At 66.7% G+C, this 453067-nt stretch carries 392 protein-coding genes, 4 tRNA genes, 4 pseudogenes and 1 riboswitch (2 of these 401 only partly in view); of the genes and pseudogenes, 179 read left to right on the plus strand and 221 right to left on the minus strand.

Annotated features, from left to right (window positions below; translation table 11 throughout):
• From lpxC to ABT392_RS01965, 3 genes are all read left to right on the plus strand, one after another.
• Positions 1 to 50: the final stretch of a UDP-3-O-acyl-N-acetylglucosamine deacetylase gene (gene lpxC, locus ABT392_RS01955; protein ID WP_334278979.1), read on the plus strand. 886 nt of this gene lie to the left of the window's left edge; 50 of the gene's 936 nt are visible here — the last part of the coding sequence; its start codon lies beyond the left edge, outside the window; its stop codon occupies positions 48 to 50.
• A gap of 17 nt (positions 51 to 67) precedes the next feature.
• Positions 68 to 253: a hypothetical protein gene (locus tag ABT392_RS01960; RefSeq protein ID WP_395384242.1), complete on the plus strand. Its 186-nt coding sequence runs from the start codon at positions 68 to 70 to the stop codon at positions 251 to 253.
• A gap of 203 nt (positions 254 to 456) precedes the next feature.
• On the plus strand, positions 457 to 1218 hold the full coding sequence (locus ABT392_RS01965; protein ID WP_334278977.1) for an N-acyl amino acid synthase FeeM domain-containing protein: 762 nt from the start codon (positions 457 to 459) through the stop codon (positions 1216 to 1218).
• Between the two features lie 15 nt (positions 1219 to 1233).
• Here the strand turns inward: ABT392_RS01965 and ABT392_RS01970 are convergent, their stop codons facing one another.
• The 4 genes from ABT392_RS01970 to ABT392_RS01985 form a co-directional block, all read right to left on the minus strand.
• Positions 1234 to 4194, minus strand: a complete 2961-nt coding sequence (locus ABT392_RS01970; protein WP_395384241.1) for a putative bifunctional diguanylate cyclase/phosphodiesterase — start codon at positions 4192 to 4194, stop codon at positions 1234 to 1236.
• 179 nt (positions 4195 to 4373) lie between these two features.
• Positions 4374 to 6158: an ABC transporter ATP-binding protein gene (locus tag ABT392_RS01975; protein WP_395384240.1), complete on the minus strand. Its 1785-nt coding sequence runs from the start codon at positions 6156 to 6158 to the stop codon at positions 4374 to 4376.
• Entirely contained in the window at positions 6142 to 7887 is a 1746-nt protein-coding gene (locus ABT392_RS01980; RefSeq protein WP_395384239.1) for an ABC transporter ATP-binding protein, read from the minus strand. Before ABT392_RS01980 ends, ABT392_RS01975 begins: the two co-directional genes overlap by 17 nt.
• Positions 7888 to 7941: 54 nt before the next feature.
• Entirely contained in the window at positions 7942 to 8391 is a 450-nt protein-coding gene (locus ABT392_RS01985) for an SRPBCC family protein (protein ID WP_395384238.1), read from the minus strand.
• Between the two features lie 142 nt (positions 8392 to 8533).
• Between ABT392_RS01985 and ABT392_RS01990 the strand changes: the two genes are divergently transcribed.
• Positions 8534 to 8824 (plus strand): hypothetical protein, encoded by a 291-nt coding sequence (locus ABT392_RS01990; RefSeq protein ID WP_395384237.1) that lies wholly within the window; start codon positions 8534 to 8536, stop codon positions 8822 to 8824.
• Positions 8825 to 8827: 3 nt separating this feature from the next.
• Here the strand turns inward: ABT392_RS01990 and ABT392_RS01995 are convergent, their stop codons facing one another.
• Positions 8828 to 9928 (minus strand): serine hydrolase domain-containing protein, encoded by a 1101-nt coding sequence (locus tag ABT392_RS01995; protein WP_395384236.1) that lies wholly within the window; start codon positions 9926 to 9928, stop codon positions 8828 to 8830.
• Between the two features lie 128 nt (positions 9929 to 10056).
• Between ABT392_RS01995 and ABT392_RS02000 the strand changes: the two genes are divergently transcribed.
• The gene (locus ABT392_RS02000; protein ID WP_395384235.1) at positions 10057 to 11232 is read left to right on the plus strand and encodes an MORN repeat-containing protein; all 1176 of its coding nucleotides are present in this window, start codon (positions 10057 to 10059) and stop codon (positions 11230 to 11232) included.
• Here ABT392_RS02000 and ABT392_RS02005 read toward each other — a convergent pair.
• The 8 genes from ABT392_RS02005 to ABT392_RS02040 form a co-directional block, all read right to left on the minus strand.
• A complete protein-coding gene (locus ABT392_RS02005; RefSeq protein WP_395384234.1) occupies positions 11214 to 12680 on the minus strand; it encodes a sodium:solute symporter in 1467 nt (488 codons plus the stop codon). The genes ABT392_RS02000 and ABT392_RS02005 overlap by 19 nt on opposite strands.
• A 134-nt stretch (positions 12681 to 12814) precedes the next feature.
• On the minus strand, positions 12815 to 13669 hold the full coding sequence (locus ABT392_RS02010; RefSeq protein WP_334278969.1) for an anti-sigma factor family protein: 855 nt from the start codon (positions 13667 to 13669) through the stop codon (positions 12815 to 12817).
• A 16-nt stretch (positions 13670 to 13685) separates the two neighbouring features.
• On the minus strand, positions 13686 to 14225 hold the full coding sequence (locus tag ABT392_RS02015) for an RNA polymerase sigma factor (protein ID WP_334278968.1): 540 nt from the start codon (positions 14223 to 14225) through the stop codon (positions 13686 to 13688).
• Between the two features lie 18 nt (positions 14226 to 14243).
• The gene (locus ABT392_RS02020) at positions 14244 to 14615 is read right to left on the minus strand and encodes a COG4315 family predicted lipoprotein (RefSeq protein ID WP_395384233.1); all 372 of its coding nucleotides are present in this window, start codon (positions 14613 to 14615) and stop codon (positions 14244 to 14246) included.
• 67 nt (positions 14616 to 14682) lie between these two features.
• Entirely contained in the window at positions 14683 to 15231 is a 549-nt protein-coding gene (gene ruvC, locus ABT392_RS02025; protein ID WP_334278966.1) for a crossover junction endodeoxyribonuclease RuvC, read from the minus strand.
• Positions 15231 to 16223, minus strand: a complete 993-nt coding sequence (locus tag ABT392_RS02030; RefSeq protein ID WP_334278965.1) for a phosphatidate cytidylyltransferase — start codon at positions 16221 to 16223, stop codon at positions 15231 to 15233. Before ABT392_RS02030 ends, ruvC begins: the two co-directional genes overlap by 1 nt.
• A gap of 10 nt (positions 16224 to 16233) precedes the next feature.
• A complete protein-coding gene (locus tag ABT392_RS02035) occupies positions 16234 to 16866 on the minus strand; it encodes a lysophospholipid acyltransferase family protein (protein ID WP_334278964.1) in 633 nt (210 codons plus the stop codon).
• A gap of 42 nt (positions 16867 to 16908) precedes the next feature.
• A complete protein-coding gene (locus ABT392_RS02040; protein WP_395384232.1) occupies positions 16909 to 18945 on the minus strand; it encodes a methyl-accepting chemotaxis protein in 2037 nt (678 codons plus the stop codon).
• Between the two features lie 171 nt (positions 18946 to 19116).
• On the opposite strand from ABT392_RS02040, the gene ABT392_RS02045 reads away from it, so the two are divergent.
• Both ABT392_RS02045 and ABT392_RS02050 read left to right on the plus strand, forming a co-directional pair.
• Positions 19117 to 19533 (plus strand): PaaI family thioesterase, encoded by a 417-nt coding sequence (locus ABT392_RS02045; RefSeq protein WP_395384231.1) that lies wholly within the window; start codon positions 19117 to 19119, stop codon positions 19531 to 19533.
• A 71-nt stretch (positions 19534 to 19604) separates the two neighbouring features.
• Positions 19605 to 20000, plus strand: coding sequence for a hypothetical protein (locus tag ABT392_RS02050; RefSeq protein WP_334278961.1), 396 nt, complete (start codon positions 19605 to 19607; stop codon positions 19998 to 20000).
• 12 nt (positions 20001 to 20012) lie between these two features.
• On the opposite strand, the gene ABT392_RS02055 is transcribed toward ABT392_RS02050, so the two are convergent.
• From ABT392_RS02055 to ABT392_RS02085, 7 genes are all read right to left on the minus strand, one after another.
• Positions 20013 to 21617, minus strand: a complete 1605-nt coding sequence (locus ABT392_RS02055; protein WP_395384230.1) for a GMC family oxidoreductase N-terminal domain-containing protein — start codon at positions 21615 to 21617, stop codon at positions 20013 to 20015.
• On the minus strand, positions 21614 to 22132 hold the full coding sequence (locus ABT392_RS02060; RefSeq protein WP_395384228.1) for a hypothetical protein: 519 nt from the start codon (positions 22130 to 22132) through the stop codon (positions 21614 to 21616). Before ABT392_RS02060 ends, ABT392_RS02055 begins: the two co-directional genes overlap by 4 nt.
• A complete protein-coding gene (locus ABT392_RS02065) occupies positions 22132 to 23538 on the minus strand; it encodes a coniferyl aldehyde dehydrogenase (RefSeq protein WP_395384227.1) in 1407 nt (468 codons plus the stop codon). The genes ABT392_RS02060 and ABT392_RS02065 overlap by 1 nt, the downstream gene beginning before the upstream one ends.
• Before the next feature lie 551 nt (positions 23539 to 24089).
• Positions 24090 to 25676, minus strand: a complete 1587-nt coding sequence (gene purH / locus ABT392_RS02070) for a bifunctional phosphoribosylaminoimidazolecarboxamide formyltransferase/IMP cyclohydrolase (protein WP_334278957.1) — start codon at positions 25674 to 25676, stop codon at positions 24090 to 24092.
• A 29-nt stretch (positions 25677 to 25705) separates the two neighbouring features.
• Positions 25706 to 25942, minus strand: a complete 237-nt coding sequence (locus tag ABT392_RS02075; protein WP_334278956.1) for a Fis family transcriptional regulator — start codon at positions 25940 to 25942, stop codon at positions 25706 to 25708.
• Entirely contained in the window at positions 25939 to 26997 is a 1059-nt protein-coding gene (gene dusB, locus ABT392_RS02080; RefSeq protein WP_334278955.1) for a tRNA dihydrouridine synthase DusB, read from the minus strand. Before dusB ends, ABT392_RS02075 begins: the two co-directional genes overlap by 4 nt.
• A gap of 88 nt (positions 26998 to 27085) precedes the next feature.
• On the minus strand, positions 27086 to 27937 hold the full coding sequence (locus tag ABT392_RS02085; protein ID WP_395384226.1) for a substrate-binding periplasmic protein: 852 nt from the start codon (positions 27935 to 27937) through the stop codon (positions 27086 to 27088).
• A 140-nt stretch (positions 27938 to 28077) separates the two neighbouring features.
• Between ABT392_RS02085 and ABT392_RS02090 the strand changes: the two genes are divergently transcribed.
• The 3 genes from ABT392_RS02090 to ABT392_RS02100 all read left to right on the plus strand — a co-directional run bounded on the left by ABT392_RS02090 (position 28078) and on the right by ABT392_RS02100 (position 31424).
• Positions 28078 to 28566, plus strand: a complete 489-nt coding sequence (locus ABT392_RS02090; protein ID WP_395384225.1) for a YqaA family protein — start codon at positions 28078 to 28080, stop codon at positions 28564 to 28566.
• Positions 28567 to 28570: 4 nt separating this feature from the next.
• Positions 28571 to 30064, plus strand: coding sequence for a carboxypeptidase M32 (locus ABT392_RS02095; protein ID WP_395384224.1), 1494 nt, complete (start codon positions 28571 to 28573; stop codon positions 30062 to 30064).
• Between the two features lie 379 nt (positions 30065 to 30443).
• Positions 30444 to 31424 carry an IS110 family RNA-guided transposase gene (locus ABT392_RS02100; RefSeq protein ID WP_395384223.1) on the plus strand — a complete coding sequence of 327 codons (981 nt, stop codon included), beginning with the start codon at positions 30444 to 30446 and terminating at the stop codon, positions 31422 to 31424.
• Between the two features lie 640 nt (positions 31425 to 32064).
• Here ABT392_RS02100 and ABT392_RS02105 read toward each other — a convergent pair.
• The 3 genes from ABT392_RS02105 to ABT392_RS02115 form a co-directional block, all read right to left on the minus strand.
• Positions 32065 to 32697, minus strand: coding sequence for a DUF642 domain-containing protein (locus ABT392_RS02105; RefSeq protein ID WP_395386785.1), 633 nt, complete (start codon positions 32695 to 32697; stop codon positions 32065 to 32067).
• 113 nt (positions 32698 to 32810) lie between these two features.
• Entirely contained in the window at positions 32811 to 34004 is a 1194-nt protein-coding gene (locus ABT392_RS02110; protein ID WP_395386784.1) for a patatin-like phospholipase family protein, read from the minus strand.
• Positions 34005 to 34014: 10 nt separating this feature from the next.
• Positions 34015 to 34635 (minus strand): phasin family protein, encoded by a 621-nt coding sequence (locus ABT392_RS02115; RefSeq protein ID WP_395386783.1) that lies wholly within the window; start codon positions 34633 to 34635, stop codon positions 34015 to 34017.
• Between the two features lie 194 nt (positions 34636 to 34829).
• Here ABT392_RS02115 and ABT392_RS02120 point away from each other — a divergent pair, with 194 nt between their 5' ends.
• Entirely contained in the window at positions 34830 to 36824 is a 1995-nt protein-coding gene (locus tag ABT392_RS02120) for an SDR family oxidoreductase (RefSeq protein WP_395386782.1), read from the plus strand.
• Between the two features lie 55 nt (positions 36825 to 36879).
• On the opposite strand, the gene ABT392_RS02125 is transcribed toward ABT392_RS02120, so the two are convergent.
• Complete coding sequence (locus ABT392_RS02125) at positions 36880 to 39684, minus strand: diguanylate cyclase (RefSeq protein WP_395386781.1); 2805 nt, start codon at positions 39682 to 39684, stop codon at positions 36880 to 36882.
• Positions 39685 to 39826: 142 nt separating this feature from the next.
• Here ABT392_RS02125 and ABT392_RS02130 point away from each other — a divergent pair, with 142 nt between their 5' ends.
• On the plus strand, positions 39827 to 41050 hold the full coding sequence (locus tag ABT392_RS02130; RefSeq protein ID WP_334278946.1) for a saccharopine dehydrogenase family protein: 1224 nt from the start codon (positions 39827 to 39829) through the stop codon (positions 41048 to 41050).
• Positions 41051 to 41119: 69 nt separating this feature from the next.
• Here the strand turns inward: ABT392_RS02130 and ABT392_RS02135 are convergent, their stop codons facing one another.
• On the minus strand, positions 41120 to 42094 hold the full coding sequence (locus ABT392_RS02135) for a helix-turn-helix transcriptional regulator (RefSeq protein WP_395386780.1): 975 nt from the start codon (positions 42092 to 42094) through the stop codon (positions 41120 to 41122).
• Positions 42095 to 42324: 230 nt separating this feature from the next.
• Between ABT392_RS02135 and ABT392_RS02140 the strand changes: the two genes are divergently transcribed.
• Entirely contained in the window at positions 42325 to 44523 is a 2199-nt protein-coding gene (locus ABT392_RS02140; RefSeq protein WP_395386779.1) for a sensor histidine kinase, read from the plus strand.
• A 5-nt stretch (positions 44524 to 44528) separates the two neighbouring features.
• On the opposite strand, the gene ABT392_RS02145 is transcribed toward ABT392_RS02140, so the two are convergent.
• A complete protein-coding gene (locus ABT392_RS02145) occupies positions 44529 to 45377 on the minus strand; it encodes a PA4780 family RIO1-like protein kinase (protein ID WP_334278943.1) in 849 nt (282 codons plus the stop codon).
• 68 nt (positions 45378 to 45445) lie between these two features.
• Between ABT392_RS02145 and ABT392_RS02150 the strand changes: the two genes are divergently transcribed.
• On the plus strand, positions 45446 to 46177 hold the full coding sequence (locus ABT392_RS02150; RefSeq protein ID WP_334278942.1) for a substrate-binding periplasmic protein: 732 nt from the start codon (positions 45446 to 45448) through the stop codon (positions 46175 to 46177).
• A 17-nt stretch (positions 46178 to 46194) separates the two neighbouring features.
• Here the strand turns inward: ABT392_RS02150 and ABT392_RS02155 are convergent, their stop codons facing one another.
• The 7 genes from ABT392_RS02155 to ABT392_RS02185 form a co-directional block, all read right to left on the minus strand.
• The gene (locus tag ABT392_RS02155; RefSeq protein ID WP_464970890.1) at positions 46195 to 46923 is read right to left on the minus strand and encodes a S1C family serine protease; all 729 of its coding nucleotides are present in this window, start codon (positions 46921 to 46923) and stop codon (positions 46195 to 46197) included.
• Positions 46924 to 47465: 542 nt separating this feature from the next.
• On the minus strand, positions 47466 to 48893 hold the full coding sequence (locus ABT392_RS02160; RefSeq protein WP_395386777.1) for a M16 family metallopeptidase: 1428 nt from the start codon (positions 48891 to 48893) through the stop codon (positions 47466 to 47468).
• Positions 48894 to 48913: 20 nt separating this feature from the next.
• Positions 48914 to 50308, minus strand: coding sequence for a M16 family metallopeptidase (locus ABT392_RS02165; protein ID WP_395386776.1), 1395 nt, complete (start codon positions 50306 to 50308; stop codon positions 48914 to 48916).
• A 105-nt stretch (positions 50309 to 50413) separates the two neighbouring features.
• Positions 50414 to 50899, minus strand: coding sequence for a hypothetical protein (locus ABT392_RS02170; RefSeq protein ID WP_334278469.1), 486 nt, complete (start codon positions 50897 to 50899; stop codon positions 50414 to 50416).
• Positions 50900 to 50966: 67 nt separating this feature from the next.
• Positions 50967 to 54188 (minus strand): error-prone DNA polymerase, encoded by a 3222-nt coding sequence (locus tag ABT392_RS02175; protein ID WP_395386775.1) that lies wholly within the window; start codon positions 54186 to 54188, stop codon positions 50967 to 50969.
• Positions 54185 to 55498 (minus strand): Y-family DNA polymerase, encoded by a 1314-nt coding sequence (locus ABT392_RS02180; protein ID WP_334278471.1) that lies wholly within the window; start codon positions 55496 to 55498, stop codon positions 54185 to 54187. The genes ABT392_RS02175 and ABT392_RS02180 overlap by 4 nt, the downstream gene beginning before the upstream one ends.
• The gene (locus ABT392_RS02185) at positions 55455 to 56348 is read right to left on the minus strand and encodes a recombinase RecA (RefSeq protein WP_334278472.1); all 894 of its coding nucleotides are present in this window, start codon (positions 56346 to 56348) and stop codon (positions 55455 to 55457) included. Before ABT392_RS02185 ends, ABT392_RS02180 begins: the two co-directional genes overlap by 44 nt.
• Before the next feature lie 161 nt (positions 56349 to 56509).
• Between ABT392_RS02185 and ABT392_RS02190 the strand changes: the two genes are divergently transcribed.
• Entirely contained in the window at positions 56510 to 57103 is a 594-nt protein-coding gene (locus tag ABT392_RS02190; protein ID WP_464970891.1) for a GNAT family N-acetyltransferase, read from the plus strand.
• 14 nt (positions 57104 to 57117) lie between these two features.
• Here ABT392_RS02190 and ABT392_RS02195 read toward each other — a convergent pair whose 3' ends face one another.
• A complete protein-coding gene (locus ABT392_RS02195) occupies positions 57118 to 57876 on the minus strand; it encodes a Crp/Fnr family transcriptional regulator (protein ID WP_334278474.1) in 759 nt (252 codons plus the stop codon).
• Between the two features lie 170 nt (positions 57877 to 58046).
• Between ABT392_RS02195 and ABT392_RS02200 the strand changes: the two genes are divergently transcribed.
• The 8 genes from ABT392_RS02200 to ABT392_RS02235 all read left to right on the plus strand — a co-directional run bounded on the left by ABT392_RS02200 (position 58047) and on the right by ABT392_RS02235 (position 66712).
• Positions 58047 to 59993 (plus strand): AMP-dependent synthetase/ligase, encoded by a 1947-nt coding sequence (locus ABT392_RS02200; RefSeq protein ID WP_395386773.1) that lies wholly within the window; start codon positions 58047 to 58049, stop codon positions 59991 to 59993.
• Positions 59993 to 60778 carry an ABC transporter ATP-binding protein gene (locus ABT392_RS02205; protein ID WP_334278476.1) on the plus strand — a complete coding sequence of 262 codons (786 nt, stop codon included), beginning with the start codon at positions 59993 to 59995 and terminating at the stop codon, positions 60776 to 60778. The genes ABT392_RS02200 and ABT392_RS02205 overlap by 1 nt, the downstream gene beginning before the upstream one ends.
• Before the next feature lie 18 nt (positions 60779 to 60796).
• The gene (locus ABT392_RS02210; RefSeq protein WP_395386772.1) at positions 60797 to 61726 is read left to right on the plus strand and encodes a branched-chain amino acid ABC transporter permease; all 930 of its coding nucleotides are present in this window, start codon (positions 60797 to 60799) and stop codon (positions 61724 to 61726) included.
• 99 nt (positions 61727 to 61825) lie between these two features.
• A complete protein-coding gene (locus tag ABT392_RS02215) occupies positions 61826 to 62890 on the plus strand; it encodes a branched-chain amino acid ABC transporter permease (RefSeq protein ID WP_334278478.1) in 1065 nt (354 codons plus the stop codon).
• 68 nt (positions 62891 to 62958) lie between these two features.
• Positions 62959 to 64290, plus strand: a complete 1332-nt coding sequence (locus tag ABT392_RS02220) for an ABC transporter substrate-binding protein (RefSeq protein ID WP_395386771.1) — start codon at positions 62959 to 62961, stop codon at positions 64288 to 64290.
• A 76-nt stretch (positions 64291 to 64366) separates the two neighbouring features.
• Entirely contained in the window at positions 64367 to 65173 is an 807-nt protein-coding gene (locus tag ABT392_RS02225; protein WP_334278480.1) for an ABC transporter ATP-binding protein, read from the plus strand.
• Positions 65174 to 65184: 11 nt separating this feature from the next.
• Positions 65185 to 65481, plus strand: coding sequence for a hypothetical protein (locus tag ABT392_RS02230; protein WP_395386770.1), 297 nt, complete (start codon positions 65185 to 65187; stop codon positions 65479 to 65481).
• Complete coding sequence (locus ABT392_RS02235; protein WP_395386769.1) at positions 65468 to 66712, plus strand: phenylacetate--CoA ligase family protein; 1245 nt, start codon at positions 65468 to 65470, stop codon at positions 66710 to 66712. Before ABT392_RS02230 ends, ABT392_RS02235 begins: the two co-directional genes overlap by 14 nt.
• A 28-nt stretch (positions 66713 to 66740) precedes the next feature.
• On the opposite strand, the gene ABT392_RS02240 is transcribed toward ABT392_RS02235, so the two are convergent.
• The 3 genes from ABT392_RS02240 to ABT392_RS02250 form a co-directional block, all read right to left on the minus strand.
• Complete coding sequence (locus ABT392_RS02240) at positions 66741 to 67466, minus strand: hypothetical protein (RefSeq protein ID WP_334278483.1); 726 nt, start codon at positions 67464 to 67466, stop codon at positions 66741 to 66743.
• A 107-nt stretch (positions 67467 to 67573) separates the two neighbouring features.
• On the minus strand, positions 67574 to 68014 hold the full coding sequence (dtd, locus tag ABT392_RS02245; RefSeq protein WP_395386768.1) for a D-aminoacyl-tRNA deacylase: 441 nt from the start codon (positions 68012 to 68014) through the stop codon (positions 67574 to 67576).
• 130 nt (positions 68015 to 68144) lie between these two features.
• Positions 68145 to 69035 carry a cation diffusion facilitator family transporter gene (locus ABT392_RS02250; RefSeq protein WP_395386767.1) on the minus strand — a complete coding sequence of 297 codons (891 nt, stop codon included), beginning with the start codon at positions 69033 to 69035 and terminating at the stop codon, positions 68145 to 68147.
• A gap of 65 nt (positions 69036 to 69100) precedes the next feature.
• Here ABT392_RS02250 and argB point away from each other — a divergent pair, with 65 nt between their 5' ends.
• From argB to slmA, 3 genes are all read left to right on the plus strand, one after another.
• The gene (gene argB, locus ABT392_RS02255; protein WP_334278486.1) at positions 69101 to 70027 is read left to right on the plus strand and encodes an acetylglutamate kinase; all 927 of its coding nucleotides are present in this window, start codon (positions 69101 to 69103) and stop codon (positions 70025 to 70027) included.
• 121 nt (positions 70028 to 70148) lie between these two features.
• Entirely contained in the window at positions 70149 to 70820 is a 672-nt protein-coding gene (locus tag ABT392_RS02260) for a response regulator transcription factor (protein ID WP_334278487.1), read from the plus strand.
• A gap of 47 nt (positions 70821 to 70867) precedes the next feature.
• Positions 70868 to 71524 (plus strand): nucleoid occlusion factor SlmA, encoded by a 657-nt coding sequence (gene slmA, locus ABT392_RS02265; protein ID WP_334278488.1) that lies wholly within the window; start codon positions 70868 to 70870, stop codon positions 71522 to 71524.
• Positions 71525 to 71541: 17 nt separating this feature from the next.
• Here slmA and ABT392_RS02270 read toward each other — a convergent pair whose 3' ends face one another.
• From ABT392_RS02270 to ABT392_RS02315, 10 genes are all read right to left on the minus strand, one after another.
• On the minus strand, positions 71542 to 72225 hold the full coding sequence (locus tag ABT392_RS02270; RefSeq protein ID WP_334278928.1) for an urease accessory protein UreF: 684 nt from the start codon (positions 72223 to 72225) through the stop codon (positions 71542 to 71544).
• 78 nt (positions 72226 to 72303) lie between these two features.
• A complete protein-coding gene (gene ureE / locus ABT392_RS02275) occupies positions 72304 to 72867 on the minus strand; it encodes an urease accessory protein UreE (RefSeq protein WP_395386765.1) in 564 nt (187 codons plus the stop codon).
• 10 nt (positions 72868 to 72877) lie between these two features.
• Positions 72878 to 74377 (minus strand): hypothetical protein, encoded by a 1500-nt coding sequence (locus ABT392_RS02280; protein ID WP_395386764.1) that lies wholly within the window; start codon positions 74375 to 74377, stop codon positions 72878 to 72880.
• Positions 74378 to 74489: 112 nt separating this feature from the next.
• The gene (locus ABT392_RS02285) at positions 74490 to 74945 is read right to left on the minus strand and encodes a GNAT family N-acetyltransferase (protein ID WP_334278491.1); all 456 of its coding nucleotides are present in this window, start codon (positions 74943 to 74945) and stop codon (positions 74490 to 74492) included.
• A 21-nt stretch (positions 74946 to 74966) separates the two neighbouring features.
• Entirely contained in the window at positions 74967 to 75524 is a 558-nt protein-coding gene (locus ABT392_RS02290) for a GNAT family N-acetyltransferase (protein WP_395386763.1), read from the minus strand.
• Positions 75521 to 76006 carry a hypothetical protein gene (locus ABT392_RS02295; RefSeq protein WP_395386762.1) on the minus strand — a complete coding sequence of 162 codons (486 nt, stop codon included), beginning with the start codon at positions 76004 to 76006 and terminating at the stop codon, positions 75521 to 75523. Before ABT392_RS02295 ends, ABT392_RS02290 begins: the two co-directional genes overlap by 4 nt.
• Positions 76007 to 76057: 51 nt before the next feature.
• Positions 76058 to 77779, minus strand: a complete 1722-nt coding sequence (gene ureC, locus ABT392_RS02300; RefSeq protein WP_395386761.1) for an urease subunit alpha — start codon at positions 77777 to 77779, stop codon at positions 76058 to 76060.
• Entirely contained in the window at positions 77776 to 78081 is a 306-nt protein-coding gene (locus ABT392_RS02305) for an urease subunit beta (RefSeq protein ID WP_395386760.1), read from the minus strand. Before ABT392_RS02305 ends, ureC begins: the two co-directional genes overlap by 4 nt.
• A 12-nt stretch (positions 78082 to 78093) precedes the next feature.
• A complete protein-coding gene (locus tag ABT392_RS02310; RefSeq protein WP_395386759.1) occupies positions 78094 to 78252 on the minus strand; it encodes a hypothetical protein in 159 nt (52 codons plus the stop codon).
• Positions 78253 to 78269: 17 nt separating this feature from the next.
• Entirely contained in the window at positions 78270 to 78572 is a 303-nt protein-coding gene (locus tag ABT392_RS02315) for an urease subunit gamma (protein WP_334278498.1), read from the minus strand.
• A 90-nt stretch (positions 78573 to 78662) separates the two neighbouring features.
• Between ABT392_RS02315 and ABT392_RS02320 the strand changes: the two genes are divergently transcribed.
• Positions 78663 to 79493, plus strand: a complete 831-nt coding sequence (locus ABT392_RS02320; protein WP_395386758.1) for a response regulator — start codon at positions 78663 to 78665, stop codon at positions 79491 to 79493.
• A gap of 7 nt (positions 79494 to 79500) precedes the next feature.
• Here ABT392_RS02320 and ABT392_RS02325 read toward each other — a convergent pair whose 3' ends face one another.
• Positions 79501 to 80802 carry an endonuclease/exonuclease/phosphatase family protein gene (locus tag ABT392_RS02325; RefSeq protein ID WP_334278500.1) on the minus strand — a complete coding sequence of 434 codons (1302 nt, stop codon included), beginning with the start codon at positions 80800 to 80802 and terminating at the stop codon, positions 79501 to 79503.
• A 225-nt stretch (positions 80803 to 81027) separates the two neighbouring features.
• Between ABT392_RS02325 and ABT392_RS02330 the strand changes: the two genes are divergently transcribed.
• On the plus strand, positions 81028 to 81582 hold the full coding sequence (locus tag ABT392_RS02330) for a hypothetical protein (protein WP_334278501.1): 555 nt from the start codon (positions 81028 to 81030) through the stop codon (positions 81580 to 81582).
• A gap of 6 nt (positions 81583 to 81588) precedes the next feature.
• Here ABT392_RS02330 and ABT392_RS02335 read toward each other — a convergent pair whose 3' ends face one another.
• Together ABT392_RS02335 and ABT392_RS02340 are read right to left on the minus strand one after the other, a co-directional pair.
• Positions 81589 to 83256 carry an NAD(P)/FAD-dependent oxidoreductase gene (locus tag ABT392_RS02335; protein ID WP_334278502.1) on the minus strand — a complete coding sequence of 556 codons (1668 nt, stop codon included), beginning with the start codon at positions 83254 to 83256 and terminating at the stop codon, positions 81589 to 81591.
• Between the two features lie 97 nt (positions 83257 to 83353).
• Positions 83354 to 83509 carry a hypothetical protein gene (locus ABT392_RS02340; RefSeq protein ID WP_289253711.1) on the minus strand — a complete coding sequence of 52 codons (156 nt, stop codon included), beginning with the start codon at positions 83507 to 83509 and terminating at the stop codon, positions 83354 to 83356.
• Between the two features lie 116 nt (positions 83510 to 83625).
• Between ABT392_RS02340 and ABT392_RS02345 the strand changes: the two genes are divergently transcribed.
• The gene (locus tag ABT392_RS02345) at positions 83626 to 84291 is read left to right on the plus strand and encodes a histidine phosphatase family protein (protein ID WP_395386756.1); all 666 of its coding nucleotides are present in this window, start codon (positions 83626 to 83628) and stop codon (positions 84289 to 84291) included.
• Positions 84292 to 84329: 38 nt separating this feature from the next.
• On the opposite strand, the gene ABT392_RS02350 is transcribed toward ABT392_RS02345, so the two are convergent.
• Together ABT392_RS02350 and ABT392_RS02355 are read right to left on the minus strand one after the other, a co-directional pair.
• The gene (locus ABT392_RS02350) at positions 84330 to 85136 is read right to left on the minus strand and encodes a class I SAM-dependent methyltransferase (RefSeq protein WP_334278505.1); all 807 of its coding nucleotides are present in this window, start codon (positions 85134 to 85136) and stop codon (positions 84330 to 84332) included.
• Positions 85137 to 85199: 63 nt separating this feature from the next.
• Complete coding sequence (locus ABT392_RS02355; protein WP_395386755.1) at positions 85200 to 86183, minus strand: formylglycine-generating enzyme family protein; 984 nt, start codon at positions 86181 to 86183, stop codon at positions 85200 to 85202.
• Between the two features lie 78 nt (positions 86184 to 86261).
• Here ABT392_RS02355 and ABT392_RS02360 point away from each other — a divergent pair, with 78 nt between their 5' ends.
• On the plus strand, positions 86262 to 87482 hold the full coding sequence (locus ABT392_RS02360; RefSeq protein ID WP_395386754.1) for a class I SAM-dependent methyltransferase: 1221 nt from the start codon (positions 86262 to 86264) through the stop codon (positions 87480 to 87482).
• A gap of 7 nt (positions 87483 to 87489) precedes the next feature.
• On the opposite strand, the gene ABT392_RS02365 is transcribed toward ABT392_RS02360, so the two are convergent.
• From ABT392_RS02365 to ABT392_RS02415, 11 genes are all read right to left on the minus strand, one after another.
• Entirely contained in the window at positions 87490 to 89187 is a 1698-nt protein-coding gene (locus tag ABT392_RS02365) for an MFS transporter (protein WP_395386753.1), read from the minus strand.
• A gap of 575 nt (positions 89188 to 89762) precedes the next feature.
• A complete protein-coding gene (locus ABT392_RS02370; protein WP_464970892.1) occupies positions 89763 to 91889 on the minus strand; it encodes a prolyl oligopeptidase family serine peptidase in 2127 nt (708 codons plus the stop codon).
• A 28-nt stretch (positions 91890 to 91917) separates the two neighbouring features.
• The gene (locus tag ABT392_RS02375) at positions 91918 to 92739 is read right to left on the minus strand and encodes an urease accessory protein UreD (protein WP_464970893.1); all 822 of its coding nucleotides are present in this window, start codon (positions 92737 to 92739) and stop codon (positions 91918 to 91920) included.
• Positions 92740 to 92769: 30 nt separating this feature from the next.
• Positions 92770 to 93282, minus strand: a complete 513-nt coding sequence (locus ABT392_RS02380; RefSeq protein WP_395386751.1) for a YcnI family copper-binding membrane protein — start codon at positions 93280 to 93282, stop codon at positions 92770 to 92772.
• Between the two features lie 8 nt (positions 93283 to 93290).
• Entirely contained in the window at positions 93291 to 95735 is a 2445-nt protein-coding gene (locus ABT392_RS02385) for a TonB-dependent receptor (RefSeq protein ID WP_395386750.1), read from the minus strand.
• Positions 95736 to 95808: 73 nt separating this feature from the next.
• Positions 95809 to 96216, minus strand: a complete 408-nt coding sequence (locus ABT392_RS02390) for a DUF2946 domain-containing protein (RefSeq protein ID WP_334278514.1) — start codon at positions 96214 to 96216, stop codon at positions 95809 to 95811.
• Between the two features lie 30 nt (positions 96217 to 96246).
• Complete coding sequence (locus ABT392_RS02395; protein WP_334278515.1) at positions 96247 to 97071, minus strand: substrate-binding periplasmic protein; 825 nt, start codon at positions 97069 to 97071, stop codon at positions 96247 to 96249.
• Positions 97072 to 97104: 33 nt separating this feature from the next.
• Positions 97105 to 98334 carry a M20 family metallopeptidase gene (locus ABT392_RS02400; RefSeq protein ID WP_334278516.1) on the minus strand — a complete coding sequence of 410 codons (1230 nt, stop codon included), beginning with the start codon at positions 98332 to 98334 and terminating at the stop codon, positions 97105 to 97107.
• Entirely contained in the window at positions 98331 to 100100 is a 1770-nt protein-coding gene (uraD, locus tag ABT392_RS02405; RefSeq protein ID WP_464970894.1) for a 2-oxo-4-hydroxy-4-carboxy-5-ureidoimidazoline decarboxylase, read from the minus strand. Before uraD ends, ABT392_RS02400 begins: the two co-directional genes overlap by 4 nt.
• A 3-nt stretch (positions 100101 to 100103) precedes the next feature.
• Positions 100104 to 101051 (minus strand): allantoinase PuuE, encoded by a 948-nt coding sequence (puuE, locus tag ABT392_RS02410; RefSeq protein WP_395386748.1) that lies wholly within the window; start codon positions 101049 to 101051, stop codon positions 100104 to 100106.
• A complete protein-coding gene (locus ABT392_RS02415; protein ID WP_395386747.1) occupies positions 101048 to 101719 on the minus strand; it encodes a GntR family transcriptional regulator in 672 nt (223 codons plus the stop codon). Before ABT392_RS02415 ends, puuE begins: the two co-directional genes overlap by 4 nt.
• Before the next feature lie 52 nt (positions 101720 to 101771).
• On the opposite strand from ABT392_RS02415, the gene uraH reads away from it, so the two are divergent.
• From uraH to ABT392_RS02430, 3 genes are read left to right on the plus strand one after another with little or no spacing between them, the layout of a single operon-like run.
• Positions 101772 to 102116: a hydroxyisourate hydrolase gene (uraH, locus tag ABT392_RS02420; RefSeq protein WP_395386746.1), complete on the plus strand. Its 345-nt coding sequence runs from the start codon at positions 101772 to 101774 to the stop codon at positions 102114 to 102116.
• Between the two features lie 15 nt (positions 102117 to 102131).
• A complete protein-coding gene (xdhC, locus tag ABT392_RS02425) occupies positions 102132 to 102935 on the plus strand; it encodes a xanthine dehydrogenase accessory protein XdhC (protein ID WP_334278521.1) in 804 nt (267 codons plus the stop codon).
• Positions 102936 to 102987: 52 nt separating this feature from the next.
• Positions 102988 to 104892: a beta-N-acetylhexosaminidase gene (locus tag ABT392_RS02430; RefSeq protein WP_395386745.1), complete on the plus strand. Its 1905-nt coding sequence runs from the start codon at positions 102988 to 102990 to the stop codon at positions 104890 to 104892.
• A gap of 18 nt (positions 104893 to 104910) precedes the next feature.
• Here ABT392_RS02430 and ABT392_RS02435 read toward each other — a convergent pair whose 3' ends face one another.
• From ABT392_RS02435 to ABT392_RS02480, 10 genes are all read right to left on the minus strand, one after another.
• Positions 104911 to 105546, minus strand: coding sequence for a peptidoglycan recognition protein family protein (locus tag ABT392_RS02435; RefSeq protein WP_395386744.1), 636 nt, complete (start codon positions 105544 to 105546; stop codon positions 104911 to 104913).
• A complete protein-coding gene (locus tag ABT392_RS02440; protein ID WP_395386743.1) occupies positions 105533 to 106576 on the minus strand; it encodes an alpha/beta hydrolase family protein in 1044 nt (347 codons plus the stop codon). The genes ABT392_RS02435 and ABT392_RS02440 overlap by 14 nt, the downstream gene beginning before the upstream one ends.
• Positions 106577 to 106847: 271 nt before the next feature.
• Positions 106848 to 108116 (minus strand): NADH:flavin oxidoreductase/NADH oxidase family protein, encoded by a 1269-nt coding sequence (locus tag ABT392_RS02445; RefSeq protein ID WP_395386742.1) that lies wholly within the window; start codon positions 108114 to 108116, stop codon positions 106848 to 106850.
• Positions 108117 to 108140: 24 nt separating this feature from the next.
• Positions 108141 to 108539: a helicase gene (locus ABT392_RS02450; RefSeq protein ID WP_395386741.1), complete on the minus strand. Its 399-nt coding sequence runs from the start codon at positions 108537 to 108539 to the stop codon at positions 108141 to 108143.
• A gap of 43 nt (positions 108540 to 108582) precedes the next feature.
• Positions 108583 to 109428 carry an alpha/beta fold hydrolase gene (locus ABT392_RS02455; protein WP_395386740.1) on the minus strand — a complete coding sequence of 282 codons (846 nt, stop codon included), beginning with the start codon at positions 109426 to 109428 and terminating at the stop codon, positions 108583 to 108585.
• 40 nt (positions 109429 to 109468) lie between these two features.
• The gene (locus ABT392_RS02460) at positions 109469 to 110437 is read right to left on the minus strand and encodes an alpha/beta fold hydrolase (RefSeq protein WP_334278528.1); all 969 of its coding nucleotides are present in this window, start codon (positions 110435 to 110437) and stop codon (positions 109469 to 109471) included.
• 14 nt (positions 110438 to 110451) lie between these two features.
• Entirely contained in the window at positions 110452 to 111528 is a 1077-nt protein-coding gene (locus tag ABT392_RS02465) for an alkene reductase (protein WP_395386739.1), read from the minus strand.
• Between the two features lie 41 nt (positions 111529 to 111569).
• Positions 111570 to 112274, minus strand: a complete 705-nt coding sequence (locus ABT392_RS02470; RefSeq protein WP_334278530.1) for an SDR family oxidoreductase — start codon at positions 112272 to 112274, stop codon at positions 111570 to 111572.
• Positions 112275 to 112372: 98 nt separating this feature from the next.
• Positions 112373 to 113374, minus strand: coding sequence for an NADP-dependent oxidoreductase (locus tag ABT392_RS02475; RefSeq protein ID WP_334278531.1), 1002 nt, complete (start codon positions 113372 to 113374; stop codon positions 112373 to 112375).
• Between the two features lie 113 nt (positions 113375 to 113487).
• Positions 113488 to 114093, minus strand: a complete 606-nt coding sequence (locus tag ABT392_RS02480; protein ID WP_334278532.1) for a TetR/AcrR family transcriptional regulator — start codon at positions 114091 to 114093, stop codon at positions 113488 to 113490.
• Between the two features lie 213 nt (positions 114094 to 114306).
• Between ABT392_RS02480 and truD the strand changes: the two genes are divergently transcribed.
• Positions 114307 to 115344 carry a tRNA pseudouridine(13) synthase TruD gene (truD, locus tag ABT392_RS02485; RefSeq protein ID WP_395386738.1) on the plus strand — a complete coding sequence of 346 codons (1038 nt, stop codon included), beginning with the start codon at positions 114307 to 114309 and terminating at the stop codon, positions 115342 to 115344.
• Between the two features lie 36 nt (positions 115345 to 115380).
• On the opposite strand, the gene ABT392_RS02490 is transcribed toward truD, so the two are convergent.
• Positions 115381 to 115731 carry a DUF1428 domain-containing protein gene (locus tag ABT392_RS02490; RefSeq protein WP_395386737.1) on the minus strand — a complete coding sequence of 117 codons (351 nt, stop codon included), beginning with the start codon at positions 115729 to 115731 and terminating at the stop codon, positions 115381 to 115383.
• Between ABT392_RS02490 and ABT392_RS02495 the strand changes: the two genes are divergently transcribed.
• The 7 genes from ABT392_RS02495 (at position 115730) to ABT392_RS02525 (ending at position 122525) form a co-directional block, all read left to right on the plus strand.
• The gene (locus ABT392_RS02495; protein ID WP_464970895.1) at positions 115730 to 116668 is read left to right on the plus strand and encodes a hypothetical protein; all 939 of its coding nucleotides are present in this window, start codon (positions 115730 to 115732) and stop codon (positions 116666 to 116668) included. The two genes, ABT392_RS02490 and ABT392_RS02495, sit on opposite strands and share 2 nt — an antisense overlap.
• Positions 116669 to 116870: 202 nt before the next feature.
• A complete protein-coding gene (locus ABT392_RS02500; protein ID WP_334278536.1) occupies positions 116871 to 117266 on the plus strand; it encodes a DUF2946 domain-containing protein in 396 nt (131 codons plus the stop codon).
• A 107-nt stretch (positions 117267 to 117373) separates the two neighbouring features.
• On the plus strand, positions 117374 to 117592 hold the full coding sequence (locus tag ABT392_RS02505) for a hypothetical protein (protein ID WP_334278537.1): 219 nt from the start codon (positions 117374 to 117376) through the stop codon (positions 117590 to 117592).
• Positions 117593 to 117705: 113 nt separating this feature from the next.
• On the plus strand, positions 117706 to 119865 hold the full coding sequence (locus ABT392_RS02510) for a TonB-dependent receptor (RefSeq protein WP_464970896.1): 2160 nt from the start codon (positions 117706 to 117708) through the stop codon (positions 119863 to 119865).
• Between the two features lie 11 nt (positions 119866 to 119876).
• On the plus strand, positions 119877 to 121418 hold the full coding sequence (locus tag ABT392_RS02515; RefSeq protein WP_464970897.1) for a PepSY domain-containing protein: 1542 nt from the start codon (positions 119877 to 119879) through the stop codon (positions 121416 to 121418).
• A complete protein-coding gene (locus ABT392_RS02520) occupies positions 121419 to 121991 on the plus strand; it encodes an SCO family protein (protein ID WP_395386732.1) in 573 nt (190 codons plus the stop codon). It abuts the gene before it with no gap.
• Positions 121992 to 122036: 45 nt separating this feature from the next.
• Positions 122037 to 122525 carry a copper chaperone PCu(A)C gene (locus tag ABT392_RS02525; protein ID WP_395386731.1) on the plus strand — a complete coding sequence of 163 codons (489 nt, stop codon included), beginning with the start codon at positions 122037 to 122039 and terminating at the stop codon, positions 122523 to 122525.
• Here ABT392_RS02525 and ABT392_RS02530 read toward each other — a convergent pair.
• Genes ABT392_RS02530 through xdhA form a run of 3 tightly spaced genes read right to left on the minus strand, consistent with a single transcriptional unit; the run spans position 122430 to position 127469 of the window.
• Positions 122430 to 123584: an extracellular catalytic domain type 1 short-chain-length polyhydroxyalkanoate depolymerase gene (locus ABT392_RS02530; RefSeq protein ID WP_395386730.1), complete on the minus strand. Its 1155-nt coding sequence runs from the start codon at positions 123582 to 123584 to the stop codon at positions 122430 to 122432. The two genes, ABT392_RS02525 and ABT392_RS02530, sit on opposite strands and share 96 nt — an antisense overlap.
• Before the next feature lie 28 nt (positions 123585 to 123612).
• Entirely contained in the window at positions 123613 to 125934 is a 2322-nt protein-coding gene (gene xdhB / locus ABT392_RS02535) for a xanthine dehydrogenase molybdopterin binding subunit (RefSeq protein WP_395386729.1), read from the minus strand.
• On the minus strand, positions 125931 to 127469 hold the full coding sequence (xdhA, locus tag ABT392_RS02540) for a xanthine dehydrogenase small subunit (RefSeq protein ID WP_395386728.1): 1539 nt from the start codon (positions 127467 to 127469) through the stop codon (positions 125931 to 125933). The genes xdhB and xdhA overlap by 4 nt, the downstream gene beginning before the upstream one ends.
• Positions 127470 to 127540: 71 nt before the next feature.
• Here xdhA and ABT392_RS02545 point away from each other — a divergent pair, with 71 nt between their 5' ends.
• The gene (locus ABT392_RS02545; protein WP_395386727.1) at positions 127541 to 128518 is read left to right on the plus strand and encodes a LysR family transcriptional regulator; all 978 of its coding nucleotides are present in this window, start codon (positions 127541 to 127543) and stop codon (positions 128516 to 128518) included.
• Positions 128519 to 128541: 23 nt separating this feature from the next.
• Positions 128542 to 129846 carry a guanine deaminase gene (gene guaD / locus ABT392_RS02550; protein WP_395386726.1) on the plus strand — a complete coding sequence of 435 codons (1305 nt, stop codon included), beginning with the start codon at positions 128542 to 128544 and terminating at the stop codon, positions 129844 to 129846.
• Between the two features lie 67 nt (positions 129847 to 129913).
• On the opposite strand, the gene ABT392_RS02555 is transcribed toward guaD, so the two are convergent.
• The 3 genes from ABT392_RS02555 to ABT392_RS02565 are packed head-to-tail and all read right to left on the minus strand — an operon-like array spanning position 129914 to position 133458.
• Complete coding sequence (locus ABT392_RS02555) at positions 129914 to 130300, minus strand: response regulator transcription factor (RefSeq protein ID WP_395386725.1); 387 nt, start codon at positions 130298 to 130300, stop codon at positions 129914 to 129916.
• Entirely contained in the window at positions 130297 to 132591 is a 2295-nt protein-coding gene (locus tag ABT392_RS02560) for an ATP-binding protein (protein WP_395386724.1), read from the minus strand. The genes ABT392_RS02555 and ABT392_RS02560 overlap by 4 nt, the downstream gene beginning before the upstream one ends.
• A gap of 6 nt (positions 132592 to 132597) precedes the next feature.
• Positions 132598 to 133458, minus strand: a complete 861-nt coding sequence (locus tag ABT392_RS02565; RefSeq protein WP_334278550.1) for a phosphate/phosphite/phosphonate ABC transporter substrate-binding protein — start codon at positions 133456 to 133458, stop codon at positions 132598 to 132600.
• Between the two features lie 263 nt (positions 133459 to 133721).
• On the opposite strand from ABT392_RS02565, the gene ABT392_RS02570 reads away from it, so the two are divergent.
• The 3 genes from ABT392_RS02570 (at position 133722) to ABT392_RS02580 (ending at position 136486) form a co-directional block, all read left to right on the plus strand.
• Positions 133722 to 135659 (plus strand): S9 family peptidase, encoded by a 1938-nt coding sequence (locus ABT392_RS02570; RefSeq protein ID WP_395386723.1) that lies wholly within the window; start codon positions 133722 to 133724, stop codon positions 135657 to 135659.
• 14 nt (positions 135660 to 135673) lie between these two features.
• Positions 135674 to 135868 carry a hypothetical protein gene (locus tag ABT392_RS02575; RefSeq protein WP_334278552.1) on the plus strand — a complete coding sequence of 65 codons (195 nt, stop codon included), beginning with the start codon at positions 135674 to 135676 and terminating at the stop codon, positions 135866 to 135868.
• Between the two features lie 135 nt (positions 135869 to 136003).
• A complete protein-coding gene (locus tag ABT392_RS02580; protein ID WP_334278553.1) occupies positions 136004 to 136486 on the plus strand; it encodes a cold-shock protein in 483 nt (160 codons plus the stop codon).
• A gap of 20 nt (positions 136487 to 136506) precedes the next feature.
• Here the strand turns inward: ABT392_RS02580 and ABT392_RS02585 are convergent, their stop codons facing one another.
• From ABT392_RS02585 to ABT392_RS02605, 5 genes are all read right to left on the minus strand, one after another.
• Entirely contained in the window at positions 136507 to 138834 is a 2328-nt protein-coding gene (locus ABT392_RS02585) for a TonB-dependent receptor plug domain-containing protein (protein ID WP_395386722.1), read from the minus strand.
• A gap of 178 nt (positions 138835 to 139012) precedes the next feature.
• Positions 139013 to 140608 (minus strand): serine hydrolase domain-containing protein, encoded by a 1596-nt coding sequence (locus tag ABT392_RS02590; RefSeq protein ID WP_395386721.1) that lies wholly within the window; start codon positions 140606 to 140608, stop codon positions 139013 to 139015.
• 42 nt (positions 140609 to 140650) lie between these two features.
• Complete coding sequence (gene rsgA / locus ABT392_RS02595) at positions 140651 to 141733, minus strand: ribosome small subunit-dependent GTPase A (protein ID WP_395386720.1); 1083 nt, start codon at positions 141731 to 141733, stop codon at positions 140651 to 140653.
• A 524-nt stretch (positions 141734 to 142257) separates the two neighbouring features.
• Positions 142258 to 143937 (minus strand): M20/M25/M40 family metallo-hydrolase, encoded by a 1680-nt coding sequence (locus ABT392_RS02600; RefSeq protein WP_395386719.1) that lies wholly within the window; start codon positions 143935 to 143937, stop codon positions 142258 to 142260.
• 140 nt (positions 143938 to 144077) lie between these two features.
• On the minus strand, positions 144078 to 146831 hold the full coding sequence (locus ABT392_RS02605; protein ID WP_464970898.1) for an exo-rhamnogalacturonan lyase family protein: 2754 nt from the start codon (positions 146829 to 146831) through the stop codon (positions 144078 to 144080).
• Between the two features lie 221 nt (positions 146832 to 147052).
• Between ABT392_RS02605 and ABT392_RS02610 the strand changes: the two genes are divergently transcribed.
• Complete coding sequence (locus ABT392_RS02610; protein WP_334278559.1) at positions 147053 to 150226, plus strand: TonB-dependent receptor; 3174 nt, start codon at positions 147053 to 147055, stop codon at positions 150224 to 150226.
• Positions 150227 to 150969: 743 nt separating this feature from the next.
• Here ABT392_RS02610 and ABT392_RS02615 read toward each other — a convergent pair.
• Positions 150970 to 152331: an FGGY-family carbohydrate kinase gene (locus ABT392_RS02615; protein WP_395386717.1), complete on the minus strand. Its 1362-nt coding sequence runs from the start codon at positions 152329 to 152331 to the stop codon at positions 150970 to 150972.
• Between the two features lie 150 nt (positions 152332 to 152481).
• On the opposite strand from ABT392_RS02615, the gene ABT392_RS02620 reads away from it, so the two are divergent.
• On the plus strand, positions 152482 to 153735 hold the full coding sequence (locus tag ABT392_RS02620; protein WP_395386716.1) for a serine hydrolase domain-containing protein: 1254 nt from the start codon (positions 152482 to 152484) through the stop codon (positions 153733 to 153735).
• 9 nt (positions 153736 to 153744) lie between these two features.
• On the opposite strand, the gene ABT392_RS02625 is transcribed toward ABT392_RS02620, so the two are convergent.
• Positions 153745 to 154599: a DeoR/GlpR family DNA-binding transcription regulator gene (locus ABT392_RS02625; RefSeq protein WP_395386715.1), complete on the minus strand. Its 855-nt coding sequence runs from the start codon at positions 154597 to 154599 to the stop codon at positions 153745 to 153747.
• A gap of 411 nt (positions 154600 to 155010) precedes the next feature.
• Between ABT392_RS02625 and ABT392_RS02630 the strand changes: the two genes are divergently transcribed.
• Genes ABT392_RS02630 through ABT392_RS02650 form a run of 5 tightly spaced genes read left to right on the plus strand, consistent with a single transcriptional unit; the run spans position 155011 to position 163222 of the window.
• Positions 155011 to 157113 (plus strand): bifunctional rhamnulose-1-phosphate aldolase/short-chain dehydrogenase, encoded by a 2103-nt coding sequence (locus ABT392_RS02630; protein WP_334278563.1) that lies wholly within the window; start codon positions 155011 to 155013, stop codon positions 157111 to 157113.
• A gap of 58 nt (positions 157114 to 157171) precedes the next feature.
• Complete coding sequence (gene rhaI, locus ABT392_RS02635) at positions 157172 to 158467, plus strand: L-rhamnose catabolism isomerase (RefSeq protein WP_334278564.1); 1296 nt, start codon at positions 157172 to 157174, stop codon at positions 158465 to 158467.
• Positions 158468 to 158474: 7 nt separating this feature from the next.
• Positions 158475 to 159860 (plus strand): glycoside hydrolase family 28 protein, encoded by a 1386-nt coding sequence (locus ABT392_RS02640; protein WP_395386714.1) that lies wholly within the window; start codon positions 158475 to 158477, stop codon positions 159858 to 159860.
• 17 nt (positions 159861 to 159877) lie between these two features.
• The gene (locus ABT392_RS02645) at positions 159878 to 160189 is read left to right on the plus strand and encodes an L-rhamnose mutarotase (protein ID WP_334278566.1); all 312 of its coding nucleotides are present in this window, start codon (positions 159878 to 159880) and stop codon (positions 160187 to 160189) included.
• Positions 160190 to 160198: 9 nt separating this feature from the next.
• Entirely contained in the window at positions 160199 to 163222 is a 3024-nt protein-coding gene (locus ABT392_RS02650) for a rhamnogalacturonan lyase family protein (protein WP_395386713.1), read from the plus strand.
• A 198-nt stretch (positions 163223 to 163420) separates the two neighbouring features.
• Here the strand turns inward: ABT392_RS02650 and ABT392_RS02655 are convergent, their stop codons facing one another.
• The 8 genes from ABT392_RS02655 to ABT392_RS02690 form a co-directional block, all read right to left on the minus strand.
• Positions 163421 to 164530 carry a hypothetical protein gene (locus tag ABT392_RS02655; RefSeq protein WP_395386712.1) on the minus strand — a complete coding sequence of 370 codons (1110 nt, stop codon included), beginning with the start codon at positions 164528 to 164530 and terminating at the stop codon, positions 163421 to 163423.
• A 232-nt stretch (positions 164531 to 164762) separates the two neighbouring features.
• The gene (locus ABT392_RS02660) at positions 164763 to 166013 is read right to left on the minus strand and encodes a D-alanyl-D-alanine carboxypeptidase family protein (protein WP_395386711.1); all 1251 of its coding nucleotides are present in this window, start codon (positions 166011 to 166013) and stop codon (positions 164763 to 164765) included.
• Between the two features lie 917 nt (positions 166014 to 166930).
• On the minus strand, positions 166931 to 168967 hold the full coding sequence (locus ABT392_RS02665) for a M13 family metallopeptidase (RefSeq protein ID WP_395386710.1): 2037 nt from the start codon (positions 168965 to 168967) through the stop codon (positions 166931 to 166933).
• Positions 168968 to 169089: 122 nt separating this feature from the next.
• On the minus strand, positions 169090 to 169353 hold the full coding sequence (locus ABT392_RS02670; RefSeq protein ID WP_395386709.1) for a hypothetical protein: 264 nt from the start codon (positions 169351 to 169353) through the stop codon (positions 169090 to 169092).
• A gap of 37 nt (positions 169354 to 169390) precedes the next feature.
• Positions 169391 to 169993, minus strand: a complete 603-nt coding sequence (locus ABT392_RS02675) for a YdeI/OmpD-associated family protein (RefSeq protein WP_395386708.1) — start codon at positions 169991 to 169993, stop codon at positions 169391 to 169393.
• Between the two features lie 95 nt (positions 169994 to 170088).
• The gene (locus tag ABT392_RS02680; RefSeq protein WP_395386707.1) at positions 170089 to 170439 is read right to left on the minus strand and encodes an RNA recognition motif domain-containing protein; all 351 of its coding nucleotides are present in this window, start codon (positions 170437 to 170439) and stop codon (positions 170089 to 170091) included.
• Positions 170440 to 170542: 103 nt separating this feature from the next.
• Positions 170543 to 170752 (minus strand): hypothetical protein, encoded by a 210-nt coding sequence (locus ABT392_RS02685; protein WP_334278576.1) that lies wholly within the window; start codon positions 170750 to 170752, stop codon positions 170543 to 170545.
• Between the two features lie 193 nt (positions 170753 to 170945).
• A complete protein-coding gene (locus ABT392_RS02690) occupies positions 170946 to 172349 on the minus strand; it encodes a TolB-like translocation protein (protein WP_395386706.1) in 1404 nt (467 codons plus the stop codon).
• Positions 172350 to 172574: 225 nt separating this feature from the next.
• On the opposite strand from ABT392_RS02690, the gene ABT392_RS02695 reads away from it, so the two are divergent.
• The 8 genes from ABT392_RS02695 (at position 172575) to ABT392_RS02730 (ending at position 187896) form a co-directional block, all read left to right on the plus strand.
• Positions 172575 to 174272: a rhamnogalacturonan acetylesterase gene (locus ABT392_RS02695; protein WP_395386705.1), complete on the plus strand. Its 1698-nt coding sequence runs from the start codon at positions 172575 to 172577 to the stop codon at positions 174270 to 174272.
• On the plus strand, positions 174259 to 178176 hold the full coding sequence (locus ABT392_RS02700) for a beta-galactosidase (protein WP_395386704.1): 3918 nt from the start codon (positions 174259 to 174261) through the stop codon (positions 178174 to 178176). Before ABT392_RS02695 ends, ABT392_RS02700 begins: the two co-directional genes overlap by 14 nt.
• A gap of 10 nt (positions 178177 to 178186) precedes the next feature.
• Positions 178187 to 180604, plus strand: a complete 2418-nt coding sequence (locus ABT392_RS02705) for a glycoside hydrolase family 2 TIM barrel-domain containing protein (RefSeq protein ID WP_395386703.1) — start codon at positions 178187 to 178189, stop codon at positions 180602 to 180604.
• The gene (locus tag ABT392_RS02710) at positions 180601 to 183564 is read left to right on the plus strand and encodes a glycoside hydrolase family 2 protein (RefSeq protein ID WP_395386702.1); all 2964 of its coding nucleotides are present in this window, start codon (positions 180601 to 180603) and stop codon (positions 183562 to 183564) included. Before ABT392_RS02705 ends, ABT392_RS02710 begins: the two co-directional genes overlap by 4 nt.
• Positions 183561 to 184730, plus strand: a complete 1170-nt coding sequence (bglB, locus tag ABT392_RS02715) for a beta-galactosidase BglB (protein WP_395386701.1) — start codon at positions 183561 to 183563, stop codon at positions 184728 to 184730. The genes ABT392_RS02710 and bglB overlap by 4 nt, the downstream gene beginning before the upstream one ends.
• 34 nt (positions 184731 to 184764) lie before the next feature.
• Positions 184765 to 186381, plus strand: coding sequence for an MFS transporter (locus ABT392_RS02720; protein ID WP_395386700.1), 1617 nt, complete (start codon positions 184765 to 184767; stop codon positions 186379 to 186381).
• An 81-nt stretch (positions 186382 to 186462) separates the two neighbouring features.
• Positions 186463 to 187095, plus strand: a complete 633-nt coding sequence (locus tag ABT392_RS02725; protein ID WP_395386699.1) for a histidine phosphatase family protein — start codon at positions 186463 to 186465, stop codon at positions 187093 to 187095.
• Between the two features lie 159 nt (positions 187096 to 187254).
• Positions 187255 to 187896, plus strand: a complete 642-nt coding sequence (locus tag ABT392_RS02730) for an RpiB/LacA/LacB family sugar-phosphate isomerase (RefSeq protein ID WP_334278585.1) — start codon at positions 187255 to 187257, stop codon at positions 187894 to 187896.
• A 103-nt stretch (positions 187897 to 187999) separates the two neighbouring features.
• Here ABT392_RS02730 and ABT392_RS02735 read toward each other — a convergent pair whose 3' ends face one another.
• Complete coding sequence (locus tag ABT392_RS02735) at positions 188000 to 188386, minus strand: hypothetical protein (RefSeq protein WP_395386698.1); 387 nt, start codon at positions 188384 to 188386, stop codon at positions 188000 to 188002.
• A 297-nt stretch (positions 188387 to 188683) separates the two neighbouring features.
• On the opposite strand from ABT392_RS02735, the gene ABT392_RS02740 reads away from it, so the two are divergent.
• Both ABT392_RS02740 and ABT392_RS02745 read left to right on the plus strand, forming a co-directional pair.
• Positions 188684 to 189466: a polysaccharide deacetylase family protein gene (locus ABT392_RS02740; RefSeq protein ID WP_464970899.1), complete on the plus strand. Its 783-nt coding sequence runs from the start codon at positions 188684 to 188686 to the stop codon at positions 189464 to 189466.
• Positions 189467 to 189542: 76 nt separating this feature from the next.
• On the plus strand, positions 189543 to 190265 hold the full coding sequence (locus ABT392_RS02745) for a class I SAM-dependent methyltransferase (protein ID WP_395386696.1): 723 nt from the start codon (positions 189543 to 189545) through the stop codon (positions 190263 to 190265).
• Here the strand turns inward: ABT392_RS02745 and ABT392_RS02750 are convergent.
• From ABT392_RS02750 to ybiB, 40 genes and pseudogenes are all read right to left on the minus strand, one after another.
• On the minus strand, positions 190252 to 190890 hold the full coding sequence (locus ABT392_RS02750; protein ID WP_395386695.1) for a 4'-phosphopantetheinyl transferase family protein: 639 nt from the start codon (positions 190888 to 190890) through the stop codon (positions 190252 to 190254). The two genes, ABT392_RS02745 and ABT392_RS02750, sit on opposite strands and share 14 nt — an antisense overlap.
• A 45-nt stretch (positions 190891 to 190935) precedes the next feature.
• Positions 190936 to 191376, minus strand: coding sequence for an excinuclease ATPase subunit (locus ABT392_RS02755; RefSeq protein ID WP_395386694.1), 441 nt, complete (start codon positions 191374 to 191376; stop codon positions 190936 to 190938).
• Positions 191377 to 191412: 36 nt separating this feature from the next.
• Entirely contained in the window at positions 191413 to 192648 is a 1236-nt protein-coding gene (locus tag ABT392_RS02760) for a beta-ketoacyl-ACP synthase (protein WP_395386693.1), read from the minus strand.
• A complete protein-coding gene (locus ABT392_RS02765) occupies positions 192645 to 193370 on the minus strand; it encodes a 3-ketoacyl-ACP reductase FabG2 (RefSeq protein ID WP_395386692.1) in 726 nt (241 codons plus the stop codon). The genes ABT392_RS02760 and ABT392_RS02765 overlap by 4 nt, the downstream gene beginning before the upstream one ends.
• Complete coding sequence (locus ABT392_RS02770) at positions 193367 to 193822, minus strand: hotdog family protein (protein ID WP_395386691.1); 456 nt, start codon at positions 193820 to 193822, stop codon at positions 193367 to 193369. Before ABT392_RS02770 ends, ABT392_RS02765 begins: the two co-directional genes overlap by 4 nt.
• On the minus strand, positions 193815 to 194987 hold the full coding sequence (locus ABT392_RS02775; RefSeq protein WP_395386690.1) for a beta-ketoacyl-ACP synthase: 1173 nt from the start codon (positions 194985 to 194987) through the stop codon (positions 193815 to 193817). The genes ABT392_RS02770 and ABT392_RS02775 overlap by 8 nt, the downstream gene beginning before the upstream one ends.
• Positions 194984 to 195544, minus strand: a complete 561-nt coding sequence (locus tag ABT392_RS02780) for a DUF3261 domain-containing protein (protein WP_395386689.1) — start codon at positions 195542 to 195544, stop codon at positions 194984 to 194986. The genes ABT392_RS02775 and ABT392_RS02780 overlap by 4 nt, the downstream gene beginning before the upstream one ends.
• Complete coding sequence (locus tag ABT392_RS02785; protein WP_395386688.1) at positions 195541 to 196617, minus strand: class I SAM-dependent methyltransferase; 1077 nt, start codon at positions 196615 to 196617, stop codon at positions 195541 to 195543. The genes ABT392_RS02780 and ABT392_RS02785 overlap by 4 nt, the downstream gene beginning before the upstream one ends.
• Positions 196610 to 198934 (minus strand): MMPL family transporter, encoded by a 2325-nt coding sequence (locus ABT392_RS02790; RefSeq protein WP_395386687.1) that lies wholly within the window; start codon positions 198932 to 198934, stop codon positions 196610 to 196612. Before ABT392_RS02790 ends, ABT392_RS02785 begins: the two co-directional genes overlap by 8 nt.
• On the minus strand, positions 198931 to 199545 hold the full coding sequence (locus ABT392_RS02795; protein ID WP_395386686.1) for an outer membrane lipoprotein carrier protein LolA: 615 nt from the start codon (positions 199543 to 199545) through the stop codon (positions 198931 to 198933). The genes ABT392_RS02790 and ABT392_RS02795 overlap by 4 nt, the downstream gene beginning before the upstream one ends.
• Positions 199542 to 199958, minus strand: a complete 417-nt coding sequence (locus ABT392_RS02800) for an acyl-CoA thioesterase (protein WP_395386685.1) — start codon at positions 199956 to 199958, stop codon at positions 199542 to 199544. The genes ABT392_RS02795 and ABT392_RS02800 overlap by 4 nt, the downstream gene beginning before the upstream one ends.
• Complete coding sequence (locus ABT392_RS02805) at positions 199951 to 201486, minus strand: HAL/PAL/TAL family ammonia-lyase (RefSeq protein WP_395386684.1); 1536 nt, start codon at positions 201484 to 201486, stop codon at positions 199951 to 199953. The genes ABT392_RS02800 and ABT392_RS02805 overlap by 8 nt, the downstream gene beginning before the upstream one ends.
• Entirely contained in the window at positions 201483 to 202406 is a 924-nt protein-coding gene (locus tag ABT392_RS02810; RefSeq protein WP_395386683.1) for an LpxL/LpxP family acyltransferase, read from the minus strand. Before ABT392_RS02810 ends, ABT392_RS02805 begins: the two co-directional genes overlap by 4 nt.
• The gene (locus ABT392_RS02815) at positions 202403 to 203134 is read right to left on the minus strand and encodes a glycosyltransferase family 2 protein (protein ID WP_395386682.1); all 732 of its coding nucleotides are present in this window, start codon (positions 203132 to 203134) and stop codon (positions 202403 to 202405) included. The genes ABT392_RS02810 and ABT392_RS02815 overlap by 4 nt, the downstream gene beginning before the upstream one ends.
• Positions 203131 to 204798, minus strand: coding sequence for an ApeI family dehydratase (locus ABT392_RS02820; RefSeq protein ID WP_395386681.1), 1668 nt, complete (start codon positions 204796 to 204798; stop codon positions 203131 to 203133). Before ABT392_RS02820 ends, ABT392_RS02815 begins: the two co-directional genes overlap by 4 nt.
• Positions 204795 to 205349, minus strand: a complete 555-nt coding sequence (locus ABT392_RS02825; RefSeq protein WP_395386680.1) for a COG4648 family protein — start codon at positions 205347 to 205349, stop codon at positions 204795 to 204797. The genes ABT392_RS02820 and ABT392_RS02825 overlap by 4 nt, the downstream gene beginning before the upstream one ends.
• A 14-nt stretch (positions 205350 to 205363) precedes the next feature.
• Positions 205364 to 205642, minus strand: coding sequence for an acyl carrier protein (locus tag ABT392_RS02830; protein ID WP_395386679.1), 279 nt, complete (start codon positions 205640 to 205642; stop codon positions 205364 to 205366).
• Between the two features lie 20 nt (positions 205643 to 205662).
• Complete coding sequence (locus ABT392_RS02835) at positions 205663 to 205929, minus strand: phosphopantetheine-binding protein (protein WP_395386678.1); 267 nt, start codon at positions 205927 to 205929, stop codon at positions 205663 to 205665.
• Entirely contained in the window at positions 205874 to 206731 is an 858-nt protein-coding gene (locus tag ABT392_RS02840) for a lysophospholipid acyltransferase family protein (RefSeq protein ID WP_395386677.1), read from the minus strand. The genes ABT392_RS02835 and ABT392_RS02840 overlap by 56 nt, the downstream gene beginning before the upstream one ends.
• Positions 206724 to 207449, minus strand: coding sequence for a beta-ketoacyl synthase chain length factor (locus tag ABT392_RS02845; protein ID WP_395386676.1), 726 nt, complete (start codon positions 207447 to 207449; stop codon positions 206724 to 206726). The genes ABT392_RS02840 and ABT392_RS02845 overlap by 8 nt, the downstream gene beginning before the upstream one ends.
• A 107-nt stretch (positions 207450 to 207556) precedes the next feature.
• Positions 207557 to 208246 carry a glutathione S-transferase family protein gene (locus ABT392_RS02850; protein WP_395386675.1) on the minus strand — a complete coding sequence of 230 codons (690 nt, stop codon included), beginning with the start codon at positions 208244 to 208246 and terminating at the stop codon, positions 207557 to 207559.
• Positions 208247 to 208321: 75 nt separating this feature from the next.
• A pseudogene (locus ABT392_RS02855) lies at positions 208322 to 209050 on the minus strand (YoaK family protein); the annotation flags it as partial.
• A 33-nt stretch (positions 209051 to 209083) separates the two neighbouring features.
• Positions 209084 to 209848, minus strand: a complete 765-nt coding sequence (locus tag ABT392_RS02860; protein WP_334278588.1) for a spermine/spermidine synthase domain-containing protein — start codon at positions 209846 to 209848, stop codon at positions 209084 to 209086.
• A gap of 36 nt (positions 209849 to 209884) precedes the next feature.
• Positions 209885 to 210235 carry a zinc ribbon domain-containing protein YjdM gene (locus tag ABT392_RS02865; protein WP_334278589.1) on the minus strand — a complete coding sequence of 117 codons (351 nt, stop codon included), beginning with the start codon at positions 210233 to 210235 and terminating at the stop codon, positions 209885 to 209887.
• Between the two features lie 212 nt (positions 210236 to 210447).
• Positions 210448 to 210627, minus strand: a complete 180-nt coding sequence (locus tag ABT392_RS02870; protein WP_395386674.1) for a hypothetical protein — start codon at positions 210625 to 210627, stop codon at positions 210448 to 210450.
• A 151-nt stretch (positions 210628 to 210778) separates the two neighbouring features.
• Positions 210779 to 211039: pseudogene (locus ABT392_RS02875) on the minus strand (YnfA family protein); the annotation flags it as partial.
• Positions 211037 to 211165, minus strand: a pseudogene (locus tag ABT392_RS02880) (IS3 family transposase); the annotation flags it as partial. The pseudogenes ABT392_RS02875 and ABT392_RS02880, both read right to left, overlap by 3 nt.
• A 111-nt stretch (positions 211166 to 211276) precedes the next feature.
• Positions 211277 to 211352: transfer RNA gene (locus ABT392_RS02885), tRNA-Asn, on the minus strand.
• A gap of 71 nt (positions 211353 to 211423) precedes the next feature.
• A tRNA-Asn gene (locus tag ABT392_RS02890) sits at positions 211424 to 211499 on the minus strand.
• Between the two features lie 36 nt (positions 211500 to 211535).
• Entirely contained in the window at positions 211536 to 213662 is a 2127-nt protein-coding gene (locus ABT392_RS02895; protein ID WP_395386673.1) for a TonB-dependent siderophore receptor, read from the minus strand.
• Positions 213663 to 213731: 69 nt separating this feature from the next.
• A riboswitch (TPP riboswitch) is annotated at positions 213732 to 213830 on the minus strand.
• A gap of 90 nt (positions 213831 to 213920) precedes the next feature.
• Entirely contained in the window at positions 213921 to 215033 is a 1113-nt protein-coding gene (locus tag ABT392_RS02900; protein WP_395386672.1) for an NAD(P)/FAD-dependent oxidoreductase, read from the minus strand.
• A gap of 52 nt (positions 215034 to 215085) precedes the next feature.
• Positions 215086 to 215409 (minus strand): ferredoxin FdxA, encoded by a 324-nt coding sequence (gene fdxA / locus ABT392_RS02905; protein WP_282826253.1) that lies wholly within the window; start codon positions 215407 to 215409, stop codon positions 215086 to 215088.
• A 65-nt stretch (positions 215410 to 215474) separates the two neighbouring features.
• Positions 215475 to 216248 (minus strand): uroporphyrinogen-III C-methyltransferase, encoded by a 774-nt coding sequence (cobA, locus tag ABT392_RS02910; protein ID WP_395386671.1) that lies wholly within the window; start codon positions 216246 to 216248, stop codon positions 215475 to 215477.
• Positions 216249 to 216253: 5 nt separating this feature from the next.
• Complete coding sequence (locus tag ABT392_RS02915) at positions 216254 to 217552, minus strand: sulfate adenylyltransferase subunit 1 (protein ID WP_395386670.1); 1299 nt, start codon at positions 217550 to 217552, stop codon at positions 216254 to 216256.
• Complete coding sequence (cysD, locus tag ABT392_RS02920) at positions 217552 to 218511, minus strand: sulfate adenylyltransferase subunit CysD (protein WP_395386669.1); 960 nt, start codon at positions 218509 to 218511, stop codon at positions 217552 to 217554. The genes ABT392_RS02915 and cysD overlap by 1 nt, the downstream gene beginning before the upstream one ends.
• Positions 218508 to 219305, minus strand: coding sequence for a phosphoadenylyl-sulfate reductase (locus tag ABT392_RS02925; protein WP_395386668.1), 798 nt, complete (start codon positions 219303 to 219305; stop codon positions 218508 to 218510). Before ABT392_RS02925 ends, cysD begins: the two co-directional genes overlap by 4 nt.
• Positions 219302 to 219790 carry a DUF934 domain-containing protein gene (locus ABT392_RS02930; protein ID WP_395386667.1) on the minus strand — a complete coding sequence of 163 codons (489 nt, stop codon included), beginning with the start codon at positions 219788 to 219790 and terminating at the stop codon, positions 219302 to 219304. Before ABT392_RS02930 ends, ABT392_RS02925 begins: the two co-directional genes overlap by 4 nt.
• Positions 219791 to 219808: 18 nt before the next feature.
• Positions 219809 to 221509, minus strand: coding sequence for a nitrite/sulfite reductase (locus tag ABT392_RS02935; protein WP_395386666.1), 1701 nt, complete (start codon positions 221507 to 221509; stop codon positions 219809 to 219811).
• Between the two features lie 18 nt (positions 221510 to 221527).
• A complete protein-coding gene (locus tag ABT392_RS02940; RefSeq protein WP_395386665.1) occupies positions 221528 to 222295 on the minus strand; it encodes a sulfite exporter TauE/SafE family protein in 768 nt (255 codons plus the stop codon).
• 120 nt (positions 222296 to 222415) lie between these two features.
• Positions 222416 to 223336, minus strand: a complete 921-nt coding sequence (gene ybiB, locus ABT392_RS02945) for a DNA-binding protein YbiB (RefSeq protein WP_395386664.1) — start codon at positions 223334 to 223336, stop codon at positions 222416 to 222418.
• Positions 223337 to 223435: 99 nt separating this feature from the next.
• On the opposite strand from ybiB, the gene ABT392_RS02950 reads away from it, so the two are divergent.
• Positions 223436 to 223579 (plus strand): hypothetical protein, encoded by a 144-nt coding sequence (locus tag ABT392_RS02950; protein WP_334278612.1) that lies wholly within the window; start codon positions 223436 to 223438, stop codon positions 223577 to 223579.
• A 9-nt stretch (positions 223580 to 223588) separates the two neighbouring features.
• Here ABT392_RS02950 and ABT392_RS02955 read toward each other — a convergent pair whose 3' ends face one another.
• Both ABT392_RS02955 and ABT392_RS02960 read right to left on the minus strand, forming a co-directional pair.
• Complete coding sequence (locus ABT392_RS02955; RefSeq protein ID WP_334278613.1) at positions 223589 to 224221, minus strand: thiol:disulfide interchange protein DsbA/DsbL; 633 nt, start codon at positions 224219 to 224221, stop codon at positions 223589 to 223591.
• A gap of 54 nt (positions 224222 to 224275) precedes the next feature.
• Positions 224276 to 225163, minus strand: a complete 888-nt coding sequence (locus tag ABT392_RS02960; RefSeq protein ID WP_395386663.1) for a DUF4399 domain-containing protein — start codon at positions 225161 to 225163, stop codon at positions 224276 to 224278.
• 187 nt (positions 225164 to 225350) lie between these two features.
• On the opposite strand from ABT392_RS02960, the gene ABT392_RS02965 reads away from it, so the two are divergent.
• A complete protein-coding gene (locus tag ABT392_RS02965) occupies positions 225351 to 226286 on the plus strand; it encodes a patatin-like phospholipase family protein (RefSeq protein ID WP_334278615.1) in 936 nt (311 codons plus the stop codon).
• Complete coding sequence (locus tag ABT392_RS02970; protein ID WP_395386662.1) at positions 226286 to 226915, plus strand: LON peptidase substrate-binding domain-containing protein; 630 nt, start codon at positions 226286 to 226288, stop codon at positions 226913 to 226915. Before ABT392_RS02965 ends, ABT392_RS02970 begins: the two co-directional genes overlap by 1 nt.
• Before the next feature lie 124 nt (positions 226916 to 227039).
• On the opposite strand, the gene phaP is transcribed toward ABT392_RS02970, so the two are convergent.
• Positions 227040 to 227597, minus strand: coding sequence for a TIGR01841 family phasin (phaP, locus tag ABT392_RS02975; protein WP_395386661.1), 558 nt, complete (start codon positions 227595 to 227597; stop codon positions 227040 to 227042).
• A 243-nt stretch (positions 227598 to 227840) separates the two neighbouring features.
• Here phaP and ABT392_RS02980 point away from each other — a divergent pair, with 243 nt between their 5' ends.
• Genes ABT392_RS02980 through ABT392_RS03000 form a run of 5 tightly spaced genes read left to right on the plus strand, consistent with a single transcriptional unit; the run spans position 227841 to position 232800 of the window.
• Positions 227841 to 228782 (plus strand): histone deacetylase family protein, encoded by a 942-nt coding sequence (locus tag ABT392_RS02980; protein WP_395386660.1) that lies wholly within the window; start codon positions 227841 to 227843, stop codon positions 228780 to 228782.
• Positions 228783 to 228793: 11 nt separating this feature from the next.
• Positions 228794 to 229252 carry an acyl-CoA thioesterase gene (locus ABT392_RS02985; RefSeq protein ID WP_395386659.1) on the plus strand — a complete coding sequence of 153 codons (459 nt, stop codon included), beginning with the start codon at positions 228794 to 228796 and terminating at the stop codon, positions 229250 to 229252.
• Positions 229249 to 229971 (plus strand): nitroreductase, encoded by a 723-nt coding sequence (locus tag ABT392_RS02990; RefSeq protein WP_395386658.1) that lies wholly within the window; start codon positions 229249 to 229251, stop codon positions 229969 to 229971. Before ABT392_RS02985 ends, ABT392_RS02990 begins: the two co-directional genes overlap by 4 nt.
• A gap of 4 nt (positions 229972 to 229975) precedes the next feature.
• Positions 229976 to 230956, plus strand: coding sequence for a 2-hydroxyacid dehydrogenase (locus ABT392_RS02995; RefSeq protein WP_395386657.1), 981 nt, complete (start codon positions 229976 to 229978; stop codon positions 230954 to 230956).
• Entirely contained in the window at positions 230953 to 232800 is a 1848-nt protein-coding gene (locus ABT392_RS03000; protein WP_395386656.1) for a diguanylate cyclase, read from the plus strand. Before ABT392_RS02995 ends, ABT392_RS03000 begins: the two co-directional genes overlap by 4 nt.
• A 75-nt stretch (positions 232801 to 232875) precedes the next feature.
• Here ABT392_RS03000 and pgaD read toward each other — a convergent pair whose 3' ends face one another.
• From pgaD to ABT392_RS03020, 4 genes are read right to left on the minus strand one after another with little or no spacing between them, the layout of a single operon-like run.
• Complete coding sequence (gene pgaD / locus ABT392_RS03005; RefSeq protein ID WP_395386655.1) at positions 232876 to 233394, minus strand: poly-beta-1,6-N-acetyl-D-glucosamine biosynthesis protein PgaD; 519 nt, start codon at positions 233392 to 233394, stop codon at positions 232876 to 232878.
• A complete protein-coding gene (gene pgaC, locus ABT392_RS03010) occupies positions 233391 to 234653 on the minus strand; it encodes a poly-beta-1,6-N-acetyl-D-glucosamine synthase (RefSeq protein WP_334278625.1) in 1263 nt (420 codons plus the stop codon). The genes pgaD and pgaC overlap by 4 nt, the downstream gene beginning before the upstream one ends.
• Positions 234653 to 237142, minus strand: coding sequence for a poly-beta-1,6 N-acetyl-D-glucosamine export porin PgaA (gene pgaA, locus ABT392_RS03015; protein WP_395386654.1), 2490 nt, complete (start codon positions 237140 to 237142; stop codon positions 234653 to 234655). The genes pgaC and pgaA overlap by 1 nt, the downstream gene beginning before the upstream one ends.
• A 14-nt stretch (positions 237143 to 237156) precedes the next feature.
• Complete coding sequence (locus ABT392_RS03020) at positions 237157 to 238074, minus strand: hypothetical protein (RefSeq protein ID WP_464970900.1); 918 nt, start codon at positions 238072 to 238074, stop codon at positions 237157 to 237159.
• A gap of 211 nt (positions 238075 to 238285) precedes the next feature.
• On the opposite strand from ABT392_RS03020, the gene ABT392_RS03025 reads away from it, so the two are divergent.
• From ABT392_RS03025 to ABT392_RS03040, 4 genes are all read left to right on the plus strand, one after another.
• The gene (locus ABT392_RS03025) at positions 238286 to 239680 is read left to right on the plus strand and encodes a DNA recombination protein RmuC (protein WP_334278628.1); all 1395 of its coding nucleotides are present in this window, start codon (positions 238286 to 238288) and stop codon (positions 239678 to 239680) included.
• A 4-nt stretch (positions 239681 to 239684) separates the two neighbouring features.
• Complete coding sequence (locus tag ABT392_RS03030) at positions 239685 to 240851, plus strand: MFS transporter (protein WP_395386652.1); 1167 nt, start codon at positions 239685 to 239687, stop codon at positions 240849 to 240851.
• 47 nt (positions 240852 to 240898) lie between these two features.
• Complete coding sequence (locus tag ABT392_RS03035) at positions 240899 to 243703, plus strand: M16 family metallopeptidase (RefSeq protein WP_395386651.1); 2805 nt, start codon at positions 240899 to 240901, stop codon at positions 243701 to 243703.
• A 64-nt stretch (positions 243704 to 243767) separates the two neighbouring features.
• The gene (locus ABT392_RS03040; protein WP_395386650.1) at positions 243768 to 245828 is read left to right on the plus strand and encodes a M66 family metalloprotease; all 2061 of its coding nucleotides are present in this window, start codon (positions 243768 to 243770) and stop codon (positions 245826 to 245828) included.
• Here ABT392_RS03040 and ABT392_RS03045 read toward each other — a convergent pair.
• Complete coding sequence (locus tag ABT392_RS03045) at positions 245786 to 246310, minus strand: hypothetical protein (RefSeq protein WP_395386649.1); 525 nt, start codon at positions 246308 to 246310, stop codon at positions 245786 to 245788. The two genes, ABT392_RS03040 and ABT392_RS03045, sit on opposite strands and share 43 nt — an antisense overlap.
• A 251-nt stretch (positions 246311 to 246561) precedes the next feature.
• Between ABT392_RS03045 and ABT392_RS03050 the strand changes: the two genes are divergently transcribed.
• Complete coding sequence (locus ABT392_RS03050) at positions 246562 to 248058, plus strand: sulfatase-like hydrolase/transferase (protein ID WP_395386648.1); 1497 nt, start codon at positions 246562 to 246564, stop codon at positions 248056 to 248058.
• Here the strand turns inward: ABT392_RS03050 and ABT392_RS03055 are convergent.
• The 3 genes from ABT392_RS03055 to ABT392_RS03065 all read right to left on the minus strand — a co-directional run bounded on the left by ABT392_RS03055 (position 248013) and on the right by ABT392_RS03065 (position 250029).
• On the minus strand, positions 248013 to 248465 hold the full coding sequence (locus ABT392_RS03055) for a universal stress protein (protein ID WP_395386647.1): 453 nt from the start codon (positions 248463 to 248465) through the stop codon (positions 248013 to 248015). The two genes, ABT392_RS03050 and ABT392_RS03055, sit on opposite strands and share 46 nt — an antisense overlap.
• Before the next feature lie 147 nt (positions 248466 to 248612).
• Entirely contained in the window at positions 248613 to 249167 is a 555-nt protein-coding gene (locus ABT392_RS03060) for a hypothetical protein (protein WP_334278635.1), read from the minus strand.
• 43 nt (positions 249168 to 249210) lie between these two features.
• Entirely contained in the window at positions 249211 to 250029 is an 819-nt protein-coding gene (locus ABT392_RS03065; protein WP_395386646.1) for a beta/gamma crystallin-related protein, read from the minus strand.
• Between the two features lie 192 nt (positions 250030 to 250221).
• Here ABT392_RS03065 and ABT392_RS03070 point away from each other — a divergent pair, with 192 nt between their 5' ends.
• Positions 250222 to 250623 (plus strand): response regulator, encoded by a 402-nt coding sequence (locus ABT392_RS03070; RefSeq protein ID WP_334278637.1) that lies wholly within the window; start codon positions 250222 to 250224, stop codon positions 250621 to 250623.
• Here the strand turns inward: ABT392_RS03070 and ABT392_RS03075 are convergent.
• Positions 250601 to 251239 (minus strand): response regulator, encoded by a 639-nt coding sequence (locus ABT392_RS03075; RefSeq protein ID WP_395386645.1) that lies wholly within the window; start codon positions 251237 to 251239, stop codon positions 250601 to 250603. The genes ABT392_RS03070 and ABT392_RS03075 overlap by 23 nt on opposite strands.
• Positions 251240 to 251271: 32 nt before the next feature.
• On the opposite strand from ABT392_RS03075, the gene ABT392_RS03080 reads away from it, so the two are divergent.
• The 4 genes from ABT392_RS03080 (at position 251272) to ABT392_RS03095 (ending at position 253132) form a co-directional block, all read left to right on the plus strand.
• Entirely contained in the window at positions 251272 to 251973 is a 702-nt protein-coding gene (locus ABT392_RS03080) for a sensor histidine kinase (RefSeq protein WP_395386644.1), read from the plus strand.
• Positions 251974 to 252123: 150 nt separating this feature from the next.
• Positions 252124 to 252375 (plus strand): hypothetical protein, encoded by a 252-nt coding sequence (locus ABT392_RS03085; protein WP_334278640.1) that lies wholly within the window; start codon positions 252124 to 252126, stop codon positions 252373 to 252375.
• Positions 252375 to 252782, plus strand: coding sequence for a hypothetical protein (locus ABT392_RS03090; RefSeq protein ID WP_334278641.1), 408 nt, complete (start codon positions 252375 to 252377; stop codon positions 252780 to 252782). The genes ABT392_RS03085 and ABT392_RS03090 overlap by 1 nt, the downstream gene beginning before the upstream one ends.
• Positions 252779 to 253132, plus strand: a complete 354-nt coding sequence (locus ABT392_RS03095; RefSeq protein ID WP_334278642.1) for a hypothetical protein — start codon at positions 252779 to 252781, stop codon at positions 253130 to 253132. The genes ABT392_RS03090 and ABT392_RS03095 overlap by 4 nt, the downstream gene beginning before the upstream one ends.
• Here ABT392_RS03095 and ABT392_RS03100 read toward each other — a convergent pair whose 3' ends face one another.
• From ABT392_RS03100 to ABT392_RS03120, 5 genes are all read right to left on the minus strand, one after another.
• Positions 253133 to 253903 carry a diguanylate cyclase domain-containing protein gene (locus ABT392_RS03100; RefSeq protein ID WP_395386643.1) on the minus strand — a complete coding sequence of 257 codons (771 nt, stop codon included), beginning with the start codon at positions 253901 to 253903 and terminating at the stop codon, positions 253133 to 253135.
• A 194-nt stretch (positions 253904 to 254097) separates the two neighbouring features.
• Entirely contained in the window at positions 254098 to 254256 is a 159-nt protein-coding gene (locus ABT392_RS03105; protein WP_334278645.1) for a DUF3309 family protein, read from the minus strand.
• Between the two features lie 121 nt (positions 254257 to 254377).
• Positions 254378 to 254833: an RcnB family protein gene (locus ABT392_RS03110; RefSeq protein WP_395386642.1), complete on the minus strand. Its 456-nt coding sequence runs from the start codon at positions 254831 to 254833 to the stop codon at positions 254378 to 254380.
• Between the two features lie 73 nt (positions 254834 to 254906).
• Entirely contained in the window at positions 254907 to 255599 is a 693-nt protein-coding gene (locus ABT392_RS03115) for a Crp/Fnr family transcriptional regulator (protein WP_395386641.1), read from the minus strand.
• Positions 255600 to 255683: 84 nt separating this feature from the next.
• A complete protein-coding gene (locus ABT392_RS03120; protein ID WP_395386640.1) occupies positions 255684 to 256403 on the minus strand; it encodes a Crp/Fnr family transcriptional regulator in 720 nt (239 codons plus the stop codon).
• A 160-nt stretch (positions 256404 to 256563) separates the two neighbouring features.
• Between ABT392_RS03120 and ABT392_RS03125 the strand changes: the two genes are divergently transcribed.
• The 4 genes from ABT392_RS03125 to ABT392_RS03140 all read left to right on the plus strand — a co-directional run bounded on the left by ABT392_RS03125 (position 256564) and on the right by ABT392_RS03140 (position 266855).
• Positions 256564 to 257127 (plus strand): sterol desaturase family protein, encoded by a 564-nt coding sequence (locus ABT392_RS03125; protein WP_464970901.1) that lies wholly within the window; start codon positions 256564 to 256566, stop codon positions 257125 to 257127.
• Between the two features lie 100 nt (positions 257128 to 257227).
• On the plus strand, positions 257228 to 258445 hold the full coding sequence (locus ABT392_RS03130) for an OmpA family protein (RefSeq protein WP_464970902.1): 1218 nt from the start codon (positions 257228 to 257230) through the stop codon (positions 258443 to 258445).
• Positions 258446 to 258448: 3 nt separating this feature from the next.
• Positions 258449 to 258685: a hypothetical protein gene (locus ABT392_RS03135; protein WP_334278653.1), complete on the plus strand. Its 237-nt coding sequence runs from the start codon at positions 258449 to 258451 to the stop codon at positions 258683 to 258685.
• 10 nt (positions 258686 to 258695) lie between these two features.
• On the plus strand, positions 258696 to 266855 hold the full coding sequence (locus ABT392_RS03140; protein ID WP_395386639.1) for a glycoside hydrolase family 94 protein: 8160 nt from the start codon (positions 258696 to 258698) through the stop codon (positions 266853 to 266855).
• Between the two features lies 1 nt (position 266856).
• Here the strand turns inward: ABT392_RS03140 and ABT392_RS03145 are convergent, their stop codons facing one another.
• Both ABT392_RS03145 and ABT392_RS03150 read right to left on the minus strand, forming a co-directional pair.
• Positions 266857 to 267819: an OmpA family protein gene (locus tag ABT392_RS03145; protein WP_395386638.1), complete on the minus strand. Its 963-nt coding sequence runs from the start codon at positions 267817 to 267819 to the stop codon at positions 266857 to 266859.
• Positions 267816 to 268229 carry a DUF4398 domain-containing protein gene (locus tag ABT392_RS03150; protein ID WP_464970903.1) on the minus strand — a complete coding sequence of 138 codons (414 nt, stop codon included), beginning with the start codon at positions 268227 to 268229 and terminating at the stop codon, positions 267816 to 267818. The genes ABT392_RS03145 and ABT392_RS03150 overlap by 4 nt, the downstream gene beginning before the upstream one ends.
• Before the next feature lie 200 nt (positions 268230 to 268429).
• Between ABT392_RS03150 and ABT392_RS03155 the strand changes: the two genes are divergently transcribed.
• Positions 268430 to 268990 carry a ferritin-like domain-containing protein gene (locus ABT392_RS03155; RefSeq protein WP_395386637.1) on the plus strand — a complete coding sequence of 187 codons (561 nt, stop codon included), beginning with the start codon at positions 268430 to 268432 and terminating at the stop codon, positions 268988 to 268990.
• 50 nt (positions 268991 to 269040) lie between these two features.
• Entirely contained in the window at positions 269041 to 269355 is a 315-nt protein-coding gene (locus ABT392_RS03160; RefSeq protein WP_395386636.1) for a BON domain-containing protein, read from the plus strand.
• Positions 269356 to 269396: 41 nt separating this feature from the next.
• Here the strand turns inward: ABT392_RS03160 and ABT392_RS03165 are convergent, their stop codons facing one another.
• Entirely contained in the window at positions 269397 to 271088 is a 1692-nt protein-coding gene (locus ABT392_RS03165; RefSeq protein WP_334278659.1) for an amidohydrolase, read from the minus strand.
• Positions 271089 to 271190: 102 nt separating this feature from the next.
• Here ABT392_RS03165 and ABT392_RS03170 point away from each other — a divergent pair, with 102 nt between their 5' ends.
• From ABT392_RS03170 to ABT392_RS03185, 4 genes are read left to right on the plus strand one after another with little or no spacing between them, the layout of a single operon-like run.
• Entirely contained in the window at positions 271191 to 274178 is a 2988-nt protein-coding gene (locus tag ABT392_RS03170; protein ID WP_395386635.1) for a CHAT domain-containing protein, read from the plus strand.
• Positions 274179 to 274212: 34 nt separating this feature from the next.
• Positions 274213 to 274824 (plus strand): FecR family protein, encoded by a 612-nt coding sequence (locus ABT392_RS03175; protein WP_395386634.1) that lies wholly within the window; start codon positions 274213 to 274215, stop codon positions 274822 to 274824.
• A 13-nt stretch (positions 274825 to 274837) separates the two neighbouring features.
• On the plus strand, positions 274838 to 277753 hold the full coding sequence (locus ABT392_RS03180; RefSeq protein WP_464970904.1) for an EAL domain-containing protein: 2916 nt from the start codon (positions 274838 to 274840) through the stop codon (positions 277751 to 277753).
• 21 nt (positions 277754 to 277774) lie between these two features.
• Positions 277775 to 278170, plus strand: a complete 396-nt coding sequence (locus ABT392_RS03185) for a GFA family protein (RefSeq protein ID WP_334278664.1) — start codon at positions 277775 to 277777, stop codon at positions 278168 to 278170.
• 19 nt (positions 278171 to 278189) lie between these two features.
• Here the strand turns inward: ABT392_RS03185 and ABT392_RS03190 are convergent, their stop codons facing one another.
• From ABT392_RS03190 to ABT392_RS03205, 4 genes are all read right to left on the minus strand, one after another.
• A complete protein-coding gene (locus ABT392_RS03190; protein ID WP_395386632.1) occupies positions 278190 to 280205 on the minus strand; it encodes a M3 family metallopeptidase in 2016 nt (671 codons plus the stop codon).
• Between the two features lie 7 nt (positions 280206 to 280212).
• Positions 280213 to 281067: a bifunctional methylenetetrahydrofolate dehydrogenase/methenyltetrahydrofolate cyclohydrolase FolD gene (gene folD, locus ABT392_RS03195; RefSeq protein WP_334278666.1), complete on the minus strand. Its 855-nt coding sequence runs from the start codon at positions 281065 to 281067 to the stop codon at positions 280213 to 280215.
• 64 nt (positions 281068 to 281131) lie between these two features.
• A complete protein-coding gene (locus tag ABT392_RS03200) occupies positions 281132 to 281755 on the minus strand; it encodes a response regulator transcription factor (protein WP_334278667.1) in 624 nt (207 codons plus the stop codon).
• The gene (locus ABT392_RS03205; RefSeq protein WP_334278668.1) at positions 281752 to 284289 is read right to left on the minus strand and encodes a PAS domain S-box protein; all 2538 of its coding nucleotides are present in this window, start codon (positions 284287 to 284289) and stop codon (positions 281752 to 281754) included. The genes ABT392_RS03200 and ABT392_RS03205 overlap by 4 nt, the downstream gene beginning before the upstream one ends.
• A gap of 176 nt (positions 284290 to 284465) precedes the next feature.
• Between ABT392_RS03205 and aceE the strand changes: the two genes are divergently transcribed.
• From aceE to ABT392_RS03235, 6 genes are all read left to right on the plus strand, one after another.
• Positions 284466 to 287174: a pyruvate dehydrogenase (acetyl-transferring), homodimeric type gene (gene aceE, locus ABT392_RS03210; protein ID WP_395386631.1), complete on the plus strand. Its 2709-nt coding sequence runs from the start codon at positions 284466 to 284468 to the stop codon at positions 287172 to 287174.
• Positions 287175 to 287195: 21 nt separating this feature from the next.
• Complete coding sequence (aceF, locus tag ABT392_RS03215) at positions 287196 to 288893, plus strand: dihydrolipoyllysine-residue acetyltransferase (protein WP_395386630.1); 1698 nt, start codon at positions 287196 to 287198, stop codon at positions 288891 to 288893.
• Positions 288894 to 288906: 13 nt separating this feature from the next.
• Positions 288907 to 290712: a dihydrolipoyl dehydrogenase gene (gene lpdA / locus ABT392_RS03220; RefSeq protein WP_395386629.1), complete on the plus strand. Its 1806-nt coding sequence runs from the start codon at positions 288907 to 288909 to the stop codon at positions 290710 to 290712.
• A gap of 517 nt (positions 290713 to 291229) precedes the next feature.
• Positions 291230 to 292564, plus strand: a complete 1335-nt coding sequence (locus ABT392_RS03225; protein WP_464970905.1) for an NTP/NDP exchange transporter — start codon at positions 291230 to 291232, stop codon at positions 292562 to 292564.
• Positions 292561 to 293685 (plus strand): Rossmann-fold NAD(P)-binding domain-containing protein, encoded by a 1125-nt coding sequence (locus ABT392_RS03230; protein ID WP_395386627.1) that lies wholly within the window; start codon positions 292561 to 292563, stop codon positions 293683 to 293685. Before ABT392_RS03225 ends, ABT392_RS03230 begins: the two co-directional genes overlap by 4 nt.
• A gap of 53 nt (positions 293686 to 293738) precedes the next feature.
• Positions 293739 to 295613 (plus strand): hypothetical protein, encoded by a 1875-nt coding sequence (locus ABT392_RS03235; protein WP_464970906.1) that lies wholly within the window; start codon positions 293739 to 293741, stop codon positions 295611 to 295613.
• A gap of 9 nt (positions 295614 to 295622) precedes the next feature.
• Here the strand turns inward: ABT392_RS03235 and ABT392_RS03240 are convergent, their stop codons facing one another.
• Positions 295623 to 296207, minus strand: coding sequence for a hypothetical protein (locus ABT392_RS03240; protein WP_395386625.1), 585 nt, complete (start codon positions 296205 to 296207; stop codon positions 295623 to 295625).
• A gap of 77 nt (positions 296208 to 296284) precedes the next feature.
• Here ABT392_RS03240 and ABT392_RS03245 point away from each other — a divergent pair, with 77 nt between their 5' ends.
• Positions 296285 to 297166, plus strand: coding sequence for a BPSS1187 family protein (locus ABT392_RS03245; RefSeq protein WP_334278678.1), 882 nt, complete (start codon positions 296285 to 296287; stop codon positions 297164 to 297166).
• 13 nt (positions 297167 to 297179) lie between these two features.
• On the opposite strand, the gene ABT392_RS03250 is transcribed toward ABT392_RS03245, so the two are convergent.
• Positions 297180 to 297557, minus strand: a complete 378-nt coding sequence (locus ABT392_RS03250; protein WP_334278679.1) for a hypothetical protein — start codon at positions 297555 to 297557, stop codon at positions 297180 to 297182.
• Between the two features lie 145 nt (positions 297558 to 297702).
• Here ABT392_RS03250 and ABT392_RS03255 point away from each other — a divergent pair, with 145 nt between their 5' ends.
• Complete coding sequence (locus tag ABT392_RS03255) at positions 297703 to 298881, plus strand: DUF3667 domain-containing protein (RefSeq protein ID WP_395386624.1); 1179 nt, start codon at positions 297703 to 297705, stop codon at positions 298879 to 298881.
• 13 nt (positions 298882 to 298894) lie between these two features.
• Here the strand turns inward: ABT392_RS03255 and ABT392_RS03260 are convergent, their stop codons facing one another.
• Entirely contained in the window at positions 298895 to 299758 is an 864-nt protein-coding gene (locus ABT392_RS03260) for an HDOD domain-containing protein (RefSeq protein WP_334278681.1), read from the minus strand.
• A 166-nt stretch (positions 299759 to 299924) separates the two neighbouring features.
• Here ABT392_RS03260 and ABT392_RS03265 point away from each other — a divergent pair, with 166 nt between their 5' ends.
• Together ABT392_RS03265 and ABT392_RS03270 are read left to right on the plus strand one after the other, a co-directional pair.
• Positions 299925 to 300548, plus strand: a complete 624-nt coding sequence (locus ABT392_RS03265) for a transglutaminase-like cysteine peptidase (RefSeq protein ID WP_334278682.1) — start codon at positions 299925 to 299927, stop codon at positions 300546 to 300548.
• A 34-nt stretch (positions 300549 to 300582) separates the two neighbouring features.
• On the plus strand, positions 300583 to 302502 hold the full coding sequence (locus ABT392_RS03270; protein WP_395386623.1) for a bifunctional diguanylate cyclase/phosphodiesterase: 1920 nt from the start codon (positions 300583 to 300585) through the stop codon (positions 302500 to 302502).
• A 19-nt stretch (positions 302503 to 302521) separates the two neighbouring features.
• Here ABT392_RS03270 and ABT392_RS03275 read toward each other — a convergent pair whose 3' ends face one another.
• Both ABT392_RS03275 and ABT392_RS03280 read right to left on the minus strand, forming a co-directional pair.
• On the minus strand, positions 302522 to 303583 hold the full coding sequence (locus ABT392_RS03275) for a proline iminopeptidase-family hydrolase (protein WP_395386622.1): 1062 nt from the start codon (positions 303581 to 303583) through the stop codon (positions 302522 to 302524).
• A 43-nt stretch (positions 303584 to 303626) separates the two neighbouring features.
• Positions 303627 to 304187, minus strand: a complete 561-nt coding sequence (locus tag ABT392_RS03280) for an NUDIX hydrolase (protein WP_334278685.1) — start codon at positions 304185 to 304187, stop codon at positions 303627 to 303629.
• Between the two features lie 70 nt (positions 304188 to 304257).
• On the opposite strand from ABT392_RS03280, the gene maiA reads away from it, so the two are divergent.
• Positions 304258 to 304896 carry a maleylacetoacetate isomerase gene (maiA, locus tag ABT392_RS03285; RefSeq protein WP_334278686.1) on the plus strand — a complete coding sequence of 213 codons (639 nt, stop codon included), beginning with the start codon at positions 304258 to 304260 and terminating at the stop codon, positions 304894 to 304896.
• A 79-nt stretch (positions 304897 to 304975) separates the two neighbouring features.
• A complete protein-coding gene (gene pgeF, locus ABT392_RS03290; RefSeq protein WP_395386621.1) occupies positions 304976 to 305746 on the plus strand; it encodes a peptidoglycan editing factor PgeF in 771 nt (256 codons plus the stop codon).
• Here the strand turns inward: pgeF and ABT392_RS03295 are convergent.
• A complete protein-coding gene (locus ABT392_RS03295; protein ID WP_395386620.1) occupies positions 305678 to 305950 on the minus strand; it encodes a hypothetical protein in 273 nt (90 codons plus the stop codon). The two genes, pgeF and ABT392_RS03295, sit on opposite strands and share 69 nt — an antisense overlap.
• Positions 305951 to 306112: 162 nt before the next feature.
• On the opposite strand from ABT392_RS03295, the gene phaC reads away from it, so the two are divergent.
• The 3 genes from phaC to phbB all read left to right on the plus strand — a co-directional run bounded on the left by phaC (position 306113) and on the right by phbB (position 309786).
• Positions 306113 to 307741, plus strand: coding sequence for a class I poly(R)-hydroxyalkanoic acid synthase (gene phaC, locus ABT392_RS03300; protein WP_395386863.1), 1629 nt, complete (start codon positions 306113 to 306115; stop codon positions 307739 to 307741).
• A gap of 25 nt (positions 307742 to 307766) precedes the next feature.
• Positions 307767 to 308948 (plus strand): acetyl-CoA C-acetyltransferase, encoded by a 1182-nt coding sequence (locus ABT392_RS03305; protein ID WP_395386619.1) that lies wholly within the window; start codon positions 307767 to 307769, stop codon positions 308946 to 308948.
• A gap of 100 nt (positions 308949 to 309048) precedes the next feature.
• Positions 309049 to 309786 carry an acetoacetyl-CoA reductase gene (phbB, locus tag ABT392_RS03310; protein WP_334278690.1) on the plus strand — a complete coding sequence of 246 codons (738 nt, stop codon included), beginning with the start codon at positions 309049 to 309051 and terminating at the stop codon, positions 309784 to 309786.
• 83 nt (positions 309787 to 309869) lie between these two features.
• Here phbB and ABT392_RS03315 read toward each other — a convergent pair whose 3' ends face one another.
• On the minus strand, positions 309870 to 310661 hold the full coding sequence (locus ABT392_RS03315) for an IclR family transcriptional regulator domain-containing protein (RefSeq protein ID WP_334278691.1): 792 nt from the start codon (positions 310659 to 310661) through the stop codon (positions 309870 to 309872).
• Between the two features lie 74 nt (positions 310662 to 310735).
• On the opposite strand from ABT392_RS03315, the gene ABT392_RS03320 reads away from it, so the two are divergent.
• From ABT392_RS03320 to ntrC, 9 genes are all read left to right on the plus strand, one after another.
• Complete coding sequence (locus ABT392_RS03320) at positions 310736 to 311548, plus strand: TIGR00266 family protein (RefSeq protein WP_334278692.1); 813 nt, start codon at positions 310736 to 310738, stop codon at positions 311546 to 311548.
• Between the two features lie 76 nt (positions 311549 to 311624).
• Entirely contained in the window at positions 311625 to 312611 is a 987-nt protein-coding gene (locus ABT392_RS03325; RefSeq protein ID WP_334278931.1) for a YncE family protein, read from the plus strand.
• On the plus strand, positions 312608 to 313396 hold the full coding sequence (locus tag ABT392_RS03330) for a polysaccharide deacetylase family protein (protein WP_395386617.1): 789 nt from the start codon (positions 312608 to 312610) through the stop codon (positions 313394 to 313396). The genes ABT392_RS03325 and ABT392_RS03330 overlap by 4 nt, the downstream gene beginning before the upstream one ends.
• Positions 313393 to 314358 carry a sterol desaturase family protein gene (locus ABT392_RS03335; RefSeq protein WP_334278693.1) on the plus strand — a complete coding sequence of 322 codons (966 nt, stop codon included), beginning with the start codon at positions 313393 to 313395 and terminating at the stop codon, positions 314356 to 314358. The genes ABT392_RS03330 and ABT392_RS03335 overlap by 4 nt, the downstream gene beginning before the upstream one ends.
• Before the next feature lie 49 nt (positions 314359 to 314407).
• Entirely contained in the window at positions 314408 to 315262 is an 855-nt protein-coding gene (locus tag ABT392_RS03340) for an EI24 domain-containing protein (RefSeq protein ID WP_334278933.1), read from the plus strand.
• A 259-nt stretch (positions 315263 to 315521) separates the two neighbouring features.
• The gene (glnA, locus tag ABT392_RS03345; RefSeq protein WP_334278695.1) at positions 315522 to 316937 is read left to right on the plus strand and encodes a type I glutamate--ammonia ligase; all 1416 of its coding nucleotides are present in this window, start codon (positions 315522 to 315524) and stop codon (positions 316935 to 316937) included.
• 88 nt (positions 316938 to 317025) lie between these two features.
• The gene (locus ABT392_RS03350; protein ID WP_395386616.1) at positions 317026 to 317535 is read left to right on the plus strand and encodes a hypothetical protein; all 510 of its coding nucleotides are present in this window, start codon (positions 317026 to 317028) and stop codon (positions 317533 to 317535) included.
• Positions 317536 to 317569: 34 nt separating this feature from the next.
• Entirely contained in the window at positions 317570 to 318673 is a 1104-nt protein-coding gene (gene glnL, locus ABT392_RS03355) for a nitrogen regulation protein NR(II) (RefSeq protein WP_395386615.1), read from the plus strand.
• A gap of 18 nt (positions 318674 to 318691) precedes the next feature.
• Positions 318692 to 320173 (plus strand): nitrogen regulation protein NR(I), encoded by a 1482-nt coding sequence (gene ntrC, locus ABT392_RS03360; RefSeq protein ID WP_334278698.1) that lies wholly within the window; start codon positions 318692 to 318694, stop codon positions 320171 to 320173.
• Here the strand turns inward: ntrC and ABT392_RS03365 are convergent, their stop codons facing one another.
• Complete coding sequence (locus ABT392_RS03365; RefSeq protein ID WP_334278699.1) at positions 320174 to 321124, minus strand: MBL fold metallo-hydrolase; 951 nt, start codon at positions 321122 to 321124, stop codon at positions 320174 to 320176.
• A gap of 24 nt (positions 321125 to 321148) precedes the next feature.
• Here ABT392_RS03365 and def point away from each other — a divergent pair, with 24 nt between their 5' ends.
• Both def and ABT392_RS03375 read left to right on the plus strand, forming a co-directional pair.
• A complete protein-coding gene (gene def / locus ABT392_RS03370; protein WP_334278700.1) occupies positions 321149 to 321688 on the plus strand; it encodes a peptide deformylase in 540 nt (179 codons plus the stop codon).
• A gap of 77 nt (positions 321689 to 321765) precedes the next feature.
• Entirely contained in the window at positions 321766 to 323793 is a 2028-nt protein-coding gene (locus tag ABT392_RS03375; protein WP_395386614.1) for a DUF6600 domain-containing protein, read from the plus strand.
• A gap of 10 nt (positions 323794 to 323803) precedes the next feature.
• On the opposite strand, the gene ABT392_RS03380 is transcribed toward ABT392_RS03375, so the two are convergent.
• Positions 323804 to 324439, minus strand: a complete 636-nt coding sequence (locus tag ABT392_RS03380) for an arylesterase (protein ID WP_395386613.1) — start codon at positions 324437 to 324439, stop codon at positions 323804 to 323806.
• An 11-nt stretch (positions 324440 to 324450) separates the two neighbouring features.
• On the opposite strand from ABT392_RS03380, the gene ABT392_RS03385 reads away from it, so the two are divergent.
• Positions 324451 to 325149 (plus strand): ABC transporter ATP-binding protein, encoded by a 699-nt coding sequence (locus tag ABT392_RS03385; RefSeq protein WP_334278702.1) that lies wholly within the window; start codon positions 324451 to 324453, stop codon positions 325147 to 325149.
• A 477-nt stretch (positions 325150 to 325626) separates the two neighbouring features.
• Here ABT392_RS03385 and ABT392_RS03390 read toward each other — a convergent pair whose 3' ends face one another.
• From ABT392_RS03390 to ABT392_RS03410, 5 genes are all read right to left on the minus strand, one after another.
• Entirely contained in the window at positions 325627 to 326433 is an 807-nt protein-coding gene (locus ABT392_RS03390) for a peptidylprolyl isomerase (RefSeq protein WP_334278703.1), read from the minus strand.
• 68 nt (positions 326434 to 326501) lie between these two features.
• The gene (locus ABT392_RS03395) at positions 326502 to 326789 is read right to left on the minus strand and encodes a BolA family protein (protein ID WP_334278704.1); all 288 of its coding nucleotides are present in this window, start codon (positions 326787 to 326789) and stop codon (positions 326502 to 326504) included.
• Entirely contained in the window at positions 326786 to 327430 is a 645-nt protein-coding gene (locus ABT392_RS03400; RefSeq protein ID WP_395386612.1) for a septation protein A, read from the minus strand. Before ABT392_RS03400 ends, ABT392_RS03395 begins: the two co-directional genes overlap by 4 nt.
• A 3-nt stretch (positions 327431 to 327433) precedes the next feature.
• Entirely contained in the window at positions 327434 to 327859 is a 426-nt protein-coding gene (gene msrB / locus ABT392_RS03405) for a peptide-methionine (R)-S-oxide reductase MsrB (protein ID WP_334278706.1), read from the minus strand.
• Positions 327856 to 329343, minus strand: a complete 1488-nt coding sequence (locus ABT392_RS03410) for a protein adenylyltransferase SelO (RefSeq protein ID WP_395386611.1) — start codon at positions 329341 to 329343, stop codon at positions 327856 to 327858. Before ABT392_RS03410 ends, msrB begins: the two co-directional genes overlap by 4 nt.
• A 123-nt stretch (positions 329344 to 329466) precedes the next feature.
• Here ABT392_RS03410 and ABT392_RS03415 point away from each other — a divergent pair, with 123 nt between their 5' ends.
• The 7 genes and pseudogenes from ABT392_RS03415 (at position 329467) to ABT392_RS03445 (ending at position 337027) form a co-directional block, all read left to right on the plus strand.
• Positions 329467 to 331113: a 3-(methylthio)propionyl-CoA ligase gene (locus ABT392_RS03415; RefSeq protein WP_395386609.1), complete on the plus strand. Its 1647-nt coding sequence runs from the start codon at positions 329467 to 329469 to the stop codon at positions 331111 to 331113.
• Between the two features lie 111 nt (positions 331114 to 331224).
• Positions 331225 to 332466 (plus strand): branched-chain amino acid ABC transporter substrate-binding protein, encoded by a 1242-nt coding sequence (locus ABT392_RS03420; protein ID WP_334278709.1) that lies wholly within the window; start codon positions 331225 to 331227, stop codon positions 332464 to 332466.
• 199 nt (positions 332467 to 332665) lie between these two features.
• A pseudogene (locus ABT392_RS03425) lies at positions 332666 to 333626 on the plus strand (branched-chain amino acid ABC transporter permease).
• 84 nt (positions 333627 to 333710) lie between these two features.
• The gene (locus ABT392_RS03430) at positions 333711 to 335018 is read left to right on the plus strand and encodes a branched-chain amino acid ABC transporter permease (protein ID WP_395386608.1); all 1308 of its coding nucleotides are present in this window, start codon (positions 333711 to 333713) and stop codon (positions 335016 to 335018) included.
• Complete coding sequence (locus ABT392_RS03435) at positions 335018 to 335788, plus strand: ABC transporter ATP-binding protein (protein WP_395386607.1); 771 nt, start codon at positions 335018 to 335020, stop codon at positions 335786 to 335788. The genes ABT392_RS03430 and ABT392_RS03435 overlap by 1 nt, the downstream gene beginning before the upstream one ends.
• Positions 335785 to 336495, plus strand: a complete 711-nt coding sequence (locus ABT392_RS03440) for an ABC transporter ATP-binding protein (RefSeq protein WP_395386606.1) — start codon at positions 335785 to 335787, stop codon at positions 336493 to 336495. The genes ABT392_RS03435 and ABT392_RS03440 overlap by 4 nt, the downstream gene beginning before the upstream one ends.
• Positions 336496 to 336643: 148 nt before the next feature.
• Positions 336644 to 337027 (plus strand): hypothetical protein, encoded by a 384-nt coding sequence (locus ABT392_RS03445; protein WP_334278714.1) that lies wholly within the window; start codon positions 336644 to 336646, stop codon positions 337025 to 337027.
• Here the strand turns inward: ABT392_RS03445 and ABT392_RS03450 are convergent.
• The 8 genes from ABT392_RS03450 to ABT392_RS03485 form a co-directional block, all read right to left on the minus strand.
• The gene (locus ABT392_RS03450) at positions 337024 to 338196 is read right to left on the minus strand and encodes an esterase/lipase family protein (protein WP_334278715.1); all 1173 of its coding nucleotides are present in this window, start codon (positions 338194 to 338196) and stop codon (positions 337024 to 337026) included. The genes ABT392_RS03445 and ABT392_RS03450 overlap by 4 nt on opposite strands.
• A gap of 61 nt (positions 338197 to 338257) precedes the next feature.
• Positions 338258 to 339175 (minus strand): haloalkane dehalogenase, encoded by a 918-nt coding sequence (locus ABT392_RS03455; RefSeq protein WP_334278716.1) that lies wholly within the window; start codon positions 339173 to 339175, stop codon positions 338258 to 338260.
• Positions 339176 to 339190: 15 nt separating this feature from the next.
• On the minus strand, positions 339191 to 340267 hold the full coding sequence (locus tag ABT392_RS03460) for an MBL fold metallo-hydrolase (protein WP_334278717.1): 1077 nt from the start codon (positions 340265 to 340267) through the stop codon (positions 339191 to 339193).
• 24 nt (positions 340268 to 340291) lie between these two features.
• The gene (locus tag ABT392_RS03465) at positions 340292 to 341086 is read right to left on the minus strand and encodes an SDR family NAD(P)-dependent oxidoreductase (RefSeq protein WP_395386605.1); all 795 of its coding nucleotides are present in this window, start codon (positions 341084 to 341086) and stop codon (positions 340292 to 340294) included.
• Positions 341083 to 342330 carry a hypothetical protein gene (locus tag ABT392_RS03470; protein ID WP_395386604.1) on the minus strand — a complete coding sequence of 416 codons (1248 nt, stop codon included), beginning with the start codon at positions 342328 to 342330 and terminating at the stop codon, positions 341083 to 341085. Before ABT392_RS03470 ends, ABT392_RS03465 begins: the two co-directional genes overlap by 4 nt.
• Positions 342327 to 344126 carry an arylsulfatase gene (locus ABT392_RS03475; protein WP_395386603.1) on the minus strand — a complete coding sequence of 600 codons (1800 nt, stop codon included), beginning with the start codon at positions 344124 to 344126 and terminating at the stop codon, positions 342327 to 342329. The genes ABT392_RS03470 and ABT392_RS03475 overlap by 4 nt, the downstream gene beginning before the upstream one ends.
• Positions 344126 to 345415: a DsbA family protein gene (locus ABT392_RS03480; protein WP_395386602.1), complete on the minus strand. Its 1290-nt coding sequence runs from the start codon at positions 345413 to 345415 to the stop codon at positions 344126 to 344128. The genes ABT392_RS03475 and ABT392_RS03480 overlap by 1 nt, the downstream gene beginning before the upstream one ends.
• An 11-nt stretch (positions 345416 to 345426) precedes the next feature.
• A complete protein-coding gene (locus ABT392_RS03485; protein ID WP_334278722.1) occupies positions 345427 to 346614 on the minus strand; it encodes a SphA family protein in 1188 nt (395 codons plus the stop codon).
• A gap of 163 nt (positions 346615 to 346777) precedes the next feature.
• Between ABT392_RS03485 and ABT392_RS03490 the strand changes: the two genes are divergently transcribed.
• Positions 346778 to 347419 carry a TetR/AcrR family transcriptional regulator gene (locus tag ABT392_RS03490; protein ID WP_395386601.1) on the plus strand — a complete coding sequence of 214 codons (642 nt, stop codon included), beginning with the start codon at positions 346778 to 346780 and terminating at the stop codon, positions 347417 to 347419.
• A 19-nt stretch (positions 347420 to 347438) separates the two neighbouring features.
• On the opposite strand, the gene ABT392_RS03495 is transcribed toward ABT392_RS03490, so the two are convergent.
• The 6 genes from ABT392_RS03495 to ABT392_RS03520 are packed head-to-tail and all read right to left on the minus strand — an operon-like array spanning position 347439 to position 354698.
• Positions 347439 to 348830, minus strand: coding sequence for a DUF1254 domain-containing protein (locus tag ABT392_RS03495; RefSeq protein WP_395386600.1), 1392 nt, complete (start codon positions 348828 to 348830; stop codon positions 347439 to 347441).
• Positions 348827 to 349858, minus strand: a complete 1032-nt coding sequence (locus ABT392_RS03500; RefSeq protein ID WP_395386599.1) for a formylglycine-generating enzyme family protein — start codon at positions 349856 to 349858, stop codon at positions 348827 to 348829. The genes ABT392_RS03495 and ABT392_RS03500 overlap by 4 nt, the downstream gene beginning before the upstream one ends.
• Positions 349859 to 349877: 19 nt before the next feature.
• Positions 349878 to 351539: a sulfatase-like hydrolase/transferase gene (locus ABT392_RS03505; RefSeq protein WP_464970907.1), complete on the minus strand. Its 1662-nt coding sequence runs from the start codon at positions 351537 to 351539 to the stop codon at positions 349878 to 349880.
• A 13-nt stretch (positions 351540 to 351552) separates the two neighbouring features.
• A complete protein-coding gene (locus tag ABT392_RS03510; protein WP_395386597.1) occupies positions 351553 to 352173 on the minus strand; it encodes a hypothetical protein in 621 nt (206 codons plus the stop codon).
• Complete coding sequence (locus tag ABT392_RS03515; RefSeq protein WP_334278728.1) at positions 352170 to 353003, minus strand: metal-dependent hydrolase; 834 nt, start codon at positions 353001 to 353003, stop codon at positions 352170 to 352172. The genes ABT392_RS03510 and ABT392_RS03515 overlap by 4 nt, the downstream gene beginning before the upstream one ends.
• A gap of 24 nt (positions 353004 to 353027) precedes the next feature.
• Complete coding sequence (locus ABT392_RS03520; protein WP_395386596.1) at positions 353028 to 354698, minus strand: AMP-binding protein; 1671 nt, start codon at positions 354696 to 354698, stop codon at positions 353028 to 353030.
• A 200-nt stretch (positions 354699 to 354898) separates the two neighbouring features.
• Between ABT392_RS03520 and ABT392_RS03525 the strand changes: the two genes are divergently transcribed.
• Genes ABT392_RS03525 through ABT392_RS03550 form a run of 6 tightly spaced genes read left to right on the plus strand, consistent with a single transcriptional unit; the run spans position 354899 to position 361517 of the window.
• A complete protein-coding gene (locus ABT392_RS03525) occupies positions 354899 to 356995 on the plus strand; it encodes a 3-hydroxyacyl-CoA dehydrogenase NAD-binding domain-containing protein (protein WP_395386595.1) in 2097 nt (698 codons plus the stop codon).
• An 18-nt stretch (positions 356996 to 357013) separates the two neighbouring features.
• Positions 357014 to 358189: an acetyl-CoA C-acyltransferase gene (locus tag ABT392_RS03530; protein ID WP_395386594.1), complete on the plus strand. Its 1176-nt coding sequence runs from the start codon at positions 357014 to 357016 to the stop codon at positions 358187 to 358189.
• Positions 358190 to 358202: 13 nt separating this feature from the next.
• Positions 358203 to 360005, plus strand: coding sequence for an acyl-CoA dehydrogenase (locus tag ABT392_RS03535; protein WP_395386593.1), 1803 nt, complete (start codon positions 358203 to 358205; stop codon positions 360003 to 360005).
• On the plus strand, positions 359992 to 360225 hold the full coding sequence (locus ABT392_RS03540; protein ID WP_334278733.1) for a hypothetical protein: 234 nt from the start codon (positions 359992 to 359994) through the stop codon (positions 360223 to 360225). Before ABT392_RS03535 ends, ABT392_RS03540 begins: the two co-directional genes overlap by 14 nt.
• A gap of 31 nt (positions 360226 to 360256) precedes the next feature.
• Complete coding sequence (locus tag ABT392_RS03545; RefSeq protein WP_395386592.1) at positions 360257 to 361048, plus strand: SDR family oxidoreductase; 792 nt, start codon at positions 360257 to 360259, stop codon at positions 361046 to 361048.
• 4 nt (positions 361049 to 361052) lie between these two features.
• Positions 361053 to 361517: a PaaI family thioesterase gene (locus tag ABT392_RS03550; RefSeq protein ID WP_334278735.1), complete on the plus strand. Its 465-nt coding sequence runs from the start codon at positions 361053 to 361055 to the stop codon at positions 361515 to 361517.
• Between the two features lie 2 nt (positions 361518 to 361519).
• Here the strand turns inward: ABT392_RS03550 and ABT392_RS03555 are convergent, their stop codons facing one another.
• Positions 361520 to 362335 (minus strand): substrate-binding periplasmic protein, encoded by an 816-nt coding sequence (locus ABT392_RS03555; RefSeq protein WP_464970908.1) that lies wholly within the window; start codon positions 362333 to 362335, stop codon positions 361520 to 361522.
• 37 nt (positions 362336 to 362372) lie between these two features.
• Here ABT392_RS03555 and ABT392_RS03560 point away from each other — a divergent pair, with 37 nt between their 5' ends.
• From ABT392_RS03560 to ABT392_RS03585, 6 genes are read left to right on the plus strand one after another with little or no spacing between them, the layout of a single operon-like run.
• Entirely contained in the window at positions 362373 to 363398 is a 1026-nt protein-coding gene (locus ABT392_RS03560) for an NADP-dependent oxidoreductase (RefSeq protein WP_334278737.1), read from the plus strand.
• Positions 363399 to 363400: 2 nt separating this feature from the next.
• The gene (locus ABT392_RS03565) at positions 363401 to 363835 is read left to right on the plus strand and encodes a GNAT family N-acetyltransferase (protein WP_334278738.1); all 435 of its coding nucleotides are present in this window, start codon (positions 363401 to 363403) and stop codon (positions 363833 to 363835) included.
• Positions 363832 to 364758: a glutathione S-transferase family protein gene (locus ABT392_RS03570; protein ID WP_395386590.1), complete on the plus strand. Its 927-nt coding sequence runs from the start codon at positions 363832 to 363834 to the stop codon at positions 364756 to 364758. The genes ABT392_RS03565 and ABT392_RS03570 overlap by 4 nt, the downstream gene beginning before the upstream one ends.
• A 3-nt stretch (positions 364759 to 364761) precedes the next feature.
• A complete protein-coding gene (locus tag ABT392_RS03575) occupies positions 364762 to 365664 on the plus strand; it encodes an SDR family oxidoreductase (protein ID WP_334278740.1) in 903 nt (300 codons plus the stop codon).
• A 51-nt stretch (positions 365665 to 365715) separates the two neighbouring features.
• Complete coding sequence (locus ABT392_RS03580; protein ID WP_395386589.1) at positions 365716 to 366966, plus strand: TIGR03862 family flavoprotein; 1251 nt, start codon at positions 365716 to 365718, stop codon at positions 366964 to 366966.
• Entirely contained in the window at positions 366963 to 367394 is a 432-nt protein-coding gene (locus ABT392_RS03585; protein WP_395386588.1) for an HIT family protein, read from the plus strand. Before ABT392_RS03580 ends, ABT392_RS03585 begins: the two co-directional genes overlap by 4 nt.
• An 8-nt stretch (positions 367395 to 367402) precedes the next feature.
• Here ABT392_RS03585 and ABT392_RS03590 read toward each other — a convergent pair whose 3' ends face one another.
• Both ABT392_RS03590 and ABT392_RS03595 read right to left on the minus strand, forming a co-directional pair.
• The gene (locus ABT392_RS03590; protein WP_395386587.1) at positions 367403 to 367837 is read right to left on the minus strand and encodes a hypothetical protein; all 435 of its coding nucleotides are present in this window, start codon (positions 367835 to 367837) and stop codon (positions 367403 to 367405) included.
• A 255-nt stretch (positions 367838 to 368092) separates the two neighbouring features.
• A complete protein-coding gene (locus ABT392_RS03595; RefSeq protein WP_395386586.1) occupies positions 368093 to 368875 on the minus strand; it encodes a substrate-binding periplasmic protein in 783 nt (260 codons plus the stop codon).
• 104 nt (positions 368876 to 368979) lie between these two features.
• On the opposite strand from ABT392_RS03595, the gene ABT392_RS03600 reads away from it, so the two are divergent.
• The 6 genes from ABT392_RS03600 to kdsA all read left to right on the plus strand — a co-directional run bounded on the left by ABT392_RS03600 (position 368980) and on the right by kdsA (position 376349).
• Positions 368980 to 371967, plus strand: coding sequence for a VIT domain-containing protein (locus ABT392_RS03600; protein ID WP_464970909.1), 2988 nt, complete (start codon positions 368980 to 368982; stop codon positions 371965 to 371967).
• A gap of 60 nt (positions 371968 to 372027) precedes the next feature.
• Positions 372028 to 372462, plus strand: a complete 435-nt coding sequence (locus ABT392_RS03605; protein ID WP_334278746.1) for a gamma-butyrobetaine hydroxylase family protein — start codon at positions 372028 to 372030, stop codon at positions 372460 to 372462.
• Positions 372463 to 372485: 23 nt separating this feature from the next.
• Positions 372486 to 373217 carry a bifunctional demethylmenaquinone methyltransferase/2-methoxy-6-polyprenyl-1,4-benzoquinol methylase UbiE gene (gene ubiE / locus ABT392_RS03610; RefSeq protein ID WP_395386583.1) on the plus strand — a complete coding sequence of 244 codons (732 nt, stop codon included), beginning with the start codon at positions 372486 to 372488 and terminating at the stop codon, positions 373215 to 373217.
• A gap of 233 nt (positions 373218 to 373450) precedes the next feature.
• Complete coding sequence (locus tag ABT392_RS03615; protein ID WP_334278748.1) at positions 373451 to 374377, plus strand: EpsD family peptidyl-prolyl cis-trans isomerase; 927 nt, start codon at positions 373451 to 373453, stop codon at positions 374375 to 374377.
• 119 nt (positions 374378 to 374496) lie between these two features.
• Positions 374497 to 375504: an NAD-dependent epimerase gene (locus tag ABT392_RS03620; protein ID WP_395386582.1), complete on the plus strand. Its 1008-nt coding sequence runs from the start codon at positions 374497 to 374499 to the stop codon at positions 375502 to 375504.
• A gap of 5 nt (positions 375505 to 375509) precedes the next feature.
• Entirely contained in the window at positions 375510 to 376349 is an 840-nt protein-coding gene (gene kdsA / locus ABT392_RS03625; protein ID WP_334278749.1) for a 3-deoxy-8-phosphooctulonate synthase, read from the plus strand.
• Positions 376350 to 376368: 19 nt separating this feature from the next.
• On the opposite strand, the gene rfbC is transcribed toward kdsA, so the two are convergent.
• The 6 genes from rfbC to galE all read right to left on the minus strand — a co-directional run bounded on the left by rfbC (position 376369) and on the right by galE (position 382336).
• The gene (rfbC, locus tag ABT392_RS03630) at positions 376369 to 376926 is read right to left on the minus strand and encodes a dTDP-4-dehydrorhamnose 3,5-epimerase (RefSeq protein ID WP_334278750.1); all 558 of its coding nucleotides are present in this window, start codon (positions 376924 to 376926) and stop codon (positions 376369 to 376371) included.
• Positions 376927 to 376943: 17 nt separating this feature from the next.
• Positions 376944 to 377831 carry a glucose-1-phosphate thymidylyltransferase RfbA gene (rfbA, locus tag ABT392_RS03635; RefSeq protein WP_395386581.1) on the minus strand — a complete coding sequence of 296 codons (888 nt, stop codon included), beginning with the start codon at positions 377829 to 377831 and terminating at the stop codon, positions 376944 to 376946.
• Positions 377832 to 377841: 10 nt separating this feature from the next.
• The gene (gene rfbD / locus ABT392_RS03640; protein ID WP_395386580.1) at positions 377842 to 378726 is read right to left on the minus strand and encodes a dTDP-4-dehydrorhamnose reductase; all 885 of its coding nucleotides are present in this window, start codon (positions 378724 to 378726) and stop codon (positions 377842 to 377844) included.
• An 8-nt stretch (positions 378727 to 378734) separates the two neighbouring features.
• On the minus strand, positions 378735 to 379790 hold the full coding sequence (gene rfbB, locus ABT392_RS03645; RefSeq protein ID WP_395386579.1) for a dTDP-glucose 4,6-dehydratase: 1056 nt from the start codon (positions 379788 to 379790) through the stop codon (positions 378735 to 378737).
• A gap of 12 nt (positions 379791 to 379802) precedes the next feature.
• Positions 379803 to 381242, minus strand: coding sequence for a mannose-1-phosphate guanylyltransferase/mannose-6-phosphate isomerase (locus ABT392_RS03650; RefSeq protein WP_395386578.1), 1440 nt, complete (start codon positions 381240 to 381242; stop codon positions 379803 to 379805).
• Positions 381243 to 381325: 83 nt separating this feature from the next.
• A complete protein-coding gene (gene galE, locus ABT392_RS03655) occupies positions 381326 to 382336 on the minus strand; it encodes a UDP-glucose 4-epimerase GalE (protein WP_334278756.1) in 1011 nt (336 codons plus the stop codon).
• Positions 382337 to 382486: 150 nt separating this feature from the next.
• Here galE and ABT392_RS03660 point away from each other — a divergent pair, with 150 nt between their 5' ends.
• From ABT392_RS03660 to clsB, 11 genes are all read left to right on the plus strand, one after another.
• A complete protein-coding gene (locus ABT392_RS03660) occupies positions 382487 to 383017 on the plus strand; it encodes a hypothetical protein (protein ID WP_395386577.1) in 531 nt (176 codons plus the stop codon).
• Positions 383014 to 384561: a ubiquinone biosynthesis regulatory protein kinase UbiB gene (gene ubiB / locus ABT392_RS03665; RefSeq protein WP_395386576.1), complete on the plus strand. Its 1548-nt coding sequence runs from the start codon at positions 383014 to 383016 to the stop codon at positions 384559 to 384561. The genes ABT392_RS03660 and ubiB overlap by 4 nt, the downstream gene beginning before the upstream one ends.
• Before the next feature lie 54 nt (positions 384562 to 384615).
• Positions 384616 to 388458, plus strand: coding sequence for a two-component regulator propeller domain-containing protein (locus ABT392_RS03670; protein WP_395386575.1), 3843 nt, complete (start codon positions 384616 to 384618; stop codon positions 388456 to 388458).
• 111 nt (positions 388459 to 388569) lie between these two features.
• On the plus strand, positions 388570 to 390045 hold the full coding sequence (locus tag ABT392_RS03675; RefSeq protein ID WP_395386574.1) for a high affinity choline transporter 1: 1476 nt from the start codon (positions 388570 to 388572) through the stop codon (positions 390043 to 390045).
• 71 nt (positions 390046 to 390116) lie between these two features.
• The gene (locus ABT392_RS03680; RefSeq protein ID WP_395386573.1) at positions 390117 to 390425 is read left to right on the plus strand and encodes an FmdB family zinc ribbon protein; all 309 of its coding nucleotides are present in this window, start codon (positions 390117 to 390119) and stop codon (positions 390423 to 390425) included.
• Positions 390426 to 390441: 16 nt separating this feature from the next.
• On the plus strand, positions 390442 to 391113 hold the full coding sequence (locus tag ABT392_RS03685; protein ID WP_334278762.1) for a DUF502 domain-containing protein: 672 nt from the start codon (positions 390442 to 390444) through the stop codon (positions 391111 to 391113).
• 128 nt (positions 391114 to 391241) lie between these two features.
• On the plus strand, positions 391242 to 393035 hold the full coding sequence (gene aspS / locus ABT392_RS03690; protein WP_334278763.1) for an aspartate--tRNA ligase: 1794 nt from the start codon (positions 391242 to 391244) through the stop codon (positions 393033 to 393035).
• A 127-nt stretch (positions 393036 to 393162) separates the two neighbouring features.
• Entirely contained in the window at positions 393163 to 394359 is a 1197-nt protein-coding gene (locus tag ABT392_RS03695) for a hypothetical protein (RefSeq protein WP_395386572.1), read from the plus strand.
• Between the two features lie 31 nt (positions 394360 to 394390).
• The gene (gene nudB / locus ABT392_RS03700) at positions 394391 to 394855 is read left to right on the plus strand and encodes a dihydroneopterin triphosphate diphosphatase (protein WP_395386571.1); all 465 of its coding nucleotides are present in this window, start codon (positions 394391 to 394393) and stop codon (positions 394853 to 394855) included.
• A gap of 5 nt (positions 394856 to 394860) precedes the next feature.
• Complete coding sequence (locus tag ABT392_RS03705; RefSeq protein ID WP_334278766.1) at positions 394861 to 395676, plus strand: endonuclease/exonuclease/phosphatase family protein; 816 nt, start codon at positions 394861 to 394863, stop codon at positions 395674 to 395676.
• Positions 395673 to 396965 (plus strand): cardiolipin synthase ClsB, encoded by a 1293-nt coding sequence (clsB, locus tag ABT392_RS03710; RefSeq protein ID WP_395386570.1) that lies wholly within the window; start codon positions 395673 to 395675, stop codon positions 396963 to 396965. The genes ABT392_RS03705 and clsB overlap by 4 nt, the downstream gene beginning before the upstream one ends.
• A gap of 35 nt (positions 396966 to 397000) precedes the next feature.
• Here the strand turns inward: clsB and ABT392_RS03715 are convergent, their stop codons facing one another.
• The 4 genes from ABT392_RS03715 to hutU all read right to left on the minus strand — a co-directional run bounded on the left by ABT392_RS03715 (position 397001) and on the right by hutU (position 402713).
• Entirely contained in the window at positions 397001 to 398209 is a 1209-nt protein-coding gene (locus ABT392_RS03715) for an alpha/beta hydrolase (protein ID WP_395386569.1), read from the minus strand.
• Between the two features lie 63 nt (positions 398210 to 398272).
• Positions 398273 to 399361 (minus strand): ABC transporter substrate-binding protein, encoded by a 1089-nt coding sequence (locus tag ABT392_RS03720; RefSeq protein WP_334278769.1) that lies wholly within the window; start codon positions 399359 to 399361, stop codon positions 398273 to 398275.
• 86 nt (positions 399362 to 399447) lie between these two features.
• Positions 399448 to 401007: a histidine ammonia-lyase gene (gene hutH, locus ABT392_RS03725; protein WP_334278770.1), complete on the minus strand. Its 1560-nt coding sequence runs from the start codon at positions 401005 to 401007 to the stop codon at positions 399448 to 399450.
• 14 nt (positions 401008 to 401021) lie between these two features.
• A complete protein-coding gene (gene hutU, locus ABT392_RS03730; RefSeq protein WP_334278771.1) occupies positions 401022 to 402713 on the minus strand; it encodes a urocanate hydratase in 1692 nt (563 codons plus the stop codon).
• Positions 402714 to 402789: 76 nt separating this feature from the next.
• Between hutU and hutC the strand changes: the two genes are divergently transcribed.
• From hutC to ABT392_RS03765, 7 genes are all read left to right on the plus strand, one after another.
• Entirely contained in the window at positions 402790 to 403512 is a 723-nt protein-coding gene (gene hutC, locus ABT392_RS03735; protein ID WP_395386567.1) for a histidine utilization repressor, read from the plus strand.
• Positions 403513 to 403636: 124 nt separating this feature from the next.
• Positions 403637 to 404182 carry a HutD/Ves family protein gene (locus ABT392_RS03740; protein WP_395386566.1) on the plus strand — a complete coding sequence of 182 codons (546 nt, stop codon included), beginning with the start codon at positions 403637 to 403639 and terminating at the stop codon, positions 404180 to 404182.
• On the plus strand, positions 404179 to 405387 hold the full coding sequence (gene hutI / locus ABT392_RS03745; RefSeq protein WP_334278774.1) for an imidazolonepropionase: 1209 nt from the start codon (positions 404179 to 404181) through the stop codon (positions 405385 to 405387). Before ABT392_RS03740 ends, hutI begins: the two co-directional genes overlap by 4 nt.
• Positions 405384 to 406190 (plus strand): N-formylglutamate deformylase, encoded by an 807-nt coding sequence (gene hutG / locus ABT392_RS03750; protein ID WP_395386565.1) that lies wholly within the window; start codon positions 405384 to 405386, stop codon positions 406188 to 406190. The genes hutI and hutG overlap by 4 nt, the downstream gene beginning before the upstream one ends.
• Entirely contained in the window at positions 406187 to 407575 is a 1389-nt protein-coding gene (locus ABT392_RS03755; protein WP_395386564.1) for a formimidoylglutamate deiminase, read from the plus strand. Before hutG ends, ABT392_RS03755 begins: the two co-directional genes overlap by 4 nt.
• A gap of 81 nt (positions 407576 to 407656) precedes the next feature.
• Positions 407657 to 409213: a methyl-accepting chemotaxis protein gene (locus tag ABT392_RS03760; RefSeq protein WP_395386563.1), complete on the plus strand. Its 1557-nt coding sequence runs from the start codon at positions 407657 to 407659 to the stop codon at positions 409211 to 409213.
• Between the two features lie 37 nt (positions 409214 to 409250).
• Complete coding sequence (locus ABT392_RS03765) at positions 409251 to 410084, plus strand: DUF429 domain-containing protein (protein WP_395386562.1); 834 nt, start codon at positions 409251 to 409253, stop codon at positions 410082 to 410084.
• Here the strand turns inward: ABT392_RS03765 and ABT392_RS03770 are convergent, their stop codons facing one another.
• From ABT392_RS03770 to ABT392_RS03790, 5 genes are all read right to left on the minus strand, one after another.
• A complete protein-coding gene (locus ABT392_RS03770; protein ID WP_334278779.1) occupies positions 410085 to 411191 on the minus strand; it encodes an EAL domain-containing protein in 1107 nt (368 codons plus the stop codon).
• Positions 411192 to 411272: 81 nt separating this feature from the next.
• Positions 411273 to 412193 (minus strand): arginase, encoded by a 921-nt coding sequence (gene rocF / locus ABT392_RS03775; RefSeq protein WP_395386561.1) that lies wholly within the window; start codon positions 412191 to 412193, stop codon positions 411273 to 411275.
• 10 nt (positions 412194 to 412203) lie between these two features.
• Complete coding sequence (locus tag ABT392_RS03780) at positions 412204 to 413094, minus strand: LOG family protein (RefSeq protein ID WP_334278781.1); 891 nt, start codon at positions 413092 to 413094, stop codon at positions 412204 to 412206.
• A gap of 109 nt (positions 413095 to 413203) precedes the next feature.
• Positions 413204 to 413950 carry a HesA/MoeB/ThiF family protein gene (locus ABT392_RS03785; RefSeq protein WP_395386560.1) on the minus strand — a complete coding sequence of 249 codons (747 nt, stop codon included), beginning with the start codon at positions 413948 to 413950 and terminating at the stop codon, positions 413204 to 413206.
• Positions 413947 to 414885 (minus strand): LysR family transcriptional regulator, encoded by a 939-nt coding sequence (locus ABT392_RS03790; RefSeq protein WP_395386559.1) that lies wholly within the window; start codon positions 414883 to 414885, stop codon positions 413947 to 413949. Before ABT392_RS03790 ends, ABT392_RS03785 begins: the two co-directional genes overlap by 4 nt.
• A 95-nt stretch (positions 414886 to 414980) precedes the next feature.
• On the opposite strand from ABT392_RS03790, the gene ABT392_RS03795 reads away from it, so the two are divergent.
• Positions 414981 to 416171 carry an MFS transporter gene (locus ABT392_RS03795; protein ID WP_395386558.1) on the plus strand — a complete coding sequence of 397 codons (1191 nt, stop codon included), beginning with the start codon at positions 414981 to 414983 and terminating at the stop codon, positions 416169 to 416171.
• A gap of 64 nt (positions 416172 to 416235) precedes the next feature.
• Here the strand turns inward: ABT392_RS03795 and ABT392_RS03800 are convergent, their stop codons facing one another.
• Both ABT392_RS03800 and ABT392_RS03805 read right to left on the minus strand, forming a co-directional pair.
• A complete protein-coding gene (locus ABT392_RS03800) occupies positions 416236 to 417669 on the minus strand; it encodes a S41 family peptidase (RefSeq protein WP_334278784.1) in 1434 nt (477 codons plus the stop codon).
• Between the two features lie 211 nt (positions 417670 to 417880).
• Entirely contained in the window at positions 417881 to 418972 is a 1092-nt protein-coding gene (locus ABT392_RS03805) for an ABC transporter ATP-binding protein (RefSeq protein WP_334278785.1), read from the minus strand.
• 93 nt (positions 418973 to 419065) lie between these two features.
• On the opposite strand from ABT392_RS03805, the gene ABT392_RS03810 reads away from it, so the two are divergent.
• From ABT392_RS03810 to ABT392_RS03820, 3 genes are all read left to right on the plus strand, one after another.
• Positions 419066 to 420709: an ABC transporter permease gene (locus ABT392_RS03810; RefSeq protein WP_334278786.1), complete on the plus strand. Its 1644-nt coding sequence runs from the start codon at positions 419066 to 419068 to the stop codon at positions 420707 to 420709.
• 32 nt (positions 420710 to 420741) lie between these two features.
• Positions 420742 to 420816, plus strand: a tRNA-Arg gene (locus tag ABT392_RS03815).
• 179 nt (positions 420817 to 420995) lie between these two features.
• Complete coding sequence (locus tag ABT392_RS03820) at positions 420996 to 421190, plus strand: hypothetical protein (RefSeq protein WP_395386557.1); 195 nt, start codon at positions 420996 to 420998, stop codon at positions 421188 to 421190.
• A 297-nt stretch (positions 421191 to 421487) separates the two neighbouring features.
• Here ABT392_RS03820 and ABT392_RS03825 read toward each other — a convergent pair whose 3' ends face one another.
• The 7 genes from ABT392_RS03825 to ABT392_RS03855 form a co-directional block, all read right to left on the minus strand.
• Positions 421488 to 421631: a lmo0937 family membrane protein gene (locus tag ABT392_RS03825; protein WP_395386556.1), complete on the minus strand. Its 144-nt coding sequence runs from the start codon at positions 421629 to 421631 to the stop codon at positions 421488 to 421490.
• A gap of 55 nt (positions 421632 to 421686) precedes the next feature.
• Complete coding sequence (locus ABT392_RS03830; RefSeq protein WP_334278789.1) at positions 421687 to 421869, minus strand: CsbD family protein; 183 nt, start codon at positions 421867 to 421869, stop codon at positions 421687 to 421689.
• 56 nt (positions 421870 to 421925) lie between these two features.
• Positions 421926 to 422336 carry a PRC-barrel domain-containing protein gene (locus ABT392_RS03835; RefSeq protein WP_334278790.1) on the minus strand — a complete coding sequence of 137 codons (411 nt, stop codon included), beginning with the start codon at positions 422334 to 422336 and terminating at the stop codon, positions 421926 to 421928.
• A gap of 689 nt (positions 422337 to 423025) precedes the next feature.
• Positions 423026 to 423598: a PEP-CTERM sorting domain-containing protein gene (locus tag ABT392_RS03840; protein ID WP_334278791.1), complete on the minus strand. Its 573-nt coding sequence runs from the start codon at positions 423596 to 423598 to the stop codon at positions 423026 to 423028.
• Positions 423599 to 423799: 201 nt separating this feature from the next.
• Positions 423800 to 427813: a translocation/assembly module TamB domain-containing protein gene (locus ABT392_RS03845; protein WP_395386555.1), complete on the minus strand. Its 4014-nt coding sequence runs from the start codon at positions 427811 to 427813 to the stop codon at positions 423800 to 423802.
• A complete protein-coding gene (locus ABT392_RS03850) occupies positions 427810 to 429621 on the minus strand; it encodes an autotransporter assembly complex protein TamA (RefSeq protein ID WP_395386554.1) in 1812 nt (603 codons plus the stop codon). Before ABT392_RS03850 ends, ABT392_RS03845 begins: the two co-directional genes overlap by 4 nt.
• Positions 429618 to 430802: a vWA domain-containing protein gene (locus ABT392_RS03855; protein WP_395386553.1), complete on the minus strand. Its 1185-nt coding sequence runs from the start codon at positions 430800 to 430802 to the stop codon at positions 429618 to 429620. The genes ABT392_RS03850 and ABT392_RS03855 overlap by 4 nt, the downstream gene beginning before the upstream one ends.
• 247 nt (positions 430803 to 431049) lie before the next feature.
• On the opposite strand from ABT392_RS03855, the gene ABT392_RS03860 reads away from it, so the two are divergent.
• The gene (locus ABT392_RS03860; protein WP_395386552.1) at positions 431050 to 433485 is read left to right on the plus strand and encodes a putative bifunctional diguanylate cyclase/phosphodiesterase; all 2436 of its coding nucleotides are present in this window, start codon (positions 431050 to 431052) and stop codon (positions 433483 to 433485) included.
• A 12-nt stretch (positions 433486 to 433497) separates the two neighbouring features.
• Here ABT392_RS03860 and ABT392_RS03865 read toward each other — a convergent pair whose 3' ends face one another.
• Genes ABT392_RS03865 through ABT392_RS03875 form a run of 3 tightly spaced genes read right to left on the minus strand, consistent with a single transcriptional unit; the run spans position 433498 to position 436996 of the window.
• Positions 433498 to 435537, minus strand: a complete 2040-nt coding sequence (locus ABT392_RS03865; protein WP_395386551.1) for a S9 family peptidase — start codon at positions 435535 to 435537, stop codon at positions 433498 to 433500.
• A 2-nt stretch (positions 435538 to 435539) separates the two neighbouring features.
• Positions 435540 to 436139, minus strand: coding sequence for a GNAT family N-acetyltransferase (locus ABT392_RS03870; RefSeq protein WP_395386550.1), 600 nt, complete (start codon positions 436137 to 436139; stop codon positions 435540 to 435542).
• Positions 436139 to 436996, minus strand: a complete 858-nt coding sequence (locus tag ABT392_RS03875; protein ID WP_395386549.1) for an AAA family ATPase — start codon at positions 436994 to 436996, stop codon at positions 436139 to 436141. Before ABT392_RS03875 ends, ABT392_RS03870 begins: the two co-directional genes overlap by 1 nt.
• 89 nt (positions 436997 to 437085) lie before the next feature.
• On the opposite strand from ABT392_RS03875, the gene ABT392_RS03880 reads away from it, so the two are divergent.
• The 3 genes from ABT392_RS03880 to ABT392_RS03890 all read left to right on the plus strand — a co-directional run bounded on the left by ABT392_RS03880 (position 437086) and on the right by ABT392_RS03890 (position 441167).
• Positions 437086 to 437733, plus strand: coding sequence for a c-type cytochrome (locus tag ABT392_RS03880; protein WP_334278799.1), 648 nt, complete (start codon positions 437086 to 437088; stop codon positions 437731 to 437733).
• A 132-nt stretch (positions 437734 to 437865) separates the two neighbouring features.
• Positions 437866 to 439098: an HD-GYP domain-containing protein gene (locus tag ABT392_RS03885; RefSeq protein ID WP_395386548.1), complete on the plus strand. Its 1233-nt coding sequence runs from the start codon at positions 437866 to 437868 to the stop codon at positions 439096 to 439098.
• A gap of 143 nt (positions 439099 to 439241) precedes the next feature.
• Positions 439242 to 441167 (plus strand): Ig-like domain-containing protein, encoded by a 1926-nt coding sequence (locus ABT392_RS03890; protein WP_395386547.1) that lies wholly within the window; start codon positions 439242 to 439244, stop codon positions 441165 to 441167.
• A 9-nt stretch (positions 441168 to 441176) separates the two neighbouring features.
• On the opposite strand, the gene ABT392_RS03895 is transcribed toward ABT392_RS03890, so the two are convergent.
• Positions 441177 to 441266: transfer RNA gene (locus ABT392_RS03895), tRNA-Ser, on the minus strand.
• A gap of 16 nt (positions 441267 to 441282) precedes the next feature.
• A complete protein-coding gene (locus ABT392_RS03900) occupies positions 441283 to 442113 on the minus strand; it encodes a symmetrical bis(5'-nucleosyl)-tetraphosphatase (RefSeq protein WP_395386546.1) in 831 nt (276 codons plus the stop codon).
• Positions 442114 to 442211: 98 nt separating this feature from the next.
• Here ABT392_RS03900 and ABT392_RS03905 point away from each other — a divergent pair, with 98 nt between their 5' ends.
• From ABT392_RS03905 to ABT392_RS03930, 6 genes are all read left to right on the plus strand, one after another.
• Entirely contained in the window at positions 442212 to 443513 is a 1302-nt protein-coding gene (locus ABT392_RS03905; RefSeq protein ID WP_395386545.1) for a hemolysin family protein, read from the plus strand.
• On the plus strand, positions 443510 to 444262 hold the full coding sequence (locus ABT392_RS03910; RefSeq protein WP_334278805.1) for a SapC family protein: 753 nt from the start codon (positions 443510 to 443512) through the stop codon (positions 444260 to 444262). The genes ABT392_RS03905 and ABT392_RS03910 overlap by 4 nt, the downstream gene beginning before the upstream one ends.
• A gap of 142 nt (positions 444263 to 444404) precedes the next feature.
• Positions 444405 to 445778 (plus strand): lyase family protein, encoded by a 1374-nt coding sequence (locus tag ABT392_RS03915; protein WP_395386544.1) that lies wholly within the window; start codon positions 444405 to 444407, stop codon positions 445776 to 445778.
• A gap of 6 nt (positions 445779 to 445784) precedes the next feature.
• On the plus strand, positions 445785 to 447014 hold the full coding sequence (gene pcaCD / locus ABT392_RS03920) for a bifunctional 4-carboxymuconolactone decarboxylase/3-oxoadipate enol-lactonase PcaCD (RefSeq protein ID WP_395386543.1): 1230 nt from the start codon (positions 445785 to 445787) through the stop codon (positions 447012 to 447014).
• Positions 447015 to 447044: 30 nt separating this feature from the next.
• Positions 447045 to 448595 carry an amidase gene (locus ABT392_RS03925; RefSeq protein ID WP_395386542.1) on the plus strand — a complete coding sequence of 517 codons (1551 nt, stop codon included), beginning with the start codon at positions 447045 to 447047 and terminating at the stop codon, positions 448593 to 448595.
• A gap of 250 nt (positions 448596 to 448845) precedes the next feature.
• Positions 448846 to 449526, plus strand: a complete 681-nt coding sequence (locus ABT392_RS03930) for an N-acyl amino acid synthase FeeM domain-containing protein (protein ID WP_395386541.1) — start codon at positions 448846 to 448848, stop codon at positions 449524 to 449526.
• A gap of 92 nt (positions 449527 to 449618) precedes the next feature.
• On the opposite strand, the gene ABT392_RS03935 is transcribed toward ABT392_RS03930, so the two are convergent.
• Positions 449619 to 450407: an IclR family transcriptional regulator gene (locus tag ABT392_RS03935; protein ID WP_334278811.1), complete on the minus strand. Its 789-nt coding sequence runs from the start codon at positions 450405 to 450407 to the stop codon at positions 449619 to 449621.
• 117 nt (positions 450408 to 450524) lie between these two features.
• Here ABT392_RS03935 and ABT392_RS03940 point away from each other — a divergent pair, with 117 nt between their 5' ends.
• The 3 genes in view from ABT392_RS03940 to ABT392_RS03950 are tightly spaced (at most 14 nt apart) and all read left to right on the plus strand, a layout consistent with a single transcriptional unit that may run on beyond the window.
• A complete protein-coding gene (locus tag ABT392_RS03940; protein ID WP_395386540.1) occupies positions 450525 to 451490 on the plus strand; it encodes an MBL fold metallo-hydrolase in 966 nt (321 codons plus the stop codon).
• A 14-nt stretch (positions 451491 to 451504) separates the two neighbouring features.
• Positions 451505 to 452050 (plus strand): VOC family protein, encoded by a 546-nt coding sequence (locus ABT392_RS03945; RefSeq protein WP_395386539.1) that lies wholly within the window; start codon positions 451505 to 451507, stop codon positions 452048 to 452050.
• Between the two features lie 12 nt (positions 452051 to 452062).
• A protein-coding gene (locus tag ABT392_RS03950; protein WP_395386538.1) for an FAD-dependent oxidoreductase crosses the window boundary here: on the plus strand, positions 452063 to 453067 show its 5' portion. It continues 672 nt past the right edge of the window; 1005 of the gene's 1677 nt are visible here — the first part of the coding sequence; its start codon is at positions 452063 to 452065; its stop codon lies off the right edge, out of view.

Consider the following 453067-nt stretch of genomic DNA (forward strand, 5'->3'; position numbering starts at 1 on the left):
ACGAAAAGCAGGCGCCGGCAGGCTTTGCTGAGCTGGCGCCGGCCTGGTGATTACCCGGAACTGACCCATGGCCCTCGCCCGCCTCCTCATCGGCCTGCTGCTCGTTGCGGCGGTCCTCTGTTTCGCCCTGTTCATCGCCACCGGCCAGCGCCGCTGGCGTCAGCGCGGCATCGTGATCGTCAAGTGGACGGTGATTGCGGCCCTGGGCTTCTTTGCGGTGCTCATCCTCGAGCGTCTCGCCATCCTGCTTTGAGCCCGGCAGCTGCCGGCGCCTGCCGGTGGGGTGGGGGTGTCAGGTCTTGCGTGCGAAATTCGCACAATCTCTTGCTCCTGGTGCGAATTGCGCTGCACTCTGTATCAGGGACATGATCTGGCCGGCAAACGGCTGCCAACTCGTGAATTTGTGCGCGGTTTCACCCCCCTAAACTGGCCTTCCTTGATGAGGGATGACCTGACATGAACAAGCCGGGCGATGGGATGGGCCGTGAAACTGCAGTGGAGCGTTTGCCGTTCCAGGTGAGGATTGCCACGCGTGCAGAGCTGGAAGACGTGGTGCGCCTTCGCTCCACTGCCTATGGCCGGCATCTGCCCGAAATGGGCCAGCGCCTGGCGCAACCGGAGGCCGCGGACTTTGAGCTTGGCTGCGAAGTCTTCGTCGCCGTCTCCAAGCTGGACGGCAGCCTGCTCGGCACGCTGCGCACCCATGCCAATGCCCTGGAACCGCTGCCGCTGGAAGCCTCACTGGCCCTGCCGGAGCGCTTCGCCAACCACCGCCTGGTCGAGGCCACGCGCCTGAGCATCCAGGCTGGCACCACGGCCTCGCTGGTGCGCAACGCCTTGTTCAAGGCCTTCTACCAGTACTGCGTGAGCCAGCACATCGACTGGATGGTGCTGACCGGCCGCCGCCCGATCGACCGCATCTATGACGGCCTGCTGTTCACCGATGTGGGCGAGACCGGTGCTTACCATCCGATGGCGCACATCGGTGGCGTGCCGCACCGCGTGATGAGCCTGAGCGTGTCCGAGGCCGACGCGATCTGGAGCAAGGCCCAGCATCCGCTTTACGAATTCACGGTCAAGACCTGGCACCCGGACATCGACCTGAGCGGCGCACGTGATCTCTCCAGCGCCTGGAGTGGCGAACATGCCACCCGGTCCAGCAGCAGCGTTGCTCGCCGCATGCAAGCCTTGCTGCCCCTGCAGTTCAAGGCTGCCTGAAGCCCGCGTGACCGTTCAGTGGAGCAGGCCCGCAAGCAGCGGGTCGCGCTCGCGCTCGGGGAAGAGCGGAATCGTCTGATGGTCCTTGGACTGCAGCTGGCGGACGAAGGCGTAGATCTCAGGGTCCTCGATGAAGTCCGCCGTGGAACGGGCTTCCAGGATGCGTTCCGGCGTCACCGGGCGGCTGATGCCGTAGCCCTGCGCGTAGTCCACGCCCGCAGCCACCAGCGCCTTCAGGATTGGCAGGTTCTCCGCATATTCGCCAATCGACTTCATGCCCAGGTTGCTGACCAGGCCGCCCAACGCGCCAAGAATGGCCATGCCGGAGGGGTTGTTTGCCGCGTCGCGCACCAGGGAGCCGTCGAGCTTGAGCGCATCGACGGAGAGGCCTTTCAAGTAGCCGAATGAGGAGTAGCCGGCGCCGAAGTCGTCCAGCGCCACCTTGACGCCGAGATCGCGGACGCGGTCGATGAAGCGCTGCATGTGCGCCATGTCGGTCAGCGCCACGGTCTCGGTCACTTCGATGCAGATGCGTGCCACGGCGGCCTTGTGGCGCTCGAACAGGCGGAACAGCTCTTCGACGAAGGCTTCGTCGTTCAGCGAGCTGCCAGACAGGTTCACGCCCACGAACTGCGTGTTGGCCAGCTGCGAGGCATGCGCCTCCAGCCAGGCGATGACGGTGGAAACCACCCAGTGGTCGATGATGGAACTCTTGCCGTGGGCCTCGGCCGCTTCGATGATCACCGGCGCCGGCACGATCTCGCCATTGGGCTTGCGCATGCGCAGCAGCACTTCGAAATTCAAGGAATCGAAAGGCCTTGAGAGCGACAGCTCCGGCTGCATCAGCAGGAACAGGCCTTCCGGTGTCTCGCCGCGCTCCAGGCAGCTGATCAGCGCCAGCTCGTCCTTGTGGTGCTTGAAGAAGGTGTCGCCGCCTTCCATGACCACGAGGCGTTCGGTCGGTTTCTTCTTGGCCATGCGGCACAGGGTGTCCGCCGCCGAGACCACTTCCTTGAGCGACGCTCCACCAAAGCTCTCTGCGGCCACCAGGCCGCCGGAAACACTGAGTGCAAAGCGCTGCACATCGATCTGGAAGGGCGCCGAGGAAATCAGCGCCAGGATGTTCTGGCAGCGCTGCGACGCCTCGCTCATCGAGGCTTCGGGGAAGGCCACCACGAACTCGTCGCCGCCAACGCGCGCCAGCAGGTCGTGCGGGCCCAGCTGGGTGCGAATGCGTTCGCAGACCTGCTTGAGCACGGCATCGCCGGCCGCATGACCATAGAGGTCGTTGATCAGCTTGAAGCGGTCGAGGTCGAAGTAGGCCAGGGTGCGCGGCGGCGCCTGCGCACGCTCGAACTTGCGCGACAGGCCGCGCAGATTGAGGCATTCGGTCAGCGGATCGTGGTTGACCAGGAACTCCAGCCGGTTGGTGGCGCGCACCCGTTCCGTGATGTCCTGCAGCGAGCCTTCGATGATGCGGCCGTCCGAGGTCGAGGCCTTGATGGCGCACCAGTACTCGCCGCCGCCGGGCTGGCACAGCCGTGCCTGCAGGTCGAACGAAGAAGCGTGGCCAGCGCTGTGCAGTGCGGCAAAGGCCAGCACCACCTCAGGTTCGAAGAGCTCGTTGAGCGTCAGCGCGCCGTCCAGTCCGACCGTGGCCAGCATGGCCTTGAAAGCCGGGTTGGAACTGGCGATCACCTGGCCTTCGTGCACCGTGAACAGGCCGATGGGCGAGTCGTTGTAAGCGGCTTTCAGCGTCTGTTGAGCCAGCTCGCGCTTGCGCCGGTCCGAGCGCATGTGCTCGGCCACGGCAGCCGAGGCCAGCAAGGCAGAAGCGAGTGCGGCGGTCACGCTGTTCAGGCCGCCCATCAGCATCTTCTGGTCCATCGCGGCCGCCAGGATTTCGCTGAGCGTGGCCAGCAGCGCCACGGCCAGCGAGGAGGCGTACCACATGGCCGCCCGCGAGCGGGTGCGCTTGACGATCAGGACGATGCAGGGCAGGGCGATGGCGAATTGCAGGCCCGAGGCCGCCCACAGGATCGGCAGCATCTGCTCATAGCTGAGCACCAGGCACAGGCCCATGATCACGAGCGTGCTGATCTGCTGGCCGAGCAGGAGGCCCTGGGCGCCAATCTGCTGCAAGGACTTCTTGAACAGCTGGCCGTAGACGGCCACCGTGGTCACGTAATAGAGGCACAGCGTCCACTGGCGGATCGGTGTCAGCCATTCGGGCCGCAGGGGCAGGCCGAAGAAGCTGAAATCGGCGCCGGCCGAGAGCAGGGCCATGCGCAGGCTCACGGCCAGCCAGGCCACGAAAGCCCAGTAGAGCTTGCTGCTGTTGATGGCGGCTGCCAGGGCCATCGACACGGCGAGCAGGCCGAGGCCGGCCTCGATCATCGTGGCGGTCTTCTGATGCTGGCCGTGGGCCGCTTGCAGGTCTTGTGCAAGCCAGGCCGTGGCGGTGATCTTGGCCGGGCCGCGGAACGAAGCGCGGCACAGCAGCTGCGCGCTGGCGCGCTCGGGGCCCAGCGCCAGGGCAAAGCCGCCTCGCACCGATTCCAACTGGCCAGTGTTCATGCTTCGGTTGGCCTCGCCCATCAACTGGCCGCTCTGCTCATCCCAGCAGCGCATCTCCATCGCATGGCGTGAAGGGAATTCGACCGCCCAGGCCTTGCCGCGCGCGGGAGCGTTGCTGCTGACGCTGACCCAGAAGGGCTGGGTCGAGCGATGCACGTCCGTGGAGGTCACGGCCTGCCGCTCGGCCAGGCGCTCGCGCACATAGGGCAGGTCCTGCTCCAGCTGTCGACGCAGTTCGCTCGGCTCTTCCCAAGCCGTCATGGGCAAGGCTTGACCCCCGGCCGGCTCCGGCCGGCTCAGGTGCCAGAGACCGGTGAGCGAGGCAAGGACGAGCACCACCACCGGGAACAACCGGGAGGTGACTGAATTGAGCAAGCCTTCGATGAAGTCGCGGAACATATGAGGCACGTCGGGCGAGTCAAACCGACCCGCCTTTTTGCGTGAGTTCGCACCTTATCGGTCATGTGCTGCGCCTGATGCAGGCCCTGGGGAAAGTTCGGCAGGCAAGCGTGACAAGCTTCACCGAAACGACTGGCGTTGTGCGCAAAGCGCCCGAACATTTGCGCCGAGCAGACGCTCTACTCTTCGAGCGCCTGCAGTGCCACCAGGCGCTGATAGATGCCGCCCTCATGCGCCAGCAGCTGCTGGTGCGTGCCTTGCTCGGCCAGTCGGCCGTGGTTCAAGACGATGATCTGGTCGGCTTCGCGGATCGTGGACAGCCGGTGCGCGATGGCCACGATGGTGACCCGTCCGCGCAGGGCCTGCAGCGCCTCGCCCACCAGGGCTTCGGTGGCGCTGTCGATATTGGAGGTGGCCTCATCCAGGAACAGCAGCGTGGGCGCGCCGGCCAGGGCGCGAGCCATGGCAATCAGCTGCTTCTGGCCGGTCGAGACGCGCGCGCCGCCTTCACCCAGGGGCGTGTCCCAGCCCTGCGGCAAGCTGTTGATGAAACCTTCAACGCGCGCCGCCCGGGCCGCGGCTGTGAGGGCTTCATCACTGATGTCGCGACCCATGGCAATGTTCTCGCGCACGCTGGCCGCCAGCAGGTAGGGCTCTTGCGGCACCAGGCCCACAGCCGCCCGGAAGGCAGCGTCCGGCACCGCGCCGAGGGCCTGACCATCGATCCTGATGCTGCCCTCCTGGGCTTCATAGAAGCGCAGCAGCAGCGAAAGAAGCGTTGATTTGCCGCTGCCGGTGTGGCCGACGATGCCGACAAAACTGCCCGGCTCGATGGCAAGGGTCAGGTCATGCAGCACGGCATGCTCGGGGTCGTAGCCGAAGCGCAGATGGTCGATGGCGATGCCGCCGCGTGTGATCTGGCCGCCTTCGGTGCCGAGCTTCTTGGCTTCGGCCTCGCGCAGGAGCGTGCGCACGCGCGAAGCGGCGATCATCGACTGCTGCAACTGGCCGAACTGCAGAGTGATCTGGATCAGCGGGTCGACCACGCGCGAGATGTAGCTGAGGAATGCATAGAGCAGGCCGACCTCGACACCCGAGAGGTCACGCTGGCCGAAGCCATAGATCACGGTCACCAGCAGCAGCACGTTCAAGAGGTCCAGCGCCGGCCGCAGCAGCCAGGCATTGGCGCGCAGCTCGGCCACGCGCGCGCCCCAGTGGCGCTGGTTCAAGTCGGCAAAGCGGGCGGCAAAGCGCGGTGCGGCGCCGGCCGACTGCAAGACCGCCATGCCGGCCATGCTCTCGGCCATCTGGGCATTGATGTCGCTGCGCAGCGCGCGCTGCTGGGCCACGGCCGGTGCGCTCCAGCGCTGGTAGAACCAGATGATCAGGACGACCGAGGGCACGAGCGCCAGCACGATCAGCATCAGCCGCCAGTCCAGCCAGGCCATCGCCGCGATGGAGCCGATGACCACGATGCCCGAGTCCAGCATCACATAGAGCACCTGGCGGTAGAGCTGGTTGACCGCTTCGCTGTCGTTGGTGACGCGGCTGACCAAGGCGCCGGTGATGGCCTTGTCGAAGAAGGCCATCGGCAGGGCCAGCACATGGGCAAAGACCTTTTCACGCAGCCGCAGAACCGAGCGCCGTGCCACACCGGCCATGCGCGCGAGCTGGCCGTAGCGTATCCAGCAGGCGGCCCAGCCGCTCAGGAGCACAGCGGCCAGCAGGCCGGCCATGGCCTCGATGTCGAAGTTGCCCGGCAGCAGGTAGGCGTCGATGTAGTGCTTGCCCAGCGCCGGGCCGGCAGCTTCCATGGCCGCGGCGGCGATCAACCAGAGCAACCCGCGTACGAGATGGGGCCGCTCGGGTTCGGCCGCTTCCAACAGCAGGCCCAGCGAGGCCCAGGGGCTCTCGGGCCTGGCGCCGGCCGCGACACCCGCCTCGACTTCAGGCTTCTGCGTCAAGGCTGGCCTCCAGTTGTTGATAGCGCCATTGCGCGGCATACCAGCCATGCTGCTCCAGCAGCTCGGCATGCGTGCCGCGCTCAGTGACGCGGCCGTGGCGCAGCACCACGATGCGGTCTGCATCCATCACAGCGCTGAGACGGTGGCTGACGATGATCACGCTTCGGCCTTGGCGCTGCTCACGCAGGTGCTCGAGGATCTGCGTCTCGGTGCCGGTGTCCACGGCCGACAGCGCGTCGTCCAGCATCAGCAGCGGCGCCCGGGCCAGCAGCGCGCGGGCAATCGCCACGCGCTGGCGCTGGCCGCCCGAGAGCGTCACGCCGCGCTCGCCGACCAGGGTTTCATAGCCCTGCGGCAGCCGGGCAATATCGTCATGCACCGCAGCCAGACGGGCGGCTTCCTCGATCTCTTCGCGCGACGCATCAGGCCTTGCAAGGGCGATGTTCTCGGCAATGGTCGCCGAGAAAAGGATGGGCTCCTGCGGCACCCAGGCCAGGGTCTCACGCAGGGCTGCCAGTGTGAACTCAGGCAAGACCTGGCCCCCAAGCGAGATGCTGCCGCGTGCCGGTTCGAACTGGCGCAGCAGCAGGCGGATCAGCGTCGACTTGCCCGCTCCGGTCGGGCCGACCACGCCCAGCGTCTGGCCTGCCGGCAGCGTGATCGAGACGTCCTCGATGGCCGCGCGCTCGCTGCCGGGGTAGGTGAAATTCAGGTCGCGCAGGGTCAGGCGCATCTCGGCCGGACGGCCGGCCGTGCCGTGGTCGGCCAGGCTCAAGGGCTCGTCCAGCATCGGCGAGAGCCGGCCCCAGGCGGCGCGGCCCCGCTCGATCAGCGAGAGCACCCAGCCCGCCGCGAACATCGGCCAGATCAGCTGGCCCAGATACATGGTGAAGGCGGTGAGCTGGCCGATCGACAGCTCCTTGTGTGCCACCAGCCAGCCCCCCAGGCACAGCGCGATGGCCAGCGCCGCGCTCAGCGTCATGCCCACGGCAGGCTCGTATGCCGCCTCCCAGCGCTGGGCGCGGAAGCCCGCCTCGCCGGCGCTGTCGGCCAGCTGCACGAACTGCTTTTCGCTGCGCTCGACCAGGCCCAGGGCGCGCACGGTGCGCACGCCGGCCAGGTTCTCCTGCACATGCTGGTTCAGCGCAGAGAAGCGTTCCAGCGACTGCTTCCAGGCCTGGTGCACATGCTCGGAGATGCGCCAGAACGCCAGCGCCATCAGCGGGAAGGGCAGCAGGGCTGCCAGGCCGAGGCGCCAGTCCACGCCCAGCGTCATCATCGCGATGACCAGCACCAGGGTCAGCGTGCCGTCGAAGGCCGCCAACATCGCTTCGCCTGCCGCCAGCTCGACGGCATCGACATCATTGGTGGCCAGCGCCATCAGGTCGCCGGTGCGCTTGCTCTGGAAGAAGGCCGGGCCTTGCAGGCTCAGGCGCTCGTACAGGCGGATGCGCAGCTCGCGGCCCAGCTTGTAGGCTGTGCTGAACAGCGCCAGCCGCCAGCCCACGCGCAGGCCATAGATGGCCGCACCGGCGGCCACCAGCTTGGCCAGTTCGATCAGCAGGGCCTGACCGGCGACTCTTCCCGCGATCATGCCGTCGACCACCTGGCCCACCTGACGCGGAATCCATACGGTCAGCACCGCAATCGTGGCCAGCATGGCTGCCGCGGCGAGGTACTTGGGCCAGTGCCGGCGTACGAAGCCGGCGAGCATCTTGGAAAGCGTCATGGAGGGTGGCGATTCTAGGAGCGACCCTCGAACGGTGCTCGCGAGGCTTGAGCCTTATTCGGTGACAGCCGTCTCGACCAGCTGGGCGAGCAGCGTCAGCGATTGCTGCCAGCCCATATAGCAGGCCTCGGGCGGGATCATCGAGGGAATGCCTTCCTGCACCACATGCATCTCGACGCCGCAGAAGACCTGACGCAGCGTGACCGTCGTCTGCATCGTGCCGGGCAGGTTGGGGTCATCGAACTGGGCGGTGTAGCGCAGCTTCTCGCCCGGTACCAGTTCCAGGTACTCGCCGCCGAAGGAATGGCTTTGCTGGTTGGCGTGGTTGGTGAAGCTCATCCGGTAATGGCCGCCGACCTTGGCATCCATCGCGTGGACCGTGCCGGTGAAACCATGCGGAGGCAGCCACTTGGCCATCGCAGCGGCGTCGAGGAAGGCGCGGTAGACGCTGTCCGGCGTGGCAGCGAGGACGCGGTGGAGGCGGATGGTATTGGTGCTGGACATGGTGCTGATCCCTTGTCGGCCGAGGAAGTCCCTCTGGATTCACGACGGGCGACGATACGTGATTTCGACATCGGCAGGCAGACACAGCCGGCGCGCCGGTGATAGCCTAGGTCTGTGCGGACACGCGCAGCCAGGAGTCGACATGAGCCAGGGATTCGGCATGGAAACCCCGTCCAAGCACCACCACACGGCGCTGCGCAAGGCGGCGCGCTACCTGGTGCTGATCGATTCCGGCGGCTATGCGGTGGCACGGCTTTTTCTCGAAAGCCGTGAGCAGGTCGCCGAGTTCGACGGTGCCACGGAAGAAACCAACTCGATGATCAGCGGCCTCACGGCCACGCATGGCGCGAGTGGCGCCGAGTGGGACCAGGCCCTGGCCGGGCACAGCGCCGAGGAGCGCGCGGCGGCCGAGGTGTTCGAGCTGAATGTCTAGCGGCTAGCGCTGCGGCGCCAGCAAGCGCTCGGCCAGCAGGTTCTCGATCTGTTCGGTGCGCGCGCCGGCGCCGTTGGTGAGCACGATGATGGCCAGGCCGCTGTCCGGGTAGCGCGCATGCATGGAGCGGAAGCCCGCCAGCGAGCCGCCATGGGCCACGCGGCGCTGGCCCTGGAACTGGCTCAGTTGCCAGCCCAGGCCGTAGCCGCCACCTGACGTGCCAAAGGGCGCTGGCTTGCCGTCGGCCAGCAGGCCGGGCCGGGCCATCGCGGCCAGGGTTTCGGCCTTCAGGATCTTGTTGGCGTACAGGGCGGCTTCCCACTTCGCCATGTCATTCAGCGAAGACACAAAGGCGCCGCTGGGCCGCAATGCCGCCCATTCGGGCACGTTGAGCTGCTTGCCGTCCTTCAGCAGGTAGGAGCCGGCACGCTGCGGTATCAGGTCGGTGTTGGAGGTCGTGCGCGTCACCGTCATGCCGGCCGGCGCAAACACCTCGCGGGCCATGAAGCTGCGCCAGGGTTCGCCGCTTACCCGTGTGATCACCTCGGCCAGCGTGAAGTAGCAGACATTGCAGTACTGGCTCTTGCTGCCTGTCGGGAAGTCCAGCGGCGCAGCGAAGGTGGCGCTGATCAAGTCGATGTCGGGCCGCGCCTTGTCGCCGTCAAAGGCCGGCGACTCGCGCCGTATGCCCGAGGTGTGGTTCAGCAGGTGCCGCAGCGTGATGCCCTGCCAGCTGGCCGGCGTGCCGGGAATGAGCCGGGACACCGGGTCGTCCAGGCCGAGCTTGCCCCGCTCTGCCAGGAGGTTGATGCCCACCGAAAGCATGGGCTTGCTGATCGAGCCGATCATGAAGACGGTGTCCGGCGTCACCGGCAGGTTCCATTCGAGGTTCGCTTTGCCGAAGCCCTTGGCGTAGATCAGCTTGCCCTCGTGCAGCACGCCCACCGCCATGCCGGGGATGGACTGCTCGCGCATGACGGCGCTCACGACTTCCTGGATGCCGGCTTCGTTGATGGCCGGGGCGGGCGTGGCGGCCGGGGCCGAAGCCAGCAGGCATGGCATTGCGGCAGCGCCGAGCAGCAGGCGTTTCAGAGCGAGAGACATCACTTGTTCCTTCAGCAGTGAAGCCGCGAGGCTGCCAGCCCGGCCGCCTGTTGGCAAGGCCGCCGAGACATGCAGGTGTGCGCTTGATCCACAATGCGTGCCAACAAGAATCAGTCTCGGGGAGCTCCATGATCAGACCAATCCACGCGGTGACGGTGACGGTGGCGCTGGCAACGAGCCTGTTTGCCTCGGTCAGTGCAGCGCAGGCTGTGGAAGCGGGCGCGAGTTCGACCAACCTCAATATCCAGAACTACGTAGCTGACCGGCACTATGAGGGCCCGCTTGTCGATGGGCTGCCGCACGGACGCGGAGTCATGCTGTGGGTGGACGGCATGCGCTACGAAGGTGACTTCGTGGCTGGGCGGCGTACCGGTCAAGGACTGCTCAAGATGGCCAATGGCACTGTGTACCAAGGTGCATTTGTCAATGGCGTCCGAACCGGCAAGGGCAGTCTCGACCTGCCCAGCGGCGAACGCTATCAGGGCGACTTTCTAGGTGGCCATGCGACAGGCCAAGGACGAATGCTCTGGAAGAACGGAGACAGCTACGAAGGCGCTTTCGTTGCGGGCCTCCGGCACGGCCATGGTCGACAGCGCTATGTGAGCAACGACGTCTACGAAGGTCCCTGGGTCAACGACAAGCGTGAGGGCGAGGGCACCATGACCTTCTTCGGCGGTGATCGCTTCGAGGGCCATTTCGACGCAGACCGTCCATCGGGCAGGGGCCGCTATCGCTGGCGCGACGGGTCGACCTATGAAGGCGGGTTCGTGCGTGGCGAACCAGCGGGCCATGGTCGGCTCCAGTTGCCCACCGGCACCAGCTACGAGGGGGACTTTACGGAACGACATTGGTACGTTTCAGGAGTTGCCGTCTCGGCCACTGGCTGGCGCTACGAAGGCGAATTCCTGGCTGGCACGCCGACGGATCAGGGGCGCTACAGCGGGGCTGATGGCGCAGAGCTGGTCAAGCCGGTGGCGTTAGAGATCCGACGCGCTCTGAGCATCCATTTGCAGCCCATGTTGTTCTCACCGATTGCCAAGCAGCCTCGGACCATCTGCACTCGCATGGGCAAGCCTGAGGTGCCCCTTTTGAACGAAACCTGGACGGGCGAGGCGCTCTACAAAGTCGTGGTGTTCGTCGACGATGGTCGAGTCAAGGACGTGCGAGCGGTGGCGCTCAAGCATCCAGGCGACGACAAGGTGCATGCCGCAATGGTCAGCTCACTCAGGAAGGGCTTGATCAACAGCTACTACTGTCCGGGGCGGCATGTGTTCGAACAGGAATTTCAGTTCCGCTTCGATTGAACTGTGGGGACTTTGCGGCTGACCGCCATCAGCCCCGCAAACGTCAGCCCCGCATTCAGCACCAGCAATTCCAGCCCCAGCTCATAGCCGCCGAACAGCGCCTTCTGCTGGCTGTCCACGATCCAGCACAGCAAGGGCGCGGCCAGCGCAACCACGGGCACCAACGGGTCCTTGACGCTGCGCCGCGTCAGCATGCCGAAGGCGAACAGGCCCAGCAGCGGTCCGTAGGTGTAGCCGGCGAGCTTGAGGATCAGGCCGATCATGCTCGGGTTGTCGACCCAGCGGAACACCAGCACCAGCACGAGGAAGAGCGCGGCAAAGCCCAGGTGCACGCGCTGACGCACCTGCGTCTTGCGGGCTTCGGTCCAGTCATCGCGGCGCTGCAGTCCCAGGAGGTCGATGCAGAAGCTCGAGGTCAGGGCGGTGATGGCGCCGTCGGCGCTCGGGAACAGTGCCGAGATCAGCGCGACGATGAAGATCAGCTGCACCACGGCCGGCAGATGCTGCAGCACGACGGTGGGGAAGAGCGCGTCACCGCGGGCCGTGATGCCGTGCTGCTGCGCATAGATCTGCAGGAGCCCGCCCAGCACCAGGAACAAGAGGACCACGCCCAGCATGATGATGCTCATCAATACGATGTTCTTCTGTGAATCCGCCAGGCGTTTCACCGAGATGTTCTTCTGCATCATCTCCTGGTCCATGCCGGTCATCGCGATGGCGATGCAGGCGCCGGCCAGCAACTGCTTGCCCCAGAAGAGGCGGCTGTCCGGCTCGGTGACGAAGACCTTGGAGAGCCCGTTGTCGGAGAGCGCCTTGGCCGCGCCGGAGAAATCCAGCCCCATCGATTGCATCAGCCACACCAGGCAGACCACGAGGCCTGTGAGCATGCCGGCGGTCTGCAAGGTGTCGGTCCAGACGATGGTTTTCACGCCGCCTTCGAAGGTGTAGAGCAGGATCATCACCAGCAGCACGGCCGTGGTGAGCCAGAAGGGCAGACCGAAGCTGTCGAGGATGGCATCCTGCAGGATGCGCACCACGAGGTAGAGACGCGCCGTGGCGCCGAGCGTGCGCGAGATGATGAAGAAGCTGGCGCCGGTGCGGTAGCTGCGCGGGCCCAGGCGTTCACCGAGGTAGTGGTAGATCGAGGTCAGTCTCAGCCGGTAGTACAGCGGCAGCAGCACGAAGGCGATCACCGCGTAGCCGATCATCTGACCCAGGGCGATCTGGAAATAGCTGAACTGCGTCGCGCCCACGGCACCTGGAACGCTGATGAAGGTGACGCCCGACAGCGAGGTGCCGATCATGCCGAAGGCCACCAGCAGCCAGTTGCTGCTGCGGTTGCCGACGAAGAAGCTCTCGTTGTCGGCCCCGCGCGAGGCAAACCAGGCCACGCCCAGCAGCAAGGCGAAATAGACAAGCACGACACAAAGCAGCAGCGGAGCAGTCATCGGCGTGGGGGGGCAAGGGAGTGGACGAGCCGGCCGATTATGGTCAGCGCCGACCATGCCTGCCCATTCCCGCGGCGCAGCGGGTCATAACCAGACCAGGCCAGGATCAGGCGCGAATCAGGCGCGAATCAGGCTTAAGGCTTGATCAGCTGCGCGTACACCAGGCCGCCGAGCTGGGCCAGGCGCTCCCTGGAGATCTGGCCGCTCAAGGCATAGCCCAGTCTGCCCTCCAGCCAGTAGAAGCTCTGCGTGCCGTTGCCCGGCAATTGCGAGACCGGGGCAAAGCGGAAGGCGGCCGGCGCTTCATCGCCGGGCTGGCGCACCGAGACATAGAGCGTCACCCGCTCGCCGGCCGTCGACTCGAACATGAAGAGCGCTCGTGCCAGCCCCGGCGTCGCTTGCGCGCCAAGCGCATCGGCCTGGCCCGCGGGCAACAACCTGCCACCCACCAGATTGAAGCCGGCGCTGGTGAGATCGGGCACGGCCAGCGGCGTGCCCAGGCGCTTGCTGAGCCACTGCACCAGATGCGCCTGCTCTGCCGCAGACACTTCGACCGGGTGGCGCTGCTCGGGCTGGTAGAGCACATGGGCGATGGCTGCATCTCGCACAAAGCTGGGCGCTGCGCTGGCCTGCATGGCCGAGGCTGGCGCGTTCAGGCTGCGGGCATTCCAGCCGGCCAGGCCACCGACGGCCAGCAGCACCGCTGCGGCCAGACCCTGGCGCAACCAGCGCGAGGCATTGGCCGCACTGCGCTGCCGCTTCAGCGGGCGCAGCAGCTCCTCCGGCAGGGGCTCGTCCAGCAACTCGGCATGCAGGCCTTGCAGCGCGCCGCGCTGGCTGCGCCAGTCGAGCACCGCCTGCGTTTCCTCGGGATGCTGGCGCAGCCAGTCGGCCACGGCTTCGGCGTCCAGCGGCGCCAGTTGGCCGTCCACATAGGCGTGCAGGCTGGCGCTGGTGATGTCGAATGGCGGGCGATCCTGGCGGCTCATGATGGCGTTCTCATCTTCATTTGACGACGCGCAGCGGCGGGTTGGCTGCGCGCTGACCCTCGGCGGCGCCACTGCTGCCCATCAACTGACGCATCCTTTCGCGTGCTCGTGAAAGGCGCGACATCACCGTGCCCACGGGCAGCTCCAGCACGCGGGCGGTCTCTTCATAGCTGAGCTCCTCGACGCAAACCAGCAGGAGCACCTCGCGCGCCGCGGCGGGCAGCGCCTCGAGGGCCCGCTCCAGGTCCATGCGCTGCTCCAGTGCGCGATGCGGCTCATGCCTGGGCGCGAGTGAATCACTGAATTCCTCGAAGCTGCCGATGTGCTCGTCACGGCGCTGGTTGAGGAAGAGCCGGTGCATCATCGTCAACAGCCAGGCGCGCAAGGAGGCGCTGCGGTCTTCATGCGCCGGGTCGGGCCGCCACAAAGAGGCCTTGCGGCTGGCCCGCTCGAGCACGTCCTGCAGCAGGTCGTCGGCGCGAGCGCTGTCACCAGTCAGGAGGCGGGCATAGCGCCGCAGCCTGGGCAGGTGGGGCAGCGCTTCGTCGAGCAGCATGGCCGTGGCGAGTCAATCTCAGGGCGTGGCGGTGTGCCAGACCTTGTTGAAGCCGTCGCCGGTGCGGTCGCCGGGCTTGGCATCCTTCACCCAGAAGTACAGCGGCTTGCCCTTGTAGGCCCATTGCTTGCTGCCGTCGTCGCGGGTGATGATGCTCCAGTCGCCGCTTGCCGCGGCGTCGGCCGCGGCCATCAAGGGCGGCCAGTTCGTGGCGCAGGGGCCGTTGCACATGCTCTTGCCGCCGCCGTCCTTGTCAAAGGTGTAGAGCGTCATGGCATTGGCGCTGCCGACCAGGGCGCCGTCCATGCTCTTGGCAGGCGGTGGCGCCATCGAGGCGCAGGCAGCGAGAACGGCCAGAGTGCTGGTGGCGAGCAGGGTACGCAGTGACATCGAAGGCTCCTTCATGGGTTGGAGCTTGTCAAACACCTGGCGGCCGCGGTTTATTCCATCCGCCTGATCAATAAGTTCGGCTGCCCTTGAACTGGGCATGCTGGCGCCGCTGCAATGTGGTGCTGCGGCCCATGGCCTCAAAGGACACGCGGGCATGGGCATGCATGATGGCCAGGCCCAGCGCGTCGGCCGCGTCGGTGCCGGGCAGGCCGGGCAGCGTGAGCAGGCGCTGCACCATCAATTGCACCTGCTCCTTCTTCGCATGGCCATGGCCGACGATGGCCTTCTTCATCTGCAGCGCGGTGTACTCCGAAACCGGCAGGTCCGAGGCGACCAGGCCGGTCAGCGCCGCGCCGCGGGCCTGGCCCAAGAGCAGGGTCGACTGCGGGTTCACGTTGACGAAGACGATTTCCACCGCGGCGCATTGCGGCTGGTAGCGCGACACCACTTCGCGCACGCCGTCGAAGATGATCTTCAGCCGCGCCGGCAACTCACCGGCCGCCACCGCATTGGTCTTGATCGTGCCGCTGGCGACATAGGACAGGCGCGGGCCGTCGGCGTCGATCACTCCGAAGCCAGTGGTTTGCAGACCAGGATCAATGCCAAGAATGCGCATCAGAAATTTGCTTTGAAATACCAGCGGACGGAGTGGAAGAAAACGGGCGCAGCGAAGCACAGCACCGCGATCCGGTCCAGCAGGCCGATGGCGCCGGTGATCGAGCTGCTGTTGCCCCAGTAGACCACGCCGAAGTCCTTCTTGAGCGCCCGCATCACCAGGCCGCCCAGCGCCCCGGCGAGCGCCGCAATCACCGCCATCACCAGGGCCTGGCCGGCCTTGAAAGGTGTGATCCAGTAGAGCAGGGTGCCCGTCAATGCCGCAGCCAGTTGGCCCAGCCACAGCGCACGCCAGGAGAAGCTGCGGCTGATGCGCCTTGCCACCGGCCGGCGGCGCAGCGAGCGCGAGGCCACCTCCTGCACGATCTGGCTCACGCCCACGGCCATGACCATGAAGAAGAGCAGGAAGGGCCCGCGCCCCTCGTAGCCCTTGAACTCCAGCAGCAGCAGCGCCGGCCCATGCGAGAGCCCGTAGACACAGACCATGATGCCCCACTGGATCTTGGCATTGCGCTCCAGGAAGCGCGCCGGATCATCGGCAAAGGCGCTCACCACCGGTATCGCCAGGAAGCCATAGACCGGTATCAGCACGCTGAACAGGTCGAAGTGCCGCGTGGCCACCAGGATGTACTGCAGCGGCAGCAGGATGAAGAAGGACAGGATCAGGCTGCGGTGGTCGGCCCGCCGCGTGTGCATCAGGGTGATGAACTCGCGCAGCGCCAGGAACGAGAAGCAGCCGAACAGCAGCGTGGCGCCGATGGGCCCCGAGATCCAGGCCAGCCAGAACAGCACCGAGCCCACCCAGACGGCGTTGAGGTCGCGCTTGAACTGCAGCCAATTGCCCTCCGCCGCCGCGCTTCGCTTCTCAGGATCGCGCAGCGAATAGAGGAAGCCGCCGATGCTGATCAGGACCAGCGCGCCGAACAGCAGCAGGAAGAGCAGGGCGATCTGCTCGCTCGCCGTCATGTTGCGGAGATTGCGCCAGAAGATCATGGGGCCGCCCTCATTGCGCACGCTCCTGCACCGGCCGCTGCTTCATCACCGCGGCGCGCGCGCGCTCCAGGAAGGCGCGCTTGTCTTCGCCCGACTCGATCTGCATGGGCTCGCCAAACGTGACGGTGCACAGGATGGGCACCGGCACCACTTCGCCCTTGGGCATCACGCGCTGCACGTTGTCTATCCAGGTGGGTATCAGGCGCACATCGGGGAACTGCTCGGCCAGGTGATAGAGCCCGGCCTTGAAGGCCTGCGGGTCGCCCTTGTTGGAGCGCGTGCCCTCGGGAAAGATCACCAGCGAGTCGCCATTCGAGAGCGCCTCGACCAGGGGCTCCAGCGGATCTTCATCGGGGCTGCTGCGGGTGCGGCTCACATAGATGGCATTGAACACCTCGCTCGTGAGCCATTTCTTGAGCGGGCTGCTGGTCCAGTAGTCGCGGGCTGCGATGGGGCGGGTTTGTGCCCGCAGCTCCCGGGGCAGCGCCGCCCAGATCAGCACCCAGTCGAAATGACTCTGATGGTTGGCGAAGTAGATGCGCTGCTCGGCAGTAGGCGGGCAGCCCTTCCAGTGGCCTTGCGTGCCGGTGATCAGGCGCGCAAGAAAGGACAGGAAGAGGCCGGCGAAGTCGGCTGGAGACATGGGGCGATTATCTCCGCCCCTGCCTCGCAGTCCGCTCCTGCCCTACATGCCGCGCCTGGCCTGGGTCAGCAGGGTGCTCACCTCGGTGGAGATGCGAGCGAAGGCCGAACCGGCGCCGATCAGGCGCTCCGCCTGCTGGTACTGGCCGCCGTTGATGCTGCGGGCCACGCCCCCGGCGGTCTGGTGGAACTGCGCATGCTTTTCGACCAGGGACACGAAGGTCGGTCGCCCGCCCCAGCGCCTGCCGCCTTCGCCATGCAGCCAGCGACCCAGCGGGCATTGGTCATCCCGGCAGATGGTGTCGGCATCAAGCCTGCTGCGTTCGGAAATGGCCTGGCGCAGCTTGATCTTCCATTGCCGATGCGCATCGATCGCACCGTCGAAGTCGAAGTCGGCCTGTTCGCCCGCCTCTTCCTCCTGCAGCGCCAGCCCATCGGGCAGCATGAAGCGGGCCACCTCGGCCGCGAGGCCCCCAGCCTGCTGCTTCATCGAGGCGGCGGCCGCTGCGGTTTCTTCGACCAGGGCTGCGTTCTGCTGCGTGGCACGATCGAGTTCCTGTACCGCCTGGCCGATCTGCGAGATGCCCAGGCTTTGCTCACGAGAGCCACCGGCAACCTCGCCCAGCAGCGTGTCGACGCGGCGGGAACCCTCGACGATGTTCTCGATGGTTTCACCGGCGCGGCGCACGATGGCCGTGCCTGCTTCCACCTGCTCGACGCTGCCGCTGATCAGCGTCTTGATCTCCTTGGCCGCGTCCGCGCTGCGCTGGGCCAGCATGCGCACCTCGCTGGCCACGACCGCGAACCCGCGTCCCTGCTCGCCTGCGCGAGCGGCTTCGACGGCGGCATTGAGCGCCAGGATGTTGGTCTGGAAGGCAATGCCGTCGATGGTGCCGATGATGTCGGAGATGCGTGCCGACGAGGTCCGGATGCCCTCCATGGTCTGCACGACCTCCTGCATGACGCGGCCGCCGTCGGACGCCGTCTCAGCGTTCTGGCGTGCCAGGGTCGATGCCTCGGCCGTGTGGTCCGCGCTGGTCCTGACCGTGGCCGAAATCTCTTCCATCGAGGACGCCGACTGCTCCAGATTCGCCGCTGCCTGCTCGGTGCGCGCCGACAGGTCCAGCGCGCCGCTGGCGATCTCGTCGCTGGAGTGGACGATCTGGTCGCTGGAGTGGCGAACACGCAGCACCATCTGGCGCAGCGACTCCTGCATCTCTGCCAGGTTCCGCATCAGCTGGGCGGCCTCGTCGCGCCCCCATGGGGAGGGTGAGGTGGTCAGGTCGCCGTCGGTCATGGCGCGCAGGTGGCGGCGGGTTTCATTGATGCCGCCTTCCATCACGCGGTAGAAGCACAGGAACAGGTAGCCGGCCAGCAGCAGGGTGACCGCAACGACGCCGGCCACCTTGGTGATATGGGCCCGCTCCATGGCCTTGAGGTCATCGATGTAGATGCCCGAGCCGATCACCCAGCCCCAGGGCTCGAAGCCCATCACATAGGAGATCTTCTCTACCGGAGTTTCGCTGCCTGGCTTGGGCCACTGGTAGGCAACGAAGCCCTTGCCGTTCTTGCGCACCTCGTCGACGAAGGCCTTGAACAAGTGCAGGCCATTGGGATCCTTGAGGTCGCCGACGTCCTTGCCGTCCAGTGCCGGCTTCATCGGATGCATGACCACGCGGGGCTGCATGTCGTTGATCCAGAAGTACTCCTGGCCCTCGTAGCGCAGCGCCGAGATGGCCTGGCGCGCCTGCGCCTGGGCCTGCTCGCGGGGCAGGCCGGCAGCTTCCAGCCCGTGCGCCCATTGCAGCACGCCGTGCGCTATCTCGACGTGCTGGCGGGTCGAGGTCCGGCGGGCTTGCATCAGTTCGCCATCGTCGGTGACAACGAGCCAGCTCAGCAGGCCCAGCATGGGCAGCATGAAGGTCAGCGAGATGAGCAGGGCCTTGCTGCCAAAGCGCAGCTGGCGGAACAGACGCACGCCCGGCGCCCAGATGCCGTGATAGGCGAAGAAGCCTTGGTTTGCAGAGCCGCTGGCCCTGACAGCCTGCCGCTGCGATTGCGAATGGGTACTGCTCGACATCGATCTTGTCTCCTGGGTGACAACGCCTGGCCTCACCGGTGTCGGAGGTGGGCAGGTCAGTGGCCGGGAATCTAGTCGCGCGCACTGACGCCGGTCTTGCGGGTTGTCAAAGCAGGGACAGCGGCGTGCGGTGGAGGCTGGAAAATGCGGCAATCTTCACGGGAGTTCGCCATGTCGCTCGACGCAACGCATTTCAATCAGTTCGGCGCCGGCAATCTGCCAGGGCATCTGGGCATCAGCATCCTGGCCGTGGCGCCGGGCGAGATCCGCGCGGAGATGGAGGTGCGCAAGGAGCTGATGGCGCCCAACGGATTCCTGCATGCCGGCTCGGTGGTGACGCTGGCCGACACGGCCTCGGGCTATGGCGTGATGGCCAACCTGCCCGAAGGCGCCCACAGCTTCACCACCATCGAGCTGAAGTCCAACTTCTTCAGCACGGCCCGCGAGGGCACGGTGGATTGCACGGCCACGGCCGTGCACCTGGGCAAGACCACGCAGGTGTGGGATGCCGTGGTCACCCATCGTGAAACGGGCCGCAGGATGGCCCTGTTCCGTTGCACGCAGATGCTGCTGTACCCTAAGGCCTAGGCGCTAGCGCCGCGAGCCCGGCAGCGGCGGCGAGCGTGGCGGAGAACGATCCGGTCCTGCGAGGGGAATGGATGAAGAGCAAGCATGGCAGCTACAGCCTGCACGGGCGCATCGATGTGCTGCACCTGACGATGGAAGGCAGTCTGACCCTGGATCTCGTGCAGGCCATGCGGCGTGAGATGGACCTGTACTGGCGGTCGCGCGACGGCCGCCCCTGGGCCTTGTATTCGGACTTGACGCGTTTTGAAGCCATGCCGCCCGAGGCGCTCGATGCCTTCTGGGCATTGATTGCCGAAGCGGTCGGGCAGGGCCTTGTGGCGGCGACCGACATCCGCCGCGCCGACCATTTTCGCGTGACGACCAGCGAGCGCTTGGAGCGCCACACGCGTCATATCAAGTTCCAGGTCAGCACTGACGAGCAGGAGGCCATGCGCTGGATTGCCGCCTGCGGCCTGCGCACCGACTGAATCATGCGAGCATCAGGCCAGCGCTTCGGCGGTGCCGCCTAGCCGCGTGATCAGGCCTTGCGCCAGGCGGTTGGCCAGTCCATAGACCGAGAGCTGCGGATTGGCGCCAATGCTGGTCGGGAACAGCGAACCGTCGTGCACCGAGAGATTGGCGATCTGCCAGTGCTGGCCGTCGGGCCGCACCACGCCGCGGGCCGCATCGGCGGCCATGGTGCAACCGCCCATCACGTGGGCGCTGCCCACCGTGGTGATGAAGGGTTTCAGGTCCAGCTTGGCGATGCCGGCCTTGGCCTCGGCCAGGGTCTTGTACTCGCCCGCCAGTTCATGCACCGGGCGCACGCTGCGCGCGCCGGCGGCGAACTGGATCTCGGCCATCGAGACATAGGCACGGCGCACACCATCGAACAGGTAGTCGTTGAGCTGGTAGTCAAGCTGCGGCGTGCCATCGCTGCGCAGCTTGACCTGGCCGCCTGGCGACTGCGCGTGGAAGCCGTCGCGCAGCAAGGCAATCATCACCTGCGTGTTCGGGAACTGCTTCACTCGCTCGGCCATCGCCGGCCCGAAGCCGCCCAGGTTGGTCGCCGCAAAAGCCGGGTGCACCGGCGCCACTTCCAGCTTGTAGCCCATGGGCCCGTCGACCGGACCCTGATGCAGAAAGTGGTCGCTGAAGATCGACAGCGGCGCGCCCGCCCAGCCTTGCACCGGTTCGGGCATCACCGCACCGTTGGCGACGGTGGGATGCAGGAAGGTGCGCTTGCCCAGCAGGCTGTGCGGGTCGGCCGCCTTCGAGCGCAAGAGCAGGGCCGGCGAATTGATCGCGCCACCGGCGACGACATAGTGCTTGGCGCGGACGCGCATCAGCTCGCCGTTCACGCTGCCATCCAAGGCGATGGGCTGGCACAGCAGGGCTTCGACGCGACCGTCCTTGATCGGCAATTGCTCGGCACGCGTCTGCACGGCGAGCGTGGCACCGAGGTCCAGGGCTGCAGGAATCGTGGTCACCAGCATCGACTGCTTGGCATTCGTCGGGCAGCCCATGCCGCAGGAACCCAGGTTCCAGCAGCCCTTGACGTTGCGCTGGATCACATAGGTCGGAATCCCGAGCTTGTCGGCACCGCGCTTCAGGATGCCATTGTTCTGGTTCGGCTCGGCCGCCCAGGGCGAGATGTTCAGCCGGCGTTCGACCTGTTCGAACCAGGGTGCCATCTGCGATTCGGTGAAGTCGCTGAGGCCGAACTGGGAAGCCCAGGTCTCCAGCGCGTCCTTGGGCGTGCGGAAGGAACCGGTCCAGTTCACCGTAGTAGAGCCGCCGACGCAGCGGCCCTGAAGGATGTTCATCGCCTGGTCCAGCGTCTTGCGGCCGGCGCCTTCCTGGTAGAGGTTGGGGTAGGCATCGGCCTCGCGCTGGGCCTTGAAGTCGGAGCTGGAGCGCAGCGGGCCTTCTTCGATGATCAGCACCTTCATGCCGGCACGCGCCATCAGCTCGGCCGTGATGCCGGCGCCCGCGCCGCTGCCGACAATCGCGACGTCGCAGTCGAACGCTGCAGGCAGCGGCGCGCGGCCGCCGCCGATCACCTTCCAGCCGCGGGCCAGGCCTTCCTTGATGGGATCGTTCATGGGATTTCTCGGGGACCTGGGTAGCCGACCGCCGCCCAGTTGGCCGGGTCGGTGAAGAAGGCGACGCTGCACAGGTCGCGCAGCGCGTGATAGATCTGCTGGCGGGTGTTGCTGCCGGACAGCCGCAGCGCGTCCAGCACGCCGGCCAGCTCGGCCGTGGGCACCGTGGCCCAATCGCTCTTCAGGCCGATCAGCGCGAAGCGGCCTGCGGCGGTGTCGAGCAGGCTCAGGACCTGCGACAACTCGTCGCGTACGGCGGCGGGAAACACGGCGATGTTCTGGTCCAGACGATCCAGCAGCGCCTTCATGGCCGCCTCGTTCCTGGGGTCCAGCAGGCCGCCATCGAATACCGCGCGGGCGACAGCCGCGAAGATCTGGCGACCACCCGGTGAGAGCTTCTTGCCACCGTCCACCAGACCAGGCTTCAACATCGCCACGCCCGCGCCAGCCACGCCCAGCACCACGGCTGCGCCAAGGCCCAGCTTCAGGAGGCTGCGTCTTTTCATCATCGTCATCAGAGTTTCTTCAGGAGGCCCAGGAGGCGCTCGAAGGTGGCGCCATAGGGCGGCTGGAACAGCCTGGTGCCCGCAAAGCGCGACTGGATGAACAGCGGCTTCTCCTTGCTGAAGGTGCGGAAGCCCCATTCGCCGTGGTACGAGCCCATGCCGCTGGCGCCGACGCCACCGAAGGGCTGCTCTTCCTGGCCGAGGTGCCAGAGGCAGTCATTGATCGTCACGCCGCCGGCGTGGGTCTGGCGCATCACATGATCGCGGGCGGCGCTGTCCTGGCCGAACCAGTAAAGCGCCAGCGGACGCTCGCCGCGATTGATGTGGGCGATGGCGTCGTCCACGCGCTCGTAGCCGATCACCGGCAAGAGCGGGCCGAAGATCTCTTCCTGCATCACGGTCATCGACGGGTTCACGTCGAGCAGCAAGGCCGGCACCAGGCGCCGGTCCTGGGGTTGCTCCACATGGCTGCGCAGCACGCGGGCGCCCTTGGCCTCAGCGTCGTCCAGCAGCTGTTGCAGGCGCGCGTGATGGCGTGGCGTGGCGATGCTGGAGTAGTCGGGGTTGTTGGCGATCGCCGGATACATGCGGCGCATCTCCTCGAGGATCTTCTTAGCGAGCGGCTCCACCATCTCGCGCGGCACCAGGAGGTAGTCGGGCGCCACGCAGGTCTGGCCGGCGTTGAAAAGCTTGCCGAAGGCCAGGCGCGAGGCGGTGAGCTCCAGGTTGCAACTGCGGTCGACCAGTGCCGGCGACTTGCCGCCCAGTTCCAGCGTGACCGGCGTGAGGTTCTTGGCCGCCGCCTGCGCCACGTGGCGGCCCACGGCGGTGGAGCCGGTGAAGAACAGATGGTCGAAGGGGAGTTGCGTAAAGGCCTTGCCGACTTCCGCGTCGCCCGTGATGACTTGCATCTCCTCAGGCGCGAAATGCTCGGACACGATCCTGGCCATCAGGGCCGAGGTGGCGGGCGTCAGCTCGGAGGGCTTGATCAGCACGCGGTTGCCGGCCGCCAGTGCGGCGACCGCCGGTTCCATCGCCAGGTAGTAGGGGTAGTTCCAGGGCGCGACGACGCCGACCACGCCCAGCGGCTGGCGCATCAGGACGTTGCGGCCCGGCAGGAAGTGCAGAGGCGTGGCCACGCGGCGGGCCTTCATCCATTTCTTCAGCTGGCGGATCGCATGCCGCGCACCGGATTCGACGGTGAACACATCGGCCAGCAGCGACTCCTGCCGCGCGCGGTGGCCGAAGTCCTGCGACATCGCGGCTGCGAGTGCGTCGCCATGCTTGGCGGTCATGTCCAGCAGGCGCTGCAGCCGGTCGCGGCGCACGGCGTAGCTGGGCATGCGCTCGACTTCGAAGGCGCGCCGCTGCTGCTCCAGCGCCAGGTGCAGCCGCTCGTGTAGGGACTGGTCCATCTTGTCTCCGGGTCCTGTTTGGACCAGAGGCTAACCGCAAGAAGGGGTCCGGCCAACCGGGCAGCCCCTTGGCTAGAGGATCGCGTCTAGTCGCGCTGGTGACAAAAGGGTTCATCGCCGAATTCCGGGGATGTCTCTTGGCGGCACGTAGCAGCCGTTCGCGTTGAAACTCGTTCGCGCTGCCGAGGCCATCGGGTGAGGGCTTGTGCTCCTGTCCCCCGGACCGGGCTTCGCCCGATCCTCCTCCTTTACCTCGCCCAAACCCTCACCCGACACCCTCGGCCGAACCTGCGCATGCCACCAGGCGAAGGCCACAGTGGTGCGTATCAGGACGGCAGTGGGTTTCCCGAAGCGAGGTAAAGGAGGAGGACCTGGCGCAGCCAGGTCCGGGGGACACGAGCGCAGGGGAACCCGCTGGCGGCCTGATCTTCGACCAACCGAGGAACAAGAAAACGAATGGCAGCAATGTGCCGGTTGGCGTCTTCCAGGCAGATCGGCGAAGAAGAAAAAAAGCCCGGCATGGCCGGGCTGTTCTATGCAAGCGCGAGGCTTCAGTGACGGAAGTGGCGAACGCCGGTCAGCACCATGGCGATGCCGCGTTCGTTGGCGGCGGCAATCACCTCGTCGTCGCGCATCGAGCCACCCGGCTGGATGACGCAGGAGGCGCCGGCATCGGCCAGCACATCCAGGCCGTCGCGGAACGGGAAGAAGGCGTCGGACGCGACGACCGAGCCCTTCAGGGACAGGCTGGCGTTCTCGGCCTTGATCGAGGCGATGCGGGCCGAGTCGATGCGGCTCATCTGGCCGGCACCGACACCCAGCGTCATGCCGCCACCGCAGAAGACGATGGCATTGCTCTTGACGTACTGGGCCACGGTCCAGGCGAACATCAGGTCGTTCAGTTGTTCTGCCGAGGGCTGCAGTTGGGTGACGATCTTCAGGTCTTCCTTCTTCAGGAAATGGTTGTCTGCCGATTGCAGCAAGATGCCGGAGCCGACGCGCTTGCTGTCGCCCAGGTTGCGGCCTTGCAGCCAGGCCGTGTCGCCACCGGGCGGCAGCTCGATCTGCATCAGGCGCACATTGACCTTGGACTTGAAGACTTCCAGCGCCTCGGCCGTGAAGCTCGGTGCCATCAGCACTTCAACGAATTGCTTGGAAACGAGCTGCGCCGCCGCGCCATCGACTTCGCGGTTGAAGGCGATGATGCCGCCGAATGCGCTCGTGGGGTCGGTCTTGAATGCCTTGCTGTAGGCCTCGGCCGCATTGGCCGCCACGGCCACGCCGCAGGGGTTGGCATGCTTGACGATGACGCAGGCCGGGGCGTCGAAGCTCTTCACGCATTCCCAGGCCGCATCGGCATCGGCGATGTTGTTGTACGAGAGCTCCTTGCCCTGCAACTGCTTGCCGGTGACCAGCGAGCCGGGCGCCGGGTGCAGGTCGCGGTAGAGCGCGGCGCTCTGGTGCGAGTTCTCGCCGTAGCGCAGGTCCTGCACCTTGATGAAGCTGCTGTTCATCTGGCCCGGGTAGGCGGACTGGGTGCCGTCTTCCTGGTAGGCCGAGAGGTAGTTGCTGATCGCGGCGTCGTACTGGGCGATGCGGTTGAAGGCGGCGACGGAGGCGGCGAAGCGGGTCTTGTCGCTGGTCTTGCCATCGGCCTTCAATTCGGCCAGCACTTGCGCGTACTGCGATGCATCGGTCAGGACGGTCACGTCCTGCCAGTTCTTGGCGGCGCTGCGCACCATGGCCGGGCCGCCGATGTCGATGTTCTCGATGGCGTCGGCCAGCGTGCAGCCAGGCTTTGCGACCGTGGATTCAAACGGGTACAGATTGACGGCCAGGATGTCGATCATGGTGATGCCGTGCTTCTCGGCGGCCGCCATGTGCTCGGGGAAGTCGCGACGTGCCAGCAGGCCGCCATGCACCATCGGGTGCAGCGTCTTGACGCGGCCGTCGAGCATCTCCGGGAAGCCGGTGTGATCGGCCACCTCGGTCACCGGCAGGCCGGCATCCGCCAGCAGCTTGGCGGTGCCGCCGGTGGACAGCAGGCGCACGTTGAGGGCGTGCAGGGCCGAAGCGAAATCGACGATGCCGGTCTTGTCGGAAACCGAGATCAGGGCGGTGAGTTGTCGTGCGGACATGGCGGAGCCTTCAAGTTTCAAAGAATTCTTCAGAGCAGCTGATGGTCAGCCAGCTTGCGGCGCAGGGTGTTGCGGTTGATGCCCAGCCATTCGGCAGCCTTGCTCTGGTTGCCGTGGGCCTGCGCCATCACGACCTCGAGCAGCGGGCGCTCCACGACCTTGATCAGCATCTCGTGCATGGAGTGCGGTTCTTCGCCGTCGAGATCGCGGAAATAGGCTTCCAGGTTCTCACGCACGCAGGCTTCGATGTGTTTTTGTTGGCTCATGCCTGTTGCTCTAGTTGTTCGTCGTTGGCCGCGATGTTGGTAGTGATGACAGCTGCGGTCGTGGGAAGGCGTTCATGTTCCTGGCCCAGCTCGGCAAACCAGCTCGAGAGCGCGCGCACCTGCTCGGCGCTGCTCTCCAGGAGGTTCATGCGCTGGCGGAAATCTTCGCCGCCGGGCAGGCCGCGCACGGCCCAGCCGATGTGCTTGCGCGCGCTGCGCATGCCGGTCAGTTCGCCGTAGAGGCCGTAGTGGTCGTGCAGATGCTCGATCAGCCAGCTGCTGGCTTCGCCAACGGTGGGGGCCGGCAGCGTCTCGCCGGTGGCGAGGTAATGCGCGATCTCGCGAAAGATCCAGGGCCTGCCTTGCGCTGCGCGGCCGATCATGATGGCGTCAGCGCCCGTGTGCTTGAGCACCTCGGCGGCCTTTTGCGGCGTGTCGATATCGCCGTTGGCGACCACCGGGATGCGCAGGGCGGCCTTGACCGCGGCAATGGTGTCGTACTCCGCGTTGCCACCGTAGCCCTGCTCGCGCGTGCGGCCGTGGATGGTCAGCATCGCGATGCCGGCTTCTTGCGCGGCCAACGCAATCGAGAGCGCGTTTTTCTCGGCCTGGCACCAGCCGGTGCGCATCTTCAGGGTGACGGGTACGCCGCTCGGCGCGCAGGCCTGCACCACGGCGGAGATGATTTCCAGCGCCAGCGGCTCGTCCTGCATCAGGGCCGAACCGGCCCATTTGGTGCAGACCTTCTTGGCCGGGCAGCCCATGTTGATGTCGATGATCTGGGCGCCGCGCTCGATGTTGTAGCGGGCGGCCTCGGCCATCATGGCCGCATCGGTGCCGGCGATCTGCACCGAGATCGGCGCGGCTTCGCCTTCGTGATTGGCGCGGCGAGAGGTCTTCAGGCTGTTCCAGAGGTCCCGGCGGGAGGTCACCATCTCGCTGACCGCATAGCCGGCGCCCAGTCGCTTGCACAGCATGCGGAAAGGCCGGTCCGTCACCCCGGCCATCGGCGCGACGAACAGATTGTTCGGCAGCGAATAGGGGCCGATCTGCATGGTGGAAGCGGGGGAGGTTCTTGCCTAAAAAAGAGGCAGGAGTATACCCCGCCACCCACGCCCAGGGCACCTACGCCCTGGTAGAACTTCACTGCTGGTTCTGCTTGCGCCAGAGCTGGATGTTCTTGTCGATCAGGCCCTGCATCACATTGGCACGGGTCATCTTGTAGATGGCCCGGGTGATGCGGCCGCGCAGCTCGGGCGTGTTGCAGGCTGACTTGTGCGAGAGCGTCAGATGCAGGTTTTCGTTGGCAACTGCCGGGCTCAGGGACTTGAGGTCCGTGATGTTCATCTTGGCCAGGAAGGCGGCGCCGGGGCTGTCTTCATAGACCAGGTAGTCGGCGCGCCCTTTTTGCAGCATCTGGATGGCCTGCTCCAGGCTTGCCACGGTGGACATCTTCAGGTTCTCGCGCGCATAGCGGTCGAAGTCTTCGCCGAAGCTGTTGTTGATCACTGTGACGCCCTGCAGCGAGCCGAGGTCGGCCCAGCGGCGGTAGTTCAGGCGCAGGTTGTCGCGGGTCCAGACCACCGAGCGCGTTTCCCGGAAGGCCGGGTGGAAGTAGTCCATGTACTCGGTGCGCGGCAGCGTGAAGAAGGCGCCGGCGATCAGGTCGATGCGGCCGGCCCGCGTTTCTTCCTGCACCCGGCCCCAGGGGCCGATGTAACGCACCTCGATCGGGATGCCGATTTCGCGCGCCAGCAACTGCATCAGGTCGGCATTCGCGCCGATGAGGCGGTTCTCGTCTTCGGGGTCGCGCCAGAGGTAGGGCGGGTATTGCGGGTTGCCCGAAGCCGTCAATTGCTTGCAGCTCTCGGTCGGCTGGGCCTGCGCGCCGTGCAGCGGCCAGCCAAGGGCCAGCGTGAAACCGAGCGCTGCGGCGAGGCTTTGGAAGAGCCCGGGCCCTCTGCGGGGCGCTCGTGCAGACTTCAGATCAGACATGGTGGTCCTTGATTCGATCCCGCGTTCTTGCCGTGTATCCGGCGCGGGTCTTGTCGATGCTCCCAACGCGCATCTAGGCTGTCGAGTGTGCAGCCTGCGCCGGAGGGGGGCAAGCCGGGTTCGTCCTGATAATGGGTGGCATGGAAGCCTGGTTGCAAGAACAGATCAACGCGGTGCTGCTGCTTTTTGCCTTGCCCACGGTGGGGCTGCCGGCGATCTTTGTCATTGCCCTGGTTTCAGCGACGCTCCTGCCCATGGGTTCGGAGCCGGCGGTCTATGGCTTGGTGCGGCTCTCGCCTGAGGTGTTCTGGCCCGCCATCCTGGTTGCCACAGCAGGCAACACCCTGGGCGGCGCCATCACCTGGTGGATGGGCTACGGCGCTGAGCGGGCCGTAGAGCGCGCCACACACAAGCCGATGACCGAGGGCCGCGCCTTGCGCTGGTTGCAGCAGTTCGGCCCGCGGGCCTGTCTCCTGTCCTGGCTGCCCGGCGTGGGCGACCCGCTGTGCGCCGTGGCCGGCTGGCTGCGCATGCCCTTCTGGCCCTGCCTGCTCTATATGGCGGTGGGCAAGTTCGGCCGCTATCTGTGCATGACCTGGGCCTTGCTGTACATCTGGCCCCCAAAATAGCGCGATGAGCACCATCAACACCGCCTACCAGGATCTGTGCAGCCGCCACCAGCGTCTGCATCGTCTCAACCATCTGCAGGCCATTGCCAGCTGGGACCAGAGCGCCAACATGCCACCCAAGGGCAACGAAGCCCGCTCGCTGGCGCTGGCCGAGATGGGCGGCCTGCTGCATGAACTGTCCACCGACCCGGCCCTGGCCCAGTTGCTGGACGAGGCCGAGGCGGAAACGCTCGGCGACGTGGAGAAAGCCAATCTGCGCGAAATGCGTCGGGCCTGGCGCGACGCCAACGCCCTGCCGCAGGCGCTGGTCGAGGCCAAGTCATTGGCCAGCTCGCGCTGCGAACATGCCTGGCGCAGCCAGCGGCCGGCGAATGACTGGCCGGGGCATCTGGAGAACCTGCGCGAAGTGGTGCGTCTTGCGCGCGAAGAGGCCAGGCTGCTGGCCGAGAGCAGCGGCCTCTCGCTCTACGACGCCTTGCTGGACCGCTATGAGCCCGGCATGCGCAGCGCCGAGGTCGACCGCGTGTTTGGCGACCTGCGCCAATGGCTGCCAGGCCTCATTCGCGCGGTGCAGGACAGGCAGGCGAGCGAAACCACCATCGAGCCGGTCGGCCCCTTCCCGCAGGCCGCGCAGCGCGCGCTGGGCCTGGATGCGATGAAGCTCCTTGGCTTTGATTTCGACGGTGGCCGCCTGGACGAAAGCGCCCACCCGTTCTGCGGCGGCGTGCCCGAAGACGTGCGCATGACCACGCGCTATCGCGAAGACACGTTCCTGCCCAGCCTGACGGGCACGATGCACGAGACCGGCCATGGCCGCTACGAGCAGGGCCTGCGTCGCGACTGGCTGGGCCAGCCGATTGCCAACGCGCGCTCCATGGGCCTGCATGAAAGCCAGAGCCTTTCGTTCGAGATGCAACTTGGCAGCCATCCGGCATTCGCGCAGCTGCTGAGCCCGCTGGTGATCAAGCACCTGGGCGACCAGCCGGCATTCACGCCCGGCAATCTGCAGCGCTTGATGACGCGCGTGGCGCCGGGCTTCATTCGCGTTGATGCAGACGAAGTGACCTATCCGGCTCATGTGATCCTGCGCTACGAGATCGAGCGGCCCCTGATCGAAGGCCAGATCGAGTGCGAAGACATCCCGGCCCTGTGGGATGCCAAGATGCAGGAGCTGCTGGGCATCGACACCCGCGGCAACTACCGCAACGGCTGCATGCAGGACGTGCACTGGAGCGCCGGTCTGTTCGGCTACTTCCCCTGCTACACGCTGGGCGCCATGTATGCCGCCCAGTTCTTCGCCGCGATGCGCCGCGAGACGCCGGAGCTGGATGCGCGCATTGCTGCCGGCGAGCTGAACCTGGTGTTCGACTGGCTGCGTGACCGTGTCTGGACCCAGGGCAGCCGCTGGACGACGCCCGAGCTGGTGCAGCGCGCCAGCGGCGAGCCGCTGAACCCGGCGCACTTCAAGGCGCATCTGCAGGCGCGCTATCTGGGTTGATTCAGGGCTGCCAAGAAGAAGCGTACATCGCCGATTTCCGGAGGTTTCTCTTGACGGCACTTTGCAGCCGTTCGCGTTGAAGCTCGTTCGCGCTGCCGAGGCCATCGGGTGAGGGCTTGTGCTCCTGTCCCCCGGACCGGGCTTCGCCCGATCCTCCTCCTGATATCAGAATCACGCTGCTTCGTTCCGCTTTAGCGAAGCCCGTCAGGGTGATGCCGCGCTCCCCCTATGGCCTTTGAGCCAGAGGTAAAGACTGGTGCCCCCGGCGGATTCGACGCGACAGCTCGAACGGTGTCTTGGGGCGCTGCCGGAGCCTCTCCGGTGGCGACCCCGCATATCAGGGTGCGCAAGTCGGATAAGCGCTTTGCGAAGGAACGTCATGAGAACGAAGCTAGGTGTGGATATCAGCAAGAGGAAGTTCGATGTCGCTTTGCTTGATGCGCAGGGGAAGTTCCGCTCGAAGGTCTTTGCCAACGATGCGGCGGGGTTTTCCCAACTGATGGACTGGATCGAGTCTCACGTTCAGGGCGGCAAGAGCGAGGCTCACGCGTGCATGGAAGCAACGGGCAGCTATCACGAGGCGCTGGCCGTGTTCCTGCATGACAGCGGGGTGGCTGTCTCCGTGGTGAACCCGCTGAGGGTCAAGCGCTTCATCGAATCCGAAGGCATACGCAACAAGACCGACAACGCGGATGCCAAGGCGCTTGCCCGCTTTGCACACAAGCATGAGCTGGAACTTTGGGAGGCGCCGACGCTGGGGCTGCGCAGGCTGCAAGCGCTGGTGCTGCGTCTGCAGACACTGCAGGACATGCGCCAGGCCGAGCTCAATCGGCTGGATGTTGCGCATGACTCGGTGCGGCCGTCGATCCAGGCCATGGTGGACAGTCTGGTGGGTGCCATCGAGGAAGTCACAGCACAGATCAAGTCGAGCATCGACGATGACCCAGACCTGCGCGGACGCAAGGAACTGTTGCAGACGATCCCGGGACTGGGTGAGAAGACCATCCCGCAGCTACTGGCCTACATCGGAAGACCCGAGCGCTTCAGCTCAGCCAAAGCGCTGGTGGCCTATGCAAGCCTGTCGCCGATGATCCGGCAATCAGGCAGCTCGCTGAATCGCAGCAGGGGGACGCATCCCACGGGGCACAAAGAGCTACGCCAGGCGCTGTTCTACCCGGCGATGGTGGCTGCCAAGTACAACCCGCCCATCGCCGCTTTCTGGGCTCGCTTGAAGGCGCAGAACAAGCCGGGTTTGGTGGTTGTCGTGGCCTGCATGCACAAGCTCCTGGCCATCGCCTACGGCGTTCTGAAGTCCAAGAAGCCCTTTGACCCCGCCCACGGGACAGCACTGGCTGCTTGACTCAAGACGGTGTCTTTACTTCGCCCAAACCCTCACCCGACACCCTCGGCCGAACCTGCGCATGCCACCAGGCGAAGGCCACAGTGGTGCGGATCAGGACGGCAGTGGGTTTCCCGAAGCGAGGTAAAGGAGGAGGACCTGGCGCAGCCAGGGCCGGGGGACACGAGCGCAGGGGAACCCGCTGGCGGCCTGATCTTCGACCAACCGAGGAACAAGAAAACGAATGGCAGCAATGTGCCGCTTGGCGTCTTCCCCGGAGATTGACTAAGGACCAAAAGAAAGGGCGCCCGGTGAGGGGCGCCCTAATGCGTTTCCAACATCTTCGTCTTCAGTCAATCATCAATGCGCTCACAAGGAAACCACGGGACGTTCCCGAGTTTCCTTGACCCCCTCGGGGGGCCTGCCGTGGAGCGGCAGGTTTGGGGGCCTCTGCCTCGCGCCGCGCTCTTTGTCTCTACCCGCCGAGCGCTGCGCTTCCAACGACGTCCAGCCTGTTCTCGCTGTCGTCATGGCTTTATTGTTGGCGATGGCCGATGGCTTTGCATCCCCGCGCTTGCTGGGTGCCGCCCGCCAGATCGTGATGCAGTTCACAAATGAACAAGGCCTCCCGCAGGAGGCCTTGGGCTTGTATCGGGGTGGCTCAGGCGCGACGGCGGCGGCTGACGAAGAGCATGCCAGCCAGGCCGGCGAGCATCAGGGCCAGGCTCTGCGGCTCCGGCACGGCAGTGCTTGCCGACGAGCCGCCGGGGGTGTTGAGAGAGACGTTGTCCAGCGAGCTGCCCAGGCTGTCGCTGGTGCCCGTGGCCCACAGGCTCAGGGTGCTGCTGGTGCCGGTGGCCTGCACCAGGATGCTGAAGTGGCTCCACTGGTTGCCGCTGCTGCCGTTGTAGGCCAGCACGGGCGCCAGGCCGCTCGCGCCGCCAAAGCTCCAGCCCAGGCCATTGCTGGACACAGCAACACCAGAGCGGTTGGAATAGTCGAAGCTCAGTTCATACCACTGACCCAGGAGGGTGCTGATGGTCTGGCTGATCAGGCTGTTGTTGTCGACATCCAGCTCCAGGTAGTTCACACCCTGGCTGGCCTTGCCGGCCACGTCGTTGCGCAGCTCGGCCTGGTTGGCGGCCACCACCCAGCCCGGCAGCGTGCTCTGGCGGCTCCAGGTGCCTGCGGCCTGTGGCGTGGCTTCGAAACTGCCGTTGCTCAAGAGATTGACCGGGCTGGCCAGGGCCAGCAGCGGGGCGGTCAGGAGGGCGGCGGCGAGGAGCTTCTTCATGGGGTTTGGGGTGAGTTGCAAGCGCCGGAGCGCGATGCGGCAATTGTCCCGAGCCCCCTCGCGGAAGCATCCCCCTCAAGCCAATGGCGCGTGAACTTGGGCCGTGAAGGGCTTCACGCTGTTCGCGATTCGAGCCGGGTCAGGGCAGCGTCCAGCCGCTTCATGGCGTCCGTCGTGCGCTGCGCAGCCGTGCGCTCGGGCGGCTTGTCGGCCAGCAGCTGGCGGCTGGCATCGAACAGCACCGACTCGTCCAGCGTCAGGCCATGGCCGGCCAGGCGAGGCCGCAGGCTGGCGAACTGGCGGCGCAGGATGGCGCGAGTCTGCTGATAGGCATGCTCGGCCAGACGGCGGCGCTGCGAATAGCTGAAGGTGTTGGCCATGTAGAGCTCGGCATCGCGTGGATCGGGCTCGAAGAGCAGGATGTCGGTCTCTGGATGGCTGCGGGCATAGCCCTTCATTCCGAGCTCCAGCCGCGAATGGATCAGCGAGCGGAAGGTCTGCGACAGCACCACCGGCAGGCCGGCATCGACCAGCGGCGGAATCTCCTCGCCGACATCAGCGCGGTAAGGCACCAAGGGGTTCAGGCAGATCAGGAGCTCGGGCTTGTGGGCCAGCAGCACCGAGGCGTGCAGCGTCTTCTTGAGAGCGCCATCGACGTAGAAGCGGCCATCGATGCGCACCGGCGGGAACAAGCCCGGCAGCGCGGCGCTGGCCTGCACGGCGCGCGAGATCGGCACATGGTCGTGGCCGGGCATGCCGAAGGGCATGGCCTGCCCGCTGTCCAGGTCGGTGGCCACCAGCACGAGCCGGGATTTCAGCTGACGGAAATCATCGGTCCGGCCGGGCAAGCTGAACTGGGCGCGCAATTGCTCGGCAATCGGCTCGCCAGACAGCAGGCCGGTGGGCAGGGCGGGCCCCAGGCGCTCCAGGGCACCCAGCGCAGAGCGACCTTCCACGGCGACCTGCCAGAGGGCGCGGCCCAGCAAGCCCGGCAGCTTGGCCAGACGGCGGCGGTATTCGCCCCAGGCCGGGCGCAGGAGCAGGGCCGGGTCGAAGCGATCCGGGGCCGGTGCCGTGTTCTCGATGAAGGCGGCGCAGAGCTGGCGCGGGGACAGGCCGTTGGCCAGGCCGGCCGCAATGAAACCGCCGGCGCTGACGCCGATATAGCCCTGGCATTCAGTGAACTTGAAGCCGGGCAGCGCTTCTTCGAGCGCGCACAGGGCGCCGATCTCGTAGATCGCGCCCAGCGGGCCACCGCCGGCCAGCGCCAGCCCGACGCTGGCCTGGCGCGGGGAACTCTTGGACATCAATCAGCGCTCAGGCGGCCTTCTTGGCTGCCGGCTTCTTGGCAGCAGGTTTGGCGGCAGGTTTTGCAGCGACCTTCTTTGCAGGTGCAGCAGGTGCTGCCGCAGCCTTCTTCGCTGCCACCTTCCTTGCCGCTGGCTTGGCAGCAAGCTTCTTGGCTGCGGGCTTGGTTGCGGCAGCCTTGGTCGGCACGCCAACAGCCTTGCTCAGCGCATCGATGCGCTCGATCAGCGCGTCGATGTCCTTGGCCATGGGCACGCCCAGGCGCTTCAACGCATTGGCCACGCGATCTTCAAAGATCGATTCCAGCTTGTCCCAATGTTGGCCGGCCTTGGCACCGACGTCGCCGGCCATGCCGGTGACCTTGCTGGTCATGCTTGACAGCTTCTGCTCGGCCGCAGATTGGGTTTTCTTTTGCAGCTTCATGCCTTCGCTCACCAGTGCTTCGAACACCTTGCCGCCTTCGCCCTGCGCCTTGGCGAACGCGCCGAGGCCAGCCGCCCAGATCTGCTGGGCCGAGTCCTTCACCGTCTGGCCGATCTGGCCTTCCAGCAGCCCGGCGGGCAGGGCGCCGAAGGCACCCGAGGACGACGCTTTCTGCTTCTCAGCCATTTTCTGCAGCTTCTTGACCATGATCAGGGAGTCCTTTTGGTTCGGGAAGGGGCCGCGCAAGCGCAGCGGACCGCACAACTATAGGGCGCTCGTGCCGCAGAAAGCATAGGCACAAGCTAGTGAGGGGCCTCTATCCGGGAAGCTCCGGGTAAGCGCTCAGCAAAGCGCCCTGAGACTTGGACAAGAATCATCCTCAAACACGCATGGAGACAACGATGCAGTATTTCGTCACCGGAGCCACCGGCTTCATCGGCAAGCGTCTGGTCAAGAAGCTGTTGGCGCGCCGCGGCAGCACCGTCTATTTCCTGCTGCGCGAGGAGAGCCGCGACAAGCTGCCCGAGCTGCTGGAGTACTGGGGCGCCAGCAAGACCCGCGCTATTCCCGTGTTTGGCGACCTCACCGGCAAGAAGCTGGGCGTGGCGGCCGACCAGATCAAGGCGCTCAAGGGCACCATCGACCATGTCTACCACCTGGCCGCCGTCTATGACCTGAAGGCCGACGAGGAGTCGCAGGTCCGCACCAACATCGAAGGCACGCGCAGCATGGTCGAGTTCGCGCAGGCGATCGACGCCGGCCATGTGCACCATGTCTCGTCCATCGCTGCCGCCGGCCTCTACGAAGGCGTGTTCCGCGAGGACATGTTCGACGAGGCTGAAGGGCTGGACCATCCGTACTTCATGACCAAGCACGAGAGCGAGAAGATCGTGCGCAAGGAGTGCAAGAAGCCCTGGAGCGTCTACCGCCCGGCCATGGTGGTTGGCGACTCGCGCACCGGCGAGATGGACAAGGTCGACGGCCCCTACTACTTCTTCAAGCCGATCCAGCGCCTGCGCCAGATCCTGCCGCCCTGGATGCCCTCGATCGGCCTGGAAGGCGGCCGCGTCAACATCGTGCCGGTGGACTTCATCGTCGACGCGCTCGACCACATCAGCCACCAACAGCGCAAGAGCGGCGGCTGCTTCCACCTCGTGGACCCTGTGGGCTACCGCGTCGGCGACGTGCTGGACATCTTCAGCAAGGCCGCGCATGCGCCGAAGATGAGCCTCTTCGTCAACGCGGCGCTCTTGGGCTTCATTCCCAAGAGTGTCAAGAAGGGCCTGATGGCGCTGGCGCCGGTGCGTCGCATCCGCAATGCCGTCATGAAGGACCTGGGCCTGCCCGAAGACCTGTTCCATTTCATCAACTACCCGACGCGCTTCGACTGCCGCGAGACCACGGCCGCGCTGAAGGGCTCCGGCATCGAATGCCCGAACCTGCACGACTACGCCTGGAAGCTCTGGGACTATTGGGAGCGCCACCTCGATCCGGCGCTGCTGATCGACCGCAGCCTGAAGGGCACCTGCGGTGGCAAGGTGGTGCTGGTGACCGGCGGCTCTTCGGGCATTGGCCTCGCGGCGGCCATCAAGTTCGCCGAGGCTGGCGCGATCACGCTGATCTGCGCACGCGATGAAGTGAAGCTGGCCGAAGCGGTGAAAGAGATCAAGGCCGCAGCTGGCGCTGACGCGCAGATCCACAGCTACTCTGCCGACATCGCCAACGAGCAGAGTTGCGCGGAGATGATGGCCTGGATCAGCGAGAACTTCGGCGGGGTCGATTTCCTGATCAACAACGCGGGGCGCTCGATCCGCCGCGCGATCGAAGGCAGCTACGACCGCTTCCATGACTACGAGCGCACCATGCAGCTGAACTACTTCGGCTGCCTGCGCGTCACCATGGGCCTGCTGCCCGGCATGGTGGCCAAGAAGAAGGGCCACATCGTCAACATCAGCTCGATCGGCGTGCTGACCAATGCGCCGCGCTTCTCGGCCTATGTGGCCTCCAAGGCCGCGCTCGACGCCTGGACCCGCTGCGCATCGAGCGAGTACGCCGATCTCGGCATCACCTTCACTACCATCAACATGCCGCTGGTGCGCACGCCGATGATTGCGCCCACCAAGATCTACAACAACGTGCCGACGCTGGCGCCTGAAGAAGCGGCCGACATGATTGCGCAGGCCTGCATCAACAAGCCGGTGCGCATCGCCACGCGCCTGGGCATCACCGGCGAGCTGATGCACGCCCTGGTGCCGCGCGTGGCCCAGATCGTGATGAACACCAGCTTCCGCATGTTCCCGGACAGCGATGCCGCCAAGGGCGAGAAGGGCGGCAAGTCGCAGCTCTCGGCCGAGGCAATTGCCTTGCAGCAGATGATGAAGGGCATCCACTTCTGATGCCGGTGTCCTGATGCCAGGCCGCTCGGCATCGACGCGCGGCCTTGCGAACTGATCAGGGGCCCGTCAATTCGCGCAGCAGGCCGACCTGCAGGGCCGGTTCCGGTTCACGCAGCCAGGCCTTGAGCTCCGCCTCCGGCGGCGGCGTCTGCCCCTCGGCGGCCGCCAGCCCGACCCAGCGGTTGCGGCCAGCGCGCTTGGCGCGGTAGAGGCCCTGGTCAGCCAGCTCCACGACTTCCTCCCAGCTCAGCCGGCCTGGGGCTTTGGCGAAGAAGGGGAAGGCGGAAAAGCCGACCGAACAGGTCTTGTGCAGGCTCAGGCCTTGCTCGAGCACGAAGGGCTGGCTGGCAACAGCCGAGCGGATGCGCTCGGCAATCAGGCCAGCCTCATGGCGGCTGCTCAACCGCGCCACCATCAGGAATTCCTCACCGCCCCAGCGCACCAGATAGTCCGACTCGCGCGAGACCTCGCGCAGCCGCTCGCACACCTGGATCAGTATCTGGTCGCCAGCGGCATGGCCATGCTGATCGTTGACGGCCTTGAAATGATCGATGTCGACCATGAAGAAAACCAGGTCCGCTTCTTCGGGCGTCTCGCAGGGCCGCTGGCGCATGGCATCTTCGTAGCGGCGCAGGCTGATGCTGATGTCGGCGTCCAGATGCTGCATCAGGAAACGGCGGTTGCGCAGGCCGGTGAGCGGGTCGCTGAGGCTGGCTTCCTCGAGCCGCGCCTGCGTGGCTCGCAGGGTCTTCAGCGTGGCTTCGAGTTGGCGGTAGGTGTTGGCGTTGTCCAGCGCGATGGCGCCATAGGCGCACAGCGTGCGGAAGATCAGTTGCTCGCGCTCGCCATAGGCATGCTGGCGCGGCGACTGTATGGTCATCACGCCGAGCACGCGCTCATTGATCATCAGGGGCGCGTACATGCCGCTCAGCGAGAGCAGGGTGCCGGGCACATGGCTGGGGCTTTCTTCTTCCGGCGAACGGTCTATCGTGAACTCGCGCCGCTCGCGCGCGCAGCGCGCGGCCGAAGCAACCGGGTCGTCCACGCGCAGCGTGCGCATTGGCAGCCGCCGGCCGGCTTCGCTGACATAGATCGAGTTCAGCTGCTCGCCCTTCTCGTCCATCGCGAAGATGGCCAGCGCCGTCACATCGAGCAGCTCGTGCACATGCTCGTGCAAGGCCAGGCAGATCGACTCTGCATCGAGCTTGGCTGTGATGGCCTGGCCGATCACGCCCAGCCTTTCCAGCGTCTGGCCCTGCTCATGCAGCAGCACGGAGCGGCGGGCTTCGGCCGAGGCGAGCTGCTTGTGGTACTCGGCCTCGGCGCGCGCGCTTTCGGCGGCATAGCGCAGCTGCATGGCGATCAGCCGCTCTGCGGCCAGGCGGCTGTGCTGCTTCTCGCGGGCGGCGGACGCCTGCACCGCCATGCCATAGGCCTGCGGGAAACGCGCCATGCGGGCGTACTCACCCGCCAGGGCAGCCAGCAGCTCGGGGGGCGGTTGCAAGCCTTCGATGCTGCGGCTGATCTCCAGCGCCCGCTCCAGCAGGGCCAGCGGCAGGTCGTCGCGGCCGTGGCGCTCCGGGTCCATGCCGCCCCGGCTGCGGATCTGTGCCAGCACTTGCAGCGCCTCGATCTGGCGGTCTGGCATGCCAGCCGCGATGGCCGCCTGCAGGGAGGCTTCGGCCATGGTTTCGGCCTCGGGCCATTGACCCATCTGCGCCAGGGCCTTGGCCTTGCCGCGGTTTGCTTCCAGCAGGCCCACGTGGCCCGATTCACGCGCGGTCTCGGGCATCTCGTCGAACAGCCGCAGCGCGAGTTCGTTGTCGCCGCGGTCCAGGGCCAGCTCGGCCCGGCAGCTCAGCAGCATCGCGTAATTGCGCGAGCGGCCCAGGGGCGCCAGGATGGCCTGGGCCTCGTCCAGCGCGGCCTGCGCCTGCTCCAGGCGGCCGAGCCGGCGCAAGGCCTCGCCCATCTGCGTCAGGCAGGCGCCGAGGCCCTGCGGCCAGCCGCAGCCGCGCGCGAGCTCCAGGCCTCGCTGGACCCAGTCCAGCGAGGCCTCGTGGTCGTTCAGCTTGCCGAAGGAATGGCTGACATTGGCCGATGCGGTGATGGCACCGTACAACTGGCCGGTTTGCAGTGCGATCTGATGCACGCACATGAACATGCGGATGGCGCGGGCGAAGTCGCTGGCCAGGAAGGCGCGCGTGGCCTGGTAGAGATAGAGCGCGGCCTGAGCGCTGGCGGGCTGGCTTTCGATCTCGGCCGGGAAGTGCGCGGCCCAGCGCAGCTCGCTGGCCGGCCAGTCGCGGAAGGCATCAAAGCGTGCCTGCGTGGCCTCGAAGCAAAGCAGCCGGCCGGGCTCCTGCGCGGCGCGGGCCAGCGCAATCGCCTGCTCCAGGCAGCGGTCCCTTGTTTCGGCCTGACCCATGGCACCGTGCAAGGCGCAAAGCAGCCACTGCGCATCGGCCTGGCCCAGGAGTTCGCCCTGGCGCTCGAAGGATTGCATGGCCTGTTCGGCCAGAGGCTGTGCGGCGGCCCAGTCAGCGTGCAGATAACGCTGCTCGGCGCGAACCAGATCCATGCGCGCCAGCAGTATGGCAGCCGACCCCGCGGGCCTTGCCTTCAGCTTGGCATTCAGCTCTGCAGTCAGCGCGTCGGCGTTGTCGAGCGAGCGCTTGGGGTCGCGTTCGCGCAGCAGCCAGGCCAGATGGGCCAGGCCCAGCAGTCTTTCAGGTCCCTGCAGCTCGGGCAGGGCGGCTTCCAGGCGGGCCAGCGCGTCGTCGGTGCCGAACAGCTGCAGCGGCGACTCCAGCGCGGCCGGCCCGGACGGCACGGTGCGGTCGGTGTCGGTTGCTTTCATCGGCGGGGCGTCACGCCGTTGCTAGATGTCGGCGCGGCCCTGAGTGTAGGCGCTAGCAGATGCATGAGCCCCCCGGGTTCACCGCAGCAGCGCCAATGGAGCCAGGGCCGGGCCGACAATGCAGGCCCGGCAAGGAGTCCCCATGCAGCAACGCCCTTTCGATCTCGTCCTGTTCGGTGCCAGCGGCTTCACCGGCCGCCTGGTGGCTGAGTACCTCTTGCAGCGCTATGGCCAGGACGGCGAACTGCGCTGGGCACTCGCCGGCCGCAACAGGGCCAAGCTGGCCGACTTGCGGCGCGAGCTGGGCGCGGGCGATTCACTGCCCCTCGTGCAGGCCGATGCCAGTGATCCTGCGGCGCTGGCCGCCCTGGTGGCGCAGGCCCGCGTCGTCATCACGACCGTCGGGCCCTATCAATTGCATGGTGAGGCGCTGGCGCGGGCTTGCGCACAAGCCGGGACGGACTACGTGGATCTGTGCGGTGAGCCGCTCTGGATGGCTCAGATGATCCCGCTCCTGCAGCCGCTGGCGGCCCGCAGTGGTGCGCGCATCGTGTTCTCCTGTGGCTTCGATTCCATCCCCTTCGATCTGGGTGTGGTCTATCTTCAGGAAGAGGCGAAGGCGCGCCTGGGCGCCGTCTGTTCCGAGGTGCATGGCCTGGTGCGTGTCATCAAGGGCACGGCCTCGGGCGGCACGCTGGCCAGCGGCATGGCCACGTTCAAGGCGATCAGCCGCGACCCGCAGTTGGCGCGCATCCAGGCCGACCCGTTTGCGCTGACGCCGGGCTTTCGCGGCCCGACGCAGCCTGAGGGCGAGCACGCCGCCTTTGACGAATTGGCACAGGCCTGGACCGGTCCCTTCGTGATGGCCGTGATCAACACCAAGAACGTGCACCGCAGCAATGCCTTGCGCGGCCATCCCTGGGGCCAGGACTTCATCTACAGCGAGCGGCTCTGGACCGGCCCGGGCGCAGCCGGCGAAAAGCGCGCCCGCCGCATGGCCCGCCAGTCGCGCCTGCAGAACGCCTTGCTCGGCTTTGCGCCGACGCGCGAATTCCTGCGGCGCTTCGTGCTGGCCAAGCCGGGCGAGGGGCCGAACGCCCAGGCGCGTGAGCGCGGTCGCTATGAGCTGCTCTTCATTGGCAGGACCGCGCAGGGCCAGGTCTTGCGCGCCGTGGTCAAGGGCGACCGTGACCCGGGCTATGGCTCGACCAGCAAGATGATCAGCGAGGCGGCCCTGAGCCTGCTGAAGATTGACCGCACGCAGACGCCCGGCGGCGTATGGACCGCAGGTGCGGCCATGGGCCTGGCCTTGCAGCGCCGGCTGCAGGAACGCGCCGGGCTGACGTTTGAAGTCGAGAGCGCATGAGAAGGCCTGAGGCTGATTGATGCGCCTTGATGCGCTTTGGCGAGCCCTGGGCCGGGCGCGCTGCGTTGCTCAGCTTTGCAGCGCCAGTCCGTAGCTCTCCTGCAGCTCGGCCAGCCGCTGGCGCAACGCATCGACCAAGGCGGGCGGACCCAGGGCCTGGACCTGCGGGCCCAGGCGCAGCAGCTCGCCCACGGCCCCCTCGATCGACTCGATGGGAATCTGCAGCCTTTGCCAGCCCTGCCTGTCCGGCGCGCCGGCTGAGGCCACCGCCGCGGCCATTCGCTGGCCCAGGCGCGCCAGCTCGCGCAGGGCCGCCGGCCTGGCACGCACACTGGCGCGGCCGGACTGCATGCGGGCTTCGTAGTCAGTGCAGAAATGCTGCCAGTAGCGCTGCAGATTGAAGCCTTCGGGAGACACGGCTTGCTCGTCTTCGATGCGCAGCATCTCGATGGCAGCCACGCGATAGGTACGGGCCTGTTCGCCGTGGGCGGCCACGAGGTACCAGAACCCGCTCTTGAGCACCAGGCCGAGCGGCGCGACGCGGCGCTCCATCACGCCTTTCCAGCTCTCATAGCGCAGTAGCAGCATTCGCCGCTGCCAGACTGCGGCCGCCAGCTCGGGCAGCAGGCCTTGCTGGTCCGGGCCCTGGAACCAGGCCACGGGGTCGAGATGGAAGCGCGCGGCCACACGCTCGGCCTCCTCGCGCGCCGCATCGGGCAGCGCGGCCAGCAGCTTGTAGCGGGTGTTGTCCAGCGCCGTTTTCATGCCCAGCTGCTCGGCCGCGAATGGCGCTCCGGCCAGAAACAGGCTTTGCGCTTCGGGGCGATCCAGCCCGGTGAGCCGCGTGCGGTAGCCGGCCAGCAGCGCAAAGCCACCTTGGCGCCCCTTCTCGGCATAGACCGGCACGCCGGCCGCGCTCAAGGCATCGATGTCGCGGTAGATGGTGCGTACCGAGACCTCGAGCATCTCGGCCAGCGCATGGGCGGTGACCTGGCCCTGCGCCTGCAGGCGCAACATGATGGAAAGCAGACGACTGGCTTGCATGCGCGCAGCTTGCCTGGGGCCTGCTGACAGCTTGTGTCAGCTGCCTGGATCACTGCGCAGGCAATGGCTGAGCCACCAGCCCATGACGGCCAGCGAGCGGTTGGTTTGCTGTTCATCCATGATTCGATTCGGGTTGAAATGGAAGCATTGTTGGAAATCAACGAATTCCCTTGATCAACCTGCATGCCCCGGTGGCCGCGTTAGGATCTGACGTCATCGCTTCGATCCGAATGAACGCAACCCTCTCGGGCAAGCCGCCGGCCTCTCTGGCAAGACAGCTTTCGCTGCAGATCAGCCTGCTGGTGGTCTTGATGGTGGGCGCCCTGGCGGCGATTGCCTTCTGGTCGGTGCAGCGTGAGATAGCGGCGGTGGTGCCCGGCACCATGCTCAGCACCGTGCAATTGCAGGCCGCGCAGCAAGGCCAGTCGTTCCAATTGGCCGACGCCAGCGTGCGACGCCTTGCCCGGGAGTGGCTGCAGCGTTCCGGGAAGCTGGGCGAAGCCGAGGCAGAGCGCCGCTTTGGCGAGTTGTTCGAGCGCTCGGCGGACGGCGTCTGGCGGCTCCGACCGGCGCTGGTGGACACGGAGCGCGCGCCGACCTTCTATCTGCAAGGCAGCAAGCCCCTGGATGCCGACGTGCGCCGCCGTGCCGTGCTGGGCTACGAACTCCTGCGCGAACAGGGGCCGGCGCTGGTGCCGCCGTTTTTCTCGGCCTATACCGATTTCGTCGAGAAGGGCCTGATGGTCTATTCGCGTGGCATCGACTGGGGCAAGGGCGCGACACCGGCGACCGACAACTTCAATTACCCGACGATGACCGGCGCCGACCCGCGCAACAACCCGAAGCGCGAGGTCTTCTGGACGCCGGTCTATTTCGATGAGGAAGCCAAGGCCTGGATGGTCTCGGTGATCCAGCCCCTGGACTTGCAGGGGCGCTGGGTGGGCACGGTGGGGCACGACATCACCATCGACACGCTGCTGCAGCAGATCGGCCAGGCCGACGCCGAGCTGGGTGCGCTGACCATGATCATCAGCCGTGACGGGCAGCTGATCGCCCATCCGGAGCTGCGCGAACGGATCGCCAAGGCCCAGGGCCAACTGGCGCTGGCCACGCTGGGTGACCCGGTGCTCAGTGCAGTGCATGCCCTGATTGCAAGTGGCGGCGACACGGCTCAGGCCGCGCGCACCCCCGACGGGCGCCATCTGGTGGCCTGGTCGCGCATTGCCGGGCCGGACTGGTGGGCGGTGCGGGTGGCGCCGCAAGCGCGCATCGACGAACTGCTGCATCGCGGCGTGCTATGGATGCTGGCGGTCGGGCTCGTGATGCTGCTGCTGACCTTGCTGCTCCTGCACCGCGTGATACGACAGCGTGTCAAGCAGCCGCTGAGCGACATCACCAGCTCGGTGGAGGCCCTGGCAGCACGGGTGCACCATGGTGAGGAGCCGCAGACGCTGCCGGCCCAGGGCTCGGCCGACCTGCAGCGGCTCTCGCAGGCCTTTGACGCGATGGCTCAGGACCTGGCCAGCCACCGACGCCAGGAACAGGCGGCGCAGGCCGCCTTGCAAAGCGAGGTGCATGAGCGCCGCCAGGCTGAGGAGGCTGTGCACCGGCTCAATCTCTCTCTCGAAGCGCGAGTGCGTGAGCGCGGCGAGGCCTTGCAGCAGGCTCAGCAGGAGCTGGTGCAACGCGAGACGCTGGCCAGCCTGGGCTCGCTCGTGGCGGGCGTTTCTCATGAGCTGAACACGCCCATCGGCAATGCCTTGATGGCGACCGACACCGCAGTGACTGCGCTCGCCGATCTGGAAGGGATGCTGGCCGGTGGTGTAGTCAGGCGAAGCGAGCTGAGCCGCGGCATGCAACTCGCGCGCGAATGCGTTGGCCTGGCGCTGGCCAATCTGAAGCGCTCGGCCAGCCTGGTGCAGGATTTCAAGCAGGTGGCGGTGGACCGTGCCAGTCTGCAGCGCCGGGCATTCAATCTGCGCCGCGTCAGCGAGGAGGTGGTGCATCTGCTGCAGGTCTCTCTGAAGTCACCCGGCTGCAGTGTCGAGATGGACCTGCCCATCGAGCTGGTGCTGGACAGCTTTCCCGGCGCCTTTGGTCAGGTGCTGACCAATCTGGTCGAGAACGCCGTGGTCCATGCGTTCAACGGGCGCAGCGATGGACGCATCCTCATCAGCCTTGTGCGCAGCGATGAGCGGGAAGTGGTGCTGACTGTCAGCGACAACGGCTGCGGCATCGCGCCGGAACATCAGGGCGAGGTGTTCAAGCCTTTCTTCACCACGCGCCTGGGCCAGGGCGGCAGCGGCCTGGGCCTGCACCTGGTCTACAGCATCGTGTGCAATGTGCTGGGCGGCGAGATCGAACTGGACAGCGAGCCCGGCGAAGGCACGCGCTTCACCTTGACATTGCCGCGCCGCGCGCCGGACTGAACGCTTCAGCTGGCTTGCTGCATGCGCAGCCGCCGGGCCGCTTCCTCGGCGCGTGCATCGTCGATCTCGCGCAGCACGCCACCCAGGTCAACGGCAGCTTGCGGTCTCTCGAAGCGGCCACTGAGTGCCGAGTCCTCGCGCAGCAGGCCCCGCTGGTAGAGGTCCCAGATCTCATGGCCGTAGTCGGTCTTCAAGAGCTCGGGTGCAAAACGGCCGAAGAAATTGCGCAGGTTCTCCACGTCGCGCAGAAGCATGCGCTGGGCATGGTTGTTGCCGGCCGCGTCCACTGCCTGGGGCAGGTCAATGATGACCGGCCCATCGGCGGCCAGCAGGATGTTGAACTCCGACAGGTCGCCATGCACGACGCCAGCGCCGAGCATGCGCAAGACCTCGGACAAGAGGCTGGCGTGATGGGCGCGGGCATCCTCGGCGCTGAACTCGCAATCATTGAGGCGCGGCGCGGCGTCGCCTTCAGCATCGGCCACCAGCTCCATCAGGAGCACGCCTTCGAAGAAGTTGTAGGGCCTGGGCACGCGCACGCCGGCGGCGGCGAGGCGGTAAAGCGCATCGACTTCGGCGCTCTGCCAGGCGGCCTCGCTCGCCTCGCGGCCAAAGCGGGTGCCCTTGGCCATGGCGCGGGCCTGGCGGCTGTTCTTGACCCGCCGATTCTCGGTGTAGTCCACCGCCTGGCGAAAGCTCCGCTCGGTGGCGGCCTTGTAGACCTTGGCGCAGCGGGTTTCGTCGCCGCAGCGAACCACATAGACGCTGGCTTCCTTGCCGCTCATCAGCTGGCGCGACACGCTGTCGATCAGGCCTTCATCCATCAATGCCTGCAGGCGTGCGGGTGCTTTCATCGGGCTATTGTCCATGCGCTGCCGTGATAGCCTCGATCCAGCGTCTTGCACTGGAGGAAAATGAGGTCATGAGGGCTCTGCTGCTGGGCTTGTTGCTGCTGCTCGTCGCGCCGGCGCGGGGTGCCGAGGTGCGCATGGCCTTTGGTGAGCGCATTCCGCCGTTCTGCTTCCCGCAGACCAACTCGGGCATCGAGCTCGAGGTGATAGGCGAGGCACTGGCCTGGCGTGGCCACAAGCTGCGGCCTCAGTACTTTCCGTTTGCCCGTGTGCCTGTGGCATTCAAGGACGGCACGGTCGATGCCGCGATGACCGACCTTGGCGAGGACCTCACCAGTGCCGGCGGCCACTACGGTGAGCCGGCGGTGCTGTACGACAACGTGTTCATTTCCCTCAAGGAGCGACGCCTGAGCATCCGCAGGCCCGAGGACCTCAAGGGCCTGTCCGTGATTTCCTTCGTGGGCGCTGCGCGGCGCTATCCGCAATGGCTGGAGGCAGTCAAGGCCGCCGGCCGCTACACGGAGCAGAACGACCAGGCCGTGCAGGTGCGTACGCTGATGCGCGGCCGCTACGACCTGGTGCTCAGTGATCGCAGCATCTTCAAGTATTTCGCCCTGCAGTTCCGCCGGGAGGGTGGCGAGTTGCTGCCGGTCGATGAACATGCATTCACCGCGGTCAACCCACAGGACTACCGGCCGGTCTTTCGCAGCAAGCAGGTGCGCGACGATTTCAATGCCGGGCTCAAGCACCTGAAGGACACGGGGCGATTTCAAGCCATCTACGACCGCTACCTGAAAGAGTAGGTGGCGGGGAGGGGCGCTCAGTCGCTGGTTCGCATCAGCTCGACGACATGGGCGGAGGGAATGGCGTAGCTGATGCCGGTCGGGTTGCTCAAGGCCGATTCCTTGCTGCCCCGAGCCAGCACCATATTGATCACACCAATCACCTGGCCGCTCGTGGTGGAGAACACCGGCCCGCCGCTATTGCCCGGGTAGGCGACGGCGTCGAGCTGGTAGAGATTGAACTTCTCCTCGCGTGCCTGGCGTATCGCGCGCCCGGTGAGGGCGCCTGGCCCGGGCATGGGCTGGAACACCGGCGTCAGCGCCGAAATGATGCCGGCATGGGTGACGGTCGAGAAACCCAGGGCGCCCGCTATCGGAAAACCCATGATGGCGATCGATTCGCCCTCGCGTGCCGCCAGTTCGGCCAGCTGCAGCGGCGGCCCGGGCTCGCCTTCGAAAGTCAGCAGTGCGAGGTCCATGGCTGCATTGACGCGCGTTCTGGACACCTGGCGCATGACCCACTTGCCAGCGGCGTCGCGCACCTGGATGACCAGCTTGCGCTCGGTGGAGAACTGCTCGGGCCCTGGCAGCACATGGGCGTTGGTGACAGCCTGCCGGCCATTTCCGACGATGAAACCGCTGCCGCGGAAGCCGAAGCGCGGGCTGTCGGTGGCGGAATAGGTGCCTACCATCAGCACCGAGGGCTTGGCGCGCTCGATCAGGTCGGGCAGGCTTTCGGCCTGGCAGCCCAGGCCGCCAAGGCTCATGACGAGAAGCAGGAAGAGGTTTCGGCAGGTTCGGCGCAGCATGGCAGGAGGCGGCAATGGACCGGGCCAGTATCGCCGCACGTGTTTGCGGCTGTGAAAAATAGGTTCATCGCCGAATCTTTGGGATGTCTCTTGCCGGCACTTTGCAGCCGTTCGCGCTTCCGAGGCCATCGGGTGAGGGCTTGTGCTCCTGTCCCCCGGACCGGGCTTCGCCCGATCCTCCTCCTTTACCTCGCCCAAACCCTCACCCGACGCCCTCGGCCGAACCTGCGCATGCCACCAGGCGAAGGCCACAGTGGTGCGGATCAGGTCGGCAGTGGGTTTCCCGAAGCGAGGTAAAGGAGGAGGACCTGGCGCAGCCAGGGCCGGGGGACACGAGCGCAGGGGAACCCGCTGGTGGCCTGATCTTCGACCAACCGAGGAACAAGAAAACGAATGGCAGCAATGTGCCGGTTGTCGTCGCCTCGCAGTTTGGCGATGAATCAAGAAAAGGGAAGGGCCGCAGCCTTGCGGCTCGGCCCCTTGCTTGCCTGGTACCTGGCTTACTTCGCCTGGACGGTGAACTCGCCGTAGGCCTTGAGCTGCTCGCTCACCGCGGCCTTGTCGCCGACGACGACGATGCTCTGCGTGGCCGGGTCGAAGTACTTCTTGCCGATCTCGCGCACCTGCTCGGCCGTGACCTTCTGGATCTGCGGCACATAGCTGCCCAGGAACTCGGACGGCAGGCCGATCAGCCAGTTGTTGGCCAGCTGGCGCGCCACCGAGCCTTGCAGCTGGGTGCTGATCAGGTAGCCACCGGCCACATAGCGCTTGTTCATGGCCATCTCTTCGTCGCTGACCAGCTCGCTGCCGAGGCGCGTGTACTCGGAGAAGAACTCCTTCAGCGAGGCGCCGGCTACTTCGTTGCGCACGTCGGCGCCGCCGACGACGATGCCGCCGTCGCGGAAGCTGCGTGCACCGGCCGAGGCGCCATAGGTGTAGCCCTTTTCCTCGCGCAGGTTCAGGTTCACGCGGCTGCTGAAGCCGCCGCCGATGATGGTGGAAGCGAGGCGCAATGGCACTTGATCAGCGGCCGCAGCCTTGTTGCCGGGACGGCCCAGGCGCACGGTGGCCTGCACGCTGCCCGGACGCTCCAGCAGGATGCGCTGGACGGCGGCCGTGCTCGGCGATGCAGCCGCGGCGGCCGAGGCTTCGCCCGTGGCCTTCCAGTCACCGAATGCAGCCTCGACCTGCTTGAAGATCTCAGCGGCATTGACCCGGCCGGTGACGACCAGCAGGCTGCGTTCCGGGCGGAAGCGGCGGCCATGCTCGGCGCGCAGCAGCTCGGGCGTGGTGGCATTGATGCTCTCGGCCGTGGCGCGTGTGTGGGCGTAGGGGTGGTCGCCATAGACGGCGAAGCCCAGCGCCCGTTCGGCGCGGTAGCCGGGGTTGGCCTCGGAGGCCTTCAGGCCTTGCAGGGCATTGGCCTTGGCCAGGGCCACTTCCTTGTCCGGGTAGGCGGGCGTGCGTGCCACTTCGGCCAGCAGCTTCAGCATGGCCGGCGCCTGCGAGCTGACGGCGTTGGCAAAGACGGTGATGCCGTCATTGCTGTTGCCGGCACCAACCGAGCCACCCATGCCCTGCGCGGCCTCGGCGATCTGGCGCGAGCTGCGCTGGGCCGTGCCCTCGTTGAGGCCACCGGCCAGCATGCTGGCCAGGCCCGCCTGGGCGGCCGAATCGGCGCTGGCGCCGGCACCGCGCACGGCCAGCACGTAGTCGACGCGCGGCAGGCCCTGGCGCGGCACGACCCACACCTCGAGGCCGTTGGCCAGGGTTTTCTTGGTGATCTGCGGCACGGGGATGGGCTTGTCCTGGCCGAAGGCGGGCAGCTCGGCCGGCAGCTTGACGGTGGCGGCTTGTGCCTGGCCGCCGATCAGCGCGCAGGCAGCAAGCAGGGCCAGGGTGGTCTTGGACATCTTGATGTTCAACATGGTCTTGGTCCTCGTCTGGCTTATTGCTTCTTGTCGGCTGCGGCGGGCGCTGGTGCGGCCGGCGCGGGCTTGGGAGCCGGCTTGCGGTCGATCACCGAACGGTTCTCGCGGGTCAGGTAGGTCTTGGCCACGCGTTGCACATCAGCGGAAGTGACGCCCGAAATCCAGTCGGGGATCTTGTTGATGACCTTGGCATCGCCCCACAGTGTCTGCAGCTTGGCCAGTGTGTCGGCGCGCGAGAGGAAGCTCTCCAGGCCGTCGTACCAGCTGGCCAGCATGCTGGTCTTCAGGCGCTTCATCGTGGCGTCGTCCACGCCGTCCTTCACCACCTTGGCGATTTCCTCGTCCATCGCGGCGAGCACGGCATCCGCGTTGCTGTTGGGCTTGTAGAGCGTGAAGACGGTGAACAGTGTCGGGCCGTCATATTCCCAGGGGCTGGTCAGGCCGTAGAGCGAGTTCATGTTCAAGGACAGCTCGCGGCCCTTGACCAGGCCCTGATAGAAGCGCGAGGCATCGCCGCCGGCAAGCAGCTCGCCGAGCACGGCCATGGGGGCTTGATCCTTGCTGCCGCGGTCGGGCATCTTCCAGGCGGCGGCAATGGCCGGCACCTGGGCCAGCGCGTCGCTCTGCTCGATGCGCTTCTCGGCCGTGTTCAGGCCTTCGCGGAAATCGGTGCCGGCCGGCACCGGGCGCTTCGGGATGCCGCCGAAATACTTCTCGGCCAACGCGAAGCCTTGCGCGGGCGTCAGGTCGCCAGCGATGGACAGCACGGCATTGTTCGGACCGTAGTAGTCGCGGTGGAAGGCACGCACATCGTCGAGGCTGGCGTTCTCCAGGTCCTGGAAGCTGCCATAGCCGTCGTGGTTGTTCTCCCACTTGTTGAAGGCGAGCTGGCCGATGTCGATCCACATGAAGCCGCCGTAGGGGCTGTTCTTCACATTGACGCGGATCTCTTCCTTCACCACGTCCTGCTGGTTCTTCAGCGTTGCGGGGTTGAAGTCCAGCGTCTTCATGCGGTCGGCTTCCATCCACAGGATGGATTCCAGCGCCGAGACCGGGGCGGTCTCGATGTAGTTGGTGAAGTCGGGGCGGGTCGAGCCGTTGTTGCGGCCACCGCCGCTGGTGATGACCTGGTCGAACACGCCCTTGGGCGCCTTGGGCGTGCCCTGGAACATCAGGTGCTCGAACAGGTGGGCGAAGCCGGTGCGGTTCCTGGGCTCCAGGCGCATGCCCACGTGATAGACCACGCTGACGCCGATGGTGGGCGAGCTGCGGTCTTCGGAGACCAGCACGGTCAGGCCGTTGGCGAGCTTCTTGCTCGCGACGGGCACGGTCCAGCGATCGACATCGGCGGCCAGCGCCGAGACTGACAGCGCCATGCCGGCCAGCAGCAGGGAAAGTTTGGGAATGCGCATGAACTTGATCCTCTTGGATAGAGAAATGCCGGCGCCCGACTGCTGCTGCACGGCTTTTGGAAGAGCCGGATATTAGGCGGATTTTGCGGGTGTGACTTTTGGCATTCAGCCGCCCGCGGGCTTCTCGAAGCCGCCGGCCACCCAGGCTTCGGCGCTGGCCTGGTTGAAACGGAAGTCGGGCCGCACGCGCGCCTGCCCCAGCTTCTCGCCGGCGCGGTCATGCGCGCTCAGAAGCGCATGCGGCGCGTCTTCATCGGGCACGATGTCGAAGCTGATGGTCAGGCGGTCTTCGGCCGTGTCCACGCGCAGCTCCTTGTGCAGTTGCGCATGCAATTGCTGCTCGTGGCGACGGATCACTTCGGCCGCGGTCTTGACCAAGGTGTTGAAGGCATTGACGTCCAGCGGCTTGGGGTTTTTCTTGTCGCGCCCCATGGTCCAGGGGCCGACCAGGGCCGGCTCGGACTCGCCATCCAGGTACATGGCCACGGCCCAGCCGTCGTCGTCTTCGTTCTTGATGACCTCGGCGGTCCAGCCCTTGTCGCGCCAGAGGCGGGGCTCGTTGATGGTCTCTGGGCTGGCGCTGTCAGTCATGGTCTGGGTCGATGGAGTTTTCTGGAAAGGGGGGGATTGTCGCCAGTGGCCGATGCGGGCCCGAGGCTCAGCGGAAGTCACGGCTGCCCAGCACCAGCCGACCCAGCAGCGGCGAGAGGTCTTCGAAGTCGCGGGCCAGCAGGTGCTGGACGCCACCGTCGCCGCGCTGCCATGTGCCGCGCACGGCCAGCAGCCGCGAGCCGAGGATGGTGGAGCGATGCGCGGCATAGACATCGGGCCAGACGATCACCTGTACCGCGCCGGTTTCGTCTTCCAGCGTGATGAACAAGGTGCCCTTGGCGGTTTGCGGCCGCTGGCGGCCGGTGACCATGCCGCAGGCGCGAGCGCTGCGGCCGCTCGGCCAGCGCTTCAATTGCTCGGCATTCTTCAGGCCGCGCCGGGCCAGGCGCTCGCGCAGGAGGGCCAGCGGATGGCTGCGCAAGGTGAGGCCCAGCGAGCGGTAGTCCCACAAGACCTCTTCGCCTTCTGCGGCTTCAGGCAATTGCAATTCGGCTTCATCCACCGTGGCTTCGCGCAGGAGCGGCGGCGCGCGGCGCAGGGCGGAGGCCTGCCAGACCTGCTGGCGGCGGTGGCCGGCGAGCGACATCAAGGCGTCGGCGGCGGCCAGCAGCTGCATCTCGCGCTGATCGAGCTGGGCGCGCAGGGCCAGGTCTTGCGCGTCTGCAAACGCGCCGTCTTGCTCGCGTGCTTTCTCGATACGCTCGGCCGCCGCATCCGACAAGCCCGACACCAGGCGCAAGCCCAGGCGCACGGCAGGCTGCTCCTGGCCTTCGCGCAGTTCCAGCGTGCTGTCCTTGTTGCTGCAGCTCACGTCGGCCGGGCGCACCTCCACATCGTGCCGTTGCGCGTCCTGCACCAGCTGGCTGGGCGTGTAGAAGCCCAGCGGCTGCGAGTTCAAGAGGGCGCACAGAAAGGCCGCCGGTTCATGGCACTTGAGCCAGCTCGACACATAGGTGAGCAATGCGAAGCTGGCCGCATGCGACTCCGGGAAACCGTAGGACGAGAAGCCCTTGATCTGCTTGAAGATGCGCTCGGCGAAATCATCCTCATAGCCGTTCTTGCGCATGTTCGTGATGATCTTCTCGTAGAAGCGCTCCAGGTCGCCGGGCCGCTTCCAGGCCGCCATCGCGCGGCGCAGCTGGTCGGCTTCGCCGGGGCTGAAGTCGGCCGCGATCATCGCGACCTGCATCACCTGCTCCTGGAAGATGGGCACGCCGCAGGTGCGCTCGAGGGCGGCCTTCAGTGCCTCCTTGGGGTAGTAGATGTCTTGCGGCTTCTTGGCGCGGTTCTGCAGATACGGATGGACCATGCCGCCCTCGATCGGGCCGGGCCGCACGATGGCGACCTCGATCACCAGGTCGTAGAACCTGCGTGGGCGCAGGCGCGGCAGCATGGACATCTGGGCCCGGCTCTCGATCTGGAACACGCCCACGGTGTCGGCCTTGCAGATCATGTCGTAGGTGGCCTGGTCGTCCTGCGGAATGCTGGCCAGCTCTATATCGCGCTGGCGCAGCTGGCGGTAGAAATCGAAGCAGCGGCGGATGCAGGTGAGCATGCCCAGCGCCAGCACATCGACCTTCATCAGGCCGGCGGTGTCGAGGTCGTCCTTGTCCCATTCGATGACGGTGCGCTCGGGCATGGCCGCGTTCTCTATCGGCACCAGGCGCGAGAGCGGCCCCTGTGTCAGCACGAAGCCGCCGACATGCTGGCTCAGGTGGCGCGGCATGCCGACCAGTTGGCGGCTCAGCACCACGAGCTGGTTCAGGCGCCGGTCTTGCGGATCGAGCCCCAGCTCCTCCTGCAAGGCCTGCAGCCGCGCCGGCGGCAGGGCCTGGTCGGACCAGCCGCTGTGGTCTTTCGCGAGGGCCTCGACCAGGGCCTCCTCCAGCCCCAGCGCCTTGCCCACATCGCGGATCGCGCTGCGCGGCTGGTAGCGGATGACGGTGGCCGCTATGGCCGCGCGGTCACGGCCGTACTTGCGGTACAGGTACTGGATGACCTCCTCGCGCCGCTCATGCTCGAAGTCCACATCGATGTCTGGCGGCTCGTTGCGCTCCCGGCTGATGAAGCGCTCGAACAGGAGCGTGCTGTCGGCCGGATCGACCGAGGTGATGTAGAGGCAGAAGCAGACCACGCTGTTGGCGGCCGAGCCGCGGCCCTGGCAGAGGATCTTGATGGAGCGGGCGTAGTCCACGATGTCGGCCACGGTCAGGAAGTAATGCTCGTACTTCATCTCCGCGATCAGGGCCAGCTCATGCTCGACGCGCTCGCGCCACTTCTCGCCGCCGTCCTTCGGCCAGCGCTTCTTCATGCCGGCTTCGGTCAGCGCGCGCAGATGGCTGGCCGGCGTGGCACCCTCGGGTATCACCTCGCTGGGATAGTGGTAGCGAAGCTCGTCGATGGAGAAGCTGCAGGCATCAGCCACGGCCAGCGTCTGGGCCAGCAGGTCGGGCGCGTAGAGCTGGGCCAGGCGCAGCTTGCTGCGCAGATGGCGCTCGGCATTGGGCTGCAGGTCGAGGCCGCATTCGGTAATGGGGCGGCCCACGCGCACCGCTGTCAGCACGTCCTGCAAGGCCTTGCGCGAGCGGCGGTGCATGTGCACATCGCCGCTGGCCACCAGGGGCAGGGCCGTGGCCTCGGAGATGCTGCGCAGACGCTGCAGCCAGCGCTCGTCGCCCAGCTCCTGCAGGAGCTCCACGGCGATCCAGGCGCGGCCGGTGAAATGGCGCAGCAGCCAGCCGGCCTGCTCCAGCAGCTCGGCATCGCTGGCGGCGCGGCGCGGCACCAGCAGGGCCAGGCAATCGTCCAGCACATGTGGACGCAGGTCGGACCAGTTCAGCCGGTACTCGCCCTTGGTGGCGCTGGCGCGGCGCAGGCCGGTGATGAACTGGCAGAGGTTGCCGTAGCCGTTCATATTGCGGGCCAGGATCAGCAGCTTGAAGGCGGGCTCGCCGCTGGCATCGCGCAGCAGGAATTCGCTGCCGATCAAGAGCTTGGGCAGGGGCAGGCCCGCCAGGTGTTCGGGCGGATCGTTCTTCAATCGTCGCAGATGGGCATGGGCCCGCACCACGCCGGCCAGCGAGCATTCATCGGTGATCGCCAGCGCCTCGTAGCCGAGTTCGGTGGCGCGCTCGACCAGCTCGTCGGGGTCGGAGGCGCCGCGCAGGAAGCTGAAACTCGAGAGGCAGTGCAGCTCGGCATAGGCTGGCCGGCCGACCAGGTTCTCTTCGTCGGACGATTGCGGCGAAAAGTGAGTGGCGCCAGTCATGCGAACACCCCGTGCAGATACCAATGCGAGCGCTCGCCGCCCAGGCGCTCGTGGAAGATCCACAGCAATGCCTGCTCGGGGTTGCGGGCCAGGTAGTAGTCGCGCTGCTGATGCCCGGCCTCTTGCAGGCCCGGCTGGCCCCACCAGCCACCCTCGATGCGCTGCGGCCCGGCCAGCATCTGCAGCTCGCCGCGGTAGAGCGGCTTGTCGTGATGGGCGAGCAGGCGCTGCGGTGGCTCGACCAGCCAGGTGGGCTGGGGCTGCAGTGGCGGCCGAGCCTTGGCCGCAGGCAAGACCTGGCCCCAGGGCAGCCAGTCCTGCATGCATTCGAGCCGGTGGTCTTCGCGCGGCACGGCGCGGCGCACATGCTGGGCGCCTAGGCGAACGGCCAGCCTTTCGAGCAATTGATTGGCCGGCTCGCGCGCCTGCTCGGGGCCATCGGCCAGCAGGGAGTCGCTGACGAGCTGCAAGGGCTCGATGCTGTCCGCGCTGAGGCGCAATTCGCCGGCCGGTGCGGCCAGTTGGGTTTGCGCCAGGTGCTCGCCGAGCAGGCGGCGCAGATGGGTGAAGTCGCGCGTGCTGTCGGCCGTGCCCAGCTGCAGCTCGCCGCCGGTGCCGGCCTCGCGCGGGCGCATTGCATCGTGCTGCCAGGCCAGGGTCAGGCGCTTGATGCCGGCGTGGCGTGCGGCCAGCCAGGCGCACAGCTGGCGCAGGAGCGGCTCGCTGTAATGCAGGAGGGCCGGCGCATGCTCGATGCGGAAAGGCAGCTCCAGCCGCGCACTGAAGCGCTCGGGCGCCTGCACCCACTCGTGCGCCTCGGGTGCGAGGCCATAGGCCTGGTCCAGCGCCGCGAGCAGCTTCGCGCCAAAGCGCCGCGCGCTGGCGCCGCGTGGCAGGCCGCGCACGTCGGCCAGGCGGCGGCAGCCCAGGCGCTCCAGCATGGGCGCTTCGGCGGCGGCAGCGCTGAGGCAGGCCAGCGGCAGCGCATCCAGCAGCTCGGGCAGCGGCCGGGCAAAGCCATTGAGCACGCCGCCGCGTGCCAGCGCCAGCGCGCCCAGGCTGGTGGGCGCCCAGGCCAGGCCCGCCAAACCGAGGCCCAGCGCCTGGGCTTCGCTCAGCAGGCGGCGATGCAGGGCCCGCCGGCCGCCGAACAGGCGCAGGCTTGCAGCCACCTCCAGCAGCACTGCCTCTTCCAGCAAGGCCACGCGCGGCGTGAACTGCAGCGACCACCAGGCCAGGGTCTGCTGCAGATCGGCCGGGGCGGGCTCATTGCAGGGCCGCAGCGCGAGCCAGTGCGGACGCGGGCTCATGGCCGGTCTCCAGGTTCGGACGAGTTGCGGCTGCACGCGGCGGCAGCAGCAGGCGTGGCGCCAGCATCTCGGCCAAGGCATCGGGCACGGCCGGCAGCCTCAGCGCCTCTTCCAGCGCCGGGCCGCGCCGCTTGAGGATTTGCAGCTCCAGGCACCAGGACGCGCCGCTCGCCAGCAAGAGGCGCAGGGGCGCGGCCGAGGATTGAAGCTGCGCCGCCAGTGGCCGGAACAGGAAGACCGGCGCATTGGACGCCAGCGCTGCCGCCTGCAGCCGCCTGATCTGCTCCGGCCGTGCCGCCGGCAGCCAGGCCAGCAGGGCCGCAGCGGCGTTGGCCTTGATCGCCTGCTCGGTGGCCCACAGCGCCTGCTCGGCTTGCGCCGGGGCTATCCAGACCAGCTGCTTCTCGCTCAGGCCATGGGCCAGGAGGCCGGGCAGATGCGGCGCATACGGAGGATTGATGAGAAGCACGGGGCGAGCGGTCGGTGCAACCGGTTTGCTCTTCTTCCTGGACTGCTGCCGTTGTTGTGGCTGCTGATGCTGCGGCAGCTGGCGCTCTTTCAGCAGCCCTCGCAGCGCCGGCCCGAGCAGCCGCCATTCGGCCATGCCGCCTTGCGCCTGCAGGATTTCGCAGACCGAGCGGGTGGGCCAGCCACCGCCGGGCAGCTCCGCATCGAGGGCGGCAAAACCGCTGGAGATGCAGGGGCTGACCGAGCTGCCCAGGCTGGCCGCGCGCCACAGCCGCGGGTCGGCCAGCAGCGCCTCGGTGGGCGAGGCGGGTTGCTGCAGCGGGGGAAAAAGACCGGGCAATGGCGCTGAGGCCGTGACCGGGCGGGCGAGGAGGGCGGGCATGCTTGAATACTGTATGAACGTACAGTATATGGGTCAGAAAGCAGCCCGCAAGCCCCTGCCGATGCCAATTGCGTCACAGCTCCTCACCGCTGTGGGCGCATTGAAACCAAGGGTTTACTTGGTATCGTCATAATGCGGGAAAACCCTCAATTCCTGGACGCATGAGCTTGCAAGCTTCCGACCCCTGGCCCGCGCTGCCTACCAAGCGGCTGCTGCTGCGCGCGCCGCAGCCGGCCGATCTGGAGGCGCTCTACGAGATCCAGTCCGACCCGGTCAGCCAGCGCTTCAGCGCCAGCCCCATGCCCGGCTCGCGCGAGGAGGTGATGCAGCAACTGGATGACTGGCTGGGGCACTGGCAGGCGCATGAATTCGGCTACTGGGCGATTGCGCTGCGTGAGCAGCCCGAGGAGCTGCTGGGCTTTGGCGGCCTGATGCTGCGCCAGGTGGCAGGCCGCCAGGGCCTGAACCTGTACTTCCGCTTCCGTCCGCAGGCCTGGGGCCAGGGCTATGCGGCCGAGATGACCCAGGCCGCGCTGGCCCTGGCCTTCGAGCAGCAACAGGCCGACGCCGTGCTGGCGGTGGTGCAGCCGGCCAACATGCCTTCCCGCAAGACGCTGGAGCGCGCCGGCCTCAGGCTCAAGGGCTCATTGGCCAATGTGCCGGGCCAGCCGGCCGACCTGCTCTACGAGATCGCGGCGGCCCACTACGCCGAGATGCCACGCCTGCCGCCGCAGGCCACGCCGTTCGGCGCTTGAGCGCTGGCCTTGCTTCAGCTGGCACCGAAGCGCCGCAGCGCCGGCAAGTCCATCACCCGCAGGCCGCCATAGTCGATGCGGATCAGCCCGTCTTCCTGAAGCCGTTTCAAGGCCTGGTTGACACGCTGGCGCGACAGACCCACCAGATAGCCCAGCTCCTGCTGCGTGATGCGCAGGAGCGTGCCCACGCCGGGATAGAGCTGCGGATGGAAGAGGGCGGCCAGGTTGCGGGCCACGCGCAGGTCGGGGTCGCTGCTGCGGTCGATCTCGCGGGCGGCGATGAACTGGCCGAGCCGCTCGTTCAGCTGGTTGATGACGAAGCGGTTGAAGGCAATGCTTGTTTCGAGCAGCTCATGGAAGCTCTCCAGCGGCAGGCCGGCCACCACGCTGCGGCGCAGGGCCTGGATGTTGTAGCGGTAGACCTCGCGCTTGAGCAAGGTGCCCTCGCCGAACCAGCCGCCCGGCGGCACGCCGGTGAAGGTGATGGCCTGGCCGGTCGAGTCGTCGTTGCTCATCTTCAGCAGGCCATCGATCACGCCGAACCAGAAGTTGGCCGGCTTGCCGATGCGGCAGACCCGTTCGCCCACCTCGGCCTCCGCCACCTGCAGTTGCTGCGCCACCCGGTCGCGCTGGGCTCTCTCCAGCACGGCCAGCCAGGGAATGGCGGCCAGCTCGGCGTCGGTGGCTGGCCGGGCCCGCTGCCGCAGCGGTGTGCCGCGGGCATGGCTCAGGGGGGCGGCATCGGCGCTCAGCGGGACGAATTCATAGCTCATGCTTGTTGACGTGAGGCTGACAGCAAACCCTGGTGAAAACCTGGGGCCGGGATAGCCCTTGAATTGTCGTTGCAACGACAGGCAGGCGTCAAAGTGAAGCCTAGGATTGCTGCATTCGAGGACCCAACGCTGACTTTTCGGCGCAACAGGATGTCCCGCAGGAGACACGCTTGACGACGACCTTCCCGCGTCTGATGCTCGAACATGCCAGGCAGCGCCCTGACGCCGCTGCCTTGCGTGAGAAGGAATACGGCATCTGGCAAGCCACCAGCTGGGCCGAGTTGGCCGAGCTGGTCAAGGCGCTGGCGCATGGCCTGCACCAGGCCGGCCTGCGGCATGGCCTGCACCTGGTGGTGGTCGGTGAGAACCGGCCGCGGCTGTCGGCCGTGATGCTGGCGGCCCAGTCGCTGGGCGCGATTCCGGTGCCGCTCTATCAAGACGCGGTGGCTGCCGAGTTCATCTTCCCCCTGTCGAACGCCGAGGTCGCGTATGCGGTGGTCGAGGACCAGGAGCAGGTCGACAAGCTGCTGGAGATCCGCGAGCAATTGCCGCTCCTGCAGCACATCTGGTTCGACGACCCGCGCGGCCTGCGCAACTATGACGAGCCGGGCCTCTCTCCGCTGGATGCGCTGATCGCGGCCGGCCGGGTCGAGGCGGCCGCTCATCCGCAGCTGTTCAACCAATGGATCGAGGCGGTCAAGGACAGCGATACCGCCGCGATGTTCTTCACCTCGGGCACGACGGGCAACCCGAAGGGCGTGATTCACACGCATGCCACCTTGATCGACCGCGCCCAGGCCGGTGCCCGCTTCGACAAGCTCACCAGCAACGAAGAAGTGTTGGCCTATCTGCCGCCCGCCTGGATTGGCCAGAACGTCTTCAGCTATGCGCAGTGGCTGGCCTGCGGCTATGTGGTGAACTGCCCCGAGTCGGCCAGCACGGTGTCCATCGACCTGAAGGAGATCGGGCCGAGCTACTACTTCGCGCCGCCGCGGGTCTTCGAAGGCTTGCTGACGACCGTGATGATCCGCATGGAAGACGCTTCTGCGCCCAAGCGCTGGCTGTTCAAGCGCTGCATGACGCTGGCCAACCGCGTTGGCCCGGCGCTGATGGATGGCTTGCCCGTAGCGGCGCTGGACAAGCTCAAGTACGCCCTGGGCAACCTGCTGATCTACGGCCCGCTGCGCAACACGCTCGGCTTCTCCCGGGTGCGCGTGGCCTACACGGCCGGTGAGGCCATCGGCCCCGATCTGTTCAGCTTCTACCGGTCCATCGGCATCAATCTGAAGCAGCTCTACGGCTCGACGGAAACAGCCGTCTTCGTCTGCCTGCAGCCTGACAACGAAGCCAGGTCGGACACCGTGGGCGTGCCCATCGAGGGCGTTGAAATCAAGCTGCTGGACAGTGGCGAGATCCTGGTGCGTTCGCCTGGCCTTCTCAAGGGCTACTACAAGAATGACGCGGCCACGGCCGAGGTGCTGACTGCCGACGGCTGGTACCACACAGGCGACGCCGGCTTCCTCGATGCCTCGGGGCATCTGAAGATCATCGACCGGGCCAAGGATGTGGGCCGCATCGTCGGCGGCACGAACGACGGCGCCATGTTTGCGCCCAAGTATGTGGAGAACAAGCTCAAGTTCTTCTCGCACATCAAGGAGGCCGTGGCCTTTGGCGACCGGCGCGAGAAGGTCTGCGCGTTCATCAACATCGACTTTGATGCCGTGGGCAACTGGGCCGAGCGCCACAACCTGCCCTATGCCGGCTACAACGACCTGGCGCAGAAGCCCGAGGTCTACGAACTGATCCGCGAATGCGTGGAGAAGGTCAATGCCGACCTGGCGCAGGACGAGTTGCTGGCGGGCAGCCAGATCACCCGCTTCCTGGTCCTGCACAAGGAGCTGGATGCGGACGATGGCGAGCTCACGCGCACCCGCAAGGTCCGCCGTGGTGCGATTGCCGAGAAGTACGCGGTGCTGATCGATGCACTGTACGAAGGCAAGAGTTCGCAGTTCATCGAGACGGCGGTGAAGTTCGAGGATGGGCGCTCGGGCTCGGTGTCTGCAGATTTGAAGATCGTTGATACGAAAACATTCGCACCAGCGCGGAGGGCCGCCTGATGAGCGCGAAGAAAATCGGCGAGGTCATCCTCGAGGTCAAGAACATCTCGCTGGCCTTTGGCGGCGTGAAGGCGCTGACCGACATCAGCTTCGATGTGCGCGAGCATGAGATCCGCTCCATCATCGGCCCCAACGGCGCGGGCAAGAGCTCGATGCTCAACTGCATCAACGGCGTCTATCACCCGACGCAGGGTTCCATCAGCTTCAAGGGTCAGACCTTCAAGCACATGAACTCGCGCCAGGTGGCCGAGATGGGCGTGGCCCGCACCTTCCAGAACCTGGCGCTGTTCAAGGGCATGAGCGTGCTGGACAACATCATGACCGGCCGCAACCTGCACATGAAGAGCAATCTCTTGCTGCAGGCCTTGCGCTGGGGTCCGGCCGAGCGCGAGGAAATCGCCCAGCGCGAAAAGGTCGAGCGCATCATCGATTTCCTCGAGATCCAGGCCTACCGCAAAACGCCGGTCGGCCGCCTGCCCTATGGCCTGCAAAAGCGTGTGGACCTGGGCCGCGCGCTGGCGATGGAGCCGCAAGTGCTTTTGCTGGACGAGCCCATGGCCGGCATGAATGTGGAAGAGAAGCAGGACATGTGCCGCTTCATCCTCGACGTGAACGACGAATTCGGCACCACCATCGTGCTGATCGAGCATGACATGGGCGTGGTGATGGACATCTCGGACCGCGTCGTCGTGCTCGACTACGGCAAGAAGATCGGCGACGGCGCGCCCGACGAAGTGCGCCGCAATGAAGACGTGATCCGGGCCTATCTCGGCACTTCGCACTGAAGGCAGGGACGCACTGATATGGGATTCCTTATTGAAACAGTCTTCGGCGGCCTGATGACGGGCATGCTGTATTCGCTGATCGCGCTGGGCTTCGTCCTGATCTTCAAGGCCTCGGGCGTCTTCAATTTCGCGCAGGGCGCGATGGTGCTGTTCGCTGCGCTGGCCATGGCTCGCTTCGCGGAATGGATTCCGAAGCTGCTCGGCTTTGAAAACGCCATCCTGGCCAACATCCTGGCCTTCGTCGGCGCTTGCCTGGTGATGGTGGCCGTGGCCTGGTGCGTCGAGCGTCTCGTGCTCGGCAAGCTGGTGAATCAGGAAGGCATCACGCTCTTGATGGCCACGCTCGGGATCACCTACTTCCTGGAAGGCCTGGGCCAGAGCCTGTTCGGCAGCGACATCTACAAGATCGACGTGGGCATGCCCAAGGATCCGGTCTTCCTGTTCGAGAAGACCTTTGAAGGCGGCGTGCTGGTCAACAAGGAAGACCTGTATGCAGCGCTGATTGCTGCGGTGCTGGTCGCGCTGCTTGCGCTGTTCTTCCAGAAGACCGCGACAGGCCGCGCCCTGCGCGCCGTGGCAGACGACCACCAGGCCGCGCAGTCCATCGGCATTCCGCTCTCGCGCATCTGGGTCATCGTCTGGAGCGTGGCCGGCTTCGTGGCCCTCGTGGCCGGCATCATCTGGGGCAGCAAGCTGGGCGTGCAGTTCTCGCTCTCGCTGGTGGCCTTGAAGGCGCTGCCGGTGGTGATCCTTGGCGGCCTGACTTCGGTGCCGGGCGCCATCATCGGCGGCCTCGTGATCGGCGTGGGCGAGAAGGTCTCGGAGGTCTACCTTGGCCCGATGTTGGGCGGTGGCATCGAGATCTGGTTTGCATATGTGTTGGCGTTGGGATTCCTCCTGGTGAGGCCGCAAGGTCTCTTCGGGGAAAAAATCATTGATCGCGTATGAACGCGAGCAATGATTTTTCAGAGCAGGCTAACTTGGACTTGTCCAAGTTAAGCGCCGACAGGCGCGGCCGGAACTAAAAGATCATGGATAGGGACGAGCATGCTTTACCGTGAAAACGGCCAGTTCAAGACCTCCTACCGCGCGGACAACGCGGTCTTTCCGATCCGCCAGGACCAGGTTGCGATCGCGCTGATCCTGCTGCTGGCCTTTGTGGTGGTCCCGGCCTTCGCCTCGGAATACCTGTTCCGCGCGATCCTGATTCCCTTCCTGATCCTCTCGCTGGCGGCCCTGGGCCTGAACGTGCTGGTGGGCTATTGCGGGCAGATCTCGCTGGGCACCGGTGCCTTCATGGCCGTGGGCGCCTATGCGGCCTACAACTTCCAGGTCCGCATCGAAGGCATGCCGCTGATCGCCTCGCTCCTGTTGGGCGGGCTGGCATCGACCGTGGTCGGCGTGTTCTTTGGCGTGCCCTCCTTGCGCATCAAGGGCCTTTATCTCGCCGTCGCGACGCTGGCCGCGCAGTTCTTCTGCGACTGGGCCTTTCTGCGCATCTCCTGGTTCACGAACAACTCGGCCTCGGGCAATGTCTCGGTCTCCAATCTGCAGGTCTTTGGCTTTTCCGTCGAGTCGCCAGTGCAGAAGTATCTGTTCTGCCTAGTCTTCGTCGTCGTGTTCGCCACGCTGACCAAGAACCTGGTGCGCTCGGCCATCGGCCGCGAATGGATGGCGATGCGCGACATGGATGTGGCCGCCAGTGTGATCGGCATCCGCCCGGTCTACGCCAAGCTCAGCGCCTTTGCGGTCAGCAGCTTCATCGTCGGCGTGGCCGGCGCGCTCTGGGGCTTTGTGCACCTCGGTTCCTGGGAGCCGGCCGCCTTCTCGATCGACCGTTCGTTCCAGCTGCTCTTCATGGTCATCATCGGGGGGCTGGGCTCCGTGATGGGGGCCTTTTTCGGCGCGGCCTTCATCATCATCCTGCCGATTCTGTTGAGCCAGCTGCCGCACTGGCTGGGCATCCCGATTGCCACTGAAACCTCCTCGCACCTGGAGTTCATGGTCTTCGGCGCGCTGATCGTGTTCTTCCTGATCAAGGAGCCGCATGGGATAGCGCGGCTCTGGTCCACCGCGAAAGAGAAGCTGCGGCTGTGGCCCTTCCCGCACTGAGTGCCTACCTACCTTCCTTCTTGAAACCACAAAGCGCGCCACGAGCACGCACAACCGGAGACAGCAAGATGACGACACGACTCAAGTCCCTGGCCCTGATGGCCGCGGTCGCCGCCGCCGGCCTGGCCACTGTGGCTACCGATGCCCTGGCCCAGGCCAAGGAGCAGTTCTTCCCGGTACTGGTCTACCGCACGGGCGCCTACGCGCCCAACGGAACGCCCTGGGCCAATGGCTATGTGGATTACCTCAAGCTGGTGAATGCCAAGGGTGGCATGAACGGCGTCAAGATCACCTACGAGGAATGCGAGACAGGCTATGCCACCGACCGTTCGGTGGAGTGCTATGAGCGGCTGAAGGGCAAGGGCGCGACCTTGTTCCAGCCGCTTTCCACCGGCGCCACCTTTGCCCTGACCGAGAAGGCGCCCGGCGACAAGATTCCCCTGATCACCGCCGGCTACGGCCGCAGCGAAAGCCAGGACGGCGGCATCTTCAAGTGGAACTTCCCGCTCCTGGGCACCTACTGGGTCGCGGCCGACGTGTTGCTGCAGCATGTGGCCAAGAAGGAGGGTGGCTGGGACAAGATGAAGGGCAAGAAGGTCGCCCTGGTCTATCACGACAGCCCTTACGGCAAGGAGCCTATCCCTCTGCTGCAGGAGCGCAGCAAGCTGCATGGCTTCGAGCTGCAGCTGCTGCCGGTGACGGCGCCCGGCGTCGAACAAAAAGCCACCTGGCTGCAGGTGCGGCAGAGCCGGCCCGACTATGTCTTCCTCTGGGGCTGGGGCGTGATGAACTCCACCGCGCTGAAGGAAGCGCAGGCGACCGGTTATCCGCGCGAGAAGATGTACGGCGTCTGGTGGGCCGGCGCCGAGCCTGATGTGAAGGATGTCGGCGATGGCGCCAAGGGCTACAGCGCCGTGACCATCCAGCATGGCGCCGAGCCGCAGGCCAAGGTGGTGCAGGACATCCTGAAGGAGCTGCATGGCAAGAACAACGGCACGGGCCCGAAGGACGAAGTCGGCCAGGTGCTCTATATGCGCGGCCTCTTGTCGGCGATGCTGGGTGTCGAAGGCGTCAAGCGCGCGCAGGAGCGCTTCGGCAAGGGCAAGGTCATGAACGGCGAGCAGGTGCGCTGGGGCCTTGAGAACCTGGCGCTCGACCAGAAGAAGCTCGATGCCCTGGGCCTGGCCGGCGTGATGCGCCCGGTGTCTACCTCGTGCGCTGACCACATGGGCTCCAGCTGGGCGCGCGTCCACACCTGGGACGGCAAGAAGTGGAACTTCGTTGGCGACTGGTACCAGGCCGATGAACAGATCATCAAGCCGATGGTGAAGGCGACGGCGGAGAAGTATGCGGCAGAGAAAAAACTCACGCGCCGCACCCCGCAAGACTGCCAAAGCTGATTGATCAAGCACGAGGACTCCTCGGAGTCCTCTTTGAAGCGTCGCGTGCGGCGCTTCAAAGAGTTGAAGGACACCCATGAGCAATATTCTTCTGAACGTCAACGGCATCGAGGTCATCTACAACCATGTGATCCTGGTGTTGAAGGGCGTGTCCTTGCAGGTGCCCGAGGGCGGCATCGTCGCGCTGCTGGGCGGCAATGGCGCGGGCAAGACGACGACGCTGCGCGCCGTGTCCAACCTCCTGGCCGGTGAACGTGGCGAGGTCACCAAGGGCTCGATCGAACTGCGCGGCGAGCGCATCGAGAAGCTCTCCACCGCCGAGATGGTCAATCGCGGCGTGATCCAGGTGATGGAAGGGCGCCACTGCTTCGCCCACCTCAGCATCGAAGAAAACCTGATGACCGGCGCCTACACCCGCAAGGACGGCAAGGCTGCAGTGAACGCGACGCTGGAAAAGGTCTACAACTACTTTCCCCGCCTGAAGACCCGCCGCACTTCGCAGGCCGCCTACACCTCCGGCGGCGAGCAGCAAATGTGCGCCATCGGCCGCGCCCTGATGGCCAACCCCAAGATGGTCTTGCTGGATGAGCCTTCGATGGGCCTGGCGCCGCAGATCGTTGAAGAGGTGTTCGAGATCGTCAAGGACCTGAACAGCAAGGAAGGCACGACCTTTCTGCTGGCCGAGCAGAACACCAACATGGCGCTGCGCTATGCCGACTACGGCTACATCCTGGAGAGCGGCCGCGTCGTGATGGACGGCGAGGCCCGGGCCTTGCGCGAGAACGAGGACGTCAAGGAGTTCTACCTCGGCGTCGGCGGTGGCGACCGCAAGAGCTTCAAGGACGTGAAGAGCTACAAGCGCCGCAAGCGCTGGTTGGCCTGAAGGAGTACCGCATGAGCGATGGAGACTTCTTCGCACCACCGCCGTTCAAGCCGGACGAAGCATTGCAGCGGCTGAAGCGCGATCTGCGCGAGCTCGGGCTGGCCGAGCGGGAAGGGCGCTTCGAGCGCAAAGGCATGGTGATGGCACGGGCCGCCGTTGACGGCACGCAGTTGCGAGTCGCCCTGGTCAAGCGTCCTTCGCGCACGCCGGAGTGGAATGAAAAGCTGCTGAAGGACAGCGCCCAGCTGCGCGATTTCGTGGCCTTGGTGAAAAAGAGCCTGGCGGGGTGGAGCAATGGCGACGAGTAAGTTCTACGACGCGCTGGAGACGCGCGAACCGGCGGCGCGCGAAGCAGCCCTGATGCAGGCGCTGGCCGGGCAGGTCCGTCATGCGCGCGCCTGTACCGATGCCTTTGCCGAGCTGTTGGCAGCCGCGCCCGATCGGGTCGACAGCCGTGCCGCGCTCGCTGCCCTGCCGGTGACCCGCAAGCACGAGCTGCTGGCCCGCCAGCAGCACGCCAGGCGCGCTGGGGGCAACCCGTTTGGCGGCTTCTCGGCCATCGGCTGGGGCCCGGCGCGGCGCGTGTTCCAGTCACCTGGAACACTTTATGAACCCGAAGGCTCGCGTGCCGACTACTGGCGCATGGCGCGTGCCATGCATGCCGCAGGCTTTCAGGCCGGCGAGCTCTTGCACAACAGCTTTTCCTACCACCTGACGCCAGCCGGCTCGATGATGGAAACAGGCGCCCATGCGCTGGGTTGCACCGTCTTTCCCGGTGGTGTCGGCAACACCGAATTGCAGCTGCAGGCCATCCATGAACTTCGGCCGCAAGGCTATGTGGGCACGCCCAGCTTCCTGAAGATCATGCTGGACAAGAGCGAGGGCCAGGCCCTGTCCATCCGCAAGGCCATGGTCAGCGGCGAGGCCTTCCCGGCTTCGCTGCGCGACTGGCTGATCGAGCGTGGCGTGCAGGGCTACCAGTGCTATGCCACGGCCGACATCGGCTTGATCGCCTATGAAACCTCGGCCCGCGAAGGCCTGGTGATCGACGAAGGTGTGATCGTCGAGATCGTCCGCCCCGGCACCGGCGACCCCGTGCCCGAAGGTGAGGTGGGCGAACTGGTCGTCACCACCTTGAACCCCGACTATCCGCTGATCCGTTTCGGCACCGGCGACCTCTCGGCCATCCTGCCGGGCGCTTGCCCCACGGGCCGGACCAACCAGCGCATCAAGGGCTGGATGGGCCGGGCCGACCAGAGCGCCAAGGTCAAGGGCATGTTCGTCCATGCCTCGCAGATTGCCGAGCTCTTGCGCCGCTTCCCCGAGGCGAAGCGCGGCCGCCTGGTGGTTGAAGGCGAGATGGCCAGCGACCGCATGACGCTCAAGCTCGAAGTGGCCGAAGCCGCCGAAGGCCTGGCCACTCGGGTCACCGAGGCGCTGCGCGACATCACCAAGCTGCGCGGCGACGTGCAGCTGATGGCGCCGGGCAGCCTGCCCAACGATGGGCGCGTGATCGAGGACCTGCGCAAGTTCGACTGACTGAGCGCCGCAGTGCCGCGCCCGGCGTTCACTTCGACTCGAGGTCGATGGTCTTCGCGGGCTGCCCCTTGTCGTCGAACATCTGGATGCTGGGCTTGCCTTCGGGCGTGACCATCAGCAGCATGCGCGGCTGGCCCTTGGCATCGCTGAGCATCAGGGCCGAGGACTTGCCGGGCGTGGTGCCCAGGCGCACGCGATTGGCGGCCAGCAGGCCCTTGTCGCGCAGGTCCTGGATGGCGGCCTTGCGAGCCTCAGGATCCATCTTGCGGATCTCGGCCATGCGCGCGCTGCGCTGCTTGACGTCCATCTGCAGACCGTCGGCCTCATCGTTGATGACCAGCGTGCTGGTGGCCGTGCCGCCCTGCTCGGCATGCAGCAGCTGGATCACCTGGTCCTGACGGAAGCGGTCGAAGGTCAGGCTCAGGCCGGCGTTGACCTTGCCATCGGGGCCGACGAAGCCCTTCTGGATGAAGCCTCCGTTCTCGGTGCCCTCATCATTGATGAACAGCATGCCGGCCTTGTCGGCACGGTCCGGGCGCGCCCCCTCCTTGCCCTGCTGGAAGTCGCCGGGGTACTGCGCCTTGTTCGAGATCACCATGCGCAGCGTGCCATCGGGCTCGCGCACATTGATCCGGCCCACGTCGATCTCCTCGAACTTGGCCGGCGGTGCCTTGGCGCCGGTCAGCAGGGTGATGGCGATGATGGCCGTGGCGCTGGCGGCGGCGCCGCTCAGGAAGCTTGCTGTCTTGCTCATGGTTCTCCTGCCTCTGTGGATTGATAACGGCGCGATTGTGCCGATGCTCCACAAGGCTTCGCAGCGATATTCGACAGACTGCAGATGGGCCCGACAGGCCGAGCAGCTCAGCTCATGCGCAAGGGAATCGTCACCGGCCCGTCGTTGACCAGGCTCACCTGCATGTCGGCCCCGAACTCGCCGCTCTGCACGTCCGGGTGCAGCCGGCCCGCACAGGCCAGCGCATGCTCATAAAGATGACGGCCCAGCTCGGGCCGTGCGGCGCCTGTGAAGCTTGGCCGGTTGCCGCTGCTGGCGTCGGCGGCCAGCGTGAACTGCGAAACGATGAGCAGGCCACCGCCCACGTCCTGCACGCTGCGGTTCATCTTGCCGGCCTCGTCAGAGAAGATGCGCAGCTTCAGCACCTTGTCGATCATCTTCTCGGCCAGGGCTTCGGTATCGATCGGCTCGGCGCAGAGCAGCAGCAAGAGGCCCGGGCCGATGCTGCCGACGGTGGTGCCGGCCACATCGACGCGGGCTTCGCGTACGCGTTGAATCAGTCCAATCAATGCTGGTTCCCTTTGGGAGAGATGCGGGTGGCAGGGGCCGGGTCGAGCCAAGCGGCACCCATGGATCCGGCTTTGCCGGGCCATTGGGTGCGCCCCCTTGAGGGGGAGCGCGAAGCGCCTCGGGGGTGGGTCATATCAAGTCCTTGGGGTCGTCGAAGTGGGCTTCCACATCCATCGGCAACAGCTGTATGGTGGCGCGCAGACCGGGCACGGCCCTCATCAGGGCCTGCTCCACCGAGGCCCGCACGGCGGCGGCGCGGCCCAGCGTCCAGTCGCTCGGCATATGCATGTGAAGGTCCACGAATCGGCGCTGGCCGGCGCTGCGGCTGACCAGGTGGTCGAAGCGCACCGTGTGATGGCGAAAGTCCTCCAGAACCGCGTCGATGCGGGCCAGGGATTCGGCGTCCAGCGCCTCGTCCATCAGGCCTTGTGAGCTGCGCCAGACCAGCGCAGCGCCTTCGCGCAGGATGTTCAGGGCCACCAGCACGGCCAGCAGCGGGTCCAGCCACAACCAGCCGGTGAGCATCACGCCCAGCAGGCCCGCCACGACACCGGCCGAGGTCCAGACATCGGTGAACAGATGGCGGGCATCGGCCTCCAGCGCCATCGAGCGATGCTCCCGGGCCTTGCGCAGCATGGCCCAGGCCAGTGCGCCATTGATGACCGAGCTGACAACGGCCAGCCCCAGCCCCAGGCCGAGGGACTGGACCGGCTGCGGGTCAAAGAAGCGGTGGCCTGCGGCCCACAGGATGCCCAGCGCGGCGGCGATGATCAGCACGCCCTCGAAGCCGCTGGAGAAGAACTCGGCCTTGTGGTGGCCAAAGGGATGGTCATCATCAGGCGGCCGCGCCGCCACCGTGACCATGGCCAGTGCAAACATTGCCCCGGCCAGGTTGACCAGGGACTCCAGCGCGTCGGCCGCCAGGCTGACCGAGTCGGTCCACCACCAGGCCGCTGTCTTCAGGGCGATGGTGAGCAGGGCGACGGCCACCGACAGCTTCAGATAGGCGCTTACTTGCATGGCGGCGATTGTCGCTGGCGCCCGCCTACAATCTTTGCGAACCCTCAGCTTTCCCCGTTGCCGCCATGAAAAACGAGCCCAATACCTCGCTGGGTGCCCACGCCACCGATGTGTCCCATATCGCGCCGCGCGAGAAGGCCGAGATCCTGTCGCAGGCGCTGCCCTATATCCGCAAGTTCCACGGCAAGACCATCGTCATCAAGTACGGCGGCAATGCCATGACCGACCCGGCCCTGCAGCAGGATTTTGCCGAGGACGTGGTGCTCCTGAAGCTCGTAGGCCTGAACCCGGTGGTGGTGCATGGCGGCGGGCCGCAGATCGAGGACGCGCTGAACAAGCTCGGTAAGAAGGGCCACTTCGTGCAAGGCATGCGCGTGACCGACGCCGAGACCATGAGCGTCGTCGAATGGGTGCTGGGCGGCGAAGTGCAGCAGGACGTGGTGGGCCTGATCAACGCCGCCGGCGGCAAGGCCGTGGGCCTGACCGGCCGCGATGGCGCCATGATCCGCGCCAAGAAGCTCAAGATCGTCGACAAGGACGACCCCAACAAGGAACACGATGTGGGCCAGGTCGGCGACATCGTTTCCATCGACCCCAGCGTGGTGAAGGCACTGCAGGACGACCAGTTCATTCCCGTCATCAGCCCGATCGGCTTCGGCGAGAACAACGAGAGCTACAACATCAATGCTGACGTCGTGGCTGCCAAGCTGGCCACGGTGCTGCGCGCCGAGAAGCTCCTGATGCTGACCAATATCCGCGGCGTGCTGGACAAGGCCGGCGAGCTGATGACCGAGCTGACGCCGCGCCGCATCGATGAGCTGGTGGCTGACGGCACAATCAGCGGCGGCATGATCCCCAAGATTGCCGGCGCGATCGATGCGGCCAAGAGCGGCGTCAATGCGGTCCACATCATCGATGGCCGCGTGCCCCACGCCATGTTGCTTGAGATCCTCAGTGACCAGGCCTACGGGACGATGATCCGATCTCATTGAGATCACCCCCGGTTAACCCCTCACTTCAAACTGGGGGGCTGGGCAATTTCTCCGGGTGGATGCGCATTGTGTCCACTCACTTGCTGCCGAGAATCGCTGTTTCCCTGGAAGCTCCGTCCCCATGTCCCGTTTTTCGCTGCTGATTGTTGAAGACCAGGTCCGTTTCAGAGACGCCTTCACCCATGCGCTGGCTGGCAGCGAAGACATCCAGTTGTTGGGCATTGCGCAAGACCTGCCCAGCGGCCGCCAGCTCTTTGACCTGCACCGGCCCGACGTGCTGCTGGTCGACCTGGACCTGCCCGGCGGCAGCGGTATCGAATTGATACGCCATGCCGCCGCCACCCATCCCGATTGCGACGTGATGGTGATCTCGGTCTTTGGTGACGAGCAGCATGTGCTGTCCAGCATCGAGGCCGGCGCCACCGGCTACCTGCTGAAGGACGCGCTGGCGCTGGAACTGCCCACGCAATTGCGCTCGCTGCGCGCCGGCGGCAGCCCGATCAGCCCGGTGATTGCTCGCCGCCTGCTGATGCGCCTGGCGCCATCGGCACCGCACCTCTCCAGCTCGGCCCTGCCGCAGGGCGACGAAGCGGCGGTGGCGCTCTCCGAGCAGGAGTCGCGCGTGCTGCATCTGGCGGCCAAGGGCTTCACCTTCGACGAGATCGCCCAGTTCATGCAGGTCTCGCCGCACACCGTCATGACCTATGTGAAGCGCACCTACCGCAAGCTGCAGGTGCGCAGCAAGGTCGAGGCGATCTACGAAGCGCGCCGCCTGGGCTGGCTGCGCGATTGATAGAAGCTCGCCAGGACTGACACCGGGCTGTGCAAGAATCGTCCGCAATGTCCGACGCCAGCCCACTCCCCAGCCCCCCCCACGGTGATGGCACTGTGCCCGCGGCCGCTGAAGCCCAGCCGCGCCGCCGGCCCAAGCCGGGCGAGCGCCGGACGCAGATCCTGCAAACCCTGGCCAGCATGCTGGAACAGCCGGGGGCAGACCGTGTCACCACGGCCGCACTCGCAGCCCGGCTGGAAGTGAGCGAGGCCGCGCTGTACCGGCATTTCGCCAGCAAGGCGCAGATGTTCGAAGGGCTGATCGAGTTCATCGAAAGCAGCATCTTCACCCTTGTGAACCAGATCACCGAGCGCGAAGGGTCGGGTCTTGCCCAGGCGCAGAAGATCGTCTCGGTGCTGCTGCAGTTCGGCGAGCGCAACCCCGGCATGTCCCGCGTGATGGTGGGCGACGCACTGGTCTACGAGAACGAGCGCCTGGTCGCGCGCATGAACCAGTTCTTCGACCGCATCGAGTCCTCGATGCGCCAATGCCTGCGCCAGGCCGCCGAAGAAGCCGGCTCGGCCACGCCGACGGTGGCGGCCAATGCCCAGGCTTCGGTGCTGGTCAGCTTCGTGATCGGCCGCCTGCAGCGCTATGCCCGCTCGGGCTTCAAGCGCGAGCCGACCGAGCAGCTGGAAGCCGCGCTGCGCATGCTCGGCGGCTGAAGCCGTTTTCAGAGCGGTCAGGAACGGAACAGGCGCGAATACTGCGCCTCGTGCTGCGCAGACAGGATGGCCAGCATCGGCGCGAAGGCCTGTCGATCCCCATCCATCAAAGCCAGGGCGCCATCGACGGCGGCCGGTATCGCTTCACCCAGCGTATGCAGCATGCGCTGCCCGGCCACCTGGCCCAGCGGCACGGCCTTGATGGCGGCGGCCACCATGTTTTCCGCCCAGGCAAAGGCGTGAGCCAGCAGGGCTTCGCGCAGGGGCGCCCCGGTCTGCTGCGCGGCCAGCGCGAAGGCGACCGGCCAGGTCGGCGCCGGCTTCAATGCAGACAATGCCTGCAGCAGCGCCGCATCGGCATCAGGCTTGTGCCGCAGCCATTCGGCCAGCGAGCGCCCCATCTGCTCGGCCTGCAGGCGCAGTTCGCGGCTTTCGCGGGTCTGCAGCACCCAGTCGTTCAAGGCCGTGATGCGCGTCAGATCGGCATTGGCCCAGGCCTCGAACGCGGCGGCGCAGACGCTGAAATCGGCACGCGCCTGTGTCAATCGCAGTTGATCAAGCAGCCAGGCCTGTGCGCTGGATTCGTCAATGACCTGGCCGGCATCGACCGCCGCTTCCAGCCCTTCCGAGTAGCTGAAGCCGCCCACCGGCAGCGCCGGCGATGCCAGCTGCAGTAGTTGCAGCCAAGCCCGGGCTTCCATGCTCATGCCGGCCGCAGGCAGGCGGCCTGGCCTTCGCTGGGCGTCGTCAAGTGCGCAGGCACTGGACTCGGTCCCAGCTCAGTGCTTGCAGCCCGGACCGTGCACATGTGGCGCGGCGGCAATCTTGATGCCTATGGGCTTGGGCGCGGCATGGGCATGACCGTGGCCGTGTTGGTGGCCCTGGCCTTCGCCACCGTAGGCGCCAGCCTCGGGCTCGAAAGCGGCCTTCACCTCGGCGACCTCCAGGTGCATCTGCCTCAGCATGTCGGCCAGCACATGGTCGGGTTCCAGCAACAGCCGGTCCTTCTGCAGCTCCAGTTGCACATGCCGGTTGCCCAGGTGGTAGGCGGCGCGCATCAGGTCGAAGGGCGAGCCGTGCTCGGCGCAGGCGCGCACTTCCAGCAGTGCCTGCTCGGCAGCGACCACGCGCAGGAGCGAGCCGTCTTCGGCCACCAGCACATCGCCGCCGCGCACCGTGCTGCCGCGCGGCAGGAAGACGGCGAGCACCCGCTCCTGGCTGTCGCGGGCATCGAAGCGGCTCTTCTGGCGCGTGTCCCAATCCAGCACCACTTCGGGCGCCCGCTTGAGCAGGGCGGCGGCCAGGCCCTGGCCACGGGGAATCAGCTTGTTGATGGTCAGCATGGAAGTCGTTTCAGAAATCGACGGCACGGGTCTTCATGCCGCGGGCGATCATGGTCGCATTGATCAGCTGCGCCTGCTCGCGGGTCGCGAAAGGCCAGATGGTGGGCACGAAGCCGGCGGGCGTCTCGATCACCTGGAATTGCAGCGCGTCGGGTTGCCGGGTAACGCCGGTCAGCATGTCCTTCATGCGGGCGAGATAGGCCTCGGCGTCGGTGCGCTTGGCGCTGGGCGGGCCCACCAGGGCCACTGGCTTGCTGCTCAGTGGCGGCACCACCGGGGCCACCTTGGGCTCGGCCTTGGCTTCTGTCCTGGGTTCGTTCCTTGTTTCAGCCTTGACCTCGGCCTTGCCTTGCGCCTTCGGATCCTTCTTGTCAGCCTTGTCCGGCGCCGTGGCGGCGGCGGGTGCCGGGGCGCTGGCCCCGCCGGAAACGCGCAGCGGCGGCGCGCTGGCGGCGCGATTGACCGTGACCAGGCGCGGGCGGATGTCGGGTTGCGGGCCGCTTGCCTGGTCGGGCAATTCAGAGGCTGGCACGGCATTGCCGGGGTTGTTCATCACCGAGCTGGCAGCGGGCGCCGGTGTCGGTGCAGAGGCCACCGATACCGGGGCGGTGACGGCCGCGGTGGGGGCCGAAGCAAGATCTCCCGCAGCTGATGCTGCCGATGGGGGCGGTGCGGCCGATGGGGCCGATGCAACAGGAGCAGGCACTGGCTTGCTGGCAGCGGCGGCGGGTGCCGAGGCAGGCTCAGCGGCCACATGGGCTTCGCCCGCCGGATGCATCCAGCTCCAGCCGGCCCAGGCCATGCCGCCCAGCAGCAGAAGTGCCGCGATGGCGCTGCGCACCGGGCTGATGCAGCGCCGGCCGCAAAGCATCAGGCTGCGACCGCCACCCTGGCCGATCAGCACCCGCGTTCGTGAGGCGCCGGCGTCGATACCGGCGCTGACCAGGAAGAGTTCGAACGGCCAGGCGCCACCGCGGTGCTTGGCCGAGCCCTTGGCCACATAGGATTCGTCCACCGCGGCGGTGCGGCGCGGCCAGTGCGGGTCGCCTGGCGCCTCGTTGTAGCCATAGTCCAGGGCAAAGCGGGCCACGCTGGCGGCGCTCAGGCCGGGAATCATTTCCTCGCTGAAGACCGGCCATTGCCAATGGTTGCCCCAGCGCTGGCGGCGCATCCGGAACCACAGGTTCTGCAAGGGCTGCAGCCAGGCCGGGCCGCGGGGCGCACGGGGCGCGCTGTCGGTCTCGAAGCGGCTGAAGGCGCCGGGCTCGTTGCCGCCGTCCTCGTCCTCTTCGTCGCCCGCCCCTTCGATCAGCGCATCACGGGTCTCGGCGTTGTGCAGCGGATCGACCTCTTCGGTCAGCACCGGCTCCACCGGCAGGGGCGGGCGCCGGTTCTGCCGCATGAAGGGCAGGGCGATCACGCCAACCGTGTGCACATCAAAGGCGCTGATCCGCTTGGCCAGCGGATGCCTGTTGTGCCAGGCCACGATCTGCTCGGTCAATCGCTCCATGCTGTGCGGGACTGCGCTGCCTCGTCGCTGTGTTGTTGGGAGGGGTCGGCCACCATTATCCGGGCTGAAAAAGCCCCGGATCCCGCAAAGACGGCCGTTCAGCGCCCCTGTTTCAGAGCTGACGGGTCATGAAGGCGCTGTACGGGTCCTCTGCATAGTCGGCAAAAGGCCCGCAAAACTTGAAGCCTGCGCTGGCATAGAGCCTGCGGGCCGGCTCGAACTCGGGCTGACTGCCCGTTTCCAGGCTCAGCCGCGTGAGGCCCCGGGCGCGGGCTTGCTCGAGGATGTGGTTCAGGATGGCACGCGCCGCACCCTTGCCGCGCAAGGCCGTCGGCGTGCGCATGGACTTGATCTCCCCCTCGGTGGGCGACAACTGCTTGAGTGCGCCGCAACCCAGCAGCTGCTCGCCCTCCCAGATCGTCCAGAAGGTGATCTCGGGCTGGCGCAGCTTGTCCAGGTCCAGCGCATGCACGCTCTCGGGCGGCGAGAGCTCATGCATATGGCGCAGGTGCTCCTCGAGCAGGGCGTGGATTTCAGGACCGCGCAGGTCGTCGATGCGGATTTTCATGGGTCGCGAGGGCAGGTTCGTTCAGGATGGAGGCTGCAGAGCCAGGGCCATCGCGGTGTAGTCGAGTCGGTGACCGTCGATGCGGAACATGTCCGGCCATTCGCCGACGACGATGAAACCCAAGCTCTCGTACAACTTCAGCGCGGGCCGGTTGCTGCTCAGCACGTGCAGATCGATATGGCTCAGGCCTGCTTCACCGCGAGCCCAGCTCTGCGCTTGACCAAGCAGTTGGCGTGCCAGCCCCTGTTGGCGGTGTTGCCGATCCACGCCGAGGCCCAGCAGGCAGCGATGCTCGGTGTGGGCTTCCAGATGTGCCCGCAGGTCCACATGGCCGGCGATGGCGCCCGTCGCTGCATTGCGGGCGACCCAGGCTCGGCGCCAGCCGGGTTGGTTCATCGGCGTTTGCAGCGCTTGCAGAAAGCGGGCGGCGCGCTCTGGAGAAACCTGCGAGGCGGCACAGGGCATGGGCTGGAAATAGCCCGTATCGGATTGGCCGTTGTCGCGAAGGTGATCGTTCAGGTAGTGGACGAATATCTCGAAGTCCTCAACCTGCAAGGGCTCGATGCGGATCGTGCTCATGGGCTGGTCGCCTGTTCTGCGCTGCAGATCGCCGGGTTCTGACCGAGTAGCTGGGCCTGTGCATTGCCGCGGGAGCGTGGCGGCTCGCCACGGAGGTCGCAGCGAACCACCACCTCGCGGCCGGCTCGGTCGCCCCGCTGTCCGATCAGGGCGGCAAGCTCGGCGGGCTGTCCGGCGCGGCGCAGGCACAGGCCTGTCAGGCTCGTCTGCAGCTCGGGCGGCACCAGGAACGCATAGAACAACTCCATGCGCGAGCGCCGCGGCAAGCTGAATCGCCCTTCGGACGATAGCGCTACCGGCTCGCCCGGTGCTTCGCATGGCTTGCTGTGCGCCGGCTGGGTGGACAGGAACAGCTCGACGCCTTGCCCCGGCAAGGCCAACACCTGGCCCCTGATCTCGGGTCGCAGCTGGACCTGATGGGGCCAGGGCGCGCAGGCCGAGAGAGCCAGGGCGGCTGGCAGCAGAAGCAGGATGGGGCGCATGGCCGCCGTTCTATCACGCGTTCTGCATGCGGCGGATGGCCGCAGCGCAATTCAGAACAGGAAATAGCGCTGCGCCATCGGCAGCACGGTGGCGGGCTCGCAGGTCAGCAATTGCCCATCGGCCCTGACCTCGTAGGTCTGCGCATCGATCTCCATGCGCGGCAGATAGGCGTTGTGGACCATGTCGGTCTTCTTGACCGTGCGGCAGCCCTTGACAACCGACAGCGACTTCTTCAAGCCATAGCCCTGCGCCGCTGCAAGCCCGCTCTGCGAGACAAAGCTCAAGGAGCCGGCCGACAAGGCGCCGCCGAAGCTGCCGAACATCGGACGGTAGTGCACCGGCTGCGGCGTCGGAATGCTGGCGTTCGGGTCGCCCATCGCGGCCGCAGCGATGAAGCCGCCCTTGAGCACGAGGCTCGGCTTGACGCCGAAGAAGGCCGGCCGCCAGAACACGAGGTCGGCCCATTTGCCGGCCTCGATCGAACCCACCTCGTGCGCGATGCCATGCGTCAGCGCCGGGTTGATCGCAAGCTTGGCGATAAAGCGCTTGACGCGAGCGTTGTCGTGGCGCTCGCTATCTCCAGGCAGGGGCCCGCGCTGCACCTTCATCTTGTGCGCGGTCTGCCAGCAGCGGATCGTCACTTCGCCCACGCGGCCCATGGCTTGCGAGTCGGAGCTGAACATCGAGATCGCGCCGAGGTCGTGCAGGATGTCTTCGGCGGCGATGGTCTCGCGGCGGATGCGGCTCTCGGCAAAGGCCAGGTCTTCGGCGATGGAGGCATCAAGGTGATGGCAGACCATCAGCATGTCCAGATGCTCGTCCAGCGTGTTGACCGTGTAGGGCCGCGTCGGATTGGTGGAGGAGGGCAGCACATTGGCTTCGCCCACCACCTTCATGATGTCGGGCGCATGGCCGCCGCCGGCGCCTTCGGTATGGAAGCTGTGGATGGTGCGGCCCTTGAAGGCGGCGATGGTGTCTTCGACGAAGCCGCTTTCGTTGAGCGTGTCGGAATGCAGGGCCACCTGGACGTCGGATTCCTCAGCCACCGAGAGGCAGCAATCGATGGCGGCCGGCGTCGTGCCCCAGTCTTCATGCAGCTTCAAGCCCACCGCGCCGGCCTCGACCTGTTGCCGCAAGCCTTGCGGCTGGCTGGCATTGCCCTTGCCGAAGAAGCCGAGGTTCATCGGGAAGGCCTCGGCAGCCTGCAGCATTCGCTTGATGTTCTCGGGGCCCGGCGTGCAGGTGGTGGCGAAGGTGCCCGTGGCCGGGCCGGTGCCGCCACCCATCATCGTGGTGGTGCCGCTCATCAGGGCTTCTTCGATCTGCTGCGGGCAGATGAAGTGGATGTGGGTGTCGATGGCGCCGGCCGTGACGATCAGGCCTTCGGCGGCGATCACCTCGGTGCCGGGGCCGATGACGATGTCCACGCCCGGCTGCACGTCCGGATTGCCGGCCTTGCCGATGGCCGCGATGCGGCTGCCGCGCAGGCCGATGTCGGCCTTGACGATGCCCCAGTGGTCGATGATCAAGGCATTGGTGATCACGCAGTCGACCGCGTCGCTGGCAAGCGGCCCATTGGGCTGCTGCGACTGGCCCATGCCGTCGCGGATGGTCTTGCCGCCGCCGAACTTCACTTCCTCGCCGTAGCCTCCGGCGCGCAGGGTCAGGTCTTGCTCAACCTCGATGATCAGCTCGGTGTCGGCCAGGCGCACCCGGTCACCAACTGTCGGGCCGAACTGCTCGGCATAGGCTCGCCTGTTGATCGTGCTCATAGCTCACCTTGCACCAGCCCACGGAAGCCGAACACCCGCCGGTAGCCCGAGTACGACACCAGCTCCACCGTGCGTTGCTGGCCCGGCTCGAAGCGCACGGCCGTGCCGGAGGCGATGTTGAGCCGCATGCCATGCGCCGCCGCACGGTCGAAGCGCAGGGCGCCGTTGGTTTCGGCGAAGTGGTAGTGCGAGCCGACCTGGATCGGGCGGTCGCCGCTGTTCTCCACGGTCAGCTGGAGTGTGCGCCGGGCAGGGTTGAGCGCCAGGTCAGGGCCGTCGGTGAACAGTTCGCCTGGAATCATCTCGGCCGCTCCTTACTTGCGCTTCTTCAGGAACCACAGCAGGCCAGCGGCCAGGGCCAGTGGCAGCAGCAGGTCGGTGGCATGCCAGTGGCTGATGCCCTCCTGCCCGTGACCTTCATGGGCAAGGGCATGCCAAGGGAGAAGGAGGAGTGCTGGCAACAGGGCTTTCATGGTGCGGGTCTCGGGCCTCATGCAATGGGTTGGTGCACGGTCACCAATTTGGTGCCATCCGGGAAGGTCGCTTCGACCTGGATTTCGGGAATCATTTCGGCCACGCCCTCCATCACGTCGGCCTTGCCGAGGATGGTCTTGCCCTCGCTCATCAGCTGGGCCACGCTCTTGCCGTCGCGCGCGCCTTCCATGATGGCTGCGCTGATCAGGGCCACAGCCTCGGGGTAATTGAGCTTGAGCCCGCGGGCCTGGCGACGCTCGGCCAGCAGGGCGGCGGTGAAGATCAGCAGCTTGTCCTTCTCGCGCGGGGTCAGTTCCATGCACGGTCCTTCGCACATTCGATGCCAGCGAGCTTAGGCAGTACGGCACGCCCCTTGCAATCAGGTGTTGCGATGCCCGATAACTGTTCAATGCCCAGCACACCCGATCTCGACGACCCAAGCCTGGCGCCGCTGCTGCCCAGCGCGCCGCTGGTGAGCGCCCATGGCGAGCGCATTCTCTTGCTGAGTGCCTTGCCGCAAGCCTGGGCGGCGCATGCCGATGCAATGGAGGAGTCCGGCTACGGCGTTGTTGTGCTGCCGCCCAGGCTGCCGCTGCCGCCCGAGCTGGAAGCGCCGGATCTGATTCTTCTGGATGCGCCCGAGCCCAAGCACCTGGGCCTGCTTGCGCGCCTTCGCGAGGCTGGTTTGACGGTGCCCATCCTGGTGCTGTGCCTGGCGGGCGTGGAGGGCATGCCGGCCTCTGCCATGAAGGCCGGTGCCAGTGATTGCCTGCTGGCGCCGGTGCGTCCGCGCGAGCTGCTGCTGCGGCTGGCGGCGCACCTGCGGCGCGCGCCCTCAAAGCCGCGCAGCGCACTCGATGCCTTTGGCCACGCCAGCATGGCAGTGCGCGAGACCGACGGCTGGTGTGTCTGGCAGACGGCGCTGGCCCGCACGCTGATGGCCGAGTTCTTCAGCGGCGGTCATTTCGAGCGCGGCCGGCTGCCGCCGGAGCTGCTGCTGTGGATGCACCGTGAAGTGCTGCGGCGCCGGGTGGGCGCCGAGCCAGGCGAGCTGACCGTGCTGCCTCAATTGCGGCCGGACTCACGGCCGAGCACCGCCGCCCTGGTGGCCCGCAGCGAGAGGCGTTTGAGCTTCTCGCTGCGTGCGGTGGACCCCGATGCCTTGGGCGAGGGTCAGTGGCTGATCGTCCTGCACGAACCAGCCGAAGAATCGACCCCCAAGCCCGCTGCGACTCCCTGAACCTGCTTCAGCGCAGGTCCACACTCATCACGATGGGGCAATGGTCCGAAGCGCCCAGGACCGGGTCGGTCTTGCCGGCCAGTGCCACTGCGCTCTGACCCAGCGCGCCGATGCCCACTTTCTGAGCGCCACTCACCTTGGCCTTGAGCTTCTCGGCGACGACGAAGTGGTCCAGGCCGATGGCATTGCGGCAGCCCAGGCCTGAGGCATCGCCCAGCGGCGCCATCTCGTCGCGCTTCAAGGCCTCGGTCTTGGAGCGTTCGCACAGCCCGGCCAGCTTGGCGTCGAGCTTGCATTCCAGCGAGACCAGGCTGGCACGGGTGTTGGCCGGCTCGCCGTCGAATACTTCCTTGTAGAGGCTTTGCGTCTTCACGCCGGCCGGCAGCGGCTTGGCGAGGTCGGTCGAGCCATCGCTGCGCACGGCCTTGGCGCCTTCCAGCTCATTGGCTTCATGCCAGAGGTTGCGGTTGAAGTCGCCCAGCACGATGAACTGATCGGCGCCGGCCGCCAGCTTCTCGACCGCGGCTTCGATCGGTGCGACCTGCTGCTGCAGGACTGGGCAGGGGTCGGTAAAGCGCTCGTTCGTGCGGTCCTGGTCCAGGCGGCCACGGCCGTCCAGCGGGCTCACGCAGCTGGACTTCAGGTGCACGGTCATGAAGCTGGTGCGCTTGTCGCCGGTCTTCAAGGTCAGCACGAGGCCGGGGCGGACCTGGTCCTTGTCGGCCACGGTCGGCAGCGTCATCGCGTCCTCGGTTCGGCATTCGCCCGCACCAAGCTCCTTGCGCCAGGCAAAGGCCAGGCGCTGGACCTTGAAGCGCGGCTCGAACGAGCAGACATTGAAGCGGTCCGAAGCCGCACCCAGCGCCTCGCGCACCGCAGCCACGCCAGAAACTTCCTGGAAGGCAATCACGTCGGCCCGCACGTCCTTCTCGAGGACCTGGGCGATCTGCCGGTTGCGCTCGGCCCAGGCGCCGGGCGTCACCGCCAGCTTGGTCCGGTCTGCGCCTTCATAGACGCCGCAGGGCGGCATCTTCGACAGGTCCACGCCTTCCAGCTGGGAGCGCGACTCCTTGATGAACCAGCCCACCGTGGCGCCGGCCGTGCCCTCGGGCACGACGCGCCAGACGCCATCGCTTGCGCTCTTCTGATAGGACTTGCCGCATTGGGCCAGCCAGGCGGGCAGTTCGGCGGTGGAGACATGCCAGCCGAGGTTCCAGCTGGCGACGCGCACGGCCTGGGCGGCCGCGGGCGTGGTGGCGGTGATGGCCAGCAGCGTGGCGGCCAGGGAGGAGAGCAGGGGGTACTTCATGAGGGATCCGATGGGGTTGGTACTGCGGCCGCGCGATGGTAGCGGCTGCGCATGCCTTCGCCGTTTGCGCAATCGGGAGTGCGGCGGACTTTGCACTTTTTCACGATCGCGGCCTGCATGCGGGTTTTGCCACCGCCCGTCTCAGGGGGAGTACGGGCTCATTTCGCAGGCGCGCCGGTCAGAATGGGGCAATAGCTCAGCAGCAATACAGGGACGGTATTCATCATGCGGCGCAGCGGTCGGCGTTTTTTCTCCTTTGTTTCGGGCGCAGGCCTGTACCTTGCCGCGATGATGCTGGGGCAGTACCTGGGCTCCATCGGTGTTCCGCACAGCTGGACAAGCATGTTCGGCTCCCGCGGCAGTGCCGAGGTGCGGGTGGCGGAGGCCTTCATATTCGCGCTGCCGGTTTTCCTGATCTGCCTGGTCTGGGCCTGGCTGACGGTGCGGCCCTGGGGTGGTGCACGTACGCCGCACACCGCCTGGTGCGTGGGTGGCACCATGGTCGCCGCTGCGGGCACCTTGCTGGCCGGCGTGATGATGTTTTCGCTCAAGCCGCCCGGCTACGAGGTGCCGGTGACCTACATGCTGTTCCGCTCCAGCCAGGCGCCTCTGTGGGGAGTCCAGAACACGCTGGCGGCTTTTGCCGGCCTGAGCCTGGCAGTGTTTGCCGTGGCGCGCTACATGCGGCGCCACCCGCCGGTCCGCTCGCGCCGCAGCCAGGCTTTCAAGCCGGCCACCGCGCTGGGGCCGGTGCCCCGGTCGCCGGGTTCGTCGAGCTGAGCTCGCTCAGCCCTGCGCCAGCATGGCGCGGCCCAGGGCCTCGGCCACTTCGATGCCATCCACGCCAGCTGACATGATGCCGCCTGCGTAGCCCGCGCCTTCACCGGCCGGGTAGAGGCCCTTCACATTCAGGCTCTGGTAGTCCTTGCCGCGCGTGATGCGCAGCGGCGACGAGGTGCGGGTCTCGACGCCGGTCAGGACTGCGTCCGCCATGTCGAAGCCGCGGATCTGGCGACCGAAGGCAGGCAGCGCCTCGCGGATCGCCTCCAGCGCATAGGCCGGCAGGCTGCCGCGGCCCTTTTGCTGCAGGTCGGTGAGCGTGACGCCTGGCTTGTAGGAGGGCTCGACCGAGCCGAAGGCCTTGCTGCGCTGGCGCTTGATGAAGTCGCCCACCAGCGAGCCCGGCGCCAGGTAGCCGCCTTCGCCCAGTTCATAGGCGCGCGACTCCCAGATGCGCTGGAAGGCCATGCCGTCCAGCGGGTTCACCAGGCTGCCGTCGGTCTTGCCGTCCTGGCGATAGTCTTCAGGCGTCAGGCCCACGACGATGCCGGCATTGGCATTGCGCTCGTTGCGGGAGTACTGGCTCATGCCGTTGGTCACCACGCGCTCGGGTTCGCTGGTGGCTGCCACGACCGTTCCGCCGGGGCACATGCAGAAGCTGTAGACCGAGCGGCCGTTCTTGGCATGGTGCACCAGCTTGTAGTCGGCCGCGCCGAGGATCTCGTTGCCGGCATTGGGGCCGAAGCGTGCCTTGTCGATGATGCTTTGCGGATGCTCGATCCGGTAGCCGATCGAGAAGGGCTTGGCCTCCATGTAGACGCCGCGCTCATGCAGCATCTTGAAGGTGTCGCGGGCGCTGTGGCCCAGCGCCAGCACGACATGGTCGCTGCGGATCTGCTCGCCGGATTCCAGCATCACGCCGCGGATGTGCCTGCCTTGCGGGCCTTCCTCGATCAACAGGTCGCTGACCTTCTGCTGGAAGCGGATCTCGCCGCCCAGCGCCTCGATGTCGGCGCGCATCTTGATCACCATCGACACCAGCCGGAAGGTGCCAATATGGGGCTTGCTGACGAAGAGGATTTCCTCCGGCGCGCCGGCCTTGACGAACTCGGTCAGCACCTTGCGGGTCAGGAAGCGCGGGTCGGAAATCTGGCTGTAGAGCTTGCCATCGGAGAACGTGCCGGCGCCGCCCTCGCCGAACTGCACGTTCGATTCGGGGTTCAGCTGCTTCTCGCGCCACAGGCCCCAGGTGTCCTTGGTGCGTTCGCGCACCTGCTTGCCACGCTCCAGCACGATGGGCCGCAAGCCCATCTGCGCCAGGATCAGCGCCGCGAAGATGCCGCAGGGTCCGAAGCCGATGACCACCGGCCGCGGCCGCTCGCCGGCATGGAAATCTGCCGGCGCATGCCCGACGAACTTGTAGCTGGTGTCGGGCGTCGGCTTGATCTGGTGGTCGCCAAGATGGCTGGCCAGCACGGCCGCTTCATCTTCCAGCTCGCAATCCACCGTGTAGATCAGCAGCATCGCGCTCTTCTTGCGCGCGTCGTAGCTGCGCTTGAAGACGGTGAAGGACTTCAGGGCCGAGTCTTCAATGCCCAGTCGCTGGACGACGGCCGGGCGCAGTTCGCCCTCGGCATGGTTCAGCGGCAGGCGGAGTTCGTTGATGCGGAGCATGGCGATGGCTCAATTCGAACGGTAGAAATAGTACAGGCCCCTGCCGAAAACGGCACGGGCCTGTAGGTACAGCGCGCGGGCCTGACGGCCCCGGGATTCAACCCGAATGAGGACGCTTGCCCGGATTCTTTTTGCTGCGGGTGTGCGAACCACGCTCCAGGCTGCTGCGGTGGCCGGCGCCCATGCGCGACGGCGTGCCGGCCAGGCGCGGGGTGGCGCGGCGGTCGGCTTCGGTCTTGATCTTGTTGCCCATGATGGCTCCGATGAGTGAAAGCGAAGCCGGACCCTGGAAGGTCCGGTCTGGGGCGGGATTCTAACCGGTCGCCGCGGTGACAGCCTTGGCGGCCCGCCAGCCCGATGATTTGCGCCATGGGAACCCTGCATTTGGTGCGCCACGGCCAGGCCTCGTTTGGCGCCGCTGATTACGACCAGTTGAGCCCCTTGGGCGCGGAGCAATGCCGTCGCCTGGGTGCGTACTGGCAGGCCCGCGGCCAGCGTTTCGACGCGGTGCTGCGAGGCTCGCTCAAGCGCCATGCGCAAAGCTTGGAGGCGATTGCCGCGGGCATCGGCGGCCTGCCCGAGCCCCTGGTCTGGCCGGGGCTGAACGAATACGACAGCGAGGCCGTCGTGCGTGCGATCCAGCCCGGAGATATTCAGCATCCGCGCGATGCCGAGGAGATGAAGAACCATTTCCGGCTCTTGCGCACCGGCCTGCTGGCCTGGATGAAGGGCGAATCGCAGCCGCTGGGCATGCCCGGCTTCAGTGAGTTCTCGGCGGGTGTGGCCGGCGCGCTCGCGCATGTGCGCGAGCATCATGCCGGCGGGCAGGTCCTGATCGTTTCCAGCGGCGGGCCGATCTCGGTGGCGGTGGGCCAGGTGCTGGCCGCGCCGCTGGAATCCGTCATCGAGCTGAACCTGCGCATCCGCAACAGCGCTGTCAGCGAATTCGTCGTCACGCCCAGGAAGCATTCATTGCTGAGCTTCAACAGCCTGGCGCATCTGGACGACGCACCAGGCCTGCACACCTACGCCTAGGACAGGGGGCAGAGGCCCCTGGGCCGGCGCCGAGCGCCTCAAGGCTTCACGAACTTGAGCGTCATGCGGTCGCTCTCGCCGATGGCCGCGTACTTTTCGCGGTCCTTGTCCTTGTTGGTGAAGGTCGGCGGCAGGGCCCAGACGCCGCCTTCATGGTCGGCCTTGTCCTTGGGGTTGGCATTGATCTCGCTGCTGGCGGCGAGCTTGAAGCCCACGCTCTCGGCCGCCTTGATCACGTAGGCCGTGCTCATGTAGCCGCTCGGTGCCTTGGCATCCTGGGCCTTGTTGGCCGGCAGGCGGTGCTCGACGACGCCGAACACGCCACCCTTCTTCAGCGCATCGAAGGCGCCCTTGAACACGAGGGTGACCTTGTCGTCGCCCATGGCCATCCAGTTGTGGATGTTGCGGAAGGTCAGCACCAGGTCCACGCTGCCGGCGGGCGCCAGGCTGGTGTCGCCCCGCGCCACATCGAAGGTGCCGATGCGGGTCTTGTCGTAGAGCTCGGGCTTGGCCGCCAGGCGGGCCTTCAGGCGCTCGACACCGGCCAGGGCATTGGCCGGGGCCGTGGGCACCACGCCCGCGCCAAGAATGAGCTGCCCCTTGTCGCGCAGATAGGGCGCCAGGATCTCGGTGTACCAGCCGCCACCCGGTGCCAGCTCGACCACCGTCTGGTCGGGCTTGATGCCAAAGAAGCTCAGGGTTTCATAGGGATGGCGCGCGCTGTCGCGGGCACTGTTGGTGGCTGAGCGGTGCGAGCCGGCGATGGCCGCCTTCAAGGCTTCGTCGGCTTGCGCCGTGCCAAGCATCGCAACTGCCGACAGCGCGGCACAGATCCAGGTCTTCATTGCATGAGCTCCGAGTGAGAGAAGGCGTGGAGTATGGCGCTGCTGCCAAAGCCCTGCTGGAGGTCATTCACCGGGCAGGGCTTCTCGCACCAGGCGCATGCCGACCAGGGTGTAGCGGGTATCGGGTGCGTTCCAGTTGCGGTAGCTGGAGCGGGCATAGAAGGCCCAGGTGTGCCAGGAGCCGCCGCGCCGCACCTTCACGCCGCCGTCGGGCGGGCCTTGGGGGTCGTCCACCGGGGAGTTCTTGTAGTAGTCGTCAGCATGCCAGTCCGACACCCATTCCCAGGCATTGCCATGCATGTCATGCAGGCCCCAGGCATTGGGAGCGAAGCGGCCCACCGGCGCGGTGAAGGCAAAGCCGTCGTGGCCGGCCAGGGCCATCGCCTGCCAATGCGGCCAGTGACGGGCACTGTCGGCGTCAAAGATGTTGGCCGCCTTCAGGAGCGAGGCCGGGTCGTCGCCCGAGTGATAGCGGCTGCGGGTGCCAGCACGGGCCGCATATTCCCACTCGGCTTCGGTGGGCAGGCGGTAGCGCCGGCCTTCGGTCTTGGTGAGCCAGTCGGCCAGGGCCTGGGCGTCGTTCCAGGTGATGTTGACCACCGGATGATCGTCGCCCTGCTGAAAGCCGGGGTTGCGCCAGGAGTAGCGCTTGTCCCGGCCCTCGAAGGCATCGCCGCGGCGCGTCTTGGACGGGTCGTAGTCGGCCCGCCAGCCATAGCCGCCGGTGCCATCGGCCTCGGATTCAGGCACATAGCCCGAGGCCTGGATGAAGCGGCGGAACTGGCCCACAGTCACTTCATGGCGGCCCATCCAGAAGGCCTTGGTGATGCGCACCCTGTGCACCGGGCCTTCGTCCTGCAGGAGCTCGAAGCGCTCGCGTGGCAGCTGCGGATAGTCGCGCGCCATCGTATCGGGCTTCTCGTCACTGCCCATCAGGAACTCGCCCGCCGGTATCTTGACGAAGCTCATGCTCAGCGTGTTGTGCTGCACTTGGGCGATGCTGGCCGAGGCCAGCAGAAAGGCCGTCAGGCCGAGGAACGTTTTCATGCGCCGATGCTAGGGCCGGGGCGATCACCGAGAATCGGGGCTTATCACTAGCGCCTCTGCCTGCCGAGCCCCTTCCCGATGTTCAGCCACCTGCTCGCCAACGACGCCCCCGATGCCTTGCAGCGCTTCATGCGCCTGCTGGAGACTTCGCTGGCCGATGGCACGTTCGCCAAGCTGTTGCTCAGCAAGCCGGTGGGCGAAGACAAGACCCTGCAGCGCCTGATGGTGCGCGAGGTGCAATTGCGCGGCGAGCGCCAGCTCTCCTTCCTCTGGCGGCACCAGACCAAGGACATCACAAAGAACCATCCGGTGCCTGAAGCGCTGCGCCTCGTGGTCGGCCAACTGGGTACGGAGTTCCACAACGCCCATCTGCTCGCTGGCAATCAGGAAGTGCAGCTCGCCTTCAGCCGCAAGGGCCGGCCCACGATCCGTGTCGGCAAGGTCGATGCCGCTGCGGCGCCGGCCGAAGGCGACGCGCATGACCGCGAGAAGCAACGCCTGCTCTCGATCGAAAGCCCGTTCTGGACCGATCTGTCGCTGACGCACGAGGTCAGGGGCGAGCGCCAGCTGGTGCCGGCCATGGCGCGCAAGTGGAAGCAGATCAATCGCTTCATCGAGATCTTTTCGTCCGCTTTCAACAACTCCACGCTGGCCGCCAGCCCCGACGTGCATGTGGCCGACTTCGGCTCCGGCAAGGGCTATCTCACGTTTGCGATGCACGACTGGCTGCGCCGCCAGGGCAAGGACGCGCAGGTGGTGGGCGTGGAGCTGCGCGACGACATGGTGGCCCTGTGCCGCGGCGCGGCCCAGCGGCACGGCCTCGCCGGCCTGCGCTTCGACCAGGGCGATGTGCGCTCCTACACGCCCAAGCGCCTGGACGTGATGATCGCCCTGCATGCCTGCGACATCGCCACCGATTTCGCCATCCATCTGGGCCTGCGCGCCGGGGCGCAGATCATCATGTGCTCACCCTGCTGCCACAAGCAGTTGCGGCCGCAGATGACGCTGCCAGCCACCTTGCGGCCGATGCTGCAGCACGGCATCCACCTGGGCCAGGAAGCCGAGATGGTGACCGACTCATTGAGGGCGCTGCTGCTGGAGGCCGAGGGCTACGAGACCCAGGTGTTCGAGTTCGTGGCGCTGGAGCACACCAGCAAGAACAAGATGATCCTGGCCATCAAGAAGCCCGGGGTTCAACCAGAGGCCAGGCGCCAGGAAGTGCTGGCGCAGATCGAGGCGATCAAGGCCTTCTACGGCATCCGCCAGCAGGCCTTGCAGGAACTGCTCTGCGCGGCTTGATCAGGCCTCAAGCCGAAGCCGGCTCCGCCGCATCCAGTTGCTGCCAGCTGCGCGAAGCCAGGCCCAGCAGCACGATGCCGCCGACGAGCGGGATCAGATAGACCAGCACGTTGGCGACCGCGTCCACCGGGCCCAGCTTGCCCAGCTGGTAGCGGGCATGCATGGCCAGCAAGAGCGGGGCGGTCCAGAGCGCGGCGCGGCGCCAGAAGCCTGCCGCCTCACCCAGCACCTCACGGCCGGCCAGCAGGAACAAGGCCGAAGCCACGAACACCAGCGTGTAGAAGGTGCCCATGATGGGCTGGGCCTTGCCCAGCATGTCGTGGTTGGCCCAGTAGGGAATCCAGAGCAGGCAGCAGATGCCCAGCACCAGTGCCGACTTGCGCGCCCGGCCCACGGCCAGTGCGTCGCTGACCACGCTGGACTTCTTCAAGGCGGGCAACAGCAGCAGGCACAGCACGCCGGTGATCCCGTCCACCAGCAGGGTGATCGGATAGCCCCAGGCTTCCACGGCAATGCCCTGCCAGCTGGCGGCGATGGCAATCGCCAGGTTCATCATCGCCATGTAGGCGGTGAACTGCGTGGCCGCCACGCGTGGGTTGGTCACGTCCATGAAGATGGCCGAGCGGGTGCCGTACATCAGGCCCTGGAACACGCTGTACCAGATGGAGGCGATCCAGAGTGCCGTCACCAGTGCCGGCTCGACCGCATGGCTGCCCGGTGCGCGCGGCATCACATAGCCATGGCTGTGCAGCACCCACATCAGGTAGAACACCGGCGGGCTCATGCCCAGCAGGTAGACGAACAGCGTGGGGCGGCGGCCCAGTCGGTCCGACAGATAGCCGCCCAGCACCATGCAGGCGGCGGAGACGATCATCGATACCAGGCTCAGCGCGCCGACCTGATCATCATCCATGCCAAGTTCGACGGCCAGATTGGACTGGAGGGCCAGGCCCAGCGACATGGCGCCGGCCGGCAGCAGCGCGAAGAACACGCCCGAGAACGCGCCCTTGGTGCCGATGAAGGAGCGGAACGAGTCGACCGCGAACTTCTTCATCTCGGCGCCCGCCTCGCGCAGCGATCCGGCGGCCTGGCTGGCGGCATTGGCCACCACGGCTTCCTTCATGGGCAGCACGATGAAGGTGGTGACCGCCAGGATCACGCCCGCCACGAAGATGAAGCTGCCCTGAAAGCCGGTCACGCTCATCAGGAACAGCACACCGCCGCCGCCGATGGCCTGGCCCACTGCCGCGCCGGCAAACATCAGGCCATTGGCCAGGCCACGCTCGTCCTCGCGCAAGGTATTGCAGGCCAGCGCATCGATGGCCACGTCCTGCATGGCCCCAAAGGAGTTGTGAACCAGCAGGATGGCGGTGAACAGCCACAGCCCGTCGGGCAGCGGCACCAACACCAGCGACAGCAAGGTCAGCGCCATCATGATCTGGGTGCCCAGGATCCAGCCCCGGCGGTGGCCCAGGCGCTGCGAGCGGAACACGTCGATGAAGGGGCCGAACGCCCACTTGAACGCCCAGGGCAGGTAGAACGAGGCGACGAACAGGCCGATCTCGGCCGGCCCCACGCCCATGCGGCGCAACTGCGTGGCCACGGCGGTGGCCGCAAAGCCCAGGGGAATGCCCTCGGTCACATAGAGCGCACAGAAGGCGGCCAGGCGGCCGCGGCTGGTGGCCAGCAGATTGGGGAGTCGCATCGGAAGAGGGGCCACCACAGCGCGAACGCAGCGGCGAACCGGAAATTTGCAGTGCCGGGATTATCGACAGCGCGGTCAAGGCTGCCGGGCAGGTGATTCCCTGCCATGTCGCCTGGATGAGGGAGCTGGGACTCTTGATGGGCCAGGGAATGAAAGAGAAAAAGGCGGACCCCTTTCGAGATCCGCCTTCAAGAGCGCGCTTGCCGCCCTAGGACGCCGCAGGCCGGGAGGCTCGGGCATGGGGCCGCGGCGTGCGTCGCCGTGACAGCGCAGGGCAGAGCAAGCCGCTAGCAGCTCGCGGCCTGGGCGCCGTTGATGAACAACTGTGGGAGAGTGCCGGTTGCAGCGACCGTCAAGTTCGCGCCCGGTTCAGGGCGAACCGGGGTGCCTGGAGGCGGGCGATAAAGATGGTGTGCTGTGCTGGCATGGGAGACATCTTCGCGCGGTCTTGATGCGACAAAGCGGCGAAGAACGCCGCTCTGCCCAGCTTTTATTGATGGCCTCTAAAACAGTTCAATTAACCGCTTTGCTAAAGCCCGGCTTATCGGGCTTTAAGAGGCCGTCGCCAAGTCAGTTCACTTGATGTCCAGCTTGAAGGTGTTGGCGAAGAAGGCCAGCATGTCGGCGCGCTCCTCGATGATCTTCGAGGTGGGCTTGCCGGCGCCGTGGCCGGCGGCCGTCTCGATGCGGATCAGCTTCGGTGCGCTGCCGGTGTCTGCGGCCTGCAGGGCGGCGGTGTACTTGAAGCTGTGCGCGGGCACGACGCGGTCGTCGTGGTCACCGGTGGTGACCATGATGGCCGGGTAGTTGCGCATCGAGGTCACGTTGTGCAGCGGCGAGTAGGCCAGGAGCGCCTTGAACTCGGTCGGGTCTTCGCTAGAACCGTAGTCGCCGGTCCAGGCCCAGCCGATGGTGAACTTGTGGAAGCGCAGCATGTCCATCACGCCCACTTGCGGCACCGCGGCGCCGAACAGCTCGGGGCGCTGGTTCACCACCGCGCCGACCAGCAGGCCGCCATTGCTGCCGCCGTTCACGGCCAGCTTGGAGGGCTGGGTGTACTTCTTGGCGATCAGCCATTCGGCCGAGGCGATGAAGTCGTCGAACACGTTCTGCTTCTTCAGCTTGGTGCCGGCCTCGTGCCAGGACTCGCCATACTCGCTGCCGCCGCGGATCGAGGCGATCACGTAGACGCCGCCCATCTTCATCCAGGTGGCGGCGGTGATGCCGTAGGTGGGCGTCATCGGCGAGTTGAAGCCGCCATAGCCGTACAGCACCGTCGGGTTGTTGCCGTCCAGCTTCAGGCCCTTCTTGTGGGCGATGAAGATGGGCAGCTTGGTGCCGTCCTTGCTGGTGATGAACTCGCGGCGGGTCTCAAACTGCTCGGCCTCGAAGGGCGTCTTGGGCTTCTGGAACACCGAGGCCTGGCCGGTGGCCACGTCATAGCGCCAGACTTCCGTCGGCGTGGTCAGGCTGGTGTAGCTGAAGAAGGTCTCGGTGTCCGTCCACTTGCCGCCAAAGCCGGCGCCGCTGCCAACGCCGGGCAATTGCACGTCGCGGATGAAGCTGCCGTCGCGGCCGTGCACCTTGACGAGCGTGGAAGCGTCGCGCAGATAGCCCATCAGGAAGCGGCCGCCCACGGCATGCGCGCTGGTCATGGTGTCGGCCGTCTCGGCAATCAGCGTCTTCCAGTTAGCGCGTTCCGGCTTCTTCAGGTCGATGGCGATCAGGCGGCCGCGCGAGGCGCCGTTGTCGGTCTTGACGAAGACCATGTTGCCGTCGTTGCCCACGGCCTGGTATTGCGCATCGAAGCTCTGGTCGATGATCTGGACCTTGCTGCCGGCAACATAGCTGCCCTTGTTCAGCGGCAGCACGGCCAAGGCGTTCTTGCTGCCGGCACCCTTCCAGATGCCCAGGTAGACGAGGCTGCCGTCATCGCTGACTTCGGCGCCAAAGCCCCATTGCTTGTCATCCTTGTTCTCGAACACCAGCTGGTCGGCCGACTGCGGCGTGCCGATGCGGTGGTAGTAGAGCTTCTGGAAGTAGTTGGCGCCGGTCAGGGCCACGCCAGGTGCCGGAGCGTCGTAGCGCGAATAGAAGAAACCCTTGCCGTCCGGTGTCCAGCTGGCGCTGGAGAACTTCACCCAGTCGATCTGGTCGGCCAGGTCCTTGCCCGAGGCCAGGTCGCGCAGCTTCCAGGTCTGCCAGTCGGAGCCCGAGGCGGCGATGCCGTAGGCGACGAGCTTGCCGTCCGGCGAGGGCACGAAGCCCGAGAGCGCGACGGTGCCGTCCTTGGACAGCCGATTCGGGTCGAGCGCCACGGTGGGCTTGTCGCCGAGCTTGGCGGCCGTGTAGTAGACGCTTTGCTGCTGCAGGCCGTCGTTGCGGGTCCAGAAATAGCGGCCGCCCTCCTTGAAGGGAATGCCGAACTTCTCGTAGTTGTAGAGCTCGGTGTAGAGCTTGCGCGTGGGCAGGCGCTGCGGCATCGCCTCGAGGAACTTGTCCGTCACCGCGTTCTGGGCCTTGACCCAGGCCTTGGTGTCGGCGCTGTTGTCGTCTTCCAGCCAGCGGTACGGGTCGGCCACGCGCTGGCCGTGGTACGTGTCGTGATGATCGACCTTGCGCGTCTGCGGATAGCTGAGCGTCTGGGCCGAGATGCTGGCGGCGAGGGCGATCAGGCCCAGGGCAGCAACGGTGTTCTTCATTGGCATGTCTCCTCGAGGGGAATCTTCGTCAGGTGCGCCAGACCCGCGGGCGGCTGTCCGCCAGGCCCCAGGCAAGCGCGCGCCATTGTGCCCAGACTTCCGACATATGACCAAAGACAGGCTCGACTCGGGGGGCCAGCATGCGCAGGACGATCAGACCGTCCTCGGGCGCCGTGACGCCGACCGGGTAGGCGCTGGTGATGGCGCGGGCGGCGTCGATGAAGGCTTCGCGCCGCTCGCGCGGCAGGGCCGAGCCAGCGGCGAACCACAGCGTGCCCATGGCCTTGTGGCCATCGAGCCCCAGCCTGGAATTCAGGAGGAGCGCGTCGTCCGCCGCAATGCGGCCGCGCTCCAGCCAGCGGCCTGGAATCTCCAGATGCTGCTGGTAGTGGCCGCGCTGGAAAGCCTGGTCGGCGGCAGGCAGTCCCAGGGCCAGCAGGTCCCAGCCCATCATTTCGGCGCCTGCTGCCAGATCGAATGACAGCCGGTTCTCGGCCAGCGCGCCGTTGTAGACCAGGGTTTCCAGCGGCAGCCATTCCAGTCTGGCGCCGGGCGCCAGGCGCGCGCGCAGGCTCTGCGTTGCCGGCTGACCCGCGCTGCGATAGAAGCGCGTGGCGCCCGGCGTGGTGATCAAGGCATGGGTGCCCTCGGCCAGGTTGGCCTCGATCTCCAGCTGGTCGCCGCCGACGATGCCGCCGGGCGGATGCACCAGCACGTGGTGGCAGATCGCCGGCCCCTCCGGGTAGAGCCGTTGCAAGACCCGCAAGGGGCCTTCGTGACGGTCCAGTGCGGTGGTGCCGCCTTGGGCCCCCAGGCGGTAGTCGAGCGAGAGATGTCCTTGCCAAGCCATGGAGTCAGCTTAGCAAGGACCATGCTCGCGCTACTTCTTCGGCGTCAAGTGCAGCAGGGCTGCCGGTGTCTTCAGGCCCCGTGTCGACGTTCCCTCGGGCGGCATTTCGGCCCAGTTCGACTCGCCCTGCACGCAGGTTTGCCGGACCTTGAACCACAGCGGGCCGGCTTCTGGCGGCAGCGTGCCGCGCAGGACGAACTCGTCGTACCAGGCATCCTGCAGCCAGTCGGCTTCGCTGTTGGCGGACCAGGTGACTTCGGCCAGGCCCTCGGTCACCGGCTTGCCGTGGCTTTCATAGGGTTGAGCCAGCTTCTCCATGCGCAGGCTCAGGCGCCAGCCGGCCTTGGGCACGGGCTTGGCACCCTTGAAGCCGGCTGGCAGCGTGACCGTGATCTGGCGCGTCGCCGAGCCATCGCAGCCGTGCCCCACCTTGAACACCGCCTTGTAGGTGCTGCCGGCTTCGGCCTCGCGCTGCTCCAGCGTGATGTGGGCCTGGGCCGCGCTGGCAAGAAGCAATGTGCCTGTCAGAACTAGTTTTTTCATGGGGCGCCTCACAGGTCAAACCTCAGTTCCGCGTGGAAGGTCCGCTGCGGATAGGGATGGAAGTTCCAGTACTGGTAGTTGTTCAGGTTGTCGATGCCGCCCGACAGCGTGAACTGCTTGTTGAGCTTCCACTGCGCGCGCAGGTCGGTGGTGAAGTACTTGCTGGCGGCCTGGTAGGCAAAGCCGTTCGGGTCGCTGTTGTCCAGCGTGCTGAACTGCGGGCCGCTGTAGCGAGCGCCATAGCTCAGCGACAGGTCGGGCGTGGCCTGCCAGGTGGCGAGCACCGTTGCACGCCAGCGGGGCACGCGCGGCTGCTGCTTGCCGATGGTGTCGCCAGCCACGGCAACGAAGCCGTCGTTGGCGAGGATCTTGGAGTCGGCAAAGGTCAGGCTGCCCAGCAGCGACAGGCCCTTGAGCAGCGCTTCGGTCCAGCCGCTGGTTGTGCTGTAGGCCAGCTCGATACCGTTCGTGCGGATGCGCTTGATGTTCTGCACGGTATTGGCGTTGGTGGCCGTATTCAGCTGCGAGTACAGGGCGTCACGGCTGTCCTCGTTGAACAGCGTGGCGCGCAGCGAGCTGGCGCGCGCACCGGCGCCGATGCTCCACTCGGCCGAGAGTTCGCTGGTCCAGCTGCGCTCGGGCTTCAGGTCCGGGTTGTTGTTGATCGCCTGACCCGAGGCATTGACGCCACCCTGGTAGAGCTCGCTCACGGTCGGGAAGCGGATCGCCCGGCCGGTGCTGGCCTTGAGCACCCAGTCGTCGCTCAGCTGGTAGGCCAGTGCGGCCTTGGGGCTGAGGTAGTTGGCACTGCGTTGCGGATGGACCAGCGAGCAGCGCTGGCTGGCAGTGCTGCAGCTGCCTCGGTCGGCGGTGCCGGTGAAGGCGCTCTCGGTGATGCCGTCGCGTGCCGTCCAATGCTCGGCGCGCAGACCCAGCACCGTGCGCCAGGCCGACCCCAGCAGGATCGCATCCTGGGCAAACAAGGCCTGGGTGCGCGTCTCGCCTGCGAAGCGCGAGCTGAAGGCGCTGGCCGCGCCGTTCAGCCAGTCGTTCGTCAGGTTGACCCGCGTGCTGAGTTGGTAGTCCTCCTGCGAGGCGCCGAAGTCGACGCTGTGCCGATCCGAGCGCCAGACGCCCTTGGCTGCCAGCGTGGTCCAGCCGGTGCCGTTCTGGTCGGTGATGCGGCCGGCTTCGGGCTGGGCCTTGGCTGTCGGCGCGTAGGCGCGGGCGAGGTCGGTGCCGTAGTCGTACTTGCTCGCGGCCAGCTCGTAGTCGAAGGCACCGCCGCTGCGGCTCTTCAGGCTGAAGGCCTGCATGGTGTGGCCCAGGTCTTCGTGGCTCTGGGCGAAGTCCGATGCCGCCAGGGTGTAGCGCTTGCCGTCGATCAGCACGGCCTGGCTGATGTCGCCGCTGTAGCGGTTCGTCACGGCGTTGCCGCTGGCGTCGCGCAGATAGCTGCGCGAGCTGCCGTCCGAGGCATTGCCCCAGTAGCCGAGCACATAGCTGGCGCGTAGCTCGGGCGTGATGTCGTAGGCCAGCTTGAGCTTGGCATGGTTCTGAGTCGTGTCGTACTCGGTGGCGGTGCCGAGCAGGTACCAGTCGACGTTGCTGCGGTTCTTGTCCAGCACGGCACCGGCGACGCTCACGGCGCCAGTGCCGGCGGCCGCGCCGGAACTGGCCAGCCTGGTCGGGAAGGTCAGGGGCTGGCCATTGCTTTGCAGGCGGTTGACATTGATCCACCAGCTGAAGGCGCCGCTCCGATCCCCCAGCGAGGCGCTGATCTGCTTGGCATCGAAGTCGCGCCGCGCGCCGTACAGGTCATTCGGCTGCTTTGCCAGGTTCAGCTTCACGTGGGCCTCGAAGGCCTGCGGCATGCGGGTCTGGTAGTCGACGACGGCGCCGACCGCATTGCCCGAGTAGGCGGCCGAAAAGGGGCCGTACAGCACGTCCACGCGCTCGATTTCCTCGGGCGTCACCAGGCCCCAGCGCGGTGTGAAGCTGGCGCCATTGCCCAGCAGGTTGGACAGCTGGATGCCGTCGGCGAACACCAGCGAGCGGGCGCTGTTGCCGGTGCCCGAGGCGCGGGTGGACAGCACGGCGTGGTTGTAGTCGCCGATGTAGCGCTTGCGCACCAGGAGGCTGGGCAGGTACTTGAGGGCGTCTTCGGAGTCCGTGGCGTTGATGGAGCGCTCGAGGTCGGCGCGCTTGATGCCTTCCAGCGTGGTCGGGATATTGGTGGGCAGGGAGGTCGGGGCCTGGCCCTTGACCTGCACCAGGCCGAGCTTGTTGCGCGTCGGGGCGGTGGTCTGCTGCGCTTGCTGTTGCTGCTTCGCAGGGGCGTCTTCGTCCCCCTCGCCGCATTCATCGCAGGCGCGGGCTGGGGTGGTCAAAAGGAGCAGGCAGCTCAGGACGGCAAAGGGCAGGGCGCCCAACTTGAAATTCTTGTGTGGCATGGCGGAACACTTCCGGTTCGATCGAGATGGCGCAGCCGGCCACGCAGAAGGCGGCAGGCTGGTGCAGCGAGGCTCAGATCGAAGCGGGAGGTGCCCGGGCGGCCGCGAGCCGCCAGGCATGGGCCGTGCGGTCTGCGCTGAAGAAGCGCTCCGGCGGGCCGAAGCGCAGGCCTTGGATCAAGGCCAGGGCGGGCGCTGCCGGTGGCGGCAGGGCCAGGTCTTGCTGGTGCAGGCTGCAGAAGCTGCAATGCTTGAACATTGCATGCGTGGCCTGGTCGTCGCTCGGCGCCTGCCCGAACTCGCCCGCCAGTGCGCGGGGCGATACCAGGCTGGAGCGGCAGAGCTGCGCCCAGGGCGCCAGCTCTCCGCGCTGGGCGGCCAGGGCCATCGACATCGCCGGCGCAATCGCTCCCAGCCAGAAGGTCAGGACGACCAGCCAGCGCAGGCTTGCAAGAGGGGGGCGACGGGTTGCGAAGTGCACGGCAGGGATTCTACCGATGCCACTTGGGCTTCAGGCGCTGGCCAGGGTCCGCGGTGCCAGGCGCAAAGGCTCCTGGTCGGCGAGCCTGATTTCGTAGCGCTGCAGCATGTCGCGCCACTCGGGTGAGGCACGCAGTTTGACCACGCCCTCGAGCAAGGCCTGACGCTGCTCGGCCGGCAATTGCGTCGAAATCATCAGATGGCGCTGGAAGCGCAATCGTGGCAGGGCTGCGATCTCGATCTGCTTGTCGAAATCGGCAATCCGCTGGCGCCACCAACCCAGGCCGCTGCGCGACAGAAAGATGGCGTCAACCCGGCCCAGCAGAAGCATGCGCAGATTGGCTTCCTGGGTGAAAGCATCGATCCGGCGCAACTCGCCGCGCTCCGTCATGGGGTCGGTGTCGCGGTAGACATGGCCGAACACGCCACCCAGCGTCAGACCGCGCAGCGACTGGACGCCCTCGAACGCCACCGGCTTGCTCTTGCGACTGAGCACCAGATCTTCGTCGTTCATCAGCGGCTCGCTCCAGACATAGGGCTGCTGCGGCGCACTGGGAAACCAGCTGGGCGCCACCCAGGGCACCACGCCGGCCCAACCGGGCTGCGATGCCAAGACATCGACTCGGCGGCGAGGCAATAGCTCGGCCGCGACGTTGCCGATATGCAGCTTCAGCCATTCCGTCAGATCGAAGGTCAGGCCCTGCCCCGGGCCGGTGACGAAGGGCGGGTAGTCGTAGTAGCTGAGGAGCTGGAGCGGCGGCAGCGAAGCGCGCGCAGCCGGCAAGCCCAGCCACAGGCCGGCGGCAGCCAGCAGGGCGCGGCGGGTCGGGCTGGCTTCGTTGGCGGGCGAGCTCATGGTGACAAGTGTGACACGTGCCGGCCCCCTGTTTCAGGCGCCCAGCAACTCCAGCAGCGTGCGCGCCACGACTTTTGTGGCGCGACGCAGGTCTTGCAGGTCCAGGTGCTCATCGGCCCGCTTGGCGTTCGACTCCAGCACCGTGCGCGGCCCGGCACCGTAGATGGCGGCCGGAATGCCGTGCTCGCCATACAGGCGCACATCGGTGTAGAGCGGCGTGCCGGAGCTGGGAACAGGTTCGCCGAACACCACCTCGCCGTGCCTCTGCAGGGCCTGGACCAGCGCGGCATTGCCAGGCAGAGGCTGCAATGACCTGGCCAGCAGCAGGCGCTTGATCTCGACACGGATGCCAGGGCAGGCAGCGGCAGCCTGCTCGATGGTGCGCCGCACCTCGGCTTCGACGAGCACCGGGTCTTCTTCCGGAATCATCCGGCGGTCCAGCTTCAAGCTGACCTTGCCGGGCACCACATTCGTGTTGCTGCCGCCCTCGATGCGGCCGACATTCAGATAGGGGTGCTTGATACCCGGCACCTTGGACAAGAGCTTCTTGTATTCGGCGTTGCGCGCATAGAGCGCAGTCAGGATCGCGACCGCAGCCTGCAGCGCATCGACGCCAGTGTCCGGAATTGCTGCGTGCGCCATCGTGCCGTGCACCGTCACTTCCATCTGCAGACAGCCGTTGTGTGCCGTGACCACCTGGTAGCTGAAGCCGGCAGCGATCAGCAGATCGGGCTTGGTCAGCCCGTTCTTCAGGAGCCAGCCGGGGCCCAGCTCGCCGCCGAACTCCTCGTCATAGGTGAAGTGCAGCTCGACGCCGCCTTTCAAAGGAAGACCCAGCGATTCGAGCGCGCGCACGGCGAAGGTATAGGTCGCGAAGTCACTCTTGCTGACCGCCGAGGCGCGGCCGTATAGCTGGCCATTCTCGATGTCGCCGCTGTACGGGCCATGGCGCCAGCCTTCGCCCGGTGGCACCACGTCGCCATGCGCGTTGAGCGCGATGGTCGGCCCGCCGGCGCCGAAGGGCTTGCGCACGATCAGGTTGGTGATGGACTCCATCCCCTGCGCCTTCACGGCATCTGCCGGTACTGCATGCTTCTCCGCAATCAAACCCATTGCCGCCAGCAACTCGGCCGTGCGCTCGGCATGCGGCGCATTGTTGCCAGGCGGCGTGTCGGTGGGCACGCGCACCAGCTCCTGCAGGAAGCGCACTTCCTCGTCGAAGTGGGCGTTGATCCAGGCGTCGAGTTGTTCGTAGTGATTCATCGGAAGGAATCAAGCAGGTGCTGGAAGGCTTCGACGCAGAGTTGGGCGTCGTCGGCGGTGATGGTTTCCAGCGGGTTGTGGCTGATGCCGGCATTGCCACCGCGCAGGAAGAGCATGGCCTGTGGCATCACCTCGTGCAGCTTCATCGCGTCATGGCCGGCTCCGGAAGGCAGGCGCAAGACCGGCAGCCCAAGGGACCGGACAGCTGCTTCCCAGCGGGCTTGCAGCGCGGCATCGCTGGGCGCGGCAGCGGCAACCATGGTCTGGTCAAGCTTGTAGTGCAAGCCGCGGCGCTGGCATATCGCTTGCAGTTCCTCTCGCACCGCGAGGTCGAGCGCATCGCGTGCGGCATTGGTCGTCGCACGCAGGTCCAGGCTGAATTGGCAGCGACCCGGAATCACGTTGATCGAGCCCGCGGGCACGCTCAGGATGCCGACGGTGCCCACGACCTCCGGCATCGAGGCCGCCTGCGCTTCGACGAACAGCACCAGTTCCGCCACGGCCGCCGCTGCATCGCGCCGGCTGCCCATGGGCGTGGTGCCGGCATGCGAGGCCTGCCCGACGATCTCGCCGAGGTAGCGCACGCTGCCGTTGATCGAAGTGACCACGCCCAGCGGCAGGTCGCGTTCGTCCAGCACCGGGCCTTGCTCGATGTGGACCTCGACGAAGCCGCGGTAATGCTGCGGATCGCGCCTGAGCTCCTGTATCGGCGGCATGGTGCCTGCGTGGCCGGCCGCCCGCATGGCCTCAGCCATCGTGATGCCATCGGCATCGCGCTGCGCCAGCCAGGCCGGGTTGAAATGACCCGTCAATCCGCTGGAGCCCAGGAATGTGGCCTTGTAGCGCTGGCCTTCCTCTTCGGCAAAGGCAATGACCTCGAGGTCGAAGGGCAGGCGACGGCCTTGGCGTTTGAGCTCGCGCACGCAGACACAAGGCACCAGGATGCCGAGCCGCCCGTCGTACTTGCCGCCGTTGCGGACCGTGTCGTAGTGAGAACCGGTCAGCAGGCGCCTGGCGCCTGGATCAGACCCTCGATAGACGCCGACGACGTTGCCCACCGCGTCGATGCTCGCTTCGTCAAAGCCGCAATCCAGCATCCATTGCCGGAGCTGTGCGGCGCACGCCTGATGCGCTTCGGTGAGATAGGTGACGGTGAGCTGGCCTTGCTCCTTGAATCCGGGGTCGGAATGCAAGGCCAAGGTTTCGGCCCAGTCCCAGACCTGCTGGCCGAGCGTGGGCGTGACGCCGAACTTGTCGTTCAGGCGGATCTCGGCAATGCGGTGGATATTGCGCAGGCACTCGGCCCGCTCGAAGTCCGGATGATTATCGAGCCGGCGGGCGAAGGTCTCGATGATCTGCGCTCGCGAGAGGCCCAGGCCTCGCGGCCCGCGCACCGCCAGGATGAAGGGCCAGCCGAAGCGCTCGTTGTAGTCGGCATTGAGCTGCTGCAGCCGCGCGAATTCTTCCGGCGTGCAGTCGGTCAGGCCCGCCTTGCTTTGCTCGTTGGTCGACTCAGCGGTCAGCGTCTTGCTGACCATGGCCTTGCCGGCGAGCTCAGGGTGAGCGCGGATCAGGCCCAGTTGCTCATCGAGACTGGCAGAGCGGACGACGTCGGCCATGACAGCTTTCAGATGCGCGAGGGACAGGAGCGGGCGTGCCCCTGCGGCCCGCTTGGCAATCCACGGCGAATGCTCGTAGGTGCCTGCTAGCAGCGCGACGAACTCGTCCGCGCTGGCCGCGTTCAACTGTTCAAGTGTCATTCCCATCAGTCATTCCCAAACACGGGCCTTGCTGGCGTCGAAAGGATGCCTGGCCCGCCAGTGACGGGCGATGTCGATGCGGCGCGCGACCCAGACCTGGTCGTGCTTCTGCACATGGTCGAGAAACCTTTGCAGTGCCTTCATCCGTCCAGGGCGGCCGAGCAGGCGGCAGTGCATGCCGATGCTCATCATCGAAGCGCGACCGTGGCCGCCTTCTTCATAGAGCACATCGAAGCTGTCGCGCAGGTACTCGAAGAACTCGTCGCCGTGGCTGAAGCCCTGGGGCAGGCAGAAACGCATGTCGTTGCAGTCCAGCGTGTAGGGCACGACCAGGTGTGGCGCGAGCTGGCCGTCGCTCTTCCTCACTTGCAGCCAGAAGGGCAGGTCGTCGCCGTAGTAGTCGCTGTCGTACTCGAAGCCGCCGAAGTCGGCCACCAGGCGGCGTGTGTTGGGGCTGTCTCGGCCGGTGTACCAGCCGCTGGGCTTGTGGCCGGTGAGCTTCTGGATGACCTCGACACCGCGTTGCAGATGCTCGCGCTCCTCGGCTTCGGCCATGCCCTGGTAATGAATCCAACGCCAGCCGTGGCAGGCGATCTCATGGCCGAGTTCGGCAAAGGCTTGCGTCAGCTCGGGGTGGCGTTCCAGCGCCATCGAGACGCCGAACACGGTCAGCGGCAGGCCGCGGCGCTCGAACTCGCGCAGCAATCGCCACACGCCGACGCGCGAGCCGTACTCGTAGATGCCTTCCATGCTCAGATGCCGGGCCGGATAGCTGGCCGGGTTGAACATCTCGGAGAGGAACTGTTCGCTGCCAGCATCGCCATGCAAGACCGAGTTCTCGCCGCCCTCTTCGTAGTTGAGGACGAATTGCAGGGCGACGCGCGCGCCGCCGGGCCATTGCGGATCGGGCGGGTTGCGGCCGTAGCCGACCAGGTCGCGCGGGTAGTTCTTGCTCATGCGGCTTTCAGCGCGGCAGCCAGGTCGGGCGCGCGCGGCTCCAGTTTGAGATTGGCCTCGACATTGCCGAGGTGGTTGTCGAGCAGCTTCATCAGTGCGCGCTTGTCTCGTGCCTGCAAGGCGTTGACGATGGCCTCGTGCTCGGCCTGCGACTCGGCGGCCGAGTGGCTGCTCTGGTACATCAGGGCGATCAGGGAGCAGCGCGAGAGCAGGTCAGCCAGTGTCTCGGCCAGCACCTCGTTGCCGTGCAGGCGCGCCAGCAGCACATGAAAGTCCGCCAGGAGCCGCGTGCGACCGGGCACATCGGTGCGCTTCAAGGCTTCGCGCTCCAGCTTCAGGTGCTCGCGCAACTGCCTGATCTGTGCTGGCGTGATCGTGTTGCAGAGCTGGGCCAGCAGCGATGACTCCAGCATCTTGCGCAGCTCAAAGACCTGGCGCGCTTCTTCCACGCTCGGTTCGGCCACGCACGCACCGCGTGCCGGCGTCAGGGTGACCAGGCGATGCCGGCTCAACTGGTTCAAGGCCTGGCGCACAAGCGTGCGCGAGACGCCGTAGATGTCGGCCAGCTGCTGCTCAGCGAGCCGGGTGCCCGGCATCAGCCGGCGCTCGACGATGGCCTGCGTGATCGAGGCGGCGATTCTGTCCGTGCTGGAGACGATGTCGGCCATGGTGTGCTGGAGTGTATACACTTTGGCATCCAATCCGGAAAGGACTCCAACGATGGGCAAGCTCACCACCCACGTGCTCGACACCGCCAATGGCTGCCCGGCCGCCGGCATGGCCGTTCGCCTGCTTGATGCGAGGGGCGAGCTGATCAAGTCGCTGAGCTTGAACAGCGATGGCCGCGCCGATGCACCGCTGCTGGAAGGCGATGCCATGAAGCCAGGCCGCTATCGCCTGGTCTTCGCTGTCGCTGCCTATTTCCGGGCCCGCGGCGAGAAGCTGCCCGAGCCGGCCTTTCTGGACGAGGTGCCGCTGGACTTCGGCATCGCCGATGCCGCCGGCCACTACCACGTGCCGCTGCTGGCCAGCCCCTGGTCGTATTCGACCTACCGAGGCAGCTGAAGCGAAGCAGCGGTCATGCAGAACTGGCAGACGCTCGGATTGCTGCTGGCCCGTGAGCCGGCCGTCCTGGTGACGGTGGCCCGCGTGCAGGGCAGCGGCCCGCGCGAGCAGGGCGCCTGGATGGCGGTGGGCGCTGCCAGCCTGCTCGGCACGATTGGCGGCGGGCAACTGGAGTTCGATGCCATTGCCCAGGCCCGCGCAGCGCTGGCGTCGGGTGCGGTGGCCGAGCCGCTGCGCAGGTTTGCGCTCGGGCCGAGTCTCGGCCAATGCTGCGGCGGCGTGGTGCATCTGCGCTTCGAATTGCTTGGCGCGGCTGACATTGCCGGCCTGCGAGAAAGGCTGGCGCCGACACCGCTGATGAGCGTGGCCTTGTTCGGCGGCGGCCATGTGGGCCGTGCCATCGCCCTGGTGCTGGCACGCCTGCCCATCGATCTGCACTGGATAGACAGCCGCGACGAGATCTTTCCCGAGGCCTTGCCCGAAGGCGTGCGCGCCGAGCATTCCGACCCGGTGCAACGTGCGGTGCCAGACCTGGCACCCGGCAGCCGCGTGCTGATCATGAGCTTCAGCCATGCCGAAGACCTGGACATCGTGGCCGCCTGCCTGCAGCGCCAGCGCGAGCGTGCCGACTTGCCCTTCATCGGCCTGATCGGCAGCAAGAGCAAGTGGGCGAGCTTCCGGCATCGGCTCGAGGCGCGCGGCTTCACGGCCGAAGAGTTGGCGCACATCACCAGCCCCATCGGCGTGCCCGGCATTGCCGGCAAGCAGCCCGAAGTGATCGCGGTGGCGGTAGCCGCCCAGCTGCTTCAGCAGCACTGAAGCCCCAGGCGAGAATCATCGCCACTGAGTCTGCACGCTGGGATGTTGTGTGATGAAGAAGTTGATCGCCTTTCTGTCAATGTGGGCCGCCGCAGAGGTGATGGCCGCCGACCTGCCGGTGCCCGCCCTCATTCCCGCGCCGGTCTCGCTCGCTCGCCAGGCCGGCGAGTTCAGGATCAATGCCGGCACCAGCATCGCTGTCCAGTCCGAAGAGCTGGATGCGATTGGGCAAGACCTGGCCCTGCGCCTGCGCCGCGTCACAGGCTTCAAGATTCCCGTGCTCAAGGCCTCGTCGAATCGGGCGGCGCTGAATCGCATCGTGATCGGTCTGCGCGCGGACGCGGGCCTGCCGGCCGATGGCTATCTGCTGACCGTGAGCCGGCAGTCGGTCGCGCTCGGCGCGGCCACGCCGGCCGGCGCCTTTCATGGCGTGCAGACCTTGCTTCAGCTGCTGCCCAAGGAGGTCGAGGGTGATGCGGTGGCGCGTCAGGTGAAGTGGGCAATGCCGGCTGTTGTGATTCGCGATCATCCGCGCTTTGGCTGGCGCGGCCTGATGCTCGATGTCTCGCGGCATTTCTTCAGCGTTGCCGAGGTCAAGGACTTCATCGACCAGATGGCCAAGTACAAGTTCAATCTCTTGCACTGGCACCTGACCGACGACCAGGGCTGGCGCATCGAGATCAAGAGCCGGCCGCGCCTCACCGAGGTCGGGGCCTGGCGGGTGGGCAAGGTGGGCCGGTTCGGCAGCTTCGCGCCGCCGGCCGCCGACGAGGCCAGGGACTACGGCGGCTTCTACACGCAGGAGCAGGCGCGCGAGATCGTGGCCTATGCCAAGGCCCGCCACATCGACGTGATGCCCGAGGTCGACATGCCGGGCCACAGCCTGGCGGCGCTGGCCGCCTATCCGGAGCTGGCCTGCGAGCCGGGCAGCTTTGCCGTCAATGCAGGCGAGCCGCTGCTGGTCTGGCCGGCCGGAGGACATTTGTCCAGCCTGGTCGACAACACACTGTGCCCCGCCAACGAGAAGGTCTACGAGTTTGCGCGCCAGGTGTTTTCGGAGCTGGCTCAGCTGTTCCCGTTCGAGTATGTGCACATGGGCGGCGACGAGACGGCGCGCAACTTCTGGGCCAAGAGCGAGGCGATCAAGGGCTTGATGGAGCGCGAGAAGCTGCCGAACTTCAATGCGGTGCAAGCCTATTTCGTGACACGCCTGCAGAAGATCATCGCGGCCGAGGGCAAGAAGATGATGGGCTGGGACGAGATCCTCGAAGGCGGCCTGGTGCCCGAAGCCGCCGTGATGAGCTGGCGCGGCCTGAAGGGTGGCATCGAGGCGGCGCGCCTCGGCCACCAGGTCGTGATGTCGCCCAATGACTTCGTCTACCTCGACCTGATGCAGGGCGATGCGGTGCTGGAGGCACCGGTCTACGGCACGGTGCGGCTGTCCAAGACCTATCAGTTCGAGCCGCTGCCTGAGGGCGTCGATGCCCGCCGTGTGCTCGGTGGTCAGGCCAATCTCTGGACCGAGCAGATCTACAACCAGCGCCAGCTCCAGTACATGACCTGGCCCCGCGCCCTGGCCGTGGCCGAGACCCTGTGGAGCCCCAAGGAGCACAAGCGCTGGGAGGGCTTCGTGCCGCGTGTCGAGGCCCATTTCGAGCGCCTGACGGCGGCCGGCGTGAAGTACGCGCCCAGCCTCTACGACCCCGCCTTCAAGGCGAGCGAGAAGCCGCCGGGCCCCTTGATGGTGGAGCTGAGCAGCGAGGTCGCGGGGCTGAGCCTGCACTACAGCTTCGATGGCTCCCTGCCGGACCAGTTCTACCCGGCCTACACCGCACCGCTGGCCGTGCCCAAGGACGCACAGCAGCTCAAGGTGATCAGCTACCGCGATGGCAAGCCGCTGGGGCGCTTGATGGTGATGCCGGTGGCCGAGCTGCGCCGGCGTCTGGCCGCCAGGTGAGGCCGCGGTAGCGGCAGATCAGGTCGGCGGCAAAGGCTGGCCGGCCATCCGTGCCGCAACCGCGTTCTTCAGCCAGCCGCTTTGCACATGGCGGTACAGGTGCTTGCCTGGGCAGACCGTCTGCTTGCTGTGGTCCTTGTGCGTGGCGATTGAATCGACGCCCAGCTTCAGCCGCTGCGCCGACCATGCCATCAATTCAGCCACGGCTGCAAGCGCCTGCGGCGTCGGCTCCACCTCTTCGAAATTGCCCAGCACCATGATCAGAAGATGGCCGCGCGGGTCATATTCCGTGTTGGTTTCACCGGCGATGCTTTCGGACCGCGCCGCGTAGATGCGGCCATTCGGCGAGATCACATAGTGGTAGGGAATATCGGCCCAGCGACGGGTGGTGCGTGACCAGCTCTGCAACTTGGGCAGGTACTCGGCCGGGTCGCGCGCCGGGTTCCAGGTTTCGCCCTGGTGGTGCAAGGTGATGTGGGTGATGGTCTGCGCCGAGCCTGTATTGGGCATGGGCACGCTGCCCCAGGCCTCACCCGGAATGATGGCCGGTGCCGGCACAACGTAGGGCTTGCTGGCGCAGGCCGTGAGCGCGCCCGCGCCGAGCAGGCTCAAGGCTCCGGCCAGCAGCAGATGGCGGCGTTCAGCGCTTTGCATTGCCGAGGCTCTTGTCGAGGAAGTCATACATGCGCAGCCGCGCCTTGCGGGCGAAGCTGGTGTCGATGCGGTCCCAGCTGTGGCCGCCTGGGGCGTCCTTCTCGATATGGCTCTCGAAGGTCTTGCCGGCCGCCTTCAGGTGAATGATCAGCTGCTCCACCTCGACCACGTTCACGTCGCGGTCGTTGGTGGTGCTGGTCACCATCAGCGGGATCTTGAGCTTGCTGACATTCCAGATCGGGCTGCGGCGGCGGTACTCGTCCACGGCGTCCACCGGTGCCTTGCCGATGTGGTACTTCGCGGCGAACTCGGCCGTGTAGCTCTGCTCGTGGTAGCCCAGCCGCGTGATCAGGTCGGACACCGGAACGCCGGCATAGATGGCGGCGAACTTGTCCGGATGGTCGAAGCCGGCCATCAGGGAAATCATGCCGCCATGGCTCCAGCCGACGGCGGCCACGCGCTTGCCGTCGATCGGCAATTCATCCACCGCCCAGTCGCGGCAGCTGACCACGTCGTCGTTCTCCAGGCCGCCGTAGTCGATGCTCTCGTACATGCCCTTGCCATAGCCGGTGGAGCCACGGTACTCGGGCGCGACCACCGCATAGCCACGCTCCAGTATCTCGCGCACCAGGTGCAGGTAGTAGGTGCCGAAATCACCATGCACGCCGCCGTGGGTGAGGACGATGGCCGGGAGGGCCTTGCCCTTGGGAGCGTTCTTGGGCAGGAAGGTGTAGCAGTAGATGCGGATCGGGTGGCGCTCGTTCTTGATGCCGTAGCGTTCCTTGGCCTTCGGATTGGGCTTGCCGGCGAGGATCACCTTGTCGGCCACGGCCACGTCCTGCAGGCGCAGGAACAGCTGCGTGTCTTCGGCGATCTTGCGGGCCTCGTCGAGGTCCCATTTCAGGGCTTCGACCTGGGATTCGAGCGCTTTCAGGCGGTCGGCTTCGGTTGCTTGCTGGGCCTGTGCGGCGAGGCCGACAACGCTGAGCGCGAGGGCCAGGACGGTCTTCCTGGTGAGGTTTGCAGACATGGGGCGGGCTCCATCCATCAAGGGCGGCCGCCAGTCTATGACAGCGTCTGCGGCAACGGACAGTCCGGTAGGCGGGCTTGTGCGCTGTGGGCAAGTTGGCGTCGCATTGGCGATGCTCGCTGCCGGCTGTGATCGACGCGGTGGGGCGGTGGATCTCCCGATTCGCTGGCACCGGCCCAACGTTCCTTGCCAATCGGCGCGCCCGGCTCGGACAGCTTGCGCCGGTCGATCACCTCGGGCAGCTTCTCGCGTCCTTGTGGTTCACCGTCGATCAGGCGCTCGCCCGCAGGCGCCGCGTGCGCCAGGTGCCCCAGCCGCTGCCCAAGGCCGACTTGAGAAAGGCCGCCAGGCCGCTCTCGCCAGGGCGGGGCTCGGCGCCCTTGGCAATTCGCTTGAGCTGGCGCTCGTACCAGAGCACCTCCATGATGCCCAGGCGATCAATCGCCTTCAGCCCGGTCCGGATGGCATGCACCTGCTGCGGGCTGTCACGCCCCTGCAGCAAGGCGGCCGGCGCGTCGGGGTCGATTGCAAGCAAGCGCGCCAGACCGACGACGTCCAGCGCGCCTGAGGCCAGGGCGGCCTCCATGCCGGCGGCAGTGCGGAAGCCGCCGGTCACCATCAGCGGCACAGCCACTGCGGCACGCACCTTCTCTGCAAAGCTCAGGAAATAGGCCTCGCGCGATGCGGTCGACGCAGTCTGGGGTTCGTGGTGGGCGCCGTTCATCGCGGGCGCTTCGTAGGTGCCGCCCGAGATCTCGATCAAGTCGATGCCCGCCTCGGCGAGGGCGCGGATGGTGTCCAGCGACTCCTCCTCGGTGAAGCCGCCGCGCTGGAAGTCGGCCGAGTTGAGCTTGATGCCGACCGGAAACCCAGGGCCGACCTGGCGGCGCACCTCGGCATAGACCGCCATCACGAAGCGGCGGCGCTTCTCGGGCGTGCCGCCCCATGCGTCCTCGCGCTGGTTGTGCCGGGGTGAGAGGAACTGGTTGACCAGGTAGCCATGGGCGCCGTGGATCTGCACGCCGCTGAAGCCGGCGCGCTTGCACACCGCCGCGCTGCGGCCGAAGCGGCGGATCACGTCGGCGATCTCTTCCTGCGTCGCCTCGCGCGGCGTCTCGAAGAAGGCGGCCATGTCTTCCCGGAATGGCACGGCGGAGGGCGCGATGTTGTAGGCGTTGAGCCCCTTGGTGGATTGCTTGCCTGGATGGTTGAGCTGGGCCCAGATCGCGGCGCCGCGGCTGGTGGCGGCCTGGGCCCATTGCGTCAGCATGCCGAGGTCCGACTCGTCTTCGATGGCGACATTGCCGGGCTCGCCCAAGGCGCGCCGGTCGACCATCACATTGCCGGTCACGATCAGGCCCAGGCCCGAGGCGGACCAGCGCTGGTAGAGGGCGACAAGGGCGGGCGTCGGCCGGTTGTCGTAGGTGGCGAGCGTCTCGCTCATGGCGGCCTTGGCCAGCCGGTTGCGCAGTACCGTGCCGTTGGGCAGGGTCAGGGGCTGGGCCAGCAGCCGGCGGGCGGGATGGGAGGTCTTTGGCACGGCGTGTTCTCTTCGTGGAGGAGGTCAGAAGGGGCTGCGGTCCCAGGGCGCGATCACCCGGGGCGGCTGCAGGAAGGCGGTCAGGCCCTGGAACCACAGCACCTCGCGGAAGTCGCCGCTGATCGCCAGATCCTGGCTGCCCACACCGCGCAGGAAGGCCGGCTGAGCGTCCTTGGCCGAGAGGATCTCGAAGCCCTTGGCCGCGCTTGAAAAGCTCAGCGTGAAGTTGGGTTTCTCGCTCAGGCCAGCAGTGGAGCGCACGGTGCCGCGCTCGATCAGGTAGGTGCGACCCGCACCCGAGGCCGTGCGGATCTGGAAAGTCAGCTTCTTGGCGCCGACATAGCGCGCGCAGTCAGCGTCGCTGCGAATCTTGCGTTGCAGCAGCTGGGCGAAGAGCCACAGCAGGAACTTGAACTTGAGCATGGCGGGCAATCGTCAAAGAGGGTGGAGACGGCGACGCTGGCCCTCACTCGGCCAGGAACTGCAGGGCGTGCTGCAGGAAGCGCTGCGGGCACTGGAACTGCGCGGCGTGGCCGGCGTCGGGGTAGACGAACAGCTGCGCGTTGGGCAGGTTGCGCGCCATGTAGAAGGAGTTGACGGTGGCCACCATCACGTCGTTCACGCCGTTGAGGATGAAGGTGGGTTGCCGGATGCCGCGCAGGTAGGCAAAGGGATCGTCCTCCTGGAGCCGGGGCAGGTAGTGCAGATTGGCTTCGATCTGGGCGCTGGCCACCTCGGCTGAAGACGGTGGGTCCTGGTCCACCCGCTGGTGGCGCCGCGCCCAGAAGTCTCGCGCGGCCTGCTGAGCCTGCGCTGAGCGGCCAAAGAACAGGTAGGCAAAGTCGTCGACGGTGGGCACCGGATTGACGGCGGTACTCAGCACGCGCTGCTCCAGTGCCGGGTCGCCACCGCGCGGCCCGGTGCCCAGCAGCATCAGCTTGCGCACCAGGTCCGGGTGGCGCCAGGTCAGGTCCAAGGCCTGGAAGCCGCCGAGCGAAAAGCCCAGCAGGTCCACGCGGTGCAGCCCCAGGGCACGTATCGCCGCCGCCGCGTCATCGGCCATGTGCTCGATGCGCTTGCGCGGCGTCCCGCTGGACGAAGCAACGCCGCGACCGTTGAACAGGATCACCTCGCGTCCGGCGGCCAGGCCGTCGGTCATCAGTGGGTCCCAGTGATCCATGCCACCGCGGTAGTGCTGGAGGAAAAACAGCGGCGGCTGGCCCGTGGCGGCATTGCCCCAGCGGCGGTAGGCGAGGCGCTCGCCCTCCACCTCGACAAAGCGGGTGGGGGCGGTGAGATGGGTGTGGCTCATGGCGGCGTCCGGGTGATGGCTGGCGGGCTGCGGCACGGTTTCAGCGGGCCAGGAATTCCAGCGTGCTGCGCACGAAGTCGGCATGGAACTGGAAGGCGCCGCCATGACCGGCATCAGGGTAGATGATCAGCTGGCTGTTCGGCAGCCGCCGCGCCAGGTCGTGTGAGTTGACCGTGGGCACCATGCGGTCGTTGTCGCCATTGACCACCAGCACCGGCTGCTTGACCACCGACAGATCGGCCGGGGCCTTCTTTCCCCAGGCGCGCAGCGCCCCCAGTTGCGCGAAGAAGGCGCTGTTGGTGATTTCCTTGTCACGGTTCTCGCCGCGCTCCTGCAAGCGCGCCAGGAAGGCCTTGCCGGCCTCGATGCCGCCGGGCGTGCGCGTGAAGAACAGGAACTGCTTGGGGTCCTGGCCCGTGAAGAAGCCGCGCAGCATGTCGTAGAAGGTCACGCCCGCCACCGAGCTGATGCCCTCGCCGCCGGCCGGGCCGGTGCCGGCCAGCACCATCTTGCGCACGAGTTGCGGCTCCTTGAGCACGATCTCCTGGGCGATCATGCCGCCCATCGAGAAGCCCAGCAGGTCCACCTGCTGCAAGCCTTTGGCCTTGATGAAGCGCAGGGCGTCTTCGGCCATCTGCTCGATCGAATCCGCTGGCTTGCCGCTGCTGGCGCCGATGCCGCGGTTGTTGAAGGCGATGACATGGTGCTTGGCAGCGATGCCGTCCATGACGCGCGGATCCCAGTTGTCCAGCACGGCGGCCAGATGCACCAGGAACACCACCGGTGTGCCGCCGTGCTGCTGGCCCATCTCGCGGTAGGTGTAGTCCACGCCACCGGCAGTGACGGTCTGGGTCGGCACGGTCTTCCACGACAGCTCGGACTTTTGATCCGTCGACGGCTGGCTTGCGGCCGCATCCGCTGCGGCGGGTTCCGCTGCGCCCGCCATGAGAGGGTGCAGGGTCGTGGACAGGGCGAGGCCCAGGGCGATTGTGCTGAACAGGCGTTTCATGAGGGTCTCCGGGCTCAGGCTTCGAGCGTGGGGTAGTCGGTGTAGCCCTTGGGGCCTGGCGTGTAGAACGTCGCCATGTCCAAGGGGTTGAGTGCTGCCTCGGCCTGCATCCGCGCCACCAGATCGGGGTTGGCGATGAAGTGGCGGGCAAAGGCGATCAGGTCGGCGTGGCCGGCCTCGAGCGCTCGCTCGGCACCGGCCCGGTCGAAGCCGCCGGCCAGGATGAACACCCCCTTGAACGTGCTGCGCAGGCGCAGCTTCAGTTCGGCGGGCACCGGAGGGGCACCCATGGCGGAGTGGTCCAGCAGGTGGACGTACAGGATGCCGACCTGTGCCAAGGCTTCGGTGAGGGCCTCGTATTGCGCCTCGACATCGGGGTAGGCGCCGGTGCCGTTGAACACACCGTAGGGCGACAGGCGAATGCCCACGCGGTCTGCCCCAATGGCGGCCACGGTGGCACGCACAACTTCCAGCGCGAAGCGGTTGCGGCCCTGGATCCCCACTCCATACGCATCGCTGCGTCGGTTCACGTTGGCATTCAGGAACTGCTCGATCAGGTAGCCGTTGGCCGCGTGCAGTTCGACACCGTCGAACCCGGCCTCGATGGCCAATTGTGCCGACCGGGCGTACGCCGCCACCGCGTGGTCGATGTCGTCCGTCGTCATGGCACGGGGCGCACTGTGCGGCTGCATGCCCAGCGTATCGGTGTGCATCTCGCCAGGGCATACGTCGCCGGTCGGCCCGACCACCTCGGCACCTGCGGGCAGGTTGGCCACGTGGGCCACGCGCCCGGTGTGCATCAGTTGCACGAAGATCTTGCCGCCCTTGGCATGCACGGCGTCCGTCACCATCTTCCAGGCCTGCACATGAGCCGCGTTGAACAGGCCGGGAATCCGGGCATAGCCCAGGCCGTCGGGCGACGGCGAGGTGCCCTCGGTGACGATCAGGCCGGCCGTGGCCCGTTGGCCGTAGTACTCGGCCATCAGGGCGTTCGGCATGTTGTGCTCGACGGCGCGGCTTCGGGTCATGGGGGCCATCACGATGCGGTTGCGCAAGGGCAGGGAGGGCGCGGAGAGTGCGGTGAAGAGCATGTCGGGCTTTTTTGTGGATGGCTGGGTTGAACGACGTCGTATCACTGAGCCTGGGGCAGGTAGACCGGGCGCGGCGCGGTCAGGCCTTGCCTGACCTGCTGGGTGAGTGCGTCGGCCAGCACCTCGTCGGCGCCTGCCGCCAAGCCGTCCAGGGCACGCTGAACGATTTCTTCAGCGCTGCTTTTCGCGACCTCGAAGCCGCGCGTGAGATCGGTGTCGACATAGGCCATGTGCAGGCCCAGCACCTGGGTCTTCTGGCCTGCCAGCTCGTGGCGCAAGGCATTGGTCAGGGCCCAGGCAGCCGACTTGCTGGCCGAGTACGCGGCCAGCTCGCCGCCGTTCACCCAGGAGGCCACGGACAGCACATTGAGCAGCGCGCCGCCGCCATTGGCCTTGAGCACAGGCGCGAAGGCCTTGCTCATGTTCAGCACGCCGAAGAAGTTGGTTTCGAAGATGCGGCGGGCCACCGCTTCGCTGTCCTCGGCGAGAAAGCCGCCGGGCTGGGCAATCCCGGCGTTGTTGATGACCAGGGTCACGTCGGCCGCCTCCCGTGCCGCAGCCGCGATTTCTTCGGGCTTGGTGACATCGAGCCTCAGGGCCTGGACGCCCGGCAAGCTCACGGTGGCGGGGTCGCGCGCGGCGGCGTAGACCTTGCGGGCGCCGCGTGCCAGCAGTTCGCGGGCAAAGGCGAGGCCGATGCCGCGATTGGCACCGGTGACGAGGACGACGGCGTTTTCAATGTTCATGGGAGGCTCCTGAGAGTGGGTTGAGTATTCGTATGACGGTCGTCATATTTACGGGCGTGCCAGGGCGGTCGGCCCCAAGGGATCAAGGGATCAAGGACTCAGCGAATCTTGATGACGACCTTGCCCTTGGCGCGGCCGCTTTCGACATAGGCCAGGGCTTCGTTGGTGGCTTCGAAGGGGAAGACCTTGTCGACCACCGGGCGGATGGCGCCGGACTCGATCAGCTGCGCGATCTGCTTCAGCTGGCTGCCGCTGCCCTTCATGAACAGGAAGCTGTAGTGGACCTTTAGGCGCTGGGCCAGGCGGCGAACGCTGAAGCTGAGGGCGCGCATGACCTGCGCGACGAACCACGGGGCCTTGCTGTCTTCGGCGAATTGCGGGTCGGGCGGCCCGGAGATCGAGATGAGGTGGCCGCCAGGCTTGAGCACGCCCAGCGACTTCTTCAATGTCTTTTCGTCCTGGCTGTTCAGCACCACGTCGTAGTCGCGCAGCTGCGCTTCGAACGCTTCCTTCTTGTAGTCGACGACGACATCGGCGCCCAGGCCCTTGACCAGCGCGACGTTCCCCGTGCTTGTGGTGGTGGCCACCGTGGCGCCCAGGTGCTTGGCCAGCTGGATCGCAAATGTTCCGACGCCGCCGGAGCCCGCCTGGATGAAGACCTTCTGACCCTTGCGGAGTTGGGCCCTCTCGACCAGGGCCTGCCATGCCGTCAAGCCGACCAAGGGGATGGAGGCGGCTTCCTCCATGCTGATGTTCCGGGGCTTGAGTGCCACGGTGTCTTCACTGGCCGCCACGAATTCCGCGAAGGTCCCGATGCGCAGGTCGCGGGGCCGGGCATAGACCGCGTCGCCTACCTTGAACTGGCTGACACGGGGGCCGACACGAGCCACCACGCCGGCCACGTCGTGCCCGAGGATGAAGGGGGTGCGGTACGGCAGGATGAGCTTGAACTCGCCGTTGCGAACCTTCACGTCGATCAGGTTGACGGCGGCCGCGTGGACCTGGATCAAGACCTCGTCGGGGCGCAGTTCCGGCTCGGGCACATCGCCAGCCCGCAGAGGCTGGTTCTTGCTGTAGCGATCAACGATGAAGGCTTTCATTGCTGCATTTCCTTGTTGCCGCCAGATTCAGAACCCCAGCCAGCAGCGGCGCTTGAAAGGGATGTTTGCATGATGATCATCATATATAAATGCAAAAAAAGGGGGCAATGCGCTCACGCCCCAGACGAATCCAGGCGCTTCAAGGCCGCCGTGCACAGCGAGTCCGACAACGCAGCATCGTCGACCGCGCGGGCCAGCATCAGGGTACCCACCATGGTGGCCACGGTCACCAAGGCGCGGTCGTGGGCGCCTGGCTGTCCCCAATCCGGCGCCTGGCGTGCGACCAGATCGATCATTTCCTTGATGCGGCGGGTGGCCGCACGACGCACTTCAGGCGCTTGGCGCGGCATCTCGGACCCGAGGGCCGCCACCGGGCAACCCGTCTCGATACCGGCGAGGTGTTCCTTGGAGAGGTAGGCCTGCATCAGGGCCTGGAGCGCCTGCTCGGCGGGCGCGGCGGCAACCACACGGGCACCGAAATCGTTGGACTCCGCGCCTGCGCGGTCCGCCGCCTCGGCGAGCATGGCCTCGCGGGAGTCGAAGTGGGCGTAGAAGGCGCCATGCGTCAGGCCCGCCTCCTTCATGATGTCGGCCACACCGGTGCCGTCGTAGCCGCTGCGCCGGATGGCGCGTGCGGCAGCCTGCACGATGCGCTCGTGGGACGCTTCCTTGGCTGCGGCTCGGGCGCTGATGGTTGGTTTACGCATGATGCGCATCATACGACACGCGAGCTGATGATGCAAGGGCTGTACGGCAAGACCGCGATGACGCGGCTTCGGGCTTCGCGGACCTTCGATCCAGTGCTGCTCCAGTGGCGGTGCTGTTGTTGACACCTGGCGGGCATCAGCCTGGGGAGAGAATCGCGGCCTGGGCTTGCCCAGTGTGGCTATACAGCCTGTCCGCAAACTACTGCTGCAATCGCCAGCCCCCCAATGACCGACGCCCACCACACCAGCCTGCCGCAATGGCCCCACGCCTATCCGGCCAGCGGCGCCAGCGCCACGCTGAAGTTGCTGAACGAAGATTTCATCGTGACGGAACTGCCGCTGCAGCAGCCCTGCGGTGAGGGCGAACACATCTGGCTGGAGATCGAAAAGAACGGCGCCAATACCGCCTTCGTCGCCCAGGAACTGGCGCTGGCCGCCGGCGTGCAGGAATGGGACGTGGGCTATGCCGGCCTCAAGGACCGCTACGCCATTACCCGTCAGTGGTTCAGCATCTATCGGCCGAAGGGCGAGGCGCTCGACCTGACCCAGCTTCAGCATCCGGAGTTCAAGGTGGTGAGCCAGAGCCGGCACGTGAAGAAGCTGCGCCCCGGTGACCTGCAGGGCAATCGATTCCGCATCGTGCTGCGTGACCTGAGCGGCGACGCCGGTGCCGGTGCCAATGCAGTCATGGCCGCCGTCGAGGCCAATCTCCAGGCTGTTGCGGCGCAGGGCGCGCCCAACTACTTCGGCGCCCAGCGATTTGGCTTTGATGGTGGCAATGTCGAGCAGGGACGGGCCATGCTGGCGCGCGAGATCCGCGTGCGCAACCCGAAGAAGAAGGGCATCTACCTGTCGGCAGTGCGCTCCTTTGTCTTCAATGAAGTGCTGGCGCTGCGAATCGAGCAGGGGCTCTGGGGCAAGAGCTTGCCCGGTGACGTGATGGATGAGGCGGGTCGGCCCACCGGGCCGCTTTGGGGCCGGGGCCGCGTCATCACCACCGAGCAAGCACAGGCCCTGGAGAACAGCGTGGCTGAACGTCATGCCGTGTTGTGCGATGGCATGGAGCATGCCGGCCTGGACCAGGAGCGTCGTTCGCTGGTGGCAAGCCCGGTGGACATGTCGTGGGAATGGCCGCAAGCCAACCAGCTGGTGCTGAACTTTTCCCTGCCGGCCGGGACCTATGCCACGTCCATTCTTGGCGAGATTCTCCGCACCACGGAGCCCGACCGGCACACGGAAAGCGAGCCTGCGGCTGCCGAATGACGGTACCTGCTCGCCCGGTCGAGCTCCGCCGCTGAGCTAGACGGTAGAGACGACCGCAAAGCCACCATAAATCAGCCGCTTGCCGTCGAAGGGTGGCTCGGCGGCGTTCTGCATGCGCGGATCGGCCATCATCTTTTGCCAGGCCTCGTCGCGTGTCTGACGCGAAGGCCAGTTGATCCAGGAGAACACGACCGTCTCGTCCGGCTTGCACTGGACAGCCATCGGGAAGGATGTGAGTTTGCCTTCGGGCACATCGTCTCCCCAGCAGTCCACCACGCTGATCGCCCCATGCTCCTTGAACATCTGGCCCATGGCCTGCGCATGGGCCACGAAGTCGGCCCGTCGGGCGGTGGGAACGGAAGCGACGAATCCATCGACGTAGCCCATGGCTTTCTCCTTTGAACTGATGGAATGGCAGACGGGGCTGGGAGCTGTCAGCGTACAGTCTCCCTGCATTCGCAGCGCTCGCGCTGAATCGAATCGCTTGAATTCCATCATGGCGGATGATTTCAAGGCATGCGACTTCGGCAGCGGCGCGCTGAACTGTTCGGAGCCGCCGATGGCGACGATTCATGCGCCCCAGCTTGATGTGCCGGCCAGTAAAGGTTCAACAGGATCAACGCCCCCGTTTGATTGGAGGCTCGCGATGACTTTGTGCCGAATGCCAGCGCTGCTCATCGGAGCAAGCGTCTGCGCTGCTGCGTTCACCGCAAGCTCCGCCGCCTGGGCAGACAGCCCCACCTGGGTTCAGGCCCAAGCGGTTCGGGCCACCAGTACGCAATGCGGCAACAAGCGCTTCATCATGCTCAAGGCCACGGCAGCCAAGCTCCCCATATCGGCCACGGAGCCGGGCTGCATTGACAGTGAAGAGTTCTACACCAAGGTGTTCGTCGCCAAGGCCTTCTTCAAGGCAGAGAGGCGCGGCCCGGTGTGCGAATCCGATGTGGATGCCGGCATCCTGTTTTGCAAGAAGGATGACATTGCGCTGCTGCTGGGCAAGGCCAGCGATATCGAACGCGCCTTCAGGCAGAACCCGGCGCCCAAGGGTTGCAGCTTCAGCACGCGCAAGTACCAGTACGTTTCGAGCGTGGGCGACATCCGATTCGGCAATCTGCCCAGCCCCGGCATGATGACTGTCGCTGAGAGCTTGGCCCTGCATGCGAGGGAGCGCCAACGGATCATTGCCGAATGCAATGCCAGCCCCGCATGCCAGGCCGAGGTTCAACGCCGCAGTGTCAAGGGCCGAACCATCTACACCTGCCCACCGGGCTACTACCTCGGCGGCACGATCGACAACCCCTTCGCAACCTGCATTCCCGACTGAGCCAGCCACTACTACTTGGTGGCTCCAGGCCGCGATGGCTGCCTTCTTGCCCAGCACCATTTCGTTGAGCGAGGGCGGGGGGGGGGGATGTGCAGGGCCGGGCGGTCTTGGGATCTTGTTCCCCGAGCCAATTCAAGATGATCAAGATGATCGCCTGACGTTGGTCAACAGCCCGACTTTGAGCCATGACTAGAATGCCGCCATGCGTCTGAGTCGCTCCCTGCGTGCGTTGATCTCCTGGCTGGCCTGTTGTGCCATCCTGTTGACCGCGCTCGCGCCTGCGATCTCGCATGCCGTGCAAAGCGATGTGCCGGACGGCTGGACCGAGATCTGCTCGGTCACCGGCGCCAAGCTGGTGCGCATCGCCGATGGCGAGACGCGTGCCAAGCCGGGCCCGGCCGATTCTGGCCTGCATGTCTACGGCCACTGCCCTTACTGCGCCCTGCATGTAGACGTGCTAGGCCTGCCGCCTGCGGCGACGGCCGAGCCGGCCTTGCTGCCGCTGACTTTCGAGGTGCCCGAGCTCTTCCTGCTCGCCCCGCGCACCCTGCATGCCTGGGCCACCGCCCAGCCGCGTGCCCCTCCGCTGAGCTCCTGAGTCCCGACGACGGTCGCTGAGCGCGCACACCTGCGCCGCCAGCGTCATTTCCTCGTTCGTCTGCGCCGCCAGCTTCTGCTGGCGCGCGGGCCTCACGGAGTCTCACCATGTCCCTGATCGACCATGACTTCTACTGGCAGGAAGTCGCTTCGGCGCGCCGCGCCTTGCTCGGCCCGGCCGTGATCGTGTCGGCCGCCCTGGCCGCCATGCTCACGCTGACCGGTGCCACCCGTGTCGCGAAGCCCGCCACGCCGGGCCTCGACGCCTGCCAGCGCTGCCTGCTCGAGCAGCGCGCGCCCTCGGCCGCGCCGGACCTCGCCACCTAGCCCGCTGGGCTCGGCCAGCCCAGCCACCCGTTCAAGCATGCCCCGAGCGCCTCCGCTTCCGCGGGCCTGCTTCGTGTTTTCTGTTCCCGATGACAAGACCCCAGATGCCCAAGATGCAAGCCCTGACCCCCATTTCCCTGGCCCTGATCTCCTTGCTGGCCACGAGCGCCTTCGCCCAGACCGCTGGCAGCGCCGAGCCCAGCCAGCTTGACCGTGTGACCGTCAGCGGTACGGCCGCCGCGAGCGACCGCTACACCAAGGCCGCCAGCAGCTCACGCCTCGCCTTGAGCCTGAAGGAAACGCCCGCCAGCCTGACCGTGATCGACCGCGAGACCATCGAACTGCGCGGCGCCGCCAACACGCAGGACATTTTGAAGAGCGTGCCCGGCGTGGTCTTCGCCGACCCACCGGGCTCCGCCGGCAGCGTGTTTTATCGAGGCTTTGGATCGGGCTCGCTGGCCCAGCTCTACAACGGCATCAGCGTGCAGTACGACGCCATTGCCGCGCGGCCGGTGGACAGCTGGATCGTCGAACGCCTGGAGGCCCTCGGAGGCCCCTCGAGCTTCCTGAACGGCTCGGGCGCCGTGGGCGGCACGATCAACGTGATCACCAAGATCGCTGACACCAGCGGCGACATTTCCCGCCTGTGGCTGGGCGTGGGCGACAAGTCGCAGGCCGCCGCCAGCCTGCAGCGCAGCCTCGCCGGCTCGGTGCTACGTGTGGAGCTGAACCGCAGCAGCGGGGCGTTCTGGACTCAGGGCCGCGACCGCGACGCCTGGCAGGCCTCGGCCTCCTGGCGCTTGCCGCTGGCTACCGGCCTCACGCACACGCTGGCCGTCGAGCGCCAGCATGAAAAGGTCACGCAGCCCTACTGGGGCACGCCGATGCTGCGCGCGGCCGACGGCAGCGTCAGCGGCCAGCTCGCCTTTGACTCCGGCACCTACGGCAAGAACTACAACGTGATCGATGCTCGCTACGAGCAGGACGTGACCTGGGCACGCTCGCTGCTGGATTGGCAGCTCTCGCCACAGACCCGCTTCACGCACACGCTGTACCACTACGAAGCGCTGCGCGACTACGACAACGTCGAGGTCTACACCTTCAAGAACAACAACACGCAGGTCGAGCGCTCCAGCGCGCTCTTGCAGCGCCATGACCAGCAGGTCATCGGCAGCCGCGCCGAGCTGAGCCATGCGACAAAGATCGCCGGCCGGCGCTCAGACTTCGCCCTGGGCTGGGACTGGAGCTACAACGAGCAGACCCGCTTCCCCCTCTCGGTCAACGGCCCCTTCGACCTGACCGACCCCTACACCCCGCGCGACACCTTCTTCCTGCAGACGCCGGGCGTCAGCAAGACCTACACGCCGGGCGCCACCAACCTGCTGCACACGGTCGCCCTGTTTGCGGAGAACCGCACTGAGCTGGGCGAGGGCTGGGCCCTGGTCAGCGCGCTGCGGGCCGACCGCATCGGGCTGGACGTGCGCAACCACCGCGCGGTCACGACTACCAACCCGGCCCTGTTCAGCACGCAGTTCAAGCCGGTGACCGGCCGCCTCGGCCTGGTGAAGGACCTGTCCAAGGACTGGCAGGTTTACGCCCAGGCCAGCACGGCCGCCGATCCGCCGTCGGGCCTGCTCGCCACGGCCGGCTTCAGCGCGCTACGCGATTTCGACCTGACCAAGGGACGGCAGGTGGAACTCGGCAGCAAGCTCGGCTTCGACCAGGGCCGCGGCTGGGCCACGCTCGCGCTCTACGACATCACGCGCAAGAACCTCTCCATCACCGACCCCAACGACCGCACCAAGGTCATCCCGGTGGGCGCGCAGAGCAGCCAAGGCGTGGAACTCAGCGCGCAATGGCGCAGCAGCGCGCAATGGACGCTGGGTACGCAGTGGAGCTACACCCGCGCGCGCTACGACAACTTCGTCGAGACGGTCGGCACCAGCACCGTGTCGCGGGCCGGCAACCAGCCTGCCAACGTGCCCGCCGTCGTGGCCGGCCTGACGGCCGACTGGCGCCCGAGCGAGGCACTGACGCTGGGCGCCGACTGGCGCTACGTCGGCAAGCGCTATGCCAACACCGCCAATACGGTCTGGGACGAGGGCTACCAACTCCTCGGCTTCAGCGCCGTGCTGCGCCTCACGCCGCAGATCAGCGCCCGCGTCCGCGTCGACAACGCCACCGACAAGCGCTACGTCGCGAGCCTGAGCAGCAGCCTGCCCTATATGGGCGCGCCGCGCAGCGTCAGCGCCGCGCTGGACCTGCGCTTTTGAACATGATGGCCATGAAGCGATGGCTCTATCTGCTGCACCGCTGGGCCGGCATCGCGCTGTGCCTGGTGATGGCTCTGTGGTTCCTCTCGGGCATGGTGATGCTCTATGTGGGCTATCCCAAGCTCACACCGGAGGAGCAACTGCGTGGCCTGCCGGTGTTGCAGTCGGCGGGCTGCTGCGTGCCGCTGCCCGAGGCGCTGAAGGCCTCAGGCTTCGAGAAGGCCAGCCAGTGGCGGCTGAGCAGCGTGGCCGGCCAACCGCGCTACCTGTTCAGCGACGGGCGCAAGCGTCATGTGGCGGTCGATGCACGCACCGGCCAGCGCATCGCTGCGGTGAGCCCGGACGATGCCCTGCGCTCGGCCTCGCATTTCGCGCAGGGCTCGGCGGTCAGCCTGATGGGTCAGGATGACGAAGACGCCTGGACCCATTCGCGCGCGCTCGATGGCCATCGGCCGCTCTATCGCCTAGCGGTGGAGGACGAAGAGCGGCGCTGGCTCTACGTCAGCAGCACGACCGGTGAGGTGGTGCGCGACGCCACGTTCACCGAGCGCAGCTGGGGCTGGGTCGGCGCCTGGCTGCACTGGCTCTACATCTTCCGGGGCGGGGCGCTGAACGCCTGGTGGACCGACATCGTGATCTGGCTGTCGGTGGCCGGCGGCGTGCTGGGCCTGAGCGGCCTGGTCGTCGGTATCTGGCGCTGGCGTTTCAGGGGCCGCTACAAGAGCGGCTCGCGCTCGCCCTATCGCGGGGTGCTGGCGCGCTGGCATCACATCCTCGGCCTGGTCGGCGGCCTGCTGGCGCTGACCTGGGTGCTGAGCGGCCTGTTCTCGATGAACCCCTGGAAAGTGTTCGAGGCGCCCGGGCCCAAGCCCGACCGCATCGCCTTTGCGGGCGGCCCGCTGAACGCGGCCGAGGCGCCCTCGGCGGCCACCGTGCTCACGCAGCTGGCCACCGACGGCGAGCAGCCGCGCAGCCTCGAGTGGCGCCGCGTGGCGGGCCAGCCGGTGGTGCTGGTGCAGACCGTTGCTGGCCAGTTCATCGTCGATGCACAAGGCCGGCGTCTGCCCGACTGGCCCACCGCCAGCCTGGTGGCCACGGCCGAGCGCCTGCTGCCCGGCGCCCGCGTGGTCGAGCAGCAATGGCTGCGCGAGTTCGACACCTACTACTACGGCCGCGACCACCACACGATGACCGGCCAGCGCGAGCGGCCGCTGCCGGCCCTGCGCCTGCGCCTGGACGACGCGCAATCGCATTGGGTCGTGATCGACCCGGCCACCGGTGCCATCGTGCAGCTCAGCAATGCCCACCAGCGCAGCGAGCGCTGGCTGTTCGCCTTCCTGCACAGCTTCGACCTGCCGCAGTTCCTCAACGCCCGTCCCGCCTGGGACGCCTGGATGCTGGGCTTCAGCCTGGCCGGCCTCGCCCTCTCGCTCACCGGCGTGGTGCTGGGCTGGCGGCGGCTGCGGCACAAGGGCCCCTGGCGCGTCGCCGTGCGTGGCGGTGACCGTCTCGTGAAGATGGATGCGCAGGCCGCGCACCCAAAGGGGCACTGAATGCGCCGCCGCCACGTGCTCTCGCTGCTCGCTGCGCCGCTGGCAGCCTGTCAGCGCGACGGCCCGCGCTTTCATGGCATCGACATGACAGGCGCGCCCTACGGCCGTGACTTCGAGGTGATGGCGGCCGATGGCCGCAAGGTCAGGTTGGCGGACTTTCGCGGCCAAGCCGTGCTGCTGTTCTTCGGTTTCACGCAATGCCCGGATATCTGCCCCACGGCGCTGACCCGCGCAGCGGCGGTGCGCGAGCTGCTTGGCGATCAAGCCGAGCGCTTGCAGGTGCTGTTCATGACCATAGACCCGGAGCGCGACACATCCGAGCTGCTGCGGGCCTACACGGCGGCCTTCCATCCGAGCTTTCTCGGCCTGTATGCCAATGCCGACCGCACCGCCTACACGGCGGCGGAGTTCAAGATCTACTACAAGAAAGTGCCCACCGGCGCCAGCTACACCATGGACCACTCGACGCAGAGCTACGTATTTGATCCGCAAGGGCGGCTGCGTGTGTTGATCAAACACGAGGCGCCCGCGGCCGAGGTGGCCGACGATGTGCGCCTGCTGCTCGCCACCTGAGCCGATTCACTATCCCGTTCCCACCACTGTTCATTGAAGGAGTTGATGATGATGACCCAGAACAAGACCCGACTCGCGCTGCTGGCCCTGGCGGCCTCGCTGTGCTCGCTGGCAGCTCAAGCGCAAGTCCAGGTGCAGGACGCCTGGGTGCGCGCCACGGTGGCGCAGCAGAAGGCCACCGGTGCCTTCATGAAGCTGACCGCTGCGTCCGACCTGCGCCTGGTCTCGGCCAGCTCGCCGGCCGTGCCCATGGTCGAGGTGCATGAGATGGCCATGGAAGGCAGCGTGATGAAGATGCGCCAAATCCAGGCCCTTGACCTGCCGGCCGGCAAGACGGTCGAGCTCAAGCCGGGGGGTTATCACGTGATGCTGATGGGCCTCACGCAGGCGATGACTGCGGGCAGCAAGCTGCCGCTGTCGCTGGTTTTCGAAGACAAGTCAGGCAAGCGCCAGACGGTGGAGGTGAGCGCCGAGGTCCGTGCTATCAATGCCGCCGCCAGGAAGCCGGAGCAGGCGGCCGAGCACAAGCACTGAGGGCGCGGGCGGTGGGCCGCCTAGTCTTTGCGGCCCACTGACTGGATGGAAGAAGTCCCACATCCGGTCGTTGGCCGACAGCGCCTGCGAGGCGCCTTCCTTGCCGCGCCGCACCTTGCCGGCGCCCGGCCAGGAATGGCCGCCGGTCTCGGTGGTGCAAACCTCCACCACAGCGCTGTTTGCGCAGGCTGCGACATGGCGCTCGCAGCGGGCGCCTTGCACCTGCAGCGTGATCTCGGCCGGTGCACTGGCGCTGCACTGGTTGCGCTGCATCCAGCGCCGCGCGGTCTCGGGCACGGAGGTGAAGTCGGTGACCTGCGACTTGTCCTTGAAGGCCTTGTCGCCGGCGCCGCCCTCGTACAGCACGTGGTCGTCGTTGCGGGCATGGATGATGAGCACGGGGATGGGGCGCGAGGGCTTGCAGCTGCGCGTGTTGTCGGTGCCGGCCACGCTGGCGATGGCGGCGAACAGGTCCGTGGCCTCGCAGGCGAGGCGGTGGGCCATCATGCCGCCGTTGGACATGCCGGTGGCATAGATGCGCTGCGGGTCGATGCTGGCGCGCTGCTGCACATCGGCCAGCAGGGCGCGGATGAAGCCGACGTCGTCGCTGCCCTTGTCGCGCGCCTGGGCGCAGCAGTTGCCGGCATTCCAGGTGGCGAGGCCGCCACCGGGCATGCGGCTGTAGCCGTTCGGGAAGACGGCGATGAAGCCGGCCTGCTCCGACTTCGTGATCAGCCCATAGTTCTCGTCGTCTGCCTGGAATCGCATATTGCCGCCGCCGCCGTGCAGGGCCACGAGCAAGGGCGCGGCCTGAGTGGCGGGTAGCGATCTTGGAATGTGGACGATGTAGGTGCGCTGGGCGCCTGCGTGCTGCAGGCTGAGCGTGTGTGTGCCGGCGGTCAGGGCGCTTGTCGGCGAGCGTGTTTCAGTCGCTTGCTTGTCCGCCTGCCGGTTCTGCATTCGCTCGCGCAGCCTCTCGCGCAAGCTGCCGTCCTGGGCCAGGGCAGTGTTGCCGACGACAAGCATCAGCAGCGGAAGGAGCAGGGTGTATGCACGCATGCTGTCGATGGTATCGGCGCCGCTGCGATCAGGCTGCTGGGGTAAGGACTGTCAACGCATCCAGCACGGCTTGCGCTGTAGCCGGCGCACGCAGAGCCGGGTCGCAATACCTGCCGCCGCAGCTCGCCACCGCATCCTTGATCGCCATCAGCACCGAGAAGGGCAGCAAGAGTGGCGGCTCGCCCAGGGCCTTGGAGCGGTGGATGCTGTCGGCATGGTTCGGGTGGTCGAACAGTGCGACACGGAAGTCGGGCGGGCTGTCGTTGGCTGTAGGAATCTTGTAGGTGCTCGGCGCGTGGGTGCTGAGCGCGCCGGTCCTGGGATGCCAAACCAACTCTTCCATGGTCAGCCAGCCCATGCCCTGCACGAAGGCGCCCTCGACCTGGCCGATGTCCAGCGCCGGGTTCAGCGACTGGCCGGCGTCATGCAGCACGTCGGCACGCACGACCCGGCTCTCTCCCGTCAACGTGTCCACCAGCACTTCGGCCACGGCGGCGCCCCAGGCGTAGTAGTAGAAGGGGTGGCCCTTCAGCTTGGCGCGGTCCCAGTGCAGGCCGGGCGTGGCGTAGAAGCCATCGCTCCAGAGCTGGATGCGCTGCAGGTAGGCCTTGCTCACCAGTTCGTTGAAGCTGATGGCACTGCCGCCGCCATGCACCTGGCCGCCGCTGAACTGCAGCTCTGCCAATGGACAGTCCAGCAGCTGCGCTGCCAGCTCGGCCAGACGCAGCTTGATCTTGCGCGCCGCGTCTTGCGCGGCTCGGCCGTTGAGGTCCGTTCCCGTGGAAGCCGCTGTGGCCGATGTGTTGGCGACCTTGCTCGTGTCTGTGGCCGAGCAGCGCACCTGCTCGAAGGCGATGCCCAGCTCATGCGCCACCACCTGGGCCACCTTGGTGTTGAGCCCCTGGCCCATCTCGGTGCCGCCGTGATTCACCAGCACCGAGCCATCGGTGTAGACATGCACGAGGGCGCCGGCCTGGTTCAGGTGCACCACGTTGAACGAGATGCCGAACTTCACCGGCGTGAGCGCCAGGCCCTTCTTCAAGACCGGGCTTGTCGCATTGAAGGCAGCGATCTCGGCGCGACGGGCGTGGTAGTCGCTGCTGGCGATCAACTGATCGGTCAGCGGCTGCGCCAGGATGTCTTCGACCTGCTGGCCATAAGGCGCCACATCGCGGCCACCCTCGGCGCTGTAGAAGTTGCGCTGGCGCACGAGCAGGGGGTCCAGCCCGAGTCGGCGCGCCACGGAGTCCATGATCATCTCGATGGCCAGTGCACCCTGCGGCCCGCCGAAGCCGCGGAAGGCGGTGTTGCTCTGCGTGTTCGTCTTGGCGCAGAAGCCGTGCAGCGAGACATTGGGCAGCCAGTAAGCATTGTCGAAATGGCACAGCGCGCGCGCCATCACCGGCGCCGACAGGTCGGCCGAATGGCCGGCGTTGGAAATCAGATCGACCTCCGCGCCAAGAATGTGGCCTTCGTCGTCGTAGCCCACCTCCCAGCTGTAGTCGAAGCCGTGGCGGCGGCCGGTGATCATGAAGTCGTCATCGCGGTCCAGCCGCAGCTTCACCGGGCGGCGGAGCCGCATCGCGGCGATGGCCGCCACGCAGGCGAACAGGGCTGACTGCGATTCCTTGCCGCCGAAGCCGCCACCCATGCGCCGGCACTGCACCTGCACCTGATGCGCCTGCCAATGCAGCGCGTGCGCGATGAGCTGCTGCATTTCGCTCGGATGCTGGGTCGAGCAATGAACTAGCAGTGCCTGGCCGTCCTGTGGCAGGGCATAGCTGATCTGGCCCTCCAGATAGAACTGCTCCTGGCCACCGACCGCCCATTCGCCTTGCAGGCGGTGCGGTGCCGTGGCAATCGCAGCCTCGGCATCGCCGCGGTTCAGGTGCATCGGCGGCAGCACGTACTGCCCGAGTGCGTGCGCTGTCCTGGCGGTCAGAACCGGCTCCAGCGCCTCGTACCTGATGGCCGACCTGGCGAGGCTCGCTGCACGCCGCGCCAACTCGCGGTCGGTCGCGACGATGGCGAACACCGGCTGGCCGAGGTAGCGCAGGTCGCCATCGGCGAGGATGGGGTCGTCATGGATCAGGGGGCCGCAGTTGTTCTCGCCCGCGATGTCTTCGGCCGTCAGCACGGCCACCACGCCGGGCTGCTGCTTCAACAGCTCGATGTCGATGCCCAGCAGCTTGCCGTGAGCGACGGGCGAGAGGCCCAGCGCCGCATGCAAAGTGCCTTGCACTTCGGCGATGTCGTCGGTGTAGCTGGCCTGCCCACTGACATGCAGGGCCGCGGATTCGTGGGCCTGGCTGCGGCCCACCACTTGCGGGAGATCGATCGGCTTGTTCATGCCGGGCTCCGATCAAACGAAACGGCCTGCCAGACGCTGGCATGTCTTGGCGCCAGTGCCAGCTCGGGCCGGGTCTCCAGCCACAGGCGCTGGAACAGGTTTTGCGCCACCTTCATGCGATAGGCCGCGCTGGCGCGCATGTCGGAGAGTGGGGTGAAGTCGCGCGTCAATGCTTCAGCGGCCGCGCGCGCCGTGGCTTCGCTCCAGGCCTGGCCGACAACCGCGCATTCGGCCTGCGCCGCGCGCCGCACCGTGGCCGCCATGCCGCCAAAGGCGAAGCGGGCCGCATGCACCTCGCGGGTGGCCGGATCAACCGTGAGTGACAAACCGGCGCAGACGGCCGAGATGTCGCTGTCGTAGCGCTTGGCGATCTTGTAGCCGCGCACTGTCGTGTGGGCATCGGGCAGCGGCAGATGGATGGCTTCGAGGAATTCGCCCGGCTGCAGCGCGTTCTTCATGTAGTCGAGATAGAAGTCCTCCAGCAGCAGGGCGCGTTGCTGTTCTCCCTTGCGCAGGATCACCTTGGCGCCCAGGGCCATCAAGGCCGGCGCTGCGTCCCCGATGGGAGAGCCGTTGGCAACGTTGCCGCCCAGCGTGCCGGCCTGGCGCACCGGCGGTGAGGCAAAGCGCAGCCACAGCTCGCGGTAGGCCGGTATGGCCTCGGTGATGGCGGACCAGCCTTCTTCCAGCGTTGCAGCGGCACCTATCCACAGACCCGGCCGATCGTCGAAGGGTTCGGGCCGGATCGCCCGCAACTCTGCAACAGCGCCGACATGGATCAGGTCGCCGACATCGCGGAACTGCTTGTTCATCCAGAGGCCTATATCGGTTGAACCGGCGAGCAAGCGCGCCTGCGGCTTGGCTTCACGCAAGGCGGCCAGTTCGGCGACCGTGCGTGGCGCATCGAAGCTGTCGATGCGACCAGCAAAGGCCGGGTTCGGCGCTTCATAGTGGAGGCCAGGGCTGACCTGCAGCGACTTCAGCGCAGCCGCAATCGGCGCTCGCTGCAGATGCCGGGCCGGCAGCTCGAACATGCGCTCACCGGCATCGAGGATGGGCCGGTAGCCGGTGCAACGGCAGAGGTTGCCGGCCAGATCGTCGGCCAGCTCCTGGCGGCTGGGGCGGGTGCCGGCTTCACCGTGGCGTTCGTAGCAGGCCTGCAGCGTCATCACGAAGCCGGGCGTGCAGAAGCCGCATTGCGAGCCGTGGCACTCCACCAGGGCCTGCTGCACCGGGCTCAGGTTCTCGGGGCCGCCCAGGTCTTCGACCGTCAGGAGTGCCTTGCCATCCAGCGTGGGCAGGAACTGTGTGCAGGCATTGACGTTGGAGAGCTGCAGCTCGCCCTGGGCGTCCAGTTCGCCGACCAGCACCGTGCAGGCGCCGCAGTCGCCCTCGGCGCAGCCTTCCTTGGTGCCGGTGCAATGGGCATGGTCGCGCAGGTACTGCAGCACCGTGGTGGTGGTTGGCAGGCTTGCCACCGACTGGATGGCGCCGCGATGGAAGAAGTGGATCGCGCGAGGCTCAACAGAATTCATCGCGCGACCTTAACGCCAAGCGCAAGCTCTGGCTATACCATCTCGATCATGGTTGACATGAACGAACTGGTATGAGCCTGCGCTCCGCTTTCGACAAGATCGAGCTTCAACTCGTCCGTGTCCTGCATACCGTGATCACCGAGCGCAGCGTCTCCCGGGCCGCGATGCGACTGCACATGACCCAGCCCGCCGTCAGCGCCCAGCTGAAACGGCTGCGCGCGCTCACCGGAGACGCGCTGCTGGTGCGCAGCGGTGCTGGCATGGCGCCCACGGCCACGGCGCTGGAGCTGCTGGCGCCGGCCGAGCGACTTTTGCAGGATGCCGACGAGCTGTTCGGCGAGCGCCGCCGCAAGAGTGGCTTCGATCCTTCCACCGCCTCGCTGCGGCTGAGGGTTGCTGCCAGTGACTATCTCGACCCGCTGTTCCTGCCCGAGCTGGTAGCGCATCTGCAGCGGCTCTCACCCGGCGTGCAGCTGGACCTGCAGCCCCTTTCGGCCGAATACGACTACCGCGCCAGCCTGGCCCGGGGCGAGGTAGACCTGGTGATAGGCAACTGGCTGGAGCCACCGGCCGAGCTGCACCTGGGCCGCCTGCTCAGCGACGAGGTGGTGTGCCTGGTCAGCGAGAAACATCCGCTCGCCAAGGCCAATGGCCGCGGCCTGACGGTCGAGAAATACCTGGCCTGCCAGCACCTGGCGCCAATGCCCCTGGGCGCTGGTCTGCCCGGCGTGATCGACCAGCACCTGGCCAGCCTCGGGCTCACGCGCCAGATTTCGGTGCGCTCGGCGTATTTCGGGCAACTGCCGCAGATGGTGGCCGACAGCCTGCTGGTGCTGACCACCGGCCGCCTGTTCTGCTCCCGCTATCTGGACCACTTGCCGGTCAAGGTCCTGCGCTGCCCGGTGGCCTTTCCGCCCATGGCTTACTACCAGCTCTGGCATGAACTGACCCACCAGTCCGCCGCGATGCGCTGGCTGCGCGAACAGGTGCGCGAAGTGGCGCGCAGCCTGGTGGCCCGTGCGCCGCTGGCCGCGCGGGTGCGCGACTGAACGAACATATTCTCTGGACCTCGATGACCCAACAAGTTCCCGTTCAACGCCTGGCCCTGCGCGGCGACCTGCTCGACTTCATGTCCACACCCGCCTGGGGTGCCGAGGACGACGCAGCGGTTCGCTTTCGGCCTGACCACTGGCTCCTGATCGAGAACGGCCGCATCGTCGGCGCGCAGCCCGAAGACCCCGACCCGAGCTGGCAGCGCGAGGACCATGCGGGCCGGCTGATACTGCCCGGCTTCATCGACACCCACGTGCACTGCCCGCAGCTGGACGTGATCGCCAGCTACGGCTCCGAGCTCTTGGACTGGCTGAACCGCTACACCTTCCCGGCCGAGCGCCGCTATGCCGACCCGGCCGTGGCTCAGGCAGGTGCCGAGCGATTCCTCGATGCGCTGCTGGCCCATGGCACGACCTCGGCCGTGGTCTTTCCCACCGTGCACAAGGGTTCGGCCGAAGCGCTGTTTGAATCGGCGCGCGCGCGCGGCATGCGCCTCGTTGCCGGCAAGGTGCTGATGGATCGCCACGCGCCCGATGGCCTGCGCGACGATGTGGCGCAGGCCGAGCGGGATTGCATCGACCTGATCTCGCGCTTCCATGGCAAGGACCGCCTGGCCTATGCGGTGACGGTGCGCTTTGCACCCACCAGCACGCCCGAGCAGCTGGCGATGGCCGGCGCTCTGTGCAAGGCTGATCCCACGCTCTACATGCAGACCCATGTGGCCGAGAACCGTGCCGAAGTCGAGTGGGTGGCGAAGCTCTTTCCGCATGCGCGCAGCTATCTCGACGTCTACGCCCGCGAAGGCCTGCTGCATCCACGCGCCGTGCTGGCCCATGGCATCTGGCTCGATGAGGCGGACCGTCGGGTGCTGGCCGAGACCGGCGCGCAGGTGGCGTTCTGCCCCTCATCCAACCTGTTCCTGGGCAGCGGCCTGTTCGACTGGCCGGCCGCGCGCCAGGCCGGCTTCCGGGTCAGCGCCGCGAGTGACGTGGGCGGCGGCACCTCGTTGTCGATGCAGCGCACACTGGCCGATGGCTACAAGGTGCAGGCGCTCAATGGCCAGCGCCTGTCGGCCTGGGTGGCCCTGCATGCCGCCACGCGTGGCGCGGCCGAGGCGCTGGGCCTGGGCGCAGAGATCGGCTCTTTCGATGTCGGCTCGGTGGCCGATGTCTGCGTCTGGGACTGGGCGCAGGGCCCGGTGGCCCAAGTTCGTGATGCGCTGGCGCGCACGCCGCATGAGCGGGTGTTCGCCTGGCTCACGCTCTCGGACGAGCGCAATCTGCGCGCTGCCTATGTGGCCGGGCAGGCCAGGGTGGTTGCCTAGAAGAGGTCCAGGCTGCCGGTGCTGATCTTCCTCAGCGAGGGGGCTGGCCGGCAGCGGCCGGTGGGCTTCAGGTCTGCTGGGCTCGACGGTCTTTCAGCACCCGATCCACCTCTGCGGCGAGACCCATCGGGCTGAATGGCTTGACCAGAAAGGCGTCCACGCCGGCAGCCAGGGCCGCCTCGCGGTCTGCGCTCTGCGCACGGGCGGTCAGCATGATGATGCCGGTCTGGCTCAGCTGTGGATCGGCACGCAACTGCTTGGTGAGTTCCAGGCCGTTCATGTCGCCCGGCATCATCATGTCCACGATCATCAGGTCGGGTCGGATGACGCCGGCCGACAGCAGGCCCTGCGCGCCGTTCGCGGCCTCGTGGATCTGGTGACCATCGAAATCCAGGGCCCAGCGTATCAGGCGGCGGATGTCAGAGTGGTCTTCAACGATCAGGATGGTGCTCATGGCGTGGAGAGTCGAGTATCAGGCGGCATGGTATCGGCAGTCGGCAGCCACAGGATGACCGTCGTGCCCTGCCCAGGCTGGCTTTGCAGCGCCAGCCGGCCGCCGTGCAGCTCGACGATTTCCTTCACGATGCTCATGCCGAGCCCGGTGCCAGGAATGGCGCCGGAGTCGTCGGCGCGGTAGAAGCGCTCGCTGACGCGTGCCAGCTGGTCCGGGCTCATGCCGATGCCCTGGTCCGCGACCTCGATGCCAGCCATGGGCTGGCCGTTGTGGAGCTCCAGCCGCAGTTGCAGCGACACGGTACCGCCTGCTGGAGAGTATTTGTAGGCGTTGGACAGCACGTTGCCGAGGGCCTGCTGCAGCTTGTTGCGGTCGACGCGCACCATGCAGCGCTCGGCCTGGCAGTGCAGTACCGGGGCCTCGCGCGAGGGCGGTGGGTTGAAGTCATGCACCAGGGCCGGCACGACGGTACACAGGTCCAGCGACTCGAGCACGAAGTCCTGGCCGCGGCGGGCCTCGATGCGCGCCAGGTCCAGCAGCTCGTTGATGACCGCAATCATCAAGGTGGACTGTCGGTGGATGATCTCGAGCACCTCGCGCCGGCGTGCATCGTCCATCTGCCGGTGCTGCAGGATTTCGACGAAGCCGTAGATGCTGGCCATGGGCGTGCGCAGCTCGTGCGCGGCCATGGAGAGGAACTCGCTCTTCATGCGGTCCACCTCGAAGGCGTGGCTCACGTCCCGCAAGGCCAGCACCTGGGATATGGCCTCCGACTTCCCTTCGCGCAGCCGCAGTTCCAGCACGCGGTGCGTGGGCCGCTTGATCTCGATGACGACGTGGCGGTCCTCGTCGTTGCTGTCCCGCTGCATCGCAGCGAAGCCGAGCCAGCTGATGGCGCCGTCGGTCTGCCGGCGCAGCAGGGCTTCCAGGGCCGCCTCATCGAGCCCGAGCGGGTCTACGGCGATGCCGGTCAGGCGGGCGAAGGCCGGGCTGGCATAGCTCACGCGGCGCTGGGCGTCGAAGGACACGAAGGCGTCGGGTGTCAGCTCGAAGATGGCATTGAGCTGGGCGCCGCGCGCCTGCAGCTGGCCCACCAGGCCTCCGATCATCTGGCTGATTGCACTGAGGTCGTCGCCCGCGCCCTCACGATGGCCTGCATCGGCGCCTGCACTGACCTGTGTCAGGCCTTCGAGCACCTGGCGCAGCGCCACCAGGGCGCGTTCACGGCTGCCCAGCTCCTCGCGCAAGCGCTGTTCCAGCAAATGCTGCTCGGTGATGTCGCGGAAGGCCATCACATGGCCGACCGCCTGACCCTGGTCATCGTTGATCAGCGAGAGGCTGGAGTCCACCACGCGGATCTCGCCAAGGGCGTCAGCCATGCGCAGGCGCCGGCCGCTCCAGGGGCGCAGGGCGCGACCGTCGTCGAACGCCTGAGGCAGGACGTCCTGCATCAGGCGGCCCGTCAGGTGGGACAGGGGCAGTCCTATCGTCTGCTGGGCGGCCGGGTTGGCCAGCACGATGCGGCCGTCGGCGTCGAGCGTGAACACGCTGTCGGCAATGGCCCTCAGCGTGACAGCCGCCTGTGCCCGCTGCAACTGCAGGCTGGCGGCCGTGCGGCCAAGCACCTCGAAGGTGGCCCGGAACTCGGTCGGCGCATCGTCGGCCGACAGCAAGGCCTGGGTCGGGTCGCCGCTGATCAGCGCCCGCTCGAAATCCTGCACCTGGTTGAGCCGACCCAGCCAACGCACCAGCAAGAGGCGAATGAGGCCCAGGCCCGCCACCAGGCCCACGAGGCCCATGGCCAGCGTGACCAGGGTCTGCTGCCAGAGCTTGCCGGCAATGCGGTCGCTGGCGAAGCTGAGTCGCAACACGCCGTAGTCGCTGCCGCCCACGACGACCGGCAGGTTGCTGTCCAACAGCAATTCGGCCACCCGATCCTGCAGCCATGCCGGCGGTGCCGTACTGGGCACGCCTGGATTGGGCGCCTTGACGACGCCGCCGCGCAGATCGATGAAGCTCGCGCTGCTGAAGGAGGAATGCTGGACCGCCCGCTCCAGCGTGCGCTGGATGGTGTCGTAGTCGCCGATCACGGCGCTGTCCGAGATCACCGGCAGGATCACGCTGTTGAGGGTGTCGGCGCGTTCCTGGGCCTCGGTCAGCTCGACCTGAAACTGGTAACGGTAGAACAGCGCCAGCGCAGACGCCACGAAGACCAGCAGCGTGATCGAGTAGAGCGCGAACACCCGCCCGACCAGCGAGCGGGGAAGCAGTGCCTGCAGCACCCGAGCCACGGCCGCTCAGCGCAGTTGAGCGGGTGCGCTGCGGTAGAAGTCCCGGTAGGCGCCGTACTCCGCGCCGTCGGAGCTGATGAAGTAGGCCTCGGCGCCCAGCCCCACCTGCTGCGAGGCCTGTTCCAGGATGGCCCGGCCCTCGGGGTCCTTGTGCATGCCGATGAAGGCGGCTGCGACGGCGCGCTGCGTGCTGTCGGGCACCTTCGCAGAAGCCATCAGCGCCAGGTCGTGCAGCGGCGGTGAACTCCAGAGCACCCTGAATTTCTTGCCCTCGCGCTTGGCAAAGCCCTCGGCCAGCTGCGAATTGGCACCGACCGCAGCGACCTTGCCGCTGAACAGTTGCGCAAAGGCGCCGTCCATGTTGCCGCCGAAGACGGTCTTGAACTCGACCTTGCGGCTCATCAGCTGGGCCGCCGGGAACTTGTAGGCGATCAAGGCCTCCTGGCCCGGGAAAGCCACTTCCTTGCCTTGCAGTTGCGAGAGATCGGTGATGTGCGAGTCGGCAGGCACCAGGATCTGGCCATGAACCGGCGGCGTGAGCCGGCGCGCCAGGACCTTCCAGCCAAGCTTCTCTCGCTCCGGGCTGAACATGTGGTTGCTGAAGATGAATTCGACCTCCTGGGCGAGCACGTAGGAGGTGGTGTCCGCCGAGGTACGGCCGAGCTTGAGCTGGAGCTTCACGCCGCTCTTGGCCGACACGTAGCTGATGATGGGATTCCAGTAGGCGGCCGTCAGGTTGATGCCGTATTGGTTGACTGGCGAGAACTGGTAGGCGGGCGCGTTGCCCTGTGCCCATGCAGCGGGCAGCAGGCTGGACAGGCACAGAGCCAGCAAGGCCAGGTCGCGGCGAAGGATCATTGGCTTCATGAACGGAACTCCGGGTAGACGGTCCATCAGGGCCTCAAGTCTAGGCAGGGGCGCGGCCCAGGCGTTGACATGGGACAGCCCCGGCTGGCCCCGAGCGTCAGAGCGGTAATCTGTCACGTGGCCATGCGGTCTGTCGGCAACGGCTGCAGGCCGTGACGGCGCTTGGGCTGTTGGTCCGGACCGACCTGGCTCCGGGCCGGCCTGCCTTCTATAGTCGCGACAGCCGGCGAGGACCGGTAACCCAACACAGGAGCGAGAAACCGATGAACCCCAAGAAGTCGATCACGAGCTTTGCCCCGGCCAGCCTGCTGGCTGCAGCCCTCTGTCTCGGGCTTGCCACCGCGGCACCCACCAGCGCCGCGGCCCCCACCAAGGCTGCCGCGAAAGCCGCCAAGCGCTACACCATCGAGCAGTTCATGGCCACGGTCTCGATCGGCGGCGCCTCCTTCAGTGCCGATGAAAAGCGCATCCTGTTCTCCAGCAATGTGACCGGCATCTTCAATGTCTACAGCATCGCGGTCACAGGCGGTGAGCCGGTTGCGCTGACAAAGTCGACGACGGACAGCAACTACGCCGTTGGTTTCTTCCCCGAAGACGACCGTGTACTGCTGACCCGCGACCAGGCCGGCAATGAGCAGAACCATCTCTATGTGCGCGAGCTCGACGGCAGCGAGAAGGACCTGACCCCCGGCGACAAGCTGAAGGCGGCCTTTGCCGGCTGGAGCGGCGACAACAGCGCCTTCTACGTGACGAGCAATGAGCGCGACCCGCGCTTCTTCGACCTCTACCGCTACGACGCCAAGACCTACGCGCGCACGCTCGTCTACAAGAACGAGACCGGCATGTCGCCGGGTGCGATCAGCCGCGATGGCCGCTGGCTGGCGCTGGGCAAGACCAACACCACGGCCGACTCCGATGTCTACCTGTTCGACACCCAGAACCAGGCCCTCAAGCACATCACCTCGCACCAGGGCGTGGCCAGCTATTCAGCGGCCACTTTCGACCCGGCCTCCAAGCGCCTGCTGCTGACGACCAATGACGGCAGCGAGTTCACCCGGCTGGTCGCCTACGACCTGGCCAGCGGCCAGATGAGCGATGTGGAGAAGGCCGACTGGGACATCGCCTACACCGACTACTCGCGCGACGGCCGCTACCGCGTCACCGGCGTCAATGCCGATGCCAGCATCAAGATCACGATCCGCGAAGGCGAGAAGTTGCTGCCCCTGCCCAAGCTGCCGGAGGGCGAGCTGCGCGGCGTCAACTTCTCCAGGAGCGGCACGAAGATGGCGTTCTACGTGAACGGCGACCGCTCGCCAAGCAACCTCTTTGTTCATGACTTCGCCACGAAGAAGACGACGCAGCTGAGCCGCAGCCTGAGCAAGGAGATTGACCCGTCCGAGCTGGTCGAGGCGAAGATCGTTCGCTTCAAGTCCTTCGACGGCATGGTGATTCCTTCGATCTATTACGAACCCAAGGGCGCCTCGCCCGGCAACAAGGTGCCGGCCGTGCTGCTGGTGCATGGCGGCCCTGGCGGCCAGACCATGCGCGGCTACAACGCTCTGGCGCAGTACCTGGCCAACCATGGCTATGCGGTGCTGGGCATCAACAACCGCGGCAGCTCGGGCTATGGCAAGAGCTTCTTCACCGCGGACGATGGCAAGCATGGCCGCGAGCCGCTGTGGGACTGCATCGAAGCCAAGACTTACCTGGCCTCCACCGGCGTGATCGACCATGAGCGCATCGGCATCATGGGCGGCAGCTATGGTGGCTACATGACGCTGGCCGCCATGGCTTTCCGGCCCGAGGCCTTCAAGGTCGGCGTGGACATCTTTGGTGTCAGCAACTGGTTGCGCACGCTGGAATCGATCCCGCCCTATTGGGAGAGCTTCCGCAAGGCCCTGTACCAGGAGGTGGGCGACCCGGTGAAGGACAAGGACTTCCTGATCGCCACTTCACCCCTGTTCCATGCCAAGGAGATCAGGAAGCCGCTGATGGTGATCCAGGGCGCCAACGACCCGCGTGTGATCAAGCCGGAGAGCGACGAGATCGTCGAGGCGGTCAAGAAGAACAATGTGCCGGTGGAATACGTGGTCTTCCCCGACGAGGGCCACGGCTTTGCCAAGAAGAAGAACCAGATCGAAGCGAACCGCAAGATCAAGGAGTTCCTCGACAAGTACCTGCTGCCGACCTCTGGCAAGTAAGCGAAGGAGCCGCCATGACCAGCCTGATCCTGTGGTGCCTGTTGTTCATCTTTTGCTGGCCGCTGGCTCTGCTGGCCCTGGTCCTGTGGCCCCTGGTCTGGCTGCTCAGCCTGCCGTTCCGGCTGCTCGGCATCGGCGTGGAAGCTGTGTTTGCACTGCTGCGCGCCATGTTGATGTTGCCGGCCCGGCTGCTTGGGGGAGGGCGGTAATAAGTCACTAGTTCAGGACGGCAGCGTCCGCAACAGCTCTTACATCGTGTTGCGGGCGCTGCGGGGCGTTTGCCCTCACCATTGCGTCAGGCCCGGTCATGCCGGGATTGGCAGTACAAAGGTTGGGACAAGAACATGCGATTCGAAGGCACGCTGAAGACCTGGGATGACGACCAGGCCTCGGGAACGATTGAACCTCAAGGGGGCGGTCAGGCCTTGTTCGTCCGCATCTCGGCCTTTCCCGGCGACGCGCAGGCGCCGCAGCCCGGCGAAGCCCTCAGCTTCGAAGTGGAACTGAGCCCCTCGGGCCGCAAGCAGGCGGTGCGGGTTCGGCGCCTCAGCTCGCAGCGTGGCGGCTTCAAGCCCTCACGTTCGCGCTCGGAGCGCCTGGCCGCATCGGGTGTGCGCCGCCGCAGCTGGATGGTGGGCACGGCTGCCGCAGTGCTGCTGACCACCGTGGGTGGCCTGGCGCTGATGCGCCATTACGAGCCAGAAGCGAGTGCCAAGTTTTCTGCGCTGAGCAATGAGCTCAATCCGGACACCTCACCGCCACCGCTGAAGGCTGCCAAGGCCGGCAGCAAGGGGTCGGCTGCCAAACCGGCCCCGGCCAAGCATTGATCGGCTCTGGCCTCTCGGCCTCAGATCCGCCACTCCAGGCGCATTTGCCACTGCGTGAAGGTGCGGCCGCCGCTCTCGGTGGTGATCATCTGCTCGCCGGTATTGATCACGCTTGAGTTGGCATAGGCTAGCGGCGAGAGGTTGGTGGCTGACAGGCGCAGCCCCACGTCCTTGTTCACGTTCCACAGCGCGAAGGTGTCGAGCACCCGCTTCTTCGTGGTGGTCGCAGCGGTCAGCACCGATTGCTGGATCTGGTTGGCCGGCGTGTAGTTGATGCTGGCGCCCAGGGTCACCGGCGCGCTGCGCAGCCGGTAGTCCACACCGAAGTTGGCCACGCCCTTGGGCTGCTGGTCGAGCTTGTTGTTGGGGCCTGGAATGCCCTCCACGCTGGAATGGAACACGCTCAGGTTGGCGCGAATCTGCAGCGGCATCGCGTCCGCGATGAACTCGTCCAGCCGGAACTTGGCCTCCAGCTCGATGCCCTGGGTGCGTGCCTTGCCGATATTGCGCGGACGCGACACCCAGCGCGGCACGCTCGACCAGCTGACCGTTTCCAGCTCGGTCACGTTGCGCATCAAATCGGTGATGCGGCGCGAGAACACATTCGCACTCAGGACGCCGCCCTTGCTCAGGTAGCGCTCGAAGGCGAGGTCGATGCCATTGGCCAGCTCGGGCTTGAGGTTCGGGTTGCCGGCGCGGTCGGCATAGTTGGCAGTGTTGGCTCCACTCGGGTATTGGGAGTTGACGTTGGGGCGGGCCACCAGGTCCTGCAATTGCGGGCTGCGGTAGCTGCGCGTGAGACTCATGCGGACCTGATCGCGGCTCTTCTCGTCGGGCTTCCAGACCGCATGGAGCAGCGGCGTCAGGACGCTGGATCGGTTGCTGACCGCGTAGGTGGTGGCCGTGCTCTTGCTCTCGATGCCTTCCCAGCGCAGGCCGGCATAGGCCGACCATTGCTTGCTCGGGCTCCATTCATCCTGGATGTAGGCCGCGGTGCGCAGCGTCGAGGCCTGGAACTCGTCGCCGAACTCCAGCACGCCGCGGCAGGCCAGGCCGTTCTCGCGGCAGACGCGGGTCGAGTTCTGCTTCTGGCCTTCCGCCTCGATGCCACCGACCAGGCTGTGCTCGCTCGGCAGCATCTGGTGCGACAGCTTGGTGTTGAGGCTCCAGGACTGGTTGTCGCTGTCGCTCCTGTCGTCCTGCACGCGGCTGGCCACCTTGGCCGGCGCGATGTATTCCTGGCGCTGGCTGTGGCTCTTCATGTCGCCGCGGCCAATGCCGCCGCGCACTTCCACGCGAGTCTCGGGGCCGAGGCGGTTCATCCACTGCGCATTGATGCGCGCCATCGTGAACTCGTTGTTGCTCTGCGTGTCCACGCTGTTGTAGTTGATGCCGGGCGTCTGTTCTGAGTGGTTGATGCCATTGCCCTTGCTGGACGCGAGGAAGGGCTGGATGGACAGCGAGCCGCCGTCGTTCAGCCGCCACTGCAGCCGCGCATTCATGTTCAGGGAGCTGCGGCTGTTCTCGTGCGTGCCGGTGGTGGTCTGCACCGATTCGCTGCCGGTGCGCAGGTCACGCGTCGTGGCACGGACGGCCACGTCGTCGATGTTGTCGCCGCGATGGGCATTGATGGTGATGTTGTAGGCGCCGCCGTTGTCGTTCAGCTTGTCGTTGCGGGTCCAGGAGGCATTGGGGCGAATGCGACCCTTCTCTTCGGCCAGGGCCAGGCGCACTTCATTGAGCCGTTTCTGCAAGGCCTCGCGCAGCACCACATTGATGGTGCCGGCGATGGCGCGCGCGCCATGCTCGGCCGTGGGCGCACGCATGATCTCGATGCGCTCGACCTGCTCGGGTGGCAACTGGTCCAGCGCGAAACCGGGCGGCATGCGCTCGCCGTTGACGAGGATCTGCGTGTAGCCGCCGCCCATGCCGCGCATGCGCACATCGCCACCGCGGCCGGGCCTGCCGCCCGTGGTCACGCCGGGCAGGCGCTTCAGGACTTCACCGAGGTTGTTGTCGCCGTAGCGCTCGATCTCCTCGCGGCCGATGACGATCTTGGCAGCCGTCGAAGCGCGGCGCTTGCCGTCGTCATTGCTGCTGCCTTCGATGTCCACGCGCTGCAGTTGCTGTTGCTGCGGCGCTTTCTGATCGACTGCGGGCGGGCGCTGGGCCGGGCGCTCGGCCGGGCGTTGTAGCGGCGTGGCGGGTTTGGCCCGTGGAGCAGCAGGCGCACTGGCTGGAGCCGCGGGCGGCGTGGCGGTCTGGGCCGCGGCCGGCAGGGCGGCGACCAAGGTCAGCGCAAGGGCGGCAGACAGCGGATGGAGGGCAAACGTGGCTTGGTCGGTCATGGTCGCGAGGCCGCAGCAGGGCGGCCGGGCAGAGGTCTGGTGGATGCAGGCAGGCGCCGGGCCGGGGCGGCCCGCAGCGCAGGCGCGAAGCATCGCATGGATGACCCGGCCGGACCTCGGTTCTGGGGGCGCGTTTACCGCCTCTTTACCTGCAGCAACGCGGCTTGTTGCAGATCGCTCAAACCGACGATTGATTCTCGAAGCGCAGCTTCTTGATGCGGCCGGTGTCGACAAGCAAGGCCTGCACCTTGCCGGCGGCATCGCGTTCGACGCGCAGGAGCTGGGTCGGCTGCATCCAGTAGCCGCCGCTGCGCAGCTCGACCAGATCGGCTGTCAGTGCATGCAGGGTCCAGGACTGTCGGGGCTTCAGGAGCGGGCCTTCGGCGCGCAGGCTCAGGTCCTCGGCGATGTGCCAGCAGGCGTCCGCATCCTTGCTGTAGTAGCGGCCAGCAAGGCCGGGCGGCATCGGCGCTGCCGGGTCGACGCGATGCAGCCTGGCGATGCGACCGGCGCCGATGTCCAGGCTCAGCGCCTCGGGGCCGTCGGTACACAGGCGGAACTCATAGACGCCCCGCAGCGGCCGCCAGTTGCCGTCGGCATCGGCCTGCAGCTCGAAGCCGGCACCCCATTGCGAGCACATCACGCGGCCTGCGTCGTCCACAGTCAATTCGATCAGCTGGCCCTGCTCGGCATCGAGCCAGCGACCTTGCCAGGCGGCGAGACTGCATGTTGGCGCAGGCGCGGGCCGGTCCAGCGCGAGGCCCGCCAGTTCGCGAGCGACCTTGTAGGGATTGCTGCCGCCGTCGTTGGAAATCACGACGACGGCGAGGCGCTCCTCAGGCAAGAGCAGGAACTCGGTGCGAAAGCCCGGCCACAGCCCGCCGTGGCCGATGGTGGCCAGGCCTTGCCAATGGCCATGCTCCAGCCCGCGCGCATAGGGCGACGCGTGGCCCGCCAGCAGCGGCGCATGCGCTTGCAATGCCGTGACCAGCTCGGCCATGCCTGGCCCCGGTTGCAGGAGCTGCGCAGCCCAGATCAGCATGTCTTCCACGGTCGACACCAGCCCGCCTTCGCCGCCGTGCTCGAAACCATGCATCGCGCGGCGCCAGTGGCCGGGCTCGCTGCTGTCGGGCAGGTAGGGCGTGGCCAGGCCGGGCTGTGGGCGGTCGCATGCCTTCACCATTTGCGTGGCCTGCATGCCCAGTGGACTGAACAACTGCTGCTGCAGGAATTCATCAAGGCTGTGGCCGCTGATGCGCTCCACCAGCAGGCCCAGCAGGGCGAAACCGCTGTTGCAGTAGAGGAAGCGGCTGCCAGGCCTGAAGTTCAGGTGCCTGCAGCGCGCAATCGTCTGCAAGAGCTGTTCACGGTCCACGCGCAAGTCGAGATTCACGCCGCCCAGGCGCAAAAGCTCCAGCATGTCGGGCAGGCCGCTGGTGTTGCGCGCCAGCTGGTCCAGCGTGATCGCTTCGGGCAAGCCGCCCAGTTCGGGCAGATGCTGGCGAACATCGTCCGTCATGCGCAGCAAGCCTTGCGACTGCAGCAAGAGCACGGCGGCCACGGTGAACTGCTTGGAGACCGAGGCGATGCGCAGCCTGGAGTCGCGCCGCAGCGGCGTTTGCTGCTCCAGGCTGGCCAGGCCGTAGCCCTTGGCGAGCAGCACCTCGCCGTCGCGCAGGAGGCCCACGCTGTAGCCCGGCGCTGCGCGGCCTTGCAAGGCCGCGAAGTAGTGGTCGACGCGGGTTTGCAGATGGGCCGCCGCAGCGTGGATCATGGGTGCTCCTCAGAGGCTGGCCAGTGTAGTGGCGGCACTCCTTCAATCGCGACCTCGCAGGCGTTTCTTGAGCTGCACGCCCTTGACGATGCGCTTCCACTCGGCCAGCCGCTCGCGCCGCTCCAGGTAGCTCATCTCGCCTCGCTGCGCCTCGCGTTGCAGCTTCTCGTAGCTCTTCAAGCGCTCGGCGCTGATACCTTCGCGCACCGCGCAGCCGGGCTCATCGCCGTGGCTGCAGTTGCGGAAGCGGCAGGCTTGGGCGAGGTTCTGTACATCGTCGAAGGCCTGCGCCACGGCGTTCGCGTCGGCGTCCAGCGTGAGGCTGCGCAGGCCCGGCGTGTCGATGATGCAGGCGCCGCTGGTGCAGCGGTGCAGGCTCCGGCTGGTGGTGGTGTGGCGGCCGCGGCTGTCGTCGAGTCGCACCGAGCCGGTGAGCTGCTCCGACTGCCCGCTCAAGGTGTTGGTGAGCGTGCTCTTGCCAGCGCCGCTGGATCCCAGCAGGACGAGCGTCTGGCCCAGGCCCATGTAGGGCTCGAGCACCGAGCAGCTCTCGGCCGACGTGCTGTCCACCGCCACGACATCGAGCAGGCCGGCGTGGCTGTGGGCGAGGTGTCGGCGCACCTCGGCAAGGCGGTCGGGCAGATTGACGCAGAGGTCGGCCTTGCTCAGCACCACCACGGCGGGCACGTCGGCACTGCGAGTCAGCACCAGGTAGCGATCGAGCCGGGCGAGGTTGAAGTCCTTGTCAAGGCCGAGTACCAGCAGCGCGCAGTCGATGTTGCTGACCAGAGGCTGCAGCCAGCCTTCGGGGTCACGCCGGCTCAAGGCACTGAGCGGCGGGATGCGCGCGCACACCCAGGCGCTGTCGCCCTCGGGCTGGGCGAGCACCCAGTCGCCAACGGCGAGGCGCTGGCCATGGGCCCGCATGGCACTCAGCAGGGCCGGGCGGATGCGGCCTTGCATTGCGCCGTCGGCGCCCGCCAGGCGCAGCACATCGCGGTGGATTTCGGTCACGCGGACGAGCGCCGCGGCGGGGTGCTGGTCCGACAGTGCGGGCAGCAGGGGGAGGATGGATTGATTCAGGCCAAGGCGGCGCAGCGCCTCGAATTGCAAGCTGTCGAGCATGACGTTCTCATGGGCAAATGGAGCCGGTCCCCGCGGCGGTGTTCGTCGCAGGGGAATGAGGTCAAGGTCGGCCGCGGGCGCGGCAGCTTGTCAGGCGGGGAGGTGTTGCGGCGCGGCAGCGCTCAGGGCGAGCGCGGCGCGGAAGTCTCTTGCCTTCAGGCAGCCAGGGCGGCGGCCGACAGGAGGTGGGCAATGTCATGGATTGCGTTCATGGGGCGCTCCTGTGTGAAGGGTTGAGAGGGAAGAAACAGTCGCGCAGTGTGCCGGCGGGTGCCGAGCCGCGTCAATAGTCATGGCGCCACAAAAGCAAAGAGCCACCAGGGGTGGCTCTTCTTCGCTTCCGGACACCTGCGCACTGGGCTGGCGACGGTTTACTTCAGCGCTGGTGACGGGTTCCAGTTCTCTGCCCAATTTGCAGCCGGTTTTCGCTTCCGTGCCTTGCATTGTGCTGAAGGCTCGTGACGGCGATATGACGAAGAACAAACATTCTTCGGTTCATATCGCCTTCAGTGCCGGGTGCCGGCTCAGCGCGACGACAGCTCGCCCAGGGCCTTGCGGTCCTTGCTGCGCACGCGCTTGTCGGCCTTCAGCTTCTCGGCCTGCTTTTCCTCGGCCGTGTGCTCGGTCGGCATGGGCTTGCGCGGCAGGCGTGCTTCGGTGGTGGCGGCGTTGTAGACCAGGGTGGCCAGCACCACGGCGGCCTGCTTCATGTCGTCGGGCAGCACGTGGTCGGAGGAGTCGACATGCGTGTGGTGCAGGCGGGTGAAGTAGTCAAGCGGGTCCTGGATGAACTGGAACCCGGGCAGGCCCACCTGGTCGAACGAGGCATGGTCGGTCGAGCCGGTGGAATTGTTGGTGATGACGCCGTCGCTCAGGTCGCTGACCTGGCCGAACCAGTCAGCGAATGAAGCGCGAGCGGCGGCATTGCCCTGGGTGTAGATGCCACGCAGCTTGCCGCTGCCGTTGTCCACATTGAAGTAGAGCGAGAGCTTTTCATGCTCGGGCTTTACGGTAATGGGCCAGCCCGGGTTGCTCCACATCCAGCGCGGCAGCGCGCGTTCCTTCGGGTCGGTCGGTTTCGGGCGGCTGGCGAAATGCTCTTCCACGTAGGCGGCCGAGCCGACCAGGCCCTGTTCCTCGCCGGACCACAGACCCAGGCGCACGGTGCGCTTGGGGTTCACGCCGACGGCCTTGAGGATGCGGATGGCTTCCATCGTGATGGCCACGCCGGCTGCGTTGTCAACGCCGCCGGTGGCGCCGTGCCAGGAGTCCAGGTGGGCGCCCAGCATCACGACCTCGGGGCCGCTGCCGGGGATCTCTCCGAGCGTGTTGTGGGCGTTCACGTCTTCGTCGTGGAAGCGGGCGTCGACGCTGAAGGTGATCTTGGGCGTGATGCCGTTCTCGATGGTGCGGGCCAGCATGTTGTAGTGCTCCACCGGCAGCATCAGGCCTGGTACCGGGAAGGTCTTGCCCACGCGGTGGTTCTGGCCCATCACGCGGACGAGGCCGCCATCCCAGGAGCTGCGGAACAGGGCGCCGGCAGCGCCTTCTGCCTTCAGGAACGCTTCGCGTGCGTCGTTGAAGCGGCTGAACTTGCGGCGCGCCTCCACGCTGTCGGGCGGGGTGTTGCCGTCGTTGGCCGGTGCCTTGATGTTGAAGGCGCGCATCTCGTTGAGCTCGGCGGCCGAGTAGCGCTTGGAGACCTCACGGCGCGGCTCCTCGGTGTCCATGGGCTCGTTGAGCATCACGACCTTGCCCTTGATCTTGCCCTTGTACTTGGCGAGCTCGGCTTCGGTGACGGCGTCGAGCATCACGACCTCGGCCTCGACCGTGCCATTGGTGCCCGGCGTCCAGGCCAGCGGGATGGTGTGCAGCGAAGTCCTGCGCGGGAAGGTCAGGTCCATGCTGGCCTTGTCATAGGTCCAGCCGCGGCCGAACTCGAAGGCTTCCTGGTGCACATTGGCCAGGCCCCAGCTCTTCATGCGCTCCATGGTCCAGAGGCTGGCCTCGCGCATCTTCGGGGAGTTGGTCAGGCGCGGGCCGATCTTGTCGGTCAGGTGGTGCAGCGTCTGCATGACCTGGGAATGGTTGAAGCCCTGGTCCCGGATCGCGTTGATCACTTCGGGATCAGGCTTGGCACTCACGAGCACGGGGACCAGCAGGGCGGCCACGGCCAGCGCCTGTTGCAGTTTGTTCAGCTTCATCGAGGGGCTCCGACGGATATTTGGATCCAGAAAACGGGGCAGTCTACGGGGCGCGCCAGGGGGTGCCATTCGTCAGGGCCGTCTTTTGTGCGTTGGCGGGGGGAGGGGAAATACTGAGTCCACCCGCCAAGACAGGGCCCTCAGCGAGGAATGGCCGCGGGCAGCTGGTCGCCGATCAGTGCCAGGTTCTGGATGGCGGCCAGCCCCCATTGCGCCGTGCTGTTGGTGCTGATCCAAGGCGCTTCTTCCACCGGGTTCAGCACCAGCGGCCCCTGAACCTTCTGCGTGCGCAGCGGCTGGCTGCCGAAGCGGTCGCCGGCCAGGAATTCGCGCCAGGCGCGCTGGGCCAGGGCCGGGTCCTGCTTCTTCCAGGCGGCATAGGCCGTCAGCCGGGAATGGCCAACGAGCAGGGCGTTGGTCGCGCCATGCGGCATCCCGAGCTGCCGGATCTGCTCGTCCTTCGAGGCATTGAAGAGCTCGCAGTACTGCAGCCAGGCCTTCTCGAAGCCGGGCGCCACGCCGAGCTCGATCAGCTCGGCAAAAATCTCCACCGCGCCAAACACCGCGTTCAGATGGCTGGCCTCGGCCTTGTCGCCGGCGATGTTGTAGACATGGCCGGTGGCCGGCTCGTAGCCCGCCCGCTCGGCACTGAAGAAGCCCTTGGGCATGCCGCCGATGTCCTGCATGCCGCGCAGGATCTTGTCGCGGTATTGCGGCTTGCCGCTGCGCTCCCATTCGGTGAGCCAGTTGGCGGCCAGCGACGCCCAGTCGGTGCCGAAGCTCAGCCGCGCCGGGTACGGCCCCTTGGGCGGCTGCTTGGCCAGTTTGCGCACCGGGTCCACCGCATCGAGCTGGCGGTCCACGTCGAGCAGCGACTGCATGATGTCGCCGATGCGCTCGTCGGCGGTCATGAAGTAGTAGAAGCGCCGGTAGGCCGCCGTGCTGATGCGTGCCTGCTTGGCGCTGCAGCCCCAGTGCTGGACGTTGTGCCGCGTGCCCAGGCCCTTGAAGCGGCCGAGGTGGTAGGTGTCGACCTCACTGGTATGCCGAACCATCGCCTCGGCGAAGCGGAAGATGTCGGCGCGGCCGGTGCGCAGGAACGAGTACCAGAGCCAGAGGTCGGGCGAGAGCTCGGAGTTGTCCCAGGCGAAGCCGCCCACGTCGTAGCGCCATTCATGGCGGTCGGCGTCGTAGGTGTGGCGGACGTCGCCGTAGTCCCAGAAGCCGTACCAATGACGCTGCTCGACCTCCTTCTTGTAGAAGTCGAACAGGAAGTCGAGCCGGTCTTCGATCGCGGCCTTCATCGGGTGGCTGCGGTCCGGCAGGCTCCACAGGCTGCCGAACACGCCGCTGGCCAGGTAGTGCTCGGGCGTGGCCACGAGCTGGGGCGGGGTCTGCACCGCGGCAGCCATCTGCACCAGGCGCTCGCGCGTTGGCGTCGCGGCCAGCGCCCACAGCATCAGCTCGCTGCTGCGTGCCACGCCGTGCGGCGTGCCATAGCCCTTCTCGTAGTCCTCGTAGGTCATCTCGAGGCCTTCGAGCTCCTGCGCATGCGTCTCCATGCCCAGGCCATCGTGATAGAAGCGCATGTCCATCGCCGGCGCTTCCGGCGAGCGCATCCACACGGTGACCTGCGCCGCGTCGGTGTGGCTGTTGCGGATGTCCAGCTGCACCGGATGGCGCTGCCAGAAGTCGCGCAGGCCGAAGGCCACGCCACCGGTGGCGCCGCCTATGTAGCCGGTGCCCGGTGCGCGATGGCCCCAGGCGGCATTGATCCAGCCGTGGCCGGCCTTGGTGCGCTTCTTGATCTGGAAGGCATCCGCCGCGACCTGGCTGAGCGTGTAGTCGCCCCAGGCCGGGATGCGGTGCATCAGCGTGCGCACCTGAGTGCCGAACTCGGCGAGCGGCGGGCAGGCGCGGCCATCGAACTGCGCGGCGCGCACGGCGGCGCCGGGGTCGCGGCGCAGGCCGGTGAGATTGCGCACGCCTTCGGCCCACAGCCCGCCGTTCTCGCCGGCAAAGCGGACATGGCGGTCGTGCAGCGCATCGCGCATCGGCACCTCGAAGCGCAGGCCGATGCCGCGCAGGAAGTCCTTCGCCTCGTCGCCGTCGTAGACGAAGCTGTGCATCACGCGCAGCGATTCGGCACCGGCATGGAAGTAGACGCGCAGCACGAAAGGCAGCCAACTGCGCTGGCCCGCGCGGTGCACGCCTTCGATCTTGATGACGGCGCGCACCGGGCCGTTCTGCTCGACCGTGGCGCTGCTGATCTGGCTGTCGAAATGCGTCTGCGTGACCGGGCCGCTCTCGGCATCGGGCTTGTCGTCGGCCACCGCCACCAGCATGCCGGCGCGCAGGATCTCGCGGCCGTCGCGGTGCACCGAGCGGATTGGCTGCGAGCCGCTGCGCGCGATCACGCATTGCAGCACGCCGGTATCAACCGTGACTGCATCGCGGCTTTCGGTGACTCTCAGCGCGCTGGCCGGTGCCGTGGTTGCCGCCGCCGGCTCAATGCTCATCTGCACACCCAAGGGCACACCCGCCGGCAATGCATGGGCGGTCCACTTGAGCGATCCATCCGGCCAAAAAGCGAGGGGCCAGCTCTGCATCGGCAAGGCCTGACCCTGGCCGTTCTTCAGCGCGAACACCTGCTCCGGCCTGGCCTGACCCTTGGGCCAGGGCAGGCCCCAGGTCGTGCCGGTGGACAGCGCTGGTGCGGCGCCTTCCAGCCATCGCAAGCGAGCGCCGCCCGTGAGCGCTGGCGCTGACTTTGCAACGGCCGCGACAGCCGCCGTTCCAGCCGCTTTCGCTGTGGCGGCGCCAATGCCTGCCAGGGGCACGGCGCCGGCGGCTGAGGCGGTCTTGAAGAAGGAGCGGCGTGTATATCGGTTCATGAGGAATCGAACGGTACAGGGGTGCCGCAGGCCCCGATGGCGCCGCAGCGAGGCGCCATTCTGTGGGCTTCTCAGGGTTTGTGCGGGGCGTTTCCGATCACGGTCTTGATTCTTTGCTGAGAGCCAAATCCAAAGCGATCAGCCAGTCCTAGACTGCAAATCAGAACAGCGTTTCATTGAAGCAGCTGTCAACCCATGGACGACTCCTGGAGACAAGCAAGATGACTGCCTATACCGGCCGCAGCGCCGCCCAATTCCCTCTCAAGACCGGTACCGCCATCGCCATCGCGGCACTGTTTGCCGCCGCCGCCGCCCAGGCCCAGCAGGCAGCACCTGCTGCCGCTGCCAAGCCCGCGGCCCCGGCCGCCGAGAAACTCGACAAGGACGGCAAGCCGGCCAAGAACCAGCTGGAGACTGTCGAGATTGTCGGTACGCGCCGCTCGATTGCTTCGGCCATCGACCGCAAGAAGAATGCCGGCACGGTGACCGATTCCATCGTCGCCGAAGACGTCAATCAATTCCCCGACAAGAATGTCGGCGAGGCGCTCTCGCGAATCTCGGGTGTGCAGTTGAGCCGTGAATTTGGCGAAGGCTCGCAGGTGTCGATCCGCGGCGTGGAACCCGACCTGAACCGCGTCGAGATCAACGGCATGTCGGTGCTTGGCACCAATGGCGGCGCCGGCCGCGGCGCCGAGCTGCGCGAGCTGGCTTCGGAGCTGATCCAGTCCATCGACGTGGTCAAGGGCACGCAGGCCCGGTTCACCGAAGGCGGCGTTGGCGGCACGGTGCTCATCAACACGCGCAAGCCGCTGGACTTCAAGGACCGCACGATTGCCGGCAGCATCGCGGCCGAGCAGGGCAGCCTGCGCGGCGGTGTCCAGCCCCGCGGCACCCTGCTGCTGGCCGACAAGTTCCTGGACGGCAAGCTCGGCCTGATGGCCAACCTGGTCTACGACAAGATCTACACGCGCGGCGACTTCTCGCGCAACACCTCCTGGACCTTTCTGCGCGACTGGGACAACTCGCCCGAGAAAACGCTGACCAGTCTGAACGCCAGGGCCGCTGCGGTCACCACGTTCGCCGGTTGCGCCGCCCTGACCAATGCCACCGACCGCTCGCAGTGCCAGAGCCAGTGGTTCGACTACGCGCCGCGCATCTCGCGCTACGGCATCTGGGAGCGTGACCACAAGCGCAGTTCCGCCGAGTTGACCGCGCAGTACAAGTTCAGCGACAACTTCAACGCCTGGCTCATGTACCAGGCCAACACCCAGGCGCAGAAGCTCAACGACATGAACTTCGGCACCGACCTGACGGCGACGAACCGCCTGTCCAACGCGGGCAACTCGCCTGTGTACCGGGCCGACGGCACGGTGCAGACCGCAGGTACCTGCACGGCCATCAGCGGCACGGCCACGCCGGCCACCATGACGTTCGAGAACCACCACGTCACGAGCTACACGGTCGGCAACTGCCTGGCCGTCGCCGGCCAGGGTGGCCAGGGTGCCTTCTCGACCTCGGCACGGGACTTTGCGCTGGACATCAAGTCGGTCTACAACCAGGCGGGCTTCAAGTACAACAAGGACAACTGGAAGATCGACGGCCAGCTCAGCAATGCCACGGCTGACTACAAGAGCGAGAGCAATGCCATCGTGCTGACGCAGAATGCGCCGGGCCTGGTGGTGAAGCTGGGCGCCGACCGCCTGCCGACATTCACCTTCCCGAGCGGCTACAGCCCCGACAGCGCCTCGTCCTATGTGCAGGCGCAAATGCAGTACCGCCCCTCGGCGACCAAGAACTCCGAGCGCCAGGGCAAGCTGGACTTCACCTACGACATCGGCCACAGCTTCTTCAACACCCTGTACTTCGGCATGCAGGCGCGCGACTCGCGCTCCGCCCAATACAACGGTGGCGGCTACCTGGTGCAGAACAACGGCAGCCTGAGCAACACCACGGAAGCGGTGGACATCAACGCCCGCACCGCCAACGTCAACCAGACCATCATCTTCGACCCGCTGTACACGGGCACGGCCCAGCGCCCGAACGACACCCAGACCTTCATCAACACCGGTTTCCGCACGTCCTACGTCACCGGCGCCAAGATGCAGGAGGTCGTCAACGCGCTGCGCACCAGCTCGCCGGGCACCTTCTTCGGCGGCTACGGCAACATGGGCAACGTGCCCAGCAACTGGACGGCGCCCAGCTATGCCGCTGCCGTCTCGTCGGGGTACTTCGACACCAGCGCCTTCAATCACGCCTACCTGTACAACACGCCCGGCAGCGACGGCAAGACTTATCCGCAGGTGCCGACCTTCGACATCGCCGAGAAGATCGAGGCCGGCTATCTGCAGATGGACTGGGGCACCGAGCTGTTCGGCATGGCGCTCGACGGCAACCTCGGCGCTCGCTACACCGCGACCCGAGTGAAGTCCACCGGCCTCTACACCGACCGCACTTGCGATCCGGCCGTGCTCACGACCTGCACGGTGCTGGTGAACAACAACAAGGTGGTCGGCATCGACAGCAGCTACAGCGACATCCTGCCCAGCGTGAATGCTGCGCTGCAATTGCTGCCCGAGAAGCTGATCCTTCGCATGGGCTGGGGCAAGGTGATGGCACGCCCTGCGCTGAACCTGCTGGCACCCAACGTCACCTGCACCACCGGCAGCGGCTCGCCCGGCCGCGGCGGCGATGGCGTTGACGACTGCACGGCCGGCAACCCCGACCTGAAGCCCTATCGCGCCACCAAGCAGGACTTGAGCCTCGAGTACTACCCGAACCGCGATTCGCAACTGAGCCTGGCGCTGTTCCGCACGAACATCGACACCTATGTCCGCGCCAACATCCGCCAGGGCAGTGTCAATTTCTTCGGTGACGGCCGCCTGTTCGACGTGACCCAGGCGATCAACGGCGAGGGCGCACGCACCCAGGGCTTCGAGCTGTCGGGCCGCACGGCGCTGACCTTCCTGCCCGGTTTCCTGAGCGGCTTCGGCGTCGATGCCAACCTGACCCGCATGACCTTCAGCTACGCCGCCGGCAATGAGCTGCTGAGCCCGCTGGACAACTCGGTGCTGCCTTATCCGGGCCTGTCCACCAAGGCCTACAACCTGGGCCTGTGGTACGACAAGGACTCGTTCAACGCCCGCATCGCCTACCACCATCGCAACAAGTACTACACGGGCGGCAACGACGTGTCGGGCAACCCGAACTTCCGCGACGGCAGCGGCTACCTGGACGCCAAGGTCCAGTACAAGCTGAACAAGAACTTCACGTTCTCTCTGGAGGCCAAGAACCTGACCAACCAGGCCGAGCTGACCTACGCTGGCGACCTGCAGCGCCCGAACGAGCTGGCCTGGTCCGGCCGCCGCTACTACCTGACGGTGGGCTACAAGCTCTGATTCCGCTTATGTCTCCTGGCCGCTGCAACGGCCAGCTTCTGCGGCTCCTTCGGGAGCCGCTTTTTATTGCCGCTCCGCCGATTTCTCGGGATGACTCATGACGGCACGTTGCAGCCGTTCGAGAAGCCCACTTCGGGAGAGCGTTGCACGGCAACCCGGGCAGCCGCACGGCTCAGGCAAGGGGGCCGGCCTTGCAGGCCGACTCCCCTGCGCTGCTCGCAACTCGGGGCGGCACGCAACTCGCTCCACTCACTTCGTTCGATGCGCTCAGACAGGGCGTGCCAAGTCAGTCGTTGAGGCACGCTGCGCGTGCTGCCCCGAGCCGCTGTGCTGCTCGGCCCCTTGCATTCACCGCGCAGCTGCCCGGGTCACCGTGCAACGCAGCGCCGCGTGGGGGTGTTTGCTCGCAGGCCACGAACGCTGCACGGGCACAGGCTGGCCCCGCTGCCGGGCGATTTGTGCGCGGCCGAGAGCGCAGCAGCGCGGGCCGGGCGTGCGCAGCACGCTTCAACAACTGACTTGGCGCGCCCTGTCTGAGCGGCACGAACGAAGTGAGTGGAGCGAGTTGCGCGCCGCCGGCCCGTGATGCGAGCACCGAGGGGAGTTGGCCGAGAGGCCAACCCGCGCACCATGAGCCCGGTGGCGGGGCCAGCCTGTGCCTACCGCCCGACCTCTGCAAACGCGAAGCGAACGGCCGCAATGTGCCGGTCGGCGCTATTCCTGTAGATCGGCGACGAATTCTTCTATGGCCTGGGCAGCAGGGCCTGCCATTGCCGGCGATAGCTCGACAGGCCGGACAGCTGCAGCGGGGCTGCCAGGTGCTGCGAGGCTGCGGGCTGCTCGCCCCAGCGGTGCAGCATCCAGCCGCCGCAGGTCGTGCCGCTGCTGTCGTCCGACATGCTGACCCGCTGAGTGGGTCGAAGCGCAGCCAGCACGGCGCCAAACAGCGGGTTGCGGCCGAAGCTGCCTTCCACCACCACGGGGCCGCTGGCATGGAGTGCGCCAAGGCAGTAGTCGGTCATCAGGGCGCAATAGAGCGTGGCCAGTGCCGCCTGCTCGGCCGGCGTCTTGGGCGCGGGGCCTTCAACGCGTCCGACCTGTCCGGCAAAGGGGCCGCCGGCTTCAGCAAAAGAGGGCAGGGCCAGCGTGCCTTGGTCGACCACGGCCTGCAGGTCGGCAATGGTGAACGCCGCCGGCTCTCCGCCCGCCAGTGCAGCAAACTCGCGGCCGCCCATGAAGCGCATGCAGGGCACGGCCTGGCCATGCACATCGACATTGGCCAGCATGTCCTGCCGCTCATCGAGTTGCGGGCTCGGGCTGCGCAGCGCTGCGGCGATCACCCAGGTGCCGGTGGAGAGCACGGTGACCGGCTCCTGCGATTGCAGGTAGCGCAAGAGCGAGGCATTGCTGTCGTGGATGCCGCAGACGACCTCGCAATCGGCCGGCAGGCCGGTGGCGCGGGCGACTTCGGGAAGCAGCGGGCCGAGCGGGGTCCAGGCGGCTTGCAGGGGCGGGAACTTGTCTTCCCATCCCAAGGCGCTCACCAGCGAGGAATAGCTCCTTGCTTGCGGGTTCCACAAGTCCGTATGGCAGCCGAGCGAAGTCAGCTCGCTTGCCGCCACGCCGCTGAAGCGCCAGGCCCAGTACTGCGGATACATCAGCACATGGCGGCTGCGCGCAAACTCGACCGGAAAGCGCGCGGCCAGCCAGGCCAGTTGCCGGCCGAGGTTGAGCCCGGCCGGCAGCTCGGGCGACAAGGTTTCAGCGAAGGCCGGGCGCTTGCTGCGGTAGCTCTCTTCGGGCGGCGTGAACTCGTAGTCCAGCACCGGCAGCACGAGGCCTTGTTCATCGACCATCGCCGCCGTCGCGCCATGCGTCACCGGCACGATGGCGGTGATGCGAGCCTGGGCGGCGAAGTGCTGCAGCGTCTCCAGCATCCAGGGCCAGAGGCCTTCGACATCCAGATGCGGATAGGGGCCGCTCTGCAAGACGACGTTGGGCCGGCGCTGCTCCTGGAGCACGCGACCATCGCGGCCGAGCAGGCTCAGCTTGCTGTTGGTCTTGCCGATGTCGAGGACGACGGTTGCTTCTTCTTCCATTTTCATGAGGCGAATGCTGCCAGCAAGCGTGGCCCTGCATCATGCCCTGCGCGCGATGAGCGCATTTCTCGCATGCGAATGATTGTTTGACCGGGCCTGAAACAGGGACACTCTTCGCGCGTCGAACTTCCGGGCCGTATCGAGATGATCAGAAAGATGAATCTGTGTGCCGCGCTGCTGCTGGGACTGAGCCTGATCAGCGCGCCACTGCATGCCGCCAAGCCGGCCGAGCTGACGCCCGCAGGCTTCTCGGTCCAGCGCCTGCAGCGCCTGGATGCCGTGGTCGAGGGGGAGGTGAAGCAGCAGCAGATCGCCGGCGCCATCGTCTACATCGCCCGTGATGGCAAGCCGGTGCACTTCAAGACCTACGGCCAGCAGGACATCGAGGGCGGCAAGCCCATGCAGAAGGATGCGATCTTTCGCATCGCTTCGATGAGCAAGGCGCTGACGAGCGTGGCCGCGATGATTCTTTACGAGGAAGGACATTTCCTCCTGAAGGACCCGGTGGCTAAGTTCATTCCGGCCTTCGCGAACTCGGTCGTCGCTGTGCCGGCGCCCGCTGGCTCCGGCCAGGCCTACGTGACCGAGAAGCTGCGCCGCCCGATCACGATCCGCGACCTGCTGCGCCACACGGCCGGCATGACCTACGGCAGCGGCCTGGCCAGTGCCGAGTACAAACGAGCCGGCCTGGCCGACTGGTACCTGCTCGACAAGGACGAAACCCTGGAGCAGATGGTCGACCGCCTGGCTGCCCTGCCTTTGCACGGCCAACCCGGTGAGGCCTTTCAGTACGGCTACGCAACCGACGTGCTGGGCCGCGTGATCGAGGTGATTTCAGGCATGCCGCTGGACCGATTCATCGCGGAGCGCATCACCGGGCCCTTGAAGATGCCCGACACCAGCTTCTTCCTGCCGCCCGAGAAGACCGCGCGGCTCGCCAATGTCTACGGCATGGAAGGCGGCAGGCTGGTGCTGAAGGAGACGGCGGCGAAGAGCGATTTCGTCAACGGCCCGAAGCGCCTCTTGTCTGGCGGCGCCGGGATGCTCTCGACCACGACCGACTACGCGCGCCTCCTGCAGATGCTCCTGAACGGCGGCGAGCTCGATGGCGTGCGCCTGCTGGCGCCCAAGACCGTGGCGCTGATGCATGCCAATCACACCGGCGACAAATACCGCAGCATCGACGGCGACGGCTTCGGCCTGGGTTTCTGGACCATCGGCGACGTGGGCATCAGCGGCGAGATGGGCTCGGTGGGCGCCTATGGCTGGGGCAGCGCCTACTTCCCGCAGTACGTGGTCGACCCGAAGGAGCGGCTGATCCTGATCTTCATGACGCAGCACCGCCCGGCCGGCAATTCCACGCTGAACCAGCGCATCAAGGTGCTGACCTACCAGGCGCTGGTCAGGTAGACCGGCCCATCAGAATCGATCATTCGCCGCCAGCGGGAACTCGCTAGAGGACTCGAAGTCGGCGGAGCCGCCGTCCTGCTCCAGCGGCTCCGGCGCCACGGTCACGACCTTGACGCCTTCGTGCTCCAGCGCCTGCACCGCGCCGTCGCTGGCGCCGGTGTCGGTGATCACGCAGGACACGCGGTTCAGCCCGCACAGGATGAGGCCGGCGCGGCGCGCGAACTTGGAGCTGTCCACCAGCACGATCAGCTCGTCGGTCTGGCTGATCAGGCGCTTCTCGGCCTGGATCAGCAGCGGGTCGGCTTCCATCAGCCCCAGCAGCGAGAGCCCATAGACGCCCATGAACATCTTGGCCGCGTAGTGGTGCTGGGTGATGTCGTTGTCGAACGGACTCAGGATGACGTTCTGCTCGCGGTAGACCTTGCCGCCCGGCAGGATGATCTCGTTGTCGCTCGATACCAGCAGCCGCTCGGCCATCAGGAATGAGTTGGTGAGTATCTTGAGCTGCTTCTCGACCAGAAACTCCACCATCATGTAGGTGGTGGTGCCGCCATTGATGATGATGGTTTCGCCGTCATTGCACATGCTGCTGGCATGGCGGGCAATGGCGCGCTTTTCAGCGGCGCGATTCTGGATATTGTTCTGGAATGTTTCGCTGGACAGCGTGAATTGCCGCTTTTTCTGCTGCAGTTTCGCCGCGCCGCCGCGGGTGCGGGTCAACTGATTCTTTGCGGCCAGCCAGCCAATATCCCGGCGCACCGTGGCGGCGGAAGCAGATAACCATTCGGTCAATTCCTGGACGCTGGCATGCTGATGCTCGTTGAGCAGTTTGAGCAAACGCTTGTGGCGCTTGTGATTGATCATGAAATCACCTCGGATACTGGCGCTGGCAAAGCAATCAGGCGAGCAGCGGAATCACCAGCCGGCTCCGCCTGTTCACCGCGCTCATGAGCCTGGCCGCCAGGCACATGCGGCGGAACCGAAGTTACGCCAGCAGGCGGCCATGGTCAATCGCCAATCGCTCAAATCAATGATTGATTCATGGCGAATGTCTGCGCAATCAATGCGCAAAGCGTGATTGCGATTGTTGCGCCGCCACATTTCAATCATTCATTTGCGCATCTTGCTATCACTCATTGACTTGATTGCTTCTGCATTGACACCTCTTTCGCCCTGGCCTCTACTGGCGTCCATTGCAGCGGAACCTGGCCGCGCCGCCGCCCGCCGGGTGAGCGAAGCAGGGTTTTGCGGGTCAGTTTCAACCACGGTCAAATCATGAATGCACTGAATACGGGCAAGGATTCCATCAATTCCTTGTGGGACGACAAAATTGCCGCCACCATGAGCGAGCCGGAATTGCTCTTGTATCGCTCGAATCTCCTCGGTTCGGATTTCCGGATCACAAATTTCGGCGGCGGCAATACCTCGGCCAAGGTGATGATGGCGGACTATCTGACCGGCGAACAGGTCGAGGTCCTGTGGGTCAAGGGTTCGGGCGGTGACCTGGGCAGCATCAAGATCGACGGTTTCTCGACGCTGTACCTGGAGAAACTCAAGGGCTTGAAGAATCGCTATCGCGGCCTTGATCTCGAAGACGAGATGGTGGACTACCTGCCGCACTGCACCTTCAACCTGAATCCGCGCGCCGCGAGTATCGACACGCCGTTGCATGCCTATATCCAGCGCAAGCATGTGGACCACATGCACCCGGACGCGATCATCGCGATCGCGGCCTGCGCCAACAGCAAGGCGCTGACGCAGAAGATCTTCGAAGGCGAGCTCGGCTGGCTGCCCTGGCAGCGCCCCGGTTTCGACCTGGGCCTGAAGCTGGAGGCGCTCTCGACCGAGCAGCCGCACTTGAAGGGCATCATCCTGGAAGGCCACGGTCTCTTCACCTGGGGCGACACGGCCAAGGGCTGCTACGAGAACACGCTGGACATGATCCGCCGCGCCGAGAGCTGGCTGAACGCCAACAGCAAGCAGCCGGCCTTTGGCGGTGCCAAGGCGCCGGTGCTGGCCGCTGAAGAGCGTGCGGCAATTGCCGCCAAGCTGATGCCGCTCCTGCGCGGCAAGATCGGCAAGACCGAATTCAAGCTCGGCCACTTCGACGACAGCGCTGCCGTGCTGGAATTCGTCTGCAGTCAAGACCTGGCACCGCTGGCGGCGCTGGGCACCTCCTGCCCCGACCATTTCCTGCGCACCAAGATCCGCCCGCTGGTGGTGGACTTCGACCCGGCCAACCCCGATCTGGACAAGACCGTGGCCGGGCTGGACGCGGCGCTGGAGGCCTACCGTGCCGACTACATCGGCTACTACGAGCGCTGCAAGCATGCCAACAGCCCGGCCGTTCGCGATGCCAACCCGATCATCTACCTGATCCCCGGCGTGGGCATGCTGTCCTTCGCCAAGGACAAGGCCACGGCCCGCATCGCCTCGGAGTTCTACATCAACGCCATCAACGTGATGCGTGGCGCCAATGGCGTGGACAAGTATGTGGGCCTCTCTGAGCAGGAAGCCTTCAACATCGAGTACTGGCTGCTCGAAGAAGCCAAGCTGCAGCGCATGCCCAAGCCCAAGAGCCTGGCCGGCCGCGTGGCCCTGGTGACCGGCGGTGCCGGCGGCATCGGCCAGGCTGTTGCGCGCCAACTGCTGCGCGAAGGCGCCTGCGTGATGCTGACCGACATCGACACCGAAGCGCTGGCCGCCGCTCAGAAGGATCTGGTCAAGAGCTTCGGCGCCGACAGCGTGGCCACGGTGCAGGCCGACATCACCGGTGAAGCGGCTGTCGAGACCATCATCGCCGCCACGTCGCTGCGCTTTGGCGGCCTGGACATTCTGGTGTCGAACGCCGGCATCGCTTCGGCCGCGCCGCTGGAAGACACCTCGCTGGAAGTCTGGCAGCGCAACCAGAGCATCCTCGTGACCGGCTACTTCCTGGTCAGCCGCGCTGCGTTCCGCCTGATGAAGCAACAAAAGACCGGCGGCAGCATGGTCTTCGTGGCCAGCAAGAATGGCCTCGTGGCTTCGGCAGGCGCATCGGCCTACTGCACCGCCAAGGCGGCCGAGATCCACCTGGCCCGCTGCATCGCACTTGAAGGCGCGAGCGAAGGCATCCGGGTCAACGTGGTGAACCCGGACGCCGTGATCCGCGGCTCGCGCATCTGGGACGGCAAGTGGAAGGAAGAGCGCGCCGCCTCGAACAAGATCGAGGCCGACGATGTGGAAGAGTTCTACCGCAAGCGCAGCATGCTCAAGCTGGGCGTGCTGCCGGAAGACATCGCCGAGGCCGTGTACTTCCTGGCCAGCGACAAGGCGGCCAAGAGCACGGGCAACATCCTCAATGTGGATGCCGGCAACGCCGCGGCATTCACCCGCTGAACATTGCACTGACCATCGCACTGCAGCGACAGACAAGCAAAGAGATCCGGAGACAAGCATGGACTACGTCATCAACACCAGCCTGGTGCAGCAGCACAACGCCGTTCTGCGCGCCGACCTCGAGGCCGACTATGCGGCGCTGGCCGGCACGCTGGCCCGCCGCGGGCAAGACATCGAGAAGCTCACCACCCTGGCCCAGGGTTTTCAGGTGGCGCTGCCGAGCTGGGGCGTGGGCACCGGCGGCACGCGCTTCGCGCGCTTCCCCGGCGTGGGTGAGCCGCGCAATGTGGAGGAGAAGCTGGCCGACTGCGCCGTCATCAACCAGCTGACGGGTGCCACGCCGCTCGTCTCCCTGCATTTCCCCTGGGACAAGCCGAGCGACCCGAAGGCGCTGTTCGAGCGGGCGAAAAGCCTGGGCCTGTCGTTCGACGCGGTCAACTCCAACACCTTCCAGGACCAGGCCGGCCAGGCCCACACCTACAAGTACGGCAGCCTCACGGCGATGAGCGCCGCCGCGCGCGAGCAGGCGGTGCAGCACAACATCGAGTGCATCGAGCTGGGCCGCCAACTGGGCTCCAAGGGCCTGACCGTGTGGGTGGGCGATGGCGCCAACTTCCCCGGCCAGAGCAACCTGCGCGGCGCGCTGGAGCGCTACCTCGACAGCATGCGCGGCATCTACGCGGCGCTGCCGGCCGACTGGCTGATGTACATCGAGCACAAGCTGTTCGAGCCGGCCTTCTACGCCACCACGATTGCCGACTGGGGCACCAGCTTCGCCTGCGCGCAAACGCTGGGCGAGAAGGCCAAGTGCCTGGTCGACCTGGGCCACCACGCGCCCAACACCAACATCGAAATGATCGTGGCGCGCCTGGCCCAGTTCGGCAAGCTCGGCGGTTTCCACTTCAACGACAGCAAGTACGGTGACGACGATCTGGACTCGGGCTCCATCGACCCGTTCCAGCTCTTCCTGGTGTTCAACGAGCTGGCCGATGCGGCGCTGCGCGATGGCCCTGCCTTCAAGCCGGCCTACATGCTGGACCAGTCGCACAACGTGACCGATCCGATCGAAAGCCTGATGAGCAGCGCGGTCGAAGTGCAGCGCGCCTACGTGCAGGCTGCGCTGGTGGACCGCATTGCGCTCGCCGGCTTCCAGGAAGCGAACGACGTGCACCAGGCCGCGCAGACCCTCAAGCGCGCCTTCCGCACCGACGTGAGCCCCATCCTCGCCATGGCCCGCATGCGCAGCGGCGCGGCGGTGGACCCGGTGGCCTGCTACCGCACCGTGGGCTACCGTGCGCAGAAGGCGGCGGAGCGTCCGGCCAAGGCCGGAGCGAGCGGCAGCGGCATCGTCTGAGGCCTGGGTGGCTGAAGCTCTGCAGGCGCAGGACTTCGGCGCCGTTGGCGATGGCTGCATGCTGAACACGGCCGCCATCCAGGCGGCCATCGACGCGGCGGCTCTTGCTGGTGGCCGCGTCGTCTTCGCGCCGGGTGTCTATCTCACCGGCGCCATCTTCCTGAAGAGCGGCGTGACGCTGCAGCTGGACCGCGGCGTCACCTTGCTTGGCTCGCAAGCGCTGGCCGACTACCCGCTCATGCCCACGCGCATCGCCGGCATCGAGATGGTCTGGCCGGCGGCGCTGGTCAATGTCTGCGCGCAGCAGAGCGTCTCCATCACGGGCGAAGGTTGCATCGACGGCGATGGCCAGGTCTTCTGGGACAGCTACTGGCTTCTCCGCCGCCGCTACGAGCCGCTCGGCCTGCGCTGGGCCTCCGACTACGACGCGCAGCGGCCGCGGCTCTTGCAGATCTACGAATCATTCGACGTGCAGGTGGGCGGCGGCCTGCTCCTGCGCCGCGCCGGCTTCTGGGGCTTGCACATCTGCTACTCGGAGCAGGTGACGGTGGACGGCGTCGTCATCCGCAACAACGGCGACGAAGGCCAGCGCGGCCCGTCGACCGACGGCATCGACATCGATTCCTCGCGCCACGTGCTGGTGCAGAACGCCGATATCGCCGTCAACGACGATGCGCTGGTGCTGAAGGCGGGCCGCGATGCCGATGGCCTGCGCGTGGCCGAGTGCTGCGAGCACATCGTCATCCGCGACTGCATCGTGCGCGAAGGCGCGGCAGGCATCACCTTCGGCAGCGAATGCTCGGGTGGCTTTCGCGACATCGAGGTCCGCGGCATCGAGGTGCATGCGCCGGTGCCGGTGGGCATCCTCTTCAAGTCGGCGCCGACACGGGGTGGCTTTGCGGAACGCTTGACGCTGCGCGACATCAAGCTGATCGACGTGCCCGTGGTGCTGCGCGCCACGATGAACTGGAACCCCGGCTACAGCCGCGCGGAGATTCCGGCTGGCATGGCGGACGTGCCCGCCCATTGGCGCGTGATTGCCAAGCCGGTGAGCGCCGAGGACGGCCGCACCCGCATCGCTGATGTGCGGGTGTCCGGCCTGCAGGCGCGCGGCGCACAGCTCGCCTTCGAGGTGGAGGGCGTGGCGCAGGCGCCGCTCGTCGGCTTCCGCTTCGACCGTATCGACATCGAAGCGCAGCGCGGCGGCTACATCTACGGCGCCAAGGACTGGCGATTCAGCGGCGCGAAGATCGTGCTGCTGGCCGGTGAACCCGTGGCCCTGCCCAACGACCAAGACGTGCAAGGCCTGCCCGGCAAGACCTGGCACTTGCAGGCATTGCTGAACAAGCCCGACCCGTCGCTGCAAAGCTTCGAGGTCCAGGATGTTTCCTGAAATCTGAGGTGAACGAGATGAACCACGCTTTCAAGATGAAGTTGAAGCCCGGCATGGTGGAGGAGTACCGCCGCCGCCACGATGAGCTCTGGCCCGACCTGGCGGAGGCGCTGCGCGGGGCGGGCATTTACGACTACTCGATCTTCCTGGACGAGGAAACGCTGTCGCTGTTCGCGGTCTTGAAGCGCAAGCCCGGCTATCCGTTCGACGACCTGCCCAAGCAGGCCGTGATGCGCCGCTGGTGGGACTACATGGCGCCGCTGATGGAATGCCATCCCGACAACCGCCCGATCGACTGGCCGCTCGAGCCGATGTTCCATTTCGACTGAGAGTTGCTGATGCGCCTTCTCCTCCCCACCTTGCTGCTCACGCTCTCGTGTGGCGCAGCCGCTGCTGCTCAATCGCTGCCGGCGCGGCAGATGGAAATGCTGGACCGCGGCCTGGTCGCCATTCCCTCTACTGCCGGCACGCTCGTCAGCTGGCGCCTGCTGGGCACGGATGCGGCCGACCTGAAGTTCAACCTCTACCGCGGCAAGACCAGGCTGAACAAGCAGCCGCTGGAAGCGAGCAACTTTCTCGATGCGGAGGGCAGGCCCGACAGCCGCTACACGCTCCGCCTGGTCAGCGCCGGCAAGGAGCAGGGCGCCGATGCCGCGAGCGCCAGCCCCTGGGCCGCGGCCTACCAGTCCATTCCGGTTAGGAAGCCGGCCGACGGCGTGACACCCGATGGCGTGGCCTACAGCTACCAGCTGAACGACGGCTCGGCCGCCGACCTGGACGGCGACGGCAGCTACGAGCTGATCGTCAAATGGCAGCCGAGCAATGCCAAGGACAACTCGCAGAAGGGCTACACCGGCCCCACCTATGTGGACGCCTACAAGCTCGATGGCACGCAGCTCTGGCGCATCGACCTCGGCCGCAACATCCGCGCCGGTGCCCACTACACGCACTTCCTGGCCTACGACTTCGACGGCGACGGCAAGGCCGAGCTGATGATGAAGACGGCCGACGGCAGCATCGACGGCCGCGGCACCGTGATCGGCGATGCCAGTGCCGACTACCGCAATGAAGGCGGCTATGTGCTGGCCGGCCCCGAGTTCCTGACCGTGTTCAACGGCATGACGGGTGCGGCGATGGCCACGGTGGACTATGTGCCCGGCCGCGGCGACACGATGGCGACGACCTGGGGTGATGCCTATGGCAACCGCGTGGACCGCTTCCTGGCCGGCGTGGCCTATCTCGACGGCCAGCGGCCCAGCGCCGTGTTCTCGCGCGGCTACTACACCCGCGCCGTGCTCGCGGCCTGGGACTGGCGCGACGGCAAGCTGACGCAACGCTGGGTGTTCGACAGCGACAAGGCGGGAGGCGAAGCCCGAGGGCAGGGCGCTCACTGGTTCTCGGTGGCCGACGTGGACGGCGATGGCAAGGACGACATCGTCTATGGCGCCGCCACCATCGCCAGCAATGGCACGCTGCTCTACAGCACCAATCTCTGCCACGGCGACGCCTTGCATGTGGGCAAGCTCGACCCGGCGCGGCCGGGCTTGCAGATCTTCATGGTCCACGAGGCGCCTAAGTGCTACGGCGAGCATGGCCTCGCGATGCACGACGCCGCCACCGGCAAGATCTTGTGGAGCATGTCGGGCAGGAACACCGATGTGGGCCGCGGTGTCTGCATGGACATCGACCCGGCCCATCCCGGCGAAGAATGCTGGGGCTCGATCGGCGGCCTGATGAGCGCCAGCGGCCAGCTGATCAGCGAGAAGGCGCCGCGCAAGTACAACTTCGCGACCTGGTGGGACGGCGACCTCCTGCGCGAATCGCTCGACCATGTCGGCATCGACAAGTGGGACCCGGCCTCCTTCTCGTTCAGCAAGCTGCTGGATGGCGCGAAGTTCGGGGCCAGGTCGAACAACGGCACCAAGGGCACGCCCGTGCTCTCGGCCGACCTGCTCGGCGACTGGCGCGAGGAAGTGGTCTGGCGCAATGCCGACGACACGGCACTGCTGGTCTTCAGCACGCCGCACCCGACCATGCAGCGCCTCGCCACGCTGATGCACAACCCGCAGTACCGCGTGCAGGTGGCGGCGCAGAACGCCGGCTACAACCAGCCGCCGCATCCCAGCTTCCACCTCGGCGCGGGCATGGCCACGCCGGTGCAGGACCCCATCCACACGCCCTCGGCCAGCACGGCCGCCAGGCGGGTGGAGCTGGGCAAGGGCACGCCCGCACCGGGCTTCGAGAGCGGCGCGGCGGCCAACACCGGCAAGCCCTTCTACGTGGGCTTAGCCCTGCCCGAAGGCAACTACGAGGTGCGCTTGTTGCTGGGCGACGATGCCGCGCCTTCAGACACCACGGTGCGCGCAGAACTGCGCCGCCTGATGCTGGAGCGAGTCTTGGTGGCAGCCGGCGGCAGCCTGGAGCAGCGCTTCACCGTCAACATCCGCACGCCGAAGATCGCCGCTCGCCCTGGCCTCGAAGCCGGTGTCGTCAAGCTGAAGGCCCCGCGGGAAACGGTGGAAGAAGCCTGGGGCTGGGACCCACGCCTGACGCTGGAGTTCACCGGCACGAACCCGGCCGTGCGCCGCATCGAGGTCGTGCCGGTGAGTGCAACTCCCACGCTCTTCCTGCTCGGCGACTCCACCGTGGCCGACCAGTCTCAGGAGCCCTATGCCAGCTGGGGTCAGATGTTGCCCCGCTTCTTCAAGCCCGGCGTGGCCGTGGCCAACCACGGCGAATCGGGCGAGACCTTCCGCGATTCGCTCGCCCGCCGCCGCCTCGACAAGATCCTCTCCGTGCTGAGGCCCGGCGACACCGTGCTCTTCCAGTTCGGCCACAACGACCAGAAGCAGCAGAAAGACGGCAGCGGCAATGCCGAGACCTACCGCGCGGAGTTGAAGCAGCACATCGAGGCCGTGCGCACCTTCGGCGGCACGCCCGTGGTCGTGTCCTCGATGGAGCGCCGCAACTTCGACGAGCAGGGCAAGGTCCGCCCCTCGCTGATCGAATACGCCGACGCCGCCCGCCAGGTGGCGAAGGAGCTGAACGCGCCCTTCATCGACCTGAACGCGATCAGCAAGCGGATCTACGAGGCGCTGGGCGTTGAAGGCTCACGCGCCGCGTTCGCTCAGCCCGAGCCGGGCAAGATCGACAACACGCATCACAGCAACTACGGGGCCTATCAGCTGGCGAAGGCGATTGCGCAGGGGCTGCGGGATGCGAAGCTTCCGGTGGCTGCGATGTTGCGCGAGGACTTCGCGGGGTATGAGGCGGGGAGGCCGGATGCGGTGGCTGGCTTCGTGCTGCCGGCGAGCCCGAGGTTCACGCATGAGCGGCCGTTGGGGGATGAGGGGAATAGGTGAGGGGGCTGAAGGTTTTTGGATTGGTGATACCACGGCACCTTTGCTGCGATAGGCGACGCTCAGCTCCCGCAGTTTGGCGGACTGCTCACAACCCGGAGCCGAAATTCGCATTGCAGCACAGCTAGCGGGCAAGCAGTCGGTCAACGTTCAAGTTGGCAGGGGCTCGTCGCGTCAAGCTAGGGGTTAGGCTGCGCTTGGCTAGAAGGGAATGTCGTCATCGTCAAACTCAAAGGCGCCGACGTATCGATAGACGTTCTTCAATGCCGCAGCCACCTTGCCCTTCACCTTCTGGTCGTCATTGAGTGCTTGAGCTCCAGCGCTTCCAAAGGGCCCGTAGATCTGAATCTGTTGGGATCGGTCACTCCAGTAGAAGTCCAACTTGTCGATGTCTGGGGCCGGAAGCTTCTTCTCAATCAGCGCCCACCTGATGACCCATCGCACTTCGTTTCGGAAGTCAATGATCAGCGTCGCTGCGCGCTTAGCATCTTTGACGATATCTACGTAGAACTCGTCACACTGCGCATCAAACCAGCGACAGTTCTCAAGATGCAGCGAAGAGTACTCTGGAAGCAGCGCCGCAAAGGCGGCGGCGCGCATGAAGCGGATTCGAGAGAATGTCGCCTGCTTCTTGATGATGTAGCGAGCGATGTAGTGTTCCTGCTCGACTGGCTGAGTCTCGATTGACGTGCCGTCGAAGAAGAGACGAATCAAGTCCGAGTCAACGACGGAGAGGAGGTTGAACTGGTACACGGCCGGATTGGTTCGCCGCTGTGGAAGTGCATCCAGTTCGTAGGACTGAGCCTTCATTAGCGATGTAGTCGCGCTGAAGATGGCCTTGTCGTTCTGTGGGGCACCAGACGCCTTGCTCATTTCTTGAAATGCGAAGACGTCGACGGCAGGAGTGCGAAGCGCATCACCGACTTTCGAGGGCGAAATTGCCTCGTGATACAGGCGAGCTGAGTCCGACTTCGCCAGTTGAAAGGTCACGGCCTTGTCATTTGACCAGGCGTGCAGCGGTTGCCAGTTAGAGTTTGGATCCTTCAGATCGATCTCTCGACAGAGTAGCGCCCAAGCATTCGCGTCGCTCTTCTTGCAACTGATCAGAAGAGCTGTGTAGACATCGAAATGCTGGACGCGGGTCACCTGGTAGGCGACTAGGTCGATCTCTCGTACGGACTCTTCAGCATCGTCTACGTAATAGCGATTGCTGATGACGGTCCATCGTGCAGCTTTGAGCTGTTGCGCGATCACGTTCTCCAGCACGAAGCCTGTTTTCTGAATTTGCTCAGAGAATTGATCGACAGGCATAGTGCGGGCAAACGTGTTTTATGCGGATCGATAACGATTTGTGCGCAGCATTTAAGCATGCGCACAGGCCGCCAGCTATGTTGTTTGTCGGCCGCAGAGCGGCCACAGGACAGTGTCAGCTTCTGGCCGATAGCTGCCAGGGGTCAGGCCTAGCTCGAGCGGCTGGCTCCCAGCCCTTCGACGCCAGTCGCGCCCGCCAGCGACACCTCGGCGCCAACCCGCACCATCCGCCTTACTTCGAGAACCACCCCGCCACCCGCTGACGCAGCCGTTCAAAGAACCCCGCGCGCGCCACGTCAGCCAGCGCCACCACGTTGGCCTCGCCGAGTTGCTTGCCGTTGGCCGTGGCCACGATCTTGCCGATCACGGCGCCCTTGGCGATGGGGGCTTCAAGTACAGGATTCAGCGTCACTGCTGTCTTCACTGCGGCGGCCTGGCCCTTGGGCACGACCAGCGACCAGGGCTGTGCAAGGCCGGCATTGACCGTGGGCGCCACGCCGTAGGTGACCTTGGCGCTGGTCAGCGTCGCGCCCGGCTGTGCAGGCGTGGCTGCCTCGAAGTTGGCGTAGCCCCAGTTGAACAGCACGCGCGTCTGGTCGGCGCGGGCCTGCTTGCTGTCGGCGTTCATGATGACCGAGATCAGGCGCATGCCGTTGCGCTTGGACGAGGCGGTCAGGCAGTAGCCCGCTTCTTCGGTGTGCCCGGTCTTGAGCCCGTCCACCGTGGAGTCGGTGTACAGCAGCGCATTGCGGTTGCCCTGCTTGATGCCGTTGTAGCTGAACTCACGCTCGGCGTAGATCGGGTAGTACTCGCCGCTGTTGCGGATGATGGCTGCCGCCAGCACCGCCAGGTCGCGGGCCGAGGCCTTGTTGTTGGGGTCGGGCAGGCCGGCCGAATTGGCGAACTGGGTCTTGCTCATGCCCAGCTTCTTCGCCTCGGCGTTCATCATCGCCACGAAGCCGGCCTCGGAGCCGCCAATGTGCTCGGCCAGGGCCTTGGAGGCGTCGTTGCCGCTGGCGATGACCACGCCGCGCAGCATGTCCATCAGGGAGGCCTGCGCATTGAGTGGCACGAACATGCAGCTGTCGCCCTCCTTGCCGCCGCGGCACCAGGCGTTGAGGCTCATGGTGACCGGGTCGGTGGGCTTGACCTTGCCGTTCTTGAGCGCCTGTTCGACCAGGTAGCTGGTCATCATCTTGGTCAGCGAGGCCGGCGGCAGCGGCTCGTCGGGGTTGGACGAGGCCAGGATCTGCCCGGTGTTGAAGTCCATCAGCACCCAAGCCTTGTTGGCGAGGACCGGCACCGACTGCCCGTTGGCGTCGGTGGTCATCGTGGGTTCAGCGGGGGCCTTGGCCTTTTGCTTGTGTGCGGTGGCACGCTGCTTGGTGTGCGGGGCGCTGAGCGCTGTGCTCGGCACGGCGACCAGGAGGGCGCTCGCAAGCACGATGGAAAGCTGGAAGACAGAGTGGGCGCGCGAATTCATCGAGAGGTGCTTTTCAGAAAGGAATCAGCCGGGGCATGAAAGAGTCGACAACTGGCGGGGGAGGCCAAGGAGCTGGATCGCGCATTGTGCCAATGAGTAGCACCGCCGATCGCTCCCCAATGCCCCCTCCGCATTCTCCGGCGGCAGGTCGATGCCGCCCATCAGCGGGCGTACCGGGATCATCTGACGGGGCATGGAAGTTTCTTGCCGGCACATTGCTGCCGTTCGAGAAGCCCACTTCGGGAGAGCGTTGCACGGCAACCCGGGCAGCCGCACGGCTCAGGCAAGGGGGCCGGCCTTGCAGGCCGACTCCCCTGCGCTGCTCGCAACTCGGGGCGGCACGCAACTCGCTCCACTCACTTCGTTCGATGCGCTCAGACAGGGCGTGCCAAGTCAGTCGTTGAGGCACGCTGCGCGTGCTGCCCCGAGCCGCTGTGCTGCTCGGCCCCTTGCATTCACCGCGCAGCTGCCCGGGTCACCGTGCAACGCAGCGCCGCGTGGGGGTGTTTGCTCGCAGGCCACGAACGCTGCACGGGCACAGGCTGGCCCCGCTGCCGGGCGATTTGTGCGCGGCCGAGAGCGCAGCAGCGCGGGCCGGGCGTGCGCAGCACGCTTCAACAACTGACTTGGCGCGCCCTGTCTGAGCGGCACGAACGAAGTGAGTGGAGCGAGTTGCGCGCCGCCGGCCCGTGATGCGAGCACCGAGGGGAGTTGGCCGCGAGGCCAACCCGCGCACCATGAGCCCGGTGGCGGGGCCAGCCTGTGCCTACCGCCCGACCTCTGCAAGCGCGAAGCGAACGGCCGCAACGTGCCGCTCGGCGTCTCCCCGCGAATCGGTGAACGACCCAAAAAAGGGCCTGCAGCGCAGGCCCTTTCTCCCCTTCAGCGCACGCAGCGTGTACGCGCCACTGCAGTGATCACCAGATCACCACCCGCTTCTCGTCCGGGCGCACCATCGGGTCACCCGCCTTGCAGCCATAGGCCTTGGCGAAGGCCGGCATGTTGGACGGCGCACCGTTGGCGCGGAAGCTGGCGGGCGAATGCACGTCGGTGTTCAGGCGCGTCAGCTGGGCCTGGTCACGGATGCTGCCGGCCCACACCTTGGCCCAGTTCATGAAAAAGCGCTGGTCGCGGCTCATGCCGTCGAGCATGGCATCGGGCTTGCCGGCAGTGGCCTTGACCATGGCGTCGTACGCCATGTTGAGGCCGCCGAGGTCGCCGATGTTCTCGCCCAGCGTCATGCGGCCATTGACCTTCTTGTCCGGGTAGTTGGCCAGCGGCGCGTATTCGTCGGCCTGGGCCACCAGCTTGTTGGCACGTTCGTCGAAGCGCTTGCGGTCTTCGGGCGTCCACCAGTTGGTGTTGTTGCCCTCGCCGTCGAACTGGCTGCCCTGGTCGTCGAAGCCATGGCCGGCCTCGTGGCCGATGACGGCACCGATGCCGCCGTAGTTGATGGCGTCGTCACCCTTGGCGTAGAAGAAGGGCGGCTGCAGGATGGCTGCGGGGAAGTTGATGGTGTTGGTGGACGGGCTGTAGGAGGCATTGACCGTCTGCGGCGTCATGCCCCATTCATAGCGGTTCGTTTCCTTGCCGATCTTGGCGAGATTGAAGCGCTGGTTGAAGACGCGGGCCGCGCGCACATTGGCATAGTGGCTGTCGGCGGTGATGTTCAGGCCGCTCCAGTCACGCCAGTTGTCGGGGTAGCCGATCTTGGGCAGGAAGGTGGCCCACTTGGCGATGGCCTTGGCCTTGGTTTCCGGGCTCATCCAGTCGAGATTCTCGATGCGCGCCTTCAGGGCATTGCGCACGTTGTCGACCAGCTCCTGCGCACGGGCCTTGGCCTCGGGCGGGAAGTACTCCTTCACATAGAGCTGGCCCAGGGCCTGGCCCATGCTGCCGTTGACCGCGCCCAGGGCGCGCTTCCAGCGGGCTTCCTGCTCGGGCGTGCCGTTGACAGCCTTGCCGTAGAAGGCGAAGTTCTCGTCCTGGAAGGCCTTGGACAGCGAGGGCGCCGCGCCGTCGATGGCGTGGAAGGCGAAATAGGCCTGCCATTGCGCCACCGGGGCCTCGGCCAGCAGGGCATCAAGTGCAGCGAAGAACTTGGGATGCGAGAGCGAGAAGCCCCCCGCGCTGGCCACGCCGGCATCGACCTTCATGACCTTGAAGTAGCTGGCCCAATCCCAGTGCGGGGTGATCTTGTTGGCCTGTTCGACGCTGACGAAGTTGTACTGGTTCGCAGGCTTGCGCAGCTCCACGCGCAGCAGGGAAGCGGCGGCCAGCTTCGTCTCCAGCTGCATCACCAGTGCGGCCCGGGCTTTGGCCTCTTCGGCGGGCGTCCCGGTCAGCTCGAAATGCTTGGCGATGTGGGCCACATAGGCCTCGCGCAGCTTGGCGTACTCGTCCTTGCTGTAGTACTCGGGGCCGGGCAGGCCGAGGCCGCCCTGGCTGGCGAATGCGATCTGGCGCTTGGCGTTCTTGTAGTCGGCGCTGACGCCGAAGCCGAAGGTGCGGCCTTCGGCGCGGGCATGGGCATGCTGCAGCCAGGCAACCACATCGGCACTGGTCTTCAGCGACTCGATGGCCGCGAGGTCCTTCTTGATCGGGTCGAAGCCGGCGCGCTCGATGGCGGCGTCGTCCATGGCGGCGCGGTAGATCCAGCCAATCTTCTGCTTGATGGAGCCTGCCTTGGCGCTGTCGGCATTCTTGGCCGCGGCCTCGACGATGCTGCGCTGCGCGTCCTGGCTCTTCTGGGCCAGGGCATCAAAGCCGCCCCAGCGGCTCTTGTCCGCAGGGATGGGGTTGGCCTTGATCCAGTTGTTGTTGGACCAGGCATTGAAGTCGGTGCAGGCGGACAGGCTCTTGTCCACATCGGGCACGAATTCGGGGATGGCGGCGGCTTGGGCAAATTGGGCGCAGCACAGGGCTGCTGCCAGGGTCAGGGCGCGTGGGGTCACTCAAAACTCCAGGGAGGACGTAAATGCGAAGCGCGCACCATAGCCCCGCGGCCGAGTCGCTACCCATGCCGAAAGTCATTCAGGACTGCAAACAAAAGCAAATCCCGCCTTCCGGCCGGCTGTCAGCGGCGCGTGCGCGGCGGGCTCTTGCCGCGATGGGCCTTGGACCATTCGTAGTCGGAGCCATCGGGCAGCTTGCGGTCTGCGACCGTGGCTACGCCGGGCCGGCCAACGCTCTCGGCCAACTCTGTCGAGATGATGACGTGGTGCCGGCCTTCGCGTCGCTTGAGTTCAGCGCAGGCGAGCGCCTCGACCAACTGGCTGCCCTCGAAGGCCTGGGAGGCGGGGCTCGAGTCGGCTTCGAGCCAGAAGACAACGATGCTCATGGGGGGCTGATCCTGGCAATGCCTTGAGGGCGACGAGTCATTGTTTCTTTCCCTGCGGGTAGATCGTCTCGCCGCGCTTGAGCATGTCGACAAAGGCCGCGATCTTTTTCTGGCGGCCGGCTGCCGTCTTCATGTGGTGGACGCGAAAGGCGAGCGCGAAGCGGTTCTGCGCGCTGAGGTTAGCCAGCATGGCCCGGGCCTTGGGCTCGGCGTCGATGGCTGCCTGCAGGTCGTCAGGGATCTTCATGTCCTGGCCGCTGCCATAGGCGCGCTCCCAGCGGCCGTCAGCCTGGGCTGCCTGCACTTGTGCCAGGCCGTGCTCGGTCATCCGGCCTTCCTGGATCAGGCGCGCCACGTTGGCGACGTTGATCTTGCTCCACACACTCTTGCTGCGCCGTTTCGTGTAGCGCTGCAGGTAGCTCGTATCGTCCAAGCCCTTGCGCAAGCCATCGATCCAGCCCCAGCAAAGCACCACGTCGACGGCCTGCTTCGGCGTGATGGAAGCCAGGCCCGAGCTCACCTTGTGGATCTTGATCCAGACCTCGTCTGCCGTGTCGTGATGCTGGGCGAGCCAGTCGTGGAAGCTCTGCTCATCGGCGAACTCGCGGGCGTTCTCGGGGGCTGTCGCTGTTGATGCCATGGGAAGGGTGCTTGCTCGCGCGCAGAGTTTACTGAGGGCCGCAGCAAAAAAAAACCGACTCGGGAGAGTCGGTTTTTTGCTGGAGCCTGCGGGCTTCAGTAGCGGCCGCCGCCAAAGCCACCGTTGCCGTAGCCGACGTCCGAGCGCTTGGCTGCGCGGTAGCCTTCCGGGCTGTAGCCCGTCGAGCTGTTGCCGGCTTCGCGAGGACGGGCCAGGTTGACGACGATCGAGCGTCCATCGACCGACATGCCGTTCAGCGCGGCGATGGCCTTTTCGGCGACTTCCGCGGAAGCCATTTCCACAAAACCAAAGCCTTTGGAAATGCCGGTGTCCCGGTCCATCATGACCCGGGCGGAGGAAACATTTCCGTACGCCGAGAAATTGCTTCTCAGGCTGGCGTCGGTCACGGAATAGGGCAGGTTGCCCACATAAAGTTTGCTGGTCATTGAAGATCCTTTCTGGAGTATCGGCGCACCGTCAGCGCGCACTGGGGCGACACGGCGGCCGCAGCGGGGGGAAGTGAGTGCAAGATCTGGCAGAAGCAGATGTTCAGCACGGAGGCGGGTTCGGCATGCAAGCCTGCAGCCAGCCCTGGGTGACCGCGAAGAGCCGCGCAGCGTCGCGCGACGCGAAGGTCTTGTCGAATCGGAACACGCGGCAGTAGCTGCCGTTGCCCTTGGCGCGATGAACCGAGAAAGAGGCGCGAAAGCGGCCGCAGTCGGTCTGATGTGTCGCGGGCGAGACGACGAACTTGCCCATGGAAATGGCGGTGTTGGAAATCTTGTTCAGTCAGAGGCGCGGGCTTGAATTGCCCGGCGGGAGCGTGTGTTGGCTCGGATGGCCGCTGCTCAGCAGGCCAAGGAGGAGGTCGGTAGCCAATGGCAGCCGACCTTGCGTGTCACCTGCCATGGCGGTGCAGGGATCCGGCGGATTATACCGCCCGGCCATCAGCTCACGGCTTGCCCGCCACGGCCCGCTTCAACCACGCCTGCGGCACCGGCACCACCACGATGTTCATGCCGCGTCCGTCGGGCGACAGCATGGCCGACTGGATCTGGATCCTGGTGCCATCGGGGCTGAAGGTGGGGTGGATGTGGTCGCGCGCGGTGTCCTTGTGGCCGGCGCTGAGCAGCATCATTTCGCTGGTCTTGCGGTCGATCAGGTAGAGGCCGCGCGCGAAGTCGTCGCCCACCGCCCAACGGCCGTCGGCCGAGCCGTGCACATGCCAGAGTCCGCTGCCTGAGGGCGTCTGCCCGACGATCTGCATTTCGCGGCTGCGCAGGTTGACGATGGCCAGGCCCGTCGGCTTCTCGCGCGTGCCGGATGGCCCCCACGCCGCGTCCTGCCCCGGGTTCGCGCCTTCCACGCCGGTGCCCGCCGGACCCTTGTGCTCGACACCGGGAATCGGCCGGTGGCCCATGATGGCCAGGGCCACTTCGTCCTTGCCGATGATGGCCTCGTGCGTGACCCATTCGTGCTCAGACTCGGGGTAGAGCGGGCGCAGGCCCGTGCCGTCGCCCTTCACGGTCCAGGTGCGTTGCGGCGACTTGCCGCCGGTCTCCCAGCTGAACACCAGCTCGCCGGGGTTCCACAGATTGGCCTGGATGTGGCCAATCTGGAAAGGCACCGAAACCACATGCTGGATCGCACCGGTCAACACATTCATCTTGGCGATGCCGGTCGGGCCAGCGCCCATGTTGCGCGGGCCGAAGGGCGGTTCGATCTTGGTGCCGGGCGGCAGACGCTTGGCCGCAGCTGCCTTGGAGCCGACCCGGAAATAGAACCAGTCTTCATCGGCATCGAGCGCCGTGTCGCCCACGGCGCCCAGCTCGGCCGGCACTTCGCCGACGATGCGCTGGTAGTGTTCGGCCTTCTTGAGCGTGCCGGCCTTGCTGTCGGCAAGCAGGCTGGCGAGGTCCACCGCCACCACTTGCTTCTTCACTTCAACAGCCGGTGGCGTGCCCTTGGCGCGTGGCTCGGCATCGCGCAGGAAGAAGAGCCGCATGCTTTTCTGCGCCGGGTTGAGCATGCCGTCGTAACCGCCCTCGGTGACCTGCACGATGTCGCCGGTCTGCTCGTTCACGGCCATTGCTTCGCCCGCGACCATCGCGGAGCGGAAGATCAGCCACTGGCCATCAGACGTCCATTGCGGATGCGTCTGATAGATCTTTGCGTCGCCGTGCGGCTGCGTGGTCAGGAAGGTCAGCGGCGTGCCGGTGATCGGGTCCTTCACCACCTGGCGCTCCGACGGGAAGCGCTTGCCGATTTCCGCGAGGGCCGGCTGAGCGAGGGCCATCGAAACGCAGAGCAGGGCGCTGGCCCTCATCAAATTCGGCAAGGCTTTCAGCTTGTTCATGACTCAATGCGGTGCATGGAAGGTGGCGCGATGGTAGCCACGCACCCTCGCAATGAGCAGTGTCTTGAGCGGTCGATTCCGAATCGCTCACGATGATGCGTTATTGGTGCGCTGACGCATGGTTTCGGGCGAATCGCCCTAGCATTGCCGCCAAACAGGTCATGGGCTTTCCAAGCGCGTGGCGACAGTGCGCCCACAGCGCCCATATTTCGAGACAAAGCAGCCATGACTCTTTCCCGTCGGACTCGCTGGATCTTTGCTGGTCTTCTTGCTTGCTGGACTGCCGTTCAAGCGCAGGCGCCGCTGCCCGCTGCCGTGAACACCGACCCGCTCGGCGCCTTGAAGATCGTGCTGCCCGAGCCGGCCAATCCGGCCCTGCCCACGGTCATGCTGATCGGCGACTCCACCGTTCGCAATGGCCGCGACGATGGCCAGAACCTGGGCGTGGAAGGGCAGTGGGGTTGGGGCACGCCCATCGCCGCCTATTTCGACGCCAGCAAGGTCAACCTGGTCAACCGCGCCATCGGCGGCTTGAGCAGCCGCACCTACATCAGCGGCACGCACTGGCAGCGCACGGTCGCGCACCTGAAGCGCGGCGACACCTTGCTGATCCAGTTCGGTCACAACGACTCGAGCGCCATCAACGACAACAGCCGCGCTCGCGGCACCATCAAGGGCATTGGCGAAGAAAGCCAGGACATCGTCAATCAGCTGACGGGCCAGGCCGAAACGGTGCACAGCTATGGCTGGTACCTGCGCTTCTACATCGCGCAAGCGAAGGCGATGGGCGTCAAGCCCGTGATCGTTTCGCCGGTGCCGCGCAAGCGCTGGGACGAGGCCGGCAAGATCGGCCGCTCCAGTGGCAACGGATACGCCGGCTGGGCCGCCGAAGTGGCCAAGCAGGAGGGCGTGCCCTTCGTCGACCTGAACGAGCTGGTGGCGCAGCGCTACGACGCAATGGGCCGCGATGCGGTGATGAGCCTGTTCCCGCGCGTGACGCCGGACGAATCGGTGCACACGAACTGGGCCGGGGCGCTGTTGAACGCGCAGATCGTCGTGGCCTCCTTGCAGCAGCAGAAGGCCGTGCCGGCCGAGTACATCCTGGCGGCGGACAAGGTGAAGCTGGTCTTGCCCGTTGCCAAACCGAAGGAGGACGATCGCCCGGTGGTGGACGCTGCCCGCGTGAGCAAGGAAGCGCCCATGAACGCGCAGCTGCCCAGCCTCTTCATCGTGGGCGACTCCACGGTCAGGAGCGGCGGCCAGAACGGCGCCTACGGCTGGGGCGAGCGCATCGCGCCCTTCTTCGACACGGCGAAGATCAACATCGTCAACCACGCCATCGGCGGCCGCAGCAGCCGCACCTTCCTGACTGAGGGGCGCTGGGCTTCAGTGATGGCGCAACTGAAGGCGGGCGACTTCGTCCTGATCCAGTTCGGCCACAACGATGGTGGCCGCATTGGCGACCCGGCCTCCAAGCGCCGGGCCTCGGGCCCCGGCATCGGCGATGAAGTGGTGGACGACCCCAGGCCGGACGGCACCAGCGAGCAGGTGCACACCTTCGGCTGGTACATGGCCCGCTACATCGCCGACGCACGCGCCAAGGGTGCGACGGTGGTCGTGCTCTCGCCGATTCCGCACAAGGACAAGTGGCAGCAGGGCCGCGACTTCGAGAATTTCGCGCAATGGGGCGAGCAGGTGGCCAAGGCCGGTGGCGCGCAGTTCATCGACCTGACCCTGCTGGTCACGGCCGGCTACAAGGGCATCGGCGAAGAGAAGGTCAACGCCTTCTTCTCGGATGCGCGCACCCACACCAATGAGGCCGGCGCCGTCTTCAATGCAGCGCGCGTTGTCGATGGCCTGCGCCTGCTGCCTGGCAATCCGTTCGCCGCCTATCTCTCTGGAGCCGCCGATGCGCAGCGCTGATTTTTGCCGGCTGTGTGCCGGCTTTTCGCTGAGCCTTGCGCTGGGCCTCGCGAGCGTGGCCACGCAGGCGCAAGACCTGCCCGCGCAATTGCTCAATGCGGCGCCCGCGCCGACCAAGACCACCGTCGCGCCGGTCAGGAAGGGCGAGCACACTTATCTGATGTCGGCCTTCATGGCCACGTCGCAGAACACGCTGAGCCTGTTCAGCTCGAACGACGGCATCAACTTCACGACGCTGGCCTCCGAGGCCTATACGCCTGCCAAGGAGCTGCTGCGCGACCCGTCGATCATGCGGGCGGCCGATGGCCTGTACTACATCGCCTACACCACCAACTGGTCGGGCCAGAGCTTCGGCATCGCCAAGTCCGCGGACCTCAAGCGCTGGACGCATGTGGCCGACGTCACCGTGCCGCTCGATGGCCTGAAGAACGTCTGGGCGCCCGAATGGTTCCGCGACAAGGACGGCCGCTGGCAGTTGGTGATGTCGCTTTCCACCCAGGGCACCGAAGGCCCGTTTGCCGCGTACTACATGACGCCGCTGGATGCGAGCTTCGCGAAGTTCTCGGCGCCAGTGCCGATGCAGGGCCTTTCCGGCAACTACATCGACACCTTTGTCGTGCTGAAGGACGGCAAGCACCACGCCTTCACCAAGAACGAGACCACCAAGCTGATCGAGCTGGCGACCGCTGAAACGCTTGCCGGCCCGTGGACCTTCGTGAAGCAGGGCGATTGGGCGGCCTGGGGCGGCCCGTCGGAAGGCCAGGCGCTGGCGCCCATCACCGGGGCAGATGGCCGCAAGGGCTGGCGCATCTACTTCGACGACTACATGACCAAGCGCTACTGGTACTCCGACAGCTTCGACGGCTTTCAGAGCTGGTCGAAGAAGAAGGAGCTGGGCGGCGTTTCCGGCACGGTGCGGCACTTCACCGTGATTGCCGAAGAAACGGCCGCGCTTGCCAAGGCCATCGCACCCAAGGGCAAGGCCAGGAGCATTGCCTGGGACAGGTATTCGCTGATCATCGACGGCCGGCGCGAGATGATCTTTGCGGGCGAGTTCCATCCTTTCCGCCTGCCATCGCCCAGCCTCTGGCGCGATGTGCTGCAGAAGATGAAGGCCTCGGGATTGAATGCCGTGTCCTTCTACTTCTCCTGGGGCTACCACTCGGCCAAGCCCGGGCATTACGACTTCAGCAATGTCCGCAATATCGAGCGGGCGATCCAGATGGCGGAGGAGGAGGGCCTCTTCGTCATCGCCCGCATGGGCCCGTATGTGAATGCCGAGCTGACCGGTGGCGGCTTCCCCGGCTGGCTGTTCCGCCAGCGGGCCGAGGCGCGCACCGATGCGGCCGAGTATCAAGAAGCGACTGACGAATGGATGACGCAGATCAACGCCATCCTGTCGCGCCACCAGATCACCGATGGAGGCGGCACGGTCATCGCCTACCAGCTGGAGAACGAGTTGTTCTCGGTGCAGCCCAAGAACATCCGCCACATGCAGCATCTGGCCGACAAGGCGCGGGCCGACGGTATCACCGTGCCGCTGTTCCACAACGCGGCCTCGCGCCTGCCGGACTGGGTGCCCAAGAGTTCCACGGCGCCGTTCGTCAACCATGGGCCGACCGACCTCTATGCGTTTGACGGCTACCCCGGCGGCGTGTGCGGCGTGGACGCGCAACCGGGCGCACCGGCGCGCGCGCCGGACTGGGGCATCTACGGCACCAATGTGCCCAAGGTCGGCTCGCTCGCGTCGCCCAACACGCCCGGCTTCGTGGCCGAGATCGGCGCGGGCTGGTTCGACTACTGGGGGTCGAACGGCACGTATGAATGCACGGCCAAGCGGCAGGGGCCGGGCTATCAGCGCGTGTTCTACGGCACCAGCCTGATCAATTCGCTGACCATCCATTCCATCTACATGGCCTTCGGCGGCACCAGCTGGGGCTGGCAGCCAGGGCCCATCGTCTACACCTCGTATGACTACGGCTCGCCGATCAGCGAGGCGCGTGTGCTGCGCGACAAGGCCTATGTCCTGAAGCAGATGGGCAGCTTCGTGCAGGCCGCCGCGCCGGTGCTGGCGCAGATGGACAAGGGCGAGGTGATTGCGCCGTCCACCGACAAGATCAGGCTCTATCACAACCTCAACAAGGCGCTGGGAACGCATGTGCTGTTCGCGGTGCAGAACCCGTCGAGCAACACGGGCACGGAGCGCTTCACGTTCCCGCTGCAGACGCTTGACGGCAGCTACCGTGTGCCGCAAGCCGGCACGCTGCAGCTCTCGGGGCAGGACGCCAAGATGCTGCTGGCAGCGTACAAGATGGAGCGCCAGCACCTGGTCTATTCCACCTCGGAGATCCAGACGCATCTGCAGCAGGGCGAGCGCGATGTCGCCCTGCTCTACGGCCGCGTGGGTGAAGATGGCGAGACGGTTCTGCGCTTCGCCTCCAAGCCCAAGGTCGAGTTGCTGAGCGGCCAGGCGGCCGTGGCCTTTGATGCCAAGTCGGGCGACCTGCGCCTGAACTATCAGCACCAGGGCCTGATCGAGCTGAAGATCAGCGGCGGCGGCCGCGCGCCGCTCGTGCTACTGATCGCCGACGAGAAGACGGGCTGGCAGTTCTGGAAGCTGCAGAGCAACCAGGGTGCCGTGCTGGCGCAGAGCGCGGCCCTGCTGCGCACCGCGGAAGTGAAGGCCGGCGCGTTGGCGCTGACGGGTGACACGGAAGCGGACAGCGCGCTGCGCGTCTGGGTTCAGCCGGGCATCAAGTCGTTGAGCTTCAATGGCGAGCAGCTCACAAGCAAGCCGCAACGCGACAGCCTGCAGTCCACGGTGGTGCTCAAGGGCCCGGACAAGTTCACGCTGCCCGACCTGATGCAGCAGGCCTGGACCCGCCGCTGGGATTCGCTGGAGTCCAAGCCTGATTTCGATGACAGCGGCTGGCGCAAGACCGATGCCACCGGCTCAGCCGCCAATGTCTACACCGCACCCGACAAGGGCCAGCCGGTGCTGTCGATGAGCGAGTACGGCTTCCACCACGGCGACGTCTGGTACCGCGGCCGCTTCAAGGTGACCGACCCCAAGGCCAACCGTCTGGAGCTCTTTTTCGGCGGGGGCGGCGCGGGCCTGATCCAGGTCTGGCTGGATGGCGTCTTCATCGGCCAGCAAGACCACGACACCGGCCGCCCGTTCCCCGAAACGACCGACACCTTTCGCAAGACGCTGCAAGACCTGACCCCGGGCGAGCATGTCTTGTCGGTCCTGGTGCGCAACAACTCGCACAACTGGGACCTGTTTGCCGACGACGTGCACAAGGAAGCGCGCGGCCTCATATCGGCCTCGCTGACCGCGCGCAGCGGCCAGCGCTTCGCCACGCCCATCGCCTGGAAGATCCAGGGCAACAAGGGTGGTGAGGACATCGCCGACCTGGTGCGCGGCCCGATGAACAGCGGCGGCCTGTATGGCGAGCGCATGGGCTGGCATCTGCCGGCTGCGCGTGACCGTGACTTCAAGACCGGTTGGGAGAGCGCGTCGCCCAGCGCGGCGCCGCCCGCGCCGGGCAGCTACTGGCTGCGCACCGCCTTCAAGCTGGACCTGCCCAAGGGCCACGACATCCAGCTGGGCCTGGCCTTTGGCGACACCAGCAAGCCGCGCTCGGACGTCGAGAACCGCGCGCTGATCTTCGTCAACGGCTGGAACATGGGCCAGTTCATCGCCCACATCGGGCCGCAGCGGGTGTTCGTGATTCCGCCGGGCATCCTGAACCCGAATGGCGAGAACACGATTGCGCTGGCCGTGACGACTGACGGCCAGGCTGCCAATGCGCTGGAGCCGGTGAAGCTGGTGAACCTGCACACGGTGCGCGGCGGCGTGCCGCTCGAAGCCGTGCCGCAGTCGCGCTACCTGCAGCGCTGAGGTGATGACGATGATGGCATTCTGGCGAGTCGGCATCGCAGCCCTGGCCCTGCTCAGCGGGCTGGCAACGGCGGCCTCGCGGGAGGTCCGCCCCCTGAATGAAGGCTGGCTGTTCAGCAAGAGCGATGCGGGCGCTGCCATGTCGCCCAATTTCGACGACAAGAGCTGGCGCCCCGTTCAGTTGCCGCACGACTGGAGCCAGGAAGAGCCCTTCAGCGCGAACTACGGCAGCGGCAACGGCTATGCGGCCGGCGGCGTGGGCTGGTATCGCAAGCGGTTCCAGCTCGATGCTTCGCAGCGTGGCCGCCTGGTCAGCGTGGAGTTCGACGGCATCTACGAGCATTCGCAGGTCTGGATAAACGGCCAGTATGTGGGCGGCCGGCCCTTCGGCTACAGCAGCTTCGCGCTGAACCTCACGCCCTATCTGCGCTTCGACGCGCCGAACGTGATTGCGGTGCGCGTGGACCATTCGCGCCAGACCGACTCGCGCTTCTACAGCGGCTCCGGCATCTACCGGCTGGCGCGGCTGGTCATCACAGCCCCGATTCACATCGCGCAGTGGGGAAGCTTCGTGCGCACGCCGGTGGTGAGCGCCGCGAATTCAAAGGTTCAGGTCGACACCGAAGTCGTCAACACGACGGCCAAGGCGCAAAGCCTGAGCCTCTTGAGCGAGCTGCTGGACCCGCAGGGCCGCGTGGTCGCTCGGCTGGAGAGCAGCTTGCAGCTCACGGCCGGTGAGGGCCGCTCCTTTGCGCAGGCCATGAGCGTCGCCCGGCCGCAGCGCTGGTCGCTGGAGTCGCCCGCGCTCTACACCTTGCGCCAGCAGCTGCGGCAGGGGGATCGGGTTCTCGATGAGGCGGGCACGCCCTTTGGCATCCGCACGGCCCGCTTCGACCCGGACCGTGGCTTCTTCCTCAACGACCAGCCGCTGAAGATCAAGGGTGTCTGCCTGCATCACGATGCCGGCAGCCTGGGCGCGGCCGTGCCGGAGTCGGTGCTGGAACGTCGCCTGATCAAGCTGCGCGACATGGGTGTCAACGCCATCCGCACCAGCCACAACCCGCCGGCGCCCGAGCTGCTCGCGCTGACCGACAAGCTGGGCCTCCTGGTGCAGGCCGAGGCCTTCGACGAGTTCGCGCCGACCAAGCGCAAATGGATCGCCGGCTGGAATGTGGGCGAGCCGGGCCGGCATGGCTACGGCGAGTCCTTCGAGGCCTGGGGCGTGCGCGATATCGAAGACATGGTCAAGCGCGACCGCAACCATCCGAGCATCATCATGTGGAGCATCGGCAACGAGGTCGACTACGCGAACGACCCGTTCTCGCATCCGGTGCTGGGCAAGAAGTACAGGCCCGAGAACCCGCCCGCCAGCGAACTGGTGCGTTTGGGCAAGCCGCTGGTCGCTGCAGTGAAGCGCATGGACAGCAGCCGCCCGGTGACGGCGGCAATGGCCCATGTGGAGATGTCGGACGCCGTGGGTTTCGGCGACATCCTCGACATTGCCGGCTACAACTACCAGGAGCTGCGCTACGCCGCCGACCACGCGGCCAAGCCGCGCCGTGTGATCTATGGCAGCGAGAACCGGCACGACTACAGCGCCTGGGCCGTGGTGCGCGACACCGACTACATCTCCGGCCAGTTCCTCTGGACCGGCATCGACTATCTCGGCGAGGCGGGCCGCTGGCCGCTGCGTGCGGCGGACTTCGGCCTGCTGGACCTGGCGAGCTTCAGGAAGCCGCGCGGTGCTTTTCGCGAAAGCCTGTGGAGCGAGAAGCCGATGGTCTATATCGCCGCGGCCTTGCAGAGTGCGCAGTTGAACGCCTCGCAATCGGGGCAGGGCACGCCGCTTCTGGACCAGCAACGCCGCGCCAAGGTGGAGGAGCATTGGAACTGGCCGGCAGGCGCGACCGTCACCGTCTCGGCCTACAGCAACTGCGACGAGATCCAGTTGCTGCTCAACGGCCAAGTGATCGGCAGCCAGCCGCGCAGCGCAGCGGTGGAGGGCGTGTTCACCTGGACCGTGCCCTATCAAGCCGGCGAGTTGAAGGCCATGGGCCTGCGTGGCGGAAAGCCAGTCGCGGAGTTCGTCCTGAAGACGGCAGGGCCTGCGGCGCGCATCGCGCTGTCCAGCGAAGTAGCGGGCGATGGCGTGGCCCATGTGGAGTACCGCATCGTCGATGCCCAGGGTGTGCGTGTGCCGGACGCCGATCAGCGAATCACGTTCAGCTTGCAAGGCCCGCTGGAGATTCTCGGCATCGGCAATGGCAACCTGGCGGATGTGGATGACCCGCGCGATGCGGTGCACGCCACGTATCAGGGCCGAGGCCTGGCGGTTCTGCGGAACAAGGCGGGCGCGGGTGCTCGAACCCTGCAAGCCAGCGCACCAGGCCTCGCATCGGCGCAAATAGACCTGGGCGGAGCGCCATGATCCAACGATGCTTCGCTGCGTTCCTCATCGGCGTTGCCAGCCTGGCAAGCGCCCAGCCGCTGCCGCGCGAGCAACTGGACTTCAACGCTGGCTGGCGCCTGCATGTTGGTGAGGCGGCGGGCGCGCAGGAGGCGAAGTTCGATGACTCGGCGTGGAAGCCCGTCACCTTGCCGCATGCGTGGAACGAAGACGAAGCTTTCAAGAAGGACATCAAGGACTTGTCGACCGGCATCGCCTGGTATCGCAAGAGCTTCACACTGCCCAAGACCATCGTGGGCCGCAAGGTCTTCATCGAGTTCGAAGGCGTGCGCCAGGCCGGTGAGGTCTGGCTCAACGGCAAGCGCCTGGGCCTGCATGAGAACGGCATCACGGCCTTCGGCTTTGACATCAGCGACGCCGTGCGCCCGGCGCCGGCTGTGAACGTGATGGCGGTGCGCACCGACAACGACTGGGCCTATCGCGAGCAGCTCTCCGGTGCTCGCTTCCAATGGTCGGACCGCAACTTCAACGCCAACTACGGCGGCCTCTCGAAGAACCTGCGCCTGCACATTGCCGACAAGGTCTACCAGACGCTGCCGCTGTATGCGCACCTGGGAAGCACCGGCGTCTACGTTTACGCCAAGGACTTCGACATTGCCGGGCGCAGCGCGACCCTCCATGCCGAGTCGGAGATTCGCAATGAGGACGCCGCGGCACGCACGTTCGTCTACAAGGTCAGCGTGCAGGACGCAGCCGGCAAGACGGTCGCCAGCTTCGATGGCGGCCGCTACACGGTGGCACCACGGGAGAGCCTCACGGCCAAGGCTTCAGCGCGAGTCAGCGGCCTCAATTTCTGGAGCTGGGGCTACGGCTATCTCTACACGGTGACCACGTCCTTGGAAGCTGAAGGTCGGGTCTTCGATGCCGTGGCCACCCGCACGGGCTTTCGCAAGACCGAGTTCGGCCATGGCATGGTCAAGCTCAACGACCGGGCCTTGCAGATGAAGGGCTATGCGCAGCGCAGCTCGAACGAATGGCCGGCCGTGGGCCTGTCCGTGCCCCCATGGCTCAGCGACTACAGCAATGGCCTGATGGTGGAGAGCGGCGCGAACCTGGTGCGCTGGATGCACATCACGCCCTGGAAGCAGGACGTTGAATCCTGCGACCGCGTGGGCCTGATGCAGATGCTGCCGGCCGGTGACTCCGAGCGCGACGCGCAGGGCCGCTCCTGGGTGGCGCGCACCGAGGTGATGCGCGATGCCATCATCTATTTCCGCAACAACCCCAGCGTCCTGGTCTACGAGTCCGGCAACAACGGCATCAGCGAAGCGCACATGGCGGAGATGAAGGCTCTGCGCGACCGCTTCGACCCGCACGGCGGCCGCGCCGCCGGCAGCCGCGACATGCTGGGCAGCCGCGAAGCGGAGTACGGCGGCGAGATGCTCTATGTGAACAAGAGCGCGCGCCAGCCTTTCTGGCAGACCGAGTACTCGCGCGACGAAGGCCTGCGCAAATACTGGGACGAGTTCTCGCCGCCCTTCCACAAGGACGGCGAAGGCCCGCTCTACAACGGCCAGGACGCGAGTGTCTACAACCGCAACCAGGATTCGCATGCGATCGAGAACGTGGTGCGCTGGTACGACTTCTGGCGCGAGCGTCCGGGCACCGGCACGCGCGTGAACGGGGGCGGTCTGAACATCATCTTCTCCGACAGCAACACCCATCACCGCGGCGCCGAGAACTACCGCCGCAGCGGCGAGGTCGATGCGATGCGCATCACCAAGGACGGCTTCTACGCGCACCAGGTGATGTGGGACGGCTGGGTGGATGTGGAACGGCCGCGCGCTCACATCATTGGCCATTGGAACTACGCGGCCGGCGTGCGCAAGAACGTCACCGTGGTCTCCAGTGCGGCCATGGTCGAGCTGTTCCTGAACGGCAAGTCGCTGGGCAAGGCGCAGCCCACGAATGGATTCCTGTTCAGCTTCCGCGACGTGGCCTGGCAGGCCGGACGCTTGAAGGCCGTGGGCTATGACGCGCAAGGCCGAAAGATCACCGAGGCCCAGCACGAGACGGTCGGCCAGCCGGTGGCCTTGAAGCTCACCCGCATTGCCTCGCCGGTCGCGCTGCGCGCCGATGGCGCGGACATGGCGCTGCTCGAAGTCGAGGTGGTCGATGGCAAGGGTCGGCGCCATCCCATTGCATTGAACAGCGTGGAGTTCGAGCTGACGGGTCCGGCCGAATGGCGCGGCGGCATCGCCCAGGGGCCTGACAACTTCATTGGCGCCCGCACACTGCCGGTCGAAGGCGGCGTGAACCGCGTGCTGGTGCGCACGAGCACCGAAGCCGGCCGCATCACGCTCACCGCCAAGTCGGCGGGTTTGAAGTCGGCGCAGATTGCCTTTGATTCCGTGGCGGTGCAGCCCGGCAGCATGGCCGGCGCTGATTTGCCGGGCCGTCTGGATCGCGGCCCGACACCGGCCACGCCTGCGTTCAAGCCGACACGCATCGCCGTGCCGGTGGCAGGTGTCACGGCCACCGACGGCCTCGACCCCCGCCGCGCCATCGATGACGACGAGACGACCGCCTGGTCGGGCAAGCAGCCGATCAGCTTCGAACTGGCGCGGCCGGCCCGCCTCACCGAAGTGACGATGAAGACGGCGGGCTTCCGTGCCCGCAGCTATCCCGTTCGCATCACCGTTGACGGCAGGGAAGTGTTCCGTGGTGCCACGCCGCGCAGCCTCGGCTATGTCACGCTTACCCTGCAGCCGATTCTGGGCCGCAAGGTGATGATCGACGTTCTGGGCGGCAGCGAGGCGCGCGAGGCCTTTGCCGGCATCACCGAGCTGGTCGACCAGAAGAACGCCACCACTGGCGAGCAGCTCGTTGGCAAGGGCGAGCTGGGCCTGATCGAGATCGAGTTTTATGAAGCCGCGGCCGCTGAGGTGACCGCGCGAGATGACAAGGGCAACAAGCCATGAGCAATCAACAACAGATTCTTTTCCCGGTCGATTCCTCGAAGATCGACCCGCTGCTTTCGCACCATGTGGCCGCGCTGGGCGCGAGCCAGGCCGATTACCGCGACGCGATCGACCGACTGATCCACAACCTGATCAATATCCGCGACGACGAAGGCAAGTTCCTCCTGCGTCTCGCGGACGGCCGCGTGCTCGACACCAAGAGCTGGAACGGCTGGGAATGGACGCAGGGCGTGGGCCTGTATGGTGTCTACAAGGTCTGGGAGATGACCGGCGACCAAAAGGCCTGGGACATCATGACCTCGTGGTTCGAGGCGCGCTTCAAGGAGGGCACGCCCTCTCGCAATATCAACACGGTGGCGCCTTTCCTGACGCTGGCGTACTTGTACGAGCGCACCGGCAACCGCACTTATTTGCCGTACCTGGACGCCTGGGGCGAGTGGGTCTACAGCGGCCTGCCGCGCACCGAGGAGGGCGGCTTCCAGCACATCGTCTACAACAGCGTGAACCACCAGCAGCTGTGGGACGACACGCTGATGATGTCGGTGATGCCGCTGGCCAAGATCGGCCTCCTGCTGAACCGCCCGCACTATGTGGAAGAGGCCAAGCGGCAGTTCATGGTCCACATCAAGTACCTGGCCGACCGCAAGACGGGCTTGTGGTTCCACGGCTGGACCTTTGAGGGCCGCCACAACTTCGCCAACGCCCTCTGGGCGCGTGGGAACAGCTGGGTCACCATCGTGATCCCGGAGTTCATCGAGCTGCTCGACCTGCCCAAGGACGATGCCTTGCGCCTGTTCCTGATCGAGACGCTGGAGGCGCAGGTCAAGGCTCTCGCCAAGTGCCAGACCGCTTCTGGCCTGTGGCGCACGATTCTTGATGACGAGACCTCGTATGAAGAGGCCGCCGCCTCGGCCGGCTTTGCCTACGGCATCCTGAAGGCGGTGCGCAAGGGCTATCTGCCAAAGGAGTACGAAGCGCTGGGCGTGAGTGCTGCCAAGGCGGTGCGCGCCAAGATCAACGACGCGGGAGAACTGACGCAGGTGAGCTTCGGCACGCCGGTGTTCAACAGCATCCAGGAATACAAGGACATCCCGCTCACCTCGATGCCGTTTGGACAGGCGATGGCCTTGCTCACGATGGGCGAGTTCATGTACAGATTCATTTGAGCCCCGTAATAGAACAAGAGAAGAGACAAGCAAGATGGCCGGAGACTACAAGAAGGTGCGCATCCCCAACTGGGTGAACTACTGGGGCTGGGGCTCGGGCGACATGCTGGGCGCGGGCGCGCAGGCGGTGATCACCGGCTGGCTGTTCTATTTCTTCACCACCTTCTGCAGCCTGAGTGCCGTGGAAGCAGGGCTCATCCTCGGCCTGCCGCGCCTCCTGGAGGCGATCACCTGCCCCTTGATCGGCTATGTGTCTGACCACCTTCGCCACACCTGGGTGGGCCACAAGATCGGCCGGCGCAAGCTGTTCCTGCTGATCACCATTCCGCTGCTGCCCAGCTTCGCGCTGATCTTCCGCACCGGCCACACCTTCTACTACTACCTGCTCTGCTTCATCTTCTTCGAGCTGCTGTACACGATGTTTCTCATCCCCTGGGAAACGCTGGCGGCCGAGATGAGCCGCGACTATGCGGAGAAGGCCAAGTTCGCCGGTGCGCGCATGATCGTGGCGCAGAGCTCGGCCATCCTGGCCTCCTACCTGCCCACTCTGCTGATCAGCCAGTTCGGCGGCAAGGATTCGCCCGATACCTTCTTCTGGATGGCCGCCATCTTCGGCGTGATCTTCTCCATCGTCGTGACCATCGTGGTGCTGACGACCTGGGAGAGGCCCTATGGGCCGAAGGAGCTCGTGGCCTTGTCGCAGACCTTCAAGGGCCCGAGCCTGAAGACGGCCTTGAACATGCCGGTGAAGATGTTCGCCGACCTGTTCTCGACCCTGAAGATCCGCGCCTTCCGCCAGCACCTGAGCCTCTACCTCGGCGGCTACCTGTCGCAGGACATCTTCAACACCGCGTTCCCGATCTTCGTGGCCACGGTGCTGGCCGGCGCCACGCTGGTGATCTCGCAGTTGATGACGACGATGTATGTCGCGCAACTGATCTCGGTGATGGTGGCGATCAATATCGTGATCCGTACCGGCCCCTTGCTGGCCTACCGCATCGCGATCAGCTTCTTCGGCGCGGCGCTCGCGCTCTACCTTGCCTTCTTCCTCATGCAGCCGGCCGGCTTCGGCGCCAGCATGCAAGGCTTGAGCGGCAATATCTTCTCGGCCTTCAACCCCAGCGCGCCCAGCTTCTCGGCGAGCCTGGTCTTCTGGCTGTTCACGCCCATCATCCTGGCGGGCCTGGGCCGAGGCACGCTGAACTTCGTGCCCTGGTCGGTCTACAACTACCTGCCCGATATCGATGAAGCCGTCACGGGCGAGCGCCGCGAAGGCATCTTTGCCGGCGTGATGACGCTGGTGCGCAAGGTCGCGCAGTCGGGCGCCATCATCCTGAGCGGCTGGATCATCGACATGGGCGGCTACATCTCGCCCAAGGCCCATCCCGGCCGGGTGATCGAGCAGACGCCCGAGGCCATCAACACCATCGTGGCGCTGATGGTGGGCGGTCCCATCGTCGTGATGGTGCTGGGCCTCGTCATCTCCTGGTCGTTCCGACTGAACGCCCGCACGCATGCGGTGCTGGTGCATGAAGTGGAGCGGCTGCGCGCCGGCGAGACCGAGGCCGAGTCGCCCGAGAACCGCCGCATCGTTGAAGACCTGACCGGCTGGCCGTACGAGAAGCTGTGGGGGCGGGGCGCGCGGGCCTGACAGGCCGGCGGCCTTGGATTGGTGGGCGCGTGCACAATGGACTGACGCGGCCACCATGCGCGGGCACTACCGGGAGCACGCTTGAAAGCACTGCCAACGATCTATCTGATCCGCCACGGCGAAACCGCCTGGTCCCTGGAAGGCAAGCACACCGGTGCCAGCGACCCGCCGCTGACCGCGCATGGCGAGGCGCAGGCGCGAGCGCTGGCCTGGCGCTTGATCGAGGTCGAGTTCAGCCATGTGCTGGTCAGCCCGCGGACGAGGGCGCAAAAGACTTGTGAGCTGGCCGAGCTGGCGTCGGTGAGCGAGGTGGAGCCCAAGCTTGCAGAGTGGAACTACGGCGACTACGAAGGCCTGACCCTCGCCGAGATCCGCAAGCAGCGGCCGAACTGGAACATCTGGCAGGACGGCAGCCCGCACGGCGAATCGCCCTCCGAGATGTCGGCCCGGGTAGACCGCCTGATCACGCACCTGAACTCCATGCACGGCAATGTCGCGCTCTTCACCCACGGCCATCTGGGCTCCGCGCTGGCGGCCCGCTGGATCGGAATGCACATCAGCGCGGGCCAGCATTTCGTGCTGCAGCCGGCCAGCCTGAGCATCCTGGGCCACACGACGGACCACACCCACAAGCACCTGATCGAGCTGTGGAACGAAACCGAGGTGGTGAGCCGGGCCGCCGAGGAGGCGGAGACAGCGCCGTCAAAGACCTGAACCTGCAGAGCTGGCTTCAAAAATTTGCTGCAACCAATCATTTTTTTGAAACAATGGTTCGAAATTTAGGGTTTTGACCGTTTTCCCGAGGATAAGCCGGCACAATGCCGCCTCAGCCCTTCGCTCAAGCCCTCCATTTCGACCCTCGAAAGCCAAGCCATGAAGATCGCTCTCATCATCGAGAACAGCCAAGCCGCCAAGTCCGATATCGTCTTCAACGCCTTGAAGACCGTTGCCGAGCCGCTGGGCCACGCCGTGCATCACTACGGCATGTACACGCCGGAAGACAAGGCCTCGCTGACCTATGTGATGAACGGCCTGCTGGCCGGCATCCTCCTGAACTCCAAGGCCGTCGACTTCGTCGTCACCGGCTGCGGCACCGGCATGGGCTCCATGCTGGCCTGCAACTCGATGCCCGGCGTGTTCTGCGGCCTCGTGATCGACCCGACCGATGCCTTCCTGTTCGGCCAGATCAATGACGGCAACTGCATGTCCATGCCCTACGCCAAGGGTTTCGGCTGGGCCGCCGAACTGAACCTGCAGGACTGCTATCGCAAGCTGCTCGAGAACGAGCGTGGCGCCGGCTACCCGAAGGAACGCGCGGCCATCATGGCCAAGAATCGCGGCATCCTGAAGGACCTGAAGGCAGCCTCCTGCAAGGACATGCTGAGCGTGCTGAAGGGGGTCGACCAAGACCTCCTGAAGGCCACCGTGTCGGGCGAGAAGTTCCAGGACCTGTTCTTCACGAACTGCCAGGACGACGCCATGGCCAGCTACATCAAGGGCGTGCTGGCGAGCTGATTTCGAGAAGGCGCTGCCCGCGGGCGGTGCCCCAGACATGCGAAACCCCCAGCGCCTCAAGTGAGGCTCTGGGGGTTTTTTCTTGCATGGCTGCGCGCCAGTGTCAGTCGCAGTTGGGCACGACAGGCTTGCTGCCGACCTTCATGCATTGCTTGTAGTTGTTGGGCAGGTCGCGCACCTCGCGGCTCTGGCCCTGGGTGAGCGTGAACTCTTCGACCACCTGGTGGGTGCAGGTCGTTGCCGGCTTGCCGCGCTCGCCATCGCCGGTCTGGCACTGGGTGGTGTACAGCGCGTAATTGCATTCACCAGTCGGGCTCTTCACGCATTCGAAGCGTGCGCTGCCGGCATTGCTCAGCCGCATGCGGCCGGCGGAGTTGTGGTTGTCGTTGGCCGGGGCCGTGATCGAGATGGAACAGGCGCTCAGCAGTGCGCCGGCGGCGACCGTGGCGAGCAGGGCGAGGGGGCGGAGCGACAGGGCGGTGGATTTCATGTTCGAGCCTGGGTTGGAAAAGCCGCGATGCTATGCAGGCCGGGCCACCATTGCCCCCGCGCTGCGACGAACTGCATCGGCGCAAGCGCAGGCTGCAGCTCAGGCAGGCTTGGCCGCATTCTTGTCACTGTCCCGGGGCGCCGGCGCGGGACTTCTAGAATGCGCGCCTGCTCCCTGCCGTACTCGACCGTGCCTCTCTGCTTCGCCCGCTTCAGCTCTCAGTGCCTGCTTGTCCTCCTGGCGGCGCTGCTGCTGGCAGGCTGTCGCTCAACGCCAAGATTGCCCGTCGGGCCCGAGGTGCCGCCACTGCGATTCCTGCTGACGTTCGACGACGGGCCCAGCATCGCTGCCAAGCGCAACCCTACCGAACAGGTGCTTCGCACGCTGGCCAGCAATTCGGTCCAGCCGGATATCAAGGCCATCTTCTTTGTACAGACGCGTGCCATCAGGGGCGGCGGCACTCCGCAGGGGCGCGAGCTGATCCGGCGTGAGTTGGCGCTGGGCCATTTGCTGGGATTCCACACCGCCACGCCAGGACATTCCAACCATCTTGGCATGAGCAGCGACGTGCTGCGCGCTTCGCTGCAGCTCGGCATGGCCGACCATGCCGAACTTGGCGCCGCGCCGCGCTTGGTGAGGCCGCCGATGTGGGCCTACAACGACCGGACACTGACCGTCTATGCAGACTTCGGCCTGAAGGCGCTGCTGACCGACGTCACGGCCAATGATGGCAAGATCATCCCGCCCTACGGCAGCCCGCGCCGTCATCAGCACATGGACTACCAGATGGATCTGCTGAGGGGGCGCCTGCTGGCCGGCGAGCTGCCGCTGGTGCAGGGCGTGGTCCCGGTCATCGTGACCTTTCATGATCCCAACCCCTTCACCGCCGAGCACCTGGCCGAGTACCTGGAAATCCTGGTCAGTGCTGCGCGCCATCAGGGCTTGCGGGTGTCGGAGCAGCCGTTCTATGGGCGGGGCGACGATATCGAGGCCGTCGCATTGGCTCGCACCATCGCAGCCGGTGAGCCCGCACTGCGTATTCCAGGCTTCTGGCATTCGCTGTTCTGGATGAAGCCTTGAGAGGCCCAGCGCCGCGCATTCTTGCCCTTATCATCGCCTCCGCTAGAAGCATCGCGCCCTCAGCGACAGACACGCCATGAACTCACTGCCCAGCACTGCCGCCACCCCCAAGGCGCATTCCTTTGTGCCCGAGACCCGCTTCGGTCTCTGGTTCCTCTCGACACCGACCTGGCGCGTGCATGTGCTGCAGCGGGCACTCAATGACTTGCAGCGCATGGCTCCCGAGCTGCCGACCGGCGGCGTCGTTCTGGACATCGGCACCGGTCAGGGCCATTCCTTGCCAGAGCTGGCCGAGCGCTTTCGCCCCAGCCAGATCCATGCGCTGGATCCGGAGCCCGACTTCAGTGCGCGCTGCGCTGCGATGCGGCAGGCCGCCGGTGCGCCGGTCACACTGCACCATGCGCACGCCGAGCGCATCCCGCTGCCCGACGCTTCGGTGGACCTGGTGCTCTGCCACCAGACGTTGCATCACATCGTCGAGCAGGAGGCCGCGCTGGCTGAAGTCTTCCGCGTGCTCAAGCCGGGTGGCCGCTTGCTGCTGGCCGAAAGCACTCGCGCCTACATCCACAGCTGGATCATCCGCTTGCTGTTCCGCCATCCGATGCATGTGCAACGCAGTGCGCCGGAATTCCTGGCGATGCTGGCGAAGGCCGGCTTCGAGGTGAAGCCCGAGCAGGTCAGCACGCCCTATCTGTGGTGGAGCCGCAAGGATCTGGGCGCCCTGGAATGGCTGGGCTTCGGTGTGCCGAAGGATCGTGAAGAGACGCTGCTCAACGCTGTGGCCGTCAAGCCGCACTAAGCGGCGACCAGCGCTGACCGGCATCCGGCTGCAGCGCACCCGGCAGCAGCTCGGACACCCAGACGGGCGTGCTGGCGCCGACGAACGCCCAATGCAGCTGATCGAGCCGGCCTTGCAATGCGGGGCCTGCCGGGTCGGCTTGCCAGCGCAGGCCGCGCAGCGCCGACAAGCTGCCGATGTCGGCATGCGATTTCAGCCAGGCCTCGGCCAGCGTCCAGTGCCGATAGAAGTACGCGGCATCGGGGCAGGGCAGCAGCCCGGCGAACGTAGCCATGGCAGACCAGTCCCGCGTTGGCGATTCCACTTGCAGGTCCAGACCGACCGGTACGTCGTCGCTGACGACCACGCCCACCCAAGCGCCGCTGTGGCTGATCGACAGCCGCCAAGGTTCGGGCGCCAGGCAGCGGCCTGCTCCATCCTGGGTCAGGCGCAGGATGGCCGGCTCACCAGCGCCCGCGCGTGCGAGCAGCAGTCGCGCGAGCCAGCGGCCGGCTGCGAACTCGCGCTGCCGCCGCTCGGCGGTGAATCTGGCGCAGCGCGCCTGCTCATCCGGGCTGAACCAGCCGGCCGGTGCAGGACAGGCGGCCAGCACACTGGTCTGCGGTGCGATGCAGGCCCAGTTCATGGCCTCACCAGCCTGTCGCGCTGCTCGAGGGCCGGCCGGTGTGGCTCAGTCGGCCACCTTGGCGTAGGTGCCCTTGAGGGCCACTCCGATGATGATGGCGCCTGCGTGGCATTCGAAGTCGGTGGCGCTCTTGTATTCGACCTTCTTGTAGTAGCTGACGATGTCGACCACCGCATTGCCGCCTTCGCGCTTGGCTGATTCCTGCAGGCGGATCAGCGCGGTGAGCGCTGCCCATTTGCAGCCGAACTCGTCGCTCTTGCCGAAACCATTGGTCTTGGGGTTGCTGACATCGGTGGCGAAGCGCTTCAGGACCTTGGGCGTCTCCTGGCCCGCCAGGTAGAACTTGACGTTCGGGTCGAGCTTGGCCTGGGCCTCGGGCATGGCCAGCACATCCGCCAGCGGGATGTGCAGCACGGTGTCGCGCGCGGCAGCCGGGCCGGCGATCAGCAGGGCAGAAAGGGTGGTGAAAACAAGGCGACGCAGCATGGTCAGCTTCCTTTGGTTCTGGGATTCACTGGAAATTTAGAGTCGGCGCAGTATCAGCGATGTGTTGATGCCGCCGAAGGCGAAGTTGTTGCTCATCGCGTACTCGGTCTCGAGCTTGCGGCCACCGGTGCGCACGTAGTCGAGCTCGCCGCAGCGCGGGTCGACACGGCCGAGGTTGAGCGTCGGCGCGAACCAGCCCGCCTTCATCATCTCCAGCGTCATCCAGGCCTCCAGCGCGCCGCATGCTCCCAAGGTGTGGCCCATATAGCTCTTCAGCGAGGAGATGGCCACCTGGCTGCCGAACACCGAATGCGTGCCCTGGCTCTCGGCCACGTCGCCCTGGTCGGTGGACGTGCCGTGCGCATTGACGTAGGGGATCGCGCTGGCGGGCAGCTCGGCATCTTCCAGGGCGAGTTTCATGGCGCCGGCCATGGTCGTGGACTGTGGCTGGGTGACGTGCGTGCCGTCGCAGTTGGTGCCGTAGCCGACGATCTCGCCCAGCATCGTGGCGCCGCGCGCCTTGGCGTGCTCGTACTCTTCCAGCACGAAGGTGCAGGCGCCTTCGCCCAGCACCAGGCCATCGCGATCCGCGTCGAAGGGGCGCGGCGTCAGGCGCGGCTGGTTGTTGTACTTCGTGCTGGTGGCAAACAGCGTGTCGAACACCGCGGCCTGCGTCGCATCCAGCTCCTCCGCGCCGCCGCCCAGCATGGCGACCTGCTTGCCGCTGGCCACGGCTTCGTAGGCATAGCCCAGGCCCTGGCTGCCAGAAGTGCAGGCGCTGCTGGTGGTGATGATGCGGCCGGTGATGCCGAAGAACACGGCGATGTTGACCGTCGCCGTGTGCGACATCATTTTCACGTAGGTGTTGGCGTTGATGCCTTCTATGCTCTTGGCGCTCATCATGCGGCCGAAGTCGCCGACGGCACTGGGCGTGCCGCTGGAGCTGCCAAAGCTCACGCCCAGCTTGCCGCTGCTGACGAGCGGGTCGCCGATGAGGCCCGCCTGCTCCAGCGCCAGCTCGGCCGAGCGCGTGGCCATCTGCGCCACGCGACCCATGCTGCGCATGCTCTTGCGGTTGTAGCGGTCGCTGGGCAGCTCGAATGGCGCGCAGGGCACGCCGACCTGAGTGTTCAGGCCTTCGTAGGCAGCCCAGTCCTGCATGACCTGGACCTTGTTGCTCTCGGCGCGCAGGCTGTCCATCACGGTGTCCATGTCATGACCCAGCGGCGACAGCGCGCCAATGCCGGTGATCACGACTCTCTTCTTGTTCATCCCACCATCCCTCCATTCACAGAGATCACCTGTCGCGTGATGTAGGCCGCATCCGGCCCCATCAGAAATGCGACCAGCGCGGCCACCTCTTCGGGCCGTCCCACGCGCTTGGCGGGGATTATCTTCAATGCCTCCTCGACCAGTCCGGCATCGATCATGTCGGTCTCGATCAGGCCGGGCGCCACGCAGTTGACGGTGATCTTGCGGCTGGCCAGCTCCACTGCCAGCGCCTTGGTCGCGCCGATGATGCCGGCCTTGGCCGCGCTGTAGTTGACCTGGCCGCGGTTGCCCATGATCCCCGACACCGAAGCCAGCGTGACGATGCGGCCCGCTGCCTTGCGGCGCACCAGCGGCATGGTCAGCGGCTGCAGCACGTTGTAGAAGGCATCGAGATTGGTGTGGATGACGGCATCCCAGTCCTCGCCGCTGAGCGCCGGGAAGGCGCCATCTCGGGCAATGCCGGCATTGCAGACCACACCGTAGTAGCAGCCGTGCGCTTCCACATCCGCCAGCAGTGCGGCGGCCGCGGCTTCGCGGTCCGACACATCGAACTGCAGCAGGCGAGCCGAACGCCCCAGGGCCTGGATCTCGGCCGCAACGGCCAGTGCCTGCTCGCGTTCCTGGCGGCAGTGAAGAACCAGGTCATAGCCGTCTCGGGCCAGGCGCAGCGCAATCGCGCGCCCGATACCCCGGCTGGAACCGGTGACGAGCACCGTTGTCATGCATTCTCTCCATTCAGAAATGCGCTCGGGTCTTCAGGCCCGAACACGTTCAGTTGTGCGCTGGCCAGCTCTTCGCCTTCGCTCAGGATGCGGCAGTCGAACTGGCCAATGCCGTTGTCGGCTTGGTAGCCGCGCTCGATGTCGACCTGCAGCCGCTGGCCGGCCGGGAAGCACGCGACATTGCAGCGGTAGCGACGCGTGCCCAGCAGCAGGCCGATGCGCGGCTCGCTGCCCTGCTGGCGCGCCTGCCAGCCGGCCCAGGCAGCAACGGCCTGCGCCATGTACTCCAGGCCCACCCATGCGCCCACGCCGCCGTCATGGCTGAACAGGCCGTGCGCGGGCACCACGACCTCGGCGCTCAGGCGCTCGCCGGCAGCGGCGATCACGCGGTCGAGCAGGCACATGGAACCGCTGTGCGGCACAAGCTCGTTGATCGGCGGGAACTCAGACATGACTCAAGACCAGCGACGCGTTGTTGCCGCCAAAGGCGAAGGAATTGCTCATCACATGGCGCGGCGACCTGGCCAGGCGCTGGCCCGGCGCGGCGAGCTGGATGGCCGGCAGGTCGGCGTCGCGCAGCCCATCGAAGTGGTGCACCGGCAGGCGTCCGTCGCCCACCACAGCCAGCCAGGCAATGACAGCCTCGATGGCGCCGGCGGCGCCGAGCGCATGGCCGGTCAGGGGCTTGGTGGACGAGCAGGGCAGGTCCAGGCCGAACAGTTCGGCCACCGCGCGGCTTTCCATCGCATCGTTTTGCGGTGTGGCGGTGCCGTGCAGGTTCAGGTAGCCGATGTCCGCTGGCGTCAGGTCGGCGCGCTGCAGGGCCTCGCGCATGGCGGCCAGTGCGCCGCGGCCGGCAGGTTCTGGCGCGGAAATATGGTGGGCGTCCGAGCTTTCGCCCCAGCCCGACAGGCGCACGGCGGAGGGCTTGCGGCTCAGCACGAAGAGTGCAGCGCCTTCGCCGATATTGATGCCAGCGCGCGAGGCGCTCATCGGGCGGCAACGCTGGGCGTCAACCGACTCCAGTGCCGTGAAGCCCGCGACCGTCATGCCGCACAGCGCATCCACGCCGCCGACGATGACCGCATCGCACAAGCCTGCCTTGAGCAGGCGCGCGCCGCTGGCCAGGGCCTTGGCGCCGGAAGAGCAGGCGGTGGAGACCACATAGCGGGGGCCGCCAAGCCCCAGCAATTGCGCCAGCATCATTGCCGGCGAGCCCAGCTCCTGCTGCTCGACATGAAAGCCTGTTGGCAGGCCGCCATCGCGGGCGAGCGCCGCAATGGCGGCTTCGCCCTCCGCCACGCCCGATGTGCTGGTGCCGAGCACGACGCCCACACGACTTGCGCCGTGGCTGGCAATGGCGACATCGACCTGCGCGCGGATTTGTTCCAGTGCCGCCAGCAGCAGCGCGTTGTTGCGGCTGCGTTGCGCCAGCGGCAGATGCGCGACCGAAGGCAAGGGCTTTGTCACCGCGCCAAGGTGCAGCGGATGGCCGGGCCAAACGGCATCGTTCATCGCCACGCCCGATGGCTCACTGGCGAACACGGCTTCGCGCAAGGCCGCCAGATCATGGCCGGCCGCGCAGACGATGCCCGGCGTAGACAGGAAGAAACTCACGCGCCCTCCTGCGCTTGCGACTCGATCAGCAACTGATAGCCCTCTGTCGAATTGGTGATTTCGACGATGTTGGCGTCCAGGCGCCGGATGACCAGCCGGGCTTGCCCGAGTTGCTGCAGCTCCTGCCCTGCGGCGGTCTGCACCCAAGCCCAGCCACCGGGCAGGGCGGCGCGCACCGCGTCTGCGGGCCAATAGGTCAGACAGAGGTCGCGCAGCATGCGCTCGGCGTCGACCTCGCTCGGCAGCATCGCATGCCGCTGCACGATGAGCTCGATGCCATCCCACTTCATCAGCAGCACACGCTGGCCGAAGGCGAATGCAGCGAGCAGCAAGCCCGACGCATCGAGCTGCAACTGCACATCAACGCGCTGCGGCGGCTGATCGGCCATGTCCAGCCGCGTCACGGACAGTCGCTGGCTCAAGGCGAAGCGCGCACTGCCCAGGGCGGCCGGAGGCAGGCGCAGCGCCGGCAGCTTGCTGGGCGCTGGTGGCTTGGCCGCGCAGGCGCTCAGGAGCGCGGTGAGCAGCAGCAGGCGGCGACTCATCGAGGTCGTCATGCGCGGGCAAACCTCAGGAGGCTGTGGCAATAGCCGATGCCGTCGCGCACCGTCAGCAGCCGCAGGCCGGCCGCCTCGGCTAGGCGGATGTAGTCGGTGCTTTCGTAGATCTTGCTGTTGCCGCTGGCCATGGCGGTGAAATAGGGCGAGGTATTGATGAGGCAGAACGCTGCAATGTCGTAGCGCTGGCGATCCCAGAAGGTGTCCAGCACCAGCACCTGGCCGTTCTCGGTGAGACTCGCGGCCACGCGCTGGAAGATGCTGGCGATCTCGGCTTCGCCAAAGCAGCTGAGGAACTGGCTCATCCAGACGAGGTCCATGCCGTCTGGCAACGCAGCAGCCGGCTCCAGCAGATTGCAGGGGTGCAACTCGGCACGTTTGTGCAGGCCGGCAGCGCTGAGGTTCTTTTCAGCCACGGCCAGCTGCTGTGGCAGGTCCACCAGATGGAGTTCGACCCGCTGGTCATGCGCCAGCGCGGCCAGGCTGAACTTGCCGGTGTTGGCGCCGATGTCCATCAACCGGCGTGGCGCTGTAGCGAAGACGTCGGGCAGGATGGAAGGGAACGAGGTGTCCGAATAATGGTGGTCGAAGGCAAACCAGCTCGAGCGCGCCGGCTCAGGCAATTCGGACAGCACCGGATAGATGCTGGCCCAGTCGCCCAGGTGCGCGAGCCCCAGGGGCTTGCCGGCATCGAGCGAGCGCTCCAGCTCGAACAGGCCCTGGTAGCAGACGTCGTGAATGAAATCGAAGTTGATCTGCGTGATGTCGTCCGAGACCATGCAGAAGCCGACCTTGTCGAGCTGCCAGCGGCCGCCTTCGAGCAGCACCACGCCGGCCGACAGGCAGGACTCCAGCACCAGCTTCAAGGCATAGCGGCTCCAGCGGCCGGTGGCTTCCAGCTTGTCCAGCGTGAGGCCTTGCGCCCCGGCCTCGGCCAGTGCTTGCAGCACGCCGCGCTTCCATGCGTAGTGCACGCAGTGGAAGACCACGGGTCCAAAGGCGATCTTCTGAGCCTCGAAGCGTGCATCAAAGGCCCGTTGCCCGGGTGGCGAGAATTTCTTGGTCTCAAGCATGGGGCATGAAGAGCGGTGTAAGCAGCCAGGCGAGGAAGACGCCGACAAGCAGCGTCAGGCCGAAGGCCTGAAGTGCGGGTGTACCAGACAGCGCCAGCAAGCCAAAGGACAGCAGCGTGGAGGCTGCAGCCAGCGTGACGGAGAGGAAGGGCCGGGTTTCGGTGCGGCCGGGTTGTTCGAGCAGGAAGATGCCGTAGTCCACTCCCAGGCCGAGCAGGATCAGCAGCGGCAGGATGTGGAACAGCTGCAAGACCTGACCGCCCATCGCCAGCAGGGCCATGGTCAGCACGCTGGCGAGCGCCGTGGGCGCCAGCGCGCGCCAGGCCGAGCGGCCGAAGCGCCAGGCCAGGGCAATCCAGGTCAGCACGAAACCCAGGGCCAGCACCGCGGTCATCAATTGCCGATAGCGCCCCAGCAGTTCGCTGACCTCGCCGACCTTGTCGACCCAGCTCACGCCATCGAGCTTCAGCGCAGCGAGTGCAGAGCGGGTCTGCGCCGTGTCGACGCCCTTCAGCAGGACGACACTGGTGAAGCCATCGCGCCCATTTCCGAGCTGCCCGAGCCGCCCAAGCCATTGGGCACGCACCGGCTCGCTGACCGGGCTGGCCAGCCAGGCTTGTGGATCGATCACGGCTTGCTGCACCGGGCTGGCAGCAAGCGGCTGCCCGAGCTTCTCGGCAAGCACCGGCCGCATCTCGCCGGCGCGGCGGGCCATCAGCGCCGCATCCTCGCGTTGGCGGCGCAGCGAAGGCAGCCAGTCGCTGACGGCCTGGGCGTCGACCTTCAGCGCTCGCAACTGCGTCGTCAGCGCTTCTTCGCGCTCCAGCAGTTGCTGCTCGCTCTCGCCCTGCACGACGAAGAACTGCGCCAGGCCAGGTGCCTGCATCAGCCGTGAGAATTCGCGCTGGTCGGCGACGAGAGAGGCGGGCGCCGATTGAAGCTGTCGGATGTCGTCGTCCACGCGCAGACGGCTGGCACCCCAGGCGACCACGACAGCGCTTGCCAGCAGCAAGACCGCGATGCCGCGACGACCCAGACTCGGCCACAGCGCGCGCCGCGAGCCCAGCCAGTGCGCGAAACGCGTAGGCTGCATGCGGCCCGAACCATCGAGCAGCGGGAACCACCAGAGCACCGTCACGAAGGCGGCAACCAGGCCCACTGCGGAGAACACCGCGATCTGGCGCAGTCCCGGGAAGGGCGGCAGCGCGAGCAGCGCATAGCCGATCACGGTCGTTGCCATCGCCAGGCTGACGACCGGAATCTGGCGTGTCAACATGGCCCAGCGTTCGCTGGCATGCAGGCCTTGGCGGGCGCTGAAGTAGTTGCTGCCGTAGTTCTCGGCCACGCCGAGCAGGCTGGCGCCGAACACCAGCGTCACCAGGTGCAGCTCACCGAAGACCAGCAGGCTGATCGAACTGGCAACGCCAAGCCCGACGACCATGGACAAGGCCACCAGCAGGCGCGGCCTGAGGGAGCGGAAGGCCAGCAGCGTCAGCGCCACGATGCCGACCAGCGACCCCAGGCCGATGGTGTGGATCTCGCGCTCGGCCTGCTCGGCGGCGGCCGCGGCGAACAGCGGGACGCCGGCAGCAGTGACCGATGCGCCCAGCACCTTCGCGGCTTGCGTGGCCGCCTCCAGCTTCGGTTGGAGGGCGCGCTGTGCGGCGATCTCGAAACCCGAGCCGGGCAGTTCGATCAGCACCAGGGCATGGTGGTGTTCGGGCGCGGCGGGGTCGGTCAGCATCAGCCGGCCATCCTGGATGCGCACGCGGCTCATGTGGGCGCGCTCGGCCAGCCATTGGCCGAAGAGGCCCAGGGGGTCGTCGGCCCAGGCGCCCACGCGCGGCCCGCCGACAGGTTGGTACAGCGCCGCCAAGGCCTGATCGGCCAGTTGCTCGGTGGCCGCAGAGGAAAGCTGCGCGCGAGCCTGCGAAGACAGCAGGCCAGCACGCGCCGGCGCATAGAAACTGAGCCAGGCGTTCTGATTGGCATCGTCCACGTGGTGGCGCGCCGGCACATCGCCCAATGCTTTCAGGAAGGCATCGGCCGCGAGGCCCGCCTGGGTTGCATCGCCGCCGCCAATCAGCACACTGATGCGGCGGGAGCCGGCATCGGCCAGGGCTTGCGTGGCCTGCGCGGCCAGGGGGCGCTGTTCGTCGCGCGGCAGCATGGCCAGCATATCGGTGACCGGGGCGCCCTTGTGCACGACCCAGTACCAGGCGTTGTGAGCCAGGCAGGCGAGAACCACGACCAGCCACAGGCCGGCGAGGCGTCGGGTCAGACGCTCCAGACGCAGTGGCTGGCCAGCGCTGCTCACTGGAACAGGCCCGGCTCCGGCGCGCCGTCGGTGCGCGGGTTGGCCAGCTGGATCAGGCTTTCGTCGCCATTGGCCTCAAAGAGCTGGATGCGGCGCACGAAACCGTCGCCTTCCAGCTCGACCTTCCTGAGCACTTGCTGGAGCGGCCCCTTCCTGGGCACCAGCACCAGCTGCCAGCCCTTGCCCTGGCTGCTGCCGGTGAGTTCGAACAGCTCGGCCAGGCCGCTGACATCGCCATTGAGCAGCGAGAACATCAGCGTCGTGATGAGGCGCACGGCCGGCTCCTTCGAGGCATCCAGGCGCATCGACGTCTGGCCGCCTTGGCTGGCGCGGATCTCGTTTTGCGTCAGTCGCAGTTCGCTGGCAAAGGGCTTCAGCGTGCGCCAGACCACGCCACGCCCGCGCGCGGCGATGAAGTTTCCGCTCGACACCAGGGGCTTGGCGAAGCCGGGCACCTTCTTGCTCTGCGTGAAGTCGCCGCGCAGCCATTCCGGCTGTTGCAGGCGCTCGCGCACCTCCTGCGCGAGGTCTGGCGCTGCGCTTGCCACTACTGGGATGGTGACGGGCAGAGGGGCGAGCAGCAGGCTGATCAGCAGTTCGCGGCGCTTCATGTCGGCTCCACGCCCAGCTTCTGCCACAGCACCGGCGGGCAGACGTATTCCATCTCGCGTGTGGCGATATTGAACGCCACCTGGATGGTGTGGGCCTTGTTGATCATCTTGCCGGTCTCGGCGTCGCGGATGACGTAGTCGACCTTGATGCGGTTCTCCCACTCGACGATCTCGGCGCGCACTATGGCGCGGCGGCCATAGGGCAGCATGTCCACGTACTTGAGCCGCATGTCGACGATGGGCCAGGCATAGCCCGACTCGCGCATCTGCGGATAGTCGTAGTCGAAGCGCGCCATCAGGGCATTGCGCGCCAGTTCCAGGTACTTGACGTAGTGCCCGTGCCAGACGATGTCCATCGGGTCCAGGTCATGGAAGGCCGGCGTGATTTCGATCTCGTGCCAGAGTTCAGGCATACAGCTCCCAGTCCTGCTTGCGGATTGCCTCCACGAGGCTGCGCAGTTCGCGGTCCAGCGCCCGATCTTCAACGATCAGCGGCAGCCGCTCGGCCAGTTCGCCCTGCATCGCGGCCAAGGCAGGCGTCAATGCCATCGCTTCCTGGCGATCGCGCAGAGCCAGGCCCTGGCGTGCAGCAATCAGCATGCCCGCGGCCACCTGCTCGGTCAGGTCCAGCACGCGCAGCGCATCGCGGGCGGCGATTGTGCCCATGCTGACCTTGTCCTGGTTGTGGCACTCGGTGGAGCGACTGAAGACCGAGGCCGGCATGGTGCCCTTGAGTGCTTCGGCCGTCCAGGCCGAAACGCTGATCTGCAATGCCTTGAGGCCATGGTTGATGGGCGCGCGTTCGCCGCTGGCGCCGGAGAGATTCGCCGGCAGGCCATGGTTGTAGCGTGCGTCGACCAGCAGCGCGAGCTGGCGGTCCAGCAGGTCGGCCACATTGGCCACGGCAGTCTTGAGCGTGTCCATCGCCATGGCGATATGGCCGCCGTAGAAGTGGCCGCCATGCAGCACGCGCTCCTCGACCGGGTCGATCAGCGGGTTGTCGTTGGCACTGTTGAGCTCGTTCTCGATCAGTGTGCGCAGCCAGGGCAGGGCGTCTTCCAGCACGCCGATGACGTGCGGTGCGCAGCGCAGCGAGTAGCGGTCTTGCAGGCGGTGCTCGTTGCGCGAGGGACGGTCGCTGGCGAGGTCTTCACGCAGCCGCTCGGCCACGCGCTGCTGGCCGGCATGGGGCTTGGCGGCGAACAGGGTCTCGTCGAAGTGATGGGCGTTGCCGGCGCTGGCCAGCACGTTCATCGCGGTGATGCGCGTGGCCAGGCGGGCCAGGTAATCGGCGCGTGCGAAGGCCAGGCAGGCCAGGCCCGTCATCACGGCCGTGCCGTTCATGATCGCCAGACCTTCCTTCGGGCGCAGCCGCAGCGGCGCAACGCCTGCGGCACGCAGGGCTTGCGCTGCCGGCAGCGCTTCGCCATTCACGCGGACCTCGCGCTCGCCGCACAGCACAGCGGCGAGATAGGACAAGGGCGTGAGGTCGCCGCTGGCACCGACCGATCCTTCGCTGGGAATCAGCGGCAGGATGTCGTGTTTCAGCAGGGTTTCGATCTGGCGCAGGAGGTCGATGCTGACGCCCGAGAGACCTTGGCACAGCGATGCCAGGCGCGCGCCGAGCACGGCACGGGTCTGTTCAGGGCTCAACAAGGCGCCGGCGCCGATGCCGTGATAGGTGTAGAGATGGTGGGGCAGCTCAGGCACCAGTGAGGGCGGCACGGCCACGGTGCAGGAGTCGCCATAGCCCGTGGTGACGCCATAGATGACGCCATCTTCCGCCAGCAGGCGTGCGACGAAATCGGCACCGGCCTGGATGCGGGCCTGGAACCCGGGTGCGCTGCTCAGTTGCGCATCGGCCTGGCGATGGGCCAGCGAGACGATGTCCTCGATGCGGAGGCGTTGGCCGTCGAAGACGATGGGCATTGGGCTTGTCATGCGCGGGGCTGTTCCCAGAAAGCGTAGAAATTGAACCAGTCATGCGGTGAACGATGCAGACGGTCGGCGAGCGCATCGGCGAAGCGCAGTGCCTGCTCCGTCAGCGCCTCCTCGCGGGCGCGGCGGGGCAGCTTGACCTGCTCGGCCAGCAACTCGAACTCCAGCGCATAGCCGCTGCCTTCATGCAGGCAGAGCATCACGTAGAGCGGGCAGCCGAGCAGGGCGGCGATCAGGTAGGGACCGACCGGAAATGACGCGTCGCTGCCGAGGAAGGGAATGCGCACGGTCTTGCTGCCGCGCACCGGCACGCGGTCCCCTGCGATGGCCAGGAACTCGCCAGCCGCCACGCGTTCGGCGAGCTTGAGTGTCAGGCCCATGTCGAGCTCGCTGACTTCGATCAGCTCGACGCCGCGATGCGGGTTCAGCCGGGCCAGGATGCGATTGAAGCTTTCGGCATGCCGGGTGTGCACCAGCACATTGACCTTGAGATCCGGGGCCTGCTCTGCCAATGCCTGGCAAAGCTCCAGGCAGCCCGTGTGGGCCGTGACGAACACGGCGCCCTGGCCGCTGCGCGCCTGGGCCTGGATGGCCTCGCCGCCTCGTACCTTCACGCGAGCCAGTGGATAGCGGCCCGCCACGGCAAGCAGCTTGTCCAGCATCGTTTCTGCAAACAGCCGCACATGCGCCATGCCATCGCGCCAGCCGGAGTCTGGCTTCAAGCGGCGCAGATAGTCGAGGCTGTGCGCACGCAGCCCGGGCCGGGCCAGCCAGTAGACCGCCACGACTGGCCACAGCAGCAGACCCACGATCGTGCGGCCGAGCAGCCGGTGCAGGCCGAACATGAACCAGATGCCGGCAACGAAAGTGGATTCGCCCATGGCGGCCCAGTGCGTGGGCCGGGTCGCGCGCGTGCTGCTCATGCAGCCACCTTGCGCCACAGCAGCCGCGGTGAGCGCAGCAGCATGCCGAAGAAGAGCCGCGTGTGCATCGCCGTGATCAGCAGGTTGTCCTGCCATAGTCGGAAGTGCGAGACCCCGTCCTCGGGGTAGCGAACCCGTGTCGGCAGGTTGACCACGCGCATGCCCGACCAGAACAGGCGCACGGCGATCTCGGTGTCGAAATCCATGCGGCTGCCGATGTGCTGGCCGCGCATGCAGCGCAGCGTCGCGGCCAGTGGATAGATGCGGTAGCCGCACATCGAATCGCGGATCGCGAAGGACAGCGTGTTGATCCACACCCAGATGTGCGTGGCATAGCGGCCGTAGAGGCGGGCACTGGGGGCGCTGTCATCGTAGACGGGGCAGCCGCAGATCAGGCTTTGCGGCGTGTCGGCAGCGGCGGCTGCGAACTTGGGCACGTCGCCGGTGTCGTGCTGGCCGTCGGCGTCGATTTGCATCGCATGCGTCCAGCCGAGTTGTTCGGCCTGCAGCAGGCCGCTCATGACTGCTGCGCCCTTGCCCTGGTTCTGCGGTAGCCGCAGGAGGCTGACGTCGGCTTGCCGTGCCAGTTCATCCAGCACGGCGGCGCAACCGGCTTCGCTGGCGTCGTCCACCAGCAGGACCGGCAGCCCGTGAGAGCGCAGTGCCGCGACGACGCCTGCGACCGGGCCGCCGTGGTTGTAGACGGGGATGACGACGCCCAGCTTCATGGCGAGTTGAACAACATGCGGCCGCTGGAATAGGGGCCTGCGGCGTCATGGAAGCGGAACTCGAGCTTGCCCCGCGCCCAGCTCAGCGAGAGCGTGACCTGCCGGCCCGGCGCGATGACGCGCTGGAACTTCAGGGCCTCGCAGCCAGCGAACTCGCCCACGATGGCAAAACGCTCGCGGCCGAACAGCACGGCCCATTCGACCTGGCAGACGCCGGGCAGGACGGGGTGGCCAGTGAAGTGGCCGTCGAACTGCGGCAGCCCGGCATCGATGATCAGGCTCAGGTCCATGCCCGTCTCGGTGGCCTGGACGGCACGCAGCGCGGGGCGGCGCGGGTCGAACTCGGCGAGCAGGCGTGCCTGCGTGGACTTGCCCTGCGCATTGACTGGCAACTCGGGCAGGAAACGGAAGCGCCGCGGCAGGGCGACCCGCTCGACGACATCGGCCAGACTGGCGCGCAGCGCTTCAGCCAGCGCGCGCCGGCCTTGCTCGTCATGCAGCTGCCAGCCCGCATCGCTGGGCACGGCCACCACGCCCAATTGCTCGCGCGGCTCGGTCAATGGCACCAGGCGCAGGTCGGCCAGCAGCGGCGAGGCTCGCAACGCTGCCTCCACGGCGGTGAGCGAGACGCGCTTTTCGGCGATCTTGACGATGTTGTCGGCACGGCCGCGCAGCTCGAAACCGCCGTTGACAGCGGCGGCGCGGTCGGCGCTGGGCGTCCAGTTGGCGTCTTCAAGGTGCGGTGAGCGCAGCCACAGCCGCTGCTCCTCGATTCGCCATTCCACGCCGGGCAAGGCCTGCCAATGGGCGGGCGCACTGGGATTGCGCTGGCGCCAGGCGACGCCGCCGGTCTCGCTGCTGCCGTAGACCTCGATGGGCGCGCGCCCGAAAACACTCAGGCAATCGGGCACGGCGGCGTCGGGCAGCGGTGCGCCGGAGCTGAACACCTGCTTCACGCCATGGGCCTCGATGGCTGGCAAGCGGCTTAGGTGCGCTGGGCTGGCAATCAGGATGGCCTGACGGCCTGGCGGCGTCAGTTCGGCCAGGTCTTCCAGCAGCACCAGCGGTTGCGCCTGCAGCGGCCTGCCCGTTGCCAGCGGCCACAGCACGCGGAACAGCAGCCCATAGATGTGCTGGTGCGAAACGCTGCCCAGCACGACGGCATCAGAGGTCATGGCGCCGAAGGCCTGCTCCTGCGCGTCGATCTCGTCAAACAGCTGGCACAGCCGCTTGGGCAAGGCCTGGGGTTCGCCGGTCGAGCCGGAGGTGAAGACCACCAGCTGGCAGGCACTCGGGTCGAGCGCTGCCTGGGCCGGCCGGGCGGTGTCAGCGCACGCAATGGCGGAAATTTCGGTGGGCGAGGGCAGGTCGCTGGCGAGCGCATCCACCTGCGCGGCCAGCGCCTGCCGGCTGGCCGGCGTCAGGTCGCCTGGCAGCCAGGCCTGCTTGCCGCTTTGCCAGAGCCCGAACAGGGCCGCCGCGAAACGCAGGCTGTCCTGGAAGTAGAGGGCGAAGCGCTGGCCCGGATGCGCTGCAAAGGCCTCGTGCCAACGGCCCGCCTCGGCAAGGAAATCGATGCCTGCCACCGGCTCGCAACGGCGCCAGCCGACGACGGCCGGTGGCGGCAGCGTCAGCAGGGCAGACAGGCGCCGCGCTGGCGTCATGCCTGTGCCCGTTCATTGCGGGCACGCAGGGTGCGCCGCACGAGCCACTCGGCGCCCATCAGCGAGCCGATGAGCAGGTAGGCGATCAGGCCGTTGTAGAGCGCCCAGGCCTCTTCAGAAGCCCACAGCGCGGTGGCCAGCGCGATGCTGCCGTTCAAGGCGAAGAAGGCGCACCAGACCTGGGTGACGCGCCGCGTGTAGGCCTGGCCGCGAGCATCGAGATCGGGCTCCTGCAGGCGCGCGATGCGCTCGGCCACGCTCGGGCCGCGCACGAGGCTCAGGCCGAACACCGCGAGCAGCACGGCATTGACGAGGACGGGATAGAGCTTGAGCGGCAGGCTCGCATTGAGCAGTGCGGTACTGCCAGCCAGCAGCACGGCCGCCAGCGCCAGCCAGCGCGCCTGCACGAGCTGCGCGCCACCTGCCATCCAGCGCAGCGCAGCCAGCACCAGCAGCAGCAGGGCCAGGTAGCGGGGCTCGACACGCCCCAGGCTGAAATAGATGATGAGGGGATACGCTGCCGTCAGGGCCAGCACCGGGGCCCAGCGCATCGCTTGGCCCGGGGTCAGGCTGCCGCCGGGCTGCCGTCGATTTCGGCGCCAGCCTTCAGGAGGCCTTGCAATGCATCGATGACGTCTTGAATGGTGCGCACGGCCTTGAAGGCATCGGGCTGCAGGCGCTTCCCAACCAGGGGCTTGAGCTTCACGATCAGGTCGACGGCATCGATGCTGTCAATGTCGAGGTCGTCGTACAGCTTGGCCTGCGGCGAGACGCGATCAGCCTCGATGTCGAAGGTTTCGACAAGGATGTTGCGCAGGCTTTCGAAGATTTCTTGGTCAGTCATGGCCAGTCTCGCGATGGTGCTCAGGCGGCCAGCTTGCCGTGGCTGCTGACGAACTGCGCCAGCGCACGCACGCTGGCGAAATGCCGGCGGGTTTCTGCGGAGTCTGCGGCCATGCTCAGGCCATAGCGCTTCTGCAGCGCCAGGCCGAGTTCCAGCGCGTCGATGGAATCCAGGCCCAGGCCTTCGACGAACAAGGCCTGCTCGGCATCGATGTCCTCGGGCTTGATGTCCTCAAGTTGGAGAACCGATATCAACAGTTCCTTGATCTCTTGTTCCAGCGCTTGCATGACTCCCCTTCGTAACTGTTCTTGGTGGCGTTGTGGTTTCAGAGAAAAACCGGACCAGGCGCTCTGTCAACTGCCTCGCGGCCCGGCCGTGCTCGCCGCCAGCGGCTTGCAAGGTGGGTGCGGACGTCAGATCGTCGCCGACCTCGATAGTGAACCGCAACGGAGTTTTTGCAACCGTCCACCAGGGCTGCCCCTTGTAAAGACCCAGCGGTTCGCAGCAGATGCGCACCGGGGTGATATCGAATCCGCCGCGCAAGGCGATCTGGGCCGCTCCGCGCTGCATCTTCATGACCTGCCCTGGCCGCGTCCGGGTGCCTTCCGGAAAGATGATCAGGTTGCTGCCCGTCGCCAGGGCGTCGGTGCAGGCCAGCAACAAATCAGCGCCGGCATTATTGCAGATGTAGCCCGTGGCACGGACCGGCCCCCGGGTGCAGGGATGGCTGGCCAGCCCCGACTTGACGACACAGCTGGCGTTGGGAATCAGGCTGATCAGGAAGGCAACGTCGATCAGCGTCGGATGGTTGGCCAGCACGAGCAGGCCGCGGCGTTGCAGCTTTTCGACGCCGTGGACTTCATAGCGGATCAGGCCCAGCAGGCGCATCCAGCCGATGAAGAGGCGGAACACGGCTTGCACCACCGTGCGCGCGGCCTGCTGGCGCCGGATGGCACTGCGGTACAGCAGCGCTTGCAGGGGAAAAACGATCAGCCACAGGGAGAGCCCGCCGACGCCGAAGCAGGCGAACGACAGTGCCGTGGCAAAGATGCGCCAGAGGCGGCCCGGCACGAGAGACCACTCAGCCATGGCGGCTCCATTGCCAGCCGCCTGTCGGGCTGGCCTGACGCCACTGCGGCATCTCGCCCGCCAGGAAGCGCAAGGTTGCCAGGTCGGGTGGCAGCAGGTCGGGCTGATCCGGCAGCTCGCCGGCCAGGGCCTGGAGGCTCAGCCCCCGCTCGGCCGGTTCCAGCAAGGCGGCCCAGGCACGCAGGGGGCCGGGATGCTGTTCGAATGATTGATAGGGCTCGGGCAGCTCGGTTTCCACTGACACCACGAGCACCTGCGGCGCACCGTCGGCCAGCAGGCCGATGGCCTCGCAGACGCCGGCTGCAGCGCTGGCAGGGCCGGCTGAAACGGCCGCGTAGTTCGCGGTGTCGCCGCGAGCGATGGAGTAGACCGCACTGCTGGCGTTGTGCACCGACAGGCTGAACGCCGTGGGCGAAAGCGGCTCACCCGCCTGCAGCTGGCGCAGCAAGGCGACCGAGCGCAGGATCTCGCCCCAGCGCGAAGCGAATACCACGGGCCCGGTGGGCGCTTCGCCCTGGGCCCACCAGGCCACTTGCAATGCGGCGCGGCCCAATGGGTCGATGCGGCGGCGCGTCATCGCCGGCACCTCGGCCAGTGGAGCTACGGCTTCAGCCGCTGGCAGAGGCCAGGCCGGCGCTGCCAGCCAGGTGTTCCAGGCTTCCTGCGTTTGCAGGCCGGGCGCCCAGGCGGCCCAGCGGCGAACTCGGAAATCGGTCATTGAAAGTCAGGTGGCCTAGGTCAGGGAAGGCGCGGATTATCGATCTGCCCAGGCCGGACTTTGGGCAGGGATGTACCCGGGACCACCATTTGGGGGATGGACCGCCCTTAAGCCTGCGCCGGATCGAAGAAGCGCCGGGCCAGGCCGCTGCGGCCGGGGTAGTACTTGAAGAAGGGTCGCGCCTGGTCGACGGTGAGCGCGACAGAGGGGTGAGCCATCAATCGCTCGAAATAGGCCATGAGGTGAACATGCGCCGCCGGCAGGGGCACATAGGTCGCGGCATAGAACAGGGCGGGTGCAGCAGCGCAATCGGCCATGCTGAACGCATCGCCGCAGGCCCAGGTGCGGCCTTCGAGATGGCGGTTGATGAAGCTGTAGGCCGAGGAAATGCGCTCACGGGCCTGTGCCACGCCCTGCGCATCGCGGCCACCTTCAGACCGCAGGAGGTCGGCCGTCAAGGCCTGCATGGGCGTCATCACTTCCAGGTCGAAGATCCGGTCCCACAAACGCACTTCCAAGGCCGCTTCGGGCTCATCGGGAATGAGCTTGCGGCCGGGGTGCGCATGGTGCTGCTGCAGGTACTCGATCATGATGCTCGACTCGGGCACCTGCCTCTGCCCGTCCACCAGCAGCGGCATCTTGCCGGTGGGCCACAAAGCCAGATATGCCGCCCGCTCCTGTGGGTCGCCCAAGTTGAGGAGCTTTTTCTCCACCTCGATGCCCAGGACATCGATGGCGATGAGCACCTTGTGGCAGTAGGAGGAGAGCGGGTGGTAATGCAGGGTGAGCGTGGCCATGAGCTTCCCGGTACTTCCCGGTACTTTCTCGATCTGGAATGCAGGTGTTGGTCAGCTGCGGGTCTTCAGCGAAGCCAGGTCGTCCATCGCTGGAACACTCGCCACGAGCACCAGAAGCAAGGCGAGGGGCACCGTGGCGATGTAGCCCAGATGCTTGAAGCCCCAGGCGCCCATGATGGCGCCGAAGCAGAAGAAGGCCACCAGCGCACCCAGCACGCGCAGCCGGGTTCGATTGGCGCGCACTGCAGGCAATGCGCTATCGATGTTGCGGTTCCAGTAGATCAGCTTGCCGATCTCGATGCCGATGTCCGTGACCATGCCGGTCAAGTGGGTGGTGCGGACATCGGCTTGCGAGATCTTGGTGATCACCGCGTTCTGCAGGCCCATGATGAAGCACAGCAGCATCACGGTTGCCGGTACAAACAGACCTTGCATCTGCGACAGCTGAGCGCCCAGCAAGCCGAAGCCGAGCAGCAGGCCGGACTCGAGCAGCAGCGGCATCGCGTACTCGCTGTGCAGCTGCCGCCGGCGGGCGAAGTTGATCATGACGGCCGAACAGGCGGCACCCAGCACGAAGCTCAGCAGGGCGCCAATGCCACCCAGCACCAGATTGAGGTTGCCCAGCACCAGGTCATCCGCCATGGCAGACACGATGCCCGTCATGTGGGAGGTGTACTGCTTGACGGCCAGGAAGCCGCCCGCATTCGCTGCGCCTGCCACGAAGGCAAGCACGCAGCCCAGCTGCTGGTTGGCAGCGGCGCTGCGGTCGCGGCCGGTGAGCCGGCGTGCATAGTGGACAGGCATGGACGGATTGTGGTGCCTGCCCTGGGGCCCGTGCTATCGGGACAGTTGCCACTGCCTGACGGCGGTGCTCGTGGCCGCGAATGCGGGCATCAGCTCGCTCCAGGTTTGCTCGTCCATCCCGGCCGGCCGGCGCAGTGCTGCCGGCTTGAACTTGCGCATCAGCAGGCCCTTGCAGGCGAACACGATGCTGTTGCTGCAATCGACGTCGGGCACGACGACCACCTCGTCACCAAAGCTGCGCTGGATGCGCGAAACAAAGCTGTCGAAGTGGCGATGCCCGCTGTGCAGGTTGACGACCATCAGCCCATCCGGCTGCAGCGCCTCGTGGCAGTTGTCGTAGAAGCGCTGCGAGCACAGCGCCGGCGGCTGTCCCTCGCTGTCGAAGCCGTCCACCATCAGCATGTCGACCTTGTAGGGCGGGAAGCGAACGAAGTCGGCACCGTCGCCGCGCCGGACCTTGAAGCGCTCGTCGTCGGCTGGCACCTGGAACTCGTCGCGCAGCGCAATCACATGCGGATTGATCTCGACCACCTTGATGCGGGTGTCCGGCAGGTGCTGGTAGCAGAACTTGGCCATCGAGCCGCCGCCCAGGCCGATCATGGCCAGCGTGTCGGGCCTGTTGTTGAACAGCAGTGCCGCCATCATCGTGCGCGTGTAGTCCAGGTCCAGCGCGTAGGGCCGCTGCGTCTGCATGCGGCTCTGGATCTCGCAGATGGAGAAATGCAAGGCCTTGGTGCTGAGCGTCTGGTAGACGAAAGGCTTGACGTGCTGGCTTGATGTGTCGGTTTGGTCGGGCATGGCGGGTTCAACAATACCAAGGCGGTCGGCGGCTGATCAAACCTTCTTGACGAATTCGGACTTCAAGCCCATCGCACCGATGCCGTCGATCTTGCAATCGATGTCGTGATCGCCGTCGGCCAGGCGGATGTTCTTGACCTTGGTGCCGACCTTGACCACGAGCGACGAGCCCTTGATCTTCAGGTCCTTGATCACGGTGACCGTGTCTCCGTCCTGCAGCACATTGCCCACCGCGTCCTTGATCACGCGTGCTTCATCTGCGGCGCCCGCTTCCTGCGCCTGGGCCGACCACTCATGCCCGCATTCCGGGCAGACCAGCATCGCGCCGTCCTCGTAGGCATAGGCCGAGTTGCACTGAGGGCAGGGTGGCAGGGCGGCGTCGGTCATACAGGGGGTCCTCGAAGCGGGAATGAAGAAGCCCCACCATCTTGCGATGCTGGGGCTCTTTGCCTGGCTGCTCGACCCGGGCTTGAACCAGGGGCCTACGGATCAAGAGCAGAGCCAGTGCAAATTTCTAAGTTCGCGAATTTTAGCGGACTTGGGCTGGTGCCCAGCTTGCGCTCCTCTGATGGGGCGTTTCGGTCTTGCGGACGACAGCGTCACCGGGCCTTGAGTGCTGCAATCTGCTCGGGTTGAAGGAAGAAGCTGACGTATCCGCAGGAAGGGCAGGCAAACGGTTGGGGGTTCACGCCTCCATCGCCAGTCAAGAGCGCTTTGATGCGCGAGGTTTCAGCGTGCTGCAAGTTCACTGGATAGAACAGCTGCTTGGCTTCGATCAACGTCGTCTGATCGTGCGGGCATCGGCGAATTGACATGGATGGCGTTTCCAAAAAGGCGGCAGCTTAACTGAGAGGGTGCGCACGTCGATTTCGGGTTCTCCCGCACCGGTTGTTTCGTCGGTTGTCTCGATTCGCGAGTCGCAAGCGGCCATCAAGCGGACCGTGGCCCGAACACGATGATCGCCACGCCCAGGAAGCAAACGACGACGCCGATCCAATCGGTGGTCGAGGGCGTCACTTTGTCGATGAGCCAAAGCCATAGATCTGTCACACCGATGTAGACGCCACCGTTGGCGGCATACACGCGGCCGGCGGCCGTGGGATGGAGGGGCAGCATTCAGGCGAAGATGCCCAGACTGAGGGCTGCAGGCACAAGCTGCCAGGCCGACTGGCCCTGCTTGAGCCACAGGTAACTGTCGCCCTTGGAGCCGACTGAGGGCTCGATGCCAGCCTCGACCAGTCGCTCGGAGTAGCGGATGCCGACGTATTGCGACCCCTTGTCCGAGTCATGAATCAGCGCGCCGTCGCGCTCAGGCTTGCCCAGCCCTGACAACCGGCGTCAGTAGTGACTGCGTCTGAGCTGCCGAGCAGCAATGTTCGAACACAAAGAAAAACCCCCAACACCTTGCGATGTTGGGGGCTCTCTATCTGGCTCCTCGACCTGGGCTCGAACCAGGGACCTACGGATTAACAGTCCGGCGCTCTACCGACTGAGCTATCGAGGAATTGATCGGTACTTCTGTCTTCTTACAAGCTGAAGCCGCTGCGACTTTCGAAGCAGCGGCTTCTTGTTCTGTGGCTCCTCGACCTGGGCTCGAACCAGGGACCTACGGATTAACAGTCCGGCGCTCTACCGACTGAGCTATCGAGGAACAGAGCCTTGCATTATAGACCAGATTTTTGAGCCTTTACAAGCTCAGCTCCAGGCTCGCTCTCCAGGTGCGGGGAGCGAGCGGGTAGAGGTAGGCATGCTCGTACTGGAAGGGCGATTCCTTCCATGCGCGCTTGTTGCTCAGGTTGTCGACGCCCGCACGCCAGACCCACAGCTGGCGGCCCACGGCATGCTCGTAGCGCAGCGCCGCGTCAAGGCGGGTCCAGGCCGGGATCTGCAGGCTGTTGTCGGGCAGCACTTCGCGTGCGCCTTCGCGGACCAGGCCCAGCTGCGCCTGGAGGCCGAGCATCAGTTGCTGGCGCGCCTGCAGCTTGATCGTGGTCTCGGGCACATTGGCCGGCGTCAGGCCGTTGAGGCCGGCGCTGGCGCTGCCCTCATTGCGTGCGCGCAGTTTCATTGCGCTGGCAAGCACGCCACCACCGGTCCACTTCAAATCAGCCTGGGCTTCGATGCCGCGATGGCGCGCGCCGCCATCAGCCTGGCGCACGCAGCTGTTCGCGGCCGAGCCGCAGGTGCCGATGTCGCGCCATGCAGGACGCTGGATGTCGAAGGCCGCGATGGACCAGTCCACCATCTTGCTGCCGGACTTCAGGCCGACCTCGAGCTGCTCGCTTTTCAAGGCAGGCAAGGCCTGACCCCGGTTGCTGTAGCGAGCGCGGTTGGGTGCCACTTCGCTCTCGATGCCCTGGCCCCAGCTGGCATAGGCCATCAGTTGCGAATCGAAGGCATAGCTCAGGCCCAGCCAGGGCGTGGTGAAGCTCTGCTCATAGCTGGTGGCTCGCGTGTCGCTGGTGTTGACGCGGTAGCTGCTGCGCTCGATGCGGCTGTGGCGCAGGCCCACCCAGGCGTTCAGTTGCGGGCTCAGTTCGATGGCGTCGCGCAGGTAGAACTCGCGGCTGCGTTCATCGCGGTTGGTGTTGGCGTCGTTCAGCGTGGCATCGGCTGTGGTGCGCGGCACGGCGGAGATGTTCCCGGTGCCGGCCCAGTTGTAGGCCTGGCCCTGGAATCGGCTCCAGAAGCGCGTGAACAGCACGCCGGTGCTGAGCTTGTGCCGCAGGCCACCAAGCACGACGGATCCGTTCAGCGAGAAGTCGGTGGCATCGCTGTTGCGGCGCTCGTTCTCGCTGCGGAAATCGTATTGATCGAAGTCGCCATTGGGGCAGTAGCTCGATGCCCAGTAGCTGCCATCGGCGTCGCTGCAGCCAAAGGCGTAGGCCAGGCGGTCGTCGGTCTTCAGGCGCTGCATGCCCCAGTGGACTTGCGCCTTCCAGTCGCCGCTCAGGCGCTGCTGCCAGCGCAGCGAGGCCTGGCTGTTGTCGAACACAACCGGCTGGCTCCAGCGCTGGTTGTTGAGGTTGGTGCGCGGGTCGATGCTGCGGGCATCGGGCAGTTTGTTGCCGAGCAGGCTGAAGCCAGGCTGGCTGGGTTGGCTTTGCTTGTTCAGTTCGAACTCGGCTTCCAGCAAGGTGTCGGGCGACAGGCGCCAGTCGCCCGCCATGGCGAACAGATGGCGCTGGCCCTTGGCATCGCGCAACTCGGGCTTCAACACAGCGGTGCTGGCATTCAGGCGCAGGCCGAACGCCTTGCTGCTGCCGAAGCGGTGGCTCAGGTCGGCGGCTAGCTCGGCCGTGCCGCGCTCACTGAATGCGATGGTGGTGCTGTGCAGCTCGAGCGTGGGGCGCTTGACGATCAGGTTGACGATGCCGCCCGGCGCGCTGGTGCCGGCCTGGATGCCGCTGCTGCCCTTGAGCACTTCAATGGCCGATTTGTTGCCCAGTGCCAGCGCGGTTTCCGCATTGATCGGCAGGCCGTCGCGGCGGTAGTTGAAGCGGTTGTCGAGGTCGAAGCCGCGAATTTTGAGGTAGGAGACATAGCCCTGCGAGTTGTAGGCATCGCCAATGCTGGCGTCCAGCGCGGTGATGCCGGAGAGGGCGTTGATGCCGCTGCTCAGCAGCTGCTCGGTGCCGAGCAGCGTGGCCTGCAGTGGCAGCTTGGCCACCGGCGTGTCGCCGAAGCCGCCGACCTGCACGGGCGCTTCGGAGCGGCCGGTGATGGAGACGGTGGGGAGTTGCTGGGCGGACGCGGCCGTGCTCAGCAGAGCCAGGGCGGCGGCAATGCGATTCAAGGAAAGTTGGTGTGCCATCGAAAAGCTCGAGCGATGGCAGGTCGGCAAACGCGTGATGCGATACAGGTCCGGAGACGTCGATGGCCTGTTCGTTTTCGGCTGCTTCCCTGCGCGAGGATTACCTCAATCAGGTTCAAAGGGACTGTCTCAGTCGAGCCTTGCGGCTCAACACCCCTAGCGAATTCCTCATTCCACAAGGGAACGAGGCGAGCGGCATTGTAGTGCCGTCATAAAAAAGGCCCGCACGCGGCGGGCCTTCTTTGCTGCGACTGACGCTCAGTCGAACACCGGCGAATCCACGCCCAGCACCTTGTGCAGCTTGGGGCTGGTGGTCGTGTACTGCAGGTGAATGCGCTTCTCCGGGAAGACGTAGGGCGCGGCGCCGAAGGCGGCGAGGGCGCACTCATGGAAGCCTGAGAGGATCAGCTTCTTCTTGCCCGGATAGGTGTTCACGTCGCCCACGGCGAAAATGCCGGGCACCGAGGTCTCGAACTTCTCGGTGTCGACGACGATCTGCTTGCGCTCCAGGGCCAGGCCCCACTCGGCGATGGGGCCGAGCTTCGGCGAGAGGCCGAAGAACACCAGCACTTCATCGCAGGGCACAACGCGCGTGACGCCGTCGCCGCCGGTGACCTTGACGCCGCTGAGCTTGTCATCGGCCTCGACGATGTCGGTCACCTGGCCAACCAGGAACTGCATCTCGTAGGCGTCGCAGAGTTCTTTCATCTTCGCGACCGAGGCGGGTGCGGCGCGGAAGCCGTCGCGGCGGTGCAGGAGGATGACGCTCTCGGCCTTGTTGGCGCTGCCGTCGTCATTGCCGGCGCAAAAGTTCAGCGCCCAGTCGAGGGCGGAGTCGCCGCCGCCGACGATCAGCAGGTTCTTGCCGGCGAACTGCGCCGGGTTGCGCACGCGGTAATGCAGCTGCGAGTCGGTGTACTTCTCGATGCCGTCGACCTTCAGCGTGCGCGGCTGGAACGAGCCCACGCCACCGGCGATGAAGATGGTCTTGGTGAGAAAAGCCGTGCCCTTGCTGGTCTCGACATAGAAGCGGCCATCGTCCTGCTTCTGCACCGTGGTCACTTCCTGGCCCAGATGGAAGGTGGCGCCGAAGGGCTCGATCTGCTTGAGCAGGTTGTCGGTCAGTTCCTTGCCGGTGCAGATGGGCACGGCCGGGATGTCGTAGATCGGCTTGTCCGGATACAGCTCGATGCACTGGCCGCCGGGGTAGGCCAGCGAGTCGATGATGTGCGCCTTGATCTCCAGCAGGCCCAGCTCGAACACCTGGAACAGGCCCACGGGGCCCGCGCCAACGATGACGGCATCGGTCTCGATGGGGCCACCGTGCTCGGCGGCGGTCTTGGCGATCTCTGCGTTCACTTGAAGTTCCATGTCAGGGTGCGCGGCGCTTGGCCGCGACTTCCTTGTTCAGTCTTTGATTCGGTCAGCGGATCAATTCGGGCAGCTTGCCCGTCTTGTCCTTCCAGTCGTCAGCGTCGGGCAGCGCGGGTTTGCGCTTGGTGATACTGGGCCACTTCTTGGCCAGATCGGCATTGAGCTTGATCATGTGCTGCTGATTGCCGGGCACGTCCTCTTCAGGGACGATGGCGTTCACCGGGCACTCCGGGATGCAGACGGCGCAGTCGATGCATTCGTCCGGATCGATCGTGAGGAAATTCGGGCCCTCGCGGAAGCAGTCAACGGGGCAGACATCGACGCAATCGGTGTATTTGCAGCGGATGCAGGCTTCGGTAACGACGTGGGTCATGGAGGCAGCTCGGTTTTTGTGGGCCCACCCTCGGCGCAGGTCGCAACCGGGGCAAAGCGCGGATTTTAATCGTTCAGGGTAATTACCTGGGCTTGAGCCAGATCCAGACCTGGGGACTTGACGGCCTTTTTACGCATTGGCGCCACATGGCGAGCCCCGGCGCCCACTGTCACCACCGTCGGGCGGCCCTTGTGCAGCAGCGCGGCGGCAGCCAGATCGGCCACCAGGTGATCGCTGGAAAGTGCATCGGCGCAGCCCGCCTTGGAGACCACCAGGGCCGGCGTGTCGGCCGGCCAGCCGGCCTGCTGCAGCTTGCGGGCGAGAAGCCCCAACTGGCGGCCGGCCATGTAGAACACCTCGGTATCGGCGCTCTTCATGGCCTGGAGGTCGCCCTCCTTGGTCATGGCCGTGCTCAGGGCCACGGTGCGGCCTTGGCCGCGGCGCGTCAGCGGGCGCTGGGTATGGGCGGCAGCGGCAATCGCGGCCGTGACGCCGGGCACCACTTCGCTTTCAATGCCGGCTTCGGCCAGTGCGATCAGCTCTTCTTCCAGTCGACCGAAGACGCTGGCATCACCGCCCTTGAGGCGAACGACGACGGCATGGGCCTGCGCCTGCTTGACCAGCAAGGCGTTGATCGCGGTCTGGGCCGTGGAGTCGCAGAAGCCGCGCTTGCCCACGTCCAGCCACAGCGCGTTTGGAGCGAACTCGCGCAGGGCCGGGTCGGTGAGGGCGTCGAACAGCACCACATCGGCGCGTTGCAGGGCGCGGGCACCGCGCAGGGTGATCAGGTCGGCGGCGCCGGGGCCGGCGCTCACGAAGATGACTTTTCCTTGGGCCATCTTGATCACCTCACCAGCAAGGCGCCGGACGTGCGATTGCTTGTCGGGTCCACGACGATCAGTGCGCCACCCACGCGGTTCTCCGTGTACGGCTCCACCGGCAGTGGCTGCTGCGTCTCGATCTTCACGTGGCCGATCTCGTTGACCGCCAGCTCATGCGCTTGAGCTTCGGCCAGCGTGTGGATGTCCAGCTTGTGCTCGATGGCCGTGATGCGCGCTTGCACCCAGCGGTTGCCGTGGCGCACCCAGTACTTGCGGCCGACTTGGGCCGGCTCGGTGTCCAGCCAGGCCAGCGTCGCTTCAAACGCCTGCTTGGGTTCGGCGCTGCCCGGCGTGACGATCCAGTCGCCGCGGCTCACGTCCAGCTGGCGGTCCAGCAGAAGACCGGCGGACTCGCCCGCCACGCTGTGTGCGACGGTTTCGCCCGCCTTGCGCACTTCAGCCACGATGGCCTTCTGGCCGCTGGGCAGCACCTGAATCTCGTCGCCAGCCTTGACCTGCCCATGGGCAATGCGGCCCCACAGGGTTCTGGGCTGATGGCCCGTGCCATCGCCGTTGGTGGCGACGTACTGCACCGGAATGGCCAGTCGTCCTTCAACCTTCTCCTGCACCGTCGGCAGGCTCTCCAGCACTTGCAAGAGCGACGGGCCCTGGTACCAGCTCGCATCCAGCGGCTGGGTGACGTTGTCGCCCCGCAGCGCGCTGACCGGGACGATGGCCTTGACCTCGATGCCCGCTTCCTGGGCGAACTTGCGCAGCGCCGTGCTCACCTTGGCATAGCCCTCGGCCGGGTGCTCCAGCGCGTCGATCTTGTTGATCGCAAACACGATGCTCGGCACCCGCAGCAGGTGCGCCAGCAGGCTGTGGCGGCGGGTCTGCGGCAGGAGCGTGATCTCGGCTTCATCGAGCTTCAACTTGGTGATGTCCACCAGCACGACCGCTGCATCGCTTCCTGCAGCCGCAGTCACCATGTTGCGCGTGTACTGCTCATGGCCCGGAGCGTCGGCAATGATGAACTTGCGGGTCTTGGTAGCGAAGTAGCGGTAAGCCACATCGATGGTGATGCCTTGCTCGCGCTCGGCTTCGAGTCCATCGGTCAGCAATGAGAGATCAATCGGCGCACCGGCGGCGCGCTTCTCCAGCGTGTCCAGCTGATCAGCCAGGATGGCCCGGCTGTCGAACAGCAGCCGGCCGATCAAGGTGCTCTTGCCATCGTCCACGCTGCCTGCCGTGAGGAAGCGCAAAGCCCGGTGCTGGGTGTCCACGTCTTGCTCGTGGATCAGATTGTTCAAGACGGCGCTCATCAGAAATAGCCTTCCTTTTTGCGGCGCTCCATCGAGGCCTCGCTGGTGCGGTCGTCCATGCGGGTGGCACCGCGCTCGCTGATGGTGACGGTCAGGGTTTCGGCGACGATCTCCGAGGCCGTCGCGGCATCGCTCTCCACCGGGCAGGTGCAGGTCATGTCGCCAACGGTGCGGAAGCGGACGGTTGCCGTCTCGACGGTCTCGCCTTCTTCGGGCGGCGTCACCTCCGTCAGCGGCACCAGCAAGCCCTTGCGGCGGATCACCGAGCGCTCGTGGGCGTAGTAGAGCGACGGCAGCGGGATGTTCTCGCGGGCCAGGTAGAGCCAGACATCGAGCTCGGTCCAGTTCGAGATCGGGAAGGCGCGGAAGTGTTCGCCCGGGCGGATGCGGGTGTTGAACAGGTTCCACAGCTCCGGGCGCTGTTCCTTGGGCTGCCACTGGCCGAAGGAGTCGCGGTGGCTGAAGATGCGTTCCTTGGCGCGGGCTTTTTCTTCATCGCGGCGGGCGCCGCCGATCAGCACGTCGAAGCGGTGTTCTTCGATGGCTTCCAAGAGAGCGACCGTTTGATGGCCGTTGCGCGACTCCAGTGGGTGAGAGAGGCGCACCGTGCCGCGGGCGATGGAATCTTCCAGATGGCCGACGACCAGGCGCTCGCCCATCTCTTCAACACGGCGGTCGCGGAACGCGATGACCTCGGGGAAGTTGTGGCCGGTGTCCACGTGCAGCAAGGGGAATGGCAGACGGCCCTTGAACTCGTTACCAGACACGCGTTGCTTGAAGGCCTTCTCCGCCAGGCGCAGCACGACGCAGGAATCCTTGCCGCCCGAGAACAGCAGCGCCGGCCGCTCGAACGAGGCCGCCACTTCGCGCAGGATGAAGATGGCTTCTTCCTCGAGGTGATCCAGATGTCGGTGGTCCACCGATGGCAACAGCTTTTCCAAGTTCACAGGCGCGTTCATGCGTGCGCTCCAGTTTTCAATTCTTCATTCGAATGCGCCTTGTGCAAGCCGCATTCCTTCGCGTTCTCGTCCTCCCACCACCACCGTCCTGCGCGGAAATCCTCGCCGACGGCAATCGCCCTTGTGCAGGGCTCGCAACCGATGCTGGGCATGAACTGGTCATGCAGCAGGTTGTAGGGAACGTCAAACTTGTCGAGGTAGAACCAGACATCATTCCAGCTCCACTCGGCCAGCACATTGAGCTTGGTGCGGCCCTGGCCGTCTGGCTCGCTGAAGGGCACTTCGGCGCGGTTGGCTGACTGCTCGCGGCGCAGGCCGGTGATCCAGGCCGTGCGGCCAGCCAGCATGCGCGAGAGCGGCTCCAGCTTGCGAACCGCGCAGCAGGCCTTGCGCAGCGCCAGGCTCTCGTACATTGCCTTCTCGCCATTCGTGCGAACGAAGTGAATCACTTGCTCGTCAACCGGCTTGAAGACAGCAACCTGCAAGCCCAGCCGCGATTCGATCTGCGGCAGCAAGGCCAGCGTTTGCGCGTGCAGCTTGCCGGTGTCCAGCGTGGCCACATCAACGGCCAGGCCGTGGCGGGCGATCAGGTCGGTAATGACCATGTCTTCCGCCCCCAGGCTGGTGGACTGGATCAGGCCGGCGCCATAGGTGGCAACCGCCGCGCGCAGCAGCTCGACGCTCTTGGCCAGGCGCGCGTCAAAGCCAGCGGTCTCGCGGGCATAGAGGGCCACGGCCGAGCTGCCGGCGCCGGCGCCGGGCAGGAACGACAGGCTGCTGCTCTCCGAGCTCATGCCGCCACCTTGGCAAACACGGGCTGATGTTGCAAGACATCACCCTGGTAGTGAGCAGGGAAGAAGGAGAGCGCGCGGCGAGCCGCGTCGAGGCTTTGATCAGCCCGCAATTGCACGGCATCGAAACCGCAGCGCTGCAAGAGCGGCAGCATGTCCACGAGCACTTCGCCTGTGGCGCGGATCTCGCCAGCAAAACGGTAGCGGGCACGCAAGAGGCGAGCCTGGCTGTAGGCGCGGCCGTCCACCCATTTCGGGAACTGCAGGACGATCACGGAGAGGCGCGGCAGGTCAGCCACCAGGCCTTCGATGTCGAAGTCATTGCTCAGCTCAACGGCGGTGGCCAGGCCGTCAGGCCAGTGCTCGCGCACGGCATGCCATTGCTCCAGCGTCAGCAGGCGATGCGAGGTGGTCGGCGGATGCGGGCTCGGGCCGTCTTCGCCTTGCACGCGCTGCCAGGGGTCTTGATGGGTGTCGATGAAATTCATGATCGTTCAGGCAATCATTCAGGCAGTCGCGTGTGCGGGTGCGGTGGACGTGCGGCGGGCATTGGCCGGCGCCTTGAAGGGCTCGATGCCGATGCGGCGCACGGTGTCGATGAAGCGCTCGCCGGCTGCGCGTTCCAGGCGGTAGGTTTCGATGATGGACTCGATCACCTCGCTGACCTCGTCGGCCGCGAAGGAGGGCCCGATCACCTTGCCGGCCTGCGACTTGCCCGACAGCGTCGAGCCGTCCGAGCCGCCGAGCGACACCTGGTACCACTCCTTGCCGTCCTTGTCGACGCCGAGGATGCCGATGTGGCCGCTGTGGTGGTGGCCGCAGCTGTTGATGCAGCCGCTGATGTGCAGGTCGATGTCGCCGATGTCGTAAAGCTCGTCCAGGTCCTGGAAGCGCTCGGTGATTTCGCCGGCGATGGGGATGGAGCGGGCATTGGCCAGTGCGCAGAAGTCGCCGCCGGGGCAGGCAATCATGTCGGTCAAAAGGCCGATGTTGGGCGTGGCAAAGCCATTGGCCTTGGCCGCTTCAAACACCGCCGCCAGATCGGCCTCGCGCACCCAGGGCAGGAGCAGGTTCTGGTCGTGCGTGACACGCAATTCGCCCTGGCTGAACTGGTCTGACAGCGCGGCCGCAGCTTCCATCTGCGCATCGGTGGCATCGCCGGGCGGCAGGCCCACGCGCTTGAGCGACAGCGTCACGCCGCGATAGCCGCTCACGCGGTGGTTGTGCACATTGCGCTCCAGCCAACGCTTGTAGGCCGGGCTTGCGCCGGCAAAGATGTCGATGGCCGGCACGGCCTTGACGCCCGCGGGCACGACGAAGCTGGCGGCCACGCGGTCCAGCTCTGCTTGCGGGATCAGGTGCTCATGGCCACCCGCGTCGTCCGCCAGGATCAGGCGGAACTCTTCATTCACCGCGTCGAAGAACTTCTGGCCCTCGGCCTTGACCAGGATCTTGATGCGGGCCTTGTAGGCGTTGTCGCGGCGGCCGTAGCGGTTGTAGACGCGCACGATGGCCTCGATGTAGACGAGGATCTGCTGCCAGGGCAGGAAGGCGTGGATCTCCTGGCCAATGATGGGCGTGCGGCCCATGCCGCCACCGACCAGCACCTGGAAGCCGACTTCGCCAGCCTCGTTCCTCTTCAGTTGCAGGCCGATGTCGTGCCATGCGATGGCTGCGCGGTCTTCAGTGGCACCAGAGATGGCGATCTTGAACTTGCGCGGCAGGAAGGCGAACTCAGGGTGCAGGGTGCTCCACTGGCGCAGCACTTCGGCGTAGGGGCGCGGGTCGACGATTTCGTCTGCCGCCACGCCGGCCAGGCCGTCGCTGGTGATGTTGCGGATGCAGTTGCCGCTGGTCTGGATGCCGTGCATGTCCACCTCGGCCAGCAGGTCCATCACATCAGCCGACTTGACCAGCGGAATCCAGTTGTATTGCAGGTTCTGGCGCGTCGTGAAGTGGCCGTAGCCACGGTCGTATTCGCGGGCGATCTTGGCCAGCTGGCGCAGTTGATGGCTGGACATCACGCCATAGGGCACGGCCACGCGCAGCATCGGTGCATGGCGCTGCACATACCAGCCGTTCTGCAGGCGCAGCGGGCGGAATTCGTCGTCGGAGAGCGTGCCGGCGATATTGCGCTCCAGCTGGTCGCGGAACTGCGCGGCGCGGGCGCGGACGAACTGGCGGTCGAAATCGGTATACGCGTACATGGTCAGCGAACTCAAGAATCAGTGAATGACTTTCCAGCCGGCCATCAGGAGCGAGGCGCAGAGCAGGGCGCGGACGGCCCCGTCGGGCAGGCGGCGGGTGAGCTGGGCGCCAAGCCAGATGCCGGGTACCGAGCCGATCAGCAGCGGCACGAGCAGCGTCCAGTTCACATGGCCCAGCGTGGCATGGCCGATGCCGGCCACCAGCGTCAGCGGCACCGCGTGGGCGATGTCGCTGCCCACGATGTAGCGGGCCTCGAGGCGCGGATAGATCAGGAGGATCAGCGTCGCGCCAATGGCGCCGGCACCGATGGAGGACAGGGACACCAGCACGCCGAGGATGGCACCGGCGGTGATGGTCAGCGCCGGTTTGCGGGAATCGGGAATGTACTGCTCGAGCTTCAGACCCAGGGCCTGCCAGCTCTTCTTGAAGGCGACCACGACCGCCGTCAGCAAGAGGGCAATGCCCAGCGAGAACGTGAGTGCCGCGGCCCAGCCCTTGGTGACGCCGCTCAGGTGCATCAGGGCGACGGTGGCGAGCGAGGCGGGGATGGATCCGGCCAGCAGGCGGCCGGTGATGTCCCAGCGCACATGGCCGTGGCGGGAATGGGCCACCGAGCCGGAGACCTTGGTCAGCGCGGCAAACCACAGGTCGGTGCCGATGGCCACGGCCGGGCTGAGCCGGAACACCGACAGCAGCAGGGGCGTCATCAGCGAACCGCCGCCCACGCCGGTGATACCGACGATGGCGCCGACGCCAAATCCGCTGACAACCGCAATCCAGTCCAAAGCCGCTCCCGTTGGGGCTGGGCTGCCCCCGTGGCAACCCTAGGCGGCGGACTTTATCGACGCTTTATATATAAGCAAACTAAAAAATCGTTGTTGTTATATTCAGATCAAGAATAAGCATCAGAAGCTGGCAAGCTGAGCCAGGGCCTGGACCTGCTCGGCGATCCGCGGTGGGATAGCCTGGCGGCCGTCCAGCATCGCCTGAATCAGCATTGCGTTGGCGCTCGCTTCGCAATCCGGCGAGAGCGGCCAATCGATGTCGGTGGTGTCGGCAGGGTGCAGCTCCTGGGCCTGTCCGTCGGCAAAGCCGATCAGATGGGCGCGGCGGCGCAGGTGGGCATAGGCTTCGCCCTCGCTGGCCCTCATCAGCAAGGCGCGGCCACCGGCAGCGGTCAGCACCGGCAGGGCCTGGCCGAGGCTGTCCAGATATTCGGGATGCGTGACGGCCACGACCCGCACGCTGCGCCCAGGTGCGGCGTCCAGCAGCTTGGCCACGCTGTGGCCGCTGTTGCGAACGCCCAGGCGCGGGCGCAGGGCCATGAGCTTGTCCAGCCCCGGATTCAAGGCGGACAAGGGAAGGGCGGCGATGCGATGGCTGGACAGGCGCTCGCTGGCGGCAGCCACGTCAGCAGCCAGCGGCAGGCCCAGCGCGGCGAGCAGGTCAAACGGGCTTTGCCGGCTGTCGAAGTCATGGCGGCCATGAATCAGCACCGGCACGCCCTCGCGGGCCAGCAGCAGCGCCACCAGTGGCATCAGGTTGGCTTGCTTGCGCGCGCCATTGAAGCTGGGCAGGAGCACGCAGCGCGGGCCGTTGGGCACCAGGACCTGCGAGGTGCGCGCCTGCATCGCCCGCTCGAAGGCCAGCAGTTCTTCAGCGCTTTCGCCCTTGATGCGCAGGCTCAGCAGGATGGCGCCGAGCTCCAGGTCGGGCACCTGGCCATCCAGGATGGCGCCGAACAGGTGTTCGGCCTGCTCGGCCGTCATGTCGCGGGCGCCGCGCGCGCCGCGGCCGATTTCCTTGATGAGGGCGGGGTACAGCATCGGGCCAGTGTAGATGTCGCAAACCTGGTGAAAACCGGGTGCGACCGGCCCTAGACTCTCCCCCGGTGCAATCGGCACTGCAAACACCGGAGGGACGCCATGGCCAAGGGTCAGCAAAAGAGCAACAAGGAAACCAAGAAGCCGAAGAAGGACAGCTCGCCCGGCAAGGCGCCGTCGCCCGGCGCCGTGATGCCCACCGTCGTGACCGCGGTGATCGAGCGCGGCAAGAAGAAGGACAAGTAAGCAGGCGGCTCAGCCGCGCTTGGGCAGGTTCAGAAGGTAGTCGACCACGGCCATCGCCTGGTCGGTACCCTGGGCCATCTGCGGCGAGGTGCCATAGCGTCCGTTGACCACCAGCCAGGGCACGCCGTTCACGTCGTACTTGGTGGCGGCGGCCTGTGCCTGGCGGCAGCGGCTTTGCACCGAGAACGACTCCCACAGCTGCGCGAACTTGGCGCCGTCGAAGCCGTTGCGGCTGACAAAGGCCTGGATGGCCGGCAGCTCGCTCAGGTCCAGGTGTTCGACCTGCAAGGCATTGAACAGGCGCGAGTGCAGCTTGTCGCCGACGCCCATCGCTTCCAGGGTGTAGAAGATGCGCTGATGCGCCTCGGCCACCTTGCGGATCACGGCCGGCGTGCGCTTGAACTGGATGTCAGCCGGCTTGTTCTTCAGCCAGCGCTCCAGCGACGGCTCGAGAGCGAAGCAGGCGCCGCAGCCATACCAGAAGAATTCCATCACCTCGCCACGGCCGCCCGTGCTGGCCACCGGCTGCGGGTTGCTCAGCAGCTTGTAGTGCTGGCCCTCGATGGGCTTGCCCTGGGCCCAGGCCAGGCTGGGTGCGAGGCCGCCGATCAGGGCGGCCTGGGTGAATGCGCGTCGGTCCATCTGGATCCCTCCCGGTTTCTTGACCGGCGGATTCTGCCGCAAGCGCGGCTCGCTTCAACGGTCCTGCCGCTGCACGGTGAAGCGCAAGGGAGAGGCACGCAGCAGCTGGGTGCCCTCGCCATCCAGCAGCCTCAGGTCGATCTCGTAATCGCCTCTGGGTAGATCAACGAGGGCCTCGGTACGGCCGTCTGACAAGACCTGGCGCTGCACTTGCGCGCCACCCTTGCTGCTGATGGTGATGGCGAAATGGCCGGTGTCCTTGACCTTCTGCGTGGCCGGCGCGATGCCGAAGCCCACCGCGCCCAGGCTCAGCACGAAGGGGCTGGTGACGGGCTCCTCGTCGCGCAGGTTCTTCACGTAGACCTCCTTGCCACCGGGGCGAGGCGCCGAGATCGTGTCCTGGTACCAGAGCGCGCAGCTTTCCTCGAAGTTGCCGGGCTCGATGCGTGGCGCAGCTCCGCTGCGGCGGCCCAGCACATGGATGGTGATCTCGCGGCTGTAGACGAAATAGGGCCGGTGCTCATGATCGGCAAACAGCAGGCGCAAGGTGTGCTTGCCGTCCGGCAGATCGAGCTGGGTGCCGGTCTGGCCCTTGCCGAAATGCTTGTGGGTGTCGGAGAAGGGAATCTGCGCCTGGTGGTTCATCGGCAGCGGCGTGTCTATCAGGAGGTGGTGGTGGCCGGCCTTCTCGTTCTTGTTGCCGGCAGGCACCACGCCCATGCCGCGCACACCGAACTCGACCCAGAAAGGTGAGCGAACCGCATAGTTGTGGGCCAGGTTGACGAAGCTCACCGTGGTCGGGTCTCGCAGGTCTACCGAGGTGCGCTGCTGTGTGTGTGCCAGCCAGCAGCGTCGCTCAAGCGCTCCCGTCGGTAGTGGCTCTGCAAGGCTTGGTGCGGCAAGACCTGCGAGGGCAAGCAGAACAGGAATCTTGGACAGCATGCAAACCTCCCTGGCAACAGCTGGCCAGGTGATTCTTGCATCGCTGCCGACACTTGAGCCTCGCCTGTATCGGGGACGTCAGTGCGGATGCAGGGCCTGGGTCGGCCGCAGGCAGCTGTCGAGTTCGGCCTGTACCGCATGCCTCCAGCCGCCGCGCCATCGTGATGCTCATTCCTACAATGCAGCCATGCCCCAAGCCTCCAATCGCGCCTTGCTGGTGCGCCGCAGCCTGCTCCTCTGTGTCACGCTGGCCTTGTCCGCCTGTTCCAGCCTGCTGCCACCGCCTGCGACGCCGCCGGTCACGGTGCCTGTTCCCGTGGAGCCCGTGACACCCAAACCGCCACCCAAGCCTCCGCGTATCGGCCTGGCCCTGGGTGGCGGCGCGGCCCGAGGCTTTGCGCATATCGGCGTGATCCAGGTGCTGGAAGAAAATGGCATCAAGGTCGACCTGGTGGCCGGGACCTCGGCCGGCAGCCTGGTGGCGGCGCTCTATGCCTCGGGCAAGAACGGCAACGAGATGGCGCTCCTGGCCGAGAGCATGGACGAAGGCGCGATCACCGACTGGGCCTTCCCGACCCGTGGCCTGATCCGTGGCGAGGCGCTGGCGCGCTATGTGCGCGAGAAAACCGGCAACAAGCTGATCGAGCAGATGCCGCTGCCGCTGGGCATCGTCGCCACCGACCTGTCGGACGGCTCGCCCATCCTCTTCCGCAGCGGCGATACCGGCGCGGCGGTGCGGGCCTCGAGCGCGGTGCCGGCGGTGTTCCAGCCGGTCAAGATCGGCACGCGGGAGTATGTGGATGGCGGCCTCGTTGCGCCGGTGCCGGTGCGCTTTGCGCGGCAGATGGGCGCCGAGCTCGTGATCGCGGTGGATATCACCTCTCCGCCGGAGGAAAAACCGCCCGGCGATGCCTTGCGCATGCTCCTTCAGACCTTCTCCATCATGGGCCGCAGCATCAACTCCTATGAGCTTCGCGATGCCGACGTGGTGCTGCGCCCCAGCCTCAATGGCGTGGGCAGCGCAGACTTCACGGCCCGCAAGCGCTCGATCCAGGCCGGCCGAGAGGTGGCGCTGAGCATGCTGGCGGCGATCCGCCAGCGCATTGCCGCGAAGACCCACTGATGGTCCAGCGCATCGAGCTTTTTCCGCTCAGTTCGGTGCTGTTCCCGGGCGGGCACCTGAACCTGCGCATCTTCGAGCCGCGCTACCTGGACCTGATCCAGCGCTGCCTGAAGACCGGCGAGCCCTTTGGTGTCGTTGCGCTGACGGCCGGTGGCGAGGTGCGCCAGCGTGGCGAGGGCGAAGCCTTTGTCCAGGAGTCTTTCGAGACCCTGGGCACGCTGGCCCATGTCGATCATTGCGAGCGGCCGCAGCCCGGCTTGCTGCAGGTCCGCTGCACCGGCGGCCAGCGTTTCTCGCTCAGCCGGAGCGAGTGTCTGGCGCATGGCCTGTGGGTGGGCGAGGGCCGGCTCTTGCCGGATGATGCAGCGGTGCCCGTGCCTCCGGACCTGCTGCGTGTCAGCCGCAACCTGCAATTGCTCCTGAGCCAGTTCGAACAGGCCGTCGCGGCCGAAGACCTGCCCTTGCAGCCGCCCTATCACTGGGACGATTGCGGCTGGCTTGCCAACCGCTGGTGCGAGATCCTGCCCCTGCCGCAGCTCGAGAAGCAGCGCCTGCTGGCGCTGGACAACCCGCTCCTGAGACTGGAACTGGTGGCCGATCAGCTGGACCGCGGCCTGCGACAGCCATGAAAAAAGCCCAGTGCAGGGCACTGGGCTGAACGGTACTTGGTGAAGCAGAGCTTCTCGCGGGTACCAGGAGACAACTTGCATGCCCGCCGCGTGGGCCGCGGGCCAAGAGGCTCAGAGTCGTTGCTCAGGCAGCGGCGCGCTTGCTCGAGCGGGTGGCCGTTTGCGTGGCCTTGACGGCCTGGCTGGTGACAGCCTGGAAGTTGGCTTCGGCCACTTCAGCGGCTTGCTTGGCAGCCTTCTGGGCGGATTCCAGTGCGTTGGTGGCAGCAGCGACAGCCGACTTCACCAGGGCGACGGCGCTTTCGCTGCCGGCCGGTGCGTTCTTGACGGCGTTGTCGACGACGGAGCTGAACTTCTTCTGCACGTCAGCGAACTGGCCTTCGGCGAGCTTGGCAACTTCGGCGTTGGTGGCGGCAGCGATGTCATACAGATGACGGCTGTAGGCAGCGGCCTTGTCGGCGCTGGGTTGCAGCAGCGACTGTTGCAGGCTCAGCAGCTCTTGAGCGTCCTTGACCGACAGGGCGGCCGTGGTCGTTTCGGCGACTTCGCTCAGCGCGGTCTTGGCGACTTGCAGGTTCAGCTCGACCAGCTTTTCAACGCCTTCGAAGGCCTTGTTGGTCAGGCCGAACAGGGTTTCGACATTGGCCTTGTGTGCAGCAAAAACTTGTTCCGGGGTCAGCATGGTGTTTTCTCCTGAAAGGGTGGAAATGCTTGGGGACTCGGGCTTGCAGCTCTTTTGTTGCACTGCAGCATGGATCGAAGTATCGGGGCCGTCCGGGTCGATTGCAAGTACTTTTTGCTGCACTGCACCAAATAATTTGTAAATGACCTTCGACCTCCCTGGCCCCCTCGGCAAGAGTGCCGCGCGCCGGTGACGCGCGCATGACGGTCAAGCCCGCTGCAAGCCGGTATCGTGGCGCCCACGATGCTTGTTTTCCATTCCGACGCCCACAGCCTGGCCCTGCCGCCGGGTCACCGTTTTCCGCAGGACAAGTACCGGATGCTGCGTGCGGCGCTGGAGGCCGATCCGGGCCTGATCCGACTGCAGGCGGCTGACGCCGCCAGCGAAGGCGAGCTGGCGTTGGTGCATTCGCCTTCCTATCTGGATGCGGTCCAGCAGGGCCATCTGAGTGCCGCCCAGCAGCGGGAAATAGGTTTCCCCTGGTCGCCCTCGATGGTGGAGCGTTCGCGCCGCTCGGTCGGCGCCACCATCATGGCCGCACGAGCGGCGCTGGCCGAAGGGCTGGCGGCCAACCTGGCCGGCGGTACCCACCATGCCCAGGAAGACAAGGGCTCCGGCTATTGCGTCTTCAACGACGTCGCCGTGGCCGCGCGGCTGATGCAGGCCGAATGGCATCGCCGCCATGGGCACAGCCGCCCCGGCCTCAAGGTGCTGGTGATCGACCTCGACGTGCACCAGGGCAATGGCACGGCGGCCATCTTCAGTGGAGACAACAGCGTCTTCACCTTCTCCATGCACGGGGAAAAGAACTTTCCTTTCCGCAAGGCAGCCAGCGACCTGGACGTGGAGCTGCCGGACGGCTGCGGCGACGAGGCGTATCTTGCTGCACTCGATCGTGCCCTGGCCCAGGTCTGGCAGCGCCTGGAGCCGCCAACGGGCCTGGCCTTCTACCTGGCCGGTGCCGACCCGCATGAGGGAGACCGCCTTGGCCGGCTCAAATTGACGACCGCTGGCCTGCGCGAGCGGGATCGGCGCGTCTTCGAGGCCCTGCGCGAGCGCCGCATCCCGGTGGCGCTGTCAATGGCTGGTGGCTATGGTCATGATGTGGCCGTGACGGTGGCCCTGCAAGTGAGTACCCTGAGAGAGGCGGCGCACAGCTGGTCCGCCTGGCAGGCCCCGCAATGAAAGAATGAGTCATGAGCAGCAACAACAGCAGCCCCCGCCCGCAGCCAGAACAGCGCAGTGCCTACGCCCAGTTCGTGCGCCTGGGCACCCGCTGGATGGACAACGACATCTACGGCCACCTGAACAACGTCGTCTACTACAGCCTCTTCGACACCGCGGTGAACCAGTACCTGATCGCGCAAGGCGCGCTGGACATCCACGGCGGCGAGGTGATCGGCCTGGTGGTCGAGACGCATTGCAACTTCTTCGATTCGCTGGCATTTCCGCAGGCCATCGATGCCGGCATCCGGGTCAGCCAGCAGGGCCGCTCCAGCGTGCGCTACGAAATCGGCCTGTTCGCGGAAGGCGCCGATACCTGCGCCGCCCGTGGGCACTTCATCCATGTCTATGTGGACCGCGAAAACCGCCGCCCGGTGGCCGCCTTGCCGGCTCCCTATCTGCAAGCCTTGCAAGGACTGACCCTGCCATGAGCACTGCCAACCGATTTGACATCCCCACGCCCGAGCAGACCGCCATCGTCGACGCGGCCATCGAGAGCCGCCATTCCATGCGCGCCTTCCTGCCCACGCCCGTTGCCCGCCAGGTGATCGAAGACATCCTGCGTGTGGCTTCGCGCGCGCCTTCAGGCACCAACACCCAGCCCTGGCAGGTCCATGTGCTGACCGGTGTGGCCAGGCAGCGGCTGTCCGACCGCATCATGGCCGTCTACGACGACCCGACCGAGCTCGCCGCGCACAGCGAGGAGTACGCCTACTATCCGCGCGAGTGGGTCTCGCCCTATATCGACCGCCGCCGCAAGATCGGCTGGGACCTGTACGGCCTGCTGAACATCGCCAAGACCGACAAGGCCCGCATGCATGACCAGCATGGCCGCAACTACCAGTTCTTCGATGCGCCGGTGGGCCTGATGTTCACCATCGATCGTGTGATGCAGCAGGGCAGCTGGCTGGATTACGGCATGTTCATCCAGAACGTGATGATCGCCGCCCGGGCTCGTGGCCTGCACACCTGCCCGCAGGCGGCGTTCACGCAGTTCCATCGCCTGATCGCTGAAGAGCTGCAGCTCAAGCCCGAGCAGCAACTGGTGTGCGGCATGTCGCTCGGCTTTGCTGATCCGGCCGCGGTCGAGAACGGTCTGGTGACCGAGCGGGCGCCGGTGGCTGAGTTCACGCGATTCTTGGAAGGCTGATGCCATGAAGGTGCTGATCGCCCGCCGCGTTTTCGACTCCGTCGTCGAGCGCCTGGCCGCGCATTTCGAGGTCGAGACCAACCCCGAAGACACGGTCTTCAGCAAGGCGGAGCTGATTGCCAGGCTGCAGGGCAAGGCGGGCGCCTTCATCACCGGCAGTGAGCGCATCGATGCCGAGGTGCTCGACGCCTGCCCCGGTCTCAAGGCCGTCTGCAATATGGCCGTGGGCTACAACAACATTGACCTGGCGGCCTGCACTGCGCGCGGCGTGCTCGCGTCGAACACGCCGGACGTGCTGACCGAGACCACGGCCGACTTCGGCTTCGCGCTGATGATGGCCACCGCGCGCCGCATGGCCGAGAGCGAGCAATTCCTGCGCCGTGGCGAATGGAGCAAGTGGGCCGTGGACATGTTCACCGGCTCCGACGTGCATGGCGCCACGCTGGCCATTCTCGGCATGGGCCGCATCGGCCGGGCCATTGCGCGGCGCGGGCACCTGGGCTTTGGCATGCCGGTGATCTATCACAACCGGTCGCGGCTGGCGCCCGAACTGGAAGCCGAGGTCGGTGCGCGCTACGTGTCGAAAGAGCAGTTGCTGAAAGAGGCCGACCACTTGGTGATCGTCCTGCCTTATTCCGCCGAGTCGCATCACAGCATCGGCGCGGCCGAGCTGGCGCTGATGAAGCCACAGGCGACGCTGACCAATGTGGCCCGAGGCGGCATCGTGGATGACGCCGCGCTGGCACAGGCGCTGCGCGAGCGCCGCATTGCGGCGGCCGGGCTCGATGTGTTCGAGGGCGAGCCCAGGGTCCATCCCGACCTGCTGGCCCTGCCCAATGTCGTGTTGACACCGCACATCGCCAGCGCCACCGTGAAGACGCGCCTGGCCATGGCGAACCTGGCGTCCGACAACCTGATTGCCGCGCTCACCGGCGCAGCGCCGCCCACACCTCTCAATTCCGAAGTGCTGCCCCTGAAACGATGAACCGCTTGCGTGGATTCGCACTTGCGCTGGGCCTGTTCCTGAGCGCGGCAGGGGCCAGCGCGGCCGGGCCGGCGCTTGACGTCTCGCAGCCAGGCAGCGATGGGCTGTCGCTGACCTCGCATTTCGAGGTGCTCGAAGACAGCAGCGGGGCGCTGAAGCTGGCTGAGGTCCTTTCGCCCCGCCAGGCTGGCCTGTTCAAGCCCAGCACCGGCAACGGTCAGGCGCTGGGGTTCTCCTACACAAAGTCGGCCGTCTGGTTGCGGCTGCAGCTGGCCAACCCGGGCGATCAGGCGCTGGAGCGTCGGATCGAGATCAGCTACCCGCTGCTGGCCGAGGTCGACGTCTACCTTCCAGACCCAGCCGGCCTCTACCGCGTGACCGAGACCGGCTTTGCCCGCCCCTTCGCCGCGCGGCCGCACCCCAGCCGCTTCTATGTGATTCCGCTTGCGCTGCCGGCGAAGAGCGAGCAGACCGTCTATCTGCGGCTCAAGACGCCGAACTCCCTGAACGTGCCGGCCCGGCTGTGGTCGCCCGAGGCCCATGCCAGGCACGAGCGTGCCGGCTACGTGACTCAGGGCATCTACTTCGGCCTGGTGCTGGCGATCACGCTCTACAACCTGATGCTGTTCCTGGCGCTGCGCGACCTGAGCTTCCTGCTCTACGTCGCCTTCGCGGCCAGCGTGGCCACGGCGCTGGCCACCTTCACCGGCTTGGGTGCCGAGTACCTGTGGGGCGACCTGCCGGCCTGGACGGTGGTGGGCGTCAATGTGCCGTCTTCCATTGCGGCGGTGGCCTTGCTGCTGTTCACCCGCCGCGTGCTCGACACCTCGCTGCTGCTGCCGCGGCTGGACAAGGCCTTGCGGCTGATGGTGGTGGTGAACCTCTTGTGCGTGCCGATGCTGGTCTTCTTCTTCCAGCGCTTCGCGCCGCTGTTCGTGGTGCTGAATTCGCTGACAGCCTTGCTGCTCTTGCTGGTGGGCGTGATGGGGGCCATCAAGCGCCATCGCAGCGCCTATTACTTCGTGGCGGCGTTCGTCGTGATCCTTTTGGCCGTCGTGCTCACGCATTTGCGCAACCTCGGCCTGCTGCCCACCAATGTGCTGACCAGCGAAGGCACGCAGTTCGGCTCGGCCATCGAGATGCTGCTGCTCTCCTTCGCCCTGGCCGACCGCTACAACACCTTGCGCCGCGAGAAGGCCAGGGCACAACGCGAGGCGCTGCGGGTGCAGGGGGAATTGGTCAACGAACTGCGCGCTTCCGAGCAGTCGCTCGAAAGTCGCGTTGCAGCGCGCACCGCCGAACTGGAGCTGCTCAACCGCAAGCTGGCGGCGATGAGCACCACCGACGGACTCACCGGCATTGCCAACCGCCGCCAGTTCGACACCCAGCTGCTGAGCGAATGGACGCGCGCGCTGCGCCTGCATCAACCGCTGGCGCTGGCGCTGATCGACGTGGATTTCTTCAAGAAGTTCAACGACCGCTATGGCCACCAGGCCGGCGACGACTGCCTGCGCCGCGTTGCGCATGCGCTGGCCAGCACCGTCTGCCGCGAGGGGGACCTGGTGGCCCGCTACGGCGGCGAGGAGTTTGTCTTCATCGCGCCGGCCAGCGACACCGCGGCGGCCTTGCAACTGGCCAGGCGGGTCAGTGCGGCGGTGCGCGAGCTGGCCATCCCGCATGCCGATTCGCCCAGCGGTGTGCTGACGCTCAGCATCGGTGTGGCTTCCTGCGTTCCACACCCGGACCAGCAGACGCACAGCCTGCTGGCGGCTGCCGACCGGGCGCTTTACCGCGCCAAGGAGCAGGGGCGTGACCAGGTGCAGAGCGGCGAAGTCGAGCCCTGAGTCGGTTCTAGGTCTCGGCCCAGCATCACCCCCTGTTCAAGGCGAGGTGAGCGCCCTGGGCGGCCCGCAGCCTGCTCAGTGGGTGGCTGCCAGGCTGCGCGCCTCGGCCACGACGGCTTTGGCGCGCGCTTCGCGCGCCGCCGCGCGGTCTTCGATCCGGACGATGGCACCGTGGTCGTCGTGATGAACCGTCATCACCTGGTGCTGCCGCGCGCTGCAGATGAGCTCTTCGCTCAGGCCGAAGGACTGTGCGATGGCGGCCGGTGCCGGCACCGGGAAGTCGCGGCGCCGGTCCACACCGCGGAAGCGCAGGTGGTTGTACTTGGCCCAGAGCAGCAGGGAGCCGCCCATGGCCATGATCACCAGGGCATAGGCGCCGACCAGCCCCAGGAAGCCGTGGTAGCCCTCGAGTTGGAGCATGTGGCGCTGAAAGCGCAGGCCGAAGAACAGCCAGCCCGCCATCGTGACCACAGGCAGCCACAGAGCAAACCAGACGATCCAGAACGCGGCCGTCAGTGCACCGAACATGGCGCGCTGGCGCCAGGTCATCAGGTCGGGCCGGTCGATGATCAACTGCGGCGATGGCTTCTTCATGGCTGCAGCCCTCGGTCAGGGCTCTTCCAGCGCGCACGGCGGCTGCCGCGCAGGATGACCTTGGGAATCGCGACCAGGGTGGTGAACACGCTCAGGAACCAGAAGGCGAGCGGATACCAGATCATCCAGTAGTAGTAACGACCGAGGCCGCGCTCGTAGCGCGAGTCCAGGAACATGCTGACGCCGAACTGCATCAGGCAGGTGGTACCGATCACGAGGCCCGCCCAGCCGGGCAGCAGCGTGCTGATCTGCAGCGGCTCGGGCAGAGGCAGGACCTGGCCCAGCAGGAACAGCGCGATCACACCGGCCATGGAGTAGGCCCAGAGCACGCTGGCAAAGTATTCAAGGTAGACCGGGATCATGCGGCGATGCCGCCACTTGCCGAACACGCCATGCTGGCTGAACAGCACCTGCGTGCCGCCCATGGCCCAGCGCAGGCGTTGGCGCCACAGGCCCTTGAAGGTCTCGGGCATCAGGATCCAGCACAGCGCATTGGGCTCGAAGCGCACATCCCAGTGCCGCATCTGCAGTCGCCAGCTGATGTCGATGTCTTCGGTCAGCGCCTCCGGGTTCCAGTAGCCTGCATGGTGCAGCGCGGCGCGGCGCAGGCAGACCATTACGCCTGACACCGTGAACACCTTGCCGTAGGTGCGTTGCGCCCGCTTGATCAGGCCGATGATGGAGGAGAACTCGCCCACCTGGATGCGGCCCAGCAGGGTGGAGCGTGTGCGGATGCGCGGGTTGCCGGTCACGGCGCCGACGCGCGGGCCGGACAGCAGGTGGCGCATCATCCAGCGCAGGCAATGCGGGTCGACGATGGAGTCGCCGTCGATGCACAGGAAGAAGTCGAAGCGTGCCACGGCCGCTGCGGTGTTGAGCCCCACGGCCTTGCCCTGGTTGCGCGCCAGATGGATCACGCGGATGCGCATGTCCTCGCCGGCAAGCGCCTCCAGGATCTGCGGCGTCTCGTCGGTGCTGCCGTCGTCTATCAGCAGGATCTCGTACTCGGGATAGTCGATGGCCCGCAGCGCGGCCACGGTGTCGCGGATGTTCGCGGCCTCGTTGTGGCAGGGCACCAGCACGCTGACGCCCGGGTAGCTCGGCAGCGGCGCGGGCTGGTCGAACGCCGGGTCGCGGCGCTCGTAGTGGAAGTAATAGAACAGGCCGCCGCACATCCACAGGTAGGACATGAACAGCGGGTAGTAGAAGGTGAAGCCGAACAGCAGGCCGAGTGCGTCGAAGGCGAAGAGGTCTGTCATCAGAACCTCCACAGCGCGTTCAGGTAGGCGTGCAGCTTGCTTTCGTAGACGCCGTCATAGGCGAAACGGCGGCTGCCGATGCCGTAGCGCAGGTTGCCGCTTGGCGCCCATTGCCATTCATGCTCGTAGCGCAGTTCCTGGAACGGGCGCCAGCCAAAGCTGCGCTCGACGATGGCCGTGCCCAGCCGCACCTCGCTGGTCTGGCGGTAGTTGCCCACGGTCAACGACAGGCGCTGGTTGAAGCTGCGTTCATAGCGGCGCCAGGTCAGCCAGTCGGCGGCCAGGGTGGCGGAGACCGCCAGATCACGCTTGGGGTTGAAGTAGACCGTGTCGGGCAGCGTGTTGCTGCTGGTGTAGCCGGCCAGCGTGAGGTCCAGCGTGCGGCTGTGGCTGCTGTGCAGGCGTTCCTGCCAGCTCAGGGCCAGGGCCTGCCGGCGATTGCCGTCGTTGAAATCGTAGAAGGAGGCATCGGCCGCGACGCGGCGTTGCTCGTCCTGGCGCCAGGCGCCGCCCAGCACGGTGCGGCTGGCCTGCAGATAGGTCGGTGCGCCTGCCTGCGAGTCGGGTTGGCGCGCCTTCAAGGGGAAGTCGTTGGTCTGGCTTTCATGGCGCAGGCGCCAGGACCAATGGTCGTCCTGTTGCCAGCCCAGGGCGGCAGCCCAGACGGTGTCCTTGGCGTTGCGCAGGTCCTGGCCCAGCTCCGCAGTGAGCTGCAGGTCGCGGCGGGTCCATTCGAGGCCGGCGCTGAGACGCTCATGCTGCGCCTCGGTGCCGCCAAAGCGGGCGCGCGCCAGATGGTGGTTGGCGAACGCGCGCAGGCCTTGCGCCGATTGGCCGCTCTGGTAGCTCGACTCCCACAGCAGCTCGCTGTTGCCTGCTACCAGGCCCTGACCGAAGCCGCGGGTGATGCCGCTCGAGAGCGTGGATTTCGAGCGCTGCTCCCACTCGCGCAGCAGGCGCTGCACGGCAGGATGTTCGGGTGCTTCGGCACGCAGGCTGGCAATCGTCGTGGCGGCTGCTTCGACATCGCCTTGCGCCCACTGCGCATTGGCCAGGCCGATGCGCGCACGCAGATGGCCGGGCTCGGCGGTCAGCACGCGTTCGAAGCGGGCTTGCGCGGCACGCGGCTGGCCACGCTGGGCCAGCAGCTCGCCTTGCTCCAGCCAGAGGCCGCTGTCGGTGGGTTGCTCGCGCATCAGGGCGCTCAGCGTGGCTTGCGCTTCGTCGAGCCGATTGGCAAAGCGCAGCATGGTCGCCTGGGCCCGGCGGGCGGCAAGCGATTGCCTGCTCTGTGCCAGCCAGTGGTCAAGGCCTTGCGCCAGACCGGCGAAATCTTCCGCTTCCAGCTCGGCATAGAGCAGGCCGCCGTGGGCGTTGACTTCAGCGGCCTCGGCCAGGGCGCGCTTGTACAAGGTGCGCGCCTCTTCGGGCTGGCGCAGCGCGAGCAGTGCGTCGGCCGCAGCCAGCAGCACATAGGGTGCGACCGGCTCGGTGCCGGCATCGAGTGCCCTGAACTCGGCCACGGCGGCGGCCATGTCGCCGCGGTCCCGCAGTGCTTGCACGCGGTCCTGGCGCAGGCGCTTGACCAGGTCCGGGCGCCCAGCCGCTTCGGCTTGCGCGCTCAGCCGGGCGTTCTCGGCCAGGGTCTCGTCCACCAGGCGATAGCGGGCCGGCGTGTAGTCGCGCTCCAGCAAGGCGCTTGCCGCGCGGACGCGGCCGGCATGGGCTTGCAGCAGGGCTTCGAAATCGGGGGAGGGCGCGGGAGCCGGCGTCGGAATCGCCTCGGCGACCGCAGCGGCCTGTGGCGCGCGCGGCGGCTCCGGCGGCGCGTTGGGCGCTTGAACGGTTGCTGCCTGTGTTGCTTGGCCCGGCTGCACTGCCTGTGGCGCTGCCGGTGCCTGACCCAGAGCCGCCAGGCGCTGCGCGAAAGGCCGGGCCCGCTCGCTCTCCGCGCGCGCGCTCAAGGCTTCATACGCGGAGCGCAGCAGGGCCGGCTTGCGCGCCGCCAGCTTCAGCACGCGCTGCAATTGCTTGTCTGATTGGGGGGCTTGCCTGGTGTCCAGCAGGGCCAGTGCATGGCCCAGAGCGGCGTCGGCATCGGCCGGCTTGCGGCTGGTGAGCAGGCGATAGGCTTGCACGGCGCGCGCAGGCTGCTGGCCATGCAGGGCCGAATGGCCGATGGCGGCCAGCACGTAGTCGGGCGTGTCCTTGTCCAGCTTCAGCTGACGGCTGGCGGCCAGCGCCTGCGCGTGGCGGTCGGCCCAGCTCAGGACGGCGATCAGGTCATGTCGATAGACCGCGTTGCCGGGTTGCTCGCGCACCAGGCGCTCCAGTACGGGCAGCGCCCTTTCATAGCGACCCGCGCGCGCGTCGACGATGGCCGTGCCATGCGGGTCAGCCGCCGCAGCAGCGGGTAAAAAAGCAGAGAGCGCCGCAGCGATGGCCACGGCGCCCAACGCCGCACCAGGGCGGGCAGCCCGGGGTCTCATGCGGCCGCGCAGGCTCAGGAGGCCGCGGTGGCCAGCGCCCGGCGCCGACGCCCCACGACCCGCGAGCTGCCCCAGAGACCGGCCAGCGCCAGGGCCAGCAGTGCGGCCGAGCCTGGTTCAGGCACCTCGGACGGCACCTGGGTGAACAATTGCTCCTTGCTCACTGTTTCCCAGTAACCGTCCCAGGGCTTGATGCCGAAGTCGATCACGCCAGCCTGCAGCCGGTTGTAGTAGCTCAGGTCGACGCCGTAATAGCCGGCTGCCAGCTCGATGCCGCCGCCGGCACCCAGGGTGTCGGCCAGGGAATAGGAGCTGCGGCCGGGGCCGCCGGCCACCGAGTCCTGCAGCATCGACAGCGTCTGGCCGCTGCCATGCAGGGAGAAGGAGAAGCCATCGTCGGCAAAGATGCCGAGGTCGTAGAAGCCGCTGGTGCCGATGTAGAGGAAGCCGCTGAAGATGGCGGCGTAGTTCCATTGGTCGCAGTGCGCTGCCTCAGGTGCCATCGGGCAATCGCTGGTGCTCGGGCCGACGACCGGCGCGACCGGGCGCACATAGTCCATGTTCCAGGTGCCCAGCGAGCCGCTGGCCTGCAGGTTGTTGTAGACATCATTGGCGAAACTGACCGCCGACACCGTGCTGGCGCTGTTCAGGACCAGGGCGCTGCCACTGGCCTGGATCTGTGCGAGGTCGCCGATGGACCAGATGCCCGTGCCCCAGGCGGTGTCCTTGATGACTTCGCCGTTGTAGACGTAGTTGCTGAACTTGGCACTGTCGTCCACCTTGTACCAGCTGCCTGCCAGACCGCTGCCGACGGCTCCCGGCGCGGCCACCAGAGGAATCAGGCCGGCATGGGCCACGGCCGTGCTCAGGCCGACTGCCAGCGCAGCCAGACTTGGGGCGAATTTGAGCAAGAAAGACGTGGAGCGAGACATGAAGAACAGACCCTCGGTGCGTGTTGTGTTCGTGTGCCTCAATCATAGGGGGCGACCCTAATTTGGCCGGGTACTTTGTCACGGAGCGAGGCCTTCTCAGACACCCCGACTTGAGGGGGAAGAGGCCCGCAAGCGCTATTGGTGACCCCTTTTGGGCGCTGATCGACGTGCCTGAAGGCAGGGGCGGGCGCCTGCTGACACAATGGCCGCCATGAGCTTGATCGACCTGATGCTGCTGGGCCTTCTGGCCATCGTTCTCCTTCTCCTGGTGCTGATCTGGACCCGCTTGAAAGCGCAGGAGCAGGGCTCGCCGGCGCTGACCCAGGCGCTGCAGCAAAGCAGTGAGCGCCTGGAGCGCGAGCTGCGCGACGAGCTCGGCCGCAGCGCCAGCTCGACGCGCCAGGAGATGGTGCAAGGCCTGGCCCAGTTCCAGCAGGTGCTGTCGCAAGGCCTGCAGGGCACGAACCAGAGCCTGGCCGCTCAGGCCCTGGCTGCCCGCGAGGCGCAAGATGCGGCCGCGGCACGCAGCGCGCAGTCGGTGACCGAGGCGATGCAGAGGCTCTCGGACGCGATGCGCGAGCAGCTCAAGGCCATGTCCACCACCAACGAGCAGCGCCTGAACGAAGTGCGGGTGTCGGTGGAGCAGCGGCTCGGCGCGATCCAGCAGGACAACGAGAAGAAGCTCGAGCAGATGCGCGCCACCGTCGACGAGAAGCTGCACGCCACGCTGGAGCAGCGCCTGGGCGAGAGCTTCAAGCAGGTGGCAGACCGCCTGGAGCAGGTGCACAAGGGCCTCGGTGAAATGCAGAACCTGGCGCGCGACGTGGGTTCGCTGAACCGGGTGCTGACCAATGTGAAGACGCGCGGCATCTTTGGCGAGGTGCAACTGGCCGGCCTGCTGGAGCAGGTGTTCACGCCCGAGCAGTACGCCGCCAATGTGGCCACGGTGCCGGGCAGCAATGAGCGGGTCGAGTTCGCGATCAAGCTGCCCGGCCAACGCGACGATGGCCAACCACTGTGGCTGCCCATCGATGCCAAGTTCCCGCGCGAAGACTACGAGCGGCTGCTGGAAGCGCAGGACCGCGCCGACGCGCCGGCTGCCGAAGCAGCGGCCAAGGCCATCGAGGCGCGGCTGCGGCTGGAGGCGCGCAGCATCCGCGTCAAGTATGTCGCGCCGCCGCATACCACCGATTTCGCCATCCTCTTCCTGCCCACCGAGGGCCTCTATGCCGAGGCGCTGCGCCGGCCCGGCCTGGTCGAGAGCCTGCAGCGCGAATGCAAGGTCATGCTGGTGGGCCCGACCACCTTGCTCGCCACCTTGACCAGCCTGCAGATGGGCTTTCGCACGCTGGCGCTGGAGAAGCGTTCGGCCGAGGTCTGGGAGGTGCTGGGTGCGGTCAAGACCGAGTTCGGCAAGTTCGGCGATGTGCTGGCCAAGACCAAGAAAAAGCTGGACGAGGCCAGCAGCACGATCGAGCTGGCCGAGACCCGCACGCGCCAGATGAGCCGCAAGCTCAAGACGGTCGAGGCCATGCCCGAGGACGCGGCGCAGAAGCTGCTGAACCTCGGCCTGGGCGATGCATCGGACGAGGCCGACGAGGCCTGATCCGATGCACGACGCCGCGCCGCCGAAAGATCTGCGCAAGGCCTTTCCCGCCGTCATCGTCACGCTGATCGCGATCCACGCCTGCATGGCGGTGACGCGCGTTGCTTCCAGCCTCTGGGTGCTCAAGCAGGGCTACGGCGAATGGACGGTGGGCGTCCTCCTGAGCCTGTTCGCGGTGGCGCCCATATTGTTGTCGCTGTGGGCGGGGCGCTTGTCAGACAAGCATGGCTTCCATCGTCCGGTGGGTGTCGGTGTGCTGCTTGCACTCGGTGGCGCCCTGGTCGCGGTGAGTTGGCAATCGATCTGGACGCTGGGCCTGTCCTGCCTGGCCAGTGGCGGCGCGATTGCGGTGGCGGCGGTCGCCATCCAGCGGGAAGCCGGGCTGATGGCCGATGACGCCAGCCAGCTGAAGAAGGTGTTCAGCTGGGTGGCGCTGGGGCCAGCCTTGTCCAACGCCATTGCGCCGGTGATGGCGGGCCTGCTGATCGACCATGTGAGTTTCCGCGCTGCCTTCGCCCTGGCTGCGCTGCTGCCCTTGCTGGCTTGGGGCCTGGCCCAGCGCGTGCCGCGTCATCCGCCGGCACCGCCCCTGGCCGGCACGAAGGTGAGGCCCGCGTGGGACCTGCTGCGCATGCCGGCGCTGCGCCGACTGCTGCTGGTCAATATCGCGCTGTCGGCCAGCTGGGATTCGCACAGCTTTGTCGTGCCCGTGGTCGGCCATGCGCGCGAGCTGTCGGCTTCCAGCATCGGCCTGGTGCTGGGCAGCTTTGCGGTGGCGGCCACGCTGGTGCGGCTGGCCATCGTGCGCTGGGCCGTGCATCTGCATGAGTTGAAGGCCTTGCGCAGCGCCATGCTGCTGGCGATGCTGATGCTGGGCCTTTACGCGTGGTTGCCAGGCACGGCCGGGCTGATGTTCGGCTCCGCCGTGCTGGGCATCGCACTGGGCTCGGTGCAGCCCATGGTCTTGTCGATGCTGCACCAGGTCACGCCGGCTGACCGGCATGGCCAGGCGCTGGGCCTGCGCATGCTGACGGTCAACAGCGCCACGGTGGCCATGCCCATGGGCTTCGGGCTGCTGGCAAGTGCTCTTGGTGCTGCCGCGCCGATGATTCTGATGGCCAGCCTTTTGCTGCTGGCGCAATGGCCGGCACGCGCGCTCAAGAGCCCCTGAGGGCGGCGCACAATGGCGGCCGTCTATACCGGAGCACAGGGCACGTGATGAGAACAACAAGCCAAAAGATCTTCCGTCTCAGCCTCTTGGCTGCCGCGCTGGCGCTGGCCGGATGTGCAAACCAACTGCCTGCGCAGGAACGACCCGCCGCTGTGGCCGTGCAGCCTGCTGCGAAGCCAGCAGCCCTCGCCGCCGCGCCCACCTTCGTGCGCGAACTCGGCGGCATCCGCGAGTACCGACTGCAGAGCGGCCTGCAGATCCTGCTCTTCCCCGACGAGGCGCAGAGCACCACGACGGTGAACATCACCTACCGCGTCGGCAGCCGCCATGAATCGCAAGGCGAATATGGCATGGCCCATTTGCTCGAACACCTGGTGTTCAAGGGCACGCCCACCTACAAGAAGATCGACGCGGAATTTGCCAAGCGCGCGATGCGCACCAATGGTTCCACCACCGTGGACCGTACCAACTATTTCGCCTCCTTCAATGCCAATGATGAGACGCTGGCATTCGCCATCGACCTCGAAGCCGACCGCATGGTCAACAGCTTCATCGCCAAGGCCGACCTCGATTCGGAAATGAGCGTGGTGCGCAACGAGTTCGAGCGTGGCGAGAACAACGGCATGCAGGTGCTGGCCCAGCGCGTGCAGGCCGTGGCCAACGACTGGCATGCCTACGGCCATTCGACCATCGGCCCGAAGAGCGATATCGAGAACGTGCCGATCGAGAAGCTGCAGGCCTTCTACAAGCGCTACTACCGGCCCGACAACGCCACGCTCCTGGTGGCGGGCCGCTTCGATACCGAGAAGACGCTGCAACTGATCGCCAGGTCCTTCGGGCCGCTGGTGAAGCCGGCAGAGGCGATTGCTCAGCCCTACACGGTGGAGCCGCCGCAGGACGGCGAGCGCAGCGTGGTGGTGCGGCGCGTGGGCGGCCAGCCGGCCGTGGTGGCCTACTACCATGTGCCCGCCATCGCCCACCCGGACACCGCGCCGGTGATGGTCTTGAGCCTCCTGATGTCGATGCAGCCGAGCGGCCATCTCTACAAGGAGCTGGTCGAGACCAAGCTGGCCGTCGGCGCCGGCCTGTTCGGCCTGGGTGGCTACGCGCCGGGCGGCACGCAGGCCATGGCGGTGCTGCCTCCCGATGGCGACATTGCAAAGATCGAGCAGAAGTTGCTGGACCTGGTGGAAGGCCGCACCGGCAAGCCCTTTGACGAAGCCGAACTCAAGCGCGTGCGCGACATCGCGGTGCTGGGCTATCGCGAGCAGATGAAGCGCCCGGAGGCGCTGATCCAGCAGATCTCCTCCCTGCTCGGCGCCGGCGACTGGCGCCTGATGTTCCAGATCATGGAAGACCTGCCCAAGGTCACGCTCACTGACGTCGAGCGCGTCCGCAAGGCCTACTTCCGCCCGGCCAACCGCACGGTGGGCCGCTACCTGCCTGCCACCGAGGTCGAGCGCGTGGCCATTCCTGCCGCGCCGGCGCTCGACGAGCGCCTGGCCCAGCTGCAAGGCCCGCCCAAGATCGAGGAGGGCGAGCGCTTCGACCCGACGGTGCAGAACCTGCAGTCACGCAGCCAGCGCCGCACGCTCGCGTCGGGCATCGAACTCTCGACCCTGAACAAGCAGACCCGCGGCAACACCGTCACGCTGCAGTTGCGCCTGCGCTGGGGTGAGCCCCGTGCCACCACCTTGGCGCTGGGCACCGACATGATCGACGAGCTGATGAACGAAGGCAGCACGAACTGGGACAAGCAGAAGCTGCGCGATGAGCTGGTGCGGCTGAAGGCCAACCTCTCGATCCGTGGCGGCAACCAGGGCGCGACCGTGTCGATCAGCGCCGAGCGTGACACGCTCTTGCCGGTCCTGAGAATTGCTGCCGATGTCCTGCAGCAGCCCCTGCTGCCGGCGGATGCCTTTGATCGCATCAGGAAGCAGAACCTGGCTGGGCTCGATGCCTCGCGCCAGGAGCTGGAGACCCTGCGTTCCGAAGCCACGCGAGGCCATGTCAACAAGGCGCGCGGCACCAAGCCGGGCGACCCTGACTATGTGCCCAGCCTGGAAGAGCAGATCGACGAACTGAAGCGCACCACGCTGGACGACGCGCGCAAGTTCTACCGCGACTACTGGTCGGCCAATGACGCCCGCGTGGCCGTGGTGGGTGCCTTGCCCGAGGGCCTGGACGCTGCCATCGAGCAGGCCTTCGGTGCCTGGAAGAAGCCGCAGGCGCAGCGCTTCGTGCGTCATGTGACGAAGCCGGCGGTCATTCCCGCAGCGCGCTTCGATGTGCAGGCCAAGGACAAGACCAGCGCGATGCTGCAGATGAGCCAGCGCTTCGAGCTCGGCAGCCAGGACGCCGACTACCTGCCGATGCTGCTGGCCGTGCATGTGCTCGGCGGTGGTGGCATGGAAAGCCGCCTGAGCAATCGCGTGCGCCAGCAGGAGGGCTTGAGCTATGGCGTGGGCGCCGGCTTGCAGGCCGACTACTTCAGCCGCGACGCGGCCTTGCGCATTGGTGGCACCTTTGCGCCGCAAAACCGCGAGCGCATGCTGGCGGTGATCCAGGAAGAGCTGGCCCGTTTGACAAGCGATGGCATCACCGAAGGCGAGCTGTCGCGGGCCAAGAAAGACCTGCTGGAAGGCTGGCGCCAGGGCCGCTCCAGCGATGGCGGCCTGGCCACCTCCCTGAACTGGTTTGCCGAGATCGGCAAGGACTGGCTGAGCCAGGACGGCATGACCGAAACCAGGCTCCAGGCCGTGACCGTGGCGCAGGCCAATGCGGCCTGGAAAAAGCTGGTGAAGCTGGAAGGCTTCGTGATCAGCACGGCAGGCGACTTCAACAGGAAGTGAACGCCGATTCCCGTCAAACACTCAGGCGATCCGGCGCAGACCGGAGCACCCAGGAGGAAAGAAGATGAAGTCACAGTTCCGCGGCACCGCGTTCCCGGGCGCCGTCGCCCTTGCACTTACCAGTCTGCTTGCCGCCTGTGGCGGCGGAGGTGGAGGCGGCAGCAATGGCAGCTCGATCACCGTGATTGCGCCCAGCATCCAGACCCAGCCCGCCGCGGCCGAGTCGCAGCGCTGCGAGGCCGTCAACTTCTCGGTCATCGCGTCCGGCACCGGCCCGCTGAGCTACCAGTGGCAGCGCAATGATCAGGACATCCCCGGCGCCAACAAGGCCTCGCTGCAGATCAATGCCGGCACGGCAGACGACGGCGCCCGCTACAGCGTGACCGTCAGCAATAGCGGCGGCCAGGTCAAGTCGACAGCCGCGACGCTGAAGGTCAATGCGGTTGACGAATCCAAGCTGAGCATCGCCTCGGTCGAGCTGGCGCAAGTCATGCTGCTCGACAGCAAGGACGCGGCCCTGGAGCTGGTGCAGGAGCGCGAGGTGCTGGTCAAGGTCAATGCCCGTGCACCCGCGCCGATGCACTGCAAACCGAGCGGCACGCTGCGCATCGAAGATGCGGGCGGGCAACTGCTGCGTGAGCTGGCGCTGGCGGCGCCGCTGCTGCCGATTCCTGCCGTGGCCTCCGACGCGGTCAGCCTGCTGGACAGCTACAGCGCGACCGTGCCGGCCGAGCTGGTCAAGCCCGGCGTGCGCCTGGTGGTGAGCCTGCCGGGCCAGACCCCGGCACAGCAGATTGCACCCATGGTGTCGCCCAGCCCTGCCATCACCCTGGTGGCCATTCCGCTGCAGGTGGCCGAGAGCGTGGCCCAGATTCCTGCAGGCATTCCCGACTACATCCGGGCCCGCTCACCGGTGCAGGGACTGACACAGGAAAACCGCGGCGTGCTGCGCTCTACCGCGCTGACTGCGCAGCCCACCGCGAAGGAAGAATGGACCGATGCGCTGTCCAAGCTGCTGACTGAGGTCAACAACCTGCGCACGCTGGAAGGCCGGCCGGCCCGCAGCTATTACTACGGCTTCGTGCGCCAGGACGTGATCGGCAGTACCGTGGGCCTGGGCTATCGGCCCGGTGGCGCGGCTGTCGGCTACGACCGACCCACCTTCCCGGAAGCGGCGCTGGACACCTTGCAGCATGAGCTCGGCCACAACTTCAACCTGCAACATGCGCCCTGCGGCGAGCCGGCCAATCCGGACCCGCTCTATCCCTATGCCAATGCGCAGATGGGTGCAGGCAGCCGCATGGTCTGGGGCTACAACAGCGTCACCAAGCTGTTCACCGATCCGAATGACCTGGCCAACCACGACCTGATGAGCTATTGCAGCGGTGCCTGGTTCTCCGACTACAACTACGGCCGCATCCAGCAGCGCCTGCGCACCGCGCTGCCGAGCACGAAGGCGGCGGCCGGCGTTCAGATCGCCAGTGCGGCGCCGGCTGCTGCCGAGCCCGAAGCGCTGCTGCTGGTCAGTGGCGAGATCGGCCCAAGGGGTGCCAAGCTCGGCGCGCCGCGCGCCTACAGCGGCATCGCCGATCTGCCCACGGACGGGCCGTTCGCGCTGACGCTGAACCTGGCCAGCGGCGAACGGCGGCAGTGGCGATTCGAAGCCCAGGCACTGGAGCATGCGCCGCAGATCCGCCATTTCAGCTTCAGCATTGCGCATCCCGGTGCGATCGCCAGCCTCAGCATCAGCCGCGATGGCCAGGTGCTGCATGCGCAGGGCGAGGCCGGTGAGGCCGGCAAGCGCCGGGCACAGCAAGTGGCCGCGCCGCAGGTGCAGGCTGCCATCGACAGGGGGCACTTGAGCATGCAATGGAATGCCCAGCAATGGCCGCAGCTCGGCATCACCCAGCTGGGCAGCGACGGGCGGCGCCGCGTGCTGGGCTTTGGTCTGGCCGGCGGCAAGGCGGCTGTCCAGGTGCAGGGCGAGGTCCTGGGCTTTGAGCTCAGCTTCTCCGATGGCCTGAACAGCCAGCTGCTGTGGCTGGATTCATCCGGCCGCGTGCAGGCCAGCTCGCCGGCTGCTCAGGGCCGCGCTGGCGGCATTGGCGGCAAGCTCGCCTTGTAGGACTCCAGCACCAGCTGATACTGCGCTTCGGTCAGCAGCTCCTTCAGCCGCTGATGGAAGCGGCGCACATCGGCATAGGCTGCCGCATGTTCGCTGAGTGCTTCCTGCTCCAGGCGCAGGTCGCGGTCCACATCGACGAGCGCTGACACCGGCGGCTTGCGGTCGCGGCGGCGCTCGTTCAATTCAGCCAGGTCACGCAGGTCGCGCAGCAGCGCGTCCCAGGCTTCGGCCTGCGGGGCTTGCAGCTCCAGTGTCGGGCGCAACTGCACGAGGCGTTCATGCCAGACGCGCAGCCGCTCGGGCGCCTGCACGGGCCGGTTGTCGGCCGCTTGCGGCGGCGGCTGGCGGCGCTCGCCTTTTTCTCCCATGCCACGGCCACCACCGCCGCCACCCATGCCACCACCGGGAGGGAATTGGGCTTGGGTGGCCGAGGCCAGGAGCAGGCAGGAGAGGAGCAGGGCGAGTTGGCGCAGCTTGGGCATGTGGGAAGCCAGTCGGGTGAAGGATGAGCCCAGTGTCTGCGCGCCAAGGCTCAGGCTCGTAGCGGCTGTGTCAAGAAAGGTGAAGTCTGGCTGGCGCCCGGATGCCCCAGCCCGGTGCCTGGGCGTGCCCAGCAACGCAAACTTACCTTTGTTCACCCAAGCCGCCTGGCGCGCAACCTTGGCACACCGCCGGGCAACAGCGGCTGCGCACACTGCCCCTTCCGTCCTCTCGGCAGTGCCTGTTCCCCACCGTGCCCCAAGCATTCTCCGCGTTGCGCCACTGGCTCACGCCCGTTCTGATCTTTCTGCTGATCCTGTTGGTCAGCGCCTGCGCCTTCATGCGCAAATACCTGGGGCCGGTCACGCTCGACCAAGTGGTCTTTCATCTGCAGTACGGCGGGCTGGACTATGCCGATCCGCGCATGATCTCGCGCGCCCTGCGCTACCTGTTCGGCAGCGTGCTGCTCGCGGCGTTGGCGACCTGGGCCCTGCGCCGCATCTCGCTGCGGCTGCAGCGCGGCCTGTGGCTGCTGCTCTTGGGTGGCGCCGCCTTCTCGGTCAGTGCCACGGTGGACGACGCTTGCGATGACGCTCAGGCCGATGCGATGGCGCAGCGCTATGTGGACCCGAGCGCCCAGCAGTTCGAGCAGGCGGGCCCGGCGCCTGACGTCTTGATCGTCTTCATCGAATCACTGGATGAGCGCTATGCCGAGCCCCGCCTGGCTCACGGCCCAGCCCTCACCGAGTTGGCCGACTGGCGAGCACGCGGCCAGCGCTTTGGCGCGATGCGCACGCTGGGCGGCTCCAGCTGGACGGTGGGCGGCCTGTTCAGCGCACTCTGCGGCGTGCCCTTGCAGCCGGTGGGGCTGATGAGCCGCCATGCGCTGGAATACTCGACCCGCTTCTTCGATGGCGGTGCCTGCCTCACCGATGTGCTCGCCCGCCAGGGCTGGGAGCTGAGCTTCTACGGTGGCGCCTCGCTGAAGTTCGCTGGCAAGGGCTTGTTCATGTCCAAGCATCAGGTGGCGCGCCGCTTCGGCCGCGAGCAGTGGCATGGTCAGGGCGTGGAAGTGCCCGGCGAAGGCTGGGGCCTGCTGGACGCGGAGCTGGCCGAGGAGGCCTGGGCCGACATGCAGCGGCCGCGCGATGGCGACAGGCCGCGCGCCTCCTTGCTGCTGACCGTGAACACGCACGGCCCCTCAGGCACGGCGGACCCGGGCTGCGGCCAGTCCGAAGACGGCGAGCTCTCGGCCGACGAGCAGATGGCCCGCGCGCTGGCCTGCACCGACCATGTGGTCGCGCGGCTGGCCAAGCGCTTTGCCTCGCAGGCCGATGGCCGACGCAAGCTGGTCTGGATCATGGGCGACCACGTCGGCCCCACGCCGCTGCTGTTTGACGGCACCGACGAGCAGTGGCGCAATCGCAGCCTGTTCCACTCGCTGGCCCGCTTTGATGGCCAGGGCCGCGCCGAGTCGCTGCCTGCGGCAGGTCAACGCACGTTCAGCCATCTGGACGTGCTGCCCACGCTGGCTGAGGCCCTGGGCTTGCGCTGGCAGCCGCAGGCGCATCGCCTGGGTCTGGGTGTTTCACTGCTCGCGCAGGAGCAACCGCCCACGCTGCTGGAGCAGCAGGGCTTTGAGCGCAGCAATGCCCAGCTGGCCTGCCCCTCGCCCCTGTTCCACCGACTGTGGGTGGACCGGCCTCAGGCCGAGGGAGAGCGCAGCAGGAGCACCGGCACCGGGGCCTGACGCACGATCATCTCGGCATCGCTGCCCAGCAAGGCGCGGCCCACGCCGCGGCGCCCATGCGTGCCCAGCACGATCAGTTGCGCGCCGCACTTGACGGCAGCATCGGTCACCACATCGGCCACCCGCTGGGCAAAGCCCTCGGCGAGCTGGGTCTCCACCGGCAGGCCGGCTGCCTCGACCCCGGCGCGGGCCTTGAGCAGGATCTGCTCGCCGCCCTGGTGCAGCAGGTCAAAGACTTCGGGCGTGATGCCCAGGCCCGCGTTCGGGTAGGCGTTGAAGGAGAGCATGTCCACCACATGGACGAGGTGCAGCCTGGCATTGCACAAGCGCGCCAGGCGGATCGCTTCGGCCAGACCGAGCTCCGAAGTGGGGCTGCCATCGATGGGCACCAGGATCTTGCTGTACATGAGCGCCTCCTTGCAAACCAGAGCCCATGCTCCCCCTGCGGGCGCGAGCGAGCATTGAGTTGGGTCAATTTTTGGACCATGAACAGAGCGGCCCGCCGCTCCTTGCGGAAGGCGGGCCGATTCATCGTGGAAACGGGCAGTGAGATCTCAAGCTTTGCCGAACTTGCTCTTGGCGGCGCTCACGCAAGCGGCCTTGGCTTCGCCGGCCAGGGCTTCGCATTTTTCTGCGGCAACCTTGTACTCGGCATCGCGCTTGTCGGCGGCGGCGTCCTTGCGCGCTTCGCTGATCTTCTTGCCTGCCTTGGCGTCAGCCAGCGCGGTGGTTTCCGCCGCCTTGGCCTCCTTGACGCAGACGTCCTTGTCGTTGCCAGCCTTGTCGTCGCAGCGTTCCTTGGCTACGGCATAGGCCGACTCGGCCTTGGCCACGAGCACCTTGGTGTGATCGGCCGGCTTGCCGCTGAACGTGAAGTCCAGCTCGGCGTAGGCGACCTTCTCCTTGCCCTTGGCTTCTTCGATGCAGATGTCCTTGGCGTTCATGGCCAGGCTGTCGCAGGCGGCCTTGTCGGATTTGTAGTCGGCGCCGATACGGGTCTTGGCGCTGTCGAACTCGCTCTTGGTCATCGGTGCGGCGCTGGCACTGCCCCAAAGCGTCAGCAGGGCGCTGAGTACCAGGGAGGTGCGGACTTGGTGTTGCATGGTCATGGTCTTGCCTTTTTGAGGTGTGGGGAGGAGGGAGGGGTGAAGCTCAGGCGCGCGGCTCGCCGTCGCGGTTGACGGTGACGGTGTCGCCCGGAGGCTGGGTCAATTGCACGCGGTGCGAGCGGCCGCGGAACACATAGCTGACGTCCCAGTAGGAGGGTTGGGCCTGATCGCGCACACTGCTGCAGCGCTGCACGTTCTGGCTGGCCACCTGCTGGCCCTGTTCGTTGCGGCCGATGTTGGAGCCCAGTGCCGCACCGGCGACCACGCCGCCGACGGTGGCGATGTCACGGCCGGTGCCACCGCCGATCTGGTGCCCGATGATGCCCCCCACCACCGCGCCCATCAGGGCTGCCGGCACGTTGGCGCCGCGGCGCTCCGGCGCCACCTGTTCGCGCTCGATCCAGCAGCGCTGGTTGTTCGGTCCGACCACGGCGCGTACCGAGGTCACCTCGGCCTCGAAGGTGCGCTCCTGGCCGCGGCGGCGGTAGTCGCTGACCACCAGCGGAGCCGGTGCGTAGCGGTCGTCGTCGATGCGGTCATTGCGGGCGATGCGCCGCACCGAGGAGATGCTGTTGTTCATGCCCAGCGCTTCCAGCGAGGCGTAGCGACCCTGCATCAAGACCCGGCACTGCCCTTCGAAGTTCTGGTGTTCGCAGACTTCCCAGCGATCGCGACCGCTCACCACCACGGATGAGCTGCGGTCATTGAAGCCGACACGCTCGAAGTTGCGCACCGTGGCCTGGTTGTTGGTGAAGCTGCGGCCCTCGAAGCCGCCGCGTTCAAAGAATGTGATCTGGGCCAGGGCAGGGCCGGCCAAGGCGAAGCCGGCAAGCGCCAGCGCGTACTTCAGTGATGGGTTCATAGGGTTCTCCGAAAGACCTCGGTCAGTCTGGCCGTCGCGCCACACGCTGCACAGCAGCCGGAGCCGCCATATCCGGTAGGTGGCGTCCTACCCGGACGAGGCTTGTAGGACTGCGCTGACAAGGCGAATGCCATGCTGCCGATGGCGGCTGCTCGTGGGTCCGGGCATGCTTTGGCCATCCACATGTCGTCCATGCCAACGCTCAACACCTATCTCATCGAAGACAGCGCGGTGATCCGCGAGCACCTCATCGCAACGCTCGAAGAGCTGGCGCCGGTCCGGGTGCTGGGCAGCGCCAGCGACGAGGCGTCGGCCCTGCAGTGGCTGGCCGCGCCCGACCATGCGGTGGACCTGGTGCTGATCGATCTCTTCCTGGCCGGCGGCTCGGGCCTGGGGGTCCTGCGCGCGCTCAGCAATCTCCCGCAGCGTCCGGTCCTCGTGGTGCTCAGCAATTTCGTCAGCCCCGACATGCGCCGCCATTGTCTGAGCCTGGGCGCGGTGCGGGTGTTCGACAAGTCGAGCGAGGTCGAGGCGCTGCTGGACTACTGCGCCGAGCTGGCCGCCGGTCAAGTCAGCGAATCAAGTCCTGCTTGAGCGCGTAGTAGGTGAGCTCGCTGTTGCTCGTGAGGTTGAGCTTTTCCATCACGCGGCTGCGGTAGGTGCTGATGGTCTTGGCGCTCAGGCACATGCCCTGCGCGACATGGCCCACGGTCTCGCCGCGCGCCAGGCGCAGGAAGACCTGCAGCTCGCGTTCGGACAAACGGCTGTGCAGTGGGGCATCGCCTGCTGCATCCTCAGCCAGGCCCTCGGCCAGACGCTCGGCCACGCCGGCCGAAATGTACTTGCGGCCGCGCGCCAGCACGCGGATGGCGCGCACGATTTCCTCGGGCTCGCAGTCCTTGCTGAGGTAGCCGCTGGCGCCCTGGCGCAGCAGGGCTGTGGCGTAGTGGGTGTCGGAAAAGCCGCTGAGCATCAGCACCGGCAGGCCTGGCATGCGCGCATGGATGGCGGCCAGTGCATCGACGCCGCCATGCACCGGCATGGCGATGTCCAGCAGCAGTACATCGACTTCGCCCTGCCGCGCGATGTCCAGCGCGGCACGGCCGTCGGCCGCTTCGGCCACGACCTCGAAGTCGGCCTGTTCGCTGAAATACTGGCGCAGGCCGGCACGAACCAGCGCATGATCGTCCACGATGGCGAGCCTGATCATGGGCAGCCTCCAATCAGCATCCGGGAGTTGGTGTGAGCATTCGGCAAGTCCTTGAGAACACCCGCCTGGAAGCCGAGGTGGCACGTCGAACGGCGCAGTTGACCGAGCTGGCCCGCCACATGCAGACGGTGCGCGAAGACGAGCGCGCGCGGCTGGCGCGCGACCTGCACGATGAACTCGGCGCGCTCCTGACCTCGGCAAGGCTCGACGCCGCCCGCATCCGCGCCCGCCTGGGCGACACGGCGCCCGAGGCGCTGGAGCGGCTTGCGCATCTGGTGCAGACGCTGGACACGGTGGTGGCCCTGAAGCGCCGCATCATCGAAGACCTGCGCCCCTCGGCCCTCGCGCATCTGGGCCTGCCCATCACGCTGGACATCCTGGCGCGCGAGTTCGGCGAGCAGTCGGGCCTGCAGATCCATTGCGATCTGATGGCGACCCAGCTGGTGCCCGCCGCCGAGCTGACCATGTACCGGTTGGTGCAGGAGGCGCTCAACAACGTGGCCAAGCATGCCGGCGCGCGCCAGGTCTGGATCAAGCTGCAGGCCCTGGCCGGCGAGCCGGTGCACCTGAGCGTGCGTGATGATGGCTGCGGCTTCCTGCCCTGCGCAGCCAGCAGCGCCAGCCATGGACTGGCGGGCATGCGCTTCCGTGTCGAGGCCGAAGGCGGCAGCCTCGAGATCCATTCGGCGCCGGGCCAGGGCACGCAGATCAGCGCCAGCCTGCCGCTGGCCTGAGGTCGGTCTTGTCCTACGCAGCGGCGCTGCGTCGGCCGACAAATGCGCGGCCGTCACGACGATGGTCGCCAACGGCAGCGAGCCTGAGACTGGGGCCATCGCAGCGAAGGCGTTGCGAGTCATCTTGTTTTTCATTGCGAAGGAAACCCCATGAAAGCTGAAGTCACGATAGAACCCGGCAACACCGTCGATGCCCAACCGCTGTTCAGCCGCGCGGCCGAGCAGGCCAAGGAGCTGGTCCATCGCAGTGGCGCGGCGATTCGCGAGCAGGCCCACAAGGCCTCCGACAGCACGGTCAGCTACATCCGCGCCGAGCCGGTCAAGGCCGTGTTGATCGCTGCTGCCAGCGGTGCAGCCCTTGCCACCGTGATCGGCCTGCTGTCGCGTTCGCGCCGGGATTGATGAGCATGTGGCCTGCCTGGTTGCAGATGCTGGCGGCGCGCCCGCAGTTGCTGGCCGAGCATGGCCAGGCCTATGTGCAACTGCTGGGCGAAGAGTCGGGCGAGGCACTGGCCGGTTGGCGGCGTCAGTTGATCTGGCATCTGCTCGCTGGCCTGTGCCTCGCGATGGCCTTGCTGCTCGCGGGCACGGCGTGCCTGCTTGCGGCCGCATTGCCGTTGGCGCAGATGCCCTTGCCCTGGCTGTTGCTGGCCTTGCCTTTACTGCCCCTGCTCGCCGGGTTGGCTTGCTGGCAGCAGGCGGGCAGGGCGCAGGCGCGCTGCTTTGTGCGCCTGCGGCAGCAACTGCGCGCCGACGAGGTGCTGCTGCAAGAGTTGCTGGCCCCGCCCTCGAAAGGAGCCACGCCATGAGCAGCGCCGCTGTTGTGCGGCTGGAACTCTCGCGCCAGAAGATGCGTGCCGCCTTGCAATCCCCGGGCCTGCCGCTGGAGAGCCTGCTGCTGCAGCGCGCCGCCGGCCGGGCCAATGAAGCGCTGGAGCCCTTGCTGCAACCAATCGCCCGCAAACACCCCTGGTTGCTGGTGATGGGGGCTGCCGCGCTGGGCGGCTGCCTGGTGGCGGCCAGGCCCTGGCGTTGGCCGCTGATGGCCTTGCTGCCAACGCTGCTGCCCGCCGTTCTGCCCCAGTTGCTGAGCGGCATCGCACAGCAGGGCTTGCTCGAGGGCCTGCTGACGCTGTTGCGGCGACCACCGCCGTCTTGATCAGCGCGCGGCGCTCTGGTCAAAGAAGGCATGGCCGCTGTGTTGCTGCTTGGCGTGGTACATCGCCAGGTCGGCGGCCTTGAGCAGGTCGGTTACCGTCTGGCCATCGGCCGGACAAAGCGAGATGCCAATGCTGGGCTTGATGCTGAGCTTCAAGATGCCCAGGGTCAGCGGTGCAGCCACCACCTCATGAAGCTTGACCGCCAGCTGGATCAGCTGACCACGGCTGTGCCCGTCCAGGCGCACGCAGGCGAACTCGTCGCCGCCGATGCGGCTGATCATGTCCCCCTGTCGCACCACGCGGCTCAGGCGCGAGGCCACGACGCGCAGCAGCTCGTCGCCGATCTGGTGGCCATGGTTGTCGTTGATCGCCTTGAAGCCGTCAAGGTCCATGAAGAGCACGGCCATTCCGGGCGGCGGCGTGCCGTCATCATGGCGCAGTGCCAGCTCCAGGCGCTGACGGAAATAGCGCCGGTTGGGCAGGCCGGTCAGGGTGTCGTGCAGTGCCATGTGGCGGGCGCGCCGCTCGCCGGCCTGGGTGCCGGCCAGCTCGGCCTGCGCCTGCTCCAGCTCCAGCTGCATGCTGTGCAGTGCCTGCTGAGCGAGCAGGCGCTGTTCGGCCAGTTGTCCGGCCAGGCCGCTCTGCAGCTGATCCAGCGCCACCGCGCAGGTCAGCATCTGCTGGCGCAGATAGCGAACAGCCTCGGCATGGTCGTCAGTATGGGGGCGCTGCCCTGCCTGCAGCCGGAGCCGGGTCTTGACCGCCTCCATCAGCGGCTCCCAGTCGGCTGGCGGCGGGCGAACTTGCGGTCCTGGCAGCGCAGTCTGCGGTTTCAGTACCAGCGGCTGTGCGGGTGGCTGCGCATTGCCTGGCCAGGATCTGGAGAGGGTGGCAGCAGAAGTTGGGGCAGGGGCTGAGCTCAGCATGGAGTCTCCTTGCGACAAGTCATCAGATCGGTCGGGCTTCAGAGCCGGCCGCCCAGGAGCATCAGGACCAGCACCACCACGATCAGGCCCAGCGCACCGCTTGGCAGGTAGCCCCAGCCGCGGCTGTGCGGCCATGTGGGCATGGCGCCGACCAGCATCAGGATCAGCACGATCAACAGCAGTACGCTTATAGACATGGCGTTGCGCTCCTTTTCAGGGGGAGAGGCCGCAGCCTGCGGCAGGTGAAATGCCCGGTCTGTGCGACAGCGCACGCACGGGAGGATGCCTCAGCGTGGCAACAACGCTCGTGCATGGCGTTCACTGGCTGAGGATCAGTTGCAGGATGACGCCGGTGGCGATTGCCACCAGCAGGTAGTCGCTGCCGGTCTGCACCCAGTGGTAGCCGCGCGGCGGCGAGCTCAGGCGGTGGCCGCGCCAGTCTTCCACCACAAAAGTTCGGCTGCGGTAGTAGCTGGGCAGGCGGTCGCCGCGATGAAAGCTGTGGTCGGGGCCGGCGCCGCGCGAGTCCCAGCCGCCACGGCCATCGCGCCAGCGTGGCTGGCCGCGCTCGCCGCGCTCGTCGCGGTAGTCACGCTGTTCATGGTGATTGCGCTGGTCCCGGCGCTGCCGCTGCTGCTCGCGCTGGTTGTTTTCGCGCTCGCGCTCGCGTTCTCGTTCGCGCTGCGGCGGGCCCTGGGCCTGGACAACGCCGCTTGCCAGCAGGGAGAGGGCCAGCATCAGTGAACGGTACATCAGGCTGCGACTGTGGGTCATGGTGGACTCCGGTGGTGTAGTAGCACCATAGGCCGGGCGAGCCTGCGCATCGGTGCGCTGGCGAACCCAGGCGCTAATCGAGAAAGTCCTCCAGCGAGGCGCGCTCGCTGGCGTAGCAACTGCAGGCGGCGGCTTCCAGTCCTGGGCGGTCCAGCACCTGGATGTCGCCACGGTGGTAGCGGATCAGGCCGGCGCGCTGCATGGCCCCGGCCGCCGCCGTGACGCCGACACGGCGCACACCCAGCATGCTGGCCAGGAACTCATGCGTCATCTGGAAGCTGTCGGAATGGGCGCGGTCCTGCGTCATCAGCAGCCAGCGCGCCAGGCGCGGGCCGATCATATGGAAGCGCAGGCAGCCGGCCGCATTGGCCTGCTGGGCCAGGCGCACATAGAGGTAGCGCTGCAAGAGCTGTTGCAAAGGCGGGCTGACGGACAGTTCCCGCTTGAACGCAACGGCGCCGATGCGCCAGGCCAGTCCGGGGCCCTGCACCAGGGCCTGGAGCAAGGCCGCCCGAATGCCCAGCAGCAGATGCAGGCCGACCATGCCTTCATTGCCGACCAGGCCCACCTCCAGGCTCGGGTGGGCATCGATCCTGGTGAGCATCGACACATAGGCCCGCACTGGGAAGTAGGCGTAGCTGGTGATGTCGCCGCGCTGCCACAGAGTCTCGCCCATGCCCAGGGTCACAGGCTGGCAGGCGGCAAGGAGTCGCGCCCTGTCCAGGCGGGGCAGGCGGGCAATCAGGTCGTTCCTGGGCTCGGACAAGCGGCTCTCCGGCAGTGATTCGCCAGTCTTGTACGGCTGTGCTTCTGCTGACTGTCTGCCAGCGTACAGAGTGCATGGCTCGCGTCAGCGCGCGGGCCGGTCCGGCAGCAGACGTTCGTACTCCTTGCGCACCACCTCGTAGCATTCGCAGCTGCGCGCCTCCAGGCCGGGCCGGTCCAGCACGCTGATGTGGCCGCGCGCATAGCGGATCAGTCCGGCTGCCTGCAGCTTCAAGGCGCTTTCGGTCACGCCTTCTCGTCGCACGCCCAGCATGTTGGCGATCAGCTCCTGCGTCATCACCAGCTCGTTGCCCTTCAGCCGGTCCAGGCTCAGCAGCAGCCAGCGGCAGAGCTGCTGGTCCAGCGAATGGTGGCGGTTGCAGACGGCAGTCTGGGCCATCTGCGTGATCAGAGCCTGGGTGTAGCGCAGCAGCAGGTGCATCACCGGCCCGCCACGCTCGAACTCGTCGCGCATGCCCTGGGCGCGCAGTCGGTAGCCCTCGCCGGCGCTTTGCACCACGGCGCGGCTGGGCGTCGAGCCGCCGCCCATGAACAGCGCGATGCCCACCAGGCCCTCGTTGCCGACCACGGCGATCTCGGCCGAGGCACCGTTTTCCAGCACATAGAGCAGGGACACGATGGCCGAGGTCGGGAAATAGACGTGGCTGAGCGTGCGCCCCGACTCGTAAAGCACCTGGCCCAGCGGCAGTGCCACCCATTCCAGCTGAGGCAGCCAGCGCTGCAACTCGGCCTCTGGCAGGGCGGCCAGCAGATGGTTGTTCAAAGGGGGTATTCGTTCTGGCATGGCGGCTTCGCGCGACAGCGGGGCTGGCGACACCACAGCGTGGCATCGGAAAGCGCCAGGCCGACTATAGGCAGTTGCGGCCAGATCATTGGTGCGCTAGCGCACAGACCATTCGTGAGGCTCCACCTAGCTTGTGCTGCTGTTCAACGAGGGATGATGCATGGACCTGCTGTCGATGGAACAAAGCCCGGGCACCTATCGCGCCGACTTCGTGCTGTACGGCTCGCTGGTCTTGCTGCTGGTCAGCCTGAGCCTGTGGAACGCGGCACCGCATCCGGCCGGATGGCTGGCCGCGCTGCTGGCGGGCTTTGCCCTCTGGAGCCTGATCGAGTACCTGGTGCATCGCTTTGTCCTGCATGGCATCGAGCCGTTCAAGCGCCTGCATGCGGTGCACCACGCCCGGCCGCGTGCGCTCTACGGCCTGCCCACGCTGTTCAGCCTGCCGCTGTTTGCAGGGCTGGTATTCCTGCCGCTGCTGGTGCTGCTGGGCTTGTGGCCCAGCTTGCCGTTGATGGCCGGTGTGTTGGCGGGCTATCTGTTCTACGGCCTGGCTCACCACCTGGCTCACCAGGGTCTGTCAAAAAATTGGCCAGGCCCGGCCTGGCAGTTGCGCCGGCAACGCTGGCATGCCCACCACCATGGGGGCGAGGCCGCCTGCTACGGCGTCAGCACCGGCGTCTGGGACCAGTTGCTGGGAACCGGCTGGCGCAAGGGGGTTCGCTAGCGCACAGACCCGCAGCGGCCTTGGCGTCGATAAAGGCAACTCGGTGCGTGAGGTCATGCATGCACACCGCGACGCTCACAACCGACCCAAAGGACTGTTCATGAAATCGTTCCACCACACAGCCGCAGCCCCGCCCCGTACTTCGCAGCGCCAGCTGCTGCGCCTGCTGGCCCTGGCTGGCCTCGGCCCCTTGACCCTGCTCAGCGCCACGGCGCAGGAGGCCGGCTATGGCTATGGCGGCCTGTCCGTTGGCCAGTCACGCTCACGCATTGACGAAGCGCGCCTGCTCAGCAGCCGCATGGGTGCGGGTATGAGCCTCACCACCCTGGATCGCGACCGCACCGCCACCGGCTACAAGGCCTTGCTCGGCTACCAGATGAGCGACATGTGGGCCATCGAAGGCGGCTATTTCAATCTCGGCCGCTTCAACTTCGGTGGCGACGTCACGCCACCCGGGCGCCTGAACGGCAGCCTGCGCGCCCAGGGCTTCAATGCCGACCTGGTGGCGCGCGTGCCGCTGACCCAGAACCTCTCGGCGCTGGCGCGGGTGGGCGGCATCTATGGCCGCACCAACGACCACTTCGAAGGCTCCGGCTCTGCCCAGCCCATCAACACCAGCCCGACGACGCGCGGCAAGGGCTACAAGGCCGGCCTGGGCCTGAACTATGCGATCTCCTCGACGCTGTCGGTACGCGCCGAGGCCGAGCGCTACCGCGTCTATGACGCGATTGGCGGTCGCGGCAACATCAACCTGGTCTCGGTCGGCCTGGTGATGCCTTTCGACAGCCCGCGTCCGGCGCCCCGTCGCTCGGAGGCGCCTGCGCCCATGCCGGTGATGGCCCAGGCCGAACCGCCTATGGTCATGCCGCCGCCCGCGCCGCCGGCACTGCAGGTGATGATGGCTCCGCCGCCCCCGCCGCCCGCGCCGCCGCAGCGCCAGCGCGTCAGCTTCTCGGCCGAATCGCTGTTCGGCTTCGACAACGCCGTTGTGCGCCCCGAAGGCCGCAGTGCCCTTGACGGCTTCAGCGCCCAGACGCGCGGACTCACGTTCGAGCAGATCAATGTCGAGGGCTATACCGACCGTCTGGGCACCGAGCGCTACAACCAGAACCTTTCGCAGCAGCGCGCCGAAGCCGTCAAGGCTTACCTGGTGAGCAGCGGTGGCCTGACGGCGGGCAAGATCACCGCCACTGGGCATGGCGAAAGCAAGCCCATCACGCTGCTGGCAGATTGCCGAGGCACGCAGGCGTCGGCGCGTTTGATCGCCTGCCTGCAGCCGGACCGCCGGGTCGAAATCGAAGTGGTCGGATCGCGCTGAGCCATGGCCGCTGCTTTCACTCCGTCGCACTGGAGCACGGCCAGTGGCAACGACAGCACGGACACCTCGCCCATGGAGTTGTCGGTTCTGGGCGAGCATGTGCGCCAGTGCCGCGGCCTGCCAGGGCGGCTGACCGCCGTGCATTGCGGTGCCCAGCGCATGCTGGGTTTCTGCAGCGCACGCCTGGTCAGCAGCGTGTTGGTGCTGACATTGCTGGCCGCTGCGCTCTGGTGGCTCTAGGAGCCATGGCATGAATGCCAGCGCCGCCCTGCATCGCTGGCCGGATGAGGACGCGCGTGAGCTGCTGGACACGGCGCGAGGCCCCTTGCTGCCGGCGCTGCGGGCCGAGATCTTCGGCCCGCAGCGCTTTGCCGAACATGGCCGCAGCCTCGGTCTCAGCCACCGCAGCGCCCATTGCGCAGGCAGCGGGCGAAGCTTCTTCCCAAGCCTGCGCAGCAATATCGACAGCCTGCGGGCCTCACAGCGCTACATCGCCAACATTGCGGCCCAGGGCGGCGACATCAGCCCGGCGGCCGAATGGCTGCTCGACAACTTCCATCTGATCGATGCCCAGCTGAAAGAGGTGCGCGAAGGCCTGCCGCGCGGCTACTACCGTGAGCTGCCGGTGCTCACAACGCCGCCCTTGGCGGGACTGCCGCGCGTCTACGGCGTGGCCTGGGCCTTTGTGGCCCATACCGATGGCCAGTTCGACGAGGAGCTGCTTGTGAAGTTCCTGGCCGCGTATCAGGAGAACTGCCCGCTGGACCTCGGCGAGATGTGGGCGCTGCCGACGACGCTGCGGGTGGTGCTGATCGAGAACCTGCGCCGCCTGTCTGAACGACTGGCCTGCGACAAGGCTGCCCGCGAGCTGGCCGACCTTTGCGCCGACCAGGCGCTGCACTGCAGCCAGAGCCGGCTGGACAGCCTGCTTAAGCGACTGCGGGCGCGCGGTGTGGCCACGGCCTTCCTGACCCAGCTGGCCTTGCGGCTGCGCGAACAGCAGGCGCCCGCCGCGCAGCGCCTGATGGCCTGGCTGCAGGCGACCGATGCCGGCATCGTGCCCGGCGCACCTTGGGTGGCACCGACGGCGGACAACCTGAGTGTGGGCAATGCCGTGGGTTCGCTGCGCGCCATCGGTGATGCGGACTGGACCGACATCGTGGCGCGCGGCAGCGCCCTGGTGCGCCTGATGCTGAGCTCGCCGCTGTTCCGCGCCGAACATGCCCTGACCCGCGATCAGACCCTGCATGGCATCGAGCAGCTGGCCCGGCGCAGCGGCCGCAGCGAGCTCGTGGTGGCGCGTCAGTTGCTGGCCTTGATGGCCGCTTCGCCACAGACCAGCCTGGCGCCAGCGGCCGCCTGCTTCTGGCTGCAGGGCGAGGGCCGGCCGACGCTCATGCATGCCCTGGGCCTGCACGAGCGCGGGCGGCAAGTCCTCAAAGCGGGCCTGCATCGCGCGGCCCTGCCGCTCTACCTCGGCAGCATCTTTGCCGCGACGGCGCTGCTGTCCGCGGCCCTGCTGCCGACGGGCGCCTCGGCCCTGGCCTGGCTGCTGGTGGCGCTGCCGGCCTCGGAGGCGGTGATCGCCCTGGTCCACCGCCTGATCAGCGAATCCCTGAGTCCGACCCAGTTGCCGCGCCTGGCCCTGGTCGAGGGCCTGTGCCCCGAGCACCAGGTGATGGTGGTGGTGCCGGCCCTGCTGGGCGACATGGCCAGCAGCCGCGCGCTGGCCCGCCGCCTGGAGCTGCACTACCTGGCCAACCGCGAAGCCTGCGCGCAGTTCGCGCTCTTGAGCGACTGGCCCGATGCCGACCAGGCCGACGCGCCGCTGGACGGCTGGATGCTGCACGAGGCGCAGACTGCGATTGCCGATCTCAACACCCGCTACCCGACGGCCGCAGAGTCGCCGCGCCGCTTCCTGTTGCTGCACCGGCGGCGCGAGTTCAGTGAGAGCGAGCAGCGCTGGATCGGCTGGGAGCGCAAGCGCGGCAAGCTGGAGCAGCTGATCGCCCGGCTGGCCGGAGAGGGCGAGCCCGAGGATTTTGTGGAACTGGGCGAGCTGTCCAGGCAGGCCGAGGGCACGCGCTATCTGCTGACGCTGGACAGCGACACCGGCCTGCCGCCGGGGCGCCTGCGCGAGCTGGTCGGCGTGGCCGCGCATCCCTACAACGAGCCGCGCCTGGCCGCCGATGGCCGCAGCCTGGTCAGCGGCTATGCCATTCTGCAGCCGCGCATTGCCGCGCCGCTGCCGCCGCGCGGCCAGCGCAGCGCCTTCTACCGGCTCTTCGCCGGCCGCGGCGGCAGCGATCCCTACAGCGCCGCCAGCTCCGAGGTCTACCAGGACCTGTTCGGTGAGGGCAGCTTCAGCGGCAAGGGCCTGCTGCAGGTGCAGGTACTGCACAAGCTGCTGGCCGGGCGGCTGCCCGAGGGCCAGGTCTTGAGCCACGACCTGCTGGAAGGCGCACTCAGCCGCGCCGCCGCGCTGAGCGAGCTGACCCTGATCGAGGAAGCGCCCCAGCATCCGGACGTGGCCGCCGCCCGCCAGCACCGCTGGATGCGCGGCGACTGGCAGTTGCTGCCCTTCCTCGGGCTGCGCATGCGCGCGGTCAACCGCTGGAAGCTGGTGGACAACCTGCGCCGCTCCCTGCTGGCGCCGGTTTCGATGCTCTTGCTGCTGCTGGCGCTCTCGGGCCAGCTGATGTCGCCCTGGGTGGCACTGATGCTGGTCTTGGTCGCCCAGTCCGCCGGGACCCTGCTGGGCGCGCTGACCGGCCTGGCCTCGCAGCGCGAGGACCTGGCGCGCTGGCATTTCTACCGCCAGGCGCTGATCGACCTGGTGCGTGCGTTTGCCGCCGGCCTGTGGTTGATGTGGCAGCTGGTGGAGCAGGTGACAGGCGCGCTGGACGCCATCGTGCGGGCGCTGTACCGGCTGCTGGTCAGCCGTCGCCATCTCCTGCAATGGACCACCAGCGCGGCCGTGCAGGCTGCCGCCGAACCGCGCCTGCAGCCGCTCTTGCGCCGCCACGCGCCGGGCATGTATTTGTCCCTGGGCTTGTTCGCCGGCCTGCTGATGGTCGATACGCCGGTGCCGGGCCTGAGCCTGGCGTTGTGCCTGGCCTGGAGCCTCGCACCACTGGGCATCTGGTGGGCCGGGCGGCCCGAGCGGCTGGCGGCCGAGCTGAGCGGGGCGCAGCGCGAGGAACTGGAGCGCATGGCCCGCGACACCTGGCGCTTCTTCGAGCGCAGCGTGGGTCCGGATGATCGCCATCTGCCACCCGATAACCTGCAGCTGCTGCCGCATGAGGCGCTGGCGCACCGAACCTCGCCGACCAATGTCGGCCTCTACCTGCTCAGTGCCGCCTGTGCCTGCGAGTTCGGCTGGATCGCGCGGCGTGAGCTGGTCGAGCGACTCACGGCGACGCTGGACAGCCTGGCCACGCTGCAGCGCCACCGCGGCCATTTCCTCAACTGGTACGACACCCAGAGCGGCCTGGCGCTGGCGCCGCACTATGTGTCCAGCGTCGACAGCGGCAATCTCAGCGGCCACCTCTTGTGCGTGGCCGAGGCCTGCCTGGACTTTGCACTGCGCAGCGAGGCCGGGCATGAGCCCGCCGGCATTGCGCATGGCTTGCGTGCCCTGGCGGCGCGCTGCCAGCAACTCGCCTGGGAACCGGACTACGCCTTCCTCTACCACGCGAAGCGCCACCTCCTGCACATCGGCTACCGGCTGACGGAGCAGGAGCTCGACACCGGGCTCTACGACCTGCTGGCTTCGGAGTCGCGTCTGACCAGCCTCTTGGCCATTGCCAAGGGCGATGTGCCGGTGCGCCACTGGGCGGCGCTGGGCCGGCCGTTCTTTGCGCGCGGCGGCCGGGCCGGACTGCGCTCCTGGTCGGGCTCGATGTTCGAGTACCTGATGCCCAGCCTGATGCTGGCCGAACCACCTGGCAGCGTGCTCGACCAGGCCGGCCGCGTGGCCTTGCGGGAGCAGATGGACTTTGGCGCGGCTCACGGCCTCCCCTGGGGCATGTCGGAATCGGCCTATGCGGGGCGCGACCACACGCTGGCCTACCAGTACGCGCCGCAGGGCGTGCCCAGGCTGGCACTGCGGCGCACGCCGCCGGACGAACTGGTGGTGGCGCCCTATGCCACGGCGCTGGCGGCCATGCTGGACCCGCGTGCGGCGCTGCGCAACTTTGCCGCGCTGGCTGCTCTGGGCGCACGCGGTGGCATGGGCTTCATCGAGGCCCTGGACTTCACGCCGGCGCGGCTGCTGGGCCATGAGCGCGTCATGCCGGTGGCCACCCTGATGGCCCACCACCAGGGCATGAGCCTGGTGGCGCTGACCCAGGTGCTGCGCGCCGGCATCGTGCAACGCTGGGGCATGGCCTGCGCCCCGATTGCTGCCGTGGCCTCCTTGCTGCATGAGCGTGCGCCGCGCGAGATCTCGCGGCTGCATGTGCTGCCGCCGCCGGCGCTCGCGGGCTCGCTGCCGCGCCGTGCCGCTGCGCTGATGCAGGAGCTGCGGCCGGGCCAGGCTGCCATCGAGCCCACCCATCTGCTGGGCAACGGCCGCTACACCGTGGCGCTGCGGCCCAATGGTGCCGGCTGGAGCCAGTGGCGCGAATGGGGCCTCAGCCGCTGGCGCGACGATGCGCTGCGCGACGAGCACGGCCACTTCTTTTTCCTGCGGCGCGGTGCTGGCGCGCGCCTGGTATCGCTGAGCCAGCATCCGGCACCGGATGCCGAGGCCGAGTACGGGGCGCAGTTCCACGCCGACCGCGTGTGCCTGAACGCCCGCTGGAGCGACCTGCACAGCCGCGTCAGCGTCTGGGTCAGCCCGGAAGACGACATCGAGTTCCGCCAGGTCGAGCTGCGCAATCTGGGCAATGAGCCCCTGGAGCTGGAGCTGTGCTCGGCCTTCGAGCCCACGCTCTCGACGCCGCGAGCCGACGAGGCGCACCCGGCCTTTGTCCAGCTGTTCATGCGCGCCCAGTGGTTGGCGGCGCAGCAGGCCCTGCGCTTGGAGCGCCGGCCGCGCCTGCCGGAAGAGGCGGCGCTGCAGCTGGTCCATTTCCTGGCCGACAGCGAGCCGCCCTGCAAGGTCCTGCTACTGCAGGTGGATCGGCAGCAATGGCTGGGGCGCAATCGCGCGGCCTGCGAGCCGCTCGGCGCCTTGCAGGCGGCGCCGGTCGAAGGACTTGTGGAGCTGACCACCGGTCTCGACCCGGTCTGCGTGCTCGCCGTGCGCCTGCGCATCGCGCCGGGCGCCAAGGCGGTGCTGACTTTTGCCACCGCCGTGTCCGACCAGGCGACGGTGCTTGAAGCGGTGCTCGACAAATACCGCCAGCCCAGCCAGTTGCAGCGCTCCGCGCTGATGTCGGCCACGCTGACTTCGGTGCGCCTGCATGAGCTGGGGCTGAGCCCCGAGAACTTCGCCGCCCTGCAGACGCTCAACACCGCCATGCTGCTGACGCTGGCCCGGCCCGACGCGCCCGCCGAGGCCGGCTGTGACCGGCGCAGCCTGTGGCGCTTCGGCATCTCGGGCGAGCGGCCGCTGCTGCTGGTGACGGCTCATGCGATCCAGGGCCTTGGGCTGCTGCGCACGCTGGCGCAGGCCTTGCGCTGGTGGAGCTTTGCCGGCGTGGGCTGCGATCTGGTGGTGCTCAATGCCGAGACCTCGTCCTACCAGATGGCCTTGCAGCATGAGCTGGCCGGCCTGGCCGAGCGCCATGCGGCGGCTGCGGCGGGCAATGCAGGCGACTCGCGCCGCTGCGGCTTCCATCTGCTGCGTTCTGACGAGCTCAGTGCCATCGAGCTGGCCACCTTGCAGGTCTTGGCGCGCGTCCGCTGGCAGGCCGATGGGCGACCGTTGCATCAGCAGGTCCTGGTCCTGGCCACCGCCCGTGAACGCGAGCGGGAGCTGCGCGGCGAGATGTCGATCACGCCGCTGGAGGTGGCCAGCACCGACGCGCAGCCGGTGCCGGCACCGCAGGGCCACTTTGTCGATGGCGGCAGCGAGTTTGCCTTCGAGGTCAGTGCGCAGCTGCGACCGGCGCGGCCCTGGATCAATGTGATCGCCAATGCCCGCTTCGGTTGCCAGGTGAGCGAGGCGGGCGGCGGCTACAGCTGGGCCATCAACAGCCGGCTGCATCAGCTGACTGCCTGGAGCAATGACGCGGTGGCCGACCCGCCGGCCGAATGGTGGCTGGTGCAGGACCTGGTCACCCGCGAGGCCTGGAGCCTCAGCTCTTCGGCCTGGGGGGGCGATGGGCAGCGCTACGACGTGAGCCATGGCCAGGGTTGGAGCAGCATCGAGCACAAGCGCGGCACGCTGGCCGTGAGCATGACGATCTGCGTCGATGCGAAGATGGCCCTCAAGCAGGTGCACATCGAGTTGTTCAACAACGGCCCGCGGCCGCGCTCGCTGCGCCTGCTGGGCCTGGCCGAATGGCTGATGGGCGCGCAGCGCAGCGACCGCGCCAGCGTTTCCTGCGCCATGCAGCGCCAGCGCCTGGCCCATGGCAGCGTGACCGCGCTGCAGGCAACCCAGCGCGAGTGCGCGACAGGCTTTGGCGACGCCACCGCCTTTCTGGCCCTGGTGCTGGACGCCGAGGCGCAAGCGCCCGACTGGAGCTGCGACCGCCGCGAGCTGTTCGATGCGCGGGGCCGCCTGGTGCTGCCCGACCATCTGGCACAGCGCGCCGGCACCGGTCTCGACCCCTGCGCCTTGCTGGCCACCGAACTGGTGCTGGCGCCGGGCGGTCGCTGCGAGCGGGTGTTCCTGCTTGGCCACGCCGAGAGCCCGAGCGCGGCACGCCAGCTGGCGGCCGAGGCTGCCATGGTCAAGCCTGCCGAGCGGGCAGCAGCAGCGCGTGGCGCGTGGGACCGGCTGCTGGGCGCGGCCACGGTCACGACGCCCGATCCGCTCTTCGATGCCCTGGTCAACCGCTGGTTGCTCTACCAGGTGCAGAGCTGCCGGCTCTGGGCCAAGGCCGGTTTCTACCAGGCCGGCGGCGCCAGCGGCTTCCGCGATCAGCTGCAGGATGTGCTGGCCCTGGCCTGGGCTGCGCCTGAGCGTCTGCGAGCGCAGTTGCTGGCGAGCGGATCGCGCCAGTTCGCAGCCGGCGATGTGCAGCACTGGTGGCATGAGCCCGGCGGCGCCGGCGTGCGCACGCGCTGCTCGGACGACCGGCTGTGGCTGGTCCATGCCTGCCTGCACTACCTCCGCGCCACCGGCGATCAGGCGGTGATGGATGAGGAACTGCCCTTCCTGCTGGGCCGCGAGGTGCCGGCCGAGGCCGAGGATGTCTATGAAGCGCCGAGCAGCGATGGTGGCGCGGGCACGCTGTACGAGCATGCCGCGCGCGCTCTGGATGCGAGCCTGGCCAGCGGCGTCCATGGCCTGCCCCTGATGGGCAGCGGCGACTGGAACGACGGCATGAACCGTGTGGGCGTCGCCGGCCGCGGCGAGTCGGTCTGGCTGGCCTGGTTCCTGTGCCGGCTGGTCGAGGACTTCGCGCCGCTGGCGCGCGCCCGCGGCGAGTTCGACCGGGCGCGCAACTGGGAGCGTGTGGCCCACGGCTGGCGCACGGCCTTGCAGGGCCATGCGTGGGACGGCCATTGGTACCGCCGTGCCTTCTTTGACGACGGCTCGGTGCTCGGCACCGAGCAAGGCAGCGAAGCCCGCATCGACCTGATCGCGCAGGCCTGGAGCGTGCTTTCTGGTGTGGCGTCGCCGGCCCGCCAGCAGCAGGCCTTGCGCGCCATGCAGGCCGAGCTGGTGGATCCGGTGGCCGGCCTGATCCGCCTGCTCGACCCGCCCTTGCAAACGCAGCAGCCGGACGCCGGCTACATCCAGGCCTACCCGCCCGGGGTGCGCGAGAACGGCGGCCAGTACAGCCATGCCGGCGTGTGGGCGCTGATGGCGCAGGCGGCCGGTGGTGTGGATGACGAGCAGGAGACGGTGGGCGATCGGGTCTACCGCTACTTCCGCTACCTGAGCCCGGCGCACCGCGCGGCCGATGCGCAGATGGGGCGGGTCTATGGGCTGGAGCCCTATGCGGTGGCGGGCGATGTCTACAGCCAGCCGCCCTATGTGGGGCGGGGCGGCTGGAGCTGGTACACCGGCGCGGCGGCCTGGCTGCAGCGCGCTGCGATCGAGTCGATGTTCGGCCTGCGCCTCTCGGCCACGGAACTGAGCCTGCAGCCCTGTCTGCCGGCGAGCTGGCAGCGCGCCGAACTGTGCCTGCAAAGAGAGGGGCGGGAGATGCGCTTCATCCTCGTGCGCGGGCCGGTCGGAGAGATCCTGGCCCTGGAACCCCGCGCCAGGCTGCTGCCGCGGGGTCAGGTCTTGCTGTGGACGGAGTTGCCGGCGCTCAGCAGCTTTGTCGTGCCGCTGAGCGGGTGAATCAACGAGCCGCTGAGAGCTGGCCGTTCAGGTCGGACAGCACGATCTCGACACGGCGGTTCAGTTGCCGGCCGGTGGCGGTGTCGTTGCTGGCCACCGGGCTGGACTCGCCATAGCCGCGCACCGTGATGCGGTCCGGCAGCACGCCGCCATTGATCAGGGCGTTGCGCACCATCGTGGCACGCTGGATTGACAGGGTCTGGTTGCTGTCGTCGCTGCCCACGCTGTCGGTGAAGCCCTCGATGCGCAGCTTGCGATCCGGGTACTGCTTCATGAAGGCCGTCAGCTTGTCTATGCCCGCCATTGCGCCGGGCTTGAGGTCCGAGCGGTTGTTGTCGAACAGCACGTCGCCCATGGTGATCACCATGCCGCGATCGGTCTGCTTGGCGTTCAGCTCGCGAAGCTGGGTTTCGAGCTGGTAGTTGCGGACCCTGGCATCGTCGGCCGCAAGCTGGGCGGCGTTGGCGCGTGACTGGGCCGCAGCGGCCTCGCGTTGCGAATCTTCGGCTTCGCGCTGCGAGGCATTCGATTGCCGCTGCGAGGCGGCAGCCTGCAGCTTGGCATCCTCGGCCGACAGCCTGGCCGTGTCGGCCTCCTGCGTGCGGGCTTCCAGGCGGATCCGGTCGCGCGAGGCCGTGGCATTGGCGATCGTGCGCTCGGCTGCGCGCTGCTTGCCGGTCTGCATGGCGATCGCGCTGCGTTGCTTGGCCAGGTAGGACCAGTGATCGACATCGCTCGGCACCTCATTGTTCTGCCAGGCTGCATCGGCGCGGGTCATGGCTTCGCTGGCGGTCTTGAGCTCGGGAGAGGCAAGCTCGCGGGTGTCGCGGTCGTTCTGGGCGCTGCGGTACTCGCTGCGAGCCTCGGCCAGGCGCGGGTTGTCGGCACGCAGGGTGCTGCAGGCAGACAGGGCGGCCAGGGCCAGCACGCTGAGCGTGCCAGTCATCAATGTCAGCTTGTTCATGAGGGTTCCTTGGTGTTGGACTTGCGCTGCAGCTCTTCGCGCAGCACGCGGCTGCTTTCCTGCAGTTCGGCGGCGGACTTGCCGGCCTTGCCGGCATTGGCCTTGGACTCGGCCAGGCGGGCATCGACACTCGACTCGCGCGCCAGGTTGAGGGCCAGGGCGTTGTCCTGGTTGCTCAGCGCCTGCTTGGCGCGGCTGTGCTTGTCCTGCGCGCTGCGCATTTCCTGCGGCGCCCATTGCGTGCCGCCAGCGCCGGTGGCTGAGGCCAGTGCCACGCCCGAAGCCTCGATCTCGGCATTGGGCGGCGGCACGCTCGCACAGGCGAGCAGGGCGAAGCTGGCGGTGGCCACCAGCAGGGTCAGGCGCAATCGGGGCAGGCCTGGGGTGGTGGGGTGGGGCAGCTTCATCATCGGACTCCTTGTGGTGTGCCGATCAGCCTCTGCCGGCCCGGCTCGCGCATCTGTTCGTTGCCGCACACAAGTCCACAAGGGCCTGCTGTCCTACAAGCAGTCGAGCCACCGGACTATGGCGAGCGGCCGCCCCCGGGGCCACATTGCAGATACTGGATCGGCCGCTCTTGCGTGTGCCGCTCAGCCCACCGAAAGCCACCATGTCCGCAACCGAACACAAGCACTACGCCCTGATCGACCAACCCGAGATGAAGCTCGATACGGTGGCGCTGGACGCGGCCCGCTCCAGCCTGGAGCAAGGCGCCATGACGCCGCACTACGGCCCCTGGCGCTACGAGATCATCAAGATGCTCAACGACTCGCTGGCCACCGAGCTGGTCTGCGTGCTGCGCTACAAGCGCCATCACTTCACCGCCGACGGCCTGGCCTCGGCGCATATCGCCGAGGAATTCCTGGTCCATGCCGGCGAGGAAGCCGTGCATGCGGACCGGCTGGCCAAGCGCATCGTGCAGCTGGGCGGCGAGCCGGACTTTTCGCCCGAGTCGCTGACCCGGCGCAGCCATGCGGCCTATGACGACTCGCGCGAACTGCGCCAGATGATCCGTTCCAACCTGATTGCCGAGCGGGTGGCCATCGAGGCCTACAGCCAGCTGATCACCCTGATCGGCGACAAGGACTCGACCACCCGCCGCCTGCTCGAAGACATCCTCGCCGATGAGCAAAAGCATGCCGAGGAACTGCGCGACTGGCTGGCTGATTGACGGCCGGCTTCGCGCTTAACCATTTCAACCATCCCTGAAGGAGCTCCACCATGAACGTTCGATACACGCTGGCCCTGAGTGCCACCACCGTGGCCCTGTTGTTCACCTCCGGTTGCGCCGTCACGCGCGGCCAGGAAACGGTGGGCGCCTATGTGGACGACACCGCGATCACCACGGCCGTCAAGGCCCGCTTCGTCGACAACAGCGAGGTCGATGCCTCGGCCATCAGTGTCGAGACGATGAAGGGCACGGTCATGCTGTCGGGCTTTGCCAAGAACTCGCGTGAACGCACGATGGCTGAGACGCTCACCTGGCGTGTGGCCGGCGTGAAGGCCGTGAAGAACGAAGTAGCGATCCGGCCCTGACAGCCCCCCCGGGGCTGATCAGGCCCCGTGAAGGCTCGCGCTCAGCGCGGCGCCTCGAACACCAGCTTCCCGCCAACCCAGGTCTGCAGCACCTTGGTCTTCAGGAGCGCGGCCGGCGAGGCGCCGAGCGGGTCGTGGTCAACGATGATGAAGTCGGCCCGGGCGCCCGGTGTCAGAGTGCCGATCTCGCCTTCGCGCCGTGTTGCGTAAGCCGCGGCGCGGGTGAAGCAATCGAGCGCCTGCAGGCTGTTCAAGGCCTGCTGGCCGTACCAGCCACCGGGTGGCTTGCCTTCGGCGTCCTGGCGCGTCACGGCGGCGTACAGGCCGGCCCAGGGCGTCGGTTCCTCGACCGGGAAGTCGGAGCCGCAAGCCAGGCGCGCGCCAGCTTTCAGGAGGCGCTGCCAGGCATAGGCGCCCTGGATGCGCTGTGCGCCGACGCGGTCTTCGGCCATGTTCATGTCCGAGGTGGCGTGCACCGGCTGCACCGAGGCGATCACCTGGGCCTTGGCCAGGCGAGGGATGTCGGCCAAGGCGATCACCTGCGCATGCTCGATGCGGTGGCGCAGGGCGGTGCTCTTCGCGCCCATCTCGCGCTGCAGGGTCTCGAAGCCGACCAGCACCTGGCGATTGGCCGCATCGCCGATGGCGTGCACATTGACCTGGAAGCCGGCCTTTGCGGCCGCGCGCATCCGGGCGAGCAACTCATCGTTCTTGTTGAACAGCAGCCCCTGCGTTTGCGGCGCGTCGCTGTAGGGCGCCAGCAAGGCCGCGCCGCGGCTGCCCAGCGCGCCGTCGGCGAAGAGCTTGACCATGCGCAGGCTGTACATGCCATCGCCGCTGGGCGCCAGCGGGCCTTCGCGGCGCAGGCGTTCGATCAGGGCGTTGTCGCTGCCGCGCGCCATGCCGTCGATGCGAACCTTCAGCTTGCCCTCGGCCGCGAATTCGCGCATCAGTTGGTCGGCTTCGTTCGAAATGCCTGCGTCCTGCACCGAGGTCAGGCCCAGGCTCAGCAGCTCCTTCTGCGCCACCTCGAGCGCGGCGCGCGCTTGCGCCTTGGAGGGCTCGGGGATGTGGCGGCCGACGAGGCCCATGGCGCCATCGACCAGCACGCCGGTCGGCTCGCCGCGCTCATCGCGTTCGATCTTGCCGCCTTGCGGATCAGGCGTGTCGCGGGTGATGCCGGCGATCTGCAGGGCGCGGCTGTTGGCCCAGCCGGCATGGCCGTCCACGCGCTCCAGCCACACCGGGCGCTGGCTCTCGGCGCTGTCCAGCTCTGCGGCCGTGGGGAACCGGCCCAGCTTCCAGTTCGCCTGGTTCCAGCCACCGCCCAGCAGCCAGGCCGAGTCGGGCCATTTCGCCGCGTGGGCCTTGATCGCGGCGAGCGCGGCGTTCAGGTCTGCCGTTTCGCGCAACGACAGCGAGAGGCGCGAGAAGCCCAGGTCGAGCACATGGCCATGGGCATCGATCAGCCCTGGCATCAAGACCTGACCCTTGGCATCGACCCGGCGAGCGTCCACAGCCTTGGCCTCGAGGGCCGCCAGCTTGCCGGTGGCCACGACCCGACCGTTGCCATCGATGGCGATGCTGTCGAAGCGCTGGACGCGGCCTTTCTCGTCGAGCGTGAGGCCGCGCGCGTTGTGGATCAGCAGCGGCTCGGCCGCATGGGCCGCGCCGAACAGCAGCGACAAGGCCAGGACGGTCGGGCGGAGCAGGGCAGGCAGGTGTTTTTGCATGAACTTGAGTATCAAGCCTTGCCCCCCATCCCGGCGTCGGGCCCTTCCCGAGGGCGCACGGCGCTTCTACGATGGACAGGCGTCGTTCAGGAGAATCTATTCATGCGTCAGTGGCTGCTTGCCGTCTTGCTGGGTTTGACCCTGGGGCCCGTTCAGGCGCAGGAGGACCCGCTCGCCGGCATCGAGGAGCTGGAGCTGGCCGGCCAGGCGCTGAGCCCCGAGCAGGCGCGGCAAGTGCTTGCCGAGTCGCTGCCCGCTGACAAGGACGCTCGTTACACGGTCCTGCAACGCCAGTTGCGTGCCGCCCAGCAGCTCAATGAGCGCGGGCGCCATCTCGAGCTGGCCAGGCAGTTGGCGGAAGCCGGGCGCGGCCGGACCGGCGGCGAGGCCTGGATCCGGGTCTACCTGAACGCCGAGTTCACCTGGGGCAGCTCGGGTGCCGCCCTGGCCGCCTGCGAGCCCTGGCTGGAAGACACGAGCCTGAGCCCCGCCACGCGGGCCATGGTGGCGCTGCGCCAGACCTACTACGCAGCGCAGGGCACGGACCGGGCGGTGACCAGCCGCATGTGGTCACGAGCCGATGCGCTCGCCCGGCCACTGCTCGGGCGGCCCGGCACACCGGTTCACCTGCGCGAGGACTGGCTGCATGTGCGCTCCGAGGTTGAGCGGCTGGAGGGCGACACGCTGGCCTCGCTGGCCACCCTGCGCGAGGCCGTTGGCGTGGCGCGCCGCAATGAAGCCGAGCTGCGCAAGCGCAAGCTGCCGCCGCGCGATCCGGAGCTGCTCGAGGCCATGGGCTGGCATGACAGCGCGCAGGGCATGCTGGTCTATGCACTGGTGCGGCAGGGGCGGGCGGCGGAGGCCATCGAGCTGGGCCAGGCCAATCTGGCCTTGTGGCGCAGCAGCCAGCTCAGCGACACCCTGGGCGCGCGCTGGCACTATCGCCTCGCCACCGCCTTGAACGCGGTGCAGCAGTTCCGGCCCGCGCTGGTGGCGGCGCGCGAGTCCGCGGCGATGCTGCAAAGGCAGGGGGTCAAGTCGTCCAGCCACACCGCCTGGCTGGCCCATCAGGAGCTGGTGCGTTCGCTGATGGGCCTCAAGCGCTGGAGCGAGGCCGATGCCGTCTATCGCGCCTTCCTTGCCAGCATCGACGGCGAGGACACGCTGGCCCGCAGCCGCGCGCTCGACAACCGCCTGCTGGCGCTGCTGGCGGCCAAGAGTGCCCGCCTGGATGAGGCGCTGGAGATCGCCAACCGCCAGTACGGCTATCGCAACCGCCTTTATGGCGCCAGGCATCCGCAGACGCAGGAGAGTGCCGGCGTGCGGGCCGTCGTGCGGCTGATGCGCGGCGAACTCGCGCCGGCCCTGGAGGACTATGAGCAGCTCTTTGCCGCCACGCTGGACAGTCCCGGCGGCTGGCTCGATCTCGACCAGCGGGGATTTCGCGGCTTTGTCCTGGGCCTGGCCTTCGAGGAATTTCTCGACAATGTCGCGCAGCGAGCCTTGAAGGGCGAGAAGCTGCCGCCCGCGTTGATGGAACGGGCCATGCAGCTGGCTGATCGCAGCATGCTCGGCAGCACCCAGCGCGCCCTGGTCGACAGCACTGCCCGCCTGCTGGCCGCCACACCGGCCTTGCGCCATCTGCTGGAGCAGGAGCAGGCGCAGCGGCAGGCGGCCGCCGCGCAGTTTGCGAAGTTGCCGGCCAGCCTGGCCAAGGAGGATCGGCTGCGCAAGGAGATGGTCACTGAGGCTTTCAAGGCACTGCCGCCAGCCGAGCGCAAGGCCAGGGCCACCGAGCTTGCTGCCCTGCGCGAACAGATCCGCAGCCAGCAGGCCGAGGGCGGCGCGGCGCGCGAACAGCTCGAGCAGCGCCGCGCCGAGATCGCCCGCCAGTACCCGGCTTATGCGGACCTGCTCATGCCGCCCACACCCTCCGCCAAGGTGCTGCGCGGCTTGCTGGAGCGGGGCGAGGGGCTGCTGCTGATCCATGCCGGCGAACACGCCACCCTGGTCTGGCTGCAGACCAGCGACGGCTCACTGGCCCTGCATGCCAGCCCGCTCGGCGCCGAGGACCTGGCCGCCAAGGTGGCGCAGGCGCGCACCGCACTGGACGCGTCCGCCTTGGGCAAGCCGGTGCAGACGGCCGTGTTGCACCAGCTCTATCGCGAGTTGCTGGCGCCGCTGGAGGCCCAGTGGCGCGGGCTCGACTCGCTGCTGGTGGCCAGCGAAGGCGCTTTGTCCAGCCTGCCGCTGGCCACCCTGGTCACCGAGCCAGGGGGCGCCCAAGCGGCCTGGCTCGTGCGCCGCCTGGCGGTCACGCAATTGCCGGCGGCTTCCGCGCTGCAGGCCTTGCGCCGCGGCGCCAGCCCCGCAGCCGCGGCCCGGCCGCTGATGGGCTTTGGCGACCCGCTGTTCGGCGCCGCACCCGCACCGGCCGGGCGCGGCAAGCGAGCCGTCGGCCGTGTCGATGCCGAATGGGGCTTCCGCTATGCCGAGGTGCCGCCACTGCCGGAAACGCGCGCCGAGCTGCTGGCTTTGGCCAAGGTGCTGGGCGCCGACCCGCAGGCAGACCTGCGCCTGGGCGCCCAGGCCACGCGCCGCGCGGTGCTGGCCATGCCGCTGCAGGACCGTCGGGTCGTCGCCTTTGCCACCCATGGGCTGATGCCTGGCGAGCTGCCCGGCATCTCCAAGCCGGCGCTGGCGATGGCGGCCGAAGCCGACGAGCGCGAATCGCCGCTGCTGGAGCTGGATGATGTGCTGAACCTGCGGCTGAACGCGCAATGGGTGCTGCTCTCGGCCTGCAACACGGCGGCGGGCGAGCAGGGCGGGGCGGCGATGTCGGGCCTGGTTCGTGGTTTCTTCTTTGCTGGCGCGCGCTCGGTGCTGGCCACGCACTGGGCGGTCGAGTCGGCTTCGGCAGCGGCGCTCAGCGCGGCCACCTTCCAGGCTGCGGCCGCCGGGGCGGCCTCGCGTGCTGCCAGTCTGCGTCAGGCCCAGCTGGCGATGCTGGAAGGTCGCCTGGGTGAGGGACAGTGGCAACATCCGTACTACTGGGCAGGCTATGCCCTATTCGGCGATCCCCGTCGCTGAGCTAGCATCAGTTGCAATCTCGAAAGGCAATGCCATGAAGCGCTGGTTGGGAACACTTGTGGGATTGGCGGTGATTGGTGCCGCGACGGCCCAGGCGGCCCCCGTCGCCGAAGTGATGGCGGTGCTGGGCGAGGCCCAGGTCGATGGCAAGCCCCTCGCCGTCGGCGCCAAGCTGGAAGCGGGCGTCGAGTTGCGCACCGGCGCCAAGGGCCGGGTGCGGCTGAAGTTCGTCGACGGCTCCTCGGTGGTCATCAGCGATGCCAGCCGGGTGCGCATCCAGAGATTCGAACCTGCGGCCGATGGCAAGCCGCGCGATGCCACGCTGTGGCTGGAGCTGGGCCTGATCGGCCAGAAGGTCGCGCCCGGCGGTGGCTGGGAGGTACGCACGCCCACGGCGGTGACGGCGGTGCGTGGCACCGAGTTCGTCGTCGAGGTCGGTGGCGACCAGGCCACGGCCGTCCATGTGCAGACCGGCCAGGTGGCGGTGCAGGCCAGCAGCCGCACCCGCGGCATCCTGCCCAAGCCGCCGGTGATGCTCGATACGCAGGCCGATGGCACGCAATGCTCGGCCACCGGCTGCGACGCCTCCAAGCGCTGGTCGGGGCAGAGGGTCCAGGACATGCAGAGTCGCCTGGCTGGCGTCTGACTGGCGCTGACCCATGCGCGCGCGTCTGGGCTACTGGCTCGTCGCACTGATTGCCTCGGCCCTGGCCATCCTGGGCTGGTGGCAGCGCGCGAACATCAGCCTGCTGGAGCGGATCGACAGCCTGAGCCTTGATGCGCAGATGCAATGGCGCGGGCCTTTGCAGCCGCGCCTGCCCATCCTGATCGTCACCATCGACGAAGCCAGCGCGATGCGCGGCGGCACGCCAGACCGCCGGGCGCTGACCGCGGCCCTGGACCGCCTGAGCAAGGCCGGCGCGCGGCTGGTGGCCCTGGACATCCTGCTGCTCGATGCCGGCGACCCGACCGTCGATGCGGCGCTGGCCGCATCGATCAAGCGATCGGGCCGCGTGCTGCTGCCCTATGCCCTGGGCGAGGAGCCGGGCCCTGACGGCAGCGACAGCCGCGCGGTGCTGGACAGCGCCTGGCCCAAGGTCGAGGGTGATGTGGCCAAGGCGCCCACGCCCTTGCGTGCGCGCCGCCTGCTGGCGCCGCTGCCGCTGTTTGCCGATGCGGCCCTGGGCCTGGGCAATGTGGGCGCGCAGCGCAGCAGCGACGGCGCCTTGCGCTACGACCTGCCGGCCCTGGGCCTGGGCGGCGAGGTCTACCCGACCTTGGCGGTTCGTGTCGCAGCCCAGTTGCGTGGAGCGGACTGGCAGCAGGCCTGGCTGCGCCTGGGCCGCGAGGCAGCTGTCGGCACGCTGCAGGTGCCCATCGACGGCCTCTCCCGTCAATGGCTCAACTACTACGGCCCCGGGGGCACCTTCGAGCGCCTCTCGTTTGCCGAACTGCTGAAGGGCAAGGTGGACGATGCCAGGCTGAAAGACCGCATCGTGTTGATAGGTACCACGGCGCTTGGCAGCGGCGATGCTTTTCCGACCACCTTCGACCCCGGTCTGCCTGGCGTCGAGCGCCTCGCCACGGCGATTGACAACCTGATTGGTGAGCGGGTGCTGCGCCGACCCGATTGGGCTGCAGCATCCGAGCTTGTGTTGATGCTGGGGCTGCCGCTGCTGGTGATAGGTCTGCTCTCGCGCTGGCGCCTGCGCGCTGCGCTGCCGGTGCTGATCGTTGTTGCCCTGGTCTTGCTGGTGCTGCTGCAGCGGCGCTTCGAGCTGCACCATGAGTTCATCGCGCCCGCCTTCCCGGTGCTGGCCGCTGTGCTGGCCGTGCTGGGTGCGCTGGCGCTGCGCGCCGCTGATGAGCATCAGCGCCGGCAGCTGGCGCTGGTCGCCCTGAAGGAGAGCGAAGAGCGCTATGCCCTGGCGGCCGAAGGTGCGAATGACGGGCTGTGGGACTGGGACCTGGAAGCAGGCACCGTGCACTACTCGCCACGCTGGCTGGCGCTGATGGGGCTCGACGTGGCCGAGGCCGCAGACATCAAGGCCTGGACGCTGCCACTGCCACCGGCTGCCGGCAGGGAGTTCGAGCGGGTGTTGGACGAGCATCTGCAGGGCCGCAGCCGCCAGCTCCACCACCTGCTCGAGTTCGAGCAGGGCGGGCAGCACCGCTGGCTGCTGGCGCGGGGCATGGCCACGCGTGAGGGCGGCCGCGCGGTGCGCATGGCCGGCTCGCTGACCGATGTGTCCGAGCTGCATCGCCTGCAGCAGCAGATCAGCCATGATGCCCTGCATGACCGCCTGACGGGCCTGCCCAACCGGGCGATGTTCCGCGTGCAACTGGAATCGGCGATGGCCGAAGGCGACGCCGGCCTGGTACTCCTCGGCCTGGACGAGTTCCGCGCCTTCAACGAGGCTCAGGGTCTGGCCGCAGGCGACGCGGTGCTGGTCGAAACCGCACAGCGCCTGCGCATGCGTGAGGGACAGGCCATGATGGCCGGTCGCCTGGGCCCCGACGAGTTCGGCCTCATCTTCCGCGCTCGCCATGGCGACAACAACGGCCTGGTCGCCTGGGTGCTCGATCAGTTCGAGATTCCCTATCCGCTGCCCGAGGGCGGCAAGCACAGGCTCTCCGCCTGCGTGGGCTGGGCGCAGGCGGCAGAAGGGCCGGCCAACGCAGACGAGTTGATCGCAGCGGCGGAAGGCGCGCTGGCACGGGCCAAGATGCAGGGCCCGGGCAATCGCCATTGCTACGACCCGGCCGAGCAGATGGTCGAGCGCTCGCGCCGCTGGTTGCGCGAGCAAATCGATGTGGCCCTGGCCGAGGGGGGGCAGTTCAAGCTCTTCTACCAGCCCTTCATCCGGCTGTCGGACCGACAACTGCTCGGCTTCGAGGCGCTGATCCGCTGGCACCATCCGCAACGCGGCCTCGTGATGCCGGGAGATTTCATCCCGGTCGCCGAGGCCAGCGGCCAGATCGCCGACATCGGCCGCTGGACGCTGATGGAAGCGGCGGCGCAATTGCGCCGCTGGCAGGCCCTGGGCTTCACGGGCGAGATCGCCGTCAATGTCTCCGGCGTGCAATTGGAGCGCGACCAGGAGCTGCTGAGCGATGCGCACGCCGTCTTGAAGGCGCTGGGCGATGTGCCACCGAAGCAGCTGAAGCTGGAAGTGACCGAGAGCATGGCCATGGCCAACCCGCAGCGCAGCGCCGAGGTCTTGCGCGAGCTGGCCAGCCTCGGGTTCAAGCTCTCGATCGACGACTTCGGCACCGGCTATTCATCGCTGGCCTATCTGCACCGTTTCCCGTTTGACACCTTGAAGATCGACCGCAGCTTCGTGATGCGCCTGGAGGCGGGCCGCGAGGCGGTCGAGATCGTCCGCACCATCGTCGGCCTGGCCAATGCGTTGGGCAAGCAGACGCTTGCCGAGGGCGTCGAAGACGAAGCGCAGGCCGCGCAGCTGACCGCCCTGGGTGTGCAGGTCGGCCAGGGCTGGCTGTTTGCCAAGGCGCTGCCCGAGAGCGAGGCCGAGCGATGGATCATCAGGGCCGGCGCCGAATCGGCCAGCTGAAACGACCAGAGAGAGGCACCGATGTCCAAACGCCTTGCGTCCTGCACCTGCGGCCAGCTCAAGGCCGAAGTCGATGGAGACCCGGTCCGCATCTCGATCTGTCATTGCCTGAACTGCCAGCGGCGCAGTGGTGGGCCGTTTGCCGAGCAGGCTCGCTTTCCTCGCGCGAATGTGCGTGTGGCCGGCCGCTCCACGGTCTACGCCTTGACAGGCGATGGCGGCACCACGGCGCGCTTCCACTTCTGCCCGACTTGCGGCGCCACCGTCTATTACGAAATGGATGCGATGCCGGAGTTCCTGGCCATTCCGGTCGGCGCCTTTGCCGACCCCAGCTTTCCAACGCCCGGCGTCTCGGTCTACGAGGACCGCAAGCACAGCTGGGTGGTGCCGCCGCCCGAGGCGGAGCATTACGCCTGAGCGGGCGGCAGTTCCTCGGTCAGGCCATGCCCTGATGGCGCAGCAAGGCGTCGATGCTGGGCTCACGGCCGCGGAAGGCCTTGAAGTTCTCCAGCGCGTCACGTGAGCCGCCCATTTCCAGGATGCTGCGCAGGTAGCGCTTGCCGGTGGCCGGGTTGAACACGCCTTCGTCCTCGAAAGCGCTCCATGCATCAGCGGAGAGCACCTCGGCCCACTTGTAGCTGTAGTAGCCGGCCGAATAGCCGCCCGCGAAGATGTGCGAGAAGCTGTGCTGGAAGCGATTGAATTCCGGCGGCACGATCACGCTGACTTCGGCGCGGACTTCGTTCAAGAGGGTCTGAACCGCAGCCTCCGAGCCGGGTTCGGCATGCAGGCGCATGTCGAACAGCGAGAACTCGATCTGGCGCAGGGTCTGCAGCCCGCTCTGGAAGTTCTTGGCCGCCGTCATCTTGTCGAACAGCGCGCGGGGCAGCGGCTCGCCACTGTCCACATGGCTGGAGAGTTGCTGCAGCACCTCCCATTCCCAGCAGAAGTTCTCCATGAACTGGCTGGGCAGTTCCACAGCGTCCCATTCGACGCCGGAGATGCCCGACACGCCCAGCTCATCCACTTGCGTGAGCAGGTGGTGCAGGCCGTGGCCGAACTCGTGGAACAGCGTCGTCACGTCGTCATGCGTCAGCAGCGCCGGCTTGCCGTCAACGGGCGAGCTGAAGTTGCAGACCAGTTGCGCGACCGGCGTCTGCTGCGAGCCATCCGGGCGGGCCCAGCGGCTGCGCACCTCGTCCATCCAGGCGCCGGGTCGCTTGCCGGTACGCGCGTACAAATCGAGGTAGAACTGGCCGATCAAGCTGCCATTTCGTTCCAGGCGATAGAACTTGACCGATTCGTGCCAGACCTCCGCCCGCGCTTCAACGATCTTGACGTCAAACAGGCGCTCGATGATGTCGAACAGGCCTTGCAGTACACGCGGCACGGTCAGGTATTGGCGCACCTCCTGGTCGCTGAACGCGTAGCGGGCTTCCTTCAGTTTCTCGGAGACATAGGCGTTGTCCCAGACCTGCAGCTCGGCCATGCCCAGCGCCGAAGCGGCGAACTCGCGCAGCTCGGCCAGGTCCTTCTCGGCATAGGGTCGTGCGCGGCGGGCCAGGTCGCGCAGGAAGTCCAGCACCTGGGCCGGCGATTCGGCCATCTTGGGCACGAGCGAGACGGTGGCGAAATTCGGATAGCCCAGCAGCTGCGCCTCTTCCTGGCGCAGCATCAGGAGCTCCTGCATCAGCGGGCCGTTGTCCAGCGCCGGGTTGGCACCCAGCTCGCTGGCGCGTGTGGAGTAGGCGCGGTAAATGCGCTCGCGCAGGGCGCGGTCGTCGGCGTACTGCATCACCGGCATGTAGCTGGGGAACTGCAGCGTCAGCTTGTGGCCTTGCTTGCCCTCTGCTTGCGCTGCGTTGCGGGCGGCGCTGACCACGTCGTCGGGTACGCCCTTGAGTTCGTCCGCAGTCGCGTAGTAGGCGTAGGCATCCGTGGCGTCCAGCACATGCTCGGAGAACTTCTGACCGAGCTCGGCGCTACGTTCCTGGATGGCGGCGAAGCGCTCGCGATCAGCACCTTGCAGCTCGGCGCCCGACAGCACGAAGTCGCGGATCCACAGCTTCAAGGCCTGCTGGCGCGGCGCGCTCAGGCTCGCTGCCTTGGCATTGATGGCCTTGTACTTGGCGAACAGCTTTTCGTCGGCACCCAGCTCCGTGTAGAACTCTGTGACGGCCGGCAGCATGCCGTTGTAGGCCTCGCGCAGCTCAGGCGTGTTGGCCACGGCATTCAAGTGGCTGACGGCGCCCCATGACGTCGACAGCCGCTCGGTCGCCACGCTCAGCACGCGGGCCAGGGTGTCGAAGTCGGCGGGCGTTTCCTCGTCGGTGGCGACGATCAGGGCCGCCTTTGCGTCGTCAAGCAGCTTGGAAATGGCCGGCTGGATGTGCTCGGGCTTGATCTGCGCAAAGTGGGGCAGGGCGTCGGTGGAGAGCAGCGGGTTCGTCATCTTGAGCTCAGGAAGCGGCACGTTCTGCGGACTCTAAGGTGTTCACCAGCAGCATGGTGATGGTCATGGGCCCAACCCCACCCGGCACCGGGGTGATCCAGCCGGCCACCTCTTTCACGCCGTCGAAATCGACGTCGCCGCAGAGCTTGCCTTCATCGTTGCGGTTCATGCCCACGTCGATCACGACGGCGCCGGGCTTGACCATGTCGGCGGTGAGCACATTGCGCTTGCCCACGGCGGCCACGACCACGTCGGCCTGGCGTGTCATTGCGCCCAGGTCGGCCGTGCCGCTGTGGCAGACGGTGACGGTGGCATTGGCCTGCAAGAGCATCATGGCCATGGGCTTGCCGACGATATTGGAGCGGCCGATCACGACCGCGTGCTTGCCCTTCAAGTCCTTCATGCCGATGCTCTCCAGCATCTTCATGCAGCCGTAGGGCGTGCAGGCCTTGAAACCCTTCTCGCCCACCATCAGGGCGCCGGCCGAAGCGACGTGGAAGCCGTCCACGTCCTTCTCGGGTGAGATGGCCTCGATGACCTTGTGGTCGTCGATGTGCTTGGGCAGCGGCAGCTGAACGAGGATGCCGTGGATGGCGGGATCGTTGTTGAGCGCTTCGACGCGTGCCAGCAGATCGGCCTCGCTCATCGTGGCTTCGTACTTCTCCAGCACCGAGTGAAGGCCGGCGTCTTCGCAGGCCTTGACCTTGTTGCGCACATAGACCTGGCTGGCCTGGTTGTCGCCGACCAGAACGACGGCCAGGCCGGGCTTGACGCCCTTGGCGGTGAGGGCGGCGGCGCGCTGCGCAACTTCGGTACGGACTTGCTTTGACAGCGCAACGCCGTCGATCAACTGTGCAGTCATTTGGAACTCCTCAATGCAAGAGGCCGCTGTCTCGCAGCGGCCTCGTGGGGGGTAAGCGTGGGTATCAGGCCTTGGCCGGTGCGCCGAGTGCGATCTTGAGCAGATCGGCCACGGTGTTGGCGTTGAGCTTTTCCATGATGTTGGCGCGGTGGGCCTCGACGGTCTTGATCGAGATGCCCAGGTCGTCGGCGATCTGCTTGTTCAGGCGGCCGGCGACGATGCGCTCCAGCACCTGCGCTTCACGCGTGGTGAGGCGGCTCAAGAGCGCGTCGCGGCTGGCGGCTTCCTGGTGGCTGGAGAAGGCTTCGCGGGCCTGGTCGAGCATGCGCTCGACGAGGGCCAGGAGCTCGTCTTCCTTGAAGGGCTTCTCGATGAAGTCCATCGCGCCCTTCTTCATGGTCTGCACGGCCATCGGCACGTCGCCGTGGCCCGTGATGAAGACCACCGGCAGCGGGCTGCGGCGCTCCAGCAGGCGGTCCTGCAGTTCCAGGCCGCTCATGCCATCCATGCGGATGTCGGCGATCAGGCAGGCGACTTCGCGGGGGTCGTAACGGCTGAGGAAGGATTCGGCCGAGTCAAAACACTTGACGCGGTAGTCCTTGCCCTCAAGCAGCCATTGCAGCGAATCGCGCACGGCCTCGTCATCGTCGACAACGTAGACGTTGCCCTTCTTCGGAATCAAGCTCATGGTGTAGCAGCAGTGTTCAATGCATTGCCCGAGGGCTCGGGGCGTGGAATATCGACCGGGATGGTGAAGGCGAACCTGCACCCCACGATGGCCGCGCCATTGTAGAGGTTCTCAGCACGGATCCGGCCCTGGTGGGACTCGACGATAGACCGGCATAACCCTAAGCCAATGCCCATGCCATCGGACTTTGTGGAGAAGAATGCCTCGTACATCCGCTCTATGACTTCGTCCGGCAGGCCCGGGCCCATGTCGGTCACCGAGAACTCGACGTGCCCCCCTAATTCCGGGGTGTGCTTGGGCACCACACGCAGTTCGATGTGGCGGCGCGAAGTGGGCAAGCCGGCGTTGTCGATGGCTTCGGCAGCGTTCTTCAGCAGGTTCATCAAGACCTGTTCGATCAGGATCGGATCGACCAGCAATTGCGGCAGCCGTTGTGCGACATACGAATGGATCGCGACATTGCGGCGGCGCAATTCGATGCCGGCAAGTTCGACCGCGTCCTCCACGATCTCGGTGGCGCTGCTCGGCTGGCGCTGCGGCTCGCTGCGCTTCACGAAGTTGCGGATGCGGTGAATGATCTGGCCGGCACGCTGGGCCTGCTTGGCGGTCTTCTCCAGTGCGGTCAGCAGGTCTTCCTTGCGGATGTTGTCGTCGCGCACGCGCGAGACCATGCCGTTGCAGTAGTTGGTGATGGCGGTGAGCGGCTGGTTCAGCTCGTGGGCCACGCTGGAGGCCATCTCGCCCATCGTCATCAGGCGGCTGGTGACCTGTGACTTGGCGGCGGCCAGGGCCTGCTGCTCCTCGGCATGGCGGCGGGCGGTGATGTCGGTGGCGATCAGCATCTGCGCCAGACGGCCGTCGGTCCACTGCAGGTAGCGCGCCCGCACGTCGAACCACATCTGCAGCGACTCGACAAAGACCTCGCGCGGGTCGGAGCCGATCTCGGTCAGGTGCTGGGCGGGCAGGCCGCTGTAGTCGTCCACCGCCTCGTCGGACTCGGCCGCCATCTGGCTGCCCGCGAGCATGGCGTGGCCGCTCGGGTCGGCACCGAACCAGAGCCGGTAGCTGCGGTTGGCGAACAGCAGCTCGCTCTGCTGGACCGAGAGCACCGACACCGCGGCGTCCAAGCCCTCGAGCACCGTGGTGAAGCGCTCGTGCGAGGCGCTGAGCTGGTCGCGCACCCGCTTGGCCTCGGTGATGTTGGTCATCGAGGTCATCCAGCCGGTCTGCTTGCCCTTGGGGTCGATGAGCGGGCTCACATACATGCGGGCGTCGAAGATGGTGCCGTCCTTGCGCATCACCTTCACTTCGGCGCCGCCGGCCGGGCTGCGGCCCTGGATTTCCTGTTGCAGGAGGCGGGCGTTTTCCTCGTAGCGATCTGGCGGCCAGTAAGGGAAGGGCGGCTTGCGTCCGATCAGCTCGGCCTCTGAAAAGCCGGTCATCGCGCAGAAGGCCGGGTTCACATAGGAGATGCGCGAATCCATGTCCATGGCGCGCATGCCGGTGAGCATGGAGTTCTCCATGGCGCGGCGGAAATTCGTCTCGTTGATCAGGGCGCTCTGGATGTGCATGCGCCGGCGCATGTGCTTCCAGGTGCCCAGCAGCATCCAGACGGTCAGCACCGAGAGGGCCACCACCATCCAGAACAGCGTATTGGAGATCAGGCCGATGGAGGTGCGATAGCCCTGGCCGCGCAGCACCAGGCCGTTGTTCGACGGCAGGGGCAGCTCCTTGAAGATCGGCGTGCGCTGGAAGCGCTGGCCCGGCATCTGGGTGACGGTGCTGAAGAGCACCTGGTCCCGCGCGTCGATGACGGCAATCGCATGGCGGTTGCTGACCTCGTGGGGCACGTAGTAGCGCAGGAGCGACTCGACCGAGTATTCGGCGACCAGCACGCCATGGAAGTTGTTGCGGTCCAGCACCGGCACATGGAGCTGGAACACGGCGGTGTTGTTGGCATCGCTGAAGGACGCCGAGTAATGCTCGCGGCGCTTTTCCTTGACGATCTGGAAGGCAAGCTCAGCGGCATTGGGCTGGCCGTTGGCGGCCACCGCCGGCAGCGAGGGATCGGGGCCGCTGTCGCTGGCCTGGCTGTCGGTCTGGAAGCCGGCGCCACTGACGCTGGCCCGGCGCTCGCGGCGGGCATTGAGCCAGGTGATCTGCGTCAGCTCCTGGCGGTCGCGGGCAAAGCTGCTCGCCTGGGCGCGGAACTCGGCCGTGTCGATGCCGCGGCTCACGATGTCGCGCGCGATCTGGGTCAGCTGCTGCTGGTTCTCGGAGAGCCGCAGCCGCAGCTGCTGCTGGACGATCTCGGTGTCGCGCTTGACGGCTTCCGATTCGCGTTCGATTTCCTCGTTCCGCAGATACCAGAAGGCCGCAATGATGGCGGCCAGGAACAGCAGCACGGAGATCAGCGGGCCCAGCGTGGCAAAGCGGTCCTGGCGCGACGGCGACTGGCGGCGCCACCAGCCGGTCAGCTGGCGTTGGGTGGGGGTGAGCAAGCGCGAGGCCGCGCTCTTCAAGTCAAAAGGCATGGGCCGAATTATCGGGGTGCGATCTGCAGGCCCTCCGGGCGGGCAAACCATTGAAATATCGCAATGCGAAACGCTATCGCACGATTTGGAAATAGAAATGAGTTGTGGGAAACTCCCGGCCGAGCTTTTCGAGTACACCCTCTAAAGACACACGACATACGAGACAAGGAGACAGCATGTCCGCGCAGCCCCAGTCCTTCCTAGGCGCAGCCGCCAATGACACCGACGCCCTCGAAACCAAGGAATGGCTGGACGCCCTGTCTGCCGTCATTGGCGAGGAAGGTGGCGAGCGCGCTCACTTCCTGCTGAATCAGCTGATCGACCATGCCCGCCAGTCCGGCATCGACGTGCCTTTCTCGGCTACCACGCCCTATGTGAACACGATTCCCGCCGACCAGGAGGCTCGCACCCCCGGCAATATCGAGATCGAAAAGCGCCTGCGCGCCTACATGCGCTGGAACGCCATGGCCATGGTCGTGCGCGCCAACCGCCTGAACCCGGCTGACGGCGGCGACCTGGGTGGCCACATCGGTTCCTTCGCCTCGCTGGCTTCGATGCTCGGCGCCGGCTTCAACCACTTCTGGCACGCCGAGAGCGAAGGCCACGGCGGCGACCTGCTCTACATCCAGGGCCACAGCTCGCCCGGCATCTACGCCCGCGCCTTCCTGGAAGGCCGCCTGTCCGAAGAGCAGCTCGACAGCTTCCGCCAGGAAGTCGACGGCAAGGGCCTCTCGAGCTACCCGCACCCGAAGCTGATGCCCGAGTTCTGGCAGTTCCCCACCGTCTCGATGGGCCTCGGCCCCTTGATGGCCATCTACCAGGCCCGCTTCCTGAAGTACCTGCATGCCCGCGGCATCGCCGACACGGCCAACCGCAAGGTCTGGGCCTTCATGGGCGACGGCGAGATGGACGAACCCGAATCGCTGGGCGCCATCGGCCTGGCGGCGCGCGAAGGCCTGGACAACCTGGTCTTCATCGTCAACTGCAACCTTCAGCGCCTGGACGGCCCGGTGCGTGGCAACGGCAAGATCATCCAGGAGCTGGAAGGCGAGTTCCGCGGCAGCGGCTGGAAGGTCATCAAGCTGATCTGGGGCAAGGGCTGGGACGAGCTGCTGGCACGCGACAAGAGCGGCAAGTTGAAGCAGCTGATGATGGAAACCGTGGACGGCGACTACCAGGCCATGAAGGCCAACGACGGCGCCTACGTCCGCAAGCATTTCTTCGGCAAGTACCCCGAGACGGCCAAGCTCGTGGAGCACATGACCGACGAAGAAATCTTCGAGCTGCGCCGCGGCGGCCACCAGCCGGAAAAGGTCTTCGCTGCCTTCCACGCGGCACACAACAACAATTCGGGCCAACCGACGCTCCTGCTGGTCAAGACCGTCAAGGGCTATGGCATGGGCAAGGCCGGTGAAGGCAAGAACACCGTCCACCAGACCAAGAAGCTGAGCGACGAAGACATCAAGTACATCCGCGACCGTTTCGGCATCCCGATTCCGGACAGCGAGCTGCCCAAGCTGCCGTATTACAAGCCGGCCGATGACACCCCGGAAATGCGCTACCTGCACGAGCGCCGCAAGGCCCTCGGCGGCTACCTGCCGCAGCGTCGCGCGAAGACCGACGAGAGCTTCACCGTGCCGCCGCTGGACACCTTCAAGGCCGTGCTCGAGCCGACCGCCGAAGGCCGCGAGATCTCGACGACGCAAGCCTATGTCCGCTTCCTCACGCAGCTGCTGCGCGACAAGGACCTCGGCCCGCGCGTGGTGCCCATCCTGGTGGACGAGGCCCGCACTTTCGGCATGGAAGGCCTGTTCCGCCAGATCGGCATCTACAACCCCAAGGGTCAGCTCTACACCCCGGTCGACAAGGACCAGGTGATGTACTACCGCGAGGACAAGGCCGGCCAGATCCTTCAGGAAGGCATCAACGAAGCGGGCGGCATGGCCTCGTGGATCGCTGCGGCCACGTCGTACTCGACGAACAACCGCGTGATGATCCCGTTCTATGTCTACTACTCGATGTTCGGCTTCCAGCGCATCGGCGATCTGGCCTGGGCGGCGGGCGACATGCAGGCGCGCGGCTTCCTGCTGGGCGGCACCTCGGGGCGTACCACGCTGAACGGCGAAGGCCTGCAGCATGAAGACGGCCACAGCCACATCCTGGCCGGCACCATCCCGAACTGCATTTCCTACGACCCGAGCTTCGCGCATGAAGTCGCCGTCATCATGCACAGTGGCTTGAAGCGCATGGTCGAGAACCAGGAGAACGTCTACTTCTACCTGACGCTCCTGAACGAGAACTATGCGATGCCGGGCCTGAAGCAGGGCACGGAAGAGCAGATCCTGAAGGGCATGTATTTGCTCGAAGAGGCTGCACCGACGCAAGTGCAGGTCAACCTCCTGGGCTCCGGCACCATCCTGCGCGAAAGCCAGGCGGCCAAGAAGCTGCTGGAAGAAGAGTGGGGCATCGGCGCCAATGTGTGGAGCTGCCCGAGCTTCAACGAGCTGGCCCGCGACGGCCAGAATGCCGAGCGCTGGAACCTGCTGCACCCCACCGAACTGGCCTGCGTGCCCTTCGTGACGCAGCAGCTCAGCAAGACCAGCGGCCCGGTGGTTGCCTCGACCGACTACATGAAGAACTACGCCGAGCAGATCCGCGCCTTCATCCCCGCCGGCCGTTCGTACAAGGTGCTGGGCACCGACGGCTACGGCCGCTCGGACTTCCGCTCCAAGCTGCGCGAGCACTTCGAGATCAACCGCCATTACATCGTCGTGGCGGCGCTGAAGTCCCTGGCCGATGAAGGCAAGCTGCCTGCAGCCAAGGTGGCCGAAGCCATCGTGAAGTACGGCATCAATGCCGACAAGATCAACCCCCTGTACGCCTGATCGGCCGCACGGAGACAAGACATGGCATTGGTTGAAGTGAAGGTTCCCGACATCGGCGACGTCAGCGACGTCGCGGTGATCGAGCTGATGGTCAAGATCGGCGACACGGTCAAGCTCGAGCAGAGCCTGGTGACCGTGGAGAGCGACAAGGCCTCGATGGAAATTCCGAGCAGCGCCGCCGGCGTGGTCAAGGAAATCAAGATCGCACTGGGCGACAAGGTCAGCGAAGGCAGCTTGCTGCTGGTGCTGGAGGCGGACGCCGCGACAGCGGCGGTACCGACGTTTGCAACCGCCGCCGAAGTGGCCGCGCCACCGCCTGCTGCACCTCCTCCGGCCGCACCGCCGCCGGCAGCGCCCACTGCGGCCGCTCCTTCGCAGACAAGCGCCGGTATGAGCTCTGTCGAGGTCAGCGTTCCGGACATCGGTGACTTCGACGAAGTCGCCGTGATCGAAGTGATGGTCAAGGTCGGCGACACCGTCAAGGTCGAGCAGAGCCTGATCACCGTCGAAAGCGACAAGGCCTCGATGGAGATCCCGAGCTCGCATGCTGGCGTGATCAAGTCGCTGACGGTCAAGCTCGGCGACAAGGTCGCCAAGGGCTCCGTGCTCGCAGTGCTGGAAGTGCAGGGCGCTGCTGCGCCGGCCACGCCGGCCGCTGCCGCACCCGCTCAGCCCGCTGCTGTTGCTGCCGCACCGGCTGCGGCTGTCGCTGCGCCCGCGAGCGCTCCCGTTGCTGCCGTACCGGCGCACGACCCCACCGCCTCCAAGGGCGCTCTGCCGCACGCTTCGCCAAGCATTCGCAAGCTCGCCCGCGAGCTAGGCGTGCCGCTGGCCGAAGTCAAGGGCTCCGGTCCCAAGGGCCGCATCGTCGAGAGCGACATCCAGGGCTTCGTGAAGTCCGTGATGTCCGGCGCGGTGCAAACCGCGGCGCAGAAGGCTGCGGCGCCTGCTGCTTCCGCCTCGGGTGGCGGCATCTCCGGCTTGCTGCCCTGGCCCAAGGTCGACTTCGAGAAGTTCGGCCCCATCGAGCGCAAGGAACTCTCGCGCATCAAGAAGATCAGCGGCGCCAACCTGCATCGCAACTGGGTGGTCATCCCGCACGTCACCAACCACGACGACGCGGACATCACCGAGCTCGAAGCCTTCCGCGTGCAGACCAACAAGGAAAACGAGAAGGCCGGCATCAAGGTCACGATGCTCGCCTTCATGATCAAGGCCGCCGTGGCTGCCTTGAAGAAGTTCCCCGAGTTCAATTCCTCGCTGGAAGGTGAGGGCGATGCCCAGAAGCTCGTGCTGAAGAGCTACTACAACATCGGCTTCGCGGCTGACACGCCCAACGGCCTGGTGGTGCCGGTGATCAAGAATGCCGACCAGAAGGGCATCTTCCAGATCAGCCAGGAAATGGGCGACCTGGCCAAGAAGGCTCGCGACGGCAAGCTGGGCCCGGCCGACATGAGCGGCGGCTGCTTCTCGATCTCGTCGCTGGGCGGCATCGGCGGCAAGTACTTCACGCCCATCATCAATGCGCCGGAAGTGGCCATCATGGGTGTCTGCAAGAGCAGCATCGAGCCCGTGTGGGACGGCAAGGCCTTCCAGCCGCGCCTGATCCTGCCGCTCAGCTTGAGCTGGGACCACCGCGTGATCGACGGCGCCGCCGCTGCTCGCTTCAACGTCTACTTCGCATCGCTGCTGGCGGACTTCCGCCGCATCGCGCTTTGATCGGGAGCACGCAATGGCACTGATCGAAGTGAAGGTTCCCGACATCGGCGACGTGAGCGATGTGGCCGTGATCGAACTGCTGGTGAAAGCCGGCGACACGGTGAAAGCCGAGCAAAGCCTGGTGACCGTCGAGAGCGACAAGGCCTCGATGGAGATCCCGAGTTCCGCCGCTGGCGTGGTCAAGGAGCTGAAGGTCAAGCTCGGCGACAAGGTCAGCGAAGGCTCGGTGCTCCTGATGCTGGAAAGCGCGGATGCAGCGGCTGCTGCGCCGGCTCCAGCACCGGCTGCGGCTGCGCCCGCAGCGGCCCCGGTCGTTGCACCGACGGCTGCCAGCCACAGCGGCGGCGCCGATCTCGAATGTGATGTCGTCGTGCTCGGCGGCGGCCCTGGCGGCTACTCGGCAGCGTTCCGCGCGGCCGACCTCGGCTTGAAGGTCGTGCTGGTCGAGCGCTATGCCACGCTCGGCGGCGTCTGCCTGAATGTGGGTTGCATCCCGTCCAAGGCGCTCTTGCATGTGGCGGCCGTGATGGACGAGGTCTCGCACATGGCCGACCTGGGCGTGGACTTCGGCGCGCCGACGGTCAACGTCGACAAGCTGCGCGGCCACAAGGAAAAGGTCATAGCCAAGCTGACCGGCGGCCTGAATGCCATGGCCAAGATGCGCAAGGTCACGGTTGTGCGCGGCTACGGCACTTTCCTCGACCCGCAGCATCTGCAGGTTGAAGAGACCACCGGCACGGCGCAAGAGAAGACCGGTGCCAGCAAGACCGTGCGCTTCAAGAAGGCGATCATCGCGGCCGGCTCGGCGGCGGTGCGCCTGCCTTTCCTGCCGAACGACGATCGCATCGTCGACTCGACCGGCGCGCTGGCCCTGGCCGGCACGCCCAAGAAGATGCTGATCATCGGCGGCGGCATCATCGGCCTGGAAATGGGCACGGTGTACTCGACGCTCGGCGCGCGTCTGGACGTGGTCGAAATGCTCGACGGCCTGATGCAGGGCGCCGACCGCGACCTGGTGAAGGTCTGGCAGAAGATGAACGCCCACCGCTTCGACAACATCATGTTGAAGACCAAGACGGTGGGTGCCGAAGCCACGCCGCAAGGCATCAAGGTGCAGTTCGAAACGCTGGAAGGCGTGAAGAGCGAAGGCCTGTACGACCTGGTGCTGCAAGCCGTGGGCCGCACGCCCAATGGCAAGAAGATCGCGGCCGCCAAGGCCGGCGTGGCGGTGACCGATCGCGGCTTCATCAACGTCGATGTGCAGATGCGCACCAACGTGCCCAACATCTTCGCCATCGGCGACATCGTCGGCCAGCCGATGCTGGCGCACAAGGCGGTGCATGAGGCGCATGTCGCCGCTGAAGTGGCTGCTGGTGAATTGCTCGGCGATGCCAAGCTGGCCAAGGCGCAGTTCGACGCGCGCGTGATTCCGAGCGTGGCCTACACCGATCCGGAAGTGGCTTGGGTAGGGCTCACCGAAGACCAGGCCAAGGCGCAAGGCATCAAGGTCAAGAAGGGCCTGTTCCCCTGGACGGCTTCTGGCCGCGCCATCGCCAACGGCCGCGACGAGGGCTACACCAAGCTGCTGTTCGATGATTCCCCTGAGGCCCATGGTCACGGCAAGATCCTCGGCGGCGGCATCGTCGGCACGCACGCCGGCGACATGATCGGCGAGATCGCGCTGGCCATCGAGATGGGCGCGGACGCCGTGGACATCGGCAAGACCATCCACCCGCACCCGACGCTGGGCGAATCCATCGGCATGGCCGCCGAGATCGCGCACGGCAGCTGCACGGATGTGCCGCCACAGCGGAAGTAAGTGATCCACTCGCTGATGAAAGCCCGGACCGGCAACGGTTCCGGGCTTTTTGTTTGATGCGTGGCCCAGGAGGCGGATTTCGGCACATTGCTGCCATTCGTTTTCTTGTTCCTCGGTTGGTCGAAGATCAGGCCACCAGCGGGTTCCCCTGCGCTCGTGTCCCCCGGCCCTGGCTGCGCCAGGTCCTCCTCCTTTACCTCGCTTCGGGAAACCCACTGCCGACCTGATCCGCACCACTGTGGCCTTCGCCTGGTGGCATGCGCAGGTTCGGCCGAGGGTGTCGGGTGAGGGTTTGGGCGAGGTAAAGGAGGAGGATCGGGCGAAGCCCGGTCCGGGGGACAGGAGCACAAGCCCTCACCCGATGGCCTCGGCAGCGCGAACGAGCTTCAACGCGAACGGCTGCAAAGTGCCGAGAGCCGCACATCGATTCCTCAATGTCCCCCGGGGTTTACCCTCCGTGACTAACCGCAAGCCCCGCACCCCCAGCTCTAATCGCCGTCAAACAAGACCGATTGGGATGATGACCGCGACATCAAGACTTCAGAAGCTCGTGCTCCTGCGCCCCGGCGAAGGCCGGGCCTTGCTGTGGGCGGCGGCCTATTTCTTCTTTCTGCTGATGGCGCTGTACCTGCTGCGGCCGGTACGCGAGGCCTTCGGCATTGCCCGCGGCGCCGACAAGCTGCCCTGGCTGATGACCGGCACGATGGTGGTGATGCTGCTGGTCAATCCGCTCTACGCGGCCCTCGTCTCGCGCATGCAGCGCCGCCGCTTCATCCCGCTGGTCTCGCACTTCTTCGCGGCCAATCTGCTGGTGCTCGCAGCGCTGTTCTTCTGGCTGCCCGAGCATGGCGGCACCACGCTGGGCTATGTGTTCTACATCTGGCTGAGCATTTTCAACCTGTTCGTGGTGTCGGTGTTCTGGAGCCTGATGGCCGATGTGTTCACCGAAGATCAGGGCAAGCGCCTGTTCGGCATGATCTCGATGGGCGGCACGCTCGGTGCTGTTGTCGGTGCCGCCGTGACCGAGGCGCTCAGCAGTGGCAGCCTGGGCGTGAAGTTCGAGCCTGCGGCCCTGATGCTCACAGCCGTCATCGGGCTGGAGCTGGCCGTGCTCTGCATGAGCCGGCTGGGCCGCATGTTCCACCTGTCAGAGGCCTCGGATGCCGGCCAGCAGGCGCGCGAGCCGGGGCCTGATTTCAAGGCCGGCTTCAAGGCCATCATGGCCTCGCGCTACCTGCAGGCGATCTGCCTCTACATGCTGCTGTTCACGGTCACCACGACCTTTCTGTACCTGTTCCAGGGCGAGATCGTGGCCAAGACCTTTGCCACCGGCGCGGAGCGCACGGCGGCCTTCGCGCGGCTGGACCTGTGGGTCAATGTGCTGACGCTGTGCACGCAACTGCTGATCACGAGCCGCCTGATCCGCACCATCGGCGTGGCCGGCGTGCTGCTGGTGCTGCCCATCCTGACCACCCTCGGTTTCGGCGCGCTGGCGCTGTGGCCGAGCTTTGCGATGCTGGCCTTCGTGCAGGTGCTGCGCCGGGGTATCCACTATGCCGTGGACCGGCCGGCGCGCGAGATCCTCTACATACCGCTGGGGCCGGAAGAGAAGTACAAGTCCAAGGCCTTCATTGACACCTTCGTCTTTCGCGGCGGCGATTTCCTGGGCGTCTGGGCGCCGGCCTTCTTCAGCGCGCTGGCGGTGCCGGTTTCACTTGCTGCATTGGCATGCGCTGGAGGCTGGGTAACGGTGGCGGCGCGCCTGGGTCGCATGGTCCGGCGGCGGTCGCCGGCCGTGGTTTCTTCGCCCGCCTCTGCGGGCCGGGTTGAGTTCATCAAGGAGCACACATGAGCATCAAGAACAAGAGCTTCTCGCGTCGGCAGGTCCTGCAAGCCGGCGCTGCATTGAGCGGCGCGAGCCTGCTCGGACCGGTGACGGCAGCAGCGCCAGCGCCCAAGCGCATCCTGATCCTGGGCGGCACCGGCTTTCTCGGCCCGGCCATCGTCGAGGTTGCGCGGGCGCGCGGCCACACCCTGACGCTGTTCAACCGTGGCCGCACGCGCCCGGGTCTGTTTCCCGACATCGAGAAGCGCCAGGGCGACCGCGACCCTCTGAAGGGCGAGGGCATCAAGTCGCTGGAAACCGGCGAATGGGACGCGGTGATCGACGACTCCGGCTACTACCCGCGCATGGTCGGCGCCTCGGCCGAACTGCTGGCGCCGCGCGTCAAGCACTACATCTACATCTCCAGCATCTCCTGCTACAAGGAACCCAACCCGGTCAACGGCGATGAAGACGCGCCGCTGGCCGTGCTGGCCGACCCCAAGGTCGAGGAGATGGGCAAGAACTTCGAGAACTACGGCGGCCTGAAGGCGGCCTGCGAAGCGGCGGCCGAAAAGGCGCTGCCGGGTCGCACCACCATCGTCCGCCCCGGCTATATCGTCGGGCCGGATGACCCGACCGGCCGCTTCACCTACTGGCCGGTGCGCTTCGACAAGGGCGGCGAGATCGCCGTGCCCGGCGCGCCCACCGACCCCTTCCAGCTGATCGATGTGCGCGACCTGGCCGAATGGCTGGTCCTGATGGTCGAGAGCCGCACGACCGGCAAGTTCAACGCCATCGGCCCCGAGAAGGCGATGACCTGGGGCCGCGCGATTGCCGCCTGCCAGAAGGCCACCAAGGCTCAAAGCACGCTGACCTGGATTCCGGGCGAGTTCATGGCCAAGCAGCAGGACATCGAGTTCCCGATCTGGGCGCCGTACCACGGCGACACCAAGGGCTTCCACACCTGGCAGAACAAGCGTGCGGTGGCCGCCGGCATGCGTTTCCGCCCGATCGAGCAGACGGTGACAGACACGCTGGCCTGGTATCAAGGCCAGTTGAAAGTGGAGAAGGGCCGCGTGAAGATGGCTTTCACGCCGGAGAACGAGGCCGAGATCCTGAAGCGCTGGAAGGCCTCAAAGGCGGGCTGACCGATCGCGCCCAGCAACAATTCGCTCACACGGCGCGGAGAAACTTCGCGCCCATGAGCGTTTTCTCTCCCCTCAAGTCGCGCCTGCCTGGCGCCGTCCTCTTGCTGTTGCCGGCCCTCGTGGGCCTGGCAGCGTCGTCGGCCCGGGCCGAGATCCCGGTGCACTTCAGCGGCGGCGAAGACCGCTGGTCAAAGCTGGTGGCCCAGCAGACCTTGCCGCGCAGCCGCGAAGCCATGGCGGCGTTGGAAGCGTTCGCGCAGGCGCAGTACGGCGTGAAGCTCGACGGCCGCATGCGGCTCCTGATGCAGGCCACGCCCACCGCGGCTGCGCCTGAAGGCGCAGGCAATGCAAGCCTGATTCTCAAGGTCGAGGCCGGCATGGGCGAGGCCGAGCTGCGCCAGCGCGCCTTGGGCCAGCCCTTGCGCCAGGGCATGCTCAGCGTCATCGATGAAATTGCGGGCGGCCAGAGCAAGAAGCTGCCGACCTGGTTGGCTTCTGGCCTGGCCGAGACGGTGAGCCGCCAGATCGTGGTCGGCTTGCAGTTGCCGCCGCTGCCGCCCCATGCGGCCGAGCCGCCTATCAATCGCCCTGAAGGTGTGGATGCCCGCAAGGCCGAGCAGATGGTGCAGGCGGCGCAGCGCAGCCGCCAGAGTCAGCGTCTCAGCGTGGCGGCCCTCGAGGCCTTGCAGCAGCGCCTGGGCGACAGCTTCCATCCGCGCATGAAGGCCTATCTGGAGGCGGCCGCGCGTGATGGCTTTGATGCGGATGCAAGCTTCGCTGCGCAATTCAACATCACGCCCACCGAGCTGCTGGCTTCGATGGAGCAGGGGGCGGCCGCCCAGGCCGAGGCCGGCGAGGACAGGCCGGCACCGCTCAAGCTATCGCTGGCCCAGGTCGATGTGAGCCGCGACAAGCCCGAGCTGCAGCAGGCCTGGGCCGCCTTCATGCAGGCCACCAAGCCACGTGCGCTCGCGCTGGCCAGCGATGGCAATTGGGGCGTTGGCAGCGAATCGCTGCGGCCGGTGGACAAGGCCCTGGAAGCCTGCAAGGGCAAGGGTGGCGCCAACTGCCGCCTGTTCGCGCTGGACGATGAGGTGCTCGCGCGCCCCGACCGCGCCCATGTGGCCGTGCAGATGGGCGGCTATGTCTACGACGATTTCGCCAGGCAGGTGGAGCGTGACTGGCTGGGCCTGGTGCGCCAGGCCAGCGCGCAGTTCGACCGCCTGGTCAACGACGTGCTGAAGGTGCGCCTGGTGCGCGATGCGCGCATCTATGTGGCCGCGGGCGTCAGCGACTACGAGCAGATCCTGCGCGAGGACATGCGCATGCCCGTGGAGCGGGCCGAGCTGCAGGGCGAGGTCAGCGGCGGCCTGTCCAACAGCCGCGGCCAGATCGCGCTGAAGTTCACGCCCAGGCAGAACCGCGCGGCGGCCTATGACATGGCCGTGAAGACCACCCTGCACGAGCTGACGCACGAGCTGCAGAAGCAGCTCGACAACCGGCATGCCGGCTTCAGCCCGCCGGCCTGGCTGCGTGAAGGCACGGCCGACCTGATGGCCTACCTGTTGGCGCCGCAGGTGCGCATCAATGATGCCGAGGCCGAAGCCTTGCGCAACTGGCGCGAGCGCAATCTGAACTGGTGGCGCACCGGCAACAAGACCGGCCTGCAGGCCGACGACATGGTCGACGTGGCGCCGTCCGGCTGGACCCGAATGATGAAAGAGAAGCGTGGCAACTACCAGATGGCCGGGCTGATGAGCATGTATCTGCAGGCCATCACCGGAGAGCGCTTCCTGCCCTCCTGGGTGGCCTACTACCGGCTGGCCGGGCAGAAGGGGCAGAAGCCTGCAGCCGCCTTCGAGCAGGCTTTTGGCCTGGGCGAAGCGGAGTTCCATGCCGACTTCAAGCGCTGGCTCGCGCAGCAGTAGCCCGTGGCACTAGAACGACGGCAGGCTGGCGCAGTTGGCCACGCTCCAGCGGTCGACCAGGATGCGAAAACTCGCGTTCACCTGCACGCGCTGCCATTGCCCCTGTGGCAGTTCGCAAGACCAGTCGCGGCCGCTCGAATCATGAAGTTGCAGAAGGTAGCGTTCTTGCCGCTTGCCCAGCCGCTCGGCGCCCATGCCATCGGCACCGGCGCTGGCCAGCTTCGGGCTGGGCCAGCTGGGCGGTGTCGGCGCCTGGCCTTCGTTGCGAATGCCCCAGCGCCGCCGCCATTGCGGCGAGGTGTAGCGGCAATGCTCGCCGCCGGCAGGCCGTCCGTCCGCGGCCTTGGTCGTCACACGGCGGGCCAGGACCTGTGCGTCCGCCGGCAGTTCATCGCACCAGCCGGAGTTGGTTTCCTGGCCCCGCTGCTCGACCTCGATTTCGTATTGCCAGGTCTTGCTCACCACTTCCACAACGACCCCCCGGGGGCCATAGAGCTTCCAGGCGATGGGCGCCAGCGCGAGGCAGCACAGGCCAAGCAGGGCCCAGCGCAGCGGACGCGGGAGGGTGGCAAGGCGGAAGCGGACGGGACCCATGGCGGCGCATTGTCTACGCAGCGTACCGCTACCATCGGCGCGGCATGGCCACAGCAGTCATGACAGGAGTGTGCTGAATGAAGTCAGCCCGGAAGATTCAAGTGTTGCTGGCGGGCCTGCTGCTCGCAGGCCTGGTGTCGGCGAACGCTGCCGAGCAGCGCCTGTTGATCGAGCCGAAGCAGACGGACGAACGCCTCGCCGCCGGCGAGCCACCGCATCTGGTGGCCTATGACACCGAGAAGGCGCAGGCGCCGCTCTTTGTCTGGCTGCCCGGCACCAATGGCCGTGCATCGCCGGGGCCGCGGCAACTCTTCGACACCGTGCTGCAGCAGGGCTATCGGCTGATCTCGCTGACCTACCTGAACTCGGTGGCGGTGTCGCAGGTCTGTGTCGGCGCCACTTTGCGGTCCCAGCCGTCGTGCGCGGGCCGCATGCGCCAGCACCGGGTCTGGGGCGAGCCGCACACGCGCCTGATCGACGACAAACCAGAGGACGCCATCGTGCCGCGCCTCACACGCCTGCTCCAGCATCTGGCGCGCAGCGATGCCGCCGGCCAGTGGGCGCAATACCTGGACGGCGAGGAGCCGCGCTGGGACCGCATCGTGCTGGCCGGCCAGTCGCAGGGCGGCGGCATGGCCGGCTTCATCGCGCAGACGCGCCGCGTGGCCGGCGTCATCATGTTCTCGGGCGGCTGGGATCGTGCTTCCAGCGGCGCGGACATCGCCGAGTGGTATTCCAGGCAGAGCCTGACACCGCCGCAGCGCTGGCATGCCACCTTCCACAAGGACGAGCCGCAGGCCTCGACCATGGAGCGCATCTACCGCCGCCAGGGCGTGCCGGCAGCGCAGATCCATGCCTTGTCGGAAAAGGTGAGGGAGGGCGGCAATCCGCATGGCGAGGGCATCGCCAACCCGGTCTATCGACCCTTGTGGGAACAGATGCTGAAACTGCAGCCTTGAAGCGCGCGGGGCCTCAGGCGGTTTCGCGGCGCACCTGCTGAGCCTCGCGGCGTTGACGGACACCGTCGGTCACCTGCTTGAGCTGCTCGCCGCGGGCCAGCAGCTCCTGCTGCAGATGCTCGTTGTCGCGAGCCAGCGCCTCGAGGCGGGCGATGGATTCAGCGCTGGCGCCGGCAAGCGTGGTGGTCCAGAGGGGCAGCGCATCGCCCGCACCCTGTGCTGCGGGCTTGCGCAGTTGCCGGGCCACCAGCCACAGCATGCCAAGCACGGCGCCGCTGATGATCAGGGTGGACAGCCAATGGCTGGCCAGCACCGGCATGAGGTCGGCGGCCATTGCCCCGCCGACGGCAATCAGCAGGGCCACGCAGGACAGGGCAAGGCGCTTGAGCATCAGAAACCAAGCTCCGCAAGGGCTAGGGCGGTAAATGAGCGGGCGCATGATAGGCGCAAGGGCTGGCTATGCAAGAGAGTATTTCTCCTGCCCTTGTGCGAGGGCCGATACACTCGCGGCCGTTGAGAAGCGGGGGACCCTGGGCATGAGTATTGAAGTGGCAGGCGAGGTGCTCGCCGAGGCAGTGATCGCCAACGAGCTGGGCAAGTCGGGCGAGGGCGCCAGCGCGCGGCCGCACCAGAGCTGTGCCAACTGCGGCACTGCGCTGACCGGTCGTTACTGCCATCAATGTGGCCAGGTCGGTCATGTGCATCGTTCGTTGCTGCACATGTTCGAGGAGTTCCTGCACGGTATCTTCCATTTCGACACCAAGGCCTGGCGCACCGTGCCGGCGCTCATCGTTCATCCCGGTCGACTGACCCGCGCCTATGTCGATGGTCAGCGCGCCCGGCATGTGGCGCCGCTGCCGCTGTTCCTGTTCATGATCTTCCTGATGTTCTTCACCTTCTCGCTGACCAGCAGCAACGGGACGGACAGCAGCGAGAACACCGACAAGGGTCAGACCTTCGTCTCGACCAAGGCTCAGAAGAAGATTGACAAGAAGATCGAAGCCAGCCGGGCCAGGGTGGCCGAGCTGCAGGCGAGCATTGCCAAGCTCGATGAAAAATCGGACGAGCGCGCTGACCTGGAGGCGGAACTGGTCGAGGAAAAGGCCCGCCTCGAGGGGCTTCAGACGGCTGGGGTGATTGTGCAGACCGGCTCAGCCAGCAGCCCGGTGTCCGGCTCGATCAGCGTTGGGCCGGATTCAGCGGCCAGCCAAAGCAAGAGCGAAAGCAAGCGCGACGACACCAGCGAGGCCGCCATCCACAAGAACCTGAAGGACAACGTGCCGTGGCTTTCCAATGCGGCCTTCGAGAAGAAGATCAAGCATGCGCTCGAGAACAAGGAGCTGGCGCTCTACAAGATGAAGGGCGCGGCGGCGAAGTTCGCCATCCTCCTGATGCCGATCTCGCTGCCCTTCCTGTGGTTGCTGTTCCCGTTCAGCCGCCGCTTCACCATGTTCGACCACGCGGTCTTCTCGCTGTACTCGCTGTGCTTCATGGCCGGGCTGATGTCGGTGCTGGCCGTGCTCGGCGCGCTGGGCTGGACCTTCCTGGTCGTGATGCTGAGCATGTTCGCGCCGCCTATCCACATGTTCGCGCAGCTGCGTGGCACCTATGGCCTGAGCAAGACCACGGCCTTCCTGCGCACGATTGCCCTGCTGTTCGTGGCGCTGTGCTCGCTGCTGGTCTACGGCCTGCTGGTGGTTTACATGAGCATGTGAGAGGGCGAGGCCTTCAGGCCTCGTCGAAGAGCGGACGCAATTGCTCGTCCCATTGCTCCAGCTCTTCCGGCCCGATCTGCAGCCAGTCCAGCGCCCGCTGGCTGTGCAGCTTCCAGTCGGCATCGGCGTCGAGCCCCTCGTGGGCGCGCATCAATTGCTCGGCCACCAGACCGGCGGCCACCAGGGTGTGCAGCTCGGCATGGATGCTGCCGTCACCCAGCGACACGAAATCGTGATGCAGGCGGATGGCGGCCATCAGCTCGGGCGCCATGTTCCAGGCGCGCACCACCAGGGCACCAACCACGGCATGGTCGGTCTTGTGGTTGGCATTTTCGGTGGCGATGAAGGGCCGGTCGATGCGTGCGCCGGCCTCGATCATGGTCGATCCGTAGCCGCGCACGCTTTGCAGCAGCACCGGCATGCCGACATGGCAGAACAGGCCGAAGGTATAGGCCAGGCCCGGAGAGAGCCCTGGCAACTGGCGGGCGATGAAGTCCATCGCGATGGCGCGCTTGGTCGAGCGCTCCCAGAAACGGCCCAGTTGCGGGTTGTTCACCGGTATCGCGTTCTTCAGCAGGAAGCCGGTCAGGATGGCCGCCGTCTCGCGCAGGCCCAGGCGGTTCATGGCCTGGCCGACGGTGGAGCAGGGTTGCCCATCGGCCATGTGTACCGGGCTGTTCGCGGTCCGCATCAGGATGACCGACATCGCCACGTCGGCGCTGGCGATGCGGGACACCTCGTTCAGATCGGGCTCGGCCTGCGCCATCGCTTGTTGCAGGCGAGCCAGAAGCTCCGGGCAGGGCGGGATGACGATCTGGCGCAGCGAACCGCGCGCGCGCGCAGCGTCGATTTCTTCTCGGATGGCTTCAGTTTTCATGCGGGATTTCAGGTCGGGCGCGCGGCCGCGGCGATGGCGCCTGGGTCTTGCCTGTAGAGTGACCGGATTATCGCCAGCCAAGCCTTGGCAGGTCTGGGCGACGGTCAGCGACTTTGGAGGATTCTTGCTCGCTTTGCTTGGGAATCGGCTGCGATCTGCCTGGACCTTGAGCTTTGTCTGCCTCTTGGGGCTGACGGCGGCTCCGGCCTGGGCGCTCGAGCCGGCCCAGCTGATGGACGCGGCCGCCAGGATCGGCCCGCGCGCACCGAGGCAAGCGCAGTTGCTCCTGCAGATGATCGAGCGGGCCCGCCGCCTGGGTGATGGCCCGCGCCTGACCCTGGTCAACAGCTATATCAACCAGCGCATCGCCTTCCATGCCGATCAGGAAGTCTGGGGTCAGCCTGACTACTGGGCCAGCCCGCTGGAAAGCCTCAGCAGGGGCAAGGGCGATTGCGAGGACATTGCGATCGCCAAGTATTTCAGCCTCGTTTCGGCCGGCGTGCCGGAGTCGCGCTTGCGCATGGTCTATGTGCGCGCCATGCTGGACGGCAAGCCCGAGGCGCACATGGTCTTGGCCTACTATGCGCAGCCGGAAAGCGTGCCGCTGATTCTGGACAATCTGCAGGGCGAGGTGAAGGCGGCTTCGCAGCGGCCCGACCTGGCGCCGGTGTTCAGTTTCAATGCCGAAGGCCTGTGGCAGGGTGTGGGCCAACGCAACACCGGCGACCCGTTGACGCGGCTGTCGATGTGGCGCGAGCTGCTGGCCAAGGTGCGGGCCGAGGGCTTCTGATGATGACCGACAACATCAACACGACGGGAACAAGATGTCGCTGATACGCCAGATGTGGATGCTGCTGGTGGCCGTGCTGCTGCTGGCCTTGGCTGGCAGCGTGGCGCTTTCCACCGCCTCCCTGCGCGAGCTCCTGCAGGCGCAGCTGCAGATGAAGAACAGCGACAACGCGCAATCGCTGGCGCTGGCGCTCTCGCAGCAGCAGGGCGACGCGGCGCTGATGGAACTGGCGATCTCGGCGCAGTTCGACACCGGCCACTACCAGCGCCTGGTCCTGCGCAAGCCCGACGGCAACGTGGCCCTGGAGCGCAGTGCCTCGGCCAAGCCTGCACAAGCGCCGGCCTGGTTCGTATCGCTCGCGCCCATCACGGCTGCGCCGGGCGTGGCCCAGGTCAGCAATGGCTGGAATGCCATCGGCACGGTCGAGGTGCAAAGCCATTCGTCCTATGTGCATGACGAGCTCTGGCGCAGCAGCCTGCGCATGGCACTTCTGCTGACAGGCCTCGGCGCTGTCGCCGTGGCCTTGGCGCTGGCTGTGCTGCGCCGCATCCGCCGGCCGCTGGATCTTGCCGTGGCGCAGGCACAGTCGGTGGTGGACGGCCAGTTCGCCACCGTGGCCGAGCCCAGCGTGCCCGAGCTCAAGCGCCTGACGCAGGCCATGAACACCATGGTCTTGCGAATGAAGGGCTTGTTCGATGGGCAGGCCGAGCAGCTTCAGGTCTTGCGCCAGCAGGCTCATTGCGACGCCTTGACCGGCCTCTCGCACCGCAGCCATTTCATGGCGGAGCTGGAGTCCGCCCTGGCGCGCGATGAAGGCCCGGTGGCCGCCGGCCTGATCCTGCTGCGCTTGCGCGACCTGGCCGGCCTGAATGAACGTCTGGGCCATGGGGCCGTGGACCAGGCCTTGCTGGCAATTGCCCACGCCCTGCAAACCTACCCTGAGCGGGTTCCGGGCTGCCTGGTTGGCCGACTGAACGGCGCCGACTTCGCGCTGTGGTTGCCAGCCGCGGGTGTTGCGCAAGACAGCGCGTCAGCCATTGCCGACGCGTTGCGGGCCAGCCTGCCCGCTTTCGGCCATGGCCTGCAGGTCGCACTGGGCGCGGCGGAGTTGCCGCGTTCGCGCGGGTCCAGCGCCTGGTTTGCGGCCGCCGATGCTGCCCTGGCTCGGGCCGAGGCGCGCGGCGGTTTCGCCGTCGATTCATCAACCGAGCAGCTGCCCGAGGCCTTGCTGCAAGGCGAGCGAGCCTGGCGCGCCCAGATCACCGAGGCGCTGCGGGAACGTCGTGCGCGGCTGCAGGAGTTCCCGGTGCTGGACCGCCAGGGCGTGCTCCTGCATCTTGAATGCCCGCTGCAGATGCAGATGGAAGCGCGTGCTGAATTCCAGCCCGCCGCCCGCTGGCTGCCGCTCGCGGCTCGCAGCCGCTTGACTGCCGAGGTGGACTTGCTGGCTGTCGGCATGGCGCTGGAAGCGATTGCCCGCGATGGCCAGCAGCGCTGCGTCAACGTGGCGCCGGCCTCGCTGCTCGAAGGCAGCTTTGTTGCGCACTTGCGCGAGCTGGTGCTGCAGGCACCCGTTGCGGCGCGCAAGCTGGGCCTGGAGCTGGCAGAGGGCGCTGCGCTCCAACATTTCGAACTGCTGCAGGAGCTGGGCCGGCAACTGCGGCCGCTGGGCGTCAAGCTGGGCCTGGAGCATTGCGGCGCCGGCCTCATGCAGGTCGAACGTCTCTACCAGGCCGGCCTGGACTACGTGAAGCTCGACGCCTCGGTGCTCTCGGGTGTGTCAGGCGACGCGGCCCGCGCCGCCTTCGTGCGCGGCCTGGTCATCATGCTGCGCAGCCTGGCCCTGAAGGTCTACGGCGAAGGCCTGCAGCAGGCGATGGACGTGCAGGCCTTGTGGGACTGCGAGCTGGACGGTGTGACCGGGCCGTGGGCAACGGCCCAGTCACGGGCCTGAAGCCAGAACTTTCCAGTCTTCAGAACTTGCCGCTGTCCACGTCGCGGATGAACTGGACCAGGCCGGTGAAGTAGGTGGCCTGGTCGTCGTACATCGACATGTGCGAACCCTGCGGGCAATGCAGGTAGCGGCCCTTGCCCAGCTTGGTGGCGATCATCTCCATGTGCTTGGGGTCCATGGTGTCGTGCTGGCCGCCGATGCTCAGGGTCGGCACCTTGATCTTCTCCAGGTCGGCCACGCGGTCCCATTTCTCCAGCTTGCCGCTGGTGCCCATCTCGCTGGGCCCCTGCATCGGGATGTAGACCTCCTTGTTGATGCGGGCGAAGGCACGGTTGACCGGGTCGGGCCACTGGTCTGGCGGCATGCGCAGGATATGGTGCACGTAGAAATGCGGCACCAGCAGTTCCATGTAGCGCGGGTTGTCGTAATCCTTCTTGGCCTCGATGGCCTTGATCTCCGCGAGCACCTTCTGGTCCATGGCCGGCATCAGCACCTTCTCTGCATAGGCGGCGTAGGCGGGAATGCTGGCCATCATGTTGGAGATGACCATGCCCTTGAGATGCTGCTGGTACTTGAGCGCGTACTCGATGGCCAGCAGGCCGCCCCAGGAGTGGCCCAGGAGGTAGAAGTTGCTGCTGTCCAGCTTCAAGGCCTGGCGCACCTGCTCGACTTCCTCGACGAAGCGCGGCAGCTCCCACAGCGAACCGTCCTTGGGCTGGTCGCTGAAGGCGGAGCCCAGCTGGTCGTAGTAGTAGTACTCGATGCCTTCCTTGGGGAAGTAGCTGTCGAAGGCCTCGAAGTATTCATGCGTGGCGCCCGGGCCGCCGTGCAGCAGCAGCACCTTGATCTTGGGGTTGTTGCCGACCCGCTTGGTCCAGACCTTGAACTTGCCCTTGGGCGTGTCGATGGTGATCTGCCGCACGCCGCCGCTCAGCGTGTCATCGCGGCCGGTGTTGTCGAAGTAGGCGCCGGGCGCCGGTGCTGTGGGTGCTGTTGGCGGAGCTGGCGGCGTGGGCGGCGCCGGCGGCGAGCAGGCGGCGAGGCTGAACAGGACTACAAGCAGGCAGGCAAGGCGTTTCATGGCACCCTCTGTTGTTCAAGGTGCGCGCATTGTGCTGCCGGCGTCAGCTGATGTCAGCGCTGTGTAGCTGGAAGGGGCGGCCCAGGCGCCGGTCCTCGAAGAATCTCTGAAGGGTCTCGCGCACGGTGCGGAAGGCGATTTCGTCCCAGGGCACCTCATGCTCGTGGAAGAGCCTGGCCTCCAGCGTCTCGGGCCCTGGGTTGAACTCGGGCGAGAGCAGGGTGGCGCGGAAGTAGAGATGGATCTGGCCGACCTTGACCACGTTCAGGAGGCAATAGAGCTCATGCAGCGCGATCTGCGCGCCGGCTTCTTCATCGGTTTCTCGCTGCGCGCCTTCGGCCGCGGTTTCGCCAAGTTCCAGGAAGCCGGCGGGCAAGGTCCAGAACCCGTAGCGCGGCTCGATGGCGCGCTTGCACAGGAGCACCTGGCCGTCAGGGCCATCGCCCCAGACCGGCAAGGTGCCGACCACATTGATGGGGTTCTCGTAGTGGATGGCGCCGCAGGACAGGCAGGTCGCGCGTTCACGGTTGTCATCGGCCGGCACGCGGTACTCGACCGGGCTGCCGCACGTGGGGCAATGCTTGAAGCGACGCGCGAGGAACATGGGCTCAGTGTAGCCAGCCGGTGGCATGATGACCGTGCGGGCCCGACCCCAAGCATCGACAAGAAACGCCATGGAACTTTTCAACTACTTCCGCTCCTCGGCCTCCTACCGCGTGCGCATCGCGCTGGCGCTCAAGGGCCTGGACTACGACTACAAATCCGTGCACCTCGCCAGGAACGAACACCTGGGCGAAAGCTACAGCGCGGTGGCCAGTTCGCGCCTGGTGCCGCTCCTGCGCGATGGCGATGCGGTCGTCACCCAGTCGATGGCCATCATCGAGTACCTCGATGAAACCCATCCCGAGCCGCCGCTGCTGCCCAGCGATGCCTTGGGTCGTGCGCGCGTGCGGGCGTTGGCGCAGGACATCGCCTGCGAGATCCACCCGCTCAACAACCTGCGCGTCCTGCGCTATCTGGTCAAGGACATGGGCCTGAGCGAAGACCAGAAGACCCGCTGGTACAAGCACTGGGTGGAGACCGGCTTGGAGGCCGTCGAGCAGCGCTTGCTGCGTGAGGGCGCGTCAGGCCGGTTCTGCCATGGCGACACGCCCGGCCTGGCGGACTGCGTGCTGGTTCCGCAGATATTCAATGCCCAGCGCTTTGAATGCCGGCTCGATCATGTGCCCGCGGTGATGAAGGTGTTTGAGACCTGCATGGCACTGGACGCTTTCAGCAAGACGCAACCCTCGGCGTGCCCGGATGCTGAATGATGTCCGAGCGCAGGGCCGCCCCAAGCCGGACCACGTCCCCTCGGGGGACCGGCCGGTGTACTCATCGGTCGAGGGGCAAATGATCGATCCGGACTGGTTGATCCCTGACTGGGAGTTGCCCGCGGCATGGCCGCGCATCAAGGCCTTCATGACCACGCGGGCCGGCGGCGTCAGCACCGGTGCTCATGCGAGCATGAATGTCGGCCGGGCGGTACAGGACGATCCGGCCGCGGTGAATGCCAACCGCACCAAGGTTGACGAGGCGCTGGGCGCGCCGGCCGTCTTCCTGCATCAGGTGCATGGCGCTGATGTTCTGCATCTTGAAGCGGCGCACCTGGATGGTGAACGGCCCAAGTTCGACGCCAGCATCAGCACCAGGCCGGGGATTGGCTGCGCCATCCAGGTGGCTGACTGCCTGCCGGTGCTGTTCGCAGCGCCTGGCGCAGTGGGGGGCGCACATGCCGGCTGGCGCGGCCTGGCTGGCGGCGTGCTGGAGAACACGGTGCGCGATTTGTGTGAGGCCGCTGGCTGCGAGCCGGCCGAGCTGCGTGCGTGGATGGGGCCTTGCATTGGCCCAAGGCAGTTCGAGGTGGGTGCCGACGTCGTTCAGGCTTTCGGCGGCTCGACGGATTCACCCGATCCTGACTTCTTCGTCTACCGCGCCAATGCGCAGGGCGAGCCGCGCTGGCTGGCCAACCTGCCGGCGCTGGCTCGCGAGCGATTGCAGCGGGTCGGCTTGACGAAAGTCAGTGGCGGCCACTGGTGCACGCGCAGCGAGCCCTCACGGTTCTTTTCGTTCCGGCATGAGCCGCTCGCCGGCCGCATGGTCGCTGCCATCCGGCTCCTGTGATGCTGCCGGTTCCTGGGTCTCGGCCTTGCGGCGCGCTGCGCGGCGGGATGGTGTTCCCATCAGGTAGAGCACGATGGAGAGCGGCAGCACGCCATAGAGCAGGAGCGTGAAGAAGGCGCCGATCACGGTGCCCTGGCTGCTGGTGGCTTCAGTCAGGGCCATGAGCAGGACGACGAAGGCCCAGGCGATTGCAACGATGTACATGCGGTGTCATAGCAAGGTAAGTAAAGCAGCGTACAACAGCGGCTGGGTCGCTGTGGCAAGCTTCTTGCCTGATGATCGGCGATGACCAGGAGACATATGAGCAAGAAGAACAGCAAGGGCGCCAGCACTGAAGCTGAGGCGCCGCAGGATCCAATGGCCGCCATGGCGGGCTTGGGCGAGGCGATGAAGTCGCTGGCCGGGCTGCAGATACCGGTCGATGCCCTGCAGCAGATGCAGCAGTCCTATCTGCAGCAGGCCACCGAGCTGTGGAACCGCAGCCTGAGCCTCCCCGAAGCCAAGCCGCTGCCCGACCGTCGTTTCGCCGACCTGGCCTGGGCCAGCAATCCGGCCGGCGCCTTCACCGCCCAGCTCTACCTGCTCAATGCGCGCACCTTGATGGAGCTGGCAGAGAAGGTCGAAGGCGATGAGAAGACCAAGGCACGCATTCGCTTCGCTGTCCAGCAATGGGTGGATGCCGCAGCGCCGAGCAACTATCTCGCGCTCAATCCCGAGGCCCAGGCCCTGGCGCTGAAGACCAAGGGCGAGAGCATTGCCAAGGGCGTGCAACAGCTGTTTGCCGACATCCAGCGCGGCCATGTTTCGCAGACGGATGAGAGCGCCTTCGAGGTCGGCCGCAATGTCGCCACGACTGAGGGCAGCGTGGTGTTCGAGAACGAGCTGTTCCAGCTGATCGAGTACAAGCCGCTCACCCCGCAGGTGCACGCCAGGCCTTTCCTGCTGGTGCCGCCCTGCATCAACAAGTTCTACATCCTCGACCTGCAGCCAGAGAACTCCCTGATCCGCTACGCCGTGAGCCAGGGCCATCGGGTCTTCGTGGTCAGCTGGCGCAATCCGGACGAGAGCTGCAAGGCCTGGACCTGGGACGACTACATCGAGAAAGCCGCGATCCAGGCCATCCGGGTGGTGCAGGAAATCGGCGGCAGCGAGCAGATCAACGCCCTGGGCTTCTGCGTTGGCGGCACCATCCTCGCCACCGCCTTGGGCGTGCTGGCGGCGCGAGGCGAGCAGCCGGCGGCCAGCCTGACCCTGCTCACCACGCTGATCGATTTCGAGAGCAACGGCATCCTCGACATCTTCATCGACGAGCTGTCGGTCGAGATGCGTGAGAACACATTGGGCCCGAATGCGCCGCAGGGCCCGGGTCTGCTGGCCGGCAAGGAACTGGCCACGACCTTCAGCTTCCTCAGGCCCAACGACCTGGTCTGGAACTATGTGGTCGGCAACTACCTGAAAGGCGAGGCGCCGCCACCGTTCGACCTCCTGTACTGGAATGGCGATTCGACCAATCTGCCGGGCCCCTTCTATTGCTGGTACCTGCGCCACACCTACCTGCAGAACGAGCTGAAGCTGCCGGGAAAGCTGACGGTGTGTGGCGAGCAGCTCGACCTCAGCAAGATCGAGGCGCCGGTCTACATCTACGGCTCGCGCGAAGACCATATCGTGCCCTGGGATGCGGCCTACCGTTCAACGCAGGTGTTCAGCGGCAAGAAGCGCTTCATGCTGGGCGCCTCGGGTCATATCGCCGGCGTGATCAATCCGCCGGCCAAGGGCAAGCGCAGCCATTGGGTGGGCAAGGGCAACACCTTCCCCAAGAAGGCGCAGGATTGGCTGGATGCAGCCACCGAGCATCCGGGCAGCTGGTGGACCGACTGGTCCACCTGGCTGGCCAGCCACGCCGGCCCCAAGAAGGCCGCGCCCAAGACCGCGGGCAGCCGCAAGTACAAGGCCATCGAGCCTGCACCCGGTCGCTACGTGAAGCAGAAGGCTTGATTGCCAGATCGTTCAGGAGACATTCATGAGTACCGACATCGTCATCGTCGCCGCGGCCCGCACCGCCATCGGCAAATTCGGCGGCACCTTGGCCAAGACACCAGCGCCCGAGCTGGGTGCCACGGTGGTGAAAGAACTGCTGCGCCGCAGCGGCCTGGAAGGCAGCCAGATCGGTGAAGTCATTCTTGGCCAGGTGCTGACCGCCGGCTCGGGCCAGAACCCGGCCCGCCAGACCGTCATCAAGGCCGGCCTGCCCAACACGGTGCCGGCCATGACCATCAACAAGGTCTGCGGCTCGGGCCTGAAGGCCGTGATGCTGGCGGCGCAAGCCATCCGCGACGGTGACAGCGAGATCGTCATCGCCGGTGGCCAGGAGAGCATGAGCCTTTCGCCCCACGTGCTGCCGAACTCGCGCGACGGCCAGCGCATGGGCGACTGGAAGATGGTCGACACCATGATCGTGGACGGCCTCTGGGACGTCTACAACCAGTACCACATGGGCATCACGGCCGAGAACGTGGCCAAGGAATTCGGCATCAGCCGCGCGATGCAGGATGAGCTGGCGCTGGGTTCGCAGCTGAAGGCCGCAGCGGCCCAGGAAGCCGGCCGCTTCAAGGACGAGATCGTGCCGGTCTCGATTGCGCAGAAGAAGGGCGACGCCATCTCTTTCGACGCCGATGAGTTCATCAACCGCAAGAGCACGGCCGAAGTACTGGCTGGCCTGCGCCCCGCCTTCGACAAGGCCGGCAGCGTGACCGCCGGCAATGCCTCGGGCCTGAACGACGGCGCCGCCGGCGTTGTTGTGATGAGTGCGGCCAAGGCCGCGGCCCTGGGCCTGAAGCCGCTGGCCCGCATCGCCAGCTACGCCTCGGCCGGGCTCGACCCGGCCACCATGGGCATGGGCCCGGTGCCCGCGGCCCGCAAGGCGTTGGAGCGTGCCGGCTGGAAGCCGCAGGACCTGGACCTGCTCGAGATCAACGAGGCCTTCGCGGCCCAGGCTTGTGCCGTGCACCAGCAGATGGGTTGGGATACGAGCAAGGTGAACGTGAACGGCGGCGCCATTGCGCTGGGCCACCCGATCGGCGCCTCCGGCTGCCGCATCCTGGTGACGCTGCTGCATGAGATGCAGCGCCGTGACGCCAAGAAGGGCATCGCCTCGCTGTGCATCGGCGGCGGCATGGGCGTGGCGCTCACGGTCGAGCGCTGAGCAACAGAAATAGGGGCGGACCCGCTTGACCGCCGCGGCGGCTTGCGGGAGCCTGCAAATGCATAGAAATAGCCCTCAGGGCATAGACAGGAGACAAGCGATGAGCAAGAAGATTGCATATGTGACCGGCGGCATGGGCGGCATCGGAACCTCGATGTGTCAGCGCCTGCACCGGGACGGATTCACGGTCATCGCCGGCTGCGGCCCGAGCCGCGACTACGACAAGTGGCTGACTGAACAGAGCGCGCTGGGCTATACCTTCTACGCCTCGGTCGGCAACGTGGCCGACTGGGATTCGACCGTGGCGGCCTTTGCCAAGGTCAAGGCCGAGCATGGTCCGGTCGACGTGCTGGTGAACAACGCCGGCATCACGCGTGACGGCATGTTCCGCAAGATGAGCCGCGCCGACTGGGATGCGGTGATGAACACCAACCTGAACTCGATGTTCAACGTCACCAAGCAGGTGATCGAGGACATGCTCGACAAGGGCTGGGGCCGCATCATCAACATCTCTTCGGTCAACGGCGAGAAGGGCCAGTTCGGCCAGACCAACTATTCGGCTGCCAAGGCCGGCATGCACGGCTTCACGATGGCGCTGGCGCAGGAAGTGGCCAGCAAGGGTGTGACGGTGAACACCGTGAGCCCGGGCTATATCGGCACCGACATGGTCAAGGCCGTGCGCCCCGACGTGCTGGAGAAGATCGTTGCCTCGATCCCGATCAAGCGCCTGGGCACGCCGGAGGAAATCGCCTCGGTCGTGGCCTGGCTGGCGGGTGAGGAGTCGGGCTTCACCACCGGCGCAGACTTCAGCTGCAACGGCGGCCTGCACATGGGTTGAGCCAAGGGCTCTCTCGGCAAATAGCGGCCTTCGGGCCGCTTCTTCATTGGCGATCCAGGATCACCACGGTCCCGGTCGGCCTGTCAGGATTTCAAGGCCAGCAGACCGGAGATGCTCTGCGCTGCGGCAAGCAGCTTCGGTAGGCCGCGCTCCAGCAGCGCCTCGGGCGGCATGCGGTTGACCTGTGCGCCGATGTTCAAGGCGGCTATGACCTGGCCACTGCGGTCGGTGATGGGCGCGGCCAGTGAAATCAGGCCGTCTTCCAGCTCCTGATTGATCAGGCTCCAGCCCTGCTTGCGGGCCTGGTGGATGCGCTCGCGCAGCTGGTCCACATCGGCCACCGTGTGCGCCGTGTTGCGGGTGATCTGCAGCCTGGCCAGCCGCATTTCCAGCTCATGCTCGGGCAGGGCACCCAGCAGCACGCGGCCCATCGAGGTGCACCAGGCCGGCAGGCGGCTGCCCAGGCCCAGGTTGATGCTCATGATCTTGCGTGCCGGCACGCGCAGCACGTAGACGATGTCTTCGCCGTCCAGCACGGCGGCCGAGCAGGACTCCTGCAGCTCGGCGGTCAGCGCCTGCATCGCCGGCTCGGCAAGATGCCACAGCGGCTGCGAGCTCAGGTAAGCAAAGCCCAGGTCGAGCGTCTTGGGCGTGAGATAGAACAGGCGGCCATCCAGCTTCACATAGCCGAGCGACTCCAGCGTCAGCAGGATGCGGCGCGCGCCGGCCCGGCTCAGGCCGCAGCGCTTGGCCACTTCGGTGAGCGTCTGCCGCGGTGCTGCGGCGCTGAAAGCGCGTATCACCGCCAGGCCGCGGGCGAAGGACTGCACATAGCTGTCGCCGGGCTTCAGCGCCGGCAGCTCGGGTTCGCTCATGCGGCGAGTATAGGGAGCAGGCGCGGTGGTTTTGGGTAGGATGCCGCCCATTGAACTGCTTACTGGAGAGAGCAATGGCAATGGATGTGGTGGACTACGAGATCAAGGGCGCGGAGATGCAGTTCGTCGAGGTCGAACTGGACCCGGGCGAAGCAGCCATCGGCGAGGCCGGCAGCATGATGTTCATGGATGCCAGCATCAGCATGGACACGCTGTTCGGCGACGGCTCGGCCAACCAGGGCGGTTTCCTGGGCAAGCTGCTGGGCGCCGGCAAGCGCCTGATCACCGGTGAATCGCTGTTCACGACGGTCTACACCAACACCGGCTCCGGCAAGCAGCGCGTGGCCTTTGCCGCACCGTACCCGGGCAAGATCCTGCCGATGGACCTGCGCCAGCTCGGCGGCATGCTGATCTGCCAGAAAGATGCTTTCCTCTGCGCCGCGCGCGGCGTGAGCCTCGGGATTGCCTTGCAGCAGAAGCTGGGCGTCGGCTTCTTTGGTGGCGAGGGCTTCATCATGCAGAAGCTCGAGGGCGATGGCCTGGCCTTCGTGCACGCCGGCGGCACCGTGGTGCGCCGCACGCTGCAGCCCGGCCAGACCGTGATGGTCGACACCGGCTGTGTGGTGGCTTACACGCCCAATGTGAACTTCGAGATCCAGTACGTCGGCAAGATCAAGACCGCGCTGTTCGGCGGCGAAGGTCTGTTCCTGGCCAAGATGACCGGCCCGGGCGAGATCTGGCTGCAGAGCCTGCCGTTCTCGCGCCTGGCTTCGCGCATCTTCGCGGCCGCGCCGCAGCGCGGTGGCAGCCGCGAGGAGGGCTCGGTGCTGGGTGGCTTCGCGACCGGCGGCCTGCTGGGCGGCATCCTCGGCGGCGACAACGAATAGTGTGTGAGGTCAAGGGCCGGCGCCAGCCGGCCCTCTACACTGGCGCCAGTCGCCCATCGTCCGCCTCGAGGATTTCCTGATGTTCTCCCGTTTCTGCGCCGTTGCTGCCCTGGCACTGGCTGCCGGTGCTGCCCAGGCCGCGCCCCACCCGATCTTTGTCCTGAATTCGCTCGATGCCGACATCAGCGTCATTGATCCGGTCACGTTCAAGCAGGTCAAGCGCATCCCCACCGGCAAGGAGCCGCATCACCTCTACCTGACGCCTGACGACAAGTCCATGGTGGTGGCCAATGCGCTCGGGGATTCGCTGACCTTCATCGACCCCAAGACGGCCGAGGTGCAGCGCGTGATCCGCAAGGTCACCGACCCCTACCACCTTCGCTTCTCGCCCGACATGAAGTGGTTCATCACCGCTGGCAACCGGCTGGACCATATTGCGCTGTACCGCTGGCAGCCGCAGAACGCTGAGCAGCCACTTTTCCTGGTCAAGCGCATCCCGGCGCCCAAGACACCCAGCCACCTGTTCATCGACACCAAGAGCACGGTGGTCTATGCGAGCCTGCAGGACAGCGATGAGCTGACCGCGATCGACCTGACGACCCTGGCCCCGCGCTGGAAAGTTCCGGTCGGCAAGATGCCGGCCGACATCTACCTGACGCCCGACGACAAGCACCTGCTGGTGGCGCTGACCGGCGACAAGCTGGTCGAGGTTTATGACGTGACCGGTGCCGCACCCAAGCTGGTCAAGCGCATTCCAACCGGCAATGGCGCGCACAGCTTCCGCGCCTTTGGGGACAAGCGCCATGTGCTGGTCAGCAACCGCGCGGCCAACAACATCAGCAAGATCGACCTGCAGAGCTTCACGGTGGTCGACACCTTGCCCGGCCCCGGCGGCCCGGACGATATGGAGATCCTGCCGGACGGCAAGACGCTGCTCGTCACCTCACGTTGGGCGCGCAAGCTCACCATGATCGACATGAGCACACGCAAGGTCGTGAAGCAGGTGGTGGTGGGCAAGTCGCCGCACGGCGTCTGGACCCTGGACCACATGCCCCGCCAGTGAAACTTCGTCGCCTGATCATTGCAGCGTTGCTGCTGGGGCAAGCCGCGGCGCAGGCCGCGCCGAGCTGCAGCAAGCCGGTCTACCTGAGCTTCGACACCGGCCACATGGGCGTGGCGCCCTTGGTGGCTGAGCTGCTCAAGCGCTATGACGCCCGTGCCACCTTTTTCCTGGCCAATGAGCCGACACAGAGTGGCGGCAAGACGCTGGACGAGGAATGGGCGCCGTGGTGGCGCGCGCGTGCAGCCGAGGGCCATGACTTCGGCTCGCACACCTGGGAGCACGACACCTGGCTGGCGGACCTGCCCGATGGCCGTTTCAAGGTGCGCACTGCGGCTGGCATCGAGAAGCCACGCATCCGCGAGCTGACGGCCGCGCAGTACTGCGAAGGCCTGCGCAAGCCGGCCCAGCGCTTTCAGGCAATGACGGGGAAGGCGATGTCGCCGATCTTCCGTCCACCGGCCGGCAAGACCTCGCCCGCGCTGCTTGCGGCCGCCCAGGCCTGCGGCTTCACCGCGGTGCTGTGGAGCCCGGCCGGTTTTCTCGGCGATGAATTGCCCAGCGACCGCTATCCGAATGCCCACTTGCTGGAACGCGCACTGCGCGACATCCGGCCGGGCGATATCCTGATGGCCCACCTGGGCATCTGGCAACGCCAGGACGCCTGGGCGCCCGCCGTGCTGGAGCCGCTGATGAAGGGCCTGATCGACAAGGGCATGTGCTTCGCGGCGATGCGCGAGCATCCCGGCTTTGCGGCCGTGATGAACAAGCCGCTGGAGTTGCCATGATCGACAAGCTGGTCGAGCTTTTCGGCGAAGCCCAGCAATGGCTGTTCGAGTCGCTGGTCCAGCCTCTCGTGTTCGGCATCGGCCTGGGCGCCCGCCTGGAAGACGCCTACGAGGCCACCGGCTGGCTGCTGGTCGGCCTCTTGCAGATCGCCGTGATGCTGACCGTCTTGCGCGCGCTGGAACGCTGGCGACCGGTCGAGGCGGTGAGCGACCGCGCGGCCGTGCGGGTCGACATCCTCTACACGCTCATCCATCGCCTGGGGCTGTTCCGGCTGGCGATGTTCTTCAGCCTGGACCCGATCTTTGATGCCCTGTCCGGCGAGATGCGCATGCTGGGAGTGCCGACCTGGCAGCTCGACGGTCTCTGGCCCGGCGTGACTGACCAGCCGATGGTGAGCTTCCTGCTCTACCTCTTGGTGTTCGACTTGCTCATGTATTGGCTGCACCGCGCGCAGCATTCCTTCAACTGGTGGTGGTCCCTGCATTCGCTGCATCACAGCCAGCGCCAGATGACGCTGTGGAGCGACAACCGCAACCACCTGCTGGACGATGTGCTGATCGACGCCGCCTTTGTGCTGGTGGCGCGCCTGATCGGCGTGGGCCCGGGGCAGTTCGTGGCCCTGGTGGCGATCTCGCAGTTGATGGAAAGCCTGCAGCATGCCAATGCGCGGATCTGGTTTGGTGCCGTGCTGGAGCGCGTGCTGGTGAGCCCGCGTTTCCATCGCCGCCATCACTCAATCGGCATAGGCCACGAGTCGGGCGGCCGTGGCACGCTGGGCGGCCACAACTTCGCAGTGCTGTTCCCGCTCTGGGACATCGTCTTCGGCACGGCCGACTTCAAGCTGCAATACGATGCCACCGGCGTGCGCGACCAGCTGCCCGAAGAGGGCGGGCGCGACTACGGCCGCGGCTTCTGGGCCCAGCAGTGGCTGGGCTTGAAGCGCCTGGCCGGCCGAGGCTGAACAGCTGGCCAGCCAGCAAGACAAGCGCAGGAGAGCAGCTTTGGAACATATGAGCCGACTGGGCGACTCTTTCTGGCGCGCGGCCGCCTACTGCCTGCACCCCAAGGTGATCGGGCTGTCGCTCCTGCCCTTGCTGGTGGTGGCGCTGCTCAGCGGCGTCTTCATGTATTTCGGCTGGGAGGCTTCGGTCGCCGGTGTGCGTGCCACGCTCGAGCAATGGAAGCTGGTCGAAAGCCTGCTGCAATGGCTGGACGCCATGGGCGCCGGCGGCTTCCGCAGCGCGCTGGCGCCGCTGGTCGTTCTGGCCATGGTGTTGCCGGTGATCGTGCTCATGAGCCTCCTCCTGGTCGCGCTGTGCATGACGCAGGCCATCGTGGGCCTGGTGGCGGCCAGGCGCTTCCCGACCCTCGAGAAGAAGCAGGGCGGCGGCCTGATCCAGGGCGTGTTCATCGCGCTGGGCGCTACCTTGCTGGCCTTGGGCGCGCTCGTCGTCAGCATGCCTTTCTGGCTGATACCGCCGGTGATCCTGATCCTGCCGCCGCTGATCTGGGGCTGGCTGAGCTTCAAGATCTTCAGCTTCGACGTGCTGGCAGCCCATGCCTCGGCCGAGGAGCGCCGGCAACTGCTGCAGGCGCATCGCGGGCCACTGCTGGCCATTGGCGTGATCACCGGTTATCTGGGCGCGGCGCCGGCCTTCATCTGGGCCCTGGGCGTGATGGCGGTGGTGCTGGCGCCGTTCCTGATCCTGGTGACGATCTGGCTCTACATGCTGGTCTTCGCCTTCTCGACCGCCTGGTTCGCCCACTATGCGCTGGCCGCCTTGCAGCAGCTGCGCGCGGCCGCAGTGCCGCCTGCGCCGCCACCACCGCCGGTGGAGCTCGAAGTGCTCACGCCACTGAGCTGAAATGTTGCGCCAATTTGGTGCTACGTCAGGCGCCATTTTGGTGCCCTACGTTGGCGCGTGGTGCACTTCGGAGGTGCGTAAACCCTGATCGTCGGCCCCGTCGCGGCGCATAATGCGGCCTCGCAGCGCCTGTGCACCAGAGGCAGGCGGCCAACAGCGGTTTTGTCATGGTGTTGGCACACAAACTGCTAAGTAATACCCCGTAGCGCCCACGCGCTCGCCGAATTCCACATTGAACCTACTGCAGCAGGAGCTATTGATGGCCAAGACCGTCGCCGACGTGATGAAGATGGTGAAGGAAAACGAAGTCAAGTTCGTCGACTTCCGCTTCACCGATACCCGTGGCAAGGAACAGCATGTGTCCGTGCCGGTTTCCCACTTCGACGAAGACAAGTTCACGTCGGGTCATGCATTCGACGGTTCGTCGATCGCCGGCTGGAAGGGCATCGAAGCCTCCGACATGCTGCTGATCCCGGACCCGAACACGGCCAATATCGACCCCTTCTTCGAAGAGCCGACCCTGATCCTGTCCTGCGACGTGATCGACCCCACCGACGGCAAGGCCTATGAGCGCGACCCGCGTTCGCTGGCCAAGCGCGCCGAGGCCTACCTGAAGTCTTCCGGCCTGGGCGACACCGCCTATTTCGGTCCGGAACCCGAATTCTTCATCTTCGACTCGATCCGCTGGGGCAATGACATGTCCGGCTGCTTCTTCAAGATCGAAAGCGAAGAAGCTGCCTGGAACACCGGCAAGGAGTACGAGCACGGTAACAGCGGCTACCGCCCCACCGTCAAGGGCGGCTACTTCCCCGTGCCCCCGGTCGACGCCGGCCAGGACATGCGCTCGGAAATGTGCCTGATCCTCGAACAGCTGGGCATCCCGGTCGAGGTGCATCACCATGAAGTGGCCAACGCCGGCCAGATGGAAATCGGCACCAAGTTCAGCTCGCTGGTGCAGCGCGCCGACTGGACCCAGCTGCAGAAGTACGTGGTGCAGAACGTGGCCCATGCCTACGGCAAGACCGCCACCTTCATGCCCAAGCCCATCGTTGGCGACAACGGTTCCGGCATGCACGTTCACCAGTCGGTCTGGAAGGACGGCAAGAACCTGTTCGCTGGCGACGGCTATGCAGGCCTGTCCGACTTCGCCCTGTACTACATCGGCGGCATCATCAAGCATGCTCGCGCGCTGAACGCCATCACCAACCCGGGTACGAACTCGTACAAGCGTCTGGTGCCTGGCTTCGAAGCCCCGGTGAAGCTGGCCTACTCGGCCAAGAACCGCTCGGCCTCGATCCGCATCCCCTACGTGGCCAACCCCAAGGGCCGCCGCGTCGAAGCGCGCTTCCCCGATCCTTCGGCCAATCCGTACCTGTGCTTCGCAGCACTGCTGATGGCGGGCCTGGACGGCGTCGAAAACAAGATCCACCCGGGCGAAGCCGCCACCAAGGATCTGTACCACCTGCCGCCGGAAGAAGACGCGAAGATCCCGACCGTCTGCCACAGCCTGGATCAGGCCCTGGAGTACCTGGACAAGGACCGCGCCTTCCTGACCAAGGGTGGCGTGTTCACCGACAGCTTCATCGATGCCTATATCGACCTGAAGATGCAGGAAGTGACCCGCTTCCGCATGGCAACGCACCCGGTCGAATACGACATGTACTACAGCCTGTAATGGCAGTGAGCCCCAGCCAAACCGGCTGATACAGACAAAGGGACGGTCTTGGCCGTCCCTTTTACATTCATGCGCCACAATCGCCCTCATGAGCATTCATCTGCGAGCTGCCCGGTACCTGTTGCCGGCTCTGCTGTTGGCCCTGCTTGGCGAGCCCAGCGCTCAGACCATCGTCTATCGCTGCCCCGGCCCGCCGGTGCTGTACACCGATGCCCTGAGCGCGAAGGAAGCGCAAGAGAAGGGCTGCCGCACCATCGAGGGCGCGCCCATCACGGTGCTGCAACCGGCGCGCCGGCCGGCACCGCCTGCCAGCGGCACAGTCAGCAGCAATGCGCGGCCGAACGAGAGCAAGGTCGAGTCGCAACAGCAACGCGGCCGCGACAGCGAGCGGCGCTCGGTGCTGCAGGCCGAGTTGCGCAATGCCGAGTCCAAGTTGTCGGAGCTGCGTGCCGAGTACAACAACGGCACGCCAGAGCGTCGTGGCGAAGAGCGCAACTACCAGAAATATCTGGACCGTGTGGCCGAGCTGAAGGCCAGCATCACGCGTCAGGAAGCCGACATCGAGGCGCTCAAGCGCGAGATCAGCAAGCTGCCTTGACTCGGCGGCCGCGGCCGCTTGCAGGAGCAGTCCGATGAGCACGAACCCACGCGGCCTGGAGTCGCAGTTCGCTGGCTTCGACTTGCTGGCTACCATGGTGGCCGTGATCCAGCCTGACGGCGAATGCCTGTTTGCCAATGCTGCGTTCGAGAACGTCATGCGGCTCTCGCGCCGCGCGGTCGTCCACGGCAATCTCTATGACTGGCTGGTCGATGCCTCGCATCTGCGCGAGGCGGTGGCCGGCGTAGCCCGCAACGCCTATTCCAGCAGCCGCTTCGACGCGCACCTGCGCCGCAATCCCCAGCATCAGCAGCGCAACGAAGAGCCCCTGCCGGTGCAGGTCATCGTCAGCCAGATTGAGGGTCAGGCCTTGGTGCTGGTGGAGCTGATCGAGAACGAACAGCAGATGCGCCAGGACCGCGAGGAGCGCACGCTGGATCAGGTGCAGGCGACCAAGGAGTTGGTGCGCAACCTGGCCCATGAAATCAAGAATCCGCTCGGCGGCATCCGTGGTGCCGCGCAGTTGCTGGCCATGGAGCTGCAAGGTACCGAGCTGTGGGACGAGCTGGCCGAATACACGCAGGTGATCGTGCACGAGGCGGACCGGCTGCAGAGCCTGGTGGACCGCTTGCTCGCCCCGCACCGGCGCGCCCAGGTGGTGGTGGACGTGAACATTCACGAGGTTTGCGAACGGGTGAGGGCCCTGGTGCTGGCGGAGTTTCCGCGCGGCCTGGCCATCGTCCGCGACTACGACACCTCGCTGCCCGACTTCCGCGGCGACCGCGAGCAGCTGATCCAGGCGGTGCTCAACATCGTCCAGAACGCGGCGCTGGCCCTGCAGCCGCGCATCGCTGTGGGCGATGCCTGTATCACCTTGCGCACGAGAGTCGCGCGCCAAGTGACCATCGGCAAGCAGCGCTGGCGCTTGGCATTGGAATTGCATGTGGAAGACAACGGCCCCGGTGTGCCGGCCGAGATCCGAGATCGCATCTTCTTCCCCCTGGTGTCGGGGCGCGATGGCGGTTCAGGGCTTGGCCTCACGCTGGCGCAGACGATCGCCCAACAGCACCAGGGCATGATCGACTGCGAGAGCGAACCGGGCCGGACCGATTTTCGAATTACCTTGCCACTGCCCTGACGGCGGAAGAGGCGCTGAATGAAATCTATCTGGGTTGTTGACGACGACCACTCGATCCGCTTCGTGCTCGAGAAGGCACTGAGCCGCGAGGGCATGCCGGTGCGCAGCTTCAGCAACACGCGCGACCTGCTCACGGCGCTGGAGACCGACAGCCCGCAGGTGCTGGTGTCGGACATCCGCATGCCGGGTGGCTCGGGCCTGGACCTGCTGGCCAAGGTGCGCGAGCAGCATCCCACGCTGCCGGTCATCATCATGACCGCCTACTCCGACCTGGACAGCGCGGTCGCCGCCTTCCAGGGGGGGGCCTTTGAATATCTTCCCAAGCCCTTCGACCTGCCGCGAGCCGTGGAGCTGATCCGCCGCGCACAGGAAGAGAGCCTGCGCGAAGCGGTGGCCGAGGAGCAGGCCGCGCAACTGCCCGAGATGCTGGGCCAGGCGCCTGCGATGCAGGACGTGTTCCGCGCCATCGGCCGCCTGTCGCAAAGCCATGTGACGGTCTTGATCACCGGTGAGTCGGGCTCGGGCAAGGAGCTGGTTGCGCGCGCGCTGCACAAGCACAGCCCGCGCGCCGAAGGCCCGTTCGTGGCGATCAACACCGCGGCCATTCCGAAAGACCTGCTGGAGAGCGAGCTCTTCGGCCATGAGCGCGGCGCCTTCACCGGCGCTCAGGCCACCCGGCGCGGTCGCTTCGAGCAGGCCGATGGCGGCACGCTGTTCCTGGACGAGATCGGCGACATGCCGCTGGACCTGCAAACCCGTTTGCTGCGCGTCTTGTCCGACGGCCAGTTCTATCGGGTTGGCGGCCACAGCCCGCTGCGCAGCAATGTGCGCGTGATCGCGGCCACGCACCAGAACCTGGAAGAGCGGGTGCGGCTGGGCGCCTTCCGCGAAGACCTGTTCCACCGCCTGAACGTGATCCGGCTGCGCCTGCCAGCCTTGCGTGAGCGCCGCGAAGACATTCCGGTGCTGGCGCGCTACTTCCTGCAGCGCAGTGCCACGGAGCTGGGTGTCGAGGCCAAGCGGCTGTCGGACGCTGCGCTCTCGCGCCTGGAGAACTTCGACTTCCCGGGCAATGTCCGGCAGCTGGAGAACATCTGCCACTGGCTCAGCGTCATGGCGCCGAGTCAGGTGGTTGAGGCCAAGGACCTGCCGCAGGAGCTGCTGGGCGTGGTGATGCCTGCCGCGTCTTCTGCGCCCATGGGCGAGAGCGCTCCGGCCGCTGCGTCAGGCGGCTTCGCGCCATCGGCGGGCACGGTCAGCGCTGCCAGCGTCGGCAGCGGCCCCGAAGTCTGGGTCACCGAAATGGCCCGCGAGGCCCGCAGGCTCTTGCTGGCCGGTGAGCCCGATGTCTGGGATCAACTGACGCGGCGTTTCGAGGCCAGCCTGATCCTGACTGCGCTGGACATCACGCGCGGCCGCCGGATCGAAGCCGCGCAGAAGCTCGGCATCGGTCGCAACACGATCACCCGCAAGATCCAGGAGCTGGGTTTGGACGTCTGATCAGGTGGCGCGCTTGTCGAGCCAGACGGCCAGGCCCTGGGCATTCAGCTCGATGTCCATGGCCAGCAATTCAAGCTGACGCTCCGGCAGCAAGGCGCAGCCATGTCGGCGCAGTTCCTCGAGGTAGTGCTCTGAGAGGCCTAGCTTCAGCTTCTCATGGCGCTCGGGGTCGGCTTTCAAGGGCAGGGCCAGCGCCACCATCGCGTCGATCTGCGCATGCAGCGAGGCCGCCAGCCGGCCCACGTCGCCGACGCGGCTGTAATGGGTCAGGAACATCTGCCAGGGGCCGTAACTCATCATCCGCGTGATCGAGGCCTTCAGGGCTTGCGGTTCGAACTGCACCGGCGTGCTGGTGGGCAGCACCCAGGGGCCGGCGGCGGTGTCGAATTCACGGTAGGACAGGCCGAAGGTATCGCCGGTGAACCAGCCGCGTGTCCTTGCATCCCAGATGCAATGGTGGTGGCGGGCATGGCCGGGAGTGTCGATCAGCAGCAGCTCGCGGCCGCCCAGCGAGACGGTCTGTCCGTCAAAGCTCTCATCCACCCGCTCGGCCGGCACGCCGCGCAGCTGCCCGTAGCTGCGCTGCATTTCCTCTTCGCCATAGACCGCCAGCGCACCGAGATAGAGCGCCTTTGGATCGATCAGGTGACGTGCACCGCGGGGGTGCACCAGCAGGCGTGCATTCGGCAGCGACTGCATCAGGAGACCCACGCCGCCGGCATGGTCCAGGTGCACATGGGTCGGAATGACCCAGTCGACCGCCTCGACACCCAGGCCCAGTGATGCCAGGGCCGCCAGCAGGCGCGGCACCGCGTGGTTGGTGCCGGTGTCGATGAAGGCGGCGCGGCCGTTCTCGACCATCAGATAGGCGGCGTCGAAGTGGTCGCGCTGGAAGGCCGTGTCGATGGCGTAGATGCCATTGCCCAGGTCCTCGACAAAATCCGGCTGCATGGCTGCTTTCGTAGAATCCGGCGCATGGCCGTCAGAGAAATCTTGAAGATGGGTGACCCGCGGCTGTTGCGCGTGGCCCGGAATGTTACGGAGTTTGGCACGCCCGCCCTGCGCGAGCTGGTGGCCGACATGTTCGACACCATGGCCGCTGCCAGGGGCGTCGGGCTGGCGGCACCGCAGATCGGCGTGGACCTGCGACTGGTCATCTTCGGATTCCAGCGCAGCGAGCGCTATCCGGACGCGCCGGCCGTGCCCCAGACCATCCTCCTGAATCCGAGCATCACGCCGCTGACTGACGAAGAGGAAGAGGGCTGGGAAGGCTGCCTCTCGGTGCCGGGCCTGCGCGGCGTGGTGCCGCGCGCCACGCGCATCCGCTACGAAGGCTTCGGCCTGGACGGTGAGCCGATCCTGCGCGAGGCGGAGGGCTTTCATGCCCGGGTGGTCCAGCATGAGTGCGATCATCTGCAAGGCCTGCTGTACCCGATGCGGGTGCGGGACTTCACGAGGTTTGGCTACACCAGCGTGCTGTTCCCCGAACTCGACCCCAGTGCCGACGAAGATTGATTTGTCGTAATGGTCTGTAACCCGGTCAGCGACTGCCTGCGCTGCCGCGTTCAGGCTTGACCGACCGAGGAGCGCCCATGGCCAGCCACGTACAGAAGAACAGCAGCAGCCGACTGATTCCCTTCTTCCTGCTCTTGATGTTTGCCAGCCTGCTGCTGGCCTTCAAGTCTGCCTATGCAGACCCGCCCGGGCGGGTGGGCCGGGTGGCCGACGTGGTCGGCGAAGCCTGGCTCTTCGATGTCGAAGACAAGGAGTGGCAGAAGGTCGAACGCAACCAGCCCATCACCGAAGGCGACCGGCTGCGCACCGACAACGGCGCCCGTGTCACCCTGCGCATCGGCTCCACCAGCATCTGGCTGGATGAGCGCGCCGATCTTGAATTCAGCCGCCTGGACGACGAGGCCGTGGAGCTGCTGCTCGCTCGCGGCCAGCTTGCCATGCGGCTTCGCTCGCGCGAGAACGTCGCCGAGACCCGCATCCTGACCCGCGAGGGCCGCTTCGCCTTCGAGCGCGAAGGCCTGTACCGGGTCGACCAGCTGGAGCGCGGCAGCCGCGCCTATGCCTGGCTGGGCCAGCTCCGCTTCGAACCCAGGGGCGACGGCATGCCCACGCTCCTGAGCGGTGGTGAGCAAGCCGAGTTCTGGTGGGGCAATGGCCCCCGTGTCGAGCGCCAGCGCATCGAGCGCGATTTCTTCGGCGACTGGGCCGTGGCCCAGAGCGAATCCGAGGGCGATGGTCCGGTCAACCGCTATGTCTCGTCCGAGATGACCGGCGCGGAAGACCTGGACCGCCATGGCCGCTGGGAGCAGCATGATGAGTACGGTGCGATCTGGTTTCCGCTGGCACTGGCCGTCGACTGGGCGCCCTACCGCTACGGCCGCTGGGCCTGGGTGCGGCCCTGGGGCTGGACCTGGGTGGATGACGCGCGCTGGGGCTTTGCCCCGTTCCACTATGGCCGTTGGGTGCAGGTGCGTGGCCGCTGGTGCTGGGCGCCGGGGCGCTATGTGAACCGCCCGGTGTTTGCTCCGGCGCTGGTGGCCTGGGTGGGCGGCGGCAATTTCTCTGTGGGTGTGAGCATCGGCGGTGGCCGACACAGCCCGCCGCCGCGCCATGGCTGGTTCCCGCTGGGCCCGCGTGAAGCCTATGTGCCCGGCTACAAGCACAGCCCGCACTATGTGAACCGCATCAACGTGGATGTCGATGTGCGCGTGGGTGGTGGTTCGCCGCGCTATCGCAACCGCGATGTGGTGGGCGCCATCAGCGTGCTGCCGCACGAGCAGCAGTGGCGTGGCCGTCCGCAGCCCTACAAGCCCGATATGGGCCCGGTGCAGCCGGTGGTGCAGGCGCCGTCGCGAGGCGAGGGCGGCCCGGGACGCGGCCAGCGCGTGGATCCGCCGAGCTGGGTGGGGCAGCGGGACCATCGCGACCCGCGCGACCGTGGCAACCGCGGGCCAGATCGCAGCGACCGGGCTGACCGTGACGACCGCGACGACCGCCCGACCTGGCGCGACAAGCTGCCGCGTCCGGGCAATCCGGCGCCGGTGGTGGCAGTGCCGCAGCCGGGCAGCGTGCAGGCTCCGGCCCAGCCGCAGGTGTCGCCTGTGCCGCCAGTGACGCGGCCGACCCAGCAGCAACAGCCCGGACCTCGTGAGGACCGCTGGGGCAACTACCGCCCGCAGGACCAAGGCCAGCAGGGCGGCGAAGACCGCCGAGGCTGGCGCCGTGATGATCGGCGCGACGACCGTCGCGAGCCGCCGGTGCAGCAGCCTCAAGCGCCCCAGCTGCCGCAAGTGCAGCCGCCGCAGGTGCCTCAGGTGCCCCAGGTCCAGGTGCCGCAAGTGCAGCAACCGCAAGTGCAGCAGCCGCAGTTCGGTGGCTGGCGCCGTGACCGTGGCGAGGACAGGCGCGAAGACCGCCCGACCCAGCCCGCCTGGACGCCGCCGCGTCCGGCGGAGGCTCGCCCGCCGCAGCCCATGCCCGCCATGCCTCAGGTGCAGATGCCTCAGCCCGCCCGCCCGCAGGCGCCCGAAGCCGCTCCGCAGCGCAAGCGCGAGGACGAAAGCCGCAACAGGCCGCCTGGCCGCAAGGAAGAGAAGGAGCGCTGAACCGTCGCCCCTAGAGCAGGGGCTTCAGCGCCGGCCAGACGTTGTCCAGCATCACGGGATGCGCCCGGGCCAAGGGATGGATGCGGTCGCTCTGGAACCAGCTCTCGGCATCCGCGCGGTCGGCCACGCCTTTGAGCAAGAAGGGAACGAGGCCGGCCTTTTCTTCCTTGGCCACCTGCTCGAAGACTTCGGCAAATTCACGCCCATAGGCCGCGCCATAGTTGGGCGGCATCTGCATGCCCAGCAAGAGCACCTTGGCGCCGGCCGCCTTGGCCGCGCGGGTCATGGCGCGCAGGTTGTCCTTGCTCATCGCCATCGGCAGCCCGCGCAGCGCGTCATTGCCACCGAGTTCGATCACGAGAATCGACGGCTTGTGCTGCTTCAAGACTGCGGTCAGGCGCGAGCGGCCGCCCGAGGTGGTGTCGCCGCTGATGCTCGCATTGACGACCTTGGCATTCACTCTCTGCGCAGCGAGCCTTTGCTCCAGCAGCGCCACCCAGCCAGTGCCGCGGGCCAGGCCGTATTCGGCCGAGAGGCTGTCGCCCAGCACTACGATGCGCTTCTCCGTTTCTGCGGCGACTACCAGCGGCGCGGCCGCCCACAGGCTACAGTGCAGCAACCAGTCACGCCGCTTGAGCATCAGCATCCAAACCACCCATGTCTTCTGAATTCATCATCGAAGTCGACCATGTCCGCAAATCGGTGGTCGACGCCACCGGCGAGCTGACGATTCTGCATGACATCAGCTTCCGGCTGGAGGCGCGGGAATCGGTGGCCATCGTCGGCGCATCGGGCTCGGGCAAGAGCACCTTGCTGGCCATACTCGCCGGCCTGGACAAACCCACCAGCGGCACGGTGCGGCTGCGCGGGCAGGACATGTTCGTGCTCGATGAAGATCAGCGCGCCGCATTGCGAGCCAGGGAGCTGGGCTTTGTGTTCCAGAGCTTTCAGCTGCTGGCCAATCTGAATGCCCTGGAGAACGTGATGCTGCCGCTGGAGCTGCGCGGCATTCGTGATGCCCGCGCGCAGGCCACGGCGATGCTGGAGCGCGTCGGCCTCGGTCAGCGCCTGGGTCACTATCCGCGCGTGCTTTCGGGTGGCGAGCAGCAGCGCGTGGCGCTGGCGCGAGCCTTTGTGCAGCGCCCGGCGCTGTTGTTGGCAGACGAGCCCACTGGCAGTCTGGACTACGCCACCGGTGCCGCCGTGATGGAGCTGATGTTCGAGCTCAACCGCGAAGCGGGCACCACGCTCGTGCTGGTCACGCACGACCGCCAGATTGCCGAGCGCTGTGAGAGGCAGCTGCGAATTGAGGCTGGCAGGCTGGTGGAGTCAAGATTGGCAGATGCGCCTGCGTAAATAAGCAGGGTCATCGCCGATCGCCGGGGATGTCTCCTGCCGGCACGTTGCGGCCGTTCGTTTTCTTGTTCCTCGGTTGGTCGAAGATCAGGCCGCCAGCGGGTTCCCCTGCGCTCGTGTCCCCCGGCCCTGGCTGCGCCAGGTCCTCCTCCTTTACCTCGCTTCGGGAAACCCACTGCCGTCCTGACCCGCACCACTGTGGCCTTCGCCTGGTGGCATGCGCAGGTTCGGCCGAGGGTGTCGGGTGAGGGTTTGGGCGAGGTAAAGGAGGAGGATCGGGCGAAGCCCGGTCCGGGGGACAGGAGCACAAGCCCTCACCCGATGGCCTCGGCAGCGCGAACGAGCTTCAACGCGAACGGCTGCAAAGTGCCGTTTGTGGACTTCACCGCAGATCGGTGAAGGACCCAAAAGAAAGCCCGCCGAGAGGCGGGCTTCTTCAGGTCATCCCAGGCTTTTAACGCCTCGGGGCGAGCCGATTTACTTGCTCCACTTGTAGTCGGTCTTGGCCTTGCTCTTCAGCTCTTGCTGGAAGGCGCCGACCTTTTGCTGTTCGATGCGCTGCTTCAGCTGGGCCTTGACGTCGTCGAAGGCCGGGAAGGTGGCTTCGCGGGTGTCTTCCAGGCGGATGACGTGGTAGCCGAATTGCGTCTTGACCGGGGTCTCGGTCATCTCGCCCTTCTTCAGCAGCTTGATGGCTTGCGAGAACTCGGGCACGTAGCCATTCGGGTTGGCGAAGTCGAGGTCACCGCCGTTGGCTGCCGAACCGGGGTCCTTGGAGTTCTTGGTGGCCAGCTCTTCGAACTTGGCGCCAGCCTTGATCTGGGCGATCAGGGCCTTGGCATCGTCTTCCTTCTCGACCAGGATGTGACGGGCACGGTACTCAAGGCCGGCGTTGGCGGCCTTGTACTTGTCGTACTCGGCCGATGCTTCAGCGTCCGTGACCGGGTTCTTCTTCTTGAAGTCGTCGAACAGGGTGCGGATCAGGATCATCTGGCGAGCCTGTTCCATCTGGTCCTTGTAGGCGGCCGACTGGGGAATGGCACGCTTTTCGGCTTCCTGGATGAAGATCTCGCGCAGCACGACTTCGTCCTTGACCTGGGCTTCCAGCTCCGGCGTGATCGCCTGGCCCTGGCCATTGGACGCGACTTGCTTCAGGAGCGAGTCGGCACGTGCCTTGGGCACGGCCTTGCCGTTGACGGTGGTGATGTTTTGCGCGCTGGCCGTCACGGGCACGAGCGCAGCGGTCAGGGCCGCAACTGCGGCGGCAAGCACAAACTTCTTCATGGGATTGGGTGTCTAGCTAGGCTAAAAAAATGGCGCCAGGGCGGCGCATCGCTTGGGTTTTCGAGGCCTCAGGGTTCTCCCGGGGCGCGGGCCTGGACGGCCAGCGCATGGATGCCCTGCTGCATCAATTCACCGAGGGAATGATATACGAGCCGATGCCGAGCCACCTTGTTAAGGCCCGTAAAGCTGGCGCTGACGATGCTCACGCTGTAGTGGCCACCCTCGCGTGCACCGGCATGGCCGGCGTGCTGGGCGCTGTCGTCCTGCAGCTGCAATTCAATGGGATCGAGGGCGGCGCGCAGGCGGCGTTCGATCTCGGCCAGGCTGGCCTTCGGGGTGATCGGGGTGATGCTCATGTCTTGGGCTCCTCGGCCGCCGGCTCTTCGTCGGGCAGGTGGCGGGCCAGATAGAAACCCTGGCCGAGCACGAAGACGATCATCATGCCCACCGTGCCGAAGGCCTTGAAGCTGGCCCAGGTGGAGGTGGAGAAGTTGTAGGCGACCAGGATGTTGACCAGGCCCATGAAGGCGAAGAAGCCGACCCAGGCCCAGTTCAGGCGGCGCCAGACTTCTTCGGGCAAGGGCATCTCCTTGCCCAGCGCTGCCTTGATCAGGCTCTTGCCGAAGAAGGCCTGGCTGCCCCAGAAGGTCAGCGCCATGACCCAGTAAAGGCCCGTGGGCTTCCACTTGATGAAGGTCTCGTTGTGGAACCAGACGGTCAGGCCGCCCAGCACCACCACCAGCGCCAGGCTGATCCACAGCATCAGGTCGACCTTCTTGCCGCGCAGCTTCAGATAAAGCACCTGGGCCAACGTGGCGGCCACCACCACCAGCGTGGCCAGCAGCACCGGTGCCTCTTCGGGGCCGACCTGGCCGCCCGAGACCATGAAGCCGAAATGCTCGGTCGCGAACAGGGCGGCGGCGGCCTTGCGGCCCTCCGCCAGCTTGAAGGTGACGAAGAACAGCGCCAGCGGCAGGAAGTCGAACAGGATCTTCATCGATCAGGGCTTGGAATCGCTATCGGGCGCGAAGTCTATCGCGGCGGAGTTGATGCAGAAGCGCTCGCCGGTCGGCTGCGGGCCGTCCGGGAACACATGGCCCAGGTGGGAGCCGCAGTTGTTGCAGCGCACCTCGACGCGCACCATGCCGTGGCTCTTGTCGACCACGCGCTCGATGACCTCCGAATTGACCGGCGCCCAGTAGCTGGGCCAGCCGCAACCGGCGTCAAACTTGGTGTCGGCCTCGAAGAGCCTGGTACCACAGCCTACGCATTTGTATTCGCCGCTTTGCCAGTGGTCCCAGTACTTGCCGGTGAAGGCGCGCTCGGTGGCTGCGTGGCGGGCCACCTGGTATTGCATGGGGTCGAGTTGCTCGCGCCACTCGGCATCGGTCTTCTGGACCGGGTAGGTCTTGTCGGATGAGCTCATGATGAACAGGACACCTCAAGTTGGGCCGCCCAGTCGGGCGGGAAGCCGGCGTCGGAGGCCAGCACCGGTTCGTCGAACGGGCGCTGCAGAACTTTCAGCAAGCGCTCGATTTCCGTGAAATCGCCCTCACGCGCCAGGCGGATGGCGCCCTCGGCCAGGTGGTTGCGCAGGACGACGGCCGGGTTCACCGCGGTCATGCGCTTGCGGCGCTCGACGTCGCTGCTGGCCTCGGCCTGCAAGCGGGCGCGGTAGCGCTGGGCCCAGGCATCGAAGGCCTCGCGGTCCACGAACAGATCGCGCATGGCTTCATTGCTCGCCCCGGCGCTGCTGTCGAAGCTGCCCAGCCGCCGCCAGGCAATCGTGTAGTCGGTGTGATGGGCGGCCATCAGCTTCAGCCAGTCGTCGGCCAGTTCGCGGTCCTGCGGCAGGCTGCTGACCAAGCCCAGCTTGGCACGCAGGCGGCCCAGCATCTCGGCAGGGAAGGCCTCGCGGTAGGACTCCAGCGCAGCCAGCAAAGGCTCCGAAGCCGTCTCCGGGGCGCCCGGCACCAAGGGTATCAGCGCCTGTGCCAGCGCATGCAGATTCCAGAACGCCACATTGGGCTGCCGGGCATAGGCATAGCGGCCCTGGTGGTCGCTGTGGTTGCAGACATGGCCGGGATCGAAGCCGTCCATGAAGCCGAAGGGGCCGTAGTCCAGCGTCAGGCCCAGCATCGACATATTGTCGGTATTCATCACCCCATGCATGAAGCCCACGGCCTGCCAGTCGGCCATCAGGCTCGCGGTCTGGCGGCTGATTCTCTCCAGCAGGGCGGCCGCGGGCACAGCGGCGTCGCGGCATTCCGGCGCATGCTGGTCCAGCACATGCTCGAACAACTGCTGCAATTGCGGCAGCAGGCCGTGATGCGCGAAATGCTCGAAATGGCCAAAACGCAGGAAGCTCGGCGCGACCCGGGTCACGATGGCGCCCGTCTCGACGTCCTCGCGCCGCACCCGAAGGCTGGAGCCGGTGATGCAGAGCGCGCGCGTCGTCGGGATGCCCAGGGCGGCCATGGCTTCGGAGCAAAGGAACTCGCGGATCGAGGAGCGCAAGACCGCCCGGCCGTCACCCATGCGCGAGTAGGGCGTGCGACCGGCACCCTTGAGCTGCAGCTCGAAGCGCTGCCCCTTGTTCTCGATCTCGCCGATGTGCAGCGCGCGGCCATCGCCCAGTTGGCCGGCCCAGACACCAAACTGGTGCCCGCTGTAGACGCTGGCCCAGCCGATGCCGTTGCCTGCGCCACCGCCATTGCCGCTCAGCAGCGCCAGCGCTTCGGGGCTGCGCCAGTCCGCAGCAAGACCCAGCAGGTCCGCGCAGGGTTCGCTGTGGGCCACCCAATGCGGCCCGGGGACGGGTTCGGGCGAAAGTTCGGTCAGGAAATCCGGCCCCAGCCGGCTGTAGCCTTGGGCGCTGCGAGCCAGCGCCAGCCCAGGGAAAACGTGCATGCCCGCAGTGTAACGAGGGTGACTTTGCACCAAGTTTCAGAGGGTTAACATGGCCCGAGACCGGCTGTCCTGCGGTGGCAGCGACGCTGACGACAAAGACACAAGAATGTCCAGGAGACTGCCATGGCGATGATGGGCCAGATGATGGCGATGCCCTTGCTGATTTCTTCGCTGATCCAGCATGCGGCACGGCATGCCGGCGACACCGAGATCGTCAGCAAGCGGGTCGAAGGCGACCTGCACCGCTACACCTGGAAGGACGTGGAGCTGCGCTCACGCAAGCTCGCGCAGGCCTTTGCGCGCTTGGGCTGCGCTCCCGGCGACCGCATTGCCACGCTGGCCTGGAACGGCTACCGCCATCTCGAGATCTATTACGGCAGCTCGGGCTCGGCCCTGGTCTGCCACACGATCAACCCGCGCCTGTTCCCTGAGCAGATCGCCTGGATTGCCAACGACGCACAAGACTCGGTGCTGTGCTTCGACCTGAACTTCCTGCCGCTGATCGAGAAGCTTTGCGCTCAGATGCCGAGCATCAAGCACTACATCCTGATGTGCGGCCGTTCGCACATGCCGGCAGCCACCACGATCCCGAACCTGCGCTGCTACGAAGAGCTGGTCGAAGCCGAGAACGGCGACTATCAGTGGCCGCTGTTCGACGAGAACACGGCCTCCAGCATCTGCTACACCTCGGGCACCACAGGCCACCCCAAGGGTGCGGTCTACAGCCACCGTTCGTCCTTGCTGCATGCATTCGCCTCGGCGATGCCTGACGCGATGGACTGCTCGGCCAAGGACGTGATCCTGCCGGTGGTGCCGATGTTCCACGTCAATGCCTGGGGCCTGCCGTACAGCTCGGCCATCGTTGGCGCCAAGCTGGTGTTCCCGGGCCCGCACCTGGATGGCAAGTCGCTGTTCGAATTGTTCGAGAGCGAAGGCGTCACCTTCAGTGCCGGCGTGCCCACGGTCTGGCTGGGCTTGCTCACCTATGTGAAGACCAACAAGCTGAAGTTCACGACCTTCAAGCGCACCGTGATCGGCGGCTCGGCCTGCCCGCCGGCCATGCTGGCCACGCTGATGGACGACTATGGCGTCGAAGTGATCCATGCCTGGGGCATGACCGAGCTCTCGCCGCTGGGCACGCTGTCCAAGCTCACCAGCAAGCAGCTCCTGCTGCCACCCGAACAGCAGCGCAAGGTCCTGGAGAAGCAGGGCAAGGTGATCTACGGCATCGACATGGCCATCATCGACGACGAGGGCGAAGCGCTGCCATGGGACGGCGAGGCGTCGGGCAACCTGGTCGTGCGCGGCCATTGGGTGATCAACCAGTACTACGGCGCGAAGGAGTCGCCGCTGGTCGATGTGAAGGGTCAGGGTCAGTGGTTCCCGACCGGCGACGTGGCCACGATCGACGGCGACGGCTTCATGCAGATCACCGACCGCAGCAAGGACGTGATCAAGTCCGGCGGTGAGTGGATCAGCTCCATCGACCTCGAGAACATCGCCATGGCCCATCCGGCCGTGCACGAGGCGGCGGCGATTGCCTCGCGCCATCCCAAGTGGGATGAACGTCCCCTGCTGGTGGTGGTCAGGAAGCCCAATGCCGAATTGACGCGCGAAGAGTTGCTGGCCTTCTACGAAGGGCGCATCGCCAAATGGCAGATCCCGGATGACGTGGTCTTTGTGGCGGAGATCCCGCACACGGCCACCGGCAAGATTCAGAAACTCAAACTGCGCGAGCAGTTCAAGGACCACCGCCTGCCGGGCGCCTGAGTCTGCACCTCAGGTGGGGGAAGTCCCCAGGGCCGAGCGGGCGCAGACCCGCTACTGTGGCCGCGCAAGCAATACAAGTCTTTAGACCTTGCAAACCAAAAGGAGACAACGATGTACAGCAGCAAGCGCACCCTGACGATGACCGCCGCGGCGGTGACCCTCAGCCTGATGGCCGGCACGGCCCTGGCGCAGAAGGGCGAAACGGTCAAGATCGCCTTCATCGATCCTCTCTCCGGCCTCCTGGGCCCGGTCGGCCAGAACCAGGTCAAGACCCTGCAGTTCCTGCTGGAGAAGTACAACAAGAGCAACCCGGCCGGCGTGAAGTTCGAACTGGTCACCTTCGACAACAAGCTGAGCCCCGCTGAAACGCTGACGGCTTTCAAGGCTGCCACCGACCAGGGCATCCGCTACGTCACGCAAGGCGACAGCTCGGGCGTGGCCGCCGCGCTGCTGGACGCCGTGATCAAGCACAACGAGCGCAACCCGGGCAAGGAAGTCGTCTACCTGAACCACTCGGCGGTCGACCCCGACCTGACCAACAGCAAGTGCAACTACTGGCACTTCCGCTTTGACGCCGACACATCGATGAAGATGGAAGCGATCACGACCTTCATGAAGGACATGCCGGACGTGAAGAAGGTCTTCCTGCTGAACCAGAACTATGCGCACGGCCATCAGGTCGCCAAGTACGCCAAGGAACTGCTGGCCCGCAAGCGCCCGGATGTCCAGATCGTCGGCGAAGACCTGCACCCGATCGCCCAGGTGCGCGATTTCGCGCCCTATGTGGCCAAGATCAAGGCCAGCGGCGCCGACACGGTGATCACCGGCAACTGGGGCTCCGACCTGGCGCTGTTCATCAAGGCGGCGAACGAAGCCGGCTACACGGGCAAGTTCTTCACCTACTACACCAGCACCACGGGCACGCCGACAGCCATCGGCGCGGCCGGCGCCGGCCGCATCTACCAGGTGGCCTACAGCCACTACAACATGGGTGGCCAGACGCAGCAGTGGGGCGACGAGTACAAGGCCAAGTTCAAGGACGACCTGTACACCAACAGCCTGGTGCATATCCTGAACTACCTGGGTCAGGCCATGGCCAACGCCAAGTCGACCAACCCGGTCAAGGTGGCTGCCGCGCTGGAAGGCCTGACGCTCAAGAGCTTCAATGGCGAAGTGACCATGCGCAAGACCGACCACCAGCTGCAGCAGCCGCTGTACGTGACGCGTTGGGAAAAGGCCAGCAAGCAGTACCCGTACAGCCCGGAAGACACGGGCTACACGCTGGCGCCGGTGAAGACTTACGAGTCGTACGTTTCGAGCACGCCGACCTCGTGCCAGATGAAGAGGCCTTAAGGCCCACCCCCGTTGCCGCTTACGCGGCTCCCCCTCAAGGGGGCGCACCCAGTGGCCTGGCAAAGCCAGTTCCACGGGTGCCACTTGATCAGTAGCACCTGAGGCCGGCGCTTCGCGCGCCGGCCTTCTTGAGTGAGTCGTCGTGGACCAAATCCTCATCAATTTGCTGAACGGCCTGTCCTCGGGACTGCTGCTGTTCATGCTGAGCTCCGGCCTGACGCTGATTTTCAGCATGATGGGTGTGCTCAATTTCGCCCATGCGAGCTTCTACATGCTGGGCGCCTATGCGGCCTATGCGCTGGTGGGCGTGCTGGGTTTCTGGCCTTCGCTGATCCTGTCGCCGCTGGTGGTGGGGCTCTTGGGCGCGGGCTTCGAGCGCATGGCCTTGCGGCGGGTCCACAAGTTCGGCCATGTGCCTGAGCTCTTGATCACCTTCGGCGTCAGCTACGTGATCCTCGAGCTGGTGCAACTGATCTTCGGCCGTACGGCCGTTCCCTTCACGCCGCCGCCTTCACTGCAAGGCTCGGCTTTCACATTCGTGCAGAGTGCCAGCTCGGGCTTCTCCATTGTCTGGGGTGCTGCACCGGCCGATGTTTGCGCCCAGGCTTCCTGCTCCAACTTTCCCCTGACCCGCCTGTTCATGATGGGCGTGGCTTTGCTGATGCTCGTCTCCGCTGTGGCTGCTGCTGACGCGTACCCGTATCGGCCTTGTCATCCAGGCGGCGCTCACCCATCCCGATATGGCCGAGGCCCTGGGCCACAACGTGCCGCGCGTCCTGATGATGGTGTTCGGCGGCGGTTGCGCACTGGCGGGGCTGGCCGGTGTGATTGGCGGCTTCACCTTCGTCACCGAGCCCTCGATGGCGCTGGTGGTCGGGCCCATCATCTTCGTGGTCATCGTGGTGGGCGGCATCGGCTCGCTGGCCGGTGCCTTCGTCGGCTCGCTGGTGATCGGTCTCCTGCAGACGCTGCCGCTGACCATCGATGCCTCGCTGGGTTCGGCCCTGGCCGGCATCGGCATCAAGTTCGGGCCTGACAGCGTGCTGTACCCCATCCTGCGCCAGCGCGTGGCCGACCTGACCCCCACCTTGCCCTATCTGCTGATGGTGCTGATCCTGATCTTCCGGCCCAAGGGCCTTCTTGGCACGCGGGAGGACTGAAAAAATGATGCCCCCACGCTCACTTCGTTCGCTGCCCCCCGAGGGGGCGCAGGCCTCCCTTGGTGCGGCCCGGCGGGAGTCCTGATGAACAAAGTCCTCGCGGGAACCGCCAACTTCCATTTCAAACCCTACAACGTTGGCCGCTGGGTCGTCTGGGGCTTCTTCGCCCTGGTGCTGGCCGTGGCGCCGCTGGTCTGGACCAGCGGCCTCGCCCAGACCATGCTCACCCAGATCGGCATCGGCATCATTGCCTGCCTGGCCTACAACATGCTGCTGGGGCAGGGCGGCATGCTCAGCTTCGGCCACGCGATCTACAGCGGCTTCGGCGCCTTCCTGGCGATCCACACGCTGAACGTGATCACACGTGGTGCGCTGCCGATTCCGGTCAGCCTGGTGCCGCTGGTCGGCGGGCTGTCGGGCCTTCTGCTGGCCAGCCTGCTGGGCTATGTCTCGACCAAGAAGGCTGGCACGCCATTCGCGATGATCACGCTGGGCCTCGGAGAACTGATCGGCTCGATGTTCCTGATGCTGCCGGAGTTCTTCGGCGGCGAGGGCGGCGTCTCCAGCAACCGCGTGATCGGCGCGCCTGTCATGGGCATCACCTTCGGCCCACAGATCCAGGTGTACTACCTGGTGGCAATCTACTGCTTCATCTGTACCGGCTTGATGTTCGCGCTGACGCGCACGCCGCTGGGCCGCATGCTGAATGCGGTGCGAGACAACCCGGAGCGCGTGGAGTTCGTCGGCTACGACACGCAGTGGGTGCGCTACATGGTGTTCATGATCTCGGGCTTCTTCGCCGGCGTGGCCGGTGGCCTGGGTGCGATCAATACCGAAATCGTCACGGCCGAGGTCGTGGGCGCGGCCCGCTCCGGGGCCTTCCTGCTCTTCACCTTCCTCGGTGGCGCGACATTCTTCTTCGGGCCCATCCTCGGCGCGGTCCTGATGGTCGTGGCGCTGGTGTTCCTGTCCGAGCTGACCAAGGCCTGGTTGCTTTATCTTGGCCTGATCTTCCTGTTCATGGTGATGTACGCGCCCGGCGGCGTGGCCAGCCTGATCATGATGAATCTGCGGGTTGCGGCCTTTGGCAAGCTATCCAAGCTATGGACGTCTTATCTGGCGCTCGCCGGCACGGCACTGACCATGTTGGTCGGCGGCGGTGCGATGGTCGAGATGCTCTACCACCGCCAGTTGAACGAAGCGATGGGCCCCGAGCTGGTCTTCATGGGGGCCACGCTGGACAGCTCGCGCATCGACGCCTGGTTCGGTGCCAGCATGGTGCTGGCCATCGGCCTCGTGCTGTTCGAGGTTGCGCGGCGCCAGTACAAGCGCGAGTGGGACGAGATCCAGGAAGAGATCGAAAAAGAGATCAAACGTCGGGAGAGCCTCTGATGGCGGCGAATGAATTTGCGTTGGAGCTCCTGGATGTGCGCAAGAGCTTTGGCAAGACCGAGATCATCCGCGGCGCGCAACTGCAGGTGCGGCCGGGCGAGCGGGTGGCCATCATCGGCCCGAATGGCGCGGGCAAGAGCACGCTCTTCAATCTGATCAGCGGGCGCTTCGGCCTCAGCAGTGGGCAGATCAAGCTGCACGGCGAGCGTATCGACGGCAAGAAGCCTTACGAGATCAACCGCCGGGGCCTGTCGCGCAGTTTCCAGGTCTCCAACCTGTTCACGCGCTTGTCGGTGTTCGAGAACATCCGCTGCGCCGTGCTCTGGAGCATGGGCTACCGCTACGCCTTCTGGAAGTTCCTGGCCGACCTGGACGACGCGAACGACCGCGCTGAAGCCGTGCTCGAGATGATCAAGCTCGACAAGCGCCGCGACGTGCTGGCGATGAACCTCACCTATGCGGAAGCGCGCGCGCTGGAAATCGGCATCACGATCGCCGGCGGCAGCAGCGTGATCCTGCTGGATGAGCCCACCGCCGGCATGAGCAAGAGCGAAACCAAGCGCTTCATTCAGCTGATTCGAGAAGTCACCGAAGGCAAGACCCTGCTGACCGTGGAGCATGACATGGGCGTGGTGTTCGGCCTGGCCGACAAGATCGCGGTGCTGGTCTATGGCGAGGTGATTGCCTTTGACGTGCCGGAGGCGGTGCGGGCGAATGCGAAAGTTCAAGAAGCCTATCTGGGCTCTGTTCTCGCCGAGGTGCACGCATGAACGCTCCCCGCAACCTGAAGCTTGAGAACGTCCACGCCTTCTACGGCAAGAGCCATATCCTGCATGGCGTGACGATGGAAGTGAAGGCCGGCGAGATCGTCGCCCTGCTCGGCCGCAATGGCTCGGGCCGCTCCACGACGGTGAAGACGGTGATGGGCCAGGTCGATGGCCATGGCTCGATCAAGTTCGGCGATCGCGATCTGCTGGGCGAGAAGGGCTACCGCGTGGCCCATGCCGGCATCGGCTATGTGCCGGAGAACCGCGACATCTTCCCCAAGCTCACGGTCCACCAGAACCTGATGCTCGGCCAGAAGTCGGGCGCGAAGAATCCCAGGTGGGGCTTCGACGACATGTACCAGATGTTCCCGCGGCTCAAGGAACGCCAGCACACCGAGGCTGGTGTGCTCTCAGGCGGCGAGCAGCAGATGCTGACCCTGTGTCGCACGCTGATGGGCGACCCCGATCTCATCATGATCGACGAGCCCACCGAGGGTCTGGCACCCAAGATCGTCGAGCTGGTGGCCGAGTACCTGAAGGAACTCAAGCGCCGCGGCATTGCCGTGCTGCTGGTGGAGCAGAAGCTGGCCATCGCGCTGGAGATTTCCGAACGCTGCTATGTGATGGGCCACGGCCGCATCGTCTTCGAAGGCACGCCGGCCGACCTGCGCGGCAACGCCTACATCCGCAAGGAGTGGCTGGAGGTGTGAGGCGGGGCAAGGCTTGTCGGCGGTCATTTGTCCCTCATAGGGCGGACACAAGCCCTGCTGGGCCGGCAAGCGCGACTTTTCCCCTGCCCAGACCGGGCGGGCAGCGCTACATTTGGCCCAGGCAACAGCAGATTGCGAAGGGTTGTAGATGGACGCCAATCAGTGGTTGATCGCCGCCGCCGGATTCCTGGCCGGCCTGGGGGTCGCCGGTGGTGCCGCTTTCTGGTGGTTCAGCCGGCAGATGAAGGCCGCCGCGGCGCGGGTCGACAAGGTCGAGAAGGCGCGGCAGTTTGCCGGCCAGCAAGTCACGCAGGCGCGCAAGCAGGTCGAGGCCTTGCAGAAGGAGCTCGGCGAACTCAAGCATGCGGCCAAGGCCGCCACCTTGCGGCCCTTCAAGCATTCGGAACCGCCTCAGCCTGAGGCCCCGGCCGCAATCGATCCCTTCCTGCCCCTGGCGCCCGCGGCGCCCCCGACCCCGGTCGGTGCCGACGGCTTTGCCGACACGCTGGTGCTCAAGCCCAAGAAGAGCTAAGCCAGCCACTCCTGGAGCTGAACGGTCACTTCCGGCCGGCTCAGGAGTTCCAGGTGCCCCATGCTGTAGCCAATGGCCTGCCGCTCCTTCGCAAAGGCTAGGCCGAGCTCAGGGTCGGCGTGCTGGCCCAGGGCGCTTGCCAGAGGCACCAGGCCGTCCCCCAGCAAGCGATCCGCCAGCGCGCCGCGCCTGGCTGCCAGCGTGGCGGCGTAGCTGAAGCAGGCGATGCCCTCGGGCAGGGGCTGCACTTGCGCGTCCAGGCCGTGGCGCAGGTCGGTGATGCCGGCGCTGCGCACTTTCGCCAGCTTGGCCAGCGGCGCGGTGTAGGACATGCTGCCCAGCAGCAGCTCGACCCAGTTGCCGGCTTTCTCCAGCGGCGCGCCCTGGTGCGGCGTGCCGAGGAAGACGATGCGCTGCAGCCGGTCCGGCCAGTGCAGCCCCAGCTGGCGCGCGCTGTGCACGGCATGGCGGATCAGAAGGCCGCCCATGCTGTGGGCCAGCACGTCGAGCTGTTCGCCTGCGCGTGTGCCCAAGGCCTGTTCCAGCAGCAAGGCCAGTTCGCGGCCGTTCTCTGCAATCGGGCGGCCGGTGTTGTAGCGAAGATAGACGGGCGCGATGCCCAGCGAGGCGGCGAGGGCCACGCCGTGGTCATGCCCCTCGCGCCGCCATTGCAGATCGTTCATGCACAGGCCATGGATCAGCAGCAGATGCCGTGGCGCGGCGCTCAGGGCATCGGGGTCGATCGCTGCGCCCGCCCGGCGCAAGCTCATGCGGGTGGCCAGCGGGTTGGCGCTGGCAGCCAGGCGGTCGCCGATCACGCCATTCAGTGCGGCCAGCACGGCGGCGCGCTCGGGACTGTCGGCATCCACCGGTTGGCCTGACTCGATCAGAGGCTCCAGCAGGGAAAGGCTTCGTTCGACGCCAGCGCCGACCAGACCGGTCAGCCCGTGCACGGTGCGGTAGGCCAGGCCGGTGAGGCCACGGGCCCTCCCAGGCACCTCGCCAGCGGGCGCGCCCAGCCTGCGCCAGACCGATTGGTGCATGCCCTCGACCACCCGGGTCAGGCCTTGCGTGCCCTCGGTGGCAAGGCGGGCGGCACCGCGCAGGTCGCTGGCGCGCAGGTGTCGCAGTGCTGAAGGCTTGCTCTGCTGCTTGGTCTTGGTACTCATGGCCGTGCTCCCTTGCCGGAACCCGTGCCGACCTTGGCATGCAGTAGACCTCAGGTGACGATCAGCCGTCCACCACCGTGGTCTGACGGATGAAGTCCGCGATGGCCTGGGCCAGTTCGGGGCCCTTGTCTTCCTGCAGAAAGTGCCCCGCGCCGCGCGTGATGGCGTGCGGCTGCCCCTGGGCCCCGGGCACCAGGCGCTGGAACAGCTTTTCGCCGCCCCGCGTGATCGGGTCGCGGCTGCTGAAGAGGGTCAGAAAGGGCTTGTCCCAGCGCTTCAGCACCGCCCAGGCCTGCTCGTTGGCGGCGCGCTCGGGGTCGTTCGGCGTGGTCGGCACAAAGCCCGGGAACAGGCGCGCCGCGAGGCGGTAGCGCCGGCCGGGGAAGGGCGCGTCATAGGCCGCGATCTCGGCCGGGCTGAGCTTGGCCACGCAGCCGCTGTCGACGATGCGCCCGATCGGGAACCAGGGGCTCCAGCGTGCGAACGCGCGCCAGAGCTTGAAGGCACGCGGCACCGGCACCGTGCCGGTGGGCAGGCCGCCATTGGCCAGCACGGCGCGGGCGAAGCGGTCCGGGTGGGTGGTGAGCATGCGCAGGCCGATCAGCGAGCCCCAGTCCTGGCAGAACAGCGTGAGCCCGCGCAGGTCCATCGCCAGCAGCCAGTCGCACATCCAGCGCACATGCTGGGCATAGGAATAGACCTGGCGCTCGGTCGGCTTGTCGGAACGGCCGAAGCCGATCAGGTCGGGCACGATGACGCGATGGCCGGCGGCCACGAGGCCCGGGATCATCTTGCGGTACAGGTAGGACCAGGTCGGCTCGCCATGCATCAGCAAGACCGGCGCGCCATCACGCGGGCCTTCGTCGATGTAGGCATAGCGCAGGCCGTCGATCTCGAGGTAGTGCGGCTCGTAGGGGAAGTCGGGCAACTGGGCAAAGCAGGCCTCGGGGGTGCGCAGCACCTGCAAGGGACGCGTCATGGGAATCTCCTAAATTCAGAAGCGACGCTGGTGCCGGATCTCGGGGCTGCTGGCCGGCAGGCTCACAAGATCACCATCGATGCCCACACGCAGCGGGCCGGTGTAGATCTCGCCGGCTCGCCCGAGGAAGGCGGCCTCCATGCCGGGCAAGGGCAGCGGCGGCGCGATGTGGTTGAGCAGCAGGTAGCGCACCTGGGCATCGCGCGCCACCTCGGCCGCTTGCTCGGGCGAGCTGTGGTAGTCCACGATGTCGGCCATCAGCTTCTTCACGTTGGGCCGGCCGGCCTTGGCGGCGGCCTCGCCGATCAGGCCGACCATGGGCGCGGCCAGGGCCTCGTGCACCAGCAGGTCCACGCCCCGGGCCTCGCGCGTGACCGCGGCCGACTTCTTGGTGTCGCCGCTGATCACCACGCTGCGGTCCTTGTAGCGGATGCGGTAGCCCACGGCCGGATGGACCGGCGCATGATCCACGGCGAACGCGGCGATCTCCAGATCGCCTTCCTTCAGCAGCACCAGCGGCCCGTTCTGCGGCACGGTGAAGGCCCGGGCCTCGCCGCCAAAACCGCCAGGCGGCAGCGTGGCCTCGCCGTGGTGGGCGATGCGGTAGCCGCTGTCGGCGCGGTAGGCCTGGCGCAGGCCGTCCACCACGTCCTGCACGCCCTCGGGGCCGTAGACCGGCGCTGGCTTGGCATTGCCGGTCGAGACCCAGCGCTGCAGCAGCAGCTCGCCCAGGCCGTCAAGGTGGTCCGAATGGAAATGCGTGAGGAAGATCGCCTCGATGCGGCCATGGGCCAGGCCGAAGCGCCCCAGGTTGCGCACGGAAGTGTTGCCGGCGTCGAAGACGAAGGCATGCGGCCCGGCGATGACCAGGGTGCAGGGGCCGCCGCGCTTGTCGTCGGAGAAGGGCGATCCGGCGCCGCACAGTCCCACATGCAGGCCATCGGGCAGCTCGCGCAACGGGTCGGCGGCCAGGTGGGCCGTGGCCACGCGGCTGGCGATGGCCAGGCTCAGCGGCGCGCGGTAGACATAGGCCAGGGCCAGGCCCAGCGCGGCCAGCAGGCCCAGACCCAGGGCAAGTTTCTTCAGCTTCATCGAAGGCTCCCGATTCAAGGCGGATCAAACGCCGAAGATGCGCGCCAGCTGCACCCCGAGGCCCTGCCACCAGGGCGAGACGTAGCGCAGGCGCGGGCGCTTGGCTTGCGCGGCAAGGACGATCTTGGCCACGATGCCGTCGGTGCTGCGCGCCTCCAGCAGCCGGAACACGCGGGTCTCCTCGGCCCGCAGTTGCTCCACCTGGCCGGCGAAGTAGGAGCTCTGCTGCATCCAGGCGTACTTGCGCTCGGTCATGCGCTGGTTGAAGCCGGTGTGGATCGCGCCTGGCTCGATCAGCGCCACCTGCACGCCGCATCGGAGCCGGTCGAGCTCGGCCCGCAGTCCGGCGGCGCCGGCCGACAACGCGAACTTGCTCATCGAATACGGCATCAGAAAGGGCATGGGCACGCGGCCGGCGATGGAGCTGACGAACAGCACCGTGCCCGAGCGGCGCGCGATCATGCCGGCCAGCGCAACCTGGCTGAGGGCCAGGGTCGAAAAGAGATTGACCTCGAAGGTCTGACGTATGCGCTGCACATCCACCTCGGCGAGCGAGCCGGATTCGCCCACGCCGGCGTTGTTGATCAGCACGTCCAGCGGCTCGTCGCGCAGGCTTTCGCGGTCGGCCGGGTCGGTGATGTCGAGCTTGCGCACCTGCAGTCGCTGGCCCCGGCGCTCGCTCTCGGCGCGCAAGGCCGTGGCCTGGGCCTCGTCGGCGGTGGTGGCGATCACGCGGTGGCCGCGTGCCGCAAGTGCAAACGCCGCGTCGCGGCCGATGCCGCTGCCCGCGCCGGTGATGAGGATGGTCTTGGCTTTCATTGCACATGCACCCGGGTGAGGCGGTCCATCGAGGACCAGTAGAAATCGCGCCCGAAGCCGCTGCTCGGGAATACCACGCCCTGCATGTGGCCGGCGGTGCGCACCCGGCCGAGCTCGGCACCCGTCTCGATGGCAAGCACCACGACCGACTCGCGCAGGCCCCGGTGGTCGTTGACCACCAGCTCGCCGGTGTCGGGGTACAGGATCATGTGGCTGGCCGCACCGAAGGGCTGGCGCTGCCAGAGCGGGGCCAGGTCGGCCAGTGCCTCGCCATAGCGCCAGGCGCGCAGCACTGCATTGGCCGAGTCGTAGGCGACGACGATGCGCCGGCGCGGGTCCAGCAGCGGTGGGTTGGTGATGGCGCCGCGCGGCAGGCCGCTGACCTCCAGGGCCTGCACCGAGCCGTCGCGCAGCGACACGCGGATCAGGCGGTTGGCGCCGGCGCTGCGTGCGGCACCGGTCATGCGCACCAGGTAGCGGTGGCGGCCGTTGTCCATCAGCCAGGCCTGGTCGCCGTCGACCACCAGGTCCCAGCCATGGCTGTTGGGGCTGCCGGCCAGGTAGTCGGGTTGCCAGCCGGAGTCCAACTGCAGTTGGCGAGACGCGTCATCCCAGCGGTAGCGGTAGAGATGGCGCAGCCCCACCACGTAGACGGTATTGCCCACGGCACTGAGCCTGGCAACAGATGGCTCGGGCAGGTCCACGTCGGCCGCGGCGCTGGCCAATTGCTCGTCCAGCACGCTCAGGCGCGCCGGGGTGCGTTCGGACAGGTTCTTGGTGACGATCAGGCCGTTGTCCAGGATCACGAAGGAGTTGTAGGGCTCGGCCACCGGCAGCTCGCAACTGGCCATCAGCTGGCAGTCGCTGTCCAGCCGGTGCCCATGCCGGCCATAGACCACGTAGAGCGAGCCGTTGCGGTGCACGGCCAGGCCGCCCGGCCACATGGGTCCGCCGCGCAGTCGGGGTGAGCACCGCAGCGTGCGCAGGCTGACCGGGTCGATGCGCTCCACGCAGGCTGTGGTCGGCAGGCCGAGGTGCGCGCGCAAGGCCGAATGCGTCAGCAGGAAGACCTCGCCGGGCGCGCCCAGCACGGTCATGGTGCTGAGTTGGGTGCGGCGGCTGGTCTGCGCGAGGCGCTCGCCGGGCTGCAGCGCGAGGCCCGGTGTGCCATGCGGCGATTGCAGGCGTGCCGGCCCGCCGTCCTCGCCGGGCCAGGGGCTGTCGAAGTAGCCGGCTGCACTCATCGGGCGCGGCGCCGGCGCCAGATCCAGAAGCCCAGGCCGACTCCGACCAGCAACAGAGCGGCGATGACCGGCGCGCGGTAGCGCGGGATGTAGACCAGGTGGATGGCATTGGTCATCACCTGCTGGCGCGGCTCATAGTCGGGCGGCATGGGCAGCACGCCGTTGGCCTTGGCATAGGCCTCGTAGTCGGCCAGCATCTGGCGGAAGACCTCGGGCCGTTGCGCTTTCAGGTCGGTGGTCTCACCGGGGTCGCGGCGGATGTCGTAGAGATGCCATTGCCCGTCGCCCACCGGCGGGATGTTGCGTATCAGCTTGAGGTCGCCCTTGAACAAGGCCTCGTTGCCGGACAGCTCATAGCCCACCGGCTCGTCGGCCGGATGCACGCGTTCGACTTCGCCGCGCAGGGCGGGCAGCAGGCTGCGGCCGTGGATGGGCTCGACCGGCTGGCCGCGGTACTGCGTGCCCGGGTGCTGCGTGCCTGCGAGTTCCAGCAGCGTGGGCACGATGTCGTTGATGTGCGTGAAGCTGTTCTGGACCTTGTCGGCCGGCATGTCGGGCACGCCCGCCACGATCAGCGGCACGCGGATGCCGCCTTCGCCGCTGTAGAACTTGTAGGTGGCCAGTGGCGAGGCGGCGGCGCTGCCCCAGCTTGGGCCGATCACGGTGTAGGCGCCCTTGGCCCCGAGGCTGTCGATGTCGCGCTTGTACTGCCAGTCCAGCCACAGCCGGCCGAGCGGCACCTCGTAGGGGTCGGAAGCTTCCGACCCGTTGTCGGACAGAAACAGGAAGACCGTGTTGTCGTACTGGCCGGTCTGCTTCAGGTAGTCGACCAGGCGGCCCACATGGTGGTCCATGGCCTCGGCCATGGCCGCATAGACCTCCATGCGGCGGGCGTCGTAGGCCTGCTGCTGCGGCGTGTTGCTGGCCCAGTCGGCCGTGGTGCTCATGCGCACCATGGCCGTGTCGGGCGGCACCAGGCCGAGCGCGGCAGCGCGGTCGCGCCGGGCCTGGCGGATCGCGTCCCAGCCGGCGTCGTAGCGGCCCTTGTACTTGTCGATGAAGGCCTTGGGGGCCTGCAGCGGGATGTGGTTGGCCTGGAAGGCCACGTAGGCGAAGAAGGGCTGCTGCTGGCGCTTGTCGCTGCGGATGTAGTCGATGGCGCGGTCGACGAAATACTCCGACGAGTAGTAGTCGGCGGGCATCTTGGCGGGCTTGCCGTCTTCGTACCAGTAGACCTGGTCGTTCAGGTCCAGGTAGCGCTTGCCGGTCTCCCAGTTGTCGGAGCCGCTGTCGCCCTGGATCAGCGAGCGGTCGAAGCCGCGCTGGTCCGGCAGGTTGTAGGGCTCCTTGCCCACATGCCATTTGCCGGCCACATAGGTGCGGTAGCCGCTGTCGCGCAAGAGCGAGGCCACGGTCACGACCTCGCGCTTGAGCACGCTCAGGTAGCCGGGCTGGCCGAGGTGCTCCAGCGGAATCGCCTCGCGCATGTTGCCGACGCCATTGCGGTGGTTGTCCACGCCGGTGAGCAGCATCGAGCGGGTGGGCGAGCAGGAGGCGCTCACATGGAAGTTGGAAAAGCGCATGCCGCGCCTGGCCAGGGCGTCGAGGTTGGGCGTGGCGATCTCGCCGCCGAAGGCGCCCACGTCGCTGAAGCCCCAGTCGTCGGCCAGGAAGACCACGATATTGGGCCGGCGAGGTGCATCGGGGGCGGGCGTGGGCGCGGCCCCCGCGATGCCCGCAAGCGCCAGGGCCATCAAGGGCGTCAGTCGGTTCAGCTTCTGCTGCTGCTGCTGCATCAGGGGATCGCTTTCGACAATAGGGTCTCGGTCACCGCCCACAAGCGGTCCTGGCCCCAAACGGCGCAGGCCCCCACGCTGAACGAGGGCACGCCCCACAGGCCCAGCCCGAGCAGGGCCTGGCGATTGGCCTCGGCGGTCTGGCGCCATTGCTCGTCCAGCAGGGCGCGCTGGGCCTGCGCCCAATCGAGGCCGGCACGCTCCGCGATGCGACGCAGGCCGCGGTCGCTGCCGGCGTCCAGCCCTTCGGCCCAGACGCCCTGCATGAAGCTGCTCACATAGGCCTGGCCCCGGCCCAGGCTTTCGGCGAGCGGTATCAGGGCGAGGCCGCGCTCGGTCGGCCGTCCCACCGGGTCATTGATGCGGCCGAAGGGCGTGCCGCGCAGGCGTGCCTCGCGGGCTGCATCGGCGGCGATGTAGCGGCGCTTCTCGCGCGGCACCGGCAGGCCGCGCATGACCATGGGCAGCACGAAACGCAGGCGCACCGGCGCACCCGTGAGCCGGCCCAGTTCGAACACCCGCGGCGCCACGATGGCCGAGTAGGGGCTGCGCAGCGAGAAGAAGAAGTCGATGGGTGGGGGCGTGTCCAGGAGGCAGGGGGCGGCCAGGTCGGGCGCGGGCGGATGCAGGCAGCCCGACACCCCCGGCGCCTGCGCGCCGAGCGCCTGCAGCCGCTGTTCCAGGTGGTGCAGCCGGTCCAGCCCCCAGTACCACTCGCCGCCATAGAAGAAAGTGGCGCCGAGGTAGTGACCCAGCTGCTGCCGGGTGTGGCCGCCTTCGGCCAGTGCCTGGGCCACGTCTATCGGCCCGGCTTCCTCGCCAGCCAGGCTGAGGCCGCGCCACAGGGCCTCGCTGCGCTCGCCGGCGCGTTTCATGAAGTCGCCGTGCGCGAGGTCGGCCGTCAGCTGAGCCTGCACCCGCGCCAAGGTGGCCGCATCGGGCTGGGCGCCGGGGTCCTTGAAGTACAGGCCCAGGTGGGCTGCGAGCAGGGCTGCATCGCGCCGGCTGTAGGCCACCAGGCGCTTGCGTTCGGGCGCGGCACTGGCGGCGGGAGGTGGGACCAGGTGCGGCACCCAATCGACGCGGTAGCGCGCCGCGAGCGCCGGCAGTTGCTGGGCTGCCAACGCGCTGTAGGGGTCGTCGACCTGATGGAAGTAGTGCACCTGGTGGGGTGCGCCGCGCGCCAGGCGCCGCCGCTCGAAGGCCGCCCGGCGAGCGGCCAGCCGCTCGGGCGAGAGCAGGCGCTGGCTGATGGCGGGCATCAGCAGACGCTGGAGGAGCGACGCCATGCCCGAGCGCCTCACCAGGCCTTGATGAAGCGAAGCTGGGTGGTGCGCGTCACCAGGGTATTGCGGCCGCCGAAGTTCTGGCTGTAATGCAGGTTGAAGCCAGCTTCCTTGCCCGGCAGCTTGTAGGACAGGAAAGGGCCCCAGCTGAAGTTGCGGTAGCGGTTGCCGTCGGTCAGGGCGGCGGCGCCGGTACCTGAGTCGTCGCTGAACTGCTGGATGCCCAGCACGTTCGCGCCGAGTGCCCAGTCACCCATGACCTTGACCGCGCCGAACTCCATGTAGACGTAGTTGCCGCTGAGGTACTGCGTGTCCTTGTTCTTGGTGTTCAGCCCCACGGAAACCCGGCCCGCCACGGTGACGCCCGAGGTCCAGGATTCGCCCGGCTTGTCGGGGTTGACCGAATAGCTGACCGCCACGCCGGGGCGCAAGGTGTAGAAATTGCCGAAGCCGGGGTTCGGGCCGCGTGCGGCGTCGTAGCTGCCGGTGGGCAGGAACAGCGAGGCACCTGCCGCGACCTTCAGATGGCCCTCGTGGTGCACCCAGACCGCCGACAGCTCGGCATCACCGACACCGCTGACCTTGATCGATTGCGCGGCCGATTGAGCCGCCACGCCGGCCTGGACCTGGGCGTTGACCACGTCTGCCACCTGGCTGATCGCGCCGCGCAAGGCGGCCGGCAGTGCTGCAGAGGGTGTCGGCGTCACCGTGCCCAGGGGCTGGGCGGCGATGAAGGTTCGCTCCTGGCTGATCAGCGGCACGTTGATCGCGAAGGCGATGCGGCCGCCGCCATAGGTGCTCTCGGTGAGATAGCCACCCAGCAGGTTGACCTGGTTCTGGCGCTGGCTGAAGTCGACGGTGCCGGTGGGCACCGACAGCGAATAGACACCGTCGCCGACGGCGCCCTTGGTCGGGCCGCTGAGGGGAAGCGGCACGGTGCGGGCCGGCACGCCGATGCGGTTGCCCTGGCCGTCGACCACCTTGTAGATGTCGGCCACGCTCAGCACGACGGTACCGAAGAAGCCTGGGTTGTCGGCCGGCGTGGCCATCTCGCCGCCGAAAGCGCCGACGGGCGACTGCCGCAGCTTGTAGCCCTCGCTGGCCAGTGCCTGGGTGGCAAGGCCGGTGGCAGAGAGCGCCAGCGCCGTGGCGGCAAGGCCGCGCAGCGGCGAGGGCGGGAGTTGCGGTGTGCGTCGGGTCATGGCCATGTCTCCTGGGTTTGTCTGGCTGGAAGATGGCTGTTCAACAGCTCTGATTCTCCATACACTTGTGTCTTGACGAGACGAATGTAGCGGATCAACCCCGTCCCGTCTGCACAGGGAAAACGCGGGCACCGGGGCCTGCTGCGACACAATGCCTGCCGCCATGAACACCAGCACGCCGCCCAAGAAGACGCCCAGGAAGAGTCCCCGCCCCAGCAAGAACGAGTCGGCACGCCTGGGGCGCGACGACTGGCTCAATGCCGCCTACGAGGCCGTCGTGGAAGGCGGCTTCGACCAGGTGCGCGTGCTGCTGATCGCCGACAAGCTCGGTGTCACGCGCGGCAGCTTCTACTGGCATTTCACCGACCATGCGGACCTGGTCACCTCGCTGTGCAAGCAATGGTGCGAGCGCGAAATCGCCGATGACCGCCGCCTGCAGGCCCATGCCAGCGACGACCCGGTCGCCGACCTGGTGCATGTGCTGGACGAAGCCCTGTCGCGCGGTGGCGTGGACCTCAAGAACATGCGCTTCGAGCTCGCGCTGCGCGGTCTGGGTCGGCGCGACCCGGCCGTGGCCAAGCTGCTCGTGGCAGTGGACGAGGCGCGCATGGCCGTGTTCATCGAGAAGTTCCAGCGCCTCACCGGAGACGAGAAGACGGCCACCGAGCTCTCGGTGCTGTTCTACCTGGCGGTCACCGGCGGCGTGCAGGCGCTGGCGCGGCCTTCCAGCAATGCCAGCATTGCCGCCTTCATCCGCAACCTGATTGCCGACTACCTGATCCGCAAGCAGGCGCCGGCCGCCTGACCCTGCCTGGCTTGCCGGCTCAGCGCTGCCGCTCGAGCCCGGGCATGGTCCAGGCGCCGCCCAGGGCGGCCGGTTCTGGCCAGTAGAGCCGGGCCGTCAATTGGAACGGCTGGCCGCGCAGCACCGGCAACCAGTTGCTGCGCCGTGCTTCCTCGGGCGCTTCTGCCTGTAGCCACAGGTCGAGCGAACCGTCGGCGTTGTACTGAAGCGGGTCGCGGTCGCCGATGGCGTAGCGGCCTGTCGCCACCGGCAGGAAGAAGTCGTCCATGCCGTAGGCCGTGACCGACCAGAAGGCGCGCACCGGCGGCAATTGCCCGGCCGCGAAGTGCAGGCGGTAGCGATGGTCGCCGTGCAGCGGCTGGCCCTGCGCGTCGAGACGCGTGCTGGGGTAGAGCGAATCGGCCGGCAGGTTGGCGCCCAGCCCCACCATGGCGACGGCTGCGCGCGTGGCGTAGTCGCTGCCGTAGTCGCCGAGATTGGCGGGCGGCGTCCGCCAGCCTTGTTGTGCGCCGGCCGTGTCTCGCAGCGCCTGGCCGATGCGCCAGTCCGCCAGCCAGCGGCCGAGCGCGACCGACTGGCGTTCCAGCCATCCCCACTGAGGCGGCTGGCCGGGGCCCACGCCCAGGCGCGCTAGCTGGTCCAGCATCGCCCGGTCTTGAGCATGCGGCGGGTTGGCCTGCGTCAGGCGGGCCAGGTGGCCGAAGAAGGTCGAGACATCCATCGCCTGCATCTGGGCAATCGGCGCGACCGGTGGTGTGGCGGCAGCTCGCCAGGCAGGCTCGGGCGTGGGGCGGCCGGCCTGCCAGTCGGCCAGCGAGCGCAGGCTCAGGCCGTCCTGCAGCCGGTGGGCCGTGGCGTAGTCGGCCACGCCATTGGTCTGCGTGCGGCCGATCAGCCAGACCATCTGCGTCGGCGCACGCAGCAAGGTCAGGCCCGGCGGCGGCGTGCCTTGCCAGCCCGGGCCCACAAGCAGGTAGCTTGCCGGACCCGTGCCGGTGGTGCGCGTGCCCGGCGACGCGAACACATGGGTCCAGGCATCCATGAAGGGCATGAGCGCATAGCGCTGCGCATTCGCTGCCATCTCGAACACCCAGGGCCCCTGGTCGGCATTGATGAAGGCCGAGGTGTAGAGCGTGTCCACGTTCGGGCGCACCACGGCCTTGAAGTCGGCAGCGGGGAAACGGCGCACCCGGCGCAGCGTGTTCTCAGGGCCGACGGCCGCGGCCGAGCCCTGGCGCGAGAGCTCCATGATGACCAGCGGATAGCCGTACAGATAGGCCTCGGCGCCGGCCCGGATGCGAACAGCCTGCGAGATCAGCAGGGCTGTCAGCAGGGCGAGCAGCACCAGCACGCCGCCCAGCAGGCGCAGGGCGGGCGAGGAGCGCTTCGCGGATGGATGCGCGCGCGTCATGGCGGTGCTGTGCGCAGCACGGTGCGAAAGCCCAGATGGCTGGTGGCCAGGTCTTCTTCCTGCGGCTGGCGGGCGCCGGCCCGGTAGCGCATGCAGTAGTCGGGCGCGCAGAGGAAGGAGCCGCCCTTGATCACGCGCACGGCCGTCTGGCCGCGCTGCAGCGCGGCGGGCAACTGGTCCGGCGGCGGGCTGCTGGCCTCGAAATGGCCGGGGCGGTAGAGGTCGACCGTGAGCTCCCAGACATTGCCGATCAGGTCAAAGAGGCCTAGCGCATTGGGCGCGTAGCAGCCCGCCGGCGCCAGACCGAGAAACCCATCGGCGGCCGAGTTCTTGACCGGGAACGGCCCCTGCCAGGTGTTGGCCTGTTCGGGCTGGGCATGCTCCTGCTGGGGCGGCGGCCGGCTCGGGCTGGCGGAGCGCGCCGCCCATTCCCATTCGGCCTCGGTGGGCAGGCTGCGGCCCCTCCAGCGCGCATAGGCTTCAGCATCCGCAAGCGTGATGGCTACCACCGGGAAGGCTTCTCGCCCCTCGATCGAGGTGGCCGGGCCGGCCGGATGGCGCCAGTTGGCGCCAGGGATGAAGCGCCACCACTGGCGCACATCGGTCGTGCCGTCGACCTTGTCGGGCGCGACGAACACCACGGCCCCGGGCTGGCGCAGCTCCGGCGGCAGCTCGGGGTGGGCCGCGGCATCGACGGCCCGCTCTGCCGTCGTCACGTAGCCGGTGGCGTGCACGAAGGCGGCGAACTGCGCATTCGTGACCTCGGTGCGGTCCATCCAGAAGCCGGCCACCTCCACGGGGCGCCGGGGCTGCTCCTCGCGGTAGATGTCGTCGCCTTGCACATAGCGGCCGGCCGGTACCCAGGCCATGTCTGGATGCGGGCTGCCCTGGGGCGGCGCGGGCAGCTCGCAGCGCAGGCGCTCGGCGACCGCGGGCGCGCGGCGCGCCTGGGCGGCCCACAGCGCAGCGCCGGCGAGGCCGGCAAGCAGCAACACGAGAGCCATGCGAGGCAGGGTGGGCAGGCGCATCGTCGCGGTGTCAGTTGAGTCAGTTGAACCAGTAGGTGTACTCGTCGCCGGGCAGCTGCTTCTTGTCCAGCGTCTTGTCGATCATCACCGGCAGGGCGATGAACGAGGGCCAGAGCGGCGCTGGCATGCCGGCATGGTGAGACTCGAGCAGCTTGCGCAGCGCGTCGCGCTTGTCGGCCCGGCTGGCGATCAGGTTGTGGCGCTCGGTCGGGTCCTCGTTCAGGTTGAACAGCCACTCCTTGCGCGGCAGCTCCGAGGAGATCAGCTTCCAGCCCTCAGCCTGCACGGCGCGGTAGCGGCCATCGCGCCAGAACAGCGGCCGCTGCGGCTGCGTGGCCGGCGCACCGGCGAGGAAGGGCAGCAGGTTGACGCCGTCAATCACGCGGTCCGTCGGCAGCTTGGCCCCGGCCGCGGCAACGGCCGTGGGCAGCACGTCGATGTTGCTGATCGGCGCCGGGTAGTGCTGGCCCGCCGCGATGTGGCCCGGCCACTTGGCGGCATAGGGCACGCGCAGGCCGCCCTCGAAGAAGGTGAGCTTCCAGCCCCGGTAAGGCTGGTTCACGTCGGGCAGGCCGATGTAGCCGGGTGCGCCGTTGTCGCTGGTGAAGATCACCAGGGTGTTGTCGTCGAGGCCCTGGTCCTTCAGCGCCTGCAGCACGCGGCCGACGCTGCGGTCCAGCGAACGCACCATGGCGGCATAGACGCGCTGCCGGTGGTCCTTGATCTGGGGCAGGGCGTCGTAGTCTTCCTTGCTGGCCTGCAGCGGCGTGTGCACGCCCCAGTGCGCGAGGTAGAGCAGGAAGGGCCGGTGCTTGTTCTTCTCGATGACGCGCACCGCCTCGTCGGTGAAGTAGTCGGTCAGGTAGCGATCGGGCTCGAACCATTGGCCGCCGTTGAAGCTCACGCCGAAGCGCATGTTGGGCCACAGGAAGCGGTCGATCGGGTCGAAGTCCTGCTTGGCGTTGACGGCGCGCGGGTCCTTCTCCGGCAGGTAGAGACCGCTTTCCATGAACAGGGTTTCATCGAAGCCCTGGTTGTTGGGCCGCATCTCGGGCGTGCTGCCCAGGTGCCACTTGCCGATGTGCACCGTGTGGTAGCCGGCGGGCTTCAGCAGCTTGGCCAGCGTCATCTCGGAGGGCGGCATGCCGAGGTCGTTGAAGTCCTTGGCGCCGGCCGCCGCCTGCTTGTCGATCTGCACCGGGTAGAGCCGGTCGGGGTCTGCGTAGAGCTCGCCGGCCACGCGGGCCATGGCGCCCGGCGTGGGCGTGAACTCGACGCCGAAGCGCCAGGGGTAGCGGCCGGTCAGCAGCGCGGCGCGCGAGACGGTGCACACGGCACTGCCCGCATAGCCGCGGTCGAAGCGGGCGCCGTCGCGGGCGATGGAGTCGATGGCCGGCGTCGGCACGCCCAGCGCAGCGAGGCCACCGCCGCCCATGGTGACGTCGTTGATGCCCAGGTCGTCGGCCAGGATGACGACGATGTTCGGTGGCCGCTTGCCCGCAGGCTGCGCGGGGCCGGCTTCCCAGGGTGCCGGGCGATGCGGCCCGCGCGGAAAAAAGAGGTCGGTGTACCAGCCGAGGGAATACTGCAGGATCAGCAGCCGGTTGGCATAGGCCAGGCCGCCGAGCAGCACCAGCAACGCCGCCGTGATCAGCAGGCCCTTGCGCCATCTCTTGCTCATGCGCTTGCGCTCCTCAGGACAGCCACAGGTACAGCGGCAGGGCCGCCACGGCGAGCAGGGCACCGACCAGCAGTCGCACGGCCAGCAGGCTGATCATCGGCCGGACCGGGAACACCTGTGTGCTCGCTATGGCCGCCCATTTGTGCATCGTGATGTCCTGTTGCTCGATGGCCAGGGCGAAGCGCAGGAAGTCGCGCCGGCTGCGGTAGCGCACCATGGCCACGTAGTCCCAGGGCGCCACACCGGGCTCGGTGATGAACTGGCCGCTGCGGCGCGCCACGAACACCAGCAGGTTGCCGTAGCGCAGCAGGTGCGGCAGCAGGGCGCGGCCATAGCGCTGGTCGGCTGCCTTGGCGCTCTTGCCGTAGTGCTCGTAGCCGGGCGGGTAGAGCGCCTCGGCGCGGTGGCGCACCAGGTTCTGCATCACGAATTCGCGGCCATCGTCATGGCTCACCAGGAGACGCACGTCGTCCAGCAGCGCTTGGGCCTGCGGCCCCTTGGCCCGCGCGCCGAGCCGCTGCAGGTAGGACTCGATTTCCTCGGCGCTCAGCGGCCGGCCGCGTCCGCCGTACCAGCACAGGAAGGCGGCATACAGCGTGGCCAGTGCAAGCAGCAAGCCTTGCGCGGCGCTCATGCTGCCGGGCTCGCGGCGCCGACCACGCTGAACTGCGCGGCGTTGTCGCGCAGCCATTGCTGCGAGCGGCTGGCATCGTGCTGGCTCGGATGGAAGTCCTCGCGCGTGTAGTCGCGCCACTGCGCATAGTTGCCCCGCAGCATGCCGTCCTTGCTGAACAGCAGCCGCCAGGCGCTGCGCCAGGTGCTCATCTTGAAGAGCGCGCGGTCCTGCCAGAGGTTGCGCAGGGTCTGGCGCGTCACGTCGGACAGGAAGGTGATCGTGATGTAGCGGAACACGCGCAGCCGCCAGACATGGTTGCCACCGCAGGCCTGGTACATGTCGAAGGCCGTGCAGCGGTGCTCGGACTCCTCGGCGCTGTGCCACAGCCACAGCGTCTGCAGGCGCGGCTCCGCACCTGCCAGCGCCTCGGGATGGCGCAGCATCCAGTCGGCGAACAGGGCGGTGAAATGCTCGGTGGCCGCGGTGGCCGCAAGGTGGATGCGCAGGTCGCGGTGGGCGTTGACCTTCAGCCGGCGCAGCCCGCGCCGCTCGATCTCGTTGCTCAGGCCCTGGGCAATCAGGTGCTCATTGAACAGCCCGTGGATACGCCGGTGCGTGGCCTCCTGGCCGATGAAGCCCTGCACCTCGGCGGCAAAGGGGGTGCGCTTTTCTTCCGGCAAGGACTTCAGGCCGGTGCGCACCGAGTCGATGAAGTACTGCTCGCCCACCGGGAAGCTCATCGACAGGGCGTTGAAGAAGGCCGAGCGAAAGGCGTCGCCGCCATTCCAGCGCACGGCAAAGGGCGTGCTGAGATCGATCAGCAATCGGCGGACGACAAGGTCAGACATGGCGTGTTCTCGGGAAAGCTGGTTTCAGGCGCGCTCGCGCAGCTCGCGGCGCAGGATCTTGCCCACATTGCTCTTGGGCAGGCTGTCGATGAAGTCGATCTGCTGCGGCCGCTTGTAGGCCGTGAGGTGCTCGCGGCAATGCGCGCGCAGGGTGGCTTCGTCGAGCGTCGGCGTCTTCTTCACCACGAAGAGCCGGACGGCCTCGCCGGTCGTGTCGCTCGGCTTGCCGACGGCGGCCACTTCGAGGACGTCGGGATGCATCATCACGACCTCCTCGATCTCGTTCGGGTACACGTTGAATCCCGAGACCAGGATCATGTCCTTCAGCCGGTCGACGATGCGCAGGAAACCGCGCTCGTCCATCACGGCCACATCGCCGGTGCGCAGGAAGCCGTCAGCCGTCATCACCCGGGCCGTCTCATCCGGCCGGCGCCAGTAGCCCTGCATGACCTGCGGGCCGCGCACGCACAGCTCGCCGGCCTGGCCCGTTGGCAGCTCCTGGCCTTCGTCGTCCCGTATCGACACCTCGGTCGACGGCATGGGCAGGCCGATGCTGCCGCTGAAGGCAGTCTGGTCCAGCGGTGTGCAGGTCACCGTGGGCGAGCACTCGGTGAGGCCATAGCCCTCCAGCAGCGGCGCGCCGGTGAGTTGCTGCCAGCGCTCGGCCACCGGCCGCTGCACCGCCGCGCCGCCACCGAGTGCGAAGCGCAGGCCGCTGAAGTCGAGCGCCGCGAAGCCGGGTTCGTTGATCAGACCGTTGAACAGCGTGTTCACGGCCGGCATCGAGTTGAAGCGGTAGCGAGACAGGATCTTGACGAAGGCTGCGAGGTTGCGCGGGTCGGCCACCAGCACGTTCGTGCCGCCGAGGCCGAAGAAGCCGAGGCAGGTGCCGAGCGCAAACACGTGGTACAGCGGAATGGCCGTGATGCTGACCAGCGGTTCGTCAAGTTCCAGGAAGGGATCGATCCAGGCGCGGCCCTGCGCCACATTGGCCATCACATTGCCGTGGCTCAGCATCGCGCCCTTGGCGCCGCCGGTCGTGCCGCCGGTGTATTGAAGAAAGGCCAGGTCCTGCGGCCCCATGGCGACACGCTGGAACTGCGCGGCCGCGCCCGCCCGCAGCATCGCGCCGAAATCGACCTTGCCCTCGAGCTGGTAGGGCGGCACCACGCGCTTGACGTGGCGGGCGAGAAAGTTGCCGAGCTGGCGCTTGATCGGCGGCATCAGGTCGGCCACGCCGGTCACGACCACATGGCGCACGCCGGTGTTGGCGATCACGCGGGCCAGGGTGTGGGCGAACAGGTCGACCACGATCATGGCCTCGGCGCCCGCGTCCTTCAGCTGGTGCTCGAGCTCCCGCGCCGTGTACATCGGGTTGACGTTGACCACCACATAGCCGGCGCGCAGCAGGCCGAACAGGCAGACCGGGTACTGCAGCAGGTTGGGCATCATCAGCGCCACCCGGCTGCCGCGCGGCAGCTTCAGCACCGACTGGAAGTAGGCCGCGACCTGGCGGCTCAGCGTGTCGAGCTGCGTGTAGCTCAGGCCCACGCCGGTGGCGCCGCTGACGAAGGCGGTCTTGGGCCCGTGCCGGGCGACGCCGTCCTCGAACAGGTCGACCAGGGAGCCGAGGCCGGCCACGTCGATCTCGGCCGGGACGCCCGGCGGGTAGCTTGCCAACCAGATCTTTTGCATGTCGTTGTCGGGCAATGCGTTGTCTCAGTACAGTAGTGTATGGTCCGCGGCCGACGTGGCGCAACCGCTCTCGCGCTGGTAGTTGCCCGCAGAGCCGGGCGGCCAGCGCCCCGGTCTTGTGTCGCAGCAGGGACAACGGGCAGTCGCGAACCCTGCCTAGAATCGAACGATCGTTCTATTCCGTGCCTGAAGGGGTAAGCATGACTGCCACATATGAAGTCCGCGGCACTGTTGCCGTGATCACCTTGAGCAACCCGCCGGTCAACGGCCTGGGCTATGCCACCCGCAAGGCGGCGGCCGAGGCGATCCAGCGCGCGGAGGAGGATGGCGAGGTCAAGGCCATCATCATCACCGGCGCCGGCAAGGCCTTCTCTGGCGGCGCCGACATCAAGGAGTTCGGTACGCCCAAGGCGCTGGCCGAACCCAATCTGCATAGCCTCATCAGCGTGGCGGAGAACTGCAGCAAGCCCATCGTGGCCGCCATCCACACGGTCTGCATGGGCGGTGGCCTGGAGCTGGCCCTGGGCTGCCACTACCGCGTGGCCGCACCCGGCGCCAAGATCGCGCTGCCCGAAGTGAAACTGGGCTTGCTGCCCGGCGCTGGCGGCACGCAGCGGCTGCCGCGCGCGCTGGGCGTGGAGCCGGCGCTGAACATGATCGTCAGTGGCGAGCCGGTCAACAGCGAGCTGCTGGCCATGGTGCCGGGCCAGATCCTGTTCAACCGCATCATCGAAGGCGACCTGATCGACGGCGCCATGGTCTTCGCCAAGGAAATGGCCGATGTGCGCCCGCTGCCCAAGGTGCGCGACCTCAAGGCCCGCGTGGCCAATGGCGAGGCCTTCTTCCAGTTCGCCCGCAACATGGTCGGCGGCATGAGCAAGAATTTCCCGGCGCCGCTGCGCTGCCTGGAAGCGGTGGCGGCTTCGGTCAACATGAAGTTCGACGACGGCATCAAGGCCGAGCGCGAAGGCTTCGTCGCGCTGATGATGACGCCGGAATCGAAGGCGCTGCGCCATGCCTTCTTTGCCGAGCGCGCCGCCAGCAAGATCGGTGATGTGCCGGACGACACGCCGGTGCGCAAGATTGCCAAGGTCGCCGTCATCGGCGCCGGCACCATGGGCGGCGGCATCACCATGAACTTCCTGAACGCCGGCATCCCCGTGACCATGCTGGAGACCAAGCAGGAAGCGCTGGACCGCGGCGTGGCCACGATCAAGAAGAACTACGAAGCCCAGGTCAAGAAGGGCAAGCTGAAGGAAGAGAAATACAACGAGCGCATGGCGCTGCTCGCCACCACCTTGAGCTACGACGCCATCGGCGACGCCGACCTGGTGATCGAGGCGGTGTTCGAGGAGCTGGGCGTCAAGGAGTCCGTCTTCAAGCAGCTCGACAAGGTGATGAAGCCCGGCGCCATCCTCGCCTCCAACACCTCGACGCTGGACGTCAACAAGATTGCCTCGTTCACCGAGCGTCCGCAGGACGTGGTGGGCATGCACTTCTTCAGCCCGGCCAATGTGATGAAGCTGCTGGAAGTTGTGCGCGGCGAGAAGACCGCCAAGGACGTGCTGGCCACTGTGATGCAACTCGCCAAGAAGATCCGCAAGACGGCCGTGGTCTCGGGCGTCTGCGACGGCTTCATCGGCAACCGCATGATCGAGCAGTACAGCCGCCAGGCCGGCTTTCTGCTCGACGAGGGCTGCTCGCCGCAACAGGTGGACAAGGCGGCCGAGCGCTTCGGCTTTGCGATGGGCCCCTTCCGCATGGGTGACCTGGCCGGCAACGACATCGGCTGGGCGATCCGCAAGCGCCGCTATGTCGAGAAGCCGAACCTGAACTACTCCAAGAGCGCCGACCTGCTCTGCGAGATGGGCCGCTACGGCCAGAAGACGCAGGCCGGCTGGTACGACTACCAGGCCGGCAAGCGCGACGCGATCCCGTCCAAGGCCGTCGAGCAGATGCTGGAAATGCACCGCGCTGCGCAAGGCATCACGCCGCGCCAGATCACGGATGAAGAGATCGTGCATCGCCTGGTCTTCGCGCTGGTGAATGAAGCCGCACATCTGCTTGAAGAGGGCATCGCCCAGCGCGCGTCCGACGTGGACATGGTCTACCTGACCGGCTACGGATTCCCGCTGTGGCGCGGTGGCCCGATGTGCTATGCCGACACCTTCGGCCTCTACAACGTGGTGCAGACGATGAAGCGCTTTGCCCGCAATCCGCATGACGACGCCAACTTCTGGCAACCCGCGCCGCTCTTGGCTCGCCTCGTCGAGCAAGGCAAGAGCTTCACTGAATAAGGCCAGGAGAGATTCACCATGAGCAAGGCACTGATTGTTTCCACCGCCCGCACCCCGCTGACCAAGAGCTGGAAGGGTTCCTTCAACATGACGCACGGCGCCACGCTGGGTGGCCATGCGGTGCAGGCCGCCGTGCAGCGCGCCGGCATCGATGCCAGCCACATCGAAGACGTGCTGATGGGCTGCGCCACGCCCGAAGGCGCGACCGGCGGCAATATCGCCCGCCAGATTGCGCTGCGTGCCGGCCTGCCGATCACGGTCAGCGGCGTCACCATCAACCGCTTCTGTTCCTCGGGGCTGCAGACCATCGGCATGGCTGCGCAGCGCGTCATCGCCGGTGAGGGCGACGTGTATGTGGCCGGCGGCGTGGAGAGCATCTCCTGCGTCCAGAACGAGGCCAACCGCCACATGTATGCCGACCCTGCGCTGCTGAAGATCAAGCCCGAGATCTACTGGAGCATGCTGCAGACCGCCGAGCAGGTGGCCAAGCGCTACAACATCTCGCGCGAGCGCATGGACCACTACGGCGCCGGCAGCCAGCAGAAGGCCTGCGCGGCCCAAGCAGCCGGCAAGTTCAACGACGAGATTGCTCCGATCACCGTGACCATGGGCGTCGTGGACAAGATCCGCGGCATGACGACCAAGGAAGTGACCGTGTCGGCCGACGAAGGCCTGCGTGAAGGCACGACCTTCGAAGGCATCAAGGACCTGCGCAGCGCCTTGCCCGGCGGCGTGATCTCGGCCGGCAATGCCAGCCAGTTCAGCGATGGCGCCGGTGCCTGCGTGGTGGTCAGCGAAGACTATGCTCAGCAGCACAGCCTCAAGCCCCTCGGCCGTTTCCTCGGCTTTGCCGTGGCTGGCTGCGAGCCCGATGAAATGGGCATCGGCCCGGTGTTTGCCGTGCCCAAGGTCCTGAAGAAACTGGGCCTGAAGGTGTCGGACATCGACCTGTGGGAGCTGAACGAAGCCTTCGCCGTGCAGGTGCTTTATTGCGCCGACACGCTGGGTATCCCGATGGACCGCCTGAATGTCAACGGTGGCGCGATTGCTGTCGGCCACCCCTATGGCGTGTCGGGCCAACGTCTGACCGGCCACGCGCTGATCGAAGGCAAGCGCCGTGGCGCCAAGCTGGTGTGCGTCACCATGTGCATCGGCGGTGGCATGGGCGCGGCCGGCGTGTTTGAAGTGCTCTGATCTGCTGCCTGCGATGCGCCAGACCCTCGATTTCCTGCTCAACGACTGGCTCAAGGTCGAGACCCTGAACCAGCGCGAGCGCTTTGCCGACCATTCGCTTGAGACCTTCGGCGCGGTGCTGGACACCAGCGAGCGCATCGCCCGCGAGAAGTTCGCGCCGTTCAATCGCCTGGTCGACACCGAAGAGCCTCACTTCGATGGCGACAAGGTGCACTTGCCCGCCGCCACCAAGGCAGCGATGGACGCTTTTGTCGAGAGCGGCCTCTTGGCCGCCGCGCAGGACTACGACCTGGGCGGCATGCAGCTGCCCTGCGTGATCGAGATGGCGGCCAAGACCTTCTTCAGCAAGGCCAGCGTGGCGCTGTCGGGCTACCCGATGCTGACCAAGGGCAATGCCAACCTGCTGATGGCGCATGGCACGGACAGGCAGCGCGAGGTGTTCGCGGCGAACGAGTTCTCCGGCCGCTGGTTCGGCACCATGTGTTTGTCGGAGCCGCAGGCGGGCTCCTCGCTGTCCGACATCGCGACGCGGGCCGAGCCTGATGGCGACGATGAGCTGGGCCCGCGTTACCGCCTCAAGGGCAACAAGATGTGGATCTCGGGCGGCGAGCATGAGCTGTCGGAGAACATCATTCATCTGGTGCTGGCCAAGATCCCCGGCCCCGACGGCAAGACCTTGCCGGGCACCAAGGGCATTTCGCTCTTCATCGTGCCCAAGAAGCTCGTGAATGCCACTGGCGAGCTGACCGGCGAACGCAACGACGTCTCCCTTGCCGGACTGAACCACAAGCTCGGCTACCGCGGCACGACCAACTGCCTCTTGAACTTCGGCGAGGGCCGCTTCAAGCCGGGCGGCAAGGCCGGCGCCGTGGGCTACCTCGTGGGCCAGCCGGGCGACGGCCTCAAGTGCATGTTCCACATGATGAACGAGGCGCGCATCGGCGTGGGCCTGGGCGCCGTGATGCTGGGCTACGCAGGCTATGAAGCGAGCCTGGAGTACGCGCGCCAGCGGCCGCAGGGCCGGCCCATCGGCCCGTCAGGAAAAGACTCGTCGCAAGCGCAGCGGCCCATCATCGAACACGCCGACGTGCGCCGCATGCTGCTGGCGCAGAAGAGCTTTGTCGAAGGCGGCCTGGCCCTGTCGCTGTTCTGTGCCCGCCTGGTCGATGAAGAACACACCGGCGACGAAGCCAGCGCGGCCGAAGCCAAGCTCCTGCTGGAAGTGCTGACCCCCATCGCCAAGAGCTGGCCGAGCGAGTGGTGCCTGGAGGCCAATTCGCTGGCCATCCAGGTGCTGGGCGGCTATGGCTACACGCGCGACTTTCCGGTCGAGCAGTACTGGCGCGACAACCGCCTCAACATGATCCACGAGGGCACGCATGGCATCCAGGGCCTGGACCTGCTGGGCCGCAAGGTGGTGATGAATGGCGGCAATGCGCTGATGGCGCTGGCCGGCCGCATCAACGCCACGGTGCAGCAGGCCCTGCAGCAACCCGCACTGGCCGAGCAGGCCAACCAGCTGGCGGCCGCCATGGCCCGCGTGGGCCGCGCCACCAAGGCCGCCTGGGCCACCGGCAACCCGGAAGAGGCGCTGGCCAATGCCACGCTCTATCTGCAGGCTTTCGGCCATCTCGTGCTGGCCTGGGTCTGGCTGGACCTGAGCTTGTGCGCCACAGGCGAGAATGACTTTGCGCGCGGCAAGCAGGCTGCGGCGAAGTACTTCTTTGCTTATGAGCTGCCCAAGCTTGCCGCCTGGCTGGAACCGGTCGAGCGGCGCGAAGGCCTGTGCCGGGAGATCGAGGATGGCTGGTTCTGAAACGACGGGCGAGACGAAGACCGTCACGCAGCAGACGCTGGCGTGGATCGAGCGTCTGGTCTGGATTCTGATTTACGGCGGCCTGCTGGCCGTGGTGCTGGGCCTGTTCCTGGTGCAGGGCGGCCGCTCCGTCACGCTGGGCTCGGTGCTGATGGCCAAGGGTGGCATCGCCACCGGCGCCGGTGTATTCCTGATCTTCCTGCGCTCGCGGATGAAGTAGCGCAGGCTCCAACCCTCTTCGAAAGACTGGCATGACTGACCGCGTTCAATCCCTGTTCGACCTGACGGGCCAGGTGGCCCTCGTCACCGGCGGCTCGCGCGGCCTCGGCCTGCAGATCGCCGAGAGCCTGGGCGAGGCCGGCGCCAGGATCATGCTCACATCGCGCAAGGCCGCCGACCTGGAAGAGGCGGCTGCGCACCTGCAGGCGCGCGGCATCGATGCCAACTGGATCGCCGCGGACGCTGCTGACGAAGCGCAGGCGCGCGGGGTCGTCGCGAAGACCATGGAGCGGCTGGGCCAGATCGACATCCTGGTCAACAACGCCGGCGCCACCTGGGGCGCGCCGGCTGAAGCGCATCCGGTCGAGGCCTGGGACAAGGTCATGGACCTGAACATCCGCAGCCTCTTCGTGTTTGCGCAGGCTGTGGCCCAGGCCAGCATGATTCTGCGCCGTCGGGGTCGCATCATCAACGTGGCCTCGATCGCCGGCCTCGGCGGCAACCCGACGATGATGAAGACCATCGCCTACAACACCAGCAAGGGCGCGGTGGTGAACTTCACCCGCGCGCTGGCCGGCGAATGGGGTGAGTACGGCATCACCGTGAATGCGCTGGCGCCGGGCTTCTTCCCGAGCAAGATGACCAAGGGCCTGCTGGCCACGGTCGGCGCCGAGAACCTGGCGGCTGCCGCGCCGCTGCGCCGCCTGGGCGACGATGAAGATCTGAAGGGTGCGGCGCTGCTGTTTGCCAGCCGTGCCGGCAAGCACATCACCGGGCAGATCCTGGCAGTCGACGGTGGCGTCAGCGCCCTCGTCGGAGGCTGAGCGAATGAGCAAGTCACCGGCGCTCAAGTTCCCCGTTCACATTCCTTTTGTCGAGCAGCTGGGTTTCGAGCTGCACAGCATCGGCGACGGCATGGCAGAACTCCGCGTGGACCTGAAGGAGGCCCACCTGAACTCCTGGGAAGTGGCCCATGGCGGCGTGCTGATGACCTTGCTGGACGTGGCCATGGCCCATGCAGCGCGCAGCATCCACCGCGACCAGCCGGACTTCGGCCCGGGCGTGGTCACGGTCGAGATGAAAACCTCCTTCATGCGACCCGGCGAAGGCGAGCTGCGCGCGGTGGGCAAGCTGCTGCATCGCTCGACGACGATGGCCTTCTGCGAAGGCTCGGTGTTTGGCGAGGATGGCAAGCTCTGTGCGCATGCCACCGGCACCTTCAAGTACCTGCGGGCCCTGCCGAGCCGCGGGCGCAGCCTCAAGGACCTGAAGCGTCGCGACGAACAGGCCTGAGCTCAGGGCTGGTCCTGATAGCTCCGCACGATGCGCGCCAGCTCTCCGCTGGCCTGCAGCCGGCTCAAGGCACGCTCGATCCGTTCATGCTGGGCCGCCGACAGCTTGCGGCTGGTCCAGAAGAAGATCGCCTCCTCGTGAAAGACCTTGGGTAGCAGCTTGATCTGCCCCTGAAGTCCAGCCGCTTGGATGGCCCGGCGAAGAGCGAACTCGCCGCCGTAGAAAAAGCGGGAGCGCTGGGCCAGCAGCTTGCGCAGATTGGCCTGGTAGTCGCCGGTGGACTCATCGATCCGGAAGCCGTGGCCTTGCAGGAAGGCGCCCTGCGCCGAGCCACGCACGGTGATCACCGGCTGCTTCCCAGCCAGCTTTCGGAGCTCGGCCAGGCTGGCGGGCAGCGCGTCGTCGTTGCTGCGCACAGCCACCATTTGCCGGGCCACGTACAGCGGCGTTTCCACGCGCCGGGCATAGGCATGGCGGGCCGGCTGTTCCAGCAGCCCGCAGGCGGCACCCACGCTGCCATTGCGCAGGCCCTGGTCGATCAGGCTCAGCGAGAGTTCGCGGTCCATGCCCTCGAAGCGCAGAGCCGGCTCCAGCTTCTGCATGGCCTGCAGCAGGTCGGGGCAGATGCCGCGAGGCTGGCCGGTGCCGAGGATGAATTTGTGCGGCGCCTTCTCCTGCGCCGGCAGGAAGATGGCCGGCTCGACAGCGCCCGCCTGCACCGGGCACAGCAGGACCAGGCCGACCAGCAGGAGTAAAAAAGAACGACCGTGCTTTTCTGTCGCCGAAGAGACGCCAGGCCTTTGGCCGACATGCTTCAATCGGCGCCATCGAATTCCAGACCGAAAGCCCCCTGACATGACTACCTCCGCTACCAATCGCCAGATTCTGCTGGCTTCGCGTCCGCAAGGCGAGCCCACGGGCGACAACTTCAAGCTGGTGGAAACCGCAGTGCCCGCGCTGGCCGATGGCCAGGTGCTGGTGCGCAACCACTTCCTGAGCCTGGATCCCTATATGCGCGGCCGCATGAATGAGGGCAAGAGCTATGCCGCGCCCCAGCCCTTGAACGAAGTGATGATCGGCGGCACCGCCGGTGAAGTGGTCGAGTCGAAGAACCCCCACTTCAAGGCAGGCGACAAGGTCGTCGGCATGGGCGGCTGGCAGGAGTATCAACTCGTGGACGCCAGCCAGCGTGGCGTGCTGCAGAAGGTCGACACCACGCACATTCCGCTGTCTGCCTACCTCGGCGCCGTGGGCATGCCTGGCGTCACGGCCTGGTACGGCCTGATCAAGATCATCAACCCCAAGGCCGGCGAGACCATCGTGGTCAGTGCTGCCAGCGGTGCAGTGGGCGGCGCGGTCGGCCAACTGGCCAAGACGCGCGGTGCGCGCGCTGTGGGTATCGCCGGTGGTGCGGACAAATGCCGCTATCTGGTTGAAGAGCTCGGCTTCGATGCCTGCATCGACTACAAGGAACACAAGGACCTGAAGTCGCTGTCTGCGGCCTTGAAGGCGGCCTGCCCGAATGGCATCGATGGCTATTTCGAGAATGTCGGCGGCATGATCCTGGACGCCGTGCTGCTGCGCGCCAATGCCTTCAGCCGTGTGGCCATGTGCGGAATGATCTCGGGCTACAACGGTGAGCCGATCCCGATGACCTATCCGCAGATGATCCTGACCAACCGGATGAAGGTCGAGGGCTTCATCGTCTCCGAGCACATGGAAGTCTGGCCGGAAGCGCTGAAGGAACTGGGCACGCTCGTGGCCACCGGCAAGCTCAAGTACCGCGAGAGCGTGGCCCAAGGGCTTGCCGCCGCGCCCGAGGCCTTCCTCGGCCTGCTCAAGGGCAGGAACTTCGGCAAGCAACTGGTCAAGCTGATCTGACGATGTTGCAGTGGAGCTGCTCGCGCCTGGAGGCCTTGGGCGCCCTGGCGCTGTACGAGGTGCTCAAGCTTCGCTCGGAGGTCTTTGTGCTCGAGCAGCAATGCATCTATCTCGACCCGGACGGCGCCGATCTGCAAGCCTGGCACCTGCTGGGTCGGGGCGAGGGCGGCGAGCTGCAGGCCTATGCGCGCTTGCTGGAAGGCCCGCGCATCGGCCGCGTGCTGACGGCGCCGGGTGCGCGAGGCGCCGGCCAGGGCAGGGCGCTGATGCATGAGGCGATAGCCCAGTGTGAGCGCCTCTGGCCGGGCCAGCCCATCGAGCTCGCCGCGCAGGCCTATCTTCAGCGCTTCTATGCCAGCCTTGGTTTCGAGCCGACCTCGGCACTGTACGAAGAAGACGGTATTCCCCACATCGACATGAAGAGACCCGCGCAATGAGCGACCTGATCCTGCACCACTACGCCGGCTCGCCCTTTTCCGAGAAAGTGCGGCTCGTCCTCGGCTACAAGGGCCTGGCCTGGCAGAGCGTCAATGTGCCGGTGATGATGCCCAAAACCGACGTGGTGGCGTTGACCGGTGGCTACCGTCGCACGCCCTTTCTGCAGGTCGGCGCCGACATCTATTGCGACACCGCCCTCATGTGCCGCGTGATCGAGCAACATTCGCCCGCGCCGAGCCTGTGGCCCGCCAGCGCTGCGGGTCAGACGGACCTGCTCGCCCAGTGGGCCGACAGCGATCTGTTCTGGGTGGCGGTTCCGTACACCATGCAGCCGGCTGGCGCGGCAGCGATCTTTGCCGGCGCGCCGCCCGAGTTCATGCAGGCCTTCGCGGCGGACCGTGGAGCGATGACAGCCGGCATGAAGCGGCCGACCACGCGCGACGCGGCAGCGGCGCTGCAGAGCTACCTCGGCTGGCTGGAACAGATGCTCGGCGATGGCCGCGGTTTCCTTTGCGGCGCTGCGGCGAGCCTGGCGGACTTCTCGGTTGCGCAGTCCATCTGGTACATCCGTCGCGCGCCGCCGGTGTCGGGCATCCTGGCGCCGTTCACGCGGGTGGCGGCCTGGTATGAGCGCGTCGCGGCCTTCGGCCATGGCGAGGCCAGCAAGCTCTCCAGTGCTGACGCGATTGCCGTCGCCAACAGCAGCACGCCCGTGGCCAGTCTGGTACAGCCGGGCCTGGGCTTCGAGGCTGGTGCGGCCGTCCAGGTCTCGGCCATGGATTACGCCAGTGACATCGTTGCCGGCGAGCTGGTCGGCCTCAGTCATGAATCCATCACCTTGCGCCGTGTCGATGAACGCGCGGGCACGGTCCACGTCCATTTCCCGCGCATTGCCTACTCGCTGCGCAATTCGGAGAGCTGAAGAATGCTGAACTACGCAGGCAAGACCGCCGTCATCACCGGCGCAGGCTCGGGCTTCGGCCTGGAAGTGGCTCGTGTCGCTGCCAAACGCGGCATGAACCTCGTGCTGTGCGATGTGCAGGCCGATGCGCTGGACAAGGCCGCGGCCGAGTTCGAAGGCCAGGTGCCGGTGCTGGCCCGGCGCGTCGACGTGGCCAAGGCCGCCGAGATGGAAGCGCTGGCCGCCGCAGTGAAGGAGCGCTTCGGCGCGCCGAATTTCGTCTTCAACAACGCCGGTGTCGGCTCGGGTGGCCTGATCTGGGAGAACACGCTGGCCGACTGGGAATGGGTGCTGGGCGTCAACCTGATGGGCGTGGTGCATGGCGTTCGCCTGTTCACGCCGATGATGCTGGAAGCCGCCGCGGCCGACCCGGGTTTCGAAGGCCATATCGTCAACACTGCCTCGATGGCCGGCATGCTGAACCCGCCGAACATGGGCGTCTACAACGTCAGCAAGCATGCCGTGGTCTCCTTGAGCGAAACGCTCTACCAGGACCTGGGCCTGGTCAGCGAACAGGTGCGGTGCTCGGTGCTGTGCCCCTTCTTCGTGCCCACCGGGATCTCGCAAAGCCACCGCAACCGGCCGGCCGAGTTCGCGAGCGGCAAGCCCAGCAAGAGCCAGCTGATCAGCCAGGCAATGACCGACAAGGCCGTCACCTCGAGCAAGGTCACGGCAGCCGATGTGGCTGCGCTGGTGTTCGACGCCATGGACCGGGAGCAGTTCTACATCTTCAGCCATCCAAAGGCCCTGGCTGGCGTGCAGACCCGGCTCGAAGACGTGATGCAGCTGCGCAACCCGACCGACCCGTTCCATGACAAGCCCGAGATCGGGCAGCAATTGAAGGCGGCGCTGCGCAACCGGTCTTGAGCCCAGCGAAGAGGCTGAGACAATGGCCAGCCTCCCTCTTTCGACCCTCTCATGCCGTCCTCTGAACCTGCCTCCCGCCGTGCCATCGTCATCGGTGGTGGCCCTGCCGGCCTGATGGCCGCCGAGCGGCTGCGCGCGGCTGGCGTTGCCGTGGACCTCTTCGATGCCAAGCCCTCGGTCGGCCGCAAGTTCCTGCTGGCTGGCAAGGGTGGCCTGAACCTCACGCATTCGGAAGACGCTGCGCCATTCCGCAGCCGCTTTGCCGAGCGTAGTACCGAGGTGGGCCGCTGGCTGGATCGCTTCGACGGCCCGGCCCTGCGCTCCTGGGCAGCGGACCTGGGCGTGGACACCTTTGTCGGCAGCTCGGGCCGCGTCTTCCCCATCGAGATGAAGGCGGCGCCGCTCTTGCGCGCCTGGCTGCAGCGGCTGCGCGCCAGCGGCGTGCGTTTCCATATGCGGCGGCGCTGGCTAGGCTGGGCCGAGGACGGGCGCAGCCTGCGCTTCCAGCGCGAGGACGGCAGCGAAGAACAGCACCAGGCCGGCGCGGTCGTGCTGGCCCTGGGCGGCGCCTCCTGGCCGCAACTGGGGTCGGATGCGGCCTGGGTGCCCATGCTTGAGACGCGTGGCGTCGAGATCGCTGCGTTGCGTGCCGCCAATTGCGGCTTTGACGTGGGCAGGGCCTGGACGCCACTGTTCGCCGAGCGCTTTGCCGGCCAGCCGGTCAAGCCGGTGGCTTTGAACTTTGCCGGCAGGAGCGGCCGCACTTTCCGGCGGCAGGGCGAGTTCGTCATCACCGCGACCGGCATCGAGGGATCGCTGGTCTACGCAGCCTCGAGCCTCTTGCGCGATGAGATTGCCGAGTTTGGTGAGGCGCAGATCGAGCTCGACCTGCTGCCCGGCCGAAGCGCCGAGTTCGTGGCCGCCGAATGCGCGCGCGGCCGCGGCTCGCGTTCCATGTCCACCCACCTGAAGAGCCGGCTGGGCATCGAAGGCCTGAAGGCGGGTCTGCTGCACGAGCTGCTGAGCAAGGATGAGTACCACGACCCGGCGACGGTGGCCCGCATCTTGAAGGCCGCGCCGCTCAAGCTTACGCGGGCCCGGCCGGTGGCCGAAGCGATCAGCACCGCAGGCGGCGTGAAGCTGGAGGCGCTGGACGACGGCCTGCAGTTGCAGGCCTTGCCGGGCGTGTTCTGCGTCGGCGAGATGCTGGACTGGGAGGCGCCGACCGGCGGCTATCTGCTCACCGCCAGCATGGCCAGCGCCTGGGTGGCGGCCGAGGCTGCGGCAAAATCCCTGGCATGAACACGACAGTCGATTGCCCGCTGTGCAGCAATGCCGGCGGCCTGCTTGTTTTGCAAATGCCGAAGTGGCGCGTCATCCGCTCAACGGATGATGTCAACTTCCCGGCCTTCTATCGCTTGATCTGGCAGGCGCATGTGGCCGAGTTCAGCGACCTGGCCGCAGACGAGCGCTCATGCTGCATGGAGGCGGTCGTTCGCATCGAGCAGGTCTTGCGCGAGGCCTTGCAGCCGACCAAGATCAACCTGGCCACCCTGGGCAATGTCGTGCCGCATCTGCACTGGCACGTGATCGCGCGCTTCGACTGGGACAGTCACTTCCCGAACCCCGTCTGGGGCACGGCACGGCGCGAGGTGAGCGGCGGGGCCGAGGCACGCTTGCCTCTGCCCCTGGTCGATCTGGATCGCCGCGTCGCTCTTGCCTTGCGCTGAAGCAGTGCTCAGTCGATCAGCATGGCCATCTGCTTGCCGGGGTGGACGCTGTCCGGCGAGACGATGTGGATGTTGAAGGCATAGGTTTGCGGCTGCGTGGTGCCGCTGTTGCATTCGAGGCCGCGCATCGCCTTGCGGACGCCGTCGCGATAGGTGTCAGCGCCGCGGGCCTTGACGCCGTGCACGCCTTCGCCGTCCAGCGTGAACTCGACGCGCAGGACGCCGGTTTCCTGGTGCATGCCCCAGATCGGGGACAGCTTGTTCTGCAGCACGGCCGCGATGCTCGGGCAGCTGGCCTTGACATCGGTGCGCACGGCAGCGGATTGCTTGCCGCTGACTTCAACGCGCTTGAGTTCGTCCTGAGGTGCCGCCAGCGTCAGCGCGCTGACCAGGCTCAGAGGGATGGCGACCAGCAGGGTCTTGACGAGGGACTTGGTTTGCATGACGGGCTCCTAGATTGAACATGAGGCTGCCGTTTCGCTGCGCTGTCGAGTGCTTTGCGATCCGGTCTGCCTGCAGGTTAGGTGGAGCTCCGTCTTGGCCCAACAGGCAGGCGACAGATGCCTGAACTGGCGCGACGATCTGCCTCAATCGGCGATGAGTTGCATTCGTCGCAAACCCTGATTTCATCGACCATTTCTTGTGGCACGGATGCCGCAAGTCATGTTCTTCGCCGCTGGCTTTGCCAGCGTCAGGCGTCAGTGGCTTGGCGCCGGTGCCGCGCTGATGTACTTCTGCACGATGGCTTGATAGCTGCCATCTTTCTGCATCGCTTCGGTGGTGTTGTTGAAGCGCGCAACGAAGGCAGCATCGACCGTCTTCTTGCTGAAGGCGAAGCCTGAGGCCTCATCCGACACCACGACCTCGGTCACGCGCACCTGGTCTTGCAGGCCCAGCTGGGCAAGCTCGTAGCGGGCGGTCAGCTCGTCGGCAATCACGCCGTCGATGCGGCGCAGCTTGAGCATCTGCCAGAGGCTGCGGCGCGAGCCGCTCTTCTCCAGGGTGCGCATGAAGCTCGCGTCGCGGCTCAGGCTGGCGTACTCCGGCCCGTAGCTCACGCCCAATTGCACGCCGAGGCGGAAGCCGCTGCTGCGGATTTCCGCGAGGCCTTGCTGTGGCCATATTGCCTTGGCATCGACATGGGCGAACAGCATGTTGCGCGAATGCCAGCGGTCGATGGCGAAATGGGCGTAGGCCTCGCGGTCCGGCCGGCGCAGTGCGCCGGGCAGGATGTCCAGGCGGCCGGCCTCCAGCTCGGTCAGGGCGCGGGCGAAGGGCATTTCCAGCAGTTGAACCTGGCAGCCCATGCGGGCCAGGATGGTGCGCACCAGCTCGATGTTCAGGCCGGTAATTTCGCCCGTGGCCAGGCGCATGCTGTAGGGCGGGTCTTCGTTCCAGCGTTGAGTCAGCAGGCAGGGTTTGGCGGCCAACGCCAAGCCGCAACCCGCCATCAGCGCAGCAGCAAGAAGGATCCGTTGCATTCGGTGCATCGCCGCGATTGTGGAGCATGCCGGGGCTGGCCCGATGTGCTGGTGTGCGCCATCCATTACGCTTTGGGCATCAAGCAATAGGGGGGGAGAAACAAATGCTCATGAATCATGGCCGGCATCGACTCATCGGCCTGGCGCTGGCGGCCGGCCTGTTCGGAGCGGCGCTTGCGCAATCGCCAGGCGCGGATGCATCGCGGCCGCCCCCTCCCATGATGCCGCCGGTGCCAACCATGCCGCCGCTGCGCTTCTTCGTGCCCGAAGCCAAGCTGCCGGTGCAGATTGCCAGTGTCTCTGTGCGGGCCGAGCTGGCCGGCTCACTGGCGCGCACCGAGCTGGAGCTGGTGCTGCGCAACCCGAACGAGCGGGTGCTGGAAGGCACGCTGGAGTTCCCCTTGCAGGACGGCCAGTCGGTCGATGGATTTGCCCTGGACATCGGCGGCGAGTTGCGGCCGGCCGTGCCGGTGGAGAAGGCACGCGGCCAGCAGGTCTTCGAAGAGATCACCCGTCGTCGCGTCGACCCCGCGCTGCTGGAGCGAACGGCCGGCAACGTCTACCGGCTGCGGGTCTATCCCTTGCCTGCCAAGGGCACGCGTCGCGTCGTGTTGCAGCTGCTGCAGCCGCTCGCGGCGGATGCCCAGGGCAGGGTGCAATGGCAGCTGCCGCTGGACTTCGGGCAGGCGATCGGCAAGCTGGATCTGGCCGTTTCCGCCCGCGGCCTCGAGATGAAGGCGCTGAAGCTCGACCCCGAGTTCCAGGATGCGGCCAGCAAGCCGCTGGACGATGGCACGCTCCTGAGCCTGTCGCGGCAGGACAGCCGGCCGCAGCGGCCGTTCACGCTCAGCTGGGCGGCGGCGCCCAGGCAGGTGATCAGCACCGGCCGTCATGAAGAGCGGGATTATTTCTATGCCGAGCTGCCCGTGCCCGAGCAGCGCGGCCCGCGCCTGGCACTGCGTCGCCTGGCGCTGGTCTGGGATGCGTCGGGTTCGGGCGCCCAGCGTGACCATGACCGCGAGTTCGCGCTGCTGGAAGCGCTGCTGCTAGGCAGCTCGCAGGTTGATGTGCAACTGGTGGTGAGCCGTGACGCGGCCGAGCCGGTGCGCACTTTCAGCGTGCGGGGCGGTGACTGGCGGGAGCTGCGCCGGCACCTGGAAGGCCTGGCCTACGACGGCGCCAGCAATGCCGCCGCCTGGGTCGCGCCTGCCGGGCAAGACCTGGCCCTGCTGTTCAGCGACGGCCTGGCCAACTGGGGCTCACCGCAATTACCGCGCAGCCCGGCACCGCTGCAGGCCGTCTCGGCGGCGCAGCGTGCCGACCTGAGCCGCTTGCGCCAACTGGCCGAGGTCAGCGGCGGCACCCTGGTCAATCTTGCAACGCTCGATGCAGCCGAAGCGGCCGAGACCCTGCTGCGCCCAGGCCTGCGCGTCGTTGACGTCAAGGCCGAAGGCGCCGAGCTGGTCGAGCTGGCCTCGCAGCGGCCTGAAGGGGCTCGGCTGGCCCTGGCCGGGCGACTGACGGCGGCTGAGGCCATGGTGACCCTGCAGCTGCAGGATGCCCGGGGCCGCAAGCAAGTGCACACGCTGAGCATCAGTGGTTCGCGCGAGCGCCGCAGCGACGGCCCGCCGCCCCTGGCCGCCCAGCGCTGGGCAGACCTGCGCATCGCGCGGCTTGAGACCCAGGCCAGCCTGCACCGGGCCGAGATCAAGCGCCTGGGCCAGCAGTTCCATAGGCTCACGAGTGGCAGCTCGCTGATCGTGCTGGACAACCTGGTCGACTATGTCCGCTACGAGATCATGCCGCCGCCTTCGATGCGTCAGTCCTACGAGGCAGCACTGGCGCGCCAACTGGGCCAGCGCCAGCAGAGCCGGAGCATGCATCTTGACCGCCTGGCCCGCCGCTATGAGGAGCGCGTCAGCTGGTGGGAGCGCGAGTTCCCCAAGGATGGCAAGCCGGTCCCGAAGCTAGCACCGGCGCCCCCCCCCGTGCTCAACACGCCGACCACTTCGATGCCGGCGCCAGCGCCGATTGCCGCAAGCCCGGCGCCGTCCTTCATTGCACCTCCGCCGGCCCCCGCCCCGCGAGCTGCACCGGTTGCGGCCGCCGCGCCGGCGATGATGGCCGAGGTGGCGACACGAGCCCGGGTGGATGGGATGCCCGGCAGCAGCGCCAGCACCGCCACCGTGGCCAGCATCCAGCTGCAGCAATGGCAGCCCGATGCGCCCCATGCCCGCCGCCTGCGCGAGGCCAGCGCCGCGCAGCGCTATGCCATCTACATGGACGAGCGTGCCGGCCAGGTGCGCAGCACGGCCTTCTTTCTGGACGCGGCCGAGGTCTTCTTCAGCAAGGGCCAGCCTGAGCTGGGCCTGCGCGTGCTTTCCAACCTGGCCGAGATGGAGCTGGAGAGCCGAGCGCTCTTGCGCGTGCTGGCCTACCGGCTGCAGCAGGCGGGTCAGGTGAACCTGGCCCTGCCCATCCTGGAGCGGGTGCGCGAGCTGGCGCCCGAGGAGCCGCAATCCTGGCGCGACCTCGGTCTGGCCTACGCGGCGGCAGGTCAGCCGCAGCGCGCCATCGAGCTGCTCTGGGACTGTGTCTCCCGGCCCTGGGATGGCCGCTTCGCCGACATCGACATCACCGCCCTGGTCGAGCTCAATGCGCTGGCCGCGCGCAAGCCGGGGCTGGATGTCTCCATGGTCGACGCCAGGCTGCGCCGCAACCTGCCGCTGGATGTGCGGGCGGTGCTGGGCTGGGATGCCGACAACACCGACATCGACCTCTGGGTGGTCGATCCCAATGGCGACCGCACCCATTACGCCGCGCCGCTGAGTTACCAGGGCGGCAAGCTCTCGCGCGATTTCACCGGCGGCTATGGGCCCGAGGAGTTCGCGCTGCGCCTGGCCAAGCCAGGTCGCTATGAGGTGAGGGCACAGTTTTTCGGCCATCAGCAGCAGATCCTGACGCCGCACACCACGCTGATGCTCTGGCTGGCCACCGGCTTTGGCAAGCCGGACCAGAAAGACCAGCAGATCGTGCTGCGGCTCAGCGGGCGCGGCGACCAGGTGCTGGTCGGGACCTTCGAAGTGAAGTGAGCTGGCGAGGCGGGCCTGTGCCGGGCGTGGGTATCGGTGCGGCCGCTACACTGGGAGCCCATGGCCGGCCTCGACAAGAACTCCCCCACGCCCACCGACATCACCGTGCATCAGCAGTCACGGCAGCTCGAGGTGGGCTTCTCCGACGGCGCGCGTTTTCGCATCCCTTTCGAGCTGATGCGGGTCTACAGCCCTTCCGCCGAGGTCAAGGGCCATGGACCGGGCCAGGAGACCCTGCAGCACGGCAAGCGCGAGGTGGGCATCGTCTCGATCAACGCCGTGGGCCATTACGCGGTGCAGCCGGTGTTCTCGGACGGCCATGAAAGTGGCCTGTTCAGCTGGGACTACCTCTACGAGCTGGGTGCAAACGAGGCGCAGCTCTGGCAGGACTACGAGGCCCGCCTGGCCGCCGCCGGCGTCAGCCGCGACACGCCGATGGCCGCCAAGGCGGGGCCCGGCGGTGCGGGCTCATCCTGCAGCAGCCATTCGCATTGATTTGACAGGCAGAGAACTCTGACATGAGCAGCACCCACTTCGGCTTCCAGACCGTCGACGAAACCGAGAAGGCCAAGCGCGTGCGCGGCGTCTTCGACTCGGTCGCCTCGCGCTACGACGTGATGAACGACCTGATGTCGATGGGCATGCACCGCGCCTGGAAGAAGTACACGGTGGCCGTGGCCAACCTGAAGCCGGGCCAGCGCGTGCTCGACATCGCCGGCGGCACCGGCGACCTGTCGCGCGCCTTTGCCCGCGAGGTGGGCGAGAGCGGCATGGTGGTGCACACCGACATCAACGAGGCCATGCTGCGCCAGGGCCGCAACCGTCTACTGGACGAAGGCCTGGTGCTGCCCACCAATCTCTGCGATGCCGAGAAGCTGCCCTACAAGAGCGAGAGCTTCGACCTCGTGAGCGTGGCCTTCGGCCTGCGCAACATGACGCACAAGGACGTGGCGCTGGCCGAGATGTGCCGGGTGCTCAAGCCCGGCGGCCGATTGCTGGTGCTGGAGTTCTCCAAGGTGGCGGCACCGCTGGCCAAGCCTTACGACTGGTATTCCTTCAACATCCTGCCCAAGCTGGGCCAGCTGATTGCCGGCGACGCCGAGAGCTACCGCTACCTGGCCGAATCGATCCGCATGCACCCTGACCAGCAGACGCTCAAGGCCATGATGAAGACCGCCGGCTTCGGCCACGTGGACGTGCACAACCTGAGTGCCGGCGTCGTCGCCCTGCACGCCGGGATCAAATGCTGAGGCCGGACTCAAACAGTCCTGAGGACTGTTTGTGCCTGCCGAAGGGCCCCGAGTCTGGCGGGGCGCGGCCTGCAAGGCTGATCTGCCGCCTGGGGTAAACCGCAGCCCTTCAGGCAAGGGGGCGCGGCTTCGGTGCTGCTTGCGAAAGCTACACTCGGTCGCCGCTGTGGCGGGCCTGCGCCCGCCAGGCGGGTCGGCCCATCCGGGCCCCGAATCCGATGGAGCTTCCAGACATGCAAGAGCAAACTTTCCCGGCTGCCCGCAGCCATCGCGTCCTGGTCCTGGCCGCAGCTGCCAGCCTGAGCCTGGTGCTGACTGCCTGTGGCGGCGGCAAGTCCGAGCCCGGCGTGCCGGCGGCCAAGGTCAACAAGGGCGAGGTCACGGTCCAGCAGATCAACGCGGTGCTGACGGCCCAGCGCGTCAAGCCCGAGCTCACCGATGTCGCCAGCCGCCAGGTTCTGGAGCGCCTGATCGAGCAGGAACTGGCGGTGCAGAAGGCGGTCGAACTCAAGCTCGACAACGATCCCAAGGTGCTGCAGCAGATCGAAGCGGCCAAGCGCGAAATCATCATGCGCGCCTATGCTGATCACATTGGCCAGAAAGTGACCAAGCCGACCGATGCCGAGATCGCCAAGTACTACGCCGAGAAGCCGGCCCTGTTTGGCGAACGCCGCATCTACAACCTGCAGGAGCTGACCATCGAGGCCTCGCCCGAGCAGCTGACGGCCTTGCGCGCACGTCTGGCAACGGCCAAGACCCTGACTGAGTTCATCGAATTCATGCGCAGCCAGCAGGTGCGTTTCAACGCCAGCCAGGCCGTTCGTGCGGCCGAGCAGCTGCCCATGGGCGTGCTGGACGCTGTCGCGCGACTCAAGGACGGCCAGTCGCTGGTGGTGCCCAATGCCAATGGCATGCAGGTGCTCTATCTGCAGGGCTCGCGGAGCAATCCGGTGGACGAAACCCGCGCCCGCCCGGCGATCGAGCAGTTCCTGAGCAACCAGCGCAAGGCCGAACTGGCGGCCAAGGAACTGAAGGCCTTGCGTGAGGCAGCCAAGATCGAGTACCTGGGCAAGTTTGCCGAGAAGGCACCGGCTGCCGCCAGCGCGCCGGCCGATGCCGCCTCGCTGCTGGCGCCCTCAGCCAGCGAAGCTGTCAAGTAAGTCCGGGACGCGCCGACCCGGCGCCGTAGGCGAATCGTCTTTCTAGGGGAAAATGCGGCTCGCCTCAGCGCCAGCGCGCCGCTTCCCGCAGTGCCCGGCCCCAGCGACTTGGAGAAATCTTGAAAGTACTCGTCACCGGCGCCGCCGGCTTCATCGGCATGCATGTCAGCCAGATCCTGCTGGCGCGCGGCGACCAGGTGGTCGGCCTCGACAACCTGAACGACTACTACGACCCGCAGCTGAAGCACGACCGCCTGGCGCGCCTCACGCCGCACCCGGGCTTCAAGTTCGTCAAGCTCGACATCGCCGACCGTCCCGGGATGGAGGCGCTGTTCGCGGCCGAGAAGTTTGATCGTGTGATCCACCTGGCCGCCCAGGCCGGTGTGCGCTACTCGATCCAGAACCCCCACGCCTACATCGAGTCCAATATTCAGGGCTACATGAACGTGCTGGAAGGCTGTCGCCACAACAAAGTCGGCCACCTGGTCTATGCCTCCAGCTCCAGCGTCTATGGTGGCAATACGCTGATGCCGTTCTCCGAGCATCACAGCGTCGACCATCCGGTGAGCCTGTACGCAGCCACCAAGAAGGCCAACGAGCTGATGGCCCACACCTACAGCCATCTCTACGGCCTGCCCACCACGGGCCTGCGATTCTTCACGGTCTACGGCCCCTGGGGCCGGCCGGACATGGCGCTCTTTCTGTTCACCAAGGCCATCATCGAAGGCAAGCCGATCAACGTGTTCAACCACGGCCAGATGGTGCGCGACTTCACCTATGTGGACGACATCGCCGAAGGCGTGATCCGCGTGCTGGACCGTGTGGCCAGTGCCGACCCGGCGTACGACCCGGCCGTCGCCGACCCGGCGCGCTCCAACGTGCCCTACCGCGTCTTCAATATCGGCAACCATGACCCGATCACCTTGATGGAATTCATCGAGGCCATCGAGCAGGCGGTGGGCAAGGAAGCAATCAAGAATTTCATGCCGCTGCAGGACGGTGACGTGCCGGCCACCCACGCCGATGTGGCCGAGCTGGGCGAGTGGACCGGCTTCAAGCCGGCGATGCCGGTGCCCGAAGGCGTCAAGCGCTTCGTCGCCTGGTATCGCGACTACTTCAAGGTTTGAGTTTCATGGTCAAGATCAACAACATCAGCGTCGACAACGCAGCGCCCTTCGTGCTGTTCGGCGGCGTCAATGTGCTGGAGTCCGAGCAGTTCGCGGTGGACGTCTGCGGCGAGTACGTCCGCGTCACGCAAAAGCTGGGCATCCCCTATGTCTTCAAGGCCTCGTTCGACAAGGCCAACCGCTCATCCATCCACTCGTATCGCGGCCCCGGCCTCGAGGCCGGCCTGAAGATCTTCGAGGCGGTCAAGAAGGCGCATGGTGTGGCCGTGCTGACCGATGTGCATGAACCCTGGCAGGCCGCCGAAGTTGGCGCCGTGGCCGATGTACTGCAGTTGCCCGCCTTCCTGGCGCGCCAGACCGACCTGGTCGTGGCCCTGGCCAAGACCGGCCGCGTCATCAACATCAAGAAGCCGCAGTTCGTCAGCCCGCCGCAGATGAAGAACATCGTCGAGAAGTTCGAGGAATGTGGCAATCCGAACCTGATGCTTTGCGACCGCGGCGCGCAGTTCGGCTACGACAACCTCGTGGTCGACATGCTGGGCTTTGGCGTGATGAAGCAGGTCAGCGGCAACAAGCCGGTGATCTTCGACGTGACCCACGCGCTGCAGCAGCGCGAGTCGGGTGCTGCCGCCTCGGGCGGCCGCCGTGGCCAGGTCACCGAGCTGGCCCGCTCCGGCATGGCCCTCGGTCTGGCCGGCCTGTTCCTGGAGTCGCATCCCGACCCGGCCAAGGCCAAGTGCGACGGCCCCAGCGCCCTGCGTCTGTCGCAGCTGGAAGCCTTCCTGCAGCAGGTCAAGGCTGTGGACGATCTGGTCAAGAGCCTGCCGGCCCTGGACACAAATTGACCGGCTGCTGAGACGCTGATCAGTCGAAAGACTTGGCGTCGCCAAGCAGCGGCGCCGCCTTGTCCTTCTCGGCCAGCAGCGGCGCCACGCCGGTGTCGGGCCATTCGATGCCAATCGTCGGGTCGTTCCAGCGCACCGCGCCTTCGCTGTGCGGTGCGTAGAGATCGGTGGTCTTGTAGAGAAAGTCTGCAGACTCCGACAGCACCAGGAAACCGTGCGCGAAGCCCGGTGGAATCCACAGCTGGCGTTGGTTCTCGGCGCTCAGCTCCACGCCTTGCCAGCGGCCGAAGTTCGGGCTGCTGCGGCGCATGTCCACGGCAACGTCGAACACCGCGCCCGAGACCACACGCACCAGCTTGCCCTGCGCATGCGGCGGCAACTGGAAATGCAGGCCACGAAGCACGCCGCGAGCCGAGCGTGAATGGTTGTCCTGCACAAAGCGCAGGCTGTTGCCGGTGGCGGCGTTGAAGACCTGCTCGTTCCAGCTTTCGGTGAAGAAGCCGCGCGCATCACCGAACACGCGCGGTTCGACGATCAGGACCTCGGGCAGGCTGGTGGGGGTGATCTTGAGGCTCATGACTGCAGACGGCTGATTCAGAAAGCGCGCTTCTCGTTCAGGAGGCGCAAGAGGTACTGGCCATAGCCGTTCTTGGCCAGCGGGCGGGCCAGCGCCTCGAGCTGGGCCGCATCGATCCAGCCCGAGCGGAAGGCCACTTCCTCGGGGCAGGCGACCTTGAGACCCTGGCGCTTTTCCAGCGTGGCGATGAACTGGCTGGCTTCCAGCAGGCTGTCGTGCGTGCCGGTGTCCAGCCAGGCGTAGCCGCGTCCCATGATCTCCACCTGCAACTGCTGCTGGCGCAGGTACTGCGCGTTCACGTCGGTGATCTCGAGCTCGCCGCGGGCGCTGGGCTTGATGGCGGCGGCGATGTCGCAAACCTGCTCATCGTAGAAGTAGAGCCCCGTTACGGCGTAGTTGCTCTTTGGCGCCTTGGGCTTCTCTTCGATCGACCGGGCCTGCTGCTTGTCGTCGAACTCCACCACGCCATAGCGCTCCGGGTCGGTCACGTGGTAGGCGAAGACGGTGGCACCGGTTTCGCTGCTGGCCGCATGGCTCAAGAGGCCCTGGAAGTCGTGGCCGTAGAAGATGTTGTCGCCCAGGACGAGTGCCGACGGCGCGCCATCGATGAACTGCTTGCCGAGGATGAAGGCCTGGGCGAGGCCGTCGGGGCTGGGCTGCACGCAGTAGCTGATGTTCAGGCCCCAGCGCGAGCCGTCGCCCAGCAGGGCTTCGAAGCGTGGTGTGTCTTGCGGCGTGCTGATCAGCAGGATGTCGCGAATGCCCGCCAGCATCAGCGTGCTCAGCGGGTAATAGACCATGGGCTTGTCATACACCGGCAGCAGCTGCTTGCTCATGGCCAGGGTGGCCGGGTGCAGGCGTGTGCCTGAGCCGCCAGCGAGGATGATGCCCTTGCGTTGTTTCATGGCGTGGTCCTCAAAGGATCTCGTTCAACATGCGGTCCACGCCTTGCTGCCAATGGGGCAGGCGCAGGCCGAAGGCGGCCTGCAGCTTGGCGGTGCAGAGCCGCGAATTCAGGGGCCGGCGCGCCGGCGTCGGATAGTCGCTGGTCGGGATGGCCAGCACCTGCTCGGGCGCCACCTTGATGGCATGGCCGCGGGCGCGAGCCCATTCGATCACGTGGCTGGCATAGGCATGCCAGCTGGTTTCGCCGGCGGCCACGGCGTTGTAGAGGCCCGAGAGCGAAGGATCGGCCAGCGTGGCGCGGATCATGTGGGCGCTGAGGTCGGCCAGCAGGTCGGCGCCGGTCGGGGCGCCGATCTGGTCGGCAATCACCTTGAGCTGATCGCGTTCGGCAGCCAGACGCAGCATGGTCTTGGCAAAGTTGCCGCCGCGGGCCGCATAGACCCAGCTGGTGCGCAGGATCAGGTGCTGGCAGCGGCTGGCCTGGATGGCTGTCTCGGCGGCGGCCTTGCCTGCGCCGTAGACGCTCAGCGGCGCGATGGAGGCGTTCTCGTCACGCGGCTGGTCGCCGCTGCCGTCGAACACGTAGTCGCTGCTGTAGTGGACCAGCAGGGCGCCGAGTTCCGCTGCCGCTGACGCCAGCGTGCTGACCGCTACGGCATTGATCTGCTGCGCCAGGCCGGCTTCTGATTCGGCCTTGTCGACAGCGGTGTAGGCCGCCGCGTTGACGATGACCTGCGGTGCCTCACGCATCACCCGGGCATGCACAGACTCCGAGTCGGCCAGGTCGCCGCCCTGATCGCGCCGGTCCAGCGCGACCAGCTCGCCCAGCGGCGCCAGCGCACGCTGCAGCTCCCAGCCCAACTGGCCGTTCTTGCCGAGCAGCAAAATCTTCATTTGAAGGCTCAACCGTAGTGCTTGTTCAGCCAGTCGCGGTAGGCGCCGCTCTGCACGCGAGCCACCCAGTCCGGATTGTCGAGATACCACTGCACCGTCTTGCGGATGCCGGTCTGGAAGGTCTCGGCCGGGCGCCAGCCGAGCTCGCGCTCGATCTTGCGGGCGTCAATGGCATAGCGGCGGTCATGACCCGGACGGTCGGTCACATAGGTGATCAGGCGCTCGTAAGGGCCAGCGGCTGACGGGCGCAATTCATCGAGCAGGGCGCACACCGTCTTGACGATGTCGATATTGGCCATCTCGTTCCAGCCGCCGATGTTGTAGACCTCGCCGACGCGGCCACCCGCGATCACGGCGCGGATCGCGGACGCGTGGTCGGTCACGTAGAGCCAGTCGCGGATCTGCTGCCCGTCGCCGTAGACCGGCAGCGGCTTGCCCGCGAGGGCGTTGACGATCATCAGCGGTATCAGCTTCTCGGGGAAGTGATAGGGCCCGTAGTTGTTCGAGCAGTTGCTCGTCAGCACGGGCAGGCCGTAGGTGTGATGCCAGGCGCGCACCAGGTGGTCGCTCGCGGCCTTGCTGGCCGAGTAGGGGCTGTTGGGCTCGTAGGGGTTGGTTTCGGTGAAGGGCGCATCGTCCTTCTTCAGCGAGCCATAGACCTCGTCGGTCGAGACATGGTGGAAGCGGAATCCCGCCTTTTCCTCGCCCTGCAAGGCGCCCCAGTAGGCGCGCGCCGCTTCGAGCAGGGTGAAGGTGCCTTCGATATTGGTGCGCACGAATGCAGCGGGGCCATGGATCGAGCGGTCCACATGGCTCTCGGCCGCGAAGTGGACGATGGCGCGCGGCCTGTGCTCGGCCAGCAGCCGGTCGAGCAGGGCGCGGTCGCAGATGTCGCCCTTGACGAAGACATGGCGGGCGTCGCCGTCCAGCGTCTTCAGGTTCTCGAGATTGCCGGCATAGCTGAGCACGTCGAGATTGATGACGGTCTCGTCGCTCCCCTTCAGCCAGTCGAGAACGAAATTGCTGCCGATGAAGCCGGCGCCGCCGGTGACAAGAATGCTCATGATGTTGAATGCCTAACTTCTTCCATACGTGTCATCGAAGCGCACGATGTCGTCCTCGCCCAGGTACGAGCCGGATTGCACCTCGATGATTTCCAGCGGCACCTTGCCCGGGTTGCGCAGGCGGTGCTTTTCACCGAGCGGGATGTAGGTACTCTGGTTCTCGCTGATCAGGAGGACCTGCTCGCCATTGGTGACTTCGGCCGTGCCCGAGACGACGATCCAGTGCTCGGCGCGGTGGTGGTGCATCTGCAGGCTCAGCGAAGCGCCTGGCTTGACCATGATGCGCTTGACCTGGAAGCGCTCGCCATGGTCGATGCTGTCGTACCAGCCCCAGGGGCGGTGCACCTTGCGCGGCAGGTCCAGCTCGCCGCGCTGGCTGGCATGCAGCTGGTTGACGATGGCCTTGACCTCCTGGCTGCGGGCGCGGTCGGTCACGAGCACGGCGTCGGGTGTCTCGACGACCACCACATCTTCCAGCCCGACCACGCTCACCAGGCGGCTGGTGGCATGCACCAGCGTGTTCTTGCTGGCCTTGATGATGGCGTCGCCGAAGGCAGCATTGCCATCGGCGTCCTTGTCGGCGACCAGCCAGACGGCTTCCCATGCGCCGAGGTCATTCCAGCCAGCGGCCAAAGGAACCATGCGCAAAGGGAAGGGGCTGCCGGGGCAGCGTTCCATCACCGCATAGTCGATGGACTCGGCCGGCACGGCGGCGAACTCCTTCTTGCCTGGGCGGATGAACTTGGCATCCGTCGTGCGGGCAGCCCAGGCGGCGCGGGTGGTTTCGAGGATGTCCGGACGGAACTGGCCGAGCGCGGCGATCCAGACGCTGGCGCGCAGCACGAACATGCCGGCGTTCCAGAAGTAGTCGCCGCTGGCCAGATAGGCTTCTGCGGTGGCCAGGTCCGGCTTCTCCACGAAGGCGGCGACAGCCAGACCGCTCGCATCGGCCGATGCGCGGATGTAGCCGTAGCCGGTTTCGGGGCGCTCCGGCGTGATGCCAAGGATGACGATGGCGCCGTCCGCGGCCTGGCGCACGGCGTCTTGCATCGCCTTCTTGAAAGCTGCGGGGTCGGTGACCGTCTGGTCGGCGGGCGTCACCACCAGCACCGGGTCTGTGCCGTCTTCCAGTGCGGCCAGTGCGGCCAGGGTCACGGCCGGTGCCGTGTTGCGACCGCAGGGCTCCAGCAGGGCGGCTCCAGGTTCGATGGCCGTCTCCCGCAACTGGTCGAGCAGGAGGAAGCGATGCTCCTCGTTGCCAACGATCAGCGGTGCGGCCGCGGCAATGCCGGGCGCGGCCAGCTCGGCCAGGCGTCGGGCGGCCTGCTGGAACAGGCTCTCGTTGCCTGCCAGCACCAGGAACTGCTTGGGATAGCCCGCGCGCGACAGCGGCCACAGCCGGGTGCCGCTGCCGCCGGCCATGATGACGGGTTGAACCTTGATCGAGCTCATGAGTCTCCTGATTGTGTTCAGTCTGCGACGGGCTCAATCGCCCGATAAAGCTGTGTGAGTCCGTGCTTTGCCGGCACCCGCCGTCAAAAGCCCTGAGGATTGAGGCTTTGCCAGCGCCAGCTGTCTTCGCACATGGTGGCCAGGCCGCGGGTGGCTCGCCAGCCCAGTTTCTCGGCGGCCAGGCTCGGATCCGCCCAGCAGGCGGCCACGTCGCCGGCGCGGCGAGGTGCAAATTCGTAAGGCACGGGCTTGCCGCTGGCGGCCTCGTAGGCACGCACCACGTCCAGCACGCTGTAGCCCTGGCCGGTGCCGAGGTTGACGGTGATGGACTCCGGATGGCTGAGCAGGAAGCGCACAGCCGCCACATGGCCTTCAGCGAGGTCCAGCACATGGATGTAGTCGCGCACGCCGGTGCCGTCGGGTGTGTCGTAATCGTTGCCGAAGACCTTCAGCACATCGCGACGGCCCACGGCCACCTGCGCGACGTAAGGCATCAGGTTGTTGGGAATGCCGCGTGGGTCTTCGCCGATCTGGCCGCTCTCGTGGGCGCCCACCGGGTTGAAGTAGCGCAACGCGGCGGTCTGCCAGCGCGGGTCGGCGGCGCCCACGTCACGCAGGATGGTTTCGCCGATCAGCTTGGTCTGGCCGTAGGGGTTGACCGCCGACACCGGCGCATCTTCCCGCAGTGGCAGCTTCTCAGGCGTGCCATAGACGGTGGCGCTGGAACTGAAGACGATGCGGCGGCAGCCGTGCGCAGCCATCGTGGCGCAAACAGTCAGCAGGCCGCCAATGTTGTTGCGGTAGTAGTCCAGCGGCTTCTCGCCCGATTCGCCGACCGCCTTGAAGGCGGCGAAATGAACGACGGCATCGAACTGATGCTTGGCGAAGACGGCCTCCAAGGCCTCGGGGTCGCCGACATCGGCACATTCGAACACCGGCATGGCGCCGGCCAACTGCGCCAGGCGCGGCAGCACGGCGGGCGAGCTGTTGGAGAAATCGTCTACGCCGACCACTTCGTAGCCGGCGGCGAGCAGGGCCAGCCAGGTGTGGGAGCCGATATAGCCGGTGGCGCCGGTCAGCAGAATCTTGCTCATGGTCTCTCGCGGATCAGGGCCGGCCCGAGACGGGCGGCTAGCGCGCGGATTCTCTCTCATGAGCTTCGCGCGGCCGACGGCAGAACGTGGCAAATCCCCGCTATACGGTACGTCGTCCAGGGACTGAGGCCTGCTGCCTACAATCCGGCCATGATTTTCGATCAATGGTCCCAACTCCTCGCCCCTGCCGTGCAGGAGCGAATCGTGCTGCTCATCAACCATGTGCTGTCGCGCGAGAGCGTGGCCACCGAGCGGCTGAAGCCGCAATCGGGCCGCAGCCTGGTGCTGAGCCTGGCCGGCTGGCCCTCGCTGCTGCCGACCGCGCCCGACCTGGTGCTGCAGGTGACGCCGGCCGGCCTGTTTGAGCGCCTGGAGACGCCGCCGGCCGATGTCTCGCTGCGCGTGGAATTGGACGCCAGCAACCCGGCCGCGATGGCGCTGGGCGCGCTCAGCGGCATCAAGCCCAAGGTCACGGTGCAGGGCGATGCGGCGCTGGCCGGCGAGGTGAACTGGCTGATCGAGAACCTGCGCTGGGACATTGCCGACGACCTGGCCGGCCTGGTTGGTCCAATGGCGGCCCAGCAGCTGGCCCGTTTTGGAGAAGCCGCCACGGCGGCGCTGGCCAGCCTGGCCGGCGTGGCCAAGGGTGCGGCAGGCTTTGCCGCGCGCAAGAGCTCATGAGGTATCTGGCCCGGTTGCTGGTCATCGTCTGGACCATCCGGCGCTTCGGCCTGGATGTGCTGCTGCTGACGGCTTTCGGCGCCCGGCGTTTCCGCACCTTGCGCAAGCTGCTGTCCTTCGGCCGCAGCTGGCAGGAGCCGCGCGGCGTGCGCCTGCGCCTGGCCTTCGAGCGGCTGGGCCCGATCTTCGTCAAGTTCGGCCAGGTGCTGTCGACCCGGCGTGACCTGCTGCCGCCCGACATCGCCACCGAACTGGCCCGGCTGCAGGACAACGTGCCGCCGTTTGATGCCGCGCATTCGCGCGCCCTGATCGAGCAGGCCTTCGGCAAGTCCATCGAGGACTTGTTCGAGACCTTCGATGCCGAGCCGGTGGCCAGCGCCTCCATCGCGCAGGTGCATTTCGCCACGCTGAAGGGCGGCCGCGAGGTGGCGGTGAAGGTCCTGCGCCCCGGCATGTCCGACGTGATCGACGACGACATCGCCCTGATGCGCACGCTGGCCAACTGGGTCGAGCGGCTGTCGGCCGATGGCCGGCGCCTGAAGCCGCGCGAGGTCGTGGCCGAGTTCGACACCTACCTGCACGACGAGCTCGATCTCGTTCGCGAAGCCGCCAATGCCGCGCAGCTGCGCCGCAACATGGAAGGCCTCGGCCTGGTGATGGTGCCCGAGATGATCTGGGACCTGTGCACGCAGGACGTGATCGTGATGGAGCGCATGACCGGCGTGCCGATCTCGCAGATGCAGCGCCTGCGCGACGCTGGTGTCGACATCAAGAAGCTGGCCCGCGACGGCGTGACCATCTTCTTCACCCAGGTGTTCCGCGACGGCTTCTTCCATGCCGACATGCACCCGGGCAATATCCAGGTGAGTCTGGCGCCAGAGACCTTCGGCCGCTACATCGCCCTGGACTTCGGCATCATCGGCACGCTGACCGAGGTCGACAAGGACTACCTGGCGCAGAACTTCGTCGCCTTCTTCCGGCGCGACTACAAGCGCGTCGCCGAGCTGCATATCGAGTCGGGATGGGTGCCGGCCGAGACGCGGGTCGATGAGCTGGAGAGCGCCATCCGGGCCGTCTGCGAGCCGCATTTCGACCGGCCGCTGAAAGACATCTCGCTGGGCCAGGTCCTGATGCGCCTGTTCCAGGCCTCGCGCCGATTCAATGTCGAGATCCAGCCGCAGCTGGTGCTCTTGCAGAAGACGCTCCTGAACATCGAAGGCCTCGGGCGTCAGCTCGACCCCGAGCTGGACCTGTGGGCCACGGCCAAGCCCTTCCTCGAGCGCTGGATGAACGAGCAGATCGGCTGGCGCGCCTTGCTCAACCAGCTCAAGAAAGAGGCGCCGCGCTATGCGCAATTGCTGCCCGAGCTGCCGCGCCTGTTGCATGACGCACTGGAGCGCCAGGCATCGCCACGCGACGGCGAACTGATGCGAGCGCTCCTGCAGGAGCAACGCCGCACCAACCGGCTGCTGCAGGGCGTGGTCTATGGCGGCCTGGGCTTTGTGCTGGGCCTGTTGGCGATGCGCTTCATCAGCGCCCTCTGACCCCGGGGGAAGCCGCTACTGGAGCTGGCAGGCGTTTGCGCTTAGTCTGGGCGCATGCCGCCCATTCGCGTCCTGCTTGTGTTCTGTGTCTTGGTGCTGGCGGCGTCAGCGCATGCCGGGCCGGGGCTGCAGAGCCTGCGCTTCGAGCATCTGCTGCCTGAGCAGATGGGCAGCAACGGCAGCGTGCAGTGCGGGCTGCAGGATGGCTTGGGCCAGATGTGGCTGGGCACCAGCTACGGCCTGGTGCGCTTTGATGGCCGGCGCGGCCAGCTCTTCAGCGCCGACCCGCGCGACAAGAACTCGCTCAGCCATGCCTGGGTCCAGGATCTGGCGCAATTGCCCGATGGCCGCCTGCTGGTAGCCACGGCTGGCGGCCTCAATGTGTTTGATCCAGCCACCGAACGCAATGAGCGCATCGAGCTGCCCGGGCAGCGCAGCGGCCCTCAGCTCACGGTGCTGAGCCTGGCGCCTGCGGCGGGTGGGCGCTGGTGGCTGCAGGGGCATTTCGAGCTGTGGCTGTTTGATCCGCAGAGCCGGCAAATGCAAGCGATGACACTGCCGGGCCTGCGGCCCCTGGTGGCAGGCCGCCGCACCCTGTTGCGCGGCCTGCGGACCGATGGCGAAGGCGGTGTCTGGCTGGTTGCGGGCGCCGAGCTGGTCCATGTCGACTCGCGAGGCCAGGTTCTGCAGCGCTGGCCGCTGCCACCGTTTCAAGGCAGCCGGATCTCGCTGCGCGCCATGGTGCTGGACAAGGACGGCCGGGCCTGGATTGCAGGCGAAGGGGGCGTCGCGGTGATGGAGCTGGCCAGCGGGCGCGCGCTGGATTTGCCCAAGGCGCTGGGCCTGCCCGTGAGCGCCATCAATTCCTTGTGGCGCGACCACAAGGGCGGCGTCTGGCTGGCCTACGGCTCCGAGGGGCTCTGGCACTGGCCGCGCGCCGGCTTGCGGGCGGAGTCGCACAAGCGGCATCCGGCCCTGCCCAACAGCTTGTTCAGCAATGCCGTCTCCAGCGTGTTCCAGGACCGCAGCGGTGTGCTGTGGGTCGGCACCTGGAGTGGCGGTGTCTCGCTGGCCGACCTGTCGAACAGCGGCTTCTCGACCTACCGCACGGTCCATGGCGAACCCGATACCCTGGCCCACGATTCGGTGCAGGCGATTGCGCCGATCGATGCTGAGCAGGCCTGGGTTGCCAGCTATGGCGGCGGTCTCGACTGGTTGGAGCTGGCCACCGGCCGGGTTGAGCATGTGCCGTCGCAGGGCCAGCCCTTGAAGTTCCTGCGCAAGCTGCTGCTGCAGCCGGGGCGAGGATTGTGGATAGGTGCCGATGACGGCCTGTTCCTGATGGACACGGGCAGCAGGCGCGTGCAGCGGATCGACATCGGCCCGCTGGGTGGCACCAGTGCCTCCGTGGGCGCGCTGGCGCTGGCTGCCGACGGTAGCTTGTGGGCAGGCACCGATGCGGGGCTGCTGGAGCTTGTTCCCGGCCTGCCGGCGCAGCGTCACAAACGGCCGCAATCGGGCAGCGGCGGTCTGGCGCACGACAAGATCCAGCGGCTGCTGATCGACAAGGCGGGCCGGCTGTGGGTGGGTAGCGAAGCCGGTCTGCAAGTCCGCGAGGGCGGGCGCTTTGGAGCGCTCATTCCCGTGGATGCCGCGCTGGCCAAGCCCGATTCGCTCAGCATCAGCGGCCTGGCCCAGGATGCTCAAGGCCAAGTGTGGGTGGGCAGCCGCTTGGGCCTTCACCGGCTGGAAGGGGAGGGCCATGGTCGGCGATTGAGTTCCTGGTCCAGGCGGCTGGGCCTGCCCGAGACCAGGATCCACAACCTGCAGAACGCCGCCGACGGCGCGCTCTGGATGAGTACCGATGCGGCATTGATTCGCGTGAATCCCGAGCGCAGCAGCGCTCGTTCCTATCCTGCCGGCAGCGGCCCGATGCTGGCAGGGTTCGGGCCGGGCAGCAGCGCCGCCGGGCCGGATGGGCGGCTGTTCTATGGTGGCTCCGGCCTGCTGGCTTTCGATCCAAGCCGGCTGAGCGACAACCACCAGGCACCCGCAGTGCTGCTGTCGGACCTGCGCGTGTTCAACCGGTCGCTGCGCGACGAGCCCCTGCCGGACCGGGCCGGCGAGCCGGCCACCAACCTTGCGGTGCTGGGCGTGTCCGGGCCGCTGGAGCGCGCCCGCGCGCTGCGCTTGAGCCATCGCGAGGCCATGGTCAGCTTCGACTTGCGGGCTCAGCATTTCGTCGGCGTTGGCCAGATCCGCTATGCCTGGAAGCTGGAGGGATTCGATCGTGACTGGATCCAGGGCAAGCCCGGCGAAGGCCTGGCAACCTACACCAACCTCGATGCCGGCAATTTCAGGCTGATGGCCAAGGCCGCCAATTCGGATGGCATCTGGGGTGAGCCGCGCGAGCTGCTGACCGTGGAGGTGCTCCCGCCCTGGTGGCGCAGTCTGTGGTTCCGTACGCTGGTGCTGCTGGCGCTGGTGGCGGGCCTGGTCACCGCCTGGCAATTGCGCCTGCGGCGTCTGAAGCAGACGCAGCGTGAGCTGGAGGTCGAGGTCGAGCGTCGCACTGCGCAGGTGCGCGAGCAACGCCAGCAGATTGCGACGCTGAGCGAAATCGGACGCGAACTCACCGCCTCGCTGGACCTGCAGGCGATCCAGCAGGCCTTGTTCGCGCATGTGGAATCGCTGATGCCAGCCACAGCGTTTGGTGTCGGCCTGGTCAATCGCGAGGAGCGTGTGGTCGAGTTCGACTACATGGTCGAGCGCGGCAAGGCCTTCAAGCCCTACCGACGCAGCCTCGACAGTCTCGAGCAGCCGGCGGCGCGATGCGTGGCCAGCGGCGAGGCCTTCATGATCCACGAGTTCGAGCATGACAACCGCCTGCTCGACACCGGCGTGCGCGAGCACGAAGGCCAGCGCCTGCTGCTGCAGGATGGCAGCGAGCCGGCCCGGTCACGTTCCGCGCTCTATGTGCCCTTGAAGGTCAAGGGCGAGGTGATCGGCATCCTGAGCGTGCTCAGCGACCTGGCCGGCGCCTTCAAGCAGACGCATCTGGACATGCTGCAGACGTTGGGCGCCTATGCCGCCGTGGCGCTGGACAACGCCGACGCCTACCGCCAATTGCAGCAGGCGCAGGCGCAGCTGGTCGAGCAGAAGAAGCTGGCTTCGCTCGGCTCGCTGGTGGCTGGCGTGGCGCATGAGCTGAACACGCCGCTGGGCAACGGCCTGATGGCGGCGAGCACCTTGCAGGAGGAGGCGCGGCAGTTCATGGTCAAGGCCGGTACCGGGCTGCGCCGCTCGGACGTCCAGGCCTTCTGCGAAACAGCCGAGCAGGGCACCAGCCTCTTGATGCGCAGCCTGAATGCGGCTGCACGCCTGGTCGCCAGCTTCAAGCAACTGTCGGTTGATCAGAGTCGCGAGCAGCGTCGGCATTTCGATCTGGCGGATCTGGTCGCCGAAGTCGAGAGAGCTCAATCCAATCAGATTCAGGCCGGCGGCCATCAGTTGAGGCTGTCGGTTCCTGAAGGGCTGACGCTCGATAGCTATCCAGAACCACTGACGCAGGTGCTGGGGCAACTGTTCAGCAATGCGCTGGTCCATGGCTTCTCCGGTGGCCAGCCAGGCGTGATCCAGCTGGCGGCCGAGCCCCTGGGCAGCGAGCGCCTGCGGCTGCGCTTCAGCGACGATGGCCAGGGCATCGCGCCCGAGGACCTGGGCCGCATCTTCGACCCGTTCTTCACCACGACGCTGGGCAGCGGCAGCAACGGCCTGGGCCTGCACCTTTGCTACACCATCGTCGGCTCGCTGCTGGGCGGGCAGATCACCGCGCGCAGCGAGCCGGGGCAGGGGGCCACCTTCGAAATCGTGCTGCCGAGGGTGGCGCCGCGATGACTGCGACGGCCGCCCCCGGGTGATTCCCCTGGGGGAATCGCCAGCAAGGGCTCAACGATAATGCGCGCCTTCTCGTAGTCGCCGCCGGCCCGGCTTCACTGGCCTCCAGACATGAACATCACGCTGATCAGCTTCGTCGTGCTCTATCTGCTGGGCACCCTGGCCCTGGGTGTCTGGGCCGGTACCCGGATCAAGAACACCAGCGACTTCGCCATCGCCGGCCGCAGCTTGCCGCTGGCCATGGTCATCACCACCACCTTCGCCACCTGGTTTGGCGCCGAGACGGTGATGGGCATCCCAGCCAAGTTCGTGCAGGGCGGGCTGAATGCCATCGTCGAAGACCCGCTGGGCGCCGGCACCTGCCTGATCCTGGTGGGCGCCTTCTTTGCCACCAAGCTGTACCGCCAGAACCTGCTGACCATCGGTGACTTCTATCGCCAGCGCTTTGGCAAGGGCATCGAGGTGTTCTGCTCGAGCGCCATCATCCTGAGCTACCTGGGTTGGGTGGCCGCTCAGATCACGGCCCTGGGCCTGGTGTTCTCGGTGCTGACGCAGGGCGCCATGTCCGAGGAAATGGGCATGGTCGTCGGCACGCTGGCCGTGCTGATCTATGTGGTGGTGGGTGGTTTCCTGGCCGTGGCCTGGACCGACTTCATCCAGATGATCGTGCTGGTGATCGGCCTCTCGGTCATTGCCGTGTTCTCCGCTGACCTGGCCGGCGGCGCCGGCAATGTGGTCGCCATGGCCCAGAGCAAGGATCTTTTCAGGTTCCTGCCTGAGCCCACGTTCACCGAGATGGCCATGTTCCTCGGCGCCGCCGTGACCATGATGCTGGGCTCGATACCGCAGCAGGACGTGTTCCAGCGCGTGATGTCGGCCAAGGACGAGAAGACCGCCCGCAACGGCGCCATGATCGGCGGCATCAGCTACATCCTCTTCGCCGCGGTGCCGATGTTCATCGTCGCCAGCGCCGTGGTCGTCATGGGCCAGCAGGCCCTGGACATCGCCAAGGACGACTATCAGAAGCTGCTGCCCACCTTCGTCCTCACGAAGATGCCGCTGGTGATGCAGATCCTGTTCTTCGGTGCGCTGCTCTCGGCCATCAAGAGCACCTCCTCGGCCACGCTGCTGGCGCCCTCGACCAGCTTCGTCGAGAACATCCTGAAGAACCTGCGCCCGGGCATGAAGGACAAGCAGCAGCTGCTGGCCATGCGCCTGACCATCGTCATCTTTGCCGCGCTGGTGCTGGGCTATGCGATCAAGATGCGCGGCACCTCGATCTACGACCTGGTCTCGTCGGCCTACCAGATCACCCTGGTCGGCGCCTTCGTGCCCCTGGTGTTCGGCCTGTACTGGAAGCGCGCGACGACACAGGGCGCGATCTTCTCGCTGGTGGCGGGCATTGGCGTCTGGGGGCTCTTCATGGTCGAGGCCGAGACGCTGGGCCAGGCCTTTCCGGGCCAGTTGGCCGGGCTGCTGGTTGGAATGGTGGCCATGGTCCTGGGTTCGCTGATGCCGCAGTGGCTGAAGAACCGCCACGAGCACAAGGCGCACGTCGAAGGTTTGGCCGACGAAGCCTCCAAGTAGGCCTCTGCGAGGGTGCCAAGGCGCGTCGCCCCTATAATTTCGGGTTTTGTATCAGGCTTCAGAGCAAGACCATGCCTATCTACGCATACCGCTGCAGCGCCTGCGGCCACGCCAAGGACGTGCTGCAGAAGCTGTCCGACGCGCCGCTCGTCACCTGTCCGGCTTGCGGAGCCGAAAGCTTCAGCAAGCAGGTGACCGCCGCCGGCTTCCAGCTCAAGGGCTCGGGCTGGTACGCCACCGACTTCAAGGGTGGCGCCAGCGCGGCTGCCGCCACGGCGCCGGCTGCTTCCGCTGCCGCCCCGGCGGCTGAGGCCAGCGCCCCGGCCCCGGCTGCGGCCTCGCCGTCCACACCCTGTGGCGGCTCCTGCGCCTGCCATTAGTCAACCCGGGAAGCCCGTGCGCAAATACCTGATCACCGGCCTGCTGGCCTGGTTGCCGCTCGCCATCACCGTCTGGGTGCTGCTGTGGGCGCTGAGCATCGTCAATGGCGTGTTCGCCTGGATGCTCAAGGCCTCCAAGGCCGTGCTGCCGGACACGCTGGCGTCGCATGTCGACCAGCTCGGCACCATCCCTGGCGTTGGCCCGCTGATCCTGGTGCTCCTGATGACGCTCACCGGCGTGCTGGTGGCCAACATCTTCGGCCAGTGGCTGCTGGGCCAGTGGGACCGCCTGCTGTCCAACATTCCCATCGTCAAGTCGATCTACAGCTCGGTGAAGCAGGTGTCCGACACCCTGTTCTCGAGCAGTGGCAATGCCTTCCGCGAGGCGGTGCTGGTGCCTTATCCGCACCAGGGTGCCTGGACCATCGGCTTCGTCACCGGCGCGCCGTCCAGGGCGGCGGCCGAGCATTTCAATGAAGAGCATGTCAGCCTCTATGTGCCGACCACGCCCAACCCGACCTCGGGCTTCTTCCTGATGATGCCCAAGAGCAGCCTGCGGCCGCTGGGCATGAGCGTGGACGAGGCCTTGAAGCACATCATCTCGATGGGCGTGGTGGCGCCGGCCAGCGAGACGGCCGGCGCGCAAGTGCCGCCTGGCTCGAATTGCGAGCCCAATCCCAAGGGTTGAGCGCCCCGGCCCGCGCTCAATCCTGAAGGCTTTGGAAGCAGCCTGCCAGCGCCTCACAGACACGACCCCACACGAATTTCCGGACCGCGCCACGAGCGAGGTCCTCACCGAATCTGGAGTGAACAATCATGCGTACCTGCTATGCCGGCCAAGTCAGCGAGAAGCTGCTCGACCAAACCGTGACCCTGATGGGCTGGGCCCATCGCCGCCGTGACCATGGCGGCGTGATCTTCATCGACCTGCGCGACCGCGAAGGCATCGTCCAGATCGTGTGCGACCCGGACCGCGCCGCGATGTTCCAGATCGCTTCCGACGTTCGCAACGAGTTCTGCCTGAAGATCGTCGGCAAGGTGCGTGCGCGCCCCTCCGGCACCGAGAACGCCAACCTCGTCAGCGGCAAGGTCGAGGTGCTGTGCCATGAGCTGGAAGTGCTGAACCCCTCGGTGACGCCCCCGTTCCAGCTGGACGACGAAAACCTGTCGGAGACGACGCGCCTGACGCACCGTGTGCTGGACCTGCGCCGCCCCTACATGCAGAACAACATGATGCTGCGCTACCGCGTGGCCATGGAAGTTCGCAAGTTCCTGGACGAGCAGGGCTTTGTCGACATCGAGACCCCGATGCTGACCAAGAGCACGCCGGAGGGCGCGCGCGACTACCTGGTGCCCAGCCGCGTGCATGACGGCATGTTCTTCGCGCTGCCCCAGTCGCCCCAGCTGTTCAAGCAGCTCTTGATGGTGGCCGGCTTTGACCGCTACTACCAGATCACCAAGTGCTTCCGCGACGAAGACCTGCGTGCTGACCGCCAGCCCGAGTTCACCCAGATCGATATCGAGACCTCCTTCCTGACCGAAGAGGAAATCCGCTCGATGTTCGAAGGCATGATCCGCCACGTCTTCCAGAAGGCGTTGAACGTGGACCTGGGCGAGTACCCGGTGATGAAGTACTCGGAAGCCATGCACCGCTTCGGTTCGGACAAGCCCGACCTGCGTGTCAAGCTCGAGTTCACCGAACTGACCGACGTGATGGCGGACGTGGACTTCAAGGTCTTCTCGACACCGGCCACGACGCCTGGCGGCCGCGTGGTCGCGCTTCGCGTGCCTGGCGGCGCCGGCATGAGCCGCGGCGAGATCGATGCCTACACCGAGTTCGTCAAGATCTACGGTGCGAAGGGCCTGGCCTGGATCAAGGTGAACGAGCTGGCCAAGGGCCGCGAAGGCCTGCAGTCGCCCATCGTCAAGAACCTGCATGACGCCGCCGTCAACGAGATCCTGAAGCGCACCGGCGCACAGGACGGCGACCTGCTGTTCTTCGGCGCCGACAAGGCCAAGGTGGTGAATGACGCCATCGGCGGCCTGCGCCTGAAGGTGGGCCACAGCGAGTTCGGCAAGGCCAATGGCCTGTTCAACGACGTCTGGGCACCGCTGTGGGTGGTCGACTTCCCGATGTTCGAGCACGACGAGGAGAACAACCGCTGGGCGGCCGTTCACCATCCGTTCACGGCACCGAAGGACGGCCACGAAGACCTCATGACCAGCGACCCGGGCAAGTGCATCGCCAAGGCCTACGACATGGTCCTGAACGGCTGGGAACTGGGTGGCGGTTCGGTGCGTATCCACAAGGCCGACGTGCAGGCCAAGGTCTTCGAGGCGCTCAACATCAGCCCCGAAGAGCAGCGCATCAAGTTCGGCTTCCTGCTGGACGCGCTGCAGTACGGCGCGCCGCCGCACGGTGGCCTGGCCTTCGGCCTGGACCGTATCGTCACGATGATGACCAAGGCCGATTCGATCCGCGACGTGATCGCCTTCCCGAAGACGCAACGCGCCCAGTGCCTGTTGACTGGCGCGCCGTCGAACGTGGACGAAAAGCAGTTGCGCGAGTTGCACATCCGCCTGCGCAACTCGGCTGCTGCCGCGCAGTAAGCCTGGCAGCTTCCTGACCGAAGGGCGCCCGCGTGGCGCCCTTTTTGCTGGCTGCTTCATGAAGGCGGGCGCCGCTTCGCTATGCTTGCGGCCAACCACTCCCACAGCTGGCAGGACCGAGGGCACGATGAGCAGCAGCAAGACCAAGATGCGCAACCAGGCGGACAAGGCCCGCTGGGAGCGCGTGCTGATGCGCCGCCCAGCCTGGGCGCTGCCGCGCCTGCGTGGCCTGATCCACGCGACCGACCCGCTGGTGGGCCGCGCCGCAGTGCAGGGGGCCTTCTTCGTGCTTGAGCGCTGGGGCCGGGCCGCCGAGATGCAGGGTGAGTTGCAGCAGGCCCTGAATGACGCCAAGAGCCAGCGCGCCTTGGCCGAGGCGGCCGAGCTGAGCGAGGCCGTGGGCCGCCTGCACTACCAGCGCGGCGACTACGTGCAGGCCTGTCAGGCCTGGGCCCAGACCCTGGAATGGGCGGCCGACGACAGCCGTGCCGCCTGCCTGGCGCGCATCGGCCTGACCCATCTCTGCTATGCGCTGGGCGACTGGGCGCGCGGTGGCCGTGTGCTGGACCAGGCCGAGGCGCACTACCGACGCTTCGCCGCCGACCCCTATCTGCATGCCAAGTTCGCGCTCAATCGCGCCGTATCGCTGCGCGCCACGCAGGGGCCGCAAGCCGCCTTGCCGGCGCTGGACGAAGCGCTGGCCGCTGCGCGTGCCGCGGGTCACCACGACTATGAGGCCGAGGCGATCTGGCATCGGGCCCGCTGTGCCCGCGACAGCGGCGACGTGGCCGAGGCCCTGAATCTGGCGCGCCAGGCGCAGGCCCTGGCGCAGCGCTGCGGCTATCGCTGGTTGCAGGCGCAAGCCTCGCTTCTGCAAGCCGAGCTGCAGGAGGGCGATGTGGCCCTGGCTGCTGCCGGCGCGGCGCTGAGCCTGGCCGAGGTCTTGCAGTCGCGCTCCCTGCAGGCCAGCGCCCATGGTCGGCTGGCCGAGCTGATGCAGGCGCAGGGCGAGTTCGGTCCCAGCTGGTATCACGCCCAGCAGCGCCAGCAACTGGACGCCACGCTGGGCCAGCCCGAGCTGCCGGGCCTCCTGGAAGCACTGATCCGTTTCGATGGCGAGCTGCCTGAAGCGGCCGCGCCGGCCAGTGAGCTGGCGGGGCTCTTGCGGCGAGCCTTGGGCGAACTGTCGGGCCTGTCTCAGCATGTGCGCGGACTGCCGGCCGGCGAGATCGTGCCGGCCACGCAAGCCGAGCTCTTGCGCACCGCCAGCCGGGTCGAACATCTGCTTCAGCAAGGGCTGCGGCAGATGGCCCCCGAGGCCTGATCGGAGGCGGCGGCTGGGCTATGCTGCTCGCATGACAGTGGCTGAGCTTCCCCGATACAAGGTACCGGAGTCGGTGCTGGTGGTGATCCACACGCCCGACCTGCGGGTGCTGATGCTGGAGCGTGCCGACCGGCCTGGATTCTGGCAAAGCGTCACCGGCTCACTCGACACACCGGACGAGCCCCTGATCGATACCGCAAGGCGCGAGGTCTTCGAGGAGACCGGCATTGCTGGCGGCGAGCTGCTGGACTGGCAGCTTGTCAACATCTACGAGATCTACCCGGTCTGGCGGCACCGGTATGCGCCAGGTGTGACCCAGAACACGGAGCATGTGTTCGGCCTCACCGTGCCCAGCGAAACGGCCGTGACGCTCGCGCCGCGCGAGCATCTTCAGTACCGTTGGCTGCCCTGGCGCGAAGCGGCAGACCTGTGCTTCTCGCCATCGAATGCCGAGGCGGTGCTGCAACTGCCCCGCTTCATCAACAGCAGGACCTAGCAATCATGGTGCGGCCCCACTTCAGACCTTCGCAGCTGGCCGCACCGACCAGCATCCTGACGCCGCACCTGCGCGTGGCCACCTACAACATCCACAAGGGCGTGCGTGGCATCGGTCGGGCCAAGCGGCTGGAAATCCACAACCTGGGCCTGGGCGTCGAGGCGCTGGATGCCGACCTGGTCTTCCTGCAGGAAGTCCGCCACTTCAATCATCACGAGGCCAAGCAGTTCCAGCGCACCTCCTTCGGCTGGCCGGAGCAGAGCCAGGCCGAGTTCCTGGCGCCCGAGGGCTATGAGGTGGCCTACCGCACGAACGCCGTCACCAAGCATGGCGAGCATGGCAATGCGCTGCTGTCGCGCTGGCCCATCGGCGATATCGGCCATCACGATGTGTCGGACCATCGCTTCGAACAGCGCGGCCTGCTGCACGTGCCGTTGATCTGGAACGGCCTGGAGGTGCACACCATCGTCGCGCACCTGGGCCTGATTCATGCGAGCCGCGTCCGCCAGGTCGAACGGCTGGCCGAATACATTGCCACCGCCGTGCCACCGCATGTGCCGCTGGTGGTGGCGGGTGACTTCAATGACTGGGGCAGCAAGCTGGACGGGCCCATGCGCCGTACCGGCCTGCATCGGGCGCTGCCGCCGAACGGCAAGGCGCCGCCGGCCACCTTCCCGTCGCTGGTGCCGGTGTTCTCGCTCGACCGCATCTATATGCGCGGCATGCACTGCGTGGGCATGAAGGTGCCACGTGGCGGTGCCTGGGTGCGCATGTCCGACCACCTGCCGCTGGTCGCCGAGCTGGAACTCGGCGAGCCGTGAGCAACTGGCTGGGCATCGAACCTGACGCCGAGCCGCTGATCCACCGGCACGCCGCCAGCCTGCCCGAGTTCCTCGGCGGCAACGAGGTGCGCCTGCTGCGCGGTGGCGACGAGCTCTTTCCTGCCCAGGCCGCGGCCATTGCGACCGCGCGCCATGAAGTCTGGCTGGCCACCTACATCTTTCATCACGATGCGGCCGGCGCTGTGCTGGTCGAGCAACTGCGCGGCGCTGCCGCGCGCGGTGTGCGCGTGCGCGTGGTGGTGGACGGTTTCGGTTCCAAGGCCAGCCTCGATTGGCTGCGCGAGCAGCTGGAGGGGTCGCAGGTCGCGCTGGCGGTGTTCCGCCCCATCGACCGCTGGTGGCGCTGGCTGCAGCCCGGGCAGTTGCGTCGCCTGCATCAGAAGCTTTGCGTGGTGGATGGCGTGGAGGCCTTTGTCGGCGGCATCAACATCATCGATGACCGCGTCGACCTCAATCACGGGCCCACCGACACGCCGCGGCTGGACTTCGCCGTGGCCCTGCGCGGCCCGGTGGTGCAGCCGGTGGAGCAGTCGGCCCGCGCGGTCTGGACGCGCGCCTGGCTGGGCCGCGACTTTGGCGAGGAGCTGCTCGCCCTGGTGCGCAGCCGCGAGCCGATGTCGCGCTTGCGCGGCCTGCTGCGCCGCGTACGCTTGCCGCGGGGCAAGCGCCGCGACCAGCAGTGGCAAGACCTGCCCCCGGTCTGCGCGGCCTTTGTCCTGCGAGACAACCTGCGCCAGCGCCGCATGATCGAACGCGCCTACATCGATGCGATTCGCACTGCGCGTGAGCGAATCGACCTGATCACGCCGTATTTCTATCCCGGCCATGCCTTCCGGCGCGCACTGCGCGATGCCGCGCGGCGCGGTGTGCGCGTGCGCCTGCTGCTGCAAGGCAAGGTGGACTACCGCATAGCAGCCATGGCCGCCCATGCGCTGTATGCCGAGCTGCTGGGCCATGGTGTGCAGGTGTTCGAGTACCTGCCGGCCTATCTCCATGCCAAGGTCTGCGTGGTTGACGGCGCCTGGGCAACGGTGGGCAGCAGCAATATCGACCCGCTCTCCTTGCTGCTCAATCTCGAGGCAAACGTGATCGTGCGCGATGCTGACTTCGCCCGTTCTCTGGCCGACGAGTTCGAGGCCGCGCTGCTGGTGTCGCAGCCGGCCGGCGTCAGCAGCGAAACCGGCCTGCGCGGCTTTCTCAAGCGGGCGCTGGTGGCCTGGATGGCCTACGTCTATCTGCGGGTGGCGGGGGCGACCGGTCGCTACTGAGCGTCAATGAGCGCCATCGAGCCCGGCTGGCCACCCTATCGGCCATAGAGGAATCTCAGCATCGCCTCCACCCGGGAAGCCCAGGCCGCTTCATCGTGGCCGGCCTCGGCCTGCTCCATATAGCCCAGTGTCCTGTCGGCGAGCCAGCCGCGGGCCAGCAGCGCATCGCGCAACTGGCGTGACACCTGCAGGATGCCGCCGCCTTCCTGGCCGCCCATGTCGAGCCAGACGCGCGGCCGCGTCGGGCCCGCCCAGGCAGTGCTGCGCACATCACGCATCAGGAACATGTCGTCCCACCAGATCGACGGCGACACCACCAGGCCGGCGCCGAAGGTGTCGGCATGGTGCAGCACCAGCCACATCGAGATCAGGCCGCCGAGCGAAGAGCCGCCCACCGACGTGCTCGCCGGCTCCGGCCGGGTGCGGTAGTGCTGGTCGATCCAGGGCTTCAGGTCTTCGATCAGGTAGCGCGCATAGCGCGGCCCACCGCCGCCCCGGCGTTCATCGCGGCCCGTGCCGCTGCGTGCGGCGGGTGTCAGCATCTCCGTGGGCGTGTAGTCGGCGAAGCGGTCGGGGCCGTTGTCGACGGCCACGATGATCACCGGCTCGATGGCAGCGGCCAGCACCAGGCGCTGGGCGGTTTCGTCGACTTGCCATTCGGCGCCAGCGGCCTCGGCATCGAAGACGTTCTGGCCGTCATGCAGGTACAGCACCGGGTAGCGACGCTGAGGTTCCTTCTCGTAGCCCGGCGGCAGCCAGACCTGCAGGCCGCGCGCACTCACATGCGCCGATTCCAGCGGCGGCAGGCGCTCGATATGGCCGGTGCGTTGCGGCGGCAGCGGGACCGCCGGCGCATTGAACAGGCGTGACACCGACTGCAGCTCGCTCGGGAACGCCAGCGGATGGTTGCGGCCCTGTTCCCAGCCATCGTCGGGTGCGGCGCCAGGGCGATCGATCTTGAACTTGTACTGCAGGGCCTGGCCGCCGAAGGGCACGCGCTCGAAGACCACGCTCACGCGGTAGAGGCCGGGCGCGGCCTGCTTGGCGAGCAGCGTGCGACCCCACGAGAGCGGCAGCGCGCTGCCACGCAGGCCCACCTGGTCTCGCGTCGGGTCGAAGCGTCCGGCGGCCTGCTCGGCACGCAGGTCGATCTCGAAGTCGACACGGTGGGCGGCCCGGGCCAGGCCGGGCAAGGCGAAGAGCAGGGCGGCAATGCAGGGGAAGAGGGCGCGCAGCAGTGTCATGATGCGTGGTGCCCGGGGCCGGGCTCAAGGTGGATGCATCGCAACCATACCCGCTTGCTGACTTTATGGGCGCGCCTTCAGCAGTTCGGCAAGGTCGAATCGGTAGCGCTTCAGCTTTGGATTGAAGGTCTTGCTGTAAGGCCGGAAATCTAGCTCGCCCAGACCTTCGCCGAATCGAGCCAGGAAACGCTGCGCCTCGGCTCGGTCGAAGAGCATGAACATCGGGCGCTCCAGTGCCAAGCCCTCGGCAGCGAAATCGTGGCCGTGGTGGTAGTCGTAGACCATCACCAGCGACCAGGCGCCGGCAAGGAAGTGGCCACCGGCCAGTGCCTTGAGCCGACCGTCGATGACGGCCTTCATGGCCTCATTCGAGGTGTTGATGCTGGAGATGTGCCAGTCTCGCGCCACCTGCTGCCCCGCCGCTTCAATCGCATCCATGGCGCCGAAGGCCATCAGGTCGCTGCCGGTCCAGAGCCGGCGTGCCTGGCGATGGCGTGCCAGCATGCCGGCCATGGTCTCGGCGGCAAGGTCGCGACGCCAGTCGGCAAAGGACTGCTGCACCAGCTCCACCTGGGGATGCTCGGCCAGTGCGCGGCGCAGGCCCTCGTTGCGCTGGATGGAGACAGGCGTCGAGCGGTCGCCGCCAATGGCCAGCAGCTGTGGCCTGTCGCCATTGGGAGCGTCGGCCAGGGCCTGGCGTATCAGCGCCTTCGCGGTCAGGTAGCCGGCGTCTTCGGCGCGTGGCTCAAGGCTGCCGAGCAGCTGTGGCAGGCCCTTGCGCGGCGCCCAGCGCGCACGCTCCTGCGGCAGCAGGCCGCTGAAAGCGGCGAAGGTCTTGATGCCTGCCGCGCCCAGCACACGGGCGTTCTCGACCAGCGTGCCCTTCTCGTTGACGAGGATCACATAGTCGGGGCGCTGCGCCCGCGCTGCGATCTCGCGGCCGAGCTGCAGGGCCCGCGCCGGGTCGCGTTCGGCGTACTGAATCTCCAGCTTGACGCCGAGGCTGCGGGCGGCCGCCTGCATGGCTTCGCTGACGCCCAGCCAGTAGGGTTCGTTGGCACGGCCGGGATTGATGAACCCCACGGTCTGTGACCAGGCGGGCGGCATCCAGCAAAGCAGGGCAAGGGCAAGTGACAGCAGGCGGAACTTCATCGAGTGCAGGGCAGGGAGTCTGGCGCCCATTGTCGGTGCATCCGCCGACTGGGGCCTCGCCGTGCCTGCGAGGCCATGGGCGCCTTTCAGTCTTCGCCAAACACCCGCATGCCGCCTTCCTCGCGCAGCAGCTGCGCCAGCCGGCCGCTGCCGACCAGGGCGAAGGCATGCTCGATGTCGGGCGCCAGGTAGTGGTCGTCCGGCATCGGAGGGCAGGTCTCGCGCAGCAATGCGTACACGTGCTCCAAGGGTGCCGAGCTCTGCAGCGGGCGCAGGAACTCGAAGCCTTGCGCTGCGGCCAGCAGCTCGATGGCGATGATGTGCCCGGTGTTGTCCAGCATCGCGCCCAGCCGACGGGCCGCGAAGGTGGCCATGCTCACATGGTCTTCCTGGTTGGCGCTGGTGGGCAGGCTGTCGACGCTGGCCGGATGGGCCAGCGATTTGTTCTCGCTGGCCAGGGCCGCGGCCGTGACGTGAGCAATCATGAAGCCCGAGTTCAGGCCGGCATTGGCCGTCAGGAAGGGCGGCAGGCGCGAGACGCCGGTGTCGATCAGCATGGCGATGCGGCGCTCGGCGATGGCGCCCACCTCGGCAATCGCGCAGGCCAGCGCATCAGCGGCCAGGGCCACCGGCTCGGCGTGGAAGTTGCCGCCGCTGACCATGTAGCTCGTGCCATCGTCCTGGGCAAACACGAGCGGGTTGTCGGTCACGGCGTTGGCTTCGCGCAGCAGCACCTCACGCACATACCGGGCCTGGTCCAGGCATGCGCCCATCACCTGGGGCTGGCAGCGAAGGCAGTAGGGGTCCTGCACGCGGTCGTCGCCCGACCGGTGGGACTGGCGGATCGCGCTCCCAGTCAAGAGCTGGCGGTAGGCCGCTGCCGCCTCGATCTGGCCGGGCTGTCCGCGCACGGCGTGGATGCCCGGATCGAAGGGACCATCGCTGCCGCGTGCAGCATCCAGCGTCAGGGCGCCCGAGACGATGGCCGTTGCGTAGACGACCTCGAAACGGATCAGGCCTTCCAGCGCCAGCGCGGTGGAGGTCTGCGTGCCGTTGATCAGGGCCAGTCCTTCCTTGGCCTGCAGCTGCAAGGGCTTCAGTCCCGCCTTTTCCAGCTCGGCGAGGGCCGGCTTGCGCCGGCCGTTCACCAGCATCTCGCCTTCGCCCATCAGCGCGAGGCTCATGTGCGAGAGCGGCGCCAGGTCGCCCGAGGCGCCCACCGAGCCTTGCGCCGGCACGTAGGGAATCAGGCCGGCGTTGAAGACGTCGAGGATGGCCTGCACCACTTCCTCGCGCACGCCGGAATGGCCGCGAGCCAGCGAGGCCGCCTTGGTGGCCATCATCAGGCGAACGACTTCAGGCGCCAGCGGTGCGCCGACGCCGACACAGTGCGAGCGGATCAGGTTGCGCTGCAGGGCTGCCAGGTCGTCCTTGCTGATGCGCGTGCTGGCCAGCTTGCCGAATCCGGTGTTGACGCCATAGACGGCCGCGTCGCCAGCGGCGGCTGCCTGCACCACGGCGGCACTGCGGCGGATGGTGGCGGCGGCGCTCTCATGCAGTGCGAGCTTCACGCCACCGTGGCGGATGCTGCGGAGCTGGTCCAGCGTCAGCCGTCCGGGGGTGATTTCGAGGGTCGTGATCGTCATTCTTGTTCTCGGCCTTATTCAGTGATCATGGGCAGATTCAGGCCCTTGTCGTGCGCGCACTTCTCGGCGATTTCGTAGCCGGCATCTGCATGGCGCATCACGCCGGTGGCCGGGTCGTTCCAGAGCACGCGCTCGATGCGCTTGGCCGCTGCGTCGGTGCCGTCGCAGACGATCACCACACCGCTGTGCTGCGAGTAGCCCATGCCCACGCCGCCGCCATGGTGCAGCGAGACCCAGGTTGCGCCACCGGCGGTGTTCAAGAGCGCGTTCAGCAGCGGCCAGTCGGAGACGGCGTCGGAACCATCACGCATGCTCTCGGTTTCGCGGTTAGGGCTCGCGACCGAGCCGCTGTCCAGGTGGTCCCGGCCGATCACGATGGGCGCCTTCAGTTCGCCACGCTTGACCATCTCGTTGAACGCAAGGCCGGCGATGTGGCGCTGGCCCAGGCCCAGCCAGCAGATGCGCGCCGGCAGGCCCTGGAAGGCGATGCGCTCGCCCGCCATGTCCAGCCAGCGGTGCACGCGGGCTTCGTCAGGAAACAGCTCCTTGATCTTGGCGTCGGTCTTGCGGATGTCTTCCGGGTCGCCCGAGAGCGCCACCCAGCGGAACGGACCACGGCCCTCGCAGAACTGCGGTCGCACGTAGGCGGGCACGAAGCCGGGGAAGTCGAAGGCGTTCTTGACGCCCTGGTCCAGCGCGACCTGGCGAATGTTGTTGCCATAGTCCACGGTCGGGATGCCCATAGCCTGGAAGTCGAGCATGGCCTGCACATGGACGGCACAGCCGCGTGCGGCGGCGGCCTTCAGGTCGGCATGCTGGCTGGCATCGGCCGCTGCGGCCTTCCATTGCTCCACGGTCCAGCCAGCTGGCAGGTAGCCGTTGATCAGGTCATGGGCCGAGGTCTGGTCTGTCACCAGGTCGGGCTTGATGGCCGAGCCGGCCTTCACGCGCTTCACCAGCTCCGGCAGGATCTCGGCGGCATTGCCCAGCAGGGCGATGGAGATGGCCTTGCCCTCGGCCGTGTACCTGGCGATGCGGGCCAGGGCGTCGTCCAGGTCGGTGGCCTGCTCATCCACATAGCGGGTCTTCAGGCGGAAGTCGATGCGCGACTGCTGGCATTCGATGTTCAGCGAGACTGCACCCGAGAAGGTCGCGGCCAGCGGTTGCGCGCCGCCCATGCCGCCGAGGCCGGCGGTCAGGATCCACTTGCCGACCATGCTGCCGCCGTAGTGCTGGCGGCCAGCTTCGGCGAAGGTTTCATAGGTGCCCTGAACAATGCCCTGCGTGCCGATGTAGATCCAGCTGCCGGCTGTCATCTGGCCATACATCATCAAGCCCTTGCGGTCGAGCTCGTTGAAATGCTCCCAGGTCGACCAGGCAGGCACCAGGTTCGAGTTGGCCAGCAGCACGCGTGGCGCATCGGCATGCGTGCGGAACACGCCGACCGGCTTGCCCGACTGGATCAGGAGGGTCTCGTCGTCGTTCAAGTCCTTGAGCGAGCGCAGGATCTGCTCGAAGCAGTCCCAGTTGCGGGCCGCCTTGCCGATGCCGCCGTACACCACCAGCTCGTCGGGGTTCTCGGCCACCACCGGATCCAGGTTGTTCTGGATCATGCGGAAAGCGGCCTCGGTCAGCCAGCTCTTGCAGCTGAGGGTGGTGCCGGTGGGCGCGCGGACGACGCGGGATTGGGCGGTTGTCTGAGACATGGGGCTCCTCGGCTGGCCAAATTCGATGGTGCGAACTCTAGTTGTCTATACAAGTACAGTCAAGTACGATCTGACCATGGCAAGAAAAGCTCCGGGCGGTCCCGAACCGCAGTACCTGAAGGTCAAGAATCATCTGCGCGAAGGCATTGCCTCCAGCCGCTGGGTGGCCGGCGACCTGCTGCCTTCTGAGGCCGAGCTGGTATGGCAGTTCGAGGTCAGCCGCATGACGGTGAACCGCGCGCTGCGCGAGCTCCTGCAGGAAGGCATGATCGAACGGGTGCAGGGCGTGGGTACCTTCGTGGCGCAGCTGCACAAGATCTCGTCCACCTTGACGGTGCGCGATGTGCACGACGAGATTGCCGAGCGCGGTCACCGCCACGAGTCACGCGTTCACCTGCTTGAGAAGGTCCGCGCCAGCAGCGAGCAGGCAGCCGAGTTCGGCCTGCGCAGCGGCGCCACGCTGTTCCACAGCGTCATCGTGCACCTGGAGAACGGTGTGGCCATCCAGTGCGAAGACCGACTCGTCAACCCGGCCTGCGCACCTGGCTATCTGGGCCTGGATTTCACCCAGACCACACCCACCCAGCACCTGCTGGAGGTTGCGCCGCTCTCCGAGGCGCGCTACACCATCGAGGCAACCGTGCCGGATGAGATGGAGGCCAAGCTGCTGGGCATCACCCGGCGCGACCCTTGCCTGGTGGTGAAGCGCAGGACCTTCAGCCGGGGCCTGACCGTCACGACCGTGAGGCTGACGCATCCCGGATCCCGGTATCTGCTCGAGGGGAGCTTTCAAGCATGACGACACGGGCCACCCCCGAAGGCGCTTCGCGCCACCCCCTCAAGGGGGCGCGACCGACGGCCCGGCAAAGCCGGATCCGCGCTCGCCGCTTGATCAATGCCGTGTTGCTCGACGGAGGTCACGCATGAGTTGGAGCTCAATATCTGCCAGGGATGTTGCGCCGCAGCGCTGGAAGAACAACGGCGGCTGGACCCGCGAGCTGCTGGCCTGGCCGCACAGCAATGACTGGACGCTGCGCATCAGCGTGGCCGACATCGAGGCCGATGGCCCGTTCTCCGCCTTCGAATGCGTGCAGCGCTGGTTTGGCGTGCTGTCGGGCGAGGGCGTGCGCCTGGCCGGCATGGATCGCCGTGGCGGCGATGGCCTCCTGAGCTTTGATGGTGCGCAAGCGCCTGACTGCCAACTGATCAATGGCCCGACGCGCGACTTCAATTTGATGCACCGGCGCGGCCGCGGCCGGATGCAGGTGTTCCGAGCCGAACAGGCCTGGCCGGCCCATGGCCAGCTCGTGGCGCTGTTCACTGCGGAAGGTGGAACGCTGACCCATGGCGGGCGGCCCATGCCGCTGGCGCCGCTGAGCCTGGCCTGGTGTGAGTCGCCGGTCGCGCAGGCGTTGCAGTTCGAAGGCGAAGGCGAGGCCTGGTGGATGGTCTGGAGTGAATCGGCATGAGGCGTGTGCTCTGGAAGAACGCCCGCCTGGCAACGCTGGCCGGTCGTGAGCCCTGGGGCTGGGTCGAGCAGGGCGCCTTGCTGACGGAAGGCCTGACCATCGCCTGGGTCGGCCCCCAGGCCGGGCTGCCGGCTGGACTGCAGTTCGATGAAGAACATGATCTCGAGGGCGCTGTCGTCACGCCGGGGCTGATCGATTGCCACACGCACCTGGTCTACGGCGGCCAGCGGGCGCGCGAGTTCGAGCTGCGCCTGCAGGGCGCCAGCTACGAGGAGATCGCGCGCGCCGGTGGAGGTATCCGCTCCTCGGTGGCGGCCACGCGAGAGACCGATGAGGAGCTGCTGTTCCAGCTCGCGGCCGCGCGGCTGCAAAGCCTCAAGGCCGAGGGGCTGACGACCGTCGAGATCAAGTCCGGCTACGGGCTTTCGCTGGAGGCCGAAGCCAAGTCGCTGCGCGTGGCGCGGCGGCTGGGGCGTGAGGCCGGTGTCGATGTGCTGGCCAGCTATCTCGGCGCCCACGCCGTGCCCCCGGAGTTCCAGGGCCGGCAGGACGAATATGTCGAGGCGGTTTGCGCCTGGATGCCGCAGCTGCAGGCGCAAGGCCTTGTCGATGCGGTCGACGCGTTCTGCGAGGGCATCGGCTTCACGCCTGAGCAGACGCGGCGCGTCTTTGAAACAGCGCGCCGCCTCGGCCTGCCGGTCAAGCTGCATGCCGAGCAACTGAGCGACCAGGGCGGCACGCAGCTGGCTTGCGAATTCAAGGCGCTGTCCTGCGACCACCTGGAGCACCTGAGTCCGGCCGGCGTGCTGGCGATGGCGCAGAGCGGCGCGGTGGCGGTGCTGCTGCCCGGCGCCTACTATTTCCTGCGCGACACGCACCTGCCGCCCATCCAGGCGCTGCGTGAAGCCGGCGTACCCATGGCGGTGAGCACCGACCACAACCCCGGTACCTCGCCTACGCTGTCCATCCTGCTGATGCTGAACATGGCCTGCACGCTGTTCCGCCTGACGCCCGAAGAGGCGCTGCGAGGCCTGACCGTCAACGCGGCCAAGGCCCTGGGCCTGGCTGATCGAGGCCAACTGGCGCTGGGCCAGCGCGCCGATTTCTGCGTCTGGGATGTCTCCCACCCCAACGAGCTGTCCTACTACTTCGGCCGCAATCCGCTGCTTTTGCGCGTGCGCGGCGGCATCGAGTCAAGACCATGAGCCAAACCGCCCAACCCGTCTTCACGCTGCGGCAAGGCCGCACCCCGCTGCTGATCAGCATGCCGCACATCGGCACCGCCATCCCCGAGGATCAACACCATCGCTATCAGCCGCGTGCGCTGCAGAGCGAGGACACCGACTGGCACCTCGGCCAGCTCTATGGCGAACTGGCCGAGGAGCTCGGCGCCAGCCTGATCCAGCCGCATTGCTCGCGCTTTCTGATCGACCTGAACCGCCCGCCTGAGGACACGCCCATGTACCCGGGCGCCTCGAACACCGAGCTGTGCCCGACGCGCTTCTTCACCGGCGAGCCGCTGTACCTCGACGGGCAGGCGCCAGACGAGGCGGAAAAGCTGCGCCGCCGGCAGACGTATTGGCTGCCGTATCACCGTGCCCTCAACGCTGAGCTGCAACGGCTCAAGACCCTGCACGGCCACGTCGTGCTGTTCGATGCCCACAGTATTCGCTCCGAGCTGCCCTGGCTGTTTGAAGGCCGGCTGCCCGACCTGAATCTCGGCACCGTCGATGGCAAGTCCTGCGACGCCTCCATCACGGCGGCGCTGGGCGACTTGCTGGCCAGTCAGTCGGACTACACGCAGGTGGTGAACGGCCGCTTCAAGGGCGGCTTCATCACCCGCCACTATGGCCAGCCCGCGCAGGGCCAGCATGCGGTGCAGCTGGAGATGTGCCAGTGCTGCTACATGAACGAGCCGGCGCCGTTTGAATACCGGCCCGACCTGGCAGCCCGGGTGCAGCCGCTCTTGAAGCAGATGCTCCTGACCCTGCAGGCCTGGAAGCCATGAGCGGCACCAGGACTTTCTGGGCGGCCGAGGCCTGGATCGAGGGGCGCTGGCAGCGCGATGTGCTGCTGGAAGCCGGCAGCGATGGCCATTGGCTTCGCATCAGTGCCGGTGTTCCCTTGCCTGCAGGCGCAGAGCAACTTCAAGGCCCGGTGATGCCCAGCCTGGTCGATGCCCACAGCCACGCGTTCCAGCGTGCCTTCGTCGGCCTCGCGGAGCGGCGCGACAGCGGGTCGGACGATTTCTGGTCCTGGCGTGACCGCATGTACGGCGTGGCATTGCGCATCACGCCCGAGCAACTCCAGGCGATTGCGGCCCAGCTGTACCTGGAGCTGCTGGGTGGTGGCTATACCCAGGTCTGCGAATTCCACTACCTGCAGCACCGCGAGGATGGCAGCGCCTTTGATGACGAACTGGCGATGAGCTGGGCCCTGGCCGATGCGGCGCAGGCGGTCGGCATCGGCCTCACGATGCTGCCGGTGCTGTATGCCCATGCCGGCTTCCAGCAGGCTGAGCTCCGGCCCGACCAGCGCCGCTTCGCCACCGACGCCGACTGGATCTGGCAGGCCAGCCAACGCATCAATGCGGCAGGGCGTTCGCTGCTCAATGCCGGCGTGGCCCTGCATTCGCTGCGCGCGGCCCATGCAGCGGATATCCGCCGTTTGCAGTCCCTGGTCGGCGATGCGGACCTGCCCATCCACATCCACATCAGCGAGCAGCAGCAGGAGGTGCACGACTGCCTGGCCGCCACCGGCCAGCGGCCCATGCAGTGGCTCGCCCATGAGTTCAAGCCCGATGCGCGCTGGCAGCTCGTGCATGCAACGCACAGCACGCCCGAGGAGATCGAGCAGGTCCGTGCCAGCGGCGCCGGTGTGGTGATCTGCCCTGGCACCGAAGCCAATCTGGGTGACGGCCTCTGCGATCTGCCTGGTTGGCTCGCCGCAGGCGTGCCCCTGAGCCTGGGCTCGGACAGCCACGTGACCCGCGATTGGGTCGAAGAGTTGCGCTGGCTGGAATACGGTCAGCGGCTTGGCATGCAGCGCCGCAATGTGGCGGCTGCGCCGGGCTTGCAGGCTTCTACCGGCGAGCGGCTGTTCGAGGCGATGCTGGCCGGCAGTGCCGCGCCAGCGGGCTTCAAGGCCTGGGGCTTCAAGCCCGGCGCACGGGCGGACTTCCTGGTGCTGGATCCGCAGGCCTCGGGCCTGCTCGGCCTGGCCTCGTCCGCCAGGCTGGATGGGTTGATATTTGGCAGCCAGGGTCAGGTCTTGAGTCAGGTCTATGTGGCCGGCGAGTGCCGTTTGCACCAGGGTCGGCACCCGCAGCAGCCGGCGATTGGTGCAGCCTTCGGGAAAGCCATGCATTCCCTGTGGTCTGCAGCGGACGAATAGGCCTTGCAGGTGCGGCCTGCGCACTGGTAGTCTTCACGGCGGTGAATCGAGTGAATCTGCCTGTCGTTGGGAGCTCCCGCCATGTTGTCACTGAGCAATTTCACGATCCGCGCGCGCTTGTTTGCACTCGCCGCTCTGGCCATCCTCACGATGGTACTCATCGGGGTACAGGGGCTCTACAGCCTCGGCCAGGCCCGCGACAAGTTCATCCACTACAACAGCAACGACGTGCAGTCGCTGACCGAGATGGCCAGCGTGCGCGCCGAGGTGGGCAATCTGCGGCGCTACGAGAAAGACCTCTTGATCAACGCCAATGATCCGAAGGCGGTCGAGAAGTACCGCAAGGAATGGCTTGAGGCCTACCGCAAGTCCACCGAGGGTCTCAAGCGCATCGGCAAGCTGGATGTCGCGCCGGATGTCCAGAAGATGCCCGAGACCATGTTCAAGCAACTGGAGGAATACCGCGGGGGCTTGCTGGCCGTGGCAGACCGGGTCGAGAAGGGTGAGTTCTCCGACACCGCCAGCGCCAACAAGGCGACCGAGCCCATCAAGGGTCCCGTGCGTGCACTGGAAAAGGCCCTGGGCGAAATGACCAAGTTGATCGACAAGCACGGCGAGGAAGAGACGGCACGGCTGGGCGAGCATGAGCGATCGGTGCGGCGTTCGCTGATGCTGGTGATTGCCGCTGGCGTGCTCTGCGTCGGCACCTACACCTTCTTCAATATCCGCTCGATCCTGCAGCCGCTCGCGGACGCCGTGGGCAGTGCCGAACGGATCGCTCATCACGACCTCAGCCACGATGTGCAGGCCCGCGGCGTCGACGAGACCTCGGCGGTCATGCGCGGGGTGCAGGCCATGCAGGCCTCCCTGAAAAGCGTGGTCACCGGCGTCAGAAGCGCCACCGACAGCATTGCCACCGCTTCACGCGAGGTGGCTGTGGGCAGCAACGACCTGAGTCAGCGCACCGAGCAGGCCGCATCCAACCTGGAAGAAACCGCCTCGGCCATGGAACAGCTGACCGCCAGCGTGACCCACAACGCCGACTCGGCCCGCCAGGCCAACCAGCTCGCCAAGGAAGCCGCGCAGGTGGCTCATCGTGGCGGCACGGTGGTGGGCGAGGTGGTGGGCACCATGGGCAAGATCAGCGCCTCCAGCAGCAAGATCAGCGACATCATCTCGGTGATCGACGGCATCGCCTTCCAGACCAACATCCTGGCCCTGAATGCGGCTGTGGAGGCCGCGCGCGCCGGCGAGCAAGGGCGCGGCTTCGCGGTCGTGGCCGGCGAGGTGCGCACCCTGGCCCAGCGCAGCGCCGAAGCGGCCAAGGAGATCAAGGCCTTGATCACGGCCAGCACAGAGAGCGTGGAGAGTGGCGCGCTGCTGGTGCAGCGCGCCGGCCAGACCATGCAGGAGATCGTGGCCTCGATCGAGCGCGTGGGCGGCATCGTGGCCGAGATCAGCAATGCAACCGCCGAGCAGAGCTCGGGCATCAACCAGATCGGCCAGGCCATTGCCAACCTCGACCAGATGACGCAACAGAATGCCGCGCTCGTCGAAGAGTCGGCCGCGGCCGCGCATAGCCTGCAGCAGCAGGCCGAGGACCTGGCCAAATCGGTGGCGGTGTTCAAGCTGGCCTGAAGCAATAGGACGGGCCGGCACCGCTACAGTGCCGGCCATGTCCTCTTCGTCCCCGAACTCGCCCCCGACGCCGCTGCTGGGCATCGACTTCAGCAGCGCGCCCAGCCGCCGCAAGCCCATCTGGATGGCACAGGGCGAGCGCCATGGCGCCGTGCTGCGCCTGCAGAGTCTGCAGTCCTTCGAAACGCTCGAGAGCTTTGGCGCCTGGCTCGCGCAGCCGCAGGCCTGGCTGGGTGTTTTCGACATGCCCTTCGGTCTGCCGCGTGAGCTGGTACAGACGCTCGGCTGGCCGCTGGAATGGCTGCCCTTGATGAAGCACTACGCCAGTTTGACCCGGGCCGAGATCCGCGATCAGTTTGCAGCCTTCTGCAACGCGCGGCCCGTGGGTTCGAAGTTCGCGCACCGTGCTTGCGATGGCCCCGCCGGCTCATCGCCCAGCATGAAATGGGTCAATCCGCCGGTGGCCTACATGCTGCACGCGGGTGTGCCCTTGCTGCTGGAGGCGGGTGCGAGCTTGCCTGGCCTGCATGAAGGCAACCCGCAACGTCTGGCCCTGGAGGGTTACCCCGGCCTCACCGCTCGCGAACTGATAGGCCGGCGCAGCTACAAGAGCGATACGAAGGCCATGCAGACGCCCGAGCGGCTGATCGCCCGCAAGGATGTGGTCGAGGCGCTGGAGCAGGGCCGCAGCCGGCTGGGGCTGCGCCTCAAGGTCAGCCACGCCCAGCGCGATGAGCTGGTGGCGGATGGCTCGGGCGACAAGCTCGATGCAGTGCTGTGCCTGACGCAGGCGGCCTGGGCCGTGCAGCAGCCGCGCTATGGTTGGCCCGTGGACGCCGATGCACTGGAGGGCTGGATCACCAGCGCCTGATCACACCAACTCGAACGGCCGCGGCTTGCCGGTCAGATAGCCCTGGATCAGCTGAAAGCCCAGCTCGCGGCAGGCCTGTGCCTCGGCCTCTTCCTCGACGCCTTCGGCCAGCGTGACCGAGCCGAGGTCAGTCACGAGCTTGACCAGGTCGCGCACCACGCGCAGCTTGCGGTCGCTGGCTTTGTGGATGCCGCGAATCAGGGCCATGTCGAACTTGACGAAGTCGGCCGGCACCTCGCCAATCTCATTGAGCCGGGCCTGGCCGGCACCGAAGTCGTCATAGGCGAAGCGGGCACCGATGTCCTTGAGCCAGGCGCCAAGCTCGCGCATGCGGTCGGTTTCCATCACGGCGGTTTCATGGATCTCGACGATCAGCTGCAGCTCGGGCCACTGCTTCAGCGTCTGTTCCAGCGCGTTGCGAAAACCCGGCTCGAAGGTTTCGCGCGGGTGTGTGTTGACGAACAGCGCCGCAGGCCCCAGCTTGGGCGCCAGCATGCGAATGCCGTGGGCCCGGAATGCCTCGCTCAACTCGGCTTCCAGGTTGAGCTGGGCGGCCAGGCTGAACAGATGCATCGGCGAAGCCGGCAATTCGGGGTGCTGGCTGCGGCCCAGCAGCTCGAAGGCGAACAGCTGGCTGTCATGGGCCCGCACGATGGGCTGGGCGGCGCCGGAGAGGCCAACGCCCTCCAGCAGCGCGCGGAACTGTGCTTCCTTGGGCGAGAAGTACTCGCTCAGCGTCGCACCGGGCTGGACCAGCACGGTGCGACCGTCGTCGGCGGCCAGGGCGGCGGCGGGGCCGGTGAGGAGGATGGACTTGAGGCGGAATTCGACATGGCCGAAGTGCACGATGTCGTTCTCGGACAGCAGGGCCGAACCACTGATGCGCTCGCGGTTGACGAAGCTGCCATTGGTGCTGTCCAGGTCGGTCAGGCGCAAGCGGCCCGACACATCGGCGGCCAGCTCGGCATGGCGCCGGCTCAGGCTGGTGGAGTTGACGACGAGGTCATTGTCGGCTTCGCGCCCGACCCGAAACGGCAGCGTGCCCACCACATGGGTGAGGCGCGAGCCATCGGCCGAAATGGCCTCGAAGAACCATTGTTTGTGCATGACTTCTCTCGTGCGTCGTCGAGCCAATGGTAAAGGGCAGCTCTGCCGGCTACCACCGGGATAGCCTGCAGTCTGGGGGGCTTACTTGCGCATCAGGGTGGATTTTCCGAAGAGGGATTCGATCAGGTCCACAGCCAGTTCGGCGGTCTTGTTGCGCACGTCCAGCGCCGGATTCAGCTCCATCACGTCCAGCGAGCCCATGCGGCCGGTGTCGGCGATCATTTCCATGCACAACTGGGCTTCGCGGTAGGTCGGGCCGCCGGGCACGGTGGTGCCGACGCCGGGAGCGATGTCGGGGTCCAGGAAGTCGACGTCGAAGCTCACATGCAGGTGCGTGTTGGCGTCCAGCGTGGCCAGGGCCAGCTCCATCGTGTGGCGCATGCCCATCTCATCGATGTAGCGCATGTCGAAGACCTCGAGCTCCTGCTCGTGGACGAAGCGCTTCTCGCCGGCATCGACGCTGCGGATGCCGATCTGGCGCACCCACTTGGGGCTGATCGCGGGCACCTTGCCGCCAATCTCGATCAGCTCCTGCGGCCCGTGGCCGGCCAGGCAGGCCACGGGCATGCCATGGATATTGCCGCTGGGGGTCAGGGTGCTGGTGTTGAAGTCGGCATGGGCGTCCAGCCAGAGGATGCGCAGCTTCTTGCCGGTGTCGCGGCAGTGGCGGGCCACGGCGCTGATCGAGCCTATGCCCAGGCAATGGTCGCCGCCCAGCAGGATGGGCATGCGGCCGTCCTGCAGCTCGGCATAGACCGCGTCGTGCACGCTCTGGTTCCAGGCCACCACTTCGGGCAGGTGGCGATAGCCCTCCACGGGCGGCTGCCAGGGGTTGGACGGGCCGCTCAGGTTGCCGCGGTCCACCACATCGACGCCGTGGTCTTCCAGGGTGGCGCCCAGGCCAGCCACGCGCATGGCCTCAGGGCCCATGCTGGCGCCGCGTGCGCCTGCGCCGATGTCGGTGGGCGCGCCGATCAGGGAGACTTTTCTCAGGGTGGTCATCGAATTTCCTTCAGGCCGCGTCGGTATCGGCGGGGTTCATGTCGTATTCATTTTCGAGCAGCGCCCAGGCTTCCTCGGCCGTCTCGACGAAGTGGAACAGGTCCACATCGCCGGGGCTGATCATGCCGGTCTCGACCAGCACGTCGAAGTTGATCAGCTTGGTCCAGAACTCGCGACCGAACATCAGGATCGGGCGCGACCGGCACTTGCCGGTCTGGATCAGCGTCATCGCTTCGAAGAGCTCGTCCATGGTGCCGAAGCCGCCAGGGAAGGCCACCAGCGCCACCGAACGCATCAGGAAATGCATCTTGCGCAGCGCAAAGTAGTGGAAGCGGAAGCACAGCTCCGGCGTGATGTAGGGGTTGGGGAACTGCTCATGCGGCAGGACGATGTTCAGCCCGATGCTGCGGCCGCCCACCTCATGCGCGCCGCGGTTGCCGGCTTCCATGATGCCGGGGCCGCCGCCAGTGACAACGTAGATCGGGTTGTTGCGCTCCATCGAGGTGCGCGTGACGATGGCGGCGAAGCGCCGCGCCTCTTCGTAGTAGTGGCTCATCGCCAGCTGCGTCCTGGCGCGGGCCAGTGCGCCCGCCTTGTCCGGGCCTTCAGCGGCCTCGGCTGCAGCCAGTGCTGCCTCGGCGCCTTCACGGGAAGGGATGCGCGCACTGCCGAAGATCACCAGCGTCGACTTGATGCCTTGCTCCTGCTGGATCAGCTCCGGCTTGAGCAGTTCGAGCTGCATGCGCACCGGGCGCAATTCATCGCGCAGCAGGAACTCGTTGTCGGCGAAGGCCAGGCGGTAGGCGCCCAGGTCTTCGAAGGCAGGCATTGGCGGAGGCTTGCTGGCCTCTTCCTTGGCGCTGTGGAAATTGCGGGCGTCGAGCGGGTTGCGCTTTTTCATGATGGTTCCCGCGGCATGCAGGCGTTCAGAGGGCGCTTCTCGCGCCGGGCGGCAGCTTAAGTCACTGCGGGCTGAATATTCTTCCGTATTTCGTTCGAGAACTTTGCAATCATTCGGCGCAACACGGGCAACTCTCGTCGCGTCGCACAGCAATCTCGTTCCATTCCATCGTTCGTGCGTCCAGCATCAGCAAGCGGCCCCGCAGGCCGTCCGCCATGCCGGCAAGCAGCTTCAGCCCCTCGGCCGCCTGCAGGCTGCCGATGATGCCCACCAGTGGCGCGAACACGCCCATGGTGGCGCAGCGCTGTTCCTCGAAGCGGCTGTCGGGAGGAAACAGGCAGGCGTAGCAGGGGCAGTCGGACTGACGGCGGTCGTAGACGCTGATCTGGCCGTCAAAGCCGGTGGCCGCAGCAGCCACCAGCGGCTTGCGATGCTTGACGCAGACCTTGTTGACTGCATGGCGGGTGGCGAAGTTGTCGCTGCAATCCAGCACCAGGTCGGCACTGGCCACCAGCTCATCGAGCAGGGCGGCATCGGCGCGCTGCTGCACGGCGCGCACCTCGGCACCAGGGTTGATCTCGCGAATGCTCTGCGCGGCCGATTCCACCTTGGCCTGGCCGATGCGATCCTGTCGGTGCGCGATCTGGCGCTGCAGATTGGTCAGGTCGACCGTGTCGTCGTCCACCAGCGTGATGCGGCCCACGCCGGCCGTGCCGAGGTACAGCGCCACCGGCGAACCCAGGCCGCCGGCGCCTATCACCAGGGCATGGCTGTCCAGCAGCCGCTGCTGGCCCTCGATGCCGATGTCGTCCAGCAGGATGTGCCGCGAGTAGCGCAGCAGTTGCTCGTCGTTCATGGGGCAAGCTTAAGGCCAGTGGCACTGTGCGCAAGGCTGCTCAGGCTGTCGCGCATGGCCGCCACGAAAAGGCGCAGCTTGGCCGGCTGATGGCGCTGGTAGGGATAGACCAGATGGACCGGCAAGGCAGGAGCCCGCCACTGGGGCAGAAGCTGCACGAGGCGACCGGCGGCGAGGTCGTCATGGGCCAGCCATGCTGACATCGCGGCCACCCCCAGCCCGGCGGCAACGGCATTGCGCAGCGCGAACAGGCTGTCGGTGATCAGCCGCGGCCGCAGCGCCAGCCGCGCATGCTGGCCGGCCGGGCCGTGCAGGGTCAGTTCGTTGCGATAGAAGGTGCCCAGGGCCAGCCAGTCGAAGCTGTTCAGGTCCGCAGGGGCCTGCGGCGGGGCCCGGCCTTCGAGCAGGCTGGGTGCCGACACGACGATGCGCGGTATCTCGGCCAGCTTGAGTGCAACAACCGAGGTGTCGGCCAGCGCGCCAACGCGGATTGCGCAGTCGAGGTCCTGCGCGCTGAACTTGGGTGGCTGATCGTCCAGCAGCCATTCCACATTGAGCTTGGGCGCCCGGCGCAGCAAATCGATCAGCGGCTGCATCAACTGAAGCTGCCCCAAGGCGTGAGGAACCAACACCCGCAGCATGCCTTCGGGCTCTTCCTGCGCGCCGCGCAGCGAGGCTTCCATGGCGTCCCAGTCGGCCAGCAGGACGCGCGCCTGCTCATAGCATTGAGCCCCTCCTTCCGTCAGCCGCAAGGCCTGGGTTGATCGCTGCAGCAGCTGCAGTCCCAGGCTCTCCTCCAGTGCCTTCAGGCGCCGGCTGACCGTTGGTTGCGTGGTGCCCAGTTGCAATGCCGCGGCCGACAGGCTGCCGGCCTCGACGATGCGGACAAAGGTGGCCATCAAGGACAGCCGGTCGGTGCTGCTCGTTGTTGTCATACGTTTTGCGCATGAAGCAAATGCAGTTGACTGTACTTCTATGCGTGAGGCGAATCCGAGAGACTTTGCCCATTCGTTCCACTGCTCGTGTCACCATGGACATCACCCGCTCTCCCTCCTCAGCCATTGCGCCGCCCGCACCGCGCCTTTCAAGCAGGCTGGTGCGCTTGCTGGCGGCCGGCGCCGGCTTCTCGGTCGCCGGGCTTTATTACGCGCAGCCCATGCTGGGCAGCCTGGCCGAAGAGTTTCAGGCCAGCAGCGCCCAGGTCGGCCTGGTGCCCACATTGACCCAGCTCGGCTATGCCGCTGGCATCCTACTGCTGGCGCCGCTGGGCGACCGCTATGACAGACGCCGCATCATCCTGATCAAGGCGGTGGCTCTGCTGCTGTCTTTGGCCCTGGCGGCCGTGGCGCCGCAGCTGTGGGTGCTGTGGCTGGCGAGCGCCCTGATCGGCCTGTCGGCGACGTTGGCGCAGGACCTGGTGCCGGCAGCGGCCGCCCTGGCGCCAGAGGCCGAGCGGGGCAAGACCGTGGGTTCGGTGATGACCGGGCTGCTGCTGGGCATCTTGCTGTCCCGCGTGGTCAGCGGCGCGCTGGCTCAGCAACTGGGCTGGCGCTGGGTGTTCGTCATGGCGGCCTTGAGCATCGGCCTGCTGGCCTGGCTGTTGCGCCGCGGCCTGCCGCATTTCGCGCCTGGCACTCGGCTCTCCTATGGCGATCTGCTGGCCAGCCTGGTCGGCCTGGTGCGCCGCTATCGCGAGCTGCGCCGTGCAGCGCTGGCCCAGGGGCTGCTGGCGGTGGCTTTCAGTGCCTTCTGGTCCACCTTGGCGCTGATGCTGCACGGAGCGCCCTTGAACCTGGGCAGCGCCGCGGCGGGCGCCTTCGGCCTGGTGGGCGCCGCGGGCGCGCTGGCAGCGCCACTCGCTGGCGCCATGGCCGACAAGCGCGGCCCGGCGCGAGTCATCCTGCTCGGCGCCAGCCTGGTGCTCGCCTCGTTCGCTGCGATGGCCCTCGGCCCGCAGAGCCTGTGGCTGGTGGCCGTTGCGGCCCTGGTGTTCGACCTCGGCTTCCAGGCCAGCCTGGTTTCGCACCAGAGCATCGTCTACGCCATCGAGCCAGACGCCCGCAGTCGGCTCAATGCCGTGCTGATCGGTGCGATGTTCATCGGCATGAGTGCCGGCTCCTGGCTCGGCGGTCTGGCAATGGGGCAGTTCGGCTGGCGCGGCGTCTGCACCCTCGCGGCGATGGCTGCGGGGCTGGCGCTGGTGGTGCGACTCCGCCGCTGAACCCGGGCGGCCAAAGCAAAACGGTCCGCACTAGCGGACCGTTTGTCTTTGTGCCTGAACCGACTTATTCGGTCTTGGCTTCGGCCTTGCGCTCCGCTGCCGTCTTGGATACGGCCACCGGCTGACCCTTGAGCTTGTTGAGGGCCTGGACCAGGGGGAAGTCCTCGCCGCTGCCGAATTCGGGCAGGGGCTTGAGTTCGTTCTTCTTGGCTTCGGCTTCCAGCTTGGCCCGTGCTTCTTCGCGAGCCTTCTCGCGGGCTTCGTCCTTGGCCTCGGGGCCGTTGGCGAGGTGCTTCTCGAGATCGGCTTCGCGCATGCGCAGGGCGGCGAACACATTGCCTTCTGCGGTTTCGTCCAGCATCACGTCGGGCACGATGCCCTTGGCCTGGATCGAGCGGCCGCTCGGCGTGTAGTAGCGGGCGGTCGTGATCTTGAGTGCCGTTTCAGGGCTCAGCTGGCGCACGGTCTGCACCGAGCCCTTGCCGAAGGTCTGCGCACCCATGATGGTGGCGCGGCGGTGGTCTTGCAGCGCACCGGCGACGATCTCGCTGGCCGAGGCCGAGCCTTCGTTCACCAGCACCACCAGCGGCACATTCTTCAGCGCGGCTGGCAGCTTGCGCAGCGGGTCGCTGCTGCCGCGGCGCACGTAGTACTCGGGGCTGGACTTGAAGGTCGCTTTCGACTCGGAGATCTGGCCATTGGTCGAGACCACGTCCACGTCCTTGGGCAGGAAGGCGGCCGACAAGGCAACGGCACCTTCGAGCAGGCCGCCCGGGTCGTTGCGCAGGTCGAGCACCAGGCCCTTCAGATTGGGTTCCTGCTTGTAGATCTCTTCGAGCTTCCTGGCGAAGTCGTCGATCGTGCGGTCCTGGAACTGGCTGACGCGCAGCCAGGCATAGCCGGGCTCAACCACCTTGGCGCGCACGCTTTGCGTCTTGATTTCCTCGCGGATGATGGTGATGGGGAAGCTGCGGCTCTCGCTCTTGCGATAGATGGTCAGCTGCACCTTGGTGGCCGGCTCGCCGCGCATCTTCTTGACGGCTTGATCGATCGTGAGGCCCTTGACCGGCGTTTCGTCGATGCGGCTGATTAGGTCGCCGCTCTTCAGGCCAGCCCGGAAGGCGGGCGAGCCTTCGATCGGGGATACGATCTTGACCAGGCCGTCTTCCATGCCGATCTCGATGCCGACGCCGATGAACTTGCCGGTCGTGCCTTCACGGAATTCCTTGAAGTTCTTCTTGTCGAAGAACTGCGAATGAGGATCGAGACCCGCCACCATGCCGGCGATCGCGTCGTTGATCAGCTTCTTCTCATCGACCGGCTCTACATAGTCGGACTTGACCATGCCGAAGACGGCGGCGAGTTGCTGCAGCTCTTCGAGGGGCAGGGGCGAGAGACCCGTACCGCTGCGGGCAACCGCCTGCAGCTGCATCGTGGTCAGCGCGCCGGCCATGGCGCCCAAAGCAACCCAGCCTGCGACTTTCAGTTTGGCACCCATGATGCGAGCAATCCCTATCGACGAAATCCAGTGTTGATGCGGCTTGGCGGGGTGTTTGCACACCTGGAGCCTCGCTGGTCCCAAGTATAGGCGCTTGCTTAATTTGCCAGTGCTGGTGTAGGGCCGGGCAAGCCCTCATTTCGGGCATTCCAGTGACAAAGCAGACACAGAATCGGTCTCTTTGCGGGGTGACTTTTGGCCGGATCCGGACCTAGTCTGCAGCCCTGCTCAGGCGCGGAAAAGTGACGACATGGTCCACGCTTGCCCGTATGCCAATCCATTCGCCGAGCTGATGGTCGTGGTGCGAGGGTACATGGGCGAGCAACAGTTCGCCGCTGGCAAGCCTCAGTGTGTAAAGAAACTCGGCGCCCCGGAAAATCTTGCGTTCGATGCGGGCTTTCACGGGCGCATCGTCGTCGTGAACGATGTCGTCAGCCCGCAGCAGCAGCTCGCATTCGCCCTGGGGATAGGCGCTGGGCAGCGGGCATTCGGTGGCGTCGCTGAGCTCGCCCATCGGCGTCTGCACCAGCGGCCCGTTGGCGCCTTCGATGATGCGGGCCGAGGTGAAGACGCCATGGCCGATGAAGTCGGCGACAAAGCGCGTGGTCGGGCGGTGGTAGACCGTGTAGGCCTCATCCCATTGCTCGAGCCGTCCCTGGTGCATCACGCCGACGACGTCGCCGACGGCAAAGGCCTCGGCCTGGTCATGCGTGACGAAGAGGGCGGTGGTGCCGCTCTCATGCAGGATGGCGCGCAGCTCCTGCGAGAGCTTCTCGCGCAGGTCCACGTCCAGACTGGAGAAAGGTTCGTCCAGCAGCAGCAGGCGCGGCGAGGGCGCCAGTGCGCGGGCCAGCGCCACGCGCTGCTGCTGGCCGCCTGAGAGCTGGTGCGGCGCACGCTTGGCCGCATGGGCCAGGCCGACCAGGTCGAGCACCTCGGCAATGCGCGCCTGGGCCACATCACGCTTCAGGTGGCGCAGGCCGAAGGCGATGTTGTCCGCCACGCTCAGGTGCGGGAACAGCGCATAGTCCTGGAACACCATGCCAACACGACGCTTCTCGGGCGGCTGGTGCAAACCGGTCTCGGCATCGGCCAGAGTTTCGCCGTCGATGGCGATGCGGCCGGCATGCAGCTTCTCCAGCCCGGCAATGGCGCGCAGGAGCGAGGTCTTGCCGCAGCCCGAAGGCCCGATCAGCACACCGATCTTGCCGGGCGCCAGGCCCAGGCTGACGCCATCCACCGCGGCACGGCTGGCAGCGGTGCCCGGGTAGCGGATGCCTACTTGGTCGAGAGCTAGAAACATGGGGCCATTATCGTCGGCGCCTAGAATGCGGATCGTTCGCATTTGGACCTTCACGGCCATTGGCCAGTTTTTCGGTCCGCCTTCCCCTCCTCGATGCCTCGTCCCTCGCTTCCCGTCTCACCGCTGTCCCTGGTCTCGCTGGTCTGCCTGCTGCTGGCTGTGCCGGTGCTGGGCGTGCTGGGTTCGTGGCTGGCCTGGGATGCCCAGGCGATCAGCATCCTGCAGCACCAGCTCACGACCGTCTTGCCCGAGTACGCGCGCAGCTCGCTGGTCCTGGCAGTGAGCGTGGGTCTGGGCGTGGCCGTGCTGGGCGGCGCAACGGCGGCGGCCGTGAGCCTGTTCGAGTTCCCGCTGCGCCGCTTCTTCGAGTGGGCACTGCTGCTACCGATGGCGATGCCGGCCTATGTGGCGGCCTACGCCTACACAGACTTCCTGCAGTACAGCGGTGCCCTGCAAATGGGGCTGCGCAAGGCATTCAATCTGCAAGGGGCCCTGTGGCCCGATGTGCGCAGCATGCCGGGGGCCATCGTGCTCTTCATCTTCTGCCTGTATCCCTACGTCTATCTGCTGACCCGAACCGCACTGAACGAGCGCGGCGTGGCCCTGATGGAGGCAGCGCGCTCGCTGGGCGCTGGCACCTTGCGGCGGGTGCGCGAGGTGGCCTTGCCTCTGGCCCGGCCGGCGCTGGCCGCTGGCGTGGCGCTGGCCCTGATGGAGACCCTGGCGGACTACGGCGTGGGCGCCTATTTCGGCCTGACGACGCTGACGACCGGTGTCTACAAGGCCTGGCTGGTCATGAACGACCGCCTGGCGGCCGCCCAGCTGGCTTCGGTGCTGCTCGGCGTCGTGCTGCTCCTGCTGTGGCTGGAGCGCCGGGCGCAGGCGCGGATGCGCTTTGCCAGCAGCCGCAGCGGTGCATTGCATGCCAATGAGGCGCGCCGCTTGCGCCTGCAAGGTCTGGCGGCTGCCGGCACATTCGCGCTGTGCGCGCTGCCCATCCTGATCGGCTTTGTGCTGCCGGTCGGCGTGTTGCTGGGCCTGCTGCGCGAAGAGGCCCTGCATGGCGAACTGGGCCTTCCGCTGGAACGCTTCTTCCAGTGGAGCCTGACCAGCCTTGAGCTCTCCGGCCTGGCCGCGCTGCTGACTGTCGGCCTGGCCCTGGTGCTGGCCTATGCCGCGCGCCAGCAGCAGGGTGCGGGCCGCCGCCAGCCCTGGCTGGCCTGGTCGATCCGCATCGTCGGCCTGGGCTATGCCGTGCCTGGCGCTGTGATCGCCGTGGGCATTCTGCTGCCCGTCGGCTGGCTGCAGATCCACTGGCCCGAGCTGGGCCTCACGCCATTGATGACCGGCAGCATTGCCGGCCTGATGTATGCCTACCTGGTGAGGTTCTCGGGCGTGGCCTTGCAGTCGGTCGAGTCAGGTTATGCGCGCATTTCCGGGCATGTGGACGAAAGCGCGCGCATGCTGGGCGCCTCGCGCTGGCGCCTGTTCATCGAGCTGCATGCGCCGCTGCTGGCGCGCTCCACGCTGGCCGCGGCCCTGCTGGTCTTTGTCGATGTGATGAAGGAGCTGCCAGCAACCCTGGTGCTGCGCCCCTTCAACAGTGACACGCTTGCCGTCGTCGCCTACCAGCTGGCCCGCGACGAGCGCCTGGGCGAAGCCGCCTTGCCTTCGCTGGCCATGGTGCTGGTGGGCCTGGCGCCGGTGCTCTTGCTGTCGCGCGCCATGCGTCGATAGCAGATCAGAGCTGCCCCTACAATCCGCTCCCTCTCTCCGTAGTTCAATGGATAGAACGGCCGCCTCCTAAGCGGCAGATACAGGTTCGATTCCTGTCGGAGGGACCATTTGCAAATATCATGATGTCGCTGGATGTCGCTGGATGTCGCATAGCCGCCAAGTGAATTAAGCGCTTGGCGGCTTTTTCTTGTTTCATCGTCTCACGATGTCTCATTGCATCGCATGCAGGCAGGGGGAACATCAGGGGGAACAAACCGCAGTTCCTGACACCGAAAAGCAATCGTTCATGGTCGAGAACACCGCTGGCATTGATCCTCAGGTGATCGAGGCACTAATGGCCCGCGTGAAGGCCGGGCCGCTGGGCGATGCATACAACCGTGCCGAATTCATGGAGAAGCGAAAGGCGCTCATGAAATCCTTGTCCGACTACTTGGACAAGATGCGCAGGGGTGGTCAGGTGATCGCCCTGAATACCGCCTGAGTCATCAGGCTATAGCGGGCCCGGCAACCGAGGCGACTGCGCGGATGCATGACAGCGTAACTGAGGGCGGCAGCGCAATGCAGACTTCATAGGGGTCGGCCGTCATTTGAGCGGCTGCGACTACTCCGGCAGGTGGAGCGTTGGCAATCCGCCTTGATGCGCACCTTGGTGGACTCATAGTCTGCTATGCACATCGTTGCGGCATGGGCGACCGGCAGAACCAGCAGAGCTGCGGTCAGAAGAGCCAAACTGAAGTTTGAGCTCTTGGTCAGGGGCCCTTCAGTGGAAGACTCTGCCTTATGTACGAGAGCCGATGAACCGGACCAGGAAGAGCACGACGGCCACGACCAGCAAGAGATGGATGAATCCGCCCAGCGCCGTTGACTTGACGAGCCCCAGAAGCCAAAGGACAAGGAGGACGACGGCGATGGTCTCAAGCATGTTTCGGCTCCCTTCGGGTCGAAGACCGGCCAGCAGCCGCTGGCCAGTGCGTCGGTCACTTGCGGGTCGCGTCCTTGAGCACTTCCTTCACGTCGCCGACAGCCTTTTGCGTCTGACCTACCGCCTGCTTGCGAATGCCCTTGAGTTGCTGCTCGGTGCTGCCGATCACCTTGCCGGTGGTCTCCTGCACCTTGCCAGCTGCGTCCTTGAGCGTGCCCTTGACTTGGTCCTTGTTCATACATTCACCTTGGGTTGGATTTAGGTAGCTGCGCAGCGAACCGGCTGCGCGACGGTTCACACATTGCGGTAGGGCGTGCCGTAGAACTTGTGCAGGCCGCCCGCCCATGTCTCGTCCGACATCGAAGGCCAGTGATCTTTGTTGAAGCCCGGCGCGTCCTTCAGCGTGTCTTTGGGGACGTTTAGCGTGAAGCGCTTGTTGGTGGTGTCCAGGGCGAGTGCCGCCCAGGGCACTGCGAACAGCTTGTCTCCTAGGCCCAGCACGCCACCGAATGAGAGCACTGCGTAGGCAACCTTGCCCGAGGCCATATCGACCATGAATTCCTTGATGTCGCCCAAGCTCTCGCCGTCCTTGTTGTGGACGTCGTTGCCGAGCAAGGTGTTGGCGCCCATCAGCGCCGGACCGGGTCCGGTCGAGTTGTTGGCATACATGCCGTAGGTGTCGCGTGTGACGTAGCTGGATGTCATGGGATCTCCTGATGTCGGTAGGCGGGACTGATCGGCGACTGGCCAGCACGACGTGCTGCCTACTGGTCTTGGCTCAATCAGCTTCGAACTGGGCCCACACTATTCCGTGCCCTGCCTAAAGTCTGTGCGCCAACGAACGCTGCGCGATGAAGACCTCGGCCACCAATCTCGGCGCTGGCTGAGCAAGGCCGAATCCAAAGTCTGCCGTTCACTCCTGTCATTGAGCTCAGGTACCTTGAAGCGCCCCGCCGCGGGCTCATGCCTCGCCTGCGGCGCTCCGATCTACAACTTCAGTTGAGGAGGTAAGCGTCAGCTCTGCGTCTCGCAACTGGCCAGGGCTGGTGTCGTCGATGGGTCGATAGCGCCTGCTCAATGCTCTGCAGAGCTGCCGTTGACCAGCGCGGGGGTGTTGGGCCCCAAGCGTCGCAGGGACGTGGTGGCCGAGTGTCAGTTTCAAGGTATGCAGCGGTCAGCGCCGCTCTACTGTAGATCCCCTGCCTGCTGGCGGTAGCGCTTGATGGTTAGGGGAACGGATGGGGAATGCAACTTAATTCGGCCGTCGGAAGTCCTTTTAAATCAACGGAATAGTTGAATCTATCTATCCCTGTCGGAGAGACCAATAAAAAACCGGCCTCAGGGGCCGGTTTGAAGCAGCCAGGCGCGAGGCCTGGCCGACATCTTCTATTTCTTTACTGCTTCTGCTTGCGCTTGCGGCTGCTGGCGCCCAGGCCCAGCAGGGCAGCACCGATCAGGGCGATGCTGGTGGGTTCCGGAACGGCGCTGCCGCGGCCGGTGTCGCTGACGACCACATCATCAAAGCCGATGATGCCGGTGCCCGAGTCGGTCTCGAAGAAGAAGTTGATCGTTGCGGCTGCGCCCGTGGCGGTGAAGAAGGTCTGCGTCTGCGCAGGCGACAGCGTGTTGGCGACGGTGAAGATGCTGCCGCCATCGATCTGGTAACGGATCACGTTGCCGGCAGTCAGCACATTGGTGGCCGACCAGAACGAGAAGTCATAGATCGAGCCGGCGGTCGTTGCGATGGTTTGCGACAGGGTCGCGAAGCCGCTGTTGTCATAGCCGTAGACTGCCGCAGCGCCACTCTTGACGAAGTACGCTCCAGTGGTGCACAGGTCGGCGCCGGTGCAGGTCCAGCCGGTCAGGCCGCCTTCGAAGCCGCCATTGGTGACGAGGGTGGGGCTGGCTACTGCGGGCAGGCTCAGGGACAGTGCGGCAACGAGGCCGAGAATCTTGCTTTTGAACATGGACAACTCCGAAAAAGGATGTCCTCCATTCAGCAATTGCTGTGCCAGCCTCTGCTCAATCCGGACTTTCCTCAATGCCCATCGGAGTTCTCTCGCCACGGTGCTCTTGCCTTGGCTGGGCCGGAGCAGCAGCTTTGTAAGTGGCCTCGACACCCCCACCTGCGGGGTCGCCGTGAAATCCGTCACGAGTGGCGGATGGCCTCAGCGCCAGCGCCACAGCCAGATCAGGTCCACCGCGTTCTCGTCGCCGCTCTGTGCGCGCAAGGTGAAGCGCTGGGCAATGCGATAGACCAGTTGCCAGCTGCCGGTGGTGGCGTTGAGCCCGCGCTCATAGCCCACATACCAGCGGCGCGAGAGCTGCTTGCCCAGGCGCACCACGGTGCCGCGGGCGTCTTCGTCGTTCTGGGCCAGCGAGAGTTCATCAAGGCCGAGGTTTTTCATCAGTCGACCCGAGGGGCTATCGCCTTCGCCGCTCAGCAATGCCAGCGCTGCGCGTTGCAGCACCGCCGTGTCGGCACGGCCCAGGCCTTCGGGTGCGCGGCCGAGCAGCAGCCAGGAGAGCTTGTCGGTGTCGCTCATCTCCGGGTCGGCGTAGAGCTTGATGCGCGGCGACAGCGCGGTGCCGGTCACCGCCACGCCAACCGAGACATCGGTGTTGGGTCGCAGCGCCAGCACATCCAGGCGCGGGTTGTCGTAGGGGCCGACGAAGATCAGCTCGCCCTTGTCGATTTCCAGCTTCTGGCCGTAGGCGGCATAGGTGCCGCCGATGGTGCGCAGGCTGCCGGTGAGGCGCGTGCTTGCGTCTCGCTGAGCGAGCTTCAACTCGCCGGCCAGGCGGCTCTCGAAGCCGCGGCCGCGTATCTGCAGCTTGTCGCCAGCATCCAATGCGAGGTCGACGCGGACCCTGCGCGGCTTGGCCGGCGTGCTGGCGGCTGTTGCGCTGGCGGCTTGCTGAGGCCGGATCACCTGCACATCGGCATCGAGGCTCGGTGCATCGCCGCGCGAGAAATCGAACAACGCGCTGTCGACCTTGATCCGGCCGTCCAGCTCCAGCGATTGCTCGGCCAGGGCAAGCTGTGCTTCACCGGTGATCTGGGCACGACGGTCCACGCGGTTCAGGAGCGTCAGCCCCTCGGCCTTGACCTGCAGCTGCGCTTGCGGCTTCTCGCCCAGGGTGGCGTGGCCGCTGGCACTCATCGAACCTTCGGGGCCGCGGGCGCGCAAATGCACCAGCTCCGCGCGCTCGCCCGCCAGCTTCAGCAGGAACTCGGCATCGCGCACGTCCACACCCAGCAGCGGATTGCGCAGCGAGAGCTTCTGGCCCTCCGCCTGGCCGACGAACTGCGGCGCGCCCAGCGTGCCCGACATGGTCATGCCTGCCGTCAGCGCACCGCCAATGCGCCAGCCCGGCGGCACCCAGCGCCCCCACAGTCCGACGTTTGCCACATTGGCCTGCACCATGCCTTCAAGCCTTGACTGCGGGCCGGGCCACAGCGCCAGCGGATCTGCCTGCAAGTTGACGGAAGCGCCGAGCAGGCCGACGCTGCTGCCGCCGAAGGCCTGGTTCAGTTGCCATTGGCCATCGCGGGCCTGCAGCGCAACGCGCAAGGCGCTGAGGCCAAGCTGCTGAGGGCCGCGCTCATCGGTCACGCTCAGGTCGCCGCGCTCGCGCAAGAGCTCGATGTCGATTTCGACCCGCGGCGTGGTCTTGAGCTTGATCTGGCCACCGACGACCAGGTCGCCGCCCCAGCCGAACTCGGGCTGCCAGCGCTTGAGGAACGGCGCAACCGCCAGCGGCTCGAGATGAATCTCGGCGTTCAAGAGGCTCGGCTCCGTGTTCTGGCGAGCCGCTTGCCATTGACTCTGGCGCCAGCTCAGCGACGCGCCGCCGGCCTCGATGCGGCCAGGCTGAAGGTTCGCTGCGCTCAGGCCAGCGCTCAGGCCGCGATCAAAGGCGAGGTCAAAGCCAAGGGCGCCGCTGCTGGAAATCCAGGCTGGCTGCTCGCTGCGCGCCGGGCGCAAGACCAGCTCGCTGAACGAGCCTCGCCAGCGCAGCGGCTGCTCGCGGCCAATTTGCGGCAGGGCGTCGAAGCCGGCTTGCAGTGAGGTGCGTAATTTCGCTGCTAGCGACCCGTTCTCGCCGAGCAGGGATTGCAGAGTCGTCGTCAGCGCCAGCTGCGCGTCAATTTCCAGCTTGGCCTGATGGCTCGCCCAGCTTCCTTTGATGTCCAGCAGGCCACGGCCCAGCTTGTTGCCGGCGCCTTGGCCTGCGCCTTCCAGCAGCACTTGCAGGCCAAGCGGCGCTTCCAGCGTGTTGCCGGCTTGACCGTTCAAACTGAGCTTGGCGATGTGCCATTCGTCAGCCGAATTCCTGCTGCCAGACCAGACAAGATCGCGCCCCTGCAGCTCGCCGCTCACGGCGGTGGGCTGCAGTGCAGCATCGAGCGGCACCGTGACCTTGCCCTGCAGGCTGCCGCTCAAGCTGGCTTGGGGCCGCCACAGGCTCAGGAGCGGCGCGAAAGCGGCCAGCTTCCGGGCCTGGATGTCGAGTTGCGCTGCGGCGGGCTGGGCCCCCAGATGCAGCCTGTTCTCGCCGCTGGCGACGCTGGCCTGCAAGTGCGGCGCGGTGCCGGCTGTGGCTTGATAGTCGGCCTGGCCCTGCAGCGGCTGACCTTGCAGGCGGCTGGGCAGCAACTGAAGCCTGGCGTTCCCAATGGGCCAGCGCTGCCTGGCGGGTGCTGCTTGCAGGTCGACCTGCGCCTCGGCGTTCAGGCCATGCTCGGCCCGTTGCCAGACCGAGCCCGCCTCGCCGGCCCAGAGCAGGCGAGGGTCGAAAGCCTGCAGCCTGGCGCTGCCCTTGGCACGCCAGCTGTCATTGAGCGTGATGTCGCCCTGGGCTTGCAGCTGCGAAGCGCCGGCCTGCAGCAGCAGCTCGGCCAGATGGACTTGCTGGCGATTGCCTTCGGCCGTCAGGCGCAGCTGCAGCGGTGCCTTGTTGCCGGCCTCGAAGCGGCCTTCCAGATCCGCCTGCAGCTTCAGCGGCGCATCGAGCCCGCGGCCTTGCGCCTGCACCGTGCCGGTCCAGCGCAGCGCCGCGAGCCGGCTGTCCAGCTCGGCACTGCGCAGCTCGCGGATGCGCGTCTCGACCTGCCATTTGCCATCGCTCCCATGGCTGCCTTGGGCGCTGATGCGGCCGGCGGCTGTCTGCCCGTTGCCAAGCTCCAGGTCCAGCGACTGCAAGAGCAATTGCTCGGGATGATCGGGAGATGCCTGCAGGCTCGCCTGCAGCGTGCGGATCGGCAACTGCCCGCGATCCCATCGGCCGCTCGATCCATTGGCCAGCTTGAGCTGCAACTGGGCCGGCTGCTTCCAGCCGCTGGACTTGAGTTCCGCCTGGCCGGTCAGCGAGCTGCGCGGCGCCTGACTGTAGAGCGCCTGCAGGTCAAGGCGCTCGACCTGGGCTTGCAGCGACGCGAGCGGCCAGGGCTCGAAGGGCAGCACCCTGGCCTGTGCCTGCAGCGACTGGCGTTCGGCCTGCAAGCTCAGCCGCGCGTCGATGGAGGCCAGCGTGCCGCCCAGTTGCAGCTTGGCATCCCACGGCCGGCCTGCCTTGCCATCGTCCTGCACGACGAGGCTGGCTTGCAGCGGCATGGGCGCGTCGGCGCCAATCTGCAGCTCGCCTTGCGCCTGCAGCCGGTCCCATTGCAGGCGTTCGAGCTTCACTCGGTGTTGACTGCCCAGGCTCAGGGCCATGCTGATCTGGCGCAGCGGCTGCTTCTCCAGGCCGGGCAACACCAGCTCGCCGATTTCCAGCTTGGCGATGTCTGCCTGCAGCGGTAGGCGCAGATCGAGCGGGGCTTGCAGAGGCTTGGCCTGCGGCTTGGGTGCGCCGAGGTAGACCGCGCGATCCGCTGCCAGGCTGGCAATCTGCAGGTGGGGCGCACGCCAGCCGAGGCTCAGGCCTTGCCAGCGCAGGTTCTCCAGCGCCAGGCTGTCGCCGCCGGGCAGCTCGATGCGCAGATGGCGCGCCGAGAAGCCGCCCAGCAAGCTGCCCTGCGCGGCCAGCAACTGCACGCCGGGCACGCGTGCGAGCAACCAGGCGCTTCCGCTTTCGGTGCTGATCAAGCCGTAGCCGCCCAGCAGTACGGCGATCAGCAGCGCGGGTATCGCCAGGCTGATGCCCAGCAGCCAACGCAGGCGGCGGCTCAACTTCATAGCGCAATCCCAACGCTGAAGTGGAGCCGCCAACGGCCGGTGGCCTGGCCGCGCGCGAGATCCAGTCGCAGGGGCCCCACCGGGCTGCGCCAACGCACGCCAGCACCCCAGCCCACAACGGGCTTCAAGTCGCCGAAGCGCTCCGCTGCCTGGCCCGCATCGACAAACACCGCACCCCAGACGCTGGGCAGGTCCTCGCTGACGGGGCGGGCCACTTCGACGCTGCCGGTCCAGAGCGAACGCCCGCCCACGGCCATGCCGTTCTTGATCGGGCCGAGGTCGTGATATGCATAGCCGCGCACCGACTCATCGCCACCGGCCCGGAACAGCAAGGTCTCGGGCAGGCCGACCGAATCGGCGGCGAAGACCTGGCCCAGTTCGGTGCGCGCATTGGCGTACCAATTGCCCAGCGGCTTGTACCAGGCCAGCTTCAGCAGCGAGCGGCCGAAAGACCCGTTCTGGGCCACGCTGCTGTCGGCACGGCCAATGCCGAGTTCAAGCCGGGCGGTGTGGCCGTCGCTGGGCAGGAGGATGTTGTCGACGCGCCGCCGCGTCCAGTTGCCATTCACCGAGAAGGCGCCGCTGCGAATCTCGCCCAGCGCCGAGGTTTCGCGGGCCCGCGTGGCGTCGATGAAGACCAGGCGCTCGTCGTCGGTGGTCTCGCGCAAACGCCCCAGGCGCAGGCTCAGGCTGTTGACGATCCTGTCGCCCGAGCGGTCTTGCGCGGCCCGCATCGCCGCCAGGTTGCGCTGCATATCGGGCTGTGGGTAGGACGAGACCTCCATGTCCGCCGCGCGCAGGTCGCGGCCCAGGTCGAGCTTGGTGCGGGCGCGCACCGGGAGGCCGAAAGGCTGGCGGTGCAGATGCTCCAGCGTGACACGCTGGCCGGTGTTGGCGTGGTAGCCGATGCCGGTCGTGGCCTGCTGACGTGGCGACTCGCGCAGCTTGATCAGCACCGGCGCGGCGGCCGCGAGTTCGGCATCGCGCTGAATGTCCACGGCCACCGCATCGAACAGCTGGGTCTTCTGCAGCCGTTCCTGGAACTCCAGCAGCGCTTTCTCGCTGTAGGCCTGGCCGGGCGCGAAACCGGCCAGCCGTGTCACGGCCTCGGCCGGATAGAACTCCAGGCCCTCGACGCGCAGCTCGCCGAGGTGGAAGAGGGGGCCGCTGTCGAGCTTGAGATCCAGGTCCACCGCCTGTTCGGCGGTGTGGACCTGGGCCTCGGTCGTGGCCCAGCGCGCCAGCGGATAGCCCTGGGCGCGAGCGCGCACCAGGGCTTCACTCTTGGCGGTGGACCAGCGCGTTTGCGTGAAGCGGTACTCGGCCTCGAGCGGCCAGTTCGACTGCAAGGCCTCGCGCAAGGGAGCACCTGCAGCCGCCGCGATCTCGCCCTGGAAGGACCAGGTCACGAGACGCACGCGGCTGGGCGTGCCAGGGGTGACCTTGATGCGTATCAGCGGCTTGCTGCTGTCTCTGGCCTCAAGCAGGGCCTCGACCTGGGCGTCGAAGTAGCCGGCCGTTTCCAGCAGCGACCTGGCCTGGGCCGGCGCCAGCAGGCGCAGTCGGTCCAGCTCAACGCTGCTGGGCCGTTCGGCCTCGGGCGTGCGCTGGAAGCGGGCCAGGTCCAGGTGTTCTTCCAGAAGTTCGCGCAGATTGGCGGCCGGCGCTTCGATTTGCAGCTCGTAGGCCTGGACGAGAGGGGCCGCTTCGGCCTTGGCCGCAGGCCTGGTATCGGCTTCGCTGCGCAAGAGGGCGCAGCCGCCGAGACCGAGAGCCAGTGCGGCGCAGAGCAGGCGCAGTCCCGTCATTTGGACAGCAAACGCATGGCCCCTTCCAGGCCGGTCAGCGTGAGCGGGAACATGCGCTGCTGCATCAGTTGCTGCACGAGGGCGATGCTCTGGCGGTACTGCCACACGCCCTGCGGCTCCGGGTTGATCCAGGCGTACTTGGGGAATGCATGCGTGAGGCGCTGCAGCCATTCGGCGCCGGCTTCCTCGTTGTTGTATTCCACGCTGCCTCCGGCCTGCAGGATTTCGTAGGGGCTCATGGTCGCATCGCCGACGAAGATCAGCTTGTAGTCACGGTTGTACTTGCGAATGATGTCCCAGGTCGGGAACTTCTCGGCGAAGCGGCGGCGGTTGTTCTTCCAGACGAAGTCGTAGACGCAGTTGTGGAAGTAATAGAACTCCAGGTGCTTGAACTCGCTCTTGACGGCCGAGAACAGCTCCTCGACGCGATGGATGTGCTCGTCCATCGTGCCGCCCACGTCCATCAAGAGCAGCACCTTCACCTTGTTGTGCCGCTCCGGGATCATGCGGATGTCCAGCATGCCGGCATTGGCCGCGGTCTTGTGGATGGTGTCATCCAGGTCGAGCTCGAGCTCCGAGCCTTCGCGGGCAAAGCGCCGCAGGCGGCGCAAGGCCACCTTGATGTTGCGGGTGCCCAGCTCCAGCTGGTCGTCGTAGTCCTTGTAGCTGCGCTGGTCCCAGACCTTCACGGCGCTCTTGTTGCCACCCTTGCCGCCGATACGGATGCCCTGCGGGTTGTAGCCGCTGTTGCCGAAGGGGCTGGTGCCGCCCGTGCCTATCCAGCGGTTGCCGCCTTCGTGGCGCTCCTGCTGCTCTTCGAGACGTTTTTTAAGCGTCTCCATCAGCTCGTCCCAGCCCATCTTCTCGATGGCGGCCTTCTGCTCGGGCGTGAGGTTCAGTTCCAGGTGCTGCTTCAGCCAGTCGGCCGGCAACTCCTTGGAGAAGTCGGTCAGCAGCTCCACGCCCTTGAAGTAGGCGGAGAAGGCGCGGTCGAAGCGGTCGAAATGCGCCTCGTCCTTGACCAGGCAGGTGCGGGCGAGGAAATAGAAATCATCGACCGAAGGGCAGCCCTCGTCGCCGCCGATCACGCCCTTCTTCAGCGCTTCGATCAGGGTCAGGTATTCCTTGACCGAGACCGGCAGCTTGGCGGCACGCAGCGTGAAGAAGAAGGGGATCAGCATGAGGCGGTTCTGGCTTGCGACCCACGGGGCCGCGTCGGCGATGTGCCGATTATGCAGAGCCCGGCCATGGCAGTGCCGCAGTTGCTTTTTCTTGCGAAGTGCGCAGGGCATTGACTGATTCATCGCGCCGCCAATGCGCCACCCAGCTCAGGGGTTAGCGGGCCCGTATTTCATTGATATATTTGACCCACTCGCCCCTGGCCGGTGTCTGAGCGCGCCGACGCGCGGCACCTCTGCCCAAGCCCCCATGACCCATCTGCTGACTTTGCTGTTGTCCCGTTTGCGTGCCTGGGTTCTTGCCGAGCCGGAAGATGTCAATGCAGGGGCTGCGATTGGCGCCTCGGGCGCCCGTACACGCTGGCCAGCCAGCCGTACCTGGGAGCGGCCGGATGCACGGCCCAGCGGCAGTGCGATGACCACGGCGGACATCCAGCTCAGCGCGTTGCGGGTGACGCTGCTGGCCTGCGTGGTGCTCGCCGGGGTGGTGGGCCTGCACACGGCGGTGATGGCCCTGATTCGAGGCAAGCCCTGGGCCGTGGTGATCGTGCTGGTGGTGCTGACGCTGCTGGGCGCTGCGATCAGGCAGGCCAAGCGCCCGGGGCGTGCGGGTGCGTTGCTGTTGCTGGCGGCGGTGTATGCCGCCGCCCTTGCGATCACCATCTCGACCGGCACGCAGCCAGAGTTGTCGCGCCTGGGCTATGTGCTCAGCTACACCAGCCCGCTGGTCGCCGGCTTGCTGGTCAACTGGCGTCTCGGCCTGGGCTTGATGGCCTTCAATTCGCTGTTCTATGTGCTTGCGATATCGGGCTTCAACGCGCCCCAGCTTCCGCAGCAGGAAGTGCGTCTGCCGCAGTCCTTGTTCTATGTGCATACGGCCCTGTTCATGTTCTTCAACCTGTGCATGCCGCTGGCGGTGTTCCGCATGGTCGATGGCATGGGCAAGATCCAGGAGCGTCTGCGCACCTCGCGCCAACTCAGCGAGCAGGTCTTCCAGGCCGGCAGCGCGCCCACGCTGGTCTGCGGCCCCGATGACGAGGTGCTGCGTGCCAACAAGCCCTTCCTGCTGCTGTGCGGGGTCGATGACGAGAACGCGCTGCGGGGGTTGAGCCTGCAAGACCTGCTGAATGCACCGGCCGGCGAGGCACGTGCCTGGCGGCCGGAGGCGGGCCTGCGCTGGTGGCTGGATGCGGGCCACGGGCGATGCGAGGTCGAGTTGCGCTCCGCACACAGCATCGGCCGGCGCTTGCAGGCCTACGGCTTTGACGACGTGACCGAGCTGCGCCGGGTGCAGGCCCACCTGGCCGAATCAGTGCTCCGCGAGGCTCGGGCCACCTGGCACGATGCGCTGACCGGGCTGCCCAATCGAAGCCGTTGCATCCGCCAGCTCGATGCCCTTTGCGCGCAAGGGCCGGCCGGACCCGCGGTGGCGCTCCTGACACTGCGCATCAACAACCTGCGCCAGCTCAACGCGCGCTATGGCGTGAGCGCCTGCGATGATCTCCTGAAGTCCTTTGTGCGTGATTTGCTGGCCAGCCTGCCCGCCGGTGCCGAGGTGGCCCGCGTGCGAGGCTCGGTGATCGCGCTGCAGATGCCGGTCTGCGAGGACGCGAGCGAGATGCTCACACAGATGCGCCGCCTTTGCGCCGCCTTGCCTGTCCAGGCGATGGCGGCCATGCAGCCGGTGGTGCTGGACCTGGTCTTCGGCCTGGTCGCCGTGCGGGAGCTGCTGAGCCGTCAGGCCGGGCCGATTGACGGGGCGGAGTTGCTGCGCTGCTGCGAACTCGCGCTCGACATGGGCCAGGACGCTCGCTGGCGCCAGGAGTTCCACGGCTTCGGTGTGTTTGACGCCACCACCGCGCTGGCCGTGCAGCGCGGCATGGCGATCGAAGCCGAACTGCCTCAGGCGCTCAGCGGCGGCCAGTTGCACCTGCTCTACCAGCCCAAGCTGCGGCCCGACGGCAGCCTGCTGGGCTTCGAGGCGCTGCTGCGCTGGACCAGCCCGGCGCTGGGCCCGGTACCGCCGGCCGAGTTCATTCCGGTGGCGGAGGCTTGCGGCCTCATTGGTGGCATCACCGATTGGGTGGCCGAGGCCGCCTGCGCGCAACTGGCCCTTTGGCAAGCGCGGGGCGGCAACGCGGCACGGGCCCATGTGGCCGTCAATCTGTCGGCGCATGACCTCGAGCGGCGCGACTTGTTCGAGATGCTGACCGGTGCGCTGGCGCGCCATGGCGTGAAGGCCACGCAGCTGGAACTGGAAGTGACCGAATCGGCGCTGACCCGGCAGCCCGCACAGGCGCTGCAGCAACTGCAGCGTCTGCACGAGGCGGGATTCACGATCGCCATCGACGATTTCGGCACCGGCTATTCCTCGCTGGCCAAGCTGGTCGATCTGCCCATCGACGTGCTGAAGATCGATCGCTCCTTCCTGCATCAGCTGCCTGGCGATCTGCGCCGCGAACGGGTCGTGCGTTCGGTCGTGTCGCTGGCGCACAGCCTGCATCTGCGCGTGGTGGCCGAGGGTGTCGAGTCGGGCTCGCAGATGAGCTTCCTGCAGGCGCTCGGCGTCCATGGTCTGCAGGGCTATCTGTTTGGCCGCCCCGAGCTGCCCGGGCATTGGCAGGCACTGATGCAGCAGGGCCGCATGCCCAGCGAGGCGGAGTTGGCACCTCTCGACCCGGCCTGACCTTGCAAACCGCTAGCGTTTGGCGGCGCCTTTGTCATGGCTCGCCAGCCAGGCGAAGAACTCACCGTACCAGAGCTGGCTGTTGCGCGGCTTCAGGATCCAGTGGTTCTCGTCCGGGAACCACAGGAGCCGCGCATCGACGCCACGGGCCTTGAGCGTGTTGTAGTAGGCCAGGCCCTGGGCGTCGGGCACGCGGTAGTCCATTGCGCCATGGATCACCAGGGTCGGTGTCTTCATGTGCTGGGCAAAGGCATGCGGGCTTTGCGCCGCGATCTTGGCCGGGTCGTCCCAATACCAGGCACCGAGTTCCTTGGCGTGATAGGTGTAGGCGTCGTCGGCGAACATGGCCTGCCAGTCATAGCAGCCGGCGTGGCAGATATAGGCCTGGTAGCGGCCCGGTTTCACGTGGCCGTTCATCCAGGCCACCATGTAGCCGCCGTAGGAGCCGCCGGTGGCGAACACGCGCCGCTTGTCGGCCCAGGGCTTCTGCAGGAGCAGGTCGGTGGCAGCCTCGATGTCCTGCAGCTCCAACTCGCCCCAGCGGTGGGTGATCGAGTCCAGGAAGGCCTGGCCGAAGCTCGATGAGCCGTGATAGTTCACGCAGGCCACCACATAGCCTTGCGCGGCAAAGGCCTGGTGGTTCCAGCGCCAGTGCCAGCTGTCGCCAAATGCGGTGTGCGGCCCGCCGTGAATCACGTGCATCAAGGGGTACTTGCGGCGAGCGTTGAAGCCGGGTGGGTAGACGAGCCACATCTGGACCTGATCGCCGTGTTTGCCATCGCAGCTGGCGCCCTTGAACCAGACTTCTTCCTCCCGGCCGAAGTTGAAGCTGGCGAGCCGCTTGTCGTTGATGTTTTCGATGCGGCGCCACTGGGCTCCATGGCCTTCTTCATCGCCCTCAACCTCCAGCACCGAGATGCGCGAGGGATGCTGTACCCCGTCGTGGTTGACGACGAGGGTGCCGGCCTCCAGCCCGAAGCTGGCCGCATGGCCACCGCGGAACAGGACGAAGGCGGCGCAGCTCTTCACGTCGAAGCGCCAGAGGTGGCGCCGGCCGTGTTCCTCGGCGCAGAAGAGCAGGCCCAGGTCGTCTTCATCCCACAGGAGCGGTGCGCTGACTTCGTAGTCCCAGTCTTCCGACAGCACGGCCCAGTTGCCATGGGTGTCCAGCACGCCAAGCTGCCTGGGTGCCGTGTGCTTGAGGCCCTGGTGGCTGGCGAGGAAGGCCAGGTGCTGGCCGGCATGGCTGTAGGCGGGTGCGCTGAAGTCCCAGCCGTCTTCCTGCAGCAGCACGCGGGCCTCGCCACTGCGCACGTCCACCTCGGCGAGCGCCTGGCAGTTGTCGATGCGCTTCTCGGCCGCCGGATCGAAAGCGAAGACGATGCGCCTGCCGTCCGGCGAGATGTCGAAGCTCGTGGCATCCGGCTCGGTGCGGCTGAGTTCGAAGTCCGAGCCCTCGAACAGGTCGCGGGTCTTGCCGGTGGCGATGTCCAGCACATGCAGGCGCGCCACGCGGCCCATCGGAATGCTGTGGTCCCAGAAGCGGTACAGCGCCTCCGAGGTCACATAGCCGGTCGCCTTGCGTTCCTTGTGCGCCTGCACGGCCCTGGCCTGCGCCGCTGCACCCTTCAGGCCCGGCCAGACCCAGGAGATGAAGGCGATGCGCTTGCCGTCCGGAAACCATTTGAAGGCCTCGATACCGGTGGCGACCTGGCTGACGCGGCGCGCCTCGCCGCCGTCGGGCGCGATCACGTAGAGCTGCGGCTGCTCGTCCTTGACGCCTTGCTGCTCGCGCTTGGCGACGAAGGCGATCAGGTCGCCCTGGGGGCTCCACAGCGGCGCGCCGTCCTTCTCGCCGCAATGGGTCAGGTTGCGCATCTCGCCACCCAGCGTGGAGAGCAGGACCAGGCTGGACTGTCCCTGGTTCTTCTCCATGTCGTAGCGGCTGAGGCTGGCCACGGCTTGCGCGCCATCGGGTGAAAGGCTGGGCGCGCCGAGGCGTTCGAGCGCCCACAGTGCGTTGACGTCGAAGAGGGCCTTCTTGGCGGTCATTTTCAATCCCGGGGTTTACTCAGTTGCCACTGCAAGTGAGTCTTGATGGTCGGCCATTCGGCCGCCGTGATGCTGTAGACACAGGTGTCGCGCAGATTGCCGTCGGCCGTGCGCATGTGGTTGCGCAGGACGCCGTCCAGCTGCGCGCCCAGTCGCTCGATGGCGCGGCGGCTCTGGGTGTTCAGGCGGTGCGTCCGGAACTCTACGGCGATACAGGCGAGCGTCTCGAAGGCATGCGTGAGCAGCATCAGCTTGCATTCGGTGTTGAGGCCACTGCGCTGCACCCGCCGGGCATACCAGGTCGAGCCGATCTCGACGCGCCGGTGGGTGCTGTCGATATTCATGAAGGAGGTCATGCCGGCGACCTGGCCTTCTGCATCGAGCACGGTGAAAGGCAGCATGGAGCCGGCGGCATGCAGCGCGAGGCGCCGGGCGATCTCGGCTTCCATGCGCTCGGGCGTGGCCACGCTGGTGTACCAGAGCTGATGCAGCTCGCCGTCCGCCGATGCTTCCTTCAGCCCGGCCAGTTGATCCACCGCGAGCGGGACGAGGCTGGCATGGCGGCCGGTCAGCGTGACCGGTTTCAGGATGTCGCTGCCCATCAACGGTTGTTCCGCTGCATGAAGACCAGTTTCTCGAACAGGGTCAGGTCTTGTTCGTTCTTCAGCAGAGCGCCCACCAGGGGCGGGATGGCGACCTTGCCGTCGCCGGTGCCGCTCAGTTGCTCGACCGGGATGTCTTCGGCCAGCAGCAGCTTGAGCCAGTCCAGAAGCTCGGAGGTCGACGGCTTCTTCTTCAGGCCGGGCAGGTTGCGCACCTCATAGAAGTTCTTCAGCGCGGCGGCCAGCAGCTCGCCCTTGATGCCGGGGAAGTGCACATCCACGATGCTCTGCATCGTCGCTGCATCTGGGAACTTGATGTAGTGGAAGAAGCAGCGGCGCAGGAAGGCGTCGGGCAGTTCCTTCTCGTTGTTCGAGGTGATGAAGACCAGCGGGCGGTGCTTGGCCTTGATCAGCTGGCGCGTCTCGTAGACATAGAACTCCATGCGGTCGAGTTCGCGCAGCAGGTCGTTGGGGAACTCGATGTCGGCCTTGTCGATCTCGTCGATCAGCAGGGCGACCGGCGTTTCCGACTCGAAGGCCTGCCACAGCGTGCCCTTGACGATGTAGTTGTGGATGTCGCGCACCCGCTCCGAGCCTTCGATGCCGGCCAGCTGGCTGTCGCGCAGCCTGCTCACGGCGTCATATTCATACAGGCCCTGCTGGGCCTTGGTGGTCGACTTGATGTGCCATTGCAAGAGCGGCAGGCCCAGGGAGGCGGCCACTTCCTCGGCCAGCATGGTCTTGCCGGTGCCCGGTTCGCCCTTGACCAGCAGCGGCCTTTGCAGGGTGATGGCCGCGTTGACCGCCAGCATCAGGTCGGCGGTGGCGATGTACTGGTCTGAGCCTGCAAATTTCATGGTGTAGATCAAGGGCAACGTGGGCTTCGATCCAGTATACGGGTCACCCTATAATGCCGGCCGGACGTATGCAAGAGACACTCGGGACCATGAAAAAACTGCTGCAGATTTCTTTCGCCGCCTTGGCAATCATTGGCGCCGTCGCACAGGCTCAAGCTCAGGACGTGGCCCTTGGCGAGAAGAAGGTGGCCATGTGCATTGGCTGCCACGGCATTCCTGGCTATCAGGCCAGCTTCCCCGAGATCCACAAGGTGCCGATGATTGCCGGCCAGGGCGCCAAGTACATCAGCGCTGCGCTGACCGCCTACGCCAAGGGCGAGCGCAAGCACCCGACCATGGGTGGCATTGCCAAGACCCTGAGCGAGGCCGACATCGCCGACATCTCGGCCTACTACGAACAGCAAGCCAAGGCCCCGGCCGTGGCAGAGGCCGCGCCGGCTGCTCCTGGTGACGTGGCCAAGCTGCTGGAGAAGGGCGCCTGCATTTCCTGCCACGGCGCCAACTTCAGCAAGCCCATCGATGGCGCCTATCCGAAGCTGGCCGGCCAGCACGCCGACTATCTTTATGTGGCCCTGAAGGCCTACCAGGTCGAAGGCAACCCGCAGGTCGGCCGTGGCAACGCCATCATGGCCGGCCAGGTCAAGCAGTTCAGCCAAGCTGAACTGAAGAGCATGGCCAAGTACATCGCCTCGCTGCCAGGCGAGCTGCGCACGGTCTCTCAGCCCCGCATGCGCTGAAAGAAGCACCTGCTCAAGTGTGAAAAAGCCGCCAACAGGCGGCTTTTTTGCGTTTGATCAATGGGTCGGCACATCAGTGACCGGTAATACTCGCCAACTCGTTGGGGACCTGTTGGCCGATGGCCGCGCGTGATGCTCAAAAGAATTCCAACCAAGCAGGTCAGGCTAGGCATGTTCATCCAGGCGCTCGACGGGCCCTGGCTGTCGCACCCTTTCTGGAAAACCAAGTTCTTGCTGGTCGAGGCCGCGGACCTGGACGCCCTGCAGCGAAGCCAGGTGGCGGCGGTCTGGATCGACGATGCAAAGGGCCTGGAGGTGGAGGCCGCACCTGTCGGCAGCCCGGCGCAGCCCGCCCACGCTGTGCAGGCCGTGGCTGAGCCAGCGCCCGCCATGGCGCCCTTACAGATGGCCAGGCCTGCCCGGGTGGCCGCTGGCGCCGAGATCGACCGCGCTGCCGCCTTGGTCAATCGCTCGCGCCAGCAGGTGATGAACCTCTTTGGTGAGGCGCGACTGGGCAAGGCGGTGGACGCCGAGCAATGCCTGCCCCTGGTCGAGGATGTGGCCAATTCCCTGGCCCGCAACCCCTCGGCCCTGATCAGCCTGGCCCGGCTCAAGACCAAGGACGACTACACCTATCTGCATTCGGTGGCGGTCTGTGCGCTGATGGTGTCGCTGTCGCGCCAGCTTGGTCTGGACGAAGCCCAGACCCGCGAAGCCGGCTTGGCCGGCCTGCTGCACGATGTGGGCAAGATGATGATGCCCACCGAGGTGCTCAACAAGCCGGGGCAGCTGACCGACGCCGAGTTCGCTGTGATGCGCTCGCATCCGATGCGCGGCTATGAGGCGCTGAAGGAGGGCAGCGCGGTGCCTGAAGCGGCGCTCGAGGTCTGCCTGCACCACCACGAAAAAATGGACGGCAGCGGCTATCCGCACCAGCAGTCGGGCGAGCAGATCAGCCTGCTCTCGCGCATGGGCGCCGTCTGCGACGTCTATGACGCCATCACTTCCAACCGGCCCTACAAGAGTGCCTGGGACGCGGCCGGCTCCTTGCAGCGGATGGCGCAGTGGCAGGGGCATTTCGATCCGCGCATCTTCCAGGCCTTCGTCAAATGCGTTGGCATCTATCCCGTGGGCACGCTGGTGAAGCTCCATTCGGGGCGGCTGGGCGTGGTGGTAGACCAGCATGCCGCCAACCTGGTGGCACCCACCGTCAAGGTCTTCTTCTCGACGAAGTCGCAGATGCCCATCCCGGTCGAGCTGCTGGACCTCTCCAGCAGCAACGACCGCATCGTCGGCCGCGAGGTGCCTGCCGACTGGGGATTCAAGAACCTCGATGAGTTCTGGACTCAGCCGGACAAGCGCTGAACAGCACTGAAGGCTCAAGCTGGACCGGCTTTGTCCCGTTCAACAGTGCTTTGGGACTGGACTGGCGGGTCAATACTGGCGGGGACTGAATTTCCGCCCGCCGTTTTGCCCGCCGTTTTGCCCGCCATCGCGCCCGCTTTCCCATGAACTCGCCTTCCCTTGTCCGCCTGGCCGTCCTGCCCCTGCTGCTCGCCCTGTCGGCCTGCGGCGGCGGTGGAGGCGGGGGCGGCGACAGTGGCAATGGCGGTGGCGGCACGACGCCGACCACCCCGATCACATTGAGCGGCATCGCAGCCGTGGGTGCGCCCTTGGGCAATGCGCAGGTCACGGTGCTTGATGCCTCGGGTACTTCCATCGGGACGGCCACCACGCATCCCTCAGAGGGCAGTTACAGCATCACCTTGACGAAGGCGCCGACCGCGCCCTTGCTGCTGCAGGCGCGAGGCCTGGACGCGGCCGGCAATCTGCAGCTCCTGCATTCAACGGTCAGCACATCGGCGACCACCATGGTGGCCCACATCACGCCGCTGAGCGACGCCATCGTTGGCCTTTCACTGGGGGCAGAGCCGCGTGCGCAGTTCACGACGCCCACCGCCGCCAATCTCGCCAACCTGAGCCTGGCGGCCAGCGCGCAGACCTTTCTGAAGACGCTGATCAAGAACCAGCTGACCGACCTGAAGGTCACCGACCCCACCACGCTCAACCTGCTGACCGACAGCAGCTTTGCCGCCAACAAGGGGGCGCACGACCTCCTCATCGAAAGCCTCAAGCTCGGCTATTCGCGCAACAGCAAGGGTGTGGAGCAACTGCTGATCAGCAACAAGCTGCTGCCGACCAACACCATCGAGGTGCAGGTCGACCTGCCCACGGCCAGGACCGAGCTGGCCAAGACCACGGGCAGCACGCCTGCCACCGCCATCGTCTCGACCTTGAAGGTCGCCAGCAGCGCTGCGACCACGCTGGGCAATATCGGCACGCTGGACGATCTCGGTGCGGCGCTGAACCGGCTGATTGCGCAAGGGCCTTCTGCGGCCACCATTGCTGCAGACCCGCTGCTTTCTCTCTATGTGAGCCATGACAGCCGCGTGGCTGCAGATCTCGCGGCAAAGCTGGCCGGCTATGCCAGCGCTAATCGGCAGCTGGGGCGCTTCCTGATCACCGGCTGTGCCGACGACCAGCTGGCCAGCGGCGATTGCAAGAAGGTGCTTGTGGCTGCGCCGGTCAGCGACACGACGGGCGCCGTGGTCGAGCTCTTCGCCGACGCGGTGAGCTACAAGGCCACGCCCGCCACCGGCATGACCAAGTGGAGCCTGGTGGGCAATGGCCGCAAGCGCGAGCTGGCGCTGTTTCCCTTGCACTGGTTGGCGCTGGAGCCCGACGGCACCGCCAGCACGAGCGTCACGCCCAACCCTTCGGCCGGCGTACAGGTGCTGGTGCAGGGGCAAGACCTGGCATCGCCGCCGGCACAACTGCAAGCCTCGGCCACGGTGCAGACGCCGGGCGGCTACAGCATCCCGCTGGCCTACTGCAGCCGGCCCTATCTCTGCGTGACGAGCACGCCGGGCGCCACCAGCGCCACGGCCTCCGGCGGGCTGGCCGACCATGCCTTGCTGGCTTCATCGCTGGGTTGGATCGGTTCGATGGATGCGCTGCGCGGCGCCAAGTACCAGTTCACGATGACCATAGGCACGGCGCCGGAGACCAAGGCGGTCTATCTGCGCGCCGAGGTGCCCCTGGAGGCGCCCGCGCTGGCGCGCTTTCCCAGCCTCTCGGTCGCGAGCAGCAGCAGCGCCTTCCTTGCGTCCACCGCGCTGGCTGGCTTCACCGCCGACTGGACCGCCTGGGCGACTGCGAACCCGGACCTGCGCCTGGTCAGCCTGCGTGCCGTGTTCAACGGCAGCGGTGGCGCGCAGCGAATAGCGGAATATCCCTTGCCGGCCCTGGCCGTCACCAAGCTGACCCTGCCTGCGCCGCCGCTGGGCTTTGCTGCCACGCGGATCGAGTATTGGCTGACTGCGCAGGACAACCAGGGGCGGCGCCTGTTCACGCGCTATCTGCCCAAGTTCTGAGGGATGGCTTGGCGGAAACGGTGAGATTCGAACTCACGGAGGGGATAAACCCTCGGCGGTTTTCAAGACCGCTGCCTTAAACCACTCGGCCACGTTTCCAGGAGAGGGCCGCATTCTAGCCGCCCGGCGCCTGGGCCTGGTGGCAGGCCACCTGGATGATTTCGGGCGCAGTGCCGTCGTCGTGCAAACGGGCCGCGGTCAGCGCGCCACCCCAGACGCAGCCGGTGTCGAGCGCGAGCAGGTCGGGCCGTTGCATCAGGCCCAGCGTGGACCAATGGCCGAAGGCCACGGGCTGCCCGGCCGTGCGGCGACCGGGCACATCGAACCAGGGCAGGAAGCCCTCGGGCGCGCTGCCGGCGCCATCCTTGGTCTCGAAATCCATGCGGCCATCCGCCGCACAGAAGCGCAGGCGCGTCAGCACGTTGACGATGAAACGCAGCCGGGCGATGCCGTTCAGGCCTGCGTCCCATTGCGCTGGTTCGTTGCCATACATCTGCTGCAGGAACTCGGGCAGGTCCGGCCCGCGAAGCAAGGCCTCGACCTCGCCGGCCAGGCCGATCGTCTGGGCCGCGTCCCATTGCGGCACCACGCCGGCGTGCAGCATCAGCCAGCCATGGGCCTGGATGGCCATGCGCTGCTGGCGCAGCCAGCCGAGCAGCGCCTCGCGGTCCGGCGCATCGAGGATCTCGTGCAGCGTGTCCTTGCGATGCGGCTTGCGCACACCCTGGGCGGCGGCCAGCAGATGCAGGTCGTGGTTGCCCAGGAGGCAGTTGGCCGCGTCGCCCAGGCCCTGGAGCCGGCGCAGGGTGGCGAGGGAGGCTGGCCCCCGGTTCACCAGGTCGCCCAGCAGATAGAGCCTGTCGCGCGAGGGCGAGAAGTCGATTCTCTGGAGCAGGCGCTCTAAAGCGTCGCAACAGCCCTGCAGGTCGCCGATCATGTAGTTCATGGCCGGGATTGTGCTGTCGGATTCGCAACACGCATCTGCTACTCTTGCCGGCTCTCAAAACCGACCGCGCCTTACTGGGGTAAACCCTGGCGCCCTCAATGGATACCGCGCTCGTTCTCTTTCTGATCCTGCTCAACGGCTTGTTTGCCATGTCGGAGATGGCCCTGACGGCCGCACGCAAGGCGCGGCTGCAGGTGATGGTGGAAAGCGGCGAGTCCGGTGCGCAGGCCGCCATGGACCTGCACGAGAACCCGACCAAGTTTCTGTCCACCGTGCAGATAGGCATCACCTCCATCGGCGTGCTGAACGGCATCGTCGGTGATGCGGCCTTTTCGGCGCCGCTGGCTGCCTGGCTGACCGGCACCTTCCACCTGCATGAGCAGGCCACGCAGCTGGTCTCAACCGCCCTGGTGGTGGTGATCATCACGGTGCTGACCATCATCTTTGGCGAACTGGTGCCCAAGCGCATCGGCCAGATCTATCCCGAGACTGTGGCCCGCCTGGTGGCGCCACCCATGAACGGCCTCTCGCTGGCCGCCCGTCCGCTGGTCAAGATGCTGAGCTTCTTCACCGAAACCACGCTGGGCCTCTTGGGCTTGCGTGGCAAGGCCTTGCGCAGCGTCACCGAAGAAGAGATTGCCGCCAGCCTGGAAGAGGGGCGAGACGCCGGCGTGATCGAGGAGCATGAGCACCAGATGGTGCGCAACGTGTTCCGCCTGGACGAGCGCCAGATCGGCTCGATGATGATTCCGCGCGCCGAAATCGCCTGGCTCGATGTCGATGCGTCGGCCGAGGACGTGCTGGCCGTGCTGCGCGAGCATGGCTACAGCCGCTATCCGGTTTGCCGCGGCGGGCTCACCGACGTGCTGGGCGTCACTTCGGCACAAGGCCTTTTGCAGCGTTCACTGGGTGGCGAGCCGCTGGCGCTGGGCGAGGGACTGGTGGCGCCGGTATTCGTGCCGGAGACGCTCTCCGGCATGGAACTCCTTGAACATTTCCGCGCATCAGACGCACCCCTGGTCTTTGTCGTCGACGAATACGGCGAAGTGCAGGGCGTGATCTCGGTGCGCGATGTGCTTGAAGCGATTGCTGGCGAATTCAATGCGCCCAGCGATGGCGAAGCCTGGGCTGTGCAACGCGCGGACGGGAGCTGGCTGATCGACGGCCTGATCCCGGTTCCCGAGCTGAAGGACCGCCTGGAGCTGAAGGAACTGCCCGAAGAAGACCGTGGTCGCTACAACACCCTGGCCGGCATGATCATGCTGCTGCTGGGGCGTCTGCCGCGCACGGCCGATGTGGTGGAGTGGAACGCGTGGAGATTCGAGGTCGTGGACCTCGATGGCAAGCGTGTGGACAAGGTGCTGGTCAGCCGACTGGCGAATGATGGAGATAGAGAATGAGCAACCCCCCGATGTACGGCAACCTGGTGCCACTGGACCGTGAAGTCCACAAGAAGCTGCGCCTGAAGACCGAGACCATGACTGTCAAGCGCGTCGAGAAGATGAACTCGCTGTTCGTCGCCGCAGTCGAGTTCGCTGAAGCCTGCAAGGAATACCCGATAGTGTTCGTGCGCGTCGGCGAAGTGCCGACCGACGGCTCCCGTCAGGCCGTGGCCTCGCTGGCCGTGCTGGGCCTGAAGTCCGGCAGCAACTGCTTCGTCAAGGACGGCATGTGGACCGGCAACTACGCACCTGCCTACCTGCGCCGCTATCCGTTCGCGATGGTCCGCATCGAAGAGGGCAGCGACCAGATGGCCATGTGCTTCGACGCGGAATGGGAAGGTTTCTCCGAGACGGAAGGCACCGAGCTGTTCCAGGCCGATGGCCAGCCGACCGAGTTCCTGAGCAATGCCAAGAGCTTTGTCGAGAACTTCGAGCGCGAAACCGAGCGCACCCGCCAGGCCTGCGATGAGCTGGTCGCGATGGACCTGCTGCAGGACATGCGCTTCGAAGCCACGCTGCCCAATGGCGAGAAGCTCGATGTCGAAGGCTTCATGGCCATCGACGAAGAGAAGCTCGGCAAGCTCGGCGATGCCGACATCCTCAAGCTGCACCGCACCGGCCTGATCTCGCTGATCGAGCTGCACCGTGTGTCGATGACCAATATGCCGCGTCTGGCCGGTCTGGAAGGCGTGGCCACCCAGGCCTGAGCCTGACTCGCTGCTCGACGAGCAAGGCCGTCGGCCGTCGGGCCGCCGAGCCGCAGGGCCGTCCCCAGGGGCGGCCTTTGTTTTTTTGCTGCGCGGGTTTGCTTGAGGACCGGCGGGCAGCATGGCTCGCTAGCATCGAGCCATGCTCTTCGAAGGCTTTCTCTCCACCTCGGCCATGGCCGACCTGCTCAGCGACGAGGCCTTGATACAGGCCATGTTCGACTTCGAGGCCGCGCTGGTGCGCGGGCAGGCCGACCTGGGCCTGATTCCTGAATCGAGCGCACAGTCGATTGGCAGCCTGTGCCGCGTCGAGCTCTACGACGTGCGGGCGCTGGTGACGGCGGGCGGCAGCGCCGGCAGCCTGGCCATACCGCTGCTGAAGCGCTTGCGCGAGAACGTGGCCTTGTTCGACCCGGTGGCCGCCGGCTACGTGCACCGGGGCGCCACCAGCCAGGACGTGATCGATACCGCGCTGGTGCTGCAGACCCGGCGCGCGCTGGCGCTGATCGAGGCCGACCTGCTGGCGCTTTGCCAGTCCTTGCTGGAGCTGGCCGATCAGTACCGGGAACAGCCGATGCTGGCCCGCACGATGATGCAGCCGGCCGTGGTGATGTCATGGCGCTGCAAGGTCCTGCAATGGCTGCAGCCGCTCCTGCGCTCGGCGCAGGAGTTGCGGCGCCAGGCCGATGCCGCGCTGCGCCTTCAGCTGGGCGGTGCCGGCGGCACGCTGGCCACCCTGGGCGTGCATGCCGATGCGGTCTGCCATCAGGTGGCTGCGCAGTTGCGCTTGCCCTTGAATCCGGGGCCCTGGCATGTGCAGCGCGACCGCTGGGTTCGCCTGGGTGCCGAACTTGGCGTGCTGTGCGGCAGCCTGGGCAAGCTGGCTGCCGACCTTGCCTTGCTGTCGCAGGCGGAGCTGGGTGAACTGGGCGAGAACCCGGCCGGCGGGCGAGGGGGCTCCAGCGCGATGCCGCACAAGCGCAACCCGATAGGCGCCATGATCGGCCTGGCTGCCGCGCGCCGCGCGCCGCAGCGGGTGGCCGCCTTGCTGGCCTGCATGGTGCAGGAGCAGGAAAGGGCGCTGGGCAGCTGGCAGGCCGAGCAGGCCGAATGGTCCGGCCTGCTACTGACCTGCCACGGCAGCGTGCACGCGATGGCCGAGGCGCTGGCCGGCCTGCAGCTCAATCCGGCCCGCATGCTCGAGAACATCGACCGCCAGCAGGACCTCGTATTCACCGAAAGCCTGCAGCAACTGCTGACCCAGTCGCTGGGCCAGCCGGTGGCCGAGCAAGGCATGGCCGAGCTGCTGGCCGGTGTGAGGGCAGGGCAGGGCCCTTTGCGGCTGCTCGCGCAGCAATTGCTCAGCCGCCAGCCCGACCTGGCCGCGCGCATCGCTCCTGGCGCAATGGAGGCCTTGTTCGACGTGCATGCCACCGCGCGCGCCGCGGAGGCGCGGGTCAATCCATTGCTGGCCCAGGCTCGTGTCGATTTGCAGGCCCTGCGAGGCGAGGAGTAGCCGGCGATGAGCAAGAAGAGCGGCGCAGACGGGCGCGACGATTTCGAGCGCGGCCTGGACATGCGCCGCGCCACGCTCGGTGAGGACTGGGTGCGTCGCGCCACCGAAGGCGCGACCAGCTTCACGGCCGAGTTCCAGGATTTCATCACCCGCTATGCCTGGCAGGAGGTCTGGACCCGCCCCGGCCTGCCGCACGAAACCCGCCGGCTGCTGGTGCTGGGCATGACCATGGGGCTGGCGCGCTGGGAGGAGTTCGAGCTGCATTGCCGGGCCGCAGTGCGTGGCGGTGTGGCCATCGAGGCGATCAAGGAAACCCTTCTGCAGGGCGCCATCTATTGCGGCGTGCCGGCGGCCAACACCGCCTTCAAGATCACGCAGCAGATCCTTGTCGGCGAGGGTCTGGCGCCCTTGCCCGAGCCCTTGAGCCCCGAACGGCGGGCAAGCCGCCAGCAGACCTTCAGCCGGCCGCAATTGAGCCTGGTGCTCCAGGGGGAGGGCGACAAGACGCCCATCGTCTTCAGCCATGCGCTGGGCCTGGACCTGCATCTCTGGGACGACGCGGCGGCGCATTTCGCCTCGCTGGGCCATCCGACCCTGCGCTATGACCAGCGGGGCCACGGCCGGTCGGCCCGCCCCGCGGGCCCGTACACGCTCGATCAGCTCGTCGCTGATGCCGTGCGCCTCATCGAGGAATGGGACCGTGGCCCGGTGGTCTTCGTCGGCCTGAGCCTGGGTGGCATGGTGGGGCAGGGCCTGGCGCTGGCCCGGCCCGATCTCCTGCGCGGCCTGGTGCTGGCGCACACCACCGCGCAGTATCCGAGCGAGGCTCAGCCGGCCTGGGAACAGCGCATCGCCGCGGTCGAGGCGGGTGGCATGCCGGCCGTGGTCGAGCAGATCCTGCAGCGCTACCTTGGTGATGACGCGTCATTGCCTGGCTTGAGAAGCCAACTGCGCGAGACCTTGCTGGCGCAGGACGCAGCCAGCTATGTGGCCGCCGCGCAGGCGGTGCGCTCCGTCAATTACCTGGGCCGCCTGGCGGCCTTGCGTTGCCCGACGCTGGTGCTTGCCGGCGGCCGCGATCAGGGTGCGACGCCGGCCATGGCCGAGGCGATGGCCGGGCGGATTGCCCGGTCACGACTGGCTTTGTTGCCTGATGTCGCGCATTTGGGCGTCCAGGAAAACCCGCATGAATTTCTTGGGCTGCTGAGTGATTTTCTTGCCGGCCTGGGCGAATAGCATCTTTCGGCCGGCTATGCTGGCAACCCTATGCAACGTCGCCATTTGATGCTTGGTTCGGCTGCCGTCCTGGCCCTCCCCAAATTGAGTTCAGCCGCCTCCAGCACCGAAGCCACCGCAGCGTCGCAGGCCCAGGCCATGGCCTCTGGCCGCCTGACATCCGAGCGGCTTGTGCAGGACTACCTGACCCGCATCGCCAACATCGACAAGGCCGGCCCGAGGATCAACAGCATCATCGAGCTGAATCCCGATGCCCGTGCCATTGCCCGCGAGCTGGACGGCGAGCGCCGTGCCGGCAAGCTGCGCGGCCCGCTGCACGGCATCCCGGTGCTCCTGAAAGACAACATCGCCACCGGCGACAAGATGCACACCACGGCGGGTTCGCTTGCGCTGGCCGATCTGCGGGTGTCGCGTGACGCCCACCTCGTGCAGCGCCTGCGCGCTGCCGGCGCAGTGATTCTCGGCAAGACCAACCTGAGCGAGTGGGCCAACATCCGTTCGACGCGCTCCGTCAGTGGCTGGAGCGCCCGCGGCGGCCTGACCCGCAACCCCTATGCACTGGACCGCAATACCAGCGGCTCCAGCTCCGGCACCGCCGCTGCCATCGCGGCGGATCTGGCCACTCTCGGTGTCGGCACGGAAACCGATGGCTCCATCGTCTCGCCGTCGTCGATCTGCGGACTTGTGGGCCTGAAGCCGACGCTGGGCCGCATCAGCCGCGACGGCATCATTCCGATCGCGCACAGCCAGGACACGGCCGGCCCGATGACGCGCACGGTGGCGGATGCGGCCCTGCTCTACGCGGCCATGTGCGGCCCTGATGCTGTCGATGCCGTGACCCGGGCCGCGCCCGATGCTGCTGGCAAGCTTGATGCCGGCTTGATCAAGGGTGCGCGGCTGGGTGTGGCGCGCAACTACTTCACCGGCTTCGACGAGGCCGATGCGGCCATCGAAGCTGCCATCGCCAAGCTGCGTGAACTGGGCGCCGAGATCGTGGACAACGCCGAGCTGGCGCCACCTGCCTATGGCGATGCCGAGTTCTCGGTGCTGCTGTACGAGCTGAAGGAAAACCTGGCGCAATGGCTGAAGGCCTTTGCGCCGGGCCACAAGATTCGCAATCTGGCCGACGTGATTGCTTTCAATGCCCAGCACCGAGCGCAGGAAATGCCCTGGTTCGGCCAGGAGCTGTTCGAGAAGGCGCAGGCCCTGGGCGACCTGAGCACGCCGGCCTATCGCGAGGCGCTGGCCGCTTGTGCCAAGGGCGCGCGAGAAGAAGGCCTGGACAAGGCCTTCAAGGCCCAGCGTCTTGATGCCCTGATCGCACCCACCGGCGGCCTCGCCTGGCTGACAGATCCGGTGGCCGGCGACCACTACGGTTCAAGCTTCTCCACGCCCGCCGCCGTGGCCGGCTACCCGCACCTGACCGTGCCGGCCGGCCATGTTCGAGGCCTGCCTTTGGGCCTGTCTTTCGTCGGCCCGGCCTGGAGCGAATGGAAGCTGCTTTCGCTGGGCCTGGCGTTCGAGCAGGCGACGCGCCATCGCCGCGCGCCCGCGTTTGTCAAACGCACGGTGCCGCTGTGAGTGCATCTTCTGTTGTCTTGACGCCAAGTTTCAAAGCCAATATGCAAGCCAATGTTTGCGCGGCGAGGGTCATATCGCCAATGCTTGTTACAGCGCCGGCGCGCCGCGCCGATGTACCTGCAATGCAGGGAGCTCGCTGTCACGAAATGCCAGTAAGGAATGTCACAAGGTGTAAGGCTGGGGGCGTTGCAGAGCCGTCACTGACATCCTTTAGACTGATCCGCAGCAAACGAAGTTGGGGTGCCCGCCAATGAATCCAGTCGCCGAAGTCCAGATCGAGCCCGCGCTCGCTCAACAAGCCGCGCCCATCAACAGCACCATCGTCAACAGCACCATCGTCAACAACACCCTAGAACAGCTCCGCAGCCTTGAGCTGGTCCAGCGCCGCTATGCGCAGCGCGGTTACCTGACCCAGGGCATGGTGTCCAAGCCCGATCAGCTGACCACGTTCAGTCTGGGCTTGGCCGACACCATGTCGGGCACGCTCAGCGTCCGCCTGGACGGTCCGCAGGGCTTGAGCGCCGATGAGTGCTTTGGCGCCGAGCTCGATGAGCTGCGCCTGAACGGCAGCCGCATCTGCGAGTTCACGCGGCTGGCCATGGAAGAGCTGGAGGCGCCCTCCAAGGATGCCCTGGCCCGCCTGTTCCAGACTGCCTATGTCTATGCCCATCACCGCTGCCGTGCCGAGCTGCTCGTGATCGAGGTGAACCCGCGTCATGTGGCCTTCTATCGCCGCATGCTGGGTTTCAGCGTCGCTGCGGAGACCCGCTTCAACGAGCGAGTGCGCGCACCGGCGGTGCTGATGATTCTGGAGCTGGAGCACGCTCGCCGTGAGATCGAGCGTTTGGGCGGCAGTGCCGCGCGTGGCGAACCGGCTCGCTCCATCTACTCCTACATGCTGCCGATGGAGCAGGGCCTGCAGCTGGTCTGAATCGCTTCAGATCCGACCCGCGAAACGGGCCCTTTCGAGGGCCCGTTGCCATTTTGCAAGAGCCGCAGTTGCGGAGTCGGCGCGTGTGTTGATCAGCGCCAGCCCAGCTGGCGCGAAATGTCCCGACCCGCCTCCATGAGACGCCTGGCCACCGGACCATTCGAGTCGAGGTCGACCGCCGCACTCGGGCCGATGGCGGTCAGGCTCAGCACGATGCGGCTCTGATCATCGAACACGGGAGCTGCCAGTGCGCTGACGCCGGGCACCACGCCGTCGCGTGAGCTGGCCAGGCCGATCTCGCGCACCTGGGCCAGCAGCGCCTCGAAAGCCTTGTCCAGTTTGCTGGCCGTGCGGCCCTCCGCACCGGCTTCCATCGCCAGCGCGGCCAAGACACGCTCGCGCGGCAGGTGGGCCGCAAAGAGGCGGCCTGACGCAGTGCCGGCGAGGCTCATCACCGTGCCGTGGCGCATGCTGATGTGAACCGGGCTCGGCGCCTCGGCCACCCGCACGATGGTCGGCCCGCGATTGCCCCAGACGGCAATGGCCACCGTGTGGCCCAGCGCCACCGCCAGTTCCTCGATGCGTGGTGTGGCCAGGCGCACCGGGTCGTACTGCTGCAGGCTGATCAGCCCCAGTTGCAAGGACAGGGGGCCCAGGCCATAGCGCCCACCTTCCTGCTCGACCAGGCCCAGCTTGATGAAGCTGACCAGGTACGGATGGGCCTTGGCCGGGGCCATGCCGGCCTCGCGCGCCAGGTCTTTCAATGCCATCGGCCGGCCCTGCGCAGCCAAGGCAATCAGCAGCTGCCCGCCGACTTCCACGCTCTGGATACCGCGCGGGCTGCGCTCGTTCCCTGGGGCTTGATGCTCTGTATCGCTCATGGGCCGGCAGGCTATCAGACGGCCGCATGGCTTGGTGAAGAAAATTCGCTATAGACGAATTGATTTGCTTTTGGTTAAATCCGGGCCTTGCCGATCCGCCATCAGCCCAAGGCCGCCATGAGCAACCAGAAGACCTTCGCCTCGCAAGCCGACCTGGAAGAGAAAAAGGTCAGCTTCGACAAGCTGTCCGACCACGCCTATGCCTATACGGCCGAGGGCGACCCGAACACCGGCATCGTCATCGGCGACGACGCGGTGATGGTGATCGACACCCAGGCCACGCCGGTGATGGCCGAGGACGTGATCCGGCGCATCCGCGAGGTGACCGACAAGCCCATCAAATACGTGCTGCTCAGCCACTACCACGCGGTGCGCGTGCTGGGTGCGTCGGCCTACAAACCCGAGCACATCATCGCCAGCGAAGACACGCTGGACCTGATCAAGGAGCGCGGCGAGCAGGACAAGGCCAGCGAGATCGGCCGCTTCCCACGCCTGTTCCGCAATGTCGAATCGGTGCCGCCGGGCCTGACCTGGCCGACCCTCACGTTCACCGGCAAGATGACGCTGTGGCTGGGCAAGCTCGAAGTGCAGATACTGCAACTCGGCCGCGGCCACACCAAGGGCGACACCGTGGTCTGGCTGCCGCAGGACAAGGTGCTGTTCTCGGGCGACCTGGTCGAGTTCGATGCCACGCCCTATGCCGGCGACGCCTACTTTCAGGACTGGCCGCAGACGCTCGACAGGCTGGCGGCCTTGAAGCCCGAGAAGCTCGTGCCCGGCCGCGGCCCGGCGCTGCAGAACGCTCAGCAGGTGGCAGACGGCCTGGCTGGCACGCGAGCTTTTGTGAGCGACCTGTACGCGAACGTGAAGGCCGGCGCTGCGGCGGGGCGCGACCTGAACAGCGTCTACCGCGAGACCTACGACAAGCTCAGCGAGCGCTATGGCCACTGGGTGATCTTTGCGCACTGCATGCCTTTTGACGTGACCCGTGCCTACGACGAGGCGCATGGCCACACCGACCCGCGCATCTGGACCGCCGAGCGCGACATCCAGATGTGGAAGGACCTGGAAGGACAACAGTGAGGGAGATGAACGCCATGGAAAAGATCGAGCGCATTCACCACGTGGCCTACCGCTGCCTGGACGCCAAGGCCACGGTGGAGTGGTACGTCAAGCACCTGGGCATGGAGTTCGTGCTGGCCATCGCCGAAGACAAGGTGCCGTCGACCGGCGCCGATGACCCGTACATGCATGTCTTCTTGGACGCGGGCCAGGGCAACGTGCTCGCCTTCTTCGAGCTGCCCAAGTCCGCGACGATGGGCCGCGACGAGAACACGCCGCTGTGGGTGCAGCACATCGCCTTCAAGATCGGCAGCATGGGCGAGCTTGAGTCGGCCAAGGCGCGCCTGCAGGCCGCTGGCATCGACGTGCTGGGCCCGACCGACCACACGATCTTCAAGAGCATCTATTTCTTCGACCCCAACGGCCACCGGCTGGAGCTGGCGGTCGACGTGGGAACCGAGCCGATGTACCGCCAACTCGATGCCTGCAAATGGGAGATGCTGGACGAGTGGGCAGCCACGCGCCGCGCGCCCAAGCATGCGGCCTGGATGCATGACAAGGCGCTGCCGGCGCCGGTCTGAGCGGGCTGTCTGATGCAGGCCACCTACAGCTATCCGGAGTACGCCTACCGGCAGAGCGCCGAGCAGTCGACTGGTGCGCTGCGCCGCCATCCGGTGGTGATCGTCGGCGCCGGTCCGGTGGGCCTGACGCTGGCGCTCGATTGCGCCGCGCGCGGCCTCGCCGTCGTGCTGCTGGACGACAACAACAGCGTGTCGCTGGGCTCACGGGCGGTCTGCTATGCCAAGCGGCCGCTGGAGATCTGGCAGCGCCTGGGTGTGGCTGAAGCGCTGGTCGAGAAGGGCGTGCGCTGGCAGGTCGGCAAGGTCTTCTTCGGCGACACGCTGGCCTACCAGTTCGACCTGCTGCCCGAGGACGGCCACCAGCAGCCGGCGATGATCAATCTGCAGCAGTACCACCTGGAGCAGAAGCTGGTCGAGGCGGCGCAGGAACAGCCCCTGATCGACCTGCGCTGGAAGCACCGTGTGACGGCGCTGGAGCAGGGCGGCGAGGCGGTGACGCTGACGGTGGAGACACCCGATGGCAGCTTCGCGATGCAGGCCGAATGGCTGCTGGCCTGCGATGGCGCCAACAGCGATGTGCGCGCCATGCTGGGCGCGGAGTTCAAGGGCCAGGCCTTTCAGGACCGCTTCCTGATTGCCGATGTGGTGATGAAGGCGGAATTTCCGACGGATGTGGAGCCCCCGGCCGCCGGATACGGCGACCGCCCCCCGAGGGGGCCCGGCGCGGCCTTGGGGCGGCCCGGCGCCCGGCCGGAGCGCTGGTTCTGGTTCGACCCGCCGTTTCATCGTGGCCAGTCGGCGCTGCTTCACAAGCAGAGCGATGGCGTCTGGCGCATCGATTTCCAGCTTGGCTGGCAGGCCGACCCGGTGGAAGAGAAGAAGCCGGAGAAGGTGATTCCGCGCATCCGCGCGATGCTCGGCGAGGAGGCCGAGTTCGAGCTTGAGTGGGTATCGGTCTACCAGTTCGCCTGCCGCCGCATCGGGCAGATGCGCCATGGCCGCGTGATCTTTGCCGGC

The organism is Paucibacter sp. JuS9 (assembly GCF_044043925.2).
GTDB lineage: Bacteria > Pseudomonadota > Gammaproteobacteria > Burkholderiales > Burkholderiaceae_C > JAUASW01.

Coding starts and splice junctions, on each gene's coding strand:
- ABT392_RS02450 (WP_395386741.1), bottom strand. CDS start 108,539: ATGCTCAAGTTCAAGTTCCTGCTGTGGCTCTTCGCCCAGCTGCTGCAA.
- ABT392_RS03530 (WP_395386594.1), top strand. CDS start 357,014: ATGAGCAAGGCACTGATTGTTTCCACCGCCCGCACCCCGCTGACCAAG.
- ABT392_RS02230 (WP_395386770.1), top strand. CDS start 65,185: ATGAGCGATGGAGACTTCTTCGCACCACCGCCGTTCAAGCCGGACGAA.
- ABT392_RS03230 (WP_395386627.1), top strand. CDS start 292,561: ATGAGCATCAAGAACAAGAGCTTCTCGCGTCGGCAGGTCCTGCAAGCC.
- ABT392_RS02525 (WP_395386731.1), top strand. CDS start 122,037: ATGATGATGACCCAGAACAAGACCCGACTCGCGCTGCTGGCCCTGGCG.
- ABT392_RS02315 (WP_334278498.1), bottom strand. CDS start 78,572: ATGGAACTGACCCCGCGCGAGAAGGACAAGCTGCTGATCTTCACCGCC.
- ABT392_RS02465 (WP_395386739.1), bottom strand. CDS start 111,528: ATGCTCTTCACCGCACTCTCCGCGCCCTCCCTGCCCTTGCGCAACCGC.
- ABT392_RS02515 (WP_464970897.1), top strand. CDS start 119,877: ATGAAGCGATGGCTCTATCTGCTGCACCGCTGGGCCGGCATCGCGCTG.
- puuE (WP_395386748.1), bottom strand. CDS start 101,051: ATGAGCAAGAACTACCCGCGCGACCTGGTCGGCTACGGCCGCAACCCG.
- ABT392_RS02705 (WP_395386703.1), top strand. CDS start 178,187: ATGATGGCATTCTGGCGAGTCGGCATCGCAGCCCTGGCCCTGCTCAGC.
- ABT392_RS02745 (WP_395386696.1), top strand. CDS start 189,543: ATGAACTCACTGCCCAGCACTGCCGCCACCCCCAAGGCGCATTCCTTT.
- ABT392_RS02055 (WP_395384230.1), bottom strand. CDS start 21,617: ATGAACGATCCCATCAAGGAAGGCCTGGCCCGCGGCTGGAAGGTGATC.
- ABT392_RS02065 (WP_395384227.1), bottom strand. CDS start 23,538: ATGGACCAGTCCCTACACGAGCGGCTGCACCTGGCGCTGGAGCAGCAG.
- ABT392_RS02580 (WP_334278553.1), top strand. CDS start 136,004: ATGCGATTCGAAGGCACGCTGAAGACCTGGGATGACGACCAGGCCTCG.
- ABT392_RS03565 (WP_334278738.1), top strand. CDS start 363,401: ATGTTGCAGTGGAGCTGCTCGCGCCTGGAGGCCTTGGGCGCCCTGGCG.
- ABT392_RS03525 (WP_395386595.1), top strand. CDS start 354,899: ATGACTGCCACATATGAAGTCCGCGGCACTGTTGCCGTGATCACCTTG.
- folD (WP_334278666.1), bottom strand. CDS start 281,067: ATGACTGCACAGTTGATCGACGGCGTTGCGCTGTCAAAGCAAGTCCGT.
- ABT392_RS03820 (WP_395386557.1), top strand. CDS start 420,996: ATGGTCGAGAACACCGCTGGCATTGATCCTCAGGTGATCGAGGCACTA.
- ABT392_RS02985 (WP_395386659.1), top strand. CDS start 228,794: ATGAGCAGCAACAACAGCAGCCCCCGCCCGCAGCCAGAACAGCGCAGT.
- ABT392_RS02490 (WP_395386737.1), bottom strand. CDS start 115,731: ATGGGCTACGTCGATGGATTCGTCGCTTCCGTTCCCACCGCCCGACGG.
- dusB (WP_334278955.1), bottom strand. CDS start 26,997: ATGCAGATCGGCCCCTATTCGCTGCCGAACAATCTGTTCGTCGCGCCG.
- ABT392_RS02140 (WP_395386779.1), top strand. CDS start 42,325: ATGAACGCAACCCTCTCGGGCAAGCCGCCGGCCTCTCTGGCAAGACAG.
- ABT392_RS03395 (WP_334278704.1), bottom strand. CDS start 326,789: ATGAGCATCACCCCGATCACCCCGAAGGCCAGCCTGGCCGAGATCGAA.
- ABT392_RS01990 (WP_395384237.1), top strand. CDS start 8,534: ATGAGCCAGGGATTCGGCATGGAAACCCCGTCCAAGCACCACCACACG.
- ABT392_RS02950 (WP_334278612.1), top strand. CDS start 223,436: ATGGCCAAGGGTCAGCAAAAGAGCAACAAGGAAACCAAGAAGCCGAAG.
- ABT392_RS03595 (WP_395386586.1), bottom strand. CDS start 368,875: ATGCAACGGATCCTTCTTGCTGCTGCGCTGATGGCGGGTTGCGGCTTG.
- ABT392_RS02350 (WP_334278505.1), bottom strand. CDS start 85,136: ATGAAGACCTGGATCTGTGCCGCGCTGTCGGCAGTTGCGATGCTTGGC.
- ABT392_RS03410 (WP_395386611.1), bottom strand. CDS start 329,343: ATGCACGTTTTCCCTGGGCTGGCGCTGGCTCGCAGCGCCCAAGGCTAC.
- ABT392_RS03945 (WP_395386539.1), top strand. CDS start 451,505: ATGGAAAAGATCGAGCGCATTCACCACGTGGCCTACCGCTGCCTGGAC.
- ABT392_RS02825 (WP_395386680.1), bottom strand. CDS start 205,349: ATGCGCTGGGCCCCGGTGCTGGCCCTGACGGCAGCGTATCCCCTCATC.
- ABT392_RS02270 (WP_334278928.1), bottom strand. CDS start 72,225: ATGGAAGCCCGGGCTTGGCTGCAACTACTGCAGCTGGCATCGCCGGCG.
- ABT392_RS01980 (WP_395384239.1), bottom strand. CDS start 7,887: ATGACGCTTTCCAAGATGCTCGCCGGCTTCGTACGCCGGCACTGGCCC.
- ABT392_RS03885 (WP_395386548.1), top strand. CDS start 437,866: ATGCTCAAAAGAATTCCAACCAAGCAGGTCAGGCTAGGCATGTTCATC.
- ABT392_RS02565 (WP_334278550.1), bottom strand. CDS start 133,458: ATGAAGCCAATGATCCTTCGCCGCGACCTGGCCTTGCTGGCTCTGTGC.
- ABT392_RS03030 (WP_395386652.1), top strand. CDS start 239,685: ATGCACGACGCCGCGCCGCCGAAAGATCTGCGCAAGGCCTTTCCCGCC.
- ABT392_RS01970 (WP_395384241.1), bottom strand. CDS start 4,194: ATGTTCCGCGACTTCATCGAAGGCTTGCTCAATTCAGTCACCTCCCGG.
- fdxA (WP_282826253.1), bottom strand. CDS start 215,409: ATGACCCACGTCGTTACCGAAGCCTGCATCCGCTGCAAATACACCGAT.
- rhaI (WP_334278564.1), top strand. CDS start 157,172: ATGGACTACGTCATCAACACCAGCCTGGTGCAGCAGCACAACGCCGTT.
- ureE (WP_395386765.1), bottom strand. CDS start 72,867: ATGCTGACCATCAACAAGCTGATTCCCCGTGGCCAGGGCCTGGCCGCC.
- ABT392_RS03235 (WP_464970906.1), top strand. CDS start 293,739: ATGAGCGTTTTCTCTCCCCTCAAGTCGCGCCTGCCTGGCGCCGTCCTC.
- ABT392_RS02120 (WP_395386782.1), top strand. CDS start 34,830: ATGCAGTATTTCGTCACCGGAGCCACCGGCTTCATCGGCAAGCGTCTG.
- ABT392_RS02305 (WP_395386760.1), bottom strand. CDS start 78,081: ATGATTCCAGGCGAACTGTTCACCGACGGCCCTGACCTGGCGCTCAAC.
- ABT392_RS03440 (WP_395386606.1), top strand. CDS start 335,785: ATGAACGCTCCCCGCAACCTGAAGCTTGAGAACGTCCACGCCTTCTAC.
- ABT392_RS02355 (WP_395386755.1), bottom strand. CDS start 86,183: ATGAAAACGTTCCTCGGCCTGACGGCCTTTCTGCTGGCCTCGGCCAGC.
- ABT392_RS03910 (WP_334278805.1), top strand. CDS start 443,510: ATGAGCAACCCCCCGATGTACGGCAACCTGGTGCCACTGGACCGTGAA.
- ABT392_RS02510 (WP_464970896.1), top strand. CDS start 117,706: ATGCAAGCCCTGACCCCCATTTCCCTGGCCCTGATCTCCTTGCTGGCC.
- ABT392_RS02830 (WP_395386679.1), bottom strand. CDS start 205,642: ATGACTGACCAAGAAATCTTCGAAAGCCTGCGCAACATCCTTGTCGAA.
- ABT392_RS02935 (WP_395386666.1), bottom strand. CDS start 221,509: ATGTACGCGTATACCGATTTCGACCGCCAGTTCGTCCGCGCCCGCGCC.
- ABT392_RS02100 (WP_395384223.1), top strand. CDS start 30,444: ATGAGAACGAAGCTAGGTGTGGATATCAGCAAGAGGAAGTTCGATGTC.
- ABT392_RS03740 (WP_395386566.1), top strand. CDS start 403,637: ATGAGTTGGAGCTCAATATCTGCCAGGGATGTTGCGCCGCAGCGCTGG.
- lpdA (WP_395386629.1), top strand. CDS start 288,907: ATGGCACTGATCGAAGTGAAGGTTCCCGACATCGGCGACGTGAGCGAT.
- xdhC (WP_334278521.1), top strand. CDS start 102,132: ATGCAGAACTGGCAGACGCTCGGATTGCTGCTGGCCCGTGAGCCGGCC.
- ABT392_RS03250 (WP_334278679.1), bottom strand. CDS start 297,557: ATGCTCAAGCGCCTTGCCCTGTCCTGCGTGGCCCTGCTGATTGCCGTC.
- ABT392_RS02930 (WP_395386667.1), bottom strand. CDS start 219,790: ATGAATTTCATCGACACCCATCAAGACCCCTGGCAGCGCGTGCAAGGC.
- ABT392_RS03105 (WP_334278645.1), bottom strand. CDS start 254,256: ATGTCTATAAGCGTACTGCTGTTGATCGTGCTGATCCTGATGCTGGTC.
- ABT392_RS02220 (WP_395386771.1), top strand. CDS start 62,959: ATGACGACACGACTCAAGTCCCTGGCCCTGATGGCCGCGGTCGCCGCC.
- ABT392_RS03900 (WP_395386546.1), bottom strand. CDS start 442,113: ATGAACTACATGATCGGCGACCTGCAGGGCTGTTGCGACGCTTTAGAG.
- ABT392_RS03075 (WP_395386645.1), bottom strand. CDS start 251,239: ATGATCAGGCTCGCCATCGTGGACGATCATGCGCTGGTTCGTGCCGGC.
- ABT392_RS02800 (WP_395386685.1), bottom strand. CDS start 199,958: ATGCCTGAACTCTGGCACGAGATCGAAATCACGCCGGCCTTCCATGAC.
- ABT392_RS02815 (WP_395386682.1), bottom strand. CDS start 203,134: ATGAAGCTGGGCGTCGTCATCCCCGTCTACAACCACGGCGGCCCGGTC.
- ABT392_RS02215 (WP_334278478.1), top strand. CDS start 61,826: ATGCTTTACCGTGAAAACGGCCAGTTCAAGACCTCCTACCGCGCGGAC.
- ABT392_RS02995 (WP_395386657.1), top strand. CDS start 229,976: ATGAAGGTGCTGATCGCCCGCCGCGTTTTCGACTCCGTCGTCGAGCGC.
- ABT392_RS03560 (WP_334278737.1), top strand. CDS start 362,373: ATGACTACCTCCGCTACCAATCGCCAGATTCTGCTGGCTTCGCGTCCG.
- ABT392_RS03055 (WP_395386647.1), bottom strand. CDS start 248,465: ATGTACAGCAAGATCCTGGTGCCCATCGATGGCAGCCCCACTTCGGAG.
- ABT392_RS03045 (WP_395386649.1), bottom strand. CDS start 246,310: ATGCCCAAGCTGCGCCAACTCGCCCTGCTCCTCTCCTGCCTGCTCCTG.
- bglB (WP_395386701.1), top strand. CDS start 183,561: ATGAGCAATCAACAACAGATTCTTTTCCCGGTCGATTCCTCGAAGATC.
- ABT392_RS03575 (WP_334278740.1), top strand. CDS start 364,762: ATGCTGAACTACGCAGGCAAGACCGCCGTCATCACCGGCGCAGGCTCG.
- ABT392_RS02010 (WP_334278969.1), bottom strand. CDS start 13,669: ATGAGCCGCCAGGATCGCCCGCCATTCGACATCACCAGCGCCAGCCTG.
- ABT392_RS02575 (WP_334278552.1), top strand. CDS start 135,674: ATGACCAGCCTGATCCTGTGGTGCCTGTTGTTCATCTTTTGCTGGCCG.
- ABT392_RS02965 (WP_334278615.1), top strand. CDS start 225,351: ATGCCCCAAGCCTCCAATCGCGCCTTGCTGGTGCGCCGCAGCCTGCTC.
- ABT392_RS03785 (WP_395386560.1), bottom strand. CDS start 413,950: ATGAACGACGAGCAACTGCTGCGCTACTCGCGGCACATCCTGCTGGAC.
- ABT392_RS03090 (WP_334278641.1), top strand. CDS start 252,375: ATGAGCATGTGGCCTGCCTGGTTGCAGATGCTGGCGGCGCGCCCGCAG.
- ABT392_RS02340 (WP_289253711.1), bottom strand. CDS start 83,509: ATGGGCAACAAGATCAAGACCGAAGCCGACCGCCGCGCCACCCCGCGC.
- xdhA (WP_395386728.1), bottom strand. CDS start 127,469: ATGAATTCTGTTGAGCCTCGCGCGATCCACTTCTTCCATCGCGGCGCC.
- ABT392_RS02620 (WP_395386716.1), top strand. CDS start 152,482: ATGAATCTGTGTGCCGCGCTGCTGCTGGGACTGAGCCTGATCAGCGCG.
- ABT392_RS03150 (WP_464970903.1), bottom strand. CDS start 268,229: ATGATGAAGCTGCCCCACCCCACCACCCCAGGCCTGCCCCGATTGCGC.
- ABT392_RS02700 (WP_395386704.1), top strand. CDS start 174,259: ATGCGCAGCGCTGATTTTTGCCGGCTGTGTGCCGGCTTTTCGCTGAGC.
- ABT392_RS02865 (WP_334278589.1), bottom strand. CDS start 210,235: ATGACCGACGCCGCCCTGCCACCCTGCCCTCAGTGCAACTCGGCCTAT.
- ABT392_RS03340 (WP_334278933.1), top strand. CDS start 314,408: ATGAGCCGACTGGGCGACTCTTTCTGGCGCGCGGCCGCCTACTGCCTG.
- ABT392_RS02150 (WP_334278942.1), top strand. CDS start 45,446: ATGAGGGCTCTGCTGCTGGGCTTGTTGCTGCTGCTCGTCGCGCCGGCG.
- ABT392_RS02845 (WP_395386676.1), bottom strand. CDS start 207,449: ATGACCGATTTCCGAGTTCGCCGCTGGGCCGCCTGGGCGCCCGGCCTG.
- ABT392_RS03660 (WP_395386577.1), top strand. CDS start 382,487: ATGATTTTCGATCAATGGTCCCAACTCCTCGCCCCTGCCGTGCAGGAG.
- ABT392_RS02475 (WP_334278531.1), bottom strand. CDS start 113,374: ATGAAAGCCTTCATCGTTGATCGCTACAGCAAGAACCAGCCTCTGCGG.
- cobA (WP_395386671.1), bottom strand. CDS start 216,248: ATGGCCCAAGGAAAAGTCATCTTCGTGAGCGCCGGCCCCGGCGCCGCC.
- ABT392_RS02680 (WP_395386707.1), bottom strand. CDS start 170,439: ATGACCAGCAAACTTTATGTGGGCAACCTGCCCTATTCCGTGACCGAC.
- ABT392_RS03505 (WP_464970907.1), bottom strand. CDS start 351,539: ATGAGCAAGAGATGGCGCAAGGGCCTGCTGATCACGGCGGCGTTGCTG.
- hutI (WP_334278774.1), top strand. CDS start 404,179: ATGAGGCGTGTGCTCTGGAAGAACGCCCGCCTGGCAACGCTGGCCGGT.
- ABT392_RS01985 (WP_395384238.1), bottom strand. CDS start 8,391: ATGTCCAGCACCAATACCATCCGCCTCCACCGCGTCCTCGCTGCCACG.
- ABT392_RS02110 (WP_395386784.1), bottom strand. CDS start 34,004: ATGTCCAAGAGTTCCCCGCGCCAGGCCAGCGTCGGGCTGGCGCTGGCC.
- ABT392_RS02195 (WP_334278474.1), bottom strand. CDS start 57,876: ATGAGCTATGAATTCGTCCCGCTGAGCGCCGATGCCGCCCCCCTGAGC.
- ABT392_RS03140 (WP_395386639.1), top strand. CDS start 258,696: ATGAATGCCAGCGCCGCCCTGCATCGCTGGCCGGATGAGGACGCGCGT.
- ABT392_RS03275 (WP_395386622.1), bottom strand. CDS start 303,583: ATGAAACGCCTTGCCTGCCTGCTTGTAGTCCTGTTCAGCCTCGCCGCC.
- ABT392_RS03415 (WP_395386609.1), top strand. CDS start 329,467: ATGGCGATGATGGGCCAGATGATGGCGATGCCCTTGCTGATTTCTTCG.
- ABT392_RS03870 (WP_395386550.1), bottom strand. CDS start 436,139: ATGGGCAGCGACATCCTGAAACCGGTCACGCTGACCGGCCGCCATGCC.
- hutG (WP_395386565.1), top strand. CDS start 405,384: ATGAGCCAAACCGCCCAACCCGTCTTCACGCTGCGGCAAGGCCGCACC.
- ABT392_RS03590 (WP_395386587.1), bottom strand. CDS start 367,837: ATGCAAACCAAGTCCCTCGTCAAGACCCTGCTGGTCGCCATCCCTCTG.
- ABT392_RS03835 (WP_334278790.1), bottom strand. CDS start 422,336: ATGACATCCAGCTACGTCACACGCGACACCTACGGCATGTATGCCAAC.
- ABT392_RS03800 (WP_334278784.1), bottom strand. CDS start 417,669: ATGGGTGCCAAACTGAAAGTCGCAGGCTGGGTTGCTTTGGGCGCCATG.
- ABT392_RS02145 (WP_334278943.1), bottom strand. CDS start 45,377: ATGAAAGCACCCGCACGCCTGCAGGCATTGATGGATGAAGGCCTGATC.
- guaD (WP_395386726.1), top strand. CDS start 128,542: ATGACCCAACAAGTTCCCGTTCAACGCCTGGCCCTGCGCGGCGACCTG.
- ABT392_RS02770 (WP_395386691.1), bottom strand. CDS start 193,822: ATGTCTGAGTTCCCGCCGATCAACGAGCTTGTGCCGCACAGCGGTTCC.
- ABT392_RS03000 (WP_395386656.1), top strand. CDS start 230,953: ATGAACCGCTTGCGTGGATTCGCACTTGCGCTGGGCCTGTTCCTGAGC.
- ABT392_RS02095 (WP_395384224.1), top strand. CDS start 28,571: ATGAGCACCATCAACACCGCCTACCAGGATCTGTGCAGCCGCCACCAG.
- ABT392_RS03375 (WP_395386614.1), top strand. CDS start 321,766: ATGGCCAGCCACGTACAGAAGAACAGCAGCAGCCGACTGATTCCCTTC.
- ABT392_RS02735 (WP_395386698.1), bottom strand. CDS start 188,386: ATGAAATCCACCGCCCTGTCGCTCCGCCCCCTCGCCCTGCTCGCCACG.
- ABT392_RS02820 (WP_395386681.1), bottom strand. CDS start 204,798: ATGACGCCAGCGCGGCGCCTGTCTGCCCTGCTGACGCTGCCGCCACCG.
- ybiB (WP_395386664.1), bottom strand. CDS start 223,336: ATGCTGTACCCCGCCCTCATCAAGGAAATCGGCCGCGGCGCGCGCGGC.
- ABT392_RS03200 (WP_334278667.1), bottom strand. CDS start 281,755: ATGAGCTTGATTCCGAAGAAGGGCAACGTCTACGTTGTCGACGATGAC.
- aspS (WP_334278763.1), top strand. CDS start 391,242: ATGCGTACCTGCTATGCCGGCCAAGTCAGCGAGAAGCTGCTCGACCAA.
- ABT392_RS02555 (WP_395386725.1), bottom strand. CDS start 130,300: ATGAGCACCATCCTGATCGTTGAAGACCACTCTGACATCCGCCGCCTG.
- ABT392_RS02190 (WP_464970891.1), top strand. CDS start 56,510: ATGAGCTTGCAAGCTTCCGACCCCTGGCCCGCGCTGCCTACCAAGCGG.
- ABT392_RS03865 (WP_395386551.1), bottom strand. CDS start 435,537: ATGACCGCCAAGAAGGCCCTCTTCGACGTCAACGCACTGTGGGCGCTC.
- ABT392_RS02660 (WP_395386711.1), bottom strand. CDS start 166,013: ATGAATTCGCGCGCCCACTCTGTCTTCCAGCTTTCCATCGTGCTTGCG.
- ABT392_RS03475 (WP_395386603.1), bottom strand. CDS start 344,126: ATGCAGCAGCAGCAGCAGAAGCTGAACCGACTGACGCCCTTGATGGCC.
- ABT392_RS02500 (WP_334278536.1), top strand. CDS start 116,871: ATGCGTCTGAGTCGCTCCCTGCGTGCGTTGATCTCCTGGCTGGCCTGT.
- ABT392_RS02050 (WP_334278961.1), top strand. CDS start 19,605: ATGAAGAGCAAGCATGGCAGCTACAGCCTGCACGGGCGCATCGATGTG.
- ABT392_RS02335 (WP_334278502.1), bottom strand. CDS start 83,256: ATGCTCCGCATCAACGAACTCCGCCTGCCGCTGAACCATGCCGAGGGC.
- ABT392_RS02040 (WP_395384232.1), bottom strand. CDS start 18,945: ATGTCGAGCAGTACCCATTCGCAATCGCAGCGGCAGGCTGTCAGGGCC.
- ABT392_RS03485 (WP_334278722.1), bottom strand. CDS start 346,614: ATGACCCGACGCACACCGCAACTCCCGCCCTCGCCGCTGCGCGGCCTT.
- ABT392_RS03715 (WP_395386569.1), bottom strand. CDS start 398,209: ATGACACTGCTGCGCGCCCTCTTCCCCTGCATTGCCGCCCTGCTCTTC.
- ABT392_RS02430 (WP_395386745.1), top strand. CDS start 102,988: ATGAAGAAGTTGATCGCCTTTCTGTCAATGTGGGCCGCCGCAGAGGTG.
- ABT392_RS02570 (WP_395386723.1), top strand. CDS start 133,722: ATGAACCCCAAGAAGTCGATCACGAGCTTTGCCCCGGCCAGCCTGCTG.
- ABT392_RS03615 (WP_334278748.1), top strand. CDS start 373,451: ATGCAAGAGCAAACTTTCCCGGCTGCCCGCAGCCATCGCGTCCTGGTC.
- ABT392_RS03580 (WP_395386589.1), top strand. CDS start 365,716: ATGCCGTCCTCTGAACCTGCCTCCCGCCGTGCCATCGTCATCGGTGGT.
- ABT392_RS03890 (WP_395386547.1), top strand. CDS start 439,242: ATGAACTCGCCTTCCCTTGTCCGCCTGGCCGTCCTGCCCCTGCTGCTC.
- ABT392_RS02310 (WP_395386759.1), bottom strand. CDS start 78,252: ATGAAAGCCCTGTTGCCAGCACTCCTCCTTCTCCCTTGGCATGCCCTT.
- ABT392_RS02470 (WP_334278530.1), bottom strand. CDS start 112,274: ATGAACATTGAAAACGCCGTCGTCCTCGTCACCGGTGCCAATCGCGGC.
- rfbA (WP_395386581.1), bottom strand. CDS start 377,831: ATGAAACAACGCAAGGGCATCATCCTCGCTGGCGGCTCAGGCACACGC.
- glnA (WP_334278695.1), top strand. CDS start 315,522: ATGGCCAAGACCGTCGCCGACGTGATGAAGATGGTGAAGGAAAACGAA.
- ABT392_RS02395 (WP_334278515.1), bottom strand. CDS start 97,071: ATGAGCTCGCCCGCCAACGAAGCCAGCCCGACCCGCCGCGCCCTGCTG.
- ABT392_RS03120 (WP_395386640.1), bottom strand. CDS start 256,403: ATGCCAGAACGAATACCCCCTTTGAACAACCATCTGCTGGCCGCCCTG.
- ABT392_RS02600 (WP_395386719.1), bottom strand. CDS start 143,937: ATGAAGCTGAACAAACTGCAACAGGCGCTGGCCGTGGCCGCCCTGCTG.
- ABT392_RS02090 (WP_395384225.1), top strand. CDS start 28,078: ATGGAAGCCTGGTTGCAAGAACAGATCAACGCGGTGCTGCTGCTTTTT.
- ABT392_RS02675 (WP_395386708.1), bottom strand. CDS start 169,993: ATGGCATCAACAGCGACAGCCCCCGAGAACGCCCGCGAGTTCGCCGAT.
- ABT392_RS02235 (WP_395386769.1), top strand. CDS start 65,468: ATGGCGACGAGTAAGTTCTACGACGCGCTGGAGACGCGCGAACCGGCG.
- cysD (WP_395386669.1), bottom strand. CDS start 218,511: ATGAACGCGCCTGTGAACTTGGAAAAGCTGTTGCCATCGGTGGACCAC.
- rocF (WP_395386561.1), bottom strand. CDS start 412,193: ATGACCACCCTGAGAAAAGTCTCCCTGATCGGCGCGCCCACCGACATC.
- ABT392_RS02160 (WP_395386777.1), bottom strand. CDS start 48,893: ATGTTGAACATCAAGATGTCCAAGACCACCCTGGCCCTGCTTGCTGCC.
- ABT392_RS02085 (WP_395384226.1), bottom strand. CDS start 27,937: ATGTCTGATCTGAAGTCTGCACGAGCGCCCCGCAGAGGGCCCGGGCTC.
- ABT392_RS02440 (WP_395386743.1), bottom strand. CDS start 106,576: ATGTCTGCAAACCTCACCAGGAAGACCGTCCTGGCCCTCGCGCTCAGC.
- ABT392_RS02925 (WP_395386668.1), bottom strand. CDS start 219,305: ATGAGCTCGGAGAGCAGCAGCCTGTCGTTCCTGCCCGGCGCCGGCGCC.
- ABT392_RS02370 (WP_464970892.1), bottom strand. CDS start 91,889: ATGAAGAACACCGTTGCTGCCCTGGGCCTGATCGCCCTCGCCGCCAGC.
- ABT392_RS03135 (WP_334278653.1), top strand. CDS start 258,449: ATGGCCGCTGCTTTCACTCCGTCGCACTGGAGCACGGCCAGTGGCAAC.
- ABT392_RS03490 (WP_395386601.1), top strand. CDS start 346,778: ATGAACACCAGCACGCCGCCCAAGAAGACGCCCAGGAAGAGTCCCCGC.
- ABT392_RS02360 (WP_395386754.1), top strand. CDS start 86,262: ATGTTCAGCCACCTGCTCGCCAACGACGCCCCCGATGCCTTGCAGCGC.
- pcaCD (WP_395386543.1), top strand. CDS start 445,785: ATGAGCAAGAAGAGCGGCGCAGACGGGCGCGACGATTTCGAGCGCGGC.
- ABT392_RS02000 (WP_395384235.1), top strand. CDS start 10,057: ATGATCAGACCAATCCACGCGGTGACGGTGACGGTGGCGCTGGCAACG.
- ABT392_RS02755 (WP_395386694.1), bottom strand. CDS start 191,376: ATGCTGCGTCGCCTTGTTTTCACCACCCTTTCTGCCCTGCTGATCGCC.
- pgeF (WP_395386621.1), top strand. CDS start 304,976: ATGATCGATCCGGACTGGTTGATCCCTGACTGGGAGTTGCCCGCGGCA.
- ABT392_RS02585 (WP_395386722.1), bottom strand. CDS start 138,834: ATGACCGACCAAGCCACGTTTGCCCTCCATCCGCTGTCTGCCGCCCTT.
- ABT392_RS03780 (WP_334278781.1), bottom strand. CDS start 413,094: ATGAAAAAGCGCAACCCGCTCGACGCCCGCAATTTCCACAGCGCCAAG.
- ABT392_RS02630 (WP_334278563.1), top strand. CDS start 155,011: ATGAATGCACTGAATACGGGCAAGGATTCCATCAATTCCTTGTGGGAC.
- ABT392_RS03830 (WP_334278789.1), bottom strand. CDS start 421,869: ATGAACAAGGACCAAGTCAAGGGCACGCTCAAGGACGCAGCTGGCAAG.
- ABT392_RS02795 (WP_395386686.1), bottom strand. CDS start 199,545: ATGAAGCGCCGCGAACTGCTGATCAGCCTGCTGCTCGCCCCTCTGCCC.
- uraD (WP_464970894.1), bottom strand. CDS start 100,100: ATGGGAATGACACTTGAACAGTTGAACGCGGCCAGCGCGGACGAGTTC.
- ABT392_RS03255 (WP_395386624.1), top strand. CDS start 297,703: ATGAGTATTGAAGTGGCAGGCGAGGTGCTCGCCGAGGCAGTGATCGCC.
- ABT392_RS03455 (WP_334278716.1), bottom strand. CDS start 339,175: ATGACGCGTCCCTTGCAGGTGCTGCGCACCCCCGAGGCCTGCTTTGCC.
- ABT392_RS03720 (WP_334278769.1), bottom strand. CDS start 399,361: ATGAAGTTCCGCCTGCTGTCACTTGCCCTTGCCCTGCTTTGCTGGATG.
- ABT392_RS02610 (WP_334278559.1), top strand. CDS start 147,053: ATGACTGCCTATACCGGCCGCAGCGCCGCCCAATTCCCTCTCAAGACC.
- ABT392_RS03670 (WP_395386575.1), top strand. CDS start 384,616: ATGCCGCCCATTCGCGTCCTGCTTGTGTTCTGTGTCTTGGTGCTGGCG.
- ABT392_RS02530 (WP_395386730.1), bottom strand. CDS start 123,584: ATGCGTGCATACACCCTGCTCCTTCCGCTGCTGATGCTTGTCGTCGGC.
- ABT392_RS02015 (WP_334278968.1), bottom strand. CDS start 14,225: ATGCTGCTCGACGAAGCGCTGCCCCACCTGCCCAGGCTGCGGCGCTAT.
- ABT392_RS03280 (WP_334278685.1), bottom strand. CDS start 304,187: ATGTTCCTCGCGCGTCGCTTCAAGCATTGCCCCACGTGCGGCAGCCCG.
- msrB (WP_334278706.1), bottom strand. CDS start 327,859: ATGAGCTCATCCGACAAGACCTACCCGGTCCAGAAGACCGATGCCGAG.
- ABT392_RS02895 (WP_395386673.1), bottom strand. CDS start 213,662: ATGGCACACCAACTTTCCTTGAATCGCATTGCCGCCGCCCTGGCTCTG.
- ABT392_RS02365 (WP_395386753.1), bottom strand. CDS start 89,187: ATGCGACTCCCCAATCTGCTGGCCACCAGCCGCGGCCGCCTGGCCGCC.
- ABT392_RS03600 (WP_464970909.1), top strand. CDS start 368,980: ATGCTCATGAATCATGGCCGGCATCGACTCATCGGCCTGGCGCTGGCG.
- ABT392_RS02165 (WP_395386776.1), bottom strand. CDS start 50,308: ATGCGCATTCCCAAACTTTCCCTGCTGCTGGCCGGCATGGCGCTGTCA.
- pgaA (WP_395386654.1), bottom strand. CDS start 237,142: ATGAGACCCCGGGCTGCCCGCCCTGGTGCGGCGTTGGGCGCCGTGGCC.
- ABT392_RS03705 (WP_334278766.1), top strand. CDS start 394,861: ATGGTGCGGCCCCACTTCAGACCTTCGCAGCTGGCCGCACCGACCAGC.
- ABT392_RS03450 (WP_334278715.1), bottom strand. CDS start 338,196: ATGAGTACCAAGACCAAGCAGCAGAGCAAGCCTTCAGCACTGCGACAC.
- ABT392_RS03085 (WP_334278640.1), top strand. CDS start 252,124: ATGAAAGCTGAAGTCACGATAGAACCCGGCAACACCGTCGATGCCCAA.
- aceE (WP_395386631.1), top strand. CDS start 284,466: ATGTCCGCGCAGCCCCAGTCCTTCCTAGGCGCAGCCGCCAATGACACC.
- ABT392_RS02020 (WP_395384233.1), bottom strand. CDS start 14,615: ATGTCACTGCGTACCCTGCTCGCCACCAGCACTCTGGCCGTTCTCGCT.
- ABT392_RS02060 (WP_395384228.1), bottom strand. CDS start 22,132: ATGACGATGATGAAAAGACGCAGCCTCCTGAAGCTGGGCCTTGGCGCA.
- ABT392_RS03445 (WP_334278714.1), top strand. CDS start 336,644: ATGGACGCCAATCAGTGGTTGATCGCCGCCGCCGGATTCCTGGCCGGC.
- ABT392_RS02720 (WP_395386700.1), top strand. CDS start 184,765: ATGGCCGGAGACTACAAGAAGGTGCGCATCCCCAACTGGGTGAACTAC.
- ABT392_RS02280 (WP_395386764.1), bottom strand. CDS start 74,377: ATGGAGCGATTGACCGAGCAGATCGTGGCCTGGCACAACAGGCATCCG.
- ABT392_RS03365 (WP_334278699.1), bottom strand. CDS start 321,124: ATGCAGCCGGATTTTGTCGAGGACCTGGGCAATGGCATCTACGCCATC.
- ABT392_RS03535 (WP_395386593.1), top strand. CDS start 358,203: ATGCGCCAGACCCTCGATTTCCTGCTCAACGACTGGCTCAAGGTCGAG.
- ABT392_RS03470 (WP_395386604.1), bottom strand. CDS start 342,330: ATGAGTGCAGCCGGCTACTTCGACAGCCCCTGGCCCGGCGAGGACGGC.
- ABT392_RS02495 (WP_464970895.1), top strand. CDS start 115,730: ATGGCTTTCTCCTTTGAACTGATGGAATGGCAGACGGGGCTGGGAGCT.
- ABT392_RS03155 (WP_395386637.1), top strand. CDS start 268,430: ATGTCCGCAACCGAACACAAGCACTACGCCCTGATCGACCAACCCGAG.
- ABT392_RS02850 (WP_395386675.1), bottom strand. CDS start 208,246: ATGGCCACGCTCACCCTGCATTACCACCCGCTCTCCTCCTACTGCCAC.
- hutU (WP_334278771.1), bottom strand. CDS start 402,713: ATGTCTCAGACAACCGCCCAATCCCGCGTCGTCCGCGCGCCCACCGGC.
- ABT392_RS02765 (WP_395386692.1), bottom strand. CDS start 193,370: ATGACAACGGTGCTCGTCACCGGTTCCAGCCGGGGTATCGGGCGCGCG.
- aceF (WP_395386630.1), top strand. CDS start 287,196: ATGGCATTGGTTGAAGTGAAGGTTCCCGACATCGGCGACGTCAGCGAC.
- ABT392_RS03520 (WP_395386596.1), bottom strand. CDS start 354,698: ATGCAAAAGATCTGGTTGGCAAGCTACCCGCCGGGCGTCCCGGCCGAG.
- ABT392_RS03350 (WP_395386616.1), top strand. CDS start 317,026: ATGAGCATTCATCTGCGAGCTGCCCGGTACCTGTTGCCGGCTCTGCTG.
- def (WP_334278700.1), top strand. CDS start 321,149: ATGGCCGTCAGAGAAATCTTGAAGATGGGTGACCCGCGGCTGTTGCGC.
- ABT392_RS02180 (WP_334278471.1), bottom strand. CDS start 55,498: ATGAGCCCGCGTCCGCACTGGCTCGCGCTGCGGCCCTGCAATGAGCCC.
- phbB (WP_334278690.1), top strand. CDS start 309,049: ATGAGCAAGAAGATTGCATATGTGACCGGCGGCATGGGCGGCATCGGA.
- ABT392_RS02325 (WP_334278500.1), bottom strand. CDS start 80,802: ATGAAGTACCCCCTGCTCTCCTCCCTGGCCGCCACGCTGCTGGCCATC.
- ABT392_RS02990 (WP_395386658.1), top strand. CDS start 229,249: ATGAGCACTGCCAACCGATTTGACATCCCCACGCCCGAGCAGACCGCC.
- ABT392_RS03930 (WP_395386541.1), top strand. CDS start 448,846: ATGAATCCAGTCGCCGAAGTCCAGATCGAGCCCGCGCTCGCTCAACAA.
- ABT392_RS03060 (WP_334278635.1), bottom strand. CDS start 249,167: ATGACCATGCAACACCAAGTCCGCACCTCCCTGGTACTCAGCGCCCTG.
- ABT392_RS03390 (WP_334278703.1), bottom strand. CDS start 326,433: ATGAAGAAGTTTGTGCTTGCCGCCGCAGTTGCGGCCCTGACCGCTGCG.
- ABT392_RS02615 (WP_395386717.1), bottom strand. CDS start 152,331: ATGAAAATGGAAGAAGAAGCAACCGTCGTCCTCGACATCGGCAAGACC.
- ubiB (WP_395386576.1), top strand. CDS start 383,014: ATGAGGTATCTGGCCCGGTTGCTGGTCATCGTCTGGACCATCCGGCGC.
- ABT392_RS03240 (WP_395386625.1), bottom strand. CDS start 296,207: ATGGGTCCCGTCCGCTTCCGCCTTGCCACCCTCCCGCGTCCGCTGCGC.
- ABT392_RS03495 (WP_395386600.1), bottom strand. CDS start 348,830: ATGACGCGCGCGCATCCATCCGCGAAGCGCTCCTCGCCCGCCCTGCGC.
- ABT392_RS03040 (WP_395386650.1), top strand. CDS start 243,768: ATGAAGTCACAGTTCCGCGGCACCGCGTTCCCGGGCGCCGTCGCCCTT.
- ABT392_RS02225 (WP_334278480.1), top strand. CDS start 64,367: ATGAGCAATATTCTTCTGAACGTCAACGGCATCGAGGTCATCTACAAC.
- glnL (WP_395386615.1), top strand. CDS start 317,570: ATGAGCACGAACCCACGCGGCCTGGAGTCGCAGTTCGCTGGCTTCGAC.
- ABT392_RS03500 (WP_395386599.1), bottom strand. CDS start 349,858: ATGCGCCTGCCCACCCTGCCTCGCATGGCTCTCGTGTTGCTGCTTGCC.
- ABT392_RS02460 (WP_334278528.1), bottom strand. CDS start 110,437: ATGAAACGCCTGTTCAGCACAATCGCCCTGGGCCTCGCCCTGTCCACG.
- ABT392_RS02290 (WP_395386763.1), bottom strand. CDS start 75,524: ATGAGCACGATCCGCATCGAGCCCTTGCAGGTTGAGGACTTCGAGATA.
- ABT392_RS02105 (WP_395386785.1), bottom strand. CDS start 32,697: ATGAAGAAGCTCCTCGCCGCCGCCCTCCTGACCGCCCCGCTGCTGGCC.
- ABT392_RS02695 (WP_395386705.1), top strand. CDS start 172,575: ATGACTCTTTCCCGTCGGACTCGCTGGATCTTTGCTGGTCTTCTTGCT.
- ABT392_RS03160 (WP_395386636.1), top strand. CDS start 269,041: ATGAACGTTCGATACACGCTGGCCCTGAGTGCCACCACCGTGGCCCTG.
- ABT392_RS02035 (WP_334278964.1), bottom strand. CDS start 16,866: ATGTCTCCAGCCGACTTCGCCGGCCTCTTCCTGTCCTTTCTTGCGCGC.
- ABT392_RS02125 (WP_395386781.1), bottom strand. CDS start 39,684: ATGAAAGCAACCGACACCGACCGCACCGTGCCGTCCGGGCCGGCCGCG.
- ABT392_RS03130 (WP_464970902.1), top strand. CDS start 257,228: ATGAAATCGTTCCACCACACAGCCGCAGCCCCGCCCCGTACTTCGCAG.
- ABT392_RS02590 (WP_395386721.1), bottom strand. CDS start 140,608: ATGATCCACGCTGCGGCGGCCCATCTGCAAACCCGCGTCGACCACTAC.
- ABT392_RS03760 (WP_395386563.1), top strand. CDS start 407,657: ATGTTGTCACTGAGCAATTTCACGATCCGCGCGCGCTTGTTTGCACTC.
- ABT392_RS03320 (WP_334278692.1), top strand. CDS start 310,736: ATGGCAATGGATGTGGTGGACTACGAGATCAAGGGCGCGGAGATGCAG.
- ABT392_RS02435 (WP_395386744.1), bottom strand. CDS start 105,546: ATGCAAAGCGCTGAACGCCGCCATCTGCTGCTGGCCGGAGCCTTGAGC.
- ABT392_RS02400 (WP_334278516.1), bottom strand. CDS start 98,334: ATGAATCACTACGAACAACTCGACGCCTGGATCAACGCCCACTTCGAC.
- ABT392_RS03680 (WP_395386573.1), top strand. CDS start 390,117: ATGCCTATCTACGCATACCGCTGCAGCGCCTGCGGCCACGCCAAGGAC.
- ABT392_RS02505 (WP_334278537.1), top strand. CDS start 117,374: ATGTCCCTGATCGACCATGACTTCTACTGGCAGGAAGTCGCTTCGGCG.
- ABT392_RS02045 (WP_395384231.1), top strand. CDS start 19,117: ATGTCGCTCGACGCAACGCATTTCAATCAGTTCGGCGCCGGCAATCTG.
- ABT392_RS03175 (WP_395386634.1), top strand. CDS start 274,213: ATGAAGCGCTGGTTGGGAACACTTGTGGGATTGGCGGTGATTGGTGCC.
- ABT392_RS02750 (WP_395386695.1), bottom strand. CDS start 190,890: ATGAACTGGGCCTGCATCGCACCGCAGACCAGTGTGCTGGCCGCCTGT.
- ABT392_RS02185 (WP_334278472.1), bottom strand. CDS start 56,348: ATGCCCGCCCTCCTCGCCCGCCCGGTCACGGCCTCAGCGCCATTGCCC.
- ABT392_RS02520 (WP_395386732.1), top strand. CDS start 121,419: ATGCGCCGCCGCCACGTGCTCTCGCTGCTCGCTGCGCCGCTGGCAGCC.
- ABT392_RS03850 (WP_395386554.1), bottom strand. CDS start 429,621: ATGACGGGACTGCGCCTGCTCTGCGCCGCACTGGCTCTCGGTCTCGGC.
- pgaD (WP_395386655.1), bottom strand. CDS start 233,394: ATGAAGAAGCCATCGCCGCAGTTGATCATCGACCGGCCCGACCTGATG.
- ABT392_RS02980 (WP_395386660.1), top strand. CDS start 227,841: ATGCTTGTTTTCCATTCCGACGCCCACAGCCTGGCCCTGCCGCCGGGT.
- ABT392_RS03515 (WP_334278728.1), bottom strand. CDS start 353,003: ATGTCTGACCTTGTCGTCCGCCGATTGCTGATCGATCTCAGCACGCCC.
- ABT392_RS02840 (WP_395386677.1), bottom strand. CDS start 206,731: ATGGCTGAGTGGTCTCTCGTGCCGGGCCGCCTCTGGCGCATCTTTGCC.
- ABT392_RS03465 (WP_395386605.1), bottom strand. CDS start 341,086: ATGAAAGCCAAGACCATCCTCATCACCGGCGCGGGCAGCGGCATCGGC.
- ABT392_RS02385 (WP_395386750.1), bottom strand. CDS start 95,735: ATGCCACACAAGAATTTCAAGTTGGGCGCCCTGCCCTTTGCCGTCCTG.
- ABT392_RS02780 (WP_395386689.1), bottom strand. CDS start 195,544: ATGACGACCTCGATGAGTCGCCGCCTGCTGCTGCTCACCGCGCTCCTG.
- ABT392_RS02285 (WP_334278491.1), bottom strand. CDS start 74,945: ATGAAAATCCGCATCGACGACCTGCGCGGTCCTGAAATCCACGCCCTG.
- slmA (WP_334278488.1), top strand. CDS start 70,868: ATGTCCGACGCCAGCCCACTCCCCAGCCCCCCCCACGGTGATGGCACT.
- ABT392_RS02480 (WP_334278532.1), bottom strand. CDS start 114,093: ATGATGCGCATCATGCGTAAACCAACCATCAGCGCCCGAGCCGCAGCC.
- xdhB (WP_395386729.1), bottom strand. CDS start 125,934: ATGAACAAGCCGATCGATCTCCCGCAAGTGGTGGGCCGCAGCCAGGCC.
- ABT392_RS03315 (WP_334278691.1), bottom strand. CDS start 310,661: ATGAGCGAACCCGAGCTGCCGGCGCTGAAGCCCGGCGACAGCTATGTG.
- ABT392_RS03380 (WP_395386613.1), bottom strand. CDS start 324,439: ATGCTGATGCTCAAGCGGCGTGACTGGTTGCTGCACTGTAGCCTGTGG.
- ABT392_RS02155 (WP_464970890.1), bottom strand. CDS start 46,923: ATGAGCCTTGGCGGCCTGGGCTGCCAGGCCGAAAGCCTGCCCGACCTG.
- ABT392_RS02130 (WP_334278946.1), top strand. CDS start 39,827: ATGCAGCAACGCCCTTTCGATCTCGTCCTGTTCGGTGCCAGCGGCTTC.
- ABT392_RS03185 (WP_334278664.1), top strand. CDS start 277,775: ATGTCCAAACGCCTTGCGTCCTGCACCTGCGGCCAGCTCAAGGCCGAA.
- ABT392_RS02330 (WP_334278501.1), top strand. CDS start 81,028: ATGCGGCGCAGCGGTCGGCGTTTTTTCTCCTTTGTTTCGGGCGCAGGC.
- pgaC (WP_334278625.1), bottom strand. CDS start 234,653: ATGACAGACCTCTTCGCCTTCGACGCACTCGGCCTGCTGTTCGGCTTC.
- hutC (WP_395386567.1), top strand. CDS start 402,790: ATGGCAAGAAAAGCTCCGGGCGGTCCCGAACCGCAGTACCTGAAGGTC.
- truD (WP_395386738.1), top strand. CDS start 114,307: ATGACCGACGCCCACCACACCAGCCTGCCGCAATGGCCCCACGCCTAT.
- ABT392_RS02625 (WP_395386715.1), bottom strand. CDS start 154,599: ATGATCAATCACAAGCGCCACAAGCGTTTGCTCAAACTGCTCAACGAG.
- ABT392_RS02345 (WP_395386756.1), top strand. CDS start 83,626: ATGGGAACCCTGCATTTGGTGCGCCACGGCCAGGCCTCGTTTGGCGCC.
- ABT392_RS02730 (WP_334278585.1), top strand. CDS start 187,255: ATGAAGATCGCTCTCATCATCGAGAACAGCCAAGCCGCCAAGTCCGAT.
- ABT392_RS02380 (WP_395386751.1), bottom strand. CDS start 93,282: ATGAAAAAACTAGTTCTGACAGGCACATTGCTTCTTGCCAGCGCGGCC.
- ABT392_RS02135 (WP_395386780.1), bottom strand. CDS start 42,094: ATGCAAGCCAGTCGTCTGCTTTCCATCATGTTGCGCCTGCAGGCGCAG.
- ABT392_RS02175 (WP_395386775.1), bottom strand. CDS start 54,188: ATGACTGGCGCCACTCACTTTTCGCCGCAATCGTCCGACGAAGAGAAC.
- ABT392_RS01960 (WP_395384242.1), top strand. CDS start 68: ATGGCCCTCGCCCGCCTCCTCATCGGCCTGCTGCTCGTTGCGGCGGTC.
- ABT392_RS03165 (WP_334278659.1), bottom strand. CDS start 271,088: ATGCAAAAACACCTGCCTGCCCTGCTCCGCCCGACCGTCCTGGCCTTG.
- ABT392_RS03480 (WP_395386602.1), bottom strand. CDS start 345,415: ATGGCGTCGCTCCTCCAGCGTCTGCTGATGCCCGCCATCAGCCAGCGC.
- ABT392_RS03650 (WP_395386578.1), bottom strand. CDS start 381,242: ATGAGCTCGATCAAGGTTCAACCCGTCATCATGGCCGGCGGCAGCGGC.
- ABT392_RS02295 (WP_395386762.1), bottom strand. CDS start 76,006: ATGCGCCCCATCCTGCTTCTGCTGCCAGCCGCCCTGGCTCTCTCGGCC.
- ABT392_RS03065 (WP_395386646.1), bottom strand. CDS start 250,029: ATGAACCCATCACTGAAGTACGCGCTGGCGCTTGCCGGCTTCGCCTTG.
- ABT392_RS03550 (WP_334278735.1), top strand. CDS start 361,053: ATGAGCAAGTCACCGGCGCTCAAGTTCCCCGTTCACATTCCTTTTGTC.
- ABT392_RS03770 (WP_334278779.1), bottom strand. CDS start 411,191: ATGCACAAACAATGGTTCTTCGAGGCCATTTCGGCCGATGGCTCGCGC.
- ABT392_RS02115 (WP_395386783.1), bottom strand. CDS start 34,635: ATGGTCAAGAAGCTGCAGAAAATGGCTGAGAAGCAGAAAGCGTCGTCC.
- ABT392_RS03385 (WP_334278702.1), top strand. CDS start 324,451: ATGTCTTCTGAATTCATCATCGAAGTCGACCATGTCCGCAAATCGGTG.
- rsgA (WP_395386720.1), bottom strand. CDS start 141,733: ATGCTCGACAGCTTGCAATTCGAGGCGCTGCGCCGCCTTGGCCTGAAT.
- ABT392_RS03430 (WP_395386608.1), top strand. CDS start 333,711: ATGAACAAAGTCCTCGCGGGAACCGCCAACTTCCATTTCAAACCCTAC.
- ABT392_RS03840 (WP_334278791.1), bottom strand. CDS start 423,598: ATGTTCAAAAGCAAGATTCTCGGCCTCGTTGCCGCACTGTCCCTGAGC.
- rfbC (WP_334278750.1), bottom strand. CDS start 376,926: ATGAGCCTCAAGATCACCCCCACCAGCCTGCCCGAGGTCCTGATCGTC.
- ABT392_RS03025 (WP_334278628.1), top strand. CDS start 238,286: ATGAGCTTGATCGACCTGATGCTGCTGGGCCTTCTGGCCATCGTTCTC.
- ABT392_RS02645 (WP_334278566.1), top strand. CDS start 159,878: ATGAACCACGCTTTCAAGATGAAGTTGAAGCCCGGCATGGTGGAGGAG.
- ABT392_RS03880 (WP_334278799.1), top strand. CDS start 437,086: ATGAAAAAACTGCTGCAGATTTCTTTCGCCGCCTTGGCAATCATTGGC.
- ABT392_RS02835 (WP_395386678.1), bottom strand. CDS start 205,929: ATGCAAGCGCTGGAACAAGAGATCAAGGAACTGTTGATATCGGTTCTC.
- ABT392_RS02075 (WP_334278956.1), bottom strand. CDS start 25,942: ATGAGCCAACAAAAACACATCGAAGCCTGCGTGCGTGAGAACCTGGAA.
- maiA (WP_334278686.1), top strand. CDS start 304,258: ATGGAACTTTTCAACTACTTCCGCTCCTCGGCCTCCTACCGCGTGCGC.
- ABT392_RS03180 (WP_464970904.1), top strand. CDS start 274,838: ATGCGCGCGCGTCTGGGCTACTGGCTCGTCGCACTGATTGCCTCGGCC.
- ABT392_RS03695 (WP_395386572.1), top strand. CDS start 393,163: ATGAGCAGCAGCAAGACCAAGATGCGCAACCAGGCGGACAAGGCCCGC.
- ABT392_RS01995 (WP_395384236.1), bottom strand. CDS start 9,928: ATGTCTCTCGCTCTGAAACGCCTGCTGCTCGGCGCTGCCGCAATGCCA.
- ABT392_RS03100 (WP_395386643.1), bottom strand. CDS start 253,903: ATGGAGGCGGTCAAGACCCGGCTCCGGCTGCAGGCAGGGCAGCGCCCC.
- ABT392_RS02455 (WP_395386740.1), bottom strand. CDS start 109,428: ATGAGCCACACCCATCTCACCGCCCCCACCCGCTTTGTCGAGGTGGAG.
- ABT392_RS02005 (WP_395384234.1), bottom strand. CDS start 12,680: ATGACTGCTCCGCTGCTGCTTTGTGTCGTGCTTGTCTATTTCGCCTTG.
- ureC (WP_395386761.1), bottom strand. CDS start 77,779: ATGAGCACGATCAACAGGCGAGCCTATGCCGAGCAGTTCGGCCCGACA.
- ubiE (WP_395386583.1), top strand. CDS start 372,486: ATGAGCAGCACCCACTTCGGCTTCCAGACCGTCGACGAAACCGAGAAG.
- ABT392_RS03260 (WP_334278681.1), bottom strand. CDS start 299,758: ATGAAAACTGAAGCCATCCGAGAAGAAATCGACGCTGCGCGCGCGCGC.
- ABT392_RS03790 (WP_395386559.1), bottom strand. CDS start 414,885: ATGACAACAACGAGCAGCACCGACCGGCTGTCCTTGATGGCCACCTTT.
- rfbD (WP_395386580.1), bottom strand. CDS start 378,726: ATGAAGATTTTGCTGCTCGGCAAGAACGGCCAGTTGGGCTGGGAGCTG.
- ABT392_RS03845 (WP_395386555.1), bottom strand. CDS start 427,813: ATGAAGTTGAGCCGCCGCCTGCGTTGGCTGCTGGGCATCAGCCTGGCG.
- ruvC (WP_334278966.1), bottom strand. CDS start 15,231: ATGCGCATTCTTGGCATTGATCCTGGTCTGCAAACCACTGGCTTCGGA.
- ABT392_RS03225 (WP_464970905.1), top strand. CDS start 291,230: ATGATGACCGCGACATCAAGACTTCAGAAGCTCGTGCTCCTGCGCCCC.
- ABT392_RS03935 (WP_334278811.1), bottom strand. CDS start 450,407: ATGAGCGATACAGAGCATCAAGCCCCAGGGAACGAGCGCAGCCCGCGC.
- ABT392_RS02915 (WP_395386670.1), bottom strand. CDS start 217,552: ATGAGCGCCGTCTTGAACAATCTGATCCACGAGCAAGACGTGGACACC.
- ABT392_RS03035 (WP_395386651.1), top strand. CDS start 240,899: ATGAGAACAACAAGCCAAAAGATCTTCCGTCTCAGCCTCTTGGCTGCC.
- ABT392_RS03755 (WP_395386564.1), top strand. CDS start 406,187: ATGAGCGGCACCAGGACTTTCTGGGCGGCCGAGGCCTGGATCGAGGGG.
- hutH (WP_334278770.1), bottom strand. CDS start 401,007: ATGACGATCACGACCCTCGAAATCACCCCCGGACGGCTGACGCTGGAC.
- ABT392_RS02970 (WP_395386662.1), top strand. CDS start 226,286: ATGGTCCAGCGCATCGAGCTTTTTCCGCTCAGTTCGGTGCTGTTCCCG.
- ABT392_RS02260 (WP_334278487.1), top strand. CDS start 70,149: ATGTCCCGTTTTTCGCTGCTGATTGTTGAAGACCAGGTCCGTTTCAGA.
- argB (WP_334278486.1), top strand. CDS start 69,101: ATGAAAAACGAGCCCAATACCTCGCTGGGTGCCCACGCCACCGATGTG.
- ABT392_RS02605 (WP_464970898.1), bottom strand. CDS start 146,831: ATGAACCGATATACACGCCGCTCCTTCTTCAAGACCGCCTCAGCCGCC.
- ABT392_RS03145 (WP_395386638.1), bottom strand. CDS start 267,819: ATGAACAAGCTGACATTGATGACTGGCACGCTCAGCGTGCTGGCCCTG.
- ABT392_RS02710 (WP_395386702.1), top strand. CDS start 180,601: ATGATCCAACGATGCTTCGCTGCGTTCCTCATCGGCGTTGCCAGCCTG.
- ABT392_RS02760 (WP_395386693.1), bottom strand. CDS start 192,648: ATGAACAAGAAGAGAGTCGTGATCACCGGCATTGGCGCGCTGTCGCCG.
- ABT392_RS03860 (WP_395386552.1), top strand. CDS start 431,050: ATGACCCATCTGCTGACTTTGCTGTTGTCCCGTTTGCGTGCCTGGGTT.
- ABT392_RS03805 (WP_334278785.1), bottom strand. CDS start 418,972: ATGTTTCTAGCTCTCGACCAAGTAGGCATCCGCTACCCGGGCACCGCT.
- ABT392_RS02810 (WP_395386683.1), bottom strand. CDS start 202,406: ATGAGCAGCACGCGCGCGACCCGGCCCACGCACTGGGCCGCCATGGGC.
- ABT392_RS02030 (WP_334278965.1), bottom strand. CDS start 16,223: ATGATCTTCTGGCGCAATCTCCGCAACATGACGGCGAGCGAGCAGATC.
- ABT392_RS03825 (WP_395386556.1), bottom strand. CDS start 421,631: ATGCTTGAGACCATCGCCGTCGTCCTCCTTGTCCTTTGGCTTCTGGGG.
- ABT392_RS01965 (WP_334278977.1), top strand. CDS start 457: ATGAACAAGCCGGGCGATGGGATGGGCCGTGAAACTGCAGTGGAGCGT.
- ABT392_RS03765 (WP_395386562.1), top strand. CDS start 409,251: ATGTCCTCTTCGTCCCCGAACTCGCCCCCGACGCCGCTGCTGGGCATC.
- ABT392_RS03295 (WP_395386620.1), bottom strand. CDS start 305,950: ATGTACATCGTTGCAATCGCCTGGGCCTTCGTCGTCCTGCTCATGGCC.
- ABT392_RS03245 (WP_334278678.1), top strand. CDS start 296,285: ATGAAGTCAGCCCGGAAGATTCAAGTGTTGCTGGCGGGCCTGCTGCTC.
- uraH (WP_395386746.1), top strand. CDS start 101,772: ATGGGCAAGCTCACCACCCACGTGCTCGACACCGCCAATGGCTGCCCG.
- ABT392_RS03905 (WP_395386545.1), top strand. CDS start 442,212: ATGGATACCGCGCTCGTTCTCTTTCTGATCCTGCTCAACGGCTTGTTT.
- purH (WP_334278957.1), bottom strand. CDS start 25,676: ATGTCCGCACGACAACTCACCGCCCTGATCTCGGTTTCCGACAAGACC.
- ABT392_RS02685 (WP_334278576.1), bottom strand. CDS start 170,752: ATGGGCAAGTTCGTCGTCTCGCCCGCGACACATCAGACCGACTGCGGC.
- rfbB (WP_395386579.1), bottom strand. CDS start 379,790: ATGAGCATTCTTGTCACCGGCGGCGCCGGCTTCATCGGCAGCAATTTC.
- ABT392_RS02205 (WP_334278476.1), top strand. CDS start 59,993: ATGAGCGCGAAGAAAATCGGCGAGGTCATCCTCGAGGTCAAGAACATC.
- ABT392_RS03795 (WP_395386558.1), top strand. CDS start 414,981: ATGGACATCACCCGCTCTCCCTCCTCAGCCATTGCGCCGCCCGCACCG.
- ABT392_RS03585 (WP_395386588.1), top strand. CDS start 366,963: ATGAACACGACAGTCGATTGCCCGCTGTGCAGCAATGCCGGCGGCCTG.
- ABT392_RS03435 (WP_395386607.1), top strand. CDS start 335,018: ATGGCGGCGAATGAATTTGCGTTGGAGCTCCTGGATGTGCGCAAGAGC.
- ABT392_RS03510 (WP_395386597.1), bottom strand. CDS start 352,173: ATGAGCGCCGCGCAAGGCTTGCTGCTTGCACTGGCCACGCTGTATGCC.
- ABT392_RS03270 (WP_395386623.1), top strand. CDS start 300,583: ATGTCGCTGATACGCCAGATGTGGATGCTGCTGGTGGCCGTGCTGCTG.
- ntrC (WP_334278698.1), top strand. CDS start 318,692: ATGAAATCTATCTGGGTTGTTGACGACGACCACTCGATCCGCTTCGTG.
- ABT392_RS03205 (WP_334278668.1), bottom strand. CDS start 284,289: ATGCCTTTTGACTTGAAGAGCGCGGCCTCGCGCTTGCTCACCCCCACC.
- ABT392_RS03925 (WP_395386542.1), top strand. CDS start 447,045: ATGCAACGTCGCCATTTGATGCTTGGTTCGGCTGCCGTCCTGGCCCTC.
- nudB (WP_395386571.1), top strand. CDS start 394,391: ATGACAGTGGCTGAGCTTCCCCGATACAAGGTACCGGAGTCGGTGCTG.
- ABT392_RS03460 (WP_334278717.1), bottom strand. CDS start 340,267: ATGAAGCTGAAGAAACTTGCCCTGGGTCTGGGCCTGCTGGCCGCGCTG.
- ABT392_RS02650 (WP_395386713.1), top strand. CDS start 160,199: ATGCGCCTTCTCCTCCCCACCTTGCTGCTCACGCTCTCGTGTGGCGCA.
- phaP (WP_395386661.1), bottom strand. CDS start 227,597: ATGCTGACCCCGGAACAAGTTTTTGCTGCACACAAGGCCAATGTCGAA.
- ABT392_RS03915 (WP_395386544.1), top strand. CDS start 444,405: ATGCTCTTCGAAGGCTTTCTCTCCACCTCGGCCATGGCCGACCTGCTC.
- ABT392_RS02320 (WP_395386758.1), top strand. CDS start 78,663: ATGCCCAGCACACCCGATCTCGACGACCCAAGCCTGGCGCCGCTGCTG.
- ABT392_RS03940 (WP_395386540.1), top strand. CDS start 450,525: ATGAGCAACCAGAAGACCTTCGCCTCGCAAGCCGACCTGGAAGAGAAA.
- ABT392_RS03675 (WP_395386574.1), top strand. CDS start 388,570: ATGAACATCACGCTGATCAGCTTCGTCGTGCTCTATCTGCTGGGCACC.
- ABT392_RS03420 (WP_334278709.1), top strand. CDS start 331,225: ATGTACAGCAGCAAGCGCACCCTGACGATGACCGCCGCGGCGGTGACC.
- ABT392_RS02690 (WP_395386706.1), bottom strand. CDS start 172,349: ATGAACAAGCTGAAAGCCTTGCCGAATTTGATGAGGGCCAGCGCCCTG.
- ABT392_RS02415 (WP_395386747.1), bottom strand. CDS start 101,719: ATGGCCGACATCGTCTCCAGCACGGACAGAATCGCCGCCTCGATCACG.
- ABT392_RS03125 (WP_464970901.1), top strand. CDS start 256,564: ATGGACCTGCTGTCGATGGAACAAAGCCCGGGCACCTATCGCGCCGAC.
- ABT392_RS02250 (WP_395386767.1), bottom strand. CDS start 69,035: ATGCAAGTAAGCGCCTATCTGAAGCTGTCGGTGGCCGTCGCCCTGCTC.
- ABT392_RS02170 (WP_334278469.1), bottom strand. CDS start 50,899: ATGACTGACAGCGCCAGCCCAGAGACCATCAACGAGCCCCGCCTCTGG.
- ABT392_RS03190 (WP_395386632.1), bottom strand. CDS start 280,205: ATGACGAACCCGCTGCTCTCCACCGACGCCCTGCCCCACTTTGCGCAG.
- ABT392_RS02960 (WP_395386663.1), bottom strand. CDS start 225,163: ATGCTGTCCAAGATTCCTGTTCTGCTTGCCCTCGCAGGTCTTGCCGCA.
- ABT392_RS02375 (WP_464970893.1), bottom strand. CDS start 92,739: ATGGCTTGGCAAGGACATCTCTCGCTCGACTACCGCCTGGGGGCCCAA.
- galE (WP_334278756.1), bottom strand. CDS start 382,336: ATGAGCAAGATTCTGCTGACCGGCGCCACCGGCTATATCGGCTCCCAC.
- ABT392_RS02240 (WP_334278483.1), bottom strand. CDS start 67,466: ATGAGCAAGACAGCAAGCTTCCTGAGCGGCGCCGCCGCCAGCGCCACG.
- ABT392_RS03545 (WP_395386592.1), top strand. CDS start 360,257: ATGACTGACCGCGTTCAATCCCTGTTCGACCTGACGGGCCAGGTGGCC.
- ABT392_RS03170 (WP_395386635.1), top strand. CDS start 271,191: ATGCGTCAGTGGCTGCTTGCCGTCTTGCTGGGTTTGACCCTGGGGCCC.
- ABT392_RS02860 (WP_334278588.1), bottom strand. CDS start 209,848: ATGCCCGACCAAACCGACACATCAAGCCAGCACGTCAAGCCTTTCGTC.
- ABT392_RS02670 (WP_395386709.1), bottom strand. CDS start 169,353: ATGAGCATCGTTGTCTTCTGGCTCGAAGCCGACTCGAGCCCCGCCTCC.
- ABT392_RS02210 (WP_395386772.1), top strand. CDS start 60,797: ATGGGATTCCTTATTGAAACAGTCTTCGGCGGCCTGATGACGGGCATG.
- ABT392_RS03875 (WP_395386549.1), bottom strand. CDS start 436,996: ATGAAATTTGCAGGCTCAGACCAGTACATCGCCACCGCCGACCTGATG.
- ABT392_RS03110 (WP_395386642.1), bottom strand. CDS start 254,833: ATGACCCACAGTCGCAGCCTGATGTACCGTTCACTGATGCTGGCCCTC.
- ABT392_RS03810 (WP_334278786.1), top strand. CDS start 419,066: ATGCCTCGTCCCTCGCTTCCCGTCTCACCGCTGTCCCTGGTCTCGCTG.
- ABT392_RS03400 (WP_395386612.1), bottom strand. CDS start 327,430: ATGAAGATCCTGTTCGACTTCCTGCCGCTGGCGCTGTTCTTCGTCACC.
- ABT392_RS02655 (WP_395386712.1), bottom strand. CDS start 164,530: ATGCCTGTCGATCAATTCTCTGAGCAAATTCAGAAAACAGGCTTCGTG.
- ABT392_RS03305 (WP_395386619.1), top strand. CDS start 307,767: ATGAGTACCGACATCGTCATCGTCGCCGCGGCCCGCACCGCCATCGGC.
- ABT392_RS02805 (WP_395386684.1), bottom strand. CDS start 201,486: ATGACAAGCCCAATGCCCATCGTCTTCGACGGCCAACGCCTCCGCATC.
- ABT392_RS03605 (WP_334278746.1), top strand. CDS start 372,028: ATGGCCGGCCTCGACAAGAACTCCCCCACGCCCACCGACATCACCGTG.
- ABT392_RS02545 (WP_395386727.1), top strand. CDS start 127,541: ATGAGCCTGCGCTCCGCTTTCGACAAGATCGAGCTTCAACTCGTCCGT.
- phaC (WP_395386863.1), top strand. CDS start 306,113: ATGGCGGGCTTGGGCGAGGCGATGAAGTCGCTGGCCGGGCTGCAGATA.
- ABT392_RS03540 (WP_334278733.1), top strand. CDS start 359,992: ATGGCTGGTTCTGAAACGACGGGCGAGACGAAGACCGTCACGCAGCAG.
- kdsA (WP_334278749.1), top strand. CDS start 375,510: ATGGTCAAGATCAACAACATCAGCGTCGACAACGCAGCGCCCTTCGTG.
- ABT392_RS02785 (WP_395386688.1), bottom strand. CDS start 196,617: ATGCTTGAGACCAAGAAATTCTCGCCACCCGGGCAACGGGCCTTTGAT.
- ABT392_RS03095 (WP_334278642.1), top strand. CDS start 252,779: ATGAGCAGCGCCGCTGTTGTGCGGCTGGAACTCTCGCGCCAGAAGATG.
- ABT392_RS03570 (WP_395386590.1), top strand. CDS start 363,832: ATGAGCGACCTGATCCTGCACCACTACGCCGGCTCGCCCTTTTCCGAG.
- ABT392_RS03855 (WP_395386553.1), bottom strand. CDS start 430,802: ATGCTGATCCCCTTCTTCTTCACGCTGCGTGCCGCCAAGCTGCCGGTC.
- ABT392_RS03020 (WP_464970900.1), bottom strand. CDS start 238,074: ATGTCTCGCTCCACGTCTTTCTTGCTCAAATTCGCCCCAAGTCTGGCT.
- ABT392_RS03335 (WP_334278693.1), top strand. CDS start 313,393: ATGATCGACAAGCTGGTCGAGCTTTTCGGCGAAGCCCAGCAATGGCTG.
- ABT392_RS03070 (WP_334278637.1), top strand. CDS start 250,222: ATGCCAACGCTCAACACCTATCTCATCGAAGACAGCGCGGTGATCCGC.
- ABT392_RS02900 (WP_395386672.1), bottom strand. CDS start 215,033: ATGGAACTTCAAGTGAACGCAGAGATCGCCAAGACCGCCGCCGAGCAC.
- ABT392_RS02955 (WP_334278613.1), bottom strand. CDS start 224,221: ATGGACCGACGCGCATTCACCCAGGCCGCCCTGATCGGCGGCCTCGCA.